This window comes from Metabacillus idriensis (genome assembly GCF_009674765.1).
GTDB classification, from domain to species: Bacteria; Bacillota; Bacilli; order Bacillales; family Bacillaceae; genus Bacillus_P; species Bacillus_P idriensis.
The window spans coordinates 806,346-1,267,718 of record NZ_WKKF01000001.1 but is presented as its reverse complement, the minus strand read 5'-3'; the positions used below and the strand labels follow the sequence as shown (position 1 = coordinate 1,267,718).

Below are 461,373 nucleotides of genomic sequence, written 5' to 3'. Positions count from 1 at the left end.
GCCTCCTAAAATAGATTGTTCTTTTGTGTATGACATTGAAGAAGGCTCATTGGAATTATAGTTCGATAGGCACAAATAGTTTGATACCCTCTTCTGATATGTTATAAACCCCTATGACTTCTGTCTTTATAATATTTTATGTCAGCATTTAAGATAAAAGCTAATTTATTTTTCAGCAAGAACCTGTATTTCTTTATATAACTTGGCTGCAGCATCTGGAATGCCCAGCTGTTTAGATGCTGATGACATTTTTTGAAGATTGTCCGCATCAAGCAATATAGCATCCATCTCTTTTATTAATACAGCACTTGAGAGGTCTTTTTCAAGGATTAATGCCGCTGCATCATGATCACTTAAAGCCCGTGCATTTTTTTCCTGGTGATTTGCCGTTACGTAAGGACTGGGAATCAGGATACTTGGAAGCCCAAGCGCCGTTATCTCGGCCATTGTAGTTGCTCCTGACCTGGCAACAATTAAATCAATCCCTTTTAAGACTTCAGGCATGTTATGAATGAAAGGCTTGATTACGACATTTTTTGGGAGATTCTTAACTTGATCCATAACGTGATCATAATGAACTTCACCAGTTACATAGATAACTTGATAATTCTTATTTTTCATTTCTTCAAGCATTCCGATGACAGCATCATTAATAGGCTTTGCCCCTCTGCTTCCTCCCATAATCAGCACTGTTTTTTTATCGGGCTTAAGAGCAGGGTCTCTATAGTGCTTTACGTTATCCGCTGCCACTTCAGACGCTCTCGGGTTTCCGGTCAGCACTGTTTTTTCAGCAGGAAAATAGCTTCTTGCCTCTTCAAAACAAATCGCTACCTTATCTACATACCGGGCTAAGAATTTGTTCGTTACTCCCGGCAGACTGTTTTGTTCATGGATGATTGCGGGAACCTTAAGCTTAGAAGCGGCATAAACAACAGGTCCGCACACATAGCCGCCTGTGCCGATTACGACATCAGGTTTAAATTCTTTAATGAATTTTCTGCTGTCGCTGACGCCTTTGAAAAAGCGCATGATCGTCTTTGCATTATCCAGAGAGATCTTTCTTTTAAAACCGGAAATTTCGATTGAACGAAAAGCTACACCTGCTTTTGGAACGATTTTAGACTCCAGGCCATTTTCAGTGCCGACATACAAAAATTCCGCATTTGGATCATTTCTTTTTATTTCATTTATTAAAGCAAGAGCAGGATAAATGTGCCCGCCTGTCCCGCCGCCGCTTACCAAAATTTTCATATGTATCCCCCATTAATTAGAAACATTTTCAAAAATATTCAACTTTAGCTTAAAAAAATGATAAACCCTGTTTTTCAACAGGGTCTATTTCAACTATAGAATGTAAGTTCAGTATCTTGCATATCTGCTAATATTCAGCAGAACACCAACCGCCATCAGCATGAGCGTCAATGAAGAACCGCCGTAGCTCAGAAATGGCAAGGTAATACCTGTTACCGGCATCAGCCCCGTTACTACTCCGACATTGATCATAACTTGAATCGCAACCATTGTGATGATGCCAATTGCCAGAAATGAACCGTACAGATCAGGGGCACCGAGAGCTATTCTTACACCGCGCCACAATAACAGACCAAACAGCAAAATGATCAGAGAGCCGCCGATGAAGCCCAGCTCCTCTGCCAGGATTGCAAAGATAAAATCTGTTTGCGGCTCTGGCAAGTAAAAGAACTTTTGCCTGCTCTGTCCAAGGCCAAGACCAAATAGTCCGCCGGGACCAATCGCATACAGGGATTGAATGATTTGAAATCCGCTTCCCAGGGGATCTTCCCATGGATTTAAAAACGATGTGATCCGCTTAATCCTATATGGAGCTGATAACACTAAACCTACGAATCCGGCAACTCCAAGCAAACCAAGCAAACCAAAATGGGTAATTCTCGCTCCGGCAACAAAGATCATCACAATACAAGTCCCGACCATAACAGTTCCAGTTCCAAGATCAGGCTGAAGCATAATTAATGCAAATGCAGTAAACACAAAGCCAAGTGAAGGAAAAAGACCTTTTTTAAATGATGTTATTTTTTTTTGATTTTCAGACAGAAATTTAGCCAAAAAAGCGATCATGGCAAGCTTCATGAACTCTGAAGGCTGAATGGAAAACGCTCCGACTCCAATCCAGCTGCGTGAACCATTTCTCTCCATTCCAATGCCCGGAACTAAAACGGCCAGAAGCAGCACAAAACAAATAATAATCAGCATTTTTGCCCAGGTTCTCCACGTCCAGTAATCAACATTCATTAAAAAAAACATGGCGATTACACCTACACCCGCAAAAAGCAGCTGCCTCTTTGCAAAGAAAAATGAATCCTCAAATTTATAAGTTGCCCAAACTGCGCTTGCACTGTATACCATGATCAGTCCAATCGTCAGCAGCAGCAAGGTAATGATGACTAGAATGAAATCTGGTGCAGATCTTTTTGCCGTCAACGCCGAACACCCCAATATTATGGAATTAGGGCTCAAGCTTTGTGGCGATGCGTGTACGAGCCCTTTACTTTAGCTTATGCACGGCGTTCTCAAACATGTCTCCTCTTTGTTCAAATGTTTTATATTGATCCCAGCTAGCGCACGCAGGGGATAAGAGAACAATGTCACCATCTTGAGATAAGTCAAACGCCGCCTTAGCCGCTTGTTCAACATTATCGACACGTTTGATCACTTCTATTCCAGCATCTCCTGCTATTCTCTCAAGTTTTGGAGCCGTCTGTCCGAATGTGATGATTGCCTTCACATTGCCGAGGAAAGGGATAAGCTCATCAAATTCGTTTCCGCGATCCAAGCCTCCTGCAAGCAGAAGTGTCGGCGCATCAAAGGCCTGCAGCGCTTTAGATGTTGCCAATATATTGGTAGCTTTAGAATCGTTGTAATATTTTACTCCATCAATCTTGCTGATAAACTGCAGACGATGTTTAACACCTTTAAAAGCAGTCAGAACTTTTTGAATGGCTCCTGTTGAAGTTCCATATAGTTTTACCACACAGATTGCAGCAAGGATATTCTCAAGATTATGCTTGCCGGGCAGGACAATATCTTTCAGTTCAATAATCTGCTCATCGTTATACCAAAGCGCTCCATTACTCATATAAGCGCCTTTTTCAAGCTTCTCGGAAACGGAAAAATAAACGATTTGACCTTTTGATTTTTCAGCTGCCCGGCGCACATCCATATCATCATAATTCACGACAGAATAATCATCAGTCTGCTGATTTTCATAGATTTTCGCTTTTGCAAGGGCATATTCTTCTCTAGTGCCATGATAATCAAGGTGGGCATCAAATAGATTCAGCAGCAGCGCTATTTTCGGTCTGAATTTGATTGTACCCATGAGCTGAAAAGAAGACAGCTCAGTCACAATGACATTTTCTTCAGTAGCATGTTCAGCGACCTCACAGGCCACGGTTCCGATGTTGCCGGCGATCAAAGACTTCTTTTGATCAGCTACAAGCATTTCGTGAATAAGCGTAGTCGTGGTTGTTTTTCCATTTGATCCCGTAATTCCGATCATATCAGCTTCTGAGATTAAATAAGCGAGTTCCACTTCTGTAACAATCGGAATCTTCCGCTCCAAAGCAACAGCCAGCAATGGATTGGAATAAGGAATGCCAGGGTTTTTCACAATGTATTCTGCATGATCAAGAAGCTCTATCGGATGACTTCCGCATAGGACCTTCAGGCCTGCAGCCTGAAGCTCCTGGGCAGACTCATTTTCCTCGAATGGCTTCATATCATTGACTGTTACTATCGCTCCGAGTTTATGTAAGAGCTTTGCAGCAGCTAAACCGCTTTTTGCAAGCCCTAATACAAGTACATGTTTATGAGTAAAATCTTGAATATTTTTCATCTTATAACCACACCTCAATATAAATTCCCAGAATGGCGAACACGAGACCCACAGACCAGAATGTTACGACAACTCTCCATTCTGACCAGCCGGTTAATTCATAGTGGTGATGAAGCGGGCTCATCTTAAACACCCGTTTTCCAGTCGTTTTAAAAGAAATAACCTGAATAATAACAGACAGCGTTTCGATGACGAAAACTCCACCGATTAAAACAAGAAGAATTTCAAGCTTTGTTAAAATAGCAACCGTAACAATAGCTCCTCCGAGTGCCAGTGATCCTGTGTCACCCATGAATACTTTTGCCGGATGTGCATTAAAGACAAGAAAACCAAGAACCGCTCCGACAACTGCCACTGAAAAAATAGCCACATCATATTGAGATTGATTCCAGGCAAGAACAGCAAATGCACCAAAAGCAACGGCCGCCGTACCTGAGAGCAAGCCGTCAAGTCCATCTGTTAAGTTAACAGCATTAGATCCGCCGACAAGCATGAAAATAATCAGAATCACATATGCAAAGCCTAAATCAAACGAAAATTCTGTGCCTGGAATGCGGATTTCAGAAGAAAACCCATATTGTTTAAAAACAATATAGAAAATGACAGCAATGATAATTTGGCCAATCAGTTTCTGCTTTGATGTAAGACCGAGGTTGCGCTTCATCACAACCTTAATAAAATCATCCAGAAAACCGAGGAGACCGTATCCGAACATAACGAATAACAGCAAATACATTTCTACACTTGGTTCTGCAAATTTATAGCTCATGACAAGCGTTGTCACAATGACAGACAGAATAATCATGATCCCGCCCATCGTTGGCGTGCCTGATTTTTTCTGATGGGATTTTGGCCCTTCATCCCGAATGCTTTGTCCGAACTTAAGCCTTCTTAAAAATGGAATAAAGATGGGAGATATCAGAACACTGATTAAAAAACCCATAATAATTGTAAATAAAATAATTTGTTCGAGCATGTTTAGATCCTCCCTGAATAACTGCGTGATGACCGCTTCTGATTACGGATTCATCATAAATACTAGCTTGTGAATTTTTTAAATACATGTGTTGCTGCCAATCATTATTTAATCTGTTCTTTAATAGCTTTCAAGGCGACTTCGCGATCATCAAAATCGAAAATTTGCGTTCCGATCTGCTGATAAGTTTCATGGCCTTTGCCGGCAATTAAAATGACGTCTCCGGGCTTCGCATTGGCAACGGCAAAATAGATGGCCTTCTCTCTATTTTCAATGGAATGATAATATTCTCCCCTGACCCCATCTTCCATTTCATTCAATATGGCGACAGGATCTTCACTTCTCGGATTATCGGATGTAAAGATTGGTTCATCTGCATACTTAACGGCAATCTGTGCCATGATTTTGCGTTTTGTCCGGTCACGGTCACCGCCGCAGCCGACAACGACAAATGTTTTTCCAAGAACAAATTGCTTGACAGTTGAAAGAACATTTTCGAGACTGTCTGGAGTATGGGCATAATCAACAATGACAGAAAAGTCCTGTCCGCCGTCGACAACTTCAAAGCGGCCGCGAACACCTTCAATCTCGCCAAGTGTTGCCGCAATAATGGATAAAGGCACATTAGAAGCCAGACTCGCAGCTGCAGCTGCAAGTGCATTATAGATGCTGAATTTGCCGATCAGCTTCATATTCACCTTCTCGCGGCCATGCGGAGTAACAAGATCAAATGATGTTCCGCTTGGAGACATCGCAATATTTTTTGCCATCACATCACACTCTGAATCAATGCCATACGTTAAAACATGTGCTGCCGTCATTTTCATGAACTCGGACGAAGCTGAGTCATCGCCGTTTAGGACAGCTGTTTTAGGCTTATTTTGATCGAACTTGTTGCCAAGCTGTGAAAATAGAAGGCCCTTAGCTGCACGATATGAATCCATTGTCTGATGGTAATCGAGATGATCCTGCGTCAAATTTGTAAAGACGGCAACATCATAGTCACACCCATGAACACGTCCCATATGCAAGGCATGAGAGGAAACTTCCATAATCGCGTGACTGACTCCTCTTTCAACCATCGTTCCGAAGGTTTTTTGCAGAGTCAGACTCTCAGGAGTCGTGTTTTTAACACTTAATTGTTCATCTCCGATTTTTATGTACATCGTGCCGATTAATCCAGTTGCAAGGCTGTTATTTTGAAGAATCTTCTCAATCAGATGCGTTGTTGACGTTTTGCCGTTTGTGCCTGTAACGCCAATTAAATGAAGATTATGTGTAGGCTGCCCGTAAAATGTGTCTGCAAGGAGCGCCATAGCTCTTTTAGTGTTATTCACTACAATAACAGGTACTGGAAGTGACAGGGGCTTCTCAGATAATACAGCAGCAGCCCCCCTGCGGACAGCCTGTTCAGCATAATCATGGCCATCTACTGTGTACCCGCTGATGCAAATAAATAAACTTCCTTCTTTCACTTCTCTTGAGTCCATTTCAATCGAGAGAATATCTGGATTTTCATTTCCGCTCAGTTTCATATTTTGCAGCTGCGAAAGCAGTGTCTGTAATTTCATCATTACCAAATCCTCTCAAAAACCAACAATAGTTTCTTTCTTATTTTTTATACAAAATCAACCATTCAGTAAAAAAACGCACAGTTCTTATTTTATCTCATCTTAGCTAAAAGAGCCATATCAGCTTTTAAAAATGTCTTATAAGGGAGAGTGTGCGGGAGCTGTTCTTATCCTGCCGTAAAATAAAAGCGAGGCAAACACGTTTTGTGATTGCCGGCTTTTTTGCTGTATAAGAGAGTTATTATTCGTCCTCAGTTTTTTTATCGCTTTTTCCTAAATACAGACGGAGTGTTGAACCTTCTTTCACTTTCACTCCAGCTGCTGGAGACTGCTGGACAACCGTGTCGCCGGAACCTGCAATATCAAGCTTCAGGTTTACCATTTGCTCTCTTAGTTCCGTTGTCGTCAGCCCTAAAACATTCGGGACATTTACAAGTTTTGTGTCTAGCCATGTATATTCTTTTTCGATTTGATCTTTTCTCGGCTTCACACCAAGCTCTCTTAAACTGTCTTCCATGATGTTTCCTACAATTGGCGCAGCTACCGTTCCCCCGAACTGAACAGTGCCTTTTGGGTTATCAACAGCCACATAGACGACGATTTCAGGGTCATCAGCCGGTGCAAAGCCAATGAATGATACGATATAGTTATTTTTCAAGTAAACCCCGTCTTTGACTTTTTGGGCGGTTCCCGTTTTGCCGCCGACACGGTATCCATCGACAAACGCATTTCTCCCTGTTCCTTGTGCCACTACACTTTCTAATGCATATCTAATCTGTTTTGACGTTTCTTCTGAAATCACCCTGCGTTTAGCCTCAGGAGCTGTCTGACTGACAACGTCTCCGGTAATTGGATCAATCCATTCCTTGGCAATAAAAGGCGTATAAAGCGTTCCTCCGTTAACCGCCGCTGAAACGGCTGCCACCTGCTGAATAGGTGTAACCGATACCCCTTGGCCAAATGCCGTTGTCGCCTGTTCAACAGGTCCGACATTTTTAACATTGAAGAGGATTCCTCTCGCTTCTCCCTGCAGATCAATTCCGGTTTTTTGCCCGAAACCAAAGTTTTGAATATATTTAAACAGCGTATTTGTGCCGAGTCTTTGTCCTAATTCTACAAAGCCCGGGTTGCATGAATTTTGAACGACTTCAAGAAATGTCTGACTGCCATGGCCGCCTCTTTTCCAGCACTTCAGTCTTGCTCCGCCTACTTCAACAGATCCGCCGTCATGAAAGTGTTCTTTTTGCAGATTTACTTTATTCTCTTCAAGGGCTGCAGCCAGTGTAATAATCTTAAAGGTTGATCCTGGTTCGTATGAGCTCCATACAGGAAGATTGCGGTTATATATCAGCGGATCTACATTTCTGAAATCCGCAGGATCAAAGTCCGGTCTGCTTGACATCCCGAGAATTTCCCCATTTTTCGGATTCATGGCAATGGCAATCATGCCGTCAGGATTGTATGCTGCCTGGGCGTTATCCAGTTCCCGCTCCATAATGGTCTGCACTTTGGAATCGATTGTTAATTTTAGATTTAATCCGTCTATTGGAGCTGTATATTCATCCGCTTCCTCGGGCATTCTTTTCCCTTTTGCATCCGAGTAGAATTTCACATACCCTTTCGTGCCTTTCAGCTGTTCATCGTAATAGGATTCAAGACCAAGCAATCCCTGATTATCAATGCCGGCAAAACCAAGCACATGTGAAAGGTAGCTTCCAAACGGATAATGCCGTTTGGAATCTTCCGCTATGTATACTCCCTTCAGTCCGAGGGCGCGGAGCTCTTTTGCTTTTTCATGCGATATCTTTCTCCCTTCAGGATTGATGCGCTGTATGGATTGCTTCTTTGTTATAAGCTCATAAGCTCGTTCTTTAGACATATTTAAAACAGAAGCAAGCTTTTCAGCCGTATCTGCCGGATTTTCCACCTGCCTCGGCACTACAAGGACCGACGGAGCACTCATATTCGTTGCAAGCTTGACGCCGTTGCGGTCAAGGATCTCGCCCCGTTCAGGTTCAAAAGGAATGTTTCTGCTCCAGGAATCCTTAGCAAGAGCAGTTAATTTATCCCCTATAAAAAACTGAACGTATCCAAGACGGATATCGATAATAATAAAAATCAAAAATCCAAATAACAGCACCATTGCCAGACGCTTTCTGACAGTCACATTTGAAACGCGCATAGATTTAAACTCCTCCTTATTCAGGCTCGTTCAAATATATGCTTGTACAGAACCATCTAGAACTTTTAGGAATAGAGAAGCTGATGACTTGCCAAGAACAATAGCGCAAGCGCCTTGGTCAGATCTGACAGGCGAATTCGTTCAGACCGAGGAGTAGGTGCTTGCGGTAGATAACTTTATTTCGTTATCCACAACCTGTTACCTTTTATAATTTCAATCTAAAAAGCTTGGTCAACAATGTTGACCAAGCTTGATATGCTACCTAATTTCTTCTTCCTCATCAGCCTGTTCATTTCCACCGCTGCTTGGCTGTTCAGGGCTTTCCAGCTTAACAATTAACTGATCGTTCTCATTTACCGTCTCATTTTTAGAGAGATTTTGAGATACAACATAGCCGTTTCCATTAATCTTAAGATTAAGATCAAGGAAATTAGCAAGCTTCATAACATCCCTGGATGACCATCCTTTTAAATCGGGCATTATCACTTTCCCATCTGTCTTTAAAAGCACACGTTCATTGACGATCATTTTTGTGCCTGCTTCGGGATATTGAGCGGCAATTTCATTGCCAGATCCAAGAATCAGAGGATGAATATTGTTTGATTTCAGCCATTTTTCAGCTGATGCTGGATTTTCACCGACAAAGGACGGAACTTCTGCCCCAATTTCAGTTTCCGTTTTCTTAGGCTGTTCTTCCGCTTCTTCAGAAGGCTGGATTTTCAAATACTGAAGGCTGTTTTTCATAACCGTATTAAAAACAGATGATACAGGCATGGATCCTGTTTCTGTGTCTTTCAGTTTAGGCTGCTGGACCGCAACATAAACAAGGAGCTCCGGATCTTCTTTTGGCGCCATTCCAAGGAATGAAAAAATGAAATTATCCCGGCCGCTTAAATATTTTCCGTCACTTCCTGGAATTTGAGCTGTTCCTGTCTTTCCAGCTACCTCATACCCTTCAATCTGGTAAGGTCTTCCGGTACCTTTTTCGGAACTGACAACTGTTTCCAGAATGTCTAGCACTTCTTTTGACGTTTTTTCAGAAATAGGAGTGCCTGCCACTTCAGGCTTATTTTGTTTGATCACTTTGTCATGATCAACGTCAACAATTTTATCAATGATATATGGCTTCATCATCTTTCCGCCGTTTGCGATTGCAGTTGCTGCCTGCACCTGCTGAATCGGCGTCACTGTTGAACCCTGGCCGAATGCGGTCGTTACTTTTTCAATATCATATTTATAGTTGAATTTCCCATTTGCCTCATTCGGCAGATCAATTCCGGTTTTTTCATTTAATCCGAACTTGTTCATATACTGCATAAATCGATCAGGTCCTAGCTTTTCCTTTGCAAGGATGGCCATCGCTACATTGGATGAACGCTGAACACCTTCCAGGAAGGAAATTGTTCCCCAGCCAGTCTTATTATGATCGCGGATTCTCCCGCCTTCCACTTTATAGGCTCCCGACTGATACAATTCATTGCGGTTAAATACGCCTTCTTCAATGGCAGCCGCAAGCGTGAAAATTTTCATCGTCGAGCCCGGCTCAAATGGATAGGCAACAGCATCATTGTAATAATTGTTGATATCGCGGACATTCGGATCAAAGCTCGGGCGCTGCCCCATTGCAAGAACCTTCCCTGTCTTTGGATCAGCCACAATTCCGATTATCTTCTCCGGTTCATATTCCTCTGCAGCTTCATTCATTGCATCTTCGAGGAAAGTTTGAACTTTTTGATCCAATGTAAGATGAACAGTATTTCCATTTTCCGGAGCTACAATTTTCTCATCTCCATTAGGCAGGGTAAAACCTTGTTTGTCTGCTTCGTAAACTTTATAGCCATCATTATCCTGAAGATATTTATCAAGACTTTTTTCGATCCCGAACATTCCAACAGTGTTCTTTGTTTTTTCATCTTTTTGTGCATATCCAATTATGTGTGATGCAAAAGTGCCGTTCGGGTAATAACGGTGGGTATCTCTTGTAAAAGCAATACCTGGAAGTTTCATTTTTTCAATTTTCACTTTTAATTCATGGCTGATATTTCTCCCTGCAGGACCAAACTCTACTTGAAACGCATCTTTAGTTAAAATCTTTTCAACTTCGCTTTCTTCCATTTCGAGTAATGGAGCAAGCTTTTCTGCTGTTTCTTCTGGTTCAACGACGTGCTTTGGATTCTTCGCGCTGGTTGTCATACTGTCATCCAGCACCGCAACGAGCGTATAAGTAGAAGTATCCTGAGCAATCACTTCACCTTTTCTGTCAAGAATGGCTCCTCTGCTTGCTTCGATGCTGCGCTTCCGTTCATACTGCTCTTGTGCACGTGCAGCTAAAATCTCTCCATTTACTTCTCCTGTTGTCTGCAAGTAAAGGAATCTGATGATTAAGACAAAAAAGAGCAATGCAAATATTAAAGTTAATATTGCTGCTCCTCTGTTCATATTAATATTTTTCGGCTGTGTCATGATTATTCGTTAACAACTTTCACATTTTTCACATTGTCTGGATTAAGGTTAAGCCCCTGCTTTTTTGCTTCAGCCATAATTCGCTCATATGTGCTTAATTCTTTGACTTGGACAGTTAAGTCAGAATTAATCTTTTGCTGATCCTGTATTTGCGCTTCAATCTTCTGAATCGCAATGTTTGACTGATAAACAGTTACGCTGTTTGAGACGATTTGTACGGCTGCAAATAAGAGGACAGATAAGAAAGCGACGATAAGCACTTTTTCCCCTACTGTTATGGTTGGTCTTCTTGTAATGACGACCGTTTGCTGCTGCTCGGGCATATGCTTGTGCTGCTCTTGCCTTTGCTGCTGTAATTTCACTGCTAAATTACTCATGAACCAAAACCCCCTCTGATTTTTTGGAATTCTTTATAGTTTTTCTAGGATTCTAAGTTTGGCTGATCTTGCCCGATTGTTTTCTTCGAGTTCTTCGTCTGATGGCACGATCGGTTTTCTTGTAATCAGTTTCACTTTCGGTTTAAATTCATCCGGTATAACCGGCAAGTTGGGAGGCAATTCCGGTAATGCAGCAGCTTGTTTAAATGCTGTTTTGCAGATTCTGTCCTCTAGTGAATGGAACGTTATGACACTTACTCTGCCGCCGGGTCTGATAAGATCGACAGCTTGTCCAATCGCTTCTTCAAATACTTTCAGTTCATCATTTACCGCAATTCGGATCGCCTGAAAAATACGTTTGGCAGGATGCCCGCCTTTTCTTCTTGCTGGAGCTGGAATCGCATCTTTAATTAATTCCACGAGCTCTCCAGTTGTTTGGATCGGCTGTTTTTCTCTTGCTGCTTCTATTTTTCTTGCTACCTGCTTTGAGAATTTTTCTTCTCCGTAACGGAAGAAGATTTTGACCAGTTCTTCATATGTCCAGTGATTCACTACATCAAATGCGGAAATGCTGGCATGCTGATCCATTCTCATATCAAGAGGTGCATCGTGATGATAGCTGAAGCCTCTCTCAGGTGTATCTAATTGCGGCGATGATACGCCAAGGTCAAATAAAATACCGTCTACCTCAGTAACACCTAACTCTTCCAGTTCTTCTTTTAAATATCTGAAATTGCTTTTTATAAATGTAACCTGTCCCGCGTAATCTGCCAGAATTTCTTTAGCATGCGAGAGGGCTGCATCATCCTGATCAAAAGCGAAGAGGTGGCCATCCTTAGACAGCTTGGACAGCAGATAAGAGCTGTGCCCCGCTCCCCCTAAGGTGCAGTCTACATATACACCGTCTTCTTTAATGTTTAATCCATCTACCGTTTCACGCAATAATACTGTTTTATGTTGAAACATTGCTGTTACCACCTTTATCAGAGTCGATTGTTTTGGATGTTTAAATATGATGTTGGAATGTCTTATTACTCATTGTTTGCACAAGAGACCATTATATATCAAAACCAATCATATTTTCAGCAATTTCGGCAAATGAATCTTCCTGTTCAGTCACATATGTATCCCAAATTGCCTTATCCCATAACTCGATCCGATTTGATACTCCGATAACAACACATTCTTTTTCAAGCTTTGCATATTGCAAAAGCGGTCCTGCTAAATTAATGCGGCCTTGCTTATCTAGCTCGCATTCTACAGCCCCTGAAAAGAAAAACCGAGTGAATGCACGTGCATCTTTTTTTGTTAACGGGAGAGCTTTAAGCTTATCTTCGATCAATTTCCATTCGCTCATTGGATAACCGAACAAACATTGATCCAGTCCTCTTGTGATGACGAAAGTTTCTCCGAGTTCTTCCCGGAACTTGGCAGGAACGATCATGCGGCCTTTTGCATCAATCGTATGGTGATATTCACCCATGAACATGTCCGTCGCCCCACTTTCTTTCTCTCAGTCACCACTTCCCCCCACTTCTCCCCACCTCCTATTCTACACGTTCTTTTCATAAAAAAAAACCCTGTATTCCACAGGATTTCAGAAAATCGTTATTTAAATTTTGACAATTTTATGATGATTGTTAAAAGAATAGCGAAGCTGCACGATTTCGTCTAAAAAATTTGGACCGTATTTATTCAAATAGTAGTATATATTCCACGTTCTCTCCTGAAAACCGTCATTCGGCTTGAGAGATTTCCCGATTCTTGTGAATTTTTCCATTTCCACCCGATGTTTTTGTTGAATCTTCTTGTCGATATGAGAATTGAGTAAATCGAGCTGAGCTTGAATAAAATACGCGTTTTTCATTAAAAATGGCTCCAAGCTTTTGTCAATTGTCAAAGCTGACTCACGAAGTTCACGGTGAATCTGTTCAAATTGCTTTTTCGTGTCTTCAATTTTAGGTGACATACGAGACGGTTCTCTTTTTGATACCCATTCTTCACGCGCTTTTTCAACACCTCGAGTAAAAACATCTTCAATCCCAATTTCCACATCCATCATGTCTGTTTCAATCGAGCGTTCCAAAATGGTGATGTTCAGTCTTGGAACGACAGGCGGCATTTTTAAATCCATAACTTGAAAGACTTTCTTCAATTCCGCCCAATAAGTAAGCTCCCCTGGCCCTGCAATAAACGCCAGGGTCGGCAGCATACATTCTTGCATTAACGGTCTTGTGACAACATTATTGCTCAGTCTTTCAGGACATTGTTCAGCAAGGTGCCGCAGTTCCTCTTCAGTAAACGTTAATTTATCTTCCACTGAATATGTTTTATCTTTTGAACGGTGGAGCAAAGAGCGTTCATGATTTTCATGATGATAAAACAGATTGGCACTGGTCTTTTCTGTTACAATGATTGGCTGATAGCCCGCTGAACTCATAAATTCCTGCTGAGCTTCAAGCGCTTCTGACATTTCTTCATTTTTTCTGATGAACTGCTGGAAAAATGGCGATTCCATCTTTCTTAGGTCAGGATCGGCTGAGTTCATAATAACAAGTCCGTATTCAGAAAACATTTCATATGTAAGCTTTTCAAAAAATTGAGTATACGTTTTTGAAGTACTTAATGTTTGTTTGAGACTTTCCATCAGCGTGTTTGAATAATCTGTTTCACCGAAGGTTTCAAAAACGGAGCAGATCCAATTCCAGCATTCCTTCTGATCCAGCTCTTTATGGAAAACAGGAATTTTTTCGGATTGCGTGTGTTTGATCGCTTTCTTTTTTATAACTTGATTTTGCGATACAAATAAATGATTGATTTCCGCAAAATCATGGTCCTCGCCTGCAACCCAGAAAATCGGGATGACAGGAACAGACAGCTTTGCTTCCTGCTGCTTTGAAAGAACGAGAATGGAAATAATCTTATGTATTGTATAAAGCGGCCCCGTAAGTAAACCCGCCTGCTGGCCGCCGACTACTACAAGACTGTCTGGCTGTTTAAGACGTTCAATGTTCTCGGTCACTGCATGATTTTCAGGAAAGTGCTTCCGGTGATAGGATAAAAGGTAATCCGATAATTCTTCCCGTGCAAACGTTCTATTTTTTAAATCGTTCATTCTCTTCTCATAGACATCATTATTTGTAATCTGATAATCAAAGTAATCCACCGTATTTAACCTTGCATGAACCAAATCTTCCACAAGGCGGTTCGTGTGGCGAAGGGAGAGTTCAGTAATCTCCATTTGTGTAACTTCCTTTCCGGGTTATGTAAGCTTCCGAGAAGAGTATAGCATTTATTGCTTCTAAAATAAAAAAAGTTTGCCTGAAATCTTACAGATATTCAAGGATTCCGGAAATGATTCCATATACAGTAAGAAACGTAGAAAGCGGCAGCAAAAGCAAAAAGGAGAAACGCCAGCATTTTTTAAATGCAACGGATAATGAAATGGACGATTGCGATCTGATTAGGATAAGCAGACCAGTAAACAAGATGAGGAGGCAGACGAAAAATAAGCCGCCGTAAAAAGCCTTTTGTGATAATGTCAGCAATTTGAAATAAATTGAGAATATAAATAAAACCACGCCAATGTCCGCAGCAAGCAGCAAGGCTCTTTTTTTGCTGTTTGTCATAACAATCAAAAGAAGAAACAGAAAGAAAAAACTAAGCAGCGGAAGTGTAACTGCAAATGCAAAAATACTGATAATAGAATCGATTATAATCATCCTTCCATTCCCCTAATGGCATTATATAAGAAATGCAGTACAGGAACTTCAAGCTTTTCAGCTTCTGCCTGATTGATTAAGCAGCCAATGATTCCATCAATCTCAGTCTTTCTGCCTTCTTCAATATCTTTCAGCATAGATGACCGATTTTGAGCCGTGATTCTGCATATGTCCATAACATGCTCCCATTCTTCTTGTCCTTTCTGTAAAGCCAAAACTTTCATTGATTCACGAAATACACTCTCTGTCATTTTATTAAACATGGGGTTTGAAGCGAGCTCACCATTCGGCACCCGCAATAAAGCAGTCAGAGGATTTATGCAGGCATTCACAAGCAGTTTCCGAGACATCATTTCCTTCCAGTCACTGATATATTCAAATGGAAAATGCTCCATTTGCATCTGCAGGATAGGCAGCTCTGTTAAACAATCATCAGGATAAAGTGAGCTGACCTTAATGCATCCCAAGCCTGTATGCTTAACACTGTTGTCACTCAGTTTTAATGCGCCATGCTCTACTGTGCCCACAAATATGTGGTGTCTTTTCAGTGTTTGAAGCAAAGGTATATGGGACATGCCATTCTGCAAAAAAAGCACCGTTTTGGACGGACTCTTTTTCAAGGCATCAAGTATAGAATCCAGCTGATATTGTTTGACCGTTATAATTAGAAGAGGTTCTTTATAGGAGGTGTTTTCTTCTGCTCCGAGGTTAATAGATATGTTCTCATGACGTTCCCCGCGCACGAGGGTTATACCTGCATTGTTGATAAGATCTGCTTGCTCTTTGCGCCTTGTATACAGTGTCACTTCATGGTATTTGCTTAAATACGCGGCACTGAGTAAGCCGACTGCTCCTGAACCGATAATTCCTATCTCCATAAGCGCATCCCACCGTTTTCCCTTAATTCTTTTATCATACCAAATATAAGAAGTATTTCCCATATATAACTAGCAGGAAATTAGAAAAGCGGAATCGCCCGTTTAGCGCAGGCATGACAGATAAGGATCCGCCAGTTAAGGCGCTTTTTGCCAATACTTGCGGATCCGTTCTGGCCGAGGAGCCTGAGCGATTCCGCTCGCCATCGAAGCGCAAAATTTTATAATTTCCTAAAAAATAAGAAAAGCCAGCTTTGAAAGCTGGCTTTTCATTCTGAATTAAACCGGATAAACCGGATGCTTCCGTTCGCTGAATGAAAGCTGTTTTGTTTCATATAAAGAGAAGCGGGAAATAAGTTCCTCTCTAAGGTCATCTGCGGAAACAATGTCATCAACAATCATTTCAGATGCAAGCTTATAAATATCGATATTCTCTTTATATTCCTGCTGTTTTTGAAGGACAAATTTCATTCTCTCCTTCGGATCTTCAATTTCATTGATTTTGTTTGAATAAATCGCATTAACTGCAGCTTCAGGACCCATAACAGCAATTTGAGCTGTAGGAAGAGCGATCACGCAATCCGTTTCAAAAGCCGGTCCTGCCATTGCATAAAGGCCTGCACCATATGCTTTTCTGACGATAACGGAGATCTTTGGAACCGTAGCAGAGCTCATGGCAGCAATCATCTTAGCGCCATGGCGGATAATTCCCGCTCTTTCTACCTTTGTGCCAATCATGAAGCCCGGCACATCCGCAAGGAATAGCAGCGGAATATGGAACGCATCCGCAAGCTGCATAAACTTCGCTGCTTTGTCTGCTGAATCTACGAATAAAACTCCGCCTTTTACTCGGGGCTGATTAGCAATGATCGCAACAACTTTTCCGTCCATCCGGGCAAATCCTGTAATGATTTCCGGTGCGAATAAGCGTTTTATTTCAAAAAAGCTTCCCTCGTCTATAAGAGAATCGATGCACTCATACATATCAAATGGCGCATTCTGATTTTCCGGAACAATTTCAGACAGCCTCCTGCCCTGCTTTGGAGCAACTGCCTCAACAGACATTGAAGCATGCTGATAATTTTGCGGAAAGTAAGTTAAGTATCTTCTAGCCTCTAATATGGCGTCTTCTTCCGTTTTTACAAGAACATCGCCGCACCCGCTTACAGAGCAGTGCATTCTCGCTCCGCCCATTTCTTCAAGGCTGACTTTTTCGCCGATGACTTTTTCTGCCATTCTCGGCGAACCCAAATACATGGAGGCATTTCCTTCGACCATGATAACAATGTCACAAAATGCCGGGATGTATGCTCCTCCAGCTGCTGAAGGCCCAAATAGAAGACAGATTTGGGGAATCATCCCTGACAATTTAACCTGGTTATAAAAGATCTTCCCTGCACCGCGCCGATTTGGGAACATATCAATCTGATCCGTAATTCTCGCTCCGGCTGAATCCACCAGATAGAGCAAGGGAACTTTTAATTTTTCAGCTGTTTCCTGAATTCGGATGATTTTTTCAACCGTTCTCGCTCCCCAAGAGCCGGCTTTGATGGTAGAATCATTTGCCATTACGCAAACGGTTTGGTTATTGATTTTCCCGATGGCCGTAACCACGCCGTCTGATGGCAGGTCGCCTGCCTGGTTATTCGCAAATTTCCCATCCTCTGTGTATTTTCCATTATCAAACAGACGGTTAAGTCTCTCTCTTACAAACAATTTTCCCTGCTGCTGCAGCTTATCATGATATTTAGGGTGTCCGCCGGCCTCAATTTCAGCTGTCTTTTCTTTAAGGATTTTGACCAATTCATCCGTTTTCAACATTGGAAGTACCTCCTTTTTACGCTTTTAAAATAATTAATACATCGCCCTCGTTAACAAAATCGCCCGTTTCGGCTTTTACTTCCTCCACAACACCATTTTCCGGGCTGTCTAAAGGTATTTCCATTTTCATCGATTCAAGCATGATCACATCTTGTCCTGCCGTTACTTCGTCCCCTGCTGCCACTAATACATTCAATACCGTTCCTGCCATACTTGCTTTAATTTCGATCATGTTATAAATCCTCCATTCTTGATGTGGTGAAACAATTTTTTTAAAGCTCTTGCTTATGCGAAAACAGCTGTCTGTAAAAAGGATGTGCTATATCTTCCGCGGTTAAATTGTTCATTCGATAAAATATGAATAAATAAAGGAAGGTTTGTTTTAATTCCTTCGATTTTCATTTCATTTAAGAATGTCCTTGCTTTTTCAATGGTTTCTTCCCGGCTATTGCCGTTTACAATAATTTTCGCCACCAGCGGGTCATAAAAAGGCGTAACCGTATTGCCTTCTGCATAGGCACGATCGACAATAACACCATTCATTTCACTAAATGTAAACGCTTTAATTAATCCGGGTGACGGAATGAACTTCACAGGATCTTCAGCGTAAAGTCTGAATTGAATTGAATGACCGTTTTTCGTAATTTCATCCTGTGTAAAAGGAAGCGCATTTCCTGCCGCCGTGCGAATTTGAAGCTCTACAAGATCAAGACCGGTCACACCTTCTGTCACCCTGTGCTCAACTTGCAGTCTAGTATTCATTTCAAGGAAATAAAAGTTTTCTTTATCATCTACAATAAACTCGATCGTTCCTGCGTTTATGTATCCTACATGCTTTGCTGCAGCTATAGCAGCTTCGCACATTTTGGCCCTTGTCTCATCAGACAGGTGCGGAGATGGAGATTCTTCGACCACTTTTTGGTTTCTGCGCTGAACAGAGCAATCACGCTCGAACATGTGCACGACATTTCCGTGATGATCTCCAAATAATTGAATTTCAATGTGCCTTGCATCTGCAATGAATTTTTCTATAAAAACTTCATCATTTCCGAAGTATGCTTTTGCTCTTGTTTTCGTTGAGTCAAAACATTTTATAAGGGCTGCTTCATCGTCACACCGCTGCATGCCGATCCCGCCGCCTCCGCCGCTTGCTTTAAGCATCACGGGATAGCCGATTTCCGCTGCGAAGGAACAGGCGTCCTCAACTGTTGAAATACCTGTAACACTTCCTGGCACGACAGGCACGAGAGCTTCTTTCATTGTTTTTCGCGCTGCAACTTTATCTCCCATTAGAGCCATTGTTTCTGAATGAGGCCCAATAAACTTGATGCCCTTTTCTTTTGCTGCCTGAGCAAACTCCGTATTTTCAGATAAAAATCCATACCCCGGATGAATTCCATCCACTTGTTCCCTGACGGCAATATTTAAAATTTCATCCTTTAATAAATAGGACTTCGCTACAGGAGCTTCACCTATTCTAAAGGCATAGTCTGCTTCTTTAACAAATGGCAGCTCAGCATCAGCATCAGAAAAAATGACGACTGTTTCAATCCCCATTTTTTTGCATGTTTGGATAATCCGAAGCGCAATTTCTCCCCGGTTTGCAATTAAAATCTTCTTCAATTTCTCCCCTCCCAAGGTGTAAAAGAATATCCCCACAGAGTACATTTCTTCATAAACTTTAAATTTCCTGCTTTAAAATGAAAACGCTCACGAAACTCTTTTCTAATCTTTTCTACGTGGTATAATAAATGTAAGTTTTAAAATGTTGTTAAGATTTTGTATTCTTATCTTAAACCTGTATGATAAACAACGATCAGAGGCTGCAAGGGGGAGAAACAATGTTTAAGGTAGAAAAATTGCTTATTAATTATAAAACGTTAGAGGAATTTAAAAAATTTAAAGAATACGGACTGCAGGAGCTGTCCATGCTGGATGATCTTCAAGATAACATCATTGAAAATGACAGCAATTCTCCATTCTACGGCATTTACTTTGGCGAAAAACTGGTTGCCCGCATGAGCCTTTACCGTGTCGATAAAAAGTTCGATGAATATTTCGATCCGAAACAGGATTATTTGGAGCTGTGGAAGCTTGAAGTGCTTCCTGATTATAAGCGCAAAGGCTATGGCACGGCACTTGTTGAATATGCAAAGTCTTACGGTGTTCCGATCAAAACCAATCCAAGAATAAAGTCGGGTGAATTCTGGTCAAGAATGGGATTTGAGTCCGTCACATATGACATGGATCGCGATAAAGGAGAAAATCCTCTTGTCTGGTATCCTGAAGGTGTTTCCGAACAAAAAGGAGAATCCGCTTAATATAACTGCCAATAAAATAAAAGAATGACCGCACCGGCGGTCATTCTTTTATTTTTCAGCTCTTTCGAGATTTCCATTGCGGTCCACCTGAAACTTCACCTTGCGGCTGCGTTCATCGTCTCTCAAAACAGCCATATTTCTTGCGCGTTCCATCATTTCAATTAGCATCATATAATCTTCCTCTACAATCTTAAGATTGCTGTGGATGGTCTCTTTTTCAGCCTGCAGTTTTTCAATTTGCTGCTCAAGATGGGTTACTTTTTTAATAAGTTTTTCATTTTCGCTTTTTAAGTCTGCCGCGCTTCCTGAATTTTCATAGGTTTTCAAAAACGATATCACTTCATGAAAGGTCAGCGGTTCTCCTGCTTCAGGCTGCTGCGATTCAGTTTCGTAAGAGGGCTTAGCCTGATCAGCAGATTCTTCAGGCTCTTGTTTGCGGATTTTCTTGCGCTGTGCTTTTGCCATTTCAATCGCTGATTTGTACTGCTTTCTCACATAAGAATTCCAGCGGAAACCGCATGCTGCTGCCGTTCTTGATAACTTTTGCCCAACTTCTTCAAATGCTGCAAGCTGTGTACCGCCTTCACGAATCTGCCTGAGAACTATTTCAGCGAGCATCAAATCCTCATCCTGAGTCCAAGCATCCTGACGTGTAGTCGTCATATCTATTCCCCCTAATACGCATTTTTTACATACATATGCGCCTGCTAGAATAGATAGACTACCGAACGTGACAGAAATCACAGGGATACAAGCTGTTTTTTCCCTGTCTACTTTTGAAAGAATTGCCTTACAGCATTCAAGTGATCTTCGCCTGCCCAAAGCTCTGCACACTGGGCGATTTCTTCTTGCATTCTTTTTTTCAGACCGGAGCTGACCCATTTATTGATCTGAACTTTTTTATACGCTCTTATCACATCAGGATAAGGAATAAGAGACTTTCTTATGTACTCATAAGCATCTTTTTCAAATGTATCAGAATGAAAAACAACTGAAGCAAATCCAAGTTCTTTTGCCTTTTGAGCATTCATTCTCTCTCCGCTCGTGAGCATGTATAAGGCTTTATCATGCTGCATTTTTTCAAACATCATCGTACTTCCGCCCCAGCCAGTAGTAATCGCTTGGTTTCCCTGAATAAATCCTAGTGAAGCTTCTTCATTTACTAGTCTGAAATCAGCAGAAGCAGCTATTTCCATCCCTCCCCCTACAGCCGTTCCATTTATCAGAGCGAATGTCGGCACAGGAAGAGTCATAATTCTGTATAATAGATTCCCCATTTTAGAGAGCATATACAGAGCTTCTTCCGCAGTCGCGATATTCCCGAAAACAGAAAGATCACCGCCTGAGCAAAACGCCTTGCTGCCGCTGCCGGTTATGATTGCCGCAATCAGTCGCTCATTGCCTTCTGCTTTATTCAAAATCGCTTCTAATTCATTCATCACATCATAGTCAATTGCATTTCTGCGTTCCGGCCGATTAATTTTAATCTCTAATAGTCCGTTTCTCTCGCTTGCTGATACTTTCCCCACTTTTATCCCCCTAATAGAAAAAGATGAATACCTTTTATTTTATAGAAAGGAACGGATAAGCACTAGAGCGTATTTTTATTAATCTTCATAATATAGGCTGTTTTCTCACGGATTGTTGTTTTTGATTATGAGCAACAAAAAAACGCAAGGATCAGAGATCCTTGCGTTTTTAATGAAGTTATTATTTGCTAACAACTTCTTTCCCTTTGTATGTTCCACATTCTTTACATACACGGTGAGCTAATTTAACTTCACCACAGTTTGGGCATGCTACCATACCAGGCACTTGCAATTTGAAGTGTGTACGACGTAGTCTTTTTCTTGTTTTAGAAGTTCTTCTAAAAGGTACAGCCATTATTCCCACCTCCTTACAGAGTTTCATTAAAACTTTGTGTTTAAAACAGCCTATATATAAGTGCTAAACAATAGCATTAGCTGTCTTGATCATCGAAGAATTTCGATAAGCCTGCAAGTCTCGGGTCAATCTTGTTTTTGTTATCTTCTTCAGAGATAACTTTCCAATCTTTTCCCTCTTGCGGGGCAGCCTGATCATTTCCTTCAACAGAATCGCTAAAAACCTGCATCGGTACTTCCAAAAGTATGTTTTCTTTAATAACAGGTATTAAGTCAACGATATCTTCTTGAACGTGATGGACATCTTCCTCCATCTCGAAGTCGGCATTCGGTTTTAATAAAAACGTTTCAGTTGTATGAATTTCGAACGGAAATGGAACATCCACTAGCGTTCTTGCACAAGGGAGAATCATCGTGCCAGTCAGCGTCAAATGAAAAGTTGCTTTAGAAGAGCCAAGATCTGCTCTGCCTTTTACTGAAACAGGTGAAATTTCACGTATTTCAGAAAGCGCGCCTTTCATATCTGTCAATTGGACGGTTTCATCAATTTGCAGTCCCTTGTTTTGCAGTTGGTTCAGTTGATTAATAGACCATTTCATATGGTATCACCTCAAGGCAACAAAGGTAATTATAGCTTTCGCAATAATATTTGTCAATATTTTTTCTTTACAGTGTTTAGTATACATGAATATTGTTTTAATGCAAAATGTTCACGCTGATTTTAAAGGTCTTTCAGCCTTTTTTTGCAGAAACTTGACTTCATGAGCCCCACGTTTCATGATTTAATTAGAAAAATAATGAAAAAAAATAAATCAGGGAGGAATGTTCTTGAAAGCAGTCGGTTTAGTAGTTGAATATAATCCATTTCATAATGGACATCTCTATCACCTTCAGGCTTCCAAAGAAAAATCGGAAGCAGATACAGTCATCGCCGTAATGAGCGGCCATTTTCTGCAGCGAGGCGAGCCTGCACTTGTCTCAAAATGGAGCCGGACGAAAATGGCCCTGCAGCAGGGAGCTGATCTGGTCGTTGAACTTCCATATGCATTTGCGACCCAAAAAGCAGAAATTTTTTCAGATGGCGCCATCTCCATATTGGAAGCGTTAAAATGCCATTCCGTTTGCTTTGGAAGTGAAAATGGAGAGATCACGCCTTTCCTTGAGACGGCTAAAACACTTGCAGAACGTGATTCAGACTATCAGGATGCTATTAAGTATTATATGAAACAAGGAATAAGTTATCCAAGTGCCCAGACAAAGGCCTATCAATCACTGGACACAGGCGGACATACACTTGATTTATCGATGCCGAATAATATTTTAGGTTATCAATATGTAAAAGCTATTCAGAAACAGGGATCGGCTATTTCCCCGCTTACGATTAAACGGACATCCGCAGGCTACCATGATGAAGAATTTAATGAAACCCCCATTGCAAGTGCGACAAGCATACGCAAGGCCATCTTTTCAGAAGAAAACAAAGATATTCAATCATTTGTACCTGAAACCACCTGGGACAATCTAAAGAAGTATAACGATGATTTTGACACCTTTCATCAATGGGAAGATTACTTCGGATTTCTTAAATATACGATCTGCACGATGACGCATGGTGAACTGAAGCAGATTTATGAAGTTGAGGAAGGCCTTGAAAACCGGGTGAAATCTCTCATTCATCAGGCTGCATCTTTTAAGGATTTTATGGAGCAGCTGAAAACAAAACGGTACACTTGGACAAGACTTCAGCGTCTTTGTCTTCATATTCTAACAAGAACGACCAAAGATCAAATGAAGCTTAATGAAACAGGATCCCCTTATTTGAGGCTGCTGGGCATGTCTTCGCAGGGGCGGGCTTATTTAAACAGCATAAAGAAAACGGTCGATAGACCGATTGTTTCAACTTTGTCTGCATTCTCCCACCCGCTGCTCGATCTGGATATTAAAGCAGCATCGGTCTATGCCATGGTTTTCCCTGAACCAATCCGTTCTCAATTTATGCACAGCGAATATTCAACAAGACCTATTCAATATAACGAAGCAGAAAACCTGTTTTTGTAGGCTGCTGCAAATAAAAAGGTGACTTCACGATGAAGTCACCTTTTTATTTTTCTTTTAATTTTTTCAGATAAGCTACCGCGTCATCGAATGTGTCAATCGGCACAATTTTCATCTCCGTGCCAATCTCTTTGGCAGTTTCAGCTGCTTCTTTATAATTGGAGGCAGCAATCCCATTTTGATTCGGGGCAAAAAAGATCTCTGCTCCCGATTTATCCGCTGCTACAATTTTCTGTGAGATCCCGCCAATTGGGCCAACTGTTCCTTTTTCATCGATCGTTCCTGTGCCTGCAATGTGATAGCCTTTTGTATAATCTTCCTTTGTCAGCTGATTATAAATTTCAAGTGTCATCATTAATCCTGCAGATGGTCCGCCAATATTGCTTGTATCAAGCGAAATGTCAGGCTCGGTCATAAGTTCTCTGTCAGTTACAAGAGAGATTCCGATACCGACTTTGTTTTTGTTATCCGGAAACTGAGCAGCTGTTATTTCGGTTTTGCCTTCTTTTCCATTGCGGTCATATGTAATATCTAACTTATCGCCTTTTTTCTTTTGGCTGACGTATGCAATAAATTCTTCTGCTGTTTTAAATTCTTTCCCGTCGACTCTAAAAATACGGTCTCCGGTTTTAAGCTTGCCTTCTGACGGCATACCTTCAACAACCTGCATGACATAGATGCCGTGGAACTTGTAGTCCACTTTTTTGCCTGCCTTTACATACGCTAAAGAAACAGCAGATTCCTGAGAAGATTCCATCATATGCATTTGTCTATTTAAATAATCATCATCCGATTCACCTTCTTGAACAACATCTTCAAGCGGCAAAAGCTCATGGTATGGAAGGACATTTGCGAGGACGTAGGAAAATATATTTGCCCTTCCAAAACCGACGGTTGTAAGTGAAAAACTGCCTTCTTCATCATATCCGCCATCCACTTCTATAATCGGCTCAAGCTCAGTTGCCATGCCCGGCTTTGTTACATAATAAGGGAGTTTAATAAAATTCAGGACCGCAGCGAGGATCACCCCTATTAAAATGGCTCTGACTACTTTGTTATTCTTCATCTTGCTGTGACCCCTTCCAACTCTCAATCAGCTCTTTTATTTCGTTTACATGCTTTTTAGCTTCGTTTTCACCAATTTCAATGATTTCTTTTATGTTTTTAAATGCTCTTGAACTATATTGCTCTACATGCGGACGTATCATAATATCGGAGGCAATTTTGCGGTGATGGACAAGCTCATCCTGCATAATATCAAGGCTCTGCAGAATGACATCAAAAATGGACGTGATTTCTTCTGTCTTTTTCACATGAGAAACATCTACTGCTATGACTAGATCTGCGCCCATCTCTTTTACTACCGAAACGGGAATCCGGTCAATCACCCCGCCGTCAATGAGAAGCTTTCCATCTATTTTTTCAGGAACAAATATACCCGGAATGGCAATGCTTGCCCGCACTGCATCTGCAACCGGCCCTTTTGTAAAGACTACTTTTTTTCCTTCGTATAGGTCTGTCGCCACAATAGACAGCGGAATATCCAAGTCTTCTATATGCTTGCCTCTTGTGAACACCTTTATAAAATCCTTTACGCGGTTTCCTGCAATAAAGCCCATTTTAGGCACTGTAAAATCCAGATAATATTTGCGTTTAAATAATGTAGCAAGCTTATATAAATGCTCAAATCCGAGCCCTGTTGCATAAAAACTGCCGACCAATGCACCCATGCTGCTTCCGGCAATCATGCTGATCTGAATACCCTCTTCACTTAATACCTTCAATACTCCGAGATGAGCAAAACCGCGTGCTCCGCCGGATCCCAAGGCGAGACCAATTTTAGGTTCTCTTTTCAAAGAGATGCCTCCTCTAATGTCAATTCATCCGTTAGTCAATTCTATGGTCTAAAATGGTCCCCTATTCTCGTATATTGAACTATCAAAGAGTGTACAACCCTGCAGGAAAGATTGACTATATTTTATCATTATCAGCTTTAAAAAGTATAGGAAGAAGCAAGAGGGGGACATATTTTGAACGCAGCTAAACTAAAAACACTTCTGCTGGGATTTTTATTGATTATCCTGGCATTTGCTATGATTATCAGCCCCAAAGTTTCCTTTACTGCTTCTAAAGCAGGGCTTGAGCTTTGGTGGGGAGTCGTTTTCCCGTCTTTGCTGCCCTTTTTCATCCTTTCCCATCTGCTGATCGGATTTGGAATTGTCAGGTTCATAGGTGTGCTTTTAGAACCGGTCATGAGACCCCTGTTTAAAGTTCCAGGCATTGGAGGCTTTGTCTGGGCAATGGGATGGGCATCGGGCTCCCCTGCAGGCGCAAAGCTGACGGCAGAGATGCGGAAAAAAAAGCAGCTGACGGCTCTTGAAGCTGAGAGGCTTGTATCCTTCACGAATTCTTCTAATCCGTTATTTATTTTTGGAGCGGTAGCCATTGGATTTTTCAACAATCAGGCTCTTGGCCTGCTTCTCGCTTCAGCCCATTATACCGGAAACCTGGCCGTTGGTTTGACCATGAGATTTCACGGACGCGAACAGGATAAACCTTTAAAAACAGACTACAGAAGACCGTCCATAAGAGAAGCTTTCAGACAGATGCATCAGACCCGGATTGATGATACAAGGCCTATCGGAAAAATGCTTGGCGACGCTGTTCTCTCATCAATTCAAACCCTGCTTATGGTGGGCGGATTCATCATTTTATTTTCTGTTTTAAATAAACTATTATCCCTATTATCGATTACAGATTTTATTGCTGTCGCATTCTCTCTATTGCTTGCACTTTTCAAATTGTCTGCTGAACTCAGCGTTCCGCTTGTATCAGGCATGTTTGAGATGACACTCGGCAGCAAGCTTGCAAGTGCAGCAGGTGCCGACCTGCTGCAAAAAGCGATTGTGACAAGCTTTATGCTTGGCTTCAGCGGTCTGTCTATTCAGGCTCAGGTTGCAAGCATTCTTGCAGAGACGGACATCCGTTTTCGTCCGTTTTTTATAGCCCGAATTCTGCAGGGAGTATACGCCGCCTTCTTCGCATGGATCTTCTGGAAGCCTGTTTATTTGGAGCTTTCCGGCTCAAATGTATCTGTTCTGCCGGTTTTTCTCACTGAGGATACACCAGTTCTTCTAGCGTCCATCTGGAGCCTGCTAACTGAAATTGGGCCGATAATCACGATCGTCTCTTTGCTTGTATACATTTTCATTTATGCAGGCAGGTTTTTTTCAAGGAATTAGATAAAGCATGCTGAGCAAATTACCCAGTTTTTAATTTTTACCGCCAAATAAAAAAGTGACCCATAGAACGCATTCACGTCCAGGAGGTCACTCTTTTTCATCGGTTAAATTTCTGTTTCAACGCATTTTCAACAGCTTTAGGAACAAGTTCCGAAATATCGCCGCGGTATTTGGCCACTTCTTTTACGATACTCGAGCTTAAAAATGAATATTGGTTGTTCGTCATCATGAATAACGTTTCTACGTTAGGATCAAGCACCCTGTTCATGGAGGTAATCTGCATTTCATATTCAAAATCTGAAACCGCACGCAGCCCTCTTAAAATCGTGCTTGCATTCTTGCTGTTTGCATACTCAATTAAAAGACCTTTAAAGGATTCTACCACAACATTCGGCATATCCTTTGTCACTTCCATTAAGAGCTCACAGCGCTCATCCACATTAAACAATGGGTTTTTTGATGAATTATTCAGCACACAAACATACACCTTATCAAATACTTTTGCCCCGCGTTTAATAATATCCAAATGTCCGTACGTCACAGGATCAAAGCTTCCCGGACAAACAGCAATGCTTGCCATTTTACTCCCCCGTCCCTTGTTCATTATATATATAGATGGACACAGCACTAATGCCGTATGATTCATAGCGGGTGAGCTTATAGGATCCAATCTCATCCGGCAATGTAATCCCGGCATCATGTTCAGCCACGATAATGCCTCCATCTTCCACTAAACGAAAAGAATCAATCAATTCGATAAGCGCTTTCAATTTTTGTTGCTTGTACGGAGGATCCAAAAAGATCAACTTGAAGGACAGCTCTCTTTTCGCAATGGCTTTTAACGCTCTCTCTGCATCATTGCGGTAGACCTCTGCCTGACTTTGAAAATGACAGGCTTCTAAATTTTTATGTATGGTTGCAACTGCTTTCGCTTCCCGGTCGACAAAGATGCATTTTTCAATTCCTCTGCTTAAAGCTTCGATTCCAAGACCGCCGCTTCCCCCAAACAAATCGACTGCAAGCCCTCCATCAAAATAAGGACCTATAATATTAAAGATTGATTCTTTCACTTTATCAGTTGTTGGGCGTGTCGACATCCCCGGCACCGCTTTTAATGGCCGCCCTTTACAGCTGCCTGATACTACTCTCATCTTTCTCACCACTGTTATTTTGTCTTTGCTGCTAGAAATTAGCCTGTTTTATCGTATCATAGAGCGTGGACAGAGACAATATTGAAAAGGGACCCTTACTCTCTCCATCGTCTGGAATCAGGATTTCGCTTGCATGGAGCAGCTGCTATTCTGCGGACATTTTTTCATAAGGTGTTCCTCAAAACAAATACTTAAGGGCTGAAACCATCTGTTCCAAGTTTTACTCTCCGCAAACAGTACTGCACGACCCGCAGCGAGCATCTAACTCTCTGGGAATCAAGTTTAACCATTCGGAAAGATGATCTAACTATCCGCAAAAAAATTCTTTTACGATCATCTGAATATAAGATTGAACCAATACACATTTCAAACCGGAAAATGGTCTTTTTTAGTTGTCTATTTATTCCTTCAAAAGCGGAACTGACACATACTTAAGAGTTAAAGTCCGCCAACTAAAAAAACCCCGCAGGAAACCTGCAGGGTCCTTCTAATCCAAAAAAAGCTGACTTTTTTTGGGCAGAAGGCAAAGGGAGAGGAGAAACCGGAGGAAGAACTTATGGGGAAACGTAAGTCTTCTCCGCGGTTGGCAACAACATCTTCGATTCGATGTTGTTACTATACATTATCCACCAATAGAGTTCACACTATACATTTCTATAAACTTTTTTCTTGATAAAAATAAGACATCATCTATCTAACTGAATTTAAACATGTTACATTATGATGAGAAAGAAAGAACAGGAGGAATTCAGTTTGATACAGCGCTTTATCGAGCTTGGAGCCGGCTATTCGGATCTGTATGAATTAATCGAAACCACACAGGCGAATGCTCATCGTGTTTCAAGATTTTTAATTCTTAATACAACGATTAATGAAAGAGAAATGTCATCTTTTGCAGTCACGATGAACCCGACTGACCCTGGTCAATTCCAAGCGATCTACCTGTGCCTTGAAGGCATTCCGGCAGGAGAAAGCAAACGCCGTGAATTATATGAAGATCTTGCAAAAAAACTTGAGAAATCGATTATAGAGCTTGAAGTCAAATCTTCTGCTCAATTTGCCGAAAAAGAATTGTATTTTCAATACCTTACAGGGATTCTGAGAATGAACCGGTATTTACCGCCTTGGCAATAAGAAATGCGGAATCACCCGTTTAGCTCCGACAGACAGAAAAGGATCCGGCAGTAAAGGCGCTTTTTGCCTTTACTGCCGGATCCGTTCTGGCCGAGGAGTTGGGTGATGGAGCTGGACAATAACGAAAAGCGGAGCCGACTGTTTAGCCCAGGCATGACAGATAAGAATCCGGCAGTGAAGGCGCTTTTTGCCTTTGCTGACGGATTTGTTCTGGCCGAGGGGTTAGGAGGTGGATCTGGAAAATAAGAAAACCGGAATCGCCCGGTTAGCACTGATTTTCAATTTTTTTAGCTAATTTATATTAATTAGCAGAATGATTTTTTCATTAGCCTAACATTTAAAGATTCAGCTGCTTTTCTTTGTATCTAGAATTATCTTCTGTTTTATAGCCTATACATCTCCCTTTTCAGACAATCTGCTGCTCAAACTTCAATCCATTTCTCATGCATAAAAACATTTTACTCCTGCAGTCAAACTATAAAAGCTGCCAGCCAAAATTCCTCCATCTGAATATAAGAAAAAGCGCAGCCCCAAACAGGATTGCGCTTTACTTCTAAAGACCAAGTTTATAGTCATATTCTTTTGCTTTATCGATTTTCGATTCGAATTCCAATTTAAGAAAGGGCTTATATGACGGTTCAGCGTGCTTTACAAATGAAAAGGATGACACCTTCTCTATTGTATGTTCAACATGTTCCATGTCACAATATAAGACAACATACTTTAATTTTTTGGATACGTAATGGATGTTCCCGAATTTACGGAGCATTTTAATTTGCTTTAAGGAATGCATCCAGATGATAATGCCTTGACGCTTATCAAACATCATAAATAATCTCCCTTTTTATATTCTCCACTTGAAGTGTACCAATTTTCTAATTTTTTTACAATACGCACCCTGAAAACCTTTCTGCAAAAGGAGCTGAATGCTTTGAACCTGAGCCAGACTGTCGAATTATTTTTAGATAGAATGAATGCAGATGAAACACTTTCATGCTGGATAAAAAAATCTGCCGGCATTCCGTTTCTCTATGTTCAGGCAATGGCAAAATCCGCAGGATCACTTGCCTACATTGAGCTCAAGATTGAGAAAGAGTCCCGTTATGCAATGAAGGGGAAACGGCTTACGTTTGAATGCATCTTTGTCAGAGAAGACACGAAATTATATGTATTTAGGCACCGGTTTTATGTGCCTCAGGAAAAAATGTTCTGCTGCGGTAATTTGTGCGAGGACTGTATCCGTCTTAAAAAAGGAACTTAAAAAACGAGGACTGGCCTCGTTTTTAAGATACTTTACAGCCGCATCCCCCGCCTGAGCCGCATCCTCCCCCACAGCTTGATCCGGTATCGAAAAACGGATTGCCTGTGGGCACTTTGATATTCTGTGAAACGGCTCTGCCAAGCATGGCGCTTATTTCATCCAGCAGCGATTGAAGCTCTTTCTCAGCCTTTTTAAAAGCGATTACTGCGACATGAAGGTCAAGCTCCCGCTTTGCTTCCCTCATGGCCTTGGTGATTTCCTTATAATCAGGATGATATTTGCCGAAACGCTGGACATCTTCGTATAAGTCCTTAATTTCTACAAATTTGGCGATCACCTTTTGTGCAGATTTATCTTTATTTAATGTATTTAAAGTGCGGCGATAGTCTTCCGCAATTTCTGACTCAACAACTAACGATCCAAGAAGCTCAGCTTCCTCGATTAAATTGACGCTTTCTATAGTAGCAAACATAGACGGCATCACCTCCAGCTATATTTTAACATGTTTCTGCCGGAATGGTAAATGCAAGCGTCTCACTGGACCGTAACATTCCACGTTTTTTTCAAATGATATTTCGAAGAATCATTGTGCAATAGTTCAAGGGAAATCGTGTGTGTTCCTGTTTTTAAACCTTTAATGATAAATGCTGCTGTATGTATTTCATCTGTTTTTTTTCCGTCAACATACAGATTCATGTATCCTTCACCATTTATTTTTTTCCCGCGTGCATCTGAAAAAGTAAAATTTGGGACAAAGCACTCGATGTAGACATTTTGCCCTTTTATATGATGATTGACATAAAGCTGTCTTCCTGTCTGAGCACCCGCTTCGATTGCATCCTCTTTTGCAATGCTGATTTCCATCGGAACGGCATCTCCCTCTGGACGGGGTTTTTCATTTGTGCAGGCTGTTAAAGATATGAGAAATAAAATCAGCACCATAAAGTGTTTCATCAATGACAACGCCTCCTTATGGAGGTAGTTTCACCAGTTTTATATCAAATATGTTTTCAGCCAAATAAAAAAAGAAAGTCATGGCGGCGACTTTCTTCCTTGTCAGTCCTGCTGTCTCATCGACTGAAACATTCCAAGCATCATGGATGCCATCTGCACGGAGTTTGAAAATTGGGCTACTTTATGCGGAATGGTTTTTTGATAATAATTCATCATCGCAAGCTTCATGGATTCTGTATCTTGAGGATTTCTGGCGAGCTTTCTGTACCAATGGGGCTGTTCACGCAAAAATTTTTTTAATTCATTGTCTGCTGCAATCATTTCCTGAATTTCTTTTCTCATGCTGTCGCTCCTGCTCAATCTTTCCTGAAGGAAAAGGGATTACTTGGTGTTTTCGACTGATTAGATGATGAGCCTTTTGTAAGCCCAAAGGTTGAAAATAGGTTTTGTATGGATGAAATGGTGTTGTTCATGTTGTACAAATGCTGATTCATTTGATTGGCATCCATGCTTTTTACAGCCGTCATCATCCTGGACATAAAATCAGACTTCTTTTCTGCTGCAGTTTCCGCCTCATCTGCATCATCTCTGTACTTTTTCCATGAAACATCATTTTCTCCAAGCAAATACCAGTCTTCAAATAATTCCTGCCATTTTTTCTCGCCTTTTCTGACTTCAGTAATCAATTTAGGGTGTTTTTTAACAAATTCTTTAAATTGTCCAATTGAAGGATGTTCTTTTTTTTCTGTCATTAGCTGATCACCTCTGCTTACCTTCGCCTACTATATTTTATTGGATCGTCTAAAAACGGTTCGCCCATTTTTTCCCTTTTACCATACTGCACAGGTTTTTAATAAAATCCTGATTGCACAATATTTGGGAGGACTGATAAGATGAAGTGGAGAATAGAAAGGATTGGGTGAGAGATGGAACAGGAAGAACTAATGCGCTTATTGGCGGAATTAAATGAAGAAGATGCTCCCGTTTTAAAGCTGTTTCTTGAAGGCCTAAAAAAGAAAGCAAGTAAAGAAAATGGATCATACATAGGTGCATTGCTGCATGCACAAGGTGAATATTCCGAAAATCAATTTATATTAACCATCCCCAACACGGCAATTATTCAAAACTCCCTGAATATCGTACATGGAGGAATTACCGCTACACTGCTTGATTCTGCAATGGGATCGCTTGTACATCACGTTTTGCCTGAGCACCTGGCTGCCGTTACTTCTGAAATGAAAATAAATTATGTTGCTCCCGGAATTGGCACGGAACTGAAATGTGTAGCCACTCTAATCCATAAAGGCAGCAAAACGGTCGTGACTGAGGGAAAAGTCTTCCGTGATGACGGCAAATTAATGGCACATTGTACAGCAAGCTTTTTTATTATCGATCGTCCTAAACGATAAGTAAGGAGAAAGAAATGTTCCCTTTTTTTAAAAAGACGTGTTATTTCTGCAAGAAAAAATCCAAAAACACAGAAACTTATATTGGTGATAAACAGACTAAAATTCAAGTTTGTCATCTCTGTAAAGGCTATGCTGAGAGACGTGCGTACAAGAAAAGCGCAAGCGCCCGTTTAGCTCCGACAGACAGATAAGGATACGCCAGTAAAGGCGCTTTTTGCCTTTACTGGCGTATCCGTTCTGGCCGAGGAGTTGGGCGCTGGAGCTAGACATCTAATCGCAAACTTTCTTCTCTAATAAAAACGCCTGATAAAAAGCATAGCAGCGTGCATTCATTAACAACAAAAGTAAATGTCAACCGACAAAAAGACACCCGCTTGGATGTCTTTTTGTTCTGATTATCATTCATTAAGCGGCCTGATAAAATTTTGTGTATAGTAGAGCTCATTTACACCAACACCGAGCCTTGTAAAATCTGGATTTAAAAGCGTATCACGGTGGCCTTTGCTGTTCAGCCAGCCTTCAACAGCCGCTATTCCATCGATATATTGGGCTGCAATGTTTTCGCCAGCCATCTGATAAGCTACATCCCCTTCTTTTAAACGGTCTGCAAGCGACCCTGCGGTTGGCGATTCATGTGAAAAATAGTTATTGGAAAGCATATCATTGCTGTGCGAAAAGGCAACCTCTGAGGTTAACTGATCCCACTCTACTGGAGGAACATCGTGCCGCCTGCGAATAATATTTGTAAGATCGAGAATTTGATTTTGTGCTCCCTTTTCTACAGCCTTCCATTCTTCTGCATTAAGCTGTTTAGGCTGAATCAGTTCTCCGCGGTAAACAACTTCATAAGGACGCTGCTTTACTAGCGTTTCTTCATCTACAGCTCTGATGCTTGAAAGCTCGCCATCAAATTTATCTAAATAAAGCTGAACATACACATTGCCCATTTTTACGATCGGCCTTGTGTTCATATCTTCTTCAGACATTTCAAATCGATAGGAATTGCCGTCAAAATCAATGGAGATACTTGAAGAAATCGAATTAGTCTTAAAAACCTCTCCAACAGGCTGCCCAAGTTTATAAGGCTTTACATTCACCTCAGGGCCGATGGCATATACCGTGACGACCTTCTCATCAAGCACCCCCACCTGAAGGTACTGCTGATCGTTCTGGTTATAAATCCACCATTCGTAGTCATAGGATGAAGGATCTTTCCTTGCAGGTTCCCCAAGTGTTTCAAGGATCTCACTCGAAGATTTTCCAACAAAAGAAAGAACGCCTGAATCCGGCATATTTAATTCTTCATTTGATTCATTTGCGATTTGTTCATTTTCATCTATTTGTTTGATCGGTTCATTATTTCCATATTGAATAAAAAGAATATAAGTAATAAAAATAATCAGCAATAAAAAAATGGTTTTTAATATACTGCTCAGCTTAAATCCCTCCAGGTCACTCATTTCTACCATTATATGAACCATTAGATTCATTATACTACTAAACAGTATTTCACAATATTGGCAGATAGTATATCCTTTTATAGGTCATTTAATCAAAAATAGCAGCATTTTTCAAATAAGATGTTCAATTTGAACTTTTATTAAGCAATATTTCCAGCAGGAGTCAAGTCCCTTTGCTGCACTCCACTTAAGATTTTTAACATTTAGTCTAAAAACAACAAAGTTTTCGAAAAGAGCCTAAAAAAAAGAACATGCCCGATAGATGGCATGCTCTTTGACAGCTTAGTGAAGCTGATGATCATCCTTTTCAGAAATTGTCGTTAATGCAGAGCCTGCCTGCTGATCTGTCAATTGATTCAAGGACAGATCCCCAAGTGAAACCATTCCAACGATATGTCCATCTTCTACAACAGGAAGCCTTCTGATCTGATGCTCTGCCATGAGCTGTGCTGCTTCATCTGCAGATGCATCCGGACTGATTGTGCACAAGTGATCGCTCATCACTTTTGTCACTTGATAAGATCCAGGATGTTTTTCTGCAATCCCTCTAACAACTAAGTCACGATCCGTTATCATCCCGAGCAACTGATCGTTCTCAATAATCGGAATGGATCCCACGTTCCATTCTTTCATTTTGACCGCTACTTCGTAAACATTATCAAGCGGCGTGCATGCCTGTATGTCATTAGACATAATATCTCGAACCTTCTGCATAAAAAAACCTCCTTGAAAGTAAATAAAAATTCATCATTCTGCTAAAATAGTTTGGCCTAAAAAAAGATAAAGATGTAAATTATCAGGTAAAGATTGAAAGTTCCATGCATTCGTACTATGATTGAAGTGGAGTTCATTAAAGCGCTTTACTAATGAAAATGCCGTTATAAGGTTTTAGGAGGGAATACATATGAAATTGGAAAACACTGGACTGGATGGTTTAACAGTAGAATTAGCAAGACTTGATGAAATTATGGATGAGCTTGGCATCGTCCGGGCTGGTCAATGGGATTATGAACGTGTTACATATGATCGTAAATTCGAAAACAAAGGTGAAACGTTTTATCTGCGCATCCCTGGATATGCAGTTGAAGGCGATATTGGCGCAAAGCATGCAGTTGTTAAATTAATGACACCTCTTCTCGGCAAGCACTATTATCCGCACGGAGTAGAATACGGCGAAGGCGAAACGTTTCCAAATGCCGTTTTAAGCACAAGCCAGAAGCTGCTTAAACAGCTAAAAGAAGAAGTCGGCCGCATTGTATAAAGATTTTCACGCAAAAGCATAAACTGCTTTTGCTTTTTTATTTGATCCTTTTATTAAATCCCTTCATACGCCTCATACTAAGAATGATATTTTCATAAAATTTTAAAAAACCTATCTGCACACCGTACTTTCGTACTATAATTTAAGGAGAACCATTGAAAGGAGCAAGGGATTGTCTACTATACTTAATAAGCGAAATTTCCTCATTATTCTATCTGTTATTGTGATTGGGCTGATTATCTATTTTCTTCTGCCCATATCGATTCCCTTGATTATGGCATTTATTACTGCGTTATTATTGGAACCTCTCGTAAAGCTTTTCCAAAACCGTATAAAGCTGAAACGGAAAATGGCTGTGCTGGTGACTTTTTTGATCTTTCTGTTCACCATTACCATCAGCGGTTACTTTATTACAACTAAAGTAGTAGGAGAAGCCATTAGGACAATTGAAAATGCACCAAGTTACATAAACGAAATTACGATTGCCTGGAACAATATTGAAAAACGGATTACAAACTCAGCAAAAGATCTTCCGCCGGAGTTTGTAAATGAAATCAGCAATCAGGTAGAAGAATTTCTCGAAAAAACAAAAGCCGATCTTGCAAGCTCTGTAAATATAGACAATGTCAAAAGCATATTTACAAACATTCCTAATTATATGGTAAACATGCTGGTTTACTTGATTGCCTTATTCCTGTTTATGCTCGAGCTGCCAAACCTGAAATTCCGAATGTATGGACATATGACGGAAAATACTGCTCAAAAAGTGAACTTTATGATTACTCGCATGTCTTATGTCATTTTCGGCTTTGCAAAAGCACAGTTCTTAGTAAGCATTATTATTTTCGTTGCATCCTTTATCGGGCTGCTGCTGATAGCCCCCGAAATTGCGCTTGTTATGTCCATTATCATCTGGATTATTGATGTGATTCCTATCATAGGATCTATCATTATAATGGGCCCCTGGACCCTTTATCATCTCATTTCAGGCGATCCAGTACTTGCGACTAAGCTTGGAATTCTGACAGCTGTTCTTCTGATTATCAGACGAACCATAGAACCTAAAGTAATGGGCAGCCATATTGGATTATCTCCTCTCGCGACGCTCATCTCGATGTATCTTGGGTTAAAGCTGTTTGGTGTCCTTGGTTTTTTCATTGGCCCAATGATTTTAATTGTGTATAATTCCGCAAGAGAAGCGGGCATAATCCGTTTTAATTTTAAATTTTAAGGCTGTTTTCGCATAAATTGTTGTATTTGATTTTAAATGTTGTCCGTTCCTTTCCGCTCCAGTCACTTGCTTTCCGCGGTCCGGGTGGGAGCCTCCTCGGCTTTGCCTGTGGGGTCTCCCATTTCCCTCTATTTTCCCGCAGGAGTCAAGTTTATCCGCCACAATCCACTTAAAGTTTTTAACATTTAGTTTAAAAGCAAAAATGGTTACGAAAAGAGCCCATTTTTCAACGAAATGAAAGGGCTGAACGCTTATCGTTCAGCCCTTTTTAAATGCGATCCATGAAAATCGATTTTTTCGAGTGAATCATTTGCTTCAGTAAATCAAGATCAGCTTTCGGTCCCTGGATCAGACCTGCTTCATAGAGAGAGGCAGCTTTCATATACCTGAAAAAAACAGCGGTTAAAACGGATACATCCATCTGCAGACCGCGTTTTGGAGGATGAGAACAGGCACTTCCTTGAGATGCCTTCTGAAAGTGAGTGATCTCTCCTTTTTTTATAAGATAAGTTCCGTTGTTCCAGTCTGCAAAGGAATCATGGATGTGCAGAAAAAGCGCCTTTTCGGCAGGGGCTACCATATATTGCTCTAAAAAAAATTTGACATCAATGATTCTCCCCATAATGGAAGGTTTAACCTTTGAAAGAATAAAAGGGTTTTTCAATAAAAACGAAAAATGATCTTGTTCATATGTACGCCAAATCAGTTCTTCAAATTTCAATCCTCTCTGGCAGAGAAAAGTCCAAAGTGATTTTTTTGCTGTGTCATTGAGGGCTATGCATTCATCGATATACAGCTTTTGGTTTTCGAGCCTGCAAATCAAGTATCCATCTGCACTCCCATCCTTAAGGAAGTGAACAAAAACAAAATGATTTTCATTTAATATCTCTTTTTTCCACCATTCTTCCGATCTGACTAACAAACCATTATTCTCTTTGCTGAAACAATCATAAACTACTTGCAGAAACGGCAAAGCAAGAATTCCGCTGAGCTCTTTGACATTACAGCTCCCGCTAAACGACCGAAGAGGAAGATCTTCTTTCCTTATCGTCCACTGCTTTTCATTTGAAATGAGTTCCCAGCCGAATTTTCTGTAATAAGGTATGGAGTAAGGATGCAGATATGAAATGGAATAGCCGCGGTGTTTCATCCATACTAAAGCTTCAAATAAAAGCTTGTCCATATCATGCTTGCGCCGCTTTTCCGGCAACACACAAATAGATGACAGTCCTCCCATCTTCACTTTTCCACCAGAAAAATAGATGTTTTGATCCAGGATGTGTACTTTAGCAATCAGCTTCTCACATTCAAAGTCACCAAGTATACACTCACTCTGGAAGCGGTTTGTTTTTGTAAATTCGTTCTTTAATGAGTATTGTGATAAAAGGGCAACCTCTTCATAATCACCCTTTTCTGCTCTACGAATCATATGGTATTCCTCTCATCTAGGCTTTCTTTTTGAGTTCCCAGGATAAAAAAACGTCCTCTTTTTTTGTGCAGATCATACCGAGTTTTTCAAATAGGCGAATGGATTTTTTATTATGATCGATGCATTCCATACTGATTTGAATGACCGATTTTTCACTTGTCAGCCATTCAATGACAGCTTCAATCGCTTCAAATGTTAAACTTTCTTCATCTTCGGCCTCGTGGATGTTGTAGCATAGTTCCACACAGCCATGCTCATCCGGCATGCCCTGCAGAAATAAGTCTCCTACAATTCTCTTTTCTTGATATAAAATAATGAGCCAAAGTCCCCAGCCGTATTCTTTTTCATTCCTCTCCAGTCTTTCTATATAGAGTGGGAGCATTCCTTTGACGGCTGTTGAAGGCCAAGTAACAGGTATTCCGATCGGGGAGCGGCTTTCCAGTTCTTTTCTGTGAAAGACTAAAGATTTTGCAATATCTAATGAACACGGGATAATCAGCAGCCGATCTGTTACAATTTCAATCATCTTACAGTCACTCCCTTTCGTAAACCGTCTGATACTTTCATTTTATGGCCATTCTGTGCGTCCTATACTTAAAGAAAAAAAGAAACAAAAAAGATGTTATAGAATGATCCATTCCATAACACCTTTCGTGTCTCACTAAAACCCTAAAATCGCTTTGAATACAGAGGTCGTTTCTCCGCCTTTATACTGAATATACAGCAGATAATAGACAGCCACACCGGTAATGGCGGTAAAAAACCAAATAATGCTTGTAACCGGACCTGATTTTCTGTGCTTTGACAGATTGTTTTTATAGCCTGAAATCAAGGTGATGATTCCAAATACTGCGCCTATTGTAGCTAGAGTAATATGAAAAATCAGGAAAACAGTATAATAGACTTTAATGTTGTCTGGTCCGCCGAATGCAGTGTTCCCTACAAAGACAGTTCTCGAGGCATACACTATAAAGAAGATAACCGCAAAAACAGCTGCGGTAAGCATCGCCTTCTGATGGGCTTCTATTTTGCGCTGCTTAATTAAATACCAGCCAACAGCAACAGAAACTGCACTTAAAACAATAAAGGCTGTACTAATAGTAGGTAAAATAGGTACATTCATTTTTGCAGCTCCTAAAAATAAAAATTATAGATTGATAAGCAGAAAATTAGAGCGGAAGTTACTTTATCGGCTGCGGAGTAAATCTTTTTCTTTCCTCAAGACCATCACGCTCTCTCTCCTGACGGGCCCATTTGAAGAAAATAATCCCAAGAAGAGTTCCATAAACAAATTCCTGAATAATTTTCATCATGATGCCTCCAAGCTGCTGATCTTCTACAAGAGGCAATGTATTGAACATTTCCGGGCCAGTCAAATTCAGACCTGACAGCATGCTTGCCGGGACGCAGAGTTCAAGGGCGCTGGCCCATGCGCTTGGATCTGAATACGTAGAATAAAGCGAAGTATCAGCAAATATGATGAGAGCACAAGCTGGCGTGAGCAGCATTCCATTGGCGAATATGTATCCGATCTTCTTAATTCCGCCAAGCTCCCTCCATTCAGGCAATTCATTCAGCAAAGGCCACCACATCAGCATCGCAGTAATGAAAATTAAAATCGTTACTGATGCATGCAGGACATGATCTGTTTTCACAGCATCAAATACAAGCGGAATATGATAGATTGAAAAAACCCCATTAAAGACTATCAAGGCTATCAGCGGTTTAGACAGAAATGAAACGATTTGCTTCACTCCCCGTCTGTAAATCATCGCTCTCCACATCCAGACCGGAATGCCATAGATCATCAGAGGCGGTATCAGCAAATATAAAAGGGCCATTTGTGTCATATGTGCACTGAACATTAAATGTCCCATTAGATCCAGCGGACTGCCTTTTACAGCATATAAAAGAATCATGCTTCCTGCAAAAAGTGCCTTCTGTTTGAACGGGACAGGCTGGCTATCGTGAAATCGATTACGAAGAGGTCCGATTAATAGAAAATAAATGCCAAGAATGACCGCAACAAACAGGAAAAAATAAGGGCTCCACATTGCTCTAAAACCAAACATTTCTAAATTTAACAATGAGTTCATCTCCTATTTCTGCTATAACTCCTGCAAACTATTATACACCTTCAATGAAGCGCTATCAATGAACGTTCTATGACATTAGAAAAGCCCTGGAAAATAAACTTGAAATTCGAGAACCGGGCAGAAAACTGCCGCTCAATTGATTTGCAGTCTGCTGCCTTTTTCTTTTCAGCAAATAAAAAAAACCGGCTGAGGATTCAGCCGGTTTTTTGGATTACCACCAAATGATTGTAACAAATGCCAGTACTGTCAAAAATGCTACACCAATTCCTGAGTAAAGGAAAAGCGCAGGCACTTCATGGCCTTTATGGCTCATATGCATAAAGTAGTAAAGCTGGAAAATAACCTGTATAACAGCAAGCAAAAGGATAAACGGAATTTTAAACCATTCTGCAATGCCATCATAGCCAATTGCTACAAATGCAATGACTGTAAGGAAAATCATTAATGCAAATGTAACAACCTGAAATTTCATATCTTCTTTATTTTTCTTGCGGCGATATGCAAGATCTACTTTTGGGTTTCCTGAGTTTTGATTAGCTGCCATCAGTTTATCCCACCATTCCCATTAAGTATACAACCGTGAAAATGAACACCCATACAACGTCAATGAAATGCCAGTATAAACTTGCAACGTAGTATTTTGGTGCGTTGTATAAGTTGAGTCCTCTTTTTGCATTGCGGACCATCAATGTCGTAATCCACAGAAGACCGAATGCCACGTGGGCACCGTGTGTTCCAACAAGCGTGTAAAAGGCAGAACCAAGTGCACTGCTTGTCATTGTGAAATGAAATTCATGCACATAGTGATTAAACTCGTAAATTTCAAGGGCAAGGAACCCTGCTCCTAAAAGAACCGTGATTCCCATCCAAAGCTGCATCTTTTTAAACTGAAAGTTCTTCATGTGATACATAGCATAAACACTTGTAAGCGAACTTGTCAAAAGAAGCATTGTTGCTGCAAATACAAGCGGAAGTTCAAACATTTCCTGAGTAGTTGCACCGCCGTTATTTGAATCTCTTAAAGCTAAAAACGTAGCAAACAGAGAAGCAAACAGGACCGTCTCTCCCCCAAGGAAAAGCCAGAAGCCTAAAAATTTATTTTTGCCTTCAAGGGTCGCCTTTTCAGGTGAGGCAGGGAACGTTTCAGCTGTTAATTTTTCCTCAACATGCATTATGCCTTAACCCCCTTATCGTTATCATCATTCATTAAATCTTCTTTGTGAATATGATAACCGTGATCATCAATGATTGAACGAAGGAACATACATCCAAGCGTAATTAAGAATCCGACAATAATAACCGGAACTCCCCATGCATAATCTGCATGATACAATAATCCGAATGCTGCAACAAACAATCCAAATGACATGATCAGCGGCAGGATGGAACCGTTAGGCATATGGATGTCTCCAAGCGGCTCTGCAGGAGTCATGCCTTTGTTTCCTTCCATTCTTTCAACCCACAAAGCGTCAAGACCGCGGACAAGCGGTGTTTGTTTAAAGTTATATTCTGGTGCAGGTGATGATACAGCCCATTCCAGGTTGCGTCCATCTCCCCAAGCATCTCCTGCTGCTTTTTCTCCTTTAATAGAAGAAATAACGATATTGTAAATCAATACGATTGTTCCTGCAGCCATCAAGAAGGCACCAGCCGTACTGATCAGGTTCCCCGTTTCAAGTCCCTGTCCAGGAAGGAAAGTGAAAATACGTCGCGGCATCCCCATCAATCCAAGGAAATGCTGGATAAAGAACGTTAAATGGAAGCCGGTAAAGAACAATACAAAAGTTACAACACCAAGTTTTTCGCCAAGCATTCTGCCGAACATTTTCGGCCACCAGTAGTGCAGGCCTGCGAATAATCCCATAACAACTCCGCCTACGATAACATAGTGGAAATGGGCAACTACGAAATAGGTATCATGATACTGATAATCTGTCGGTGCAGCTGCAAGCATGATTCCTGTTACTCCGCCCATAACGAACGTAGGAATGAAAGCAACTGACCAGATCATCGGCACAGTAAAGCGGATGCTTCCGCCCCACATTGTAAACATCCAGTTGAAAATTTTAATACCTGTCGGAACGGCAATCGCCATTGTGGCTACTGCGAAAATCGCATTAGCAATTGGTCCAAGACCCGTTGTGAACATGTGATGCGCCCACACCATGAACCCTAAAAATCCGATTAATACTGTGGCAAATACCATTGATGAATATCCGAATAAACGCTTTTTCGAGAAATGCGGCAATACATCCGAGAAAATCCCGAAAGCCGGAAGAATTAAGATGTAAACCTCAGGATGCCCGAAAATCCAGAATAAATGCTCCCAGATGATCGTATTTCCTCCAAGTGCCGGATCAAAGAATCCAGTGCCAAATACACGGTCAAACATCATAATTGCTAAACCAACTGTAAGCGGCGGAAAAGCAAATAGGATAAGTGCTGAAGCTACAAATGTTGTCCAAGTGAACAACGGCATGCGCATGTAAGTCATACCAGGTGCACGCATGTTAATGATCGTTGCAAGGAAGTTAATACCCGCAATCAGTGTACCAAATCCTGATATCTGAAGTCCCAGCAAATAGAAATCTACTCCATGGCCAGGCGAGTTCAGTGCAAGTGAAGCGTAATTCGTCCACCCTGCATCAGGCGCTCCATCTAAAAACCAGCTCAGGTTCAGGAAAAGTCCTCCAAAGAAGAACAGCCAGAAACCGAGTGAGTTTAAAAATGGAAATGCAACGTCACGAGCTCCGATCTGAATCGGTACGACCGCATTCATAAAACCGAATATGAGCGGCATGGCTGCAAGGAAAATCATGGTCGTGCCATGCATAGTTAAAATCTCGTTGTAAAGGCCGGCTGCGATAAAATCGTTATTTGGCACAGCGAGCTGAATTCTTATAAGCATCGCTTCTAATCCACCTACGAGGAAGAAGAAGCCGCCGGAAATCAGGTAAAGGATGGCGATTTTTTTATGGTCTACTGTTGTTAAATAGTCCCAAAGAACAGCGCCGAACCCTTTTTTCTGAGTTAACGTACTCACAGTGTTACCTCCCTTTTATTCTGCTGAGACATCTTACTTCGTTTCGACTTTTAAGCCGCTTAAGTATTCAGTAAGTGCATCAAGTTCCTCATCATTCAGCTCAGGATACGTTTTTGTCATCTTGTTTCCTGGTTTGTACTGTTCAGGATCTTTCAGCCAGTTTCTGATATTTTCTTTATCATGAGGCAGAATGCCCGCTACCCTGGTGCGCTCTCCGAAGTTAGCTAAGTTTGGAGCTGTTCTAGCCTGTTCAGGACGCTCATCCACAGGTGTCACAGCATGACAGCCGATGCAGCTTTTTTCCTGGAATAACTTTTCACCCTGTTTAGCTAAATCTGAAGATGCAACTGCTTTTGCACCTTTCATTTCTTCAAGCCATTGATCAAATTCTGCGCGGGATTTTGTTTTTACTTTAAAATCCATTAATGCATGTGAAGGGCCGCAGAGCTCTGCACACTTCCCGTAAAAATATTCACCGGCTTCTTCTGAACGCTTGCTGTCAAAATTAAGCCAGAACTGATTTATGTTTTCTGTGTTTGTATCCATTTTGCCTCCTGCTGAAGGAATCCAGAATGAATGCTTAACATCAGAAGCAATCAGATTAAAGTAAACCCTTTCATCTGTTGGAACAACTAAATCCTGGCTCGTGATAACCCCTTGATCAGGATATTCGAATTCCCACCAGTAAAGATTCGCTCTGACATTAATTACAACCGCATCTTCAGGTTTGCGGTCCTTTTTGTCCATTGGTTTCACATCTGCAAGTTCAAATGTAGCAGACACTACTGGAACCGCTAACACAAGTAGTAAAAGAATAGGAATAACAGTCCAAATGATTTCAAGTTTATGACTTCCCTCTACTTGCTCAGGAATTTTATTTTCCTCACCTTTGCGCTGTCTGAATTTCAGAACTACATAAATGAAGATCACAGTTACGACTGCGATTACAATGACCATGATGAGCGTACTCAGCACCATTAATGAGTACTGCATATCCGCAACTTCACCAGCTGGTTGAAGAGCGGAAAGATATGGTTCACCACAGCCGGCTAAGACAAGTGTCAACATTGCAAAGATGGCAACGAGACGTAATTTTGTCAGCCTCTTTTCCATAGCTAAATCAAACCCCTCTTTCAGTAAATTAATTCCCGCAATATCACAGGAATTGATAATTCCTTCTATGTAAATTCCTAAAAGAAAGAATTCCTAACCTAGTTGATCGTGAAAAGTACCATCGCCACAAAAAGGATCGTTAAGTAATTAAGTGAATAAATAAACATCCACTTTGCCCATTTCAGATCATCTCTCATTTTCATGCCTGACAAAGCAAGCACAAGCCAGCCTATATTTAAAGCGGTTGCCAGAATAATGAAAGAAACCCCAAGCTGAAATAAGTAAAACGGCAAAGGCAGAAGACAGATCACCCAAACCATCATTTGCCTTTTTGTAATGGCAAAACCATGAACCACCGGCAGCATCGGAATGCCTGCAGCCCGGTATTCTTCCACTCTTTTCATTGCAAGAGCAAGAAAATGCGGCGGCTGCCAAATGAACATGATCATAAACAATACCCAAGCTGTCACACTCAGGTCTGCATCGATTGCAGCCCAGCCGATTAGGGGTGGAACTGCACCCGATACACTGCCTACAACAGTGTTCAGTGTATAGTGGCGTTTTGTCCACATTGTATATAAAAAGACGTATGTAATTACGCCGATCAACCCGATTAACGTAGCCGTTACAGTTGTCATCAGCAAAAGAATAAAGCCGAACGTAAGCAATAAAATACCAATCCACAAAGCTTGAATTGGGTTCATTTTCCCAGTAACTGTCGGTCTCATTTTCGTTCTTTCCATGATATGATCTATATCACGGTCGTAAAAATTATTGATTGCACAAGAACCAGCAATAATTAAAGCGGAACCAAGTAAAACAAATAAAACACTATCTATATTCTGCAGGAAGCTTTGTCCTGTAAAATGCAATGCCAGCCACAGTCCCGTGAAAGTAGTAATCATGTTAGAATTGACAATGCCCATCTTTATAAGACTCAGGAAGTCTTTTAGAGCTGTCGTTTCGTGGATTTCTTCCGGCCGGGTTCCGCTTAGATGTGTTTCTGATAAGGTCCTTGAATCAGGCACGTTTTATAGACCTCCTTTTCAATTCTGCTTCTAATAAAACGAATCGGCTGTATGATGGTGACTTTCTATATCATACTAAATAAAACAATATTTACAAAATGCTTCCTTCTTGATATTAAACCATAATCAGCAAAAGTTTTGTGAACAATTTATGAAGAAGTTATGTCGAAATTGTGAAGCAGATGAGCAGCGCACGTTAATTAATTGAAAAGCTGTCCATTCACTGATACTCTAAAAAATGATGGCATAACTTTTTGACCACGATAACATTCTATCATAACTATTAGGAATTTTTTATAGATTATGGAATCTTTTGCGAAAAAACATGTGTAAAAGAATCACCCATATAATTCCTTTTTAATGTGCCTGTTTTCCTACTATAATAAACAGAAATGGTATCCGTCATATTTTTGTTGCCTGATCGGCAGAGGTCGCCGCTGTTATTTTACGCGCACAAGCCCGTTTTTTGTCGATTTAGATAAAACTCATCATTACGAATAAGAAGGTGAACATCTTGCAGCGAGCATTAAAAGGTATAGGCGTGCTCACATCTATCGTTATGCTTCTCGTACTCTTAGGAGGAGCTTTAGTTACAAAAACAGAATCTGGAGCAGGATGCGGCGATTCTTGGCCGCTTTGCCACGGTGAACTGATTCCGTCTGAGATTACCCCGGAGCTAGTTATTGAGCTCAGTCACCGGGTTGTCAGCGGACTTGCAGGTATTCTTGTCCTTCTTTTAGCTGTTTCATCATGGATTATGATTGGACATAAACGCGAGACAAAATTTCTTGCAGGTTTATCATTCTTTTTCCTGATTCTGCAGGCATTAATTGGAGCCGCAGCAGTTAAATGGGGACAGTCAGATGCAGTTCTTGCGCTCCATTTCGGCATATCGCTCATATCATTTGCTTCTGTTCTGCTTCTTACTTTGCTTATCTTTGAAGTAGATAAAAAGTTTGATACAGAATCTTTGATTATTGATAAAAGAATGAAGTTTCATATGATCGGCATTATCTCTTACTGCTATCTAGTTGTGTATACAGGTGCATTTGTAAGACATAAAGAAGCAAGTCTTGCATGTCCGAACTGGCCAATGTGCAGCAACAGGCCATATGGGCTTCCGGCTACTCTTCATGAGTGGATTCAGATGGGCCACAGATTTGCCGCCGCTTTAATCTTTATCTGGGTGGCAATAGCTGCCTACAAAGCATTTAAATACTATAAACATCAAAAAATCGTTTATTACGGCTGGATGATTGCTTTTGCCCTTATTTCCATGCAAGTAGTGTCCGGGGCGCTTGTCGTGCTGACGGGTTTAAATTTAGCAGTCGCACTCGCCCATGCATTAATTATCTCTTGTCTTTTCGGGGTTCTGAGCTACTTCATCCTGCTTATCAGCAGAAACAAAATAAACCGTCAGGCACAATTGAATAAAGAGAATAAAAAAGTAATCTAAATTGAGGGATTCTTCTTTCCCTTTTATAGTATGACGAAGCCAGCCATCCTCTTTCGGCTGGCTTTTTTTGATTCATTGTTTTCTCTAGAATCATTGAGAGTTTATGACTTCGATAAACGCACCCTCCGCTAGATTTGACTTCTAAAAGAGCTGATTTGATACCCCTTTCTTCACCTTTTCTTGATGAAATGTCCTCATAGCCCTGCTTTGTTTCCTCTTTTCTCACCTTTTCTCGATGAAGTGTCCTCATAACCCTGCTCTGATTTCTCCAACAAAAAAGCACACCAAGCGGTATGCAAATTTACTGTTATTTTAAATTTATTAAACTTTCATTGCTCGTCCCTCTTTTTTACATTCCCTTAAACATTTCAATCGCTTTTTTCCTTTGCTCGCCGTGTTCAACTGTAGGCGCAGGATAGTCCTCACCGATCCTGCAGTTCGCCCGTTTCTGCTGATCATCGTTCATTTTCCAAGGTTCGTGAATGAACTGGGCATCGACATCTTTTAGTTCGGGTACATATTTCCGGATGTATTCTCCATCAGGGTCGAATCTTTTCGACTGTGTGACCGGATTAAACACTCTGAAGTAAGGCACGGCATCTGTTCCTACTGAAGCTGCCCCCTGCCAGCCGCCAATGTTGGATCCCGGCTCATAATCTACCAGCTTTTTCGCAAAATATTCTTCTCCCAGGCGCCAGTCGAGCAGATAATCCTTCGTTAAAAAAGAGGCAGTAATCATCCTTAACCGGTTATGCATCCAGCCTTCAGCGTTCAGCTGCCTCATTCCCGCATCTACTATTGGATATCCGGTCTTACCGTCGCACCAGGCTTTTAACCGCTCGTTATTTCTGCTCCAATTTATTTTGTGATACCGTTCATCTGCCTCTTCAACGGCACTGTTTGGAAATTGGACATAGACCATATTATAAAAATCCCTCCAGGCAAGTTCTTTTACAAAGGTTTCTTTGCCGCTGTCCTGATCTCCCTCAATCTGTGAGATATAATGGTAAACCGTTCTTGGAGAAATGGCTCCAGTTTTTAAATACCTGGAAAGCTTGCTTGTCCCGTTTACAGCGGGAAGATCCCGTTTTTTATGATAATCCTCTAATTTATCTGAAGTGAAGCTTTTTAACGTTTTTAAAGCAGCTGCTTCTCCAATGTCCTCTCGCTTTTCAAAATCTCCTGCTGTTTCTTCAAGCTCGCGGCTTCCATCTGATGTTAATTTTTCAAACCTGCCGGCGCGTTCAGCAAGGGTCTTTAAATTTATTTGGAGAGGCCTGCTCTTATCAAGCTTTCTCCACGCATTGTAATAAGGAGTAAAGACTTTATAAAACTCTCCATTCTGCTTTTTCACTTCCAGTGCGCCGTGAAGAAAATGATCCTGGGACGTATAGGCTTTTCTATTTTTATCATGAATGAGCTTCATGACCTCTTCATCGCGTTTTTTTCCGTAGCCAGTCTCATCTTCATTGAAAAAGAACATCTCAATCTCGGGAATGTTATCTTTTAAAGTAGTAAAGACCTTATCTGTCTCTCCTGATAAAAGGTGAAACGCAATGTTCTTACTCTCACACTCTTTCATGAATAAATATAATGTCTGAAAGAAATACTGATGCCGTTTATCTAAGCTGTCACTCAAAAAGTGAGGATTCACCTGAAAAAACAAGAACAATCTTCCATCATTCTTTTCTGTCCACTTCATCGCATTTGAAAGAGCTGTATGATCCTGCAGCCTTAAATCCCTGCGAAACCAAACTGCCGCTGTTTTCATAGTTTATTCACCTCATTCTAGATTGTAGCGAGTTCAATTCAATTATGAAAGAATGGATGGGTTTTTGTATCTGATCCAAATGCAAGTTAATCCATAAAAGAAAAAGACAGCCCGGAGGCTGTCTTTTAATGACTGATTTCAATTAATAAATCACCAGTTTGAATGGCTTCACCATTTGATACATGAATATCCTTGATCGTTCCTGAGAACGGCGCCTGAACGGTTGTTTCCATTTTCATTGCTTCAGTCAGGAGCAAATGATCGCCCTTGCTGACTTTTTCGCCTTTTTCAACTAAAACCTTGATGACCGTACCAGGCATTGTCGCTCCGATATGATCTTTGTTGCCTTTATCTGCTTTCATTTTCGCTGTGATTGTCGCTTTAATGTTTTCATCACGGATAATGACCTCGCGCGGCTGGCCGTTTAATTCAAAATAAACGACGCGTGTTCCATCAGGCTGAGGCTCTCCAATTGAAACCAGTTTTACGATCAGCGTTTTCCCCTGTTCGATTTCAACTTCAATTTCTTCGCCAAGTCTCATTCCATATAAGAATGTCGGCGTATCAAGAACCGAAATATCCCCGAATTGTTCAAATGTCTTTGCATAGTCCATAAACACTTTTGGATAAAGAGCATGAGCGATCGCATCAAAGCTTGTCACTTGTCTATTTAAGCTGTGGAACAGCTCTTCTTTCAAAGCGCCAAAGTTGACCGGCTCAAGCAATTCACCAGGTCTGACCGAAATCGGTTCGCGGCCTTTCAAGATAATGCGCTGAAGTTCTTTCGGAAAACCGCCGTGAGGCTGTCCGAGATATCCTTCAAATAATTCAACAACGGAATCCGGGAAATCAAGCGTTTCTCCGCGCTCATAAATATCATCTTCGATTAAATTATTTTGAACCATGAAGAGGGCCATGTCGCCGACTACTTTTGAAGAAGGCGTTACCTTAACTAAATCTCCAAACATATCATTTACGCGGCGATACATCTCTTTTACTTCGTTCCAGCGGTCATCCAGTCCAACAGCTTTTGCCTGCTGCTGAAGATTGCTGTATTGTCCGCCGGGCATTTCATGCATGTACACTTCCGAATGAGGCGAATTCATACCGCTCTCAAAATCCTGATAATAGTGTCGCACGCCTTCCCAATATTGAGACAGTTCTTCTAATGCTTCAATATCAGCTTTTGGCCGGTGGTCCATTCCCTGCAGGGCATGATAGAGAGAATTTGCGCTCGGCTGTGAAGTTAAGCCGGACATAGAGCTTACAGCTACATCCACAACGTCGACTCCAGCTTCGATCGCTTTGGCGTATGTGAAAATACCATTTCCGCTCGTATCATGTGTGTGAAGATGAATTGGAATGGAAATCGTTTCTTTTAAAGCAGAAATCAGATCATAAGCAGCCTGCGGCTTAAGCAAGCCTGCCATATCTTTAATTCCCAAGATATGAGAACCTGATTCTTCCAGTTCTTTAGCCAGATTTTTATAATATTCCAGATCATATTTCCTGCGGGAAGGATCTAAAATATCTCCGGTATAGCAAATCGCAGCCTCGGCAATTTTATTTGATTTTCTGACAGCTTCAATTGCAGGGCGCATTCCTTCAACCCAGTTCAGGCTGTCGAAAATACGGAAAACATCTATTCCTGCATAAGAAGACTTTTCTACAAACTCTTCAATGACATTATCCGGATAATTTTTATAGCCCACTGCGTTTGATGCACGAAGAAGCATTTGCAGCAGAATATTTGGAACTTGCTTTCTGACTGTGAGCAGTCTGTCCCAAGGATCTTCTTTTAAGAAGCGGTATGCTACATCAAATGTTGCTCCGCCCCACATTTCAAGTGAAAATAAATTAGGAAGAAGCCTTGCTGTAGGTTCAGCGATATGTTTGATGTCATTCGTTCTTAAGCGTGTTGCCAGCAGGGATTGATGAGCGTCGCGGAATGTTGTATCTGTTAATAGCACCTCATTCTGTTCTTTCAGCCATCTCACAAGACCCTCCGGACCCTGCTCGTCAAGAATCTGCTTTGTTCCGCTTGGAATCGGTTCGGAAAGTTTTACTTTTGGAATGTAGAGCTTATCGAAAACCGGCTTCTTTTTCTTTTCAATGCCCGGGAAGCCATTAACTGTTACATTTCCAATGTAGGAAAGCATTTTTGTTCCGCGGTCTTTTTTCTTTGAAAATACGAAAAGCTCTGGTGATGAATCAATGAAAGATGTATCGTATTCACCTGACATGAATTTCTCATGTTTAATAACATTTTCTAAAAAAGGAATGTTGGTTTTAATCCCTCTGATCCTGAATTCCCTTAAGTTACGGACCATTTTTGCGGCAGCCTGCTCGAACGTCAGCGCCTGAGTTGAAAGCTTAACCAGCAATGAATCATAATGCGGCGTAATAACAGCTCCCTGGAATCCGTTTCCGGCATCAAGCCTTACTCCGAAGCCGCCTCCTGAGCGGTATGCCATGATCTTGCCAGTATCCGGCATGAAGTTATTCAATGGATCTTCTGTTGTAACCCTTGATTGAATGGCATAGCCCGTTACCCTGATTTGATCCTGTGCCGGTATGCCGATTTTTTTGCCATGAAGAGGATAGCCTTCTGCAACCATAATTTGAGTCTGAACAATATCAATTCCTGTAACCATTTCGGTAATCGTATGCTCTACTTGAACACGGGGGTTAACTTCAATGAAGTAAAACTCACCACCCGCAACTAAGAATTCAACTGTTCCTGCATTCACATATTCAACTTTGTTCATCAGCTTAACAGCAGCATCACAAATGTCCTGTCTTAATTTTTCATCTACAGAGACACTTGGAGCGACCTCAACCACTTTTTGATGACGTCTTTGCACGGAACAATCACGTTCAAACAAATGAATGATATTGCCGTGATCATCACCAATAATTTGCACTTCAATGTGCTTAGGATTTTCAATTAGTTTTTCAACGTATACTTCATCGTTGCCAAATGCAGCTTTTGCTTCTGATTTGGCACGTTCATAGGATTCTTTAACAGCTGCAGCGCTGCGCACAATCCTCATGCCGCGTCCGCCGCCTCCAAGTGAAGCCTTAATAATGAAAGGATATCCATTTTCGCGGCCAAAATCTACAACATCTTCTAAGCTTTGCACAGGTCCGTTGCTGCCCGGAATGACCGGAATATCTGCAAGCTCTGCCTGCTTTCTTGCTTTCACTTTGTCCCCAAACATGTCAAGATGCTTAGATTTAGGGCCAATGAAAATAATTCCCTCTTCTTCGCATCTTCTTGCAAAATGAATATTTTCCGATAAAAATCCATAGCCGGGATGAATGGCATCCACATGATTGGCTTTAGCAATTTCAATAATGCCATCGATATCTAGATAAGCATCTATCGGTTTTTTCCCTTCGCCTACTATGTATGCTTCATCTGCTTTGTAACGGTGAAACGAGCCTGAATCTTCTTTAGAATAGATGGCTACCGTCCGGATATTAAGCTCCGTACAGGCACGGAATACACGGATGGCAATTTCACCTCGGTTTGCTACAAGTATTTTCTGAATGTTTTTCTGCGACATAGGAATCCCCCTTAAGCTTCTTCACTTGCACTACTAAAAGTATAACACATTTATAATTAGTATAACACTTTTATTCTATTGAAATGGAACCGTATTACTGTGTGTTTCACTTACCGGCTTCTGTTCAGTCTTCTGATAAGTCGCCCGGTATTTTATAAACATTGATATATTAATGAGAAGCCCCATTGAAAGCATTAATAGCATCATTGAGGAGCCACCGTAGCTTATAAATGGAAGGGTAACCCCGGTAATTGGCAGCAGCCCTGTTAATCCGCCAACATTAATAGCTGTCTGGATCCCAATCATGCTTGAAATGCCAATAGCGAGCAGCGTGCCAAATGCATCTTCACAGTTTCTTGCAATGTGAAAACCTTTCAGTACGATAAATGCAAGAAGGATCAGGACAAACGCTACTCCGAAAATCCCCAGCTCTTCAGAGATGATTGCCAGAATAAAATCTGTGTGCGATTCAGGCAAATAGCCGTATTTTTGTACGCTTTCCCCGAGGCCAAGCCCCGTCAGGCCGCCTGAACCAATGGCGTAATAAGAATTGATTAAGTGAAACCCTGAGTCTTTCGCATCTCCGAATGGATCCATAAATCCGACAAAGCGGCTGACCCGCTCTGTAGTAAAAATCTTGTCCCATTTCAGCAAAACAAGCGGACTGATTGCAGCAAGACCTGCAAGACCCAAGATAATGAGTTTAAAGATATTTTTCATGCCCAGCCCTGAACATAAGACCATCGAAAGAGCGATCATCCCAATGATTGATGCCGAGCCTATATCCGGCTGGAGAATTATCAATACACAGATAAAACCTGTAAAAATAATCGGAGGCAGCACGCCTCTTCCAAAATGATCAATATATGATTGTTTTTTTTCGTACACAGCTGCAAGGTACAGGATAACACTCAGTTTCACAAATTCTGCAGGCTGTACTTTAAAACCGAACAGGGAAAACCAGCTTCTGGCACCGCCTGCAACGGAACCAAATACGAAAATAGCAAGGAGCATCAGGATGGAAAGCATGACTACGCCCCTGATAAAGAAAGGACTTAAATAAGCTCTGTAAGGAAAGAACATTGTAGCCAGAAGGACCACAAACCCTATTGCAATAAAGATTGCCTGCTTTTGAAAAAAGTAATCGCTTGTATAGCCCCATCTGGCGACGGCAGAAATCATACTTGAGCTGTACACCATAACCAGACCAAACCCGCATAAGAGAATAACAGCAAGTATGAGTGAATAATCATATGATTTGAGAATTTTTTTTATCATTTTATCGCTTCCTATCGTGACTTGTTGCTGCATTCTGGATGATTTTATTTTCCTAGTTAGAAATTCGAGATTAAAGCGCAAATTCCTTCCATTATGTTTTCATCTTCCGAACGCACGCCTTATGGTAACCCGGCAAACGTGCGTAAACAAGATATAAAGGTATGTAGGTCTTTTGTTCCGGTATATATACCTGTTAAGCTCAGACGTATATTACATAGATCCATTATCGTTTTTTGATGACTGGCGAGCTTTATAAAAAAACTCAAACTGTCTAATTAAACAGTTTGAGTTTTATTGTTATTTCTTTGTGAACGCCTCGTGCAATGCCGACATTTCTCTTTCGAGTGTGTCTAGGATGGCTTTGCCTTCCCGCTCATCAATCAGATTCAGCCTTACGGCAAAATCAATTTCTCTTGATAGTCCAAACATTTGTGTATCTAAAACCTCTTCATAAAGAGGACATTGAGGCATCGTCAAATTGTCCATTTGGACTTGAATCAGCTTCGTAATTTTATCAGCATCTGCCTTTAAGAGCGCAAGTGCTTTTTCTCGATGATCAATCGCAATCTCAGACGCCAATTGAACCCCTCCGTTCCCGAGCGATTACCCTAATCTATCTATTAATATTATAGGGAAAATAGTAAAAAATCAAGAAAAATCAAGGTGTTATTCATAAGTGAACTTGTTCCCGCACAAAGCTTCATCAGAAAATGCTTAATTCATACTTTTCAGATAAAAGATGCAGCAGTTTTATACCAGCAATGCTGTTCCCTTTTTTATCAAGAGAAGGCCCAAAAATTCCGATTCCAAAATGATAGGGCACGATCCCCATAATACCTCCGGACACTCCGCTTTTGGCAGGAATTCCCACTTTTATCGCAAACTCTCCAGAAGCATTGTACATGCCGCATGTCACCATAAACGTTTTGCAGATACGCGCAATATCTTTCGGGATGATTTGTTTTTCTGTTTGAGGATGTTTGCCGTCAAGGGCGAAGACTGCCCCGATTTTCGCCAGATCGAGGCTGTGCATTTGTACGGCACATTGCTTTGAATATAAATCAATTAAATCCTCTACATCACCATCAATGATGCCGTCTTTTTTCATAAAATAACAGAGAGACCTGTTCAGCCAGGCGTTTTCAAATTCAGAAGAAGCGATCTCATGGCAGACTTTAATATCCTGATTGAAGGTTAATTCTTTTGTAAAAGCTAAAAAGCGGGATAGTTTTTCTTCCTTGTCAGATCCTTTAATCATATTTGTAACAGCAAGTGCTCCTGCATTAATCATCGGATTCAGCGGCCGCTGATTTTCATGAGTTTCAAGCTTGACGATTGAATTAAACGGATCTCCCGTCGGTTCCATGCCCACTTTATCAAATACATAGGATTCCCCATGATCCATCAGTACAAGAGCAAGCGTCAGCACTTTTGATATGCTTTGCAAGGTAAAGCTTTTTTCAATATCTCCAGCTGACATACAAGTATTTTCAACATGATATATCGCAACGGATAAATCACCTTGATCTGCTTCTCCTAGTGCAGGAATATAGTCAGCAATCTTGCCATCCTTCGTTACTTCCCTTGCAATGCTGACAAGCTCCGCCAATTCTTCACTGGTTTGACATGGCATGGTCTGTTCACCTCTTCATTCAGTATGAGGTGTTAGTTTGCCCAAAAACTGTCATGCCGATGTCCCCCATGACAAATTCACAGAAAGCGCTTATACTTTTAAAGAAAGGACGTGTAGCAATGGATTCAATCATTTTAATTAAAGGAAATATTGCCTTTCCAATTACACTGGATCCCGGTGTATGGATATTTGATGACAGAAAAGTCGATCTGACTGTTTATTTTGATGAAAACAAAAAAGAACGGAACGAATTGGAAGAGTACACTAAGGCAGTCTCTAAACACTGGGATCAGGAAATCCGCGAAGGAGCAAAGCTCCCAGAAAACAAAAATAATAAGCGAACTGAAAAAGAAAGAATCTTGAATGGAACGTTTGGTATACCGTTTCTTCCATTCCTTAAAAATGCGGAGCCTGCTCAGGCAGCAGAATATGCTGTATTTAAAACTGGGCAAGGAGACGTAAGAATGTCACTTGAGGAAGCATCTGCCCTCATCCTTGGATTCAGTAAGAATGGCAAACCCCTTACTGACGAAGGTCCTGTTACTCTCTATTACGGAGATGGCAGCAACCGCGATAATCCTATTACGAACATAAAAGAAATTATTATTGAGTAAGAAAAGCCGCTTATGACAGCGGCTTTTCCCATCTTTCACAATAGCTGTGTTCGCATTGATTGCATCTTTCACAATAAATCTGCAGCCAGCTGAGCAAGGCCGGAGCGCTCCCCTTTTACTAATCTGACATGCCCCGCAATATACTGATCCTTAAACTTCTCTACAACATAGGTTAAGCCATTATTGTATTCATCAAGGTAAGGATGATCGATTTGCTCAGGATCTCCCATTAAGACAATTTTGCTTTTTTCCCCTACTCTGGTCAAAATCGTTTTTACTTCGTGTTTCGTTAAGTTCTGAGCTTCATCAATAATAATGAACTGCTCAGGAATACTTCTGCCGCGAATATACGTCAGGGCTTCTACTTCTATTGATCCCATCCCTGCTAAAATGGCATCCAGCTCGCCAGGTTTTTTCGCATTGAAAAGATATTCTAAATTATCATAGATTGGCTGCATCCACGGTCTTAGTTTTTCCTGTTTTTCACCAGGAAGATAGCCAATATCCTTCCCGACAGGAACGATTGGTCTTGCAACGAGCAATTTTTTGAACGTCCCTAAATCCTCTGTCTGCATCAGACCTGCAGCCAAAGCGAGCAGCGTTTTCCCAGTGCCTGCTTTTCCAATTAGTGTGACCAGAGGCATGTCATTTCTGAGAAGCAGCTCCATCGCCATCGTCTGCTGGACATTTCTTGGCCGTATTCCCCAAATGTGATCGTGATCAAATACGAGCCTCTTTACCTTTTTTCCTGTTTTATCAACACATCCGATTGCTGAAGCAGAGCCGCCAAGCGCATTTTTCATGATGACAAATTGATTAGGGTAAAATGGATGATTCGTCACTTCAGACAAAATCAATTCATTTTTCTCATAAAATCTGTTTAAATCATCACCGCTTATATACAAATCAAGAAAGCCTGTATAGATTCTGTCAATTTCAACAACCCTGTCGCTCAGAAAATCCTCAGCCAGCAGTCCGATCGCATCAGCTTTTACCCTGACCAGCGTGTCCTTGCTCACAAGGATGACTGGCCGCCCGTTCTCCGTTGTTTCCTCTTCAATTGAAAGATTTTTCGCCACTGCAAGAATGCGATTATCATTTGTTTTTTCTATAAAAATTTCCTGAAGTTCATGAAATGAGCGATGATTCAGCTCAATCCTCAAAAATCCGCCGCTTGGCAAAGGAATTTTTTCATGAAGCTTTCCAATCAGCCTTAGGCTATCAATCAGTTTGGAAACATGTCTTGCATTTCGTCCTATTTCATCCATATACCGCTTTTTTGAATCGACTTCTTCAAGAACGACTGCCGGAATCACTACTTCGTTTTCTTCAAAAGAAAAAATGGAATTCGGATCTTGCAGTAAGACATTCGTATCCAAAACATAGATTTTACTCAACCTTCCGCCTCCTACCCAGTTCAGGTTTTTATAGTGTACTGCACGTAAAAGTCAGACGAAGATAATCAAGCTGTAATTGAAGCGTTGCTAAAATATATGAATTGGTGCATAAAGATAGAAGATTTATTAGACAATAAAATTAAAAAGCATGGTCTAAAAAGGAGTGATTTCATGCGCAGCTTTGTTTTTTCAGCAATGATTATTCTGCTCGCTCTATCAGGATGCCAAGCAAATCAGGGCTCTCAGGGCGACACACCCGAAGATCACAATGGAAAACCCATTAATGTTCGAAACACAGTAAATGAAAATGTGGAAAAAAAATCAGGTGAACAGATTTCAAAGCGCCTGGTTAATCTTGCAGGACGTGTCCCTGGTGTAAATGATGTCAGCGCAGTTGTACTTGGCAAATATGCAGTTGTAGGCATTGATGTAAATTCAAAACTTGACCGCAACAAGGTTGAATCAATTAAATACGCGGTTGCAGAAAGCATTCAGCATGATCCTTACGGGGCAAATGCTGTCATTATCGCTGATGCGGATACCACAGTCCGTCTGCGGGAAATGGGCAAAGATCTTCAGCAGGGACAGCCTGTTGGAGGCATCCTTGACGAGCTTGCCGCAATCGTCGGCCGCGTTATGCCTGAAATTCCCAGTGATATGCTGAATAATCAAAGAAACAGACCAACAGAGCAAGATAATGATCAGCTGAACAAAAAAGAGCAACAAGAGCTTGACCGCGAGCAGGAAGATCAGTCAGAAAACCATTTAAATAAGAACTGATTACTTCCTTTTCAACTAAAATCCGGATTGAAAAAAAGCTTAGATTTCCTAATCTAAGCTTTTTTCATTGCTTCTAACACCTGACTGTCAAGCTTTGCTGCTGCTTTTTCATCATATGTTTTTTCATATGCAGGTTCGGCTGATATTTTTGACCCGTAAAACATGACATCACGGACTTCAGATATCTTAATCTCAATTAAAGCAAGTTTTAATGGGACACCCTCAAGCTTTTCAATTTTGACATGGGCATGGCCATTTATAGAATATGTAGACTCATTTGCCAGCAGCGTAATAACCGCAGCAGGATGTTTTTTTACGTTTTCAACAATTCTGGACCGATTATCGACAGCCAGATAAACCCGTTCTAAATCAGGGGCATACACCCATGATACGGCTGATACGTTTGGAGATCCTGTTTCATGATCAAGAGTTGCAAAAACAGCAAATCTTTCTTTTTGGAGATTGTCAAACAAAGGCTGAATCAATTTTGTTTCTACCTTATTAGCCATTTTCTTCCCTCCATTAAAGTTGTATAATGCTATCATACCTTTTTTTATTTTTGTTTCCAACTGTTATATCATTTAGAAAAGCGGAACCAACTGGTTAGCTCCTTAATAAATGGCACTTAACGCATAGATTGATGTTTCCATTATTAATTTTGTCTTTTTCTTTCCGCTCCAGGAACTTGCTTTCCGCGGGGAGGGTTGGAGCCTCCTCGGCATGCCTGTGGGGTCTCCAACTTCCCTCTAATTCCCGCAGGAGTCAAGTTCCTTCCGCTGCAATCCACTTAAGGCTTCTAACAATTAATTTATAAATAATAGAGCCTTATAAGATGATTTATCAGATTATAGCCATTTAACAACTAATTTAAAAATTTTATTCAACAATTTCAGAAAAAGAATGATGAGGTGTACCATGAGAGTAAAATGTGTTTTATGCGATAAAGTAGAAACCATTGATGATGAAACGCTTCAGGCGAAGAGGCTGCGAAACCGTCCGATTCATACGTATATGTGCAGTGAGTGCGACCTGAGGATAGAAAATCGGACAATTGAACGTGCTAATACTGGAAATTTCAGATTGTACAGAGATAAGAAAACAGAGGATAACTGGTAGTGGTTAAGAGGGGAGCTCTTATTGGCCTGATCAGCGGTATTGTTCTTGGTCTTTTTTTAAAATCAGCTGAAATAGTCAGTGGTGAAAAAGTCTATGTGCTTTTGCTTAACATTGATTTTATTTACAAAGAGCCTCTCCCTGAGCTTTTTGAATTTGTCCTCCATTTGGCTGTTGCTGTCATAATTGGAGTTCTGTATGTTTTCACTTTAACCTCTTTTAATATCACATCACAGCTGAATAGATGGCTGACAGCATTTGCGCTGACTCTGCCTGCTGTTTTATTATATTTCCCTTTAACGATCCTTTCTGTAAGAGAGACGCCGGCAATAGACGACTTTGAAGCACTTACATGGTGGACAGCGGGTCACATCCTTTTTGCGGCTGCAATGGCTGCGTCAGCTAAAAATATGCACAAAAAAACACCTCATTAAGAGGTGTTTTATTTGTAATTTTGATACTTTTCAGGTTCTGCCTCAATCTGATCAATCATACTGTCGATTAATTCTGCCGGAAACCTGGATGATTTAGGCTCGCCATTCAGTGTGTAGTTCACAAGATACATGATATCATCTTTGTGAACTTTTACATCGGCAAGATCATGGTTTTCTTTAAGCAATTCATCAAACAGCCTGAATGTATCCACTGCTGCAGTATCTTCAGGACGGGCATCCGCTACAACTTTAATGGAGAGCCAATTATAAAGCGAGTCCTGGAGAGATCTCATGTTGCAGCATTCCGCTCAGCTTTTTTGGACTGGTGCAGACGAATCTTATAGATAATTAAGATGAGTGCTGCAACAATCAGGCCTTCTGCCACAGGAAGAAATGCGCCTAAAAAGGTTAAAACTGTACACCCGAACATTAAGAACAAATAGATAACAATTGCCTTAAGCAGGGGAAGCTTTTTAGCAAACCCCAGCTTAAATACGACAATTGATAATCCGAGAATGACCAAGTATAAAATATTTGCCCCCATTTGAGTATCAGGTTCAGTTGCAGTATAAATGGCATACGCAACCGGCCACATACTTTCGTAAACGTTCATCCCGTGTTCCCCTCCATTGCATGTCTAGGGTTATCTCTTACAGCAAGCCAGCTAATTTTTTCTTTTTAGCTTGTTTTTCGCGCTCATTCTTATCAAGAATTTTCTTTCTTAAACGAATAGAAGTTGGTGTAAGCTCACAGTACTCATCATCGTTCAAGTATTCAAGAGATTCTTCAAGAGACATGATGCGAGGTTTTTTCATTGTGCTTGTTTGGTCTTTATTTGCAGAACGGATATTTGTTTGCTGCTTCATTCTGCAGATGTTGACAACAAGGTCATTTTCACGATTGTGTTCTCCGACGATCATGCCTTCATACACGTCTTTACCAGCATCAAGGAAAATGATTCCGCGGTCTTCAACACCTTGAATACCATAAGTTGTTGATTTTCCGTTTTCCATAGAGATTAACACGCCTTGACGACGTCCTCCAACTTGACCCGGCTGCATTGGCTGATAGCTGTCAAATGTATGGTTGATGATGCCGAATCCGCGAGTGATTGACATGAATTCTGTAGAGTACCCGATTAATCCTCGTGCAGGCACGTTGAAAATTAAACGGACTTGACCGTTTCCGTTATTGATCATATCAAGCATTTCACCTTTGCGGGCACCGATTGATTCCATTACAGAACCAGTATGCTCCTCAGGTACATCAATTTGAACGCGCTCAACAGGCTCACATCTTACCCCATCAATTTCTTTTACGATAACTTCTGGTTTAGATACTTGAAGCTCATAGCCTTCGCGGCGCATGTTCTCAATTAGTATTGAAAGATGAAGCTCTCCGCGGCCTGAAACAATCCATGCATCTGGAGATTCTGTGTTTTCTACACGCAAACTAACATCAGTCTGCAATTGAGACATTAAACGCTCTTCAATTTTACGTGAAGTCACATATTTTCCTTCGCGGCCTGCAAACGGACTGTTGTTTACAACAAATGTCATTTGAAGAGTAGGCTCATCAATGCGAAGGATCGGCAATGCTTCCTGATGCTCAACCGGGCAAACTGTTTCCCCTACGTTGATGTCTTCCATTCCAGAAACAGCCACTAGATCTCCTGCTTTTGCGCTTTCAATTTCTACGCGTTTTAAGCCCTGGAAACCGAATAATTTTGTTACACGGAAGTTTTTGAAAGAACCGTCAATTTTCATTAATGAAACCTGCTGTCCTACTTCCATTGTTCCGCGGAATACGCGTCCGATTCCGATACGTCCGACATAATCGTTGTAATCAAGAAGAGCTACCTGGAATTGAAGAGGCTCATCTGTGTTATCAACAGGAGCTGGAATGTGCTCAACAATTGAATCAAACAATGAAACCATGTTCTCTTCCTGATCAGCTGGGTCCGGGCTTGTGCTTGCTGTTCCGTTCATAGCTGAAGCAAAGATAACCGGGAACTCAAGCTGCTCTTCTGAAGCATCAAGTTCAATAAATAAATCAAGAACTTCGTCTACTACTTCCTCTGGACGGGCAAAATCGCGGTCGATTTTGTTTACAACAACGATTGGCGTTAAGTTTTGCTCAAGCGCTTTTTTAAGAACAAAGCGTGTTTGAGGCATACATCCTTCATAAGCGTCAACAACCAGCAATACGCCGTCAACCATTTTCATGATGCGCTCAACTTCGCCGCCGAAGTCGGCATGTCCTGGTGTATCCATGATGTTGATGCGTGTATCTTTATAATTAATTGCCGTATTTTTTGCTAAGATCGTAATTCCGCGCTCGCGCTCTAAATCATTGGAATCCATCGCTCTTTCAGCAACTTGTTCGTTCGCACGGAACGTACCTGCCTGATGAAGCATTTTGTCGACAAGAGTCGTTTTTCCGTGGTCTACGTGGGCAATAATAGCAATGTTTCGAATATCATTTCGAAGTTTCACATTTTCATCTCCTAAAAAATTAAAATAACCTTATGTATTATACCACAAACTTTTATAGAAAAAAGGAATCATTTTATGTAAACTGATAAATGGGGCAAAAATTGCTGTCCAAACGGTTATGGAAGGGGATGAAAAATCAGATGAAATCTGGAAAATGGATCTTCTTTCTTTTAGCATTCATTGCAGCCGGATCGATGGTTAGCGTCGGCATTGCAGTTGGTGAAAGAAGTATTTTAGGCATAGTGATCTCTATTCTTGCCCTTATTGCGGCAATGGGCTTTGGATTTGCAACAAAAAAGAAAATGCGGGATAAAGGAATTCTTTAACAAAAATCGGAGCCATGTCTCCGATTTTTTTATTTGTTTAGGAAATTATAAAAGGTAATTGGTTGTGGATAATGAAATAAAGTTATCCACGTCCAGCTCCAGCGCCTAGATCCTCGGTCAGAACGAATCCGCCAAAAAAGTCGGGACCCGGACTTTTCTGTCGGATTCTTATCTGCCTGTCGGATCTGACCAAGGCGCTTGCGCTTTTGTTCTTTTCCGCATAAAAACCCCTTTAAAAGGGGCTATACAGGTTTTACTGAGATTATATACTCTTTTCCTTGTGTATCTTTTTCAGATTTAAGCTGTTCAAATCCGCACCTTCCGAGAAATTGCAGCCAGTCAAGCCTGGATGCCGGACAGCCGGCAAAAATTGCTTTGTGGCCATTCTGTTTTAATTCATCCGATATCTGCCCGATTATTTCCTTGCCCAGGCCTTGTTTACGGTGCTGATGATGGATCAGGACCGTTCCAATCCACGGTTTCTCATTAGAGGGGGCCCATTCAAGATGAAACGAGATGCCTATCATTTCATATGACTTCATCCAGACAAGCCAATTGCCGTTATACATTTTATAAGATGTCATGTATTCTTCTGCCTGAGACGGCGTGCATTCCTCTTCTTGCCAAGTTTTGCTTGCTCCGATCAGTTCTGCAAAAAAGGGGTAGTCCGAATCTTCAAATGAACGGTATTTAAGCATCTACTTGTGCAGATAATCCTTAAGAATAGTGGAATGTATTCCTTTTTTCGCAACGAAAATACTGTTTTGTCCAAGCAGATTTATTTTTTCTCCATCTAAAGTTGTTGCTTTTGCCCCAACCTCTTCAAGCAAAATCAGACCGGCAGCAAAATCCCACGGAGCAAGCCTAAGCGTAATATACGCGTCAAGCCTCCCAGATGCAACGTAAGCAAATTCAAGTGTTGCTGACCCATATGACCGTGTTCCTCTCACCGCTTTTGCGACAGGAACTAATAAGTTATGATTAAATCGTTTATTTTCCATCACCCATGTTGCATTCAAAGCAATCACAGCCTGGTTTAACGGGACATCCTTAAGCTCAGGAAGTTTATAATCATTCATAAAGGCTCCTTTGCCCCTGACCGCATGATACAGTTCGTCATGAACAACATCATAGATCAGACCAACTTGTCCAACCCCATCTTCATAAATACCGATTGAGATGGCGAAATTCCTTTGCTGATGAACAAAATTCATTGTTCCGTCAATCGGGTCCACAATCCAGACGATTCCCTCTAAAGACTGAATGTCGTGCCCAAAGCCTTCTTCCCCAAGAATGCGATGCTCCGGATAGGTTTCATTAATTTTTGAAATCAAATATTGTTCGGTTTCTTTATCCATATTGGTGACAAGATCATCCGGATTCGATTTAGACTGGATTTGGAGCACATTTTGAAAGGACTGGCGGATTGTTTCTCCTGCTGTATATATCCATGATTTTGCATCACTTTCGATCTTAGACCAATTTGCCATGTATAAACCTTCTTTCTATGTAGGTAAGCTATTTATATAAAATAAGAATAACGCAAGGAAATTATGGAAAGCAAGCAATTGGCGCCTCCTCAAAAATGATTTACTCAGATAAAAACGAACCCTTTTGCGAGGTTCGCTTTGTTTGCTGCATTTAAGCCTGCAGTCTGAGCCATTCTTTTCTTAGTCTTTCAAGCTTCCGTTTGCATTCATTCTTCTTTGTTTCGTCATTTTCGCTCATGGCGTCATAAAGGGTGGCCAATTCATAATCTAATTCAAGTTTCAGCACCCCAATACGATTATCCGATTCCTTTTGTCCAGTAGTTTTCACAATTTGCTTCATCTTTCTACCGCCCCTTTCAAAAATTGTCTATAATTGTTAACCAGCGACTTTTCATTTAACATAATTTTCTGATATTTTTATATATGATATGAAACTTGAAAATAGGATGCAACTTGGAACTGAAAATTGTGTATTTACCTATTATTTATTTAATACCACATTCTCAAAGTGTCGAAACGTGCAAGTTTCTTTCGAATATGCTGGCTGGTGTGCTAAAATGTTCGCATGCACTGTGATATCAGGAGGTTTTAGAAATGGACTTTAAAGGTTTTACTAATGAAGATTTCGATGTTTTTAAAATAGACGGCTTGGATGAGAGAATGGAAGCTTTAATTCAAACAGTAAGACCAAAGCTTGAGCAGTTAGGTGAAAGATTTGCAGCTGACCTCTCAGGAATGACTGGGGAGGAAATGTATGCGCACGTGGCAAAGCATGCCCGCCGTTCTGTTAATCCGCCTAAAGATACCTGGGTTGCATTCGCAGGCAATAAACGCGGATATAAAATGCTGCCCCATTTTCAAATCGGCTTATGGGAAACTCATGCGTTTGCCTGGTTTGCGGTTATTTATGAATCGCCTGTAAAAGATCAGTACGGTGCTGAGCTTGCAAAAAACTGGAGCAAACTTCGTTCCCGAATCCCAGACCATTTCGTCTGGTCGGCTGACCATACAAAACCCGAAGTATCCGTTCAAAAAGACTTGAGTGAAGCTGACTTCAAGAAAATGTTTGAACGCCTTCAAACCGTAAAAAAAGCGGAACTATTATGCGGTATTAAAATTGAGCGCACGGATGCCGTTAAAATGAACGGAAAACAATTTACAGATAAAATAGAAGATACATTCAAAACGCTGCTTCCTCTTTATACTATTGCTCAAAAGGCTGCCGTGTTATAAAATTTCTCTTAAATACACAAAAGGACGGGATGAACCCGTCCTTTTACATTTTGATTTGATCCGAATCGCTGCTTTCTCTGCTTCTTTTAATAGCACGGTAGGAAGAATACCCGCTCATTTCTTCAAAATCATCGCAAAGATTTTTCTCTTCTGCTTTGCTCGGGACAATCTCCTTGAATCTCCGGTACGCTTTCATTAAGTCCTCCCGGCTGATCCCTTTCTCATATGCTTTTTCAATCGATTGGAAAAATGCAATCACATCAATGATTTCATTTGTGCTCCAATCAGGCTGAATCGGATATTGATAATCCACTGTTCCTCACCTGCCTTTTCCTGTTGAGTGGTAAGTTAACTCCACCTTTGTCTTATCTCAGAGGCCTCAGTTATCATCCTCGACATAAGCTGTTCGACGCTTGGCACATCGCGGATTAAGCCTGTTACTTGTCCGGCCCACGCAAAACCATTGTCTATCATACCATCATATATGTATCTTTTGTTAGCATGTCCGCTAATATAATCTTTTAGCTTTTCATAATCAGCTTGTTTTTGCTCCATCTCCAATATTTTGGCTGTCCAAGGTCCCGCAAGAGCTCTTGCCGGCGCTCCAATACTGCGTTTAATGACAACCGTGTCGCGTTCTGAACTGTTTACTAGAGCATGTTTGTATTCCGAATGAGCATGAACACACTCCTGTGTTGCTATAAACCTTGTTCCCATTTCAATTCCTTCTGCTCCAAGACTAAGAGCAGCCATTAGTCCCCTGCCATCACCAATTCCTCCGGATGCAATAACAGGAATCGACACAGAATCAACTACTTGCGGAATTAATACGAACGTCCCGGTGTCATCTCTCCCCAGGTGGCCTCCGCCTTCTTGTCCTACAACCATGACAGCGTCTGCTCCAAGCTCTTCCGCTTTCTCAGCTTGTCTTCTGGCTGCGACCAGAACAAGTTTTTTTACGTTTACCCCTTTTAATTGATCGAATATAGCCGAAGGATTGCCGCCTGTCATTGAAATAACCGGCACTTCTTCTTCAATTGCCACATCAAGCAAATCTGAATAGGGTCTGCCGTGCTGACCGACCGCAAAATTCACCCCAAACGGCTTATCTGTTTTTCTGCGGACTTTTGCAATCTCTTCCCGAAGCAGTTCAGGTTCCCCTAGAGACATGGCAGTTATTTGCCCCAGCCCTCCTGCGTTTGATACAGCAGCTGCTAATTCTGAATAAGCAAGATAGGCAAGCCCTCCCTGAATGATCGGATATTGAATGTTAAGAAGCTCTGTAATTCTTGTCTCCCATTGCATGAAAATTCCCCTTTCGTTAATACATGAAAAATCCCTCTTTTATTCAAATTCTCTTTTTTTGAGTCATCTCCTTTTTTAAATGAAATAAAAAAAGGCAGCTGAGGCTGCCACAAGTCATCAAGAATTGATTTTTGCTTCCTGATGAAAAAACAGTTTCGAAGGATTGATCTCAAGCATCGTCTGGATGTTCTCTTCAGGCATTCCCTGTTTCCGAAGCTCCGGGATAATATTTTCAAATAGGTGGGCAGGATGCCAGTTTTTCATTTTTTCCTGAATCACTTCAGGCAGAATTAACGGCCTTCCCATCCAATGATTAACCGTGTCATGCGAAAGCATGATTTGATCTGTATAGCCATACGATACTAGCTTCAAAAGCGTTTTTATTCGTTCGTCATCATTCGGAGCCCCAACCATGCCCTGAATGCCAAAGCGGTCAAATGCTATGAATGCCCCTTTTTCCAATACCTTTAGGTGATAATCTGTATCCGTATTGCCGCACATATGGCCAATCACAATTTTTTTAGGGTCACAGCCTAGCTCCATCAATAATTCGACTTGTTCTGGGCCCATTGTTCCTTCCTGTGTATGAGTCAGGATGACCGTGCCTTCCTCGCGCTGCACCCGTGCAGCAGCTTTAAAAAACATTCGTTCATACTCAGTAATGACTCCTTTGCTTGAAGCAAGCTTGATGATGCCTGGCTTTATTCCGGTATTCCTGATTCCTTCTGTTATTTCTTTTTTAAACATTTCATATATTTCTTCTTCAGCTGTACCGAGTCCCTGTCTGAATTTAAAATACGGCGTTGCTCCTTCTCCTTCGTAATAAAAACCTGTTGCGCACACAATCTGAATTCCTGTCCGTTCAGATATTTCCTTTAATAGCTCAGGGTTTCTGCCGCATTCGTTCGGTGTTGGATCGACTACTGTGTCAACCCCGAAACTCATGAGCTGAAGCGCAATGGTAATCCCTGTCTCAAGGGCATCCTGTTCATCAAATCCTCCCAGGGAGTCATCGCCGTGGAAGCCTGGATAGCCAAATACAAAGTGTTCATGTATTAACGTTTTCCCGAGCTGATCCGCTTCTATTGGTCCAGTTACTGTTTCAACCGTATGCTTCATCCTCTCACCCCACTACCTTTTGTTTTTCTTCTTCCTGAAGCTTTCTCCACAGCAGTTTGCCGCTTGATGTCATTGGCAGGCTTTCTCTGAATTCAATGTGCCGCGGATATTTATAAGCGGCCATTCGTTCTTTTGACCAGTTCACAATTTCTTCTGCATCAATTTTCCCTTCAAAATCTTTATTTAAAATAATGAACGCTTTAACGGTTTCACCGCGCCTTTCATCAGGAATCCCCACGACGCATGCCTGCTGCACGGCCGGATGCTGATACAGAACACCTTCAATTTCCGTCGGCCACACTTTAAATCCTGATGCGTTGATCATCCGTTTGACACGATCCACAATAAAGTAATAGCCCTCCTCATCACGTTTGCCGATATCTCCTGTTCTGAAAAACTTCTTGCCCTCAATATCAATAAAAGATTTTTCATTTTCCTCTTCACGATTAAAATAGCCCAGAAAAATCTGCGGACCGGTAACAACGATTTCTCCCTCCTGCCCTGTTCCAAGCTCTGTCAGATGAACAGGATCGATCACTCTTGCGTCCACATCGAAAGAAGGAATTCCCAGACACTGCAGCTTTGAACGATCCGGCGGATTGAAATGAGTTTGGGCAATCGTTTCAGACAGCCCATATCCTTCAATAAACTTGAGACCTGTCATTTTATACAGCTTTTCTCCTACAGCAGCAGGAAGAGCTGCTCCGCCTCCTGCTAAGTTCATTAAAGAGGACATATCTTCTTTTACAAGCGCAGGATTCGCTAAAAAGTCAATCAGCATCGTGCTGATGTTGATCCAGTGTGTCACATTTAAATCGCGAATGACTTTCCTTGCATATTCTCTGTCCCATCTCGTCATCATTACGACTGTTGCTCCTGAAAGAATCGGGATATGCATGCTGTGAACCATCCCTGTCACATGAAAAAGCGGCAAGGTTGCTAAGCAGATGGCATCAGAAGTGGCATTCAGCCAGTGGTACCCCCCAAACGTATTGGCCTGAACAGTCCGATGTGTATGCATGCACCCCTTTGGCAATCCGGTTGTGCCGGAAGTATAAGGCAAAACAGCCAAATCATCTGCATGAGCGGTCATTTCAGATGGGGAAAATAACCCCTGCACGGCATCTTTCCAAGGATGATGATTTAAAACCTCTTCAGCACCTCTTTTAACTTCCTCCGGAATATCATCTTCAAACGATTTCGGTGAAAGATAATCAGAGTAAGCAGCTATAATGACGTTTTTCAGTGTTGTCGAATCAACAACAGGCTGGATCCGTTCGTATAGCTCACTTCCGATAATGCCTGTCTTCATCTGACAGTCATGAATATAAAATCTTAGCTCCTCTGCCGTATTCATCGGATTAATCGGAACAACAACCGCGCCTGCTCTAAGAATGGCATAATAGCCGATGACAAACTGAGGGGAATTTTGAACGAACAAAAGAACTTTTTCACCGCGCGTGACGGATAATTTCTTTTCCAGAAACCCTGCGAGGGCATCGACTTCGCGCAGAAGCTGCTTGTATGTAATTTCAGCACCATAATAATAAATGGCGGTTTTATCCGGATATCTCCTCGCTGATATTTCCAGATTGTCATAAAGTGTTGTCTCGGGAACCGTTAACGTATGGGGAACTCTTACCGGCCAATGTTCAAAATGTGTTTGAATCATCCTTTCACACCTCTCCTCTTTTATGGTAACGCTTACAGTTTAATTTCTAACTTTTCTGATAAATACCTTTTTCTAAATGAAATATTTTTGGAAACCATGATCATGATGATAATGAAAGAGAGTTTCCCGGCGCCGCATCCGGGAAACTCCATTTTGTTATTTTTTGATATTGACAAGCTTTCCGTCTTCTACAGCGTAAATGGATGTTTCCCAGTCAAATCCATTGTTTTCGATCCCCGTTAAATGCCAGACCATCTGCTCGTCTTCAAGGTTCTTAATGCCTTCCTCCATGTTTTCCATGATTTTAGCCGGATCTGACACTGTGCCTGCAGCCTGCATGGCTTTTACAGCAACATGCAGGGCCTGATAGTTAAAAGCACTCTCAGCTGTAGGTACACCATCACTTACTTCTGCATATTTTTCAACAAATGCCGGGCCGCCAGGTGCATCACTTTGTTTAATAGGAAGTGTTCCAATTCCCCCTTCAAGCATTTCGTATCCTCCAAGCACTACTTCCATTTCTTCAAATTTTGCCTGATCCATTATCATGATTCCGCCTTTAAACCCAAGCTCGCGCGCTTGCTTAATCAAAAGAGCAGTCGGCTGAGAGGGACCTCCGACAAAAAGGACGTCCGGCTTTTCTTTTAAGGCATTTGTCATGATTGTAAAAAAGTCTGTTTCTTTGCTGAAATCGACAGATCCGTCAAAGACAATCTCTCCGCCTTTTTTCTCCCAAACCGGTTTAATTGTCGCCGTCCAGTCTTTGCCGTATTGGGTGGCCGTTGGAATTAAAGCGAGCTTTTTCCCAAACCGCTTCATTTGATACTCAGCATACGGTTCCGGATAAGCATCATAAGATGAAGGGATGCTTAAGGTCAGTTTATTTCCCTGCTCCTGAATTTTAGGCTCACTTGTGTAGGCTCCGATAATGAAATTTTCCTGCTGATTAAATACTTGAGTCGCGAAAACCCCTCCGCTGTGCGGAACGAAAACGATTGGAGTCTTGTTTTCCTGCACAAGCCTACGTGCGTTTGTTCCTGTTTCATTCGGGAGATATTTATCATCGAGGGAAACAATTTTTACTTTGTATTTTTTCCCGTCTACTTCAAATCCCTCTTTATTAATTTCATCTGCAGCCATCGTTAAACCTCTTAACGTATTTTCCCCGTAAAATGCCGCAGGGCCTGATAGAGGACCGCTAAAACCGATATTGACTGTTCCGTCTTTTGAACCTGATTCTCCCGCAGCAGTTGACGATTCATTTGAATTGCAGGCTGTGAGTCCGAATAAAGAAATAGACAATCCAAGAACAAGACCCATTTTTTTCAGCGATATCACATTGATTCCCCCTATTTTTTCATTTGTTTGCCTTCATGAAACTAAAAGCTATGATCATGCGCCTATGTAAGCACGCTTAATCTCCTCGTTATCAAACAGTTCATCTCTTGAACCTTCCATAACAAGCTGTCCGCTCTCCATGACATATCCTCTTGAAGAGATGGAGAGAGCTGCATGAGCATTTTGTTCCGCAAGCAAAATGGTGGTGCCTTTTTTATGGATTTCCTCTATGACCTTGAACATTTGGTCAACGATAAGCGGTGCAAGTCCAAGCGACGGTTCATCCAGAAGGAGAATTTTCGGGTGAGACATGAGTGCCCGTCCGATCGCAAGCATCTGCTGCTGTCCTCCGCTTAAAGAGCCTGCTGCATCTTTTCTTTTATCATACAAAATCGGGAAGAGAGCATAAATTTCATCCAGCCTCTGTTTGACCATCTCTCTTTCCTTGCGGTGACTGTAGCTTCCCATTTTTAAATTTTCATAAACGGACATTTCAGGAAACAGCTTTCTTCCCTCCGCACACTGCACAATTCCGGATCTGACCAGCTTATGAGGAGGTTTGTTCTGGATTTCTGCTTCATCAAATAAGATTTGTCCTCCTGAAACTTTATTCAGTCCTGAGATCGTATTGAATAAAGTGCTTTTTCCTGCTCCATTTGCGCCTAGGATCGTGACCAGCTCGCCTTGTCCAATTTCCATCGATACATTTTTAAGGGCCTGATAGCGGCCATAAAAAACATCAATATGTTGCAGCTTCAGCATAAGCATGTCCTCCTAAATAGGCTTCAATAACATTCGCATCCGACTGAATATCCCGCGGCAGACCTTCAGCTATTTTTTTCCCGTGATTCAAAACCATGACTTTATCAGCGAGACTCATGACCATCTTCATCTTATGTTCGATGAAACAGACGGTATACCCGTGGTTTTTCAGCTTAAGTATGAGCTCTGACAAACCATCCGTCTCATCAGGGTTCACACCAGCCGCAGGCTCATCCAGCAGCACGATCTTCGGTTCAGTGGCAAGCGCAAGCGCAATGGCAACCCTCTTTTGCGATTCCTGGGTAATGGAGGATGCTACTTCTCCTGCCAAATGCTCAATTCCGCAGAAAGATAGAGCCTCCATCGCTTTGTCATAACACGCTTTTTGTTCCGCTCTTTCCCGAATGCTGTTAAAAATACCGTCAAACAGATGGGCTTTCGTCCGGAGGCGGTAGCCGATCAGAACATTGTCAATAACGGTTGAATCTGAAAACAAATTCGTCGTTTGAAACGTTCTGCCGATTCCGAGCTTAGCCATTTTTGCCGGTTTTGCTTTAGTCACATCATTTCCTTCAAAGTGAATGCTTCCGGACGTAGGAGAATGAAAGCCGCTGATCAAGTTCAGAAACGTGGACTTCCCTGCTCCATTCGGCCCGATAATGGCGGTAATCTTGCCTTGTTCAATCCCAAGGTCAACGTGATTCACAGCCGTTAGACCGCCAAAGGATTTCGTCAATTGATTAATCTCGATCAGCATCAGCCTGCCTCCTTCACTTTCTCTTTTACCGGTGCTGTCCTGCGGCTGGTAAGATACGTTTTCACAGAATGATAACTGCCGACAAGCCCTTTCGGATAAAAAAGCATGATCAGCACAACAATCGGCCCGAAAATCAGCATTCTGTACTCTTCTAAAAATTGAAGAGATTGTGTGACAGATACGATTAAAAATGTGCCCAAAATCGGCCCTGTCATTGTTCCAATCCCTCCGACAAGCAAATACATCAGCATTTCAAACGTCACTGTGATGGCTGAAATGTCCGGGCCGAGAAATCGGATAAATCCTGCATAAAGCACGCCGGCGAGCCCGGCAAAAAAAGCAGATAAGACAAATGACAGCAGCTGATTTTTCATAATATTGATGCCGATTGTTTTTGAAAGATCTTCACTTCCGCGAATCGCCTGCAGCGTTCTTCCAAAAAGAGAATCTTTAATTCTTTTCACAACAAAGATCGTTCCAAGAAGGAAAAGGAGAATGAAGTAATATTGAGATTCGATGGTTTCAAACGTGATCGGCCCGATCGGTGACGGAACAGGAATGCCGATAAGACCTCTGACTCCCCCTGTGACCTCATCCCATTTATCAATGGTCAAATAAATAATAAAACCGACACACATCGTGTATATAGCAAAAAAGTGATGTCTCGTCCTCAGCGCGATCAAACCAATCAAGAAACTCAAAGCTACTGTAACAGTCAGGGCAGCAAGAAAAGCCAGCCAGAAATTCAGTTGATAGGTTGCCGTCAATATCCCGAGGGTATATGCCCCGCAGGCAAAAAAGCCGGCGTGTGCAAGTGAAAGCTGCCCTGTAAATCCAGAGATGATATTTAATCCGTAAACCGCTATCGACCAAATCATGACGAGAATGATAATTTGCTTGTGATAGTGATTTTGAGACATCAGCGGGAACAAGACAGTGATCAGCAGGATACCAAGCAGCACAAGTCTTTGAATCTTCATGTGCGCGCCCCCTTTGAAAATAATCCTGTTGGTTTAATGGTTAAAATAGCCACTAAGAGAAGAAAGGCTATCATATCTTTATAATCATTTGATAAATAGGTAGCACCAAGGCTTTCCGTTAAACCAAGGAGAAAGCCTCCGACAATCGCCCCTGGTATGCTCCCCATGCCTCCGATAATAATAATGACAAAAGCTTTCATAATTACGAGACTCCCCATCGTCGGAAAGACAAGGTTAATAGGAGAAGCAAGCGTTGCAGCTGCAGAAGCAAGACCTGCTGCAATGGCGAATGTAAGCATGGCAACCATGTTTGCATTTATTCCTACTAAAAACGCACCTTCCCTATTTTGCGACATGGCCACAATCGAGGCGCCTGTCATGGTTTTTGTCAGGAAAAAATGAAGAGCAAGCATTAATAGGATGGAAGATACAACAATCAAGATCCGCTGCTGGGTCAGGGTCAAGCCGAAAATTTCCACCACCCCTGAAAAAGGAGTTGGCATTTGTTTATAATCAGTGCCCCAAATTAAATGAGCCAATGCTTCGAAAAAGAGCATAAGCCCAATGGCGGCAACCATCACCCTCATCGGATTCACATTCCCCAGGAATTTGAACACAACCTGTTCGCATAAAACCCCTAAAACAGCCACAATGAAAATCGACAGGATCATGGCAATCCAATAATTGATGCCGTACTGTGTCATAAACAGCAGGCTTACATAGGCTCCGATTGTATAAAAGGATCCGTGAGCGAAATTAGGGATATGAAGAATGCCAAAAACGAGCGTCAAACCTAACGCAACTAAACTGTAAACGCTTCCAATTGTGATGCCGTTAAATAATTGCTGAAGTAATAGTTCCATAGCGGGCCCCCTTACTTTTTTTGTATCTGAAAATGAATAAATAATTGAATAGAACCGTTCGAATGTGTCCGTGAATAAGAAGTCTGTATGAATAAGAAGTGTATTTTTCAGCATATAGGCGGATTTAGTAGAAGGATCTGCAGAATGTAATGGAATAAAATGCGGCCCGCTTTATACCCGGCCGGGCCACATTTTATTTAGACAAAATGACTGAATATTGCTCATTGTTGACAAGCATAAGCGAACAAATCCTTCGTCAAACCTGGACATTTCTGCCGGAGCTTAACAGCCGATTCCGCTATAATTTAAGGTACTAAAATGAGTTTTCCTTTTGTTTGTCTTCCCTGCAGCATCTGATGGACTTCCTTTGCACTTTCCAAAGGATAGACCCCGCCGATTGTCAGCTTTAATTCACCATTTTCAAGGTAACCAAGCAGGTCTGACAAGCTCTGTAAATATAGCTCTTTCTTCCTCATGATCTGCGGAAGGAAAAATCCGATGACAGACAGATTTTGTGCCATGAGTGATGAGGGGTAAAGGCGTGATTGTTCACCGCTCGCCACTCCATAGATAACAAGACGGCCAAACGGCGCCATACAGGATAATGTCTTACGGAACACATCTCCGCCAGCCATTTCAAGCGCTACATCTACACCTTTGCCTCCAGTCAGCTGAAGAACTTCCTTCTCCCAGCCTTCTTGAGTATAATCCACCGCTTCGTCTGCACCCATTTCTATAGCGAGTCTTCTTTTTTCAGGGGTGCTGGCGGTTGCAATGACTCTAGATGCGCCAAACAGCTTTGCAAGCTGTACAGCAATAGTCCCTACACCGCCTGCAGCCGCATGAATCAGAACAGTTTCTCCCTGTTCAATCCGCCCCATTGTTTTTAAAATGTGATAAGCGCTGAGCCCTTGAAGAGGAAGAGAGACTGCTTGTTTAACATCGACTCCGGCAGGAACAGGTATTAATCCCCTTTCTTCCGCTACTGTATATTCCGCATATCCTGTTGCTCTGCTGGAACCGAGAAGCGTGACGACTTTATCGCCTTTTTTAAAGCGGGTGACATCACTGCCGATTTCCTCAACCGTTCCTGCCACCTCTGCGCCCGGAACAAACGGGAGAGGAGTATCAATGACATATTGACCTTCTCTTCTCGCTGTATCAGCATAGTTCACGCCGATTGCTTCTATTTTGATTAAAACTTCCTTTGCTGCAGGCTTTGGAATTTCCATTTCAACCACTTTCAATACCTCTGGACCGCCGTATTCTTCTAATTGAATCGCTCTCATCATCATCACTTCCCCTGAAAGACTGGCTTGCGTTTTTCTTTAAATGCATGTATGCCTTCTTGATGATCATGTGTTGAAATCATCAGTGTCTGGGCAATCCGTTCCTGCTCCAAAATTTCTTCAAGTGTGCTGACTGCAGAAGCATTGATGATTTTTTTCATCATGCCATACGCTTTTACAGGTCCCTGTGAAAGCTTATGGGCATAGGAAACAGCTTCATCCTTCAGCTGTTCTAATGGAACCACTTTACTTACAATTCCATACTCCTCTGCCTGTGCTGCGGTAATTGGCTCAGCATTGAAGAACAATTGCTTCGCTTTATAAGGACCGATGATGCGTGGAAGGAAATAGAGACCGCCCCCATCAGAGATCAGTCCAACCTGTGAAAAACTCATTACAAATTTGCTGTCTTCTGCTGCAAGTATTTGGTCGCATGCAAGGGCAAGATTAAACGCTGCTCCAGCAGCAAATCCGTGTACGGCTGCAATGATTGGCTTATCGAGGTCTTTGAATGCTTTTATGCATTCGTTCAAGCGTCCGATGTGTTCGTATACCTGCTGCCCGTCAGCTTCACCCATTGTTTTCACGTCACCGCCGGCACTGAATGATCTGCCTGAGCCGCTTAGAACGACAGCTCGAATACTTTCATCTGCTTTTGCCTGATTTAACTCACTTGTTAATGCTAAAATCATTTCGGCGCTGAATGCATTCAGCCTTTCAGGACGGTTCAATGTTAAAAACAGGACATTCCCGCTTTTTTCTACCAGTAAATCGCTCATTAACAATCTCCTCCTTGGTTTATGTAATCAGCCAGCCGCCGTCTGCAAGCAGATCGGAACCGGTCATATATGACGCTTCGTGTGAAGCGGCAAATGCAATAATGTTTGCAATTTCTTCAGGTTTTCCAACCCGCTTTAATGCGGTATTCCGCTTAATCGCTTCTTGGAATCTCTCGTTCTGTAGACCAGGTTCAGTAAGCGGGGTTTCAATAAATCCCGGTGAAACGGAATTGACTCTTATCCCATTTGGGGCAAACTCATAGGCTAAAGCTTTTGTAAAATTGATAACAGCTGCTTTAGCTGAGCTGTAATGAGGAATTTCCGCTCCTGCTTTATGCCCTGAAAGGGAAGCAACATTAACAATCGCTCTGTTTTCCCTCTGGACAGTGCTTCTCTCTGCCATATATCCGCCCAGTGCTTTTGAGGCAAGAAAGACACTTTTCAAATTGACATCCTGAACAAAATCCCATTGTTCAGCAGTTGTTTCCATGATTCTTGAATGCACGGATCCGCCTGCATTGTTTACAAGAATATGCAGGTCTCCAAACTTCTCTTTTACATAAGTCAGCAGAGCACTGATATCCTCTTCCTTTGTCACATCTGCAGAGAATGGATAAGCCGCTGTATCAGCAGTGTTCAGCTGATTAGCTGCTGCTGTCAGCTTTTCCTCATTTCTGCCGACAAGAATGACTTTTGCTCCTTCTGCAATCAATCGTTTGGCCGTCTCAAACCCAATGCCGCTTCCGGCCCCAGTAACAACGGCCACTTGATGCTGAAATCTCATTTGCACCCTTCCTTTCAGTTGGAACTTACCTTTATCCGATGGAAATCAACCAGTTCATCTCCTATCAATACTGGCACTGTGTGGAAACAATCCTGATTGCTGATAAAGGTGATTTCTTCTCTAAATCCATATTCTTCAAGCATCTTCCCAACTCGCGACTGGCCAAGAACTAAAGCTTGCTCATGACTGCTGCCTTCGTAAAATAATTTTGCCGTCAAGGCAGAATCACTGAGGTTCCAGCCTTCCTGAGCTGTCAGCTGATGAATTAAATATCCTGCACCATAGAAGTCTTCCAGACTGAACTGGCCAGATGAACCTGAACACACGATGATGATTGTCTCATCTTCATGTGCAGCTGTAAGAACATCAGCAACAGCTTTTGAGTTTAATAGAGAGCAGGCATAGACTTTTTTAGCCGGGCTGCTTTTATGAACCGCAATAGTTCCGTTAGTCGTGGATAAAATGACTTTTTTACCGGCTGCTGTGTCTTTTAGAACGGATGGGTTCGGATCGAGAAACCCCTCAATCGTTCTGCCTTCGTATTCGCCCACAAGAATGTACTCATCCGTTGATATCCCTGCTGCACGCTTCCTTGCCTGATCCCCATCCAGCACCGGGATAACGGAAACAGCCCCATGATGAAGAACGGTTGCAATGGTGGATGTTGCAAGCAGTACATCAAAAACAACCGCTATTTTGTTATCCATTTTGACTTCATCAATTTCTTCTTTTCTTGTCACGACATGTATTTTCCCCATAGTCAGTCCTTCTGTGCCAGGCGCAGAGCATGCTGGATCAGCGTTTCTGTAAACGGGCCAAACCGGGCAAAGCGCTGGTCATTTGTCTGTCCTTTTTTATAGCGGTAGTAAATCTGCTGGCAAATGACAGCCAGCTTAAATGTGGCAAACGTCGTGTAATAATGAATATTTGTGACATCTCTTCCGCTTTTTCTCGCATAGCTTTCAATAAACTCATCTCTTGAATAGAAGGTGCCATTTGTTGTGATCGACGGCTTGCCCATTCCCTTTTTCAGCGGTTCGGGATCCCCTTCCTCCATCCAGTAGCTCATGGCAGCACCAAGATCTGCAAGCGGATTGCCTATCGTGGTCATTTCCCAGTCAAATAAACCCGTCATCTTTTTCAAGTCCTTTGAAAACAATGAATTATTCAATTTAAAATCATAATGAATCACAGTCGGTTCCGGTGATGACGGCAGCTTTTCTTCAAGCCATTTTGTCAGCAGTTCCACTTCGGGAATATCATCGGTTTTTGCTCTGTGATAGCGGCCAATCCAGCCGTTCACCTGGCGCTCCATAAAACCATCAGGCTTGCTGAGCCTCTCTAGCGCTGTTCCCTTATATGGGACTTGATGAAGGTTAACAAGCGTATCCACCATCAGCTCGGAAAGGGAGCTTCCAAGTTCTTTTGATGCCTTTATTCCTTCGGGAAGCTCTGTATCCACGAGGATACCGTGCCGTCTTTCCATGACGAAAAACGGACTGCCTGCAATCGACTCGTCGCTGCTGAAAAAATAGGGCTTGGGTGCCAGCGGAAAAAGAGGATGCAAGTCTTTCAAAATGGTATACTCTCTTTCCATATCATGAGCTTTTGGTGCAACTGGACCAAGAGGCGGCCTCCTTAGCACCCCTTCCCAATCGCCTATTTTCAAAGCGTACGTTAAATTTGAAGCGCCGGTGCCAAATTGTTCAATTTGGAGAGAACCTCGGGGAATATCATGAATTTCCGTTCTTAAGCAGTTCTCAAGAACATTTGTATTCAGTTCTTCCCCTGTGCGGACTGGAATGATTTGCGACATCGAACCACCTCTTTTGTTTGAAGATTCAGATTATTATTTCTGCAGCAAATCTCTTCAGCTGCTCCTTAAGATGCTCCGGCATGGCTTCTGTGGCCTGAGTCTTAAAATTAAATGTGACAATGACTGCTTCACCTTCAGCGATCAGCCTTCCGGTCTCCTGCTCCGTTATTTCATGAAGAACGGTAAAGCTCTTTGAACCGATTTTCAAAACGGCGGTTTTAATGATCAGATGCTCGTTAAAATAAGCCTGGCCGCGAAAATCACATGTCGCTCTTGCGAGGATAAACGGCCAGTCCCCTGAAGACATAGAGTAGCCCAATGCTTCAAAAAACTGTACTCGTGCATCTTCCAGATAAATAAAGTAACTTGTATTGTTCACATGACCGAGCGCATCTGTTTCGCAAAACCTTACTCTCATCCGTGCTTCATGCACTTGAGACCACATCCCTTTATTTATGGCTGAAAGCAGGCTTTCTTTTTTCAATAAATGCCTGTACGCCCTCTTTGATATCTTCGGTCTGAAATACTTCTTCAAACAATTCCGCTTCAAGGTCGAGTCCTTCTTCAAGTGAGCTGCTGAGTCCCTGATCAACCGCTTTTTTGATCTTTGAAAGAGCGGGAAGTGAATGGCGCGTCATACGGCCTGCAAGCTCCAGCGCTTTTTGGAGGCCTTCCCCTTTAGGAACGACATATGACACAAGTCCAATGTTTTTAGCTTCTGCTGCATCGATTGGGTCACCTGTAAACATCAGCTCTTTCGCTTTTGCATCTCCTACTGTGCGAGGCAGTCTTTGTGTGCCTCCTCCTCCAGGAAACAATCCGAGCTTAATTTCCGGAAGTCCGACCTGAGCATGCTCTTCAGCAATCCTGAGATCGCATGTTAAAGCGAGTTCACAGCCTCCGCCAAAGGTCAGCCCGTTTAAAACGGCAATGGTCGGCTTTGGAAACTGATCAATCTCATTCAGGAATGCATGGCCTTCAAGGAAATTTGCTTTGATTCCTTTTCTGCCGATCAGATTAGGAAACTCTTTAATGTCAGCTCCGGCCATAAACGCCCTGTCTCCAGCACCAGTCAGGATCACCGCAACGGTTTCTTTGTCTTCTTTAAGAGCTGCAAAGGCTTCTTTCAGCTCCCTTGTCACCTGCTGGTTCATGACGTTAAGCGGAGGATTATTGATCGTTACGACGGCAATTGCTCCTATTTTTTCATATGAAACGGCGCGCTCTGTCATTTTTTCACCTCTTCTTTTTGATATGTGTACCAGCCCTTGCCTGTTTTTCGGCCAAGGTCCCCTTGTCTTACTTTCTGCTCAATGCAGGCGAACGGTTTGTCAGCTGGATCTCCTGACTCAGCGTAGCGCTGCTGCATGACGTAATATCCAACGTCAATTCCTGATAAGTCCATTAATTCAAACGGGCCGATTGGATGATTTAAGGCTTTGCGGCAAATAATGTCGATATCTTCATAGCTTGCATATCCTTCTTCATAAAGGAAAACAGCTTCTCTCTGAAGAGCTCCTAAAATACGATTTGCGATAAAACCTGAGATTTCTTTCTTCAAAAGCACAGCTGTGCGGTTGATCGTTTTACAAACATCCATTGTTAATTCTGCTGTTTCGTTTGAGGTCTTCTCACTCATGACGACTTCTACACAATCCATGACAAGAGGCGGGAAAAAGAAATGCATGTTCACAACTTTGTCTTCCCGGTTTGTTGCAGATGCGATCAGAGAATTCACAATTGTTGAGCTGTTGGAGGCCAAAATAGCATGCGGCTTTGCAAGCTGATCCAGTCTTGCAAAGAGCTCCCGCTTCACATCAAGCTTCTCTACTACAGCTTCAATAATGAAATCTGCATGACTTGCTGCGCGCTCAAGTGAAGATGTGAATTTCAGTCTTGCAAAAGCAGTCTGTTTCGCTTCTTCCGTCAGCTTAGATTTTTTCACCCATTTATCCATGATGGAATGCAAGGTTGACTCCGCTTTTTCTAAAGCGCTTTCATGAACATCCTGCAGGATCGTTTCATAGCCGCCAAGGGCACACAGCATCGCAATTTGATGTCCCATTTGTCCTGCTCCAATAACCGAGATTTGCTGAATGTCTTCTTTTTTCATCATGATCCTCCTCTAACGACTACTAACCAGTCGGTATGTTATAGGCGAAGAAATTTCCGGTCGCCCGAAAATTCCTCTACTTATTTAATCCTTCGAGCACGATTTTCAGAAAAATATCCGATACTTCACGATCAGATACGCGGCCATTTGGATCAAACCAGAAATAACTCCAGTTCGTCATGCCCAAAATGCCGAATGTGACAATATCCATCGGCAGATCTGAGCGGAATTCGCCGGCAGCTATTCCCGCTTCAAGCACCTGCTGAATCTTCACTCTGAAAAGATCTCTTTTTGCTACTACCTCTGCCATATCTTCTTCACTTAAATTTCTCATTTCCCTGAAAAAGACCTTTGCGCTCAATCCTTCTTTTTCTATATCATGAATGAGCATATAAACCATTTCATGCAATTTATCTTTGTACATTTTCGCATCATCCTGGATGATTTCTTCCTGTTTTCGCAGAAGATCGTCAATGTACTTTAAATGTATCGCCATTAACAGCTCTGTTTTGCTTTTGTAGTAATAATAAAACGTGCCTTTTGTGACACTCAAGGCGTCTACAATATCCTGAATGGATGTTTCTTTAAACCCTTTTTCTCCAAAAAGCTGAATGCTTTGCTGTATGATTTTTTCTTTCATTATGCCTAATCCTCTCTAGCCTAGATTAAAGAGATTATACCATAAGCCCTACCATGAGATTCATAGATTATTTGCTTTATATTCAGCTTTTTACAACTTCTTCTCTGAGTGCCCGCCGCAATATTTTTCCGACGCTTGTCTTCGGCAGCTGATCGCGGAACTCAATGATGGCAGGCACTTTATAGGATGCCAATTGGCTGCGGCAGAATGAAATAATTTCCTCTTCTGTTGCCTTTTTCCCTGGTTTTAATACAGCGAAGGCTTTAACCGTCTCTCCGCGGTAAGGGTCAGGCACCCCTATAACAACTGCTTCCTGTATCGCCTCATGCTCGTATAAAACTTCTTCGATATCCCGGGGATAAACATTGTATCCGCTGGCAATGATCATATCTTTTTTCCTGTCGACAATATATAAATATCCTTCCTCATCTACCTTCGCGATATCACCTGTATAGAGCCAGCCATCCCGAATGGTATTGGCTGTTTCCTCTGGCATATTCCAGTATCCTTTCATTACCTGAGGACCTTTTATGATCACTTCTCCGAGAGTACCTGCTGGAACCTCTTCTTTACCAGTTGCGACATCGACAATTTTATAAGCTGTTCCAGGCACCCCGATACCGACACTGCCCGGCTTCCGCTCTCCAAACGGTGGATTGCAGTGCGTCGTAGGGGCCGCTTCGGATAACCCATATCCTTCTAAAATTTTCGCACCTGTTTTCCGTTCAAATTCTTTAATCAGCTCTACCGGCATTGGCGCGCTGCCGCTGTTGCAGATGCGGACGCTGCTGATCCCGTATTCTTCTGCATTTGGATGGTTTGTGATCGCTATATACATGGTCGGAACTCCCGGAAAGATCGTCGGCTGCTCACGTTTAATCGTCTGCATCACTTCTTCAAGATCAAAACGCGGCAGCATGATCATGGAGTTGCCGCGAAGAACCGTTAAGTTCATGCAGGATGTCATCCCAAATACATGAAACAATGGAATGACAGTTAAGCAGCGCTCTGAGCCTGATTTCACTTCATTTTTAAAGAATTCATAAGACTGATAAATGTTTGCCATTAAGTTCCGGTGTGTGAGCATGGCTCCTTTGGATCGTCCGGTCGTCCCGCCTGTGTATTGCAGGACGGCAATATCATGCTCCGGTTCAATCTGAATTGGCAGCACTTCTCCTGAACCCATGCCCAAAAACTGCTGAAACGAATAATCATCGGGATCTGGTGTGAGTTCTTCCTGCAGACTCACTGTTATTACTTGCTTTAAGTTAGTATTTTCCCTAATAGCTTTTACTCTTGGATAAAGAGCATCAAAAACGACGATCGTTTCAGCCCCAGAGTCATTCAGAATATGGTCCAGCTCTCTTTCCACAAGCATTGGATTTACTTGTGTGATGATGGCGCCAGCTTTTAATGCACCGTAATAAGCAACAACATACTGCGGGCAATTTGGAAGCATAATCGCCACCCTGTCGCCTTTTTGAATGCCTTTTTTCTGAAGGGCAGATGCGAAGGCAGTTACCATTCCCGCAGCTTGCTGATAAGAAATGGATTTCCCGTAAAATGAAATGACTTCTTTTTCACCATACTTATGTACGGTTTCCTCAAACATTTGGGGAATCGACATGTAAGGTATGTCAAAATCATGATGCACATGCTCCGGATACGTTGCAAACCATTTATCCAATTGCAGGTTCCTCCTTTATGGTTAGGCTCTTTTTTGAGTCCTCGCTGTCTTTTCATACAGTTCTCGCGAAAAAGAGCCATTGATTAAAAGGTAATTGTTCCCCCATCTACAAGCAGCGTGGCTGCTGTCACATAAGAAGCATCATCACTTGCCAGAAACAGGACGGCCTTTGCGATTTCCTCAGGCTGTCCAATTCTTGCAAGAGCATTCGATTTCGTATAGATTTCCCATCTCCTATCATCATTTCGCCACTCATCGATGATAGAAGTATCGATCACTCCTGGAGCAATCGCATTTACACGGATATTTCCCTTGCCATAATCAAGAGCGGCGTTCTTTGTCAGAGCAATTACACCCGCTTTTGATGCATTATATGGAGCCATCCGCTTTTTCCCTTTCATTCCGAGGACGCTTGACGTATTGATAATTGAGCCTCCGCCGCTTCGCAGCATGTATGGGACCACATGTTTGATTCCCAAGAAAACACCTTTTAGATTGATGTCAACGACCCGGTCCCATTCCTCTGTTTCCATATCGCCGATTTTCACGCTCTGATTAGACACACCCGCATTGTTGAAAAGAATATCAAGTCCACCGTATTCCTTTACAGCTGTTTTCATCAATCCTTGAACATCAGCAGAGTCAGTCACATCCGTTTTAACAAAAAGGCATGGCCGGTTTTTCTCCCTGATTTCATGAGCCGTTTTTTCTCCTGCTTCGCAGTTGGAATCGCCGATTACTACCTTTGCTCCTTGTTCTGCAAACAGCATGGCTGTTGCTTTGCCAATGCCGCCTGCTCCCCCTGTAACAACTGCAACTTTTCCGGCAAGCCTCATCAATCAATCTCTCTTTCTATGATCGTCGCAATTCCCTGGCCGCCTCCAATACACGCCGTGATCAAGGCATAGCGTCCGCCTGAGCGCTTCAGCTCATAGATTGCCTTTGTCATCAAAATCGCACCTGTTGCTCCAAGCGGATGGCCGTGGGCAATTGCTCCCCCGTTTACGTTCAGCTTGCTGTGATCAAAATTCAGTTCCCGGTCGCAAGCTAAGACTTGTGCAGCAAATGCTTCATTCAGCTCAACGATGTCCATGTCGGCGAGTGATAACTTTGCTCTCTCAAGCACTTTTTTTACTGCTGGAACAGGACCGATTCCCATAATATTCGGATCGACACCTGCAACAGCATAATGCTTTACTGTGCATAGCGGCGTCAAACCAAGTTCCGAAGCTTTTTCACGTGACATGACAACAACTGCTGATGCAGCATCATTCAACCCAGAACTGCTCCCGGCTGTTACGGTTCCTCCTTCTTTAAAAGCAGGACCCAATGCTTTTAAACCTTCAATCGTTGTATTTGGACGGGGATGTTCATCCGCGCTGAACAGGATAGGTTCACCTTTTCTCTGACGGATCTCTACAGAAACAATCTGCTCGTCAAATCTGCCTTCTGATACAGCTGCTGCCATTCTCTGCTGGCTGCGGAGAGCATATTCATCTTGTTCTGCGCGGCTGATTTCATATTTGGAAACCAGATTTTCAGCAGTAATTCCCATTGGAGGATTGCCGATTTCTTTTGGTGAGAGCACGGCTGACTTAAATCTCGGTGGTGCAGGACTGAATGGTTTTTTCGGTTTCTCCATTAAATAAGGAGCAAGAGACATGCTTTCCGTGCCGCCTGCAATATAAATGTCTCCGTCACCCGCTTTAATCGCCTGCGCTGCAAGATTGACAGCATTGATGCCTGAGCCGCATTGACGGTCAACTGTCAGCCCTGGTATATCCAGTGATAGTCCGGTAGACAAGGCTGTTAACCTTGCAATATTCCCGCCGCCAGAGAGGACATTTCCAAAAATGACATCATCAATCATATCTGCAGATACATTTGCTCTGTTCATTGCCTCTTTAATAACAATGGCCCCAAATTCATTGGCTTCCATTGATGAAAGTGCACCGCCCTGTCTCCCGATTGGAGTTCTGACAGCTGCCACAATGACTGGATCACGATTCATTTAACATTCCCCTTCCTTACATGGCATGTGTTCCGCCGTCTACGACGAGAACATCACCTGTGATAAAATCAGAAGCTCTTGCCGCCAAAAACAGGGCAGCGCCTTTTAAATCCTGATCCGTTCCAAAGCGTTTAAGAGGAGTGATATTCAAGAAATGATCTTTCCCGTTTTCAATGATCACCTGTGACATTTTAGTAGGGAAAAAGCCTGGTGCAATAGCATTTACATTAATGTTGTGCTGGCCCCATTTCACGGCAAGATCTTTAGTAAAAGTGATGACAGCACCCTTACTTGTGTTATAGGCAATCGTATCCATATAACGCGGGTCTGTTCCGCCAAGCCCTGCCACAGATGCGATATTAATGATTTTGCCGCTATTTTGTTTAATCATATGTTTGCCTGCTTCCTGGGACATGAGAAATGTGCCGGTCACATTCACATTCATTACCTTATTCCAGGCTTCAAGCGGCATATCCTGAACAGGAGCGCCCCATGTTGCCCCGCTGTTGTTTACTAAAATATCAATTTTGCCAAACTCTTCGATTGCTGTTTTTACAGTATTTTTCACATCTTCACGATTTGTCACATCACAGGATAAAGCAATGGCTTTTACTCCATATTCGCTGCTTAATCGTGAAGCCACATCTTCACATGCCGCTGCTTTTCTAGAACAGAGGACAAGTGATGCGCCCGCCTGTGCAAATCCTTCTGCCATCTGCTCGCCAAGCCCTCGGCCTCCGCCTGTGATAATGGCCACTTTATCTGTCAGATCAAACATTTCTTTAATGTGCATGTTGCCCCTCCTCATACTGTCTGAAGATTTACGTCGTATTTTTTCAGCTCAAGCCTTGCAAGCTGGGCGCGATGCACTTCATCCGGACCGTCAGCAATTCTCAATGTTCTGGCACTGGCCCACTGAGCGGCAAGCGGTGTGTCTTCGCTGACTCCAGCTGCACCGAATGCCTGAATAGCCCGGTCGATTACTTTCAAAGCCATATTCGGAGCAATGACTTTAATCATCGCGATTTCCGTTTTAGCTGCTTTATTCCCGACAGTATCCATCATGTAAGCCGCTTTTAACGTCAGTAAGCGCGCCTGTTCAATTTCAATGCGGGAGTCTGCGATCCATTCTCTGATGACACCCTGGCTTGAAATCCGTTTGCCGAACGCCTCTCTTGTTTGTACACGCTTACATAACTCTTCAAGCGCACGTTCTGCAGCCCCGATTAATCTCATGCAGTGATGAATTCTTCCCGGTCCCAGGCGGCCCTGTGCAATTTCGAATCCTCTACCTTCCCCAAGCAGCATATTTGAAGCTGGCACCCTTACATCATTAAAAGTGATTTCTGCATGGCCGTGCGGAGCGTGATCATAGCCAAAAACAGGCAGCACTCTTTCAATCTTTACGCCTTCCGCATCAAGCGGAACTAAAATCATCGACTGCTGCTCATACTTTGATGCGTTAAAATCAGATTTGCCCATTACAATCGCAATCTTGCAGCGCGGGTCGCCCGCTCCTGAAGACCACCATTTCCTTCCGTTAATGACATACTCATCTCCATCACGAATGATGCTTGCCGCAATATTCGTCGCATCTGCTGAGGCAACATCAGGTTCAGTCATTGAAAAACATGAACGGATTTCTCCAGCAAGCAGAGGCTTCAGCCATTTGTCTTTTTGCTCATCTGTGCCGTAGCGGACGAGAACCTCCATGTTTCCCGTATCAGGGGCTGCACAGTTAAACACTTCAGGTGCAAGCAATGAGCGGCCCATAATCTCACAAAGCGGCGCATATTCCAGATTTGTCAGGCCTGCACCGTACTCGCTTTCAGGCAAAAATAAATTCCATAATCCTTTTTCTCTTGCTTTCATTTTCAGCTCTTCCATAATAGGTGGAATTTCAGACCATCTGGATTCCTGCGCATTTAATTGTTCTTCATACTTTTTTTCATTCGGATAAACGAATTCTTCCATAAAAGCTGTCACTTGTTTTTGTAAATCAATCACCTTATCAGAGTAAGTAAAGTTCAACAAAATCACCCTTTCTTTTAACTTACTAACCGGTTGGTATGTAAATCTACTTCTATCATAATATGTAACTGCCAAAAAAGACAACTATTATTCTAAAAATTCTGCCAAATTAAATCTTTTACCGTTTTTTCCTCCTTTGAAAAATACCTTTTCAATCTAAAAGGAAAGTGATATAATTCACTTGTTTTATGTGTAAATAACGAAAATGAAACCATGAAAATAGATACTATTTTTAATTAAAGAAGGTGGGAAAACAAATTGTCGCAATATGAAACACCCTTATTTACAGGATTAAAAGAGCACGCGAAAAAAGATCCTGTTCAATTCCATATCCCGGGGCACAAAAAAGGAGCTGGCATCGATCCTGAATTCCGTTCATTTATCGGAGATCCTGCTCTTTCAATAGATTTAATCAACATCGGGCCACTTGATGATCTCCACTCTCCAAAAGGAATGATCAAAAAAGCTCAGGACCTTGCAGCTGAAGCATTTGGAGCAGATTATACATTCTTCTCCGTGCAGGGAACAAGCGGTGCAATTATGACAATGGTGATGGCTGTATGCGGTCCTGGAGATAAAATCCTTGTTCCCCGCAATGTTCATAAATCGATTATGTCAGCTGTTGTTTTCTCGGGTGCTACACCAATCTTCATTCATCCTGAAATTGATAAAGACCTCGGCATTTCACACGGCATCACAACGGAGTCTGTTGAGCATGCTTTAGAGCAGCATCCAGATGCAAAAGGACTGCTAGTCATCAACCCTACTTATTTCGGGGTCTCCGCCGATTTAAAGAAAATCGTTGAAATTGCCCATTCATACAATGTGCCTGTTCTTGTTGATGAGGCTCACGGAGTGCATATTCACTTCCACGAAGACCTGCCGATGTCAGCGATGCAGGCAGGAGCAGATATGGCAGCAACAAGTGTTCATAAGCTTGGAGGCTCGATGACGCAAAGCTCTGTGCTGAATGTGCGGGAAGGATTGGTATCTGTTCAAAGAGTTCAAACCATCCTGAGCATGCTGACGACAACTTCTACCTCGTACCTGCTATTAGCTTCTCTCGATGTTGCCAGAAAACGCTTGGCTACAGAAGGACGCGAATTGGTCGAACGGGCGATCCGTCTTGCAGAAGATACACGAAAAAAAATTAATGAAATTGATAAAATCGAGTGCATCGGCGAGGAGATTGTCGGCACCAAAGCGGCATTTGATTATGATCCGACGAAGCTGATCATTTCGATTAAAGAACTCGGCTTAAATGGGTATGATGTAGAAAAATGGCTGCGTGAAAACTACAATATTGAAGTTGAAATGTCAGATTTATATAACATCCTCTGCATCATTACACCTGGGGATACTGAAAAAGAAACAGGCATTTTGGTTGAAGCACTGCAGGCGCTGTCTTCAGAATTCATGAATGCATCGGCAGACTTGGTGAAACCGACCGTCATGCTGCCTGATATTCCTGTTTTAGCGCTGACACCTCGCGATGCATTTTACGCAGAAACGGAAGTTGTGCCTTTCAGTGAATCAGCAGGACGCATCATTGCAGAGTTTATCATGGTTTATCCGCCGGGAATTCCAATTTTCATCCCAGGAGAAATCATCTCAGAAGAAAATCTTGCGTATGTGCGCAAAAACCTGGAAGTCGGACTTCCAGTACAAGGACCAGAAGATCCTGAGCTTAACTACTTGAGAGTAATTAAAGAACATAAAGCAATCAGATAATACGAAAAGGCGATTCACTTGTGAGTCGTCTTTTTGAGCATGGTTTGCCTGAGCCGAAACGTATTCGACTGCCAGCATAAAGAAAACAAAAGCATGCAGGAAATCCTGCATGCTCTCATCTATCCTCTATTTAAACCCCTTGAATAACTGTGATTTCTCTTTCGAGTACCTGGCAATCGCAGCTTGTGCACTTCCCATACAAAACACTGACCTTTTCGTCCTCAAAATGATCGATCGTACCATTGCATGTTTGACATACGATTGTTCCCATTTCCATACCCCTTTTTTGAATGGATTAGCGCTTTTCGAATTATTGAAAGCGCTTAATACTTTGTAACTCTATAATAATATAACACATTTAATCCGTCAAGCCTAAATTGTATAACACATTTAATCTTTTTCTCTTACTATATTTATCTTACTTTCTTATAAAAGCATATTAAAAAACTGGCTGAAATACGCCAGTTTTTCCTTATTCATATTGTGTTGTCAAATGGCCGGCCGGGATCACATCTTTGAAGAAATCAGAGAGTTCGGATGCCTGCTGGAGGGTATCCGTGCGAAATGTTTGCTTGAGGAGTTCGAGGTCTTCAATATCTAATGAGTCAAGGAGAGCTGCTTTACCTGTTTGGAGACATACGACGAGAGGTTTGCCAAAAAACATGCTTGAGTACACTATGGCCAAATCATACCTCAGATCACTTGAAGCAAATCCAACATACCTGACGTTTGCCTGCTCTGTGTCATCATAAAACTTTTCTAAAGCGTTCATGAAGGCCTCCCTTAATTTTATCTGATTATTCAGACTAATTATAACCTAATTTACCCTCCACTACAATTAGTTAAACCTTTATCTTGTCAGATTGTTTAAATATTTGTAAAATTTAAGATAATCATTCAGAAACTTAGGAGTTGACATGATGGCCTCTCACGCTTTTATAAAATTAGTCGGCGGATCCATTCAGCAGCACATAACGGTTGATGAAGTAGAAAATCTTTTTCACTACTATAAGGAGATAACGAATAAAACCGGCCAGCAATTAAACTTCGCATATGAAAGTTCCGCTTTCCCTTATGAATGCAGACAAACGGACGGCTATCTTTCTTTAACATCTGAAGAAAGGGGATATGCAAAAATGTATGTTGGAATCGGTGAAGCCGGAGATGAGCATCCTTCTTTTCTGCAAATCACCCTCCCCTCTGATTCAAAATACGGAGACAGGAATAAAGCAAATGAGTTTTCCAAGTTTCTCGCAAAAAAATTAAAGGGCGAATTAACCTTATTCAACGGCAGAAAAATGTACTTTTATAAAAGATAAAAGCGATCCTGAAGGACCGCTTTTTTTATGAGATTTTTTCGATTGAATCTGGATCGGCTATTTCATATCCCTTCCCTTTCAAGCCTTCCACGATTCCTCTAAGTGCCTCATTTGTCCATTCCCTGTCATGCATTAACAGGTTGGCGCCATCTGTGAGAAACGGCGAATTGACCATAATGTCTGTAAGAGCATCTTTCGATTGATAATCCTGCTCCCAATCATACCCGTATGTCCAGTTCATCAGAACCATTTTTTCTTCCCCTGCTATTTTCCGGCTTTCATCTGTGTTGCTCCCGAACGGAGCACGGAAAAAGTGAGGTCTTTCTCCTATGATTGATTCAACAAGATCATTCAGTTCAACAATTTCTTGTTCCTGCTCTTCTGCCGTCAGATCTTTTAAATTTGCATGTGTCATCGTATGGTTGCCGATCGGAAATCCAAGGTCATGAATATCTTTCAATGTCTTTTTTTCTTCGTCCGTATCTAAAAAGTGGCCATTGACGAAAAAGATGGCACCTGCTCCCAAGTCTTTTAGTGTGCGGGCCATTTCAAGACTGTGTTTATCCGGAGCATCATCAATTGTAACTAAAACAGCCTTTGAATTGACATCTGCGCTCAGAGGCTTAATGCTCCAATTCGCAGGATCTATTTTGTATTTGGGAAGAGCTTCCGGTTCAGCTGCTGCCTCCTCAGTTTTTTCATCTTCTTTCGCTTCAGGTTTTGCGGGCGGCTTTTCCATTTTCTGTTCTTCTTTGTGCTTGTCCGCTTCAGCAGGGGCCGATGCTTCATTTCCGGTCTCATTTGAGCTGCACGCCGAAAGCAACCAAACTGCTGCAAGGATGAAAAACAAATGCTTCATTATGATGTATCCCCCATTCTTTCTCCTTTATTAGTATAATATAAGGCTGATTGCTTCACTATATAAAAAGAGGAATTAATTAACAACGGTACCTACTTACTATGTATAAGGGAGCTAGTTCTTTTATGAAAAGAATGACACCTGTTTTTATCATTTCCGTTATCGTTTCTGTTCTTTTTATTATTTGGGGCGCATTGCCTAAAAGTTTAGTGGGAGATGCCAATTTATCAAACGCGACGACGCTTGTTCACGGATTTATCATTGAAAAGTTTGGCTGGTTTTACCTGCTCACAGCGTCTTTCTTTCTGATTTTTGCTGTGGGATTGATCTTCACGAAATATGGAAATATAAAGCTTGGAAAAGATGATGATGAACCAAGTTATTCATATCTGAGCTGGTTTGCGATGTTATTCAGTGCCGGGATGGGGATTGGGCTTGTTTTTTGGGGAGTTGCAGAGCCTATGAATCATTACAGCGCTCCTCCTTCTGGAGAAGGATTTACAGATGAATCAGCCAGAGCTGCTTTACGTTATTCCTTTTTTCATTGGGGCCTGCATCCATGGGCAATCTATTCCGTTATCGCCCTTGCTCTTGCCTATTTCACTTTCAGAAAAGAGCAGAATGGCGTCATAAGCAACATTCTTAGACCATTATTTGGTGATAAGGTCGATGGAAAGCTCGGAACCCTTGTAGATTTTCTGGCCGTTTTTGCTACCGTTTTCGGGGTTGCTACCTCTCTCGGTCTGGGAGCGATTCAAATAGGGGGAGGCGTTTCCTATTTATTTGATGGAATAAACAACTCCTTTACCACCCAGCTGATTATTATTTTAATTGTCACATTTTTCTTTATGCTCTCCGCTCAAACAGGTTTAGATAGAGGCATAAGAATTCTCAGTAACGCTAATATTATAATTGCGATATCACTGATGATTTTTCTCCTTTTTGCGGGACCAACCAATTTCATCATGGATTTGTTCACAACGACCATTGGAGGCTACCTTCAGAATCTGACGTATATGAGTTTTCGCCTTACACCATTTACTGAGGAAAGCACCTGGGTGCAGGACTGGACTATTTTTTACTGGGCATGGTGGATCTCCTGGGCGCCGTTTGTCGGCACCTTCATAGCAAGGATATCAAGAGGCCGGACGATCAGAGAATTTTTGATTGGAGTGCTTGCTGTGCCGACTATCTTTGGCGCACTTTGGTTTTCTGTCTTTGGCGGCTCTGCTTTATACCTTCAGCATTTCATGAAGAAACCGATTATGGATATAATCAATGATAAAGGTATGGAAGTAGCTCTGTTTGCCGTGCTCGAGCAATTTCCTCTGGGCACATTCATGTCCCTCCTCGCTATCCTGCTGATCAGCACCTTTTTTATCACGTCAGCTGATTCTGCAACATTTGTGCTCGGTATGCAGACGACGAATGGCGATTTAAATCCGTCCGGCAGGGTGAAGTTCATTTGGGGCATCATTCAGTCAGCAGCAGCAGCAATTCTCTTATGGGTTGGCGGTCTTGAAGCCCTGCAGAGAGCTTCCATTATTGCAGCTCTTCCATTTGCCGTCATCATGATTCTGATGGTCTTTTCACTATTAAAGTCCCTGCGTAAAGAAAGACTTGCAATGTATGAGCCTGTGCAAAAGAAATAATGCAAAAAAACACTTTCTTGATTGTCAAGAAAGTGTTTTTTATGAAGACAGTGCAGTTAAATAAAAGTTCTAATCAGCAAGAGGAATTCATCTTTGCAGAAGAACGCCGCCGCGGCAGTTGCAGCCGTCACAATCAAAGAGATTTTTTTTGATTGTGAAAGAGATGCCGCCAAAATATATGCTATGTACAAAAAAACCCCGAGCAAGATCATTTTAGCCTGCAGAGAATCTTTTTCAGAAACCCGCTCCACCAGTAAATAGCCGCCCCATATCATACATTGCAGAATTATAATCATTGGCCATTTCATCTTTACTCCCCTTCTTTAATTCAACCGTTATATCACCTGTATTTAAGTTATGCGACATACCTGCTGTATATTTTTCATTTATGTAACAAATAGGTAACATTCAGGGGAATATTCGGAAAACATGATAAAATAGCATTAATTTAGCACGGCGGCATTATAAAAATAGGTAGTAAGTATTGGTTTTTTATTCTAATTAGAGCGGTATGTTAAGACCATTTCAATTAAAAGAGGTGGGCAATATGGCAAAGTCGGTTATTGTCGCCTTCATCATGCCAGTATTTCTTCTATCATCTTGCAGTTTGAATTTCACTTCTGAAGCGATTAATAAACCCGAACCGGAAGAAAGAAAGCTTTTATTTTTTTCAGATGAACAAGATGAATATCGGGAATCCGTCTATTATGACGCACTCATTGACTTAAAACGGGATTTTCCAGAAGAAGTTGAAGGTTTGCAGTTTATCGAGTCAAGCGCGGAAGAAAAGTATTCGTTTGAAGTAGAAAAATATCCTTCTCTTGTTGTAGTGGACGATAATCAAGTGATCTTCCAAATTGAAGGGCACGTAGGGAATAAAGAAGAGATTATAACCCCTGTCATTAAAGCTTTATCAGGGAGCAGCGGACAGCGTTAATCACCTGAGGTGGTTCTATTTAAAATAGCCGCCTTTTTATTTTGTAAAAAAAACCCCCTTAATGCTGAACATTAAGGGGGTTTTTCCTATTATTTTACGATGTGGATCGGGCTTCCGATTGCCACTTCAGCAGCTTCCATTGTGATTTCTCCCAATGTTGGATGCGCGTGGATTGTCATTGCAATATCTTCAGCAGTCATACCTGCTTCAATTGCAAGGCTAAGCTCTGAAATCATATCAGAAGCTGCAGCACCAGCAATTTGTGCTCCAATAACAAGACCGTCTTCTTTACGTGTAACAAGTTTCAAGAAACCGTCTGTTTGGTTAAGAGATAGTGCACGTCCATTTGCAGCAAATGGGAATTTAGCAGCAACAACCTCAAGTCCTTCTTCTTTAGCTTGTGCTTCTGTGTAGCCTACTGAAGCGAGTTCAGGCTCAGAGAATACAACAGCAGGAATTCCTAAGTAATCAATTTCAGCGTTTTCGCCAGCGATTACCTCAGCAGCAATCTTGCCTTCATAAGAAGCTTTATGTGCAAGCGGAGGACCTTCAACGATATCGCCGATTGCAAAGATGTTTGAAACGCTAGTGCGGCACTGCTTATCAATTTTGATGACGCCGCGGTCTGACATTTCAACACCTACTTGCTCAAGGCCAAGCTCGTCTGTATTAGCACGGCGTCCAACTGTTACTAACAAGTAGTCAGCTTCAACTGTCTGCTCTTCGCCTTTTACTTCAAATGTTACTTTTACGCCGTTTTCTGTTTCTTCAACAGATTTAGCTTTTGCTTTTGTATGGATTTCAACGTTTCCTTTTTTCTTAAGGTTGCGTTTTACAAGTGAGCTCATTTGCTTTTCAAAGCCCATTAGGATCTCATCCATCGCTTCGATGAATACAACTTCAGAACCGAAGTTAGCATAAGCTGTTCCAAGCTCAGTTCCGATGTATCCTGCACCGATGACAACGATTTTCTTTGGAATTTCATTTAAGCTAAGTGCGCCAGTTGAATCAAGAACGCGTTTAGAATATTTGAATCCAGGAATTTCGATCGGACGTGAACCAGTAGCAATGATTGCATTTTTGAATTTATAAGTTTGAGATGAATTATCATCCATTACTTTAATAGATTCGCTGTCTACAAAATATGCTTCGCCGCGAACAATTTCAACTTTGTTGCCTTTAAGAAGTCCTTCAACTCCGCCGACAAGCTTTTTCACAACGCCAGCTTTGAATTCTTGAACTTTCGTAAAATCAACTGTTACGTTCTCAGCTTTGATTCCCATGTCTTCAGAATGCTTGGCATTCTCAAAACGGTGACCAGCAGCGATTAATGCTTTAGAAGGAATACATCCAACGTTTAAGCAAACGCCGCCAAGGTTTGCCTTTTCTACAATTGTTACTTTCTGTCCTAATTGTGCAGCGCGGATGGCAGCTACATAGCCGCCAGGTCCCGCACCAATGACAAGAGTATCTGTTTCAATAGGGAAATCTCCTACTACCATCGATTACGCCTCCATTAAAATAAGTTGTGGGTCGTTCAATAAACGCTTAATGTGATTTAGTGCATTTTGTGCTGTAGCGCCATCGATCATACGGTGATCAAAGCTTAATGATAAAGCAAGCACTGGAGCAGCAACAATTTCACCGTCAACTACGATTGCTTTTTCAGCAATGCGGCCGATTCCAAGAATAGCAACCTCTGGGTGATTGATTACCGGAGTGAACCATTGTCCGCCAGCTGATCCGATGTTTGTAATTGTGCAAGATGCGCCTTTCATTTCCGCAGCAGAAAGTTTACCGTCGCGTGCTTTAGTTGCTAAGCCGTTAATTTCATCAGAAATGTCAAAGATTGATTTGCGTTCTGCGTTTTTAACAACTGGAACCATAAGTCCTTTTTCTGTATCAGCAGCAATACCGATGTTGTAGTAATGCTTTTGAACAACTTCTTCTGTTTTGTCGTCGATAGAAGTGTTTAGAACCGGATATTTCTTAAGCGCTGATGTAAGAGCTTTCACTACGTACGGTAAATATGTTAACTTAATACCCTGCTCGGCTGCAACACCTTTGAACTGTTTTCTGTGAGAAACTAGTTTCGTCACATCCACTTCATCCATTAATGTTACGTGTGGAGCTGTATGTTTTGAGTTAACCATCGCTTTAGCGATCGCTTTTCTCATCGGGCTCATCTTTTCGCGTGTTTCTGGGAAGTCGCCTTCTGGAACAGCTTGTTTAGCCGGTGCTTTTTGCTCTGCTTTTTCTTCTTTAGCTTCTGCTTGAGGAGCTTCAGTTTGTGTTTCAGCAGGTTTAGAGCCGCCTTCTAAGAATGCATCAATGTCTTCTTTCGCAATGCGTCCGTTTTTCCCTGATCCTGATACTTGGCGGATTTCAACGCCTTTTTCACGGGCATATTTGCGTACAGAAGGCATTGCGATGATGCGGCGGTCTGGATCAACTTCAGCCTGATCCTGTGCACCTGCGCCTGTAGCTTCTGCTGTTTCTTGTTTAGGAGCTTCTTCTTTTTTCACATCTTGGCCAGCTTCAGCTGTAGATTGAACTTGTGCTTCTGTTTTCTCTTCTTTAGCAGGCTCATCCCCATGGTCATCACCTTTAAATTTAAGGTTTTCGTAACCAGGAGCATCAAATGTGATAAGAGTTTGTCCAACAGTTGCAACAGTTCCCTCTTCAACTTTAAGCTCAATAACTTTTCCTTTTACAGGAGAAGGAATTTCAACGACAGCTTTATCGTTCTGGATTTCAGCCAGTACATCATCTTCGTTTACTTCATCGCCTGGCTTGATAAACCACTTTACAATTTCACCTTCGTGGATACCCTCACCGATATCCGGCATTTTAAATTCAAAAGACACGGTATATTACCTCCTATTTTTCATATGGAAAAGAAACCAGTTTGCAGGTTTCAAAAAGAATAAACATTTGATGTTTGTTCAAGTGCTTTCACGCGGCCGCGCCGCGCTGATCATGGAACATAAACACGCCATTCTTCCGGGACCTTCTGATTTCTTTTCTCAGAATGTATAATTAGAAATTCATTACTTTTTTAGCTGTTTCCATAACATCTTTGAAGTTTGGCAGCCATACACCTTCAGCTTGAGAGAAAGCAAATACAGTGTCAGGAGCTGTCACGCGAAGTACAGGAGCTTCTAAGCTTAAGATTGCACGGTCATTGATTTCAGCAACAACGTTAGCTGCAATTCCCGCTTGCTTTTGAGCTTCTTGTACCACAATCGCGCGGCCTGTTTTTTCAACAGATGCAATGATTGTGTCGATATCTATCGGGCTGATTGTGCGAAGGTCGATTACTTCAGCAGAAATCCCTTCTTTTTCAAGCTCTTCTGCTGCCTTCAATGACTCATGCACCATTGCGCCGTAAGTAATAATTGAAAGGTCAGAACCTTCTCTTTTCACTTCAGCTTTTCCGATTTCAATTGTGTATTCTTCTTCAGGAACTTCCTGACGGAAAGAACGGTATAGTTTCATATGCTCAAGGAAAACGACAGGATCGTTATCGCGGATAGCAGAGATTAAAAGTCCTTTAGCGTCGTAAGGAGTTGAAGGAATAACAACTTTCACACCAGGCTGCTGAGCCATAAGACCTTCTAAGCTGTCAGCATGAAGTTCAGGTGTATGAACGCCTCCGCCGAATGGTGAACGGATTGTAACCGGAGACGACCAGCGTCCGCCAGAACGATAGCGCATACGAGCCATTTGGCCTGAAATAGAATCCATTACTTCGTAAACGAAACCGAAGAATTGAATTTCTGCAACAGGACGGAATCCTGTTAATCCAAGACCGATCGCAAGACCGCCGATTCCTGATTCAGCAAGAGGTGTATCAAATACACGGTCTTCGCCGAATTCTTTTTGTAATCCTTCAGTAGCACGGAATACGCCGCCGTTTACACCAACGTCTTCTCCGAACAATAAGACGTTAGAATCATTTTTAAGTTCTGTGCGCAGCGCATCAGTGATTGCTTGAATCATTGTCATTTGAGCCATGGCTTACTTCGACTCCTTTGCTTTGTAGATTTCATATTGCTCTTTCAGATTGAATGGCATTTCTTCGTACATGATATCCATTAAATCTGTTACTTTTTGCTTTGGATATTCATCCGCTTTTTTGATTGCTTCTTTAATATCTTCTTTAGCTTGTTCAATCGCTTTGTTCTCTTCTTCTTCGTTCCAGATTCCTTTGCTTTCAAGGAATTTGCGGAAACGTACAAGAGGATCTTTTTCTTCCCATTCGTTATCAAGCTCTTTCGTACGGTAGCGTGTTGGATCATCGCCAGCCATAGTATGAGGGCCATAACGGTAAGTAAGTGTTTCAATCAATGTAGGGCCTTCGCCGTTAACAGCGCGCTCACGTGCATCACGAACAGCAGCATACACAGCAAGTGCATCCATGCCGTCAACTTGAATTCCTACGATACCTGCAGCAGCAGCTTTTTGAGCGATTGTTTGAGCAGCAGATTGCTTTTCAACAGGTGTAGAGATCGCAAATCTGTTGTTTTGAACAACAAAGATAGCCGGTGCTTTATATGCGCCTGCAAAGTTGATTCCTTCGTAGAAGTCACCTTGAGAAGCTCCGCCGTCACCAGTATAAGTGATTGCAACTGTTTTAAGGTCTTTCTTTTTCATTCCAAGAGCTACACCTGCAGTCTGGATGATCTGAGCACCGATGATGATTTGCGGTGAAATTGCATTTACATCCTCAGGGAACTGGTTTCCGTGGAAATGTCCGCGCGAGAATAAAAATGCTTGGTATAATGGAAGTCCGTGCCAGATGATTTGCGGAACGTCACGGTATCCTGGAAGAACGAAATCTTCTTTTTCAAGTGCAAAATGAGAAGCGATCTGAGATGCTTCCTGTCCTGCTGTTGGAGCATAAAATCCTAAACGTCCTTGACGGTTTAGTGAAATAGAACGCTGATCCAAAATACGCGTATAAACCATACGGCGCATTAATTCTTTTAATTGATCATCTGACAAATCAGGCATCGCAGCTTCGTTTACAACTTCGCCCTGTTCATTCAGAATTTGGAACGTTTCAAACTGCTTTGCAATTCCTTCGAATTGCTTTTTGCTGTCAACAACAGCATTTTTAGTCTTAGCAGCCATATTTAGTCACCTATCCTTTCTCTTATAAAAAAATAGTTCTAGATAATTACTGACACATACAGCATTAGCCTACCCAAAATGAGTACGCCTGACACATTTTTTTAGGCTATCCTCTATATATCTTTATACCACCTGAGAGAATGCCGAAACGTTCTCTATGTATTGGACAGTACAAATATCTGTACTAATTTAAGTGATGAAAGAAATTAATACAATTCGTTTCAACATGTATTAGTGTACACCATGAAAAATATGTTCGTCAATTGATTTATATCGATATTCTGAAAAGATATCCAGCGTTTTCATTTTACTTTTATTCCCTTTTTAGCAATCTGTACTATAACTAATTGTTCATCTGTATTATAAAAAAACGGTACAGAGTTCTATAGTATGCAACCGGTCGAATATGCGGATGCGGGCTCTCTTTAACCATCAGTCTCACTGCAGAATACAAAAAACCTGCAGAGAAATTGTCCTCTGCAGGCCATACGGTATTTTACGAAGCTGTTTTTCAGGATTTTGAAGCATTTTTTTCCGGCTGCTCTACTTCTATCTCTGCTTCCTTGTAAAAGTCCATTTTTGCTTGATTGTACTGTTCTGTATACTCATTGAATTTTTTATTTTCAGCTAATACTTTTTCATAGGTGCTGTTAATTTCAGTAATTTTAGCTTCAAGCTCTTCTAGTTTTAAATCCTTTTTTTGAAACATTTGATACAGCTCTTTATCTAAGGCTATAGCTTCTTTATATGAAGCATAAAGGGCATCATAGGAATCGTAGCGATTCTGCATCAGCTCCTGAAGTCTTTCCGCCTTCTCTTTCGCTCCGTCTTCTCCCAGTTCCTTTGAAAGTTCTGCAATGTTTTTAAATTCTTCTTTGGAGTCAAGGATGCTTTTCTTTTCATCCTCTACCCGCTTTTCTCTTTCCTCTACCACAGAGGCTGCTTCCTTTGAAAGAGAAACAATCTTATCGTACTCTTTCATTCCTAAAGAAATGATTTCTTCATAAAGTTCATTTTCTTCTTTTTCAAGCTCAATTAAAGGTTTCTGCTGCTGTTCAAATGTATCTTCAAGAGAAACAACCTTCTCAAGAGCCGTATACATTTCTTCTTCTGGCGAAGAGCCGGAACAGCCAGATAATAATACCGTTCCAATCAAGATTGCCGCCGCCGCGGAAATTGCTTTAGACATTTTTTTCACCGTGGGTCCCCCTAACCATTCAACACTTTAACTATAAGACGTTCTCGGGTTATTTACAATATCTTCTTTTAATAGAAAGAGGAATTGCCCGTTTAGCTCAGACAGCCAGGTTAGAATTCACCCCAAAAGTCGGAGTTTTCCTTTTTTGACAGAATTCTCCGACCTGAAAAGATAGGAGGATCAGCTTTCGGCAGGTTCGGGCATGAAGAATGAAGATCCCGATTTTAATTCATGCACAGTTGAACGCTAATAAGCATATATGACAGCTTACATCCAATTCATGACCATACGGGGCAATTGTACGTTTTTCCCTATGTCAGCTTTTCCTTCTTCACGCTATTTGCCCAGCTCAATTTTTTTTATTTCATCTGGGCTTTTGTCTATACCCTTTCCATTCCGTGACATAGTTTATATTAGACGCTCAGGCTAATGCACAGAAGATGAGGGTCATACTAAAAGGAGGTTTTTTACATGTACGGATGTTGCTCTGGATATGGTTACGGATACGGCGGCGGCGGCGGACGCACTTTCGCATTAATTGTAGTATTGTTTATTCTATTAATTATTGTTGGTGCTGCTTTCGTTGGCCACTGCTAATGAATGATTGCGGCCGATGATGCCCACATTTTATGTGGGCAAGCCGCATGATTGATGCCGCCTATCCTGAATGGACAAGCAGTACTTTTCGTTTTACAGAAATTCCATTATACTTATAAAGATGATTTAGGATCAAAAGCGCAGTCGCCTTGTTCTGACCGAGGATCGAGGCGCCGGAGATGGACCAGAAACATATTTTCCATATCCACTGCCTTTTGACTTTTATAATTTCCCGGTAAGACAAGAAATGGAGTGTGAGTCCCCGTGATTACAATGGATGATATTATCAGGGAAGGCCATCCGGCACTTCGCAAGGCGGCAGAAGAAGTTGCCCTGCCTCCTTCTGATGAAGACAAAAAAACATTGCAGGATTTACTTGATTATGTTTCTAACAGTCAAAATCCTGAAATGATTGAAAAATACGGCTTAAGACCTGGAATAGGACTTGCTGCACCGCAAATAAACGTGTCAAAACGGATGATTGCCATTCGGCTGACGGATGAAAAAGGAATTTTGCACAGTTATGCATTATTTAATCCGAAAATTGTCAGCCATTCTATTGAAAAAAGCTACTTAACAAGCGGTGAAGGCTGCCTGTCTGTCGACCGCCCTGTACCGGGATATGTGCCCCGCTATGCAAGAATCCGCGTGAAAGCCGTATCGATTGAGGGCGAAAAAATCGATTTAAGACTCCGCGGTCTGCTGTCTATTGTGTTTCAGCATGAAATTGATCATTTAAATGGCATTATGTTTTATGACCATATAAATGTGAAAGATCCTATGCAGGAACCCGAAGGCGCCATTGCCATTGAACGCTGAAAAAACCTGTCTGCATTATAAGCAGACAGGTTTTTTAGTTAAAAGATATGTTTAGTGCGAAACAAAGCGAAAACACTGTCCTACAGCAGTCCCGCTTTTTTCAGCCCATTAAGGATGCCGTCCTGATTTACATCAGTCGTCACTTCATCTGCAAGCTCTTTCAGCTCAGGCACTGCATTTCCCATCGCTACTCCTGTGCCGACATATTTAATCATTTCAAGATCATTCAATCCATCACCGAAGGCATATACATCTTTCTTCTCGATTTCAAGGCGCTCCATCAGCTTTTTAATGCCTTCAGCCTTGGAGCCCCCGAACGGAAGAATATCAGTAGCAAGCTCGTGCCAGCGGATAATATGAAAATCTTCATATTTTTTATAATCTGCTTCTTCGCCTTCTTTACAGAAAAGAAGCGTTTGATAAATTTCGCGATTGCGGTAAAAATCCGCATCCTGCTCCGGATGCATAAACTTCAGACTGCCCATGCTTTCGTGTATATAAGGATGATCTGACTCTGTTGACATCATAGTATCATCACTCATAAAGACTAACGGATGATTTGAAGTGCGTGCAAATTCATATAATTCTTCCAGTCTTTCTGTATTAAGCGGATTTTTATAAATGACTTTTCCTTCAAATACAACAAACTGTCCATTAAAACTGACAAAGGAATCGATTCCAAGCTCTTGTCTAAGATCCTCAAACATGAAAGGAGCCCTCCCTGTTGCGATGGCAACATGGTGACCTGCTTTTTTCAAATCTTCGATAGCAGTCCGTGTCGAATCCGGTATTTCTTTATCATGATTTAACAAAGTGCCGTCTATATCAAAAAATATGACTTTTCCGTTCATAAAAAACGTCCCCTAACCTGTTTGAATTAATCAACCATAACTAGACTCATAATAAAGGAAAATTTTTCGCTTCTCAACAGAAAACGTTTAACCTCTTTACATTTAACCATGAAAAACAATTATTTTCCACAAATATCCATGTTAACTTTCCTTTTTATCACATATACTAAGTCTGGCAGATTCACGAGGGTTCGGCACACATCGAATTGGACAAGATAAGGAGTGAGATAGAAATGATGAAAAGATTGCGACGCAGAATAAGATCTCAATGGAATAGTATTCTTGGCAGAAAAACAATGGCTTAACAAAAACCCCTTCTATAAATAGAGGGTTTTTTTTCTAACAGAAACTGGCCCAGCGCTTATGAGGGTTGGCTTAGGGACGATTATCGCATATAATAGAACAAGTTAGTCTAACATACGGCAGTTAAGGAGAGATTTGGCAATGCTATATAAAGTTTATTATCAGGAGAAATTAAATCAGGTTCCTGTCCGCGAAAAAACAAAAACACTTTTTGTTGAAGCTAAAACAGAAGGTGACGCAAGAAATAAACTAAAAGACCGTTTTTATAATATTGAATTTATTCAATCTGTTGAAGGCGCTTTTCTTGAATACGAAAAACAAAACGAAAACTTTAAAGTATTGGAGATTTGATTTTTATGAAATTTGTTAAAAATGATCAAGTTGCGGTATTTGCACTTGGTGGACTCGGAGAAATCGGAAAGAACACGTACGGTGTCCAGTTCCAGGATGAAATCATTATGATTGATGCCGGCATTAAATTCCCTGAAGAGGAATTGCTTGGAATTGACTACGTCATTCCGGATTACACGTATTTAGTAAAAAATGAAGACAAGATTAAAGGTCTTTTCATTACACATGGCCATGAAGATCATATCGGCGGTATCCCTTATCTTCTCAAGCAAGTAAATGTGCCTATTTACGGAGGCAAGCTTGCACTCGGCTTAATCCGCAACAAGCTTGAAGAGCATGGTTTATTGCGTCAGGCTAAATTATATGAAATTAAAGAAGATGACATCATTAAATTCAGAAAAACGTCCGTTACCTTCTTCAGAACTACACACAGCATCCCGGATTCGTACGGCATCGTTGTAAAAACACCGCCTGGAAATATCGTACATACAGGAGATTTCAAATTCGACTTTACTCCAGTTGGAGAACCTGCGAACTTAACGAAAATGGCTGAAATCGGCAAAGAGGGCGTGTTGTGCTTGCTTTCAGACAGCACAAACAGTGAAATTCCTCACTTTACGATGTCAGAGCGCCGAGTAGGTGAAAGCATCCAGGAGATCTTCCGCAAAGTAGATGGCCGCGTGATCTTCGCCACTTTCGCATCAAATATTCACAGACTTCAGCAAGTGGTTGAAGCAGCTGTGCAGCATAACCGTAAAATTGCCGTTTTTGGCCGCAGCATGGAATCCGCGATTGCAATTGGGCAAGATCTCGGATACATTCAATGTCCAAAAGAAACATTTGTTGAACCGCATGAAATTAACCGCCTTCCTGCTAATAAAGTGACTATTTTATGTACAGGAAGCCAGGGTGAGCCTATGGCCGCTCTTTCCAGAATTGCAAATGGCACACACCGCCAGATCCAAATCATTCCTGGAGATACAGTGGTATTTTCTTCTTCTCCGATCCCTGGAAACACGATCAGTGTAAGCAGAACGATCAACCAGCTTTACCGTGCAGGTGCTGAAGTCATCCACGGCCCATTAAGCGATGTTCATACATCAGGTCACGGCGGTCAGGAAGAGCAAAAGCTGATGCTTCGTTTAATGAAGCCGGAATATTTCATGCCGATTCATGGTGAATACCGCATGCAGATTATGCATTCAAGACTTGCCAGGGACTGCGGTGTAGCTGAAGATAACTGTTTTATCATGGATAATGGCGAAGTTCTTGCCCTCAGCGACCGAGAAGTATCGGTTGCCGGAAAAATCCCTTCTGGCTCTGTCTATATTGACGGAAGCGGAATTGGCGATATCGGAAACATCGTATTGCGTGACCGCCGCATCCTTTCTGAAGAGGGATTAGTCATTGTCGTTGTAAGCATTAATATGAAAGAATTTAAAATTTCTGCAGGTCCTGACATCATCTCCCGCGGCTTCGTTTACATGAGAGAATCAGGAGATCTTATTAATGATGCACAGGTGCTGATTACGAAACATTTAAATAAAGTAATGGAACGCCGCACAAGCCAATGGTCTGAAATTAAAAATGAAATTACAGACACGCTTGCGCCTTTCCTTTACGAAAAAACGAAGCGCCGCCCGATGATTTTACCTATCATTATGGAGGTGTAAGCAGACAAGCTGCCGGTATTCCGGCAGCTTTTTTGGATAAAAAGTTCTGTCATAAAGTGCTCTCTATCATATTGAAGAAACAGAAATTATGCTGTATAATGAACTGTACTGACCGTTCAGTCAAATTTGAAGATGATAGAAAGGTAGTGCCTATCAATGAAAAAGCCATCCTCTCTTGAAAAATTCGTACAGCGTCTAAAAGATAAAGGGGTCAAAGCAGAGCTCATCAGTCCTGCCACAAAAAAAGTTGTGACTCTCCTGCAATTAGACGGCAAGCAAATAAAACAATATCCATTAGAGCAATAAGCTTTATTCGCATGAAGCTCCCTCATGGTCATACATAAATGCAAACAACCGGCCTCACTATGAGACCGGTTTTTCATATTCAGTATTCTAAATGGGCAAATGCAGCAACATCGAAGATTCCCTGACAAGTTATTTTTAATTCCGGAATAACTGGAAGCCCAAGAAAAGATAACGTTAAGAATGGATTAAAAGTCTCAGGCAAACCTGCCTTTTTTAATGCTTCATGTATGGAATGCAGGCCGAGCAGCACTTCATCATATGGCTGATCAGACATTAAACCAGAAATGGAAAGCGGAAGCTGTGCGAGAATGTTTCCATCCTGTACAACGGCTAATCCTCCTGCACTCGATTTCAGCACTTGGAGAGCAAGCAGCAAGTCTGCATCATTCGTACCTGCTGCAATAAGATTATGAGAATCATGCGCGATCGACGTTGCGATTGCCCCTCTTTTCAGCTGAAACCCTTTTACAATGCCTTTTCCGATCAATCCCGTATTCTTATGGCGTTCAGCCATGATCAGTTTTAAATGATCAAGCTCAGTGGAAGGATGGAAAATACTGTCGCTAACACTTGTTTTTTCGTATATTTTTCTTGTCACAAGCTGATTGGGAATGATTTCAATAATGGGCACCGGCTGATCTTTTGTAATAGGGAGTTCCAGGTCAGAAGGCTGTAATTCATGCAGATGAACTGTATTTAATAATTCAGCAGGTGTTTTCATTGATTGATGCTCATCCGCTTTTACCTTCCCATCATACGCAGCTAATTTCCCAGCTTTATATACTTGCTCAATCTTAAAATCGTTTAGGCTGTTTACTATCAGAAGATCCGCCTCATAACCAGGTGCCACAGCTCCTTTATCCTTCAGACCGTAGCATTCAGCTGCATTTAATGTGGCCATTTGTATGGCTGCAGCAGGATCAACTCCATGCTGCACAGCAAGCCTTATATTATAATCGATGCTGCCTTCTGCTGCTAAATCATCCAAATGCTTATCATCCGTGCAAAATAAAAATCGTCTGGAATTGCGTACATTTACAGCTCCTATGACATTGGGCAGGTCTTTTGCAACGGAACCCTGTCTGATTAACACATACATGCCGCGCTGCACTCTCTCTTTTGCCTCTTCCGCATTCGTCACTTCATGATCTGTCATAATTCCAGCAGCTCGATAGACATTGATCATATCTGCCGGAAGCCCTGCCATATGTCCGTCGATCACGCGCGAGTGGCGCGATGTCATCTCGAGCTTATTCAGCATGCTATCAGAAGCTGTTTGAACAGCGACATAATCCATGACTTCTGCCAGGCCAATGACTCGATCATGCTTAAAAAGCGGTTCTAAATCATCAGCTTCCAGCCTTGCCCCTGCATGTTCAAAGCTTGTAGCAGGCACACTGGACGGCAGCATAACAAAAACATCAAGCAAAATGCCGTCTGAGCTGTCCAGCATATATTGAATCCCATTAACCCCTGATACATTCGCGATCTCGTGCGGATCCGCAATGACCGTTGTTACGCCATGAGGCAAAACCACTTTGGCAAACTCATGCGGTGGAACCATCGATGATTCAATATGAACATGACCATCAATTAATCCTGGACAAAGATACTTACCGCTAACATCAATTTCCTCCATTCCTTCATAATCGCCTATGCCGATAATTCTTCCATTTGTGACGGCTACATCGCCCTTTAAAATGTCTAGATTAAACACATCGACAATCTGAGCATTTTTAAAAACGGTATCTGCTTTTTTTCTCTTTGTACTTCCTTCAATTGATTGTCTGATTTCTTCTTTTTTCATAAAAAAACCCCTCGCTATTTGGAGGAGTGAGATAAAATCAGGCAACGGAAAAAGCCCTTTTTATTCATTCCTCGTAGTCAAACTTTTTACGGCAGTTCGGTAGAAACTTTTGGACCATATTTCCAATATTATACGAGTGCATGAAATTAAGTATTTAGTAACATATAGTAAGGGGTAATAAGCTATCAGTCAACGGTTTTAGTTTCCGTTTTATAATTTTTTATTATGTGGTATGATAAACAAAAAGTTGAATAACATAAAAATGACCGCAAGTGCAGCAACACTTACGGCCATGCATACATTCGGTCCCGCGTCCGGGGTCGGCCATTTTAATCAATCAAACAAAACAGACCTCACCCGCAACTGACAAAGCTGGGAGGTCTATTTTTTCTGGTCAAACGACATAATGGCTATGATAAGCGTAGCAAATGAAATCGCAAAAGATAAGCTCTCATAGACTGTCACCCGGGCATCACCCCCTTTTCCTTGCTTCACAGAGAAAAGAGACAGGGGCTAGCCGACCACCCATATGTTCACGAATGTATACATCTTCCATTATACCACAATCTGCAAAGAACAAACGTTCCATTGCTTAACACAAAAAAAGACACCTAAAGTGTCTTCTTCTGATCAAGATTCTAAAACCCGTTTTTCAAATCTGTCGATATCTGTATCTGCACCAATTACAATTAAAATATCATCTTTTTGAATCACTTCATCTGCCTGAGGAGTTACAAATATTTCTTTGCCTCTTTTGATGGCAACGATGTTTATTCCGTATTTTGCGCGGATATCAAGGTCAATTAATGTATTACCAGACAGTTTATTATTGACGACAATCTCGACAATACTGTGCTCGTCGGAAAGTTCAAGGTAATCAAGGACATTATTTGAGATCAGATTATGTGCAATTCTTCTGCCCATGTCTCTCTCTGGATGAACGATCTGATCGGCTCCAATTTTCCGTAAAATCTTCTCATGATAATCATTTTGTGCTTTTACAGTGATGAATTTCACTCCGAGTTCTTTCAGCATCAGAGTTGTTAAAATACTTGACTGAATATTATCGCCGATTGCAACGATAACGTGATCGAAGTTGCGGATGCCAAGGCTTTTTAACACAGCTTCGTCAGTTGAATCGCCCACAACCGCATGGGAAGCAATATTGGCATATTCATTCACTTTATCTTCATCCATATCGATGGCCATTACTTCCATGCCCTCTTCACTCAGCTCACGGCATATACTGCCGCCAAAACGCCCAAGCCCAATAACTGCAAAATCCTTTTTCATATGTACGTTCCTCCAGCCATCATACTATAAACAATTTTTAACATAACTTTATTCCTTATTAAAAAAAATTACAAGCTTTACTTTTTGCCCTTTACATATTCTGCATCAAACAAAAACAGGCGCAAAAGCAAAACAAGCGATGGAATCAAAAGCAGCAGCCCGGCTATAAAAACGATAACAAGTGAAATTCCCATCGTTTCATTCGTATATCCGGAATAAATGGTCACAAACGGATCCAGAATGTACGGCAAATGAGACGCCCCATACCCGAAGAAGGCAAAGAAAAATTGCAGCATCACCATTATAAAGGCCGTTCCAAGATTCTTTCTTTTATAGATTAACCAGACGGATGTCATAAAAAACAAAAGAGACAATCCGAACATCCACCAAAGATCAAGCGCTTGGCTAAAATGACGGGGATTGTGCTGCTGAAGAGAAAGAAAAACAAGAAAGCTTGCAAGGATTGTAGGCGGAGCCCAAAACAGCGCAAACCTTCTAAGCAGCGACAAAGCTTTGCTGTCTGAAGCACGATCTGCGTAGTAGGTTAAAAAAGAAGCACTGATAAACAGTACGGATACAATGGCAAGAAACACTACACTCCATGAATAAAAACTTGTAAATAACTCGTTTGCGAGAAAGACGACAGTGCCATTTCGCTCTTCTAAAAATCCCCCTTCTGATATTGAAAGAGCTGTAGACAGGGAAGCGGGAATCAGAAGTCCTGTGGCTCCATATAAAAACGTATAAAAAAGACTGTCTTTAGCTCCGTAGTTCCCAAATGCGTAAAACGAGCCGCGGATCGCTATTAAAACCAGCGCTATGCTTCCCGGAACCAGCAGCGCTGTGCCATAATAATAAGCTGTTTGCGGAAAAAAACCTACGATTCCAACAAAAAAGAAAACAAAAAAGACATTTGTCACTTCCCACACTGGAGATAAATAGCGGCTGATTAAGTTATTCACGATATCATCCCGATTGGTCAGCTGCGCATAAAAAGCGAAGAAACCTGCTCCAAAGTCTATAGAAGCAACGATTAAATATCCGTACAGAAAGATCCACAGAACCGTCATGCCAATGATCGGAATATCCATTTAGACTTCTCCCTCCTATTTAAACCGGTACTCAAGCTCCGCTTCTGCCGGATTTTCTTTGAACATGCGCTTAAGCACGATGATGCACAGTGTTCCAAGCAGTGTGTACAGTCCGAAGAACAGCAGAAACATTAATCCTACATGGTCTGAAGTCGTCGCTCCTTCAGCTACCTTCATATATCCTCTGAGAATCCATGGCTGGCGGCCTACCTCAGCAAATATCCAGCCAGCCTCGATCGCAATCATGGAGAGCGGTCCGGCTGCTACAATCGGCCATAAAAGCCATGACTGAAAACCGCGAAGCCTCTTTATTTTTCCAAATAAAACAAACAGCATGGACAGGCCCAGACCAAACATCCCAATGGTTACCATGACATCAAACATATAGTGAATCCAAAGTGGGGGTCTTAAGTTTTCTTCAATTTCATTTAATCCTGTTACTTCTGCATTAAAATCATTGAACGATAAAAAGCTGAGCATTTTAGGAATTCTAATTTCATTGCGGATTTCTCCGTCTTCATTTAAGGTGCCATATAATATTAAATCAGCACCCGCTTCAGTTTCGAAATGCCATTCACCCGCAGCCAGCTTTTCAGGCTGATGCTCTGCCAAAAATTTTGCCGAAAGATCTCCAGCAAGCGCTGTCCCCAGTGAAAAGACAAGTGCCGAGACCATCGTCACCTGCAAGGCTTTACGGTGATAGTCTGTTCTTCTTCCTTTAAGAATCATAAAGGCAGTTATAGCAGCAAGCACAAACGCTGAAGTCATGTACGAAGACATCAGCACATGGAAGACTTTTGAAGGCGCCGCAGGATTAAACATGGCCGCTATCGGATCTATTCCGGTAATTGTTCTGCCATTCAGCGTAAATCCCTGAGGAGTATTCATGAACGCATTAACTGTAGTGATAAAGACGGCTGACATTGACGATCCTATCATAATCGGAATGGAAATCAGCCAGTGATAAATTGGTTTTTTAAACCTGTCCCATGTATAAAGATAGATCCCCAGAAAGATTGCCTCAAAGAAAAAAGCGAAGGTCTCCATAAAAAGCGGCAAGGCAATAACCTGTCCGGCAATTTCCATGAAACTCGGCCACAGTAAGGATAACTGCAATCCAATGCATGTTCCGGTAACCACCCCTACTGCCACTGTAACAACAAAACCCCTTGTCCAGCGCCTTGCAAGCAGAATATAGTGGGGATCTTTTTTTCTGATTCCTATCCATTCGGCGATCGATATTAAAACAGGCACTCCGACTCCAATCGTTGCAAAAATAATGTGAAAGGCAAGTGTCAATGTCGTAAGCATCCGGCTAAGTATGACGCTATCAAGTTCAGCCAAAGGGCCACATCTCCTTTATTGTGTTCTAATGCTCTTATATCACAGATTCTAAATTCCAAAACATGCAAACTTTGTGATGCGCTGAACATGTTTTGGAATGATGATAGGCAAAGAAAATTTCTCCTCTGCCTATCACGGTTTATATTCGGGAAGAGCGTTCATATATGCCCGGATTTTTTCGACATACTCATCCCCGAGTCTTCCTTCAGCACCTCTCAGTATTTCTGTTGAGTAGTGGCTTGGCGGGCGGAATTCTTCTTTTTTCTGAATGACAGTAAAGGTAAGGCACTGCTCATACACCTTTTCACCGATTTCCACACGGATAAAAGCAGGACGATACGTTTTAGAGTCAACACCTTCACGCATATAAAGATAGTCCACTGCTTCCTCAGGTACACGATATAAAATGCCTTCAGCACTTCCGCCGTCTTCAACTAAATCAGCCCGGCCCCCGTCTTCCATCGTTACAGTGAATTTAACAGAGTACTTTTCTGCTTTTCCGCCGCCGATAACATCTGCAAAATGATGCTCAACAGCCGCTTTTTGAAAACGTTCTGTATCCATGCATGAGCCATAAGCAAAATAATACGTTTCAGCTGGAGGATTCAGGATGAATTGATATTCTTTCCAATCTCCGCTCTTTATTTTCTTCATCCCATCAGCCTGCTCAGGCTTTATCACATAACAAAAGGCATCATGCGCCAATGTATCGGTATAGACCCGGACAGGAACAAATTCAAACAGGCTGTCATTTGCTTCCGGTCCCAGGTAACCTTCTAATTTATGAATCTCGGGAAGAAGATCCTCATCGATTTCATAGAGCTCACCGTAGACTGTATCCTGGTCTACAGTCATTGCTGGATAGCCATCATTCCAATCAAACAGCGAACCATTGGTCCAGGCCTGTTCGGCAATGCACGTTCCCTGCTTTATATAGTGATGATTTTTCTCCATATAACGAAGTGTTCCATAAACAAATAAATGACAGTTCATCTTACCAATCTCCTCTTAAACACGTTCTAATATAGAATTCCGATTGACAACAGGCAATACAACTTCAAAGGTGGTCCCATTATTTAAGCTGCTGTGTACATTGATATGGCCGTAATGGTCTTTAATGATTCTTAAGCATACAGTCAGGCCGAGACCAGTTCCTTTTTCTTTTGTAGAAAAGAAGGGTTCGCCAAGTTTTGAGATTTTTTCTTTTGGAATTCCCATCCCGTCATCTTCAATTGAAATGATCACAGCCTCGCCTTTGAGTCTGCAGCTCATATGGATATTCCCCCCATTTGGCAGTGCTTCAATCGCGTTTTTGATCAGATTGATAAATACCTGTTTAAGTTGATTTTCATCGCAATCAACAATAATTTCTTCGGCAGGAAAGCTTTTTTCAAGCTGAATATTATGTAAAATGGCATTAGATTCAATAAGGACAGCCACCTGCTCCAAAATGGAAACCATATTCTTTTCTCTGAAATGAATCGCCTGCGGTTTAGCCAATACAAGCATTTCGCTTAGGACCAGCTCAATTCTCTTGATTTCTCCAAAGATAATATCAAAATAAGAATCTTTGTCCGGAAATTCATTTTTAATAAGCTGCAGAAAACCGCTGATGGATGTAAGAGGATTCCTCACCTCATGGGCAATTCCGGCAGCAAGCTGTCCGGCAATGGACAGTTTTTGGGATTTCAGTGCAAGGTGCTCATTCATCTCTCTCCATTCCCTCTCTTCAAGCTTTCTGTCTGTAATGTCCTGAATTGTCCCAACTGTTCCAATCAAATAGCCTTCATTGTCATAGTACATTTTGAAATGAACATAAGCATAAAATTCCCCGCCGCTTTTCTTGCGATAGGATGTTTCAAGTCTTCCCTCTACCCGCTTCGAAGCCGTATAGTCAGCAAGCGTGCTTCTCACTCTCTTTTTTTCCTCAAAAGTGATGTAATGATAAAAGCTTGCATAGAGACTTTCAGAACGTTCATAACCTGTTAAATCCGTCCACGCAGGGTTTAAGTAAATAAAGTTCCCTTCACCATCCGTTTGAAACACCACTTCCTGGATGTTCTCAAGGACCATCTTTGTCTCATCAAGCAGGTTTTTATAGCGGCGCTGGCTTTCGCTCAGCTGCTGAATCAACAGCTTGGAATGATCAAAATAAGTTCCCAGTTTCCAGACAACAGCCAAGATGATGACGCAGAATAAACTGCTGTACAGCATAGGAACGGACTGACTCCCAAAGATAAAGTCAAAGATATTCCATAAAATCAGAATACATACAGCTAGAAAAGTTATTATCATTCTGCCCGCATATTTGTTCATCGCAGCACCTTTTCGGGTTCTATTTTTTTCAGTATACCATTTTCTGATTTATCAGCATATTCCGACGCTTGGTTTGCATCTATTAATCATGCAGACTATGTTCAGTCAGTACCGCTTTTTTCAGCATTTGCTGCATATAACCAATTCCTCTGCAATTCTGAAGCGGATAAATGAATTTTCCTTTAAGTGTATTTTCTGCAATAGGCTTGAATTTCTTCCCTCCAAGTACAACAAACTCTTCAAATTGATGAAGGTTCTTTTCATTTGCCTGCATCTGAAGTTTTTCAAGTTTTATTACTTCTTTTGTTTTCATACTGAAAGAGACATTATAATTTCCGGGTACTAAATCCTCAGGAAATAAAAATCCATGTTTCGCAGAAAGAATAACCCAGTCATCAAAAAACATTTCTGCATACTGGCGGCAAAGCAAATGAAAGGTCCCTGTATAGGCATTTTCAGCTTCAACTTGTCCAAGGTGGGGCTCCTTATCCCAAATTTTTTTATTTCCGCATGGTATTATACATAGCTGCTTCAATTTCGTTTCTCCTTTTTTGTATGATGCTGCTTCCTAAAAGCCTTTATAGGATTATAGACTAGTCTAATAGTTGAATATACTTCTTTTTTAGCAGAAGAAACTGTTTTCTGTCCACAGATTATCATAGATAAAGATTATTAATTAATTACCCCCCCCTTTAATCCATATCTATACATCCATTTATTAATTAATTTCTTTAGGGGCATTTATGAAGATTTCATTTCAGCATAATGAAAAAGAGTCAAGTTCTATTCCCTTTATCCTTTTTTAAGCCTAAGGATCAGGGTGTATCCCTGCTCCTCTAGGCTCTGATCAAAATCCACTTCTATTCTCCAGTCCCCTTACAGCCAAGGATAATCTGTTCCGAATGCGGCTGCCATTGATTCGGTTTCTTCTTTTCGCTTTTTCCGGATGGCTGCCCGCTTGAGTGCTGAGTCATTCAGCGTCTTTTCTGTATCTGACTCTGGAACAACTTTCGGGACGGGAGTTGGCTTATTATGTTCATCTACTGCAACCATTGTTAAGAAAGATAGAGCACATACATTTCGATTTCCGTTGAGAAGATCTTCTGCTATGACCTTTACAAAAACCTCCATTGATGTTCTCCCCGTGTATGTTACAAATGCTTCAAGACATACGGAGTTTCCTTCATAAATAGGATGCAGAAAATCAACAGAGTCCGTTGATGCCGTAACAACATGCGAGCGAGCGTGCCTGATGGCCGAAATGGCTGCTACGTCATCAATATAAGCCATCAGCTTACCGCCGAATAAAGTTCCGTAATTGTTTGTATCAGACGGCAGAACGATGCTGGTTTTTACAACAAATGAATGCCGGCAAAATTTCACTTCCATTATAGATGCACTTCCTTTTTTTCAATTCTCTCTTTCTTATTCCCTGAAGTTCAAAAAAAATACATCAAAAAAGGACTGGTACCCCCATAAATCGACACTGTTTGCAGAATGAATATAAAAGACTCGAAATCTATGAGGATTGGGTGAAAATAAATGTTTTCTACTTCTGAAATTGGCATTGACTTAGGTACAGCAAATATTCTTGTATACAGCAAGGAAAAAGGAATCGCGTTAAATGAACCGTCCGTTGTGGCGATTGATACAGTAACAAAAAATGTTTTGGCTGTAGGGACGGAAGCAAAAAGCATGATTGGCAAAACGCCGGGTAAAATTGTGGCGGTCCGTCCGCTTAAAGACGGTGTCATTGCTGATTATGATGTAACAACTGAAATGCTTAAGCAAATTATGAAAAAAGCTTCGAAAAAATTAGGATTCTCAATCAGAAAACCTACTGTTGTCGTATGTACTCCTTCAGGTGCAACAAGTGTTGAACGCCGTGCCATTCACGATGCAGTAAAAAATGCAGGTGCTAAAATTGTCCATTTAATTGAGGAGCCTGTTGCAGCTGCAATTGGCGCAGATCTTCCCGTAGATGAACCAATTGCAAATGTCATTGTTGATATCGGCGGCGGGACAACAGAGGTTGCCATTATCTCATTTGGCGGCGTGGTATCATGCCACTCCATCCGAATCGGCGGAGATCAGCTTGATGAGGATATCATTGGATATGTCCGTAAAAACTATAACCTGTTAATCGGTGAGCGCACGGCTGAGAACATTAAAATGGAAATCGGCTATGCTCTTGTCAAGCATGACGAGCTGTTAATGGAAGTCAGAGGGCGTGACCTTGTTACAGGCCTTCCAAAAACGATCACTCTGTCATCAACTGAAATGCAGAATTCAATGAGAGAATCATTGCTTCATATTCTAGAAGCGATCCGTGCTACCCTTGAAGACTGCCCGCCAGAGCTTAGCGGCGATATTGTAGACCGCGGGGTGATTCTGACAGGCGGAGGCGCTTTAATGAAAGGCATGCAGGAATGGCTCAGTGAAGAAATTGTTGTTCCTGTTCACCTTGCACCAAGCCCGCTTGAATCAGTGGCAATCGGAACTGGAAGATCTCTTCAGGTCATTCACAAGCTGCAAAAAGTATCAAAGTAAGCTGTAAAGAGCCGCAACTGAATGCGGTTCTTTTTTTTCTGCAAATAAAAGAACGTATGTTCTATAATCTATTCTCCATATTTCTTCAAAATAAACAATCATTTGAAAATTATTCTTTTTTTCTCCAGATTTTTGAAACTTTTCTCTTTTCACATGCGTCTTACCTATTGTATGATTCACATAAAATAATCTGCATTTTCACTGGGGGAGAACGAGATAAAACGCTTATTTTTGTTCGTGTCAATTATTTTAGTTGTAAGCGGATGCGGTTTAGTAGAAAAAGAGAGCCTTATCATGACGAAAAATGCGGTGAGTGCAAAAGCTGTTTCTTCAAAGGCGATGGAAATAAATCGGGAGTTTGCTCTGATTGACAGCAGAGATGGCAGTACAGCAGCAACATTCGTACCAGCTGACGATAAAGATAAAGAGCAGCATGAAGAGGATATGAAGGCTCTGGTCCGGCAAATGGCTGATAAATTTGATCAGCCAATGACTCCTTCAAAAGTCGAAGACGGCAAACTTTTACCGGGTCAAAGCCGTGTAGTGCTTGATGAAGAAGCTCTATTCAATCAATTGCTGAATCTATCTGCTTTCAGTCACGAAATTCTGCTGCCAATTACGGAAACAGCTCCAAATATTACACAGGAAGCCTTAAATGGCGCTGCGCAAACAGTGATCGGAAGCTACAAAACAACGTTTAATCCTTCTGTTGCAGGAAGAAGCACCAACATTGCCCTTTCATCGAATGCAATTGATGACATCGTTTTGGGGCCAGGAGACAGATTTTATTTTAATTTGGCTGTCGGGGAGAGAACCCCTGCACGCGGCTACCAAAAAGCGCTTGAGATTGTAAATAAAGAGTTTGTCGAAGGAATTGGCGGAGGAATCTGTCAGACATCAAGCACTTTGTACAACGCTGTTGCAAAAGCCGGCCTTGAAATAATCGAACTTCACCACCATTCCAAAGAAGTCGGTTATGTCCCTATCAATCAGGATGCGACTGTTTCATGGGGCGGCTACGATTTTAAATTCATGAATAATAAAGATTTTCCTGTTATTATCAAAACGATAGTCGATCAAAAAAGCGGCAGTCTTGAAGTTCAAATTTTAGCAGCTTCAATAAACTAAATAGATAATAGAAGGCTGAGTCATTGCGACTCAGCCTTTTTTATCATCTTATCAGCTTCCTCTTTTCTTGAAGAAGTCTGCTGTACTCTGCATCAAGCATTGCAAAAGAAGGGTCTTCTCTGCTTATTACACTGAGTTTGCTTAACACAGCTGTCAGCTGATGATCGATTTTAAGCAGCTCTTTTTCAGTATCTGTTTCATTCCATTCATTTCTGCCCTTTGATAAATAGTCATCGAGCTTCATTTCAACTCTTCTTACCATCGCGTCTTCAAATACGAGCAGCTTATCACACAATTTGTTCATAAAATACTGATCATGAGACACAATGATGATGGTCCCTTCAAACTCATCAAGCGTCTCCTCAAGCTGTTCCCGGCTCGGGAGATCCAGATGGTTTGTCGGCTCATCGAGTATGAGAACGTCGTATTCTTTCAGGATCATAGACACAAGCTTCACCCTTGTGCGTTCACCGAGGCTTAGTGAACCAATCGGCTGCTTAAGCTTCTCCTCAGTCAGTCCCATGTTTGCGAAAGTGGTCCGCGCTCTTAAAATCTGTTCCCTCTCATGAAGATCCAGAGCTTCAAGAACGGTTGCATCTTCCCTTAAATCATTTACGTCCTGGCTTAAATAGGCGATCTTCATCGTTTCGCTTTTCCATAGCTCGCCGCCGGTCACGTCCTCCAACCCTTGAATCATCCGAATGAGAGTCGATTTGCCGGCTCCATTTTTTCCGATAATGCCTATTCTTTCTCCATGTTTAATATAAAAATGACTTTTCTTAATCAGGGAAAGCTGCCCAAACGTTTTTTCAAGCGCTTTTGCTTCAAGTACGCGCTTGCCCCTTTTTCCGCTAGAATCGAACTGAAACATGACTTTAGCTTCTTCCTGGGGTTTTTCTTTTTTATCCTTTTCAAGTTCAGCCGCTAACCTCTTCATCTTAGAACGGATCTGAATGTCCATTTTTTTCGCCTTTACCCGGTTGTATTCTTTAAAGCCCATTTGTTTCCGTTCGGAAGGACTCCCCTGTTTGGTTGATTCCCGGTGCGCTTTTTCTGACCAATTCTTTAAATTCTCCATTTGCCCTTCAATTTTCGCTTTATAGCGCTGCTGCACTTCATACTGATGCTTTTGTTCTTCTGCCAGTCTTTTCTTCTCGTTCCTGTATGCCGTGTAATTCCCTTTGAACTCCTTTATCTTCTTATTTTCCAATTCGAAAATATGAGATACGGTCCTGTCAAGAAAGTAACGGTCATGGGAGATGATCAGCACGGCGCAAGTATTGGTCCTCAGCTGATCTGCAAGCCATTCTATTCCATGGTAGTCCAAATGATTGGTCGGTTCATCCAGAATCAGCAGATCGGGATTTGTGGTCCATACATGAGCGAGTGCAAGCTTCAGCTTCTCCCCGCCGCTTAAATGATGAAGCCGGTCTTCCTTCCAATTTTGCACTTTTTCAAGCCCTAATTTTTTTGTTGTTTCAAAAATTCTCTCAAAGCTTTGATCTTCTAAGACCCCTTTAAAATCATGTACGGTGTAATCAACTGATTGCAGCAGATATCCGATTTTCAGATCTTTTTTTCTCGTAATGCTGCCTTCATCAGGAAGAAGCTTCCCAAAAATCAGATTGGCTAACGTCGTCTTGCCTGCTCCGTTGTAGCCGACTAATCCGGCACAATCTTCTTGTTTCAATTCAAACTGTATGTTTTCAAGAATGACTTGATCTCCATATTGTTTTTTTACATCTTTCACATTAAGGATTGTATTTGCATGCCGCTGTTTTACTAATCTTTCTTTTTTAGCCATAAAAAAACCTCCCAAGTTCGCCTAGAGAGGATTTCAACCATATGAAATAAACGGAATACCCGCCAAAAAATGCAGAAAGATGCATAGATTTGGGTCTTCAGCTGGAAATGGTATGAAAAATGAGCGCACTCATCCTATTCTCTAGGTCTCGTTTTTTTGCTTATTCAAAAAACGTTTAGAAAATAAGATTAGTTCCACATGTCTCCAGTACCTTTTCCTTTCCGATATTAGAATGATATTAGTATATGATAATCAAACAAAATCTGTCAACAGTATTTGTAAGCAATTACATCATGGATTCGTATATTCCGGCCAGTTGAAGATTCTCTTCAAAGCAGGAAGCCCCATCCTCCAGACACCAGCATGCACTTAGCACAGCCTGACAAAACCCCCAGCCAATCATACGGCTTCTGTCCATACCTAATTCTTTTTCAAACTGCTCAATTCTCTTTTCAAGCACGTCCCGGGGATTTTTTTTATCAAATAAATAATTTTTACAGAAGCTTGTGACTTCAAATTCAGCTTCACCTATAACCCCCTTGGGATCTATGGCAATCCAGTCCCTGTCCTTTTTCAAAATATTATCCTGATGGAGATCGCCATGCAATAGAATGGGTTTAGAAATGGTGTTTATTAATTGAGCAAAAAGAGCCTCAGCCTTATGTATACATTTTTCATCTATGATATTTTTCTCCACCCTCCTTAAGCCAGACATCCAATCTGACAAGTGAGGAAAAGGATGACCGCCTGCATACGGCTGCCAAATTCTTTTCATAACAGAAGAAGCAGCTAAAATAGCTTTTTCATCACTTTCAACCTCTGAAAGCATGGTGCCCGGGTTTAATTTTTCCAAAATTAAGAGGCCGTCATTTATATGTTCATCAATCAGTTTAACCATGCCATTGCCCCTGCCCAGTATTTTTAATGCGATGCTCTCAGCAATCAAATCTTTATGGTTTGGGAGTCCGAATTTAACAACTGCCTCTTCCCCATTTGCTTTAATAGCCTGAGCTACATAATGATATGACAATTTATAAGGATCGCCTATTTTCAGGCCGTAAGTCTGCTCGCACCCCGCAATGATGAAAGGAAGTTTACGGATCCAGGCTTCCCCTTTATCTCCATGAACTCCTATAATCGTTTGTTTAAACTCTCTTGGAAGGTTCATTTTCCCGTTCCCTCACTAAAAGCCTGGTCTGCAAGGATGGCGAACGTAATTTCATCCGCCGGAGGATTATGAAGCCCTGCTCTTACATCTCTGTAATACCTTTGGAGAGGAAGGGAATTAAAGATACTTTGTCCGCCAACTACCCGCATGGCAAGGTCGACCACTTCGACTGCTGTATTTGTAGCAACTGTCTTGGCAGCTGCGAGCTCTGCTCCGAGTTTATTCCGTTCGTTTGGAGCAGTGTCCCATTTTTCCGCTGTTCCATATAAGAGATGTCTAGCAGTCAGAAGCGATAGGTCCATGTTTGCAATCTTTCTTCTCACTTCAGGCAAATCTTTAATGGGATGATTTAAACTGTTTGGCTGATGTTTTTTTGCAAATTCGACAGCAAAATTCCTCGCTGCTATGGCAATTCCCAAATAACATGCAGGTATATGAAGCAGCCACCCTTGCGGAGACGCTCCTTTAGAAGGTTTCATTTTCAAACCTGTCATCGCTTCTAGTTCAAGTTCCACATTCTCAAGAATTAAATCATCGCTTCTTGTTCCTCTCATTCCAAGCGTGTTCCATGTTTCTTCAATGGACAAACCGGGAGATTCCTTTGGAATAATAAATTCCCCTACTTCTCCAGTATCTTCGATCGTTGCAGTGATCAGGAAATAATCAAGTGCAGGAGCAAGAGATGTGAATATTTTCTTGCCGTTAATAATCCACTTATCACCGCTCCGCTTTGCTGTCGTTTCAGGTTTGCCGCCTCTTGCAGGACTTCCTCCATTCGGTTCAGAAGCGGCACTGTTCAGTAATTTGTCGAACTGTATGATTTCTCGGGAAATCCGGGCATACGTTTTTTCATCCCACTTTTCAGTTTCTCTAATGTTCATGAGGATTCCCAGATGCCAGCCGAGCGATAAAGCTGTTGCCCCGTCTCCCTGTGCCAGTTTTTCCTGTATCAACACAAATTCATAAAGAGACAGATTGTCACCGCCATATTTTCCTGGGATTGATAATTTCAAGAATCCCGCTTTTTTTAAATCATGAAAGTTTTGAAAAGGAAAAAGAGCCTCCCGATCATAATAATCTGCCCGCTCAGAAAACTGCTCTGCAAGCTCAGAAGCTTTTTCCAACAATGCTTTTTGCCGGTTTGTTTTGATGAATTGCTGATCAAGCACGATTCCACCTTCTTTCACCTTATATTCTATCTTTTCTCGCCAATTTGATAAAGTATTCCGATCTGACAGCTGTTTGTATATAGAATACTCAGTCTTTTTCATTTCCTAATCTTAGCAGTTCTGATAAAATAGAACTAATTCTGGTTAAAGGAGATAAACTAATGACTTCTTTTCAAAATAATCTCGAAAAATATGCAGAGCTTGCTGTTAAGGTTGGCGTAAATATTCAAAAAGGACAAACTCTTGTCATCAACGCTTCACTTGATGCAGCGGAATTTGTTCGCTTAGTTGTAAGAAAAGCCTATGAAACAGGTGCAAAACATGTGCAGGTAGACTGGAATGACGATGAAGTAACCCGCACTAGGTTTGAGCTTGCACCGCAGGAGGCTTTTGAAGAATTTCCTGAGTGGCGTGCAAAGGGTCTTGAAGCGCTTGCCGAAAATGGCGCTGCCTTCATGTCGATCGTTTCATCTTCCCCTGATTTATTAAAAGGCATCGACTCAAAGAGAATTGCTGCTAATTCAAAAGCTGCAGGCACTGCGTTATCTACATACAGAAATTATGTTCAGGCAGACAAAGTAAGCTGGTCTGTAATCGCGGTTCCATCTGAGAAATGGGCTGCAAAAGTATTCCCGGAAGCCGGCGAAAATACAGTTGAACAACTGTGGGATGCAATCTTCAAAGCAACCCGCACAGATCTTGAAGATCCTGTAGCTGCATGGAAAGAACATGATCAATCCCTGAACAGCAAGGTAGAATATTTGAACGGCAAAAAGTACAAAAAGCTTCATTACCGTGCACAAGGAACAGATTTAACAATTGAGCTTCCTGAAAAACATCTTTGGATTGGTGCAGGAAGCGTTAATGAACAAGGTAATGAATTTATGGCCAATATGCCGACCGAAGAAGTGTTCACAGTTCCTGAAAAAGAAGGCGTAAATGGAGTTGTAGCAAGCACAAAACCTCTCAGCTACGGCGGTAACCTCATTGATAAGTTCTCGATTACATTTAAAAACGGCCGGATCACAGACGTAAAGGCAGAAGAAGGCGAAGAAATTTTAAAAGAGCTTGTGGCAACAGATGAGGGTTCCCATTACCTAGGGGAAGTAGCTCTTGTTCCGCACGATTCACCTATTTCGATGTCTAATGTTTTATTCTATAATACGCTTTTTGATGAAAATGCATCCAATCACTTGGCAATCGGCAATGCTTATGCTTTCTGTATTGAAGGCGGAAAGAAAATGTCCCGCGAAGAATTGGAGAAAAACGGCGTCAATTCAAGCATCACACATGTTGACTTTATGATTGGTTCTGCTGAAATGGATATTGACGGGATCCTGGAAGACGGCACGAGCGAGCCGCTGTTCAGAAAGGGTACTTGGGCCATTTAGGCTAAATTTTAAAAAACCGCCTGGAGATTCACTCCAGGCGATTTCTATTTATAGTATTAAAATTTATATTTTATGCGCTTCTTTGTCCAGCTCCAGCGCTCAGGCTCCTCGGCCAGAACGGATCCGCAAGTATTGGCAAAAAGCGCCTTCACTAACGGATCCTTATCTGTCATGCCTGCGCTAAACGGGCACTTGCGCTTTTCTTATTTCTCAGATGGTTTCTTTTCAAACCACATCAGTCCTATTGTTCCTTCTCCTACATGAGCGGAAATCACAGGACTTAAATCTCCAACTTCAATTTCCAATGACGGGTCGATTTGCGAAAGTCTTTCCTTCCACTCACCCGCTTTTTCAAAGAGGTTGCTGTGAATGACAGCTACTCCATAAACACCCTTTTCTGTATAGGATGCTTTAAAAAGTTCGAAAATGCGGTTTTCAGCTTTTTTGGTCGTTCTTACTTTTTCAAGCTGAACCAATTCACCATTCTGAAACTCAATAATCGGGCGAATTTGCAGCAGATTGCCGATTACCATGCCCACGCCGGAGACACGTCCCCCTTTGTGAAGCTGCTCTAGGCTGCCAATCAAGTTAAGTCCTCTTACCCGCTCAGGGAGCTCCTGCAAATGTTCGGCTATTTCTTTGCCTGTATACCCTTCCCGGTCCATGCGGGCACCCTCAAGCATCATGTATTCCTGAGCTTTTGCGCCAATTTTAGAATCTATATGAACCATATTAAACCCGGCAATTTCTGCAGCGAGCATGGAAGCATTCAGGGTGCCGCTTACTTTTGAAGTCACATGAATGGCAATCCCCATTTCGTATTCCTGTTTCAGTTTCTCATATAATAGAACGAAATCACCGACAGCAGGCTGACTTGTTGTTGGTGAAACTTTCGATGCTTTTAACTTTTCATAAAACTCATCATTTGTCAGTTCAATGCCGTCTTTATAACAATTCCCATCAAATATGATCGAGAGCGGCACTACATTTATCCCGTATTTTTCAGCAGTATCTTCAGAAATGCAAGATACACTATCTGTTACCCATGCAATTTTTTTCAACGTATCGTAACCCCCAGGCGTTTTCACTAGGCTCTTTAGGAAGACATTGTTTTCTAATCTCAGTCTTTGCAAAAAACAGCCTTTCATTAACACATACTGCCAATTCCTACTAGATTGCTAGGAAAAGTGTCAACAGTTTTCATTCTATAGTGAACTAAAGGAATAAACAATAGAAAGATTTACATGTTCATTGAATTTTCTTATTTTATGAAGATGATTGACGGAAAAAGCAGAATTCATGTACGATGAGACATATCAACCTGAACGGGAGAGTAAAACGATGAAATCTGTTGAAGTCTACATATTATCTGGATTTTTAGGAGCGGGTAAAACAACGCTATTAAAAAATATTTTAAAACAAGAACAAGATAAAAACCGAAAAATTGCCGTCATTATGAATGAACTCGGGAAAGTATCCATCGATTCTGACGCTGTCTCGGACGATATTCCTTTAAAAGAGCTTTTGAATGGATGTGTTTGCTGCACAATGCAAGGGCAATTAGAAGCACAGCTCCAGGGTATGCTCTCACAATACGATCTAGATGCGATCTATATTGAAACAACAGGTGCGGCACATCCGATTGAAGTGCTGGACGCTTGTTTATCGCCTGTTTTTGCTGAAAAGTTAGCCATTGGGTCCATCGTAACGCTTGTTGATGGCGCCCGCTATCATGATCGCCGTGCCTTAAGCATTCAGCTTCAAAAGCTCCTGCAGGAACAAATTCATCATGCTGATATTGTTCTTTTGAATAAAGTGGACAATCTCTCAGAATCAAAACAGGCATCCCTCGTCTTTGACATTCAGAACATTGCCCCTGATTCCAAAGTGCTGCTGACTCAATACGCCAATATAAGATTAAGCGATTTTCAGCATTTAACCCGCAAGCAGCAGAAGGAGCATCAAAAAACACATGTACAGCTCGATCTTCATTTAAAGACATATGTTCATACCTTTGAAGAACAAATTGATTTTGACGCTTTTGAAGATTTTCTGAGAAACATGCCTGATACGATCTACCGCATAAAGGGTTACCTTTCCTTTACACATTCCCAGGATACGTACTTGTTTCAGTATTCTTACGGCATGCCGCTCTACTTAAAAGAGCCTGTTAAAATGAAAAAGACGCTTGTTTTTATCGGTGAAAATTTAGATCATGCCTGGCTGTATGATCAGCTGGAGGCATTGCAGAAATAGCTTTCTTAAAATGGCATGCAATATGCAATAGGTAAGAAAATGGGCAGTAAATTGCACAGCAATTTGCACCCGTTTTTTGTTGGTTTTTTTCAGGAAGAAAGAGGTGTGCTTGTTGAGTATTCAGTACACTTCAGTCGTCCATTTCGTTCATTCAACTGTAAAATCATTCGCATTCTTTGATGCCACAAAACCCGGGTGCTTACTCAGTTGTGGAATCATACGGTCTATGATTCTATAAAGCTCGGGAGTTTGACCAATTGAGGAATCATACGGCCCTTTGATTCCATTAAACCCGGGAGTTTGGCCAATTTAGGAATCATACGGCCACTTTGATTCCATAAAACCCGGGAGTTTGACTAATTGAGGAATCATACGACCACTTTGATTCCATTAAACCCGGGAGTTTGGTCAATTTAGGAATCATACGACCCTTTTAATTCCACAAATCCCGAAAGTTTGACTAATTGAGGAATCATACGACCCTTTGATTCCACAAAACCCGGAAGTTTGCTCAATTGAGGAATCATACAACCACTTTGATTCCACAAAACCCGGAAGTTTGCCAGTTGTGGAATCATACGGCCCCTTTGATTCCACAAAACCAGAGAGTTTGCCCAGATGGGGAATCATACACAAGTGAATTAGTATTTATGTACAAAAATGTACCTTTATCAATTGCTGTCAAAATGATAATAACGCCCAATTAGAAAATTGGGCGTTTTCCTAATGCTATTCACTTACTTAAGTTTAACGCAGGCAGGTTCTCTTAGCGATTCTTCTCATATATCTTCAAATTCGCATACACCATCGATAAAACCTGCGCTTCTATTTTATGTTTTTCGGCAAGCTTCAATAGATACCCCTGCAGATGATCTGCTTCGACTTCTGTCAGTTTTTCCATATCCCTCTGCATGGAGGACTTCATTCCATGTGTCATGTTATGTATTTTTCCGAGCTGAATATTTTCAATTCCATCAGCAATTGGCGCACCTTCCGCACGCATAATCGATCCGATTTCATAAAAGAGTTTCTGTGTAACACTTATTCCGAATTCATTTTCGCGGATGGGACCGATTGGTGAACGGAACAGTGTTGTGACACCAGACAAGCCGGAGATGAACATATATTTATGCCACATATCAGCGAGTATCCTGTCACTCTTTCGAATCTCAGCATTTGAGCCGGCAAATAATGCTTCCAGTTTTTCAACTGCTTCAGCCTGCTCACTGTTTAGTGCCCCGTAGACGAGCTCATGGATCGGACTGGTCTGCACGATTGCCCCATTCTGATCCACTGTCGATTCAATAAAACATAAACCGCCGATGACACGATCCTCAGAGAATCTCTCCTGCAGCATCTCTAAATGGGCGAATCCATTTAGAAGCGGCATAATGAGTGTTTGATTTCCTGCAAATGGAGCTAATTCTTCCATGACATTTTTCAGATGATAAGCTTTGACAGATAACAGGATGAGATCGAATGGTTCCCTTTTCTCTCCTGCAAGCACTATTTTTGCACGATGCTGATAATCTCCGTGTATGCTTTTTACTTGCAGACCTTGTTCATTCAGCAAATGTGCCCTTTTTTCTCTGACTAAAAACGTGACATCTTCCCCTTTTTCGGCAAGACGGGCACCAAAATATCCGCCCACCGCTCCTGCACCAACTACTAAAACTTTCACTTTTCCATCCCCTTCCCTTCATATATAAGTTTATAGAAGCTTTTAAGAAAAGACAAAAAATCCTGCTCGGAATAAGCAGGATTTCTTCTTAACCTTCTTTTTTCTTCGTCCCAAGATTTTGAGTAATGCGGTCTAAAATAATAGCCAGGATGACAATAGCAATTCCCGCTTCAAATCCCCGTCCAACTTCAATTCTTGTTACAGCCCTGTAAACATCCACTCCAAGCCCGGGAGCACCTACAAGTGATGCAATAACGACCATTGAGAGAGCAAGCATGATGCTTTGATTAATTCCCGCCATAATGGTTTTAGTGGCAAGCGGAAGTTCAACTTTAATAAGTTTCTGCATAGTGGTTGATCCAAATGCATTGGCTGCTTCAACCAGATCTTCAGGAACCTGGCGAATCCCCAAGTTTGTCAATCTGATGGTCGGCGGCATAGCGAAGATAACAGAAGCTATGATCCCTGGAACGACTCCAATACCAAAGAAAAGAATCGCCGGAATTAAGTAAACAAATGCAGGCATTGTCTGCATTAAATCCAGGATTGGCGTCATAATTTTTGAAAATGTTTCATTCTGAGAAGCAATAATCCCAATCGGCACTCCAATGATAATCGAAATAATAACGGAGGTTAAGACAAGTGACAGGGTATCAATTGTCTGTTCCCAATATCCAAGGTTAACAATAAACAGCAGTCCGACAAAAGCTAAAACCGGCAATGACCAGCTTCGGCTCACATACCATGCTATGCCTGTTACAATCAAAATCAGCAATAAAGCAGGTATAGCCATTAATCCGTATACAATAAGATCGGTAAATCCTTCAATCCCATCTGAAAGCCAGCCGAAAAAGCCTTCAAACGTTTCATTTAAATAGGTGACAAATCCATCAACCCATCTGCCGACTGGAATTTTAGGAATGTTATTCATGGACATTCACCTCTTTTTTCTCTGTTCCCGCAAGAGCCTGAATCACTTTCTCGCGTTTAATAATTCCCTTAATTCTCATGTTTTCATCCACTACAGGCAATGGATACTTGCTCGATGCCATTTTTTCATAAAGATCGTCGAGAACTGTGTCCACCGTCACGTAAGGAATATCTTTCTCAACGTATGTTTCTGTCGGCAAATCTTCGTTGATTGCTTTAACTGCGTCATCAGCAGATATTAGTCCCATCAGCGTTTGTTTTTTATCGACCGTATAGACACTTGAATATCCTGCATCTCTCATAAGCTTGAGCGCTACACGAGGGCCTCTGTCAAGCAGGATTGTTTCCGCACGGCTCATAATCGAACCTGCCGTAATGACTTTAGATAAATTGACGTCTTCAACAAATCGTTCTACATATTCGTCTGCAGGATTTGTCATGATTTCTTCCGGAGTTCCGATTTGAACAATCGATCCATCTTTCATAAGGGCGATGCGGTCTCCAATCCTAAGGGCCTCATCAAGGTCATGAGTAATAAAGATAATCGTTTTCTCCATTTTTTCCTGAAGCTCAAGCAACTCATCCTGCATGTCCTTGCGAATAAGAGGATCGAGGGCGCTGAACGCCTCATCCATTAAGAGGACATCAGGTGCATTGGCCAAAGCACGCGCAAGTCCGACACGCTGCTGCATGCCTCCGCTGAGTTCGCTCGGATAGCTGTCCATGTATCCTGTTAACCCTACAAGCTCCAATGATTCTTTGGCACGCTCGTGTCTTTCTTTCTTTTCCATTCCCTGTACTTCTAGTCCATATTCCACATTCTCAACGACAGTACGATGAGGAAACAGGGCAAAGCGCTGGAAAACCATGCTCATTTTTTTTCGGCGCATTTCCCTTAAGGATTCGCCTTTTAGCTTCATAATATCTTCATTATCAATGTAAATATGGCCTGATGTAGGATTAATCAGCTTGTTTAACAGTCTTACAAGTGTAGACTTCCCGCTTCCTGACAGTCCCATGATGACAAAAATTTCACCTGCATAAACTTCAAAGGTTGCCTGGTTAACTCCGACAGTCATCCCTGTTTCCTTTAAAATCTCTGCTTTTGATTTGCCTTTTTTCAGCAAATCTACACCCTTTTGCGGGTTTTTCCCGAATACTTTTGTAATCTCATTCACTTTTAGCTTCACTTTTTTCAAGTACAAAACACCTCTCACTCGCGACTTCTATTGTTTCAGTTTTCACATCATAAAAATGAAATATGTAATTTTTCCGCTCGAATAGGAAGAATATATGATGGACGGCTGCTAAAACGGAACCAGTTATCTTTACCCCCTCTAATAGAAATTGAAACAAATTAAATGTTTCCAATACATTTATATAGGGAATAACATACTTGTTACATAATACGGCTGGAGGTTTTACTAGTGAAAAAAAGCTTTTACGCAATAACAATGGCAATCTTATTTTGTTTTGTTTTATCTTCATGTACTCCTGGAAATACGGATAAAAAAATTAAAATCGGCATGGTAAACTGGATTGATAACATTTCGACTGCTTATTTATGGAAGCTGATTCTTGAGGAAAAAGGATATGACGTTGAAATCATTGAACTTGAAAAAATCGCGCTATGGACAGGTCTTTCCCGGGGAGATATCGATGTGACCGGACAAGTTTGGCTCCCGCTTACCGACAAACCGCTCTATGATAAGTTTAAAAAAGACGTTGAAATCGGAGAGCCATGGTTTGAAGGGACACGACTTGGACTTGCGGTGCCCCAGTATATGAAGGATGTTAACAGCATCGAAGACTTGAACTCTAAAAAAGCTGAATACAATGGTGAAATCATCGGGATCGATCCAGGTTCAAGCTTGATGCAGCTGACAACAAAAGCGAAGCAGAAGTACGGCCTTGACTATGAGCTTGTTGAATCTTCCGAGGCTGCCATGCTGACAGAATTTAAAAAAGCGTATAAAAAGAAAGAACCGATTGTTGTTACGCTTTGGAGTCCGCATTGGGTGTTCGCAGATTACGACATTAAGTACCTAGACGATCCTAAAAATGTGTACGGTGCTCCTGATAAAATTCATTCGATGTCAAGAATCGGATTTACGGAAGAACATCCGGAAATTGTGAAATGGATGTCAGAGTGGAAAATGAATGATAAACAATTAAATTCTCTTATTAAATACGTTCAGGAAGAATCACTGACACAAGAACCTGATGCCTATGAAAAAGGCGCAGAAAAGTGGATAAAGAAGAACAGAGATCTTGTCGACAGCTGGATAGAGGAAAAATAAAAAACCGCCGATTTGGCGGTTTTTTGTATTAAATGACGGAAAACAGCTTGCTCTCGGCAAAGCTATTCCGTTTTTTATGCATACATAGTCTGAATCTGCTTTTGAACATCCTCATTCTCAAGGTACTCATCATACGACATTTGTTTGTCAATCACGCCATTTGGTGTAACCTCAATAATGCGGTTTGCAATCGTTTGAACAAACTGATGGTCATGAGATGTGAAGATCATTGCACCCTTGAATGCAATTAATCCGTTATTTAGGGCTGTGATTGATTCTAAGTCTAAATGGTTCGTAGGCTCATCTAACAGAAGAATGTTTGAGCTGCTGAGCATCATTTTAGACAGCATACAGCGGACTTTTTCTCCACCGGATAAGACACTTGCTTTTTTAAGAACTTCTTCACCAGAGAAGAGCATTCTTCCAAGGAACCCGCGCAGGAAGCTTTCGCTTTGGTCGTTCGGCGAGTATTGGCGAAGCCAGTCAACAAGGTTTGATTCAACGCCTTCGAAAAATTCGCTGTTGTCTTTAGGGAAATAAGCTTGAGAAGTAGTAACTCCCCATTTGAATGTTCCGCTGTCTGCTTCCATTTCGCCCATTAGAATTTTAAATAGAGTCGTAATCGCGATTTCATCACGGCCGACAAGGGCAATTTTATCTTCTTTGTTCATAATAAAGCTAACATTATCAAGAACTTTTACACCGTCGATTGTTTTTGTGATGCCGTCAACGCGGAGAACATCGTTGCCGATTTCTCGCTCAGGTGTAAAGCCGACCCAAGGATAGCGGCGTGAAGATGGTCTGATATCATCAAGGGAAATTTTATCAAGCAATTTCTTTCTTGATGTAGCCTGCTTCGATTTCGAAGCATTAGCACTGAAACGCGCAATAAACGCTTGAAGTTCTTTAATTTTCTCTTCTTTTTTCTTGTTTGCATCAGATGCCATGCGGCTTGCAAGCTGGCTTGATTCATACCAGAAATCATAGTTTCCGACATAAACCTGAATTTTCCCGTAATCAAGGTCCGCAATATGCGTACATACTTTGTTAAGGAAGTGACGGTCATGGGATACAACAATAACGGTATTTTCAAAGTTGATCAGGAATTCTTCAAGCCACTGAATCGCTTTGATGTCCAAGTGGTTCGTAGGCTCATCAAGAAGAAGAACGTCCGGCTTGCCGAACAAAGCTTGAGCAAGCAATACTTTCACTTTGTCTCCGCCTGTTAAGTCTGCCATTTTCTTGTCATGAAGCTCATCTGTGATGCCAAGCCCTTTTAAAAGAATGGCAGCTTCACTCTCAGCTTCCCACCCGTTAAGTTCAGCAAATTCGCCTTCAAGCTCAGCTGCACGCATGCCGTCTTCATCTGAAAAGTCAGCTTTCATGTAGATGGCATCTTTCTCCTGCATCACTTCATAAAGGCGGGCATGGCCCATAATAACAACCTTCATCACTTCATAGTCTTCATATTCAAAGTGATTTTGTTTTAGAACTGCGAGACGTTCTCCAGGTCCTAAGCTGACGTTTCCTGTCTGTGCTTCAATCTCTCCTGAGAGAATCTTAATAAAAGTAGATTTCCCTGCACCGTTTGCTCCAATTAAACCATAGCAGTTGCCAGGGGTGAATTTTATGTTAACATCTTCAAAAAGTTTGCGGTCACCATATCGTAATCCAACATTGCTTACTGTAATCATTAAAGTTAGTCCTCCATCTATACATAATCTACAAAATTATAACACGAACTGGCGAAAAAAAATAATAAATGAAGGTTTGCCATGAAAATAATCGGGTCATTTATGCAAAGTCCATCTAATGTTCACATTCCAAACGTTTTGAACGGTGCATTTTTATGGTAGGATTATGTGTATTACATCCCGGAGGTTATCCCATATGAAATTGCTTACACTCCTAGAATACTCTCTCTATATTTTATTTACCGGACTGTTCCTTGCTTTTACAGGGTTTCAGACGAGCAATATCACTTTCTTCATCGGCCTTGTCGTCATCTATCTCATCGTCCACTATTTCAGCAAAAAAATCTTAACTAAATACGGAAAAATAGATGCGAAGGTATCTTTTGGAAAATCAATTCTTGGAATTATCGGAGCGGTTTTTGTCACGATGCTCGTTTTGACGCTGATATACACATAAGAAAAGCGCAAGCGCCCGTTTAGCGCAGGCATGACAGATAAGGATCCGCCAGTAAAGGCGCTTTTTGCCAATACTCGCGGATCCTTTCTAGCCTAGGAGCCTGAGCGATGGAGCTAGACATCTAGAAAAGCGGAACCGACTGGTCAGACCCGACAGACAGATAAGGATCCGGCTGAAAAGGCGCTTTTTGCCTTTACAGACGGAGCCGTTCTGGCCGAGGGGCTAGGAGGTGGAGCTAGACATCGAAGCGCAAAATTTTATACTTACTTCTCTCTTAAAAACAGACAACCTCATCGGATGTCTGTTTTTTCGATTCTGCGCGTTTCTCTGCCGAATCGATCTCTTATCTCCTCCATGCGTTTTCGATTGACGCCAAAATCGTAATAGCCGATCCGTGATGCTGACCTGAAATGAATCTTCTTTTCTCTGGGTTCGAGGAAAAACTCCACATCATCCTTAAATTTCAAGACTTTCGATCTAAACACAGCATGAAGACGATTCTCGCTTTGCTCAGCAATTTCCGCATGCTCCATTGAGTGAAGTGCATTTCTTAGATGATTCATTGCGGCGCTTGCATCACATATAAAAGAGATCGGTTCCATTTGGTGGTAGCTCGAAGTATTTACGGTTGATACACAATTTTTTTTCGACTTAGAGCATGCTTTTATATACATAGTATCCTTCATATTTCCATCCCGCCTTTTTCTTCTTTTTCCCAATCATGGAAAAAAGAAAACCAGAGATTATTCTCCCATATCAGTGGGAGGCGCTGAATTGCCTTTATTCATGTATTTTTTAATTCCAAGCCACAACGCAAAACAGATTAAAAATAAAACGAGCAGAACAGGAAGATTTCCAGCTGTAAAAACAATTAGAGCAGAACCGGCTGCAAGCAGAGAGTTCAAGCTTTCCATGAACTGTTTTTTCGTTTTATCCCATGTATTCAAATGTTTGTTTTCAAGTCCCGGCACAGTAACCCTATCCTCTGAGATATGCATCGTAATCGTTGCGAAAGAAGTTTGGTTTTTTAAGTAATTGATTCTGCCTGTAATCTGTTCCATTTCCTCTTGTACGGCACTTAAATCAGAGGATATTTTCAGCAGATCCTCTGTTTTTTGAGCATCTTTCATAAAGCTTAGAAGCCGTTCCTCTACGGCCTTTTTCGCTTTAAGTCTTGATTCAAGATCTACGTATTCCTCTGTTACATCCTGGCCTGTGACCGTCTGCTGATTCACTTTTACGCTTCCCTTTTCAACGGTTTTTAAGAAGCTCTGGAATTTATCCTGCGGCACCTTGACTGTCAGGGATCCTTCTTTCGGCATTTCATCCTCGTTTGTATATGTATTTGATTCAATGACATATCCGCCTAATGAAGCAATGGTACTTTGAAAAGAAAAAACAGCTTCATTAAAGTTTTTCACCCTAATAGACAGATCAGCCGTATAAATGACTTTGCGGTTTTCAGGTGCAGAAGGGACAGCTTTGTTTTCAGGTGAGGATATTTCTGCCTTGTCAGCCTGCCCGCCTTCTGAATGCATGGCCATATCAGAGTCACCCGTCTCTTTTGCAGATTCTCCGCCTGAGCTGTCCGCACTTTTTTCTGACCCGCTTTCTGAACTGCTGCACGCTGCACTAAATAATGCGAGAAATAGGATAACGATGATCGTTCCAGCCTTTTTCATTTTCAACACACTCCCCTTTTATATAAACGAATAGACGAGAGTGTTTTCCACTTGGTTACATCTTTAGCATTATTTTGTTTTTCTTATTTTTTCAAATGGAAAGAACACAAATTCTGCCTTTCCGGCAATGCGGTCCTTTGAAATGAATCCAAGACCATTTCTCGAATCCATGCTGTTTGTCCGGTTATCTCCCATGACAAAAACGTCATGCTTCGGAACAGTGACAGGTTCGAAATCATCCATCAGAAACATCCCAAGTTTTTCCGCCTTCTTTTCATTTGAAAGCAAATACGGCTCCTCAAGCTGCTTTCCATTTATTTTCAGCTTATGACCTTTAACCTCCACTGTATCGCCAGAAAGCCCAATGACTCTTTTCACATAATGAACATCCTTTTCATCACTATCTATGATGACGATATCTCCCCGCTTCACGTCGCCGATCATAAAACTTGATTTGCTCACAAACAGGCGATCACCGTCATGGAGAGTTGGATCCATCGATGATCCTTCAACTAAATAGGGTTCAAAGAGAAATAGACGGATGATCAAAGCCAGTCCCACTGCAAGCAAAACCGCCTTGCCCCATTCCAGTAATGTGTGTGACTTCCGTTTTTTTGACATATGAGATCCCTCGTTTGCCGGAAATTTTTCTCTTTAAATAGTTAACCGCAGACGATTCAAAACCCTTTTTCCACAAGCAAAAAAGAAAACAGTACACGCCTCATCCGTTTTTTCAATTTATTGCAGCTCAGCAGAAATTATGATCAATAAATACCGCCTGTCCGAATACACTTAATGGACAAGGAATCGAAAGGCAGATGAATCTGGATGGAAAGCTTATTCTTTATCGTTAAACCGATTGTGCTTGGCATAAGTCTGGCTGCACCAATAGGTCCGATTAAATTGGAGATGATCAAGAGAGGAATCATGGGAGGTTTTTGGCCTGCGATGCTAGTTGGAATCGGAGCCATCACAGTCGATATGATGTTAATGTTCGGCATCTTTCTCGGTCTTGTGACCTTTCTTGAAAGCACGCTGTTTTCTGCAATCTTAAGTGCTGTTGGAAGCTATTTTTTAGCGAAGCTCGGCATTGGCAGTATTCTCCGCTCGCTGTCTGCAGAAAAAATAATAGAGTCAGATGATGAAAAAAAGAGCGGTGCGGGATCATATTGGACTGGCTTTTTCATTGCTCTTGGCAACCCGTTTATTTTTATATTTTGGCTCGGGGTTTATGGATCTGCGCTGACAAGCCTTGGCCCGCATCATACCTTTCTCTATTTGCTGATCTACAGTTTGCTGATCATAGCGGGTGTTACTCTATGGAATTTAAATATTGCTCTGACGATTCATTTTATCCGGGATTATATTAAAGATAGAATGCTGAAAGCCATTACCTTCATTGCCGGTGTTATCTTACTTGGTTTCAGTATAAAATTATTCATTCAAATGGTTGGAATTATTACGTAAATGCTCGAGCAGGGCTTTTTTAACAGCCGGAATCAGTTTTATGACAGCTAGAATATTGGGTATGACAATCAAAATAGGAAGAAATCAAGCAGTGTCCAGACAAGCTTTACACTGCATGCAGCCCCGGCAAGAATCGCTGATAAATAAAAGAGTCGAACTGCAGGCATTTTTGTTTCTGGTCTAAGAAATTCCATTTGTTTTTCCCCGTAATAGATCATGATCATAATTGTCGATAGAACATATAAGGTAAGGAAAAAAGAAAGCATATGTGCCGCTGCCCTTTCAGGGATCAGTGTTGCAAAGGCATATGCAACCAGAGAGGATGCCTCCTGCTCGCTGTGCTCTTTCCAACCCCGGAGCAAAGCACGGCCAGTCCAGTAAGGGTACAAATGACAAGAGTATCCACGATGACCGCAAGCATTCCCCAATAGGCTTGTGTGAGCGGTTTTTTTACAGCTGTGGCAGAGTGAGCGATAGCTGATGTACCGAGTCCAGCTTCACTGGAATAAAGCCCTCTTGATAACCCCCATCTAAGAGTACCTGCAATGGCAGCACCAGGGAAAAGCCCCAGTGCCGCTGATGGAGTAAACGCATGGACAAAAATTTCTTTAAATATAGCTGGCAGCTCAGCTGTATGACTTATAATGACCCAGAAAGTTGCTGCTATGTAAAGTCCGACCATTAAAGGCACGAAAACACTCATGACCCGGCTGATACGTTTCATTCCTCCGAAGACAACGAGAGCCGTTACAACCATTAATGCCACCCCGGTTATTAATTTCGGCAGCCCTGCTGAATGCCCCAAAGAAAGGGAAACTGCATTAGACTGCACCATAATACTTACAAATAAATGATCATAGGATAGCCCCAAAGCCATTCACACACTCTTGTAAACAAAGGAACCACACTCTTCTCCTTAAACTTAACACTCTGAATAGTTTGTGCTTCTATAAGTCATTCCATGATAAAGCAATAAAAAAGAGGATCCATCTAAAAGTAACGGGTTCAGTTGTGAGGTGCAAAACACCAATTCGCAACCTAATTCGCATAACAAATAGCATATGTTTTAACAATACATTAACAACAGAAAAAGCAACTGAATTCGCTCAGTTGCTTTTAAAAATTTTACTGAATAATAGAATCGTATTATGAAACAACCTCAAATTTCAAGGTGTTTCGATTTACTACGATATATTCACCTGTTGAGTAATTCATTACTTGAGATACTTCCTTGGTATGTGTTATTTCAATATGATTGTTTTGTATATCCACCAATAATTTTATTTCCACATCACTTTCTCCATATTTTAAACCACTATAAGATAATTTCGTCATCGTCATCATCCCTTTCCTAATGATTAATATGTGTCTTTTGTTCACTATCGTATCTCTTTTAAACGCTGACTGCTATCCAACAGACTCTTGTTAATTGGTGTGCGAAATGTACTGCTGATTCTCCTGTTGAAAAAATAAAAACCTTTATATATCAACAAATAAATAGACCTCAATTTAAATGCTGATTGGATTCCGAATTATAATGTTTTTTAAGTATTTGCACCTCTGAACCGAACCCGTTATATCTAAAAGACGATCCTCTTTTTCTCTAATTATTCAAATGGTGCCGTTACCAGGTATCCAGCATAAAAAAGCACTTCTTTTGTATACACAGGCAATTTCGTTTCCCACGTTTGATACGCTGAAGTCGTAGTAGGTGAAGAATAAGCTTTCATCCCAAGTTCTTTTGCAAGAAGGAAGGAACGCTTCATATGATATGGATCGCTTACGATCGTGTAAGAATTCAATCCTGCTTTTTTCCCTGCTTCATATGCGTTCTTCAGATTATCTTCTGTCAGTCTTGAGCTTGTCTCAAGTAAAATATCTGATTCTTTCACACCGTGCTTGACCGCATAGTTTTTTCCGACAACCGCTTCAGGCAAATCCGTTTTGATCGCTTTGCCTCCTGTAAAGATAATCTTATCAACATCTTCCTTTTTATATAGCTTGATTGCATGGTTGATCCGTTCTTTAAAGACGGGTGAAGGATTCTCTCCCCATGCAGCAGCTCCGAGCACAATGGCTGCATCGGTCTTAACGGTTTCGTGCTTATTGCCGAAATGCCAGATGCTCAAGGAAGAATAAACCATCAGCAAAAGAACGGCTAGCACCCCCATTTTAAAAAGAAATGCGGCAATTTTCCCAAACTTCATTGTAATCATTCCAATCTCATCTGCACATAAAATACCTATACCCTTTTTACCATCATCACCAGCATGGGGCAAGAGTTTTTTTATGAGAAATGTGGAATCGGCTGTTCTGCCGGGTTTTCTCTGGTTTATGATCCTGCGTCTTATTACATCCAATCACAGCCTGAGAAGTCCTGTTTCATGCGAAAAGATTCCACAGTAAAATTCGGATATTAATGAGAGCACGATTAAAATAAGCTCATCTAAATAGATGAGCTTATCTTATCCTTATTCATATCGAAGAGCATCAATCGGATCGAGTCTTGCTGCTTTGTTTGCAGGCAGCATCCCAAAGATGACGCCGATGATCATGGAGAATCCGAGTCCGCCGAGTACAACCTGCCACGAAACAAGCGACGGCCAGCCTGCAAAAACGGAAACAAGCGACGCCCCTCCCGCCCCAAGCAGAATGCCGATGATCCCGCCAATGAGGGTTAGAGTAATGGACTCAATTAAAAATTGAGTGAGTATTTGTCTTTTCGTCGCTCCCAGCGCTTTTCTGATGCCGATTTCCCTGGTTCTTTCAGTGACAGAAACAAGCATGATATTCATGACCCCGATGCCGCCGACAAAGAGCGAAATCCCTGCAATGGACCCGATGATTAATGTCATAATTCTAGTTACCTGTCCGATTCCTTCAGCGATTTCTTCCATATTGAAGACTTGATACGCATCCTCTTTATTATGCTTCTGATTCAAGAGCGCGGTTGCTTTTTTTCCTGCTTCCTGAAGTTCCTCTGCACTTTCTGCCTGAAGAGTTACCTGATTAAAATCAGATTTGCCGAAGGAAGCACGATAGGTATTGGAAGGCAAGTAAATTTCCATGGAGCCAAAAGAAAAAAGACCAGTCGGCTTTTCAAGCACACCGACAATCTCAAACGGCTGCCCATTTACCCAGATTACTTCACCAATAGGATTTTTCTCTTTAAATAACTCCTTTTTCGTCTCCTGACTGATGACGCCAGCACGGCGGCCGCCGATAAAGTCGCCTTCAACAAGATTTCTTCCAGACTCAATTTTCAGTTCGTTTACTTCAATGTAAGCCTGATTAATGCCAAAAATGGAAGTATCCACTGTATCTTCCCTGTACCTGGCAGGCATGAATTCCGAGCTGGAGGCCACTACTTTAGAGACTTCAGGGATACCTGATAACTCATCAATATCCGACTGAGTAAAGGCTGATTCCATATAAGCATTGGGATTCGACTGCATTTCTTCTTCACTTGGCTGGTAAAACACTTCAATCGTGTTGCTTGAACCGGTAAATTGCGATTTCAGCATTTGCTCTCCGCCCTGTCCGATGGCCACAACAAGTATGACAGATGCAACACCAATAATGATCCCAAGCATTGTTAAAATAGACCTCAGCTTATGAGCGAGAACAGAAGCGAACGCCATCCGCAGGTTTTCCATTATGCTCATGCGTTTCTCCTTTCCGCCCCGGCAGATTGAACTTCCCCGTCTCTTACCATGATGATGCGCTTCGTGTAGTCCGCTACTTCCTGTTCATGTGTGACAATGATCACTGTTGTCCCCTCAAGATTAAGAGCTGCAAATTGCTCCATAATGGAGACGCTTGTCTTTGTATCCAGAGCACCTGTAGGCTCATCTGCAAGGATAAGACGAGGCCTGTTGACAATGGAACGGGCTATAGCTACACGCTGTTTTTGCCCGCCTGAAAGCTCATTCGGGAGATGGTTCATCCGGTCTGCAAGCCCGACTTTCTCAAGTGCCAGCATCGCCCGTTCTTCCCGCTCTTTTTTCTTTACTCCTGCATAGACCATTGGAAGCTCTACATTTTTCAAGGCCGTCAGTCTCGGCAGCAGCTGAAACTGCTGAAAGACAAAACCGATGGAGAGGTTTCTCACTTTAGCGAGATCTGTGTCCTGATAGGCGGCAACGTCTTCTCCGCCCAGAAAATAATGTCCGTTTGTCGGACGGTCCAAGCAGCCGATAATATTCATTAACGTCGATTTCCCTGAACCCGATGGGCCCATTATGGAAATGAATTCGCCTTCTTCAATGGTTAAATGGATGTCTTTTAAAACGTCGAATGATTCTTTTCCGACCTTGTAGCTTTTCGTAATGCCGGAAAGCTGGATCATTTCACCGTCACTTCCGTCCCGCTCTGAAGATCGTCTTTCGGCTTTGAAACAATCGCATCATCTGCTGTTAATCCATCTTTAACTTCCATATAATCGGAAGAAGCTGTTCCTATTTCAATCGTCTTTTTCTTCGTTTTCCCGTCCAGAACGGTATAGACAAAATAGTCCTCACCATCTTGTTTTACAGCATCAACAGGTACCGTCTGCACGCTGCGCTTTTCCGTTTCAATTTCCATAATCAGTTTAAAGCCGGGTTTTGCCATCATTTCGCTGCCTTCAATGGATACCTCTACCGGATATTGTACAGCCGCATTTTCAGTACCCATTGAACTTGGCGGAGCTTCAGGAAGCAGACCGATTTTGCTGACTTTTCCCTTCCATTTTGCGTCAGGGACAACATCTGAACTTAAGGTAACAGGCTGTCCGTCTGCCACTTTTAAAGAATCATATTCAGACAGTACGCCGCTGACAATAAATTGATCTGTTTTTGCAATATGTATAACTGCTTTTATGCCGCCCTGTTCTGCTGCTTGTTCAGGATTATCATCAATTGTCATGACAGTGCCTGACATGTCGCTTTTCACTTCGAGAGCACTAAGCTGTTTTTCTATCGTTTCTTTTTGCAGCAGAAGCTGGCGAAGTTCTATATCTGCCATTTTTTGTTCCATTTTCAGCTGATCACGCTCAGCATTGATCGTTTTTTCAGCTTCATCTTCTCCAACTTGTTTGCTTAAATCTTTTTCTTTTTCATTGAGATCGTCCAGCTGATTTTCAAGCTGATTAATTTTAAGATAACCAGATTCAATGGAAAGAGCATTTTGTTCTTTTTCTAGAGAAAACTGCTGATTTTCATAGCGGAGGAGGGGAGTTCCCTCTTTTACGGCATCTCCCTCTTTTACTAGAATTTCAGCAATGTCCCCTTTTTCCGGATCTTGATAAATATACTGTTCATTTTGGAACTTCAGTGTACCAGGGACCATCACATTTGAAGCAATTTCCTGCTGAGACAGCTTCACTGTACGGACGGTTTCTACCTCTTTGCTCATCGCACGATAGACGTTTACACCAACGAGCAAAGCGATGATTGAAACGACACCGATTGAAATCCAGGTTTTTTTCTTCATGCTGCAGGGAACATCCCTTCAAGCACGCCTCCTGCAGTTGCCAGCACTGCACCGATGACGAAGAAAACGATCGCAATTGTCCAGGCTGCCGCTTTTGATAAACCTGCAACGCGCTGAAGTCCGATTGCCGTTAGAACCGTTCCCCAAATCGTGAAAACTTCAAGCGTCATGAGCAGTCCGCCAAGGCCCCCTTCAGCACCAACAATGCTGTTCAAGCTAGTGTAAGGATTGATATAATTTTCTTCTTTTACTAAAAATGCAATAAGTCCGTTTAAAAGCGTTCCAATCGATGTGACAAATGCAATGTAAATCGTCATGGAAAGAATTTGTTTAAATTTAACGGCAGACCCAACCATTTTCGTAATCGCAAGTGTGATGGCAGCCATAATAATAAGAACGATAATACTGCCAATGCCTCCTACAACGATACTGACGACGCCCATGATTGTTCCAAACATAGCGGCTTCTTCTTCTGTAACTCCAAGCTCTGATGTTAGATCACCTGTAAGTTCAGGAGCATTTACAAATGATAAGAAAGTACCTACTAAAACCATCAATGTAACAAGGAGAAAACCAACAAGCACTTTAGGGTTTTGACGAATGCGCTCAAATTGCTCTCCCGGGTTCATGATCATTCCGAATAAAGACGGTTTAGGCGGCTCTGGTGTGTTTCCTTCAACTGCATGATTTGTTTGCTGTTCCATATCCAATTACCTCCAATTTTTATATGTTCTGTAAGTAATACGATTGTCATAAAAATAGGTTTCATCATTTCTATCATTCTTTGAAAATATTTTATAGGATCAATAAAAAGAGCCAACCGCGATCGATTGGCTCTCTCTTCTTACCCTGCGTCAAGCATTCTGAATTGAGCTTTCACAAGCTCAAAATAGATTCCCTGCTGCTTCATAAGCTCTTCGTGATTTCCCTGCTCCATAATATTCCCATGATCGAGTACAATAATATTGTCCGCCTCGCGAATCGTCGATAAGCGATGGGCAATCATAATAGCGGTTCTGCCTTTTAAAAGCGTTTTTAGGGCCTGCTGGATTTTCACTTCTGATTCTGTATCAATACTTGCTGTTGCTTCATCCAAAATTAATATTTTCGGATTAGCAAGTATGGCTCTTGCAAAAGAAAGAAGCTGCCTTTCCCCAACAGATAGCACGTTTCCGCGTTCTTCAACCTCTGTCTCATAGCCATTTACAAGATCTTTAATAAATTCATCTGCCCCGACTGCTTCAGCAGCAGCAATGACTTCTTCGTCTGCTGCTTCCGGTCTGCCGAAACGGATGTTTTCCTTGATCGTTCCCGAGAAGATAAAGGTATCCTGCAGAACGACGCTGATTTGCGACCGCAGGCTTCCGATTGATAAATCCCGAATGTTATAGCCGTCGATCTTTACTTCTCCGCCTGTTGCATCGTAAAAGCGGCTGATTAAGTTTGCAATCGTTGTTTTTCCGGAACCGGTGTGTCCTACAAGGGCGACAGTCTGACCGGATTCAATTTGAAGGGAAACTCCGTTTAATGCCTTGCGGTTCCCATCATATGAAAATTCAACTTTATCAAACTCGATATCCCCCTTCATATCTTGCAGAACGACCGGATCATCGGTTTCTGAAACAATTGGTTTTTCATCTAAAAATTCGAAAATCCGTTCAGATGAGGCCATCCCCATCAGCAGCTGATTATACACTTGGCCAAGTCTTGAAATCGGCTCCCAGAACATTCCCAGGTAAAAAGCAAAGGAAACAAACTCTCCAATGGTAATTGATTCATTTGCAATTAATGAAGCACCAAACCAAATAAGAATGGCAGTGCCTATTGCATTTGTCATTTCTACAAATGGACGGAAGACAGCATTCTTCTGCGTCGCATCCTGCCAGCTGCTGAAGTTTTCCGTGTTGATCCCGTCAAAGAACTGAATGTTCTCCTTTTCCTGCGTGTAAGCTTGAGTAACCCGGATGCCCTGTATGCTTTCATTCAAATGAGAATTCAGCATAGACTGCTTCAGGCGGACGGTTTGCCATGATCTCCGGATTTTTTTGCGCAGGCTTGTTGAGATAAAAAACATAATCGGCAGGATAATCATAATGGCAAGGGCAAGCGGCGGACTGATCGTAAACAAGATGATAATAACCCCGATAAGCAAAAGGAAATCCATTAATAGATTAATAACCCCGCTTGTAAAAAGCTCCTGCAGAGAGTTAATGTCATTCATAATGCGGACGAGAATCGATCCTGCTGACCGGGAATCAAAAAAACGGTGGGACAGAGATTGAACATGTGTAAACAAATGCTTGCGCAAATCATAGATGACATTTTGCCCAAGCATGTTCATCCATCTGCTCCTGAGCGTATTGGCCACATATGAAATGAGGTAAAGTCCAAAAATGGACCCTACCAGCACCCACAGCAAATCCAGGTCTTTCTGAACGATTGCTTTATCAAGCGTGTATACGCCGATTAAAATTGGCACAATTAAACGGACAATGGTCGTCATAATTACGGTAAGAAAAGAAAGAGGCAAAAGGTTTTTTGAATACGGCTTAATGTACCCCATTAACCTCCCCATCTGTTTCCAATTAAAAGGCTTTTCAATAATTTGATCCGTAGAATAGTAGAATCTCTGCTTAATTAAATCCTGCTTATCTTTCTTTGGCATCTTTTTCACCTACCCTGCGTTTGACTGTACAACAGCTTTTTGGTCTTTATATTGAATGTCATAAATTCGTTTGTATGGGCCGCCTGTATGGAGCAGCTGCTCATGTGTTCCTCTTTCGGCAACCTCGCCATCCTGAAGTACGATAATTTCATCGGCATGTTTTAATGAAGAAATCCGGTGAGCGATAATAATCGTCGTTCGATCCTTCATGACGGCTTTTAAGTCTTTTTGGATACGGAACTCTGTGTCCATATCAACCGCACTCGTTGAATCATCCAAAATCAGAATGCTCGGATCCACGCAAATGGCGCGTGCAATGGAAATCCTCTGCTTTTGTCCCCCTGATAGACCCATGCCCCGTTCTCCAAGCATTGTGTCGTACCCCTCAGGAAGCTCCATAATAAATTCATGTGCCTGAGCGCGTTTGGCCGCATCGATGATTTCATCCATCGTGGCATTAGGTTTTCCATAAGCAATATTTGATTTAATCGTCGTAGAAAAAAGGAAAGATTCCTGCAGCACCACTCCGATGCTTCCTCGCAGGGATTTTAAAGAATGATCTTTAATATCCTTTCCGTCCAGCAGAATCTGGCCTGAAGTCGGTTCATAAAAACGCGTCATTAATTGAGTGACGGTTGTTTTTCCTGAACCCGTAGCCCCAATCAGCCCGACCGTTTTTCCAGGAGGCGCATCAAATGAAACATTTGTTAAAGCCGGTACATCTTCTTCATTGTATTTAAGCGAAACATTTTTAAACGTAACGTGGCCTGATAATTTATCTGCTGACAACTCACGGTCTGCATCACTGATCTCTTCATCCGCATCTAGAATTTCAAGTAAACGTTCACCAGAAGCTTTTGCTTGAGAAAATAAATTGATGACGAATCCCAAGTTCATGATCGGCCACATGATATACCAGACAAGGCTGTAAAAAGCCACAAGTTCACCCGGCTTAAGACTGCCGTTAATCACCATGTATCCGCCGAAAGCAAGTAAAGCAACGACGCAAATATTTCCGATGAACTCCATAAGCGGAAAATATTTCGCCCAGACATTCGATGTGTCTAAATATTTCTGTTTGTAATCGTTGTTTGAGGAATTAAACTTTGATATTTCAAAATCTTCTCTGGATAAAGATTTTACAGTATGAATGCCGCTGATATTTTCCTGAACATTCGTATTCAGTTTCCCAAATGATTTGCGGATGCCTCTGAAAGCAGGGTGCACCCTTTTATCAAAACGGTAGACGGCGACAGCGAGGAACGGCAAAGCTGCAATCGTGACGAATGTCAGCGGTACCGAGTAATAAAACATGACGCAAAGACTGATGACAATCAGAATAATGAAGCGTATCAGCTCCGCAATTCCGAATGACAGGAAAAAACGGAATCCTTCCACATCCGCTGTGAGCCTTGACATCAAGTCTCCTGTTTTTGCATTGTCATAATAGCGAAATGGGAGGCGCTGAAGCTTTTCATAAAGTTCATTTCTCATTCTGTACACGGATTTAATTCCAAACATATCCCCTAAATACTGATGAAAATAAGTCGCTACTCCCTTTACCGTCATGATGCCGACAAACCCAAGCGCAATCCAGGGCACAAGTGAAAACTGTTCTTTCAGCACGACATCATCAATGGTAAACTGCAGCACCATCGGATACACAACGGTGATGACTGTCATAATCAGCAGAAAACCCATTGACCATAAGAAATCATTTTTGTAAGGCATATAAAAGGCCCTTAGTTTTTTGAATGTTTCCAATGAAATCCCTCCTTCGGCCTTTGCTTTTTTCTTTAGCTTTCAAAATATTTACAACGTATTACTTAATATATCGGGTTTCGAAATATATTTCTAGTCATTTTACGCAATTTTTATAAAATTAATGCTAATTAATGAATTCAGACTCCTTCCTTATTATAAGGCGTCTCAGTCGTAAGTCGGATAACTGAAAAAGCATGGAATCAAAGATCCATGCTTTTAAAAACACACTATCTATTTCTATGTTTCAGCCAATTATTCATGACTTCAGCTTTGGAAATTGCGTTTGTATCTTTTTCAATGCGAGTTTCCATTTTCGCGGCTGCTTCCATAGATGGCTAAGACGTTCATGCTGACACTTTTTCTATTAATTGTGATTTCGTTTTGCTTTATTTAAAATCTGTAAAACACACTCCGTTTTGGCATCTGCATATTCATTTCCTGTTTTCCAGTCATTCTTTGAAAGTTCCTGCTTTACTGCCTCATACATCAGACGATCTTCCGGATGTCTGCGGAGATGATCACGGAACAGGAGATGATCCTCCCACCATTGATGAGTTAGGGGCACAGTATGTATGTGGGCTGTCCGGTGCTCATGCGGAATGTTTACTTCTTCTTTTTCAATAACATTAGGATAAAGATGCAGATATTCTTCTTTTGCCCCGATAAAAAAACGCCTGAATGGCAATGCTTCATCGTACACCTTTTTATAAATATAAGGGGAATCTGCTAATGCATCGACTACAAAAGACAGCTTTTCAATAGACGGAACACCGATTAAAATATCAATAACCGGCTTTGCTGAAAGATCTTCAACCGAGGTGCTTCCTATATGTTCAATTTTAATTGAGGGATCATTAAAGGCATTTTTCAGTCTTTCCTCGTGCAGGCGGAATTGCGTTTTCCAATCCGGGTTATATTCAGATAGATGGATCTTCATCTTATTTACCTAGCAGCGGCTTTCCTTCAGCATCAACAAGCAAGGTAATTCCCACACCGCCGCCGGAGATCGTCTGCAGGTATTGAACCCCTGTTTCTGTATCCTTAATGACCCTTATTACATCGAGGGTCCCTTGTGACTGAGTCACTTCAAACCGTTTATTTGCTGCCATCCAGATTCCTCCTTTAGTAATAATTGCTAATTTTATATTTATAGTATCATAGTTAGGTTTGAATCTTGGTTTTTTACCCATATTTTAAGAAAGTAGATTTGCTTTTTTCTTTTCAATGATGTTTTCGCATAGATTGTTGTTTTTGATGATAAATGGTGTCCGTTACTATCCGCTCCACTATAGGTTTTAAACATGTAGTCTAAACTACCCGCACTATCCATATTACGGCTAATATTGATAAACGGGATGTTCGCTTTCCCGTTTTTTACTTCTATTTCATCATTCACAAAGGATATTTCTTTGGGCTGAGAACCGTTTGGTATCTTTATTTACATTCCTGCCTTTTTTCGATTTGTTTAAAGACAGAAAAATGGTAAGATGATAAATATTGGCATTAAAAAATATTATCTTAGGAGTGATTATGTACTATGTCAGTAGACGTATACCTTAATTTCAATGGCAATTGCCGGGAAGCAGTCGAGTTTTATGCAAAGGTTTTCCAGACAGAAGAACCTAAATTTATGACGTTCGGCGAAACACCGCAAAATCCCGAGTACCCTCTGCCGGAGGAAGCGAAAGATTTGATCATGCATACAAGACTTTCTATTGATGGAAGCAATGTCATGTTTTCTGACACTTTTCCGGGGATGCCTTTTGTGGAAGGGAATAATATCACTCTTGCTTTGGTAAATAAGGACATCGAAGAGCTGACATCTATTTTCAACCAGCTTAAAGATGGCGGCAAAGTTGTCATGGATCTTCAGGAAACATTCTGGAGCAAGCTTTATGGACAAGTAACAGATAAATTCGGCATTCATTGGCAGGTTAATTACGAATAATTCAGAAAAGCGCAAGCGCCCGTTTAGCTTAGGCATGGCAGATCCGTTCTGGCCGAGGAGTTGGGCGCTGGAGCTGGACGTAGATAACATTATATAATTATCCACAACCTTTTACATTTAATCATTTCCTAAATCGTAAAAAAAGAGGCCTCTCTGGCCTCTTTTTCAATTCTCAATAGATTTTATGACTCTTGCTGGATTTCCTCCAACTACAACATTGTCAGGGACGTCCTTCGTCACGACTGCGCCGGAGGCAATGACTGCATTGCTTCCGATTGTCACGCCCGGATTAATGACCGCTCTTCCGCCAATCCACACGTTATCGCCGATTGTGACAGGTTTTCCGAATTCCGCTCCGCTGTTTCTCTCTTCCGCATTTAATGGATGTGCGGCTGTATAAATGTGGACTCCTGGAGCAAGCATGCAATTGGCGCCGATTGTCACCTTGCAGACATCTAAAATAACGCAGTCAAAATTCGCGTAGAAGTTTTCGCCTACATGAATGTTTGAGCCGTAATCACAGCGGAATGTAGGTTCTATGTAAATATTCTCTCCAGTCGTTCCAAACAGTTCCTTAAGTATTTTTTTACGCGCATCATCATCCGTTTCAATTGTCTGGTGGAACAGCCTTGTTAATCTTCTGGCGCGGGCACGTTCACTTACTAAATCTTCGTCCCAAGCTAAATAGAGTTCTCCGGCCAGCATCTTTTCTTTTTCTGTTTTCATGATGAGCATCTCCTTGTAACCGTTATAATTCCTTCATTATACTCTCAGCCATTTCATTTCCACAAGAAAAAACAGCGCGATCCACCATGCGCTGTTTTCCCATTTAATTCGTTTCTGCGATCCCATTCAGCTCCCCAACAACCGTATCCACGATAAACACTGCGTCCTCTTCTTCCAGATTAAGAGGAGGAGAGATTGCAAGGACGTTGTTGTAGCCTGCTACAGTGGCGCCATTTTTCCCAATAATCAGCCCTTTTTCCTTGCAGGATGCAATTACTTTATTCACAAGACCTGCATCCAGCGGTTTTTTCGTACCTTTGCTTTCTACAAGCTCGATTCCGATCAGGAGACCTTTCCCTCTTACATTTCCAACATAACGATTATGCTGGAGACGTGATGTGAGTTCGGATTTCATTCGGCCTCCAACCTCGTTTGAACGTTCGAACAGCTTTTCATTTTCAAATATTTCGATATTTTTAAGTGCAAGTGCACAGGCTGCAGGGTTTCCTCCAAATGTGTTCACATGGCGGAAATAATCATATTCCTCAGTTCCTTTAAAGGCTTCATAGATTTCTTTTTTAACAGCTGTAGCGGATAGCGGCAAGTAGGCGCTTGTAATCCCCTTGGCCATCGTTATGATATCCGGCTTTACTCCGTAATTCATAAATCCGAATGCTTTTCCGGTTCTGCCGAAACCGCAGATGACCTCGTCAACAATGAGCAGAGCCCCATGCTTTTCACAGACTTCTTTTACGCCTTTCATATAATTCTCAGGCGGCATCAGAATGCCTCCGCCTGTTATGATCGGTTCCATGATCATCGCGGCAATTGTTTCGCTGAGCTCCCATGTCATTGTCTGGTCAATGGCCTGAACCGATTTCAGTTCAGCCGGGGCTGCATTTTCGTCTTCTGGATATCGGTAAGTGTCAGGCGGCGGCACATGTATAAATCCTGGTGCAAGCGGCTCGTATTTATATTTTCGCTGAGCCTGCCCGGTGGCAGCTAAAGATCCCATTGTATTGCCATGATAGGCCCTGTACCTTGAAATGATTTTATAGCGTTCATGGCTGCCTGTTTGCTGATGATATTGGCGGGCAATTTTGAATGCTGTTTCATTTGCTTCAGAACCGCTGTTTGAGAAAAAGATGACATATTCTCCGCCTAGCATGTCATTAAGCTTTTCTGAAAGCTGAATGGCAGGCAGATGACTTTGTGTTAACGGAAAATAAGCAAGCTTTTTCAGCTGCTCGTATGCAGCTTCCGCAAGCTCTGTTCTTCCGTAGCCTGCATTCACACACCATAAACCGGCCATGCCGTCCAAATACTTTTTCCCGTTTACATCACTGATCCATGCGCCCTTTGCTTCCTCTGCTATAATTGTCGCCTCTGGATTGAAAGGCTTCATAGAATGCCAGAGATGAGCCTCATCTTTTTGCAGAGCATCTCTTACATCTGTACTCTTTTGCATATTCATCCTCCTTGTCTATTAAAAATCAAATCTGGATGTAATCATTTTTTTGCGTGTATAGAAGTTTACGCCGTCTTTGCCATTAACATGTAAATCTCCGTAGAAAGAATCCTTCCATCCCGAAAATGGGAAGAAAGCCATCGTTGCCGGCACCCCTACATTAATTCCAAGCATTCCTGCATCCGCTTCTTCCCTGAATGTCCGAATGGCCTGAGCATCCTTTGTATAGATGGTTGCTCCGTTTCCATAACGGGATTTACGTATATAATCAAGACCTTCATCTAAATTTCCCGCTCGCAGCACACTGAGCACCGGTGCAAATATTTCATCCTTTGCAATGGTCATTTCAGGTGTAACCTTGTCAAAAATCGTTGCGCCCAAAAAATAGCCTTCTGTTTGATTTTCCATATCGCGCCTTCCATCTCTTAAAAGTGCTGCCCCTTCCTCAATGCCTTTTTCAATATAGCCAATGACCTTATTCAGGTGGGTATCACGAATCACCGGAGTCAGGAGCACTTCCGCGTCCAGACCATTTCCCATTACTAAATCATCCGCTTTTTGCTTTAAGGTTTGCATAAATTGATCCCCTTCTCCAACAACAACAACTGCGCTGCAAGCCATACAGCGCTGGCCGGCACTGCCAAAAGCAGAGCTGATAATATGCTGAGCCGCTTTATCAAAGTCTGCATCCGGCATCACCACGTGATGATTTTTTGCACCTGAGAGAGCCTGAACCCTTTTACCTTTCGCAGCAGCTTTTTCATACACATATTTTGCAACAGGCTGAGATCCTACGAATGAAATCGCTTTAATATCAGGATGCTCCAATAACCCGTTCACCACATCGTGACTTCCATGAACAATGTTCAAAACACCATCCGGAGCACCTGCTTCTGTGAACATCTCAGCTAGCTTATTGGCCAGCAGGGGTGTCCGCTCGGATGGTTTTAAAACGAATGTATTTCCGCATGCAACCGCAAGCGGGAACATCCACAATGGCACCATCATCGGAAAGTTAAAAGGAGTAATTCCGCCGACAACGCCAAGCGGATAGCGGAACATTTCAGAATCCATCTCTTCTGCAATTCCAGATAAGGATTCACCCATCATTAAGCTTGGTGCTCCCGCTGCAAATTCAACGCACTCTATTCCTCTTTGAACCTCGCCGTATGCCTCTTTATAAGCCTTGCCATTCTCAGAAACAATTAATTTGGCAAGCTCTGAATGATTTTCTGTCAGTAAATGATGATATTTAAATAGAATTCTTGCTCGTTTCGGAACTGGCATCAGCTTCCATGTTTTAAATGCCAGTGCTGCCGCCTTTGCCGCCTGATCTACATCTTCGGCTGTTGAAATCGGAACAGCTGCGATCCTCTTCCCCGTGGCCGGATTAATTACGCCCTGCACTTCATTCCCCGCTGCACTCACCCATTTTCCATTGATGAAATTTTTAATTGCTGCTGCTTCATTTACAACTGTCATTGTCATCCCTCCGTATATTCTGAAAATTCTACTAATTGTGTTCATTATCTCTCACAAAGGAGCGGCAATCATTAGACACTATGTAAAAGATACGGGGGGAATATTGCTACAATATGATTAGAAAAGCGGAATCGCCCGTTTAGCTCTGACAGACAGATAAGGCTCAGCCAGTGAAGGCGCTTTTTGCCTTTGCTGGATGAGCCGTTCTGGCCGAGGAGTTGGGCGATGGAGCTGGACATTGTAGAAAAGCGGAATCGCCCGTTTTAGCGCAGGCAGACATATAAGGATCCGACAGAAAAGGCGCTTTTTGTCTTTTATGGCGGAGCCGTTCTGGCCGAGGAGTTAGGAGGCGGAGCTGGACAATGTAAAAAAGCGGAGCCGACTGTTCAGACCGAGGAGTCAATACCGAATTGATGGGGTTTCCAATTTAATTGGAGGGGTTTTGGAATTAATTCATGTGGTTTCCGAATTAATTGGAGGAATTTGTTCTGGCCCGATATGAAGATAAGAATTCACCCGAAAAGCTTCGTCTCATGCAAAAACTTAATGAAAAAAGAGCACTCTTCAAAAGAGCACTCTTTCCTGCTACTCAATCTTATGCTGCAGCGGAATGGTTCCTTCTGTATTCATGATGAAATCGTGAGCCATCAGCATAAATTCAAGGGCGAGTCTTCTGTCTGAGTTCATGAAGTTTTCGCCAAGGAGCAGTTCAAGCTTTTCAATGCGATGGTAGAGTGTCTGTCTGACGATAAATAATTTTTTTGAAGTCTCTTGTTTAGAACCGTTGCATGCCAGATACGTTTTTAAAGTAATCAGCATGTCACCGTTATATTTTCGGTCATATTCTATGACGGGGGCCAAATATTCTTGAATGGTTTCTTCGAGATTGCCATGTTTTTTTAACAAAGACATCATCCGGTACATATGCAAATCCTGATAAAAGTAGCTTTTGCCTTCTTTAGAAAGGGAATCTTGCAGAGCCAGGGTTTCTTTAGCTGTTTGATAGCTTAAATGAATACTTCCGAGTTTGTCGGCAAACTTCCCGACTCCAATAGAAATAGATGAGGTTCTGATCCGTTCGGAACCGTTTCCTGAATGAATTCTTGAGAGAGCCCCATCCATTCTTTCTTTCCAATCCTGCTTGTTCCGTTTGTTCCCCACGATAAAAATAAGATGATGGCGGACTTCAACGGTAAACAAGTGAAATCCAAATTGCTCAAATACCGTTCTGAACAGAAGCTTGAAATAAGTGCTGTCGACGTTTGGAGGCTGCCCCCCTGAATCAGGCGAAAGCTTGCAGATGCAGACTGTCCCTCCATTTAAACGCAGCTTCGGATCAATGAAGGAGAGCTGTTCTTTGATGACTTCATCCGTGTATTCTCCTTCAAGCCAGTTTGTCAGCCACTCGCTTTCTTCTGCCATCTTTTTTTCTTTGACATATAAATCCCGCAGCAAATGCTGGGCAAATGCGTTGGCTGTTCTGTCTAAAATGAGAAGATCAAATTCATTCAGTTCGCGGCAGCTGGCAACAATCAGCAGCTCAGCGTAGGTTTCTCCAAGAATCTGCACAGGCTGACTTGCGATATTGGATTTATTGTTTTCATCTCTATTCCCAATTTTCAAAAGCATCGCTTCTTTTTCATCTGCCTTTGGCTCTGGGAAGAAATCGGCTTTATTTCCGCTTAATACAGCAATAACCTGAACTTCTAAATAGACCTGCAGAAATTTCAGGATTTGCTGGCAGTCTTCAATTTCAAGCAGCATTTTGTTCAGCTGCTGGGAGTATTTTTCTAAATCTGAGAGAAGTTGATATTGTTTATTGATGATGAGGGAATGCACATCTTGAGTAATTTCAACAAAGGGAACCTCTTGATGAAACAGAATGATAGGAAAATGGTGGTGATCTGCAAGTTTGGTAACTGCATCCGGAATATTATGAATATGTGTGCCCATTTCGATGCACAGTCCGGCAGCATGCCTCTCGATCAATTGCCTTAGAAAGGATACAAAGTGCTCGGGATCATCTTTAAAGCCAAGACCTGTTGTAAGAATAAGCTCATGGCCATTTAAGAGATTGCTGATTTGAACCGATTCTACAATATGAACCCATTTCAATTGGCGGTGCAATCCTTTAGCACCAGCGATTACGTCTGTTTGGGCAAAATGCTTTCGATTTAAAATCTCATCAATCGTTATGTATGATTTCATCCGCACACCCCTTTTTTGATGTCGCTACAGTCTATTAAAAAGAATGGCATGTTTGAACACTATACGTTTGTCAGTTTTTCTCACAAAAAAGATAGGACAAATTCTGCCCTATCTTTGTCGAACTATGTCATTTTCGGATTTGAGCCAGCAGCATGGCTGAAAAATACTTTCTGGCATCCGCCGTTTTTACGTGCATTTCAGCTGAGTCGTTTTGATTCTTGTGATTTCTGAAAGTAAGAAAAGCACCGCTTAAATTTTCTGTCACGCTTGTGATTTTGTAGCCCTGACTGAGATAATAATCAATCTTATCTCTTTCAGACAGATACTCCTGGTAATCAGACATAACGAGCCTCCTTCTTATAATTGCTCTGTTTGCGCCGGGGCAATGGCAACGTTCGGCACTGCTTCATCTTCGAGATCGATTGTCCAGTCATTTCCGACTGAGATACCCAGATACTTTTGATCATCGGGATCTATTAATTCAGCCTGGGCATAAATCTGAAACCACCAGTATTTCCCTAAAATGTAATAGACAATGCAGCCGACTGCAAAGCCGACAATAAATGAGTATGAAGGAATAGCCACTGCAGCTGCCCCGCCAATGATCCATGCGATAAAGCCTGCAGCATTTACACCTTTCATATATTTATATTGTCCATCTGATTCAAAGAGGTCTTTTACATTAACCCTGCGCTTTCGAATTAAATAATAATCAGCTACTAAAATCCCGCATATGGCAGATAGGATTCCTCCGACTATTAATAAAATTCCAATGATGACGCCAAATAAACTCCACGGCTGAACGACGATTCCAATAAAACCTGCAACTGCTACTCCCGCCCAGAAAGGAACCTTTGGCCCTCCCACATTAGAGAAAATGGTCGCTGCAGGAATCAGGTTTGCAGAGGTATTTGTGGACCACTGCGCAAGCACAATCATAACCAATAAGATACCAAGAATAATGCCAGATGCAGATTGCTGCAGGGCAACGACCGGATCATAGTTTGTTACAGCGATGTAAGAAACGGCGCCAATCACGACCATAAAGGTTTGCACGATTGGATAGGCAATTAAATTGCCCGCTATTTGGCCTTTGTTCCGTTTGAACCAGTTCTTTTCCAATTTAGGTGCTTTCACATAACGGGAAAGGGAGGGCATATCCGCAGCGAGGGTTCCCCAAAATCCCATGTTGGACATAATGACAACCATGAACGCTGTAAATGCCGCTCCTCCAGTTGCCGGATTTTCAACCCATGACCACACGTTTCTGCCTTCCTGCAGCGCCTGATCTGATAATGTAAAATACATCCAGCCTGAAATAATGATGATGACAGGTGCCGCTAAATCAGCAAATCGTTCAATCGCCTTCATTCCCAGTGCTGTATTGATGACTTGCAAGATGGCAAAAATAAAGAAGCAGACAATCCAATTATCAAACCCGAATAAAGTAGCAAGAATGGCATTCATGGCACTGGCGCCAAAGAATGTATTTACACCAAACCAGCAAGAAGCTACAAAACCGCGTACGACGGAAGGAATGTGCGTCCCGACTGTTCCAAAAGGCGCTCTCATATAAACAGGGAAGGATAAGCCATGTTCAACACCAATATCCCCTGTTAACGTCATTATCAGGCCTAGGACAATTGAGCCAATTATTGTTGCAGCAATCACCCATCCTAATGGGAGACTCTGAACACCTGATCCGCCGATGGCAAATGCAGCAAGCACAACGGCCATTCCAACCCAGATTAAAGCAAAGCCCAGCGAACCAATGTTTTTCTTATGATGAGGAATCGGCAGCAAATCAGGAGACTTCAAATAATTTTTAGCCACTTTCGCATATCCCCTTCCAAATGGTTATCTCTTTGGTTCTTTTCAGATCGAAATCGGTGCGCTTTTGCTCGCGTCAAGCAGCTCTCCGTATTTAGCTCTCTTCTGATATTTGCCTTTGCCTGCCTGGCCTGCAAATTGCTTATCCTTTACGACAAATTCTCCTCTTGATAAAACGGAAACAGGTTCTCCCGTTACTTGCAGACCTTCAAATGCGTTATAATCAACCGCCATGTGGTGAGTTTCAGCAGAAATCGTCCGTTCTGCAGATGGATCGAAAAGGACAAGATCCGCATCAGAGCCGACTGCTATTGTTCCTTTTTTAGGATAGAGACCGAATAGTTTTGCTGTCTTTGTGCTAGTCATATCAACAAATTGGTTTAAAGAGATTCTTCCTTTATTCACGCCTTCAGAAAAGAGAATGCTTAGACGATCTTCAATAATTGGGCCGCCATTTGGAATTTTAGTAAAATCACCTTTTCCCAAATCCTTCTGTCCTTTAAAATCAAACGAGCATTGATCAGATCCAAGGGTCTGCAGCACTCCTGTTTTCAGCGCATTCCACAGGACATCCTGATGCTTCTTTTCTCGGAGAGGCGGTGACCAGACATATTTTGCCCCTTCAAAATTCGGCTTTTCCAAGTACGTTTGATCAAGAACCAAGTACTGAGGACATGTTTCTCCCCATACATCAAAGCCCTTGCTTCGCGCTTCAGCAATTTTTTCAACAGCGTCTGCACATGAAACGTGCACAACATATAGCTGCGAGCCGGCAAGCCCCGTTAATTGAGCCGCTCTTCCAGTTGCTTCGCCTTCAACTTCAGGAGGGCGTGTTAACGCGTGATTTATGGGATCTGTCTTTCCTTCAGCAAGTGCTTTTTTTGTCAGATAATCAATGACATCTCCATTTTCAGCATGTACCATGACAAGACCGCCAAGTTCTTTAGCCGTTAAAAGCGTCCGGAATAATGTTTCATCGTCCGCCTGAAAAACATTTTTGTAGGCCATAAAGACTTTAAATGAAGAAATGCCTTCTTCATTAATGACAGCTGGAAGCTCTCCAAGTACATCATCATTTATTTCAGAAATCATTAAGTGGAAACTGTAATCGATCACGGCTTTATCTTTGGATTTTTCATGCCATGTCTGAATGGCATTCTTAAGTGGTTTCCCTTTTTCGGTTAGACAAAAATCAATAACCGTTGTTGTGCCTCCAAAGGCTGCAGCCATTGTTCCGCTCTCAAAGTCATCCTTAGTTACCGTTCCTCCAAATGGCATATCGAGATGTGTATGGGGGTCAATTCCGCCGGGAAAAACATAGCATCCTTTTGCATCTACGATTTCTGCACCTTCTTCAGGCAAATTGCAGCCAATCGCTGCAATTTGTTCCCCTTCTACTAAAATATCTGCTTTATACGTATCGGAAGCTGTTACAATTATGCCGTTTTTTATTAATTTTTTCATCACACCGCGCCCTCCCTTTACTTCACAAAGTCTGCACTTGAAGTTCCAAGTGCTCCAATCACTGACTGCCTTTCATTCCATGTCATCGGAGGCAGTTCATTAGCAAGCTCGACCATATCGATGGCTCCATCTACCGGACATACGATTGAACAAAGGTTGCAGCCGACACAATCTTCTTCACGCACTTTCAGATAAGACTGACCGCTTGCATCCTTCAGCATGTCAATACACTGATGGGAAGTATCTTCACAGGCGATATGGCATTTATTGCAGTTGATGCACACATCTGTATTAATTTTCGCTACAACTTTATAGTTTAAATCAAGCTCTCCCCAGTCTGAATATCTCGGAACAGATTTGCCGACCAGGTCCATGACGGAGTTTAAACCTTTGTCATCTAAATAATTGGACAGGCCTTCAATCATATCTTCAACAATTCGGAATCCGTGATGCATGGCGGCTGTACAAACCTGGACGCCCATTGCACCCATGAGCATGAATTCGACGGTATCTTTCCAGTTTGAGATGCCGCCGATGCCTGAAATCGGCACATTGATCCGCGGATTCCTTGCACATTCCGCTACCATGTTTAACGCAATCGGCTTAACAGCGGGACCGCAGTAGCCCCCGTGAGCGCCTTTTCCGGCTACATGGGGAATGGTATTCCATGTATCAATGTCAACGCCGGCGAGGCTGTTTATCGTATTGATCATGGAGATGGCATCCGCTCCGCCCGCAACGGCTGCCTCAGCTGTTACCGTAATATCGGTAATGTTTGGAGTGAGTTTGACAATAACAGGTGTTTTCGCCGCTTCTTTAGCCCAGTAAGTTTGCCTCTCAACCAGGTCCGGCACCTGACCGGAAGCCGCTCCCATGCCGCGCTCTGCCATGCCGTGGGGACAGCCGAAATTAAGCTCAAGTCCATCTACCCCAACATCCTCCACCCGCTTAACGATTTCATGCCATTTCTCCTGTTTCGGTTCTACCATCAGCGACGCAATAATCGCATGGTTCGGAAATCTTTTTTTCGTTTCGTAAATTTCCTTTAAATTCACCTCAAGCGGACGATCTGTAATCAATTCAATATTATTAAAACCGGCCACACGCTGCCCATTAAAACTGACGGCAGCAAATCGGGAAGAGACATTTAAAATCGGATCCCCGAGCGTCTTCCATACAGCCCCTCCCCAGCCTGCTTCAAACGCCCTCTGAACCTGATAGCCGGAGTTTGTCGGAGGGGCGGATGCAAGCCAAAAAGGATTCGGTGACTTTATCCCTGCAAAATCAATTCTTAAATCAGCCATGAATGTACCTCCTTATAAGAAATGCGGAACTGCCCGTTTAGCTCAGGCATGACAGATAAGGATCAGCCAGTGAAGGCGCTTTTTGCCTTTGCTGGATGAGCCGTTCTGGCCGAGGAGCTGGGCGGTGGAGCTGGACAACTGGAAATGCGGAACTGCCCGTTTAGCTCAGGCATGACAGATAAGGATCAGCCAGTGAAGGCGCTTTTTGCCTTTGCTGGATGAGCCGTTCTGGCCGAGGAGCTGGGCGGTGGAGCTGGACAACTGGAAATGCGGAACTGCCCGTTTAGCTCAGGCATGACAGATAAGGATCAGCCAGTGAAGGCGCTTTTTGCCTTTGCTGGATGCGCCGTTCTGGCCGAGGAGCTGGGCGGTGGAGCTGGACAACTGAAATGCGGAACTGCCCGTTTAGCTCAGGCATGACAGATAAGGATCCGGCAGGAAAGGCGCTTTTTGCCAATGCTTTCGGAGCCGTTCTGGCCGAGGAGCTGGGCGGTGGAGCTTAACCACTGGAAATGCGGAACCGCCTTCTTTAGCCCAGAAGCGGATCCGTGCAAATCGAGTGTAAGTCAGGCAAGCTTCAGTTCTTCAAAGGATATCTTTTTATGAATCTCATAAGCTGTCAGCTTTCCTTGCTGCGCAGCTGATACGACCATCGCATCTCCCTGGCCTTTGCCGAAAATCACATCTCCGCAGGCAAAGATTTTCTCATTTGAGGTTTGGTAAGATTCCTCTGAAATACGCACTACCCCATCAGAGTGTTCGACGCCGAATTGTTCTATTAAATTGAGGTATCTGGATTGACCGATTGCACGGATGACAGCATCTGTTTCGATGATAAACTCAGAGCCCGGCACGGGAACAGGTCGAGGGCGCTGTCCATCAATTCCTGCAGAAAGCTCCATTTTGAAGCATTCAATTCCTATTACTCTATTATCCTCATTTGTTACAATCCGTTTTGGGGCAGTTAGCCATTTGAATGCTACGCCGTCCTGCTTGGCGAATTCATATTCAAAATCGTAGGCAGTCATTTCCGCCTGAGTTCTGCGGTAAAGAATACTGACATCCTCTGCGCCAAGCCTGACAGAGCAAGTAGCAGCATCGATTGCCGTATTTCCCGCTCCTATAACAACGGCCTTCTTCCCTATGAGGTCCATCGTTTTTGCCGTTTTTGTCTCTTTTACAAAATCAATTGCATCGTATACTCCATCTGCATCTTCGCCTTCAATGCCAAGCTTTGGAACAGATGACATACCGACAGCAAGAACAACGGCATCATAATTCTCTATTAATTCAGAAGCCATGACATCTTTCCCTATCCGTGTATTCGTCCTGATTTCAACATCAAGGTTTTTCACTTGCTCAACTTCCCAAAAAGAAACGGATTGCGGCAGCCTGAATGAGACGATTCCATACGTATTTAAACCGCCGGCGTATCGTTCCGCTTCAAAAATCGTTACGGTATAACCCAGCAGAGCAAGCTCCCTTGCAGCTGATAATCCTGCAGGACCTCCGCCCACAATGGCAACGGTCTTCCCATTCTTTTCACCTGCCTTAAACAGGACTTGTTCATTATGAATCGCCCAGTCGGTGGCATAGCGCTGCAGGTTTCCGATCATGATCGGCTTTGTAGATGAATTAAGGACACATGCTCCTTCACATAGCTCCTCTGTCGGGCAAACACGGGAACAGCTTGCTCCCACAGGATTGGCTGTCATAATGGTTTTGGCGGATCCCTTCAGATTTCCAGAAGCAATCTTCTTAATAAAAGAGGGGATATCAATACCAGTCGGACAAGCCTGAATACAAGGTGCGTCGTAGCAGTATAAACATCTGTTCGCTTCCTCGAACGCTTCCCTGTTTGACAGGGCCTGCTCAACCTCCATAAAATTTCTCTCTAAATCTGTTAAAGAAATTTCCCTAGTCAAGATAAAAACCTCCTTTTCCAGCGATTAAGGCAGCAAAGCCGTCATTTCCTGATACGTTTCCGGACGTCTGTCACGATAAAACTGCCACGTATCCCGGACTTCGCGGATTAATTTTTTATCCATCTCACCGATAACGACCTCGTCCCTATCCCGACTTCCTTCGGCCACAAATCGGCCTCTTGGATCCGCAAGATAGGATTGTCCGTAAAATTCACCCATGTTCCAAGGCCCTTCGTAACCAACCCGGTTAATGGCTCCAATGTAATAGCCATTTGCAACGGCATGTGCCGGCTGTTCAAGCTTCCATAAATACTCTGAAAGACCTGCTACTGTAGCTGAAGGGTTGAAGACAATCTCAGCCCCATTTAAACCAAGGAGCCTTGCACCTTCAGGGAAATGGCGATCATAACAGATATAGACCCCAATTTTCGCAAAAGCTGTATCAAAAACGGGATAGCCTAGATTCCCAGGTTTAAAGTAAAACTTCTCCCAGAATCCGCCTCCCTCTTTGCCCACTCCTACATGCGGAATATGATGTTTTCGGTATTTCCCTAAGTATGATCCATCCGCATCAATGACTGCAGCTGTATTATAATAAGTAGCAATTCCTTCGCGTTCATAAATCGGCAGGACAATTACGATGCCCAGTTCACGGGCCAGCTCCTGAAACCGTTTAGTAGTCGGTCCATTTGGAATTTCTTCTGCTGCATCGTACCATTTCGTGTTCTGTTCCGTACAAAAGTACGGGCCATAAAAGATTTCCTGAAGACAAACAATCTGCGCACCACGGTCGCTTGCTTCCCTCACAAGCTTAATATGCTTTTCAATCGCTTTTTTTTTGTGAACTTCGACAGCCTCATTTCCATCCACATCATTGCTGGCCTGAATTAATCCAATCACTACTTTGTCTGACATGCGACAGCCTCCTTAGGACAATTGTTTCAAAAAAATAAATAAAATATTCTAAATATTAAAAATTCAAACTTTGTATCTATTTTACTTTCAATTCCTTCCGTTTACATTGTACAAATTGTTAAAAGGTTTCTTTCATTTCTCTTGCACTATGTAAAAAAGGAGGATGGTGATGTGAGATTTTATAACATTTTTAGTGTAAAATTTGTGTTATCTCCCGTTTTTCGTTAGGATAAGGAAGAGACAATTGAATTAAATTGAGAGATTGGAATGATACATATTGAATATTGCAGCCTACACGGTTGAAAAATTGCATGATCCATTCGGCATTCTATCAGGAGATCGTTATGAATTCTTTCTGGAGCTTGATGTGGATGAAGACGATGAATTATATACAGAGAAGGGCCTGCTGTTAAAGGTTATTTACTTAGTCGATGACAGCGGCGGAAGAATCTCCGTTTATCACCTCATGGAAAAGGAAACGAACACATTTCTTGATTTTGAGCTTGATGAAGAAGAAGAGGCCATGATCAAAGAATTTTGCCAGGGGCATTATTCAGAAGAAAATTAAGAAAGAGCAGGCGGTTAGCCTGCTCCTTTTTTAAGAGATAAGAAAGTATAAAATTTTGCGCTTCGATGGCGAGCTGAATCGCTCAGGCTCCTCGGCCAGAACGGATCCGAAAGTATTGGCAAAAAGCGCCTTTTCTGTCGGATCCTTATCTGTCATGCCTGAGTTTTCTTATCCTTCTATTTTTTTGCCTTCTTCCACGATATGAAACAGAAGATGCGCCAGATGATGGATCGGTCCGTGTGCTTCTTCCTCTTCGTTCGTTTCTTCATTAAATTCCAGATCATTTAAATATAGAGCCGTGAATTGATAGAAATCCTTCAGCTCAAATGAATAGCATGCGCTTGGATCTTCCTGCTCTTCTTCATAATGAAGAACGAGGTACCACTCTTTTCCGTCTTTATCTTCCCCGTCAAAGAAAACGAAAAAGCCGACGTTTGTATCAAGCTCGAACAAATGGCGCGTTCCGCCTTCTGTTACAAGGTGGAAATCTTCCTCGTTCAGTTTTTGAACTGTCATTGCATCTGTTTGATCTTCTTTATGAAATTCTACTGAAAATGAATTCATGCTATCTCTCCTATGTATTAGATTCTTCCCTATCGTATACCACTTTTCCCTAAAAAACAAAATGAAGGCTCCTTTTTCAAAAAAGGAGCCGTTTCATTACTTTTTAAAGATGCCAAAAGGTTTTCCGATCGGCAGGAAAACACGTCCAAAATGAGCATTCAGCACTGCTGCCGCTGAACCGTAAAATGATAAGAGAGCAATAAGCATTTCAGAAACTGCCGCAAGCATATGCGTTGCTTCGTGCATGATGCCGAAAGAGCTTAAAGAAAGACCGATAAATAAGAAATCAATAAGGACGAAAATAAAAAATAATACTTTATGCGTTTCCATGGCACCAACTGTCATGAATAAGCTGAAGATTAAATAGCCGACAAAAGCAAAGCCAAGCTGTTTTGGATCAACGCTTGCTGCAAGCTCTTCTCCGAATACACCTAATTGAATAAGCCAAGAACCTCCGACACCAAGCCAAAAAAGGCCAAATGCACCAAAAGCAGTCGTTCCGAACGTGTTGTTGTGCTTTGCATCATTGATGCAGGCAAACAGCTGAGCAAATCCCCCTAAAAAAATCGCCCATGGCAAAATAAAAGAAAGACCCTCTGTTAACCCAAGCTTTTGCGAAGAAGCAACGAGTGTAACCATTGCAAGTCCAAAAAGTCCAAGTGCTGAAGGATCTGCGGTTGTCATTTTTACTTGTTGTACATTCTGATTGTTCATGATGAACCTCCTATATTTTAAACACATACTTGAACAAGATACAGGATTGAAATAGCGGTGTCAATGAGTTTTTAAGGGATAAAAAATAGTAAACGATTACATTTTTTCCGGGGAAAATAAAAAAAGCTGCCATCAGGCAGCTTTTTAGTTCATTATAATTTTACAACGTTCTCTGCTTGAGGTCCGCGGTTGCCTTCAACGATGTTGAATTCAACTTCTTGGCCCTCTTCTAACGTTTTGTACCCTTCGCCAGTGATCGCGCTGAAGTGAACGAATACATCGTTTCCGCCTTCAACTTCGATAAATCCAAAGCCTTTTTCTGAATTAAACCATTTTACTTTTCCAGTTGCTTGCATGAGAAAACCTCCAAAAATTTTTTAATATGTCCTACTATTTACAACATGGTAAATAAAATATTCACATATTATAAAGAGTATCAATAGAGGAATAGATAGTCTTTATAACATGTGAATGCTAAACCCCATATGAATTCATCTTAAAAAGATTTGACTGATAGTCTGACAATATTTATTGGTCATTCATTTATTTAACTGTGAACACAAAGCAACGAAAGCCCTACCTCTCTCTCGTCCTTGCGGCTCCGATGACCGCGCCAGCTTGAATTGAGCTAACAAAAATCAAAGGATTTGAACTTGAAAAACTAGATTATCCAATAAGGATAATTGAATGTGAATCTCTATTATTTCTTGGTAGAAGGGTGTTTATATTATGAACTAACTTTTTTATTATACATTGATTGAAGAAGAAAATCAACTTTTGGGCATGTTTTAGCCGACTTTTTGTCGAAGGAAAATTGCTGCATTATTTACGAACGTTTTTGAAATCACTTTATTTCAGGAAAAATAATAACTAACTAGCTCTGTGCGAACTTATTAATAATTATCAAAAGGCTGTTTTCGCATAGATTGTTGTTTTTGATTATAAATGTTGTCCGTTCCTTTCCGCTACAGGAACTTGCTTTCCGCGGGGAGCGTGGAAGCCTCCTCGGCGAGCCTGCGGGTTCTTCCATTTCGCTCTTTTTTCCCGCAGGAGTCAAGTTCCTGCAGCGTAGATCCACTAATGGTTTTAAACATGTAGTCTCATCAAAGTTTATGAAAAGAGCCTATCAAAAAAAGCGCCCCATACTCAGGGGGGCGCTCTTCTCTTATTCTGCTGCGTTTTCTGTTTCAGCCAATACGCGGTTTACACGCTTTTCAAGCATTTTCATGCCGCTTCCGCCTGCCTGGAAATGACGAAGAGCTCCAGTTTTATCAAATACATAGTACGCAGGCACATATTGATTATCAAATGCATCTGTCAGCTTGTGTTCGCTGTCAACGAAAATCGGCTGTGTGATGTCATGCTCAGCTGCTGTTTTTTTAATGTCCTCTAAGTTCAGATCGTCTTCTGATCTAGGCATGTGAACAGCAACTACGTTCAATTTATCTTTGTACTGATCTCTGAATTCATTAACCTGAGGCATTGCTTCCTTGCAGAGATGGCAGCTTACAGACCAAAAATGAATGAGTGTTGGTTTTTCACCAATTAAATCTTCTTTTGTCTGCTGGCCGTTCAGCCATTCCACTGCACCGTTTAATTCCGGCATTTGTTCGCGTAATTTCATTGTGAACCCCTCCATTACTTGTTTAAAAAAGGCCTAACCGAGAGTTAGACCTTCCTTTTCTATTAAAACTTATAGAGTTGCTTGTCCTGGCTTCCAGTTAGCTGGGCAAAGTCCGCCAGTTTGCAATGCTTGAAGCACACGCAGTGTTTCATCTACATCGCGGCCGATGTTGTTGTGGTTTACAACAGCATACTGAAGCTCGCCGTCTGGATTGATGATGTATAGCCCGCGCAGAGCAACACCTTCTTCTTCGATTAACACGCCGTACTCGCGTGAAACAACGTGGTTTGTATCTGCTGCAAGCGGGAATTTCAACTCGCCAAGACCGTTTTCTTTGCGGTCTGTGTTGATCCAAGCCAAGTGAGTATGAATTGTATCTGTTGAAACGCCGATTACTTCAGCATCAAGGTCTTCGAACTCGTCAGCACGGTCAGACATTGATGTAATTTCAGTTGGACATACAAACGTGAAATCCATTGGATAAAAGAATAATACTGTCCATTTGTCGTTTTTCATGTTTTCTTCAAGACTTACTTTGCCGAATTCTTTGTTAGCCATTACAGCATCCATTTCAAAGCGCGGAGCTTGTTTTCCTACCATGCGTTCTGCCATTATGTATCCCTCCAAAATGTATTTTGATATCTGGTATCGATATCAGCTTAATTGAGAATAATCTTATGATTTTCTCAACTGGTGACTTATTCGTTTCACACTAAACATTATAGAGCAATCCGATTTTTTAGTCAATATTAAATAATAATTAATTTAATATAGACTGCTCAAGTGCAAATGAATACATCAATTGGTATTCCCTTTTCTGTGCCATATCAATCATCAAAATTCTGCAAAATGCGATTGATTTCAACAAATTAAGTTTAACATGCTGAGCAGCGGGTAACCAAATAATTAGTCTTGGTTTTAATTGAACAGGAAGGATGTTGTAGATGGAATTTTTTGATTTACTGAACAAAATTAATTGGGCAGGTCTTATGACTACTGCAGGAATTATCACCTTAAAGCTGATTGGGATCCTGATCGCTTTCGTCGTGGTAAAAGCGATTGGCACACGGGTTGTTGATAAGACGTTTACACGCGTGCAGCAGCGCCAGTCCATTTCAATCGGCCGGTCAAGAACCCTTCAAAGCTTAACATTAAATCTCTTTTCTTATATTTTAATTTTCATTTTTGTCGTAATGGTGTTCGAGGTATTTGAATACGATGCGACAGCACTCCTTGCAGGTGCCGGAGTTGTCGGACTTGCGATTGGTTTTGGAGCTCAGGGCCTTGTAAGCGATGTTGTAACAGGTTTCTTTTTACTTCTCGAAAAACAGATCGATGTGGAGGACTATGTTACGACAGCCGGTTATTCAGGAATAGTTGAACAGGTTGGGCTGAGGACAACTCAGATCAGAAGCTTTGACGGCACATTGAACTTTGTGCCGAACCGTGAAATCGTCAGTTTAAGCAACCATTCGCGCGGGAACATGAGAGCGCTTGTTGATATAGGAATTTCATATGATGATAATATTGATGAAGCCATCGCCGTTCTTCAGGAAGCGTGCGACCGCATTGCTGCTGAAGATCCGGCGATTGTTGACGGACCAAGCGTCATAGGCGTTCAGGGTTTAGGAGCTTCAGATGTTGTCATCCGCATCATTGCCAAAACTGAAAACATGATGCAGTGGGGAGTTGAGAGAAATCTCCGCAAGAAATTAAAAGAAACACTGGATGCCCATGGGATTGAGATTCCGTTTCCGCATCAGGTATTTGTTGAAAAAAAGGCTAATCAGGTTCAACATTAAAAAGCTGCCAGCCGGCAGCTTTTTTCTCGTGTGTTATTGCATTCTGTTCTCAACATGCTGGCAAATTTCATCTGCCGTATAACCGCTTGCACTGAAAACAGACCCATTTGTCACCGCATTGCTGATCCCCATGATATTGGAATCTTGACCGGTAATGATGCAGAAGTCACAGCCTTTTGCATCTTCTTCATTTCGCAATTGAACGACCTCATAGCCTTTTTCCTGAAGAGCTGCTGTTACATCTGATAATGATTGTTCAACACCTATTTTTGGCATTTCATCCACCTCCTATCACTAATGTGTCACATGGAGGGGACGTTTATTCTTGGATTCAATTTGCTTTATAGAGAAAATATTTGCACATCAGCTGAACAGCCATTTCAATAGCTTCTTCTTTTGGCTGCAGTTTAGAATGATGCAGTCCATATGGGGATTCCACTCCGAGCCAGAACATAAAGCCTGGGATTTCATCAAGCATATAGCCGAAATCCTCGCCTGTCATGGCTTCACGGCATAATACAACCTCTGTATCCGTGTTTACTTTTGTGAAGCCCATGAATTCTTCAGTAAGCTCGTGATGGTTATATACTTGGTGGTACATTGAGCCATAATCAATAAACGCCTTGCATGCATAGCCAATCTCAAGCCCATGAACAAGCGCTTCAATCCGTTCTTTCACTTTTTCCATGGATTCAACAGAAAGCGTTCGAATGGTTCCTTCAAGTCTTGCATTTTCTGCAATGATATTTTGAACAGTCCCGCCGGTAATTTTCCCGAAAGTAATGACTGCACTGTCCAATGGGTCGACATTCCTTGAAACGACAGACTGCAGCTGTGTGACAAGTGAAGCTGCCGCAACGATCATATCCTGTGTTGTATGCGGATATGCCGCATGTCCTCCCTTTCCTTTTAGGTCAATAAAAAGCTCTGACGTATTGGCAAAAAGCAAGCCTGGACGGGTGGCAATTGTACCTACCGGATATTCTGGCGCAATATGGAGTGCTGTAATTAAGTCTGGCTTCCACTCTTTCATGACTTCACTTTGCAGCATAGGTTCAGCTCCGCCTGGTCCCTCTTCAGCAGGCTGAAAAATGAAGAGCAGATCATCTCGAACTTGATTTTGAACAAAATAAGTGATAATGCCAAGTGCAATCGTCATATGAAAGTCATGACCGCAGGCATGCATGCGGTCTGCGTGCTCTGATTGGAAAGAATAATCCGTTTCTTCAAAAATCGGCAGCCCATCCATATCTGCACGGTAAGCAATTGTTTTTAATGGATCGATCCCTTTTACTTTAACAAATATTCCAGTTTTCCACGTTTTGATTTCAAGTCTTTCAGATGATAGTAAACTTAAATAATTCAGAAGGTATTCCTGCGTTTTAAACTCCTGAAAGCCAAGCTCTGGGATACGGTGGAGATCCCTTCGAATCGTAATTAATGATGGCAGCTGATTCATGACGCTTCCCCCTTATACCTATATACCTATAGAGAAGGCGCGGATGAAAGTCATCCACGCCTTAAAAACAGAAACTCGTATTATAGCTGTCTTAATTCTTGTTTGATTTCTGTTTTTGATTTTGTTTTTTCGTCGATGTCTTTAATTTTTCGTGCAGGTGTACCAGCTACCACTGTATAAGGAGCTACGTCATCAATAACAATCGCTCCTGCAGCAACAACCGCTCCTTTTCCGACAGTAACGCCTTCAAGGACAACTGCATTCGCTCCGATTACAACGTCATCTTCAATGACAACCGGTTTAGCTGATGGCGGTTCAATAACTCCCGCAAGAACAGAACCTGCTCCAATATGACAGTTTTTTCCGACTGTAGCGCGTCCGCCAAGGACAACGTTCATGTCGATCATTGTACCTTCACCGATCACAGAACCGATATTAATAGAAGCACCCATCATAATAACAGCATTATCGCCGATTTCCACTTGATCACGGATGATCGCGCCTGGCTCAATGCGGGCTTTGATGCCTTTCATGTCAAGCAATGGAATCGCTGAATTGCGTCGGTCATTTTCTACAACGAAATCTTCAATTTTAGCTTCATTTTTTGTTAAAGCCTCTTGAATTTCAGCCCATTCACCGAAAACTACCCCGCTGTTGCCATTTAAAAATGTTTTAGAAGAAGAACCAAAATCGATGCCTTCTACGTCACCTTTTACGTAAACTTTTACAGGTGTTGATTTCGTGCTATTTTGTATAAATGATATAATTTCATTTGCATCCATCATTTTCATATGTATTCCTCCTTCAGACTATGTACTTCATTACTGTATCAAAGGAAGTGTTTGTTGACAAGCCGATTGTCTGCACAAATTATGAACGCACGGCCGATTGGATGCAGCGGGCAAATTGGCGGCCGAATTCCAGACAGGCTTCCTCCTGATCACCATCCGGAAAACACTCAATCTTAAGGCTTTCCATAATAAGAGAGCCATTATTCTGCTGGATTTTTTCAGCGAGCAGGTCAACCGCACCGCAAAAAAGATCATAAGCTGTATCACCTGAACCAAATAAAGCGATGGTCTTATCTTCAAAATCATAATCGTCCATCTCATCATACAGATCCAGCATTTCATCAGGCATCTCTCCGTCTCCCCATGTATAAGCACCAATTAATAAGTGATCATACTCTGTGAAAACGGTTCCGTCAATATCCATTGCTTCAAACTTTTCAGCTTCTGAGCCCGCTTCATTTAGGCCTTTCTCAATTAAATCGGCAATGGCTTCCGTATTGCCTGACATGCTTGCATAAATAATTGCTGTTTTCCCCATTTATTCAATCTCCTTTCTTAATGAACCACTGTTGAATAACCGTACAAATCACCCTGTTTGCTTTCATGAAGGCCTGCTGCAAAAAATGACCGTCCGCTGCCTGCAACCCTGAACGCATGCCCTTTTATTGTTTCCGCTGGAAAAAGGGCCATGGTATCCTCATTTAATGCATATATCCTGGAAAATCCGTACTTATCCTGACTTGACGCGGCATACGTAATCGTTTCATCACAAAAAACATCCAGAAACGCTTCCTCGCTGTAGATATTTTGACAGCTGATCCAGTTAAGGTCATATTTATCATTCAGGTTAGCCATTTCAATACTCCCTGCATGTCCTTTTGCAGAGCCTCTGCAGACCAGCAGATTTCTATTTTTATCAACGGCTATTGAAGAAATCATGGAGTGTGCTTCCTTTTTAATTCTTGTAAAGGAGCCTATATGATAATCATATCTCCACAAGCCCCCATGCTCTGCATGAATCTGCGTACCGATAAAAAGCTGATTATCATGGAGATAGAGAGATCGGATAACAGGTTTTGAGGAAAAGTGCTTAAACGGCTTAAATCCGTTCCATGATCTCCCGCTGTCATTTGACTGATAAATCATATGTTTTCCGTGAATGATGACCGTTCCATCATCATTGCCCGCAATGGACCAGATGGCTGCTGTTGTCGGAAGGTACGCCTCAGTGCTTGAGAAATCCGATGTATTCATACGGAAAATAAAGCCTTCTTCGCCAACTCCGAATAAATAAGAACCAAGCACTTTTAAGCAGCGGATTTTCTTATCAATTCGGAGAAGCATTTCCCATTGATCGTGGCCGTCAAAAAAATAAAGCCCTTCATTTTTTATGGCAACAAAATATCCGCTTCCCGCAACTTTTTCGACTGCTGTTGCACCTCTATGAAACAATTGATGTCACCTTCCCGCTTTTGGAACACCATTCAGAAAAAGCTTCTGCAAACTGGATGCATTCTGAGATATCCTCTTCTGTTTCAGGTGAACCCTCTATTTTCAGCAAGTCTGCAAAAACATCCGCCCCTGTTTCTGTAAATCTTCCATGTAATAGATCGACCGCTTAAGTGTGATCACCTGATCCAAAGCAGCCGATATTTTTGCCTGTAAGGTCAGCATCAGCAAGTTCTTCATAAAAGTCCTCCGCTTCATAAGGAAGATCCCCATCCCCCCATGTATAGGATCCAGCGAGTATATAATCGTACTCCTTGATACTCTCACTATCACAAGCATCCATTTCTTCATATGTAACTTCCATCTCATCTTCTTGCAGTCTTTTTCCGATCAGTTTAGCGATATCTTCTGTATTTCCTGACATACTTGCATTTATAATAAGAGTTTTTTTCAACAAAGCCACCTCTTTAATTGATAATGATTTTCATTTTCATAAATTCACTATAATTGAAATTGATTCTCATTGTCAATGGTGTTTTAAAAAAAGCCTGTTTATGATTATAAATATTGTCCGTTCCTTTCCGCTGCAGGAACTTGCTTTCCGCGGGGAGCGTGGAAGCCTCCTCGGCGAGCCTGCGGGGTCTTCCATTTCGTTCTTTTTTCCCGCAGGAGTCAAGTTCCTTCCGCTGCAATCCACTAAGGTTTACAACTTTTAGTCTCAAAGCAACAAAGTATACGAAAAGACCTTTAAAAAAAGAAAAAGCAGCTCCATTTGAAAGCTGCTTGCTGCTTAATGAATCTCTTTTTTATTTTCTTTTAATACATCCAGAAATGCCTGCACCTGCTTTAATTTAAACGAAGATTCAAATCCAAGCAGCCAGGTATCCCTGACCATCGGCTCTCCATGTTCATTCAGCAGCGGTATTTTATAGATATCCCGTTCATCATCAAGAAGCGTAACGGATGGCAGTATGGCGTAGCCTATGCCATTGTAAGCCATTTGCTTGCACGTTTCGATCTGATCCACCACAATGGTGCGTTTCGGACTGCTTTGAAAATGTTTGTGCCACCAATCCTGAATTTCCTGATAGTAAGATGAATCGCTTTTAAATTGGATAAAAGGCCTTTCTGTTTCAATAAGGTCCTCAACTTTCTGAATTTCAGTGTCTACTAAATAAAGAGTATCTGTCAGCAAATGCTGTTTGACGCCTTTCCACTCCGGATTTCCCCTGATGATGCCGATGTGAACATGGTCCTCGTACATGCTTTTTAAAATTTCGCTGCTCCAGCCTGTAATAAGTGATATTTTCGCATGCGGGTATTTACTGACATATTGCTTTAATATGTTAGGCAGCCAATGCTGTCCTATAATTGAAGCAACAGCTATCTTGAGTGTTCCATGAACCTCTCCTTCAAGCTCTGATATTTCCTCTCTCAGTTTCTCTTCTTTTTTCGTTACCTCTTTTGCAAAAGCCACAATTTTTTCTCCGGATGGAGTAAGAGTAAGTCCTTTTTGAGAGCGGATGAAAATCTGAAAACCCCATGATTTTTCAATCGACTGCAGTCTTTGAGACAGCGCAGGCTGCGAGACAAACAGCCGTTCAGATGCTTTTCGCATATTCATTTCCTCTGACAGAACAACGAGCATTCTTAATTCCGTTAACTGCATCTGCATTCCCCTTGATAAGTTTTTCTTATATTATAAGCTAATTTTTTCAACATTTCATAATCATTAAAGGAAGAATATACTAATTTTAAAGAAACATTTTAATTCAGGATGTGATGACTACATGGAATGGCCGATTTTTTTCATTGGAATTGCAGCTACTTTTATCGGAACTCTTGCGGGCAGCGGAGGCATGATCAATATGCCGCTCATGCTGCTTTACGGCTTGCCTGTTCATACAATCATCTCCTCTAATAAATTTGCCAATACGTTGAGCTCTTTTTCAAGCTTTTATGTGCTGCTGAAGAAACGGGAGATACATTTTAGAGAGATCTTGTATACAGCCCCTTTTACGATATCAGGAGGAATTGCCGGAGCTTTTTTTACGAGCAGGATTAACGAGAATACAATGACGTATATTGCTCTTTTTCTGCTTATTTTCGCTTTAGGATTAAACTTTTTAAGAAAACCGAAAGAACAAAACTCCGGAGAGAACAAAATGAAAAAAAGACTCTATCCTCTTGTCTTTGGGATTGGCGCTTATGACGGCATGTTCGGCCCAGGTCAGGGAACTCTTTTGATGTACACATTCCTGCATCAGGGTTTTTCGTATATTAAATCTGTTGCATATACGAGATTTCAAACGTTTTTAAGCTGCTCTGGGGCATTTGCCACATATGCAATGGCTGGAATCATGAACTGGACGATCGCCCTGAGTCTTGCCGCCGGAAGCATTATTGGAGCTCAGCTAGGGGTAAGATTTGCAAGTAAGCTCAGTTTTGCCCACGCTTCGTGGCTGATCCGGCTGATTACCGTTCTGATCATCATACAGTTATTTTATAGTCTAATTTTTTAGGAGGAAAAGGCATGAGACTATCCATCGTAAAGCTGCATCATATCCAGCTGTGTGCACCATTTGAAGAAGAACAAAAAGCGCGTGATTTTTATTTAGAAACATTGGGATTTAAAGAAATAAAAAAACCCGATTCTCTTTTAAAGAATGGCGGGTTCTGGTGCAAAGCCGGAAACGCAGAGCTCCATATCGGTCTTGAAAAAATGGAACAGGCGAAAAGCAAACGTCATCCCGCCTTTCAGGTAGCGGATCTTGAAGCTGCCAGGGCCTTGCTTGAAAAATATAAGATCAAGATTCAAGAAGAAACAGAGATTCCTGGGGTTCAGAGATTTTCCTTTTTTGATCCGTTTGGGAATAGGATTGAATTGCTGGAGATTTAGGACTCTTTTTCAAGTTTAAAAAAGCGTAAGAGGGATTTCCTCCTACGCTTTTTTACTTTCTTTAGGCAAATTTAAGATCAGCAGAAAACTGATGACGGCGAAAGCAAAAACAACCATGTACACACTGTGAAGAGACTGTGTCAACCCGGCCTTTAACGCCTGGGCCGCCTCGTTTGAAAGCTTAGCTGCAGACTCGGAGCTTAATAGCTGATTTACAGAATCTAAATTGACTGATTCATTGATTCCCTGATCCTTAAAATAAGTTTGCAGCCTTGTATTTAAAATCCCTCCCAGAAGGGCAGCTCCAATCGTATTGCCAAGTGTTCTCATAAACATATTCGCAGCAGTAGCGGATCCGCGCTGCTCCCAGCTGACTGTGCTCTGGATTGAAACAATAAATGCTGTTGTCGTCATTCCCATGCCAATCCCGACTATAAACGACCCCAGAGCTGCCCACAGCGGACCATCATCTGGGCTTAAATTAAAAAAGACAATACTTCCTGCAATCAGGGCGATTCCCCCGATGACAGAGGTTGTCCGGAAACCTATTTTCAAAAGCAGATTGCCGGATACAGTTGCAGCAATCGGCCATCCTATCGACATAGCAGTCAGAGTAAAACCTGCGACAATTGGTGTTTGTCCCATTACTGCCTGAACGAACGCAGGTAAAAATGAAGAAATGCCAATCAGCATGACACCAGTAGTCAGTGATGTCATATTCGCAATAAAGATGCTCTTTTCTCTCCAAATTTCAAAAGGCATCATAGGCTCTTTTGCACGATATTCTTGTCGAATAAATAGGACAAAAGAAAGAAGAGCTGCAGCAGACAGAAAAAGAATGGGAGCTGACAGCCACTGCCACCTGATGCCGCCTTCAACAAGAACGATCATTGCTGTACTTATAGATGCAAATAACAGGAAAGCGCCTGTGTAGTCAATCGAATGCTTTTTCCGCTCCACATCTTCATGCAAATACAGCACTAATCCAGCGATTGCCAATAATCCAAGCGGAATGTTAATCCAAAACACAAAGCGCCAGCTGACGAATTGGACAAGCAATCCCCCTATTGCCGGACCCATGATGGCAGAGATTCCCCAGACACTCGATAAATACCCCTGTATCTTTGCTCGTTCTTCCTTCGAATAAATATCCCCAACAATCGTTGATGCTACCGGCATAACAGCACCTGCACCAAACCCTTGGACAAATCTCGCAGCAATCAGCCATTCCATAGAATTTACCAGCCCGCACAAAATCGAGCCGACTAAAAAAACGGAAATTCCAAAGATCAAAACTGACTTTCTCCCGAATAAATCCGAAAGCTTGCCGTAAATTAAAACCGTCACGGCATTCATCAGCAAATAGGAAGAAAAAATCCAGCTGTAAAGAGAAAAGCCCCCAAGCTCGCCTACAATTGCCGGCATCGCAGTGGATACAATCGTTGCCTCGATTGCTGCCATAAACATTGCAAGCATAACAGCCGCAAGAACGAAGGGGCGCTTCATATTGGATGATTGTTTCTTGATTTGTTCCTTTTCAAGCACTGCCTGTGTCATAAGAATCCCCTCCCGTTAAACAGCAAATAAGAAAAGCGCAAGCGCCCGTTTAGCGCAGGCATGAGAGATAAGGATCCGAAAGTATTGGCGCTTTTTGCCAATACTTTCGGATCCGTTCTGGCCGAGGAGCCTGAGCGATTCCGCTCGCCATCGAAGCGCAAAATTTTATACTTTCTTATTTTCAAACAAAAGAAGGAGGCAGGCATGCCCTCCTTCTCTCACCATTATCTGTTTTTCATGTTTATTTGGTTTTTCAGTTCTTTAAGAATTGCCCGTCTTGTCAAAATCCCTTCAAACACACCTTCCGCGTCTACCACGCAGACAAAAGAGTGGTCGATGACCAAATCTAATCCTTTGGAAAGAGGATCACTCAGCAAGAGACGGGGTATATCAGAATTCATCGCTTCTTCGACCTTCATTTCCTCAAGCTTTTCAAATTCGATTCTCTGAAGACCCAGAATCGCATCCATCATCATATTAGTGCCGAGCAGCCCGTGAAGCTTAAAAAAAGGATCAAGCACAGGAACTGCTGTATACCCCGTTTTGGTCAGAACTAGAAGCGCGTGCTCAAGATTATTCCCCACCTGCACATGCGCAACTTTATCTGCTGGAATCATATACTCTTCTATTGTTGATTCATTTAATAATTTGGTTGTATGTAGACTAATCAATTTGTTCTTCCTCTCTAAAAAAGTTCAGACCGAACAATAATACCCTTTCATGTCTTTTTTGAAACATCCCTTTATATTTTACCACAAAGAGCCTAAGAAATGCGGAACCGGCTGTTTAGTTATTGTACGCAGCAAGTAATTTCAATACTTTAGATACTTTCTGAATAAATCCTTTAATTTTCCGAATTTATTCCTGAGTCTTTCTAGGTGAATCCCAAGACTTTAGTATTAATTCCTTAACTTAAGGGTTTAATCCCCACACTTTTAGTGCAAAGAGTCTGACCGGCAAACAATCTGCGTAAAAAGAAAACGTATACACTTTAAACTATACCATAAAAAAAGATACTCTAACGCAGAGTATCAAACATATGTAACTCTATAGTTCAAATCTGATTCGGTCATACAGGCTTACCAGCTTTTGATACGTTGCGTTATCTGTTTGTTTAGTCCCGCTCTCGATGTCATAAATTTCGCTGCTGATCAGCTCGAGAGCATATTGCTGTTTAAGTAAAAGCTCCACTAAAAATTTTTGATCGTCTGATGAGAGTATTTCAACTGCAGAATTCATTTTTGTTGCCCCCTTATGATTTAGAGTAATCAATTTTTGAGTCTTGCGTCAACCGCAAATTCCGACACTTTCTTTACTTAGTGAATCGATTGGCATAGCTGAATGCTGTATATGAATCAGGCTTTATTTTTGCTTCAATTCCCATAGCCTGTATTCTGCCTGTCATCTCCTGAATCAGGTCTTTGGTTAGTCCTTTTCTCCCGATATCAAGGTGAATTTCAAACATCAAATCTGCTCCTTCATCTGAATAAGGAATCAGAATTTCTGCAAGTTCTGCAAGATAATTTGTTGTAAAAGCGTAAGCCAGTTCCTGACTTAATGTTGTTTCCATTGAAATTTTTTCATGCAGACTTTCAATTGCTCTTGGGATAACCATATTTTTCAAGCAGCCCCATGCCCCTTTTCCAATGCGGTGCACATGTACAGCCGTAATAAACTTCGTATCGTACTGGTGCACTTGAGAATCTGTTCCAATGGACAATATATATTCAGAACGCGGATCATTTGAAATGAACGTTTTAATTCTTTCGATCATAGCTTCAAATGACATACTTCCTTCAGACACATTATAAAAGATAAAGTGATCAGTCATATGACAGCTCCTTTTTAAGAAAAAAATACGGAATCAACATATTATATGCTTGGCTTCATCTAGTGTTGAGTAAAATTGGCGTAAATTTTATAGTATATTTTTTCCTCACACTGCCATTTTTAAACAAGAATCCGCAGGATAAGCTTTTCTCATGTCAGGGAGCTCTATTTAATCGACCTCTTTACTTCCTTTCCATTTAATTATAAGACGCCCGTTTCTTCATGAAAGTTTCCGATATTTTTAAAAATCTGCAAAAAAACTCTGAAGAGGATTTTTTATCTTTGTTAGAGGAGTATATATAGTTATTTCATGGAGTACGTTTTCAGGAAAGGAGATTTTTTTGCACCATTCATCGCATTGATGTCATTTTTTGTTGCATTCACCTTTTAATAAACTTCATTAGACGCTGAACTGATTTTTCTGTCCCATTCATTCGAACTCGCCTGAAAAAACAAAAAAACAGCCAATAAACTTGGCTGCTTAACCTTTTTTCGTTTGAATATTACGCATATGATAATTGCAGTTGGAACACGAATAAATGACATTTTGATTGGACTGGGCAGTCAGCACCTCATCGAGAGGCCGCTGCTCATGACAATTCGGACAAATGACGCTTGGTTTCGTATTCATCAGTTCCCTCCTATTATTGGAGCAAATCAAAAATTTCAATTGCGATCATATCGATATTGTCAAATTGATAAGTTTGAGGCTTTTCATCTTTTTGAAATACTTCTAATTCGAACGTATCGGTTTTATCAAAGTATTTAACACTGCAACGTTTTTCACCCTCTACTTCAAAGAAGCGCTGGTTGGGTTCATTTGAAGTCGCGTTTTCTTGCAGACTTTGAAGTCTAGTAATGATACCTAAAAGCTGTGACATTAGTATCACCTCCAACAGAGTGAGTCAACTTGAGGTCCGCCTTCGCCTCTAGTTTGTGCGTCCTTATTTATTCTATCCATCCATTTTAGCCTGAAAATAAGTCAGAATATTCGCATCTCCTTTACAATAAGAGTCTGCAAATTTAAAATGGTAGTGATGGGAGAAACCAATTTTTTTATCGATCACAAGGGGGTTAAGATAAATGTCGCTTGTAACCAAAATTGATGAACGTTTAGCAATCATTGATAGTCATGATTTAGGGATGACGGGTCGGACAAGTTCCTATGTATTACTTGAAGAGGATATCACACTCTTTGAGCCTTCATCAAGTCCTTCTGTCCCGTATATTAAAAATGGGTTAAAGGAACTTGGTATAAAACTAGAAGATATATCCAATATCGTTGTTACACACATCCACCTTGACCACGCTGGGGGCGCGGGTTTACTGCTTGAAAGCTGTCCAAATGCAAAAGTGATTGTACATCCGAAAGGCGCGAGACATTTAATTAATCCATCTCGTTTAATTGCAGGAGCAAAAGCTGTATACGGAGAAAAATTTGAAGAATTGTTTTCCCCGATTGTACCGATTTCAGAGGACCGGATTTTAATAATGAATGACGGTGAGTCACTCCGGATAAGCCAGGATTCTGTTCTAACTTTTTATGATACACCTGGACATGCCAACCATCACTTCAGTATCCTTGACCATAAAAGCAACAGTATGTTCACTGGTGATACAATCGGAATTTTTTATCAGGAGCTGCTTCCTGATGGGCTTGAATTTTATTTGCCGTCTACTTCGCCTAATCAATTTGATCCGGAAGCAATGGCGAAATCAGCTGCTTTTTATGAAAGCTTAAAATTAAATGCCCTTCATTTCAGTCATTACGGTGTCAGCCCAAATCCACAGCACGCCATAGACGCTATGAGACGATGGCTGCCGATCTTCCTAGAATGTGCACAAAAAGGCATGGAGCAGTCCAAACCATTCTCTTTAGAAAATGCGGCAGAGTATGTTAAAATAGAGCTTCAAAATCAAGTATTTTCTTATTTGGATCAGCAGGGGATTCCGAGGTCTCACCGGGTGTATGACATACTAGCTTTAGATTTATCTGTCTGCGCCATGGGCCTTGTTGATACGTTTTATAAGAAAATGAAATCCGATACATAAAGGAGTCTGTATGTCACATAGCAAACGCGTTGAAGTCTACACACAGCCTGACTGCCCGCCATGTCAGATTGTCAAACAATTTTTAGATCATCATAAGATTGATTATAAGGTATTTGACGTTTCTAAAGACGCCAATGCCAGAAGCAAAATGGTAAACGAGTTTAAGTCTTATTCAACCCCTACTGTTACAGTTGATGGAGAAATTGCAGCAGGGTTTGATCTGCAAAAGCTTGAAAAGCTGCTGGAACTTTCGTAAGACACTTAAAAGCCGGCCACCTGTAATGGCCGGCTTTCTATATGCCTGCTGAACGCATTAGTCTTTTAGCAATTTCATCAAAATCCTCTTTTGAGATCCCCGGGGCAAATTCTTCGGGAATTTCGTTTAATTCAAGCATCGGAGCTCCCGCAGGCATTCCGTCGAAAACTTTCAGAGGCTGGCCATCTATAGGATGCGTGCCTTTCCAAATCTTATCAATGTCTTTATAATCCGTATCGCTGAATGTATATAACCGCAGATGTACCCCTTGATCTTCAAACTTTTTCGCATGGGCAAATGCTTTATTATCAAGATTTGGAATCGGAAGCATTTTCCCGAGATCTACACCCGTTATGACTTCTAGAGCTTTTGCATACGCAATGACATGCACTCCTCCGCGTACGAGCAGGTAGCCAATCATCTCTCTTGCTACAGGATGCTCGGTCATTTCATAAACACGCATTTAATGTGTCCTTGCACCGCACTCCAAAAAGAAGTTATGCAGCAGATCGAGGACTAAGTTTCCGCTGTTAAACACGTTCTCTCCCGTCCACGGTTTTCCCATTGAATCAAATGGATAAGAGGTTTGGGCTGTTCCTATAAAATGCTGGGTATTTCGTTTATTTACAGCTTCCTGCATCGGTGCCAAGTCCGGAGGTGCAGGATAAGTAGACCCTGACAGCATTAAATAATCGTGTTTGAAACGAGCTCAACATGGCCAAATTCCTCGGCGGTAATACTTGAAACAAGATCATAAAAAGGCTTAAGTTTTTTCTTTTGCCTGAAATTAAACGACTGATACATATAATTATTCAGAGCCGACATCTCTCCGAATTTCCCGCCCAATAACTCCTGTACAGCCGCTGCCGCATTTAGATCCGCATACTTTGGCTTCGGCAGTTCAATCAGCAGCCGATTAAATCGCTTTATCATCCGAATATCCCCTCTCCCTGAAGTTATCCTTCCTATAGATGGCATGTAGGGGTAGATTTGTCTTATTCTTTTATTTCGGTCTGCAAGCACTCTCCGGTCATTTCATCTCCCCATTATACCGTATTCCAGCAGGATTATTTGACTGAACGGACCTGTTTGGTCAATTCAGGGAATTTTCTCTCTCAAATTGACGGATATAGACTCTAAAAAACACAGGAACAGCTGTCCCTGTGTTTTACTCACCGTAATAGGCAGAATCCATTTGCTGATCTGGCTGGTAATAAGCCGTTAAAAAGTTCTTGGCTTTAAAATAAGATGTCCATAAAAACGAAAGATCCTGTTTATTTTGAAAAGGTTCAGCTTCATTTAAATCTTCAAAAGTGTTTGTGAAAAGCATGCTTACGTTGATTGCTGAATCATCTTCTTTTTTTTCTTCAGCTGCTTCTGCTTTGGGCTCTTGATCAGAATATTGAATGGAAGAAATTTTGTAGCTTCCGTCTTCCTTGGTAAATTCAACGGTTTCAAAATGATCCTCATAACTCACAGGCCCCTCGTCTTCAGCGGGGAAAAACTGATAAAGCTTCAGCTTGCTGTTCTCACTGCTGAACTTCATGTTTTCATCGTAATTAAAAAATGGAATGCCGTATGGTGTGAAATCACTGCCATACACAATATATTTTTCATTACCTTTGTGTACATTTTCCTTCATATATCCATCAATAAATTCATCTGTAAAGTATGGATCCAATGCTTGCTCGATTTCTTCAAGGGAGCGCTCATTTTCCGTCAGATTGAGTTGTGTCTGAGCTGCCTCCCGTGCGAGCTCAGCTGCGTCTTCTTTGTTAAACGATGACTGAGCAAAGCCTGCATGTCCAAAACCAAAAAATAAAATAAGTGCGGTGAATGTGCTTGAAATGAATTTCATTTTTAATCCTCCCACCTTTTTTTTCGCATCTTATGTCTTAGTCTCTAAATTTTATCAGACTAATTGTCGTTTCTGCTCCATTTTCATCCACAAAATACCATCATATTCTGACAATTTCTCTTATATTATTTATTACCCTTATAAAAAAAGGATAATCCTGAAATTTCAATCAATAAAAAAAACAGCAGCAAATGCCGCTGTTTTTCACCATGATCTTGTAAAGGCCAGATAGAAAACAAAAAGTAATAAGAACCCTAAAAAAAAGATCCATGTTAGAAAAACCGGGTTTCGAAGGTATGGATGCTTTTGAATCTTTTCATTAATTTGTGTATCCATTTCACTTTTTCTTGCATCTACCAGTCTTCCCACGCTGATCGTATAGAGAAGTCCTCCCGCAACAATCATGAAAGCAAGAATAGCAAGTGCCATTGTGAATTTATCCATTGTGTCACTCCTTATTTAAGTAAGAACATGTACGAAGCGGATTTACGATGCCCTTGTGGTGAATCCGCTTTTTATTTCTCCAGCTCCGCTTTTCTTATTAGAATGACACAACCAAAAGAAATTATTACAAAAGGGCTTCATTTTCGTATAGGTATGAGTACGGCAAATCCAAGAAAAGATAGTGCTGCTGATCGATTGGGTAGGAGAAGGTCCGGATGGTTTCGCCTGTTTCGATGTCGCTGTATAAATCGCTGAAAAATCCTTTTTTCCGGATTTGCATTTTCATGATATTTTCAAGGAAATACGGTCTCCAGCTCCAGTTTTTCATGTGATAGTCAGGCTGAAATTCCCATGCTTCGTTCAGTTTGAGAATATTTCCTGATCGCTGAAATCCGTCGCCGTCACAAATGTAGATCCGAAAGCAGCAGTCTGACAGCTCCTGTGATAGCTTTGTGATCAGTTCATCAAACGGAATTCCCGGTTTATTCTCTTTTGTAATCAGCACATGCACTTTTTGATGAAACGCTTCTGAGATTTCATAAAATTGCTGAAGCTTCTTTTTTTCATATTGGATAAATCCATGAAATTCCCGTGTCATTTTTTCTTTTATCATAAAGGGTTCAATTAATTCTTCTTTAGGAGTCTGAAGATAATCCCCTTGGAAGTAGCGGCCGCCATTTTTCCAGGCATATTGAAATTGAAAATTGACTTCAATTTCTTCGTACAGAATGGTAGCCCCTATTTTCCTCGCCAGAAGAGAAATGGAGTATAATACGTCATGATACGTCTGCAGGGGTGAAGTTAATCTGAGGGGCTGAAGATCAATTTTCAGGATATTGGGCATCAGCATACCGATGCGGTCAAGATTGCTGCTTGCTTTTCCGACATTGTCCACAGCTATTTTAATGCCGTATGTACGATAATAAGTGAATACGTGTGTCAGCTGCCGAATGTCGCCTGTGAATGTGTGCTCTGTAATTTCTATGACAATCCTCTCAAGGTTTCCGCCTTTTTCTTTCCAAGCAAATAATTGCTCAAGCAGGCTTTCTCCGTGATCAAGCATTAGTAAATTTGCATCACGGTTAAGGAAAATAAGCGTGTCATTATTCGTTAAGAGAAAAGCATCAAGTGCCATATGTAAAATGTGATTATCTGCTTCTAACCGGTATTCATCGGGAATGGATTCATCCTTAAAAAAAGGCCCTAAACTTTTCGTTTCCTCTTCCAACTGAATTCTCCCGAGTATTTCATACCCGATCACTTTTTGTTCGTCTGCGCTGAAAATGGCTTGATAGAACGGTTTTACGTGCTCTAAGTTTGTCATAATATCTAAAGGATCCATATGCCATTCCCCACTTTCTCTCTCTGTTTTTGTATGATTATACCACATTTGGATAGATACGAACGCGAAAGTAAAAATGGATTCTCCTGTAAAAAAGAGAATCCATTGGCTTAAAATATTAGAACGGATGCTGATTCAGCCACTGGCCGCCATCCATTGTAATGCACTCGCCATTTATATAGCCGGCTGCATCTGATAAGAGAAATGATGCAAGGGAAGCGATTTCCTCTGGCGTGCCTAACCGGCCGAGCGGCACACTTTGAAGCGTTCTTTTTGCAGCTTCTTCTGACTGCCAGAGCTTGTCTGCTCCGCCTGTTCTTTCAATCGGCCCAGGCGCGATTGCGTTAACGCGGATTCCATATTTCTTGCCCCACTCCACCGCAAGCGTTCTTGTCATGGACAGGACACCTGCCTTTGCTGCAGCAGAATGGATAACTCCCGCGCCTGCGCCCCATGCATATGTAGCAACCATGTTAAGTATGGCACCCTTCTGCTGTTTCTCAATCCAATACTTGCCGGCAGCACTGCTGCAGTAAAACGTCCCATTCAGCACGATATTGATGACTGAGTTCCACCCATTGACTGAAAGCTGTTCAGCCGGGCAAATAAAATTCCCTGCTGCGTTATTGACAAGACCGTCAATACGTCCAAATGCTTCATCTGTTTTTCGGATCAATTCTTCTGACATTTCCGGTACACGGACGTCCATTTGAAAAGGAATGATCTTCCCTTCCAAACCTTGCATCTCTTCTTTGGCAGCCTCTAATTTCTCAATCGTTCTGCCAGTAATCACCACATTTGCACCCTGTCTGGCAAAATTTTCTGCCATCGCTTTACCCATCCCGCTTGAACCGCCAGTAACAATCAATACTTTATCCTTCATCAACAACACCCCCAAAATGAATGACCATTCATATTTTATCATATAATTCTTCTATTTTCTAACTATTTCAACTATTATTTAGTAATAGGACCCAAGTCCGATCTTCTATACGCTCAATTTCTTTGTATTCAATGGATTAAAATAGAAAGTTTGCGGAGGAGGACCACTGTGTCAAAAGATATTTCAAGAAGGGCCTTTCTGAAAAGATTCTTCGGTACAATGGCAGGAGCTTTGATTGCAAGCATCGGCGGCTACTTTTATGCAAGATATATTGAACCAAAACTCATTCAAACAAAAACAGTTGAAATTACAAGCAGCAAATTGCCGTCCGCTTTTGCTGGAACAAAAATTGTCCAATTCAGCGACACCCATCTTAGCGGGGACTATCCGATCAGTCAGCTCGTTAAGATTGTGAACAAAATAAATCAGCTGTCGCCAGATCTTATTTTTTTCACGGGGGACCTTGTCGATAAGCCGAATCAATTTGGCTATTTGCATCAAATTGCACCTGTTCTAATGAATTTGAAAGCAACGTTAGGGAAATTTGCCATCTACGGGAATCATGATCACGGGGGCTATGGAACGGCTGTTTATGAAACCATCATGAAGGATTCGGATTTCAAACTGCTTAAAAATAATGGAGAAAGAATCTCTTTGCTTGATGGGGCTTCCATGTTTGTTGCAGGACTGGATGATATGATGCTTGGAAGGCCTGACTTTGGTGAGACGCTGCGCGGTGCTGACAGCACTCTCTATACAATACTGCTTGCCCATGAACCTGACGCTGCCCTTGAGGCAAAAAAGTATGCTGTTGATCTTCAGTTATCAGGACATAGCCACGGCGGACAAGTCCAGCTTCCTTTATACGGCCCCCTCATTACACCTCCTTTTGCATCCATTTATACAGAAGGCCTATATGATCTGGATTCTATGAAGCTTTATGTGAACCGTGGACTTGGTACGACCAGGCTTCCTTATCGCTTTTTTTCAGTGCCGGAAATTACTGTGTTCACATTAATAAAAGGCTAAAAGGCGCTAGGTTATAACCCTGCGCCTTTAGCTTTAAGATATCTCTGCTCAATTTCATCCGGAGGCAATGGCTTCGAAAAGAAAAATCCCTGTCCTTTTTGACAGTTTAAAGCTTTTAGATAAGAATATTGCTCCTTCGTTTCGATTCCTTCTGCAACCACTTCAAGTGTAAGGCTGTCTGCAAGGTGAAGAATTGTTGTAATAATGGCTGCGTCCTTTTCATCTGTCATGACATCTTTAATAAACGATTTGTCGATTTTCAGGGAATCAATCGGAAATGTTTTAAGATAGCGCAGGGATGAGAAGCCCTTTCCAAAGTCATCAATGGAAATGGATACACCAAGACGTTTTAACCTCTGCATGGTTTCTAGAGCTTCTTCCGGATTTTGCAGGGCACCCTCTGTAATTTCAAATTCAATTTGATGGGGCTGAATGTGATACGTCTCAAACAAAGACTGAATCATATCTGACAGATAGTATTGCTGAAATTGCTTTGAAGACAGATTGATGGCGACTTTTACAGAACAGTGCCCCTTAAGATTCCATTCTGAAAGCTGTTTGCACACTTCTTCAATAATCCATTCACCTATCGGAATCATGAGACCTGATTCTTCCGCAACCGGAATAAATTCAGAAGGCGGAACAGAACCCAGCACCTTGCTGTTCCATCTCAGCAATACTTCAAAGTTTTTCGTTTCCATCGTTTTTAAAGTAACCTGAGGCTGATACAACAGTGAAAATTCGCTGTTTTCAAGTGCTTGCCTGAGACCCGTTTCAATCGCAAGCACTCCGCGGGAATTCTGGTTCATTCCGGCGTGATAGATCTGAAAGCGGCCTCTTCCTCTTTGCTTGACGTCATACAAAGCCATATCTGCATTTGTAATCAGCTGAGCTTCTTCTCTTCCGTTTTCAGGATATATGCTAATTCCGATGCTCGGGCTTATAAAATAAACAAGCCCGCCGAGATGAATTGGTTCGGCAAATAAGTCAAGAATCTGCTGTGAATACTGTTCCGCCAGGACCTTGCCCGCATTTTTGAATAAGAGGATAAATTCGTCTCCTCCTTGCCTGTACACTTTATATGATGGTATTGCAAGCGACTGCAGACGGATACTGACTTCTTTAAGGAGCAGATCGCCAATCGAGTGTCCCATTGTATCATTCAGCATTTTAAAGCGGTCGAGATCGATATACATAAGTGCCAGTTCCCGGGTGGTTTGGTCTTCAAGCAGCCTGTCCAGATCTTTTTTTAACGCTGTCCGGTTTAGCAGGCCTGTAAGCGAATCATGATATGCCATATGCTTAATCAGGGTATGATGACGTTTTTCCTCAGATATGTCCTTTGCGATTAAATAAATGCCCTGTATATGGTTATATAAGATAATCGGAATGGTCTTAACATGAAGATGTATTTCCTGATTTTTCATCTTGAGCTTTGATTCGTCCTCAACGGCTCTTCCATTGACTGCTTGCGAAAACAGAGAAGCAATCTTCTCCCTGTCCTGTTCAAACAAGTCAAAAACGGACTTTCCGATCAGCGAAATCGTGAACGTTTTTGTTAAATCGATTGCTGCTGGATTGGCAGAGACAATTGTCCCCTTTAAATCCAGTGAAAAAATACTGTCTATATTATGATCAAACAGTGATTTGTATCTCTGCTGACTTTCAATCAGCTTCTTCTTTTCTGACATCCTTTCAGAAATATCGCGGGTGACGGAAATAATGTAAATGACATCTCCCTTGTCATTCATAATCGGGGTAAGAACAGATTCACCGAAAATGACGGACCCATCGATGAGCTGCACTTGATCCTGATAGGAGAACGGCTGCTTTGTCTGGATGACGACTCTGTACATTTCGAGCAAATGATCGGCAACTTTCTTATCCATCACATCTGACAAAGACACACCTTCATAATCTTCCCCAAGCCCTGCATGCTTCACGCCTTCCTCATTTACAAAAACATAGCGCACTTGGTCCTGATCAACCTTCATTAAAAATACAAGGTCTTTTATATGTTCTAAAATGATCGTAAAAATAATCGATTCGATTTTTTCAATATGTATCTCTGACTGAAAGTCTTCTATGATTGCTTTCTTTAATTTGTGCATAAATCCTCGTCCTACTTTTATCTCATTTTTCCTAATAGTACCACAAGGAGTTCTTTAAAACCTCACTCTTTTTTTCAGACGAAAAAAGAGTGCTGGTGCACCCTTAATCATTATTCTTCGTCTTCTGATACCCTGTATGAAAGCTGTGCAAGGATTGCCTGGCTGTCGATTTCAGGTTCATCTGCCAATCTTGAGACATAATGATAGTTCCCTGAAGGATCTTGCTCCCGCGCTTTTACATTGTCTGTCAGCATGATGGACAAGAGGTTTGAAATTCTTGATTTTATGCTGCCGTCAAAAACAGGAAAGAGAATTTCGACACGCTTTTCCATATTTCTGGTCATCATGTCTGCAGATGAGAGGAACAATTTCTCTTCTCCATTCTGATGAAAATAATAGATTCTGCTGTGCTCAAGAAATCTCCCGACAATGCTCCGCACTTTAATATTTTCGCTGATGCCTTTAATACCTGGTCTTAAACAGCAGGTGCCTCTTACAATCAAGTTTATATTCACACCTGCATTTGATGCTTCATACAGCTTCATGATAATGACTTTGTCTGTAAGTGAATTCATCTTAGCTATGATTCTGCCATTTCCGTGGTGCTTGTGATAGTCAATTTCATGATCGACAAGCTCTAAAAAGTCGCTGCGGATGTCAAATGGGGCTACAGAAATATGGTGAAATTCCGGTTTTTCAGTATAACCGCTCAAATAATTAAAGAAGTTGGTGGCGTCAATTCCGTATTTATGATTAGAAGTAATTAAACTCATATCCGTGTAGATTTTTGCAGTCTGATCATTGTAATTGCCTGTTCCTAAGTGGACAAACCGCTCAATTCGGCTGTTTTTCCGCCTTACAACAAGTGTAATCTTGCTGTGTGTTTTTAAGTAGGTCATTCCGTAAATCACATGGCAGCCTGCTTTTTCAAGCTCTTTTGCCCATTGGACGTTATTCTCTTCATCAAAGCGCGCCTTCAGTTCAACAAGCACGGTCACCTGTTTTCCTTTTTCCGCTGCACGCTTCAGGGCCTCAATAACAGGCGAACCCCCGCTTACTCTATAGAGAGTCTGCTTGATAGCAAGCACATCCGGATCATCTGCAGCATCCAAAACAAAATCAATAACAGGCTCAAATGATTCATATGGATGGTGCAAAAATAAATCCTGAGCAGCAGCAACTTCAAAGATATCATCATTTGAGGATAAATCCTTCGGTGGCTGAGGGATGAATGTTTCGTATGTAAGATGATCAAATTTTGTACTGAGCTCTTTATAAAAACCAAATAAAAAAGTGAAGTCAAGCGGCCCATCAATCTCATAAACATCGTTTTTATGAATTTCTAATTCTTCCAGAAGATAGGACATCATTTGAGAATCATAGAAATCCTTTCTCACTTCAAGACGTACGGCAGCTCCCCATTTTCTTTTCTTCAGTTCTTTTTCAATTTCCTTAAGAAGGTCCCTGGCGCCTTCTTCATGGATCGTCATATCTGCATTGCGTGTGATTCTGAACGGGGTGACAGATAGCACGTCAAATCCGTGAAATAGTTTATAAATATAATAGGCAATAATATCTTCCAGAAGAACATATTCATGCCCGCCTTCAGGCTGAGAAATGGAAACGAAGCGTTCTAAAACAGCAGGCACTTGAACGATAGCGGTTTTCGTGCGGTATTCAATTGATTCGTTTTGATCTTCGAGTTTGATGACAAGGTTGAGGCTCTTGTTCAGCAGCATCGGAAATGGACGATATGCATCTACAGCCATTGGGGTAAGAACAGGAAAGATATGTTCGTCAAAATACTGCTCTATGATCTTTTTTTGCTGAGGAGATAAACTTTTGACGGTTGCAAACGCAACGCCTTCTTTTTTTAAAGCAGGCACGATCATCTCGTTGAATGTGCGGGTTTGCAGCTCTACAAGCGAATGATTCTGTTCGGCTATTTGCGACAGCTGCTGCTTTGGAGTAAGTCCCGCTTTGTTTTCAGGCTTGCTGAAGCCAGCTTTCACCTGATCTTTAAGCCCTGCGACCCGGACCATGAAAAATTCGTCGAGGTTAGAGCTGAATATCGCGAGGAACTTCAGCCGTTCAAGCAGCGGATTTCGTTCATCAATGGCTTCTTCTAATACTCGTTTATTAAAAGCAAGCCAGCTTAATTCGCGGTTGTTGTAATAAAGAGGGTTACCAAGCAATATCTGATCGATGTTTACTGTGCTCATGTAAAAAGTCACCCTTTTTAATTAGTCATTTGGATTCACCTGTTATGATAGCACTTGGAAACGATGGGGATGTAAATTTATTGTAATTATTGTATGTGGTTTTTGTAAATTTAATATCAAGAAAAGGAGTGACTTATTAGGTGAATCAGCCAGATTGAATATTACGTGACAATGCGGTGACTTCAATCTGGCCAGGGAGTGCTTCTCTCAGCTTTCCTGAAAATGAAACACAATGTTTTTCTTTAAGATCTTTTCTAAATTCTTTTTTTGCTTCTCTGCCTGATACTCCTCAGGACTGTAATTCCCTTCACAAACGACAGAGCATTTTACACGATCATGATCTACTTCAAGTTTCAGCGTATTAATGATATTTCTTCTCGTTGCATTTAAGCTGTATGCGAGCTTGATGATCGCGCCAAGGAGCATCATATTCCTCTGTTCCAGTTTAGAGAACCAGTGTTTATAAGGCTCACTATATTGCTTAAACGCTGACTTGCTTTTAAAAGAAGCAATCAGTGCGAGCTGCAGCCGTTCCTTGTGAAGAAGACCATCGATTGTCCGGTTGGCAATTAAATAAAAAGTATGCTGGCTGCTGGATTCAGAGTCAATATACTGGCCAAGATTATAGACAAATGATGCTCTTCTGATTAAGATAATATCGTCATCTGAGAAGGAGAGCAATCCCGTTTCAGCAAGGTCAATATACAGCTTTATCGCAATCTTGGTTACATACTGAACATGATGAAGATCGATATCATAATCACTGAGCAGCTCATGAAAGCTTTCTTCAATAACACTGGGAAATATGGCCGAACCAGATCCTTTCCTCAAGTCTTCATAAAAAACACCGTCTCTCAGTCCTTTTCTGCTTAAAATAAAATTGTCGGCACGGACAATTTCGTACAGTGCTGTAAAAACATGAGAAGCAGGGATGATTGTATCAGCACGGTCTTTTGACAATCCATCTGCTCTTTGCAGTTCATGCAGAGATAAAGTAGATAAAAAGTGCTGAACATCTGTCAGATTTTTATGAGTCATTTCATAAAGGTGAACCCCTGCAAGCGGATATTCCTGCATGGCCTGATGAATTTGCACGATGTTCCTGGCACTGCCCCCGATTGCAATAATCGGCAATTCTTTATTTGAGAGCCATGGAAGCGTATGAAATTCCCTCGAGAGGAATTGCTTTAAATCATCTACTTCTTTTTCAGTCGGAATGTCCTGCTTCACAAAATATTTTTTAAGGGAAAGAGCGCCAAAGGGAAAGCTGTGATAATGAATCAGTTTTCTATTTTCAAAGTATGTAATTTCTGTGCTGCCCCCGCCGATATCAATTGTAATTCCGCTGCTGATCTGAGTGGAATTGACAACAGCCAAAAAACCGTAATAGGCTTCCTCATATTCAGACAGAATACGGATTGAAAAATCTGTTTCTGCTTGAACCTTCGCCAAAATGGCTTCTCTATTTTCTGACTGTCTGATTGTTGCAGTGGCAACACATTTTACGTTTTTCAGATCATGATGTCTTGTCACTTCCTGAAAACTGTGAAGAGCTGAAACTAAAACCCCGATTCCTTCGTCATTTAAGAAGGAGTCATCATTTAAATAATTTCGGAGCCGTGCGGCAATTTTCACATTCTCAATTTCTTTTAAACGCTGACTTTTATCACGCTGGTAGATAACAAGTCTCATTGTATTTGAACCAATATCGATAATTGCATATTTTTCTTTAATCACACTCGTTCAACTCCTCTGAATATACAAAAAATTATATCACAGCATGCCAATTCTCATCTATTCCGGCGGTGCAACAAACACCCTGTTCAGACATAAGCTGTAGCACAGTCAGTCAAAATTATGTTAAAGCGGTGAGTTGTCTATGGTCCATCTAGTAAAACCAGGTGAAACTCTGAACACAATAGCGCTCAACTACCGGGTCAGCCCTGCTGTTCTAATCAGAGTCAATAATCTGGCTGATCCAAATGTGCTGCTCGTCGGACAGCCAATTATTATTCCGGGTCTGCCTGAGCCTGCTTCTATCCCGTATACAATTTCAGTCTCAGTCGGCAAGAGAACGCTGACTCTTTATAACAGCGGACAAGTAATGAAGGTTTACCCGATTGCTGTAGGAAAAATGTTAAGCGGCACACCCATCGGTGATTTTGTCATTGTCAACCGGGAACCGAACCCGGGCGGCCCTTTCGGAGTGCTTTGGCTGAGTCTGTCTAAAATTCACTATGGCATTCACGGCACAAATGATCCAAGCTCCATCGGAAAAGCAGTCTCAAGGGGATGCATCCGTATGCAAAACCGGGATGTGCTTGAACTGGGATCGATTGTTCCAAACGGTACTAGGGTTATCATAAGACCCAATTAAGAATCAGTCATTTTTTTACAAAAACTTCATATTAAAATAAACTTTTTTCTATTATAATAACTACTGTGACCGATATCCTGCAAAATAAGGAGCTGCGTAATGAAAATCTTTGAAAACAGAAATTTTGTGAAGCTCTTTTTTGCTGCTTTGGCATCCCAAATGGGCACGACAATCGGTAATATGGCTTTTGCCTTTTATTTGCTGGACCGATTCAGCCATCAGCCTTCTTTCGCAACAATGGCTGAGCTCATGTATTCCCTTCCGACCTTATTTGTTTTCTTCTTAGTAGGTGTCGTAGCTGACAGATTTGACCGGAAAAAAGTAGCTGAAAATTGTGATTGGATCAGAGCTTTTCTTACAGTCCTTCTTTTTGGCTCATTATTCTTAAATTCCATTCCGCTCGTGTTTTTCTTATTATTCCTGAGGAGTGCGGTTACAAAGTTTTTTTATCCTGCAGAAGCAAGCCTTGTACAGAGTATTTTGAACAAAGATCAATATGCCCAGGCAGCTGGCCTGAATCAAATGCTGTTCAGTATTTTCATGGTATTTGGTGTCGGACTCGGAGCTCTAGCCTATAAAACGATCGGACTGCAAGGAGCTGTAGCCGTTGATTTTTTCAGTTTTGTCATCTCTGCTGTCCTGATTCGCAGATGCAAAATCCCGATGGAAGCAAGACTGCCAAATGGAAAAATTAAATGGAAAGATTTCAGTATCGGAGCCTCTTACAGAGACTTCAAGGATGGAATCCTTTATATTGCCAGAAATAAATTATTAGCTTCTCTGATTTTCGGATTTTTTGTTTTTGGATTTGTAAACGGAGCATTTGCCATTTTGCCAATCTTTACGATGAAGTATGAGCTGTCCCCTGATAATTACGAAAAATACGCTTCATACTTTGCGATTTCACTTGGAATCGGACTTCTTGCCGGAAGCGGAATCGGCACGTTCATTTCCTCTAAAATCAAACCGCATCAGATGATGATTTATCCGATTTTCCTGAGCGGCATTTTGATATACATATTAGGTTTGACAGATCATACGGGTATCTTTTTAGCTGCTGTTTTTATGATTGGGACATGCATTGGCCCTATAAATATAGCCATTGGCGGCTGGATGCCGAAAATTGTGCATCCTAAGCTGATGGGGCGGGTCAGCGGCTGGATTGATCCTCTCATGATGTTTGCCCAATCGATCACCCTCGGGATGATAGCCATACTTTTCCCGAAAATCATCAGCAATGTTGAGTATCTCTATTACGGAATGGCGACCGTTATTCTTCTCGTCTTCCTTTTTTACGCACTTACCCTGCCGAAGCTGAGCAGGGAGCTTGAATATTCCCAGGCTAAGAGATCTCGTCTCGCTTCAAACAGGAAAGGACAGGTTCATATCTCTTAACTGCCATCAAAGACAGCACTAGCTGTCTTTTTTTGATTCCCCTCTTTTACCTTTTTCAGCTAAAACCTGTTAAATTTTCGGATAAATGGCCGATATAATTGAGGAAGTCTGACTTTAAAGGTTGTGGCACTGTTTGAACACATATAAAGATTTCTTAAAAAAACTCCTGATTAACTATTTTATTGGATCTTTTATCGCTGTCTTTGGAATCGGCTCTTTATTCATGTTTTCCACTTTAGTCATCTCTGCTTTTGAAATAGGCATTCTGCTGTTTATTTTATGTATATCCATTGTTTGCATGGGGCTTTGTGAATGGATTGCATTCAGAAAGCATATAGATCCCATCGAACGGGTATTTAAAAATGGAGATCTATCCATTGAAGCCATCGAGAATGCATTCAGACAAACACATCGCTTTCCATTACTTACGGTTTACCGGATTTTCGGCCCCCATCTTTTAGGTCTATCAATCCCCGCCGTCTTAATGGCAGCAGTGTTTATCCGGTATGATTTGCTCAGTCTGCCGCTTTACTATACTCTTCTAGCGTCAGTGGGTGCTGTTCTGATTGCCGGAATGCACAGCATCATTGAGTTTTTCTTATCATCAAAAGCGGTGAAGCAGGTGCTGATCAATCTTCGGAATAAAGCGCTTATGCTCCACGGTGCAGATTTAACATCAGAAGCGGAAATCCATATATCCATTCAGCAGAAGGTACTGTACAGTGCGATTTATATTGGGGTCTTTCCCCTTCTCTTATTTACATTGGCCACACAAATTCGTTTTCAGGAAAATGCCGTTCCGCTTTTATCTGAATATTGGAGCTGGGCCATTTTAATCTTAATGGTGTCTGTCTTGTTCGCAGTGTTCGGTGCATTTTTATTGTTTAAAAATATATCGGAACCAATTGAAAAGCTCCAAGATGGCATGTCAGAGGTTGAGCAAGGGATCCTTTCCTACAGAAATGAAGTGTATTCTGATGAATTTTCGAAATTGATCGCAGGCTTTAATAAAATGATCCGCGGACTTAGAGAAAGAGATCAAATTAACAGTCAGCTTCTTGAAAGCCTGTATACAACGCTAGCATTGGCACTCGATGCAAGAGATCCTTATACAGCCGGCCATTCAGTCCGCGTAGCGGAGTATTCCGTCTTAATCGGCAGAGAAGCAGGATTAAGCGAAGAGAGCCTGGACACCCTCCGCAAATCCGCCCTGCTTCACGATATAGGCAAAATTGGCATAAGGGACAGCATTCTTCTGAAAGAAGGACGCCTGACGCACGCGGAATTCGAAGAAATTAAGAAGCACCCGGTCATTGGAGCAGGCATCTTATCAAATGTGCAGCCGGGGGAAATGATGGAGCCGCTCATCCCCGGTGTGAAGTATCATCATGAACGCTATGACGGCATGGGGTATCCTGAAGGACTGAAGGGCTCTGACATTCCTTTATTCGGCAGAATTATGGCCGTTGCAGATGCCTATGATGCCATGACATCTGACCGGCCCTACAGACGCGGCATGGCGGCTGAAAAAGCGATGTCCATTATCAAGGCAGGAAAAGGCACCCAATGGGATCCGGTGTTTGCAGAACTATTTCTGAATGTCATGAACGACCAAAACGCTGGAGAATCAAAATCAGTATAAGCGGTCTGCCGAAGGAGCCCGCTTATACTGTAAGATCTTATCCTTTGCTATAGTATCAACTCATCCAGTTCATGCGCTTTTTTTCGAATAAGTTGCATTTTACACATGAAAACGTATAATTTAGAGTAAGCATAAATAACCAGCAAAGGAGAGAAAGAATGGACGATCATCGAAACCAGCCATTGAAGCCGACAACTGAAAATATTGCCAAAGCGATCTATATTGTGAACCGCCATGCAAAAACAGCCCCGGACCCTAAATTTTTATATACGCTTAAAAAACGTGCACTGCATAAACTGCTGACTGAGGGAAAGGCAAAAAAGGAAGGTCTCCACTTTTCCAATAATCCCAGAAACAGCAAACAGCAATCAGATGTACTTGTCTCTGCAGGAGAATATTATTTTCATATGCCTCCCACAAAAGAAGACTTCGAAAACCTCCCACATCTTGGTTCACTGAATCAAACGTACCGGAACCCAAAAATACATTTATCTTTAGCAAAAGCTAAAGCGCTGCTGCAGCAATATGTTGGCATAAGGGAATCGACGCCTGCTGGATCAGCTCCTAAAAAACCTTCTCCTACATACAAAAAACCTGTTTTTAAACGTTTGGGCGAAAGCTACTGACCGTTACTAAATAAGAGCATGATCCATTTTTGGAGCATGCTCTTTTCGCTGTTACTATCTATTCGCTGAAAAACTCCTCAACCAGCCGTTTGTAGACGAAGAAAAAACTCGGAACCTCTTTAGGTTCAAGGTTCTTAAAAAGATTTTCAGCAATTGAACGATGATACCATGCCTGTTTGTCTTTGCCGCGGTTAAACATTCTCCAGATATCATCTCCATGCTTCCTGTGTTCCTTCAAAAGGCTTTCAAGGTTATCCAGTTTATCTGCCGCTAAAACCGCCTTTTCCTCAACACCGGCATGCAGGGCTGATTGTATGGTGTGCTGCTTCCTTTCTTCCCATGTCAATGATTTATCCTCGGTATTAAAAGCAACAAGAGAGGCAACATCCGCACCAAATAACTCATTTATTTGCTGGAGTGATGTTTCCGTATCCTCCACGGTATCGTGCAAAAATCCAGCTGCAACAACCTCTTCTCTGAAGTCAGCTTTAAAGAGAATGAGCGCTGTGTTCTCAACATGTGTGAAGTATGGGCCTCCGTTAAGTCTCCGGACCTGTCCTTCATGAGCGGCTTCTGCAAATCGTTTTGCTCTATCTGTTAGATTCATTTTGATCACCTGCAATTTTTAAAGAATATATTGATCAATCATAGTAACCAGTTCAGCAATCTCAGGCTTGCTGACTTGTGCATCGGCTCCTACTTTTTGGCCCTTATGTTTCAAGTCGTTTGTGATTAAAGATGAAAAGATGATAACCGGCAGTACGGCGAGCTTATTATTTTCTTTCATTCGTTTCGTCAAATGATGGCCGTCCATTTGCGGCATTTCAATATCCGTAATCACAAGCTGAACTTCATCTTTCACTTCCCTGCCCTCTTCAGACAATGAATACAAATACTCATATGCATCTTTTCCATTTTCAAAAAACTCAAGATTTACAAAGCCTGCCTCTTGCAAGGTATCATGAAGAAGACCTCTCAGTAAAGGAGAATCCTCCGCAATCACAATTCTTTTTGCAGAACGTTCCCGTATCCCCATTTTTTTCACTTGATCAATATGAATGCCTGATTCGGGGTTCAATTCCACCATAATTTTCTCAAAATCAGGCAGCAGAATCATCTCGCCCATCCATTTCACAACACCTGTTATTTGGCTTTCCAGCCCCTGATAAAGCCTGGATGGCTTTTCGATTAAACTCCATGAAATCCGGTGAATTTGTGTCACACTGTGAACATGAAAGATAACTTTTTGCTGATTAAACTCCGTCACAATCAGCTTATCTGACTTCGGATTTTCACTTTGATCAAGCCCGAGCGCTTTTGCTGCATCGACGACTGGCAGTACTTCTCCCCTAAGCTCAGTGATCCCTTCCACATTTGGATGAGCATGGGGAACCTTTGTGATGCTTTGGAGCTGGATAATTTCTTTTACTTTTATCACATTAATGCCAAATTTCAGCCCCGCAACTGTAAATTCGACGATTTCAAGTTCATTTGTTCCGCTTTCTAATAAAATCTCGGTTTGCTGCATTGTATTCTTCCTCTCTCCGTAAAAAATATCCCATATAGGTTTATTATCGGACTGTCTTCTTTTTTATAAAGGAAACCAGATAAAAAGCTTGAGACGGCTCTCAAGCTTTTTATTAGAGGCTATGTTTGCATTGGATGATAAAGCAGCAATTTTTTGTGCTTATCTGCAGGAGCTGCAGAGTCAACACACCAGCCGGTCCTTGCCGTGGATATCACACCTTTCATAAGTATCTCACCCATATTTATGACGAAGGCAATGATAATCGAATCAGCTATCTATCTTCATGCGGGACAAATGAATGAACAATCAGCCCGATTAAAGCAAGAACCATTAGAGATCCGATGGCAATTCGGCTTGCGATATCGCCGTAATCTGCCAGCACAAGCGTAATTGTCCCGTACAGGAGCGGTCCTGCAATAGATGAGACTTTGCCGGAAAAAGCAAAAAGTCCAAAAAATTGACCTCTCTTCTCTTTTGGGGTCAATTCAACAATAAAAGTTCTGGATGTAACCCACATTGCACCAAGGGATACACCAAATAAACTTCCCGCTATCCAGAACATCAGCGGATTGACAGCGAATGCCGCGAAAGCAAGAGCGATCAGGAGAATAACTGCCACAATCGTAATACTTCTTTTCGTCCCAATTGACTTTGTAATATAACCAAAAACAAATGAACCTGCGATGCTTGCAACTGTAGAGACGAGATAGAGAAGGATAAACTCGCCTGATGAAAAACCGACAATAGCTTTTGAGTAAATGGCCATCATCGTAATGGCCGTGGCAATCGCATCGTTTAAAAAGAAGTAAGCAATCATGAACAAAAACGCGGCCCTATGTGTACGTATATCTTTAAATGTTTGATAAATTTCCTTATAGCCGCTTATGAAAGAAGACTTTTTCTGTTCCTGCAAAATCGGCTCTTCTTTTACAAAAAGAAATAATGGCAGTGAAAATATAAGAAACATCAGCGCTGTCGGAATGAAAGCGTGATGATAGCCAGAGTCTCCAATAAAAGGATACACCGTTAGTCCAACCAGTGTGCCTACATAACCAACCGCTACCCCAAAACCTGAAATTAAAGGAATTTCTTTCTGTGTTCCAAGATCCGATATCATTGAATCGTAGAAAATCAAACTTGAATGGTAAAAAAATTTCGCAATGATAAACAGCAAAATAACAAACACTAATGCCAGGGGAAGTCCAAATATGGTCTGGGAAAAACGTGTCATAGCGAAGACTCCCATTAATATGGTGCAGGCTACAGTTATAAGAGTAAATGGAAGAATATATCGTTTTTTTCTGCCCGATCTGTCAATCATCACGCCGAACAGCGGTGAAAAAAGAACAAGGAAAAAGCTTGCAGCAGCATTGGCATACGAAATAAAAGTGCTCGCTATTTGATCCAGGCGTTCGTTTTCACCGATCACTTCCTGCAAATAAAAAGGAAAAAAGATGGTTGTAACGTTGGAAGAAAAAATGGTGTTGGCAAAATCATAAAGCGCCCATGACAGGATCGGAAGGGAAAAATAAAGATGCCATGCTCTCTGCTGTTTTTTTAACGCATCCGGCTGTTGATCTAATTGCGCCATACAAGTTCCCCCATACTTTTATTTAGTTTTATTCCCATATAAATTCTTTACCTGAGCTGGAACTCCCTGCATATTTACAAATATTTAACATGCAGTGCAGGTACAGCCTAAAAATAACAAATAAAGATAATGCACAAAGTCCCGCGGCTTGATATAATGCTATATGTGAATCGGCTATCGCCGATTGTACGGGTTGGGTCGAGGGTTACTTTACAAGGAAGGTTTTAAAAATTGCATAAGTACTTTCAGCTTAAGCAACATGACACGACTGTCAAAAAAGAGCTGCTTGCAGGAATTGTTTCCTTCTTTACCATTGTGTACATTGTTGTCGTAAATGGAGCGATTCTCGCTGACGCCGGTATTCCGATTGAAGCAGGAATCATTGCAACCATCTTAACTTCATTTGCTGGATGCATTTTGATGGGCTTTATCGGCAATACTCCCATCATTCTTGTTCCGGGAATGGGTGTTAATGCATTATTTACGTACACAATCTGCGGATCGATGGGACTTTCATGGCAAGAAGGACTTGCAGTTGTCTTTGTATCCGGCATTCTTTTCGCCATCGTTGCGTTTACAAAGCTCTCAGGCATTATCAGCGCTTCTATTCCAAATTCGCTTAAAGAAGCCATTACTGTTGGAATCGGTATTTTCCTTACATTCATTGGTCTTCAAAAAGGCGGCATTGTAACAGGCAGCGACACGACATTTGTTAAATTGGGCGACTTTACAGATCCTCATGTGATTGTCACACTGATTACCCTGCTTATTACGATTACTTTGTTTGCGCGAAACATTCCAGGCAATTTCTTAATCAGCATTCTGCTTGGTACAGCCATTGCTGCAGGTTTCGGCTTGATTAACAGCACACAAGGTCCGGCATCTGCATTTTCAATGAGTTCATATTTTGAAGTCTTCGGTGCGATGTCTTTTGAAAAAATAGCGGATCTCGCCTTTTGGACAGCGACTTTTTCACTGACGATGGTCATCGTTTTTGAAAATATCGGACTTGTTCACGGGCATGTTAACATGATAAACAGACCTGACAGATACAAAGGCTCGCTTCGGGCAAATGCGATATCTGCCATTACAGCAGGGCTATTCGGCACAAGTCCCACTGTCAGCACAGTGGAAACAGCGGCTGGAATATCAGCAGGCGGCAGAACAGGCTTAACAGCAATAACAACCGGTTTGCTGTTTTTGAGTTCATTGTTCTTTTTGCCTTATATCAAAATGATTCCAGACAGTGCCATTGCTCCTATTCTCATTTTAATCGGCGGATTGATGATTCAGAATATCCAAAACATCGATTTGAAAGATTTTACGGAAAGCTTTCCGGCATTCCTGATTATCGCGCTCATTCCACTCACGTACAGCATTGTTGATGGAATGGCTTTTGGATTTATTGCTTACCCGATTTTAAAACTGGTCATGAAGCGGACAAGAGAAGTAGCGCTGCCTTTATACGTCATTGCGTTATTGTTTCTTGCAAATTTCATTACACATACAATATAGAAAAGCGGAGCCGACTGGTTAGACTCGGGCAGACAGATAAGAATCCGGCAGTGAAGGCGCTTTTTGCCTTTGCTGAAGGATTTGTTCTCCGAGGGGCTAGAAGGCGGAGCTGGACAATAGAAATGCGGAATCGTCCGCTGAATACAAGAAAACCGCTCAGGCAACTGAGCGGTTTTCTTCTGCTTATTTTTTCATTTTTATCAAGATCAATACAGCACTGAACAAAAAAATCGCACCGGCAGCAGCAAGTGCCTGGATCAGAAAATCTGTCATGCTTTCCCGGTGCTTTCATTTTTTTCAAGGAAGGCATTAATTTGAGCTTTATGATGGAGATCATGACCGATAAAATCCTCCATGTAGCTTGCAATCGTAAATGGATGATTTCCAATTTTAAAATGAAATTGATGTTCTTCCCCATCAAATTTAAGAAAACCCTCAACTGCTGCAGAGCGAACCTCCATAAATTCAGCAATAAGTTCATCCTTAGTTATCCCGCTATTTGCATATTCCGCTGCCCTGTCATTCACACTTTGAAAATCAGGAAAAGGATCCAGTACGGCATTTTCCTTAAGCTTTCCAAGTCTCTGATCTAACGTAAAACGGTCCCAGGCAATCAAATGAGAAACAATTTCTGCAGCAGACCATTTTCCTTTTTGGATAGGATGAAACCATTCTTCATTGCTCATTTGCTTTAATGACAGGATCCAGGAATCAAAGCTGTTATAATGAGTTTTCATTTCTTCCATTGTTTTCATAGAAATCCCCCCTATTACTCACTTCTCCGCGAACGTACGTTTCTCCTTCCTTACTGAAATAAATGGAGGCTGATTGTCACAGTTGTTCCTTTGCCAATCTCACTTTCATATTCAACCGTGCCCTTCATTTCACGTATAAGCCGGTTCGTAATCATAGAGCCAAGGCCAGTCCCCTTTGATTTTGTCGTATAAAACGGCAGGCCTAAATGCTGCAGCTCCTCTTCTGTCATGCCTTTTCCAGCATCTTTAATAACAATGATCACAGTACCGTTCACATAATTTGTTTTTTTAGTAATTTGAATATCACCCCCGTGCTCCATGGCTTCTATTCCATTTTTAATCACATTCATTAATGATTGCTTCAAAAGCGCAATATCGCCATATACCGAACTTTTTTCTTCGCTTTCATAAGTTAAAGTCACATTTGAATAAGATCCCAGAGGTTTTAATAGCTCTATGATGTCTTCTAAAACTCCATCAATTTCTATTTTGGTCAATTCATGATGATGGGGCTTAGCAAGCTGTAAATAGTCTGTGATGATTTTATTCGTGCGGTCTAATTCATCCAGAATTAAGGGAGAAAATTTTTTAAAATTATCATCCTTTGTATCCTGCTGGATATATTGAATAAAACCTCTGACCGTTGTAATTGGATTCCTGATTTCATGAGCAATAGCAGCTGCCATCTGACCTATTGTCGTCAGTTTATCCACATAAACCATTTCATCAAATTGTTTATTGGTTTTAATCAAGCTCTCAATAATAAAAATCATCGACATGTAGGAAAGATAAAACGCTAAAAAGTACACCAAATAAAATTGAAATTCCAGAAAATTAATATACGTATAGATAATTGTAATGTAGACGAGAAAATAGGTGCCTACTATAGCCGTCCCGCTTATGTACTTCATTTCTGATTGAATAAAATACTTTCTGAACAATAGCCCCATTACATAAGCTGCCAGAGTGATGACAATCCCGATCAGGTAGAAGTCTCCCCCAATTAAATATCTTGCAAGACATGTTACAATAAGGACAATTCCTCCTGAAATCCAGCCTGAATAAAGGGTGACAATCAGGACAAACACCATTCTTAAATCAAAATATGTTTCACCTAGCGTTTCAATGGGATAGGCCATACAAAGCAAAGCCCCGAATGCACTGATCAGCCCGTAAATGACCCTTTGTATTACAGAAGGCTTTTGCTTTGTATTAAAAGGGAAAAATAGATTTGCGTTAAAGGTCAGCGAAAATAAAATCGTAATGTTGACAAGTAAAGGTTTAATAATAGATAACACTTAGTTTCCCCCATAAAGGAAATAATTTTTTCAAACACTTTATTTTACAGGATACAATCAAGAATTGAAAGATTTATAAAAAACATTCATAATCTTTTCTTTCCCTGTCCTTTAATACTTGAATCACGAAGTAAAATCATTGCTAAATGGTCAAACTAGACTATATAATTTAAGTAAGCTGAAAAGTGCTGCATCAGCTTCGGTAAAGCGAGGGTACACGATGTCCATGAAATTAGTTATTCTCGGTCTTTTAATGGAACGGGATGCCCATCCTTATGAAATGAAACAAACGATGGAGCAAAGACATATGGATCATTTTATGAAACTGCAAAAAGGATCTCTCTATTACGCCGTAGAGCAGCTTCACAAAAAGGAGTATATAAAAGTAGTCGATGTGATCAAGGATACAAACAGACCAGATAAAACTATCTATCAAATAACCGACTCCGGGAAAAAACTGTTTCACAAAATGATTCTTGATGAATTGTCCACCGACTCCAATTTATATCATCCGCTGTTTACAGGCGTAGCGTTTGCCTTGCATGGAAATCAGCAGGAAATAGCAGACATCCTTGAAAAAAGAATGACGTTGACCGAAAAAAGAGTTAGAGAGCTTTCTGGCATTTTAGACTTTTATAAACAATTGCCAAGGGCAGTGATCCACTTAATTAAAGGGTCCATTCTTCACGGAGAAGCTGAGCTTGCCTGGCTGAAGAATTTAATTGCAGATGCCCGTGCAGAAAAACTACAAACACTCGGTGGTGCTGATGAAAATTAGATTATTCGAACCAAAAGACCTGAACACCATTGTCAATCTTTATATAGGGACTGTACATGAAGTCAACCGCAAAGATTATTCCGATATGCATTTGAATGCCCTCGCTCCGAAAAACATGGATTATTACTCAAATTGGAGCGATTTGCTGACGGCGAATACAACTCTTGTGGCCACCAAAAACCAAAAAATTATTGGGTTTGGAACCCTGACACATAATGGTGAAATTCACTTTCTGTATTCTCATATGGATTATCAGGGAAAAGGAGCGGCATCCGCTCTGCTTCAGGCGCTCGAAGAAACAGCAAAGGAAGCAGATCACAAGTGTCTGACCGTCAGTACAGGTATTACCGCTAAGCCCTTTTTCATTAAAAAAGGTTATACCCTTATTACAGAGCAATACGTTTCAATCGATCCGATGCTTTTTATCAACTCAATAATGAAAAAACAACTGTAAATTTCCTGTAAACGATTTCGTTTTGGCGATTTTATGACATCTTCTTATATTTGTTAGATTACGGCCGCAAACATGGTAAAATACATTCTGTGTTTTCAGCAGTTTTATCAATATAAAAGAAGGTGTTTTTTCGGTGGGAACCGTTTTATTGTTTCATCATAATCAAGAAATGACAATCTTAGAGGATGTAACAGAAGAAAAATATGCAGACTTAAAAAAGCAATCAGCATGCGGGACATGCAGCTATAAAATAAATGACCGTGAAATTAAGTTCTCAGAAATTCAATTTACCGTCTGGCAGGAACAGATGGATTGGGATTTTGGGTATTAACTAGAAAAGCGGAACCGACTGTTTAGACCCGACAGACAGATAAGAATTCGACAGTAAAGGCGCTTTTTGCCTTTACAGACGGAGTCGTTCTGGCCGAGGAGTTGGGCGATGGAGCTGGACACCGAGAAATGCGGAATCGCCCGCCCGTTTGGCGCAGGCAGGCTGAAATGCGGTAAGATAAAAAACACAGCAATATCCTGGAATTAGGGTACACATTCGTTCGCATGATTCCCCATCTCTGGCAGAACTCTGGATATGGGTACTCATTGCCTGCGTATGAGTACCCTTTTCTGATAAAATCCTGGATTTGAATGGTCATAGAGTGCGGTTGATTCCTCTTTTCTCACTCAATTCTAAGATTTTGTCCTCAAAGCGTCCGGTTGATTCCTCTTTTCTCACTCAATCCTGAAATTGTGTCCTCATAGCGTGCGGTTGATTCCTCTTTTCACACTCGATCCTGAATTTTTGTCCTCATAGAGTACGGTTGATTCCTCTTTTCACACTCAATCCTGAATTTTTGTCCTCATAGAGTCCGGTTGATTCCTCTTTTCTCACTCGATCCTGAATTTTTGTCCTAATAGAGTACGGTTGATTCCTCTTTTCACACTCAATCCTGAATTTTTGTCCTCATAGAGTCCGGTTGATTCCTCTTTACTGACTCAATCCTGAAATTTTGTCCTTATAGAGTGCGGTTGATTCATTTTTCTGGATAATCATTGATTTTGGTCCTCAACGCGTGCGTATATTTTCCCTTCAATTGTAGTGTTTTTTTTTGGTGCCAATTTTATGTTGTCTGCAGAATATTCAACTATCACTCCCTCTTCCATTCCTGCATATGGTGTATGTGTAGGCTAATGAGGAGAGGAATGTGAATATGTATTATCCATATGATCGTCAAATATTCATTGGAACGCCAGGCGGAGGATTTGGACCAGGAGGCGGATTCGGACCGGGAGGATTTGGTCCCGGAGGTTTCGGACCGGGTGGCGGAATGCCGCCAGGACCGCCGCCCGGATTTGGAGGAGGAGGACAGGGTCAGGCTCCAACCGGACCGCCGCCAAGTCAAATCCCCCAGCAGGGACCATCCCTTTTTGCTGTTGATCCAGGTGCCATCAGCGGCTGTTTGTTCCGGTATACGTACGTCTGGCTTAACAACGGCAGAAGCTTTTGGTTTTACCCAACCTTTGTCGGCAGAACATCTGTAGCAGGATACAGATGGAGACCGCGCCAATTCAGATGGGACTATTTCGGCATCGATACACAGCGAATTGCTTCATTTTCTTGCAGATAACCCGAAAAGCGGAATCCCCCGTTTAGCTCCGACAGACAGATAAGGATCATCCAGTGAAGGCGCTTTTTGCCAATGCTTGCTGATCCGTTCTGGCCGAGGAGTTGGGGGATGGGGCTGGACAATGCAGAAAAGCGGAATCGCCAGGTTAGCTCCGGCTCCTCCCGAGTAGGAAATATGTTTTTGCGAGTTGGGAGGCTGGTTATGAGAATTGGCTGCCTAGTTCTGCGAATTGAAACGACCTTTTTGCGAGTTGAGTTCCAATCTCAATAATTAGGGAACTTTTTCCGTTTACCAGGACCACGTTTAATGTAAAAAGCAAAAAAATCAGACCACCTCAGGTCTGATTTTTTAATCTCCAATGATTCCGGTATTCTTTCCTTCTTCGAGAGGATGTTCGATTCTCAGGAACGCTCTGTCTACTGCCATTTTTGCTGTGTTTGCATAGTGAATTTCGACGGTCCTTCTCTCGTCAAGATAGGCACCTTCGAAAGCGACTTCTTTTACTTTGGTGGCCCATCCGCCTGATGTTTCAATGACGACAACCGGCTTTTTGTTCATATAGGCGGCTGACAGTTCTCCAAGCGTACCGTTTCCGCCCCGAATCATAATGATGGCGTCTGATGAATGAATTAATATCAAGCTTCGGTAATCAAAAGACATGCCGGTTGTGATGGGAACATCCAGATAATCATTTGCAACATGGGTTTCATCTCCTGCAAGAATGCCAATGACGAGTCCGCCGGCCTGTTTTGCCCCTTTTGATGCAGCTTCCATCACTCCGCTGCCGCCGCCAGTGAGCAGCACGGCATTTCTTTGCGCAATTTCTGCTCCAACCTCTTCACTTATTAATTGAATGTCTTCGGGAATATCTCCAGATTGGCCGATTACAGCTATTCTCTTCACGTTTATCCCGCCTTTTGATTCTTTTCCTTTATTATACTATGTATGGCCTGAATTTTTCTCAAAAAAAAACCGCCTTAGAGGCAGCTTGGTTCTTTTAAACTTTCGTTCGTTTCATCAGAAATGAATTTCTTCTTGAGGCTTGATTCATTATGGCAATAATTTCATTTTTATAAAAGGCAAGATGTTCGTAGGATATGGCAAAGAACATCTCCTCCTTCAATTTTTTCACTATCTGAATTTCCTTATCTGTCAGCAGTGTTTCATCAATTTGCATAGGATCACTCCGGTTGCTTTCATTCTTATAGGATAGAATTCGAATGCTCACTGAGATTTAAGACGGAATTTTTAAAGTTTTGTCCCTTTGTGATACCTGAACCAGCCCATCTTGGCAAAGAAGTAAATCATGCCGGCGGCAATAAATACCATGATGGCAACGACAATAAAATAATTATATTTTCCGGTCAGCTCCGGCATATATTGAAAATTCATGCCATAGAGCCCTGCAATAAACGTAAGCGGGAGGAAAATGGACGAAATGACAGTCAGTGTCATCATAACCCTGTTCATTCTGTCAGAGCTGATAGAAAGATAACTGTCGCGTATATCCGCACTAAGTTCACGGTTTGCATCGATCATTTCAACTAATTTTAGAAGATGGTCATAAATGTCCTGAAAGTAAATTTCATCTTTAATGTAAGCTTTTAAACCATTTGAGCTGATCATCCGGTACAATAAATCCCGCATTGGAATAATCGTTCTTCTCAATTTGTAAAGATCTGTCCGGATGTCAAAAACACCTTCCATCAGTTCACTGATTGTTAAGTCTTTTGTGTTTTCCTCTATTTCGTTTAATTGGTCTTCAAGCTGGTATACGGGCGGGAAGTATTCATCTACAAGCTGGTCCATCAGCTGGTGCATTAACAGCGAAGGCCCGCCTTCCTGAAGAAGATTGTCTTTTTTAAGTTTGAACCATATATTATTCAAATCGCGAATTGATTTTTTATGAAAGGTTACTGCGTAATTTTTGGCTACAAAAAGATCCAGTTCTTCAGCTTCTAACGTTTTTTGATGAATGGAATGCATGACAACAAATAGGTATGTATCATATGTATCAATTTTTGGTCTTTGAACAAATTCGACACAGTCTTCAATGGCAAGCGGGTGAAATTTAAAAAATTTGCTTAAAAGCTTAATCTCTTCTGCTGTTGGATCCTGAAAGTCCACCCAATACCATTTGACATCAGGATTTTTCAATTCTTTTAATGGCAGGTCATAAGTAACTGCTCCAGATGATTGAACGGCAAGTGTACGTATCATTATGTCACATCTTTTCTGTTTGCTTTGAATTTATTCTTCTTCTATTCCCCCTATTCTATGTTCCTAAACAGAGAAAGAAAGGATGATATAGGCGGAAGAATTGTGTATGATGGAACAATAACTACATAAAAAGGATGAACAAAATGGAACATCTCATAAATAAAAACGTGAAAAACATTCAAATATCGGGAATACGGCAGTTTTTCAATATGGTTTCGCAGTTTGAAGACACAATCTCGCTGACAATCGGACAGCCTGACTTTTTTACTCCTGCTCATGTAAAAGAAGCTGCTGTTGCAGCAATAAATGAAAATTTCACCACCTATACTCATAATGCAGGATATATTGAACTCAGAAAAGCCGCCGCTGAATTCGTCAAAGTGAAATATGACTTAGTCTATGATCCTGAAAATGAAATTATCGTCACAACAGGTGCCAGCCAGGCTATTGATATTTCCTTTAGAGCCATCCTTGAAGAAGGCAGTGAAGTCATCCTTCCGGGCCCCGTTTATCCAGGCTATGAACCCATCATCTCCCTCTGCGGGGCAGTGCCTGTTCATATCGATACAGCAGAACATGATTTCCGGTTAACTGCTGAGTTGATCAAACAAAAAATAACGGAAAAAACACGCTGCATTGTCCTTCCCTATCCTTCTAATCCGACGGGAGTTACTTTGCACGAGGATGAGCTGAAGAAAATCGCAGATGTTATCAGGGGCAGAGATATCTTTGTTCTATCAGATGAAATCTACAGTGAGCTTGTGTTTAACGGAACACACAAATCGATTGCCAAATACTTGCCTCAGCAGACCATCGTCATTAATGGATTATCCAAATCCCACAGTATGACAGGGTTTAGAATCGGTCTTTTATTTGCTCCTGCTGTAATTGCGAAGCATCTTTTAAAAGTACATCAGTACAATGTATCCTGTGCTTCTTCTATCTCTCAAAAAGCGGCATTTCAAGCACTTACTGCAGGAATCAATGATGCTGTTCCAATGAATGAGGAGTACGAAAAACGGATGAATTATGTGTATGAAAGATTAGTAAGCATGGGTCTTCCAACCGTTAAACCCGATGGTTCCTTTTATATCTTTCCAAGCATCAGTCAATTTAACATATCTTCGTTCGATTTCGCTTATTCTTTGGCAAAAGATGGAGGAGTTGCGGTCGTTCCCGGTTCCGCATTTTCAAAGTTTGGGGAAGGATTTATCCGGATTTCCTACGCGTGCAGCTATGAGCAGCTTGAGCAGGCTCTGGATAGAATGGAGAAGTATTTGATATCGTTAAAATAGATGCCTGTCCCTAAATAAAACTGGCCTGTGAATGGTCTAAGTCCATCGCAGGCTAGTTTTTTTCAGTTTCAGCCGATGGCAGCTTTAAAGTGAAGACCGTGCCCTGTCCAAGCTCGCTCTCAATGGATATGCTGCCTTTATGGTTTTCAATAATTTTATATGTGATCATTAAACCCAGTCCTGTTCCCTTTTCCTTGGTTGTATAAAATGGCTCACCTATTTTTTTCAGGGCTTCCGGGGGAATGCCTTCACCCTCGTCTATTACATGAACAAGAATATAATCTCCTTCTTTAATGGAGGACAATGTCACTTTTCCTCCTTTAGGCATGGAATCAATTGCATTTTTTATTAAATTGATAAAGACCTGTTTTATTTGATTCTGATCACAATTGATCCACATCTGATCTTGCTGGTGCTGATGCACAATCATGACGTTATTCATGATGGCCTGTGTTTCAAGCAGGGTTGCAACATCCCCAATCAGCGTATATAAATTCGTTTCCTTTAAAATTCTTTCCTGGGGTTTTGCAAGCATAAGCAGTTCACTCAAGATGAGTTCGATCCGGTTTAATTCAGAGAAGACAATGTCAAAGTAGGTCTCTTCTCCTTTTCCTGCAGAACGCATTAGCTGAAGAAACCCTTTGATTGCTGTCAGAGGATTCCGGATTTCATGGGCTATTCCAGCTGCAAGCTGACCTGCCACGGACAATTTTTCAGAACGGAGCATCAGCTCTTCTGCTTTTTTCCGGTCTGAAATGTCTCTTAAAATAACCTGTACAGCAGGTTCACCGAAATAAGTAGTTGGGATGCAGACCATTTCTGTATAGATTGTACTGTTTTTATATGTATGCCATGATTGTTTAGTTACTTCAACATCCGTTCTTAAATGGACGATATTATGCAATTTTTCTTTGACCTGCTCATGATATTCAGGGTCCAGGGAGGAAAAGATGCTTTTTCCCAGCATATCTGGATAATCATCTGCTTCAAATAGCTTTACGCCTGATTCATTGATAAACACCCATTTTTCCCGATGAATGACGGCAATCGTATCAATGGAGTTTTGAATGAGAAGCTGATACCTCTCCCGGCTTTTTTGCAGGATTTTCTGAAATTTTTTTCTGGATGAAATATCAATAAGAACAACCAGCTCTGCCGGCTGCCCGTTAAATAGCGTGGGTGCTGCTTTGATTTCTACTTCGACCGGAGTACCATCAAGTCTTCTCCACGTTTGTTCAATAAGCCCTACATACGATCCCCTCTGCATTCTTTGAATGCGGTTCTTCACAATATCATGATAGTCGTGATCTATAATATCGAGCACATCTAATCCAAGCAAATCTTCCTTTGAGGTTCCCCCAAGCAAATCGATCAGAGCCTGATTCACATAGCATAACTGGCCTTTTTGCGAGATGAATAAAGGACAGGGCATCCTCTTAAGCAGTTCCTCTGCATATAGGTTTATTTCTTTTGCTTCATCGGTTAAAAGCGGATTATTCAATTGGACAGGTTTTGACCTGTTTTCCTGTTCACTGGATTTAAGCAATTTTATTTTAAGAACGATTTGATTTTCCTTTTTCGCAGAAGTCGTTTTAATAAAATCAACCGTTGCTTCAAGCCAAATAAACGTTCCATTTTTCATTAAAAAACGAAATGTGCATGGATGGAGGTGGTGTTCATTGTAAAAATAACTCTCAACTAAAAATAAATCATCTTTATGGACATAATCCTTCATGAAAGTTCCTATAAATTCTGCACTGGTGAAACCGAGATGCTCTTCACAGTTCAGTGACATAAACTGAAATCTTCCATTTTCATTCATAACTGCAAATAATTCAGCCTGCGGCAATACTTGATATTCGGTTTCTGTCTCTTGCTTCATGCATTGCCCCCCTTTTTATGTTCTTTTCACATTTTATTAAACGTGCCTGCTGCTGGGATTGACCGGCTAAAATGAGCGTAATGCGGCAATGACGAGGAATTAAATGCAGATCAGCCATTCAATGAGGATGGTCTTCGTCTACAGAACGTTCGATTTTACTTAACAAAATTCGATTTTCTTATCCAAAATTCCTCTCTAATTTCCTGAAAAAGTTAATTTTTTTCATTAAAGGATGAAAATAAAAGAAACCGGGAATGCCCCGGCCTCGTATTATTCTTTATATTCGCCAAAATTTTTGGCTGCTTTTTCTTTTTTTGCTTTCTCTTTATGGGCAAGGTTGGCTGCTGCACTGCCGAATTCCCCGCTGAATTCAGAGTCGATTTTACTTGAGTCGAACCCTTTTTTGTTTTTTTGATTTGCATCGTTTTTGTTCGTTTTTGACATTTCATTTCACTCCTCATCAAAGATTATCCTTAGTGTTTTCCACTCATGGTGCGGCTATTCTTCACTGCTCTGCTCATAAGATTGAAGCATATTAACAGCATGAGTGACAGCTCCCCCTGATCTGAGCAGGGCTGCAGTCATAACGGCTTCCGCCAGTTCTTCCTTTGAACAGCCTTCATTTTTAGCTTCAGCGGTATGCGCCGCAATGCAATATGGACATTCAGAAGTATGCGCAACAGCAACCGCGATTAATTGCTTCAGCTTAGCGGTAAGCTTTCCTTCCTCTGAAGCTTTTGAAAAAAATGCCCTTGCCGTCTGCTGTATTTCAGGAGAAAGATCCTGCAATGTATTGATGTTTGCTAAATCATCTCTGCTGTAAAATGATTCTGCGAGCTTGCCGTCGTAAGCACGATGCATCTGAGTACGGTGAGCATAAGCGCCGCCTGCTTCAATTGCTGCTGCAGTCATGACAGCTTCAAATAATTCCTCGAGTGATGCTCCTGCTTTTTTCGCTTTTTTTGTATGGAAATCAATGCAATAAGGACATTCAGTTGCATGAGACACAGCAACTGCAATGATTTCTTTTTCCTTTCTTGTTAAATGGCCCTCGCTCAAAACTGCTTTGCTGAAAGCAATATACGATTGATAAAGATCAGGCGCAAGCTCGGGAAACCTCTTCATGAGCTGGATATTTTCAATTGAGTAGAACCCCATATTATCCCTCTTTTCTGATGATGAGATTATTTTTTCCTACTATATAATTCGTTACTCATTTAATAAAAAAAAGCTTCCCTATAAAGGAAAGCTCAAGTCTTGATTATTCTTCCGTGTTTTCAGCGGTTCCTGCAGGTGGTTCCGGTTCAGCATTCGGATCTTTTGGTTCGAGGTTTGCGTATGCTTCAATTGCTCGTTTTGCGATGTATTTGTTTACTGGATGGCCCGCTCTTAAACCTGTATATGGAACAATAACACTAATAGCTACTTCTGGTTTTGAAGCGGGATAATATCCTACAAATGCAAGGTTATTAGTGTCCGTCCCATAATATGCACGTTTGCTTTCCTCAGCATAATAACTTGTCTGAGATGTTCCGGTTTTACCAGCAACATCGTATTTACCGAATATACCGGCTGCTGTCCCCCCTGTTTTCGTAACAGCTTCAAATCCCCGCTGAACTTGGCGGATGTCCTCTTCTGAATTGTTAATACGATTTAAAATACGGGTTTCGTGTTCCGTTACTATTGAACCTAGTCCTTCTTCTTCAACAGGAGAATGAATGCTATTAACAATTTTAGGTTCTACACGGTATCCTCCGTTTGCAATAGTTGACACATATTGAGCCATTTGGAGTGGAGTATACGTATCAAACTGACCGATGGCCATATCAAGCAGTTTCCCAGGATTATCTGCTGTAGTTTGCTGACCTATTGCTTCATTAGGTAAATCAATTCCAGTTTTTACACCAAGACCAAACTGACTGTAATAGTTTCTCATTTGCTGATAATCGCTAGATGATGCATCAAATGGTCCTTTAGGAACATAGGTTTCTCCTGCAATTTCCATTGCAACACGGAACATATAGACGTTAGAACTTCGTTTAAGTGCTGTTATATCATTAACAGGTCCCATGTTCCGAACGGATTTTTTAATTGGCGTACCTTTTAGAATAAGAGGTGTATCGTTATAAACGGTACCTCTTGAAATGCCATGCTGATACCCTGCTAAAACTGTAGCCCCTTTAATAGTAGATCCAATTTCATACTGTGTAGTAAAGTTCCCAATTATATAATCATTAATTTTTCCATCTTCAAAATCATACTTCTTTCCTGACATAGCAAGAACGTCACCCGTATTGGGATCCATCATCACGGCAAATGCTCTGTCTGCAAGATGATTTCCCGTTTTCCCGCGAGCCACTCTAAGCTCTTCTTCTACAATTGTATCCAGCTGCTTTTGAAGTTCAAGATCAAAGGACAGTTTCAGGTCATATCCGCGGCGGCCTTCATCAATCATCGTTTCTGAAATGACCTTGCCGCTGCTGTCGGTTACATATTGCACTTTCGCTTTTCGCGGATTCAGATAGTCTTCATATTGATATTCAAGATTGCTTCGGCCCACGCGTTCATTTCTTGCATAGCCGCGAGCTGTGTAATATGACTTTCTTGCTTCCAGAATTCCCTGCTTAGGAGTCGTAACACTTCCGAAAACGCCCGTTAAAAGGTCTCCATTCGGATATGAACGCTTCCAGTCGGTTATGACATCGATTCCCGGGAGAAGTTCAAGATTTTCTGCTACACGAGTCAGTTCTTCTTTTGTCAGCTCTTCGCCATCAGTCAGACCTGTAGCTGTGACAATCTGAGGCTCGTAGGCATAGCCAGCCGAGAAACGTGTATATAAGGCAACTACTTCAAGTTCGTTTTTATTGCCTTTTAGTTTATTCAGCTCAGTTTCAGGGACACGATCAATTTGAAGCTGATACGTTTCGCTCCCCTTCTTCTCTTTTTCCTTCTCTTTAAGAAGGTTTGCTGCTTCTTCAGGGTTTGCGGCAACCCAATAGTCTTTTAAATCTCTGTCTTTTAAAAATTCGGTTGGAATTTCAATGAGAGATGCAAGTGCTTTTGCTGTTTCAATTTTATCTGATGCTTTCGTTGTTTTTTCTACTGTATATGTGATGGCCTCAACACCAATGTTTTCAACAAGAACATTTCCGTTCCGGTCATACATCTTTCCGCGCGGTGCAGGAAAGCTTGCATAGTTTGACTCAGTGCGGCTGACTTCCTTTGAAAATTCCTCACCCTGAACAATTTGAACAACACCCAGCCGAATGATTAGCGCTACGAATAATAGAAACACAAAGAAAAAGAATACATTGATCCGGATTAAGCGTGTTTTCTTCAATTTTCGCAGATCAGCTTGACTATTACCTGGCTCAGTCAACGAATTATTCCCCTTTCAAAATCGATCCTTAAGTTATGAGATCATTTTAACGTTTTTCAAACTCTATTGTAACACTTGTGTAATACTTGTTACATAAAAAAGGGACTTAAATTTATGTCAAGAAACAATTCAATGAAAAAGTTAGTACCACTGGATATAAATAGGAAGATTTTTCGGCGGCAGAGAATGAGGAGCATTCTTTTCTTGATACTATAAAACTAGTGATAATAATGGTTTGATAACGCTTACTTAATGTAAGTTACATAGACTAAAAGAATGTGTTCTGTCAATGGAAAGCAATGGCTGATATATTACGAAAAACGTATGTTACGATGTTGTTGTAGCAAGAAACACACCAAAAAAACTCTTAGGAGGAATTTTTTCATGAAGAAATCTTTCGTACTTTCAGTAGCGGCAGCAGCCACTATTTTCACATTCAATGCTGGGGGCCCATCAGCAGATGCAGCAGCTCCACAGCAATCAAATATGCAAGTTAAAGCTTACCAAATTGCCGGTCAAAACTGCAATTTAAATCAAGGTCAACAGCAAGAGCTATTAAAGAACATCAACAATCCTGAGCTTCAAAAAATGGTTGAGCAGCAATTAAACCAATTTAAAGCACAGCAAGGCGAAGCTGCGGCACAAGCACCACAAAAAGAGCAAGCTGAAGCTCCAAAACAAGAAGCAGCACCGGCACCAGCTCAAAAAGCTCAGCCAGAAGCTTCTAAAGAAGCAGCTCCAAAGCAAGAGCAAACTCAGGCTTCTGTAAGTGAATTCGAGAAAAAAGTAGTTGAATTAACAAACGCAGAGCGTGAAAAACAAGGCTTAAAACCACTTCAATTAGATGAAGAATTAAGCAAAGTAGCTAAAGAAAAATCAAAAGACATGCAAAGCAAGAATTATTTTGACCACAACAGCCCAACTTACGGATCACCATTTGACATGATGAAGAAGTTTGGCGTTGAGTACACTACAGCTGGAGAAAACATTGCTAAAGGACAAGCTTCACCAGAAGAAGTTGTACAAGCATGGATGAACTCTGAAGGCCACCGTAAAAACATCATGAACGGAGACTTCACTCACATTGGTGTAGGCCATGTAGCTGAAGGCAACTACTGGACACAAATGTTCATTGGTAAATAATAGATTTTCATATTACGAGATAGCTAGAGAATTCTAGCTATCTTTTTTTGTGTTATTGCGCTTCGATGTCTAGCGTCTACGTCTAAATCTTCGGCGCTTCCGCTTTTCTTATGTTCATTTTTAGCCTGACCATATCCATGCACTGGATTCCATTCTCAAAAATAGGTTCCTCGTAATGATCAATGAAGTAATTTTCAATCACTTTTTCCATGCGAAATCCACATTTTTGATAGAGGGCAAGCTGATCTAAGCTGGAGTTGCCGGTTCCAATCACAAGAGTGCCGATATTTAGGCCTGCACATTCATGCTTTGCATGAGCAATCAGTTTTTTCGCTATCCCTTTTCCTCTAGAATGGTCATTAACCGCAAGATTCATTATTTCCATAGATGAATCCCCAATCTGCATCAGCACCAGCACTCCTGCTGTTTTTTTCTCATGCTCCGCAAGATAAATAGATCCTTTTTTGAGGTATTGGTTTATGTTTTGTTCAGAAGGGTCTGCCTCCAGCAAAAGATCCATCGGTGCTTCACTCTTGCAAGGCAGCTTTCTGATTACGATTTCCATAGCTTATATAGAGCCTGTGTCCCGCTGTCACCTTCGCCTTTTTTCTGAAGCTCAGTGTATAGGGAATGAGCGAGGGTTAAGCCAGGCGCATCCATTTTCATAGTTTCCGCCTCTTCAATGGCAATGCCCATGTCCTTTAGAAAATGTTTTACATAAAAGCCAGGTTCAAAGTCCCCTTTCAGCATTCTCGGAGCAAGGTTGCTCAGTGACCAGCTGCCTGCTGCACCTGCTGATATGCTTTTTAAGACATTTTCAGGATCGAGTCCGGCGTGCTCCGCATAAGCTATCGCTTCACTGACACCAATCATGCCTGCTGCAATCGCAATTTGATTGCACATTTTCGTATGCTGCCCGCTGCCTGCTTCACCCTGATAGACAATATTTTGTCCAATCACAGAAAAAATCGGCATGCAGGCTTCAAACGCTTGATGATCTCCGCCAGCCATAATGGATAATCTTGCTTCTCTTGCCCCTACATCCCCGCCTGAAACAGGTGCATCCAAGGCATGGATCTTGCGCTGCTTTGCAAGTTCATATATTTCTTTTGCAAGACTAGGCTTTGAGGTAGTCATATCAATGACATATGTACCTTCTTTTGCAGAGCGCATAATGCCTTTTTCGCTTAAATAAATTTCTTCAACATCAGATGGATAGCCAACCATTGTGAGGATATAGTCCGATTGTGAAGCAAGCTCTTCAATGGTTTCTTTCCACACTGCACCTGCTTCTATCAGTTCAGCTGCTTTTTCTTTCGTTCTTGTATAGACAAGCACCGGATATCCGTCGCTTAGCAGATGCCCTGCCATGCTTTTCCCCATTACGCCAGTCCCGATAAAACCGATTACACCTTTTTTCTCAGTCATTAGATCCTCTCCAATCAAAAAGCCATCTAAATGATGGAAGACTTTTCTTTTAGCTTATCATATTCTTTGGTGACAAAATGAAAAAAAATGATAAAGAACGTTTGAATAAAGAGATAAACCGGAAAGGAGTATTGCATTTTATATCCTTTGCTGAAATCAAAAATACCGACTAATACGGCAATCCATTCATAAAAAACAGAAAACACCGACCAGATAATGATATAGCCAATCGTAAAGATGCCCCTGATTCTCCACTGCTGGTAGAGATACAGAAAAAAATAGCCAAAAAAACCATACATGCTGTAATAAATAAAATCCCAGACCTCAAATTTTGGAGAATCATTTACATCATAAATATCATAAGGCGGAATCGCTAAAATATGGTCGGCCGTCAGTCCAATAAAGGCACTGAATGTGAAAATAAGAATCGTAACAGCAGCCGGAAACTTTTTTGGAAGCTTAACAGCTAAGAATAATCCTGCTGCTAATGTCATGATAATATAGAGTTCATTAATGAAATCCTTCATCTCATAGTGACCCCCTTTTTCAGGATCGGCCGGAATAAGCGAAGACCTATAATCCCTGAAAAATAGAGCAGAGCAGAGTGGAGAACAGGAATCAGCCATCTATTTTCTTTATAGTTCATTACGCGGAAATAAGAACAAAGTTCCTCCATCGATATGATCAAAGTTATAGAAAAGAGCAGCAGAACAAGTTTTGCGACTGTACTTTTCAACATAAAATTCATATGAACGACCATTAGAAACAGAAAGGGAATAATGATAATTCTCTGTAAAATAATGACCGTCATGGCAGTAGGTGTTTCGTAAGCCGATGCCCATCCCAAATTCACAGTGATGATGGAACAAAAGACGTTATTTGCAATCGACAAAATCATAAAAACGAAGACGGATTCTAAATGATTTATTTTTTTCGGAAAATACACATACAAATGAATTGCAAACCAGACCAAGATCGCAGCGAAGACTATCGCCATTATTTATGCCACCCTTAGCTTTAATTTCTCTGGTTTAGTGTACTTCCGGCATGCTATTTATATACAGATTTTACGTACCTAAACGGATTTCACCATACCTCCGTCAATTAAATGTGTCTGTCCTGTCATATAGCTGTTGGCATCTGAGAGCAGGAAAAGAACATACGCAGCAAATTCGGATGGTTTTCCGTAGCGTCCTGAGGGAATTTTCCGCTTCGCTTCCTCTTCCACCTCACTGACGCTGATGCCCTGTCTGTCTGCTGCTGCCTGATCTAAAGAAGCAACTCTGTCCGTTGCAATTCTGCCTGGTGCCGCTGTATTGATCAAAATTTTATAGGGAGCAAGCTCTGATGCAAGGGTTTTGGTAAGACCGACAATTCCAAGCCTGAAGGTATTCGATAAAATTAATCCGGGTATTGGTTCTTTTACGGAGGACGAGGCGATGTTGACAATTTTACCGCCCTTGCCCCTCATATATGGAATCACTGACCGAATAAGGCGAACATGGCTTAAAAGATTTAATTCAAACGATTTTTGCCAGTCCTCATCACTCATTTGTTCAAAAAGGCCTGAAGGCGGCCCGCCTGCATTGTTCACCAGCAAATCAATTGTTCCAAAACGCTTCACCGTTTCTTGGACGAGCTGGTTAATCTCATCTGCATTTGATAAATCGCATGCTTTATATTCAACGAGGCCTGAATATTTTTCAGAAAGTTCTTCTTTCACCTTATGCAGCTTATCAGGGTTTCTGCTTGTAATCATGACATGAGCGCCTTCTTTTGCAAGTTCTTCAGCAATAGCCCGTCCCAATCCTTGACTTGATGCTGCAACAAGTGCCACTTTTCCCTTTAATCCGAGTTCCATCACTAACACTCCCCTTATATTTACTTATTTTTATAGTAACAGCACTGAATGTATTTTGCTTTAATAAGGATTCAGAAAATAGAAAAAACAAGGGGTGCATCCCCTTGTTTTTAGGTGAAGTATTCAATCTTCGCATTTGGAAAGAAGTCATCAATATACGTCTCCAGTGTTTCTCTTAGATCCGCTTCCTCATCCTTTTGATAAATGTATTTGCCGATTCCGTATCTTCCCCATTTGTAGCGGCGGTCATCTTCATTCATTTCAAGCTTGGATTTCGGATAGTTTTTTTCAATAACACGCTTGGCAGGTTTAGTAAAACGGTGCTGTATCATTTCGAATGTAATGTCATCACGAGCTTCAGGAGGCAGAAGCTGATCAAGCTTTGAAAATAATTCGTAATATCCTTCACGCCATCCTTCATGAATATATATAGGCGCTACGATAAAACCGAGCGGGTATCCTGCCCCTGCTACTTTGACGGCCGCTTCTAAACGCTTATCAAGCGGTGAAGTGCCAGGTTCAAAATTTTTTATGACATAATCCGCATTGATGCTGAAACGAAAACGAGTTTTACCTTTATGATCGGCATCCAGCAAATGATCGACATGATGAAACTTTGTAACAAAACGCAAGCGACCCATATCCGTATTCCCGAAAAATTCAATCGCTCTTTTTAACGAATGAGTCAAATGATCGATTCCAACAATATCAGACGTACAGGAAGCTTCAAACCGGGTGATCTGAGGGGTCCGTTCTTCCATATATTCCTGCGCCTGCTGAAAAATTTCTTCTGTATTCACGTATGTGCGGATATAAGGTTTAGAGCCCATTGTCGTCTGCAGATAACAGTAATGACAGTGCCCCATACAGCCTGTTGCAAGAGGAATTGCATATTCAGCAGATGGTTTGGAAGAATCAAATTTAAGCGTTTTGCGCACCCCTACAACCAGAGTGGATTTTGCATTTCGATATTTCTGCAGGTCATTTTTTCCGGGAATATTCCGCACCTGGTTATGTGAAGTCGTTTCCCTAATTTCAAGACCCATCTTTTCGAATTTTTCTTTCAGCTCCACTCCAAGAGGATATTCAAGCGCCCTCGGCTCAATATAGACAAGCTGCGGCACAAATGGTTTTACCATGAAGTCACTTCCTTTTATTCAAAACAGTATATCCTTAAGGTTTGTTTCGGAAATGGTTCGTATTCTTTTTAAATATTTCCTATACAGAAAAGCGGAATCGCCCGTTTAGCTCCGACAGACAGATAAGGATCAGCCAGTTAAGGCGCTTTTTGCCTTTGCTGGCTGATCCGTTCTGGCCGAGGAGTTGGGCGATGGAGCTAGACACCACGAAATGCGGAACCGACTGTTCAGACCCGACAGACAGATAAGGATCCGACAGAAAAGGCGCTTTTTGCCTTTACTGGCGGAGCCGTTCTGGCCGAGGGGCTAGAAGGTGGAGCTGAACACCACGAAATGCGGAACCGACTGTTTAGCACTCAAAGACCATCTATGATTCCACATAACCATGATTCAGCTTGAAAAGTGTCCTCAAAGACCGTCTATGATTCCACATAACCATGATTCAGCGTGAAAAGTGTCCTCAAAGACCATCTATGATTCCACAAAAGCATGATCCAGTTTGAAAAGTGTCCTCTAAGGCTTTTTATGATTCCTCATAACCTTGATTCAGCGTAAAAAGTGTCCTCTAAGGCCGTTTATGATTCCAAAAAAACCGTGATTCAGCGTGAAAAGTGTCCTCAAAGACCTTCTATAATTCCACATAACCATGATTCAGCGTGAAAAGTGTCCTCAAAGGCCGTCTATGATTCCACAAAACCATGATCCAGCGTAAAAAGTGTCCTCTAAGGCCGTCTATGATTCCACAAAACCATGATCCAGCGTAAAAAGTGTCCTCAAAGGCCGTTTATGATTCCAAAAAAACCGTGATTCAGCGTGAAAAGTGTCCTCAAAGACATTCTATGATTCCACAAAACCATGATCCAGCGTGAAAAGTGTCCTCAAAGGCCGTCTATGATTCCACATAACCTTGATCCAGCGTGAAAAGTAAAGATCAGTCTGATATATTGTCCAGAAATATCCCGTAACACGATCATTAACAAAAACCTCCGCAGCCTGGGTGGCTGCGGAGGTTAACTACTCATACTGCTCATAATCAAATAACTTATTATACATTACTTCCGCCTCTGAGTAGGACGGAAATATTGCGTCTTCTTCATCTAATAAATGGTAGGAATCATGAATAAACAAAGCTTTTTGCCCAGGCTCTGTCGGATGATCGACCACTTCAGCTTCCTGAATATTGGCTACATTTGCAGCATGCGGATTGCGGTAGATGACATACACCTTGTCCCCTGCATTAACATCTTTCTTTTCCATCATACATCACCTATCTTTGCGTTTGATGATGTTAGTTTCACCTTTTTAATGAATGTGATGCAGGAAATGTGATGTGTGCGCTGGTTCCTTCTCCATGTTGACTAGTGATTGTTAAGTTTCCCTTATGCTGGCGGATGATTTTTTCCGTTATGACAAGGCCTAAGCCTGTCCCTTTTTCTTTTGTGGTAAAGAAAGGTTTTGTTACCTCGCTGATCATTTCTGCTGGAATGCCTGGCCCTTGGTCTGTGATGGTTATTTTAACATCATCATGATCCGCATAAGCATCTACAGCAATCTTTCCGCCTTCAGACATGGCATCAAACGCATTTTTCAGCAGATTGATCAACACCTGCTTCAGCTGATTTTCATCTCCTTCAACGGAAGGGAGTTCCCCATTGCACCTGAACTCAATACCAACATTTTTAAGGGCGCTTTCGGTTGCGAAAAAACGGATCATTGAATCGATCAGCTTTCTCATATTTATTTCTTTCTCATGAACGGCCTGCGGTTTTGAAAGAATCAGGAATTCGCTGACTATACTGTTCATGCGCTTCAGCTCTTCCAGCATGATTTTCGTATAATGCGGGTCTATGATTTCCTTTTTTTCATCCATCATTTGAAGAAAACCTTGTATGACGGTAAGGGGATTTCTGATTTCATGTGCAACTCCAGCAGCCATCTCGCCTGCTACTTTAAGCTTTTCCTGCTGAAACAGCGCAACCTCTTCCGCTTTTTTTTCGGTCACATCCCGAATCATTTCACAATAAGCGATTAATTGATTTTCATGGCTGTACAGCGGAGTTGTTGTTACTTCCACTTCTATTACAGAGCCTGATTTTGTCTTGTCACTTCGGGAAGAGACTCCTGATTGGCCGCCGGACGGATAGGGATATTTGCTCCCGACAGTTTCCGTTTCACTCCAGCCGTAAAGCTTCAAGAACGCCGGATTCACTCCTCTGACAGTGTAATCAGGCTCTATTATGGCAATGGCGTCATGGCTTTGAGAAAAAATCAGGTCGAATTTGGCTTCTGTTGTCCTTAGGTTTTGTGAGATTATCTCATTTTGCCGCTGAACCTTCCCCCATAGAAAATTGATAAACTTAATATAGTAGCAAAGGATAACGACAATAATAATGGCAAAGAAAACGTAATACATGACATCAATTCTCTCGAAGGAGGTCGAAATAATTTCGTAGCTGCCTAGAAAAAAGTAAAACTGGGTGCATATTGTTACGGCTCCTGTTATAACCACGTAGGTCATTTTCTGAAAAACAGCACTGAAAATAACTGGGAACAGCAAGAAGATGAAATTGACGATATAGGGATCCGTGTAATTTAAAACAAATAAATAACAGTAAATAAGAGCAAGAGAGCTCCAAACAAAAAAAGAATCCTTCTTTATGAATCTAAGGATGAGTGTATAGCACAATAGAATTACTGCAAAAACAAAGACGATTGGATAATATTTTAAACTTTTCTCAATAAATAAAATAAATAGAGCGTCCAGGATAAAGATAATCCACATAGACTGCAGCAGCAGCTTTTTCCGGACAACTTGATTTTCTTTCCGTTCCAAAAAATCTTCCCCATTCTTTCTGCATTCGAGACTATTTTATCACAGAAGGGTAAAACATGTGAAAATATTGTTAATTCCATATTTGCCAGCGGGGAAAAAGTCCTTGTTCCATAAAAAAAGACCTGCATATGCAGGTCTTTTCTCACTTAAAGATTGAATTTCGTTTTTACAAACTCAACTACTTCTTCTGTTGTGCTCATAGAAAGAATTTCTTCTTTGAAGCTTGCTGCTTCTTCTTTTGAAAGGTTTTTAATAAGTGAACGTGCTGGGAGGATTGATGTAGCACTCATTGAGAACTCATCAAGTCCTAAACCAAGAAGCACTGGAATCGCAAGCGGATCGCCAGCCATTTCTCCGCACATTCCTACCCATTTGCCTTCTTTGTGAGCTGCTTCAATAACAAGCGTCACAAGACGAAGAATAGCAGGATTATATGGCTGGTACAGGTATGATACGCGTTCGTTCATACGGTCAGCAGCCATTGTGTATTGAATGAGGTCATTTGTTCCGATGCTGAAGAAATCAACATCTTTAGCAAATTGATCTGCAAGAACGGCAGTTGAAGGAATTTCAACCATCATTCCAATTTCAATGTTCTCTGAAACTTGGGCGCCTTCACTTACAAGCTTCGCTTTTTCTTCTAAAAGAATCGCTTTAGCCTGTCTGAACTCGTCCACAACCGCAATCATCGGGAACATGATTTTCAAGTTGCCGAATGTGCTAGCACGAAGCAATGCACGCAATTGAGTGCGGAAGATTTCCTGCTCTTCTAAGCAAAGACGAATCGCACGGAAACCAAGGAATGGATTCATTTCTTTCGGAAGATTCAAGTAAGGAAGCTCTTTGTCTCCGCCAATGTCAAGAGTGCGGACAACAACAGGCTTGCCTTCCATGCGCTCAAGCACAGCTTTGTATGCTTCGAACTGCTCATCTTCTGTCGGAAGCTGATCACGGCCCATGTAAAGGAATTCTGTACGGTAAAGACCAACTGCTTCTCCGCCGTTCTCAAGAACGCCGCGAACATCGTCAGGCGTGCCGATATTGGCTGCAAGCTCAACATGCTGTCCGTCTTTCGTTACCGTTTCTTCATTTACAAGCTTCGCCCACTCCGCTTTTTGCACTTCGTATTGAGCTTTTTTCTTTTCAAAACCTGCAATAACATCCTCAGAAGGATTGACGATTACATCTCCATCTATTCCATCAACGATGACGATGTCGCCATTTTTGATGTCGGATGTAGCTGTTTTCGTTCCTACTACAGCAGGAATTTCCATTGAACGCGCCATGATTGCTGAATGTGATGTTCTGCCGCCGATATCAGTTGTAAAACCTAATACATACTGACGATTCAGCTGAGCCGTATCAGAAGGTGTTAAATCTTCTGCAACGATGATCACTTCTTCAGAAATCATGCTCGGGTTTGGAATTTCAACGCCAAGCAAATGTCCAATCACACGTTTTGTTACGTCACGGATATCAGCCGCACGTTCTTTCATATATTCGTTGTCCATAGACTCGAACATACTTACAAACATATCAGCTGTTTCTTTCATTGCAAATTCAGCGTTGACTGCTTCGCTGCTGATTTTATCTTTAACCGGATTAAGCAGTTCTGGATCGCTTAAAACTAAGATATGAGCTTCAAAAATTTCAGCTTTGTCTGCACCTAATTCTCTGAATGCATGCTCTTTAATTTTTTCAAGCTCTGATTTTGATTTTTGGATGGCTTCATCAAAACGAAGGACTTCTGCAGTTTTATCTGCCACTTCTTTTTTTGATACGGTGAGATCTGGTTCTTCTAAGCGGTAAGCCTTTGCAATCGCGATCCCAGCTGAAGCTCCAATCCCTCTTAATTCGAGCATTATTCGCCTAAGCCTTCTTTTTTCATTGTTTCTTCAAGAGCTGCGATTGCATCGTTTTCGTCTGAACCAGCTGCAGAAATCGTGATTTCTGAATCTTTAGCGATACCTAAAGACATAACGCCCATGATTGATTTTAAGTTAACTGTTTTGCCGTTATATGCTAAGTTCACATCTGCATCAAACTTGCTTGCTGTTTGAACAAGCACTGTAGCCGGACGTGCGTGGATTCCTGATTCTGCTGTTACTTTAAATGTTTTCTCTGCCATAATTAATCAATCTCCTTCATATTTAAATAAAGCTAGTACACAATACCTTATCATAACAGCCGCATCACATGATTGACAAGTGATGCGACTTCATTCCTTTTATTTTTCTATAGAAATGATATGCTCTTCTCCTGCTTTAACGCTGCCGGATGATTTAATCACGATCGATTCGCCTTCGTTTAAGTTAGTGAAGACAATCGGCGTCATGATCGATGGAGCATTTGCTTTTACGAAATCCAAGTCTACTTGAAGCAGTTTTTGTCCTTTAGTGACAATGTCACCCTCTTTAACAAACGCTTCGAAGCCTTCCCCTTTAAGGTTTACAGTATCAATTCCAACATGAATCAAGATCTCGTTTCCGCTTTCTGATTCAAGGCCGATTGCGTGCTTAGTAGGGAAAACATTTAAGATTTTACCGTCAACTGGTGAAACGATTGTACCGTCTGTAGGCGTGATTGCAATTCCATCACCCATCATTTTTCCTGAGAACACTTGATCAGGCACTTCTGTGATTGGGTGAATGTCACCTGTTAATGGAGAAACGAACGAAAATTCGCTAACTTCGTTTCTAATAGGTTCAGCGACAACGTCTTCGACTTGCTCCTGCACTTCTTTTTCAGCTGAAACAGGTTTCGCAGGGCGAGGCGTTTTGCCTGACATGACGTCTTGAATTTGTGATTTTAAGTTATCAGATTTAGGGCCGTAGATAGCCTGAATGTTGTTTCCAACTTCAAGAACACCTGCTGCTCCTAAACGTTTCAAACGGTTTTTATCAACTGCTTTTACATCATTAACCGTAACACGCAGGCGAGTAATACATGCGTCAAGGTGTTTGATATTTGAGCTTCCGCCAAGTGATTCAAGGATGTTATATGGAAGATCTCCTGCACTTTCAGAAACTTTATTATCATCTTCTTCCTGTGCATCTTCGCGTCCAGGTGTTTTAAGATTGAACTTGCGGATGGCAAAACGGAATCCGAAGTAATAAATCAATGAGAATACTAAACCTACCGGAATAACAAGCCACCAGTCTGTTCTGTTAGGAAGGATACCGAACAGGAAGTAGTCAATGACCCCGCCTGAGAACGTCATCCCAATTTTGACATTCAGCAATTGCATGGTCATAAATGAAAGACCTGCAAACACTGCATGGATGGCAAATAGAATTGGTGCTACGAATAAGAATGAGAATTCAAGCGGCTCTGTAATCCCTGTTAAGAAAGATGTTAAAGCAGCTGAACCCATGATGCCTGCAACAAATTTTTTGTTTTCAGGTCTGGCTTCATGATAAATCGCGAGAGCAGCAGCAGGAAGACCGAACATCATGAACGGGAATTTACCTGTCATAAATGTACCTGCAGTTAATTCTGCGCCGTCTTTAATTTGAGCCATGAAAATACGCTGATCTCCGCGGACGATTTCTCCTGCTTGAGTTGTGTAGTTTCCAAACTCATACCAGAAAGGTGAGTAGAAAATATGATGAAGACCAAAAGGAATTAATGAACGTTCAATTAAACCGAAAATGAACGCTGCCAATGTTTTATTGGATTCAAGCAGCCCTGTTGAGAATGCGTTTAATCCGCTTTGTACTGGCGGCCAGACAAACAGCATGATTAAACCTAAGACAACAGCAGAAACAGCTGTCATAATTGGAACGAAACGCTTTCCTGCAAAGAAACCTAAGTATTGCGGCAATTCAATTTTAAAGAATTTATTATACATGTATGCTCCGAGAACCCCAACGATAATACCGCCAAAGACTCCGGTCTGCAAGGTCGGCATGCCGAGGACTCTCGCATATTCAGGATGAAGCTGCTGGAAGAATTGTGCAAGCTCGACAGCATCGCTTGGAATTTTTCCCGTTTGAAGCAATACAGCACTCATTGTTGCATTCATAATTAAGTATCCGATGATCGCTGCAAGTCCTGCAACTCCATCCCCATTGGCTAGGCCAATTGCTACGCCGACTGCAAATAGAAGCGGCAGATTTGCAAAAACAATGTCCCCTGAAGATTCCATTACTTTTGCAATAAGCTGTACAATTTCATTTGTTAAGAATGGCACTTTTGATGTAAGCTCCGGATTTTGCATGGCATTACCGAATGCAAGCAGGATACCTGCAGCAGGCAAAATCGCTACTGGAAGCATAAGAGCTTTACCAATTTTTTGGAGTACTCCAAATAAATTTTTAAACATGTGTATGACCTCCTTGTAAAAATAGTTTGTGTAAGCAGCAAGCAAAAAAAACATGAAAGCAAATTACAAGCGTTTACATTTCTCACCTAAAAAGAACAACAAAAAAAGCATGGTGCAACAAGGACGACCGTGCACAAAGGGTATATTCCCCCTAATTGCCGGTTTCAACACGTACTTGTTCACTCATGCCTGATCGTATCAGTAACACGTAAGGTACTTTTCTCATTAAGTTTTGTTTGTTAAACGGTATAAATGCAATGTAAGATAAACAGCCTCAGCTTCATAGACTGGTTTTTTCAAAAATTGCTGCATCACTTTTATCATTTTCCAAGATGTATTGTAGCATAGCGGATATTCTTTTTTCAACAATAAAGTGAATTTTTCTGGTTCTTCAACTGTTTCACCGGAAAGAACCCTTTCAATCGTGTATCTTAAGTGGCGGACAAGCCGCAGATAATTGACGCTGTCATGATTTACTTTTATCTTCATCGAATCTTCAATGACACCTACCAGCTGATTAATCAGCTGTGAAAACTGATTGACATCAGCTATCGGCTTATTCGTGATCGCACTGTGAATATGAAGGGCAATAAACCCTATTTCACCTTCCGGCAAGTTCACCTTAAGCCTGTCATTAATCATATCAATAACTTCTTCCGCAATTAAAAATTCATTCGGATAAAGCGTTTTTGTTTCAATCAGAAACGGATTTTTAATGTCCATCCCTTTTTGAAGCCTTTTAATCGCAAATGTAATATGATCAATCAGCGCAATATGAATATGTTCATTTAATGGCAGTTTCACCCGCTCGGCAATAAAATGAATGACATCACTGACAACCTCGATCATGTCTTCATCGACAAAAGGAAGGAGCATTTTAAATTGTTCCTGCTCTTTTTGATTCGTGAGAACGAACATTTTCTCATACGAATCCTCCTGCATCATGTCTCCGCGTTTCTTTCCGAACCCTATGCCCTTTCCAATCAGAACAACCTCTTCATATGTATCATGATCGGCAATAAGCACATTATTATTTAAAACCTTTTTTATTGTAAAGGACTCCTTCACGAAATCCTCAGCTCCTTTTATCTCTCAATGCTTCATATCGTACATAATAGCATGTGATTACGTCAACTGCGAAATACTAAACTTTTGATCCTAAAAGAAGAAATAGATCCATCCGAGTCTTGCATTAGCCCTTCCCAATTTCCGCTCACTCTGCAAATAGATTCGGCTGTCTTTTTGCAATAGTTCCACATAATTGTTAACGCAGCCCTTCCCTTCTTACAAATAGACAATTCAGGAAGATTTATTTATCTTCTGGCACATATTCGGTTGTCTCAAACTTTTTTTTATCTCCTACAAAAAAGTAAGCTTCTCCGTCTTTGCCGGTTTTATCTCCGCTTGAGGCCCCGTGAATCATTTTTCCCGGTGAAAGCTCTTTTCGTTCCCCATTTTCATCCACATAAAAATAGTTTGTGGCAGCCCAGCCATCGTGGATATTTTTTTCGTTTACTGATGTCTCTCCGTCTTTATTCACTTTGTACTCTTTCTTTTCCTCTGCAGAAGGATCGTTATGAACCGTAACCCACCCTGTATAACCTTCCGGGATTAAGAATGTGCGCTGAGACTGATCCTGCTGTTTTGGGCACCCTGCAAGGAAAAAAGCGGCTGTTAAAACAATGACAAATCTTTTCATCTTACTGCCTCCCATACGAATGAATTATTCGTTAGCATCAACCAACGGTCTGATTCTATCCCTTCCTAATTCATGCTTGTAATTTATACCAGATGTTGACTGATTCTAATTGGGGAAAGTAAGTGTGAGGTGTTTAATATGAAGCTAAAAAAAATAAGTATCTGTCTCCTGATCCTTTTTCTTTATTTGCCTATTCATGAAGGTAGTGCACAAACAAAGGCCGTCAAAGTAATTGACGTTGAAACAGGCGACGTAGTGAAAGATCTTCCTTCTTCCGCTTATTTTACAAATGAACTGAAAATGGCGATTCAGTCAATGAAGGGAATTACCGTAAAAGTGAATCCCCTGCCTAAGAAAGGGTATTTGATTTTAATTCAGCCTGCAGAGTCACTTAAAGTAAAAAACAAATGGTATGACGGGATCGTCTCTGAAGGTATGATTGTCTACAGCAAAGAGGATTCTCCGAGACTTATTTTGTTTACAGATGAAAACAAGCCGCTATTTTTTGAAATATCATACGATCCTAAGAATCTGATTCAGACACTTGGTATTCGGTAGGGGCTTTTCCGGACTGACGGGCTTCGCTTCTCACGGGCGAGGCCTGATTAGATTTCTACAACCCAAAACTGCACCAGACGTATCAATTGCACCGTCTGGGATCTAACCCTATAATGAGACAAGTCAGGGGAAACCCCCGCAGATAGATTCATCAAGGAGGAGATCAGAAATGATAAAACTATTTGTAAGTGATCTTGATGGAACATTATTAAGCTTTGAAAAAAAAGTGACGGAGCAGGATATTTCCGCTCTTAAAGAATTAAAGAAAAATGGTGTGGATGTATGTTTAGCTTCCGGAAGAATGGATGTGGAAATTGGAGAAATTTTGACGATGGTTGGGGAAAAGTATCATCGAATCAGTCAAAATGGAGCTTTCATCAATACAGATCAAGATGAATCGCTGCATGCGCTCACCTTTGAAAATGTAATTGCTAAAGAAGTGTTTGAACAAGTCCGTTCTACAGATTTAATCACAATTATCGCAGACTACAGCAAAAATTATACAGAACGCCGTGATGAAGTCATCACGGGCATTGAATCGAGAATGTTCTCTCCAATTGAAGAGAACGTCAATCTCCTTCATGCTCTTGGACAAGATGTCAAAGCATCTAAAATTTCTATATTAGGTGAATATGAAGCCATTTCTGAGCTGCAGAAAACACTGCAGGAACGTCATCCTGATACAATTGAGACCTACATATCCGATAAGCAGTGCCTGGATGTCATGCCTAAAAACATAAGCAAGGGAAACGCACTTAAGATGCTGATTGAACACCTCGGAATAAAGCCCGAAGAAGTTGCCTGCATTGGCGACTCATTTAATGATATTCCCATGTTCAATATGACCCCTCACAGTTTTGCCATGGAAGATGCTCTCCCAGAAGTGAAAAAGGAAGCCGCATATACCGCCTCCTCTGTAGGGGAAGCCATTAAGCAAGTTTTAGAAATGAACAAAAAGCAGCTGCAGGTAAAAGTTTAATAAGAGACAGAACAAAAAGGGCGATCTTGTCGCCCTTTTTCTGTTTTATCCCTAAACAGCTTTGCTGCCTGATAAATACATATCTGAAAATTCCTCTGCAGGAATCGGTCTTCCGCCAAGGTATCCCTGAAATTCAAGACAACCTAATTTTGCAAGAAGATCTTTTTGTGTTTTCGTTTCAACCCCTTCAGCAATCACTTTCAGCTCGAGGTGATTCGCCATCGAAATGATCATAGAGACAATCGCTTCGTTTCTATTATGCTTTTCCATTTCTCTTATAAACGATTGGTCGATTTTCAGCCTGTCGATGCTGAGCTTCTGCAAATAACTCAGAGAGCTGTATCCCGTGCCAAAATCATCCATGCTGATCTCAATTCCCCTGCTCCGAAGCTTTGATAATTTCTTGTTCGCCTCAAGCTCATTATCCATCATAGCTGTTTCTGTGATTTCAAGCTCAAGACTTGATGCATGAATTTGATAAGAAGACAGAATCTCATCAATGGTTTGAATCAAGTCATCCTGGTAGAGATGGAGGTGTGAAATATTAATTGAAACCCGGCCGAAATTCAGGTTTTCACTTTCCCATGTCTGTACATGGCTTGCAACTTCACCAAGGACAAAACGTTCCAGCTCAAAAATCAAACCCGTCTCTTCTGCAATCGGAATAAAAGTTGCGGGTGAAATAAAACCAAGCTCGGCATGCTTCCATCTGACCAAAGCCTCTGCACCAATGACCGTAGCGAGGTTCTCTTTGAACTTCGGCTGAAAATAAACGCTAAGTTCTTTATATTGAAGAGCTTTGCGCAATTCATTTTCAATCCTTATTTTTTCAATTAATTTATCATTCATTTCGGGCTTATAGACGCCGAAACTGTTCGAACCGTTCATTTTCACATCGTACATTGCAATATCCGCGAATTTCATCAGCATTTCAGCGTCAGTGCTGTGTGCAGGATAATGGGCGATTCCAATGCTTGCGGTCACTAAACAGTCATTTTCTCTGATCTTCATCGGCAAGCGAAAATGATGAACAATATCATTTGCGGTTTCATTTGCTGCCTTATAATCATCAGAAAGCAAAATAATGCTGAACTCATCACCGCCAAGCCTTGAAAGAATGGACTGTTCGGGGAGAACGGATGTAAGTCTTTCTGCTATCTTTACCAGCACCAAGTCACCAAATGCATGCCCAAATAAATCATTCAAACGTTTGAAGCGGTCAAAATCCAGATTTAATATAGCAAAAGCCTGATTTTCTGATTTTAAATCTGAAAGCTTCTGAATAAAGAATCTGCGATTTGGAAGTCCTGTCAACTCATCATGAAAGGCCAGATAATTGATGCGGTTCTGAGCTTTTTTGCTCTCAGTGACGTCTTTTACAACGCCATATACTCCTACAACTTTATGATTAACAACTTGCCGCACGGCTGTGATTAAAACATCAAGTGTTTCTCCATTTTTACTCTGCAGGGAAACAGACAGCTCATTTTCACTGAAGTCCCCTTTTACAATTTCAGAAAAGTAAAATAAAGCTTTTTGATGGTCCGCTTCTTTTATTAAAGTCAGAAAACTTAGTCCGATCAAATTCTTTTCCGGCAGCTCGGTCATGGCTGCCGCTACTTTGTTGACTGAAGTAATGACCCCCTGCAGGTCAGTTGATATCACCCCATCAGGACTGTGATGAAACAATGAGCGAAACCTCTCTTCCTTTTCATTAATCCGCTCAGACTGTTCATTCATCATCGTATGGCTGTACAAGTCAGGAATAAATGTGAGAATAAGATTTAATAAAAAGACAACTAGAAAAGGAAGCAAATAGTGATACGGTCCGCCATCTGCAAGCTGATAGTCAATTAATGAAGTCATGATCACATATGGGATACCCGCAAGTGATACTCCCCCAATGATGCTTCCTGCCGTTCGATAGTATTTCGAACGGCGCTGATTTACCAAACTGTCCTCTAAAGCGATTAATAATAGTCTTAGTGCAGAAAAACTGAATGACGCAGACAAAAGCACAGCAAAGAAAATCAGCAGCGGCTTCACTTCAATTTGACCGTGAAATAATAGTGCATAGCCAATAAAATCAACCAAAACAATTCCAAGAGACATACCGCATCCCGTTATAATATAACCTTTTGAGCTCATTGACGGTATGCCTCCTGTTCTTATGGAGAAAAAAGCAACAGCACTGCAAACAGCATAGCTAACCAGAAAGTATAGGAAAGGCTGCTGAAGTGTTACTTCCAAATGAACGGAACAAATGGCAAGCAGGTGAGTCAGCCAAAACAAGAAACCAAGGGTTAAACTGAGGACTCCTATCATTTTGGGCTGTTTATCTTGAGTTTTAAGACTGTATATAGTTGTGAACACCGGCGTCAGGTAATAACTGATAACCGATTGAACGAGAACAAGGAACATTAAAAACAAATCTGCATTCAAGTTAAACAATAAAAACTCCCCCTTATCTCTTATATCGAACAAAATTCAAGTTATTGAAGGGGGAATTCATTATTTTTTCAAAAAAACTTTCTTCTGCAAAAAATAGCAATATATAGGTTTAAAAATTGTATGTTTGATGCAAACTATCCAACGAAAGGAAAATTCACTGAAAGGAGGAATGAACGATGAACAAGAACAATCAAAACAACAAGCAGCAAAACATGCAGCAGCAGCAGCAAAATCAACAACAGCAAAACCAGCAAGCTGATACTGAGTTCTCTCAAGAATTGAACCAGCAAAAAGCGAACAAAAAACAAAAATAAGGTTTACATACATGTAAGCTGCAGAAAGACGGATCTTTTGACCGTCTTTTTCTCTTTTATTTATTTGAAACGTTTTGTAAAAAATCAGCTTTATGACGGGAATTTCCCTGTCATTTTATGATATACTATTTCCATAAAGCTGCAGATGATGCCACATCTACAGCCAAAGCAGTCAAACAGCACTTGAACGGATCAGCTTAATACACAAGCGATTTACTGTGACCTCTTGAGATGCAGAGGTCTATTTTTTTTGCCCAAAACCGAGCACTGCCACAATTAACGTAGCAAATGAAACCATTACAACTAAACTTTCAAAGATTGTCAAATGTCATCCCCCCTTTCCTAGGGGTTCAAACTGATCCATTAAAGATTGACCTGCAAGTCCATTATATCATTAATCGAACAAAACAGGAACATACGTTTGTATTTTGAGCCAAATCTCCTAATTGATGCTGTAATTATTAAGTTCAGTAAAAAAAGAACACTCTGAGTGTTCTTTTTTAAGGTGTTTTAATTCGGTTTTGATCCACTGTATTACAGGCAATTTTCATTTTTGCCAAAGTGCCTTTGAGGGTTTCTTCATGATTGCATTGATCATTCAGATACATTTCTGATAAATCATAGACAGATCTTGATAGCAGTTCGACTACATTTTTTAAGGAATGAGCATCAGGGGAGTATTCATCATGCAGCACTTTCCGGACGATATCATCACTGAACTCTTTGATTTTCAAGACTTTTTCCTTCTCAGGCATTTTGAAATCCTCCTTTTTTTTTAAGCTGTTTTCACATAGATTGTTGTCTTTCATGATAAATGTTGACCGTTCCTTCCGCTGCAATCCACTTAAGGTTTTTAACATTTAGTCTGTCAGCAACAATATTTACGAAAAGAGCTTTTTTAAGAGAGATGAATAGATAAAATTTTGCGCAGCTCCAACGCTCAGGCTCCTCGGCCAGAACGGGAGCTTGCGCTTTTCTTATCATATATAATACATTCGCCAATTCAGGTCAGATCCCCTTTGTATGATTCTGTCGAGACATCGGAACTTTTAAATAGAAAAATGACTTCCAGCCGGAAGCCATTTTGAATGATTATTTTTAATCAAGATGGTTCAATATGAACATGCACATGAGAAATGCGATGGTCTTTCTCCATTCTTTTTTCCACTTCATCTGTAATTTCGTGGCTTTCGGTTACATTCAGTCCTGCATGAACTTCAATAACGACATCCACGATGACACTGCTTCCCAAGTAGCGTGCTTTAATATCCTTGATTCTGTCTACTCCCGGAGTTGATTCTACGGTTGCTTTAAAGTTCAGCAGCTTCTGATCATCAAAACCGTCTGTCAGGGAATGAGCCGTTTCTTTAAAAATATCCCATGCCGTTTTACAGATAATGAAACCGATTGTGATGGCTGTAATCGTGTCAAACCATGCAACGCCAAATTGAGACGCAACAATACCCACAAAAGCACCAACGCTTACAAGTGCATCTGAACGGTTGTCGTGGGCTGCTGCGATCAGAGCTTTTGAATTGATCTTTTTCGCCAATGATTTATTGTAGCGGTAAACTCCATACATGATGATGGCACTGATGATGGCTGCCCATGCGGTGATTAAATTGGGTGATTCTGTTTTGGGCTCTATGATGGATTTAAATCCTTCGAACAAAACCTGAATCCCGACAGACATGATAATAAATGAAGCAACCAGTGCCGCAATTGCCTCCGCTTTAAAATGTCCGTATGGATGATCATGGTCAGGCGGCTTTTGGGAAATTTTCAAGCCGACTAAAACGGCTGCCGATGCAATCACATCTGTCCCGTTATTCAGGCCGTCTGCAAGCAGGGCCTGAGAAGAGTACGCATAGCCGATGCCAAGCTTTGCTGCTGCTAGAAGGACGTAAGCTCCAATGCTCAGCCAGGCACCGCGTTCTCCTTTTTTTAAATCCTGATAAACATCCAATGATTTCACTTCCCCATTTAAAGGATTTATTTAAATAAGCAGAGAAGCTTTGTTGTCAGGCTACTGATTCCACTGCTTAGGAAGCATTTGAATGGACGCATTTAAAGTGTCCAGTTTGCTTTCAATCCGGTGCAGCAGATAGAGAGTAACCATAATCGGAAAACCGACATCGCTTATTAATTGAATCCACTGTTCCATAATAGGTTTCCTCCTTTTCCAGTTTTTATGTCGACTATTTGCTTACCCCTTTAGAGAGGAAGGGCCAGATCCCGAACAGAGATCTGACCCTCATTTCATTATCCGATTGTCAGGTCGGTTAAATTTCTCTCAACGACACGCGCCCCTTTTTTGCTGATTAAGTCTCCGCCTGGAGATGTGAAAGTATTTGAAACAAGGATTAGGTCCATCGCATTTGACACATCACTCTCAACAACTGGTTCTTTTGGAGAATCGATGTTGATTTTCACCTGCTTGCCTTCTTCGTTTAAAAATTGAAGTTCCAGCGTTTTCGCCATTTACATTCCCTCCCTTCTTCTATATTTCCAGGTGGATTAAGCTGTTACCTGATGAGAATCGTTTCGTTCGACATGAGATAAAATCTGAGTTTGCAAATCTGTGATTGCAGATGCTGCCTGAAGCAGCTGTTCAGCGGTTGCTGACGTTTTCACGTTGTTGTAATTCTTGTATTTGTAAACCTGCTCTCCCTTTTCATTCATGCCCATATCGAATACCAGGCGAAGCTGTGAATCAAGAATGATTGTTTCTGCCATGCTGATCACCTCCTTTCGAATACGTTATACAAGGAAACGGTCACCAAAGTAGCAGATTTCATGAACTTTTTTTGTGAATAGATAAACAGTATTAAATTTATAGTATGTTCTGCGGTTTTTTACAAAAAATAACATAAGATTGATTCGTTCAATGGAAATCACACAAATCCTGATAGGTAGGTATGAATGTGAAAACAAGTAAACTAGAAGTTCTGTTATGGAGCATTGCGTTCCCGGGGTTTGGACAGCTTCTGAACCGTCAGCTGATTAAAGGCATCCTGTTTATAACGCTTGAACTGCTGATTAATACATATAGTCACTTCAATCAGGTCATCATGCTCAGTTTTTTAGGAGAAATTGAGGAGGCCGTTCAAACGGTGGAATTCGGATGGCTGATGTTTTATCCGTGCGTATACATGTTTGCGATGTATGACGCTTATAAAAATGCGGATGGTCCCGAGCCTCCCCTGTCTTTTTTGCCTTTTGCCTTCGGCGCTTATTTTGTAACGGTCGGATTAATGTACTCCCCTAAATTAAAGCTGTTCGGCGTGCTGTTTGGACCGATTTGGCTCCCGATGCTTTCTCTCATTCCAGGATTGCTGACCGGATTTCTTATCCGTATTATTATTTTGAGAATTCATGCGTTTCGAAAAAGATAAACTTTTTTCTATACGTTTTAATGCCTGAAATTCGGGTAAATAAAGCTTAGAGGCAATGATTCGGACACATCTGAGATTTACACTTACTCTAGCTGGCGCGGGCTTGGAACCGCAAGGACGTATGAGAGGCAGGGCTTACGTTGTTTAAGTGTCCCAAGATGGGATGAATCAAGTGAACCTATTCCATTACATACACGACTTAAAATATATAATTAACCGTGCACATGTGTTCTGTTCAGGCTTCATCAACAGAATCATGTGCTTTTCTCATTTGGCAACATTAATAACATCAGTCCGCTGGAAGACTGATGTATTTTGGGAGTGATTGATTTGAAGCATATCCTATTACTCGGCGCCGGCCATGCACACGTTGCTTTTTTAAAAAAATTGGAAACAGAAGAACTGGACTGCAGCATTACTTGTCTCTCTCCATCTTCTTTTCAGTATTATTCCGGCATGTTTTCCGGTTTTACAGAAGGACTGTACGAAGAGGAGGAAATAAGAATAAATGTTGAAGCTCTATGCAGCCGGACAGGTGTATCGTTTTTAAAAGGTGAAGCAGTAAAAATCGATCCTTGCCTAAAGCAAGTGGAAACCAGGGCCGGGAAAATCATCCAATTTGATATCCTTTCTGTTGATATCGGTTCTCTGACAAAATTCAGCAGCTTATCTGCCCATGGGGTGATTAGTTTAAAACCAACTTATACGGTTCCTGAAAGTATTCAGGAGCTGAGAAGTGCTGAAAATCCCGTCATTATTGGAGGCGGAGCCGCTGGGGTGGAACTTGCCCTTTCAGCTGCTTCATTTCGCAGAAAATATGGACTTCCCTCCAATCTGATCCTTTTGAGCAAGACAAGTTTAATGGATTCATATGGCGATAAGCTTTCCAAAAAAATGTCTCGTATTCTGATTAAAAACGGCATAGGCGTCATTGAACATCAGGAGATTTCAAATATAGAAGAACATGCCATTTATACGGATGACCTGCATGTTAACTATGACATAGCCCTTGCAGTTACTGGGCCGAAAGCTCATCCTCTTTTAATAGAGAGCGGCATGGAATGTGATGAACATGGTTTTTTGCTTGTGAATGCCAAACTGCAGGTTCCCCGTTTTCCATTCATTTTCGGAGCAGGTGACTGTGTCACTTTGAAGCAGCATTCGGCTCTCCCCAAAAACGGTGTATATGCTATCCGTCAGGCACCTGTTTTATTTAAAAATATCAGGAGATTTCTGTCTGAAGACGAAATGACAGCCTTCAATCCGCAAAAGCGATTTATCAGCATTCTCTCAGCGGGTGATAAAAAGGGATTATTTTTATATGGAGGATTTTCGTTTTATGGTTCTCTCGCATGGAGAATCAAGCATTGGATAGACAGAAGATACATGCGGAAGATGGGGAGCTGAGAGAAAATACCCTGTTATTAGCAATTTCATTACTTGCAAACTTCAAATCAAATCAGGACTATAGAATATAAACCTTCAAAAAAAGCATGGACTTCTCCATGCTTTTTAAGGCTTCACTTTGATCCATTTTTCAGTCAGCTTTGGCAGAATGCCTGAAAATAGTTTTTCTCTCCAATACAGATCAGCCGTTTTTTGCACAGCTGCTGCATGATTCGGATACGGGTAGACCATTTGAGAGAGATCTCCGATTTTTTTCCCGTTTTGTTTTGCAAACACCACAGTCTGCATCCAATCTCCTGCTCCTTTGCCAATCGCGTGTGCCCCGAGGATTGTTCCGCCTGTGTTTGTTATAATTTTTACAAAACCATCTGTTGCGCCGTCGGCAATAAAACGATCGACTTCATTGAGCGGAGCTTTAAATACTTGAATCTCTTTATGCGCTTCTTTTGCCTCTTTCTCTGTCAATCCCAGATGGAAGATTTCGGGACTTGTGTATGTAACCCAAGGCATATGGCCATATTTCACTTTATTCGGCAACCCCAGAACAGCTTTCTGTACAACAGCTTTGCCTTCCATTCCGGCTGCATGCGTGAATAGATAGTTTCCATTCACATCACCGATGGCATAAATATGGGATAGGCTGCTCTGCATCGAGTCGTTCACTTTAATAAAACCTTTCTCGTCGCATGCGACTCCAATTTCATTTAAGTTCAGTTTATCAGAATTCGGCTTCCTGCCTGCAGCAAGCAAAATCTCATTTACTTCTAATGTCTTCAGCACACCGTCCTGACAGATCACAAGCTCTTTGCGGTCTTCAAATGCTGAAGCAGATTCAATGCTTGCCTCTGTTAAAATCGTCATCTCTTTCCCCAGCAAATCCGTTGCAAGCTCCCTGATTTCATCATCTTCTTTGGAAAGGAGCATGGATGATCTTTCAATGATGGTAACTTCAGAGCCAAGTCTTGAAAAAGCCTGTGCAAGCTCGACACCGATTGGTCCGCCTCCGATCACAGCTAATTTTTCAGGAAGACGATCCAGATGAAAGACGGTTTGATTCGTTAAAAACCTGGAATCTTTAAGTCCTTCAATATCCGGCACAGCAGGTCTTGATCCTGTCGCAATCACAATCTTTTTCCCCTTTATGACCTGTTCTCCGACTTTTATTTCATGTTTAGTCTGAAAAGCTGCCGTTCCATGGATGACATCGATTCCAAGCTTTGTAAAGCGTTCATCGTCATCATGCTCCTGAATAGCTGCTATCGCTTGGTGAACATGATTCATGATCTGCTTCATATTGATCCCGCCGCTCACGGATAATCCAAATGATGCAGCTGTCTGTTTTGCCTCATAAACGTGATTTGCGGCAGAAATCAGCGCCTTTGATGGCACACAGCCAACATGAAGGCAGTCACCGCCTAAGTTTTTATCTTTTTCTATTAAGGCAACGTGAGCACCAAGACTTGCAGCTCCTGCCGCCACGGTCAGGCCGCCTGCGCCTCCGCCAATGACAATCACATCATATTCTTCCATGTTTCTCTCCCCCTATTTCAGTATTTTTTTTGCTTCAAGCAGCCGCTGCAATGCGGTGAATAATTCAATCGCAAAGAATAAATAGGTGATGAAAATCAGCTGATCAGTAAACAAAATCATCAGGGAAAACAAAATAAATCCTTCCGTTCGCTCGGCAAGTCCTGCCTGATAGTAGAATGATTTGACGCCCTGCTTTTCACTGATTGCTCCAACCGTCAAAAAGATAGTCATGGAAATAATGATAGAAACAGAAAGCAATAGCAGCGGCAATTGTGCCTCAGGGTAAGCTAATGCTAGACCGACGATGACACTGATTTCAACGACTCTGTCAAACGTTATATCAAGAACCGTTCCAAAACCGGACGGCTTCGTCAGTCTTGCCATCGTTCCGTCAACTGCATCCAGGTAGCCTGAAAACCATAAAACAAATAAGGCCAAAATCGGCTGTTCTAGATAAATGAATACACCTGAAGCGGATCCGATCATAAAAGCAAGAACAGTTACCTGATTGGCAGATAAGCCAGTCTTTAACAGCTGAACAGCTGACTTTTCAATAATAGGCTGCACATACTTGCGTGCATGAGTATCTAGCATAATGTGTCCTCATTTCCTGTTGTGGATGATCATTTTTTTTAGTTGCTTTTTGAAAAAGAGCGGCACTATGAGCAATAGCAGAAAGATCATGCAGGCTGCCGCTATAATCGCGTTGTCGCCTGCAGCCAAGCTGGAACCAAGGAATGTAAAGGCGAATGTACCTGGAATAATCCCTATAAAAGTAGCAGACGCAAATGGAATCAGCTTTACCTTAGAAACACCCGCCGAATAGCTGATCAAATCAAAATGGAAAAGAGGTATAAGCCTTAAGATTAGAACATAGAAAAACCCATTCTGCTCAAGCTGGCGTTTCAGCACATCCGCTTTATCGTTTTCTTTGGTTTTGAATAGATCAACCTTTAATTTCCCTGCAGCCAAATAGGCAATAATCGCTCCAGCCGTTGCACCAATCATTGTGTACACCGTACCAAAATAAGGCCCGAATGCAAGACCTCCTGCTATTGAGAGAATTGATGCCGGGAAAAGCACAAGCGGCCTTATTGAATAGAGAGCTATATAGAGCAGCGGTGCCCAAAGACCAAAGGATAAAATCCATTCTTTGATAAGTACCGGTTCTATTTTCAAAAAACGCTGATTAATCCATAACATCATTAGAACCAGACAAATGACCAAGAGAAGTTTTATTATGGTTTGTTTCTTCATCCTGTCTCTTCCTTCAGCATGTCTAGATCAAAATAGCAAAGCATGTCAGGATCTATTATTTCAACAAATACGGAATCACCAATGTCCGCTTTCAGATCTGAATGCAGTGTCAGCAGTTCGCCGTTCCGGTCTAAGAAGAGCGTGTAAAACGTCATGCCATGCTTTTGAACAATGTGCTTAACTTCTGCTTGAAAAGAAATCGGCTTATACTCCGACTCATTTCGTACCATCCGCAAATTCTTTACATGGGCAAAGGAGGTATCGTCAATCATCAATCCTTCGCTGAAAAAGGCCGCTGCTTCCGGATTTTCCGGATGAAGATACAGCTGCTCTGGAGTGCCCATTTGCTGAATGCTTCCATTTGCTATGATGGCCGTCATGTCTCCCATATACATCGCTTCCTCCATATCATGGGTGACAAACAGAGCGGAGGTGTGCTGTTCCTTTAGCAAGTTTCTGACCCATGTTCTAAGGCGGCTTCGAAGGGCTGGATCAAGACTCGCAAAAGGTTCATCCAGCAAGAGGAGTTTAGGCCTTGTGATTAAAGCCCGCGCCAATGCAATCCGCTGCTGCTGTCCGCCTGACAGTTCGTTTGGATAAGCGGACTGAAATTGGATCATATCCACCCTGTTCAGCATCTCAGCCACTCTTTCTTTGCGCTTTTTTTCTTTCATGACTTTTAATCCATATTCCACGTTTTCAAATACCGTCATATGAGAAAACAAAAGAGGCTGCTGAAACATCATGACAACTGGTCTTTTTTGAGCACGCACTTCTGACATGTCTTTCCCATCAATCCAAATTCCGCCTGCATCAGCCGTCTCTAATCCGGCAATGCATCTTAAAAGGGTTGTTTTCCCTGTCCCTGATGGTCCGACAAGAGAGACAATTTCGCCTTGCCTGATGGATAAATTCACATCTTGGAATACGGAAGAATCTTTAAATCTTTTCGTTAAGCCTTTTATCTCAATCATGTCATTCATAAATCAATCACCTTTTCTGATAAGGAGTAACAAGCCGGATAAAACCTTCAAACAGCAGCCATATAAGGATGGGAATGAGCGCAAACAGAACAGAAAAGCTTGCAATCATAGCATCATCTGCGCTGCTGAAATAAGGAAAAAATAAACTTGCGAGTGTAACAACCAATCCTCCCCCAATGAGTGCCGTCAGCAAATATTGACTGAGAGAAATCGTACAGACCAGGAAAATCACGCTGCGAATGCTGGGCAGCAGCTGAGGCAGGAAGATTCGGTAAAAAATAGACAGACTGCCCGCTCCCAGAGTTTTTGCCTGCTCCTCCCACTTCACTCCTATTCTTTCAAAACCGGACCGCATCACTTTAATGGTATAAGGAAGAGTAGGCAGCATGTGAATCAAAACCACTCCTGCCATACCACCGGCAAGTCCTGCCCGAATAAAAACAATATGAAGCCCTAAAGCAATCGTTAATGCAGGGACAATAATCGGAGTCAGGAGAAGTGTTTCGATAGCTGCTTTTCCTCTGAAAGATTGATGTGCAAGCACTTTAGCTGCTGGAGTCCCTATAAAAAGGTTTAATCCTATGACCCATAGAGCGATTTCTGCTGATTGAATGACTGCTTCAAAAAGCTTTGGCTCCTGAAAGAGAGTCATGTAGCTGCGCACCGAAAAACCATCAGGCAGCACATGCCCCCACTTCCAGCTGAGAGCTGCACTTTTAAACATGACAAATACAGCTGGAAAGAGAAATAAACCGATTGTAATAAAAATAATAGCCTTTGATCCTTTCACTGCACCTGTATTCTCAATCGTGCTTTCTTTTGTTATTCTCTCCCGCTGTCTGTTAAGGATCATATAAACGGTAAATAAACAGATGAGAATAGCGGCGGCTGTGGTGATCATATCCGCAAAAGCAAGAGGCCTCCTGCTCCAGTCACCGGAATAAAACCATTCGAATGTCAGCACAGAAATCATCTTCGGATACGTAGCTCCAAGCAGCGCCGGAACTTCATAAGCGGCAAAAATAAATGAAAACAAAATCACAAAAATTTCAATTAAGGAAGGAAGGATGACAGGCCATTCAACCGTTTTGAATGCCTCCCATTTTGAACCTCCAAGCGTGTAGACAGCTTCTTTTTTAGCCATGTTTAACTGCTGATAAACCGGAAGAAGAATTAAGATAACAAAGGGAACCTCTTTCCATAGATAGGTCAGAATAATTCCAGCTCCGCCTTCGCTCTTCATAATCTCTGGAAAACCTTCAGGAGATTCTATGAACCCTGCTTGAAAAAAGAGGGTAGAAAACCATCCGCTTTGCGAAAATAAAAGATAAACCATGTATCCCCAAACGAAATGGGGAAAAAGCATTGGAATCCAGGCAGCCAGCCTGAGATGTTTTTTTTGTAAAAGAGGATAAGTGCTCCGAACGATAAGCAGCCCGATAATCATCGACAAGGTGACTGAAATCACTGTAATTTTCATGCTATATAGAAAAGATGCCTGAAAAGACGAATTCATCAGCAATTCTGTATAAGCGGCTGTATTTATAATCCCGAGAGGACTTGTAAAGCTCTCAATTGCTGCCATCCATAATCCTGACCCTGCCATAATGGCAGTAAACAGGACCGCAGGCAGCAATGGCCATAGCTTATTTTTTGCCTGCAACTTCATTCATCCAGTTCTCCTTTAGCCAGTTCACATATTGTGCATCAACCTCAGGAACTAGCGCCTCCTGCAGGATTTCCTGAGGCAGCACTGATTTTCCGCGTTCGATTTCCTTCAGCTGGTTTTTTTCTTTTTCGTCAAAGGTTGAAGGATCGACAGCAAGCCCTTCTCCCCAGTATGTCTGATCATGCTTTGCAAGCTGAGCTTCGGGAGACATAAAGAAATTAATCGCCGTCATTGCCCCTTCAGTATTTTGTGAATTAAAGGGGATTCCCAGGAAATGTGTATTTCCAAGAGAGCCAGATTCTAAGACGAATGAACGGGTTGTTTCAGGAAAAATTCCTTTTTCAATCATGCTCTCCGCCCTTGCCTCGTTATACCCCATCGTCATCCAGACATCTCCGCTGCTGTAGAGCCTATCGAGTTCTGTCAGCGAATTCGGATAGGTTTGCCCTTTTTTCCATAAGGATGGTTTGATGCCATTTAGGTAATTCCACATCTCCGTGCTCTTTGAAGCAGCAAACTCTTCATTGAATCCTTCCTCAAGCAGCGCATCTGCTCCGCCTGCTGATTCGTAAAACACATGCCTTAAAAATGCATTGCCTGTAAAATCATTTGCGTCCGGATACGTAAATTTACCCGGGTTCTTTTCGATCCAGCTTTTCAGATCATCTAACGTTTTTGGAGGATTTTTCACCTTTGTTTCATCATACAAAAAGACAAACTGCACCTTTCCCCACGGTGCTTCAAACCCTTCTGTCTTTTCCCCAAAATCATATTGAATATCGAGAGCATCCTGATTCACATGCTCTTTAAAGTTTGGCAGCTTATCTGTAAATGGTCCAAAAAGCAAGCCGCTGCTTTTCGCATTTTTAAAATTCTCACCGTTGATCCAGATAATATCCGTGCTTCCCTCCAACTGTCCTGCTTTCTTCTCATTTAATACCTTCTGCAGAAATTCGGGAGCATCCATTGGAACACGTTCAAGGTTAATGCCATATTGCTCTTTAAGCCTTGGGGCAGCCCAGTCGTCAATGTACTGATTGATTCCCTCATCTCCGCCCCACATAAACATTCGAACAGTACTGCCGTCTGCTTTTTTCTCGATTTGTTCCCACGATAAGTCAAGCGCGCCCAAATTCTCGTTTGGAACGCTTGATTGAGAGCAGCCCGCTGCAAGTATCAGCATAAAAAATAAAATAAATGGCTTCATGGTATCCTCCTGTATTAACTTTTTCATTTTGTAAAGAGTTAAAGGCTGTTTTCGATTATAAATTTTGTCCGTTGCTTTCCGCTGCATGAACTTGCTTTCCGCGGTCCGGCTGGGAGCCTCCTCGGCATGCCTGCGGGGTCTCCCATTTCCTTCTATTTACCCGCAGGAGTCAAGTTCCTGCAGCGTAGATCCACTTATGGTTTTCAATATTCAGCGTAAAATCAACAAAGTCTGCGAAAAGAGCCTAGTTAAATCATGCTATGCCTTCCACATTGTTTCAAGTAGCAATATGCTGTTAGAAGGTAAACGGAGGAAACAGCGTTATGGATGAATGGATTTATTGGATTTAGAAACTGAAATATTTTCCAGTACAAATAAAAAAATGTCTTCTATGCGTTTTTCTCATCTTGTTTGCTGTTATTCATTTTCACTCTGTCTAAAATACTGCTTTCTCCCAGATTGCCGCAATTGACTGAAATTTCACCTTAAACAGCATCAAAAAAACCGAATCAGAATGTGATTCGGTTTTTAGGTCATCTATTAAATGCGGAATGCGCCAACAAGCTTCGTGAGATCATCCGATAAATCTTTTAACATTTTTGAGGAGTCTGCAACATCCCTGATTCTTACGGAAGATTGATGAACGGAGGCAGAAACTTCTTCTATTCCTGCAGCTGATTCCTCTGAAACGGCAGCCACTTCTTCTACAGCCCTGTTCACTAGTGCCATACCGTCCGCTATCGTATTGACATGCTCGCCCACATTTGCAATTCTCTCATCAAGCTGTTGAATGGATTGACTGATTTGCTGAAAAGACTGACCTGTCAGGTGAATGGAATGTGTAGAATCTTTCACTCTTATTTGTCCGCTGCCAAGTGTTTTGGCAACGTGTTTTGAAAGGTTCTTAAACTCATCAACAATTTTAGTGATATCCGTGATTGATGACGTTACCCCAATTGCCAATTTCCTGACTTCATCCGCAACTACTGCAAATCCTCTTCCATGCTCTCCGACTCTGGCAGCTTCTATGGCTGCGTTTAAAGCAAGTAAATTGGTCTGATCGGCAATTTGTTCGATGACCGTTACAAGCGATGCAATCTCATTTGTTTTTTCTTCTAAAATCAAGACCTCCCGTACGGAAGAATCCATCACCTTCATGATTTCATCCATGTGGATAACAGAAGACTCCATTTGATGGGATCCTGAAGCAACAAGCTGCAATACTTGTTCTGATGATTGCCTCATAGAACTTCCTTCTTCATTTGCTTTTTCGATTTGTTTTGAGAAGTCCTCCATTTGCGCGGCAATATCTGAAGATGCATGAGATTGCGCGGATGAGCCGGCTGCAAGCTCCTGCATCGTTGCGGATACGTGCTGACTTCCTTCGTTCACTTCAGATGAGGTTTTGTTAAGCTGAGCACTCCTTGCTTGAAGTTCCTTAGAAGTCTCTTTTATATGCATGACCATAGCTTTCATTTTATTTTTCAAATTGTTTTGAGAATCAGTAAGCTGGCCGATTTCATCCCGGCCGCCATACTCCATATCCGCTGATGAGAGATTCCCGGACGCGACTTCTTTAGAAAAATCAATCACACGCTTTATATGCATCATGATTAATTTCTGAATAAGCAGTGTAATCGCCGCTGAAATCAAAATCGATCCAATCAGGGCGGCGATCAGCGTGAACGCGATTTGTGCCATATACTCCCGGGACTCATGAACAGAATCGTTCCGCTCTTTCATTTTCATGTCCCGGAGTTCATCAAGCGCGGCAATTGTTTCATCACTGAGAACCTTTGCCCGTTCTCTGACCCCGCTCAGTATCTGAGTATTTTTTTGTTCAACCGCCGGAATGACCGTAATGTAAAAGAGATCGTTCAGCATTTTATCATTTTGAACTAATTTTAGAAACAGTGCAGTTTCCTCTGCATCATTAAATTCCTTTTTGCTGTCTTCGCCAGCTTGAAGCAGGGTTTTCCGTATTTCAAGGTATGCCTCCTTATTTTCTTCGGTTGGATGAATGATATAATCTGCAATCGCGTTATCCATTGCAAGAAAAATGGAACCTATTTCTGTCATTTTTCCGGCGGTGCTGCTCAGCTGATCCATTTTAGATAGTTGATCATTGAGACCGCCCAACTGTGCAAACGTTACCATTGTTGAGATCGCAAAAAGTAAAATACAAATAAAAACAGAAAAGCTGAATTTCCAGCCGATTTTAATATTCCTCCACACACTCACAAATTTTTTCATTTCGATACCCCTTTTATCTTTTTCTAAGAGTATTATCGACAAAATCTAGTAAATGTTTACTATCATTCCACATCCTTTAAATATAGGTATATTTATTCATATTCTGTTAAAATTTTGATATGATAGATTTATTATTTTTCAAAAGAGGCGATATTTCAATGGAAGCTTGTTCATTTTGTTATCAATCATTCACCGTTTACGAAACTGGCTTCTTAACATTGAGGACTGCTGATGCTTCAGATGAGTTATTTCAAATGGGGTTTTATCTATCAGCAGACAGGTTCGTTCGTTTCCTTTATTCTTCAAAGAATCAACTAAAGGAAACATTGATGAAAGTGAACCTTTTATTTACTGCCAGACAAGTGGATGCTGCCCTTCATAAGGTAAAAGATCCTGCTCCCTACCAATTTCATCCCTTACAAGTCATCTATCAGCATGTCCTGAATGAGGAAACCGTAAATCTAATTCAGACGGGTGCATTTGTCAGTCATCTTCAGCCAATCTTACATGCTCAGTCTGGGGAGCTTTACGGGTATGAATCGCTGCTCAGATCTGCGGATCAGGAAATTTCTCCGTATCACCTTTTTCAGACTGCCCAGAAAACGAATATGCAGTCTGCCTTGGATAAAAAAGCGAGAGAAGCTGCCATTAAGGCCCGAGTCAACCAAATTCCGGCTGGAATTAAGAGTTTTATCAACTTTCTCCCATCTACCATTTATAATCCGGAATATTGCCTGAAACACACATTTGATATTGTGAAAAAATACGATGTCTCACCAGAAGATCTAGTATTTGAGGTTGTGGAAACAGAAAAAATTGAGGATATGAACCATTTGAAAAACATCCTTGATGCATACCGCAAGAATGGAATGAAAGTAGCTCTTGATGACCTTGGCGCGGGGTTTGCAACACTTGAAATTTTGCGTGAGCTTCATCCGGATTTTGTGAAAATCGACCGAAATTACATTTCGGATTGCCATGAAAACCTTGAGAAACATGATTTTCTAGCAAACGTCATAAACCTTGGCCGCAAATTGAATATTCAAGTTCTCGGCGAGGGTGTTGAAAAAGAAGAAGAATTTGAATTCCTAAAGGAGCTCGGCATCGATTTTGTTCAGGGATATTTGTTTGGAAAGCCTGCATTGAAACCGGCTGAACACCTGGTAAGAGCCATATAAAAAAAAGCGGGGGCATCTCCCGCTTTTATCTTTTAGATGCTCTGTATCCAGCTCCAACTGCTTCTTCCTCGGAACAGAACATTTCTTCTTCTTTTGTTACATCATAATATTGTCCTTCAGGCATATGATAAATCTTGTCTCCTGATGAAGAAACATTTCCTTTAATCGTGCAGGCTCCGGCTGGTTCTTCTTTTGGAGCTTCTTCTTTTGGAACTTCTGCTTTTTCTTCCCCGTCGTTAAAGCCTTCGTCCTCTGTTGCGTAATTTTCAATGCTCCAGATTCCTATCTCCTTTTTCTGGGCAGCTTTTTGAAGCTCATAAAACTCATCCACATGCTTCGTATTTGGCGCATAAACATATCCCACACGCGCAAGCCCTTTTTCGATCAGGAGTTTATTAAACATCTTGCCGTCTACATGAAGATAGACAAGCAGCCTTCCATATTTATCTCTTTCCCCTATGTCAAGTTCAAGCTTCACCTCTTTGCCCGAAAGCGTGTTTTTTGCAAAGCTGCTTGCTTCAGGTCCAAACGGCTGGACAGGTTTATTGGGATGAACCGTTTCAGGTGTGTCGATAAGCAGCAGGCGGAGCGTCTCTTCTTTTCCGTCCACAAGCACTTTGACTGTATCGCCATCGATGACCCTGACTACCTTGGCAGGAATGAAATTTTCATTTTCAGCAGCTGCTTCCTCAGTTTTGTTCTCTTCATGTGAGGCTGAATTCTCTTTTTCATTCCTAGCTTCATCCTCATTAGGACGATTTTCTTGTGAAGCTGAATTCTTCTTTTCGTTTTCAGCAGGAGTTTCATCCATTGTTGTTTCTGAACAGGCTGTTAACATAAAGGCTGCCAAAAACAGCAGGAACCAATTTTTCATTTTCTTTATCCCCTTTTATTCCTCAAAAATCAAACCGCACGATATTCTTGCATGTGCGGTTTGAATCGATGTTTATTTATTTTCTCTCTATTTAATGATTTGTAGCTCTTTAGGGAACTTTGTCAATGTTTCATGCCCGTTTTTCGTAATGTAGACGTCATCTTCTATGCGGACGCCGCCGATTTCAGGAACATAGATGCCTGGTTCAATTGTATAAACCATGCCTTCTTGAAGAAGGTCATTGTTCGTATGGCTCATGGACGGGAATTCATGCACGCTAATACCAAGGCCATGTCCTAACCGGTGAGGGAAGTAATCGCCGTAACCTGCATTTGTGATAACATCGCGGGCAATTTGATCCAATTCCCCGATTCTCTCGCCTGGTTTGCTTGCATCCAGTGCTTTTAATTGAGCTTCGAGCACGGTATCATAGATTTCTTTTTGCTTATCACTGATTGATTGATAAGCAAACGTACGTGTAATATCTGAGCAGTAGCCATCAAGCACTACACCAAGATCAAATAAAACAAAGTCTCCTGATTTTAAGGAAGTCAAGCCAGGATTGCCATGCGGCTGCCCTGATTTTTCACCGAACAGAACCATCGTAGAAAAGGACATTTCGCGAATTCCTTTACGTTTTAGTTCATATTCGATTTTTGCAAGAACGTCCATTTCGCTGACGCCTGATTGTAAAGCCTGAACGCCTGCCTCAACGCCGAAATCTGCAAGCGCTGCTGCCTGCTTTAAAATCTGAAGCTCTTTATCGTCTTTAATTAGACGCAATTGATTCATGATTTCCTCCGCTGAAACAAGTTCTGCCCCAGCCAGTATGGTTTGAAGCTGCTCCGCGCGGGCAAAGGATAGAAGTTCTTTTTCAACCGCTGCTTTTTGCACGTCCTGCTGCCCTCTTTTAGCAATGGCATCTTTTACTTTGTCCCATGGATTTTCGTGATCGGCATATCCGATAATTTCTCCGTCAAAACCTGCAGCTTTCGCTTGTGAAACTTCCATTCCCGGGCAGATAAAAAACGGCTCTTCTTCTTTAAAAACAAATAAACCCATCAGTCTTTCATGGGGATTTGTGTGAAAGTTCGTTAAGTAGAAAATGTTTTCTGTTGATGAAATAAACGCAGCATCTGTATCCTGCTGCTTCAGCCAGTCAGTAAGCTTAGTTAATCTTGCTTTTTGCATGCAATCTCTCTCCTTCTTTTGCATAAGTCCTCTCTATCATACGCCAAATTCATCAGAACTTAAAGAAGAGTGACGGACTTCTTCAGAAATGCGTCCGGCTTTTTTCTTTTGCAGAACCCGTCTCAGTCTGATTCGGTTATAGCGCTGAATCAAAATAAACGGACTATTAAACACGAAAGCATACAGGACATTAAATAAGCCGGCTGCAGGCGTATTCCAAATAAAAAAGAAAAGACAAGGCATTAGCTGCAGCCAGTGTGATAACTCTCCCCTTTTTGTTTCATGAAGAAACCTCTCCAACTCGGACCGGCGCTTTCCTGTCAGAGTTTTTTTTGAAAAACCGCCTTTAAACAGATGCCCCGCTTCAGGCAGACGGTCCTTCCATTTTCTAATTTGGACTTTTTCATAGAATATGCCTGACCGCTCCCAACTGAATGATGCAAATATCCCGTTAAACTTTCCTATGAACATCTCACTCATTCTTACAGAAAAAAACGAAACGGAAAGATGAATCAAGAGCCAGACAGCTATATTAAGAAATAGAGCAGCCCCATTAGTCAATTCAATCATTTTGCATCATCACGGACAATAATGTTCCGTCCTTTCCAGTCAGCAGATTTCCTGACGAACGTTTTCCAAAGGGATGCAAGAAAAACAACCATAAAAAAGAGAGCGTGCACCGGAAAAAAACAGACTGTCCAAAGGCTAAAACGGCCGATTTCTTTAACGGCGATCCAAATTTGAAGCACTGCGGCGATATACAGCAGTACATATAAAAACCACCATTTGCTGAAAAGCACACCGATTTCTGTAAAAAAACTCAAACATCCTGTCAGCCAGATGATAATTGGCAAAAGGACATACCATTTTGTCGCTTTGGCGCCGCTCGCAAAGGTCTTGCTGAAGCCGCGGATGAGCGACATGACTCCATCAGGATACATTCTCATGGAGATGGCCCCTTTCCCGCTTGCACAATATACAGGTGCGCCTTGTTCACGAACATGGTCAGCAAATGCCATATTCTCAACTACTTTGTTTTTAATGGCTTCATGCCCGCCCCAGGCAAAGTAGTCCTTTTTCGTACAAATTAAACACTGCCCAAACCCTCCGGCTGATCTGCCTTTTCCCTGCAGGATATGAAAAGCGCTTGTAGCCGCAAACGTTACAAGGTGGAAAAAAGCAGAAAACGATTCATATGGTTTACATGTGCTGTGAAAAGGATGAACAGACAAAATCCCTACTGCTCTCTGTTTTAAAAAGGCAGCAGCAGACTGAGCTGCTCCGTTCTGTTCAAAGAAAGTATCAGCATCGATGAACATGAGCCATTCTCCTTTTGCTTGCCCAGCTCCAGTAAAGCAGGCCCATGATTTTCCAAGCCAGTCAGGCGGCAATTCTTTTGCTGCTATCACTCTCGCACCATGAGATGCCGCGATTTCAGCTGTTTTATCTTCGGATCCGTCATCTACAACCATGATTTCACCGATCTCCTGCTTTTCTTTTTCCAATGATGTTAAGAGTCTGCTTATATTTTTTTCTTCGTTTCTTGCAGGAATAATTATAGACAGATTGCTGAGCGCATCACGCCGATCTGAATTTTGTCCGCTTTGAAGTGATGGGATTTTATATAAAAGCATGAGTCCTGTAAGAATTCCGATAGCCATTGTAATCATAGAGACGTCACTCTTTCTTATTAATTTAGCCGGCGCCACTAGCTTCCTTGTTATAGAAAAAAATCGAAAAGGGAAGAATGGATTGCTGAATAGACTTATTCTGCAGTTTAGACATGAAAGGACAATCTCATAAGGAGGCATTCTTTTGAAAAAAAAAGTGATTATCATTGGAGGCGGACTTGGAGGCCTCTCTGCAGCTATCAGGCTTTGTGCAGACGGATATGAGGTAACGGTTGTTGAAAAAGGAGAGCGCGTGGGCGGCAAATTAAACATGCGCGGCGGACTCGGCTATACGTTTGATACGGGACCTTCCATTCTGACGATGCCGTGGGTGCTTGAAAAACTGTTTAAAAGTGCAGGCCGCAGCCTTGCGGATTATCTTACCATCAAAAGAGTGGAGCCTGGCTGGAGAACATTCTATGAAGACGGGACAACCATTGATTTAACAAGCGATTTGCCTGCTATGCTTGAGGAATTAAAAAAAGTTTCAGAGGAAGATGCAAACGAATTCTTTGATTACCTGCAGTATTGCAGTAAAATGTATGAGTACAGCATGAAAAGCTTCTACAGCAAAAGCCTTTCAGGTCTTAACGATCTTAGGTCCCTGCACAGTGTGAAAGAACTGCTGCAGATGGAACCATTAAAATCAATGGACGGCGTCACCAGAAAGTACTTTAAAAATAAAAAAATCAGGCAGCTTTTCAACTTCCTGATTATGTATATTGGCTCCTCGCCCTACCATGCACCTGCTGTCCTTTCTCAGCTTACGCATGTACAGCTTGGACTTGGCGTTCATTATGCCGAGGGGGGCATGTATAAAATCGCACTTGCTATGAATAAGCTTCTTCATGAGCTTGGCGCTGAAATCATGCTTAATACAAAAGTGGAGCGCATCCTAACAACCGGGAAAAAAGCTTCCGGCGTAGAGCTTGAAAATGGAAGAATTCTTGAAGCAGATCTTGTTGTATCGAACCTTGAAGCCATTCCTGCGTATCGCACTCTGTTAAATGAAAACCCTCAATCGCAGCAGAAAGCAGCTGAGCTTCAAAAATATGAACCTACCGTCTCAGGCCTTGTTATGCTGCTCGGTGTAAACAGAACATATGACAATCTTGCCCATCACAATTTCTTTTTCTCAGAAAATCCGGAGAAGGAATTTCAGCAAATCTTTAATGAAGGCAAGCTTGCGGACGATCCGACCGTGTATGTCGGCATCTCTTCAAAATCAGACCCTGCTCAGGCTCCTGAAGGAAAAGAAAATCTTTTCGTGCTGACGCATGTCCCTCCGCTTAAAGAAGGAGAAAACTGGGAATTCAGAAAAGAAACGTACCGTGAACTCATCTTATCAAAGCTTGAGCGCATGGGAATTCCTGATTTAAGAAAGCATATTGAGTTTGAATATACCTTTACTCCAAACGATTTAGAGCGCCTGTACGGAGCTAATGGCGGATCGATCTACGGTGTTGCAACAGACCGCAAGAAAAATGGCGGATTCAAAATCCCGAGCAAAAGCACCATGCTTGAGAATCTTTATTTTGTAGGCGGATCCACTCATCCAGGCGGCGGTGTTCCGATGGTTACCCTATCAGGTCAGCTTACAGCTGATTTAATTGCTGAACATGAGAAGGATTTGAAAGTATTTAAAGAAGAGAAGGAAATTTCATAATGATAGAAAAGCGTAAGCGCTGAAGCTTATCATTAATGCGCAGAATTTCAGTAATCATATTACTTAAAGGCTCTATTCGTAAACTTTGTTGCTTTTAGTCTAGATGTTTAAAACCATAAGTGGATTGCAGCGGAAAGCAACGGACAACACTTATAATCGAAAACAATAATCTATGCGAAAACAGCCTACTTAAAAGAAGGATAAGATCGCCTCTTATCCTTCTTTTTTCAATCTATATAAAGGAGTATGTCTATGCTTATCTATCAATTGGTCCTGCTTCTTCTTTTAGCATGGACCGTCTTCAATTCTTTTTTTATGCCTAAGTTAAAAAACCGCAGCTCTAATGAAAAACCGCTTGTTTCGATTCTTATTCCCCTGCGCAATGAAGAACGCAATGCGCGAAGCCTGGCTCAATCTTTGATAGGGCTTACCTATCCGAATTTGGAATTCATCCTGCTTGATGATCAATCCGCTGATCAGACAAAAGAAATCCTCCTCTGCGAAACAAAACATGATCCCCGTTTCACCATCTGTTCCGGTACAGAGCTTCCGAAAGGCTGGTCAGGAAAAGTCCATGCATGTCATCAATTGAGCCACATGGCAAATGGAGATTATTATTTATTTTTAGATGCTGATGTAAGAGTTCATAAAAACACGATAGAAAGCACCCTTTCTCTTATGAAAGAGAAGAAAGCTGCCATGCTTTCAGGTTTTCCCCGCTTTCCAGTGGATCATGTGCTTGAGAAGCTGCTTGTTCCTATGCAGCATTTTCTGATTTATTTTCACCTTCCGCTCTTTTTTGCCAATTACACGTCCATGGTTTCAGCATCTGCTGCACACGGTGCGTTTATGATGTTTGAAAAAAAAGCCTACAAACAATTCGGCGGCCATGCAGCCATTAAAGATTCCATCGTAGATGATGTTGCGCTTGCAAGAACGGCCAAAAAGAATCATCATCGCGTCCTGCTCGCAAATGTCACAGACTTTGTAACGTGCTATATGTATGACAGCAACAAAGAAGTATGGGATGGCTTCAAGAAAAATATTTTCCCGGGATTTGGGCGTTCAATCCTCATCGTCATCATGTTTACCTTTTTTTATAGTGTGTTTTATATTTTCCCGCTTTTATTAGCCGCTTACGGCATTTTGTCCTTGATATCCGGAGAGTTTCTGCTTTTCTCCTTTATTCCGCTATTGCTGATTATCTTGCAAAAAGCATTTATCGATTTTCGCAGCGGGCAAAAAATCAGCCTTTCCTTTGCGGTTTCATTTTCAGCAGCTGCTTTTCTTATCCTGCTGTATTCCTCGATGATTGCTTCTTTCAAAAAAAGCGGTTACAGCTGGAAAGGCAGAATCTATCATTAATAGTTTTATAGTTTTTGCACATTCAACTCTCTGGAAAGGTTTACCTTCATTCTTACCGGGAATGTAACAAATAACTTTATCAGGAGGTGCAAGAAAAAATGTCAAACCATCAAGTAAAAGACGAATCCATTCAAACAGAAAAGATTGAGAAGAAACTAGATTCAATGAATAATGAGAAAATGGAAGCGATTCTTCGGGATTTCGAAGAGTTCAAATCGTATTTAGGGGAAAAAGTGGAAGCAGGAAAGCGTTTAGGTTTAAGCGATGAAATGCTTGCCAAAGGAGCTGAGAAAGTGGCAAACTATCTGGCTAATAACGTTGAACCGCGTAACAGCGAAGAAAATCTATTAAATGAACTCTGGAAAGTCGGCAATGATGAAGAAAGACATTTCCTTGCGCATATGCTCGTGAAATTAGCTAATGATGCCAATTAGGAAAAGATTATAGGTTCATAGAAAAAAATCCATCCTGTAACGGATGGATTTTTTCTTATTTGAGTGAAGATATATCTCTTTTCACATCTACAAGCAGGGCATTGCCTTCATCCGAAACAATCACTTTTGCATATTTAGCCGTTCGTTCAAGTTCCATACCTGTTCCCTCTTCAACAAAGAAAGATTCAATTCCGAAGATAAGCCCGTCATAGCCGTTATATTTACCTGTCAAATAGGCTTCGTCCGCTTGAGGCTTTTTAAATACGTCCCCAGCTCTCCCTTCAGCCGTTTCTCCGGTTGGCCTGTAAATGCCATTGCTGTTTTTTTTCAGCTTAACGGTGATGACAGTTCCGCTTTTAATGTCATCTGCCGGCTTAAATCGGCCAGCCTCATATTGCAGCTGTACATAATCTCCCTGCAGCATAGATCTTGGGTCGAGCGGCTGCAGTTCAAGCACCACTTCTTTTCCCTGCTCCAGTGCCTGTTCATTTGAAAAGCTCTGGTAGCCTGTAAAAGCAAGCTGCAGGATAAAAACACCTGCAATCATAGCCCAAGTTCTGTTTGTAAAAATAGTTATTCCAGCAGGCTTTTCTTTATCAAAAAATCTGACTGCTGCAAAGATCACCAGACCAAGCAGCAGGAAGGTCAGCGATTTATGTAGCAGCTTCCAGGCAAAATCGTAATAAAGTCCGATGAAAAATAGAATAAAAAACGTCCAGGTGATGTTTCTCTTAACAAGGACCTCTCTATTATGATAGAGGGCAAGCATGGCTGCATTCAGTCCGAAATACAGAATCTGATAGAGAAGCGTTTCCTTCCAGTCCGTTCCCCAAAAAGCGGCCGGATAAAGAAGCAAAAAGCCGTAAAAGACACAAAAGCTGCTGAGCTGTCTCACTCTGTCAACCGGAACTAGCAGCATCAAAAATTGCGCGATCGCTAAAACCGCTAAGACGAGGCGGAAATACTCCATCCATTGAAGGTGCACAGAAAACAGACTGATGAAGCATGCAAGCATAAAAGTATAGGCAAGAAACTGGAGAAACTTTTCCCGCTCAATCAGGATAATCACCAGGCTGACCGCAATAAAGAGAATTGCTGCGCCTGCATTAAGCATGAAAAGAACACCTAATGCTGTTAAAATCCCTGTAATGAATAACGTGTACCTTGCAGCCGCATATAGCTTTTTCCAAAAAACAGCTGTGCCGATGAGAAGAAGACTGAACACAGCCAGGCTATATTCCGATTGAAAGATCAGAAACAATAATCCGCCAAGGCTGAACGAAAGCAATAGAGATGAAGTAAAGGTTATGATCACAATTAAAATGTTTTTAAACACTTTATACGTAAGCGAGTCATCCGGTGCTCTTCTAGTTACACGTACGGCAAGGTAAATGCCCCCTCCCAAAAAGAGCAGTGTCCCGAAGATGGAAAATAAATAAAAGCTGTATGGTCCGATTTTGTCTGCCAGCCTTATACTGACTTCGGCATATTTGGAGAGAGCAAAAACCCCCAGCATAACAAACGTAATAATGGTCAGCGTATGCTGACTGTCTTTTTTCATGAATAGGATATAGCTGATTGTAATGACTGCCAAATAAACGATGTTCATCCAGGAGCTATACGGTTCAAACACATCGTAAAATGACATGATGATCAAAAAGAGATGAACGACAGTAAAAGATGCATATTGCAGCGGTTTTAGCTTTAAAAAATAGGCTAAGCCAAATACCATTGCATTCAGTAAGACCATTCCGACATAAATCAGCCATTCTTCAAAATCAGAGCGATTGATTGAGACACTTGCCGGAAACATGTAAAACCAGTACGTAAGCAGCAATAACCCATAGCTCAGGATGGCAAACGGCTGATAGCGCGTAATAAAGGCATGTGCAATGGAAGGCACCATCCAGATGAAAAATAAAAGATAGCTGTCTGCATGCGAGTTATAGATCTGGCCGATCAATGCAGCTGCAGCGCCAAACGAGACAGCGCCGCCGACAAGCAGCCACTTCGGCAGATCCTCCCGGTTGGACAAAATCTTTCCGCTCATAAAGCTTGCCGCGTAAAATAAAACCATCATCCCGATTGCAAGAGCTACCTTTTCCAATCGTTCAAAACCGCTCCAGTTGGATGCAAAAAAATAAAGAATGCCCGATAAAATAAAAATAATGGCACTGAGGTACCCCAGCGGAATGAGTTTGCTCAACACGATCACCTAACTTCCTCTAATAACTGTAAATCCAATATCATTTTAACATTTTTTTACTTATTCATATAGGCAATTTCTAATATCAGGTATAAAAAAGGAGATTCCCTCTTGAAAGCGAATACATTTAGAGAAATAACTATATTGGAGGGAAGCAGCTTGAAAGCAGTGATTTCTTTTTCGAACAGGATTATGCAGCGTTATTTGCCTGATCCATACTTGTTTGTCATCATCCTAACATTCGTCGTCTTTGCGCTGGGGCTCATATTCACCCCTTCCTCACCTCTTCAAATGGTGGAGTACTGGGGCGGCGGCTTCTGGGGACTTCTCAGCTTCGCCATGCAGATGGTGCTCGTTCTGGTGACAGGACATGTTCTTGCAAGCAGCCCGCTCTTCAAAAAGGGATTAAGCGCTCTTGCGGATGCTGCTAAAACACCTGGCCAGGCAATCATTTACGTTACCATTGTTTCGATGCTTGCAAGCTTTATTAACTGGGGCTTTGGGCTTGTCATCGGCGCATTGTATGCCAAGGAATTAGCCAAAAAAATCGAGAACCTTGATTACCGTCTTCTGATTGCCAGCGCCTACAGCGGATTTGTCATCTGGCATGGCGGAATCTCAGGCTCCGTACCGCTTACAATTGCGACAGAAGGTCATTTTGCACAGGATATGATTGGTCTTATTCCGACCAGCGAAACGATTTTCGCACCGTTCAACTTGATCATTGTCGGCGTGCTCTTCATCACCTTGCCGATCGTCAACCGCTTGATGATGCCAAGAAAAGAAGAGACCGTTACCGTTAATCCTGAACTGCTGAGAGATCCGCGGATGGAAGCAGCCACTCTTGAAAAAGAAGCACTTACTCCTGCCGACCGTCTTGAAAACAGCAGAATCATTTCTCTATTAATCGGCGTCATGGGACTTATCTTTCTTATATCCTATTTTATGAGCAATGGATTTAAGCTGAACTTAGATGTGGTGAATTTTTTATTTTTATTTTTGGGAATCCTCTTTCACGGAACACCAAGGAATTTTTTAAATGCTGTTACAGAAGCGATAAAAGGGGCATCAGGAATCATCATTCAATTCCCTTTTTATGCAGGAATCATGGGAATGATGGTCACATCAGGGCTAGCGGCTGTCATTTCAGAAGGTTTTGTATCCATTTCCAATCAGCAGACGTTTCCGGTGTTCACTTTTTGGAGTGCAGGAATCGTAAATATATTCGTTCCGTCGGGCGGCGGGCAATGGGCTGTTCAGGCGCCTGTCATGCTCGAGGCTGCTAAAGCACTTGACGTTCCTATGGCAAAAACAGCCATGGCAGTAGCATGGGGAGATGCCTGGACAAACATGATCCAGCCATTCTGGGCTTTGCCTGCTTTGGCCATAGCAGGTCTGAAAGCGAAAGATATTATGGGGTATTGTGTATTTATCCTGCTGATTAGCGGGGTCATCATTTCTCTTGGGTTCTTCTTCTTATAAAGCGGCAGAGGGCATCAGCATGAAGAGCTGATGCCCTCCTTCCGTGAGATATGCCTTCATTTTCATCCCAACTGCACTTTTTTCCAAAAAAGGAAATCTTGATTTTCAATGTGTTTTCTTTTTATGTATAATGAATGTGGGAATCTGTTCTTTACCTAGTTAAGGAGATGTTACTCTTGCTGAAGTTGATGAAACGAAATATAGTCCTCATCTTATGTATTATCGGTTTTGCATCACCTTTTATTTTTATTCAATTAACAGATTGGTTTTACTATAGCTCCCTGATCGGGTGGATCATAGGCTTCATTTGTATTGCTGCAGCTTATGTAATCGTGAGCAAAAGACCTGATGATGAATCAACGGGAGAAAGAACGACATAGAAAAATGAGGCTGGGACAAATGGTTTTCAGCCAAAGAAAAATCCGAACTATTATGTGAAATTCCAACTTGAATTTCGTTTTAGTTCGGATTTTTTTCTTTGGCTCTTTTCATAAATATTGTTGCTACAGGACTAAATGTTTGAAACCTTAAGTGGATTGCAGCGGATAAACTTGACTCCTGCGGGAAATAGAGCAAAGTGGGAGACCAACAGGCAACGCCGAGTAGGCTCCCATGCTCCCCGCGGAAAGCAAGTTCCTCTCGCTGCAAGGAACGGACATTATTTAGCATGAAAAACAACAATTTATGCGAAAATAGCTCTTTCTTTTAATGGTTCGGCTTTCATTCAGGAGATTATCGTTCGTCCAAGTCTCATTTTTTTATCTTAATAACCGCAGTCCATTTAAAATAACAAGAATTGTGCTTCCTTCGTGCCCGATGACTCCAAGCGGCAAATCAAGCACCTGCAGGAAATTCGAACAGATCAGCAGGGCAATGACTGACATTGAAAAAACAATATTCTGTTTGATGATTTTATCCATTTTCCGTGAAACCTCAATCGCTTTTTTCAGTTTCGTCAGATCATTTTTCATCAGGACAACATCGGCCGTTTCAAGAGCAACATCCGTCCCTTCGCCCATGGCAATACCTACACTTGCAGCAGCCAGGGCAGGAGCATCATTTATGCCGTCTCCGATCATGGCTGTATGTCCGTACTTCTTCCCAAGCTTCTTCACTTCTGCCACCTTATCATCAGGCAGGCATTCCGCAATAAATTGGTCTACTTTTGCTGCATTTGCAACAGATTGTGCTGTGGACTCATTATCTCCTGTCAGCATCACTGTATGAATTCCAGCATGTTTCAGCTCATCAATCGCTTGAACGGCATCGTCTCTCAGTACATCCTGAAGACAAAGAACAGCCGCGATTCCGCTATCATTTTTCACATAGACAATGGTTTTTCCCTCTTCTGCTTTCTCTAACCCAAAAGCCGTCATCATGTTCTCTTCGTTATTTTCCGCAACAGGCTTGCCGACACTCCACATTTCGCCCTTCCATTCGGCCGTTACGCCAAAACCGGATTGCTCTTGTACATCAAGCATTTCTGGATCAAGAGCAGGATATTTCTTTTCAATATAGCCTGTAATTGCCTTTGCAAGCGGATGATTGGATTGCTTTTCAATCGACAGCACCGCTTTGAAAACGTCCATTTCATCTGCATTTCCGCTGATTTTCACATCTGTCACCACAGGCTCCCCTTTTGTAAGTGTGCCTGTTTTGTCAAAAGCGATCACCTTCAGCTTGCTTAATCTCTCTAAGTGTACTCCGCCTTTGAATAACAGGCCGTTTCTTGCCCCATTAGAGATGGCTGACAGAGTTGCAGGCGTAATCGATGCGACCAATGCACATGGTGATGCCACAACCATCAGAACCATCGCCCGGTAGAAGCTCTCATTGAAGCTCCAGCCAAGCAGATAGTGCGGCAAAACCATCATCAGGGCAACTGCAATCAATACCCCTTTAACATAAGTGCCTTCAAATCGTTCGATAAACTGCTGGGAAGGCGACTTTTCAGACTGAGCAGATTGAACAAGCTTGATGATTTTCTGGAAAAGAGTTTCATCGCTGTTTTTTGTTACTTTAACTGTAATTGAGCCATTTATATTAACAGTACCTGCAAAAACCAGTTCATCCGTCTTTTTCTCCACAGGAATGGATTCACCTGTTATGGCCGCCTGGTCAATACTGGTCGTTCCTGACGCTACTACCCCGTCTGTCGGGATTCGCTCCCCTGGTCTTACAGCGATCAAATCTCCAATTTCAAGAGCAGACACATGAACTTTTGTTTCTTTGCCGTCCTTAAGCAAGGAAGCTTCCTCCGGCTGCAGCTCCATCAGCGCAGAAAGCTCACGCTTGCTTTTGTTCAATGTAAAGGTTTCAAGCGCCCCGCTTAATGCAAAAATAAAGATTAAAATTGCCCCTTCAATCCAGTATCCAATAATTCCTGAACCAACGGCTGCAAAAACCATCAGCAATTCAACATTCAGCTTTCTCTCTTCAAGTGTTTCTTCAATTCCCTCTTTTGCTTTCGCATATCCGCCGATTAAAAAGGCAGTTATAAATAAAGCGACAGCTGCAGGCGAGTCCCCCTGATTCGTTTGAATGGCCCACCCTATTAAAATCAGAATTCCAGAGAGGATGGCTGCAATTAGTTCCCCGTATTCTTTTAGTCTATCAAATTTTGTATTCTCATCATCTGCCTGATGAAAAGCATTTTCATTTACAAGCATTGTATACCTCCCTAATTGAGAAAAATAATCATCTTCAATAAGCTTATGAAAAAGATAAATGCTGCTGATGACCAGCAGCAAATCCCCATATATCCGCTATGTCGAATCAGTATATGTCTCATTATACCAAAATGTACGCAAAACTCAAATAAAAATTATTATTATTTCTATTTAATAATAATTATCAATAAGAATCACAAAAACTATTTACTATTTACGGCCAATTTTCGTCTGCCATCAAGTTTTAAGGTATAAAAGGTTTTAGAAGAAGTTCAACTATTAATTTTTCGGAGGATAAAGTTGTTATTAAGGGCTGATTTTCATTCATCTTCCATATTTACAGATTGAATGTAATTTTTACAAAATATCCTTGCTAAGGAAAAGGAATCCAACTAAAGGAGGAGAATTTTTTAAGAAAGGAGTTGGATGAAATATATGCTTCATGGTGAAAGAGTAACTTTAAAACAATTAAATACAGATGATATCCCTAAATTATTTCATTTCGTATACGGCGAGGCAGAGCCGGAATGGAAAAAATGGGATGCTCCTTATTTCCCATTAGGCATTATGACAAGAAAAGATTTCGAGAAACAAAAAAAGAAAGAAATCAAAGATCCTAATCCAAACAGACTTTATATATATGCTGATCAGCGGCTGATCGGGATGGTCACATACTACTGGGAGCATCAGCCATCGAAATGGCTTGAAGTTGGCATTGTCATCTATGAGCCTGCAAATTGGCACAGCGGAATAGGAACGGAAGCTTTGAACCTTTGGATTCAGCACTTATTTGAAAAATACAAGCTTTTTCGCATCGGTTTAACGACATGGTCCGGGAACTCCAGAATGATCAGAGTGGCTGAAAAAACAGGAATGAAAGAAGAAGGCAGAATCCGCAAGTGCAGACTTTATAAAGGTGTCTATTACGATTCTATCAAGATGGGCATGCTGAGAGAGGAATGGATATCAAGACATTAGAAAAGCGCAAGAACCCGTTTAGCGCAGGCATGTCAGATAAGGATTAGCCAATACTTGCAGATCCTTTCTGGCCAAGGAGCCTGTGCGATTCCGCTCGCCATCGAAGAGCAAACTTTTATCCTTTCTTATCTCTTAAAATAGGCGTATAAAAACATCCTTTTTCTCCCAAAATAGATGCAGAAGTCAGCTTGTCTATTTTGAGAGGAGGACATGTGATGGCACTTGTCGTCATTTGCAGAAACTGCAGCGGAGCAGGCAAAATCAGAACAAATCCTTTTATTCCGCTTTCGAAAAAATGTCTGCAGTGCAACGGAACTGGAAAATATCAGGAATTCACGTATAAAAATTAACCAAAAAGGAAGCATGATGACGTGCTTCCTTTTTCCATTTCATTTTAAATTCGCCAAAACATTCCATACAAAAAACAGAAGACCAATCACTGTTGCGAAGGATCCAATGATGGTAAGAAGCACAAGACTGTTATTTCCCGAAACGGTAAACGCAAGCCCAATCATCATTACGGGAAGTCCGATATTATGGAGCCAAAAGTGAGCCTTCGCCAAAAAATGATCGGTTAACTCAGGAAAAGCATAATATAAAATGCCGGCAATCGTAAGCGTCGTCCATCCCAATAAATTAATGTGAACGTGAACTGGCGTCAATGTATAGTCATTGGCAATCGACATAAACAATCCGAGCAGAAGACCAGCAGCCAAATACAGAACAGACAGCTTAATCATTTTTATCCCCATCTAAAAACCTCCTGCCTTTTTTAAATACAATTTAATTTACGCTTACCGGCCGCACTTTTAGAAATTGTCCGCTGAAAAAAGGGGCCTATTCCATAAGAAAAAGCACCCTGAACAAGGTGCTTTTCTTTCTTACATGAACATTCCCACTAAAACTGCTGTTATAAAACTTGCCAATGTTCCGCCGACTATCGCCTTTAATCCAAGCTTTGAAACGAGGGAACGTTTTGTTGGTTCAAGTGACCCTAAACCGACAATCAGCTGACCGATTGAAGACAGGTTCGCAAAATTGCAAAGAGCAATTGAGAGAATGGCAACTGTTTTAGGATCTAGCTCATCAATCATTTTACTTAAATCAAGATATGCAACAAATTCATTGATTGATAATTTCGTTCCAATAATGGAAGCTGCTCTGAAAGCATCCTCAAACGGAATGCCGATCATGATGGCAAATGGATAGAACACATAACCGAAGATCGTGGAGAGATCCGTTCCGATCAGTCCAAGTCCTCCATTGATCAGAGCCAGAATACTGATAAACGCAATCAGCAGTCCTCCTATGTTCAGTGCGAGAGTTACGCCGCTTACTGCACCCTCAGCAATTGCCTCAAAAACATTCGCATGCTTCGTTTTTTCCATCGCCACATTGTCATTTGTTTTGGAAACCTCAGTTTCCGGCTCTAAAAGTTTCGCAATGATTAAAGAAACAAAAGGTACACTGAAAACAGAGATAAGAAGATACTTCATATCAATTCCCATCAGTGAATACCCGACAAGGATTGCTCCGCTTGCTGAAGCCGTGCCGCCAACCATCACCGCAAATAATTCTGATCGTGTTAAATCCTTTAAATACGGCCGAACCAGCAGCGGTGCTTCAACTAGCCCCAAAAAGGAATTTCCGACAGCACTGAACGTTTCAACCTTCGTAGTTCCAAGCAGCTTTCCTATGGATAAACCAATAATTTTAACCACAAAGGGAATAATTCTCAAATAATAAAGAGCCGATATAAGTGCAGAAATAAAGATAACAACAGCAAGTACATTTATCGCAAACACAAACGTAATGTTTGAGCCTTCACCATAAAACCCGCCAAACACAAATTCAATTCCCTCGCTGCTGAAATCGATGATTTTTTGAACAGCAAAAGCTGATTTTTCTAATATCATTTCTCCCGCTTTTACTTTCATGACAAATAAAATCAAAGCAGCTTCAAGCAATAATCCAATGCCGATTGTTTTCCATGGAATGCTTTTACGGCTGCTGCTTAAAAGCCAGCCGAGAAATAAAATGCCTGCAAGTGATAAAATACCGTATAAAATATTCAAATGAATGCCCCCATCTATTAATGTCATCAGTCGTTTTCCAATCATGAATGGACGCAGTCAGATGTCTGACATCTAAAAAAAAAAAAAAAGAGACCGCTGTTCAAGACTTTATAAAGAAAGCTTGAACAGCGGTCTCTTCATCAGACTGCCTGTTCGTACTCTCCTTATAGTCCGGCACTTTAAGGCTGCCAGGTAGAAACTTATGGACCATATCTCCATGATTATATAAGGAAAACGTATGAAGTTATCTTCGTATTTTACAGCGGGACAAGGGCTATTTCAATCCTTTTTCTTATTATCGGACTAGCAAGTGTATTGCAAGCTTTCAGAATCATCGGTAAACACTGTCCCTGCGCTCTGTGAGCCACAGCGTAATCCCGATCTTCTGGCAGATTGTCACATAATGCATGAGCGTTAAAAGCACAATGCCTGTATTCATCCCAAGAATAATTCCTGCCATTTGCAGCGAGGGCTGTGAACCAAGCAAAAACATCATCCCAAATGAGACAATATGCGACCAGACAGTGTGATAAAAAGCATCCTTCACTAGCCCAAGTCCTATTAAATAAGCCTGCATGGGAATGACGAAAAAATGAAACAAAAAGTAAGGCCACAGCAGCTTCAGATAAAAGGCTGCCTGATCTGATGAGAAAAAAAGAGACGTCAGCGGTTCTGCAAAGAGATAAATAATAAATACGGCCGGTATTCCGTAAAGCATGGTAAAAGACATCGATTGCTGCAGGAGCACCCGCAATGTCTTCGTATCCTGCTTGGCGTACGAATCAGAAACGTTTGGAATCAGCATAATCATTAAAGAATGGGCAATAAATGCCGGAAAGAAGCCAATGGTCATCGCTACTCCAGTCAGCATGCCAAAATGTTCAGTTGCTGCAACCGTGCTGAATCCCGCCGTAATGAGTGCTGTCTGGATTAAAAAAGGCTGGACCGCATTTGTGATGGCATGAAATATCCTCAAGCCTGTAGTCGGGAGGGATACAGACAGCAGTTTTTGCCTTGCGTGTTTACCGGTTGTAAATGTGTTGTTTTCATATTTCAGAGCATGCATATGTATCATAAACATACTGATCAAATAAACAAAAACAATCAGTTCACTGCCAATAAAAGCACAGAGCGCAATCAGCAAAGCATTTTGATCGAACCTAAAAATGGTGAAAATAAGCAGAAGCACACTGAATTGCACCGCTTTTCGCAAAAAATTTGAAAAAGCAATCTTTCCCATCTGCTGCACACCCATAAAGTACCCTCTCGCAATCGAGGAGAACGACGCAATTGGAATGAGCCCAATAATCAGCCATTTAACGATTGGATGAAATCCGTCAAGCAAAGACGTAGCTGAAAAAAGGATGATGCTTGCCATCAGCACAGCAAGTGTAACAATCATTGTCATCTGCAGAGCGTGGCGCAGCATACTGTAATGCAGGACCCGCTTGTTTTCAGCGATGTATTTGGAAATGGAAATCGGCAGTTCAAGACTTGCAAGGACAGCAACTAAAAAGATGACAGGCAAAATGGACATATATCTGCCCATTCCTTCTTCTCCAAGTTCTCTCGCCAAGATCATGTTGACGAAAAATTCGATGCATTCACTGAAAAAAGCGGCAACAATCAATAAAAGGGTTCCTTTGAAAAAAGAATTCATGCTGACTCACTCCCTGGGAAGAACTTTCTAAAAGGATATGAGACAAGTCACCCAATTATTTTAAAATTTGATTTTATGATCGTTTTTCCCTACTCAATTACCCCTGTTTCCGTGATCATGACTTCAGGTTTGATTTCAACAGACAGTCTTGGATAAATCTCTTTCCATTCTTTTGTATGCAAGCCTCGAATATGGCTTTGCACCAAATCCTGCAGTCCCAGCGGGTCAATCTCAAGTTCTTTAAATTGTTCAATCATCTGTTTCGATTCTTTTATAATCTCTTTCTCAAAGGCTTTCTCCATTTCATGTTTGATTTTAGGTGTGATCATATCTCCTGTATACTGCTGAACAACGCCGCTGAGTTTGACTTTTATTGTTAATTTGGATGGATCCTTTTTATTCACTTCAATTTTGCGGTGAGAAGAAATTGCTTTAATGGCCACCTGTTCCTTTTTTGGCAGTTTTAGAGCATAAATGCCTTCCGTATATTTATCTGCAATCAGTTTAAAGAATATCAGTTTTTCATTTGAAATTTCACTGACCATTTTGTCACCTTTAAATAAGGCCAGGCCATCAATTTCAACGGAACCTCCTTCACCCTTTTTCAAAATCGGCAAGAAGGGATCACTGTCTTTTGAATATAGATCATATAGAAAAATGTGCAGATTTGTTTTAGGAACGTCCCTGCTTTCAACGTTATGGCGGATCAGGTTTGAAATATAGGCAGCTGCTCCTCTGTTTCCAAATTTAGCTTTCATTATGGAACTTGCATCCTCTCTGGCTACCGTCAAATAGACGCGGGAACCGACACTTGCATCCCTCTGCAGCGTATCCACAAGGTTTGTCAGGCCTTTTTCAGCAACTTCCTCTGAATAGATAACAACAGAAACTTTCCCAAGGACGAGCGGATCAGATGATTTACGCTGCAGATGCGTTAAAATATCTTTGCTGATTTCAGTAGATGAAGTAGATTCGATGATTTCACTTTCTACAGGGGCATCCTGCGTATAAACCGGAATGACAACCGTTCCTTTCATTTGATCTGAGCCCACCATGTCAAAGCCTACAACTGTAATAATATTAACATCGTCCAATATTTCTTTTTCAAGACATCCTGTCAAAAACAGCGGAATGAGAAGAACAAGTAATTTACGTTTCAACCTTTCTTCCTCCCTTCCATTTACGGTAGATCAGAGTGAGTAAATACAGAAGCGGAATGTAGGCCATAAATATATAGAAGCCCACCTCCCCTAAAAATGAGTTAATTGTATTGATCTGTTCACGGTCTTTAATAATATTAACAGCTCCATAACAGGCGGCAAGAACAATCAGAATCGTATATTTCTGCTTTATTTTCACAAGCTGCTTCATGCCTCTGCTTGCACACCATAGGGTTAAACAAACGTTCGGCAAAATAACAAGGTTCCAGTTTGCGATTCCGATGTATTCAAACCTTTCCACAAACGGCATTTCGACAATTTTCCAGATCGTAAGTGTTGCCCATACGTTTTTCTGAAGCTGCTCTTCACTGAAATAAATGATGCTGAACAGCATAATAATCACATAGATCAAAGTTGTAACTGCTGCACCAAAGTGCGCCCACTTCCTCGATTTTTCCGGATTTTTCAAAAAAGGATAATACATAAACAGCGCTTCAAAACCCAGCACTGTCAGCGACATATTCTTTGTGCTTTTTAAAAGGTCACTGATGGAATGATCAAAAAAGGGCATCAGGTTATTAAAGTTCGCAAATTTCAAAGTAAACAAAAATGAAAAAATCAGATATGCCGGGAGCACCACTCCAAAAAAGCAAATCCCTGCTACTACCCGAAAGCCGCCATTTAATATGTAATAAGTAAGAGCCAGAAAAATAAAACTGTAAATCCAGACATTGATATCCGGAAACATCCATACTTGAATAACTTCTATAAAGGTTCGGAGGACGTTAATGGCAAGAGCGGTAAAGTAAATAATGACAAGGGCATTTAGCCCATTGCCGATCCACTTGCCAAAAATCTTCTTATGAATATCAAGAATGTTTCCCTCTTGATCCTTTAAAATCTGATAAATCAAAAAGATCGATATATGAACAATGACTCCCGAAGCGAGCACAGCTATCCAGGCATCATGACCGGAGTCCAGTGAAATAAAACGCTGAAAGCCAAGCACTCCCACACCAAACTGAAGGGAGTGAATAAGAAAAAACACAAGAAAAGGCGAAACTTGATATCGTTCTGCGATTTTTTTCATCTGGACACCTCACAATCTGCTATTCATCTATGTCATGTCTCTGTCTTGCTCTCTTCTCTGAAAATTTATCAGGCTGTTTCGTCCGCAGAGCCAATGGCCTTTTGTTTAAAGTTGAGAAAGGGAAACGGATAATCGCATCTTTAAGATCCCGGCTCCGGGGCGGATAGATCGGCACTAAAAAGGGCCTCCCGAGAGATGTCAGCCTTAAGAGATGAGTTGCTAAAAAACAAAAACATAAAACAATGCCGAGAAGCCCATAAATTTGGGCAAAAATTAAAAATGGAAATCGAAGCAGGCGAATCGTATTACCCATCTTGTAAACGGGTGTTGTAAACGATGCAAGTGCCGCCAAAGCGACGATGATCAGAAGAACGTTACTGGTCAGACCCGCTTCAACCGATGCCGTCCCAATAACGATCCCGCCTACGATACCGATTGTCTGTCCGACCTTTGTCGGCAAACGCGCTCCCGCTTCCCGAAGGAGTTCAATCGTCAGCTCCAAAAACAGCGCCTCAAGTATCGGGGGAAGCGGAATCTCGCGCCGCGAGGTTACGAGCGTGCTCAGCAGATCCTTTGGAATTAGTTCATAATGAAAGGTTAGGGTCGCTACGTATACAGGCGTTACTAAGATGGAAAAGGCTACGGCAAATACGCGGATCAGCCTGAAAAATGATGACAGCACCCAATTTAGATAATAATCTTCAAAAGAAGAGAAAAATTCTACAAGAGTTGTCGGGCCGATTAAAACCTGCGGCGAGCCATCAACAACGACGGCGACTTTCCCCTCTGAAAGAACAGCTGCCACCCTGTCAGGCCGTTCTGAATCAAGCACTTGAGGAAACGGAGAGTTATGGTTATCAGATATGAACTGAGCCACATAGCCGCTGTCGCCTATTTGATCATATTTAATATCTCTTAACCTCTGGATCATGGTATTTACATTTTCTTCATCTGCTATACTGTCGATGTAGAGCACAGCCACTTTTGTTTTGGACAGATCACCTATTTGCATTTCTTTTATCCGCAGCTGCGGCACTTGTATTCTTTTGCGGATCAAATTGATATTAAATTCAATCGCTTCTACAAAAGCTTCCTTCGGTCCTACCACACTAAATTCAACTTCTGGGAGGGAGATGTCTCTTGCTTTATTTAAGGTAGCTCGTAACAACGTACATGGACTTCCATACTCAGAGAATGAAATAATGATATAGCCTTCAAGCAATTTCTCCGAAACAATATCCGTGTCAATCGTGACAATGATTTCTTCAATTGGGACAATTTCTTTCAGCTGTTGATGGGTATTCCATTTTTCCTTCAGCAAGGGAGTGAGAATACTTTCATGTAAAAGTGTCGGATCTACTACTGTCCGTATGTAAGACACCCAGAATGTGATCTCTTTTGCATGGTGCTCATATTGGACAAAATCAGACGAGGCCTTGAAGCAAGTAATCACTTCAGCCATAGACTGCTTCGGTTTTCCATTCTCCTTAAACATCTTGTTCACGATTTCCACCACGCTTCACGATCATACTTTCCCTTATATTTCCTCCCATTTTGTAATTTATTCAAAAAGAATAATTGGCTTGGGGGACAATGTTGTATTTGGTAAACGGCATAAAAAAACTCCCATCCATCTGGAAGGGAGTTTTGTTCATTATTTTGCAAATGTGTGTTTTCCGATTGTAAGCGTGACTTCTCTAGTACGAATCCAGTCGCTTTCAGCTGTTACAGGATTATAGAAATAGACAGAATCATTTCCCATACCCTCATAAGCCAAGGCTTCTTGGACCGCTTCTTTAGCTTTTTCATCAGCTGGTTCATGAATTGCACCATTTTCTACTGGAGAAAATGCGTAAATGCCTGATTGCTTTTGATAAATAACATCTTTAATGGTATCAGGGAATCGATCGTCTTTTACACGATTTAACACAACCGTTGCCACAGCCACTTTACCTGCATACGGCTCGCCTTTTGCCTCTGCGTGAACAATTCGTGCCAATAAATCCTTATCTTCATCTGAAATGGATTGAGGTACCTGCAGTTTTTCGCCTACATATAATAATTGACCGCTTTTATGATTAAGGGATTGAATCTCTTTAATAGATACTCCGTACTTTTTGCCGATCAGCCATAAAGTATCGCCTGTTTTAACCTCGTGCTTTGTTGCTGCCTCTGCTTTTTCAAACCCAAATAATGATAAGGTAAGTGCAGAAATGATTGTAAAAGTAAAAAATGCTTTCTTCATTTATAAACCTCCCAATTTTTCATTCGGATTCACTTGTAAGAAGTACAAGTAATAGCCTAACAGCTTTATGCACTGAATTCATTGCTAAAAAAATGGAAGGAACCCCAATTCAATATTCAAAAAAATGAGGCATATCAGGCTTTTTAATGAGATGAAGAATAGAAAACAGGCTATTCCCCCCTGGAAGAACAGCCTATTTGAAGCATCTCACCGCATATATATACCTTCTTTTCTGCTTTTACGATTTCCGGCACCGCCATTATGATGAATTTACCGCGGAATACTTGAATGGAGCGCTCCTAATCGGAGAATTCGATGATAGAAGATAAAAGCTTTGAGGATTTGGTCAAGAAGCATCAAAATATGATCTATTTTCATATTAAACATTTAAACATTATGCAGCATCATGAAGAATACCATCAAATCGGACTCATCGCCTTATGGCATGCGTCAAAAACCTATGACGGTTCAAAAGGCGCATTCAGCACCTATCTATATCATTGCATAAAAGGGAGGATGCTGAATGAAATGAATAAACAAAATAGAAGGCACGAAAATGAGGAGCTTCGCGATCATCATGACGATTTTGGCATAGAAGACCCTATACAGGAAATAATGAACGAGCAAATTGTCCGCTCCTACGGCGAGATCCTTACGCCAATGCAGAAAAAATGGCTGATTGGCTATTGCATTGACAAGAAAACGCCATCTGAAATTGCGGAGAGTGAAAATGTCAGTCCTGCTAGTGTGAAATCGTGGAGAAGAGAGGCAATCAAGAAAATTAGAGCGATAACAGAAAAATCATAAGAGTGCTGGGGATAAACATTCTCTCACTCCCTAAAATCAGAAAAACGGCTGTCAAATGTGACAGCCGTTCTTTTAGCTCCGGGGAACCTGCAAATATTTATAGATGACGCTTCCGCCCTGCTGTGCTATTCCGCGGAAATGCTTGAAATCCTCACGTTCGACAAGAGCCGTTCTAAAGGTAGGAAAAACATCTTTTGGAACATGATATTCATGGATTTCCCCATTTTTTAATGAATCCAGCATTTCGTTTGCCAATTGATTATCCATGGAACGAACTTCCCCCAAATCTTTTCATATATGCAAGTTTACTAAGGAGAATCCCGCTTGTCCATGACTTAATAAACAAATTTTAAAGCTTCCTCGATGTCTGTTTCGCCAGAGAGGATTTCAAATGTTTTGTTTTTCACTTCTTCACCAGAAAGAGAAGCTATCAGAACCGCTGCCACATCCTCACGGGAAATGCTGCGGTTTTCTTTGTTCTCGATTTTTTCGGAAGCTTCAATCTTTCCTGTGGCGCTGTCATCCGTCAGTGCGCCAGGTCTGACAATCGTATAAGAAAGATCTGATCCCCGCAGATATTCATCAGCAATTGCCTTGGCTTTGAAATACTGTTCCATTGAGTCAGGACCTGCTGAAGGGTTATCTGTTCCCATAGAACTCAGCATGACGAAATGCTGGATCCGATGTTCTTTAGCAGCGTCTATCAGATTTTTAGCCCCTTCCTGGTCAACAGAAATCGTTTTATCAGGTCCTGTTTTTGATCCAGATCCCGCAGCAAAAATGATGGCATCTGCTAAATGCACGGCATGGGAGACATCCCCTTCAAGATCGCCGACGACTGTTTGAGCACCCAGCTTTCCAAGCTCTTTTTCCTGCTTCGGATCCCGCACCATTGCGATTGCGCGATGCTCGCCTCCGCGTGCTATTTGTTCGATTATATGTCTGCCTGTTTTTCCGTTAGCTCCTGCAATTAATACATTCATTCTAAACAACACCTTTATAAGTAGTATGACTGTACTCTTCCCCCAGGAAACTCTCTTCAAACGTTTGGGTATGTTTTATCAGGATAATACGTGATGCGGCTCATGCCACTTCCGCAGTGCCTCAAAACAGGCTTCTGCATCCTTTAAGCCCTGCTCATAAAGCCGTTCAAGTTTAACTGGATTTCGTTCAATCCGGTCAACCTCAAGCTTTTTAGAAGGACGGATGACAAACACATTTCCGAGCTTTTCCTGCTCCTCAATATAATCAAGCGTCTGATTATACTGCTCATAGCGGTTCAGCATGGCATCTGCAAGCAATGGATACGCTCTGAATGAGCGTCTGACCATCCACTCCATGCTGCTCTTTTTCTTTCTATATCCTGCATTTCTGGTTAAGATCACCACATTGCGGGCATTCCCGTCTGATTGTGATTTTCTAATCGGGATCGAATCGACAATCCCCCCGTCAAGCAGTTTCCTTCCTTCATAGTCAATCATTGGTGCTATAAACGGAAGGGAGCTTGAGGCTCTTAAAATCGTTAAAATATCCTTGCCGATATCATTTTTATTATAGTAAACAGGCTCCCCTGTCTTGCAGTCTGTTGTTCCCACTAAAAATGTCTGGTCACTTTTTAAAAAGGAATCAAAGTTAAATGGAACTAGCTTGTTCGGAATTTCATCAAAAATGAAGTCCATCCCAAACAGCTGTTTATGACGGATATAATTGCTTAACGATAAATAGCTTTTATGATTGGCGTAATTGATGTTGACCGTTTTATTTCTTCCTTTTTGCCTAGAAATATATGAAGCACCCATGCAGGCACCTGCTGAAACCCCGATGACATAGGGGAAATAAAGCTCTTTTTCCATGAAATATTCTAAAACACCTGCGGTATAAACCCCGCGCATTCCTCCGCCTTCGAGGACAAGTCCTGATGAAACCAAGCTGATTCGCCTCTTTCAAAATCAATTTTATCTTACTATAACATGTTTGATTCACCTGCTTCATCTTATCTGTTTGCCCTTTTTTCAAAATTATTACACAATTTTAACTGAAAGCCTTTACTAAACTGAAAAAATAATGTTAAATAGTCCTAATGGGGGATCTGTATAGAGAAGGAGAGAGGAAATGAAAATCGCTAAAGTTGGCAATGTGATTGAATTCAGAGACGGTTTACGTGGCATCGTGGAGAAAGTTAATGAAAATTCAGTGATTGTAGACTTGACGTATATGGAAAATTTCCGAGATTTAGATCTTGAGAGACGGACGGTCGTCAATCATAAAAACTATAAAATTGTAAAAGAACAGCTTCATTGATTTTAAAAACAGCAGCCTGAAGGAGGATTCTCCATCAGGCTGTTTTATTTTGTTCTCTTAATGGATTTTACATTGTTTCAAGAAAAATGAACCATACTAGATAACGTAATCTACCTATAGACAGAAATGGAGCTTGCATCAAATCATGGTTTGACTTCTATATCAAGGAAAGAGGTGCCTCAAGTGGAGTATCGGCTGCTGACAGAAGAAGACACAGAACAGTACCGGGCACTGCGCCTGCAGGCCTTGAATGAGCTGCCTGCAAACTTTGCTTCAAGCTATGAAACGGAAAAGAAAAAATCAATTGAAGAATTAATTAAGGAAATCACTCCTTCTGCATCCGCTTTTGTAATGGGCGCATTTGCTGAAGCAGAACTCACAGGGATCGCAGCGTTCAAACAGGAAACTCTTGAAAAAATGAAGCACCGCGGTCAAATTCTAGGCATGTACATCTCTCCTGTCATGCGCGGCAAAGGATTAGGCAAAAAACTGCTTAGCTCTCTTATTGAACGAATTAAAGAAAGCAAGACCATAGAAAAAATCGATCTTGCGGTTGCTGTTGATAATCATAGCGCCAAAGCGCTGTATGAGTCATTGGGCTTTGTCCAATTCGGCGAATACACAGAAGCGCTGAAGCTCGCGGATGGTTATGTAGATGAGGCGTATATGTGTTTGGAGCTTTGACGGTGTATTGGCAGCTTTCTATAGGAAAGTTTAGTTTGGTTATGTATGGAACAGATCAATCTTTGGCGGGCTATTTTATCGCAGATGCTGGCATCTATTGATTGTATATAACGAGTTTATGAATTCAACTCGCGACAATCCCGTTTTCATTCGCAAGAAAAGCTATTCAACTCGCACAGCTCGAATTCAATTCCTTTATCAATCTGGTGCAACCTAAAAAAAATCCGCTGCAGACAGCGGATTTTTCTTTTTCTATGTAACTGATAATCTATTATTGATAAACTTTAATATTGACTGATTTTCTGCCCCAATTGATGGCGCTGCTTTGTCCTGCAATAAAGACATCAATTTTGTTGCCTGTAATGGCGCCGCCAATATCAGCTGCAATTGCTTTACCGTAGCCTTCAACTTCTACGATTGAGCCAATTGGAATCACATTCGGATCAACGGCAATCACTTTCGCTTCAGGGTATTTTTTCAAATCAACACCCATCTTCGTCACTCCGGAACAGCCATCGCATGAAGCCGTATAAGCTGTGCTTGTAACCGTTAACTCTTTTACAGTCCCTGAAACACTGCTTGATTTTTGATTTAACTTACTAAAGGTTTGCGGTCCAGCGATACCATCACTTTTCAGTCCTTTTTGCTGCTGAAAATTGGCTACTGCACTTTTCGTGCCGTTTCCGTACATTCCATCAACAATACCAGTATATACTCCCCACTCTTTCAGCAGACGCTGAAGCTTGATGACTGGTTTTCCCATATCGCCATAGCGCAACACTTTAATTTTTTGATTCGTTTGCGGTCCAGCTATCCCATCAACCTGGATACGGCTCTTTTCCTGAAAATCTTTCACCGCTTCTTTTGTAATTGGACCATAATAGCCTGTCTCTTCAAAATATGGATACACACTTTTTGATAAAAGATGCTCCTGCAGTTCTTTCACATCTGAATGGCTCATTCCCTGTGAAAGCGTTCTGTCTCCCAGTGCCGCTTCCCCGCTCAGTGGAAAAATCACACTTATACTGAGTACAGATGCGCCAATTAAGCCCATAAGCTTTTTCCTCATATTGTCCCTCCTCAAGTATTAGTAATACATCACACTATACGTGAAAAAGATGGGAGTGTTGGTGTAATGAGGAAAAAACGAAGCGGAAGAACTAGAAAACTGGCATTTATTAGTCTATATTTCGACAAAATACTCATAAGTGTCTAAGGTATCTTTCAGGCGAATTCAGAAATCCTTTCGTGATTTTCACATGTTCTAAATCATCATATTGCACGCTTTTTAACGGCAAGTCATCAAGGGTATAAATAACTGCTTCCGGAAAAGCCATTAAGATAGGAGAATGTGTCGCAATGATAAATTGCGATCCTTCTTTGATCATTTCAAGCAGCATGCTGATCAAACTCAGCTGTTTCATCGGAGACAGCGGACCCTCAGGCTCATCCAGCAAGTAGAAGCCATTTGGGCGAAATCTTGATTGAAAAAACGCCAAAAACCGCTCTCCATGTGACCGGTTATCGAGCCCTCTCCCGTACAATTCCTTTATTTCTCCAATTGTCTTATGATAAGGAGACGCCGCAAGCTGCCTCGCCAGAATCGATTTCCCCCGGTACTCCTCTTCAACTTCTTCTAATCTTTTTTCCGCCTCTGCCCTCATGCGCGAGACATTGCGGGCATATGTCAGAAAGTCATCCGCTTTCAGGTAAAAACCTTTTTTTGTTTTCGCACTCCATGAAAGCTTCAACTCAAGGGAAAATCTCCTGATCTCTTCATTTATATCATCATCTTCAACTGATGCAACCCTGATTAAACCGGATTGCTCTGCGATTGCTTCAAGCAGCGTTGACTTGCCTGTCCCATTTTCACCCGCAAGAATTGTTAGCGGTGCTTCAAACGACAGAGTGAACGACTCTTTAAAAAGGGGAAGTCCATATGGATACTCCTGCTTTTCGTGATCAGGAACAAAGCTGACTCTTTTTAAGTGCACCTGTGATCTCTCCTTTTTATTTTTATTATACGGCTTCACCTTGTTTAAAGGGAATGATAACGGTATTATTTTACATAAAAAGGAGAATGCCCATGTGCGGAAGATACACTTTATTCTCAGAGTATGCAGATCTTGTAGACCGATTTCATATCGGCGCAGCCATTGAAGAAGATGAATATGTATATAGCTACAACATTGCTCCTTCACACGAGGTCCTGTCCGTGATTAATGACGGGACTCAAAATCGAATGGGGTTCTTAAAGTGGGGACTCATCCCTCCTTTTGCAAAGGATGAAAAAATCGGATATAAAACCATCAATGCCAGAGCAGAAACATTAGCGGATAAACCAAGCTTCAGAAATGCTTTCAGAAAAAAAAGATGCCTTGTACTGGCAGATTCGTTCTATGAATGGAAACGCCAGGAAGGCGGGAAAACCCCGATGAGAATTAAAATGAAAACAGGTGAACCCTTCGGTATGGCTGGGTTATGGGAATCATGGAAATCGCCAAATGGCAAAACCATCTATTCCTGCACGGTTATCACAACCGAACCAAATGAACTGATGAGCTCCATTCACGACAGAATGCCGGTCATCCTGAAGCCTGAAGACGAAGAAAGATGGCTCGACCCCTCCATTCATGATCCAGACGATCTGCGTCCGATCTTGAAACCCTTCGACGAGACGCAAATGGAGGCATTTGAAGTATCGTCTGAAGTAAATTCTCCTAAAAATAATGGAGTACATTTGATTCGGGAGATTTGTTAATAATGGCGGTCTTCAAAATCGTACCCTGCTAAACCGTTTAACGGTATTGGAGGGTAAGGAAGCGTCCGAATCGTAATCGATTGAGGAAATTAAACTCCACTCAAGTAAAACAAAAGTCAGCCAAACATCAAAAAAACCAGCTCCTGAGGTAGGAACTGGTTTTATATGTTTAAAGAAAGAAGCCACAATTGCCGTAACTTACGTAAGAAAGTTTTAAACCACCACTTCTCAAAGTGGGTGTTTGCAGCAGCTTTCCTGTCTTCCTCTGCAAATGGAGGCATGACATTTCAGATGCGATATAAAACTCCCTATTACAGCTTAAAGGTTAAAACTTAATTATCATTACGTACAATGCAGCTTGTAGTAGTATATTACATCATTATGCTGCAGCGGTCAACCGGAAAGTTTCATTGCCCAAATAAAACTTAACAGCAGTTTTTGGCTTATTTACCAGGAGTCTTCTTGCATCCCGGGATTATAGATCCACCGCTCCAGATGCAGGTGATAATCACTGATAAAAGAAATGCCTTCATCTTCTAATAATTTTTTCTGCAGTCTGCCGGATTCTGTCTCCTTCATGCCGATTTCCCCTTTGGAATTGATAACACGATGCCATGGGAGCTGATGCTTTTCACTCATCGAATGAAGAATGCGGACAACCTGCCGCGCTCCTCTGGGCTGGCCCGCGCACCTGGCAACTTGTCCATATGTCATCACTTTTCCGGCAGGTATCGATTTTATAATAAATACCGCTCTTTGCGTAAAGGTCTCCATACATAATCCCCCTGTGTACTGATTTTCTTATATGATAAACTAAACACAAAATACATTTCACTAAAAACAGAGAGGGTGCTGATCATGGCGAAAAAAATCCAGATACCATCAAATCTCTTAACCCATCACTATATTCAGAACGAAAAGTCCGAAGTGAAGATTGTTACACCTGAATATGAACTGAATCCAGATGATTATTTTTCTGAAGAACTGTCAAAAGCATTTAAAACAGAAGCGATGGAGCTTTTTTATTCATATGTACGCAAAGCAAACCGCACTGACGGCGAGAATGAATTTGAATTTAGGTAAAAGCATGTTGTCCCGCCTCGTTTCGAGTTATAATAGAACCAAGGTCGAATCTCTATGAAATAGGATGGTGACTATATGAAAAACCGTGACAAGCGTCAAAAACGCAAGCGTGACATGCTGAAGGATTATATTAAAAGCAGGTTAAAGAATTTAAAGCCAAAAACGAGCAAGTCACCCGTATCAAATCACCAATCGGGGCGCAAATAATAAATAATCATTTTTTATTAGGTTATCCTGCTTACCTGTGCTAAAATGAAAGCAACCATTTAACAAAGCTTGTAACATGATACCTCCCCCCGCTCAGTGAATTTGAGCGGGGGTTTTTATTTTTTTGCGGACTGAGGCTCCGCTCTTAAATGTTGGCACCTCGATCCTCAAGTTCGGGCTTCAAAGCCGATTTTGCACCTCGAAATCGTACCTCGCTTACCACCCTCTTTGATCATTTAGCTATACTTTCACCTTTCATTATTTCCAAGTTTCTGCTGCAAGTAGCTGCACATTGAATGCCGTTAACACCATCTATTACTAAAAAACACACAAAAAAACAGCCTCTATAAAAGAGACTGTTTTATATGTCAGCTTAAAATTAAGCTTTTTGAACGTTAGTTGCTTGAGGTCCACGTTGACCTTGCTCTACGTCAAATGTAACTGCTTGGCCTTCGTCTAAAGATTTGAAACCTTCGCCTTGAATAGCTGAGAAATGAACGAATACGTCTTCTCCGCCTTCGCGCTCGATGAATCCGAATCCTTTTTCTGCGTTAAACCATTTTACTGTACCTTGTTCCATTGTTGTTGCCTCCTCGTATGCTTTAGCATACATTGTGTTACTATCCTTGCTCTCATTGATAACAAAAGGTGAAAAGTTTTAGCACTTGTTCTTTCCTTGCGTACCGAACAAAAATAATTCTTAATAAATATAACATGGATTATTTTAAAAAGCAAATTATGCTCGAAAATAATTTCGGTTTTTATCAGCGATTGTCGATTTTCTCCGGATACATATCATGATTCATCATGCGGTGCTCTGCCATTTGTTCGTATTTTGTGCCTGGTTTTCCGTAGTTTGTATACGGGTCGATTGATATTCCGCCGCGCGGAGTGAACTTGCCCCATACTTCGATATATCTTGGGTCCATTAGTTCAATCAGATCGTTCATGATGATGTTCATGCAGTCTTCATGGAAGTCTCCGTGATTGCGGAAGCTGAATAAATAAAGCTTCAATGATTTGCTTTCCACCATTTTTTTTTCAGGGATATAGCTGATATAAATAGTTGCAAAGTCAGGCTGTCCTGTTTTTGGACAGAGGCTTGTGAATTCCGGGCAATTAAACTTTACAAAGTAATCGCGATTTTCGTGTTTGTTATCAAATGATTCTAAAATGTCAGGGCTGTATTCGAATAAATAATTTGTTCCCTGATTGCCAAGCAATGTTACATCGGTTAATTCTGAATCTTGTCTTCCAGCCATAATCAGCCTTCCTTTCATAGTTAAACTCCTCTTTTGTTTCCCCATACAAGGGTGTGCAGCTGCGGCAGTACGCGCGCATTATTTAAGCCTTCTTCTGATACAGCCCGGTCAATCAGCCACTCGTACCTTGTAAGCAAATGAGAAATTAACTTTCCATCATCCGGTTCGTGAACCAGATCATTTCCTACCTGGAGGTAAAATGGGATTTCCGGGTATTTGAGGTGTACCATTTTTGCAAACTCCAGATCCTGCTCATCAAAGACAACTACTTTTAAACTTGCATGATACAGACGGTTTTTTTCCGTTAAATAGAAAATAATTTCATCTAATTTAGTGAAGTCTGTCTTCATGCCTGAGCTTGGCGGCTTTGGAGAAATCGTTAAATCATCAATTTGATCAAACCAGGGCTGCAGACGGCTGCCCTGTGTTTCAATCGCCACTTTTACGTTCTTTTCGTGAAGAAGATCAATCAGTTCATTCAGGTTCCCAAGTAAAGCAGGATTTCCTCCTGAAATGGTCACGTGTGAAAAATGGCTTCCGCCAAGTTCGAACAGCTCTGTCCAAATTTCTTCAGCTGTTAGTTGTCTAATGTCGTCTTTAGCTGATCCATCCCATGTGAAAGCAGAGTCACACCAGCTGCAGGAATAATCACATCCTGCTGTACGGACAAACATTGTTTTTTGGCCGATGACCATCCCTTCACCCTGAATTGTCGGGCCGAAGATTTCTAATACAGGAAACTTCTTCATCCGTTTTTCACCTGCTTGGGACGGTACATCACATAGCTTGTAGGTGTTTCGCGGACGAAAACACCGACACATTTGGGATTGTGTCCAAGTGTATCCAAATGCTGCTGAATGATTTCATAAATCGTACGTGCCACTACTTCAGTAGTAGGGAATTTATTTGGATCTTTATCATCAAATACTTCATTTTCATTGAGAATCGTATGGTCAAAGCGGTCGTGCACGAGCTGCTTGATATGGGCAAAATTAATGAGGAACCCGGACTGATCAAGCTCATCGCCAGCAACCGTTACATTTATAAAATACGTATGCCCGTGCAGACGGCGGCATTTGCCCGCTTCATCATTTGGCACATAGTGAGCCGCAGATATCTGCATATCCTTGTTCAGCTCATAAGAATACGGGTGGAGAGTTTGCGGGTACATTTGCTGAATCAATGCGATCCTCCTCCTTTTGCGGACAAATATTCATCAAGGCCTTTTTTCCTTAAGTGACATGCTGGACATTCTCCGCAGCCTTCTGCGATAATACCGTTGTAGCATGTGAGCGTTCTTTCTCTTACATAGTCCAGTGCACCAAGTTCATCTGCAAGCTTCCATGTTTCGGCTTTATCGATCCACATAAGCGGTGTATGAATGACAAATTGATCATCCATCGCTAAATTGATGGTGACGTTGCATGATTTCACAAACACATCGCGGCAATCCGGATATCCGCTGAAATCTGTTTCACAGACTCCTGTCACGATATGTTTTGCACCGATTTGTTTCGCAAGCACAGATGCAAACGTCAAGAACAGAAGATTTCTGCCTGGTACAAAGGTTGAAGGAAGTTCGCCTTCCTTATGTTCAATTTCAATATCATCTCTTGTAAGAGCATTAGGTGCAAGCTGATTTAAGAGTGACATATCCAAAAGATGGTGTCTTACTCCAAGATCATCTGCAATCGCTTCAGCCACTTCTATTTCAAGCTTGTGGCGCTGATTATAATTAAATGTAACCACTTCAACTTCTTTAAATTGCTTCATGGCCCAGAATAAGCAGGTTGTGCTGTCCTGGCCGCCGCTGAAGACAACGAGCGCTTTATCGTTTTTCATCTATATGTCCTCCTCATTCGAAGAGAGCATTCTTTCACAACCCCGATTTAAAAATCGGCATAAGAAAAGACACCCTGAACTTTTTCAGAAGTGTCTAGCATGTAAATCCCCAACTAAAAAACTATACCTCACTTGGATACAGTTCATACTTAGTTTTTTATAGAGGGTTGTGCTAGAACCTCTCCCGCACAAACTGCACGGAATTTATCAATATTTTTACCGTTCATACTATACCACGAACGGCCAGACACTTCAATCTATTTTATACAGGGGGACAGCTCATGCCTATTAAACCGATTCTCGTCAAAGTGAAATCGAATTTTTGGATCACACCGGCAATCTACGCAGTTCTTTTTTTCATTCTTGCAGTACTGAGTATGACAGGAGACAGATATCTTGCAGAAAACGGTTATTATAAGCATATTCCATCTGTCTTTTTAACAGATAAGGAACTTGCTCATACCATTCTCAGCGCTACTTCGACTTCGCTTTTAACGATGACGACGATTACGTTTTCATCAGTGCTTGTCGTACTGACAACCTTCCTGGCTAATTTTTCGCCGCGGACGATGCACAATTTCAACTCAGATTCCAAAATCCAGCGGGTGCTTGGAGTTTTTATCGGGGGCTACATTTATTCCCTCGTCCTGCTAAATCAAGTGAGGGAAAATGAGACAAGCAACGATTTTATCGTACCGACCCTGGCGATCATCGTCGCCTTTATATGTGTTGGCATGTTCGTTTTTCTCATCCACCATATGACCGAATGGATAAAAGTCGGCAACGTAATCTCCAATATCACAAAAGAAACCCTATCATCTATAGAAGACAAAAAAAGAACAGACAATCCAGAAGAAGATTTTTCATTAGATAAAGAAAAAACATTTGAAGTAAAAAGCAGGTATGAAGGCTACATTCAGGATATTGCCCTTTCAGAACTGATTGACTTTGCGGAAAAAGAGCAGCTTGTCATCTCGTTTACAAAAGATCAGGGGGATTATGTCGATGTGGATACACCTTTGCTGCTGGTCTCATCAGAAAGTGAGTCTTTAGATGAGGATGAAATTCTTAAATTTATCACCTTTAACACAGATCATGAGTCCAAGCATGATATTGAGTTCGGCATCCAAAAAATTGCCGAGATTGCGCTTAGAGGAATTGCTCCCGGGAAAAATGACCCTGAGACTGCGATTGCATGTATGGAACACCTGGCCCAGATTTTGACGAAGATCGGAAAAAATCATTCCCCTTCTCCTTATCATCGTGACAGCAAAAATCAAATCAGGATTGTTCTGCCTAAACCAACATTTACCGACTACTTATATGAAAGTTTTTATCAGATCCGTCACTACGGAAAAGAGGATGTCTCCGTAATGGCTTCTGTGCTGAAAGCATTAATATTGGTAGCAGAAACGAACCGGAATGAAATCAAACAAGAGGTTTGGGAGTTTTCAGCCTACATTTATGAAGGAATTAAACAGCAAGAATGGCTCAGCCTTGATAAAACCATGTTAAATAAACAGCTGAAAAAGCTTGCGAACGCATGCGGTAAAGAAGAAACAGAACGGATATTGTAAGAAAAGCGCAGCCGCCCGGTTAGCTCCGACAGACAGAAAAGAATTCGAAAGTATTGGCGAAATGTACCAATACTTTCGAATCCTTTCTGGCCGAGGAGCCCGAGCGATTCCGCTCGCCATCGAAGCGCTAAATTTTATACTTTCATTTTGTAAGCGAAAAGAAGGAATCCGCCACATTCGGATTCCTTTTTTTCGGCCTATTTTTTATTATTTTGAGTGCCTTCCTGCTCGAGCTCTTTAAAAGGCTTTACTTTGCCATGCTCATTTTGTGATTCTTTGCGGATGTCCCATTGTCTCTGCTTTTGGCCTTTTGATTGAGTCATATTAACGGTCTCCTTTAATTATGAGATTCAGGTTTATTTTATCCTCAGACGCAGATTTTTACGCAAAAAAAGATGCTGGAAAAAGCATCTCATTGTGTGGCAGCGATTCCCTTCTGAAGAAGCGGGGAACTATCCTCCTTTTTTTTTCGGGTCATTTCGAGATAGCGGATATGATGGTTTTCCATGTCCTTCACTTTAAATGTAAAGGATCCGAATTCAACCAGTTCCCCTTTTTTTATATCGTATTTCTCAGTCAGCAGCCATCCGCCGATTGTATCTACATCTGTGTCTTCCATTTCAAGTCCGAATAAATCGTTCAGTTCGCTTATTAATACCTTTCCATCGATCACATATTGATCATCCGTGATTTTTTGGACAAGCGGCACTTCATCAGCATCAAATTCATCCCTGATTTCGCCTACGATTTCCTCTAATATATCTTCAACTGTTACAAGTCCTGCGGTTCCTCCGTATTCATCAATCAGAATGGCCATATGAATGTGCTCTTTTTGCATTTTCAGCAGAAGTTCTTGAATCGGCACGGAATCGATAACTTGAATAACAGGCCTAATATACGTTTTCAATGAAAAATGATCCGTTTGTTTTGATTGAAATAAGTCCGTAAAAATTTCTTTTATATTCACCATTCCGATGATATGGTCTTTATCGCCGTCAACAACGGGATATCTTGTATATTTTTCACTTTTGATAATCTTCAAATGCGACTGCAGCGTCTCTTCAATTTCAAGCGAGACAATTTGCGTGCGGGGCACCATAATTTCTTTCGCTATGCGGTCATCAAATTTAAAGATTTTATTCACATATTTGTATTCAGATTGATTGATCTCTCCGCTCTCATAGCTTTCAGACAGGAGAATTCTCAGTTCTTCCTCACTGTGTGCAAGCTCATGCTCTGAGACCTGCTTCATTCCAAAAAAGCTCGTCAGGAGCCGTGCAGAGCCATTTAATATCCAAATGACTGGATACATGAGACGGTAAAAAGCCATTAACGGCTTTGAAAAGGTAAGCGTAATTCGCTCTGCTTTTTGAATCGCTACTGTTTTTGGCGCAAGCTCCCCCACCACTACGTGCAGAAATGTGATAATGGCAAAAGCAATGGCAACTGACAAAAATTGAACACCTGAACTCGGCATGTCAAACCTTTCAAAAACTGGATGCAGCAGTCTTCCAATTGCCGGTTCCCCAAGCCACCCGAGCCCGAGTGCTGTAATGGTGATCCCTAGCTGGCAAGCTGATAAATATTCATCCAGGTTATCCGTTACTTTTTTCGCTGATAATGCCTGTTTATTTCCTTCTTCAATCAGCTGATTAATGCGGGAACTTCGAATTTTTACAATTGCGAACTCCGATGCTACAAAAAAAGCAGTGGCAGCAATTAAAATCGCAATAATGAACAAATTCACTATGTCCAAATAAATTCCCTCTTCCGCCTGAGACAGAAAAGGAGTCACCTCCTGAAAAATTTCAATCTATTAGGCATACGATGGTGCAAAACCTCCTATGAAAAGTTAATACCCCATCTCATCACCTCTTTAGAAGATATAAAAAATTCAGATAATATTAAAAACATCATAATATGAACAACTTCAGCAGTCAAACAGGAAAAATGCCAGTTTTCTTCATAATTATGATGATAATCAAGCCTTTATGTTTAAATTGTTTGATTATTCTTACTTTTTCATTGTTTTATTATGATCATGATGAGGGGTTTTGCGGACCATCATTAATACCAGAAAAATGATGCTCATATAGCCAAAGATCGGATAGAGAAAGGCAATCAGAGAGCTGTAGCCAATTTGACTGACGAAAAAAGCTCCGCTCAGCAGGATGAGGATAATGATCATCCTCGGGATTGGAATCACCCGCACCAAATGGCGTTCAAGACCGAATAAATTACCGATGACTGACGTGAAAACTTCCCCGTAAATGACCATTATATATATGAAGAAGAAGGAAAAAACAGAGGCTTTCATCACTTCAGCCATTGGGATATCGTACGTCATCACATCAGGAAGCGTAGACAGAGCAAAATGGCTGCTGAGCAATATAAATGTGAGGGTTGCCCCGCCAACGATCCCCCCCCACTTCACAACACTCTCATCTTCAATCTCCTGAGCAAGGGGAACCAAAACGGCCTCAGCCATCGCAAGATTAAAAGCCGCATAGGAAATCGCTGAAATGATCCATTTAAACGATGGAGCATGGTGCAGCTGATAAGATGAAAACGTATGAGCATCAAATGATGATGCCGCCACAAGCACACTGAAGAGAATTAAAAGCGGCACGACAATAATATTGACGCTAAACAGCCCTTTGGAACCGAATGACATGGCGATCATTGTAAGCAGTATGGTCAGAAGAACGCCAAACTGCCTTGAATATTCGAGCTGCTCCTCAAAAATAGCCCCGGCACCAGACAGCATAACGGATGTTACTCCGAATAAGACAATCAGCATAAAAATATTAATAATAAATCCAAACGACTTTCCAAATAGAAACAGATTAAAATCCTGGTACGATTTTGCCCCGATCCGCTTTGAAATGATCATCACCTTTGCACCAAGATGCATAAAAAAATACCCGCATATTAAAATACCGAGTATGCCAAACAGGCCAAACTGCGTGAAAAATTCTACAATCTCCCGTCCAGTTGCAAAGCCAGCCCCGACAACCGTTCCGACATATACAGCTGCGATTTGAACAACCTGAAACCATCGATTCTTCATCTTCTACCCCCGTTACGATGAATGCGTTAGCTGAACTCTTACCATGTATATGAGACAAGATGTTAAGAAAGAAGTACAACCTGAATGCGGTTCAATCGGGTTTGCAGTAAAAAATTTGTCAGTAGTGTTGCATTCAATAGAATTTAAATATTAATAAGATTATGAGGGACCTATCTGGTGTTGGAGCCTTGATTAAGTACCGCATATACGGTTTTAAAGCACTTACCTTGTATTGGAGCATACAGTAAGTGCTGCATATACGGTTTTAAAGCACTTACCTCGTGTTGGAGCTTATAGTAAGTGCTGCATATACGGTTTTGAAGCACTTACTTCGTGTTGAAGCTTATAGTAAGTGCTGCATATACGGTTTTGAAGCACTTACTTCGTGACGAAGCCCACATTTAGTGCAGCAAACTTGGTTATGCAGCACACTTACCTCGTGACGAAACCCACATTTAGTGCTGCAAACTTGGTTATGTTGCACTTATCCAGTGTCGGAGCCCAGATAATGTGCTGCCTATGCGGTTCTGAAGCAAAATAGATCGTAGGTCACCTTTATTGTAGTATTTACCTTTAAGCACTGATCCTAGCGTTGAAGCAGATCAGATTATCACCTGGTGAAAAGGTACCAAAAAAAATTTTAAGCAAAATACTTGAAAGTCAAATAAGGTCAAACTATAATATGAATCAAGATCATCCTATGAGGTGATTTTTTACTAACTTAATTAGTCAAAGATAGTCAAGATCAAATTATTTATCAGGAGGTTTTCACTATGCTATGTCAACATTGTCAAGCTAAGAAAGCATCTGTTCATTTAACTCTTCAAATTAATCAGGAGCGTCACCAAGTAATGATTTGCTCTGATTGTTATGCACGATATAGAAGCTCTGTTCCAAGCGGAGGATTTGGTCCAGTACCTCCTTCACAACCGTTTCAGCAAGGAAATGCAGAAGGTCAAATCCAAAAACAAGGCGGCAATGGTCTTCTTGACCAGCTTGGCCGCAACTTAACGCAGGCGGCAAAAGCGGGAGTCATTGATCCTGTTATCGGCAGAGATGCAGAGGTCGAACGATTAATTGAAATTTTGAACAGAAGAAACAAAAATAACCCCGTTCTAATCGGTGAACCGGGTGTCGGTAAAACAGCTGTAGTTGAAGGCTTTGCACTTAAAATTGCAGAAGGCGATGTGCCTGCCAAGCTGAAAAACAAGGAAGTATACTTGCTTGATGTGGCTTCGCTTGTTGCAAACACAGGCATACGCGGTCAATTCGAAGAAAGAATGAAGCAATTGATTTCTGAGCTTCAGCAAAAGAAAAACATTATCCTATTTATCGATGAAATTCATCTTCTCGTTGGCGCAGGTTCAGCTGAAGGATCAATGGATGCCGGCAATATTTTAAAACCTGCCCTTGCACGCGGCGAGCTGCAGGTTGTCGGTGCGACGACGCTAAAAGAGTACCGACAAATCGAGAAAGATGCAGCGCTTGAACGCCGATTCCAGCCTGTCATGGTGTCTGAACCATCTCTTGATAAAGCCGTTGAAATCTTAAAAGGCATTCAGGATAAATATGAAAAATACCATGAGGTGACATATACCGAAGAAGCCATTAAAGCGACTGTCACATTGTCAAACCGCTACATTCAGGACCGTTTCTTGCCTGATAAAGCGATTGACCTGCTGGATGAAGCCGGTTCGAAAAAGAACCTTCAAGCAGGCGGCGGCGAAGATATCAGCGGACAGTTAGCCGAAATTGCCAGAAAGAAAGCTCAGGCTACAAAGGAAGAAAACTACGAGCTTGCTGCAAAATTGCGCGATGAAGAGGTCAAGCTTGAGAAAATGCAGACACCTGTTAATGCTGTAGTCGATCTTGCAGATATTCAGGCAATCATTGAAAAGAAAACAGGCATTCCAGTCGGCAAGCTGCAGGAAAACGAGCAGGCTCAAATGAAGAACCTTGAGACTAAGCTTTCAGGAAAAGTAATCGGCCAGGACGACGCTGTTAAAAAAGTAGCCAAAGCGATCCGCCGCAGCCGTGCGGGATTGAAATCAAAAGAACGGCCAATTGGATCCTTCCTGTTTGTCGGACCAACAGGTGTCGGTAAAACAGAGCTGACGAAAACACTTGCCTCTGAACTGTTTGGTTCACGCGACTCGCTTATCCGTCTTGATATGAGTGAGTACATGGAGAAGCATTCGATCTCTAAAATCATTGGGTCCCCTCCCGGCTACGTTGGCCATGAGGAAGCTGGACAATTATCCGAAAAAGTCCGCCGGAACCCTTATAGCATTATCCTGCTTGATGAAATTGAAAAAGCACATCCTGATGTGCAGCACATGTTCCTTCAAGTGATGGAAGATGGCAGATTGACAGACAGTCAGGGCCGAACTGTCAGCTTCAAAGATACTGTTATTATCATGACGAGCAACGCCGGCATCGGCCACAAAAAAGTCACAGTCGGATTCGGAAGCAATGAAGCCTTAAACGAAAGTTCTTTATTAGACTCTCTCGGCTCATTCTTTAAACCGGAGTTTCTGAACCGTTTTGACAGCATCATTGAATTCAAATCACTTGAAAAAACGCATCTTCTTGAAATCGTCGACATTATGCTTGATGATCTGAAAGCAACATTGGCTGAGCAGAAAATAACGCTCAGCATCACAGATGATGCAAAAGAAAAAATCGCCGAACTCGGCTATCACCCTGCATTCGGCGCACGTCCGCTCCGCAGAGTGATCCAAGAGCATGTAGAAGATTCCATTGCTGACGTCTTGCTTGACGGCAATGAGATGACAGAACTTGTAGTAAAGCTTTCAAATGATAAGATTTCTGTAGAAGCTAAATAAAATGGAAAAGAGTGCTGACCCCAAGGATCAGTACTCTTTTTTTGCACTAATTTTATATGGATATACAGGATGACTGTACTCAAACTCTGCCTTATCCTCGACTTCAAGAACAATCGGATGAATCTCCGAACCTCTTTGTGTCGGGTACCAATGCCTGCCTTCTTTCACCACCACGACAGAACCGTCACCATTTCCGTGAAAAGCGAACAAATCAGATTCACTCTCAAACTGATTACCCAAAAAAGCTAATTCCCTCCGCATATGTTCAACACTGCCACATGGCAGCCCGACTTCCACGATGTCATGCCATTCTAATAGAAGATCCGGGACCTCCTCCTTTCTTTCAAGCATTTCAAGCACATTGCCTTCCGGATCATGAAAATACGCCTGCTTTCCTTTCCAGTACAGGCTCACTGCCCCATCTTCGCCGGGCAGCAGTAGACTCTCCAATTCCTGAAACATGACATCAAAAAAAGATTCATTCGTTCTAAAGCATAAATGATAATAGGACCGATTCTCAGCTTTAATAAAGGTTAATCTGCTTAAACCTGCTTTTACAGTAAAACGATCCCTTTTATCATCTATCAATCTCAATTTCAGCATATCGGTGTAGAATGTTTTCATTTCTTCAAGATGTTTGCACTCTAACTGTATATGCACAAATTTCATTTTCATTTCCCCTCTCTCCTCTTTATCTTAAAGCACCTCATCAGATTTAGATTCAGTCTTTATACTGAATAACACTCCTTCTTACAGACGAAAAAACCGCCAGCATATGCTTAACGGATTATGTTTAGGGAAGGAAACCTAAAATCACATTATAGTTAGCAATAAAAAGGGCAATAAAAAAGGATGTATAATTAAAGGTTGAATATGGAAATCTATATATGTTTTCAAATTAATTCTAAGGAGGAAACATATTGACAGTAGCAAGCAATATAAAAACAACTTTAGCAGGATTAAAAAGTGCTCAGGCAAGTCTTGAGACTTTTGCTCTTGATACCGAGAACCAGCAAGCCAAACAACTGTATCAAAATGCTGCTCAACAAGCACAGTCTATAGTTGATTCTTTAAGCAATCGATTGCAAGAAATCGAACAAGAAGAGCCGCAATATAAACAATAAGCATTTTTATTTATGAAGAGGATGGTGAATGTCATCCTTTTCCCCTTCTTTTTTACATACAAGCAATGAGGTGATCTCATGAGAAAAATTCAATCAAAGGCTGTTCCGGTACTTATTTTATTTTTAGCCATATATTCATCAGGCTGTAATCAATCAAAAGAGGATGACGAAAAAAAGAAGGATGACACTCCTACTCAAATAGCGTATGAACAAAAAAATCAGTTTCCTTCTCAACAAGCTAAAGAGGATATTCTTTCAATGCCAGAAATTACAGATGTTAAAGCGGTGAATACTGACAAAGAAATGTTTATGGCAGTAAAACCAAAACATTTTGAACGATTTCAGTTAAAAAGTCTCAGAAAGAAAATAAAGAAGCAAGTGAAAAAACAAAACCCGAACATGGACATTCATGTAAGTACGGATCAAAAGATTTTTAACAAGCTTGATGAATTGGAAAGTAAATTAGATGAACCGAAAATGGACACTGAAAAAATAGGGAAAGAACTTAAAAAGATAAAAAAGAAGACTGAGGACGAAGCATAAACTCCAATCAACTTATCTTCTTTGGAAAGGTATTTTAATATGGCAAATAAAAATAAAGAAGTAACACCGGTTCAACAAGAATACCAAAAATTTCAAGCTGAACATGAAACAAAAAGACCTGTGATATCCAATTGCATCAAAGCCTTTTTTGTTGGCGGTTTTATTTGTCTCATAGGCCAGCTTATTTCAATGATGTATATTAACTATTTCGATTTTACAGAACAAAACGCCGGGAATCCTACTGTTGCTACTTTGATCTTTATTTCAATGCTGTTAACAGGGTTTGGCGTCTATGACCGCATGGCCCAGTTTGGAGGAGCTGGAACAGCGGTTCCTGTTACAGGATTCGGTAATTCGGTAATCTCTGCAGCTATTGAACATCGTACAGAAGGTTTCGTGTTAGGAGTTGGAGGCAACATGTTTAAGTTAGCAGGTTCCGTTATTTTATTTGGGGTATTTTCCGCATTTGTAATTGCAATAATTAAAACTCTTTTAATTCAATATGGAGGTTTATAAATGTTAAAAGGACATCGGACATGGATGTTTGAAAATAAACCTGTGATCATTTCAACTGGAACAATTGGAGGTCCTTTTGAAGCAAATGGTCAAATTGCTGAAGATTTTGATCTTCTTCATGAAGATTTATGGCTTGGTCAAGATACTTATGAACAAGCTCAAACCGTATTATTTGAAGAATCCTGTCAAAAAGCAATTGAAAAAGCAGGTCTTCAAAAAGAGGATATTCAATTTATCCTGGCTGGAGACCTTATTAATCAGATTACTTGTACTAGTTTTGCTTGCCGCACATTGGAAGCTCCTTATCTCGGTTTATTCGGTGCTTGTTCCACTTCGATGGAGGGACTTGCGATGGGAGCATTCATCGTGAATGGAAAAGGAGCAAAATACGTATTGACTGGAACAGCAAGCCATAATGCAGCTGTAGAAAAGCAATTTCGCTACCCGACAGAGTACGGCGGACAGAAACCCCCTACTGCACAATGGACGGTTACAGGTGCTGGAAGTGCAATTTTAAGTGACCAGGGTGAAGGTCCATATGTGACTTCTGCCACGATTGGAAAAGTGATCGACATGGGGTTGTCTGATCCATTTAATATGGGAGGAGCAATGGCACCGGCAGCTGTGGACACCATTGAAGCCCATTTAAGAGATCGAAAGATAGATCCTTCCTATTATGATCTTATTGTTACAGGTGACCTAGGTGAAATCGGTCATCATATTGCTCTGGATTTGCTGAATAAACATGGTTTCTCATTTACAAAAGAAAAATTTCAAGATTGCGGGATGATGATTTACCGTGATGGACAGCCTGTATTGGCCGGTGCGAGTGGATGCGGCTGTTCTGCTACGGTTGTTTACGGTCATTTATTAAATCGAATGAAAAAAGGTGAATTTAAAAAAATGCTGGTGGTGGCTACAGGAGCACTTCTTTCTCCCTTGACTTTCCAGCAAAATGAAACGATTCCTTGTATCGCTCATGCGGTTTCTATTGAATACGGAGGAGCTGAGTAGATGGCAATCCTTTTTTGGGCTTTTGTGATTGGCGGAGCTATTTGTGTCATTGGTCAAATTATGTTTGATGTTTTTAAATTGACACCTGCACATACGATGACAACTTTAGTTGTAGCAGGTGCAATTCTTGATGGAATCGGATTATATGAGCCTTTAATAGATTTTGCAGGAGCTGGAGCGACTGTTCCAATCACAAGCTTTGGAAATGCTCTTGTGGATGGAGCCATGGCAGAAGCAGAAAAACACGGCATCATAGGTGTAATTACAGGAATGTTTAAAGTAACGAGTGCAGGTATTTCTGCAGCCATAATATTTGGTTTTATAGGGGCTTTAATGTTTAAACCCAAAGGATAAGGAGGGACAAGAATGACAGTAGCATCGAAAGTTAAACAATGTATGGTAATCCTAAAAGGAGTACAGGCGTCCTTAAGTAACCTGGCACTAAAGTCATCTGACGATCACGCAAAACAAGTTTATCATGAGGGTATGTTAGAAGTAGAAAAGACAATATCAGATTTAAAAGAAAGAATTGGTCAACTTGAATTCGAAGAACCCCAATATAAAGGAAAATAGGTCGTATTTCAAAGGAGTCAATGTATGTTAGATTGGATAGACATTATTATACGTACTTTTACTTTTTTAATTGCTCTGTTTTTATTAACAAAATGGCTAGGTAAAAAACAATTAGCTGAATTGTCTTTTTTTGAATACGTAACTGGGATTACAATCGGAAGTATTGCAGCAGAAGTAACCATGGGGTTAGAACGGAATATCATGCACGGGCTTATCAGCATGACAATTTGGACAATATTTCCAATTATGATTGGTTTTTTTTCCTTAAAAAGCAAAAAAATAAGAGATTTTGTAGAAGGAAAAGCTACAGTAGTCATTAAAGATGGAAAAGTTATGGAAGAAAACTTAAAGAAGGAACGGTATACTACAGATGAATTACTTGAGCAACTAAGAAATAAAAGCATCTTTCAAGTGTCCGATGTTGAATTTGCTGTAATCGAACCAAATGGAGATCTTAGTGTTATGCTAAAAAGAGAAAAACAGCCTCTAACTGCAAATGACCTTCAAATCAAAGTAGCTTCAGTAAAAGAACCTCAAACTATAATTATGGATGGCAACATTTTAGATGAACCCCTCTCCACTCGTGGTTTTAACCGGGGATGGTTAAACGAAGAACTAGAAAAAATAGGCGTATCTGTTGATAATGTTTTTCTTGGTCAAATCGATTCAGACGGACAGTTAACCATCGATCTTTACGATGATCAAATCAATGTGCCTTCTCCACAAGAAAAACCACTGCTCTTAGCCTCCTTAAAAAAATGTCAGGCTGATTTGGAACTATTTTCACTTCAAACAGAATCAAAGGAAGCGAAACAAATGTATTTGAATAATAGTAAACGTGTAGATGATATTCTAAACAAGTTATTGCCAATACTCCAAAATAACTAAAAAACAATACATTTGCAGGTTGATATGATTACTGCCCTGTGAATAGAAAGAAAATGGCATCTGAAGCAATTAATGCCCACTTTCTCCCATTAAAAATAGAAGAAAAAAAGAAAAGTGTATTCACTATACAAAAAACATTAAAAAGCTACTGTATTTATATGAATGAACGTTGATGCAAGTAGGCATACATCGCTGAAGGTTCCAACTATGGCGGTAAAGGCAGATATTAATAGCAAACTATGTACTAAAACTTCAGCTTGTGTAGTTTGCTTTAGCTTTTTTAAGATTCGGATTCAAAAGGGAAATAACAATAAAAAGGCAGCCATAATTGGCTGCTTTCCTTTTGATCTTTTTCTTTCGGTGTGTAGGATTGCCGCAAGTAGAACAGGACCCTATGAATTGTAGGCGAAGGCCCTGCAGAGACCGCTGTTATCGGTCCATATAATACCGAACCGAAACCTGCAGACTGACAGAAAGTCTTTAAGAGTTTACCAGATAAAGGCACCTCACTGCTTCCCTGCAATGTAACAAGCTGGCTTGCATTTTGGATAAAAACTGGTTTCTTGTTCTTGTTGTGTACATTGTAGAATCAACTTCATTTAGTGTTTTTCTGACATTCAAATGAAGTTACAATCTGTACTATTAAAACAATAGTTATTAAAATCACACAAAAAAAGAGCAGTTTTCACTGCTCTCAGCATTTATTTATTATTAAAATATTATCCAATATATGCAGCATATTTCTATTTAAATTTCTTCTTATTCATAAACAGCTGAATTAACTCCTAGGCCTAATAAACATCTTTGGCCACTTCGTAATTTTTTATTTTCCAGTATATAATATTCATTATAAAATAATCCGAAAATAATTTTTCTGTTGGTAAACAGACTGCTAACAGAATAATCACACATGATTTACTTAAGCTGCTATTGACGGACTAGATAATTTGCACACCTAGTAAATTTATCCAGGATAACACTGGCTATTGTGCCAATAAAGGCACTTCCGATAATATCAGATGGATAATGATGTCCTACCCAAATTCGTGAGAAGCCCGTCAAAACAGATAATATCCCCATGATTGAACCAAGGATACGATCATAAAGAAAGATAGATGCAGATATAGCAAATACAAGCAGTGTATGTTTACTTGGAAAAGAAGAATCCACTTTTGAAGGAATGAGTATACCGACCCGACGTTTTACAAAAGGACGAGGTTTAAAATAAAACAATTTAACTAAAGTGTTAATAACCAAAGTTACCAACACAGATATTAATGCTTTACGAGTCACTTCTTTGTAAAAATCATTTTTAACCCCCATGAAAATCAAAACATAAATAAAAACATAACGAATATTTTTGGATATCCATATCATCAGCAAATCAATTGGAGAACAACGTCCAGAAAGCTGATTGATCGCCTTAAATACTTTGTAGTTCATAAAATAATCTCCTAACTTTTAATTACACATAAAATACCCTCCTAAGTGAAAAAATATGTAAACTCGGGAAAACGAATTCTCTTAATAAAGACATTTGACACAATCTTATGACTTAAAATCCTGAGCGATAAACTTGTGAGACGTTACCACCAGTTAACAATTCCTCATTTCAACGACTAGACATAAAATACAGCTCCCTGTATTGTTCCATTAAACTTTCCTTTAATGGAATAAACTTTTTTATAAAATATAACAAAATCACTATTAAACCTTGATATAGCAAGAAAAATAGCAGGTCTAATTCATGTGTGAATTAGCCTGCTATTTCTACTGCTATATGCTGTATTCTCTCCCAAAACGAAACCTCTTAGCATATGGTGACGATTTTTTTATTAAAGGTTTTTGTCATCCACATTCTCAAGCCACTCTCGAATGTCGCCTGTGACCGATTGTACACATCCATCTTCGAAAGGTGAGATCAGGTTTGCAGTCTTTACTAATTCAAGGAAAGACTGGCTTCCCCCCTGTTTGCATAGGTGTAGATAATCTGCCCATGCCTGCTCTTTATTTTCATGCATCTTTTTCCAGAACTGCAGGGCACAAATTTGAGCAAGTGTGTAGTCAATATAATAGAATGGAGAATTAAAGATATGTCCCTGACGCTGCCAGAATCCGCCTTCTTCCAGGAACTCATTATCCTCGTAATTGCGGTGCGGCAAGTATTTCCGTTCAATCTCTCTCCATGCCTGTTTGCGTTCCTTCGGTGTAGCCTCAGGATTTTCATAGATGAAATGCTGGAACTCATCGACCGTTACGCCATACGGCAAGAATAACAGCGCTCCGCTTAAATGGCTGAATTTATATTTCTCTGCATCTTCCTTAAAAAAGGTTTCCATCCACGGCCACGTGAAAAACTCCATGCTCATAGAATGAATTTCGCACGCTTCATGCGTCGGGAAGTGATACTCAGATAAATTAAAATGACGGCTCATATATACTTGGAATGCATGTCCTGCTTCATGCGTCAAAACATCAATATCCCCGCTTGTTCCGTTAAAGTTCGCGAAGATATATGGAGCTTTATAATTCTCAATATATGTGCAGTATCCTCCGCCTGCCTTTCCTTTTTGAGCAAGCAGATCCATAAGGTTCCGTTCAATCAGGAAATCAAAGAACTCATTTGTTTCAGGAGACAGATCTTCGTACATCTTTTTCCCGTTCGCGATAATCCACTCTGCATCTCCTTTAGGAGTAGCATTTCCAGTTGTAAATTGAAGTTTCTCATCTGGGAAAGCAAGAGTATCAAGCCCTAAGCGTTCCTGCTGGCGTTCTCTTAATCTAGTTGCCATCGGAACGATGTATTCCTGAATCTGATCACGGAAGTTCTTCGCCATCGCTGCATCAAAATCAATGCGCTGCATTCTTTCATAGCCAAGCTCTACAAAATTTGCAAAGCCTAATTTCTTTGCAATAAGTGTCCGGACTTTTACGAGCTTGTCAAAAATCTCATCGAGCTTTTCTCCATTTTCAGCGTAAAACCCGAAGTATGCGTCAGATGCACGTTTTCTTGTGTCGCGCTCTTTAGATTCCAGCAGCGGTTCAAGCTGGGCAAGTGTGTACTCTTTTCCATCAAACTCAATTTTTGCGGAGGCAACAAGCTTCGTATATTCTGACACAAGTTTGTTTTCTTTCTGCAAATCTTCAAGCACTTCAGGAGAGAACGTTTTCAGCTGTGCGTCAGCAAGCGCAAAAAGCTGTTTTCCGTATTTCTCTTCCAATTCATTGCGGAAGTTTGAGCTGACAAGCGCTTTGTAAAACTCCGTATCCATTGCTTTGATATGCGGTTCCAGCTCGTCAAGATAGTCCTGTTCTTCCTTGTAAAACTCATCATTTGTATCAATCGTATGGCGGATGTAACAGAGATTGAAGGCTGTTGAAAGATTGCCGCGGATGACATTCAGCTGATCAAGAGCCTCTTCCTGCTTTTCCAGGCTTTCTGCCTGCTTAAATAATTCAAGCGCCTCATGAAATGCTGCTTCAATCTCTCTCTTAACCGGTCTTTTGTATTCGTATTCCTGAAATTTCATATGTAATTCCCCACTCTCTTTAAAAAATGACTTGCCCTCCTCTTTATTCGAGAAAAAAGTCCTGATTCCTCTCTTTCTCTTTTCATTCTGCTCTTAAAGTTCATAAAAAGATGACGATATAAACAGTAACAAAACGTAACGAAAGAAAGATTTGGTGAGAGTATGGATAAAACGTCGCTTTTTGGATTAATTTTAGGCCTTGTTGCCGTTGGTGTCGGCATGTTTATGAAGGGTGTGAGCCCTGCTGTTTTATTAAATCCTGCTGCTTTGCTGATTATTATTGCGGGTACCATTGCAACAGTAGTTACCGCTTTTCCCACAAGTGAGATTAAAAGAGTGCCAAAGCTGTTCGGTGTGATTTTTAAAGAACAGCAATCGCACAGCATACAGGAACTGATTCCGATGTTTTCCGAATGGGCTCAGGTTGCTAGAAAAGAAGGACTGCTAGCTCTTGAAGCGAAGATTTCAGATGTTGAAGATCCTTTTTTAAAGAACGGGCTGAGCATGGCTGTTGACGGACAAAACGCTGAATTTATCCGCGATGTCATGACGGAAGAAATAGATGCCATGGAAGAACGCCATTTAGCCGGCGCCTCTATCTTTTCACAGGCGGGCACGTATGCTCCTACTCTTGGAGTACTTGGAGCAGTAGTAGGATTAATCGCCGCTCTTTCCCATATGGATAATACGGATGAGTTAGGAAAAGCAATTGGGGCTGCCTTTGTGGCAACGCTTATGGGGATTTTTACCGGTTATGTACTTTGGCACCCTTTTGCAAATAAACTCAAAAGAAAGTCGAAGCAGGAAGCAAAAGTAAAATACGTCATGATCGAAGGAGTGTTATCCGTACTAGAAGGGCAGGCTCCAAAAGCGATTGAACAAAAGCTTGCCACCTATCTTCCGTCACACGAAAGAAAACAGCTTTTCGCGGAAGGAGAGAGTCTGGATGGCTAGAAAGAAAAAAAAGAAACATGAGGAAGAGCACGTTGATGAATCCTGGCTTTTGCCTTACGCCGATTTATTGACGCTATTGCTTGCCCTCTTCATTGTCCTCTTTGCCATGAGCTCAGTGGACGCCCAGAAATTTCAAATGCTTGCCCGGGCTTTCAACAGCACATTTACAGGCGGAACCGGCGTTCTTGAATACCCAAGTCCGATCCCTGACGGCGAAATGGAGAAGCTTGATCAGGAAAAAGAAAAGAATCCGGACAAAGAAAAACAGGAAACTCTTGAGCAGGAGAAATTAAAAGAAATTCAACAAAAAGTGAATGCCTACATTGCAGCAAACAGTCTTGAAACGAAATTAAAGACCACGCTGACAGATGAAGGACTTTTGATCACCATTTTAAATGATATCTTTTTCGACTCAGGCAATTCTGACATCCGCAAAAAAGATGAACAGCTGGCGAAGGAAATTTCAAAACTTCTGGTCATGAATCCCCCGCGGAATATCATCGTCAGCGGCCACACAGACAACGTGCCGATCCAAAACGCGGAATATGAATCCAACTGGCACTTAAGTGTGATGCGTGCTGTCAACTTCATGAAGCTTTTGCTTGAAAATGAAAAGCTTGATCCAAGAGCTTTCTCTGCAAAGGGATTTGGAGAGTACAATCCAGTTGCAGAAAACAAGACGAAACAAGGCCAGCAAAAAAACCGCCGCGTTGAGATTTTGATTCTTCCAATTGAACAGAACCAGTGAAAAGTGTCCGTTTAAGGACGCTTTTTTTGTTTGCTTGATAAGGTACGTTTGTTTACCCTCCCAGATCGTTGCCCGGTTTTGAAGGGTACGATTCACTCGTTTCCTTACCCTCCCAGATCGTTTCTCGGTTTTGGAGGGTACGATTCCGGCCGTTCCTTACCCTCCCAGATCGTTTCTCGGTTTTTGAGGGTACGATTCACTCGTTTCCTTACCCTCCCAGATCGTTTTCCGGTTTTGAAGGGTACGATTCACTCGTTTCCTTACCCTCCCAGATCGTTTCTCGGTTTTGGAGGGTACGATTCACTCGTTTCCTTACCCTCCCAGATCGTTTCTCGGTTTTGGAGGGTACGATTCACTCGTTTCCTTACCCTCCCAGATCGTTTCTCGGTTTTGGAGGGTACGATTCACTCGTTTCCTTACCCTCCCAGATCGTTTCTCGGTTTTGGAGGGTACGATTTCACTTTTTCTAGAATTGAACCGATTTGTGGAATCAAACAGGCGCCTTGATTGGGCAAACGATCGTTGTGCGAATGGTATTGCGTAGACATGACAAAATGCATGAGGATTAACTGGCAATCGTCTGGCTACTCTCAGCCAAAAAAGAACAGGAAAAAAAGCAGCACGGAAAAACGGGTAGTTTTTCCGCACTGCTTTCATTTTAAGCTCATCTCAATCCTGAAGATCCCGAGCATGATAGCCAACCTTTTTGATTAAATCAATGACGGTCTGCTTTTCTTCTGATGTGAGCGCGCCGACAATTTCGTCTAAACGCTCTTGGTGCGATGGGAAAATGCTCTCGATCAGCTGCTTTCCTTTATCCGTTATTTGGGCAAAGGTAACGCGGCGGTCTTTTTCGCATGCTTTTCGAACCAAGAGTCCTTTTTGTTCAAGCTTGTCGACCACATATGTGATGCTCCCGCTTGCTAAAAGAATTTTCCCGCCGATTTGCTGCAGAGGCTGATCTCCTTTATGATAAAGAAGTTCAAGAACGGCAAATTCAGTCGGATTCAGCCCGAAGCTTGAAATGTGCTTATTTACTTGATCATTAATCGCGCGGTGCGCACGGGATAAAACGATAAATAATTTTAACGATTGTTCAATTTGCTGTTGATCTTTCATTTTCATCAATCCTTCGATAACTAAATATCTTGAATTCTAAATAATAATAATGATACAAAATGGATGCTGAAATGTCAATATGGCAATGAATCTTACGAGCAAATGACCTTCCAATTCGTATTTAGAGATGCTTGTACTTCTTTTTTCTCCAGTAAATAGTTCGCGATCAGCTCAGACATATCAACAGGAACTTCTTTGATGACTTCTTTTCCTTTAAACATGGTGTATTCTCCTCCGCCTGAGGCCCGGTAGTTATTCATCACAACGTCATAGTCCCCCTCAAGATCAAGAGGTTTTCCATTTTTCAGAAGAAGCACGGTCCGCTCGCCGATTGGTTTTGAGACATCAAGTATGTACTCAATTCCGTCCCACATGTCATAGTTATAATGCTGGGGCTTCGGGTCCTGAAACTTCGGATTCACAATGACTGCACCGTCCTCTCCGCACATAAAGTATGAAGCTGAACGTTCAAGTGCCGCTTTAATGTCGCTTCCTTTTAAACGAAGAACCTTTAATGTGTTTGGATAGATATAGTTTGATACAATATCCCGCATGGTCGGGTTTTTGGGAAAGCCTCTTGATGCATTATCAAAAAGAGCCGTGTTAGAGATATCCGTTCCTGCTGCATCCATTTGTACCTTATTGATAAATTCTATAAAAGCTGTTTTCTCCATCCGGGCAGCAAAGGGGTCTTCAATCTGCATATTCCCGGTGATTTTTCCAATTGGCTGATCCAGCCATTTTTGTGTTTCTTTTTCGAAGGGCTGAATCAACTCAACGATCCTCTGATCTGTTTCAATTAAGCTCAGGTCTACAAGCTCTGGCTTTTTCTCTTTAATATAAACTCCGTTGTCATCAACTTCGAAGGTTACGTCAATCTTTCCGGCAAATCGCCCATTAAACCCAGGCTGAATAACTGTTACTCCATTTAATTCGCCTGAAATGGACCGGTGCTGATGTCCGGTGAGCAGCACATCGATTCCATCAATCTCATGGCAAAATTGATAGGCCTGATTTTCGCCGGTCAGTGCTTCTGTCGGCTCTCCAGTTTGAAGATTGCGTTCAAAACCGCCATGGTATGAGACAATCAGCAGGTCAGGCGACTCATTCTTTCTTATGTATTCGGTCCAATACTTAGCTGATTCAAAGGCATCGTGAAAGGAGAGCTTTTCAATATGCTTCGGGTCCTCCCAGTTCGGGATATAATGGGTTGTTACCCCAAGCACCGCAACCTTTACACCGCTGTATCTTTTCATTATATATGGTTTGCCGAATAGAGGCTCGCCGTTTTCTATGATATTAGCTGACAGCCATGGGAATTCAGATTGCCCGGCAGCTTTTTTCAAAAAATCACTGCTGTAATTGAACTCATGGTTGCCGATTACTGCCGCATCATATCCGGTCGCATTCATTGCTGCAATGACAGGGTTCTGCTGATCTGGAGCTTTTTTTGCATAATAATACGTAAGCGGGGTTCCCTGGATGCAATCTCCATTATCAATGAGAAGGACGTTTTCACATTCAGTTCTCTCTTTGTTAATGATGGTTGAAATTTTTGCAAGACCGAGGCATTCTTCCTCGTTTGTACTGTAAACAAGCGGAAGAATATGACCATGTAAATCACTTGTCTGCAAGATCGTCAATCTCACTGTTTCTATGAGAAACCCCTCCCTTTTCTTTCCATCATACCTAACTTTCAAGTTCTCTACAATAGAAGAAAATAGGTTTTATGGCAAAGCGTTTTCTCTCCTTCTTTCCTAGTACATTCCAATTAAATGGTTTATAATTCGTATAGTATGCTCATAACCGGGCAATCTCTTATTTGGGGCGATAACTTTGCTGAAAGATCCTAATAGATTAAAAAAAGCATCGATCTATCTTATGATCGTGCTGATTCCATCCCTAATTATCAATACGGGCATTTATTATTACCAAAAAGATAAAATCATGGATTCATATCGCTCTGAAGCAGCTTTTATGATCAACGTTCATAAAAATCAGATTGATAGTTTGATTCAGGATACAAAAGCAAGACTGGAATCAATGGCGCTTGTTCTTGAAGAAGAAACGGACAGGGATAAAATTCAGCGTGTGCTGACACAGGCGCATGATCAGGAGCCCCGTTTTTCAGGTCTTTATTTTGTCAAAAAAAATGGCGACATTTCAGCAGGTTCAATGCAATTGATGAAAACCGTCAACCTTCAACACCGCGCTTTTTTTAAGAGTGCTCTGGCAACAAAACAATCGACAGTATCAGATGCCTATTTCGGAAATATATCAGGTGATTACATCGTGTCGATTTGCACACCGATTTTTGATGAGAATGGCGAAGTGGAGAACTTATTAGTTGCAGCGCTAAAAGTAGATTATCTGCAGAATATCATCAACGTCATCAGTCCGAGATTGAATATTAAAGTTGTTGATGACAGCAATCATGTTCTATTTTCGTCTAATAACGGGAAAGAAGCATCCAAAGTTGAGCCGGTGCGGGTTTACCTTGATCAGATCTCTTGGCGGCTTGAGGGAACGCCAGATTCAAAGATAAGCCTCGATCATGTAAAAGACATCATGATTTACATGCTGATCACGTTCGGAATTTTAAACATCATTTTTATTCTCATTCAAAATTTCCTTTTAAAAAGAAAAGCTCAAATTGAACAAAGTCAGATGGATGCTCAAAAAGTGGAACTTGTCGGAATGCTGGCAGCAAGCACTGCCCACGAAATAAGAAATCCGCTGACAGGTGTAAAAGGGTTTATTCAGCTTTTGCAGGAAAAATACCAGGACTCTGAAGATCAATTTTATTTCTCTGTCATCGATAAAGAGATTCAGCGCATCAATGAAATTGTCAGCGAGTTTTTAGTGCTCGGGAAACCGACTGCGCATCACCATGCAGACCATGATATAAATGCGATTGTGCTTGAATTATCCCCTCTTCTCGGGTCAGAAGCCAACCTTTATAACGCAGAAATGGATATCCGGTTATATAAAGAACCTCTTCTCATCAATTGCACCAAGGATCATATTAAACAGGTGCTGCTGAATTTAGCGAAAAATTCATTAGAAGCAATCGAAAAAAATGAAGGCAAATTAACCATTGAAGTGCAAAAACAGGGAGATTTCGCAGTGATTAAAGTAACCGACACCGGAAAAGGCATACCAGAGGATATCATTTCACAAATTTTTCACCCCTTCTTTACTATGAAAGATACCGGCACTGGCCTTGGACTAGTTGTGTGCAAGCGCATCATCTCCATGTACAAAGGGACAATTGCCATTGACAGTGAATTAAATAAAGGGACAGAAGTGACCATTACACTTCCATTATCCGAAAAAGAGTGAAAAGCAGATGCTTTTCACTCTTTTTTTCCATATGTAAAACCTCAACTTGTTATGATCTCTTCAATACGCTGCAGTGCACTATACCCTAATGCAACGTCCGATGCCTTCGCATTTTCGATGATCTGCTCAGGGTGAGATGCACCGACAAGCGTGCTTGCCACGTTATGCTGCCTAAGCGTCCACGCAAGGGCAAGCTGTGCAAGTGTGATGTCGTGTTCCTTTGCAAGCTGATCGAGAAGCTCCACTTTTCGGTTCACCATATCATTCAGGATTTTTTTCATCCATGAATTCACGTTTTCACCGGATGCACGGCTTCCTTTAGGGATTAAACCTTCTTTATACTTCCCAGTTAAAATCCCTTGGGCAAGCGGTGACCACACGACTTGTGATACTCCTGCATTTTCGCACATTGGAATGATTTCTTCCTCAATATCACGGTGAAACATATTGTACTGCGGCTGATTGACGACAATCCGGTCAAGCAGATAGCGGTCAGATACACTCATAGCTTCCTGTATTTGCGCAGCTGTCCATTCGCTGACTCCTGCATACAGAATCTTTCCCTGACGGATAAGATCATCAATGGCCCTCAATGTTTCATCAAGCGGTGTCTCCTGATCATATCTGTGACAGTAAAAAATATCGACATATTCGAGGTCCATCCGCTTTAAGCTTGCATGAACCTGTTCCATAATATGCTTTCTTGATAACCCCTTATCGTTCGGACCGTCACCCATTGGCCAGAATGCCTTTGTCGTCAGAACATATGAATCCCTCGGAAACGATTTAAGTGCCCGCGACATGACAATTTCTGCTTTTCCGCGCTCATACACATTGGCGCTGTCGAAAAAATTAATCCCTGCTTCATATGCCTTATGAATAATTTCTGCCGCTGACTTCTCATCAACTGTTTTTCCGAATGTCAGCCAGCTTCCAAGACTGATTTCACTTACCTTTAACCCCGACCTGCCTAGCCTTCGATAGTGCATACCTATTCCCCCTGCTGTACGTGATGAAATTCCTTTGTCTTTAACTTATCAGAAATTTCAAAAATCGTAAAGGATGAGAAGTGTTCACCTTTCGACAACAATCGACAAGTCGCAGCATTTCCTTCTTAATCTTTTTCATTATTAACAGGAATCAATCTTTTTGCTGAAAATAATGGCCACATATGGCGAAAAAACAAGAATGAATCCTTTTGCTATCTTTTTTTGTTTTTTTTCGGCTATAATATGGCTAATACATACAAGCAGGAAAAGGAGTTCAACCATGACTGAGGTATTAATCGGAAGTACGTTATCAGCTCTGGCAACAGGAATTGGAGCTCTTCCCATTTTGTTTCTTCAAAAAACCATCACGCACAGATGGAGAGATATCCTGCTCGCTTTTACAGCCGGGATCATGATGGCTGCATCTATGATGAGCCTGCTTCCTGAAGCACTGAACCAGGGAGGAGTTTTTCAGGTTTGTGCTGGTCTTTTTCTGGGAGTGCTCGTCTTGACAATACTTGAAAAGAAAATCCCCCACATTGACCTTGAGCATTCAAAATACGGGATTGAATTTGACCAGAAAGCCATGCTAATCATTGCTGCCATCACCTTGCATAATCTGCCTGAAGGGTTGTCAGTCGGGGTAAGCTACGCATCTGATCAAAGCGAAACCGGAAATTTAATTGCTTTTGCCATCGGGCTTCAAAATGCTCCAGAAGGTTTTTTGGTCGCCCTGTTTCTTATAAACCAGAATATCGGCAAATTCAAAGCCCTGCTTATAGCGACAATGACAGGGGCTGTCGAAATTGTCACTTCCCTGCTGGGTTACTACTTGACTTCAATTGTAGAAAACCTCGTCCCTTATGGTCTTTCTTTTGCAGCGGGAGCCATGCTGTTCATCATCTATAAAGAGCTCATTCCTGAAAGCCACGGGGACGGGAACGAGAGGAATGCGACCTATTCATTTATTCTGGGAATTCTCTTTATGATTGTGTTGATTGAAACTTTATAAAATGAAATGCCTGCAGGTAAGAAAAGCGCAAACGCCCGTTTAGCGCAGGCATGTCAGATAAGGATCCGTTCTGGCCGAGGAGCCTGAGCGATTCCGCTGGACTTGAAGCGCAAAATTTTATACTTTCTTATCTTTCAAAAAAAAACCTAATACTCCCCATGAGTATTAGGTTTTTATATCGTTAAGCCGTCCCTTGCTGTCCATTTCTTCATAGACTCAATAAATTGAAGGAAAGGTGGATTTGTTTTATTTTCTTCTTCAAAAAGAATTTGCTGATATTTATTTAGGAGCATGTCCAATTCCTGACTGCACTGAACGGCGCTTTCACACGTATACCCGCCTGCTCTTGCTGTATCGATCATTTCCTTGCGTTTAGAGTCAATACTCACCAATAATTGAGACTTGCTCATTTCAATTGTCATTTTCTTCCCTCCGCATCATCTCTTAAGTATCTATATTGGGAATAAATATACTTATAAAGTATTACAGATACTTCTAAACTTGTAAATAGATTAGCAATAATCGACAATATTTACGCTTGAAATTATGACAATTTTGTTAAAAATAGATAAGATACCTCGTTTTTACCCGATTTAAAAAGATATAAAACCACGAAAAACATATTTTTTCTTGTTTTTATAAGAAAAGCGCAAGCGCCCGTTTAGCTCAGGCATGACAGATAAGGATCCTCCAGTAAAGGCGCTTTTTGCCAATACTTGCGGATTCGTTCTGGCCGAGGAGCCTGAGCGATTCCGCTAGACATCGAAGCGCAAAGTTCTTATCTCTAAAAAAAATAAAAACAGACCAATATTTCCGGTCTGCTTTTCACAATCTATTATTTAAAAATAATCTTACTGCTTCGTCAGCACTTTTTCTCCTAAATTCACATCATCTACAGAAGTTACCCGGAAATCTTTATCTTCCAGCTTCTTAATGATTTTGTTCAGCTTTTTTTCTGAAACGTCATGAGAGAGATTGATGATGATTCTTCTTAAATATGTATCCCCGTTGTCGAGCGTAAGCAAGCCTTCGATGTTTACATCTTTAATAGTTGAAACTAGCTCCTTGATGGCTCCTTTATGCTCTTTCGTGCCGACTGTCAGAATATATCCGCCTGTCTTCATGCCAAACGAATCCTCAAGAACATCCATGACGTTGCCATGCGTAATAATGCCAGAAAATTCTTCTTTCTCATTCAGCACCGCTAAAAATGGAAGACGTCTGATTGTAAGGAATGTCTTAAAGAAAGAATCCTCTTCATAAATAAACGCATCCGGATCCTGAATCAGAGACTCGATCGAATCCTCGTCCTTGCCCTGCTTTTCTACATAATGATCAAGAAGATCAACCTTATAGATTAACCCGGCAAAAGCTGTGCCATTCTCTTTAAGCACCGGAATGCTCCGGTACCCTGACTCCTTCAGCAATTCATAAGCTTCCTTTACAGTGCTTTCTGCCTTACAGTACCTGACATCCTCTTTTTTCACGAAATTGTAGCGAATCTTCATCTTTGCAATCCTCCCTTTAATGCTTATTTATTGTTGAAAATTTACCATACAATCAGCAGAGAGTAAAGAAAATTAAAATTATTTTGGTATTTTAACGGCCTTGCTGATTTTTCAGTCTTGCAACAGCTGAATAAAAAACCCCCTTCACCATCCAGGTGAAGAGGATTTCAACTTAAGCCTGCTGTTCTTCTTTTTCGTAAATCGGCACCCAGCCTTCAGATGTAACGAAGATGCGTACGGCTACAACTTTCCGGTCCTCCTGAAGAGTGAAATAGTGACGGATGTTCGGCGGTACGGAGATCAGGTCGCCTGGGTTCAGTTCCACATCGAAGAAAGAACCGTCTTTACCCTGAATGATGAAAATGCCGTGGCCGCTGACGATGAAGCGCACTTCGTCATCTGTGTGATGATGCTCCTGCTGAAAGTTTTGCAACAGCTGATCAAGGTTTGGAGTGCTTTCAGACAGAGAGATGACATCCTGAGCCTTGTAGCCCCGGCGCTCTGAAATATCCGCAATTTCATCCTTGAATACTTGCAGAATTTCCTCTTTTTGTTCATCTGACAGACTGTAATTTTCTCTTAAAGCTTCCGGCAGCTTTTCGATATCCCAGTGTTCATAAATAACTTCCTGAGACACAAGAAAGGCTGCTACTTCCTTTTGATCAGAGATTCTTTCATTTGTTTCCTGTAATCGTATCGTTGCCATCGTGATTCCTCCTATAATTAAGCTCTTAATGAGAGCGATTTAGCTTGTTTTAAAGAGAGTACTTTTAAATGATAGGAAAATAAAAATTCGCATGCTTCAAGGATTTTTTTCGCTTCGAAAGCATCTTTGCCCCAGACGGTAATGCCGTGATTGCGGATCAAAACAGCACCAGAGTCTCCCTTAACATACTGGCCAAAGTCAGCAGCGAGTGCCGGAATATGAGCCGCGTTTTCAATAATCGGAATATGCCACTCTGCATCTTCTTCCCAGAGTCCAAATGCTTTGATGATTTCCTGCCCTTTAAACGCAACACCGCCCTCATCGCCGTAGAGCTCTGAGATGACATTGTTGTCAACGGTATGGACGTGGAGGCTGCAGCCTGCGTTAGTACGAGAATAAATTTCCACATGAAGAAGGGTTTCTGCAGAGGGCGTAAGCTTTGTTTCTTCAAGAGCTGCCCCGTCTCCATCGACCAGCAGGAAATCCTCGTCTGTTTCGATTCGTTTATCCTTCCCGCTTGATGTGACTAAAAACGAGAGAGGCTCTGTGTTCACTTTAATCGCCAGGTTGCCGCTTGTTCCGGGAAACCAGTCCCGCTCTGCAAGCTCGCGTTTTACAGCAGCCAGCTCGCTCCATCGCTGATTTAATATACTCACGATACCGCCTCCTGCTTTTCCTTAAGTCCATCTATGACATCAAAAAACGTAGCAAATTCCTGATGCGGAAGGTCCAGGGACTTGCATTTTTCAAGAAGAAAATCTCTTGCAAACACAAAGTCTGCAAGCTTTGAAGCCTCTAAGTCTGTAACAGAATCACCGATGACAATGACTTCCTGACCTGGATTTGCAAGCTTCCTGATCAAACTCGGCTTGCAGCAGCCGCAGTCATTGCTGCACTGCGCGTCGCATGTGTTTGGCCATAAGATTTCAATTGTCTCGCCGCTGAAATCACCTTCGTTGCAGTAAACACGGCTGCGGTCTACAAGGCCATTCAACAAGGGATGGACAAAGAAATCAATGCCTCCGCTTACGATATACAGAGGGATTTTTTCCTCCTCCGTAAATTGAACAAAGTCACGGAAACCATCCCGAAGCTGCGCAGTAAACAGCAAGTATTGAATCATATCGTATTTCAGCTCGGATGGAATCAGCTGAAACATTTTCCCTACTCCTTCGCGGACAGAAATCCGCTGACTCAGCACATCATCCTTCAAAACATCCCACTCAGGCGGAGCAAACTTTTTCATGATGGCAATAATGTTGTCATTATTTGTGATGGTTCCATCAAAATCACAGATGATGATCGGCTTGCTCATTTGCTCACCTCCACCTGCCCCCAAAGATCGAGTGCGATTCTCAAATCGGCATTTTCTTGTGCTTTTTCAGTCAGGGAGATGCCTTGTAAAGAAGCATCGATCGCTGCACGGAAGGCTTTTCCTCCTGCAGCAGCGCCATTTGGATGGCCATGGACGCCTCCTCCGGCATTAATCACGCTGTCTAACCCAAAGTCCTGAATTAAAACAGGGACGAGTCCCGGATGAATCCCTGCTGAAGGGACAGGGAATGTTTCCTTCAATTGGACGTTTTCTTTACAGGCAGCACCGATGGAAAGGGCTGCTTCCCGTTCAAGCGCAACACTTCCGTATGGAGATGGGAACAAAGAAAAATCTGCCCCGCTGTATCTCAGCAATTTTCCGAGTAAAAGAGAATGCGAGATTCCATAAAGGGATGATGATGCCAATGCACCGCTGACAGCAGGATGAGCCATCAATGGAATGCCGATGTCTTTGTCCTCAGCCAGGCTTTGAAGCACGTCAAGTCCGTAAGCAAACACATTAAACAGCAGCGCATCTGCTCCAAGCTCTGCCGCACGCTTTGCTTTTTCTTTCAAATCATATGTTTTGCCTGATAAATGAACCGCGTACATCGCCTTATGACCCGTCTGCTCATAAACCTCGTTCAGCACTTGTTTTCCGGCAGAGATCCGCTGTTCAAATGGTGTCAGCGGATTTTCAAACAGAATCTCATCATCTTTTACCAAATCGACCCCGCCAAGCACCTGATCTTTAAGCTGATTCTTTAAAAATGAGAGATCCCGTCCGATGACACCTTTAAAGATACTCATCAATAAAGGTCTGTCATACACGCCCAGTTTTTCACGGATGCCGCTGATCCCGAATTTAGGACCTTGAAACTCCGCAAGAAGATCATCAGAAAAATCCAGATCCAGCAGCTTCACTTCGCCGTCTAGAGAAAGCTTTCCGAACACGGTCGCAAGAATCGCCGGCAAATCATGGCTGAAATTTACCCCTGGATAAAAAATTTTGACAATGCCTTTTTTAACGCGTTTGTCTAAAAAAACGGAGACCTTATCATCTGCGTCGAACTCTTCAATAGTTACTACCTTCCCTTTGTGCTGCTGCAGTTGTTTCTGCGTCAGTTCCGGAAGATCCGTCCATGACCCAATTGTTAAGCCAAGGGCAATCCCCTCTGCTTTTTTTTCTAAATTTTTTTCATCATGGATAAGATAGGTTGCTGTAATTCCGCTCATGTTTGTACCGCCTTCCATAACAATATTAGAAAATGCGCACGCGCACGTTTAGCTCAGGCATGGCAGATAAGAATTCGGCAGAAAAGTCGAGTTTGACTTTTTTCCCGAATTTGTTCTGGCCGGGGAGCCTGAGCGACTCCGCTTGCCATCTATGCGCAAATCTTATAATTCCTTAAACATATAAAAAAGGCCCCTTTCCGCTAATCGAAAAGAGACCTTATCTGACATGGCTAAGATCCTTATCTATCAGCGAATGCTGCAAGATTTAGCACCGTGCTTAAACCTTGGTTTAAGTCGGTTGCCGGGCTTCATCGGGCTAGTCCCTCCACCTGCTCTTGATAAGAATGGCTTATTTATTTTATGTTCTGAATATCTGAATAACCTGAATTTAATTTGGATTATGACAGTTTTTCAAAAGACTGTCAACCGCCATTTTAAAATAATTTCAGAGATTTTATCCGCTTGGCGGCTTCTCTCAGTCTTTCTTCTGAGGTCAAAAGCCCTGCCCTTACATAGCCTTCTCCGAATTTCCCGAAACCGACACCCGGTGCAACACAGACGTGGGCGTGCTCAAGAAGATATTCGGCAAAGGATTCTGAAGTAAAGCCTTCCGGGACAGGAAGCCAGGCAAAAAACGACCCAGGAGGCGCTTCAACCTTCCAGCCGATATTGTTCAGAGCAGTGATGAATGCATGGCGTCTGCTCTCGTACCGCTCCACCAGCTCATCCACACAGGTCTGCGATTCAAGCAGGGCAGCTGCTGCCGCCTCTTGAACAGCACTGAACACACTGACAAACATGTGATCCTGCAAGAGGTTTATCGCTTCAATCACACTTTCATTGCCAATGGCAAAGCCAATCCGCCAGCCTGCCATATTATAAGTCTTCGAGAGCGTATAGATTTCAATGCCAGTTTCTTTTGCCCCTTCAATTTCCAAAAAGCTGACTGGTTTTTTACCGTCAAACCCAATGGCGCCATAAGCAAAATCATGGACAACGCAAATCTCATTTTCTTTTGCAAACGCAACGGTTTCTTCAAAGAATTCTTTTGTGGCAACAGCACCTGTAGGATTGTTAGGGTAATTCAAAAACATTAGCTTTGCTTCTTTCTTTGCTTCTTCAGTAATCTCCCCGTAATCCGGCAAAAACTGATTTTCTTTTACCAGCGGCATAAATTCCATTCTGGCGCGGGCGAGCTCTACCCCGGACCAATAGTCAGGATAGCCTGGATCCGGTACGAGAACTAAATCATCAGGATCGAGTATACATTGCGGAATTTCAACAAGACCTGCTTTTCCGCCGAACAAAATCGCGACTTCTTTGTCAGCATTCAGTGTCACGCCGTATTCCCGCTTGTAAAATTCCGCAATTGCCTCTTTAAGAAATTTCTGTCCGCGGAACGGAGAATATTTGTGGTAGTCCGGATTTTCTGCTGCCTCTTGAAGAGCCTTCACAATATGAGGCGGTGTGGGCTGATCCGGGTTTCCCTGTCCAAGATTAATCACGTCATGCCCCGCTTCGATACTTGCATTCACTCTTGCTACGAGACTTGCAAAAAACTGCTTTGGAAGCTTATTTAATAACTGTGATTGATTGAAGTTTTTCATGTTTTACACCTTCTCAAAAAATTCTTGAAATTCTAGTGAAAAATCATATATTGTTAGAGTCAGCTTGTAAAGAAAAATTTTTAAGGCGGAGATGACGAGTGATGAATCTAAAAGTGGCTTGCCTGCAAATAGACATTGTATTCGGTAACCCTGAAGCAAATATTGAAACGGTAAAAAAAGAAATAGAAAAAATAGCAGCAGCTGAAAAACCGGATGTGATCGTTCTCCCTGAACTGTGGACAACCGGCTATGATCTTACCCGGCTTGACGAGATTGCAGATTTAGACGGCACCAAAACAATCGCTCTTGTAAGCAGTCTGGCTAAAACACACGAAGTCAGTATTGTGGCTGGTTCTGTTGCGAAAAAAACGGAATCAGGCGTAACCAACACGATGTATATTTTTAATAGACAAGGTGAGCTAATCCATGAATACAGCAAGCTTCATCTTTTTAAACTGATGGATGAGCACCTGTATTTAAACGGCGGAACTGAAAAAGGCCTGTTTCAGCTTGACGGTTTGCAGAGTGCGGGTGTCATTTGCTATGACATCCGGTTCCCTGAATGGATCCGTGTTCATACAACACAAGGAGCAGAAATTCTTTATGTAGTGGCGGAATGGCCGCTTCCAAGACTTCATCACTGGAAATCGATGCTGATCAGCCGTGCGATTGAAAATCAGTGTTTTGTTGTAGCCTGCAACCGCTCAGGCAGTGATCCGAAAAATGAGTTCGCCGGCCACTCGATGATCATTGATCCGTGGGGAGAAATTTTAGCTGAGGCCGGGACAGAGCAAACCTCAATTACAGCAGTGCTCCAGATGGAGAAAGCGCATGAAATCAGGAAACAAATTCCTATTTTCAAAGACAGACTTCCTCATTTTTACTCTTAAAAAAAGTATTGACAGTTTTTCGTTATACCTGTTAACATTCAGAACAAGTGATAAATTCCAAATTATGCGAATACATTTTTTATCACGAAACTTTAATTTCATACTATCTCTTATCAAGAGTAGGCTGAGGGATTTGGCCCGATGACGCCCAGCAACCGACCGTAAAACCATTGTAAAATGGGGCGCAGTTTTTTATGCGCGGGGAGATTTCTCCCACAAGGCACGGTGCTAATTCCAACAGAAAGAATTTCTTTCTGGCAGATAAGAGGTGCGAAGCCTATGACTTCAAGCCTCTTTCACTGTGGAAGAGGCTTTTCTTATTGTCTGAAAAGCCTCTAACTATTAAATCTGGAGGGTTAAAAACCATGTCAAACTATCGATCACCTGCTTATGAACCGTTAACTGAAAGTGCCGCTGTGGCTCTAGCCATCAGACTTGGATTGTTTGAAGAAAAAAGTGTCCTGACGTGCAGGGAAATTGGCGACGGCAACTTGAACCTTGTTTTTCACATTGTGAATCAAAATCAGAAAGGCATCATCATCAAACAGGCGCTTCCTTATGCGAAAGTAATCGGCGAAAGCTGGCCGCTTACTCTTGACCGTGCCAGAATTGAAAGCAGCGCCCTGCTGAAGCAGGCAGAAGTGGCAAGCTTGTATGTGCCAAAGGTTTATTACACAGATGAGACTCTGGCGATCACGGCAATGGAAGATCTCTCTCATCTGCAGATTGCAAGAGCCGGTTTGATTGAAGGCAGGGACTTCCCGCTATTAGGAAGACACATCGGCGAGTTTTTAGGAAAAACATTATTCTACAATTCTGATTTCGCACTGAATCCGCAGGTGAAAAAACAGTTTGTCAAACAATTTTCAAACCCCGAACTTTGCAAAATAACTGAAGATTTTGTCTTTACAGATCCATTTTTCGACTATGAGTCAAACAGCTTTGAAGAAGAGCTGAGACAGGATGCTGAAAACATTTGGAACGATGGTCAGCTAAAATTAGAAGTGGCTAAATTAAAACATAAATTTCTGACAGAAGCTGAAACACTTGTTCACGGCGATCTTCACACAGGCAGTATTTTTGCAAGTGAAACAGAAACGAAGGTAATTGACCCTGAATTCGCCTACTATGGTCCGATCGGATTTGACCTTGGACACTTCTTCGCAAACCTTTTATTGAATGCCATCTCAAGAGACGAAGAGAAACAGCATGTTCTTCTGGATCATATCGAAACAGCATGGACTGTTTTTGAAAAAGAATTTTCTGAAGCATGGAAGAATGACAGTCTGGAAGCTTACGCAAAAGTGGATGGCTATCTTTCTTTTATTCTTGAAAAAGCGTTTGAAGATGCAATTGGTTTTGCAGGCATTGAAATCATCAGACGGACAATCGGCCTTGCCCACGTAGCGGATCTTGATTCGATTGAACCTTACGAGCGAAAAATTGAAGCAAAACAGCGTGCGCTTGATTTAGGAAGCAAGCTTGTTAAAAATCGTCAAGCTATTAAAACAACTGCAGAACTTGCAGATTATTTCAAACAAGTACCTGTCAGATAAGGAGAAATCATCATGTCATTTACAAATACCATCATTCCCCGTTCTGTCGAATGGAAAGAAACGTATATCCGCCTGCTGGATCAGCAAAAGCTCCCTGCTGTGACAGAATATATAAAACTTGAATCGGTCAGAGACGTTTGGGAAGCGATTAAAGCATTAAAAGTGCGCGGCGCTCCTGCCATCGGAATAACCGCCGCCTTTGGCCTTGCTCTAGCTGCCAAACAGTATGAAACCGAGAATTTAGACGAATTTCACAGCCAGCTTACCCGCGATCATGATTATCTTGCAAGCTCAAGACCGACTGCCGTTAATTTATTCTGGGCCCTCGGCAGGCTGGTAAAAAGCGTGCAAGGTGCCGTTTCTGTTAACGAAGCGAAAACCAACCTTCTTCATGAGGCCATACAAATCCAAGTAGAAGACGAAGCGACGTGCCGCAGAATCGGCGAGAACGCCCTCCCTCTTTTTAAAGACGGCGATTCTGTCATGACAATCTGCAATGCCGGTTCAATTGCTACTGCCCGTTACGGAACGGCTCTTGCACCCTTCTATCTTGCTAAAGAAAAAAACATCCATCTATCCGTTTACGCATGTGAAACACGCCCTGTTCTGCAAGGTGCACGCCTGACAACTTGGGAGCTCATGCAGGCAGATGTCGATGTGACGCTGATTACCGACAACATGGCTGCACATACGATTTTCTCAAAAGGCATTTCCGCCATCATCGTCGGGGCAGACCGCATTGCGGCTAATGGGGATACCGCCAATAAAATCGGGACGTATAATCTGGCTCTTTTAGCCGGCGCCTTTCAAATCCCGTTTTATGTTGCAGCCCCGCTTTCTACTTTTGATCCTGAAACGAAAAGCGGTGCAGACATCCCAATTGAGGAACGCGATTCCAAAGAAATTACCCATTTTGGCGGGCAGCAGATTGCCCCTGATCATGTAAAAGTGTTCAATCCTGCTTTTGACGTAACTCCCCATCACTTGATCAAGGGAATCATTACAGAAAAAGGCGTTTTATCCGGAGATTATCAATCAGAAATTCAAAGAGTATTTAAGGGGGAAGCGTAAATTGAAAGGGTTCTGGCACTTATTTATTTTACTGACATTGTTTGTGTTTCTATTAGCGGGGTGCACAAGTGAACAGGATGCTGTATCAGGCACTGAGCCGAAAGCTTCTGAAGAAAAAAAAGAAGAAACGGCTGGTGATGCTGTTTCAGGCAGCAACGAAATACCTGAAGCCGTACAAAAGCCGCTCAAAATAGCAGCGATTATGCAGATGTCTATTGGAACGTTTTCTTCTCAATACATCTCTGGTGTTCAAGAGCAAGTCGAAAAATTCGGCGGATCTGTACAAATATACAACGCAGATAACGACTTATCAAAAATGGCTACATATGTAGAAACAGCTATTACGCAAAACGTGGATGCCATCTTAATCGACCACGGCCGTGCAGACGCCCTTCAAGGCCCTGTTGAAAAAGCTGTTGCTAAAGGCATTCCTGTTGTAGCCTTTGACAGTGACATCAATGCAGATGGCGTAACTGTCATTGACCAGGACGATTACAGCCTTGCCTGGAAATCACTTAAAACATTAGCTGAAGACTTAAACGGCGAAGGTGAAATCGTTACGGTTTGGGTCGCAGGCTTTACGCCAATGGAAAGACGCCACACCATCTATGAAGCGTTCAAACAGCGCTATCCAAACATCAAAGAAGTGGCGAAATTCGGAACAGCAAGCGCCAATACAGCTTTAGACACCCAAACACAAATGGAAGCCATCTTGAAAAAGTATCCGAACAAAGGCGATATTGACGCGGTCTTTGCCGCATGGGATGAGTTTGCAAAAGGTGCCACTCGTGCCATCAAGCAGGCCGGGCGTGATGAAATTAAAGTGTACGGAATTGACTTAAGTGATGAAGACCTTGAACTGATGCAGCAGGAAAACAGCCCTTGGACTGCAACTGCAGCAACGGATCCTGCCGAAGTCGGACGCGTACAGGTCCGCTTTGCATATCAAAAGATTGCAGGAGAAGAAACACCTAACATTTATTCCCTTGAACCGCATCTTGTTGAAGGATCAGCGCTTCCTGAGCAATCTATTAAAATGGACTCTCTCTCAGAATATGTGCAAGGATGGGGCACATCCACTGTCGCCACATCACCTTGGATGAAAACACTTGAAACGAAGGGGGAATAAACATGGGCTCCCTCATCATGAATGACATCTATAAATCCTTTGGTGAAGCAGCCGTCTTAAAAGGCGTTTCTTTCACTGTCAAAAAAGGAGAAGTTCATGCGCTGCTTGGCATGAATGGCGCAGGCAAAAGCACGCTGATGAAGATCCTGTCGGGCGATTACAAACCAGATCAGGGGACCATTTCCATACACGGGAAAGAAACTGTCTTTCAGCATCCATCAGACGCTAAAAAAGCTGGAATCGGGTTTGTTGTCCAGGAAGTGGACACTGCCCTCTTCCCTACTCTCACAGTCTATGAAAACGTGGCAAACATCCCTGATCAAAAGTCAGCAGCCATATCTTACAGAAAGCTGAAAGCGGACGCAGAGGCCGTTTTGCAGCGGGTCGGCCTCAGGATCAATGTCAGCAAGCTGGTTCAGGATTGCACGCTTCAGGAAAAGCAGCTGATTTTACTTGCCAAAACCCTTTCTGCATCTGCAAACTACATCATTTTAGATGAGCCGACAGCTCCTCTAAGTAATACAGAAACCAGCATTCTTTTTACCATCATCAGGCAGCTGCGCGCAGAAGGTACAGCGATTATCTATATCTCTCATAAGCTCTCAGAAGTAAAAGAAATCTGTGACAGAGTGACCATTTTACGGGATGGAAGCGTTGTTCACAGCGGTGATGCCGCGGACATTGAAATTGCAGAGATCGTCAGGCATATGATTGGCTCCGCTTTTCAAATTGAGAAGAGAAAAACGGGCAAGACATTCGAAAAACCCTTATTTCTTGCAGAAGGTGTAGTGATTGAGAAGTTCGGCAGCAAACTAAGCTTCACTGTCCATGAAGGAGAGATTGTCGGAGTAGCAGGTCTAGCAGGCGCTGGAAAAACAGAGCTTGCTGAAGCTTTATATGGTTTAAGCTCCACGAAAGCTTTGATTGAACTTAGAGGGAAACGGGTTAAACTCACCTCCCCTGCAGCCGCCATTCAATCAGGCATTTGCCTGATTCCTGAAGAGAGAAGAAAACAGGGATTGTTTGTTCATGAACCTGTATCGGTGAATTTATCGATCCAGTCGCTCGGCTCCATCACAAAGAACCTGTGGATTTCAAAGCAGAAGGAACAAGCTTTAGCAAGCCGGCTGATCAGCCGGTTAAATATTTCAGCTGCCTCCCCTTCCATTTCCACAAGTCTGCTGAGCGGAGGTAATCAGCAAAAGGTTGTGATCGGAAAATGGCTTAATACCGATTCCTCACTCTTTCTTTTTGATGAACCGACAAAAGGGATTGATGTCGGCGCCAAAAAAGAAGTCTTCCAGCTGATTCAGCAGCTTGCGGCTGAAGGAAAAGGAATTGTCTATTTTTCAGGTGAATGGGAGGAACTGCTGGAAGTAGCCGACCGCATCATTGTTTTAAATAAAGGCAAAGTGGCCAAAGTCCTCACACACGAGGAAGCAACGATAGAAAAGCTCATTTATTATGCATCAGGAGGTGAAGATGATGGAGGAAGCCATCGTCATCAAGACAAAAAAACAAAGGAGCATTCTGCCCTTTCTGTATAAGCACGGCACTATGCTCGTCATTTTAGCTGTTACCATCTACTTCAGCATCGCAGTGGACGAATTTTTAACGTATTCAAATTTCAGTGACATCCTGCGGTCGATTTCAATTGTCACATTTGTTGCAATTGGCATTACCTTTTCGCTGATTGTTGATGGATTTGATTTATCTGTAGGGTCTACTGTCAGTCTTGCCACGATTGGAAGTGCGGCTGCACTGGTTTTATTCAGACAGGAATTGCTTGTCGCGCTGCTTGTCCCAATCGTAATCGGAATCGTAGTCGGATTAATCAATTCTTTTTTAGTTGTAAAAGTAAAGCTTCCTGATCTGCTCGCAACACTTGCAGTCATGTATATCGTAAACGGGATTCATTTGACGTACACAAAAGGCTACTCAATTTACAACAGCATGCCTCTTGAAGGCGGCGGAACCGCGACCGGGAAGTTTATTCCCTCGTTTCTTTTCATCGGACAGGGCAGCCTGTTTTCAATTCCCTTTTCAGCTCTGCTGATGATCATAACTGTCATTCTAGTTCACTTGTTTTTGCAGTATACAAAGCCCGGCCGGCTGTTTTATATGACCGGCGGAAACCGGGAAGCTGCAAGACTCTCAGGAATACCTGTTAATCGTTACCGGACATATGCCTATGTGCTGAGCGGGGTTTTTGCAGCGATCGCAGGAATTATCCTTGCATCAAGGATTGGAACAGGGCAGGTTTCAGCCGGTGCTCCCCTATTGATGGACGGTGTGGCTGCTGCGTTTATTGGCATTTCCGTCTTTGGAGCAGGCAAGCCAAATGTCATCGGCACGTTCTTCGGCGCCATCCTCATCGGCATATTACTAAACGGCTTAACCATGCTGAACGTTCCTTATTATGCTCAGGACATCATTAAAGGGGCCATTTTGGTTGGTGCGCTGGCATTGTCTCATTTACAGAAAAAGTAGAGCGTTCATCGCTCTACTTTATTTTTTTCTTAAGCTGTTTTCGCAAAGATTGTTGTTTTCATGATAAATGTTGTCCGTTTCTTTCCGCTCCAGGAACTTGCTTTCCGCGGTCCGGGTGGGAGCCCTCCTCAGCTTCGCTTCCGGGGTCTCCCATTTCCCTCTACGTTCCCGAAGGAGTCAAGTTTATCCGCTGCAATCCACTTAGGGTCTTTAATATCTAGTTTTAAAGCAACAAAGTTTACGAAAATAGCCTTTTCTTATAATGATAGATTGGTCTATTCTCATGCATTCCTTCTTTAAAAGCGGTATACCCCATCCGCTGCCAAAATAAATTGCCGCGATCATTATTTGTCAGCACCCCGAGCCTGACTTCGCTGAAGCCTTCCGCGGCAAGGAGTTCCTCTTCTGCTGTTTCATAGGCAAGCTTCGCAAGTCCCTTGCCCTGAAAATTTCGGTGAATGATAAACAAGCCAATCCACGGTTTCCCGTCATTCGGATTCAGCGGGCAATATTCAATGATGCCTATGATTTGATTCTCATGTTTAATCATAAACCGTTTTGCATCAACTGCTTTTCCTTCTTCGCGTTCTTTCTGTAACTCTTCTTCCGTTAGATGAGGTTTCCCGCATGAAATAAGATTAAAATCCGGATTGGAATTCATGATTTCAATTTCAGCAGGAAGGTGTTCTTGTTCTCTTGGCTCCAGTTTGATCATCCCATCCGCTCCTATTCAATTTTCGCCCATAATTCTTTAGGATTCAATTCGTAAATGGAGTTTTCCCGATACATGATGTGATTGACGATAAACTCTCTTCGAATCGTCGCAAAATCCTCATGAAATCTTTTAATGTATTCATTGATCTCTTTTTCCGGGTATTTCTTCCCTGCCTCAAATCCCTTTGCTAAATGATAAAGAACAATCAGCCTTCTTTTCCGCTGCGGCGGAATGGTTTTCAGCTTGCCGTCCTTCGTTAAGTAATTCCCAAGTATCTTTGTATGCTCTGCTGTTTTTTCCTGATTCACTTCAAGCTCCCCTTTGCCTGTTACAATTTCCATCATGCCAAGTGACAGCTGCTGCAGCAGTTTTTCATTCACCTGAAAATAGATGGTGTTTTTAACCCGTTTTTCAGAAATCAGGCTGATTTCTCTAAGCTTTGTTAAATGGTGTGTAATGGTCGGCGGTGTCAGTCCGAGAATACCTGAAAGCGTCTGACCGTTTTTGGGACCTTTGGATAAAAGGGCCAGAATACGGATCCTGGTCGCATCTCCCATAACTTTATGAAACGTGACGAGTTTGTTCAGCTGCATTGTTTCCCCTCCGATTAGACGATTATCTAATTAGATGATAATCGAATTGTTAAATAGTTGTCAATTGAATAATTGGAATTTTTTATATTTTTTCAGGCAAAACTCATGAGTTGAACAATTTACAACAAAAAATGCCCAATTCCAAATGGAATGGGCATGCAATCCTTACAGCTTCGTCCGTATATCCCAAAGCTCCGGAAAAAAACGATGGTCGAGCACCTTCTTTAAATACGTGACACCTGATGATCCGCCTGTTCCTTTTTTGAAGCCGATGATGCGTTCTACTGTTTTCATGTGCCTGAAGCGCCATTGCTGCAGCCAGTCTTCGATATCAATCAATTTTTCAGCAAGTTCGTATAAGTCCCAGTACGCCTCTGGGCTGCGGTACACTTCAAGCCACGCAGCCTCAACTGCCTGATCACCTTTGTATGTAACGGTTACGTCCCTGTTCAGTGTTTCATCAGGAATGGGAAGGCCCGCTGCTGCCAATGCTTGAATCGATACGTCATAGATACTTGGCTTATGGAGCGCTTCAGACAGCGTTTGGTGCAAATCAGGATCTTTTTTATAGATGTCCAATACATGTGTGGTTTTGTAGCCCAATGCAAATTCAATCATCCGGTATTGATGAGACTGGAAGCCTGATGCTTGTCCGAGCTTGTCGCGGAACTGGACATATTCTGATGGTGTTAAGGTTGATAGAACGTCCCAGGCTTCAATGATTTGAGATTGGATTTTTGATACGCGCGCAAGCATTTTAAAGGCCATCGATAATTCCCCTTTTTCAATGGCTTCAATGCTTGCGCTCAGTTCATGAAGGATCAGTTTCATCCACAGCTCGCTTACTTGATGAATGATGATAAACAGCATTTCATCATGATGGCCAGACAATCGCTTCTGGCTGCTGAGCAGCGGTTCTAATTGAAGATACTCCCCGTATGTCATTCGATTGATAAAATCTGTGTGTATCCCCTTTTCGTCTTTTGGATCTTTCATTTTATCTCCCCCTCACAGCAAAAGAGCTCAGACTGCTGCTGAACTCCTCTATTTCTTGCTCAATATCGTTTTTTTCTGCTCTTCCGTAATCACATTCATTTTTGAAAATAAATCAGCATAGAATGCGAGTTTATTTGGACGTTTCCACACTCTCATCACACACCTTTTTTGCCCCGGGGCAACTTTTTTAACTATACTAAATAATATGTCGCGCGGGTAAGTATGTGACAAGCAAATTAAGAATGATAGGAAATTTTTTCAAGGTCAAGCAGAACTGCTTTTAAATCCGTCTTTGTGCCTGCATATCCTGTCAGCATTCCTTTAGCTCCAATCACGCGGTGACAGGGGATGAAGATTGGCAGGGAATTTTTCTTGTTGGCCTGTCCTACTGCCCGGACCGCTTTTGGGTTGCCGATTTTAACAGCAACATCAAGGTAAGTCCGTGACTCACCAAAAGGAATCTCTGAAAGAGCGGACCACACTTGTTCTTGAAAAGCCGTCCCTTCCTGCTTGAATGGCAGCTGAAAAGAGGTTCTTCCTCCTTCGAAATATTCGGATAATTGTTTTTTTGCTTCCTTTAATAAATGATGCTCATCTGACTGCTGCATTGGGTGTTTGAGCAAATGTTCTTCAAATTGTTCTTCTATAAGGAACACCCTTGTAATAAAGTGATCATCTGCTGTTACGATTACTTTGCCAATTGGTGTGTGAACTGCTGTGTATGAGTGCATATGGATTCCTCTCACATGGTTTGTCTGATCGGCAGTGTGATGTGAAACGCTGTACCATTTCCGACTTTGCTTTCAACCTCCACTTTGCCGCAATGCTCTTCAATAATTTTATAACTGACCATTAAACCAAGGCCAGTTCCTCTGTCTTTTGTAGTATAGAACGGTTCTCCAAGACGCTTGATTTTATCTTCAGGAATTCCGGATCCTTCATCAATAATTGAGACTTGAAGTTCATTTTCATTTTTCATCATAATATCTACTTGAATCGTGCCTCCGCTTGGCATCACTTCAATCGCATTTTTCAAGATATTAATAAATACTTGTTTCAGCTGGTTTGGCTCACAATAAACAAGCGGGACTGACCCATTATGATTCAATTGGATCTGTACATTTACAAGGATTGCCTGGGCATTCAGAAGTTCAATCGTTTCCTTCATAATGGTGACCACTTCTTTTTCCTGATAAGAGATTGCCTGGGGCTTTGCAAGGATCAAAAACTCGGTAATGATGGATTCAATCCTGCTCAGCTCAGATGTTATGACATTAAAGTACATCGAAAAATCTTCTTTGACATTCGCTTCAAGAAGCTGAATAAATCCCTTTAAAGCCGTCATCGGATTGCGGATTTCATGAGCAATTCCGGCTGCGAGTTCTCCTACGACACTAAGTGTATCTGATTTGCGAAGCCGTTCTTCCAATTCTTTCTTTTCTGTAATGTCGCGGAAGATCGCAAGATTCATGTTTTCAATAATGTTCCGCTTTAATGAAAACTCAAGGATTTTTTCTTTATTATTTTGAAGCTTAAACGGGATTTCCTCTGTTGTTTCATCGATAAAATACATCGAATTCCCTTCTATTTTATCGTGGGAAATCAGCTCGTGCAGGTTATATTTATGAATCTCGCCTAGCGGAATTTCAAGGATATGGCTTGCTGTTGGATTCGCGTCGATAATCGTGTAGCTGTCATCAATCAGCACAATGCCGTCCATCGCACCGTTAAAAATCTTCCTGAACTTCTGTTCGCTTTCGCGGAGCTCTTTTTCCATGCGCTTACGATCGCTGACATTCCTTAGAATCGTTAAATGATGGCCATCTGTCACGTCCATTTTTGATGTGAATTCAAGCTGTTTGCATTGTCCGTTTGGCATGTAAAACAATAATTCCTCTCGAATAGCGCCTTTTCGCACATATTCTTTTTTAGCGGCTCTGAACTTCAGATCGCTTAAGTCCATAAAGTCGTATATACTGCTGCTGATTAAATTCTCTATCGATAATTCAAAGGTCCGGCAGGCAGACTGATTGGCACTGATGATTCTGCCGTCATTGTTCCAGATAATGATGGCATCGATTGCATTCTCAAAGATCTCCCTGAAGCGTTCCTCGCTCTTAAAGAGCTTCATTTCCATATTCCGTTTATCGGTAATATCCCTCATAATCGCCATATTAAATCCGCTCAGCACATTTGAGGTTGAGGTGAATTCAAACACTTTTTTTCTTCCTGACTGAAGGAGAACGGGCATTTCGCCTTTGGCACGGCCTCCCTCGTTCAGGATCGACCACAGCTTATCAAGCTTAAACTGATTTTCCCCTTCAATAAAATCATCCAGTTTAAATGTACTCAGTTTGCTTTTGTCAATTTCAAAGTTTTGACAGAACGAACCGTTTGCATCAATAAACTGGCCGCTGCCGTCAAAAATGACAATGCCGTCTACAGCCCGGTGAAAAAGATCTTTAAAGAGCTGTTCATTGATTGTCCGTTCCCGCTCAAGCATTTTATTAGAGGAAATATCGCGCATTAACGCTAAATGCTTCGTTCCAAGTGCATTTTTCTGAATGGAAATCTCAACGAATTTCACTTGTCCATTGTCAAGCTTGATAATCAGTTCATCGGAGGTCTGGTCTTGATCCCTCAGTTCTTCCACCTGCTTATGAAGCTGCTGATGAGGAACTAGAGATAAAAAATCGCACATTTTCCGCTTCTGCATTTCTTTTTTTGTCAGTTGAAAAAGGAGGCATGCTGATTTATTGCAATCTATAAAATGAAATGACTCATCAATAATAATGATGGCTTCCATTGCACTTTCAAAGACGATTTCATGTTGACGGCTGTTTTCCAGAAGGCGTTTGTTTTCCAATTCCAGCAACTTAATCTGTTCCTGCAGTGATGTGATTTCACATTTATTGATAACTTGGCTCATGCTATTTTTCGCTCCTTGCCGCCGGGCAAATTTTCATCCTTTTTAAATTCAACATGAAACTGAATTGTCCTTCATCATTTTCTGTTAAGTGACAATTTTACTCCATAGTACCTACACAAACAATTCAATTCAGACAAAAAATGCAAATATTTTAACATTTTACATATACCTTACATGTTCTTTACAATCCTTTTAAAATGGCTTATATTCCAACCTGGCTGTTTTAAACTCTTTGTAAGATGGGTAAAAGGGTAACAAAGACTGCTTGTGGGGAAACTAAACTCGGGAGCCTCTTATGACTTCTGTGAAAATGGGTGATTGTATGAAAAATCGTGAGAGCTATTTCGATAATGCGAAGTTTATTCTGATCATACTTGTTGTGTTTGGTCATGTAATTCGCTCATTTATTGATGATAATGAATTTATGCTGAATGTTTATAAGTTTTTGTATACCTTTCATATGCCGGCCTTTATTTTAATATCAGGGTTCTTTGCTAAAGGATACAACAAAAAGGGCTATGTGCAGAAAATCTTTAAAAAACTGATTATCCCTTATTTGATCTTTCAGGGAATTTACTCTGTGTATTACTTCTTAGTGGAATCCGGAAACACGCTTGCTGTTGATCCATTTGATCCGCACTGGTCGCTGTGGTTCCTTATGAGTTTATTCTTTTGGAATTTGTTCTTATTTGCTTACACTAAACTCGATAAGCGACTGGCGATGCTGATTGCAATCGGACTTGGAGTAGCGATCGGCTATGTTGATTCAGCCAGCAATTACTTGAGTGTATCGAGAACATTTGTGTTCTTCCCGCTCTTTTTAGCTGGATTCTATCTTGATAAATCACATTTTAAGAAATTAACAACGGCGAAGGTTCGTTTAGCATCCATTGCATTATTGCTTGTAACGTTTATTGCCTATTTCAATCTTGATTTTGATTATGAATGGCTGTTCGGATCAAAGCCCTATTCTGCAGTAAGCAATGCAGATGCGGCTGATGCATTTATCCGATTAGGATTCTACAGTCTGACATTTATTCTGACATTCAGTTTTCTGTCCCTGATACCGAAGAGAAACTTTTTCTTCACTCATTGGGGAACAAGAACATTCTATGTTTATCTGCTGCACGGTTTCATTGTCAAATCGTTCAGAAACAGCGATGCTCTTGAATGGCTTAAGGATTATCAGAGCGTCACACTGATTATTCTCCTGTCCATTCTGTTAACGTTTATCTTATCAACAAACTTTGTCAAAACTGTGACACAGCCGATTATTGAACTGAAGGCTACGAATTTAAAGAAATACTTTAAGAACAGAGAAGAAAAGGTTCAATATCGATAAAAAAGCGCAACATCTCTTATAACAAAGCTGTTTTCGAATAAATTGTTGTTTTTGATTATAAATATTGTCCGTTGCTTTCCGCTTCAGGAACTTGCTTTCCGCGGGGAGGGTGGGAGCCTCCTCGGCTATGCCTCCGGGGTCTCCCATCTCCCTCTATTTCCCGCAGGAGTCAAGTTCCTTCCGCTACAATCCACTTATGGTTTTAAACATATAGTCTAAAAGCAACAATGTTTACGAAAAGAGCTTTTAACAAAGATTCAAACCATCACCATCACCGGTGATGGTTTTTTCCATGTTTTATACTCTCCTTCTTTTATGGCTAAAATGTGATAGAATAGATTGATTCAAAAATTAAGGTAGAAGTGGTGTTTTAAATGAAAGTTGTACTGAGTACATTAAATGCAAAATATATCCATACCAGTCTTGCCCTCCGCTGTCTAAAAGCACATGCACAGCCGGAATTCGATGTGACGCTTGCTGAGTATACGATTAAAGATCCTGCTATGAATGTTGTAACAGATCTTTTCCGCATGCAGCCTGATGTTGTCGGTTTCAGCTGCTATATATGGAACATAGAAGAAACAATCAAGATTATTAAAATGATGAAAAAAATAAATCCATCGCTCATTATTCTTCTTGGCGGTCCTGAAGTAACATACGATACAAGAGAATGGATGGAACAGATTCCCGAGGTCGACCATATCGTGATCGGTGAAGGTGAAGAAACATTTAAACAGTTTCTAAAAGAGCTGCAGGCCGAACAAAACTTTAAAAACGTAAGCGGAATTGCCTATAGAGAAAATGGCAGCATTATGATTAATCCGCAGCGAAATAAAATCAATCTGGCTGAACTCGCCTCTCCCTTCCGTTTCGAAGAAGATATTCCCCACCTCTCAAAGCGCGTCACTTATATTGAAACGAGCAGAGGATGCCCTTTCAGCTGTCAGTTCTGTCTTTCATCGATCGAAGTGGGTGTACGTTATTTTGATCGCGAAAAAGTAAAAGACGACATTCGTTACTTGATGAAAAACGGAGCAAAAACGATTAAATTTGTTGACCGTACGTTTAATATCAGCAGAAGCTACGCAATGGAGATGTTCCAATTTTTAATTGATGAGCATCTGCCGGGAACGGTGTTTCAGTTTGAAATAACTGCTGACATCATGCGCCCTGAAGTCATTCAATTTTTAAACGATAACGCTCCTAAAGGATTGTTCCGTTTTGAAATCGGCGTACAGTCTACAAATGACGCAACGAATGATCTTGTGATGAGACGCCAGAACTTCAGCAAACTGACACGTACCGTCACGATGGTAAAAGAAGGCGGAAAAATTGATCAGCATCTGGATTTAATTGCAGGTCTTCCCGAAGAAGATTACACGTCATTCCGTAAAACCTTTAATGATGTGTTTGAAATGCGTCCTGAAGAAATGCAGCTTGGATTCCTGAAAATGCTGCGCGGAACAGGTTTGCGTCTCCGTGCTGCTGATCATGATTACGTCTATATGGATCACTCTCCATATGAGATTTTGAAAAACAATGTGCTCCCGTTTGAGGACATTGTGAAGATTAAACAGGTTGAGGATGTTTTGGAGAAGTATTGGAACGACCATCGCATGGATGCTACGATTGAATATTTAATTAAAGATGTCTTTGATACTCCATTTGACTTCTTTCAGGCATTCGGAACGTATTGGGACGAGCAGGGCTGGGTCCGCATCGGTCATCAGCTTGAAGACTTATTTAAACGGCTTTATACCTTCCTGTCCTCTCGTTATAAAGAGCAGGCAGCTATTGCTGAAGGCTTTATGAAGTTTGATTACCTGTCTTCTCAAAAACATAAACCGCGCAAACCGTGGTGGGATGATATGCTGTCAAAAACAGAAAGAAGCAAGCTCTATCAAACCATCCTCTCAAATCCGGGCCTGCTTGGCGAAGAATTTGAAAAGAAAGCATTTGCTGAAAAAGACTTATATAAGCATACTGTGCTTGATAAAGTGCCGTTCCAGCTTGATGCCTATTTGAGAACGGGCGAGCTGATCAAAGGAGAGAGCATTGTCCTTGTGCATTACGATCCAATCACGCTGAAGACGACTCCTTACGCAGTGACAGAACGAAAACTTGAAGATAAAGTTAGTTAACACGAAAAGCGGAACCAGATGCACAAGCATCAGCGGTTCCGCTTTTCTTTTCCCCTTAACTCTCTTGCTTGTCGCTTTTTTTGCATGACTTTGCTTTTTTCTCTGCAAATGCATCTATAAATTTGGCTGAGTTGTAATCGCCCATTTCGGTTCCAAACTCTTCTTCAAGGAGACTTGGCTCCATCGGCTTTTTATGCTGTTCGCTGTGTGCGCTTTTGTTTGTTTTCTTTGTCATGAAAATGAACCTCCGGAGCGCCCTTTGCTTCCATTTTTGCTGTTGCGGTTTGCGCCTTTAGCCGGATTTTCCTGACTATATACAGCCTCGCTTGAGAATTCCGTATCAGGCAGGCTTTCTTTCGGTGTGAAATTGTTTTTTAGCGCTTGATCTCTTGCAGCTTTTCTTTTCATGAAAATCCCCCTCAGGCAGATGTGTGAGAATTCCTCACTACATTTAGTGTGAACCTTACGTTTCATCTTATGAGAGGGAAAACGAGTCAATTATGGTCTTGTTTGTGCTGATAAGCGATGAGAACGATTTCTTCGCCTGTTTCAGCGCGAAGCTCATTTTCCATTTTCTTCACTTTTTCCAAGTACTCCTCCTGAAGCATAGCGACTGGAAATTCCTGATTCATGATGATCACTCCTTTTTTAGTAGCATAGCCATAGGCATTCTTTCATATCCGGGCTTTTAAAAGAACATACTAAAAATGGAGGTGAACAGGATGAGCAAAAAAGATGAGTATTCTTTAGACGATACCCTTCCCCATCAAGCCAGTGCCCCGTCATGGAAAGGCACAGGAATCAGCATGCAAAAGCCCTTCATCAACGAGCACGGTGTTGTCATTGGAGACAGTTTTTATAACTCCAGACAATCTCCCTTAAACCAATGGAGTGATGAGGTCGATCCTGCGATTATGGCAGGCGATCAATGGGTTCACCCAACAAACGACATCGGCTGGAATACTAGTGAGAACCGTGAGCTGATTGAAAGCAAAAAAAAGCCCGAGGGCTTTCCTTTTACGCATCCGGATAAAGATGCAGGATATGGACAGGATTGACTAGCCATCCTTTGGAAATAAGTCGAAGCGTATTTTTGCTTCGGCTTAATGTTAATTAATTTTATCAAGCTTACCCGCTAGTACATCTGATAATTCAGGTCCCATTTTAATCAGTTCCGTTTGTTTAAACCCCTTAAATCCGTCACCGCCCGAAGCAAGGTAGTTGCTTGTTGCGACGGTATAAGTGCGGTGATCCTGAATCAATTCTCCCCGTGTGTTCTTTATATCACTGATTCTTTCACCGTGTGGCGCATTTCGATTGATGGAATAGGTGATTCCCTCTATTTGTAGTAAATTTTCAGCTTTTAAAGCCCACTGCTGTTCAAGGATTGTTTTTACTTCTTTACCGGTCATTTTAACCTTTACTGCGTAATGGTGAAAAGGAAGCGCGGCTATAACCTGCTGCTTTGTTATCTTTCCTGCTTTTAAACTCTCTCGTATACCGCCATGGTGGACCATGGAGATCTTTGTGTTCATATCCTCATTCAGCGCGCCTGCTATGAAGGCTGCTAAAGGAGACTCACCCTGATCATTCTTCTTTCTGGAAAGGTTTTGAGGAAGACTTCCAACAGGAGTGCTGTATTCTTCTCCAATCCTATCCTCAAATTTCTTAATCAGTTGAAGGGCAGATTGGTCAGGCTTGACGGTATTATGGTCCGTTAAGACAATTTCAGCCTCTTTTTGAACGATCTCTTTCTTTTTGCGGTCAATCGTTAATGTCACGTCTGATAGAGCTTTACCGTACGAGTAGCTTTGAACGATCAGCTTGTTATCTACAACCGTATTGGCATGCTGATGACTGTGCGCTCCGAAGATCACATCGACTTCATCACTGATGTTTGGCGCCATCTCGGTTAAAGCTTCGCCTGCATTCTCCCCGTTTTCATCTGAATTTGCTCCCACATGCGCTAGAACGACGATGGATTTTACCCCTTTTTTATTTAATTGTTCAACTGTTTGATTGATAGCTTCTGTTTCATCAATGATTTCAATTTGATCTTGATTTTCCGGCAGCAGAAATTGATTCGTTTCTGTCGTGACGACACCGATAAATCCAATTCTGACACCATCTATTTCTTTTATTGAATAGGCGGGAAACATCGGTTTTCCTGTTTTTTTATTGATGACATTTGCTGAAATATAATCCGAATGAGTGCCTTTAAAGAAACCTGTTTTAGGATGGAATCCTCCGCTTACAAGCCTCATGAGTTCGTCTGCTCCCTGGTCAAATTCGTGGTTTCCGGGAGTGCCGACATCTACACGGAGCTGATTTAAGAATTCTGCGGTCGGTTCATCTTGAAAAAGAGAAGAAATGGGAGGACTTCCGCCTGTCATATCGCCTGCATGAACAAGCATCGTGTGTTCGTGTTCCTGTCTAAGTCTGTTTACATGAGCAGATAAATATTCTGCTCCGCCAACTTTTTTTCCAGAAAGCACAGAATGCGTATTCAGCTGCCCATGCAAATCATTCATGCCAAGCAAATGAATCTCCGAAAGCTGATTTTCACCTGTACCGGCGCGTCCCTGACTCCCGCCATACACTGATGCAAGAAAAAGGATAAACACGACTAAAAAGAACATGGATGCCATTTTTACAGTATGCTTCAAATCTGCTTCCCTCCTTTTGATGCTTCTAACGTAGCACGCCAGAATGAAGGGCATCTAAAGTTCAGGTAAAGGATTATTAATTTTTGTAAAGACAATGAAAAAAGGAATCGAATCCATTCCTTTTCGTGCGATTCTGCGTCATTTTCCTCTGTTCAACTGCTATGAAATCCTTTACAATAGGATACCTGAGCCTATAAAGGTATCCATTCAATCAATTCCAAAATCTAACATCCCACATATCAGGTAAAAGCAAGTATACTAGTAGTCAGTTCCAATGTTTTAGAAATGAGGGTTTACTATGCGTTCAGATAAACATCTGCAAAAGAAAAAAAGCGGCAAAAAGAGAGTCCTGATCTTTTTCTCTATCTTTACTCTTCTGTTTGCGGGACTTAGCTGGTTCGCCTACGATCAATTTCTCTCAGGCGTAAATAAAACCGCAGCAGAATCAAACATAAAAAAGAAGGAATATTCCTTCAATGGCCAAAAAGATGAAAATGGAAACACAAATGTTCTTGTGCTTGGCAGTGATTCAAGAGGAGAAAAACATCCGCGCACAGATACAATCATGATTGCTCAATACAATGAAAAAACAAATAAACCAAAGCTGCTTTCGATTATGCGGGATTCCTAAGTGGAAATTCCGGGTCACGGCCAGAATAAAATAAATGCCGCTTTTGCCATCGGCGGTCCGGACCTGCTGCGCAAAACCATAAAGCATAATTTTGATATCGATATTCAGCATTATGCAATCATTGACTTTAAAGGATTCGAAAGCATGATTGATACAGCCTTTCCAGAAGGCGTAGAAATAAATGTCGAGCAGCAAATGTCAGAAAAAATCGGTGTAACGATAGAACCTGGACTGCAAAAGCTTGACGGAGAGCACTTATTAGGATACGTGCGCTACCGCGGCGGAGCCGACAGTGACTTCGGCAGAGTAAGGCGACAGCAGGAAGTGATGAATCTGTTAATGAAAGATATGCTTACTGTAGAGGGCGTAACAAAACTCCCTAAACTGGCTGGAGTCATCACACCTTATATTAATACCAATGTGGATACGTCCACTGGGATTTTCATTGCAAAAGACATGATTACCAATAAATCCGATTTGGAAACAATGCGCATTCCCGTTGACGGCACCTTTGAAAATGCACGATATGACGGAGCAGGATCTGTGTTGGATCTAAATATTGAGGAAAATAGAGAAGCGATTCGAACGTTTATGAATTCATGAAAAAAAGCTATTGCCGCTGGCAATAGCTTTTTTTCAATATGAGAGGTTCACTATAGGCAAATCACTTACAATCGTAACTGTATTTTTCAGAACCGCCAATAACAGAATTTTTACAGTTTTTGGTGACAATAGCTGCTCTTTGAGTACCTAAAACACCTATTTTGCTCGCTTTAGGGTACCATACAGTCTATTTAATATTACATTCACTTCAGATAGCTTGAAAATACATTTTTGACCTTTGGAACGACGTAATGACTGCCTCCTCGGTCTTTTACGTCCTCAATCATCATCGTAATTAATAGTTCAGGGTTCTCAGTGTTCATTCCGACAAACCAGCCATTTTCTTTCCCGACCTCTTCCTTAGTCGTTTTCAGCTCCGCGGTTCCTGTTTTGCCGGCAAGCTTGATATTCGGCAATTTCGGCTTGTGAGCTGTTCCGTTTGGATCTTCTACAACTTTGACCAAATCAGAGAAAATAATCGAGTTCTGCTCAGGGCTGATAATGCCTTCCTTCCAAATTTCAGGTGCAGGCTGTTCTTTTTTCTCCAGATACGGCTTCAGCATGCTGCCCTCGTTTAAAAAGACGGTATAGGCCGCTGTAAGATGCATAGGGCTCATCAGCACTTCCCCTTGTCCGTAGCCTGAGTCTGCCAGCAGAACTTCATTAGATGCTAAATCAGAATTTGAAACGGATGAAGCTGCAATTGGAAATGCATAATCAATATCTTCACTGAATCCAAATTCCTCTAAGCCCTTTTTAAAGGCTTCAGGTCCGATAGCTAAAGCTGCTTGTGCAAAATAAATATTATCGGATGAGACAAGTGCACGTTCTAAGTTTACAGATGAATACTTTTCTGAAACTCTCGTAATTGTATATTTGCCCCACTCAGGTCCTTTTTGCCATGTCAGGCCATTAATTTTCTTAACAGCTTCAGGATCAATGCTTCCGGTCTTTAACCCAACAGCTGCCGTAATAGGCTTAAATGTTGAACCAGGTGAAAAGGTTTTGTTAAATTTCGCGCTGAGCGGTTTTTGCGGATGTTCAGCTAGTATCTTGTAAGCCTCGCTAGACATTCCAAAAACAAAGGCATTGGGATTATAGGATGGACTGCTGACCATCGCCAGGGTTTCTCCTGTTTTAGGGTGGATAGCAACAGCAGTACCTGAGTCCCCTTTCAGCTGATCATACAGATGCTTTTGCAGGGAGGCATCAATGGTGACTGTGATATCTTCCCCATTTTCAGCAGGCGTTTCTGCAATCGTCTCATTGGAAGCTTCAATAAAGATTCTGTAGCCTGTCTTTCCTCTCAGGCGTTCCTCGTACACATATTCAAGGCCTGTCTTTCCGATTTGCGAGGTGCTTGTATAGCCTTTATCCTTTAGCTTCTCAAGCTGCTCAGCTGTTATGCTGCCGACATATCCGGACAGATGGGCAGAACTTTCTCCCTGCGGATAATATCTGCTGTTAACATCTGCTTTTTGAAAGCCCGGCAGTGAGGTGATTTTTATAAGAAGCTCCTTATTGGCAGGATCCACTTTCACAATTGGCACAGAAACATCAGGCTTGACCCAGTTGGCTGAGAGCTTCGCGTCGATGTCTTGGACGGTGAGATTCAGCAATTTAGCTGCTTCCGCTTTTACCTTTTCAGGCTCATCGCCAAGCTGCCCGGGAACAACTTGAATTTCAGGAACTTTTGTCTGTATGGCGATTCCTTTTCCGTTTTTATCAAAAATACTTCCCCGAAGCGGCTTTAGTTCAGAAACGCGGACTGCATCCCCTTCCTTCAGCTGAGGAAAAATCATTGCTGGATTCCATGCTAAAAACCAATTTTCTTCTTTATCCGTTTCTTCCTGGACAAAAACAGCATCCTGTTCAAACCCCACCGGACCTGCAATTGTCTCCATTTTTAATGCATATGGCAGAGAAGCTTTTTTCTCATCTCCCCTGTCTGCATCCTCTTCCGGTTTGGCATATGTAACATTCAAATTGCTGACTTCAATGGATTCATAGATTTTTTTATACCGGTCTGTAAACTCTTTTTCGGTCATTTTGCTTTTTGCGTCTGCTGATAAGAAATCGTACATCTCGTTAAATTTTTGCTTGTTCCACAGGCTGACATATTCCTGAAATCTCTCTTCAGGTGACGGCCCTTTTGAACAGCCGCCTAAAACGATAAGCAGCAGTACAATTGCAGCGAGTATAGGACTTTTCTTCACAATATCTGATCTCTCCCGTTTGTTGATACATTAAGTATAGCATAGACAAGGGATTATTTTCCTGAATGGTGCACATCCTTGAAACCATAAGGATAGCGCAGGCAGACAGATAAGGATCTGCCAGTAAAGGCGCTTTTTGCCTTTACTGGCGGAACCGTTCTGGCCGAGGAGTTGGGCGATGGAGCTAGACATCAAAGCGCAAAACATAATACTTTCTTATCCCATAAAAAAGCAGGCGCAAACAAACGCCCGCTGCTGCTAATTATCCGATAATGACTCGTTCCTTTGGATAATGATAATTTGGTTTGACTTCTTTTGAACCGATAATGTAGATAAAGGTAACAATTCCGATCCGGCCGATAAACATGAGGACCATAATGATGCATTTTCCGATGATGCTCAAATCAGGTGTAATCCCCATCGAAAGCCCCGTTGTTCCGAATGCAGAGCAAACTTCAAACAGGATCTCGATGAAGGTAAACCTTTCAGTAATGGATAAAATAAAGACAGATGTGAAACAAAGAACGAAAGCCATCAAGGTAACCACCAGTGATTTTTTAACATCGTCTTCGTGCAGTTCTCTTTTAAAGATTTTGATTGTCTTGTTCCCTTTTGCAAAGTGATAAAGCGCCAGTAAATTAAGCGCGAATGTCGTAGTCCGGATTCCTCCGCCGACTGAGCTCGGGGAGGCACCGATAAACATCAGGGCACATAAAATCAGCAGTGTTGCTTCAGAAAACAGGCTGACATCCATGGTTGCGAGCCCGCCGCTTCTCGTTGCGGTTGACTGAAACAGCGAGTAGAAAAAGGTCTCATGCCATGATTTATCCAGGAAAAAAAATTGAAATTCGAGCAATGCGATCATAATCGTGCCGCCAATAACGAGCAGCGCATATGTAACCGTCGTAAGTTTCGTAAAGAGGGTAAAACGGTATTTCCCTTTTTTGCTGAACAGAAAGGTTTTCACTTCTATTAAAACCGGGAAGCCAATGGCACCTAGTGTTATTAATAGGATGATGACAAATTGAATGAAGTAATCATGTGAATAGGGAATCATCGAAGCACCCGTAATGTCAAACCCGCCGTTGGTGGTTGCACTGACAGAGTTAAAAAAGCCGTGCAGGAAAGCTTCCTGCCATGTCGGATAGTATTTCAGAAAATAAGTGCCGAGGACCATGCCTCCGCTGAACTCAATAATCAGGATCAAAAGCAAAATTTGCTTCATCAAATTCACAATGCCAGACAAAGCATATTGATTTTGATCAGCCATGATCAACCGTCTCTCTCTAAGGCCGATTCGTTTTCCCACAATCAGCCAGACAAAGGTACCGAGCGTCATGACTCCAATTCCGCCGAATTGAAGAACAAACATAAGGATAAAAATGCCTGGTACGGTTAAGGTATCCGATATATTAACAACACTTAAACCAGTCACGCTTACTGCGCTTACCGCTGTAAAAAGACCGTCCATAAACCCCCAGTCCACCCCTGGCTGATGGGCAACAGGCATGCTCAATAAAGCAACCGAAACACTGACTGCGATAATGTAATAGGCTGCTATCAGCTGAAACGGAGTTAATTTCTGCAAGAATAATTTAAATCGTTTCATTTTTTATGTTCATTCCTTAAATAATGGGGTTAACTGCATGGTCTCTATCATAATGAAAAGCAGAGCAGATGAAAAGGGGTATTTGGAAATTCCCAAAAGAAAGATTTCATACCAGGCCTATGTTCCATTTTCAACATGAAGCGAAAAAAACATACATCCGCTTTGAATCACTATTACTAGGCATAGTAATTCGAACACAAAAAAACAGATGAGATCTTAGTCCCATCTGCTTTTCCCTGTTTATTTCGCTTCTAAACGGCGAATTCTCTCATCTAAGTCAGGATGTGTTGAAAAGAGAGCAAGCCCGCGCTTCCCGCTGATCTTAAGCGTGGCAACAGACGATTGCTCGTTGTTGATCCGCTGTGTGTATCCTTTAAGGGTGCGCAGCGCATGAACCATTTTGTCTTTTCCCGCAAGATCCGCTCCGCCGTTGTCGGCATGGAATTCGCGGTGGCGGGAATAAGCAAAGACCACAAGGCTGCCAAGGATAGAAAACAGCAGCTGGAAAATCAAAATCGCAATAAAATGAACAATTGGCGCCATATCTTCTCTGACAAATCTGGATGCGATCCATGCTGCAATTCTGGCAAGGAAGACAACAAATGTATTGACAACACCTTGAAGCAATGTCATTGTCACCATGTCACCGTTTGAGATATGCGCTACCTCGTGGGCGAGCACACCTTCAACCGCTGCATCATCCATTTCCTCAAGCAGGCCAGTAGATACAGCCACAAGCGAATTGTTTTTAGATGGACCTGTTGCGAAAGCATTTACCTCGCGCGATTGATAGATCCCTACTTCCGGCATTTTCGTAATACCGGCAGCTCTCGATAATCTGTATACACGGTCTACAAGATTTCTTTCATAGTCAGATAATGATTGATCAGGTTTTAACACCTTCACGCCCATCATCATTTTTGCCATCCATTTAGACATCATGAGAGAAATAAATGACCCGGTAAAACCGACGACTGCACTAAACACAAGCAGGCTTATGAGATCGATTCCACCTGAAGCCGTCACATATGAGCCAACTCCTAACAGGGAAAGGACTGCCCCTATCGTAATGAGCACAAGAATATTTGTTAAAATAAAGAGGAAAATCCGTTTAGCCATCTTGCACCTCCACCATTTTGAGTTCAAGTGAACTTGTATTATAATCATATTATAATTAAAATACATGATATAAAGCAAATAAAAACATTTTGGTAAACTCAGGAAAAGCGGCCCTTTCAAAGGGCTATTACATCAGAAAAGAGGTGTGAGATGAAAACGATTCAGTTAAAGCGATCTGATATGGCAAGGCTGCTGCTTGCTTTAAAAGGAGAAAGCGGACAAACCCCGCTTGAATTGCTTAACCAATTAGGCTTCGGTCACGACGGCCCGGAAAACGCACTGCCTGATATTATTAAAAATCACAAACCACTCCCAAGGGGCCTGTCGACAAATGAAATCGTCGCTCTTGCACAGCTGTGCGAATTAACGTCGCTGAAGTCAACCTCCATTCAAAACTGGATAAAGCGTGACATAAAGGAACTGATCGGTCCGCCGGAACTCGGCAAGAAGTATTCAATTGAACAAGCTGCCATTCTGCTGATTGTCAGAGATTTAAAATCGGTTTTTGATTTTGATACAATCAGGCAATTATTAATGAGCTTGTTTAATACATTATCAGACCGCAGCGATGACTTAATCTCTCCCTTAACCTATTACGCTGCATATGGAGAAATTCTCGAAAGAATGGAATCCATTACGGTTTTCTCCTTATCAGAGCACGAAATGGAGGAAGAAATCTTAAACAAGATCGAGGCTTCCAGGGATCTTTTTCATGATATTTCAAATGAATTATGGATCCAGGTAAAGAACATTTTAACGGTTACCGTTCTTTCCGTAATTGCCTCTTATCTTCAAAGAAGAACCGAACGGTTTCTTCAGCAGCATCTCGAAAAAAAATAAGATTACCTCTCCATATATATTTGAAGGTCATCGTTCTGATTACCTGTTAAATGGTCCCGGATGAGGCTTGCAAGCACGTAGCTGCAGATGGTCCCGTTCCCGCCATAGCCAAGCAAAAACAGGCAGTGCGGCAATTCAGGGTATTCTTTTATCATTGGAAGCCCATCATGAATGCTTCCAAATACGGCTCCCCAGAAGTATTCCGCTTCAAGCTTCAGTTCAGGGAAAAGCTTTTTCACTTCAAGCAGGAGCTGATCTCTTTTGTGGACCAGCTTCGAATTTATTTTCTCAGCATCTATTGATGGTTCATCTAATCCTCCGGCGATAATACGATTATCTGCGGTCGTTCTCATGTATAAATAAGGCCTTGCTGTTTCCCATATAAGGGTTTGCCCGTACCAGATTTCGTTCTTGGTCAGTCTATTTGTAGCAATTGCATATGAACTGGACAAAACAGCATTGTGTTCGCGCCTGATTTCCTGATTTTTGTACCCGGCTGCCATGATGACCTTCTTCGCTTTAATGCATGCCCCGCCTGCTGTATACATCATCACATAACCATGCTCAAATTTCCTCCCGTTTACCTCGGTCTTTTCAAAAATACGCACACCATTTGCTTCAGCTGCACCAATAAGTGAAGTCACAAGCTTATAAGGATTCACTTCTGCGTCACCTCCCGAGAGGATTCCTGCCGTTTTTTTAAATCCATACATTCTTTCGATATCAGAAGCAGTCAGCCACTCTGCCTGAAAGGAATGCTTTTTCAGCATGTTATATTCCTTCCTTAAGGTTTCTTTATCTGCCTCATCAGTTGCATAATACAGACTCTCTCTTATTTTAAAATCAGGATTGATAGACAGGGACGGAACCAGCTTTTCTAATCCTCGTAATGCCTGTTCACAAAGCCGGTAATGCCTCACCGCTTTTTCCTCGCCAAAGGAGTTTGCGCAGGCTGTCAGCATTTTATCATTCGAATATTGCAGCAGTCCGGTATTTGCACTCGAACTTCCGCTGCCGGCCCGATCCTTTTCAACCAATACGACGTCCATTTCTGTTTCACTTAAAAAATAAGCACAGTGGGCACCAGACTCGCCGCCTCCGATGATTAGGACGTCACAGCTGATATCCTCCTCCAAGGCTGGAAAAGGCTTAGCAGCCAGTGTTTCAGGCCAGAAAAACGTGCCGCTTCGGATATCCATCTCTTCACCGCCTCCTTTAGTATGTGAAGGTAGTTTTTGTTATTCCATCACTTTCATTCAGCACCTATTCATGCTGATGTACGGTGACAATTGCCAGTATATTTTTTCTGCTGAAATCAACACTATAGGAACAGCCAATAAGGGCTGCATCACTTAATAAAAAGGAGTTGAAAACAATGGCACGCAGCAGCAACAAATTACTTGTTCCAGGAATTGAACAGGCACTGGATCAAATTAAATATGAAATTGCTCAGGAATTTGGAGTAACTCTTGGATCTGATACAGCAGCACGCTCTAACGGATCTGTTGGCGGAGAAATCACAAAACGCTTAGTCGCTCAAGCACAAGCAGGACTTGGCGGACAACCTTCTAAAACTGAATAACATGGCAAAAACCGCCGGGTGCATGCACCCGGCGGTTCTCCTATTACAAGCTATGTAAAAACTAAAAAGCGCCAATCCGCTCTAATCATTCTTTTTGGCACTTTATGAATTAATCACGATCAGATCTTGACCCCTCGTCGTCTTCATCGTCATCATCATCTCTGTCTCGATCATCTTGATACTTGCCCCAATTTTTTTCTCTTCTATCTTCATCTCTATCGTCGTCATCATCTTCATCGTCATCTCTGTCTTCACGCTGCCATTTGCCCTTTTCGTTTTCACGCCGCTTTTTCTCTGCTTCTTTTTTTGCTTTCTCAGCTTCTTTATCTGTATCTTTTATCGATACTTTATCTTGAGGCGGCTCAGGAATGACTTTTTTCTTCTCCGGAATCGTCTCTTTCAGCTCTTCCTCTTTTATTTCAGGCTTTTCTCTTTTTGCCGGTTTTTCAGGAGGCGCTTGTTTTTCTGTCTCTTCCGCAGGAGGCTTCAAGGCTGGAGGCGTTTCCTTGCTGGTTTCTTCTTCATCTGAATGAATAGGTGTCTCTTGCTTTCCTTCTTCTTTCTCGCCCTTATTTTCTTTTGAAGGAGGAGTTTCTGCAGGCTGTTTGGCAGGTTTGGGGTTTAATTGCATATACTTGCCGGTTGAAATGCCTTGATCTGACGCTTTTTTTCTAGTCTCAACATCCGCCTCAACTGCACTGACTTTCACATTTTCGCTTTCATATGAGTGTTTCAGTTCATCAACATCCGCAAGCATTTTCTTTTTGGCAGATTCATGTTTGTTATCTGTGGTCACCGTTGTAATAAATATTTCTTTACCGCCCTTTAAATAGCCTAAATCTTTGCTTTTGTCGACAATTTTGGTAAAAACGTCTGAGATTTTTCTGTTTTTCCAGTCTTTTATATCACCAAGCATTTTTTTCCCATCTTCATTCATCGGCTCGATCTGCACGACCTGAAGCTTTTCATTCAATCTTAGTTCAAAGCTTGGATTGATATCAATTGTCATGTAAGCATACACTTTGTCATCTTTAAAAACGGGCAGCACTGTAAAAAAAAGAAGAATAATAGCCATAACTGTCAATAACCCGTTTCTTATTCCGTGCAAATTAAAGATGCTTAATGACTTTGCCCTTTCGCTTGTATCTGAAAGTTGAAAAAAAGTAATTTCCTCACCCAGCTCGTATGAACGTTTTTGTTTGTTTGCTTTCAAAAATTGTCCATCGGGGGTAAGTAATGTAACGTAATCATCATTTCGATCAACGACGATCCCTTTTTTCATGATTGAAGCACCCCTCTTATATAGTCTTTCAGATAAATGTAATCCCCAGATAAAATAATTGTCATTGCAATAATATATTTTCTATTTCTCTCTATAGTTTTGCGACTGACAGATACAAGCGCCTCAAGCTGTTTGACCGGCAGCTGTTTTTTTGCGAACAAGATGCGCTTGAGTTCATCATGTTCAATAAGAATTTGCGCCACCTTAATTGCATTTTGTCTTGCATCCATATGCTTTGGAGATTGCTCCATCAGTTCTGAAAAAGACAAGCCAAATTCCTGCAGCACTGTCTGGAAGTAAATAATCTCTTCTCTGCGCTGTTCTTGCTCGATCAGTTTCTGATGCTCTTCAATTGACAGATCCGCCTCGATCTTGCTTTGCGAGACTTCGCCTTCTTCATGCTCCTGAAGGTCAATGTTCACGGTCTGCGCATTTCTTGCTTCTTTCCGGATATAATCGATCACTTTTCTCTTTATAATCAATTCGGCGAACGCAAGAAGCGAGCTCCCTTTTTCAGTTGAATACTTTTCAATGGCCTCATTAAAAGCAATGAGTCCGATACTGAATTCATCGTCTCTCTCATCAATGTACCTTTTGCAGACCGAAGAAACGGTTTTTGCCACGAAAGGTTTATATTGGTCAATTAGTGTGTTCTGCATTTGCTGGTCCCCATCTTGGATCTGCAAGACGGTCTCTTCTAAAGTTGGTTTCTTTTTGCCAAGTTTAAACAGTAGGCTAAGCACCGGTTCTCACCTCAGTTTCTCCCATATTACTTCGTATAATCATAGCTAATTTGCATGGAGAGCGCAAAGGAAGAAAATTGGAATTATGCTTGCCCGTCGGATTAAAGGTAATGGGAGACGGAAAAAGATTGGAAGCTGTCAGATGATTTTAAACCTGCGGATTTACTCCTCTCAATTATTTTTTTCTCACTAAAAAGCTACGAAATGAACTTGGAATTTGAGGGCGTGAAAATTCTTTTTTTACAAAAAGATTACAAAGTATGTGAAAAAATATAGGAAAATTGGCTGTAATTTGAAATTTCTATCTAATTAATGGGAAAAGTTTCTAAAAAAGGGAAAATCCCTTTTTACCCTTTTTTTTATTATTAGGAAGCAAAAAGGGGCTGTCTAGAAAGTCTGTCTTTGATAATAAAATGTTGTCCGTTCCTTTCCGCTGCAGTCACTTACTTTCCGCGGGGTGGATGGGAACCTCCTCGGCTTGCCTGCGGGGTCTCCCATTTCCCTCTATTTTCCCGCAGGAGTCAAGTGCCTTCCGCTACAATTCACTAAGGATTTTTAACATTATAGTCTAAAAACAACAAAGTTTACGAAAAGTGCATACAGAAAAAAAGCAGGAAGGAAAAACAAATGTTATTTCCTTCCTGCTTTTTTTTAGGACTCATCTTACAAAACCCTCCTTCTTATCTGTGCTCCGCTTTTTCAATCATGCGTTCTTCTTCTGATTCCGGCTTGCCGCTTTCGTCTTTTGAAAGGAACCAGCCTGCAATGGCGATGCCTAAAAGGACGATCCAGAAGATCAGCTTCCAAGTGGCAGACTCAATGAAATGCTTATCTATAAGATTGATCTCCGGATGTGCTAATGTGTATAACGCGAGCTTCACACCTACCCAGCCAACGATCACGAACGCTGCAGTTTCAAGACTCGGCCGCTTTTGCAGAAGGGCGACGAAATAGCTTGCTGCAAATCTCATGATGACCAGACCGATGACTCCGCCTGCTAGTATGACTAAAAACTGACCGCCATCAAGACCCCCGATTGTCGGAAGGGCCGTTTCAGGCAAGGTTACAGCAAGTGCAACCGCAGCTAATATCGAATCGACAGCAAAGGCAATATCTGCAAGCTCGACTTTAATAACGGTTCCCCAAAAACCTGATTCCTTCCGTTCCTTCTGATTATGGAGATCCTTTTTGAAGACGAACTTTTTAAGGATATGATTGATTGAGATAAACAGGAGGTAAATCGCTCCAATCGCCTGAACCTGCCAGACGTCCACTAAAAATGAAATTAAAAACAAGGAACCAAAGCGCAGGACAAAAGCTCCCGCCAATCCGTAGAACAGCGCTTTTTTTCGCTGATCATCAGGCAAATGCTTAACCATGACGGCCATGACCAAAGCGTTATCTGCTGCTAATATCCCTTCAAGGGCAATTAATACAAGAAGAACCCAGCCGTACTCGAGCAATAAAGCTACATCCATTCTTTCATTCCTCCTAATAGCGTATTTTATCTATATACCCACTATCATTTCACTTCTATCCTAAAAACACCTTTGCCTAATCATGGCAAAGGTGTTTTTTGTTAATTCTTATGAGTAAATGTTGACGGCTTGATTGCTTTCCTTGTCATAAACTTGTACAAAAGAAAAACAATGACAGCAACTATCCCTGCAGGAAGCAGATAGTCGTTGGCTATTCCGCCGACTTCCTCCCATTTATCGCCCAATTTAAATCCAAGAAATACATACAAAAATGTAATCGGCAGCATGGCAGCAAACGTATAGATGGAAAAAATCCAGACGTTCATTTTAGCCATTCCGCATGGTATGGAGATCAGCGTTCTGACGCCGGGAAGGAAACGGGCGGTAAATGCAACCATCGCTCCGTTTTTTTCGAAAAAAGCATCTGCTTTCGAAAGATTTTCTTCATTGATGAACATATATTTTCCATACTTAATAAGGAATGGTCTTCCCCCGTAGCGGCCAAGCGCATAAAGAGTCAGCGGTCCGATTGTTCCGCCGACTGTGCCGGCAAGAACCGTTCCCCATAAAGTCATATCTCCCTGATAAACCCAATACCCCGCAAGCGGAAGAACCACTTCAGCAGGCACAAACTCAAAGCATAGTGCAAGGAGCACGCCAAAGTACGAAAGGTCTTTAAAGTATTCAATAAAAGCCAGAATGTAATGTTCCATGTTCAGTACCAAACTCCTTTTCAGTTCTACAAGCTATCATACTACACATACGATTAAAAAGGGACAACTTTACAGATTTTTAATTTTCGGCTTTTTTTCTGCGGAAAAAGAGCCAACTCTTTAATCGAGGTGAAGAAATGGATTGGCTGCAGGCAATGATATTAGGATTTATACAAGGTCTGACTGAATTTCTGCCGATAAGTTCAACAGGACATCTCTACTTGGGAAGAATGTTGTTTGGTATGGAGGACGGGGGCATCTTCCTTGATACGATGCTGCACATCGGAACCTTTATCGCCCTTATCGTGTTTTACCGGGATATTTTGCTGAAGCTTTTGAAAAATCCTTTTACCAAGCTGACGTTTTTATTATTCCTGGGAACACTGCCGGCTGTTTTCGCAGGGGTATTTATCAGTGATTTTTTTGACGGCATTTCAAAGTCAGGCGTCACCATCGGGTGGGAGTTTTTAATTACAGGAGTGTTTTTATGGTTTGCTGATTCCATTAAGAAGGGGTCAAAAAAACTGGATGATCTGACAGCCGGCGACGCCTTGTTCATCGGGTGTTTTCAGGCGCTTGCTATCTTTCCGGCGATTTCAAGGTCAGGAATGACGATTGTTGCAGGATTGATGCGGAAATTGGATAAAGAAACCGCAGCTTACTTCTCATTTTTGCTTTCCATCCCTGCGATATTTGGAGCCATCGTGTTTCAATCAGCTGATCTTTTTTCAGGGCAGGCAGCTTCAATCGGCTTCATGCCATTGCTTTTGGCAACCTTGAGCGCTGCATTCACTGGTTACATCGCAGTAAAATGGATGATCGGCTATGTAAAAAAGCACTCTCTAAAAGGATTTGCCGTTTATGTATGGGCTTTGGGAATATTGGTCATTATAATTCAGTCGATTTAGACACAAGGAAAAAAGGGGCTGTCCAATCGCATAATGATTGTTCTAGGTTACAAATGATGTCCGTTCCTTGCAGCGAGAGGAACTTGCTTTCCGCGGGGAGCATGGGAGCCTCCTCGGCGTTGCCTGTGGGGTCTCCCAATTTGCTCTATTTCCCGCAGGAGTCAAGTTTATCCGCTGCAATCCACTAATAGTTTGTAACATGGGGTCTAATAACAACAAAGTTTTGAAAAGAGCCTATAGAAAAAAGCAGACAGGAAAAACATTTGTTTTACCTGCCTGCTTCAGTTTTTACACTTATTAGAAAATCCCTTATTTTCTGAACATCAGCTTCAAAAATGAGCGGATTTTAGGATATTTATTTTGATACGGATACCACTGAATCTCCGTTTTTTTCTTTCCTCGATCAAGCAAAACTGATTTTTCGTGACAGAACACACGAATGCCTTCTTTGCCGTGATACTTCCCTATTCCACTGTGCTTCACTCCGCCGAATGGAAGATGATGATTGGCAACTGACATCATCACATCATTAATGACCGCATTTCCAGTGACAAGCTTTGAAACGACCCGTTTCGCTTTCTTAATGTCCTTGCTCCAAACGCTTGCATTCAATCCGTAGATGGAGTCATTTGCAAGTTCTATTGCCTCTTTCTCAGATGTAAAAGGCATAACCGTTACGACAGGACCGAATGTTTCTTCCTGTACAAGCTTCATTTTTTGATGAACATCAACAACAATAGTTGGAGGAATAAAAAGTCCAGCAGACAAGTCCCAATCTCGCGGAAAAGTGCCGGTGACCAAATGCGCTCCCTCAGCAATCGCCTCTTCCAGCTGTTCTTTAATAACGTCAATCTGACCGGGATAGGTCATGGATCCAATATCATCATTTACGTCAGTTCCCTGTTTGAGCTTAACCGTTTCATTTTGCAGCTTTTCAAGAAATTCTGCATAAACACTCTGCTCTACGTAAATCCTCTCAGAGCTCATGCACACTTGACCGCTGTTTGTAAAAGATCCCCACGCTGCACCTTTTGCAGCACGGTCTAAGTTGGCATCTGCAAAAATAATGACTGGATCTTTCCCTCCGAGTTCAAGCGTCGATGGTATTAATTCTTTTGCAGCTTCCTCCTGTATTTTTTTCCCTGTCGCAACCGATCCGGTGAAAAAAATATAATCAGGTTTTCCGCCCGTCAGCGCAGCTCCCACGTCTTTTCCTCCATGAGCGACTTGTACGAGCCCTTTTGGAAAGTCAGCAAGCATGAATAAATGTTCAATACATTTCCCTACTAAAGGCGTTACTTCGGAAGGCTTGAGGATAACGGAATTTCCGGCAGCAAGAGCATTCAGCATCGGAACCATCGAGAGCTGCAGCGGATAGTTCCATGGTGAAATAACAAGCACTGTTCCTCTTGCCATATATTCTATGTAGCTTCTCTTTCCCCAGAAAGTGACAGGAGTATGCACACGGCGCGCAGCAAGACTTTTTTCCGCCGTTTTTTCTAAAAAAGAAATCGCATCCAAAACCGGCATCACATCAGCAGTGACAGCTTCTACTTTCACTTTTCCAGTATCGGCTGCTATCACATCAATGATTTCATCCATCCTGTCTAGCATTACGTCCTTTACCTTTCGAATGAAGGCAAGCCGTTCCTTCACACTTTTTTCTTTCCATGTGTCTGAGGCTGATTTTGATAGATCATACATTTGCTGAATGTGATAAATAGGTGTTTCATCTATATTTTCAGCACTGTTTAAAGTAGCTGGGTTCAGGACAGTCATAGACTGATTGCGGGACATTGCAGCCCCTCCTTTTCGGCATCGTTATTTAGGTATTCCACTAAAAAAGATCATAAACTTTTCAACTTTTTAAAAACGCATCTACTTGTACTATCGTCTTATACCCAAAAGAATTGACGGTGTTCAGCTAAAAACCATTTTTTTCTGCGCATTATCAGGGTATAAACGCAGAAGCTAAGAAAAAAAGGAAAGCGGGAGAAAAATCATGCACACAATGTGGAAAGGGTCGATCAGCTTCGGGCTTGTAAATATCCCAATCAAATTATATGCAGCTACTGAAGATAAAGATGTGAAGCTCAGAAATTTACACAGCAAATGCCATACCCCTATTCAATATGAAAAAAAATGTCCAAACTGCGATGAAACAGTCGGGAATGACGATATAGTCAAAGGCTATGAATATGTAAAAGGCAAGTTTGTCATTTTAGATGAAGATGAATTGAAACAGCTAAAACAAGAACATGAAGATAAAGCAGTCGAAATTATTGATTTTGTGAACCTGGAAGAAATTGATCCCATCTATTTCAACCGATCTTATTTTGTCGGTCCCGGTGAAAATGGCGGAAAAGCCTATTCTCTGCTTCGTGAAGCTCTTTTAAAATCAGGAAAAATCGGTGTTGCCGAAATGACCATCCGCTCTAAGCAGCAGCTGGCTGTTGTCCGCGTGTATCAGAATACCATTGTCATGGAAACCATTCATTACCCGGATGAAGTCAGGAATACAACAGACGTTCCAAGTGTGCCGGAAAAAACAGAGCTTGGGGAAAAAGAACTTGAAACAGCTATCATGCTGATTGATCAATTAACTACAACCTTCAATCCGGAAACCTACAAGGATGACTACAGGGAAGCCCTGCTTAATCTTATTCAGAAAAAAGCCGGCAAAAACGAAGGGAAAACACCTGCAGATGCACCGCGTGAAAATGTCGTTGACCTGATGAGCGCTCTTCAGGCAAGCATTGACCGCTCAAAAGAAAAGCCAGCTAAAAAAGAGACTGCTGCCAAAAAACAGGAGCCAGCCAAAGCGAAGAAAAAAACGAAAACTGCCCGTAAAAAAGCCTGATATCAGAAAACCTCGTCAGGTCATACGAGGTTTTCCTCTTTAAGTATCCAAACAGCCGCTTCAAACAGAGTGTCAAACCGGTAATCTGCACCATGATCCTCTGAACCGATTAAAATCGTTTTCGCGCAAGCGGCCTTGCCTGCAAGGATATCAACATCGCGGTCGCCGATCATGTAGCTGTGCTCCAGATTGATTCCATGCTTCAAAGCAAGAGTTGTGATCATGCCAGGTCCTGGCTTTCTGCAGCTGCATCCGGCATACGGGGCATGAGCGCAATAAGCAACCTCTTGAATACGGCCGCCCTCTTTTTCAATTTCCCCGATCATTTTTTGATGAATCCGCTGAAGCATCTCCTCTTTCATATAGCCAAGCCCTACCCCTCCCTGATTCGTCACGACAAATATGGTAAAGCCTTTATCATAGAGAAGCCTTACAGCTTTTGCTGCTCCTTCTAAAAGATAGAGCTGGGACGGATGATTCACGAATTTGACGCGGTCCGATAAAACTTCATTTATCACGCCGTCACGATCCAGAAAAATAGCTTTTTTCAAGTTAAAACGCTCCCTTTCATAAAAAGAATTCTAATGAGAAATTGTAAGTTAAAAAAATGCAAAAGGACGATTGCCATGTATGTAAAACCAATGCTTCCAACCCTTTCAGCCCAAATTCCTGAAGGAGGAAAGTGGAGCTATGAAGTCAAATATGATGGATTCAGGGCCATTTTGTCCATTTCAGAAGAAGAAACTACTCTTATCAGCCGAAACGGAAAAGATCTTGGCCCGCTTTTCCCTGAAATCATAGATGCTGTCCAATCTATCTTTGACAGGCTGCAGGAATTTATGCCGTGCACATTTGACGGTGAGCTCGTGTCATTAAAAAACCCTTATAAAGCATCCTTTGAAGTCATCCAGCAGCGCGGCAGGATGAGGGCTAAAGACAAGATCAGCCAAGCGGCAGAAACAAATCCGTGCCAGTATATGATATTTGATATTCTTGAATGCAAGCACGAAAAAACGGCTTTTTCAGATTATCTTTCACGAAAAGAGAGACTGAAAAGCATTGCAGCAGCATGCGGATTCCCGCTTGAACCTATAAAAAACAATCAGCTCATTCAATATGTCCCGTCCTTATCTAGGACCCTATGGAGCAACATTCGGGCATTTGATTCGGAAGGAATGATTGCAAAAGAACACAAAAGCAAGTGGGAGGCCGGAGTGCGCACGAAATCCTGGCTGAAAATAAAAAATTATAAATATGCTTTGTTTTTCATTATAGGATATGACAAGAAGAATGGGTATTTTAAAGCGGGTGTATACAAAGGAGAGAAGGTGATAGACGCTGGTGTTTTTTCTCACGGGCTCGAGGGATCTGACCGTGATTCTTTAATTAAGATTCTAAAGGAAAATAAAGATAGGGAGGATTCACAATGGATCACGATTTCCCCTGCGATCTGCGTGGAGCTGCAATTTCTGGAGCTCTATAAAAATCAGCTGCGCGAGCCATCTTTTTCAGCATTCCGGTTTGATCAGCATCCTGCAGAATGCACATGGGAGCAGCTGAAGCTGAATGCTGTTTCGTTTCACGAAGAAGTCCAGATCACACATCCTGATAAACCGCTGTGGGAAAAACCCCTGCGGACGAAAACAGATTATCTGGCTTATTTAACGGAGATTTCCGACTATATGCTTCCTTTCTTGAAAAATAAACTTCTGACGGTTATTCGATATCCGCACGGAACGTCTGATGAAGCCTTTTATCAAAAAAACTGTCCGGATTATGCGCCAAAGTTTGTGGCAACCTCGGAGCAGGACGGTATTGACTATATCTTGTGCAACGATATCTCCACCTTGATCTGGCTTGGAAATCAGCTCGCCCTGGAATTTCATATCCCTTTCCAGACCTATGATTCCTCCTGTCCGAATGAAATTGTCTTTGATCTAGACCCTCCATCGAGGAATGATTTTCACTTGGCGGTTTCAGCAGCGTGTGAGATGCGCAAGCTCTTTGACTCATTCGGCCTTGCTTCTTTCCCAAAGCTATCAGGCGGAAAAGGCATTCAGATTCATATTCCCATGACCAAAAATCGTTTTTCATATGACCAGACAAAAAAGTTTACATCTTTTATCGCGAATTACTTAGTCAATGCTTTCCCTGAGCTGTATACGACCGAGCGGCTCAAAAAAAACCGGGGAAACCGGCTGTATGTCGACTATATCCAGCATGCTGAAGGTAAAACGATTATTGCCCCCTATTCTGTAAGGGGGAATCCTGATGGTGCATTTGTGGCGGCCCCTCTATACTGGGATGAAGTGACGGAAGATCTGAGGGTTAATCAATTTACTATGGAGGTTGCATCAGAGAGAGTAAAAGATGGATGCCCATTTCAAGATTACTTTACTTCCCCGCAGGACGAAGTGATTGAGCAGGTACTTGATTTTATCTCTAAAAATAAATCACAGCAGCCTTTATAATTAAAAGGTAAATGGATAAAGTTAGTAAATTGCCCGTTTTGGAAAGGATTTATGCGATTTCGGCAAGTAAATTACAAAGGCTGTTTTCGCATAGATTGTTGTTTTTGATTATAAATGTTGTCCGTTCCTTTCCGCTGCAGGAACTTGCTTTCCGCGGGGAGCGTGGAAGCCTCCTCGGCGAGCCTGCGGGGTCTTCCATTTCGCTCTATTTTCCCGCAGGAGTCAAGTTCCTGCAGCGTAGATCCACTAATGGTTTAAAACATCTAGTCTAAAAGCAACAATATTTACGAAAAGAGCCATTCCAAAACAATAAGAGTGCTCCAATCCTCAGAGCACCCTCATTTTTACTTATCCGAATCTTTCTCTTTAACAAGCTTTGTAATCTGTTCCAGCAGATCGACCATTTCTTTTTGGCTGTATTTCGCTTCAGCTGAATCCTCTTGGTTTTCATGCTTAGCATCATGCACACGGGCATCAATTGGATAACCATCTGCAGCGGCTAGTTTTCTGTTCATCGTGCGGGTCTCTTTATCAAACAGACTGTAGATGATTGGAATGACAAACAGTGTGAGGAACGTGCTGGAAATAAGCCCGCCAATCACAGTAAGCCCCATCGGCCTGTTGATTTCCGTCCCCTCACCAATTCCAAGCGCGAGCGGGATCAGACCAAGAATGGTTGTTAATGCGGTCATTAAGATTGGGCGGATTCTTACCTTTACCGATTCAACGAGCGCCTCATATGTTCCATAACCTTCTGCTTTTTTCTGATTGATATAATCAACTATCACAATAGCATTATTCACGACAATACCGGCAAGGACGATGATTCCTATGATCACAGTCAGACTGATGGATGTTCCGGTTGCAAGCAGCGCTGCCGCAACACCGATGATCATAAGCGGTACGGTAAACATAATGACAAATGGATATTTAAACGATTCAAACTGGGCGGCCATCACAATATAAATGAACACGACAGCCAGAACGAATGCCAGAATCATATCGTCGATGCTTGATTCGAGCAGCTCTCTGTCTCCGCTGAAGGAAATATCCGTTTCCTCCGGCAGCTTTAAGTCTTCTATTTCCTGATCAATCTGATTTGACACATCTCCAAGGTTTGCTGAGTTTTTAAACTTCACTGTAAACTGAACGGCACTTTCTTTGTTGATGCGCTGTACAGAACTTGGACCTTCGCCTGTTTCAATTGATGCTACCTCTTTCAAGGGTATAAACGTGCCATCAGGCTTTTTCAGCTGAAGGTTAGATAAGGCGCTGATGTTTTCTGTTGCATTTTTGGAATAGCTGACTGAGACATTGTAGATTTCATTATTTTCTGCATTTTCAAGCTGAAAGGCATCCGTTCCGCGTGTTGCATCTGCTACGACCATGCCAATCTGAGCAGGAGCAAGTCCCTGATCAGCTGCTTTCTTCCTGTCTACGTTGATTTGAATTTCTTCTATTGTATCTGTTAGATCTGTTGTCACCTCAGTCACATCACCAAGCTCAGTGATTGATTTTTCAACCCGTCTGACTGATTTCTTCAGTCTTTCTGCATCTGTATCCCTGACATTAAACGTTACCGTGTTAGGTGAAGAACCTGAAGTGGACTGAACATTGAATGAAAGCTCAGCAGAACGGTTCACTCCATGTGCGGCACTCTCAATTTCCTTTTTAGCATCATCAATAAAATCAAACGTTGAAATCTCGCGTTTATCGCTTTCCGCCATTTTCACATAGACCTCGGCAATGTTGGTGCTTGCCGTCCCTCTGAAAGATTGCTCCTGAGTGGAACCGATCAAACTCACATACAGCTCGACATCCTCTTTATCCTCAAGCTTCTCTTCAATCGCCTCAATTGTTTTTTCTGTTGTTTCAAGAGCCGATCCATTTTCCAGCTCAACATCGATAGTAAAGAATCCTTCATCTGTATTCGGCAGAAAGAGTGCCCCTGCTTTTGTTAAGCCGAAAAGGCTGGCCCCGAATAGAACGAAAGTGAGGATGAGCACTAGCGCACGGTTGCGCAGGGTCCACCTGATTGCTGCATCAAGCCGCCTGATAAATGCGGTATCACGTCTTTTCTCTTCCAGGTTTTCAGATGGCCGCTTAAGCAGTCTGCTTGCAAGCATTGGGACAATCGTTAAAGCGACAAACAGGGAGGCAAATAAACTGAAGGCGATGGTTAAAGCAAACTCCGTAAAAAGTTCCCCGATAATTCCTGTAATAAAGACAACGGGCAAGAAGACGGCCACTGTCGTAAGAGTGGAGGCAATAATTGCCGGACCCATCTCTCTTGCTCCTTCATAAGCTGATTTCTTTGGATCCTTCCCCATCGATAAATGACGATAGATATTTTCAATCACAACAATCGCATTATCAACAAGCATGCCAATTCCAAGCGCAAGGCCTCCGAGCGTCATGATGTTCAGCGAAAACTTTGAAAAATACATCAGGACAAAGGTCACAATTACAGAATAGGGAATGGCGATCCCGATAATAAGCGGACTTTTTACGTTCCTTAAAAAAACAAAAAGAACGATCATCGCCAGAATGCCGCCGATCAGCAGCGTATTCAGCATGTTGCCGATCGCCTGATCAACATAATCTCCCTGATCAAACAGGACGTCTGCTGCAATCGATTCGTATTTTTCATTTTGAAGGAGCTCATCCAAGTTTTCCTGAAAAGCCTTCGATACAGCTGCCGTATTGGCATCTGACTGCTGAAGCACACTTAAAAGGATAGACGGCTGCTGATTGGCTCTTGTAATCGTGTCAGATTCTTGAGGTTTTAAGGCAACGGTTGAAAGATCCGAAAGCCGTACATCATCACCGCTGCCTGGATCTTTGGCAATAATAATTTCTTTTAAAGTCAGAACTGAGTCTATCGCGGAAATCACCCGCGTCGTCAGCTGTTTTCCCTCAGTTATAATCGGATCACCGGGCATCGTCACCACATTTGAACGGATGGCATCAACAACTTCGGACTGACTCAGCTGATAGGTTTTTAACTTATCTTCATTCAGCTCAACCTTTAATTCCTCAACGGTTAGCCCTGAGAGATTGACGTTGGCTACACCTTCAGTTTTCGTCAGCTCCTGCTCTAAGTCTTCAGCCAGCTGCTGCAGTTCTTTCCTGTCACCGTCAGAAGTAAGCGACAGCTGAATAATCGGGAATTGTGCAGGATCAAATTTTAAAAAACGTGGTTTATCCGCATCATCAGGCACAGGTACATCTGCAATTCTGCTCTGAATTTCATTTTGTATATCATCAATTTTCGTCGTCCATGAAAATTGCATCAGAATTAAGCTTGCACCCTCTTGAGAGGTTGACGTAATCGTGTCAATGCCTTCTAAAGTCGAAAGCGATTCTTCCAGGGGCTTAGAAATTTTATCAACAACTTCATCCGGGCTCGCTCCCTGATAGTTGGTAACAACAATTCCAACTGGCGGATTAATGTCAGGAATGAGTTTTAGCGGAATGTTAATAAAAGAAACAATGCCCAAGATCAGCACTAAAAACATGGTTACAATCGTAAAGACGGGTCTTCTAATGGAAAAAGAACTTATTTTCACGCTGCTTTTCATCTCCCGGATCTGTATCTGATAATCGTACTGATACTATATTAAACGCTGATCTTCATTACAAGTTTTAACATGTTTTGAGCTCGTATTCCGTCGTAATAGAAAAAGAAAACATATTTGGGCGGGCGGCAGTCAAAAATAAGCCTTATCCTTACATATTTGGAGCCGATCTATGCCTAATTTCATCTGGTTTTTCCTGCTGTTTCTCATAAGCCTGTTCCTTGCAGCTTCTGCTGCAAAAAAAGACCCGCAATTGCTGATTCCCTTATGGTTATTCAATGCAGGTCTTGCATACTTATTTGAAATTCTCATTTTTGTTTTCTTTCATTCATACACGTATAAGCCTGAAGTTATCGCAGACCCTTTCTATGACAGCACATTTGGATCGCTTTTCAGCCAGGTCATGATTGTACCGATGACAGCTGTCGTCATCGCCTTTTTCAGACTCGGTGTTCCAGTCATGCTGCTGATCAGTTTATGTATATCTGCAATAGAGGTCCTGTTCTTGCATTTAGAAATATACGAGCATCATTGGTGGAAAACTTACTTTACAACCGCTTTCCTTCCTGTTGCATTCTATATTTCTTCCGTCTGGTACAGCCTTTTGAAAAATGGGAATCTCACAGCAAAAATGATGTCCCTCTATTTTATTAATGTAACAATCACGCTTTCATTGACTTGGGCTGCAACTGTTCCTTTTTCTATGTATCATTTTCAGCCTGGCTGGTTTTCGGATGCAGCACGAGATCATATTGCGGGCAACTCCATCTTTTATTGCCTGGCAAGCTTGATTTACACACTTATGACGCTGTCCAAAAACAAATCAGCCAAGTCCCTTTTATTTATAAGCTTGCTTTGCTTTCAAGCCATACTATTTCAGCTCGGTACTGTCGTAAGCGCAAACGGATTTGCTGTATTCGCAGGTCTTCATTTGTTTTTTTCAGCAGTGAGCGGTCTTATTTGGATTTCTTTCTTTAAATAAACATTTCTTTCAATTAAGAAAGAAATCGTTTATATTACAAATAGTAATGATTACGTTTTAAAGGTGAAATAACATGAATTCAACATTATTAGACTTGTTAACGAAACAAATACTGGCTGCCCTCCCTAGTGAAAAACGGGAGCTTTATCAATTTATTGAACATGCGGAGGAAAAGCTTGCACAAAAGGCAAAATCAAAAGACCAGTTCATTCAGCTGCTCGTCAGGCATTCACCCTATAAGCAAGCCGCAGAACACTTTTGTATGACCTATGATCAGACGGCCAGACTCATGCAGGAAATTGAACATGAAGTGAATACAAAGCTTGACAGCCAAACCAGAAACATCAAATGGATGGATTATACAAAGAAAATGAATGTGGAAAATACGTACTATTTTCTGTTTAAACAATAAAAAATCCCGGCATGTGCGGGATTTTTTAACGAAACAATAAATGCTGGCTATGAACGCCTGCTTTTTTCAGCAAGGCCATGAGCTGCTGCTGCTCTTCAGTTGAAAGCCCCGAAAAGGCGCGCGCCATTCTAAGCGTGTGAATCGGGTAAATTTCATCCAGATAGGTTTGACCTTTTTCAGTCAGCTTCGCATAGACAGACCGTTTATCTTTTGGATCTTGTTCACGGTAGATAAATTCATTTTTTTCAAGCTTATCAATAACATAGGTCACATTGCCGCTGACAAGCAGCAGCCTTGAGCCGATTTGCTGAAGCTTTTGCGGGCCCTTCGTGTAAAGCAGTTCAAGCACTGAAAACTCCGTCGGATTAAAGCCATGTTCTTTGCTGTCGCGGATGGAGTGCTCTGACACACTTTTAAAAGATCTTGCAAACGTTTTAAATAAATTCAATGAAAGTTCAAGTTCTTCATCTGTATAAGACACCATTCTCATCGCCCTCTTACTTTAACATTCTTAAAATGTCTTAAAATTCACACAGTTCTATCATTTATTCTACTATCAATCCTGTGTTTTTTGAAGTAGTTTCTTTTTTTGAATCACTAGATTCATAGGGAGCTTCACTGCGGTATAAAGATTCCCTTTATAATGTAAATTGGACTAATTGAGGAATCATACTAGTCCATTGATTCCTCTTTTTCTGAATTTGACCTGTTTTTTGGTCTCATACAGGGCCTTTGATTCCTCTTTATCAGGATTTGACTTGTTTTTTGAACTCATACAGGGCCTTTGTTTCCTCTTTTTCAGGATTTGACCTGTTTTGTGGACTCGTATAGGTCCTTTGATTCCACTTTTCAGGGAGTTCATCTGGAATGAGGAATCCTTCATGTCCATTGTCCCCACTCCTAATTAATACTTTGCTGGTGACCATCTCCTAAAATCCTCAGATCTTCTCTCCTATTTATATTGGCAAAACGGCCGGGATTCTTGAAATTAGATTCGTCTAAATAGACGGGATTTAATTGATCCAGCAAGGTCATCATCTTTAATTGTTTTTGATCTAATAATCTCTCAATCTCAGATAAAGCTGAACAATGATATAAGGCGCATAGAGGATGACATTTTCCGTGTATGACAGGGATGACAGCCGCCTGTTTTTCATTTATGCCTGATAGGAGAACTGTCAGAATCTCCTTATCAATAAGCGGCATATCGCATGCCAGTACGAGATACCATTCTGCCTGAACCTCATTCATGGCTGTATATAGTCCTGCGAGAGGGCCCATACCCTTATATTTGGCGCTATCCCCGAAAAATTGAACGTTCTCATTATAATGATCTGTTCGGCCGATAACTGCCACGGTTTCTGTTACCGCTTTCAAATTTTTTAAAGCAAAATCCAAAAAAGTACTTTCTTCGAATGGCTCAAGCGCTTTATCTGAACCAAACCGCCGTGACTGCCCGCCGGCTAAAACGATACCTGCAAGTTTCATTCCCATTTAGCCCCTGCCTTCACATCTTTTTCTCATCTTAACACACAATGATTATTGGAAGCTATTATCTCTAATTTCATTTTATAAGGAGAATGGAAACAGATGAGGAAAATCATTGAAGAAGCACTGCAGGAATTAGCGAAGAATGAAGAAATCTCCATCCAGTATGCCTGTGAATCAGGAAGCACAGCATGGGGCTGTCACTCTGATGAAAGCGACTATGATGTCCGTTTTATCTAAATAAGAAAGAAAAATTGGTATTTGCAGATTGATGAAGGGAGAGATGTGATTGAGGGGTCTGCAGAAGGGCTGGATATCTTCGGCTGTGATCTGAAGAAAGCGCTGAAGCTTCTTAAAAAATCAAACTCTTCATTAAAGGAGTGCTTCATTCTCCTTTTATTTACGCAGAAGATAAGGTGTTGAATCATTTGTAGCCGTATCCTTCATATTCAGATAATGGCGGACTGTGGAAAAAGGAAAAAAGCTAAGCATTTGCTGAATATAGTAAGACCTATTTTGTATGCATAGTGGGTGCTGAACCATCAAACGTTTCCCTCGCAGTCAATTGCTCAATTGCTGCATGTTGCACCTGCAGCGCAGCAGCTAAAAGAGATATTTATTTCATTGCTCGCAAGAAAAAAAGCCGGAGACGAACTCGACTTTGAACCGAGGCTATTATTATTACATGAATTTATCGAAAACAGCATGCGCGAAATTGATTCTGTCATCCGAAAAGTTTCTCCAAGCCCCAATAAAGACAAGATCACATACAGGTTGAATGCTCTTTTTTTAAACACTCTGAACTCAGGTTCAAACAGATTTTTTATGTGAAAGCTTGATTAAAGGGATATTGTTATAAAAATAATGATATTCCTTTTTTAACTCTGACAGGGTCATGCTGCTTAAAACTTCTGGATTATAAATGCCAAGCGATAATAGCTTCTTGCAGTAAAAGGCTCTTTGATCTTCCAATGCTTTTTGGAATAATTTACTCATATTCTCATTTCCCCTTTCATTTTGTCCTCTCTTAACTCTACCCTCTAATTGTTGCCCTTCAGTTAAGTGAGTGTAAAAATTCACTGACATGTGTTAAAAAGCTGTAAATGGTCGACACTAGTTTCTAAATCGATTCAGGAGATGATGAAACAGTGAAGCATATTCGGCCGGCAGCTTTCCGCAAAAACCATCAAGATCAAGACATTTACTTCCTTAATACCCTTGAACCAAAGCATGAACAGCTCTTTTTCGCACGCCTTTCTATTCCAGATGAAAAGCTTCTATTTTTATGTGCATATGAAACGAATCTTAATCGTTTCGGTGATGTAACTTCATTATTCACAGAAGAATACATCCATGAGCTGACTCAATATTTAGCAGGCTATTCCTCCTCAATCCCCTCAGCAGCCAATCAGGATGATTTTTTCAAGAAACCATTTTGCACAAAGCGCAAAAATTCATGAGCATCTTTCCCGATAACGGTCTGAAGATCCTCAAGCATCTCATCCCTCCTTACATCTAATTCCACTATTTTTTTGGCAATTTCAGCTGCCTTCTTCATGTCCATGCTGTCTCCTCCTTCAAACTCTTATTGTTAGTTTAATAAGAACCAAAACTTTTATCAGCATTCTTGTCAATAAACCTTACATACTATTTTCTTTTTCTCACAAACCGTGTTAGATTTTCTCACAAAACTTCACTTTTTCAATTCAGAGTGAGGTATAATTGGAAAAAGAATCTAATGTGCGGGGTGGAAAGATGGAACAGCACGACCACTCATATAAAGACAAAAAAGTAATTTCAATTGGAATTGTCAGCGAACTCACCGGCTTATCACTAAGGCAGATCCGCTATTATGAAGAAAGACATTTAATTTCTCCCCAAAGAACAACACGGGGAACAAGAAAATATTCATTTTCTGATGTGGAGAGGCTCATGGACATCGCAAACAAACGGGAAGATGGGGTACAGACTAATGAAATCCTAAAAGAAATGCGAAAAAAAGAAATGCGCAGCAAACCGGATTACCGCAAAAAAATGCTCGAAGGCCAGCTTAACGCGCAATTTCATTTTCGGAATAAGAAATGAGCGGCAAAAAATTCATATCAATGATGCACAAAAAGCTCAGAGTCTTTATGCTCTGAGCTTTTTAGGTAAAGGTTAATAATAATCAAGCATAAAACATAGTGGCATCATACTCGAATGTATTCAACCCGAAATGTCTAAAATTGAAACCGATTAACGAGTTTGCTCAGTTTTCCGGACAAGTCTGATAAGGAATCTGCGTTGCTTGAGATTTCTTCCATGGACTGGCTGGACTGTTCTGCGGATGCAGCTGTTTGTTCTATTCCTGCAGCTGCTTCTTCCGATACGGATGCAATGCTTGATATGGATTCATTCATTACTTGACTGTTTTTCATGATCTGATTTAAATCCGTCTGAATGGTGACAATTCTAGTTGACATATCTTCAATAAAAGCTTTGATTTCAGAAAAGCTTTCCCCTGTTTGATGAATGGATTTTGCCCCTTTTACAATTTGCTTATATCCGAGTCCAAGGTTTTCAGCTACTTCTTCCGTTTCTTTTCTGACATTGCCCACAATTTTATTAATATTAACAATCGACCTTGATACTTGTTCAGCAAGCTTGCGGACTTCATCTGCCACAACTGCGAATCCTCTCCCATGTTCTCCGGCACGTGCAGCTTCGATTGCTGCATTCAGAGCCAGGAGATTGGTTTGGTCTGCGATGCTTTGAATGACGTCTACTAAAGTGGAAATCTGTCCTGATTGCTCATCAAGACGCTTCACTTTCAGCACGGTATTTTCCATTAGATCATTAATGCGGTTCATTTGACTGACAGACTCGCTCATTAATGAATAGCCTGTTTGTGATTGATTCAGCACTTCGGCAGAAGCCTTTGCGACAGCCTGGCCATTTTGGTTGGCGATGTATATCGAATTCATCAGCCCGCCCATTGTTTCAGCAAGATCGGACGCTGAGTTTGCCTGTGTTTCTGCACCTGAAGACAGCTCCTGCATGGTTGAGGCAATTTGCTCGCTGCCTGCCTTTAGCTCTTTTGATGAAGTTTGAAGCTGTTCACTCTGCTCTGCAACAGACAAAGAAGCTCCTGAAATATCTTTCACAATGCCATTCAGCTGCTGATTCATTTCATTTACAGAATGGATGAGGTCGCCAATTTCATCGCGTGAATCGGATACAAGAGGCGCATGATTCAGCTGACCATTCGAGATCGCCTTCATTCGGCTGACGATTGCTAAAATCGGTTTTGTGAGCGCATTAGAAATCCGGATGGCCAGGAAGACACCGATTGCGACAATCACAACTGAAAACACAATCCCAAGAATATTAATAAACCGGCCTTGATTAATGATTGCATCTCCATCCTCGATAATGGCCTTTTCTCGCTCACTGGCGAGAGAATCAAACCCATCTGTCAGTTCATCGGCAAGATTTTGCACATCCCCGCGGAGCGTCTGGTTCGCCGTTACTCTCATTCCGGAATCAAAACTTTTAATGACTTCTTCTTCCACGATTTCTTCCCATTCAGCACTTTTTTCCATTAACTCACGGCTTTTCAGGTTATCTCTTTGGGCAAGAAGTTTTTTCTGCAGGGCCTGACTTTCTTCAGTCAGCTCATAATATTGATCTTTATATTCATCTTTTCCATAAATAAAATACGCTCTAATAAGAGACACGCGCTGCGTAATATTATCTCTGAGCTTTCCTTCTGCGAGAAGCGACTGCATATCCTCCTGCACAATCTGCTTTGTTTGGCTGTTAACCATGCTGAAACCAATAATATTAAACGCCGCCATCAAAAGACTGAGCACAATAATAACCGAAAAACTGCCAAGCAGCTTCCCTTTTAACGTAAATGATGCAAAACTCTTTTTTTCTCTCGGGTTCCTTTTATTTAACCGTTTCATCTTTTAGGTGCCCCCTCTTTTCTGAACTATAGACAATATTCCTCACTTCAGTTCCATTTCTCCTATGAAATAAGGCTCATATCTTGTTCATCGGCTATTTTGACAGAATATTAAGAGAGAGAATAAGAAAAGCGAAATCAATTTCTTTAACCCGGCTGAACAGGCAATTGGAAAACACTCGAATTATTTCCGAAAGCACACGAATTATTTTGGAAACCCTGCGAATTATTACCGAAATCCCATGAATTAATTTGGAACCCCGCCAAAAGCTGCGATGCTATTTTTCTGCAAGGAACAAAAGCGGAAGCGCCTAACAACAAAAAAACAGCGCATATGCGCCGTCTCTCTAAAATATTTATACAATTTTCGGATGGTCTGGTTCAGAAACGATTTTCGGGTGATCCGGCTCTGATACAATCTTCGGATGATCCGGCTCAGAAAATAATCCAACTCCTGCTGCAAATGCTAATGAAAAAACGCCAGCGGTGATGCCCATAACTATTTTTTTCATGACAAGCTCTCCCTTGTTATTTAGTTTGCATATGCTCGTTTCAAAGCGCTGCATACGATTTGGTAATATTGAACGGCTGATTTGTATTTGTGGCGATCTTCGAAATAGGATGCCATAAGCTCTGAATACTCGATGATATACTGCTGTTTTTCGTGCTCTATAAAATATGGGATAACGACTTCCATCATAAAATATTCAAATTCAGAAGTGAGATTATCCTGCAGTAAATATTCATAGATTTTAAAATGATAGTGATATTCCTGATTAGGGTTATTTTCTAATATGGTTTTGCCCTCTACTATCCATTTCTCAGCCTCTTCTTTATTTTCTAATTGATAATAGGCATACAGAATCGAAAAAATCGTGCTTAATGATTCATTCTTATCTTTAAATTGCAGAGCTTCATTGTAGCGATCAATTGCCTGTTCATATTTTCTGGTGATTGAACTGAGATACCCCATATTGTGATAGATCATTCCAAGCAGACTTTTATCATTCAGCTGCTCAGCAATTTTCCTTGCCAGCAAGTAGCTTTCTTCTGAGCGGGTATGCTCCTCGCACCGCAAATAATTAATTCCAAGCAAGATCTGACACTCCGCACATCTCATTAGATCATATCTTGATTGATATATATTTAAAGCAAAGTGAGTGTACTGGATGACCAGTGCCGCTTTTCTTAATTGACTCAGAGTCAGGGCAATCGAATAATAGAGATCTGCTTCCTCCCACTTCTCAAACGGCAGGTGCTTCGTTAAAAAACGCTCCGCTCCTTTAAGGTGCATGAGGGCCGAAGAATATTTACTTTGAAGATAGTGATGAAGGCCGACAAATTTCTCGTAATAATAGGTCATCTTTTCTTCGAAGATATCTTTGTACAAATTGATTTTTTCAAGCAATGCATCCGCTTCTGCAAACTCTCTTTCAGTCAGCAAATACCTGAATTCAAACAGTACAAAGTAAATCATGGCTGTTGTGTCACTTGATGATTGGATTTCTTTCTGCAGGTCAATGTACCTTTTTTTCAGATGATCGTGCTTGCGGTGAACGATATCGTGATACCAGTCAAATAAGGATTTCATCAGAGGGATTTCTTCTTCTTCAATGAGGTTGATCTCAAGCCTGTTGCATAAGTAATCAAGGACCTCAATACTTGCGGTCGTCTGATTGTTTTCGATTTTCGATAAGTAAGAAGTGGAAATGATGCCTCGTGAAAGTTCCTCCTGCGTCTTATTCTGCTGTATGCGATAGAACCTTATTCGACTTCCGATTTCCATATTCAGCACCTCATCTATACTAATCTGTATGTTTAGTTCTCTCTTTATTATGCCGAATCCTTTTGCATTCGTATTGGGAAAATAGACTCAATTTTTCTGAATAATACATAAAATAAAGACCCATATTTCCCAATATGCAAAAATTCCAGGAAACATCCCTCCTATTTATCCCTATTATTCCTGAAAATAGCCCCACCTTTCCCAATACAAATGAACCTATTAAAATGGTAGCATAATTGATAGAATAGTCAAACTTTTTTAGACTCTATGATTATTCTATACTATTTAAGGGGGTTTATTCATGAAAAAGTGGAAGGCTCTGAGTATTTTGTTTGCTTTTATTCTATTTTTCTCCATGATTTTTTCTGCACAGGCTGCTGACGCTATTTCAGCTAAGAAAGATTATTTAATAGGGATTAAGGCATCTGTCAAAGATTCTAAAGGTAAGGCAAACATAATCTATGGTGCCGGCGGCAAGGTCAAGCATCAATATAAATATATGAATGTTGTCCTCGCTTCTCTGCCTGATCAGGCTGCTGCTGCTCTTCAAAAAAATCCGAATGTCACTTTTATTGAGGAAGATTTTGAAGCACAAGCGAATTCCCCAAATAAAAGCAGATGCTGTTCAATCTTCGGGAGTTAAAGGAAGCGGCGTAAAAGTTGCTGTTCTTGATACAGGAATTGATGCCTCTCATGAAGATTTGAATGTGGCAGGAGGCGCAAGCTTTATTTCCTCTGAACCGAATCCGTTTATAGATGATGACAGCCATGGAACTCACGTAGCCGGGACTGTCGCTGCATTGAATAATTCAACAGGTGTTTTGGGCGCTGCTCCGGATGTCTCACTTTATGCTGTAAAAGTTCTTGATTCTACAGGAAGCGGCACTTACAGCGGAATTGCTCAAGGCATTGAGTGGGCGGTTGACAATGGAATGGATGTCATTAATATGAGTCTTGGCGGCAGCGGGGATCAACTGCTCTGCAGCAGGCTGTCGATCAAGCTTATCATAAGGGCGTTGTTGTTGTTGCCGCTGCTGGAAATAGCGGCACAAAAGGCAAACGAAACACAATCGGCTATCCGGCCAAATACAGTTCCGTTATTGCAGTAGGTGCAGTCGACTCCGCGAACAGCCGGGCATCTTTTTCAAGTGTCGGCTCAGAGCTTGAGGTTATGGCTCCGGGTGTCAGCATTTTGAGCACGGTTCCAGGCAATAAATATGCCTCTTTTAACGGAACGTCGATGGCATCGCCGCATGTAGCAGGTGCAGCCGCATTAATTCTTTCTAAATACCCGAACATGTCAAATATCGAAGTGCGGAACCGCTTGAAAAATACAGCAGTTCGACTTGGTGATCCATTTTACTATGGTGCAGGACTTATCAATGTGCAGGCTGCGATCCAATAAAGAAAAAAGAGCTCAGTCCTTTTGGACATGAGCTCTTTTTCAGGTATTAGACAACTTTTAATTCAACCTCGATATTTCCTTTTGTTGCTTTTGAATAAGGACAAACACCATGAGCTTTCTGTACAAGCTCTTCCGCTCGTTCTTTTGATATGTCTGGAATGTGAACTTCTAAAATAACAGATAAGCCGAAACCAGAATCGTCCTTCCCGATCGATACATGTGATGTAACAGATGTTTGGCCGATTTTTTCGCGCTCGGTTCTTGCTACGAGATTTAAGGCACTGTCAAAGCAAGCGGAATATCCTGCTGCAAATAATTGTTCAGGATTCGTTCCCTCTCCGCCTCTTCCGCCAAGTGCTTTTGGCATATCAATGGCAAGGTCAAGCTCTTTGTCTTTCGTTTGGACTCTTCCTTCTCTTCCGCCTGTGGCAGTTGCAGTTGCTGTGTATAGTTTTTGCATGCTATTATCTCCATTTCGTTTTATAAGATTAAATTGTGCACAATTTGTTTTTGCAAAACTAATATAACAACGGTATACTGTGTTTGTCAATCAATAAATGTCGGGAGCAATGAACCAATGCCATCAGATAAACATCCACTCAGCCTGGAACATCAGCTTTGTTTTTCCATTTACGCGTGTTCCAGGGAGATGACAAAAATGTACAGACCCATTTTGCAGGAGCTTGAGCTGACATACCCTCAATATTTGGTCATGCTTGTTTTGTGGGAGCATGAAAAAATGAGCGTGAAGGATTTAGGCAAGGAGCTCTTATTAGATTCAGGCACACTCACCCCTCTTCTAAAAAGACTCGAAGAAGCCGGTTTAGTTGAGCGCATTCGTTCAAAAGCAGATGAGCGCAAAGTAGAAATCAGTTTAACGGCAAAGGGCCAAAACCTGAAAGAAGAAGCGTACCGTGTCCCTGAATACATGCTGAATTCAAGCGGTCTTTCGCGGGAAGATTTCGAGAGGCTGAATCACGAATTTCGAAGTCTGCTTAAAAAACTGACTTCTTTATAATTATTTTTCTTTAAAAAACAACAGGTGTTTAAAACAGGTAAAAAGTGACGATATATAAACTATTCACGGATATTTTGCATGAAATGCGAGGTGATTCTCTTGAATATGGTAGATGTTCTAATTGAGAAATATCGGCAGGAAATGTTTGAAAGCGCCAAAAGAGACGGACTTAGTTCCGTGACTACCCTAAAAGCAAGCCAGCAGCTTGACCGCATTTTGAATATCGGCATGCAGATAGAACCATCGAAATGGATGGAACGAAAGAATCAAGTATTGAACTAGCCAGTTTAAAAAAGCGGGAGCTCAGGCTATGAAACGAAGATCCGCTGTGAATATAAATGGGCAGAAATTTATTCTTTCACCTTAAAAGGCTGTCCGCGTAATTATTGTTTTTGATTATAAATGTAGTCCGTTCCTTTCCGCTACAGGAACTTGCTTTCTGCGGGGTCTCACATTTCGCTCTATTTCCCGCAGGAGTCAAGTTCCTTCAGCTCCAATCCACTCAAGATTTTTAACATGTAGTCTAAAACAACAAAGTTTACGAATAGAGCCTACAGAAAAAAGCAGACAGGAAATAACATTTGTTTTCCTGCCTGCTTCATTTTAGAGACTTATTGGACAATCCCTTTTTACCGATTCTTTTTTTCTTCAACCACCTGATCCACATAATCAACGATCAGTTCATCTTCATCTGTTTCCCTCACTCGAAAAGCAATGGCCTTGGTCTCCTTTTGATCATTCTGATCATAATAGGCGCGGAATACATAAAAGCTTTCTTCTTTGATTTCAAAATCTTCGAGTTCCAGATTGTCTATCTTCCACTTCTTTTTCAGCGAGATCAGCTCTAGCGGGGAATGATAGGCTCCTTCTAAATAGATGTCTCTCATATCTCTTTTATCTTCATCCAGAATGGCTTCAAGCATATCTTCAACCACAACAAGTCTCCGGTCACGGCCCTCGTCTTCATCCTTGCATGCAGACAGGAACAGGGCAAGAAGACAGAGGATTAGAACCTTATGTATGTTTCTCACTTATTTACCCCCGTACAAACTGAAACCGGCCCTGAACCGGCAGGCTGATCAGCTTGATAGTTTAGTTGAACCTGTCATTTCATCTGGAGGAACAAAGGTCACTTTTTGCCCCTGTTCATTCCATTCTATCTTCAGTTTTTCTCCCACATCAATTTCACATATATTTCGAATCTCACTCGGTATAGTTATCGTTCCCTTGCTGCTTAAAGTTGTTTCATTTTCAAAGGCGTTGTTATCATCCATGATTAAATCGATGGTTTTTCCATCTGTCTGAACGACGACCCGTTCACCTGTCTGTATGTTTAGTTTTTTTCGAATGTAGGAAGGAATCATCACTTGACCATTTGACCAGATTTTCACGAAAAATGGACCTGTTTTCATCGATATCACTCCATTCCTTCTAATGATACCTTCTATTATAACATGAATAACGGTAATTTCCTTGTTTCACGCACTGACCTGCTGCTATATTGCAGCCAGGTCAGCACTAAAAAACAATCAGAGATCCTGATTGCTTTCAAGCCTCCATTTTTTTAGCAGCGCTGGTGGATTTTCTAAGGACAAGCTCTGTCGGCAGAATGTAATCTTTCCCTTCAATCCCCTCATTTAAAGCCTGGTAGATAAGATGAGCTGCTAGAGACCCAATTTCATAATTCGATTGCTTGACCGTCGAGAGCGGCGGCGAGATATATTGGGAAATTTCAATATCATCAAAACCGATGATGGATAAGTCTTCTGGAATATGCAGACCGGATTCTTTAAATGCTTTTAATGCACCCACAGCCATTTCATCATTTGCACAAAAGACGGCGGATGGTGCATTTCCCTGCATCATGAGGATTTTGGCAGCAGAATAGCCGCCTTCCCTCGTATATTGTCCCTGAAGGATCCAGCTTGGATGCAGGGTGATGCATGAGTCTTTAAGGGCCTGTTTATACCCTTCAAACCGAAGCTGGTTATCACGATTATGGGAAGGTCCCCCAATATATGCGAGGTCCTTGTGGCCAAGGTCAATTAAATGCTGTGTTGCCTGATAACCTCCAGAAAAATTATCAACAAGCACATGGATGATCGAATCGCTGTCAAGCTTCCGGTCAAGGACGATGATTGGAAAATCCTCTCTGACCGATTGAAGAATCAGTTCATCCGGAAGGCTTTCAGCTAAAATAATGACGCCATCTACACGGCGTTCCTGCAAAAACTTTGAAGCTGTTGTCACATTGCCTCCGATAGAACTGCAGGCGATAAGGCCATATTGGTGTGTAAGCAGCGTATCCTGAACACCGCGCATCAATTCAGAATAAAAAGGTCCGGAAAGATCCTGAACGATAATCCCGATCGTTTCGGTTTTGCTTCGTTTTAGGTCTCTTGCAATCCCGTTTTTTTGGTAGTTTAACGTTTTTGCAGCTTCTAAAACACGTTTTGCGGTTTCTGCATTCACTCTTGAATTATGATTTAACGCATAGGATGCTGTTGATACAGCTACCCCTGCCAATTTTGCAACATCTTTGATTGTGGCCATACGATTCTCCACCTTACTTTCATTGCTTCTATCTGGTTGCCTGAGATGACTTTAACGGGGATTTTCCCGGGGATTTGGAGGGTTGAGGAAACGGTCTATCGCCATTCAAACCGGCACGTAATGGCCGGATTGAATGCGAAATAGAACCGATTTAACCATTTAACCTTAGAATACTGCTTAAGCCCACCACATATTCGTCGGCTGTTCTTTAATTAATACGCTTTTCAGGTTTGTGACCGCACGCTGGAAGCCTTCTTCAATCGACATGATCGGATCTTCATGCTCAATGCTCACAACATAGTCATAACCGTATGTTCTAAGTGCGCTGATCATATCAGACCATTCCTGCATGCTGTGTCCGCAGCCGACAGAACGGAAGTTCCATGCTCTTGACTGAATTTCGCCGTAAGGCTGCATGTCTGTCAAGCCATACATGTTGATGTTGTCCTGATCAAGGTATGTGTCTTTTGCGTGGAAATGATGAATCGCTCCTGCTTTGCCAAGAATTTTAATGGCGCCTACAGGGTCAATGCCCTGCCACCATAAGTGACTTGGGTCAAGGTTTGCACCGATCGCATCACATGTTTCTTCTCTTAGTTTCAGCAAAGTATAAGGAGTATGAACAAGGAAGCCACCGTGAAGCTCTAAACCGATTTTCACGTTTTGACTTTGTGCAAGCTCGCCGACTTCCTTCCAGTAAGGAATTAATTTTTGCTCCCACTGCCATTTTAAAACGTCATTGTATTCGTTCGGCCAAGGTGCTACCGGCCAGTTTGGATATTTTGCGTCTTCATGATCGCCTGCTGTTCCTGAGAAACAGTTGACAACAGGAACGTTCATTTCATTCGCAAGTTTAATCGTGTTAACCAATGTTTCATGAGATTCAGCAGCAAATGCAGCATCCGGTGAAATCGGATTGCCGTGACAGCTGAACGCGCTGATTGTCAGTCCGCGTGAAGTGACTTTTTCCAAATACTCATTTTGCTTTTCTTTATTGCCTAGAAGTTCTTCTAAAGAACAATGTGCATTTCCAGGATAGCAGCCTGTTCCAATCTCAACAGCTTCAACACCTGATGCTTTCACGTAATCTAACATTTCATCGAGGTTTTTATCTGAAAATAAAACAGTAAATACTCCAAGTTTCATCCGGTATCTTCCTTTCTATGCTTTTAATAGCTCGTCCATTTTTTTCGAATTGAGCGCAACTGCGTCCATCAAATCGCCTTCAAAGTGCTCCTGTTCAACGATAAACCATGGCAGCTCAAGCTCTTTTCCAAGAGTAAGCAATGATTTCATGTCAAGCTGTCCAGTGCCGATGACCGTGCTCTGCTTCTCGCCATTTGTTTCTTTCATATCTTTAATATGAAGGGTAACAACACGCTCGCGCTGCTCTTTGATAAGAGCCAAAGGATCAAGTCCTGCAAAGGAAACCCAATAGCAGTCAAGCTCGAATTTTACAAGCTTTGCGTCCGTCTCAGTCAGCAGAACATCAAAAGGTGTCTGCCCTCCAAATTGATGAAATTCGAAATCATGATTATGATATGCAAGCTGCAAGCCTTCCTGCTTAATGATTTCACCCGCTTTGTTCAACTCTTCTGCAATGCGCTTGTAATCATCAAGACCTGTTCTTTGCTCTTCCGTCAAATAAGGCATGATAATCAGGTCGTTTTCGATTTCTTGATTGTAAGAAATCACTTGTTTAAGCCCATCCCCCGTGATTTGGTCATAAGGCACATGACTCCCCGCTGCCTTCAGTCCATACTCTTTTAATGCTGTATTCAGACGATCGGCAGGCGTGTCATAATAGCCTGCAAACTGTACCCCTTCATACCCGAGATCCGCCACTTTTTTCAAAGTGCCGAGAAAATCCTTTTCGAGCAGCGTTCTGATTGTATAGAGCTGAAGTCCTTTTTTCGTCATGATTTCTCCCCCTTATGAAAGTTTAACGATTGTTTTGGTTTCGTTTGACTCTAAAGCGCCAAGAACGATTTTAAGAGATTTGTAGCCTTCTTCTCCGGAAACAGCAGGCTCCGTGTTGCCGATGATGCTGTCTACAAATTTATCGATGACTTTTGAAGATGTTTGTCCGCCTTCATCGTTTGATTGAATTTTGCCTAATTCATAGTTTACTACTTCACCCGTAGTATATTGAGCAATTAAAGAGAATTCTGGATGATCTTCTAAACGTAGAACGCCTTTTTCACCGTAGATTACTGTTGCATTATCTTCTTTGCTGTAAGACCAGCTCGCTGCAAGAGATCCCATAATGCCGCTTTCTGTTTTTAAAACACATACTGCATTATCATCAACATCTGCGCCTTCTTTAGCAACTGTATCAACGAATGCTGCCACTTCTGTTACTTCTTCGCCAAGGATGTAGCGCATTAAGTCCGCTTTATGAACACCAAGGTCTCCCATTGCACCGATAAAAGCGTCTTCTTTCTTGAAGAACCAGCTTTCGCGTCCGTCTGCACTCCAGCCTTCAGGACCGCCGTGGCCAAATGCCGTACGGAAAGAGAATACTTTGCCGATTTCTCCGTTTTTAATCAGTTCTCTAGCTTTTTCATGAGAAGGCACAAAACGCTGGTTGTGGCCAATCATAAGCTTGCGGCTGTTTTCTTTTGCAGCTGCGATCATTGCTTCTGCTTCTTCTTTTGAAGTAGCCATTGGCTTTTCACAAAGAACATGCTTGCCTGCATTAAGCGCATCAATTGAAATTGGCGCATGAAGGGCATTTGGAGTACAAACGCTTACAGCGTCGATCTCTTCAAGGGCAAGAAGCTCTCTGTAGTCTGTGAATGCTTTTGCATTGTATTGCTGTGCTGTAAGTTTTGCACGGTCTTCGTTAATATCGCAGACAGCAGCGATTTCAGCAAATTTGTTTCCAGCCCATTCAGGCAAATGTCTGTGCTTTGAAATGCTTCCGCATCCGATAACGCCGATTTTTAAAGTTTTCATGATTATTTCCTCCTGAGGGTTAGGTTATGAAATCGATTCCTAGATCTAAATTCTATTCTTTTCTTTCAAAATAAACAGGTTCGCCTGTTTCGGACGATTTATAAATCGCTTCCAAAATTTCAGTTACGATAAGGGCTTGTTCAGGTTTTACAATTGGATCTTTATCTTCAATAATGGATTCAATCCATAGTCTTGCTTCAATATCTGCTTCGCTTTCAAGCTTGCCGTCAACAACGGATGCACCTGATTCATCCAAGTCCACCATCGTCGTATAAAGCTTGCCGTGCCTCTCTCCATTGATGCGCAGGCCATTATCCATATCAGCTCCGCCTTCTGTTCCCATCAGGGTGCATTTGCTTTCCCCGACATTCACGGAATTCAGTGCCCAGCTTGACTCAAGGAAGATGGTTGCTCCGTTTTGCATCGTAATATAGGCGAATGCGGAATCTTCAACTTTGAATTGTTCAGGATCCCAAGGGCCCCAGAGGTTTGCAGCGTTTTCTTTTGTGCCAAGTTTATGAAAAGCTGTTCCGACAACCATTTTTGGCTCATAATTATTCATCATCCATAACGTCAGATCAAGTGCATGAGTGCCGATGTCGATTAATGGACCTCCGCCCTGCTTTTCTTTATCCAAAAACACGCCCCACGTCGGTACTGCACGTCTTCTGATGGCATGAGCTTTTGCAAAATAGATATCACCAAGCTCGCCTTCTTCACAAAGCGTTTTTAAATGCAGGCTGTCTGCCCGGTAGCGATTCTGGTAGGCAACCGATAATTTTTTGCCTGTACGCTTTGCCGTCTCAAGCATTTTTCGTGCTTCAGCAGCAGAAGTTGCCATTGGCTTTTCGCACATCACATGCTTCCCTGCCTCCAAAGCTGCAATTGAAATGTCTGAATGTGAATCATTCGGCGTACATACATGTACAACATCCACTCCAGGATTTGCAAGCAAATCTCTAAAGTCTGTGTAATGCTCGGCCATTTCTGATCCATATTGCATTTTCGCTTCAATCGCTCTTTCTTCAACGAGATCAAAGAAAGCCACCATCTGTACATTCTTCAGCCGTGCGAGAGCAGGCATATGCTTTCCGGTCGCAATTCCTCCGCACCCGATAATTCCAACTCGAACAATCGTACTCATTGTCCACCTCCGAGTTATTTCCGATTATAATTTGAAACGTTTCACATCAATTTAAAATATATGTAATAATTCCTTTATTTAATAAGCGGAATTCAATGTGAAACGTTTCGACAAATTCATTCTAACATGAAAGCGCTTTTAATAAAATAAAAATTTGAAAATATTCTTCTATAAATTTATTTTTCATGTATTCTGAAAAAACTACTGTTAATTTAAAACTTTTTTCGAAGATCTCAGTCTAATGAATAGATGCAGCAAAGGATTTAGCGAAAATGCGGTTTTATTAGCGAGAGTGGAAGTTTTATATAGCTATTTTCAGCCGATTTAACCATTCATTTAGCCAGCCTGATTTACTTTTTAATCGGGGAAACCCCAGAACGCAAACAAGATCTGCAGAACAATAAGGAGGAATCCATTTTGACAGACCCCACACTCGCGGAAAAAGCGATCAAAGGTGATGACGGAGCCTACCTGCTTTTAATGAAGCAGCATAAGGAACAGCTTTACCGGACGGCATTTATGTATTTAAGAAATGAAACGGATGCACTTGAAGCCGTACAGGAAGTCACCTTTCGTGCATATAAATCGCTTCATAAAGTGAAAGAGTCTTCTTTCTTCACCACCTATCTGATCCGAATTATGCTGAATTATTGTCATGATCAAATGAAGAGAAATAAAAGAATCCAGATTAATCAGGAACTGGCTGCCTCTCGTTCAGGCACTGATTCCTTTGTTCATCTGGAAATTGAAGAGGCCCTGCTGCAGTTGGATGAAAAATACCAAAATGTAATCATGATGAAATACATTCACGATCTTAAAATCAAGGACATTGCCCAGCAGCTGAACTGCCCTGAGAGCACAGTGAAAACCTGGATTACTAAAGCACTCGCTTTATTGCGGCAGCATCTTGACGAGGGAGGGAATTTTCATGTTTGAAAGAGAAGAAAGCGAGTTAACAAGATTAAAGAAAAAGACAGATCAGATCAAAGTCCCCCATGACAGTCTTGATGATGCCATCATGACAGGCTTTCAAAAAGCGAAACGGAAAAAAAAGCGGCCTTCGATTAAATGGGCATCGCTTGCTGCAGCCATTTTCATCTTTGTTTTTATCACGCTAATCAGAGTTTCTCCTGCTTTTGCTACCTATGTCAGTTCAATCCCCGGCATGGAAAAAATGGTTGAAATCATCCGCTTCAACAAAGGCCTGATGTCGGCTGTCGAGAATAACTTTGCACAGGAAATTGGGGTATCCGATGAACATAGCAGCATTAAAATTACGATTGATTCCGCGATTATAGATCAGAGGAAATTGAAGATTTTTTATACCGTTCATAATCAGTCTGAAAAGGCAAAAGTAAAAATTAAAAACATTGAATTACATTCAGGCGCTGCAGATTTAAATCAAAATGCTTCTTTCACTTCAGGTCATATAGATGAGGATTTAGAAAAAAATAAAAGTTCGGACTGGTCAATGGAATATGATTTTGCGGAGCCTATGAATAAAGAAGATTTCCAGCTCAAATTGGAGGTTCACACTAAGAGGCCCCTTTCTCGCACAGAGGCAGCTGTGTTTCAATTCTCCTTTCACCTGAATCAGGATCTGGTCGAAGAAAAAATGAAAGTGATCAATATTAATCAGACCGTTACGGTCCAAAAACAGAAAATCACATTTAAAAAAGCCGAGATCACTCCTCTTTCTGCAACACTCCAAGTTCAATACGATAAAAACAATACAATGGAACTCTTTGCATTTGAGGATCTCAGGCTTGTCGATGAAAAAGGAGAGCCATGGACGATTTATCATAATGGACTTGTTGGAAGAGAAATCAGTGCTTCAGAAGATATGATTTATCTAGAAAGCAATTATTTTGAACAGCCAAAGGAACTTTATCTTGAATTCAGTAAAATCCGTGCAGTTAAAAAATCGGATTTAGTTGTAATCGTTGACCCAGTAACTAATACGGTGCTGAAGAGACCACAAGATGAAATATTCAGTAAAATTGAAGTATTGAAGAATGAAATTTCATTTACCTATTATGAGGAGAAAGAAGCTTCAAGCATGTTTATGAATGAGATAACCGATGCTAATGGCGTCAATTTATCTGGTAGTTCTTCAGGCGAAGGTCCATCTCCTGATACAGGTGAAAAGCGATTCGCCATCCAGTTTGACCGCAGCAAAATAACGAAGGGCCCGCTTTCTATGAAGTTTGTCGACTATCCTGGTTTTATAGAAGAAAAGACAAGAATTCGAATCAAATGAGAAAATGCCCGCTGACACTCAGCGGGCATTTGTTATTAGTTCCTGCGCAATTTCGCAAGCAAACGCAAAATCTCAAGATAAAGCCAAACTAATGTGACCAGAAGAGCAAATCCTGCATACCATTCCATATGCTTCGGAAGACCTGCTTTCGATCCATTCTCAATAAAGTCGAAGTCCAAAACAAGATTCAGTGCTGCTACAATCACGATTGCAACAGAAATCAGAATGCCGACCGGAGAAGCATCGTGCAAAAATGGAACCGTAACTCCAAAAAATCCGAGCACGAATGACAGCAAATACATAATCATGATTCCGCCGGTAGCAGCAATAACCCCTAATCTGAAATTGCGTGTTACTTTGATTAATCTTGAACGGTAGGCCAGCAGCAAAGCAAGGAAAACACTTGCCGTAAGAAGCACAGCCTGCATCACGATTCCTTCATAGAGCGATGCATAATAAGCTGAAATTCCTCCAACAAACATCCCTTCAAGCACAGCGTATACAGGCGCCAAAACTGGAGCTGTCTTTGGAACAAAGCTGACAATCAGCGCAACGATGAATCCGCCAATCGCCCCGCCGATCATAATGGCCGTCACATCCTGGCCCTGTGCACTGTAATACCAGGCTGCACCTGCAGCAGTAATCAAAATAAACAGCAGCAGAAATGATTTATTAATTGCTCCCATAAGCGTCATCGGCTTGCTTGCGTATGATCCTTCCCGTTTTGTAAAAGCTTTTAAAGCTGGATTTGAAGTTCTCAAGCGTTATCTTCCTCTCTTTGGGTATGAATGTATTACGTTCAATCGGCCAAAAAGTTTCATGACCAAAATAGTTTGCTAGTTTCAGTATATCTTATTTCTTCGCAGGATATGAAAATCTTCTTCACTGACATTATAAAGAGAAATGAAGAATGAGTAGCAGAAGAATGAATCTTTTTTCATTTTTTTTAAATTCTCTTTAAATTCTCTTTAAATCTCTTTATCTATTCTTTATATATAATCTTTCTATGCAGGTGCTCATTTTGTCACTTTTCTTGATCATTTTGATCACCTCTTGTGCTCATTTTGTATGGACCTGATCATTTTGTTCTTTTTTTGAGGTGATCATTTTATATGACCTGCATTTTGTTCTTTATTTGAGGTGCTCATTTTGTATGGACCTGATTATTTTGTTCGTTTTTTGAGGTGCTCATTTTGTATAGACCTGATTATTTTGTTCGTTTTTTGAGGTGCTCATTTTGTATAGACCTGATTATTTTGTTCGTTTTTTGAGGTGCTCATTTCGCATGACTTGCATTTTGTTCATTTTTGGAGGTGCACCCATAACAAGATAAGCGCAAGCGCCTTGGTCAAATCCTATAGGCTGATAAGAATCCCACGGAAAAGTCCTGGTCCCACCTTTTTATGTTAAAACAGGTTTAGGAATCTGGATGGTGAAATATGATCGCTGCCCTGGAGCGGGAAACGGGAAGTATTCTCTGCTTTCATTTTTTGAAGAGGTTATCCGTGGCATTCTTACCCTCCAATACCGTTACTCGGTTTAGCAGGGTACGATTCGGGCGCTTCCTTACCCTCCAATACCGTTATTCGGTTTAACGGGGTACGATTCGGGTGCTTCCTTACCCTCCAATACCGTTATTCAGTTTAGCGGGGTACGATTCCGGCGCTTCCTTACCCTCCAATACCGTTATTCAGTTTAGCGGGGTACGATTCCGGCGTTTCCTTACCCTCCCATACCGTTATTCGGTTTAGCGGGGTACGATTCCGGCGCTTCCTTACCCTCAAATACCGTTATTCGGTTTAGCGGGGTACGATTCCGGCGCTTCCTTACCCTCCCATACCGTTATTCGGTTTAGCGGGGTACGATTCCGGCGTTTCCACCTGCCATTGAAGCATAACAGATATAAATTCTGATACTAGAACAAAAGAGCAAGCGCCAAGGCCCGCTCCGACAGGCAGATAAGTATCCGGCAGAAAAGTCCGGGTCTCGACTTTTTTTGGCAGATTCTTTCTGGCCGAGGAGTTGGGCGCTTGCGCTGGACAACGAAGCGCAAAACATATAAATTCTAATACTATAAAAAAAAGCCTGAAATTCAGGCGCTCATTTTTCTTTTACGATGTAGGCAACCGTTCCGCTGCTATCTGAATCTATTCTGAATGCGAGATCCATTTTCCTTGTCATCATCTGGGCGATTGTCAGTCCGATGCCGGCACCTTTATTCCCGCTGTCCTGCTGAAAGCCAGGTCCCCTGTCGCGGATTTGAATTTGCTGTCCGGCTGCCGTTTCGAAAACAGCAATGCCGACATACTTGCCCTGATCTGCATGGCGAATGATATTCTGCAGCAAATTATCAAGGATTCGCTCAAGCCATTCAGGATCTGCAATCCAGTGGATTTCATCGGACTCAAACTCGATTTCTGCCTCGAATTTATGTTCTTCAAAGACAGGATACCACTCCGCAGCCTTTTTTCTGACAAACCGGCTGAGATTGATTTCTTGCGGATGAAAATGATACTTTCCTGTTGAAAGAAGCGTATAAGAAAAGAGATTATCAATCAGCGAGCTGATAAAATCAATTTTTTCATCAATAGCTTGGGCAGCCTGCAGGCCGGCTGCTGTTTCAGTCTCTTTTTTAACATTAAAAAGATGCGCACGCATGGTAGTCAGCGGCGTTCTCAAATCATGAGAGAGGCTTGCCATTAAAACTTTGCGGATTTTCTCTTCCTTCATCTCGCGCTCTCTGCTTTCTTCCAGTTCTTTAATCATGTGATTAAAACTTTCTTCAAGCTCTCCGATTTCATCCTTATTTGATAAAGCTATAGGGAGCGGGAGCCCTGAGTCGTCTTTTTTCTGCATCGCCTCTTTTAAACGAAGAATCCGCTTATGAAGTTTTTTGAAAAACAGCCATGACAGGAAAAAGAACAGGATCATCATCGCAGCAAGCACAGCAAAATAAACGGCATCATATCCATCTCCCAGCCTTTGAACCTGCGGCTCGAGCATCAGCCGTTCCACTCGGATGACCATGAATCCATTATCTTGATCCTCTCCGATAAAAGCGACCACCGTAAAAGGATCCGCATCAAAGCTGTTTTTCATAAAGGAAATCGTATAATTTGGCGTCCATATTTGCGGAAGTTCATCCTTATAAGAAAAAAGATCTCTGGTTTTCCCTTCTTTATCGACCCAAAAAAGCTGAGAGCCCGGATATTTTTCATGCAAAGCTTCCAGTTTGTCCGCAATTTCTTGATCACCTGCTCCGTTAAGCTTTCTCGCTTCTATGTGCCACATCTCTGTAAGTTCATTGTAGCCGTCAAAAGGATGTTCCGTTTCTTTTCCCAGCTGCAGAAAAACCCCCGGTATATAAACAATCGTGGATGCCAGGGCAAAAGAAACGGGAATAAAAAGAACAGCTGCAAGAATGATAGAAAGGTATTTGAACTGCAGCGATTTGTTCCAGTTCATCCTCTCACCCTGTAGCCGACTCCCCTGACCGTTTCAATGATCTCAGGCTCAGAAGGATTCTTCTCGATTTTTTCGCGCAAATAGCGAATATGGACCATTAGTGTCTTGTCACCATCTAAAAATGGCTCTCCCCATACATGCTCAAACAGCTGTTCTTTCGTCAGGATTTGATTGAGATGCTGCAGGAAGCAGGTGAAAATATGATATTGCTTTCCTCTTAAGATTATTTCATCGCCCGTGTCGGCATTCACAATAGAGCGGTTCGCCTGATCAATTTCCAGGTGTTTGAGCATCATTTTTCCTGATGTATGCTTTTGATACCTTCTCAACTGCACCTCAACCCTTTTAACAAGCTCCTCAGGATGAAACGGCTTCGTCAGATAATCATCTGCGAACTCAAGCCCCTCAAGCTTATCATCGATGGATGTTCTGGCAGACAGCATCAGGATTGGGGTATCCGGGTTTTTCTTTTTAAATCTTCTTCCTAAAGAAAAACCATCAAGCCCAGGTAGCATGACATCAAGAATAAGCAAATCAGCCCTTTTATCCTCTTTCAATGACAGTCCTGAAGTCAGCCACTCAACGGAATACCCTTTTTGCAGCAGCTCATCTTTCACCCAGCTGCCGATTTCGAGATCATCTTCTATGTATAAAATATTCACTTGATTTCATCTCCTCATCTCCCATGTTACAAAATATGGATGGCAATGGAAAGAGAGAATGAGAATTTATTAGATTTGCAGAAAAAATAGCCGATTCATGGATATCTATAAATGCAGAAATTAGCGTAAAGACAGCCTGCTGAATCGAGAATAGCAAAAAACCGGTTTTAGATCGTGCTAACCGGTTTTCCTCTTATTTTTTCAAATTTAAAACCCGGCCAAGATTGGCCATCAAATTCTCTACAAAAATTGGTCCCTTTTGCAGTGCCTCTTCTAATGAGACAATTCCCGGGACGATGGAAAAAACAGAACCGATTCCCTCGTCATACACGCTTTCATACCCATCGCCGATTGACCCTGCAATCGCAATAACAGGGATTTTCAGTTTTTTTGCAGCTCTTGATACACCGACAGGCGTTTTGCCGTGAATGGTTTGTCCGTCGATTCTGCCTTCACCAGTTATGACAAGATCAGCTTCCGACATGTGTTTTTCAAGCTGCACGGTTTCTATGACAATGTCGGCTCCGCGCTTTAGATTCGCATTCAAAAAGGCAAGCAGCCCCGCTCCCAGTCCTCCTGCTGCACCAGATCCTTCTCTTTTTTCAACATCCATGCCCGTTTCTTTTAGAATGAGAGAAGCATAATGTGAGAGGTTCTGATCTAAAACAGAAACTGTTTCATCTGTTGCTCCTTTTTGGGGACCGAATATGGCAGAAGCACCGTTTGGCCCTGTCAAGGGATTATCGACATCACAGGCTACATCAATGGTTACGCCTGATAATTCTTTCATCATTCCTGAAACATCAATTCTTGCAAGCTTTGATATGGCGCCTCCGCCATACGGCAAGTCTGCCCCCTCGGCATCAAGGAATTTCACTCCGAGTGCCTGAGCCATGCCCATGCCGCCGTCATTCGTTGCACTTCCCCCAATGCCGATAATCAAATGCTCCGCCCCTTTTTGCACGGCATCTTTTATAAGCTCGCCAGTACCTGCAGTTGTCGTCATTAACGGATTTCTTCTTTCGGGCGGCACTAGATGAAGCCCTGAAGCAGCCGCCATTTCAATGACAGCTGTCTTAAGGTCTCCAAGCCAGCCGTATTCAGCTTCAACAGGAAGACCTAGAGGACCTGTCACGGTAAGGGAGGTAAAGGTTCCGCCTGTAGCATCCACCAATGCCTGTACAGTCCCTTCGCCGCCATCGGCCATTGGAATTTTCACCGTCTTAACTTCAGGCAAGGACCGTCTTAATCCGCGTTCTATCGCTTCACATACTTCAAGCGCCGTCATGCTTTCTTTAAATGAATCTGGTGCTATCACAATCTTCAACTCTTTCAGCTCCTATCCGAACAGTTTTAAAACGCCAAATATTAAGGTAGAGATAACCGCCAGTGTGAATCCGACCAGAGATTCATAGGGAATCAGCTTCATTCTTTCTTTCATTCCCATAAAAACACTTCCGCCTGTTGCGTGAAAGAAGCTTCCGTGGGGAAGATGGTCAAGCACAGTAGCACCCGCATGCACCATGGCTGCTCCTGCAAGACCGGAAATCCCGATTTCTATGATTGCCGGAGCAAATACACTGCTTGCTACTGCTGTGCCCGCTGTTGTCGAGGCAGTAGCCATTGACATTAAAATCCCTGATGCCGGAGCAAGAATAAATGCCGGAAGTCCGGAAGCGTTCAAACCTGCTACAATAACATCCTTAAGACCTGAATTCGCAATAATACCTGCAAGCGTCCCTGTTCCGATAAGCATGATCGCAACACCAGACATTTTCAAAAGCCCTGAAGTGGCAAAATCGGTTAAGCGGATAACGTTCTTTGTCGCGATTGCTCCAATGATGCCCCCAAGAGGCAAAGCGATAATCGGATCGACCGCAATATCAAAAATCGGTCTTAACGCAAGCAATAAGATGGCCGCAAGCGGTCCGCTGATGGCTGCTGCAAAAGCAGGCAGATGGCCCCCATCCTGAGACGTAATTTCTTCAGCTTTTACCTGTTCACCTTTTAAAACCATTCTTTTAGCTAATACATAAGTGACAATGACACCAAAAACCGCTGGAATGATGCCAGCTGCCATCACGGATGTAAGCGGCACGTCAAACGCATCTGCTGCCGCAATCGTATTTGGATTTGGCGACATGATATTTCCTGCCTTCCCTCCCCCGATCATTGCAAGCAAAATCGCCGGCTTAGAGAGCTTGGCCCTTTGTGCAATTGCAAGAGCGATCGGTGCAACGGTAATAACAGCTACATCTATAAAGACACCGACCATTGTTAAAAGCATCGTTGCTATTACGAGGGCAAGCAGTGAGCGCTTTTCACCTATTTTCTTGATGATTGTATCTGCAATCACTGACGCAGAACCTGACTCAATCAGCACGCCTGCAAGAACGCCTGCAGCTAAAATTCTTAGAACAGCCGGCGTGATATCCTTTGCACCGGTGATCATTAATTCTACGGTTTCCGTCAGATTGACTCCCCCAAGAAGGCCGCCTGCCAGGGCGCCTGCCATCATGCCGTATGCTGGAGGAACTTTCTTTAAGATGAGAACGATCGCAACAATCAGCGCACACACTGCCCCGAAAGCGCTTACTTGAATATCCATTGGTGTTTCCCCCTTTGTAAGTGTTTCAATTAATATAATTGTAATCGCTTACTAAAAAGGAATCATTGTCACAGATGACAAAAAAAGAAGGCATTAATTGGACTTATTTGTGCAAATGCACACCTTAAGCCACCATTATTGCCGCATAAAGGGTCATCAAATCCAGCGTCTTCCGAGGATTATAGGATGTTATTTCTTCTATTTTATCAAGCCGGTATCTGAGAGTGTTTCTATGGATAAATAGCTCCTCAGCTGTTTTATTCATGTCTCCGTCAAACTGAATGAATGCTCTTAAGGTATGCAGCAGCTCTCCATTTCGATCTGACCGCAGGAATTTGTTCATCGTATAGTTAAATAGCTCATGTTTCGTTTCGTCTTTCTTATTTCTGAGCAGAACGGAAAGCGCCCAATCTGTATAAGTGTAGAAATAACCATCAGCACAGTGTTTTCTTGCAGCATCCAGGGTTTCTTTTGCACTCTCATAAGAAAGTGATACACCACAAAATCCGTCGTACTGATAACCAAGAGCACCGTAAATACCAAGATCCATTCTTAACAGCATTTCATTCATTTTATCCTGATCAAAAGATGACCGAACAACTTTGCTTTCTACCATCCAGACAATTTCTGCAGCGGATGTTGTTACGATTAAATCATTTTTTCCGGCTTTAAGCTCCAGTTCTCTCATAAAGAGCTGCCTCTTCTTTAGGGGAATTTCTTCAGGAAGGCGAAAAAGAACAGCCTGTCTTTCGGTGGAAATGTTCAGTTTCAGGCGTTCTGCCCGTTCTTTAAATTCAGCTGTCTGCTGATTACCGCCTTTTAGGAGCTGAATGAGCGTTTCTTGCTTTAATGCTTCATTCCACCTCATTTGATCAGATAAATAAGCTTGTTCTATTGTAAGCTCTGCCGCCATTTTTACAAGCTCACCAAACGGAGCGACAACTGATGGATCACCTGTGATGCCGATCACGCCGATTAATTCCTGATGAAAAAAAATCGGCAAATTGACTCCCTGCTTCGTCCGCGGATAATTTCTGCTGTCCTGCTCTGTAAACACAACTTTTTCTCCTGTCTCCAGAACCTTCAGTGCTCCGTGATGTTCATCCCCAAGCCGTGCATGATCACCAGAGCCGATTAAGATTCCATCCTTGTCCATGACATTGACATTATAGGGAATAATGGACATTGTTCTTGCGACAATCTCTTTTGCGAGTTTTTCATTCATTTCAGATTCACCTGCTGATCGTTTTCTTAAATTCTATCATTCAATGAATAAATGGCAATTATTCAATTTTTCCAAAAAGATGAAACTTTCCGCCTATTAAGTCGTATAAGTAAGTGGGACCCAAAGAAAGGAGATTTTTCCAAAAAAGAAAGAGAGAGGGTGATAACTTGTTTGGTTACCCGATTGAAACCATTTATTTAATCGGACTGATTATTGCCGGAAGCTTGACCTTGCTGTTTGTCTTTTTTGGAGACGCCATAGAAGGCATCACCGAAAGTATTCCGTTTTTAAGTCCGACGCTTGTCCTCGCATTTATGACATTCTTTTTTGCCTGCGGATACATTCTTGAGATGACCGCCCTGTTTTCAATGTTTCTTTCTGTACTCATTTCCATCTTCAGTTCAGCAATTCTAGTTACTCTGCTTCACATCTTTGTATTCGTTCCGCTTTCTTCAGCAGAGGAATCCCTTTCTTATCATGAATCAGAGCTTAAAGGCCGTGTCGGCCATGTGATTACATCCATCCCGGTTGACGGATTCGGTGAAGTGCTGCTCGCAAGCAGTGTCGGCTCGATCTCAAAAACGGCCGCAAGCTTTGATAATACCCCAATCCCAAGCGGAACAAAGATTTTAGTCATTGAAAGCAAAAACAGCATCGCATTCGTCACATCGTACCAGCCATTTGAAGACACACTTAAGGGGGACACATTATGACCATGCCAATCATTATTGTTTTATGTATTGTCTTTTTCATTCTCATTGCTTTAATCGCCGTATTTGTCACGAAATACCGGACAGCAGGACCAGATGAGGCACTTATTGTAACGGGAAGCTATCTTGGCGCCAAAAACGTCCATACAGATGAAAACAGCAACAAGATCAAAATCGTCCGCGGAGGCGGAACGTTCGTGCTGCCTGTCTTTCAGCAAGCAGAACCACTTAGCCTGCTTTCAAGCAAACTTGATGTGTCCACGCCTGAAGTCTACACCGAGCAGGGAGTTCCCGTCATGGCAGATGGAACGGCAATCATTAAAATCGGCGGTTCCATCGGAGAGATTGCAACAGCTGCTGAACAATTTCTCGGGAAATCAAAAACTGACCGCGAGCAGGAAGCGCGTGAGGTTCTAGAAGGCCACCTCCGCTCGATTCTCGGCTCAATGACCGTTGAGGAAATCTACAAAAACCGTGAAAAGTTCTCTCAGGAAGTACAGCGCGTGGCCTCTCAGGATCTGGCGAAAATGGGGCTTGTCATTGTATCCTTCACTATTAAAGATGTCCGTGATAAAAATGGCTACCTTGATTCTTTAGGAAAACCGAGAATTGCCCAGGTCAAGCGCGATGCTGACATTGCAACAGCTGAAGCTGAAAAAGAAACCCGCATCAAACGGGCAGAAGCAGCAAAAGAGGCGAAGAAATCGGAGCTTGAGCGCGCAACGGAAATTGCCGAAGCAGAGAAGCTGAATCAGCTGAAAATGGCGGAATACCGGAGAGATCAGGATACGGCAAAAGCAAATGCCGATCAGGCCTATGACCTAGAAACGGCAAAAGCAAGACAGCATGTGACCGAACAGGAAATGCAGGTTAAAATCATCGAGCGACAAAAGCAAATTGAACTCGAAGAAAGAGAAATTCGGCGCCGCGAACTTCAGTATGATTCTGAAGTGAAGAAAAAAGCAGATGCAGACCGCTACTCCGTTGAACAGGCGGCAGCTGCCGAAAAAGCAAAACAGCTTGCAGATGCAGATGCGAATCAGTACCGAATTGAAGCATTGGCAAGAGCTGAAGCAGAGAGAATCCGCATGGACGGTTTAGCAAAAGCCGAAGCACAGCGCGCACAAGGGGAAACAGAAGCTGAAGTCATCCGCCTGAAAGGGATTGCTGAGGCTGTCGCCAAAGAAAAAATTGCCGAAGCATTCGAACAATACGGCCAGGCTGCGATATTGGATATGATTGTGAAAATGCTGCCTGAATACGCGAAGCAAGTTGCAGCTCCCCTTTCCAACATTGATAAAATCACAGTCGTCGACACCGGCGGCAGCGGGGAAAACAGCGGCGCAAATAAAGTCACGAGCTATGCGACTAATCTGATGAGCTCCCTTCAGGAGAGTCTGAAGGCATCCTCAGGCATTGACATAAAAGAGCTGATTGAAAATTACTCCGGCAAAGGCAATATTAAGCAAAGCATCGATCAGCTTTCATTGAATCAAAAGAGAGAGATAGATCCAAAAGAATAGACCTTCTAGACGCTTGGTAACCATCCAAGCGTTTTTCCATTGTAAGAAAATGATTTAAACAAGTGTGAATATCTATAAACATCATATCTGCATCGTTTTCAGGCAAAAAAAGATCGCATGCTGTTTTCAGCATGCGCAAGCAGGAAGAGGTGTCTTACAAATAAGAGGATTATGAGATAAGCATTTTCCTCATAAGACATCTTATTCACCCTTCTATTAGTTCGCATGTGTGTTTGTCCAAGACGCGTAAATTTGTCGAAAATCATAAACACCCTAATGCGTTATATGTAAAAAAAGGAGCCCCTGATTTATCATCAGAAGCTCCCGGCTATTATTAGTATCCGCCGTTGCCGCCGTAGAATGAAGCTCCTACGATGATTAAAAGAATAAATAATACGACTACCAGCGCGAAGCCATTGTTGTTGTTTCCACCAGACATTTCTCTTCCTCCATTTCACGTCTTAGTCACTTTCCTTATCAAAATATGTAAATTACTAGGAATTGACATAGGACAAGAGTGGAGTTTACTAAAAACCCTCAAATGCCCTAAGCACATTTGAGGGTTCATGCGATTAATCTTCGTCATCCCATTCTGTTTTCAGAACATTCCCGGTTTCTGCTGAAATTTCGACTTCTGCTTCTTTGCCGTTTTCACCCTGAATCTCATAACTGTATATTGCTTTTCCGTCTTCATTCTCAAGCTCAGCTTCTTCAACCTTTCCTTTTGCCTCTTTTAAAGCGATTTTCGTTGCTTCTTCAAGACTGATTTTCACCTTATTTGAATCGATGTTTGAATTATCGCTGTCATCATCCTTATTCTCGTTATGTTTCTTTTTCGTGATTTCGCCTGAGTCCGCATTTACGTGAAAATCAAAGTCTTTTCCGCCTGACTTCACTTCGATGTCATATACCCAGACACCTGATTCACGCTCAAGCTCCATTTCTGAAATGCTGCCTTTTTGTTCGTTCAGGACGATTTCTTTTGCCTGCTCATAGCTGATTTTCAGATTTTGCTCTTCTGCCTTTTTCTCTGCCTGGGCACGGTCATTCGGTCCGATAAATTGTGATCCTGCCCCAATTCCGCCAATGACAAGTGCTCCGGTCAATAATGCTGTTGTTAATTTCATGTTTTATTCCTCCTTGTTTTTCTCTTACACCCTTATCTTAGACCTCTAAAATGATAAAAAAGAGATAGAAACATTAGAAAACGATGAGAAAAACATAAAATGCTTATCATTTAGCCATATCTATCCACACACAATAAAAAAAACACCTTCTGACAAAATCAAAAGATGTTTTTCAGTCTTCTTCATTTTCAATGGCTACAGATAAAATTTTACCTGTAAATGCGTCAATTTGGATGGTTGCTTCCTGCTGTCCTGCTTCGATTTCGACTTCATAGAATACACTGCCATCCTCTTCTTCTAGATCAATATCTTCTATGTTCCCTTTCACTTCAGCCAACGCGATTTTTTTCGCTTGTTCTTCTGTCAATTTGACCGGCTGTTTGGTTTTTTCAATGCTGCTTTTATCCTCTGACTTAATTTCCCCGCTGTCAGCATTCATTTCTACTTTAATTTCTTCTGTTTTTGTCAGCAATATGATGCTGTAGGTTTTTCCCTGTAAAGTCATAGTCTGAACGTTCCCGCTGTAGGTTTCCTCTGCAAGCTTTTTCGCATCTGCTTCTGACAGTGCCGGTTCTTTCTCACTTTCAAGATCTGCTTTCTTTACCTGCTTCAGGTTCTGAATGCTGCCAGTTGCGGCATCTACTTCGAGCGTATATAGTCCCTTCTTTTCTTCAAGCTCCACCTGATAGACTTCTCTGTCATCTAATTTAGTTAACACCATTTCTTTAATTGTTCCCGTATAGTGCGCTTCTACTAAATTTCGGGCTTCTGCTTCGGTTACCTTCACATCACCCTTCATGACAGAAGCAATCCCGATGATTCCAATGACGCCAATAATCATAAGCACACTGAAGATGGTCCATTTTCTGTTCATGATTCCCTCCTAGTAAGCATTCCTTGAAATTATGTTACCTTATCAAGATTAAAACTTCATGAGAAGGATTGATTTTCAAAAAAAAGATGAACAGCAGTCCCCTTTCCCTCCGTGCTATCGATTGAAATCTCTCCTCCATGGGCATGAACAATTTTTCGGGCAATGGAAAGACCAAGTCCTGTCCCTCCTGTTTCTCTATTTCGCGCTTTATCCACTCTGAAAAAACGGTCGAATACATGCTGAAGATCCTCAGCCGGAATTCCGATGCCCTGATCGGCAATAGAAAGATGCACCCTCCCATTCTCCCGTTCAGCCGTACATGTGATGCTTTTTGAACTGTACTTCATCGCATTATCGAACAAAATGAACAGCAGCTGTTTCATTTTCAGCTCGTCTGCAAAGATGAACAGCTCCTTTTGATCAAAATGAAAGTTAATATGACGGTTGTAGACCTGCTCGAGTGTTCGTCCTGACTGGTGACAAATCGAAACAAGATCAATTTTTTCCACGTTCAACTGCATACGCGCATCATTTTCGGCGAGCTGAAGAAGCTGCCCAGTCATTTCTTTCATCCTCACTGCTTCAGAGTAAATGGCTTCTACAGATTCTTCCATGACTTCAGGTTTTGTTGTCCCCCATCGTTTCAGCAAGCTTGCATAGCTTTCAATAACCGTTAAAGGCGTTTTCAATTCATGTGACGCATCGGAAATGAACTGCTGCTGTTTTTCAAAATTTGTCTGAAGCAGTTCAATCATATTGTTGAACGTATTTGTCATCTGATGCAGCTCATCCTTAGAATGGCCGCTGACTTCAATTTTTTTAAAGGTTTCCTTTTTCTCAATTTCCTCCATCGTCCCAATTAAAGAGTTGATTGGCTTTAGAATCATCCTGCTCAGCATTCTTCCTGCAAAGAAGGAGGGCAGCAAAACTAGAAGCGAAGCGATGGCCAGGACGATTTTCAATACATTCATATTTTCATTCACATTCTCAAGGTTTTCGGTTACCTCAAGCTGAACGACTTCCCCATTGCTCCAAATCACAGGAACAGCAGCCTTGGCAAAAGAAAGTCCTTCAGCCTCGACGACTTCGCTGCTTTCAGAGGAGCGAAATTCCGGAGACAGAATGTTTCGATAATCTGCATTTTTTGAAACAGCTAAAATCTGTTTTGATTGTTCATTAATAATTCGGATCATCCCGTCTGCAGGCAAATAAGCTCTTAAAAGGTCTGATGAGTTTACCTGCTGGTTTTCATCCTGCCTTATGGCCCCTGCAACGGCTTCAGCCTGCAGCTTTACCCGGTCAAGCTCGCTGTTTTGAGTCATCGTTAAAAACAAAAAATAGATGGCAGCATTAATCGCAAGAACGATAATCAGCATCCAGACGGTTGAGAACAGCTGAATTTTATGATTGATTTTCATGATGCGGGCTCCTTGATAGAATATCCGACACCTCTGGCTGTGTGAATAAGGGCATAATCAAACTCACTGTCTACTTTTTTCCGCAAATAACGGATATACACATCAACGACATTTGTATCTCCGTAATAGTCATATCCCCACACTCCGTTTAGGATCTGCTCGCGGTTCAGCACCTGATTTTTATGATTAAGTAAAAAGACAAGCAAATCAAATTCCCGCGGCGTCAGCTCAATTTCTGCCGCTCCCCGCCTGACGTCTCTTGTTTTTTCATTCACTGTAAGATCTGCAGCCTGCAAGATTCCTTCTTCCTCAGAGGAATGGATTGGTTTGCTTGTCCGCAGACAAACCCTGATTCTCGCCAGCAATTCTTCTATTTGAAAGGGTTTTGTTATGTAATCATTCGCACCCTGATCAAGGCCGCTCACTTTATCAGGAATCGAATCGCGTGCTGTCAAAAGAATAACAGGAGTTTCCTGATCATTCGCACGAAGCCTTCTAAGCACCTCAATGCCTGTTAGACCAGGGAGCATCACATCAAGGAGGATTAAATTCCAGGAAGATGAACGAATTTGTTCAAGCGCATCCAGACCATCGTGAACGGAGTGGACCGAATACCCTTCAAACTCAAGCTCCAGTTTCAGCACTCTGGCAATCTTCACTTCATCTTCTACAATCAAGATTTTTGCTTTCTCCATAACTGCCTCCCTGACACTGTTTTTTTTTGCAGTATATCATGATTCTATCCTTCCTGTTGGCATTGCTTCATAAACTGGGGTACTATGAAAAGACAAGCCGACGGGAGGTGTATATTTATTGAAACCATTATTATTGTCATTGTAATTTGTATGCTGACAGCCGTTCTTTTTTTAAAAAAAGCAGCGTCCCAAAAAGGTGCAGCACGCTCTATGCTGACCGTTGCCCACAGAGGGGCCTCAGGCTATGCACCGGAAAATACAATTGCATCCTACGATAAAGCGATCGAAATGAAAGCTGATTTTATTGAAATTGACCTGCAAGTAAGTAAAGACGGCCGTTTAATGGTCATTCATGATGACTCTGTTGAAAGAACAACAAATGGAAAAGGCAACGTACGCGATCTCACATTTAATGAGCTGCGGAAACTCGATGCAGGGAGCTGGTTTCACGGGTCGTTTGCTGGACAAAAAATCCCCACCTTTGATGAGGTGCTCGACCGCTATAGTGAAAAATGCGGACTGCTCATTGAGCTGAAAAGCCCTGCCTTGTATCCAGGCATTGAGCAGAAAGTCTACGATGTTTTAGCAAGCAGAGGCCTGATTGAAAATCGGCAGACAAATGTCATTGTCCAATCATTCGATACCAATTCGATGAAACGATTTCATGAAATCGCACCAACGATTCCAATCGGAGTCCTTGTAAAATTCACGCCAAAAGGAATATCCAACACACAGCTCGAGGAATTCAAGACTTATGCAAACTATGTGAATCCAAACAGACGGCTCGTTACAAAAAAACTAATCGCGCGTATTCATGAACACGACATGAAAATCATTCCGTATACGATTCGCGACCGTAAAACAGCAAAAGCTTTTATGCTGCTGGATTTGGACGGAATTACAACGGATTTTCCTGATTATATTAAAGCTCAAAAAGCATGAGGCTGCCCTTCATGCTTTTCTTTATGAGAAAAAGATCGTTTTATTCGCTTCGATTTAACGTAAAGCCTATGCGATGCAGGATTTCTTCCAGATTCCCGCCTATCATGACATCCTTCAGATCTAAATTAAGCTGCACAGCTTTCATCGCTAAATCCGGCCGAATTCCTGTCAATGCAGGAGTTACTCCGATCAGCTTCAGCATCTGCACAAGATTTAACAAATGAAAACTAACGTCATCGTTCATTTGTAGTATGCCTGATAAATCGATTATCAAGTATTGCAGAGATAATTCGGAACTTGAGGAAAGAGCCGTATGAATGATTTTTTCAGCCCGGTATTCGCTGATATCACCAATGATCGGAAGGATTGCAACACCCTTGGTAATCGGGACAATCGGGGCTGAAAGATGAATAATTTCTTTGTTGGCATTATCAAGCTCCAAGACATACGACAGCAGGGAAGCCATCGTTTCAAATAGCTCGACATGCTTGTCTGTAAAAGCAAAAGGCTTCGCATCAAGACCGCAAATGGTTCCGTAATTCTCACCATTTTCATAGAAAATCGGAATTCCGATAAAGCAGCCGCCGCCTAAATTTTTCGTCACATCCAAATCTTTTGTCAGATCACTGCCGGCTAAATCAGAAATGATCAGTACCTCTCTTCCCTTATCAACGCTCAATTTGCAGAACGTTTCTTTAAAAGGAAGCTCTGAGCCTTCTTCCAAAAGCGTCAATTCCTGATTCAGAACTTTCACAATCTCATTTTTATGACGATCATTTTTCGCAATGAACAATGTATTAATTTCAATAAATTGGCTCATCATCTTAAGAATGCTTTCAGAAGCTTCATCAAAATTACGATATTTTTTTATAGGAGTACTCAAACCTAAAAGCATTTCTGACATCTATTTTTTCCAGCCTTTCTGATGTTCTTAGATTGTATCAACTCATTTAAACTTTATTCATTACCCAATCTGAAATAAAAATAAACAGGTAAACGGTCAGATATTCACATTTATTCGTCATTGGATTTAGAAACACTTTATTAGTCATTTCAATTATAAAGGAAAGGGCTGTATTCTGCGAAAAATTCCTTTCTGAATTTATTTTCTGAATCACCCAAAATGAAAAGGTTTTCAATTAATTTTCATAACATTTCCATTTTTCAATAACAAAAGGATCCCTCAATTCTTCATGTATAATGATGGATATCATCTACAGAAGGAGTCGTCCGGAAACATGCAAAACGTAATTCGCTGGGTCAGCATCCTTATTGGCTGTTTTGCCGTGTCCCTCGGCGTTCACTTGCTATCATCCTCAGAACTTGTGATTGGCGGAACGGCCGGTCTTGGCATCGTAGCACAGCATCTGACCAACTATTCATTTGGAACCCTGTTTTTTGTAATCAATCTGCCATTCTATGCACTCGCTGTCACTCAGCTTGGCATCGCCTTTGCCCTTCGGACGTTTATCAGCGTCAGCATCTTGTCCATCACCTCAGAATTTCTGCAGCAATCTTTCATTGTCCATTTTCCGCATCCGGTTATCGCAGCCATCCTTGGAGGAATCTCCATCGGCATCGGACTGATCTTCCTGTTCAGAAACGGATCATCCTTAGGCGGCATGAACATTCTCTGCATTTTCCTTGAGAAGAAATTCGGATTTAACCCAGGCAAAACGATGCTCATTACCGACCTCATGATCGTCGGTTCAGCGCTCCTTGTCTTCGGACCGCTGCAAATTGTCTACTCGGCTGTTGCGATCTTTGTTATGACCGCTATCCTAGGCAGATATCATAAAAAAGCTCCGCTTGAGCGGGAGAGTCAGGCAGCAGATTCTGAAGAGGATCGGGTATCGGCTACGGCTTAAAATGATATTAATAAGAAAGGAGCCATGGATTTTGTGATCCTGGCTCCTTTTTTGTTATTTTTCAGTAAATAACTTTTTACAAAAGTAAAACAGTCACCCGCTATATATAATTTGTTCGCCTCATGATGAATAAATACAATTTTTCTTATTCAATTCTGATTCGTATTACCTGTCCGGCTGACTCTTCATCCCTTAACGGATTCTTATACTCTTTAAAGGAGAATTCAAAACCTGAAAGATTGTCAGGCAAAGGCGGTGACACGATGAAATTGTACGAAAGATGCCCATCCGATCCCCCGCCTCCCTTAATTCGGCAATCATAAGCGCCTTTAATAAATAACTTCCAAAAGCTATGCCGGTGAATCCGATCTTCCAGGCAACCTTCGTTCATCTCCCAATCAATATTCAGACATACAACACTGACATTCTCATATTGTCGAATAAATGGGAGGGAATAAAAACCTTCCCCTATCTCAACTGATTTTAAAACCTGGATATACTTGCGAAAGCCTTCTGGTTCGACAACAGGACGAAATTGTTCATCATTCCATAATGCTCCGAACACGCTATTCAGCAAATCCTCGTATAAATCGTATTTTACTGCCCAGTCATCGATATATTCCAAAGGCGGAAAACCCGGTTGGTTATTTGATATGTCTTTCCGCAATTTCAATAATTCACAAAGTTGCTCATCAATTGGTAAAACTTTTTCATCATAATGATCTGTTGGACGTTCAAAAGGGATTCGTTTCATTGTATTCCTCCTGTGGTTCTTCTTGATCAAATTCATGCACAGCCGACAGCATACGAACATCTGGAACATTGCTTTTCAACTCATTTACCAAACAAGATAATTTCTAAAAAATAAAAACGCAAACAGCAAAAAGAAAAAAAGAACAACGATTGCTTCAACTGTATGTTTATTCCTTTCTTCTTTTCGCCTCTTTTTATCGCGATAACGCTGCTGCACTCTTCTTTTTTTCAGATCTGCTCTCATATTGACTCCTTTATATAGTAAATGGCTTTCAGCTATCCTTAGGAACATCCCACAAAATATAATGCCTGGAGAATTGTCTAGTCTCCACTACAACAGACCGCTCTTCCTTCTCAAAAATAAGTCCTGAGCCAGCTTGATCTCTATAAGTCCATCCTTTTTCCGTCATAAATTCCTTAATGAATCCCGAACTGTCTGTGCTTTTTGAAACATATCTATGCTCGGAAACCTTTGCGTAATCACTCATTGATAGCTCAAGCTCCAGAATTGAGAGTAAAATAGATGCAGAATCTTCCTCTTGAAACAATGCGCTGCCGAATCTTAAACCAATGAAACCAGCACATATAAAAAGTGTCAGCAGCATGACCATCAAAAATCTCTTCACATGCATCCTCCTTATGATTCCTGTCAATAAAATTCTGCAATTTACAGGAATCTCCTTCTTTACATATCTAGGATCTTGTAGAAATTTCATTGGCAGAATGGTGCTTCCGAAATGGAACCAATCACGCTTTATGAGGACAAAAATTCAGAACGGTGCACCCAAAATGGAATCAACCACGCTTAATGAGGACAAAAATTCAGAACGGTGCCTCCAAAATGGAATCAACCACGCTGTATGAGGACAAAAATTCAGAATGGTGCCTCCAAAATGCAACCAATCACGCTATATGAGGACAAAAATTACGAAGCGGCTACATTCAGAATAATCATTATTCAGCCAATTTTTTTTGCATACTGCCTTAATTACGGCTTTCAATTAAAAAAGGATGAAATCACAATGATTTCATCCTCTTTCATTCTATTACTTATAGATCAAATACTCTTTTCGAATCTTTTTAAATTCATCCTGTTCTTTCTGGTATTTATTCATGATGTCTGTAACAGAAGCTCCATCCAGAATCATCGGTTTGACCCATGTGTTTCCGATTAATTTATCGAAGAAGTTATTCGATAAGAATTGGAAGTCGTTCGGGTACATGTCATGTACCGTTTTGATAATTTGAAGACCTGTTGGGATGGCTTCAAATTCTTCGCGGTCTGTTACATAGACTTCTACCCCGTGGCTCAGCTTTCCAGCGTGCTTTGAGAAGGTCGGTGTAAAGGATGCTGCTCTGAATTTCACACCTGGCAAGCTCAGCGAATTCAGTTCTGCAGCCAGGTCCGTGCTGTTGATGAACGGCGCGCCGATCAGTTCAAATGGCTTCGTTGTACCGCGACCTTCTGACAGATTAGTTCCTTCAACCAGACCCGTTGCCGGATAAACAAAGGTTGTTGAAACAGTTGGCATGTTAGGTGACGGAAGGACAAATGGTAGACCTGTGTCATCATAATCCATCGAGCGCTTCCAGCCTTTCATTTTCACAACTGTCAGATCTGCTTCAATTTCAAATTCTTCGTTAAAGAAAGATGCAAGCTCTCCAACGGTCATGCCGTGCTTTGTCGGAATCGGATAGAGTCCCACGAACGATGCGGCTTCTGGTTCCAAAACGGGGCCATCAACTGAAAGTCCGCCTTGCGGATTCGGACGGTCAAGCACAACGATTGGAATGTTGTTTTCTTTAGCTGCTTCCATTGCATAAGCCATTGTGTAAATGTATGTGTAGTAGCGTGTCCCAACGTCTTGGATGTCAAAAACAAGCACTTCCACATTTTCAAGCATTTTTGGTGTTGGTTTTTTTGTTTGTCCATAAAGGCTGTAGACAGGCAATCCAGTTTTTTCATCGATGTAGGATTCGACGTAAGATCCAGCTTGAGCATCTCCGCGCACTCCATGCTCCGGACCGAATAAGGCTGTCAGTTCAATATCCGGATCATTGTGCAGCAAATCCACTATGCTGGTAAGCTTCGAGTCGATTCCAGTCGGATTGGTAATTAAGCCGACTTTTTTGCCTTTTAAAAGATCTTTTTGATCTTCTAATAGGACTTCAACACCAGGCAATACTTTATTCTTTTTCTTTTCCTTATGAGCAGCAACATCTTTTGCTGCAGGCAAAGCACTTAGGGCAAGCATCAGGATTGTGATCAGCACAAGAATTCGTTTCAATGAAACCTCTCCCCTTCAAATCGGATTATTTAAGCTGTTTTCCTGAACGAATATCAAGTCCATGGCCAAATGGATAAAGAATTTCATTCGGCTGTGTGACAGATGGAATATCAACAGGCAATTTACCTTGAGGCTTTGAATCGCCAAAGATTGTTTTGATGCCGGCCGGGATATTCGGCTGTCTGTACGCTCCGTTTGAATAGCCTTTAAATCCGTAGACCGCAAGCACAGCTCTTGCTTCTTCAAAATTCGCTGCGTCATATGGATTACGCAGGCTCATTAAAACAAAGTCTTTGTCTTTTGCCTGAGCGTCTTTCATAACCGCTCTTGGGAATGCTGTTGCCCACTTGCTTGAATCCTGAACGCTGTCATCGATCACACCGTCATTTACAGCTGGATCGTTTTTAACAACATAGGAACCTGTAATCACATAGTCCGCTTCATCAATCATTGCAGCTACTTCATCATTAAACACTTTGCTTGAGAACGCATAGCCAGTTACTTCAACATCTTTCTTTTTGCCTTTTAATTCTTTTATGCTTCTTGTCATTGCTTCCACTTGATCCGCAAAAGGAGCGAGAACTAAAACCTTTTCACCTTTTTTAGGCTTAAAAGGAAGTGTTTTGTCTTCATTTTTCAAAAGAGTGACAGCATCCTCAGCCATTTTCTTTTCTTTCATCAAATGATCTTTATTTCCAACAACGTTCAGAGCATTTTCAACTTTCTCATCAATCGGAGTATTGTCCGGAGTCAAGATTCCGCGTTTCACTTTAAGCTCAAGAATTCTTTCAACAGAAGCATTTACCTGCTCCATTGGAAGTTCTCCAGTTTCAACAGCTTCTTTTACTGCTTTAAAAACAGATGCTAAATTCTTTTCCATTTCAAGCGAGTTGACCTGCGCAGGCATTAATGCAATATCCACCCCTGATTTTAAAGCTAAAACAACGGCTTCTTCCTGGCCAAAGTTGTCAGAGATGGCTTTCATGTTCAGCGCATCTGTAACGATGACACCCTCAAAGCCCATTTCCTCACGCAGAAGTCCTGTGAGCACTTTTTTCGAAAGAGTTGCCGGAACAAGGATTTCCTGTCCATCTTTTTTGCTGATATACGTTGTATCATCAAAGGCTGGGAACTGTACATGTGCAGTCATGACCATATCTACGCCTTCATCAATGGCTTTTTGGAAAGGAGCAAGCTCGACTGCACGCAATCTTTCCTTATCATGTGTGACAATCGGAAGGCCGTAATGACTGTCTGTTGCTGTATCGCCATGTCCCGGGAAATGCTTAGTCGTTGCAGCCATGTTCTGGCTTTGAAGTCCTTTAATAGTCTGGATTCCAAGCTTTGAAACAAGCTCAGGATTTGAGCTGTATGAACGGACTCCGATAACTGGGTTTCCAGGGTTATTGTTTACATCCACAGATGGCCCAAAGTTTACATTTACGCCAAGTGACGATAATTCTTTTCCAATGATTTCGCCAGTTTGATAGGCGTATTTTTCACTTCTGGCTGCACCGAGCGCCATATTGCCGGGCAGGTTCGTTCCTGTCTGAAGGCGAGTGACAATTCCGCCTTCCTGATCAATCGTAATAAACAGCGGCAGTTCAGGGCTTGCTTTTTGCAGACCATCCGTTAAACGCGCTGTCTGTTCCGTTCCAACTACATTTTCGGCAAATAGAATGACTCCGCCCAGGTGATATTTCTGGATAATGCCGCCGACTTCATCATTCATAACCGTAAAGCCTGTTGCCTTGCTTTCCCCTTGTTTTTGCCAGTTGCGGAAGTCCGGCATCAGCATCTGTCCTATTTTCTCATCAACTGTCATATTCTGAACAATGGCCCTCACATCTGTTTCAGCAGACGCTTTAGCAGGTTTGATGCCTGCTAAAGCGGATACTGACAGGACTGCTGCAAGAGCGGCAGAAACCCATTTCTTTTTCCCCATGTTTATCCATCCCCTTATTAATTATTTGATTCTAAAGCTTCATAAACAGCCGTTACAACACTTCCATAGCTTCCTGTCGTGAAAAGATCCCCGAAAAATTGATTGGAGTTTACAGCAGGGTTCACAAGCGGCGAATGCTTTTTATTAGTCAGCAGGACGATTCCCAAATCATGTTCAGGATCTATAATCGTGACTGTTCCTGTCCAGCCCGTATGACCGTACGCACTGTCGCTTGCATATTTGCTGAACATCCAGTCCATGCTGTCGTTGCCATTTAATCTCCAGCCAAGACCATAAGTTCCATTCATATCTGAAGGTTCAACGAATTCTTCGATGACTTCTTGATCAAAAAGCTTCTCATTTCCATAACCGCCGCCGTTTAGCATGACCTGCAGAAGAACAGCGAGATCACTTGTTGTAGAGAATAGACCTGCATGACCGGAAACGCCCTCCATAGAATAGAATGCTTTTTCATCATGCACTTCCCCTTGAAGCGTGTATGTTCGGATGTTCGGGAAGTTAATCACTCCGTCACGCGTGTTTCCTAATAGCTCAGTAGCCGCAATATTCTTAGGCTTGAAGCCTTTTTGAAGCGGATTAAAGACCGTATTTTTCAGCTTCAAAGGCTTATACAATTCATTTTCCACATAGTCATCAAGCTTCTGGCCAGTTATTTTTTCCACGATGGTGCCAAGCAGCATATAATCAACATCACTGTAGACATTTTTAGTCCCAGGCTCATATGTAAGCGGGGTTTTATTGATGTATTCAATCGTTTTTTCGCGTTCCTGTGAATAAAGCTCTTTTGACACGGCAGGATTATGGTATTGCGGATCCGGTTTAAAACCGGCCGTATGATGCAGGACATCAATAATACGCATTGTATCTTTTCCTTTAATCACATCTGCTTCTGTGTCTTTAAAACCAGGTATGTAATCCTGCACTTTTGCATGAATATCAAGCTTTCCTTCGCTCGCAAGCTTCTGTAAGGCAAAATTTGCCGCATACATCTTTGTATTGGATGCGAGATCAAAAAGGGTTTCATTCTCCATTTTCAAAAACTTCTTAAGCGGGGTATGTCCATCAAACTTTTGCTTGTAGCCGTAGCTTTCATTCTTCACGATTTTCCCGTCTTTTATGACAATCAGGGCCGCTCCGGGAAACCCTGCCGCCACTTCTTTTTCAATCAGCTGATCGACTTTTTCAAGCTTTTCAGAGGAAAATCCGGCTTCCTCCGGCTTTTTTGCTTTTGTTAATACTGGATATTGAACATGTGCTTGAGGTGAGGCTTTTTCACTTGGTTCTGCAAAAGAAGCAGAAGGTGCAAGTAATGAGATCGCGAGAACAGAAGTTAGTGCACAGCTTGTCCATTTTTTCATCGTGTTTCCCCTTTGAATTCGTATTTTGATAGCTTATGAAACAACCAGTTTCACTTTTTGACCAGGCAGAGCCAGATCAAGCAGAGGCAAATCCTCTGCAGAAACGTGTCCAATGACATTCACTCGTTCGTCAGCTTCCAAGTTTCGCCGGCAAATCTGAATTTCCCCCTTATAACGTCCATAGCCATCGTTATCCATCGTAATCATTCCTATTTGACGTGCGATCGTGTTCTCAGGGTCTACCTCTGAAGCTGTGCGTGTACCTTGAAGACGGTAGACATCTCTTGAAACATCCGGCCGAAATTGGTATGTTCCGCTGGAAAAAGCACTAGAGATGACATTCATTATAAGAATATTCTGATTTTCATAGATAGAAAGATTCTCGAGGAATTCATTTTCTGTTCCTGGATCCCCAATGAATACTTCATCTACTAGCTGCAGCATTTCTACACCGGCAGCATAAGGATTTATGTCTCGGTGCTTTTCAAGTGTCGGCAGGCCGTCAAATAGCGGTCCTCGTTTTGTTTCCGCACCTGGAATAAATGCAGCAATCGGGATGCCGTATTTTTTAAACATTCGATTCTGCTGATGAAAAAATGCTTCGTCAAGCCCGGTTTCACGCCTTGGATAAAAATTATGCCAGGCAATGAGCCGTTCTGATTGAATTCCGCTGCCAAGGATTGTCTGCAGCTCCTTTTCTGTAAGAGTGCTTGCATTAAGAGAGAGAGAAAAAACGTTTGATAAAGATTTGATTGTTTCATAGTCAAATCCGTCATCAAGCCGGATTCCTTTAACTCCGAATGAGGTTAAATCTTCGAATCTGCTGATGCCAAGGTGGTCAAGTGTCTTTAAGGAGACATCTGCATGAATCTCAATATCATGGCTATGTGCCAGTTTTAGAAGCTCGGTCATCCTGCATACGAGGTTTCCTTTTTCTTCAGGGATGTGAAGCGAGGTAAACGCCCGCTTCACTCCTGATTTTGCTGCATGAACAAGTTGTTTTTCAGCGTTTGGATCCTGAAGATAAAATGAAATGCCGATCACTTGAATTCAACTGCCATTTCATCTTTAAATCCGAATAGGTACGTGAAAATAAATCCAAATACATAAGAGATTAATAGTCCGGCAAGGTATAAAAGAATCTGGTTTGTGTGAACTAAGAATGTAAGCGGAAGGCCTGATACGCCGACTGCAATGGTCGCAATATCAAAATGAGCCTGAAATGCTCCCCCTACGCCAGCTCCTAAACATGCTGTCAAGAATGGACGGCCAAGCGGAAGCGTAACACCAAAGATTAACGGTTCTCCGATTCCGAGCATTCCTGAAGGAAGTCCCCCGCCGATTGCACGTTTTAAGCTTTTCTTTTTCGTTTTAAAGTAGATGGCAAATGCTGCTCCGACTTGACCCGCTCCGCCCATAGCAAGGATTGGAAGCAATGGGTCATCTCCAATGGAGTTGATCAGCTCAAGGTGAACCGGTGTTAATCCCTGATGAAGTCCAGTTACAACTAACGGAAGGAACGTTGCGCCAAGCACAAAACCGGCTACCACTCCGCCAAGATCAAGTACGCTCAGCAAGCCTTTTGTGATCGTATCAGATACAAAACCGCCGACTGGCATGAACACAATATAAGTCACGATACCTGTAATTAATAGTGCGATTGTAGGTGTAACAATGATGTCCAGAGATTGCGGGACAAATTTTCTTACTTGTTTTTCAACTAAAGCGATAAAAATGGCTGCAAATAAAACTCCAATTAAACCGCCGCGCCCAGGAAGCAGGTTTTCGCCAAACAAAGCGATATCACCGACGGCAGGATTGATGACGAGAATACCGGCCAGTGCTCCAAGCGCTGGTGATCCTCCAAATTCTTTTGCCGCGTTTGTTCCGACTAAAATTCCAAGGTAAGCAAACAGACCAGATCCGATAACAGTTAAAATAATAGCTAATTGTGAATCTGCTGCAAGCCAGCCTGCCTGAACGATCGCTTTTGTAATTCCTGTGATTAAACCAGAAGCGACAAGTGCCGGAATCAGCGGGATGAAGATGCTTGCGATTCTGCGTAAAAATAGTTTAAAAGGTTTTGCATTCTTTTTATCAATTTCTGATTTGTTTTTGGAAGCTGCGTCCTTCAGGTCAAAATCATCAGCAGCTGCAAGCAGTTTTTCAAACTCTGCTGAAACTTTATTCACCGCGCCCGGTCCGAGGATAATCTGGATCGTTTCTTCTTCTACAACACCCAGAACCCCTTCTGTTTTCTTAATGGCATCCATGTTGACCTTTGAACGGTCCTGCGGTGCGACGCGAAGTCTCGTCATGCAATGTGTGGTCGTCGCAATGTTAGCCGCTCCGCCAAGATGCTCCAATAGTTGTTCGGCAATCAATAAGTTTCTGTTATTCCCCTTTGCCATCATAAAGCCCCCTTTGAACGTGTCTATTTATATTTTTCTGTCATTGATTTGATGGCCGCTCTTGTTTTGTCGATATATTGAACGGTCTCATCGTACTGCTCTGAAGCCATTCCGAGAAACAAAATGTCGATCATATAAAGCTGTGCCAGCCTAGAAGAAGTCGCTGCGCTTCTAAAAGGCGCTTCATTTGAAAACGATGTGTGAAGCAAAACGTCGCTCAGGGAGGAAACGGTCGTCTGACCAAAGTGTGTAAGACCGATGGTTTTAACGCCGCGCTCTTTAGCAAGCTTCAGCACGTTGATGATTTCCTGTGTCTCTCCTGAAAACGAGATGGCGAACAGAACATCATCCGGATCCGCATTGGCAATCAGGGTTGCAACCAGATGCATATCTGTAAAAGCTGTTGCTCCTTTATTAATGCGGATCAGTTTTTGCTGGGCATCCTGAGCCACAATGCTAGAAGCTCCTACCCCGCAAAAATGAACGTTTTTAGCTTTCAGCAGCAAGCTGATAGCGTTTTTCAAATTTTCATGATCGATAATGTCAGCTGTATCCCGGATAATCTGAATCGTGTTGCTCGTTGTTTTTTCAACGACTCTGTACAGGGATTCGGAAGGTTCAATATCACGGTAGCCCTGTTCAACAGATTTCATCAGGTCACCGGCAATTCTCATTTTCAGATCCTGGAACCCTTTTAAGCCAAGTGATTTGCAGAGCCTGACAACTGCTGCCCCGCTTGTCTTAGCTGACGTGCTTAATTCACTTACCGTGCTGTTTACTACCTCGTGAGGATGCTTGAGAATATATTCTGCAAGCTTTTGCTCGGACTGCGGGAGCTTGTTCAGCATGGTTTGTATGATGGATAATCCGCCTGTGGCCATAGGACTCGCTCCTTAAGATGTATGGAGTGAGATGGCTTTACGTACATCCCCATCCGCACGATTTAATAGGTTTAATGCTTCTTCCAATGAAGTGTTTGTTTTGATCATGACAATCGCAGGCTTCACTTTAAGCGCTGCTTTTTCCAGCGTTTCTTTTGCAAGCTCATATTCCGCATCTGTCACCGTTTGGATGATGCTGATCGCTCTCTCTTTCAGCTTGTGGTTGCTGACATTCACATCGACCATAAGATTTTCATAGACTTTTCCAATCTTGATCATTGTCGCTGTTGAAATCATATTGAGCACCATTTTATGAGCCGTTGCCGCTTTCATCCGGGTTGATCCGGTGACGACTTCAGGGCCCACAACAACTTCAATGCCGATATCAGCAGCTTCAGAAATCAACGCATCCTTGTTGCAAGAGAGTGCGACTGCCTTTGCACCTGTTTGTTTTGCATAACGAAGGGCCCCAATCACATAAGGTGTCCGGCCGCTTGCTGCAATACCGACAACCGTGTCATCTGCCGATAGATGAATAGCTTTTAGATCAGCCACACCAAACTCTTCTTTATCTTCTGCTCCCTCTACAGCACGGACAAATGCTTTCTCTCCGCCTGCAATCAGACCGATCACTGTATCAGGTGACGTGCTGAATGTCGGCGGGCACTCAACCGCATCAAGAACTCCAAGTCTTCCGCTTGTGCCAGCTCCAATGTAAATCAATCTTCCCCCCTTCTTTAACGATTCATATGCACATTCAACGGCTGCCTTTATTTCAGGCAGAACCTCCTGTACAGCAATCGCCACTTTCAAATCTTCATTGTTCATCATTGAAAGAATTTCGAGTGTATTTGCGCTGTCAATATTCATAGTTTGTTGATTTCTCAATTCTGTCGTTAATGAACGCAGCTGTTTTTCCATAAACGGATGATGCCTCCTATTAATTAAAATTCTCAATTTTCAGTATATTGCATCTTAAACATAATTTCAAATTAATATTTGTTTTTTTGAAATTACGTTTCAGATTATACGTAAATGATAGCGCTTTTATGACTAGACGGCAAGAGGAAATGTTTTGTATAACAGAGTGACTATGGAGTAAAATTAGGTATTAAAGCACGTTTTTTTAAAAAAAAAGGAAATTACATTGAGGACATCCGTACTGAAATAGATTGATTTGTTGACTCGTGTAGTCATATTGAATGATTTTTGCATTTTTGTGCACGTGGAATACTAATTGGAGCATCTTTATGGCTGTTTTCGCATAGATTGTTGTTTTTCATTATAAATGTTGTCCGTTCCTTGCAGCGAGAGGAACTTGCTTTCCGCGGGGAGCATGGGAGCCTCCTAGGCGTTGCCTGCGGGGTCTCCCAATTTGCTCTATTTCCCGCAGGAGTCAAGTTTATCCGCCACAATCCACTCAAGTTTTTTAATATCTAGTCTAATAGCAACAATATTTACGAAAAGAGCTTTATCAAAAAAACACGTTACATTATCCTTTGGTCAAATCAGGTGTGATACAGGGCACATTTCGTGAAAGTGGAAATCTGTTCTTTTAAAGCTCACTCTCTGAAAAAGTGTTTCATTATCCGGTGGAGCTCCGTGACTATCCGCAAGCCAAGTTTCACTAACCAGAACCGGTCTCTAACTATTTCAAAAGATCAGCATAAAAAACAACCCAGGATCCACATCCCGGGCTGTTCTTCTGCTTATAATATTTTCTTCTCTTTCGCTTCTTTGATCCAGTCAGGAAATTCGTTCAGCAAGCGATCATACAGCTGCTCATCTGTTATCTCATCAATGTCCTGAACATGGAAGAAGTTCGCGTTATCGATGAATCTGCCTTCCATCGTGTCAAGGTTTTCGAGCACTTTGAAATTTGAATCGCCGACACCTACAAACTGCCAGAAGATCGGCTTGTCCGAAGATGAGACGACCGGCTTTTTGATTGTGCTCTTGCAGCCGCCGTCATTTATAAACACAATAAAAGCGGGATCCTTGCTTGGATCTTCTTTTAAGTATTTGTTCATGACGTCGTACATGACAGGCGGTTCATCGTTGCGGCCGAATTTATGTATGGTTTCGTTTGCTAAGATTCTTGCGTTTACATAGTTTGCAAAATCTCTTTCTGTTACAGAAGGCAGTCTTGAAAACTCATTGTCATAAACCCACACATCAAGCATGCCGTCATCATCAAATTGGCTTGCGACTGCAAGGATCCGCTCCACCACTTTTTGAACGGTGCCATTTTTATAGAGATTTCTCATTGAACCCGATATATCAAGAACTAGTCCGACTCGTGCGACAACTCCAGTCAGCTTCTTTTTTTCAAGAACGATACCGGCGTTTTTTTTCATTAAGTTAATTGAACTCACAGTATATATCCCCTTTGCAATCTATTAAACTTCTAATCCGTAATTTCTGCAAAGTGCTGCAAGTCCGCCTGAAAAGCCGCTTCCGATTGCGTTAAATTTCCAGTCCTGGCCATGTTTGTACAATTCGCAGACCACTACAGCTGTTTCAACAGAAAAATCTTCCCCTAAATCATAACGGAGCACTTCTTCTGAATTATCAGCATTCACAACACGCACAAATGCATTTGATACTTGTCCAAAATTCTGATGGCGGCCATCCGCATCATGAATCGTTACCGTTATTCCAATTTTTTCAACATGAGGAGGCATCAGCGCGAAGTCAATGATCATTTGCTCATCATCGCCGTCCCCTTCTCCTGTACGGTTATCTCCAGTATGCTCAACAGCGCCATTCGGACTTTTTAAGTTATTGTAAAAAATAAATTCCAAGTCGTTTTGAACTTTACCGCTTCCATCTGCAAGAAAAGCAGATGCATCAAGGTCAAAGTCTTTGCCGCCTGAATACTTATTCGTATCCCAGCCAAGCCCAATGATGACTTTCGTTAAACCGGGGTTTGTTTTTGTCAGATCAATCCGCTGTCCTTTTGATAAAGAAATTGACATAATCATCACCTCGTAAAGTATTTTCCAAAAAGGAAGTCTGCTTCCATTGTACTACGAAATCCGCCCAAAAAAGTTTCAAAAAGAAAGATTGTCCGATTTTTTAGAACACATTGAAATCGATGGGAATGTTTGAGACCTGAGAAGCAGTGGAAAAGTTTAAGACAATCATTTAAGGAGGCCAACCATGCAACAGCATAAATTGTACATTAACGGTGAATATATAAACTCTACTTCAGAGGAAACAATCGATGTCGTGAATCCAGCTACGGAAAAAGTCATCTCCAGAATTTTCGCTGGTACAGAAGATGATGCAAACAAAGCCATCGAGGCTGCTTATGAAGCCCAGAAAAAATGGGAGAGAGTCCCCTCTGCTGATAGAGGTAAAATTGTCCGAGAGCTTGGAGATAAGCTGAAAGAAAGACGCGAAACGTTCATTGAATTGCTGAGCGAGGAACAGGGCAAGCCGTATGAACAGGCGAGCGGCGAAGTCGATACCGCAATCGACTACTTCTATTATATGTCCGAATGGGCGCGCCGGATTGAAGGAGAAATTATTCCGAGTGACCGTCCAAATGAAAACATTCTGATGTTCAGAAAACCAATCGGAGTTGTAGCAGGAATTGTCCCTTGGAACTTCCCGGTCTTTATTTTGGCAAGAAAAGTGGCAACAGCACTCATTACTGGTTGTTCGATCGTTTTAAAACCGAGTCAGCAAACACCAAATACGGCAGCTGAATTCACTAAGATTATCGCTGAAATGAAAGACATCCCTGCAGGCGTCTATAATTTCATTACCGGAAAAGGATCAACCATCGGCACAGTGATGGCCTCTCATCCTAAAGTCGGCATCATTACAATGACTGGCAGTGTGAAAGCCGGAACAAAAGTCATGGAAGCTGCAGCAAAAAACATTACGAAAGTCAATCTAGAGCTTGGCGGCAAGGCACCAGCTATTGTAACCAAAAACGCCAATATAGAGACGGCAGTGAAAAGCATCAAAACGTCCCGCATAACGAACTCAGGCCAGGCCTGCACAAATGCTGAGCGAGTATATGTTCATGAGGACATTGCAGAAGAATTCATTGAAAAAATGACGCAGGCGATGAAAGAAACGAAGCTTGGCATGCCTACTGATAAAAATGCTGAAATGGGTCCGCTTGTCAGTCAGGACCGTCTTGATATTGTTCATGAAATGGTGGAAAAGGCTGTTCAGAGCGGTGCGAAAGTTTTAACTGGAGGTAAAAGAGCAGACATGACCAGCGGGTTCTTCTACGAGCCGACTGTTATTACAAACGTGCAGCAGGATTCAGAAATCATTCAGGAAGAAATTTTCGGACCGGTTCTTCCAATCATGACATATAAAACGCTTGATGAAGCGATTGAACTTGCCAACGATTCAGATTATGGACTGTCTTCTTCTATTTATACAGAAAACGTGCATGAAGCAATGAGAGCAGCCAATGAACTGAAATTCGGCGAAACCTTTATCAACCGTGAAAATTTTGAGGCCATTCAAGGCTATCATGCTGGTCTTCGCAAGTCAGGACTTGGCGGAGCTGACGGAAAACATGGAATCGAAGATTTCACTGTGACACATGCAGTGTATATGCAGTATGATGATGAAAAACAATAATTGAACAAAAGCACAGGCGCCAAGGCCCGCTTCGACAGGCATTTAAGGATCCGGCAGAAAAGGCGCTTTTTGCCTTTACTGGCGAACGGAGATATCCTTATTGCATATCTACAATCAATAAATTTTATATTTTCCTTAACAATGAGGAAAGCGTTCAGACAAATATCTGAACGCTTTTTTTCATAAATCCCTCTCAAATAGAGCAAAACTAAAAAAAGGAGGGATCTGTAGTTATATTCAAAACCGCTTAGAATCCTTTTGCTTATTCTTTCTTGGAGCAGTCTTCTTTGCCTGAAACCTGCTTCTCCGAAACGGTTTTCGCAAGCGGCCATATTAGTATCGCTGCTTTTAACTGTGGTATCCATGATTGCCATTCCATACAAATTATGGACAATCAAAGGTAGATTAAAAAGACTTTTATGGGGAGATCTCAGCTTTATTTTCGGTCCTTTCTTTGCAGGTACCCTGTGGATTTTCCATTTTACATACGGAAAGTTTTGGAAATATATGCTGGTAAATATAGTTGTTGATTTTCTATTGGCTTATCCTCTCACCTTTTTGTTCGAAAAAGCAGGATTGTATCGCCTGAAACGAATGAGCAAGAATCGTTTATTTTCTCTGTCTTTAGTTTTTGCAGCGGTTATATACGGATACCAGATATTTTTGGAAAAGCAATTTTCAAGAAATATTGAGGAATCATGAACGGCACAGGTCTTTTTTCCACAATAACCCAATAGGGATAAATAGGAATGATTGAAAGGGTGATTGGATTGGAAAAAGGAGAAAGAACTCAATATGAGCTTGAGAAAAGAGTAGAAGAGCTGTCGAAAAAACTTGAGAAATTGGAAGCAAAAAGTACACAGCGCAGTATTTTCGGTCCAGACATCTGGGTTCTTATTCCGGTTGCTGCCATTGTGATGTGGGGTTTATCTAATATTTTCAGCTAAAAGACTGCCGGGAAAAAACTAATGGGTTTGATTGAGAGGTGTAAACCGATAAATAACACGGAAATAATAGATCAATCAGGATACTAATTCGCATATGAATTGGTATCCTTTTTTGTTGATTTATAAGGGTTCCAGTTCATAGTTAACATATTAAATCGCGCAGTAATTAGCACGGTTTTGCTGCTCAACAAAGTCCTGCTGATTGAGATGTAACGATTGCTTAGCTATTGTTTTCGGCCAAGAAACCGGTAGAAGTAAAAAGTATTAAATCAGTCAATCAATTCAAATAATTCTACCATTAAAATTGTATGATCATTTAGTATAAAACCATTCTCAATTTCTTCTTTCCAAGCTCGTTCATGCTGCTTTTTAAATAAGTCAATATCATAACCATTGCTAATTGCCTCACCTTCAATTAAACGCGGGTCTGGATTACCAAAAGTGGTTTCAAAAATCTCTTTCATATATATATTACATCTAGGTTTATCAAATTTATCCATTACCGTTACAAATTGCTCCTTCATCGCTAGCAATGTCTCAAGTTCTTCTTTTGTATATAACTCTTTGGGAGAACAAGTTGCCGTTTTTTGGCCCTTCATAATTTGATTAATTAATTTTTCTCCAATTCCGTTATCGTTTTCCCAGCCAAAAAATGATTTATTTTTATATATTTCCATTTTTTTATTTACTTCTCCTTAGTTCAATATGATTCATTTCATATATAATTTTCTCTCTAAAGTCTTTAGTCGATAAAACTGCAGCCTAAATCTTCAAGACTGAAAAATAAAAAAATTAATTTTGGTGCAATTCCTTTATGTGTAAGATTGTTTCATTAGCATACCGATTGAACTCCTCAACAGATGAGGTGTATACATTAATTAAATCAAACGCTTCTAATTGTTTACCGTATCTATTAATATTATATGTATTTCCATCCTTAATCCCTATCCAACAATTAATATAGTGATTTTCTCCAATAATAAAAAATCTACTCGTTATTTTCATTGGTGCATAAACTTCATTTACCTGTATAACATCCTTTCCCCAAAAGGCCTTTTCTTTCTGAGTGAATCCTTTCCATAAACCTAAATCTAATCCATAAAAATTCAGATAACCTCCTTCCAATGAGAATCCATTGCACTCTTTAAGCAGCTTTTTATAAAGGTGTGGAAACTCAATATTGTTATTCTTTTCTGTTTCTAATATAAAATCACCATTCGCAGGGGAGAAAAAGGACTGAGCAAGATTGTCCGGATAAACAATAGTTTTATCTTCTTTTAATTCTTGAGAGAGATAAACGAGAGTTAATCCACTCTGCTTAAACCTTTCAACTGGACCTTTATATTCTAAGGCTTTTTCTATTAATTTTTTCATTTCTATATATTCACCTCAACTTAACGTTCAATCGGCCCCGATTGATGAATATAAAATCTTTAATTCTTATCGATTTTCCAAATTAAATTTTCAGGTTTGTCCTTTTCAAGAAATGTCAAACGATAAACTTTATTATACTCCTTATCCGCAAACTCCACTTTATGATCCAGCTTCCATTCAAGACTCCCGTACTCACTGAAAAGATCCTGTTCATCCGTGTTTTCAACAAAGAAAAGTTTTTCCTTATTGATAACATTGCCGTTTCTTTTCTTAACTTCCATATAAACATCAATATTTCTTACCTCATGATGACAAATGATGTTACATACGTATTTCTTATTAGGGCTGCTCTTCTTTAGCAGCGGATAGATGTTTTCATAGCCTGTTGTTTTTATATTGTTATAGATTTCTTCTAAATCAGATAAATCCCAATTCAATTCCTGGGCTGCTTTTTTCATCCCCTCATGGACAATCTCAAGTGTGTGTTCTTTTTTTTCCCTATCAGAGGTCAAACCTAAGATTGCTTCAACATTTATTACAACAAAAACAGGATAATAATCAAATATGATATGTGCATACGTATCGATCTGCTCTTTTTGTTTTGGACTCTCTACACAATAAATCTGAATTCCTTTATTTTCTTTTGCGGTTAGTTTTGGCAATAGACGGCTATATAAAAACGTGATACATCTTGTTTCATGAAAAAAAGTCCAGTTTACATCCTTGTTCTTTGGAACATACAGCTGAATATCTTTGATGCGAGGCATAGCTCAATCTCCTTACGTATAAACTGAATTTCCTATTACTTCACTATAAAAGAGTACTTCTCCTTCTTGAAGAAATAACCCCCGATTATGGAATTACCTTTTTCATTCAGTTTTTTAAATCAGACGTTTGTATCTCAAGGAAATATAGCCTTCTTCCTTTTCTTTATATTGAAATTTAAACCCCTTAGCTTCATAAAATGGAATTCCTTTAAGGTTTCCTTTTTGCACCGAAATCCACTGTTCTTTAGCATGAAATTCTTTTTGCTGCTTAGTTATTGCATGAAGTAAAAGAGTGCCAATTCCTTCGTTGCGTCTTTTGGGATTTAGATATAATGCATAAATTTCTCCTGAAATATCGCTTATCATTCCTCCACCACCAGCACCAATTACTATGTCATTTTGTATAGCAACGAAGTACCCACCCCAAGATCTATCTGAAGTTGTAACTTCATCTAAGATTCTTTCGCAACTGTAATATTCTCTGATCACTTTTTCTAAATATTCTTCTGAGTATATATCCCTGTAAGTTGCCCAGTTAGCCTCTCTACAAACTTCTGAAATTCCTTGGACATCTATAGTGGTTGCTTTCCGAATTTGTACCATAGTTAATTTCTCCATTTCAACATTTCATTTTAGTCCAGTTGCAAAATTCTTCGAGCATTTACTATCCTTGCATATGGGAATTCTCCCTAAAATGCCCCATTTCCTTCTTCAACAATCCTTCCTTTCTCAATAACTGTCATTTCCACTTTAACATAATTATCCAATATCCCACTTCAAATATAAGACGAAAAAACACACCATTTTAGCTGCTAAATGGTGTGTAAATTACTTTGCGGTATACTTTTTTACACTTCTGAATCGAAACCGTTAAGAAAAAACCGGCCGTTTTATTTCTTGTTCCGAATCATGCGGATGATATTCAGAAGAACTGCTGCGGCGATCACTATGACTGTCACCACTGCAGTTCTCTTAATCGCGACTGGATCTTGATTAACATAAATCGCAATATATGCCCAAATGAATACGAGCGGATAATAGATGTCGTTATTTTTGAACGTAAACCATACTGCAAGGACTGCCCCAACCACCAGCACGATAATTGTCCAAGCCAGTTCATTCAGCCCCAGGAACGACTCAATGCCGTTTGTATAAAAGAAAATAAAGAAATTGACGATCGTTTCAACCGAAATCCATCCAAGATAGATTGAAAATGGTGTACGCATCAGCCATTTAGGATCCGGTGATGACTGAATTCTTATATATACTCTAATCAGTGAAATCAAAAGACCAAGCATCACAATCAGTGAAGCTCTAAACAATTCATAATGGAAAACAAAAATCCAAAGACTGTTAAACAGACAGCTGATGAAAAACCAATAGCCGATCTTTTCAATGATCTTCCGCTCCTCGTCTTTCACAAAAAACTGCCTCACCACCCAGATTCCGAGCAGCAAATAAATCAATCCCCAAATCGAGAAGGCATATCCGGCCGGAGTGAACAGCACTGGAATACTATCTGACACTTCACCGGTCGTCTGCCCGTTGATTGGCTGCGCATTTGCCAGATAATTAACCGCGATAACGAGAATGTACCCAATAACATTAATAAGGGCTAAAACTGAAAAACGCTTCATGATGATCTCCTCCCTTTCCCCTCTAGTTTATTTTGCTTGTCTTTTTTTAATACCCTTTTAAGAGATGCATAAAAAAATTTGAGCACATCAACAAGAAATGCGGAACCCGCCTGGTTAGCGCAGGCAGACAGATAAGCATCCGACAGATAAGGCGCTTTTTGCCAATACTTTCGGAGCCGTTTTGGCCGAGGAGTTAGGCGGTGGAGCTGGAAACCACAAAAAGCGGAACCGCCTGCCTGGAGAGGATTTTTGCGAGTAGAAACAAGGTTTCCGCGAATATGCAGCTAGCAATAGGTATTTTAAATGGAGGCAATTGTACCCGAAAACTATTTTACTTTCCAGAACCTGACAATTACTTGCTGAATTGATCCTTTTACTAGCCAGTATGGAATAAATACTTTCCATTTTTTATGGAATTTTATCCTTTTTCCAGTTCCCTCCTAAAAAAAGAAAAAGGCAGGAACTCGTGATCCCTGCGAAATCTCCTTCATTTTGTTTTATAAAAAAAGCGTGAAACCCCAATACCAACGGTCCCCAGTGCAATAAACAAAATAGCCCGCAGGACAATCGAAAGGGAAACAAGATCTAGGAGAACCAGTTTGGATAACGTGAGAAACAGCAGGCCGATTCCTAAAATCCGCACCTTTCGATGGTTTTTCAGGACGCCATAAACGACACAGACGACCGCATATAATGCCCAAATTCCTGTAACGGACATCATTCTGATTTCAAATGACATATTTGAAGCAGCTGCGAGAACGAGCATGGTCGCAAAAATAAACGTCGTAATCACGAGTCCGGCAAACAAGACGGTATTCAGAAACCGGACATCACTTTCCTTGAATTCATGTCTGTATTTTCGAAGCATAAGCTTCAATGCGATCAGTGATGCAACAATACTCATCCAAACAGCTGTTTCATAGGACCATACATGATAAATCACCTTAGTGCAGCTCGCTAAAAGACCAATAACATAGACAATCAAACCAATATATTTTTGAATGTTCCCTTTCACTGCGAATCCCACATATAACGCAACGAGTCCATGCAGCAGAAGCAAAAGACTAATTTGGGCTTCCCCTGTTACTTCTACTATATAGATGCCTGCAGCATAGGTAGCGATCGGAGCAAATATATCCAGCTTCTCTGTCTCCGTTTTTTTCAAGAAAAGCCAGACGGCAACCGCTGCATACACACCAAAAGAAGCGCCTAAAAACCCTAGATATACAGTCTCATCTGCAAGAGCCTGAAACCAAAAATGCGTGAGGACAAAGCTGATCAGCACCAATGTTTTTTGCTGAAGCTGATAAAGCGATTGGATAAAGTAAGTCATCACAAGCCCCGCATGCTGAAAAAGAATCGCAGTTAAGATCAGGGTACTGTGCTCTAAAGGAGCAAAAGCAGTAAACACAAACAGCGCTGCGTGAAGCAGGAAAAAGGAAGAAAAGTATAGAACAATGTATTTTTTCTTCATTGCATAAACCAAAAGCCCTGCATAAAACAAAAATTCATAAGCGACAAATAAAAGAGCATTGTTTGAATCACTTTCTACTAAAAATGGCACTAAAAATCCTGCAATCCCCGCTATAACAGCTACCGGCTGGGAACGGTGCCTGTGAGAAAGAAACATGCCGGCACTTACCCAAATCATATTCAAAACAAAGGCAAGCGCTGAGGGTATCAAGCCGTATAATACATTTGCCGAAAATGTAGATAAGATGAAAATGACAATCGCTCCGCCAAGCAGAACTTGCCCAAGCGCCGCCCTTCCCTTCTTAATCTGCCGTTCACCGCCTGCAATCAGAGCAGCAGAACTCAAAAGGCCAAGAATGCATTTCACTGTATCCGTAATAAAACCTTCATCTGATGCAGCCTTAAACGCCCATAATACCCCAAGCAGCAAGACCAGAATAAATACTCGCGGAAGCCAGACTTGTCCAATCACCCGCTCCCAGTCAACCGGTTCTGCCTTTGTTTTTGCGGCAGCCGGTATTTGTTCCGTCAATACCGGCTCAGGAGCTTGATAGACAGTTTTCGCAGCGACGGGTTTTCCTTTTATACTATTCAGCTCAGCTCGAAGTTCACTTACTTCTTGCTGCAAATGTCTCATTTGTGTTTCCATTTCTTCTATTTTTCTTTCTAAATTCATACGTCACCTCTGCTCTCTTTCTAAGCTTCATTATATGGCAAAAAATAGGGAATGAATAGTTCTTTGATTTCACCATTTTGTTATCATCTATTGTCACTTTTTATCATATACCTTAATCATTACGAATAAAGGAGACGGTAAAGTGAAAGGACAAGTTCGCCTGCTTCCTCATAAATACGGACCGATTGTGAAAAATGTAAAAGCAAATTCTGAAGGAATAGAAATGATACGTGCTCCAAAGCTCTGGGAACAAGGGGTAAAAGGAAAAGGAATCACGATTGCGGTGCTGGATACGGGCTGTGATGTGAATCATCCTGACCTGCGGGGGAATATTGCCGGCGGACGGAATTTTACCACTGACGATAACGGAAACCCTAACAGTCTGACAGATTACCACGGACACGGCACACATGTATCAGGCACCATTGCGGCGGCAAGGTATGTGGGAGTTGCACCTCAGGCAAAGATTCTTGTAGTAAAAGTACTCGCGGGTGAAACGGGAAGCGGAGAATATGCGTGGATTACAAACGGGATATTATATGCCATTGAACAAAAAGTGGATGTGATCTCCATGTCCCTTGGCGGACCTTCGGATCACTCTGAGATGCGAAAAGCTGTCAAAAAAGCGGTTGCCAATCAAATCGCAGTCGTTTGCGCTGCAGGAAATGAAGGGGATAACGACAGCAGAACCGCCGAGTTTTCCTATCCGGGATCCTATAACGAAGTCATTTCGGTCGGATCAATCGGCTTCGGTAAAACTTCTTCGCCATTCTCAAACTCGAATAACGAAGTTGATCTCGTAGCACCTGGAGAAAAAATTGTCTCAACCATCCCGGGAGGAGAATATGCGGCTTTCACCGGAACCTCGATGTCAACGCCACATGTTGCGGGTGCCATCGCATTAATAAAACAGCTTGAACAACAAGAATTTGACCGAAAATTTACAGAGGCGGAAGTATATGCGCAATTAATCAAGCGAACCATCCCTCAGGGAAATCCGAAAACGCAGGAAGGCAATGGACTGCTTTATTTAACTGCACCGGATTTGCTCAGAGAAAGTGTTGAAGAGAACAGGCTGATTGAAGAATAAAGTGAAAGCCATCACCTGAATTACGGTGATGGCTTTTTGTTTATCTCAGTTGAAAATCCCCAGAGCTGGTCCGTGCTTTTATCGTATATTTTCCTGAACCGATTTTCCCTTTTATTTCGTCTTCCGATTTTTCTTCATAGTTCAAGCCATCTAAATCTACTGACCCTTCACCCGAGCCGCCTTTGTAATCGACTTCAAGTGAATCTGGCTGTTCTTCAAATCCAATCGTGATTTCTCCGCTGGAAGTCTCTGCATCAATGTTTCCTGTCAGTTTCTTGTTCTCTATGATTATATCACCCGACGAAGAATCTGCATTTATAGAGCCCGTTGTATTTACAACGTTCATATCTCCTGAAGACGTATGCAGAACCGTCTCTTTTGCCTTCTGTTCGCGAATTATCAAATCACCGCTTTCTGAATTCAAATCAAAAGAAGATGCGGAATTGGAGATTGACTGAATATCTCCGCTGGAGGTTTTAAGAATCATATTCTCTTCAGATGTAGAACTGTCCAATGCAACATCACCTGATTGCGAAGTCAGAAGGATTTCCTTTGCCTTAATATCAGCAGATTCTATATCTCCAGAAGATGTTTTCGCATTGATCCTGTCAAAAACACGATCAGGCAAGTAAACATCAACATTCGTATCTACAATATTGATGCCGAAGCTAAATTGCATTCTGTCTTCACCGGATAAAACAATATCAAGTGTATCGCCTTTTTCATCAACATCTAATTTAATACGGTCGCTGTATTTTTTGTTTACTTTTCCATTTAACTCCACTTTAATCTCTTCATCTGATGTTTGGTGAAGTGTAAGATCTGCTGAAGATAAATCAATCTCAATGTTTTTGATGTCCTTATTTGCAATAATCTTTTCATCAAATACTTCTTTTGTATTAAACGAAAATCCTCCGGCCGCACCAGCTGTTGCCACTGTGCCTGCTATCCCTGCCGCAAGCAATATGAGCAAGCCGTAAACTAATTTTTTCATACTGCCCTGTCTCCTTTAATCATTCTTAAATTGAATTTAATGTACCGCAGAATCAAATGGTAAAAATATTTGCCGACGTAGATCATCCCGATGCTCATTAAGAGACCCAGACTGACAAGTGTTAACGAGAAGAAAAAACTGAATGCAAAGTTTTCAAAGCTGAATCCCATTAATGAGGAAGCCATGATGCCAAAAGGCGAAAGTGTAAGAACGATGGCTGCCGCACAAAGCGCCAAATAAGTTCCAAGCAGTGCTGCAACAGGACCTGCAATAAAAATAATGTTAAAGAAACTTAAACTGACTGCTGCAAAAATCGCCTTGAACATGTTTGTCGCTGTTTGGTCTGATTCAGCCTTGCTGATGAAATAGTCTGCCAGCAGCTCCCTTGCAATTACATTCGGATCGCCAAGCTCTTCTGCCAGTTCCTTTTCACTTCGTCCATCACTTGCGCCAATCTCAAAATGCTCCTGATAATCATACAGCATTTCACGTCTTTCCTTTTCCGGAACTCTGCTGAGCAGAGAATCCAGTGCTGCCAAAAACTCATTGTTTCTCATCCGCTGTGCCCTCCTCAATCAATTGATTAACCGAAAATGAAAACTGCTTCCACTCTTCAACCAGCATATTCATGTTTCTTCTCCCTTTTTCCGTCAGAGAATAATACTTCCGGGGCGGACCTTCTGTTGATTCCGCAAGATACGTTGTTAAGTATTCTTCTTTCGTCAACCTTCTCAGAAGGGGATAAAGTGTTCCCTCTGCCACCTCAATCTTGCTTGAAATACTTTGTGCCAGCTCATAACCGTACCGATCCTTCTTGGAAATAAGAATCAGCACACAAATCTCCAGCACCCCTTTTTTAAATTGCACATTCAAACTGTTCACCTCTTCTGTGCTTAGTACTGAATATAGTATAGTAGTTGGATATACTGTTTATGTCATTTACTTCCATAAACCTATCATAATCTACAGTAGTGATTAATGCAAGGTACTGAACGTAACTTTTTAAAAAATAAAGGACCTGACTTGGTCCTTTCTCTGGGGCATTTATTCTTTAGAAGATAATTCTCAGGTTATATAAATCGTGCCAACCTGCCTTACACCTCACACAAACTGATTATTCCTCCGAAACTTCTCCATCAGAACTCTCGCGTATGAATTTGCTTTTTCCATATTGCCTTGTTCCATGTAAAAATCAAATAACTTTAACCCGTAATGTTCGGTTGGAAGAACGTATCCCATTTCTTTGAAGTATGGATAAGCCTCTGCCTCTAAATACTCGTAATAGCCTTCAACATTCCCTTTTATGTTCAGGTGATGGAGGGTAAAAAAATGATAGAAGGTTGGATTTTTTCCGTTTTCCGATAGGTGAAGTCCTTTTTCAACTAAAGAAAGCAGTTCCTCTTTCGTGGTTTCCCCCTCTTTTGTCAGAGAATTTATGTAACCTTCAAAAGAGCCCAAGAAATTGGGGTCATGGTCTTCCCGGAAGCTGAGGGAGTTTTTATAATATTCCCCTGCAGATTTGAATTGCCCCTTTCGAAGCTGTGAATATGCGTAATTGTGATGGAGCAGGGCACGCTGGTGCTCCAGTCCGTATTCTTCTGCCATGTCGATTAATCGTTTATATTCCCTGTTATCAAAGCCTGTGTCATCCGATTGTTCGAGCTGAATAAGCATAAGCATCTCTGATTCAATCATTCTTGAAAAACTGCGTTTCTCCATAAAGTACTGCAAGGCCTTATTGGCATAAAAGTAGGCTAATACATTGGAATGGATTGAATGATAGGCTACAGCTAAATCGTAAAAATACTCAGGATTCAAATAATCAGCCAGTCTGATTTCCTTCAGAAAAGAGATTGCCTGGAAGTGATCATGCTTCACCCTCATGTAATAGATTCCTTTAATATGCAGGAGCATATTGTGTTCATATGGTGATAATCCCGTCCATGCATCCATTTCATCTATTAATTTTTTTGCCTGGAGATCGTCTGAGGCTGACAAGTAATACCTGGTAAGGATAAGAGTATAAGTACGGTGAAAATCCTGGATCTGCAATAACTGGATGCCATCCAGCTGTTTTTTAATTCCTGTAGATTTTGTCTGGACCTTTTTAATAATGGACTCGTGCCAATCCTTAAGGAGCTCTTCAATCTTATGATAGTTATCAATCTCATTTTTCATAGTAATCCCTAGTCTCTCAGATAACAATTGAATCGTTTCTTTTGAGACCTCAGTAAGTCCTCGTTCTATTTTACTAATATGAGTTGCTGAACAAATCGCTTCCCCTAAATCTTTTTGTTTGATTTGCTTAAACTCGCGGTAAAATTTGATGATTTTCCCCTCTAGCATCCAGATACCCCCAATTGCAATCGCTGCAGTTATCATCCTCCCTATTATAACCCCAATTAGAAAGGCTGTGATGGCTCCTTTTTCTTGATTTTTTTCAAAAAAGAGGCCTTTTGAAGCGGTATTAAAGATGCGTTTAGGTAAATAGACTTACATAAAAACCCCCATAGCCTCCTTTAACAAAGAATACTAGAATTTAAATAGTACTACTATTTAGAATCGTTTTTCTATTTTTTTATCAGAAAGAGGTTAAAGTTTATGAAAGTAAAATCCATCGGAAAAAAGGTTGCCGTGCTTGCCCTTTCAGCCGGACTGCTCGCATCTCCTTTTAACACATACTCTGCACCCGTTAAGGCAGAAGCATGGAAAGCGGAGGACATTCTGTCTACTTTAACAGCAGAGCAAAGATTGGCTTTAAAACAGCTGGAGCTAAACGATCAGACCGGTCTTCAGGGGTTTCAGCCGTCAGAACTATTAACGGATGAAGAAGTCTCCGTCATTGTCCAGTTCCATTCAAAGCCAAGCAAAGTGGCATTCTTAGATGCCGAAGTGAAAGGCAAAAAGCTGACGAAAGAAAACGCACAGGCACAGGTTGAAAAAGAACACAAAACATTTAAAGAGGACGTACAGAAGTATATCTCCTCTGTAAATGGAAAGAAAGCTTCGCCTAAAATTACCCGGTCTTATAAAACGGCGTTCAACGGAGTCGCCATGAAGCTTCCTGCAAGTCAAGTGGAGGACCTGACAAAATCAGCGGCAGTGAAAGCTGTTTTCAAAGATCAAACGTATACGGTTGATCCTATACAAAAAAATCTTCCTCAAGACGTGGAAAGAGAGATTACGACTTCAGTAGAAAGTCTTCCATTCTTAAAGGTTGATAAGCTTCATGACGAAGGCATCACAGGAGAAGGCATCAAAGTTGGAGTTCTTGATACAGGGATTGATTACAATCATCCTGATTTAAAAGATGCCTACAAAGGCGGGTACGATTTTGTAGATAATGATGCTGATCCAATGGAAGCAACGTATGAAGACTGGAAGAATTCCAAACAGCCTGAATTTCAAGGCGGCAGCTCATACTATACATCACATGGCACGCATGTTTCAGGAACGATCGCCGGACAGAATGCAAATGACAGTGAGGTATCTGTAAAAGGAGTAGCTCCTGATTCAGACCTCTATTCCTACCGGGTGCTGGGTCCATACGGAAGCGGAACAACTGAGACTGTTCTAGCGGGCATTGATCAAGCTGTACAGGATGGCATGGATGTAATCAATCTATCTTTGGGTGCACCTGTAAATGACCCTTACTTTCCGACAAGCACAGCCATTAACTATGCAGTTCTTAATGGTGTGACAGCGGTCGTATCTGCAGGCAACAACGGTCCAAATGATTTTACCCTTGGCTCACCAGGGACAGCTGCACTTGCTTTAACAGTTGGCGCGAGCGATGTCCCTGTTTCTCAAACCCTTTTCACAGGAAAAACGGCTGATGGATGGACTTCTGAAATTGTAAGCATGGCAAGAGGTTTTGCAGATCAGTTTGCGAGTTTAGAAGGCGAATCTCTTGAGTTAGCGGATGTGGGGCTTGGAGGTGCACAAGATTACAAGAATAAGAATGTTCAGGGGAAAATTGCATTTGTACAGCGCGGCGGAGCCACTTTGAATGACAAAGTGAAACTGGCGAAACTAAATGGCGCAAAAGCTGTCATTATGTACAACAATGCTGATGACCATGTTGGCTTTAACCTGGGAGAATCAACAGATTTCGTACCGGCTTTTTCCATGACAAAAGCAGATGGAGAAAAACTTAAAGCAGCAATCACAGCCGGAAACACGGCCTATACGTTCACTAATTTAAAAGAAACTTTTACAAAAGGCGATATGCTGGCAGACTTCAGCTCCAGAGGCCCAGTTACGAAAAACTATGAAATGAAACCTGAAATAGTGGCTCCTGGAGTGAGCGTGCTCTCAACCTACCCTGCTTATAAAGATAATCCGGGAGAGTACAAATACGCCTATGCAAGACTTTCGGGAACGTCCATGGCGTCACCGTTTACTGCAGGAGCTGCAGCGCTTCTTTTAGGGGAAAACCCGGATTTAGAGCCGGCTGAAATTAAGACCATCTTAATGAATTCTGCTGATCCGCTCTCTGAAAACTACAGCGTATTTGAAGTTGGCGCCGGAAGAATTGATCCATACCAGGCCCTGCACGGTCAGATTAAAATTCAGGTAAATGATGAAACACTTCTTCCTGAAGGAGAAGATTTAGTAACGATTAAGAATCAAACTGGCGGTCTGAGCTTTGATAATCAAGTCGTGATGGAAGGCGAATCGGTTCGTGTAAAGAAGAGCCTGGACATCACACTTAGCAGCGAAAAGAAAAAGACATTTGACGTTCAAATGACAGAAAACGTTCAGGCTAAAACGAATAGTCTTAAAGAAAACGGTGTAACCGTCCATGTAGACAAAGAGATCTCTGTTACTAAAAAGAAAAAAGTCAACATTACGCTGAAGATGCCTAAAACAGCGAAAGGAGGCATTTATGAAGGCTACCTTCTTCTTACAAATAAGAACGACAAAAATGAAGCGTATCGTGTACCGTTCAGTGTAAAAAAATCGGAAGAAGGGTTTAACAATCTTGATTTGCTGACTCCATCCATTACAACGCCGTTTTTCAATCACGCCTATGATGGCTACCGGATTTCAACCGCAATGGTCCAGTTCAGTACAAGCTCTCCTATCGATTCAATGGATGTTATTTTACAGGATGCAAAAACGGGAACTGATTTGGGATTGATTGGAACACTTGATATGACAGCAGCGCTCGATGATACATCTTACTTTTTAAATGCATTCAATGGCACGTATTATGCTTTTACCGGCGATAAGAAACAGCCGGTATCAGAAGAGTCTTCCATTGCTCAGCCTGGTCACTATAAAATGAAATTCGTCTATACCCTGCCATCAGGCAAATCGAAAACCATTGATCATGATCTGTTCATCGATATTGATGCGCCATCAGTCAAAAGCTCTCTAGACGGTGATTCACCTTTCATTGAATATCAACCAGGACAGGCAACGTATCCTTTTGAACTTGAGATTACAGATAAAAATGTGCAAAACATGCAAAATGCAGGCTTAGACATGGATCAATCGTCGAACTTTATGGTGTACACATACGGCTTCCCTTTTCCTCACGGTCCTGTTTATATGGATTCTAAAGGAAAGCTTGTGGACGAAGTTGCCATGGACGAAAATGCAAAATCCCTTTCATTTAATGTCATTGGCTATGACAAAGCCGGAAACCAGGCGAAATGGAAAGAGTATTTCTTCGTGAAGGAAGGTACTCCAAATACCTATGCCAAACACAAAACCGAGGTTGCCCGGTCAGGAGACATCTTAACAGCTTCCCTTGTCCTTGATAACCTTGAAGGTGTGAAAGAAGCCGTTTGGACATTTGGGAAGAAGAATACAATTAAGCATGTGAATCTTCTTGAGGCAAACTTAACAGATGAATTATCTGGAAAAGCAACATTAGATGTCAGCGGCGATCAAATTAAAGTAACCTTCAATGATGAAATGAAATTTGATCAAAAATCCATTGTAGATGTAAAAGTAAAAGTTCAGGATGAGATCTTTTATCCGATCGGCTACATTGATCCGACCGCAAAAATCATTGATGCTGATAATAAAACGGCAGAATTATTGCATGGCGGCAGCCGTTTCAATTTAAAACCTTCTTTTAATCGTGTTCAGGGATATCTTTCTCCAGAAGGATATTATGTTGACAACGGATCAGGCGGTTTTACCGGGAACAGAGACTGGTCAAAAGTCGGCGCTTCTGTCAAATTGACCAATTCATCAGGAGACGTTTTTGATGCATCAAACTTATTCGATGGCAACGCACGTTTCACAATGGAAAAACTTCCATTAAGCAAAGATCCATATACATTTGAAGTAAAGGTTCCTGGACACTTTATGACTGTAAGCAAAGAATCGATCGGTTTTGAATACAAAGGAGTTCTTTACGGAAAATCTACTTCTGTACACTCAGAACTGACTGCGGGCGATGTGAACCAGGATAACGTGATTGATGTACTTGATGCCATTGCCATTCAGGAAGCATGGAACACAAATAACCGCGCAGCAGATATTGATTTCAACGGAACAGTAGATTCAAAAGACATCAGCTATGTTAAAAAGAATTACTTTCTTCAAAACAGTGATGTCGAAAACGCTCCAGCACCAACGAAAACAAAAGATGGCAAAACACTTGAATCCATTCTGAAAGAACTTGGGGTAAATTAAGAATACATGAAAACGCTTAGGAACGTCCTAAGCGTTTTTTTGCATGCTTGACCTTTTCTTTTTTATCAATCCCGTCAAATAATAGACCTGCGTGATCAGAAAAGAAAGAAGCACTATAATCAAAGTGCCAAATGTAAAAATAGCGCCTTCAGCAGGATCTCCCCTGTCTATAAATCCAGAACCGAAAGCAAAAAAATAAGTTGCTTGCCATTAAAGTCAGAAGGAAAATACTTATATACCTTCCCATATACAGCTCCTCCAGTTTAGCATTCCAAAATTCCTGCAAACATAAAAAAACCCCCAGGCTTCCCTAGGGATTCTCATTGATCTATTTCGTTAACAGCTGCAAAATCATCTCTGCATCCTTTTCTTCCACGTTCATTTCATCAGCAAGCTTTGCAGGATTTTCGGCGAGCGCAGGACTTTTTTTGAGAGCAGCAAGCGCCTGATAGCAAAGGCTGATCGGCGTTTTTTCAATGCGGGTGCTGATAATCCTGCATACTCCGTTCTTTTTAGTCTTAATAGCCCCGAACTGCTCGAGCTGATCGAGCTTTTGCATAGCGGAGCGCCTTGAAACGCCAAGTTCATCTGAAAGTTCGCTGATTTGATAGTTTACATTACCATCCGCATCTCGTTTGACAAGCAAATAGCCTAATAGTTTTGAATAGATTCTTGATAGATTTACTAATGCTCTGTCATTTATGTTCATATACCTGCCACCTAATCCAATCTGTTACAAATAAGTATACATATTGTCTTAGTGCGAATGTTTCATATCATCGTTTTGTAATATAGTTTTCATTGTTTTGTTATAAATTTGTGAGTTTTTAGGAGAAATAAAAACGTTATTTGTAGCCAACGACCTAAAAAGCGCAGAAATTTCAGTAAAATCTGAAATTAATGATTGAAGAAATGTAAAGTTGAGTTATAATTTAATGAATAAAAGCATAAAAGCGTAAAAGCACAATCAATAATGGGGGGCATTACAATGAACTGGAAAACAAAGCTTGGCATGAGTGCTGCAATCTCAGCAATGTTAATCTCAGCGGGATGCGGAAGCAAAGATACGGCGGGCAGTGCAGGAAGTGAAAAGACTTATCAAGTCGGAGTTACTCAAATTGTAGAGCATCCTTCTCTAGATGCGGCATTGGAAGGATTTAAGAAAGCGCTTGATGAAAAAGGACTGAAGGTTGATTATGATGTCCAGATTGCAGGAGGCGATCAAAACAACAGCCAGACGATCGCAAGCAATTTTGTCGGAGATGACGTTGACCTTATTTTCGGGAACTCAACGCCAAGTGCTCTAAGTGCACTGAATGCAACAAAAGATATACCAATCGTCTTTACATCCGTAACGGATCCAATTGGAGCTGGACTGGTTAAAAGCTTTGAAGAGCCGGGAGCAAATATCACCGGTACAACCGATACTCATCCGGATGCCATTCCAAGCACGGTTAAATTTATTGATGAAAATGTCGAAGGCAATAAAATTGGGATGATTTACAATTCAGGAGAACAAAATTCTGCAGCTCAAATCGATCTTGTTAAAAAAGCGATTAAAGGTACTGATTTAGAAATCGTTGAGTCATCTGTCTCCACTTCTGCAGAAGTCAAACAAGCGGCTGAAGCACTTGTCGGAAAAGTGGATTCCTTCTATATCATTACTGACAATACGGTCGTTTCGGCATTAGAATCTGTTATCTCTGTAGCAGGCGATGAAGATATACCTCTGTTTGTCGGAGAGCTTGATTCAGTAGCACGCGGAGGATTTGCCGCTTATGGATTCGATTACAGCGACATCGGCTATGAAGCAGGATTAAAAGCAGCCGAAATTTTAACCGGCGATAAAGAAGCAAACGAAATACCGGTTGATTTCCCGCAAAAACTTAAACTTCAAATCAGCAAAAAAGCAGCTGAAGCAATGAATGTTGAAATTAAAGAAGATTGGGAAGATGCAGAGATTATCGACTAAGGAGGACCCATCATGTTTACTGCTCTTTTCTCGTCCGTTGAATCCGGACTGATCTATGCCATTATGGCACTCGGTGTTTATCTTTCATTTCGAATACTGGATTTTCCAGACTTAACGGTGGACGGAAGCTTTGTAACCGGAGCTGCCGTCTGTGCAGCGATGATCGTAAACGGCATAAATCCTTTCATTGCAACGCTCGCAGCCCTGCTTGCAGGATTTGCGGCAGGCTGTCTGACAGGGATCCTTCATACGAAAGGAAACATCAACCCGCTGCTCGCCGGTATTTTAATGATGATTGCCCTGTATTCTATCAACTTGCGGATCATGGGACAGTCAAATGTCCCCCTTCTTCAAGAAAGCACCGTCTTTACCGCTTTGCTTGAAGGCTGGAATACACTTGGGATTGACTCTTTTATGCAATCATTCTTTCTTTCTATCGGTCTTGAAAACTTCATTCCAAAAACGTGGTCGATATTGATCGCGATGCTGATCCTTATTGTCTTCATTAAGTTTGTCTTGGATTATTTCCTGAAAACAGAAGTCGGCATCGCCATCCGTGCAGTCGGCGATAACGAAAAGATGATCGCAAGCTTTTCAGCTAATACAGATATGATGAAAATTATCGGTCTAGGCTTATCAAATGCGCTTGTCGCTTTTTCAGGAGCATTCATTGCGCAGTATTCAGGATTTAGCGATGTCGGCATGGGAATCGGGATGATTATAATCGGTCTTGCTTCCGTAATTATCGGAGAAGCTCTTGTTGGGACAAAAACGATTATCCGGGCAACACTCGCGGTCATTATCGGAGCGATTATCTACAGGATGATTATTGCACTTGCTCTCAGAGCCGATTTTCTTGAAACAGGCGACATGAAAATGATTACCGCAGCCATAGTCATTGCAGCGCTAGTTGTTCCGCAGCTGCTCGCTAAGCGAAAGCGCAAAAAAAGCCTGCATCGAAAGAGAGGTGTCAAAATTGCTTGAATTGAAGCAGATACAAAAAGTATTTAATGAAGGCTCGCCTGATGAAAAAAAGGCTTTAAACGGCCTCTCTCTTTCTCTTCACAAAGGTGACTTTGTCACTGTCATCGGAAGCAATGGTGCAGGAAAATCGACTCTTTTGAACGTCATTTCAGGCAGAATGTTTCCTGATGAAGGAGATGTATCCATAAACGGAAAAAACGTCAGCTTCGTCCGCGAACATAAACGCGCGAAGTATATCGGCCGTGTGTTTCAGGATCCCATGGCCGGAACTTCCCCCGCTTTGACAATTGAAGAAAATCTGGCTATTGCTTACTCCCGCGTAAAAAAACGATCATTGCGCCCCGGTGTTACAGCTAAACGGAGAGAATATTTTAAAGAACAGCTTGCCTCCCTTAGTCTGCGCCTTGAAGACAGGCTATCCGCAAAAGTGGGGCTCCTGTCCGGCGGAGAAAGGCAGGCCCTTTCCCTGCTGATGGCGACGTTTACTGATCCTGATATCCTTCTGCTGGATGAACATACAGCTGCCCTTGATCCGGCACGTGCCGAATTGATCACACAGCTTACAAAAAAGCTGGTTACAAACGGCAGTCTGACTACCTTGATGATTACTCACAATATGCAGCAGGCAGTTGATCTTGGCAATCGCCTGATCATGATGGACGGCGGCCGCATCATCTTTGAAGCAGAAGGCGAACAGAAGAAAAAACTGACCGTAACAGCACTCTTAAATGAGTTTAAGAAAATTAAAGGAAATGGATCACTTTCTGATAAAGTGATGCTGAGCTAGAAAGCGGAACCTGCTCCTCAGCACCGAAAGACAAAGAACTATTCCCCCTAAAGATTTTTAGGGGGAATTTGTTATGGCTGAGGGATTAGGAGGTGGAGCTAGACACCACGAAAAGCGGGAACCTACCTCTCATCACCTTATCCTTTCCTATCATTCTAGAAAATTTCAGGATTAGCTTTCTTCCTTTAGTGGTAAATGCTTACTAAACACACTAAAGGAGATGGACGAAGATGGAACAAGAAAAACGCACCTATTTTGTTGATATTGCGAGCGGAGAAATCCTTGAAAACCCGGCAGAATCCAGTCCAAGCTTTAAAATTTTTGCCAATCAATCCGAGCTGAATGAATTGAAATCGTATTACAGCGATAACAGCGCTGCGGATTTTCAAACGTTTCAGCGCGCACAAGTTCCATTTCGCGAATATCACCATGACGCAGAAAATAAAGAGTATGATGATTCCATGAGAAAAATTTATGCCATGATCTACATGCTTGGAGACGCAGAGGCAAGACGCCATATTGAAGAGAACGGCATATTAAAAGACAATCATTCCAACAACCCGGATGAAGTGGAAAATTTCAAATAAGCAAAAGGTCCATTGCTCCCAGGCAATGGACCTTTTCTTTGTTCAGCTGATCGCTTCAAGCTGTTCATATAACCATACTATCTGCTTTTCTATTTCTTCCTTCAATCTGTTCAGCTCCATCAGCTGCTCAAGATCGGACAGCGAAAGCATCTGTTCTTCAAGACGGAACAATTCGGTTTCATACTGTTCAATCTGCATTTCAATTTCTGATGGTGCTGCCGCCTTCTTCACTGCGTTTGATTTTTTCGGTTCAGGTTTTGAGGCAATTTTCACTGGCACTTCCTTTTCATCCAATAGACCTCTCATCTTATCCCTGGCCCATGAGTAATTCCCGTCAAATGCATGCAGCTGTTTGTCATACAGCCAGAATGTTTTGGTGAAAAGTTTATTGAGAAAGTACCTGTCATGGGAAACAGCAAGGATGGTGCCTTCAAATTGTTCAATCGCTTCCTCGAGCACTTCCCTTGAATCAATATCCAAATGATTGGTCGGTTCATCCAGAATAAGAAAATTAAGATCCTTCTGCATCAGCTTAGCAAGCTGAATCCTCATTCTCTCTCCCCCGCTCGTGTTTTTCATTTTTTTAAACACCGCTGGCCCGTAAAATAAGAATTTCGCCAAAATATGACGGGCGTCATCTTCTGCCACAGATAAATCTTCTCTGAAATAATCAATGATTGTGACCTCTGAATCTGGAAGAGAAAGCTGCTGTGAGAGATAGCCGATTTTCACACTGCTGCCGATCCTTACTCCTGCATCATCAGGTTCATGCTCTCCCATAACAAGCTTCAGCAGCGTTGATTTGCCCGAACCGTTTTCCCCGACAATTGCCGCCCTGTCCATATAGGTCAGCTGCAGACTGACATTTCCAAACACCTGTCTATTTCCAAAGGTTTTTGTTACATTTTCAAAGGTCAGCACTTTTTTGCCGCTCCGGTCCGTTCCGTCAAAATGAAGATCCATTTTCCTGTGGTTTAAAATCGGCTTTTTTACTTTCTCCATTCTCTCAAGTGCACGCTCCATATTCCGCGCACGTTTATGAAGCCCCTCATTCGGAGGATTTGCCTGATTAGCCCATTCTCTAAGTCTTTTAATGGCTTCCCGCATTTTTTTTATCTTTTTTTGCTGATCCTGGTAAGCCTGAAATTCAGCCATCAGCCTCTTCTGTTTTTCCGCAATAAAACCTGAATAATTATGATGGTAGACTGTGACCTCCCCATCTTCTAAGTCGATGATTTTTACAGCCACTTCATCTAAAAAGGTGCGGTCATGGGAAATGACAACAACCGTCCCCTTATATTCTTTTAAAAAGCCTTCAAGCCATTCTACAGCCGCGATATCAAGGTGATTAGTCGGCTCATCCAGCAATAGGATCTGTGGTGCCTGAAGCAGCATCAAACCAAGGGAAACCTTTGTTTTCTCTCCGCCGCTGATGTGGTCAAAATCAGCGTTCAGAAGCGGCTGCAGCTGCAATCCATTTGCAACGGCGCTGATTTTAGCATCCATCTCATACCCGCCCAGATTTTCATACTTTTCCTGGCAAATGCCATATCGTGCAATGGCTTTTTCCAATTTGACAGGATCCTCTGTATCAGACATTTCCTTTTCCAGCTGTGCAAGCTCGTTCGATAGTTGATGCAGTTCGGCAAACGCCTGTCTCAGAACCTCGTCAACCGTTGTTCCTGCAGGAAACATCGGAATTTGGGCAAGATATCCGACCTTCATTCCTTTTCTGATTGAAATCGTTCCTGCGTCAGGCTGCTCAATTCCTGACAAACATTTAAACAAAGTTGTTTTTCCCGTCCCATTTCGCCCCACAAATCCGATTTTTTCATTTTCATTAATTTCGAAGGATAAATTTTCAAAAATAAGTTGGCTTCCATATGATTTAGCTAATTGGTGTACTGAACATATTGTCATTTGTAACATCTCCCTTATATTAGAAAAACGGAATCGCCTGTTTTGCGCAGTCATGACAGATAAGAATCTGGCAGAAAAGAGCTCTGTCTTTTTTTAAAACTAAAAAAAGACCAGAAAGAAGCAGTTCCCTGCTTATCCTGGTCAATCGAAAAGCGGCACCTCCTTGCTAAGATCCGAGGGGCAGATAAGGAACCGACAGAAAAGTCCGGCTTGACTTTTTTGCGGAGCCGCTCTGACCGAGGAGCTAGGCGATGCAGCTAGACAATGTTGACATAAAAAACGGAGAGCCAGTAAGCTCTCCGCATCACTTTAGATTAATGGATAAGAGAATCTTCTTAACGTTTGATTGTGCCTATGCAATTAGTAAAAAAGGGCATACGTATCCCGTTGATTACAGTTGCATGAAAAATTGCACGACATAAATAAAGGTATGACAACTCTTCACCGTGCGACACTTTCAAACTCATCATCTCTTATCCACCTCCGTTCCTTTAGTTATTTCTAGTATAACCGATGACTGTCAAAATTATCAATCAATTATTTAATATACATTTATTTGCATTTTATGGAAACCATAAAACGAGGAAAAGTAACGTTTACTTTAGTTTAATACAGGATAATGATTAAATAAAGGAGGGATTCATTTGAAGAATCAAAACTCAAAATTGCCTCAGTTTCCAGAGCCTTACTGGAGAGATACCGCCAAGCTGCCGTCTTATCAGAAGCTCTCCAAGCATTTAAATGTGGATGTAGCGATTGTCGGAGGCGGAATAACCGGGATTACTTCTGCCTATTTACTTGCAAAAGAGGGAAAGTCGGTGGCGTTGCTCGATTCGGATGTATTGATAAATGGGACAACCGGCCATACAACCGCAAAAATAACGGTCCAGCACGACATCATTTATGACGAACTTATTCAGCACTTTGGCGCTGACGGAGCAAAGCATTACTACGAAGCTAATAAAAGCGGTCTTGACTTCATTCGAAAAACGGTCGAGGAAAAGAAGATCGACTGCGGGTTTTCTGATGAAGACGCGATTCTTTATGCCGTTTCAGATGAGTCACTGAAAAAACTGCAAAAAGAAAAAGAAGCCTATGATACTCTGGGCATTCCTTATGAATACACAGATTCAATTCCGCTTGAGATTGACATCCAGGGCGCGCTGATCGTAAAACATCAAGCTCAGTTTCATCCTTTGAAATACTTACATACCCTGCTTCAGGAAATGTCCCAGTCTGGTGTTCAAATTTTTGAAAACACAGCGATTATTGATGTAAAAGGAACAGAAGAAGAACCGAAGCTGATCACAAATGAAGGGTTTGAAATCACCTGTCAGCACGTCATTGCGGCATCGCATTTTCCTTTTTTTGATGGGAATGGATTTTATTTTGCAAGAATGTATGCGGAGCGTTCGTACGTACTAAGTGCTAAAACGGAGAAGCCATATCCGGGAGGCATGTATTTAAGTGTGGATGAACCTAAACGGTCTCTCCGTTCAGCTGGGAGCGGTGAAGAAAAACTTGTCATCATCGGCGGAGAAGGTCATAAAGCCGGACAAGTAAAAGATACACATAAGCTTTATGAAAAGATTGAAACGTTTGGTGAAGAAGTTTTCGGCTTAAGTGACATCACACATAGATGGTCGGCACAGGATTTATACACTCTAGATAAGGTGCCGTACATTGGAAACCTTACTTCAAGCCACAAGAACATGTATACAGCAACAGGCTTTCATAAATGGGGCATGACAAATGGAACCTTTGCTGCTCTTATGCTGAGAGACCTGATTGTAAAAAAAGAATCCCGCTACCTTGATCTCTTTACACCTTCCCGCTTTCAATCCGATCCAAGTGTAAAAGAGTTCCTGAAACAAAATGCGGACGTAGCCAAGCATTTAATCTCAGGCAAGCTCAAGCGTCCGTCCAAAAAGCCTGAAGATCTAAAAACAAACGAAGGCTGTGCCGTCATGTTTAAGGGAAAAAAGGCTGGTGCCTATAAAGATGAGCATGGAGTCCTTCACCTCGTTGATACGACCTGCACTCATTTAGGCTGCGAAACGGAATGGAACAGCGGCGATAGAACGTGGGATTGTCCATGTCACGGTTCAAGGTTTTCTTACAGCGGAGAAGTGATTGAGGGTCCTGCAGATAAGCCTCTGAAAGTGCTTGATGCTGACTCTGAATAGAATTAAAAATAGGCTGTACAATAAATCTTTAAAATGAAGCAGGCAGGAAAAACTAACAGGTTCGGTTGTTGGGGGAGAAAACAGCAAATAGGATTTAAATAGGAGATACCATTCACATTAGAATTGGTATCTCCTTTTTATTGCTATATCTGTATTATCATCATTTTTAACGCAGCAATTAACAAGACCGCATTAATTTAATTGGTCTTATTAAAATTAGTGCTAAAACTTGTGCGAATTGGATAATTCATCTGAGGTAGTTAACTTAATATTAAAGCGAACTTATTTTTTAAAAAGTAAATGGAAATTTGGTGTTAATATATATAGATGAAGTATGTGAATATTTGTAATTTCACTACATAACACGAAGGAGAGTTTGAATGACAGTGGAAGCACATTCCAAAGAAATCCAAATTCATTTTAAATCTTACCTGCTTTTTGTTGGGTTTGGATTGGTTGCGGGCATTATAACTAGATTATCGGATTTTTTCCCAAATGATGACTTATGGAGTTTCAGTTCAATAGCCACTTTATTTGGCTTTTGGATGTTAACAGTGACATTAATTGTATATCATAGTTCTTCAAATAAAAATGCTGCTATTAACGTTCTATTGTACCTGTTCTGTATGATTTTTAGTTTTTACTTTTTGAATTATCTACTCGGCTTTCTTATTCCAAGGTTTTACATTGAGGGATTTCAATGGAATCTGTTTATCCTGTATAGTGTTTTTGCCTTAGTATGTAGTGCTATTAGTTATGTACTTTACTTTTGGAACAAAGAGAACAAACTGAGCAACTTTTTGTATGCATTGCCAGTAAGCGGATTAGTTGCGGAAACAATTGGTGTAAGTATCTATTTATATAACAACCATACCTTTTTGTTTCAATTCATTTTTGATTCTCTTAGTTTGATAATATTAGGATGTTGCTTCTATCAAAAAGCAAATAATAAGCTGATTTATATAGCAACCATCGTCGTTACCTCTTTAATAGGTTATTTTCTGGTTTACCGTCCTTTTCTCTAAACGACTTTACTGAAAATATATCATAAAAATAGCAACTGAATAATTCAGCTGCTATTTTTAATGTTCATTTAATGGCGAAATCGGTGTTAAAGATGTTGAGAAAACACCTGTGAATTGAGGTATTCTCCCCATCAACCGAACCTGTTAAGGAAAAACAAGTGTTTTTCCTGCCTGTGCTTTTTGCTGTGAAAATAATTAGCGGCGTCAGGTCAAGTAATGTTACCGCTTTTAATGATTCAAAGCATAAAAAATGGCCCTAAAAGAAGCGCTGAACTTATACCTTTTTAACAAATTCAGATTTTAGCTGCATCGCACCAAAACCGTCGATTTTGCAGTCGATATCATGATCTCCATCTACTAAACGGATACTTTTTACTTTTGTTCCTATTTTGATGACAGATGAGCTTCCTTTTACTTTAAGGTCCTTGATGACGGTAACAGAATCTCCATCATTTAAGACATTTCCGTTCGCATCTTTAACAACCTTTAGTTCTTCTTGGTTTTCAGCTTCCGCATCTGCCGTCCACTCATGTGCACATTCCGGGCAGACTAATAGATTGCCGTCTTCATACGTATAAGCGGATTGGCACTTTTGGCAATTTGGCAATTCGTGCATGTGATTCCCTCCAATTTTTATGCATAAAAAAAGACTCCCGGCATGGGAGTCCTTTCGTTCAATTACTTTTGAACGTTAGCAGCTTGTGGTCCACGAGCGCCTTCAACGATTTCGAAAGTAACTTCTTGGCCTTCTTCTAAGCTTTTGAAGCCTTCGCCTTGAATAGCAGAGAAATGTACGAATACGTCTTCTTGACCTTCTGCTTCGATGAAACCGAAACCTTTTTCTGCGTTAAACCATTTAACTTTACCTTGTAACATGTGTGTATCCTCCTCGTGCGTCATCCGCACAATTGTATTACTATCCCTGCTCTAGATAATATTCTTCAAGACGAATGCCTTTTTAATCATATTACGAACAAAAATAATTACTCTTATTATAGCAAATTAGGCCTCTGCCCGCAACCGTTTCTCATATATTTTTAGGATCATATCCATTCTTTTCAGTTAACTTCGAAATGTGTCGCTTTTCTTACAATTTGGCAAACTGCTGTCCATTCACTCTCAAAACATATTAAGATGGAAGTTCCTATTAAATTTAAGATTGCGGGTGTGGAACATTTTATATTACCGGACGCTTCGGAATCATGAGCAGAAGCCGTGGGTCACATTTATCCACGGAGCCGGCGGCAGTTCTGCGATATGGTACAAACAAATACGCGAATTTAAAAACCATTTTAATATCTTGCTGATTGATCTGCGTGGTCATGGCAAATCTGAAAAAGGATTGTGGAAAAAGGGCGATGATTTCACTGAGATTGCACAGGAAGTCATAGATGTCCACGATCATCTTAACATCAGCTCTTCACATTTTGTAGGCATTTCCCTTGGTACGATAGTGATACAGTCCGTTGCAAGGCAGCGACCTGGCCTCCTGTCTTCCATGCTGTTAGGCGGAGCCATAACAAAGCTGAATGCCTTCACTCGATTTTTGCTGATCCTCGGAAATATCGGGAAACGGATTTTGCCATACATGTGGCTCTATTCTTTCTTTGCATGGATTATCATGCCTTATTCAAATCATAAGGAAGCCCGCTCCATGTTTATTTCACAGGCGAAAAAAATGTGTCAAAAGGAGTTTATTCAATGGTTCTCCCTAACACGTTACGTGAATCCTTACTTAATGGAGCTTCAGAAGGATTTTCAAGGAATTCCTACTCTCTTTGTAATGGGTGATCAAGACCACTTATTTTTGTCTGCGGTTAAGGAAATTGAAGCTTCACATAAAGAAGTCAAAGCCATTTACATAAAAAATTCTGGCCACGTCTGCAATATCGATCAGCCTGAGCATTTTAATACAGCAGCGATTCAGTTTATAAAAGAAAAAAATTCATTAAAGCTTGTTATATAAAAAAACGCTTGGACTACAATTATAGTCCAAGCGTTTTTTTAAAATTTATTGTACCAGCAAGTACAGAGACTCTGCGAAATCAGCTGCCAATATGAAATTTGAAAGCTGCAATAATTTGCCTCGCGTTTTTCCCCTTACCTATTATCTTTAAGGAAAAAACGTTGTATCGCCAGTTTCAATTTCCCTTCAGCCTGTTCAATATAAGCTGCAGCTTGCTCTTGTGAAGATTGAGTAACAGTCATAAAGATCGCTTCTTTTAAATTGTAGTGAGTTTGATGCATGGCAGATTCAGCTGCTTCTGCTTCAATACCAGTCAAATCCATTAATATATTTTCAGCACGTTTTTTCAGCTTCAAATTAATGAGCTTCATATCAACCATTTCATTTTGATAAACTTTTCCGAGCCGGATCATGACTGCAGTAGATATCATATTTAGCGCCATTTTCTGGGCAGTGCCCGCCTTCAGTCTTGTGGAACCTCTAATGACTTCAGGACCCGTTTTTAATTCAATTGCCACATCACTTATTTCAGAAACGTCTGTATTCTTATTGTTGCTGATAGAAATAGTGCATGCCCCTGCCTCTTTTGCATAAGACAGTCCGCTTATAACGAACGGTGTAGAACCGCTGGCTGTCAATCCGATCACACAATCAAAAGCATTTAACTGATAGTATTGGAGTTCATTTCGAATAACGCCTACATCATCTTCAGTCTCTTCAAGAGGCTGCCACATCGCTTCATTTCCGCCTGATACAATGGCAGTCCATCTGCCGGCTTCTACTGAAAAGGTTGGACCAAGCTCTACAGCATCAAGCATGCCGACTCTGCCGCTGGTCCCCGCTCCAATAACATAGACTCTGCCGCCCTCATTCCATCGCTTCACGACTGCATCAACAGCTTTGGCAATTTGCGGCAGAGCTTCATTTACGGCCGCCGTAATCGCTTCATCTTCTTTGTGCATCATTTCCACAATCTGAAGGGAATCCATTTCATCAATAAGAGAAGTTCTCTCATTTCTCTCTTCGGTTGGTTTACGCACCATTAAAATCGCTCCATATCAATCGTGAATTTATAGCGATCTGCGCGGTAGACAGACCTGACGACCTCAAGAGGTTTATTTGTATCGAGCGTGGTTCTCCGTTCAATCAGCAGTACTGGCGCGCCTTCAGCTACTTCGAGCATCTCAGCCTCCGTTTTTCTGGCAAAGGAGGCTTCAAGCACTTGTCTGCCGTGCTGGATTTTTAATCCAAGCTTGTTTTCCACATAATCATAAATGGAGTTCACAGCTATTTCTTCTGTAAGGCCATGTGCAAGCTCTTTTGAAATATAAAGCATTTCATAAGCCATAGGCAGCTGATCAGCAAGTCTCACTCGTTTCAGCTCGAAAAGAGGAGCTCCTGCTTTAACCTCAAGCTTAGCTGCCAGATCAATACTTGCTTCCACCTCTTTAAAACTGATGACACGCGTACTCGGTACAAGGCCCCTTGATCGCATATCTTCAGAAAAACTTGTTAAACCCTGAAGTGGCTGCTCAATTTTTTGATGGGCAACGAAGGTACCTTTTCCACGCTGCCGGTATAAATAACCATCATTCACCAGATTCGAAAGAGCCTGTCTCACCGTCATCCTGCTTATTCCATACTTTTCAGCGTATTCTCTTTCAGAAGGAATCATCTCACCAGGCATTAATTGCTGTTGTTGAATGGCTTCTTTTATTCCTTCTTCAAGCTGATAATAAATTGGGAGCGGAGAATTCTTTTGAATCATTTGGCAAACATCTTCCTTTCATCTTGATGCAATTTTGATAATGCTTCCTGATCGGCAATGATGATTGTATCTGGGTGATTTATTAAAATCGTTGCCGGTATAGAGTTGGTTACATCTGAATGAAACAAATCATATAAAATAGATGATTTTTGTATGCCTGAAGCGAGAAGCAGTATTTTTTTACTTTTCATTATTGAAGCGATTCCCATCGTTACTGCATGTGTTGGTACATCTTCAATTGAATCAAAGTAACGTGCATTTGCCTCTCGGGTAGACTGTTCCAAAGCTACTAAATGAGTATTTGATTCAAAAGAACTTCCAGGTTCGTTAAATCCTATGTGCCCATTTTGGCCGATGCCAAGCAGCTGAAGATCAATTCCGCCTAATTCCTCAATTTTAAGGTCATAGGTCTCGCATTCCGCTTTCATATCTTGTGCTTCTCCGTTTGGAAGAAAGGTTTGAGAAGAAGGAATATTCACTTCATCAAAAAAGTGTTTTTTCATATATGCATGATAGCTGTTTTCATCTTGTTTTGATAAGCCGGCATATTCATCAAGATTGAACGTTTTAATATGCTGATAGGTTGTTTTGTTTCGCTGATGATCCAGAATCAGCTGCTGATAAGTGCCAAGGACCGTGCCGCCAGTTGCCAAACCAAGCACAGAATCGGTTTTTGACTTGATTTGATCCAAAATGACCTCTGCTGCAAGCATACTCATTTCATGATAATCTTTTGCTTCAATTAGTTTCATTGTTCAACACTTCCTGTAAAAGAGATTTTGCCCCTGCAAAACGTCATCAGCACTTCGCAATTTTCATCAAGTACGACGAAATCAGCATCTTTTCCGGTTGATAAACTTCCTTTGCGGTCATAAACGCCGATTTGTTTAGCTGGATTAACAGATGACATCTTCACAATCTCTTCAAGTGAGCAGCCTGTATAATCCATCATGTTTACTGCAGCATCTCTGAACGTTAAAATACTTCCTGCAAGAGTTCCATCAGCAAGCGTTGCCCTGTCCGCATCAACCGTTACTGCCTGCCCGCCAAGGTCGTATTTACCAGCCCCAAGACCTTTTGCTCTCATTGAATCTGTAATTAATATCGTTCCCTCACTGCCTTTTACTTTATAAGCAAACTTCACCATTTCAGGGGCAATGTGAATACCATCCACAATCATTTCTGTTTTCACTTCATCCATCATTAGAACAGTACCAGCTACGCCAGGTTCCCTATGGTGAATGCCTCTCATTCCATTGAAGAGATGTGTAGCGTGGTTCACGCCGCTTTCGACAGCCTTTTCAACTTCTGCATAGACAGCATCACTATGGCCAATTGAAGCCGTAATACCGGCAGAAGTTAAATGTTGGGCAAGGTCATATCCATTCTTGCGTTCTGGTGCAAGTGTGACTAGCTTAATATGATTATTTGCTTCTTCCAGCCATTTATCAAAAAGGTCGCATGATGGTTCAATGATATTGCCTGGCGCCTGCGCACCTGCACGTTTAGGGTTCAGAAAAGGACCTTCTAAATGAATACCGAGCACTTCTGCTCCTTCATTATTTTCCCGTTCGATATATTCAGCTGCATTTTTCAGGGCATCTGTAATTTGGCTTCGATCTGCAGTCATCGTTGTTGCGAGAAAACTCGTTGTCCCTTCTTTCGGCAGAGCTCTGCTCATGGTTAAAATCGCTTCTTTTGTCGCATCCATCACATCTGCACCATCTGCACCGTGGATATGGATATCAATAAACCCTGGCAAAATAGAAGCCTTGCCTTTAAGATTAATCACCTTATCATCAGCTGCAGGTTCCGGCATTTCAGCCAAGTCACCAGCTGCAAAAATTTTATTGTTTTCAATAAGAATAAAACCGTTTTGGAAAACGACTTCACCTGTATATAATTTTGCGTTAGTTAAATAGGTTTTCGGCATGGTTCCAGCTCCTTGCATCTATTCTCACTCTTACTATAACACCCATTCAGCTAGTTGTCTATACCAGTATAAGTCAAGATAAAACTCCCTCTTATGATGATATTCGTTCTGGCATCATAGAAGGGAATTTATGTTTATAGACTAAAACGTAAAGCTTATGGAATAAGGTCTAGATTTCAAATCATTTTCTGATTTTTTCTATTTCATCCGCTACGAATTGTACTTGTGTTCCTACAATTACCTGAATGCTGTTTTTACCGACAATATTTATTCCCGGCACACCTGTATCTTTAATCTTTTTCTGATCTACAGCATTCATATCTTTTACTTCAATTCTTAAACGAGTCACGCAGTTGTCAACAGACGTCACATTGGCGTCTCCGCCTAAGCCATCATAAATTTTAGCAGCCATTACTGCAAATTTTGATCCCTCAGCGTGAGATTGATTGCTGCTTGCTGTATCTTCTTCAAGCGTTTCATCCGAATCTGCTTCTCTTCCAGGAGTAGCAAGATTGAATTTTGTGATTAAGAATCGGAATAACACATAATAAATAACTGCTACCACTAGTCCTTGCAGAAGCAGCATATATGGCTGATTCGCTAACGGCAATCTTGAACTTAACACAAAGTCAACAAATCCTGCACTAAAACCAAATCCTGCTGTCCAGTGGAAAAATGCTGCTACAGCTAATGAAAGACCTGTTAAGGCTGCATGAACAACATAAAGTGCTGGAGCTAAAAACATGAATGAAAACTCAAGCGGTTCTGTAACACCAGTAAAGAATGAAGCAAAACCTGCCGCTAACATGAGCGATGCAGCCTGTTTTTTTCTTTTCGTTTTAGCAGTATGATACATTGCTAACGCTGCGGCCGGTAACCCAAACATCATAATAGGGAAGAATCCTGCTTGGTACATTCCTGTAACACCTTTTGTTCCTGTCCCTGCCCAGAAATTACCGATATCGTTAATTCCAGCGACATCAAACCAAAACACTGAGTTTAAAGCATGATGTAATCCAGTAGGAATTAAAATTCTATTGAAGAAACCATATAATCCAGCTCCAATAAACCCTAATTTACTGATCCATGTTCCAAAAGCAACTAATCCAGTAAAGATTACAGGCCATGCGAAGAACAATACTACTGAAACAAGCAGCATAGAAACGGCTGTCATGATAGGAACTAAACGTTTACCACTGAAAAATGATAAAGCAGCCGGCAATTGTACATGACTAAAACGGTTGTACATAATTGAGGCTACGATTCCTGAAAGAATCCCAACAAATTGATTTCCTATTTTAGCAAAAGCAGCATTGACATTTTCCGGGTCAACCCCTTGAAGCATAGCTACTGAGTTTGTTGAAAGCAGAGTTGTTATAACCAGGTAGGCTACCAAACCGCTCATAGCGGCGGAACCATCTTTTTCTTTAGACATTCCGAGCGCTACCCCAACTGCAAAAAGAATCGCCATATTGTCAATAATCGATGATCCGGCTTTAATTAAAAATGCTGCTATCGGATTGCCGGCTCCCCAGCCTGCAGGATCGATCCAATAACCAATTCCCATCAGAATCGCCGCAGCCGGTAATACTGCTACAGGCAGCATCAATGAACGGCCGATTTTCTGTAGATATTTCATCATTTTACATTCCTCCAAAATAAAATATAGGATAATTAAGAGTTAAAAATTGATGAAAAACGACTCCTTGTATTCGTTTTCAAATTTACTATAACATGTATTCAACTAGTTATCTATACCAGTTATTTTATTTTTTTTTTTTGCATGTACATCCTTTTCCAAATAAAAATGGTTGATCATGCAGCCCCATGCTTTAATTTATCAATAAAAAGCTTGGTCTTCTCAAGTAAAAATTTAACAATTTAATCCGTACAAGTGTGCCCTCTTGAATTGACCTTCCTAATTAATTCCGAGACTTTTGAAATTATTTCCTCACAGAACAGCATGAAGGAATTAGGAAAACAGCAAATCCTAATTTCATCTATAAAAACTAGGGGCTGTCCGATAAGTGGTATTTAGACGAAAACTTTAAACTAATAGGATATTTTTGGTAATATTTTTACTTTTAGGAAAGTGTTTAAAACTTTAGTGGATTGTAGCGGAAGGCACTTGACTCCTGCGGGAAAATAGAGGGAAATGGGAGACCCCGCAGGCAGGCCGAGGAAGGCTCCACCCTCCCTGCGGAAAGGAACGAACAACCTTCATAATTATAAACAACAAATTATGCGAAAAGAGCCAAAAAACAAAACCGAAGCATGCTATTAAACAGCATGCTTCGGTTTTTAATTTAAGTGCATTTACCTATAGAATGGACTTTCCAGACAGCCCCCATTCTCTTACTTATCTTTCTTCTTTTTCAGGTCAACGCCGATGGCAGCGCCATTTCTGCTGGAGTCGGCCACTCCTTTAAATGTTCCTTTTTCATGATCAATCAGAATGCTTTGCACGTTTCCGATGACCACAGGGCTTGGCCCAAACTTGTGGCCCATTTGTTTTAATCGAGTGATGACGTCTGAAGAAATGCCGCTTTCGAACCGATATGAGTTCACATTGTTCGTATAAATTCTTGGTTCCTCTACAGCTGCTTTTAATTCCATATCGTATTCGATTGTATGAAGAATCGTTTGAAGCACGGATGTGATAATTGTAGGTCCTCCAGGTGATCCAACGGTTAAAACAGGTTTATCATCTTCAAATACGATAGTAGGAGTCATGCTGCTGAGCGGACGTTTATTCGGCTGAACTTCATTGGCTCCGCCTGGAACAGCGTCAAAGTCAGTGAGTTCATTGTTCAGCATCAAACCGTATCCCGGAACCAAAATGCCTGTTCCAAAAACCTGCTCAATGGTTGTTGTGTAAGAAACAACATTTCCCCATTTATCGGTCACGCTGAAGTGAGTTGTTTCCCCGTACTGCCTGTCGTTTGGCTGAACCGTTTGTTCGTAGTCGGCTGCACCTTCTTCATACTTCCATGGATCTCCCGCTTGAGGATTTGGATTGACTGCATCAAGACTGATCAGTTCCTGTCTTTCAGAAATGTAATCCGGATGCAGGAGCCCATCTGCCGGTACATTTACAAATTCAGGATCACCTGCATAAACTGCGCGGTCAGCGTATGCAAGATGCATCGCCTCAGCGAGCAAATGATACTTCTCAGCTGAGCGTACATCATATTGAGATAGGTTGAAATCATCCAGGATCTTCAGCATCTGAAGCAAGAAAACTCCGCCTGAACTTGGCGGCGGCATGCTGGCAATTTCGTATCCCTGATACTCGCCCCAAATCGGTTCATCAATGGTGACATCATATTTCTTCAAATCATCCGGCGTCATAGAGCCTCCAAAATCCTGCACAGTGCCGGCTAGAGCTTGTCCGATCTCGCCTTTATAGAACGCATCCGTTCCTTTTGAACGAATCAGTTTAAATGTTTTCGCCAAATCTTTTTGAACAAGCTTGTCCCCTTCTTTTAAAGGAGTTCCATCTGGAAGAAAGACATCCTTCGCTGCTGTTGCTGATAACGTTTCGGCATTGTCTGAAATCGCTGCAGCTAAAACCGAATCGATTTTAAACCCCTTTTCAGCAAGCTTAATCGAAGGGCTGATCAGTTCCTTCATTGATCTTGTGCCCCACATGTCCAGAGCTGTTTCAAGCCCTTTTAATGTTCCTGGAACCCCAACCGCTGTCCCGCCTTTGTATCGTTCTGAAAAGGGAATCGGAACCCCGTTTTCATCAAGAAACATATCAGGCGCAGCTCCTGCTGGTGCCCGTTCGCGGCTGTTGATAATCGTTGTTTCTTCGGTTTTGCCGTCATACACCATCATGAACCCGCCGCCGCCGATTCCTGACATCATCGGCTCTGTCACATTCAGCGCATATTGAATCGCAACCGCTGCATCAATGGCATTCCCGCCTTTTTTAAGAACCTCTGCGCCAATTTTCGATGCCAGAGGATGGGCCGTTGCTACCATTCCGTCACGGCCTACATCAACTTGGCTGTACTCCTCTTTCTTCTCGGGCTTTTTAGCCTCTGTACTGACCGGAAATCCCCCGGCAAGCAAAATGGCAATCAGAAAAACACTCAAGCTTCTTTTCATAACCTTCCTCCTCATAAGTAGAATCTCCTCTCTACCATATGGAAAAGAAAATAGAGAATCAAGCGATACGTCTGAATTATCTGAATATTAGTCCGTTCATCCTATCCTTATTTTTCCTTTTTTACCTCTTTAGGGAATATAGTATGGTATGTCATGTAGATATCAATACCTTTAGCTGACAGGAAAAATATGCTAAAATTCAATTATGAGAGGAGACTTCAAAATGAAATTTCAAGTAAAGCGAAACCCAATTCTTGTTGCTATTGTGCTGTTTATGATTATTCTGCCGTTTTTTCTGCTCTTTCAGTCTGAACCCCTTCCATCACTGATTATTCCTTTCTTGCTGTCCGCTTTTCTAGCCCACGCATTACTTAAATCTTATTTTGTCATTGAGAATCAAAAATTGATAATCGTGTTCGGATTGATCAAAAAAGAAATACCCATAAGGGATATGAAGGAAATCCGCTATTCGAACAATCCGCTCTCAGCCCCCGCATGGACGCTGAAAAGACTTGAAATTGTTTTTGCCAGGCCGATTGGAACGAGACCAAATGCAGCCGCAAGATTTACCCTTGTCTCTCTGCCTAAGGACGAAACTGGCTTTTTCAGGGAAATTGCGAAGATAAATCCTCACCTTAAAACACCTTAAAAAGTGCCGCACGGCTTTCGTGCGGCACTTTCTTCCTAATAGAGCTCCAGCCGGTAAATGGCTTCGCCGTTTTCTTTTTTCCCTGTGTCTATAAATCCCGCTTTTTGATAAAGCCTTATTGCCTGAGTATTTTCAGGAGTGACTCCAAGTAATAGGAAAGGACTGACATCAAAGCGTGATTTCATAAAACTGAGAATGATCTGCAAAGCAGCAAAACCATATCCTTTTCCTTGGTGGTCCTTATCTATCATAAATCGGACAAGCCAGTACACTCCGTCTTCAGAATCTTTACCGACCATCGCAAACCCGATCATCTTATTTTCCGCATAAATCCCAAGCGGCAAAAAGGAAGTTTCAAATTTTGATTCTGCCAGAGAATACAGATTACCCGCAACAAACCTCTCTTGCTCTTTTTGAACCTTTAGCGATATACACGTCTCCCAATTATGCTTCGTTATAGGATGAAGCTGAATCTGCATGCTGTGCCACCTTCTGTTCCTTATCAAAGTATGAACCTGTTATTCTTAAAACGATGAGGCCGCCTGAAAAATAGACGGCAGATGCTATGAAAAATAGAAATGTTACGGTAAAGTACTGAGCTAAAAATCCGCCTCCCATGATCGCAGCTGCTGACATAAGCGATGTGAAAAAATGATAATTGCCAACTTGCATTCCTCTTTTTTCTTCTGTCGTCCACTGCGTCAGCAGCATCTTTTCTCCATGCTTTTGCATCGCGCCAAAGAGGCCCATGATCATTTGGCATGCATATACTTCTTCAATCGTCCCTATATGAGGGTAATACAAAAGAACCAAAGCCATACCGAACGAAGAAACCGAAAGCATTACTTTGTCGCTTACCTTCCCTGACATACGCCCTAAGAGCGGATGAACAAGCGCTGCTGACAAACCAAATAATCCATACGAGATTCCGAACTGCGAAAAAGAAGACCCTATATTTTTTATAAATAAGATATAGAATGGGAAAATGAAATTGCCCGCAAAAAACAGCGTGCTCTGAGCCGCAACAAACTTTCTGAACGAATCATTTTTCATCGCGGCCATACTCCTCGTAAAAGTAGTTCATAAAAAGTTCATCTTCATCAAACTCACGCTTCTGCCTGAAAAATTCATCTGTTCGTGGATACGCACGCTTCATTTGCTCCATAGTCGGATAAGGCTGATACGGCAAATAATATGTGCCGCCAAATGAAAGGGTGACATCAATCATTTTCCGGATGACGTTCCTGGTCTTTTTTATCTCTTCTTCAGACATCCCCTGATTGATTAACAAAACGAACGCAAACATATCATCACGGCGGTAGGACAAGACAGCGTCTTCATTATGATCAACGTATCGAATCGTGATATTAAATAAATTGAGCTCTTCCTCTGTCAATGTTTTCCTCAGACTGTCTACATAGTCAGGAAATGCATCAACCGGAACAAAGTACTCCTGCAGAATATCCGTATTTGTCTCATTCTCGTACTCCAAAAACCCGGACTCTGAGCGCATCACATTGTTTCTCGTAATATAGGAATCTTCTTTTTTCACAAAATAAGACTTTTGGGCTTTCCAAAACGTATTTTTCCCCCAATCGTAATTCCTTGATAATCCAAGCAGGAATTTCATGAGGGCGATATTCTTTTCTTCACTCAGTTCATCATATTCTGTACGGGCCCCCTGTTCACCTGCAAGCACATAGTCCGTCACATACATTTCTTTCAAAAAAGAATCAGGTGCAGTGGATAGTCTGGCAAGATGCATCCGGACATTTTCATTGCCGTGGACTTCATGCTTAAAGTATTTGGCATAATCTTTATAATCGAGAGCTTTTGTTTTCATGATATAGAGTTCATCATCTGTTAAGCTGATCTCTGCATCCAAAATGACTCCGAATAGACCATATCCGCCTATTACCAGCTGAAAAAGCTGTGGATTTTCCGTTCGGCTGATGCGCACAATCTCTCCATCAGCGTTCAGCAAGTGAAAGGATTGAATGCTGTCAATTAGAGAACCATGGCGGATATCCCGTCCATGCACGTTTACGCTCATCGAACCGCCAACCGTGAAAATATTTTGAGACTGCATGACTTTTACTGCAAGGCCATGCGGATTGACATAGCGCTGGATATCATCCCACGTCGCACCGCTTTGGACAGTGATCGTCTTTTTCTTTTTATCAAAATCCAGAATCTTATTATAGGAAGTCATATCAAGGACAATGGCATCTTTGTAATAAGTATGTCCTCCCTGGCTGTGCTGTTTTCCCGCAATCGAGATTTTCTTATTTGTCTTTTTTGCTTCAGCAATTGCTTTTTTGAAAGACTCAATCTCTTTTCCTTTTACGACCCTATCAATTTTTTCAGGCATCAATCTGCTGACATCGGTCATAAGGAACGGATCATGCTTTTCTTCTTCAGAAGCTGCTTTTAGTGAAAAGAAAAATACTGTAAGAAATCCTAGAGTGAGGAGCACTAAATATCTCTTTTTCATCGATCCACCGCCAAATAGAAAAATGTGTTATTTAGTTACATTTTACACTTTGAGGAGATTTTTGACAATCATCTTTTCCGATACCATCACCGCCTTCCCATGTTTTAATCTGCAAAAAAGAAGGAATACATACACTAACACCCACTAAAAGGAGATGTTTTACTTGGATAAGCAAAAATTAAACAAAGAAGTTTTAGATATATTGGAAAAGCATAAGGTCGGCACGCTTGCTACTGTAGTAGATAACAAGCCTCTCTCTCGCTATATGACATTTTTTAATGATGAATTAATGCTTTATACACCTACTAATAAAAACACACATAAAGCAAAAGAAATTGACGAAAATCCAAATGTACATATCCTGCTTGGCTATGAAGGTGAGGGGTATGGGGATTCTTATATTGAGTTTGAAGGCAAGGCAAGCATCAGCGAAGATCAAGAATTAAAGGATAAAATCTGGAACGATCATATGAAAAACTGGTTTGATGGCCCGAACGATCCAAATTATATCGTTCTTGCGATAAAGCCGAATAAAATCAGATTAATGAACAGCGAACACGAGTCACCGCAGACTTTAGAAGTATAAGAATTCATGAACCGGCATCAGGCTGCCGGTTCTTTTTGTGCCGATTTCTTGTTTTCATAAGACCCTCATGAGAAAATGAATTCAAGAACGAAAACTAGAAGGTGATCAGATGTATTACGTAGTAGTGGATATTGGCTGTTCTGACTGCGGAGAAGCTTCGAATGTTGTCGGCATATTTACGGAAGAAACAAAAGCGCGGACTGCGCTCGAGCAGTATAAAGCAGCAAATAAACTTGATCTGTATGGTGACGACCATCAATTTTTAATATACAAATTAACCGAGCTCAACTCCATTCACAATAACAGCTTTGACCATCTTATTTATGACAGTGAAGAAGAATGAAGAATAGGCACCCGCTTATAAGCGGGTGCCTATTCTTTTACCTTAATATCCCTTTGGACCTTGACTGTTTGAGCCAATCAGGAAATTCGTTTAATAAGCGATTATACAATTCCTTGTCCGTCGCCTCGTTTAAATCGTCAAGAGCGAAGAAATCGGCATTATCAACGACTCTTCCAGTTAAATCGTCAAGTTTTTGAAGCACACCAAAATTTGCGTTTCCAAGGCCTACAAATTGCCAGAAAATATTTTGATTGGAGCAATCTATTAATAGTTTTGAAATTTTCTTATCTTCATAGATTCCTCCGTCACTGAAAAACACGACATATGTGGGCAGGGAATCGCTCGGTTCTTCTTCTGTATATTTGCGGATCACGTCTTTCATGACTTCGGGTTCATTGTTGCCAATGCCAAGTCCCCCAAAGAACTTGGGTCTAGGATAGGTTCTCTCTACATATCCCTCAAATTCACTTTCCGTGACGCTTTTTGCTCTCATTGACTTGCTTCCGAAAAACCAAGTATCCATCACTCCGTCATCATCCATGCAGGCAGCGACAGCAAGCACCTTTTCAAAAGCACTTTGAACGGTTCCATTTGAATAGAGATTTGCCATAGACCCTGATGCATCAATGACAACAGCTACTCTTGCCTTCACATGCGGAATCTTTTTCTTTTCAAGTGAAATGACTACCTTCTTTTTCAACAAATCAATCTTAGTTAAGTTAATCGGTGCTTGCTTTACATGCTCCCCCTTAATTTCTTCCGCCACGTCCGATTCCTCTTCAACGGTTACCCCATGTGCTTCAGCAAGGGGTTTTAGCCCGCCGTTAAAACCTCTGCCTATCGCCCTTAGCTTATACCCCGTAGAATGGGGGTACAATTCGGCAAGAACAAGTGCTTTTTCATCACCAGCATCGGTAACCTCATATGTAATTTCAGATTCAGCTGTTATGATTGATACACTGCATCCCTTTACTTCTTTAAATGCGGCAGATTCTCCATCTAAGGTTGCAGCAAAAATGCACTTTTCTGCCAATGAATTCTCCAGTTGATCCAATTGAATTGTAAAGACAGCAGATTGATCAGAAGCCCGCTTAAATGTCACGATACTCTGAGGATCAGCAGGCTGATTATAAAAAATCATATAATCATCTGATGGAACATTCCCATTTGAACCAACCATAAAGCAGCTGATGTCCAGATCGCACGGCGCATATTCCCATGAAATATGAATATCGATTGAACCGCCGTTTCCTGCAAGTGTATTGCCCCCTTTTGACAGCTTAACTTCATTTTTTATCATCCGTTCCCCCCCTGAAAATAATAGTCCATCTTTATTGTATTACAATATATTAGACATTTCTGCAACTTCTTCCAATTTGTGCAAAACGGTTGATTCTCCTATTTAAATCTAGTAAAATTGTAAACTGTGTTTTACGTTCGGATTTTAAAAATGGAAGGAGCTCAGTATGTATAATTCTGTCCTAACACGCAGTGAACAGACATCCATTGACGCTGAAGAACTTCAGTTTCAGCTTTTTAGAATGCAGGATAATCTGAAGGAAATTGCCAAGCGATGGCAGGTTGTCGGTATTGATCAGACGAAAGAAGATAAATGGGTCGTGGTTTATGCACAAAATGACGGTGATTCATGCAAGGTGATGCTGAATGATTGTGAATCAGCTTATCGGGGCACATGGGATTTTTCCATCCACGCCACATACAACGATGATAAGGCGATTCACATCGGAGATATCAAAGGCCCTGCTAATAAGGGCTACGGATCCATTTGCATGAATTATTTGAAAGAGTTTGCGAAAGATCAAAACATTCCCTACATCACTGGCGACATTGCCAAAAGAGACTGGGATCACGTTGACCGTCTTGTCCATTTTTATGAAAAACATGACTTTAAAGTAAACATTGACTATGACAAGCAAGCAGGCGAAATCGAATGGAATGATATGTATTGAGAAGCAGACAAGGTCTGCTTCTTTTTTGTTGGGCTAAATATTGCGGAGGACGCTATGCCAGCCGAATTTTGATTTTTTACTTTCGCCGTTATTAATTTTTCATTCTTCTGAGGCGGTCATAGGTTGATCGCCTTTTCTAATGGATTATCTCCATTTGAATACTTTTCAAGAAATTAAACAGGAGTGAGATAATCTAAGCTGCCATAGTAACGGTGAAGATTTTAGAATTAAATTAATTAAATAAATTCATCTATTCGATAATACGCTTCGTACAAAAGATACAAAGGTGAACTTCGTTGATAACAATCTCGTTCTAAAATACTGTGAAAAGACTTAATGAACGCGTTCATATTAGGTGTTCTAAGTGGAATCCTTTCATGAGTGTTTACAGCACTTAATGTGAGCTTCAAGACCAGATAAGTGTTTCAAAACCGAATTTGCAGCACTTAATGCGGGCTTCAGCACCAGATAAGTGTTTTATGCTGCTTGTCATGAATCTATCCTGTCTCCCTCACACTCCTAATTTCAAAGTTTTCAAATTATAGGATTACTCTTCTAAAACTTAGGGTATGTACAACTAGGGCATTTTTTCCTGTTTACCATAATCGCGCTATTTCAAAAAAAGAAAGGAGCCATGAACCTTCAATGAGAAAAAAAGCATTACTCTTATTCTCTGCCCTTTTTCTTGTCAGCATGCTTACCGCCTGCGCAGAAAAAGAGAAATTATCAGATGGCACGGAACTGATTGACAAAGATGAATTTGTGTTTGCGGCTTCAGGTGAATTCAAGCCATTCAGCTATGTGAAAGATGATATGACGATGACCGGGTTTGATGTTGCAGTCGGCGAAGCGATTGCAAAGGAGCTTGGCCTTACGCCAGTTCAAAAGCGAATCAAATTTAAAGGCATTGTTGAAGGCGTGAAAACCGGCCGTGCAGATGCGGCAGTTGCCAGCCACACCATTAATGATCAGCGTGCAAAGCATGTTTCTTTTTCCACTCCCTACTACTACTCGGGTCCTCAGATATTCACACGTCCTGACAGTGATATCAAAACAACAGAAGATCTAGAAGGAAAAGAAGTTGCCGTAGCAAAAGGTTCTACATATGCTGCAACCGCAGAAAAATACACGAAAAACATAAAGATGTACGATAGCGATATTACTGCCCTTAAAGCGCTGAGTACAGGCCGGCACGACGCGGTCATAACTGATTTTGTAACAGGAAAAAGTGCAGCTAAAGGCGGATTTGACATCGTCGGTCAGCAGCTGATCGAACGAAGCGAGCAGGCTGTAGTCATTCCCCAGGATAATCCCGTTCTTTTAAAAAGAGTGAATGAAGCGCTGGAAAAACTCAGACAGGACGGTACCCTTAAGAAAATCAGCATTGATTACTTCGGAGAAGATATTACGACGAAACCTGAGTAACCCACCATTTGCACAGAAAGGATGTTGTTCATTTTGCCTAGTTTTTCACATTTTTTTGATTCGTTAGTTGCGAATAGAGGCGTCTTTTTTGATGCGATGCTTGTCACCCTGCAATTAACGGTTGTTTCCATTTTAATCGGTATTGTCATCGGCCTCTTTTTTGACCTTTTAAAAATTTCTAAATTAAAAGTGCTTGGCATTATCTCGGATACTTACATTTATTTAGTTCGGGGAACGCCTTTGATTGTACAGATCTTCATCCTGTACTTCGGATTCAGCGGACTCTTTTTAATTCCAGATTTCTGGGCTGCTTCACTGGCGCTCGCCTTTCATAACGGTGCCTATATTGCCGAGATTTTCCGAGGAACCATTCAGTCCATTGATAAAGGACAGATGGAAGCAGGTCGCTCTCTTGGCATGACAAGAGGCCTTACAATGAGAAGAATCATTATGCCCCAGGCTTTCAGGCGCGCTCTTCCGCCACTTGGAAACCAGATGATTATCGGGCTTAAGGATTCGTCACTTGCAGCCTTTATTTCCATAAATGAGCTCTTTAATGTGGCGACCACACTTGGCTCAAACAACTTTGACGAAATGACATTTTTATTAATAGTCGCCGTTTATTACTTAATTTTAGTGGCCATTTTAACTCTTATCGTAAATGGTCTTGAAAAGAAAATGTCGATCAGCGACCGCTAAGGAGGTAATGCTTTTTGGAAACGAAAGAAATGATCAAGGTTGAAAAGCTGAATAAATCATTCGGCGACCTGCATGTATTAAAAGATATTGATATGAAGGTGAACGAAAGTGATGTTGTCTGTTTAATCGGTTCAAGCGGATCCGGAAAAAGCACCCTGCTCAGATGCCTGAACTTCCTTGAGAAAAAAGACAATGGAAAAATCATCATTAACGGCGAAGAAATCACTCAAGCTACACATGACATCAATGAGGTACGCCAAAAAGTCGGAATGGTTTTTCAGCACTTTCAATTATTCCCTCACAAAACCGTGATTGAAAACATCATGGAAGCACCGCTTATGGTGAAAAAAATGAAAAAAGAACAGGCAGCCTCTGAAGCTCGTGCCCTGCTTGAAAAAGTAGGCCTTTCAGATAAAGCCGATGTGTATCCAAATAAACTTTCAGGAGGCCAGAAGCAGCGTGTGGCGATTGCCCGCGCCCTTGCGATGAAGCCTGAAATCATGCTATTTGATGAACCAACATCAGCACTTGATCCAGAGCTTGTAGGTGAAGTATTAGCTACAATGAAAGAGCTCGCTGTTGAAGGAATGACGATGGTTGTTGTCACGCATGAAATGCAATTTGCCCGCGAGGTGGCCGATTGGATTGTTTATATGAACGAAGGGCGAATTGTTGAGAGAGGCCATCCTGACGACTTCTTTACCAATCCGCAGGAAGAACGCACAAAAGAATTTTTAAGAACGACACAGTTAAATTAAAAGAAAAGCGGAAGCGCCCGTTTAGCGCAGGCATGACAGATAAGAATCCGCCAGAAAAGGCGCTTTTTGCCAATACTTTCGGATCCGTTCTGGCCGAGGAGCCTGAGCGGTTCCGCTTGCCATCGAAGCGCAAAATTTTATACTTTCTTATCTATGAACAAAAGCTCAGATCACTTTATTTCATATCCGCCAACCTTTTAACTTTTTTAATTCTTTAAAACACAGACAAGACGTGAGATTTTCGGATCTCACGTCTTTTTATGTGCTCTTTACAATAAATTTCATATTGCTTTTGACTGCAGAATTGAGTATGATGAAAACGGTTCAAAGAGGTCTGATGACTAACATCCAATTACTTACAATAGATACCAGCTTGAGAGGGGATTTTTGATGAAAGAAAGAGCATTATTTTTTATCACGGGATTATTGATTTTAACACTTGGTGTTTCTCTGATTATCAAATCAGGTTTAGGAGCATCTTCATGGGACGCGCTCGCTGTAGGCGAATCAAACATGTTTGGCCTGACAGTCGGAACTTGTATTTTCATTAATGGAATCGCTTTAATTTTCATCAATGCTTTTTTGATGAAGAAAAAGCCTGAAATTCTTGCAGCAGCAAGTATTCTCCTAATTGGAGCATTGATTGATTTTTGGCTTTTGGTTGTTTTAAAACACTATTCGCCAACTGTCCTGTTTTTCCAGGCTTCAGCTCTTATCGCCGGCATTCTCTCAATGGGCGTCGGAGTAGCTATTTACCTGCAGGCTAAATTCCCTGCAAGCCCGATGGACACATTGATGGTTGCGATTCATACTCGCTTTGGCTTGAACTTAAGAAATTCACGAATTATCAGTGAAGCATTCGCTCTTTTGCTTGCCTTTATTTTTCAAGGGGCAATCGGGATCGGAACATTTATCGTCACGCTTACATTAGGCTTTGTTGTTCAGTACTTTTTCCCTAAATTTGAAGGGTTATTAGCAAGAATGAGCAGCAGACTATCTTATAAATAAACCAAATTTCTTTAAAAAATAGGGTTGCTTTGTTCCTATTAATCTATTATAGTTAAATACGTCAGAGGTCAGACATCAGATGACGCTGACTCTCTTTTTGGAATTAGATGAAAGCGTATACAGATTCTTTTCAAAAATGCTTTTAAATACATCTCAGAGGTGAAGAAAATGAAATACCTAATAGCCCTTCTCGGTCTAGCGATCGTACTCGGATTAGCATGGGCTGCAAGCAGCGACCGCAAAAAAATTAAGTTCAAACCTGTTGCCCTAATGATTGTGATTCAAATTCTATTAACGTTCCTTTTATTGAACACGAAGTTTGGTTTAATCATGATCACAGCGATTGCTGATGGATTCGGCAAATTGCTTGGCTATGCAAATGAAGGAATCATGTTCGTTTTCGGCGGACTTGCAAATGATGGACAAGCTCCATTTTTCTTGAATGTATTGCTTCCAATCGTCTTTATCTCAGCACTTATCGGGATTTTCCAGTACATTAAGGTCCTTCCTTTTATCATGAAAGGCATTGGATTTGTATTAAGCAAAATCAATGGAATGGGCAAACTCGAATCATATAACGCAGTGGCATCTGCCATTGTTGGACAATCTGAAGTTTTCATCACTGTTAAAAAACAGCTTGGCCAATTATCATCACAGCGTCTTTACACGCTTTGTGCATCAGCTATGTCTACGGTATCAATGTCTATCGTTGGTGCTTACATGACAATGATCGAGCCAAGATACGTTGTAACAGCAATCGTCATCAACCTGTTCGGCGGATTCATTATCGCATCTATCATTAATCCTTACACTGTTACTGATGAAGAAGATATTCTTGTCATTCAAGAAGAAGAAAAGCAATCCTTCTTCGAAATGCTTGGCGAATATATCATGGATGGATTTAAAGTAGCTATTATCGTAGGCGCAATGCTTATCGGTTTCGTTGCTTTAATCGCAGCTGTAAACAGCATTTTTGATATGATTTTCGGCATTACATTCCAGGCAATTTTGGGCTACATTTTTGCACCATTTGCATTAATCATGGGTGTTCCTATGAGTGAAGCAGTTGCTGCGGGCGGAATTATGGCCACTAAATTAGTGACAAACGAATTCGTTGCGATGATGGATCTGGCAAAAGTATCTGAGAACTTCAGCGAGCGCACACTTGGAATCATCTCAGTATTCCTTGTATCCTTTGCTAACTTCTCTTCAATCGGAATCATTGCAGGTGCTGTTAAAGGACTTCATGAAAAACAAGGGAATGTTGTTGCCCGCTTTGGATTGAAATTGCTTTACGGTGCTACACTTGTAAGTATTTTATCTGCGATTATTGTAAGTATCGTACTATAAGAACAAAAGCAGCAGGGATGTTAGTATCCCTGCTGCTTTTTTTATCCTTATTTCAGCCTCTTTCCATCAAACATAAACCTGTAAACCGGCAGCTCTTGTCCAACTTCAGAAGGAATGTATCCAAATGTGATATAACTGTCAATCGATTCCGGTTCTAAAGAGAGTGACATCAAGTTGTTTTGCGGCTGTGCAGATAAGAAAACGTATGTGCCTTTCGGGAACACAACCTCTTTCTTTTTAAGCTCCGTCTGAACTTCTGCAAGCTGGATGCCTTCATACTTCTCCGTGTTCTCCTTGCTGGTTACTTCATAAGCTTCAACCGGCAGCTTCATTTGCTTTGGCAGCTGGAATCCTTTCAAGCCCTGATTCTTAAGCTTAGCAGCAATTTCTCCCTGTTCAGGCTTCAGCACATAGGCTGTCGGCCTTTCTCTCGTTAACGTCGGTTCTGCTTCTGTTGCACTGAAATAGTTCACTGGGATATCTTTTACAGTGCCCGTTGCGATATCAATCATTTCAAGTGTTTGATTTTCAAGTTCCACGGCTTCGCTGTTGACGATGATTGGATCTTTATCATTACTGCGCAGCCCTTTCTTGACAAGCTTTGCACGCTCTAGCGCGACGGTCAATTTTACTTTTTTCGCATTCTCTGCAGTCTGTCTTAAAATATGCTCGTGCGTCGCAATTTGAGCAGCGACTCTGCGGCCAAAATCTTCTCTTCCAATGGCGATGCCGCGGCTTTCAACTAAAAATGAAAACGAGGTCTGCAGGCCAAATGAGTTCCGGCCAATGCGCGGCTCAGTTCCCCCTTCAAGGATATCAATCTCTCCATTAGTTACACCAGTTGTATAATAGCGGTCACCTGTAAAGCCCTTGTCTTCTAACGTGTCTAAAGTAGGATCGACATACAGGCTGTCAGACATCGTCCGAATTTTTTCAGGAATGTTTAAGTTTCTTCCCGATAATAGCAAAATATCATGATATTTCAGCAGTCCATCCTCTCCGAAATCGTCAAAAGAACTTGTATAAGGTGTGTATTCATGAGCATCAATGACAACCTCTGGAGTATACTTGTTGTATTCATGATGAATCGCCTGCACCTCTGGAGATTCAAGCTTTACATGATCCCGGTTTCCATCAAGTCCGTTTTGCAGCTGGCGTTTAAAATTATACGAGCCGTCCGGATTCACGCGGGGAACGATGATGACATTAATTTTATCTAATACCTCATCTCCAAGGTCTCCTGTCAGCCGGTTCGCAATCGCTAAAATCGATTCTCCGCTTGCCGGCTCATTTCCATGAATCTGGCTTTGAATCCAAACAGTCGGTTTGCGGGATAAATAACTAGGATTGATTTTTTGATCTTTCGTAAAATAAAGGGCAGGCATTTCCAGGCCATTTTGAGAAGTGCCGATGTTTTTCACCGAAACATACGGGCTCTTCGCTTTCAGCTCTTCTATGTAAGCAAGCATTTCCTCCTGAGTTGTAAAAGCTTCTTCTCCTTTTACAAATGCAGGTGTTCCATCCGTTACTTCAACCTCTGGAAACAGCGGCCTTACCTGTTCAGGCTGGCTGTACGTCTTCCCATAATACGGTGTTTCAGCGCTCACTGCAGGCGCTAATAAAAAACTGGCTGTCAATAATACTGGAATCGAGCTTTTTTTTAGAACCTTTTTCATGGACTGCCTCCTCTTTCTTCTTGTGAATCTAATGATAGAGGAAAAGGGATTTATTTTCAAAAAATTAAGAATAGTTTCTTATCCCCATAAAATTCGACATTTTTGTTTATTTCGTCTAAATCAGGACAAATGATTCAATTATTATTTCGTGATTCGAAGGATTCATAGCAAGGATAACCCAGCAGCTTTCGAATTTATTTAGCTTTTCCTCCTTTTGAATCATTTTTTCATTTGTAAAAAAAGCTGTTTTCGCATAGAATGTTTTTTTGACTATCAATGTTAGCCGTTTATCGAATTTATAGGGCTCCATTCATATCGTAAAAAAAGAGACCAACATTATCATTGGTCTCCGTGCAGTTTTTTCTTTTTTCTCAGTTCCTTATATTTTTCAAACTCAAATCCCTGCAGAAATGCTTTTGCCGCGGAATATCCCGATTGATAAAGCAAGGCAATCTCTTCGTCCTTCAAATCAAAATCAGTTGCGGTAATACCCCCTGTAGGGATTTGAATCGTTCTTTCTTTTGTTTCTTTGGTTAGATGTCTAAGGTCATGTGCCTGCAGCATCGTTTTAAAAATATTTTTAAAGAGATGGACGGGTGTTGGAATGACTGCTCCCATCTGAATTTCCTCTTTCACAAACCTGAAGCCGAATGTTGGAAAGCGCGGTTCCTCTTTCGAATCAAAGATCCAGATCGGAAAATTGCTGAGCAGCCCTCCATCTAAAATATATGAGGTAAATCTTGTTTTTGACTTCCATTTGACCGGCCTGAAGAAAAATGGCAGGGAGGCGCTCATCATGACGGCAGTTGATATTTTTACATCCCCTGGTTTCATGCTGTATTTCGGCAAATCATCCGGCAAAATAAGAATTTCTCCGTTTGAAACATCTGATGCGATAATCTTCAGTTTCCCTTCAGGCAGATCGGCAAATGTCCTGATCCCTCTAGCGGCAAGCATAGAATCAACCCATTCTTCCAGATAATCATTTTTGTAAAATCCTAAATGGATCATGAGTTCAAAGAGCCCGCCGACAATCGGAATATAATTTAAAAAAGATTTGCCTCTAAATTTAGTAAAATCCATTTGAATAAGAAGATCGCGAATTTCATAACTTTTATACCCGCTTGCCAAAAGAGCAGCGATTACCGCCCCAGCTGATGTGCCGGCAAGTCTATCCCACTCTACCTGCTCTTCTTCCATTGCCTGAATGGCGCCGGTAAACGCAATTCCCCGAACGCCTCCGCCTTCAAAGACCCCGTCTGCCTTCATAAACTCCTCACCCCGCAGGATCAGATTTTCTCCCTTCCTACCTTCAAGATTTCAGCTCCGAATTCCTTTTTGCAATGTTCAAATGATTCCTTTCTCCCAGCATTTTCTTTTCATGGTTCAGCAGCCATTGTTTTCTCCACGTTTCCCAGGCGTATCCCGTCAGGCTGCTGTTTTTCCCTATGACCCGATGGCACGGAATCAAAATGCCCAGCTTGTTTTTGCCATTAGCCATGCCGACTGCTCTTGACGCTTGCGGGCTTCCTATTTTATCCGCAATTTTGGAATATGAAGCTGTTTGTCCGAACGGAATACAGTTGACTTCAGACCATACTTTTTGCTGAAAAACCGTTCCGTTACCATCAATTGGAACCGTAAAAAATGGTTTTTCTCCTTTAAAATAATCATCAAGTTCTTGAATACACCGCTCAATATAGGGATGACAGTCTGATTCTTTTTCTGCAGCATCAGTAAAAGAAACACCGGAAATTCCCTTCTCAGAACCAATCACTTCAATCCATCCGATCGGTGATTGATAATATCCTTTCATTTGCATGACACCTCCCATTTTCTTATTATAAACGTCTCCACTATTGTATTTTTGCGGTTTCATTTCTTCTATTTCGAGATCAAACACCCACGTGATAAAATGAAAGAAAGGAGCTGATCTTATGGAAATGAAATTTTGGAATGCCATCGTATCCTGCGATCAAACCTATGATGGCATTTTCTATTACGGTGTCCGGACAACTCGAATCTTTTGCATGCCTTCTTGTCCTTCAAGAACACCGAAACAGGAGAATGTCACGATTTATGCAGATATTGACACCCCTGTTCGTGATGGACTGCGTCCCTGTAAACGATGCCGTCCGGATGAGCTGCTGACTCCTTCAATCATACAAACAGCACAAGCCTATCTAGCTGATCATCTTACAGATGAAATGACTCTGGGTAAATTGGCAGAAAAGCTTTATATAAGTCCCTTTCATCTGCAGCGGATTTTTAAAGATGAAACGAATACTTCGCCTAGCCAGTATCTGCTGGAGAAAAGGGTTCAGCGGGCTGAGCAGCTGATTCTTGAAACAGAGCTTCCCATACATGAAATCGCCTCTGCTGCAGGGTTTAAAAATGCCTCTCACTTCTCAGCCGTATTTAAAAAGAAAACGAATCTCTCGCCAACCGAATACCGTACGACTCACTAAGAAAAGCGCAAGCGCCCGTTTAGCGCAGGCATGTCAGATAAGGATCCGACAGAAAAGGCGCTTTTTGCCAATACTTTTGGAGCCGCTCTGGCCGAGGAGCCTGAGCGATTCCGCTCGCCATCGAAGCGTAAAATTTTATCCTATCTTATCTCTAAAAAAAGAGAGAATCCGCACGGAATTCTCTCTTTTAACTTCTACTTATTCAGCAAGCCTTCATTTTGCAAATAATCTTCTGCCACTTCTGCAGCCGGTTTTCCTTCTACGTTTACTTGATAATTCATATCACGCATTTCATCATCTGTAATTTTGCCGGCTAGTTTGTTCAAAGCATCTTCAATTTCCGGATGCTCTTCAAGTGTTTCCTGCTTTAATAAAGGTGCTCCCTGATAAGGCGGAAACAGATTTTTATCATCTTCAAGAACCGTTAAGTTATACTGCTTCAGTTCACTGTCGGTTGAATAAGCATCAATAAGGTTGATTTCCCCTGATTGAATCGCTTCATAGCGCAGTTTTGGCTCCATTGTTTTTAAGTTTGGAAAGGTTGTTCCGTATAGCTTTTGAATCCCTTTATAACCGTCCATTCGATCTGAAAATTCGAGGGTGAACCCGGCTTTCATATTGCCTGCGACTTGTTTTAAATCAGACATTTTTTCAAGGCCATACTGATTGGCAGCTTCTTTTGGAACAGCGAGCGTGTAGGTGTTGTTGAACTGCATCGGTTCTAGATAAGCCATATCAAATTCTTTCTCCATGCCTACTTTCGCCTGCTCATACACTTCTTTCCTGTCTGTGCTGACTGCCTCCTCTTTTAAGAAGGTAGTGATGGCTGTTCCCGTAAACTCTGGGTAAATATCGATATCTCCTGATTCAAGGGCATTGAAAACAAACGACGTTTTTCCAAGACCCGGCTTCACTTCAACTTCTAAATCTGTGTCCTGCTCAATCAGCAGTTTGTACATATTGATTAAGATCTCAGGCTCAGAGCCAAGTTTCCCTGCAATCACAATGTCTTTTTTCCCTGTGCCGAATGCAAGCGGAACGGCAGCGATCAATATGGCAATCAATGCTGCAATCCCAATGGCTTTCATCGATCGTTTCGCAGATGCTTTTTCCACTAATCGAAGGAGGACGTCAAAGAAAATAGCCAGCAATGCGGCTGGAATGGCTCCAAGCAAAATCAGCATATTGTCATTTCGGTCAATTCCAAGGAGGATCAGCTTCCCGAGGCCCCCTGCTCCAATAAGAGCGGCAAGTGTTGTTGTTCCAACGATCAGCACCATAGCTGTACGGATACCGGCCATGATGACAGGGAGAGCAAGCGGAAGCTCCACTTTGAACAGGCGCTTTGAGCTGTTCATCCCCATCGCTCTTGCAGCTTCAATCAAGGAAGGATCCACTTCTTTAATCCCCGTGTATGTATTTCTTAAGATTGGCAGCAGCGCATAAATCACTAATGCAATAATAGCAGGCACAACCCCAATTCCAACAAGAGGAATCAGCAGTCCCAGCAGGGCAAGCGATGGGATTGTCTGCAGGACCGCAGAAACCCCGATCACCCCTTCAGCCGCCTGTGTTTTTCTCGTTAAATAAATGCCAAGCGGAATTGAGATCACCACTGCAAACAATAAAGCTATGAAAGAAATTTGAATATGCTCAAACAGAGCGGTCACAAGCTCACCCTGTCTTTCCTTAAAAACATCAATAAATGCATTCATCGATTAACCTCTTTCTTCCGTTCGTCCAGATAGAAACTGAACGGCAGACTCTCTTGTAATGGTGCCGATTACTTGCCCATTCCGTTCAACTGGAACCATGTCTTCATCTCCTAAACGGGCTAAGGCCTCTCTGATCGTTGCGGAATGAGAAAGCGGCACTTTAAGTGGATCTGTCTCCTGAGGAGGACGCACAATCCCTTCAATAGAACCATCCATCACATTAGCCGCGGCACGATTGCCGATAAATTGCTTGACGAACTCATTTGCAGGATTTGCAATAATCGCTTCAGGTGCATCAATCTGAATAGCCTCTCCATCCTTCATTACACAAATGCGGTCTCCTAAAGCCAAGGCCTCCTGCATATCATGTGTAACAAAGACAATCGTTTTATGTATTCGCTTCTGCAGATCCAGCATATCCTGCTGCAGTTTTTCACGGCTGATCGGATCGAGCGCGCTGAACGGTTCGTCCATTAGAATAATATCAGGATCTGCCGCAAGCGCCCTGATGACGCCGATTCTCTGCTGCTGACCTCCCGATAGCTCGCTCGGTTTCCGTGTTCTATATGTACTTGGTTCAAGACCTACCATTTCAAGCAGCTCATCTGTGCGTTTACTGATTTTATCCGCGTCCCATTTTCTGAGTTCAGGAACAATCGCGATATTCTCCTCAATCGTCATATGCGGAAACAGCGCAATCTGCTGCAAGACATAGCCAATGTTCCAGCGCAGCTCATGAATATCATAGTCATGAACATTTTTTCCGTCGATAAACACAGATCCGTCCGTTGCATCAATCAAACGGTTAATCATTTTCATCGTTGTTGTTTTTCCGCAGCCGGATGGCCCGATAAAAACAAAAAATTCCCCTTTTTCTATCGTTAAATCCAAGGAACGAACAGCATTTGTACCATCCTTATACACCTTAGATACGTTCTCAAAGCGGATCATCAGCTCACCTTTTTCTATTATGTAGTGGAAAAATAATCATACCTTTACCTCTATTACCCGAAATAATCAGGAGGTATTCATGTTTTTTCAAATAACAAAAACTTTTCCTTAAGCAAGAGTGGAATTATCTGTATAATACTAGAAAAGAGAGGGTGAAGCCAGTAATGAAGATCAAAACAGATTCTGTAACCGGATTTAAGGATGCTATCATTTCATACACGCTTCTCAGCAATAATTCTGAATCAAAAAGCCTCGCCATCATGTTTCCAGGTCTGGGATATACAGCTCAGGGACCTCTTTTTCATTATGCAACAGGAGTATACATAAATAAAAATGTGGATGTACTGCATATCAATTATCAATACAATTCAGCATTCTATGAATCTTTTTCAAATGAAGAACTCGATGAGGCGTTAAAAAGAGATGTAAGAAACGTCATCGACACTGTATTAAGCTCACATACTTACAGTAATTTTTATCTGATAGGAAAATCATTGGGGACCATAGCATTAGCTTCTGAACTTGGCAGAACAGCCTTTTTCGATGCAAAAGTGATTTGGTTAACGCCGCTTTTAAATCGGGAAGATGTTTTTGGATCGATGGTAAAAAGAAAAAAAAGAGGATTGTGCATCATTGGTGATAAGGATCCTTATTATAAAAAAGAAAGATTTCAGGAGCTGAAGAAAAATCCGGCTATCGACTCCCTCCTTATTCCTGAGGCAAATCATAGTTTAGAAGTGGAAGGGGATCCTGCGGGTTCCATTGATATATTAAAAGAAGTGATGACGAAGATTGAAGCATTTTAAAAGCGCGGCAGCGAGCCGCGCTTCTTTTTATTCAAACAGCTGATCAATGGCACTTTGAGGAAGAGCTTTTTCTCCCCCAATGATGTAATAAACCGCTGTAGAATCCATATACTTTTGAACGGTTGTCTTCGTAGCAGCGTTAGCCTGCTTTGGATCTGTCAATACGACAGGACTGAAGCTCATGGCTGCAAGTGCAGAACCTGCAAGTGCATCAGGATAGTTTGTTCCAGTGGCAAGATACGTGTAGAATGGGTCAATCTCATCTGCAAATTGGTCAATGATCCGGCTGTTTGTTTCATAGCGGTCTTTGCCGCTGATTCGTTTCATCCCTGGCAGTTTTTTTGCAGTCGCGTCAGAAATAGCACCTGTTCCGCCAATAACATACGTTTTATCTGCTTCCCAGCTTTTCATGTAACTAGTAACAGATGCTGGAATTGAGTCTTTATTTGCAAGTAAAATCGGCATTTCCATTTGAGCTGCGATTGGAGCAATAGATAGAGCATCTGCAAATGTTTTTCCTGTTGCAACTACAACAGTTCCATAAGTACCAATTTCCTCAGCGATTTTAACAGAAGTCTCAAAACGGTCTTTGCCGCTGATTCTAGTTACAAATATACCCATTTTTTCCAGCTGAGTTTTAACGTTCTCAGAGATTGCTCCCTTACCTCCCACTAAAAAAACATCCTGTACATTTAATCGGTCAAGCTCAGCTTTCACTGAAGCTGGAAGAGTATTAGGGTCTGTAAGCAACAGTGGAGCGCCGTATCGATAAGCAAGCGGCGTTGCGCTTAGAGCATCTGGAAAATTCGTTCCGGTTGCAAGAACAGCAAACTCTGATTCCCCGTCAGCCCAGCCGTCCTGAGAAAGCTTTACAGCTGTTTCATAACGGTCTTTGCCGGAGATTCTCTCGAACGTAGTCTCGAGCGGTCCTTCTTCATAACCGATAGAATGGAAAATTAAATAATCCTCATTTAAGTCTGTTGAAAAAGGATTTGTGACCTCAATATAATAAGTTCCAGGAGCAAGTGATGCATCCAGATACTGAAGACCTCCACCTTCATCATCTTCAAGCAATTCACTTTCAGCAACTTTTTTACCGCTAGCATCAAGTAATCGCACCTTCATCACTCGTGAAGTTTCTTCATTGATCTCATCTTCATTTACCATTAAAGATAGTAATGAATATTCTTCATTTTCGGCAACTGAAAACTTGAAGTAATCGACATCTTTTCCATTATTGGAGACTTGATTATGTATACTTCCAGATAAATAATAATCAACTTCGGAGTAGGTAGCTTTCCCCATAACATTGTTAGGTTCTTCTTCGTAATAAGTTGCTTCATCCTCATTAAAACTTGCTGCTTTCATTTCGTTTTGCCCTAAGCCCTTCTGGTTAAGAGCAGATGCCATTTTCTGTTCGGCTGCCTGAACCGGACTTGTTTCTGCAAATCCCTGCCCCAAAGGAAGTGCAAGAAATAATCCGCATGCTAAAATCAATTCTTTTTTCATGTTATCCCCCTGTTTTCTATATGAAATCTATTAGATTATACTCGCAATTTTCGACAGATGTAAGATATATTTACCAAAATTTAGGATGTCTAATAAACTATTTCTTTCGACTTATTTTGACAAGAAAAATATAAGAAAAGCGTAAGCGCCCGTTTAGCGCAGACAGACAGATAAGGATCCGACAGAAAAGGCGCTTTTTGCCAATACTTTCGGATCCGTTCTGGCCGAGGAGTTGGGCGATGGAGCTCGCCATCGAAGCGCAAAATTATATACTTTCTTATCTCCTAAGAAAAAAGCCCTGATCAGATCAGGACTTTTTCTTGTGCAAATTACTCAAATAATGAGGCAATTGCTGATTCGGGAAGAGCATTTTCTCCCCCGATGATGTAATACATTTTAGCTGAATCTGCATAAGCAGCAAGTGTATCGATCGTTGTCTGCTCAGCTGCTTTAGGATTTGTTAAAATCATAGGATTGCCATGAACCGCTGCGGCAGCAGAACCCGACAAGGCATCCGGGTAGTTTGCTCCAGTTGCGATAAACGGACTTTCCATATTCAAATCAGCTGCAAAGTACTTGATAATGCTGCTGTTTGTTTCATAACGAGTTGCCCCGCTGATGCGTTTATGATTTGGGAAACCTTTGGCGATCTTATCAGGCACAACCCCTGCGCCTCCAATTACAAAGGTTTGCTTCATTTTGCTTGATTTAACGTATTGATTCACAGAATCAGGGATTGCATTTTTCTTAGTTAAAAGAATTGGCATAGTTTTCGATGCAGCAATAGGCGCAATCGATAAGGCATCTGCAAAGCTTTCGCCTGTTGCAACTACAGCACGGTCCACTGCTCCAAGCTGTTTTGCGATATTGACAGATGTCGCGTAACGGTCTTTACCGCTGATTCTTGAGATTGTTGTAATGCCGGCTGCTTTTAACTCTTTTTCTACGTTAGCTGTAATAACAGATGCTCCGCCAACCAAAATGACTTTTTTTGTTCCCAATCTCTTAAGCTCACTTTTTACAACAGCAGGAAGTGTGTTGGTGTCTGTTAATAAAAGAGGAGCTTTGTTTTTATGTGCAAGCGGTGTTGCACTTAAAGCATCCGGATAATTTTTGCCTGTTGCAATGACAACCGTACCGGAACCAGTAAAGCTTTCTTTTGATACTTTTACGGCTGTTTCATAGCGGTCTGAACCAGAAATCCGCTCCATAGGAATATTCATTCGATCGAATGCTTTCACTGCTCCGAAGGCATCAAGACGGCCCCAGCCGGAAACTGTGTCATAGCCTGGAATGACTTCTTCTTCAGGGTATGGGTATTCTTCGTCATATGGATACTCTTCATAGTCATCCATAGGATTATCCTGTTCATCAAACGCGATGTCTGCGGCAGATTTTGTTAAGATTCCTTCTACTTCACCTGGCGTTAAATCATGATTATGTGAAAGAAGAAGACCTGCCACTGCTGCAACATGAGGTGTTGCCATTGATGTTCCAGTCATATTCGTTACATTGCCATCAGGCATTAAGCTTGGAATGTCTGTACCTGGTGCAACAAGATCAAGACCATTTCCATAGTTTGAATAATCCGATACAAGGTCGATGCGGTTTGTTCCGCCTACTGAAATGACATACTTAGAAGAAGCAGGATAAGAGAGCTCTTCCATTCCGTCATTTCCGCTTGCTGCTACAACTGTTACATCATGATCATATGCATATTTTAAGGCACTCTCGATGACGCGGCTGTATCCCCCGCCAAGACTTAAGTTAATGACCCGTGCACCTTGATCTACAGCATATCGAATTCCAAATGCGATTCCTTCAGTGTCTCCGCTTCCTGCTGCATCAAGGACTTTTACAGGAAGAATTTTGGCATGAGGATTAATGCCTGCCATTGAATAATGGTTATTTGCTTCTGCCGCAATGATGCCTGACACATGAGTTCCATGTCCATTGTCATCCATGGCATTTGTGTTTTTCTCAATAAAGTTGTAGCCTTTTTCAGTCAGTACCCTGCTGCTTAAATCTGCAAGAGTATGATCCACTCCTGTATCAGCTACAGCAATCACTGAATCACTCAGCTGTCTGCCTTTTAATACTTTTTGAAGCTGTTCAAATTGAATGTCAGCATCTGCAATGCCGCCATCTTTTCCTTCATTTTTCAATGACCATTGATATGGATATTGAGCGTCAGCAGTAAATGCTTTGTACTGCTGAACAGGTTCTGCATATTCAACCTCCGGCAGCTTTGCAAGCTGTCCTGCAGCTGTTTTTAACGTTTTTGCTGAGGCTTTGAAATCAGCTGAGCTTTCTTCTACTTCCATTACATACATATCAGGGAAGACCGATTTATTCGCTTTTAGCGGTGAAGCCGACTGAATGCCGAATGATTTTGTTTTTGATTGAATGCTGCTTATTTTCTTGCCTTCTTTTAGCTTTACAATTACACGGTTTTCATAGCTGCTTGCAGCAGGTACTGAATATCCGCCTTTTTGTAAAATAGATGAAACCGTTTTGTTCGTTACGGTTGAAATTCCGATGCTCTTCCCTGTTTTTTCAATTTGATCCTTCAGGAAAGACGGTACTGATTCAAGCGCTGTGCTATATAAACGATTGATCGCATCTTGATCCGCGCTTGTAATTTTATACGTACTGCTGCTGCCCTTTGCAGCAACATCTGCAAACAAATCTTTTAATTGGATTAAATCCTGATAAACGTTATCGCGGATCGTCTTGCTGAAAACCATTTTCGTGCTTAAAAATGGAGCAATCTTGTAATACATGGAAGACAGTTCTTTTCCATTTTCTGTTTTAGCAAGGACATCTTCACGAATGCTTCTCAAATCTTTTAAAATAGCTTTGCCGTTTTCTCTTTCTTTTGTGCTAAGCTCAGCCGGGCATTCTTCTGTGCTTGCATATTCAGAAGGAGGAAGTGTGACTCCATCATAGCTGATTGTATATGAAGCGGCAGGCATGGACGGCTCTTCCTCTTCTGCTTCAATCGTCATCTCTTCTTCTATGTATTCCTCTTCCATGGCATAATGCTCTACCTTAATATAAAAAGGTCCAGCCCATGCTACCGGAAAATCAATAACAGCCGGCTGATCGGCGTAAGAATACCCCATGTATCTGTCGAATGCACGATTATCAATTGCATTTTCGAGGCTGGAGTATACCGTTACATTGAGTTCAGCTTCAGATTGAAGCTTCATGCGCAAATGTGTGTAATCTTTTATTTCTGCTTGAGTTGGATCAACTGTGTACCAATGTACTTGTTCCGATTCCTCAAACAAACCTTCAACTGGTTCTGAAATGGTTAATTTGGCTTCTTCTTTCGGCACATCTGCTTCTGCGGCCAAAACATCCTTTAAAGGAAACTGACTGAAAAACAGGGCAAAAATCAGAATGACTGCCATGAAACTGCTAAACTTTCTTTTCGTCATTTGAAACCTCCGCTTAATAGATTCATAATATTTACAGTTTCTATTAAAACACAGAAACCCCATTTTTGGTAAAGATTTCTATATAATTAAGGTAGATTTAAACAAGGAGCTGCTATCCGCAGCTCCCCGTCAGTATGAACCTATTCTTTTACAGCACCATATCCGATTTCACATAGTGATAAAGGAGCTTTGCCGTATTTTCAAGGGAATCTTTATGAGTGCGCTCAAACGCATGTGAGGAGTCGATTCCCGGTCCGATCAATCCGTGCACAATATCATGGCCGGAACGGATTGCAGCTGAAGCATCTGAGCCATAATACGGATAAATATCTAATTGATAGCCGATGCTATGCTCCTTCGCCAGATTCGTTAAGTTTTTGCGGAGCTCATAATGATAGGGACCGCTTGCGTCTTTCACACAAATGGAAACGGTGTATTCATCCGTTGACTGCCCGTCTCCCATCGCTCCCATATCAACAGCTAAATATTCCACGGTTTCAGGGGTAATATTGGAGTTTCCGCCGTAGCCGATTTCCTCGTTATTTGAAATTAAAAAATGAGTTGTATACGGAAGCAGCAATTTCTCTTCCTTAATTTGTTTCATAAGCTGAAGCAAAAGAGCAACACTTGCTTTATCGTCTAAATGGCGGGATTTGATAAAGCCATTTCCCGTGATTTCTACTCGAGGGTCAAAAGAAACAAAATCTCCGACTTCAATGCCGAGCGCGCGTACATCCTCCGCGTTTTTCACGACTTCATCAAGGCGGATTTCCATGTTGGCCTGATTCCGTTCTGCTTTGCCAGCATCTTTGTAGACGTGAACAGAGGTCTGATGCATCAAAATCGTTCCTGTAAACATCTTGCCTGATGAGGATTCGATTTTGCAGTATTCCCCTTCAATCGAGTTGAAGTTAAAACCGCCGATTAAATCAATCGA

The 461,373-nt window shown here is 41.5% G+C and carries 457 protein-coding genes, 1 other RNA gene, 4 pseudogenes and 5 riboswitches (1 of these 467 cut by a window edge); of the genes and pseudogenes, 136 read left to right on the top strand and 326 right to left on the bottom strand.

Annotated features, from left to right (window positions below; translation table 11 throughout):
• Positions 1-165: 165 nt before the first annotated feature.
• The 16 genes from murG to GJU41_RS06170 all read right to left on the bottom strand — a co-directional run bounded on the left by murG (position 166) and on the right by GJU41_RS06170 (position 19,484).
• Positions 166-1,251 carry an undecaprenyldiphospho-muramoylpentapeptide beta-N-acetylglucosaminyltransferase gene (gene murG / locus GJU41_RS06245; protein ID WP_154318169.1) on the bottom strand — a complete coding sequence of 362 codons (1,086 nt, stop codon included), beginning with the start codon at positions 1,249-1,251 and terminating at the stop codon, positions 166-168.
• Positions 1,252-1,359: 108 nt separating this feature from the next.
• Complete coding sequence (spoVE, locus tag GJU41_RS06240) at positions 1,360-2,460, bottom strand: stage V sporulation protein E (protein ID WP_070879083.1); 1,101 nt, start codon at positions 2,458-2,460, stop codon at positions 1,360-1,362.
• A gap of 64 nt (positions 2,461-2,524) precedes the next feature.
• Positions 2,525-3,874 carry a UDP-N-acetylmuramoyl-L-alanine--D-glutamate ligase gene (gene murD, locus GJU41_RS06235; protein ID WP_154318168.1) on the bottom strand — a complete coding sequence of 450 codons (1,350 nt, stop codon included), beginning with the start codon at positions 3,872-3,874 and terminating at the stop codon, positions 2,525-2,527.
• 1 nt (position 3,875) lies between these two features.
• Complete coding sequence (gene mraY, locus GJU41_RS06230) at positions 3,876-4,850, bottom strand: phospho-N-acetylmuramoyl-pentapeptide-transferase (RefSeq protein WP_070879081.1); 975 nt, start codon at positions 4,848-4,850, stop codon at positions 3,876-3,878.
• Positions 4,851-4,954: 104 nt separating this feature from the next.
• Positions 4,955-6,421, bottom strand: a complete 1,467-nt coding sequence (locus tag GJU41_RS06225) for a UDP-N-acetylmuramoyl-L-alanyl-D-glutamate--2,6-diaminopimelate ligase (protein WP_070879160.1) — start codon at positions 6,419-6,421, stop codon at positions 4,955-4,957.
• Between the two features lie 241 nt (positions 6,422-6,662).
• Positions 6,663-8,603: a stage V sporulation protein D gene (locus tag GJU41_RS06220; RefSeq protein ID WP_154318167.1), complete on the bottom strand. Its 1,941-nt coding sequence runs from the start codon at positions 8,601-8,603 to the stop codon at positions 6,663-6,665.
• A gap of 258 nt (positions 8,604-8,861) precedes the next feature.
• Positions 8,862-11,066 carry a penicillin-binding protein gene (locus GJU41_RS06215; RefSeq protein WP_154318166.1) on the bottom strand — a complete coding sequence of 735 codons (2,205 nt, stop codon included), beginning with the start codon at positions 11,064-11,066 and terminating at the stop codon, positions 8,862-8,864.
• Between the two features lie 2 nt (positions 11,067-11,068).
• Entirely contained in the window at positions 11,069-11,443 is a 375-nt protein-coding gene (ftsL, locus tag GJU41_RS06210) for a cell division protein FtsL (RefSeq protein ID WP_154318165.1), read from the bottom strand.
• A 33-nt stretch (positions 11,444-11,476) separates the two neighbouring features.
• Entirely contained in the window at positions 11,477-12,409 is a 933-nt protein-coding gene (rsmH, locus tag GJU41_RS06205; RefSeq protein WP_070879077.1) for a 16S rRNA (cytosine(1402)-N(4))-methyltransferase RsmH, read from the bottom strand.
• A 91-nt stretch (positions 12,410-12,500) separates the two neighbouring features.
• A complete protein-coding gene (mraZ, locus tag GJU41_RS06200; RefSeq protein ID WP_070879076.1) occupies positions 12,501-12,932 on the bottom strand; it encodes a division/cell wall cluster transcriptional repressor MraZ in 432 nt (143 codons plus the stop codon).
• A gap of 123 nt (positions 12,933-13,055) precedes the next feature.
• Positions 13,056-14,684, bottom strand: coding sequence for a bacillithiol biosynthesis cysteine-adding enzyme BshC (gene bshC / locus GJU41_RS06195; RefSeq protein ID WP_154318164.1), 1,629 nt, complete (start codon positions 14,682-14,684; stop codon positions 13,056-13,058).
• Between the two features lie 88 nt (positions 14,685-14,772).
• Positions 14,773-15,165 (bottom strand): DUF3397 family protein, encoded by a 393-nt coding sequence (locus tag GJU41_RS06190; RefSeq protein ID WP_070879074.1) that lies wholly within the window; start codon positions 15,163-15,165, stop codon positions 14,773-14,775.
• Entirely contained in the window at positions 15,162-16,043 is an 882-nt protein-coding gene (locus GJU41_RS06185) for a 2-dehydropantoate 2-reductase (RefSeq protein ID WP_170292731.1), read from the bottom strand. Before GJU41_RS06185 ends, GJU41_RS06190 begins: the two co-directional genes overlap by 4 nt.
• Positions 16,044-16,319: 276 nt before the next feature.
• Positions 16,320-17,861: an acyl-CoA carboxylase subunit beta gene (locus GJU41_RS06180; protein WP_070879072.1), complete on the bottom strand. Its 1,542-nt coding sequence runs from the start codon at positions 17,859-17,861 to the stop codon at positions 16,320-16,322.
• Positions 17,862-17,877: 16 nt separating this feature from the next.
• A complete protein-coding gene (locus tag GJU41_RS06175) occupies positions 17,878-18,093 on the bottom strand; it encodes an acetyl-CoA carboxylase biotin carboxyl carrier protein subunit (protein ID WP_070879071.1) in 216 nt (71 codons plus the stop codon).
• A 53-nt stretch (positions 18,094-18,146) separates the two neighbouring features.
• On the bottom strand, positions 18,147-19,484 hold the full coding sequence (locus tag GJU41_RS06170; RefSeq protein ID WP_154318162.1) for an acetyl-CoA carboxylase biotin carboxylase subunit: 1,338 nt from the start codon (positions 19,482-19,484) through the stop codon (positions 18,147-18,149).
• 218 nt (positions 19,485-19,702) lie between these two features.
• Here GJU41_RS06170 and GJU41_RS06165 point away from each other — a divergent pair, with 218 nt between their 5' ends.
• On the top strand, positions 19,703-20,182 hold the full coding sequence (locus GJU41_RS06165; RefSeq protein WP_070879069.1) for an N-acetyltransferase: 480 nt from the start codon (positions 19,703-19,705) through the stop codon (positions 20,180-20,182).
• A gap of 48 nt (positions 20,183-20,230) precedes the next feature.
• Here the strand turns inward: GJU41_RS06165 and GJU41_RS06160 are convergent, their stop codons facing one another.
• The 4 genes from GJU41_RS06160 to GJU41_RS06145 all read right to left on the bottom strand — a co-directional run bounded on the left by GJU41_RS06160 (position 20,231) and on the right by GJU41_RS06145 (position 22,664).
• Positions 20,231-20,845, bottom strand: coding sequence for an RsfA family transcriptional regulator (locus tag GJU41_RS06160; protein ID WP_154318161.1), 615 nt, complete (start codon positions 20,843-20,845; stop codon positions 20,231-20,233).
• 107 nt (positions 20,846-20,952) lie between these two features.
• Complete coding sequence (locus GJU41_RS06155; RefSeq protein WP_170292730.1) at positions 20,953-21,711, bottom strand: enoyl-CoA hydratase/isomerase family protein; 759 nt, start codon at positions 21,709-21,711, stop codon at positions 20,953-20,955.
• Between the two features lie 181 nt (positions 21,712-21,892).
• Complete coding sequence (gene rpmF, locus GJU41_RS06150) at positions 21,893-22,066, bottom strand: 50S ribosomal protein L32 (protein ID WP_029285043.1); 174 nt, start codon at positions 22,064-22,066, stop codon at positions 21,893-21,895.
• A 76-nt stretch (positions 22,067-22,142) separates the two neighbouring features.
• Positions 22,143-22,664, bottom strand: coding sequence for a YceD family protein (locus tag GJU41_RS06145; protein ID WP_070879066.1), 522 nt, complete (start codon positions 22,662-22,664; stop codon positions 22,143-22,145).
• Between the two features lie 229 nt (positions 22,665-22,893).
• Here GJU41_RS06145 and GJU41_RS06140 point away from each other — a divergent pair, with 229 nt between their 5' ends.
• Positions 22,894-24,123 (top strand): nucleotidyltransferase, encoded by a 1,230-nt coding sequence (locus tag GJU41_RS06140; protein WP_070879065.1) that lies wholly within the window; start codon positions 22,894-22,896, stop codon positions 24,121-24,123.
• Positions 24,124-24,166: 43 nt separating this feature from the next.
• Here GJU41_RS06140 and GJU41_RS06135 read toward each other — a convergent pair whose 3' ends face one another.
• Both GJU41_RS06135 and GJU41_RS06130 read right to left on the bottom strand, forming a co-directional pair.
• The gene (locus tag GJU41_RS06135; protein ID WP_070879064.1) at positions 24,167-25,186 is read right to left on the bottom strand and encodes a SepM family pheromone-processing serine protease; all 1,020 of its coding nucleotides are present in this window, start codon (positions 25,184-25,186) and stop codon (positions 24,167-24,169) included.
• On the bottom strand, positions 25,176-25,976 hold the full coding sequence (locus tag GJU41_RS06130) for a patatin-like phospholipase family protein (protein ID WP_070879063.1): 801 nt from the start codon (positions 25,974-25,976) through the stop codon (positions 25,176-25,178). Before GJU41_RS06130 ends, GJU41_RS06135 begins: the two co-directional genes overlap by 11 nt.
• A 174-nt stretch (positions 25,977-26,150) precedes the next feature.
• Between GJU41_RS06130 and ylbJ the strand changes: the two genes are divergently transcribed.
• Positions 26,151-27,362, top strand: a complete 1,212-nt coding sequence (gene ylbJ / locus GJU41_RS06125; RefSeq protein WP_070879062.1) for a sporulation integral membrane protein YlbJ — start codon at positions 26,151-26,153, stop codon at positions 27,360-27,362.
• A gap of 97 nt (positions 27,363-27,459) precedes the next feature.
• Here the strand turns inward: ylbJ and coaD are convergent, their stop codons facing one another.
• Positions 27,460-27,942: a pantetheine-phosphate adenylyltransferase gene (gene coaD, locus GJU41_RS06120; RefSeq protein ID WP_070879061.1), complete on the bottom strand. Its 483-nt coding sequence runs from the start codon at positions 27,940-27,942 to the stop codon at positions 27,460-27,462.
• A 1-nt stretch (position 27,943) separates the two neighbouring features.
• On the bottom strand, positions 27,944-28,513 hold the full coding sequence (gene rsmD, locus GJU41_RS06115; RefSeq protein ID WP_070879060.1) for a 16S rRNA (guanine(966)-N(2))-methyltransferase RsmD: 570 nt from the start codon (positions 28,511-28,513) through the stop codon (positions 27,944-27,946).
• A gap of 753 nt (positions 28,514-29,266) precedes the next feature.
• On the opposite strand from rsmD, the gene GJU41_RS06110 reads away from it, so the two are divergent.
• Both GJU41_RS06110 and GJU41_RS06105 read left to right on the top strand, forming a co-directional pair.
• Positions 29,267-29,647: a DUF7147 family protein gene (locus GJU41_RS06110; RefSeq protein ID WP_070879059.1), complete on the top strand. Its 381-nt coding sequence runs from the start codon at positions 29,267-29,269 to the stop codon at positions 29,645-29,647.
• Positions 29,648-29,752: 105 nt separating this feature from the next.
• On the top strand, positions 29,753-29,893 hold the full coding sequence (locus GJU41_RS06105; RefSeq protein WP_154318160.1) for a hypothetical protein: 141 nt from the start codon (positions 29,753-29,755) through the stop codon (positions 29,891-29,893).
• Between the two features lie 307 nt (positions 29,894-30,200).
• Here the strand turns inward: GJU41_RS06105 and GJU41_RS06100 are convergent, their stop codons facing one another.
• Positions 30,201-30,473, bottom strand: coding sequence for a YlbG family protein (locus tag GJU41_RS06100; RefSeq protein WP_070879159.1), 273 nt, complete (start codon positions 30,471-30,473; stop codon positions 30,201-30,203).
• Between the two features lie 105 nt (positions 30,474-30,578).
• Here GJU41_RS06100 and GJU41_RS06095 point away from each other — a divergent pair, with 105 nt between their 5' ends.
• Entirely contained in the window at positions 30,579-30,908 is a 330-nt protein-coding gene (locus GJU41_RS06095) for a hypothetical protein (protein ID WP_083328360.1), read from the top strand.
• A gap of 22 nt (positions 30,909-30,930) precedes the next feature.
• Here GJU41_RS06095 and GJU41_RS06090 read toward each other — a convergent pair whose 3' ends face one another.
• From GJU41_RS06090 to ylbD, 4 genes are all read right to left on the bottom strand, one after another.
• A complete protein-coding gene (locus GJU41_RS06090; protein WP_070879057.1) occupies positions 30,931-31,380 on the bottom strand; it encodes a YlbF/YmcA family competence regulator in 450 nt (149 codons plus the stop codon).
• Positions 31,381-31,442: 62 nt separating this feature from the next.
• Positions 31,443-31,865, bottom strand: a complete 423-nt coding sequence (locus GJU41_RS06085) for a hypothetical protein (protein ID WP_083328359.1) — start codon at positions 31,863-31,865, stop codon at positions 31,443-31,445.
• Positions 31,866-31,964: 99 nt separating this feature from the next.
• Positions 31,965-32,204, bottom strand: coding sequence for a YlbE-like family protein (locus GJU41_RS06080; protein ID WP_070879055.1), 240 nt, complete (start codon positions 32,202-32,204; stop codon positions 31,965-31,967).
• Between the two features lie 14 nt (positions 32,205-32,218).
• Positions 32,219-32,614: a YlbD family protein gene (gene ylbD, locus GJU41_RS06075; RefSeq protein WP_070879054.1), complete on the bottom strand. Its 396-nt coding sequence runs from the start codon at positions 32,612-32,614 to the stop codon at positions 32,219-32,221.
• 174 nt (positions 32,615-32,788) lie between these two features.
• Here ylbD and GJU41_RS06070 point away from each other — a divergent pair, with 174 nt between their 5' ends.
• Positions 32,789-33,271 carry a PaaI family thioesterase gene (locus GJU41_RS06070; protein ID WP_154318159.1) on the top strand — a complete coding sequence of 161 codons (483 nt, stop codon included), beginning with the start codon at positions 32,789-32,791 and terminating at the stop codon, positions 33,269-33,271.
• A gap of 398 nt (positions 33,272-33,669) precedes the next feature.
• Here the strand turns inward: GJU41_RS06070 and GJU41_RS06065 are convergent, their stop codons facing one another.
• Positions 33,670-34,707, bottom strand: coding sequence for a CAP domain-containing protein (locus tag GJU41_RS06065; protein WP_154318340.1), 1,038 nt, complete (start codon positions 34,705-34,707; stop codon positions 33,670-33,672).
• Positions 34,708-35,013: 306 nt separating this feature from the next.
• Complete coding sequence (locus GJU41_RS06060; protein WP_070879052.1) at positions 35,014-35,445, bottom strand: CBS domain-containing protein; 432 nt, start codon at positions 35,443-35,445, stop codon at positions 35,014-35,016.
• Between the two features lie 190 nt (positions 35,446-35,635).
• Here GJU41_RS06060 and GJU41_RS06055 point away from each other — a divergent pair, with 190 nt between their 5' ends.
• Together GJU41_RS06055 and ytvI are read left to right on the top strand one after the other, a co-directional pair.
• Positions 35,636-35,992, top strand: a complete 357-nt coding sequence (locus GJU41_RS06055) for a YugN family protein (protein WP_070879051.1) — start codon at positions 35,636-35,638, stop codon at positions 35,990-35,992.
• 172 nt (positions 35,993-36,164) lie between these two features.
• Entirely contained in the window at positions 36,165-37,223 is a 1,059-nt protein-coding gene (gene ytvI, locus GJU41_RS06050; protein ID WP_070879050.1) for a sporulation integral membrane protein YtvI, read from the top strand.
• 268 nt (positions 37,224-37,491) lie between these two features.
• On the opposite strand, the gene GJU41_RS06045 is transcribed toward ytvI, so the two are convergent.
• The 9 genes from GJU41_RS06045 to cyoE form a co-directional block, all read right to left on the bottom strand.
• Entirely contained in the window at positions 37,492-38,652 is a 1,161-nt protein-coding gene (locus GJU41_RS06045) for a GNAT family N-acetyltransferase (protein ID WP_070879049.1), read from the bottom strand.
• 16 nt (positions 38,653-38,668) lie between these two features.
• Complete coding sequence (locus GJU41_RS06040) at positions 38,669-39,178, bottom strand: GNAT family N-acetyltransferase (RefSeq protein ID WP_070879048.1); 510 nt, start codon at positions 39,176-39,178, stop codon at positions 38,669-38,671.
• 135 nt (positions 39,179-39,313) lie between these two features.
• The gene (locus tag GJU41_RS06035; RefSeq protein WP_070879047.1) at positions 39,314-39,775 is read right to left on the bottom strand and encodes a DUF420 domain-containing protein; all 462 of its coding nucleotides are present in this window, start codon (positions 39,773-39,775) and stop codon (positions 39,314-39,316) included.
• 58 nt (positions 39,776-39,833) lie between these two features.
• Positions 39,834-40,748 carry a cytochrome c oxidase assembly factor CtaG gene (ctaG, locus tag GJU41_RS06030; protein WP_154318158.1) on the bottom strand — a complete coding sequence of 305 codons (915 nt, stop codon included), beginning with the start codon at positions 40,746-40,748 and terminating at the stop codon, positions 39,834-39,836.
• A gap of 211 nt (positions 40,749-40,959) precedes the next feature.
• Positions 40,960-41,292 carry a cytochrome c oxidase subunit IVB gene (gene ctaF, locus GJU41_RS06025; RefSeq protein WP_070879045.1) on the bottom strand — a complete coding sequence of 111 codons (333 nt, stop codon included), beginning with the start codon at positions 41,290-41,292 and terminating at the stop codon, positions 40,960-40,962.
• Between the two features lie 4 nt (positions 41,293-41,296).
• Positions 41,297-41,920, bottom strand: coding sequence for a cytochrome c oxidase subunit III (gene ctaE / locus GJU41_RS06020; protein WP_070879044.1), 624 nt, complete (start codon positions 41,918-41,920; stop codon positions 41,297-41,299).
• Entirely contained in the window at positions 41,920-43,791 is a 1,872-nt protein-coding gene (gene ctaD / locus GJU41_RS06015) for a cytochrome c oxidase subunit I (protein ID WP_070879043.1), read from the bottom strand. The genes ctaE and ctaD overlap by 1 nt, the downstream gene beginning before the upstream one ends.
• Before the next feature lie 33 nt (positions 43,792-43,824).
• Positions 43,825-44,904: a cytochrome c oxidase subunit II gene (gene coxB / locus GJU41_RS06010; RefSeq protein WP_154318157.1), complete on the bottom strand. Its 1,080-nt coding sequence runs from the start codon at positions 44,902-44,904 to the stop codon at positions 43,825-43,827.
• Between the two features lie 98 nt (positions 44,905-45,002).
• On the bottom strand, positions 45,003-45,875 hold the full coding sequence (gene cyoE, locus GJU41_RS06005; protein WP_396653201.1) for a heme o synthase: 873 nt from the start codon (positions 45,873-45,875) through the stop codon (positions 45,003-45,005).
• Between the two features lie 571 nt (positions 45,876-46,446).
• On the opposite strand from cyoE, the gene GJU41_RS06000 reads away from it, so the two are divergent.
• On the top strand, positions 46,447-47,388 hold the full coding sequence (locus GJU41_RS06000; protein ID WP_070879040.1) for a COX15/CtaA family protein: 942 nt from the start codon (positions 46,447-46,449) through the stop codon (positions 47,386-47,388).
• Between the two features lie 349 nt (positions 47,389-47,737).
• Here GJU41_RS06000 and GJU41_RS05995 read toward each other — a convergent pair whose 3' ends face one another.
• From GJU41_RS05995 to glsA, 5 genes are all read right to left on the bottom strand, one after another.
• The gene (locus GJU41_RS05995; RefSeq protein ID WP_154318156.1) at positions 47,738-49,159 is read right to left on the bottom strand and encodes a cryptochrome/photolyase family protein; all 1,422 of its coding nucleotides are present in this window, start codon (positions 49,157-49,159) and stop codon (positions 47,738-47,740) included.
• Positions 49,160-49,284: 125 nt separating this feature from the next.
• The gene (gene pyc / locus GJU41_RS05990) at positions 49,285-52,728 is read right to left on the bottom strand and encodes a pyruvate carboxylase (RefSeq protein ID WP_070879038.1); all 3,444 of its coding nucleotides are present in this window, start codon (positions 52,726-52,728) and stop codon (positions 49,285-49,287) included.
• 75 nt (positions 52,729-52,803) lie between these two features.
• Positions 52,804-54,006, bottom strand: a complete 1,203-nt coding sequence (locus tag GJU41_RS05985) for an FtsW/RodA/SpoVE family cell cycle protein (RefSeq protein WP_070879037.1) — start codon at positions 54,004-54,006, stop codon at positions 52,804-52,806.
• A gap of 297 nt (positions 54,007-54,303) precedes the next feature.
• Entirely contained in the window at positions 54,304-54,585 is a 282-nt protein-coding gene (locus GJU41_RS05980) for an Fpa/YlaN family protein (protein ID WP_070879036.1), read from the bottom strand.
• A 124-nt stretch (positions 54,586-54,709) separates the two neighbouring features.
• Positions 54,710-55,639, bottom strand: coding sequence for a glutaminase A (gene glsA / locus GJU41_RS05975; protein WP_154318155.1), 930 nt, complete (start codon positions 55,637-55,639; stop codon positions 54,710-54,712).
• Positions 55,640-55,758: 119 nt separating this feature from the next.
• Between glsA and GJU41_RS05970 the strand changes: the two genes are divergently transcribed.
• Complete coding sequence (locus tag GJU41_RS05970; RefSeq protein WP_070879034.1) at positions 55,759-56,253, top strand: hypothetical protein; 495 nt, start codon at positions 55,759-55,761, stop codon at positions 56,251-56,253.
• Positions 56,254-56,321: 68 nt separating this feature from the next.
• Here GJU41_RS05970 and GJU41_RS05965 read toward each other — a convergent pair whose 3' ends face one another.
• A complete protein-coding gene (locus tag GJU41_RS05965) occupies positions 56,322-57,650 on the bottom strand; it encodes a PhoH family protein (RefSeq protein ID WP_070879033.1) in 1,329 nt (442 codons plus the stop codon).
• A gap of 171 nt (positions 57,651-57,821) precedes the next feature.
• Between GJU41_RS05965 and GJU41_RS05960 the strand changes: the two genes are divergently transcribed.
• Positions 57,822-58,430, top strand: coding sequence for a YhcN/YlaJ family sporulation lipoprotein (locus GJU41_RS05960; protein WP_070879032.1), 609 nt, complete (start codon positions 57,822-57,824; stop codon positions 58,428-58,430).
• A gap of 53 nt (positions 58,431-58,483) precedes the next feature.
• On the opposite strand, the gene GJU41_RS05955 is transcribed toward GJU41_RS05960, so the two are convergent.
• Positions 58,484-58,939, bottom strand: coding sequence for a pyridoxamine 5'-phosphate oxidase family protein (locus GJU41_RS05955; RefSeq protein WP_070879031.1), 456 nt, complete (start codon positions 58,937-58,939; stop codon positions 58,484-58,486).
• 406 nt (positions 58,940-59,345) lie between these two features.
• Between GJU41_RS05955 and GJU41_RS05950 the strand changes: the two genes are divergently transcribed.
• Both GJU41_RS05950 and GJU41_RS05945 read left to right on the top strand, forming a co-directional pair.
• Positions 59,346-59,546: a YlaI family protein gene (locus GJU41_RS05950; RefSeq protein WP_070879030.1), complete on the top strand. Its 201-nt coding sequence runs from the start codon at positions 59,346-59,348 to the stop codon at positions 59,544-59,546.
• Positions 59,546-59,977, top strand: a complete 432-nt coding sequence (locus tag GJU41_RS05945) for a hypothetical protein (RefSeq protein ID WP_154318154.1) — start codon at positions 59,546-59,548, stop codon at positions 59,975-59,977. Before GJU41_RS05950 ends, GJU41_RS05945 begins: the two co-directional genes overlap by 1 nt.
• 8 nt (positions 59,978-59,985) lie before the next feature.
• Here GJU41_RS05945 and GJU41_RS05940 read toward each other — a convergent pair whose 3' ends face one another.
• Genes GJU41_RS05940 through typA form a run of 3 tightly spaced genes read right to left on the bottom strand, consistent with a single transcriptional unit; the run spans position 59,986 to position 62,472 of the window.
• The gene (locus tag GJU41_RS05940) at positions 59,986-60,270 is read right to left on the bottom strand and encodes a hypothetical protein (RefSeq protein WP_070879028.1); all 285 of its coding nucleotides are present in this window, start codon (positions 60,268-60,270) and stop codon (positions 59,986-59,988) included.
• A complete protein-coding gene (locus tag GJU41_RS05935; RefSeq protein WP_070879027.1) occupies positions 60,267-60,590 on the bottom strand; it encodes a YlaH-like family protein in 324 nt (107 codons plus the stop codon). The genes GJU41_RS05940 and GJU41_RS05935 overlap by 4 nt, the downstream gene beginning before the upstream one ends.
• A gap of 37 nt (positions 60,591-60,627) precedes the next feature.
• Positions 60,628-62,472: a translational GTPase TypA gene (gene typA, locus GJU41_RS05930; RefSeq protein WP_070879026.1), complete on the bottom strand. Its 1,845-nt coding sequence runs from the start codon at positions 62,470-62,472 to the stop codon at positions 60,628-60,630.
• A gap of 140 nt (positions 62,473-62,612) precedes the next feature.
• Between typA and GJU41_RS05925 the strand changes: the two genes are divergently transcribed.
• On the top strand, positions 62,613-62,798 hold the full coding sequence (locus tag GJU41_RS05925; protein ID WP_070879025.1) for a YlaF family protein: 186 nt from the start codon (positions 62,613-62,615) through the stop codon (positions 62,796-62,798).
• Positions 62,799-63,040: 242 nt separating this feature from the next.
• On the opposite strand, the gene GJU41_RS05920 is transcribed toward GJU41_RS05925, so the two are convergent.
• From GJU41_RS05920 to GJU41_RS05910, 3 genes are all read right to left on the bottom strand, one after another.
• Positions 63,041-63,496 (bottom strand): GNAT family N-acetyltransferase, encoded by a 456-nt coding sequence (locus GJU41_RS05920; protein WP_154318153.1) that lies wholly within the window; start codon positions 63,494-63,496, stop codon positions 63,041-63,043.
• Positions 63,497-64,288: an inositol monophosphatase family protein gene (locus tag GJU41_RS05915; RefSeq protein WP_154318152.1), complete on the bottom strand. Its 792-nt coding sequence runs from the start codon at positions 64,286-64,288 to the stop codon at positions 63,497-63,499.
• A 151-nt stretch (positions 64,289-64,439) separates the two neighbouring features.
• The gene (locus GJU41_RS05910; RefSeq protein WP_070879022.1) at positions 64,440-64,628 is read right to left on the bottom strand and encodes a hypothetical protein; all 189 of its coding nucleotides are present in this window, start codon (positions 64,626-64,628) and stop codon (positions 64,440-64,442) included.
• A gap of 254 nt (positions 64,629-64,882) precedes the next feature.
• Here GJU41_RS05910 and GJU41_RS05905 point away from each other — a divergent pair, with 254 nt between their 5' ends.
• On the top strand, positions 64,883-65,521 hold the full coding sequence (locus GJU41_RS05905) for a YktB family protein (RefSeq protein WP_154318151.1): 639 nt from the start codon (positions 64,883-64,885) through the stop codon (positions 65,519-65,521).
• 43 nt (positions 65,522-65,564) lie between these two features.
• Here the strand turns inward: GJU41_RS05905 and GJU41_RS05900 are convergent, their stop codons facing one another.
• The 23 genes from GJU41_RS05900 to GJU41_RS05790 all read right to left on the bottom strand — a co-directional run bounded on the left by GJU41_RS05900 (position 65,565) and on the right by GJU41_RS05790 (position 87,467).
• Entirely contained in the window at positions 65,565-65,834 is a 270-nt protein-coding gene (locus GJU41_RS05900; RefSeq protein WP_070879020.1) for a UPF0223 family protein, read from the bottom strand.
• 35 nt (positions 65,835-65,869) lie between these two features.
• A complete protein-coding gene (locus GJU41_RS05895; protein WP_154318150.1) occupies positions 65,870-66,826 on the bottom strand; it encodes an NAD(P)H-dependent flavin oxidoreductase in 957 nt (318 codons plus the stop codon).
• A gap of 117 nt (positions 66,827-66,943) precedes the next feature.
• Positions 66,944-67,945, bottom strand: coding sequence for a phosphotriesterase family protein (locus GJU41_RS05890; RefSeq protein ID WP_070879018.1), 1,002 nt, complete (start codon positions 67,943-67,945; stop codon positions 66,944-66,946).
• Between the two features lie 4 nt (positions 67,946-67,949).
• A complete protein-coding gene (locus tag GJU41_RS05885) occupies positions 67,950-69,617 on the bottom strand; it encodes a long-chain fatty acid--CoA ligase (RefSeq protein ID WP_154318149.1) in 1,668 nt (555 codons plus the stop codon).
• A 156-nt stretch (positions 69,618-69,773) separates the two neighbouring features.
• Positions 69,774-70,937 carry an ABC transporter substrate-binding protein gene (locus GJU41_RS05880; RefSeq protein ID WP_154318338.1) on the bottom strand — a complete coding sequence of 388 codons (1,164 nt, stop codon included), beginning with the start codon at positions 70,935-70,937 and terminating at the stop codon, positions 69,774-69,776.
• Positions 70,938-71,009: 72 nt separating this feature from the next.
• The gene (locus tag GJU41_RS05875; protein WP_154318148.1) at positions 71,010-71,717 is read right to left on the bottom strand and encodes an ABC transporter ATP-binding protein; all 708 of its coding nucleotides are present in this window, start codon (positions 71,715-71,717) and stop codon (positions 71,010-71,012) included.
• Positions 71,695-72,474, bottom strand: coding sequence for an ABC transporter ATP-binding protein (locus GJU41_RS05870; protein WP_154318147.1), 780 nt, complete (start codon positions 72,472-72,474; stop codon positions 71,695-71,697). The genes GJU41_RS05875 and GJU41_RS05870 overlap by 23 nt, the downstream gene beginning before the upstream one ends.
• Positions 72,474-73,454, bottom strand: a complete 981-nt coding sequence (locus GJU41_RS05865; protein WP_154318146.1) for a branched-chain amino acid ABC transporter permease — start codon at positions 73,452-73,454, stop codon at positions 72,474-72,476. The genes GJU41_RS05870 and GJU41_RS05865 overlap by 1 nt, the downstream gene beginning before the upstream one ends.
• Positions 73,451-74,317: a branched-chain amino acid ABC transporter permease gene (locus tag GJU41_RS05860; RefSeq protein WP_154318145.1), complete on the bottom strand. Its 867-nt coding sequence runs from the start codon at positions 74,315-74,317 to the stop codon at positions 73,451-73,453. The genes GJU41_RS05865 and GJU41_RS05860 overlap by 4 nt, the downstream gene beginning before the upstream one ends.
• A 305-nt stretch (positions 74,318-74,622) precedes the next feature.
• Positions 74,623-75,606, bottom strand: coding sequence for a quinone oxidoreductase family protein (locus GJU41_RS05855; protein ID WP_154318337.1), 984 nt, complete (start codon positions 75,604-75,606; stop codon positions 74,623-74,625).
• A 5-nt stretch (positions 75,607-75,611) separates the two neighbouring features.
• Complete coding sequence (locus tag GJU41_RS05850; RefSeq protein WP_139149169.1) at positions 75,612-76,391, bottom strand: enoyl-CoA hydratase/isomerase family protein; 780 nt, start codon at positions 76,389-76,391, stop codon at positions 75,612-75,614.
• A 13-nt stretch (positions 76,392-76,404) separates the two neighbouring features.
• Positions 76,405-77,169 carry an SDR family NAD(P)-dependent oxidoreductase gene (locus GJU41_RS05845; RefSeq protein WP_070879011.1) on the bottom strand — a complete coding sequence of 255 codons (765 nt, stop codon included), beginning with the start codon at positions 77,167-77,169 and terminating at the stop codon, positions 76,405-76,407.
• 14 nt (positions 77,170-77,183) lie between these two features.
• Positions 77,184-77,927 carry a 2-phosphosulfolactate phosphatase gene (locus GJU41_RS05840; protein ID WP_154318144.1) on the bottom strand — a complete coding sequence of 248 codons (744 nt, stop codon included), beginning with the start codon at positions 77,925-77,927 and terminating at the stop codon, positions 77,184-77,186.
• Between the two features lie 2 nt (positions 77,928-77,929).
• Complete coding sequence (locus tag GJU41_RS05835; RefSeq protein ID WP_070879009.1) at positions 77,930-78,985, bottom strand: phosphotransferase family protein; 1,056 nt, start codon at positions 78,983-78,985, stop codon at positions 77,930-77,932.
• Positions 78,986-79,010: 25 nt separating this feature from the next.
• Positions 79,011-79,430, bottom strand: a complete 420-nt coding sequence (locus tag GJU41_RS05830) for an acyl-CoA thioesterase (protein ID WP_154318336.1) — start codon at positions 79,428-79,430, stop codon at positions 79,011-79,013.
• Between the two features lie 4 nt (positions 79,431-79,434).
• Positions 79,435-80,217 (bottom strand): enoyl-CoA hydratase, encoded by a 783-nt coding sequence (locus GJU41_RS05825; RefSeq protein WP_070879008.1) that lies wholly within the window; start codon positions 80,215-80,217, stop codon positions 79,435-79,437.
• Entirely contained in the window at positions 80,214-81,098 is an 885-nt protein-coding gene (locus GJU41_RS05820; protein WP_070879007.1) for a 3-hydroxyacyl-CoA dehydrogenase family protein, read from the bottom strand. The genes GJU41_RS05825 and GJU41_RS05820 overlap by 4 nt, the downstream gene beginning before the upstream one ends.
• Positions 81,099-81,174: 76 nt before the next feature.
• Positions 81,175-81,738: a TetR/AcrR family transcriptional regulator gene (locus GJU41_RS05815; RefSeq protein ID WP_154318143.1), complete on the bottom strand. Its 564-nt coding sequence runs from the start codon at positions 81,736-81,738 to the stop codon at positions 81,175-81,177.
• Positions 81,739-81,820: 82 nt separating this feature from the next.
• Positions 81,821-83,365, bottom strand: a complete 1,545-nt coding sequence (locus tag GJU41_RS05810) for a long-chain-fatty-acid--CoA ligase (protein WP_154318335.1) — start codon at positions 83,363-83,365, stop codon at positions 81,821-81,823.
• Between the two features lie 143 nt (positions 83,366-83,508).
• The gene (locus GJU41_RS05805; protein WP_154318142.1) at positions 83,509-84,261 is read right to left on the bottom strand and encodes an SDR family NAD(P)-dependent oxidoreductase; all 753 of its coding nucleotides are present in this window, start codon (positions 84,259-84,261) and stop codon (positions 83,509-83,511) included.
• A complete protein-coding gene (locus GJU41_RS05800; protein ID WP_154318141.1) occupies positions 84,261-85,436 on the bottom strand; it encodes a thiolase family protein in 1,176 nt (391 codons plus the stop codon). The genes GJU41_RS05805 and GJU41_RS05800 overlap by 1 nt, the downstream gene beginning before the upstream one ends.
• Positions 85,437-85,452: 16 nt before the next feature.
• A complete protein-coding gene (locus GJU41_RS05795; protein ID WP_070879002.1) occupies positions 85,453-86,229 on the bottom strand; it encodes an SDR family oxidoreductase in 777 nt (258 codons plus the stop codon).
• 11 nt (positions 86,230-86,240) lie between these two features.
• Positions 86,241-87,467 (bottom strand): acyl-CoA dehydrogenase, encoded by a 1,227-nt coding sequence (locus GJU41_RS05790; protein ID WP_154318140.1) that lies wholly within the window; start codon positions 87,465-87,467, stop codon positions 86,241-86,243.
• Between the two features lie 258 nt (positions 87,468-87,725).
• On the opposite strand from GJU41_RS05790, the gene GJU41_RS05785 reads away from it, so the two are divergent.
• Positions 87,726-89,198, top strand: coding sequence for an aminotransferase class I/II-fold pyridoxal phosphate-dependent enzyme (locus tag GJU41_RS05785; protein ID WP_070879000.1), 1,473 nt, complete (start codon positions 87,726-87,728; stop codon positions 89,196-89,198).
• Positions 89,199-89,328: 130 nt separating this feature from the next.
• Here the strand turns inward: GJU41_RS05785 and GJU41_RS05780 are convergent, their stop codons facing one another.
• Together GJU41_RS05780 and GJU41_RS05775 are read right to left on the bottom strand one after the other, a co-directional pair.
• Positions 89,329-89,469, bottom strand: coding sequence for a GapA-binding peptide SR1P (locus GJU41_RS05780; RefSeq protein WP_083328358.1), 141 nt, complete (start codon positions 89,467-89,469; stop codon positions 89,329-89,331).
• A gap of 201 nt (positions 89,470-89,670) precedes the next feature.
• Positions 89,671-89,970 (bottom strand): DUF3055 domain-containing protein, encoded by a 300-nt coding sequence (locus GJU41_RS05775; RefSeq protein ID WP_070878999.1) that lies wholly within the window; start codon positions 89,968-89,970, stop codon positions 89,671-89,673.
• 148 nt (positions 89,971-90,118) lie between these two features.
• Here GJU41_RS05775 and GJU41_RS05770 point away from each other — a divergent pair, with 148 nt between their 5' ends.
• On the top strand, positions 90,119-90,517 hold the full coding sequence (locus tag GJU41_RS05770) for a DUF1885 family protein (RefSeq protein ID WP_070878998.1): 399 nt from the start codon (positions 90,119-90,121) through the stop codon (positions 90,515-90,517).
• Between the two features lie 25 nt (positions 90,518-90,542).
• Here GJU41_RS05770 and GJU41_RS05765 read toward each other — a convergent pair whose 3' ends face one another.
• Positions 90,543-91,376, bottom strand: coding sequence for a polysaccharide deacetylase family protein (locus GJU41_RS05765; protein ID WP_070878997.1), 834 nt, complete (start codon positions 91,374-91,376; stop codon positions 90,543-90,545).
• A 125-nt stretch (positions 91,377-91,501) separates the two neighbouring features.
• Here GJU41_RS05765 and GJU41_RS05760 point away from each other — a divergent pair, with 125 nt between their 5' ends.
• A complete protein-coding gene (locus GJU41_RS05760) occupies positions 91,502-93,028 on the top strand; it encodes a glycine betaine uptake BCCT transporter (protein WP_070878996.1) in 1,527 nt (508 codons plus the stop codon).
• A 56-nt stretch (positions 93,029-93,084) separates the two neighbouring features.
• On the opposite strand, the gene GJU41_RS05755 is transcribed toward GJU41_RS05760, so the two are convergent.
• Positions 93,085-93,336, bottom strand: a complete 252-nt coding sequence (locus GJU41_RS05755) for a hypothetical protein (RefSeq protein WP_070878995.1) — start codon at positions 93,334-93,336, stop codon at positions 93,085-93,087.
• Positions 93,337-93,575: 239 nt separating this feature from the next.
• On the opposite strand from GJU41_RS05755, the gene GJU41_RS05750 reads away from it, so the two are divergent.
• A complete protein-coding gene (locus GJU41_RS05750) occupies positions 93,576-93,965 on the top strand; it encodes a hypothetical protein (RefSeq protein ID WP_083328357.1) in 390 nt (129 codons plus the stop codon).
• 89 nt (positions 93,966-94,054) lie between these two features.
• Here the strand turns inward: GJU41_RS05750 and lpdA are convergent, their stop codons facing one another.
• From lpdA to GJU41_RS05725, 5 genes are all read right to left on the bottom strand, one after another.
• On the bottom strand, positions 94,055-95,467 hold the full coding sequence (gene lpdA, locus GJU41_RS05745; protein WP_070878994.1) for a dihydrolipoyl dehydrogenase: 1,413 nt from the start codon (positions 95,465-95,467) through the stop codon (positions 94,055-94,057).
• A gap of 3 nt (positions 95,468-95,470) precedes the next feature.
• Complete coding sequence (locus GJU41_RS05740; RefSeq protein ID WP_170292728.1) at positions 95,471-96,832, bottom strand: dihydrolipoamide acetyltransferase family protein; 1,362 nt, start codon at positions 96,830-96,832, stop codon at positions 95,471-95,473.
• A 172-nt stretch (positions 96,833-97,004) separates the two neighbouring features.
• Positions 97,005-97,982, bottom strand: coding sequence for an alpha-ketoacid dehydrogenase subunit beta (locus tag GJU41_RS05735; RefSeq protein WP_070878992.1), 978 nt, complete (start codon positions 97,980-97,982; stop codon positions 97,005-97,007).
• Positions 97,983-97,985: 3 nt separating this feature from the next.
• A complete protein-coding gene (gene pdhA / locus GJU41_RS05730) occupies positions 97,986-99,101 on the bottom strand; it encodes a pyruvate dehydrogenase (acetyl-transferring) E1 component subunit alpha (RefSeq protein ID WP_070878991.1) in 1,116 nt (371 codons plus the stop codon).
• Positions 99,102-99,612: 511 nt separating this feature from the next.
• Entirely contained in the window at positions 99,613-100,290 is a 678-nt protein-coding gene (locus GJU41_RS05725) for a YkyA family protein (RefSeq protein ID WP_070879152.1), read from the bottom strand.
• A 480-nt stretch (positions 100,291-100,770) separates the two neighbouring features.
• On the opposite strand from GJU41_RS05725, the gene GJU41_RS05720 reads away from it, so the two are divergent.
• On the top strand, positions 100,771-100,896 hold the full coding sequence (locus tag GJU41_RS05720; RefSeq protein ID WP_154318139.1) for a YjcZ family sporulation protein: 126 nt from the start codon (positions 100,771-100,773) through the stop codon (positions 100,894-100,896).
• 264 nt (positions 100,897-101,160) lie between these two features.
• Positions 101,161-101,715, top strand: coding sequence for a peptide deformylase (gene def, locus GJU41_RS05715; RefSeq protein ID WP_170292727.1), 555 nt, complete (start codon positions 101,161-101,163; stop codon positions 101,713-101,715).
• Positions 101,716-101,795: 80 nt separating this feature from the next.
• Here the strand turns inward: def and GJU41_RS05710 are convergent, their stop codons facing one another.
• Positions 101,796-102,566, bottom strand: coding sequence for a Cof-type HAD-IIB family hydrolase (locus tag GJU41_RS05710; protein ID WP_070878988.1), 771 nt, complete (start codon positions 102,564-102,566; stop codon positions 101,796-101,798).
• A 444-nt stretch (positions 102,567-103,010) separates the two neighbouring features.
• Between GJU41_RS05710 and GJU41_RS05705 the strand changes: the two genes are divergently transcribed.
• The 3 genes from GJU41_RS05705 to GJU41_RS05695 all read left to right on the top strand — a co-directional run bounded on the left by GJU41_RS05705 (position 103,011) and on the right by GJU41_RS05695 (position 105,199).
• Positions 103,011-103,220, top strand: coding sequence for a DNA-dependent RNA polymerase subunit epsilon (locus tag GJU41_RS05705; RefSeq protein ID WP_070878987.1), 210 nt, complete (start codon positions 103,011-103,013; stop codon positions 103,218-103,220).
• 5 nt (positions 103,221-103,225) lie between these two features.
• Positions 103,226-104,893 (top strand): ribonuclease J1, encoded by a 1,668-nt coding sequence (gene rnjA / locus GJU41_RS05700; protein ID WP_070878986.1) that lies wholly within the window; start codon positions 103,226-103,228, stop codon positions 104,891-104,893.
• A 156-nt stretch (positions 104,894-105,049) separates the two neighbouring features.
• Positions 105,050-105,199, top strand: coding sequence for a hypothetical protein (locus GJU41_RS05695; protein ID WP_154318138.1), 150 nt, complete (start codon positions 105,050-105,052; stop codon positions 105,197-105,199).
• Between the two features lie 79 nt (positions 105,200-105,278).
• On the opposite strand, the gene ade is transcribed toward GJU41_RS05695, so the two are convergent.
• From ade to GJU41_RS05655, 8 genes are all read right to left on the bottom strand, one after another.
• The gene (gene ade, locus GJU41_RS05690) at positions 105,279-107,006 is read right to left on the bottom strand and encodes an adenine deaminase (protein WP_154318137.1); all 1,728 of its coding nucleotides are present in this window, start codon (positions 107,004-107,006) and stop codon (positions 105,279-105,281) included.
• 54 nt (positions 107,007-107,060) lie between these two features.
• Positions 107,061-107,162, bottom strand: a riboswitch (purine riboswitch).
• Between the two features lie 474 nt (positions 107,163-107,636).
• Positions 107,637-108,299 (bottom strand): potassium channel family protein, encoded by a 663-nt coding sequence (locus tag GJU41_RS05685; RefSeq protein WP_070878984.1) that lies wholly within the window; start codon positions 108,297-108,299, stop codon positions 107,637-107,639.
• A 77-nt stretch (positions 108,300-108,376) separates the two neighbouring features.
• Positions 108,377-109,390: a cytochrome d ubiquinol oxidase subunit II gene (locus GJU41_RS05680; protein ID WP_154318136.1), complete on the bottom strand. Its 1,014-nt coding sequence runs from the start codon at positions 109,388-109,390 to the stop codon at positions 108,377-108,379.
• Between the two features lie 15 nt (positions 109,391-109,405).
• Positions 109,406-110,734, bottom strand: a complete 1,329-nt coding sequence (locus GJU41_RS05675) for a cytochrome ubiquinol oxidase subunit I (RefSeq protein WP_224771171.1) — start codon at positions 110,732-110,734, stop codon at positions 109,406-109,408.
• A 132-nt stretch (positions 110,735-110,866) separates the two neighbouring features.
• The gene (locus tag GJU41_RS05670) at positions 110,867-111,727 is read right to left on the bottom strand and encodes a gamma-glutamylcyclotransferase family protein (protein WP_154318135.1); all 861 of its coding nucleotides are present in this window, start codon (positions 111,725-111,727) and stop codon (positions 110,867-110,869) included.
• A 15-nt stretch (positions 111,728-111,742) separates the two neighbouring features.
• Positions 111,743-113,050 (bottom strand): ATP-binding protein, encoded by a 1,308-nt coding sequence (locus tag GJU41_RS05665; RefSeq protein ID WP_070878980.1) that lies wholly within the window; start codon positions 113,048-113,050, stop codon positions 111,743-111,745.
• Positions 113,051-113,132: 82 nt separating this feature from the next.
• Positions 113,133-113,585, bottom strand: a complete 453-nt coding sequence (locus GJU41_RS05660) for a DUF6884 domain-containing protein (protein WP_070878979.1) — start codon at positions 113,583-113,585, stop codon at positions 113,133-113,135.
• Positions 113,586-113,926: 341 nt separating this feature from the next.
• On the bottom strand, positions 113,927-114,439 hold the full coding sequence (locus GJU41_RS05655; protein WP_154318134.1) for an acyl-CoA thioesterase: 513 nt from the start codon (positions 114,437-114,439) through the stop codon (positions 113,927-113,929).
• Positions 114,440-114,592: 153 nt separating this feature from the next.
• Between GJU41_RS05655 and mreBH the strand changes: the two genes are divergently transcribed.
• A complete protein-coding gene (gene mreBH / locus GJU41_RS05650; RefSeq protein WP_070878977.1) occupies positions 114,593-115,600 on the top strand; it encodes a rod-share determining protein MreBH in 1,008 nt (335 codons plus the stop codon).
• Here mreBH and GJU41_RS05645 read toward each other — a convergent pair.
• Positions 115,592-115,753: a hypothetical protein gene (locus GJU41_RS05645; RefSeq protein ID WP_154318133.1), complete on the bottom strand. Its 162-nt coding sequence runs from the start codon at positions 115,751-115,753 to the stop codon at positions 115,592-115,594. The two genes, mreBH and GJU41_RS05645, sit on opposite strands and share 9 nt — an antisense overlap.
• A 141-nt stretch (positions 115,754-115,894) precedes the next feature.
• Between GJU41_RS05645 and GJU41_RS05640 the strand changes: the two genes are divergently transcribed.
• Positions 115,895-116,728, top strand: a complete 834-nt coding sequence (locus GJU41_RS05640) for a VanW family protein (protein WP_139149168.1) — start codon at positions 115,895-115,897, stop codon at positions 116,726-116,728.
• Positions 116,729-116,771: 43 nt separating this feature from the next.
• Here GJU41_RS05640 and abc-f (GJU41_RS05635) read toward each other — a convergent pair whose 3' ends face one another.
• From abc-f (GJU41_RS05635) to GJU41_RS05625, 3 genes are all read right to left on the bottom strand, one after another.
• Positions 116,772-118,532: a ribosomal protection-like ABC-F family protein gene (gene abc-f / locus GJU41_RS05635; RefSeq protein ID WP_154318132.1), complete on the bottom strand. Its 1,761-nt coding sequence runs from the start codon at positions 118,530-118,532 to the stop codon at positions 116,772-116,774.
• Between the two features lie 286 nt (positions 118,533-118,818).
• Positions 118,819-119,700 (bottom strand): aminoglycoside phosphotransferase family protein, encoded by an 882-nt coding sequence (locus GJU41_RS05630; protein ID WP_070878974.1) that lies wholly within the window; start codon positions 119,698-119,700, stop codon positions 118,819-118,821.
• Positions 119,697-120,971 (bottom strand): acyl-CoA dehydrogenase family protein, encoded by a 1,275-nt coding sequence (locus tag GJU41_RS05625; protein WP_154318131.1) that lies wholly within the window; start codon positions 120,969-120,971, stop codon positions 119,697-119,699. The genes GJU41_RS05630 and GJU41_RS05625 overlap by 4 nt, the downstream gene beginning before the upstream one ends.
• Positions 120,972-121,030: 59 nt before the next feature.
• On the opposite strand from GJU41_RS05625, the gene GJU41_RS05620 reads away from it, so the two are divergent.
• Positions 121,031-122,260 (top strand): aminopeptidase, encoded by a 1,230-nt coding sequence (locus GJU41_RS05620; protein WP_070878973.1) that lies wholly within the window; start codon positions 121,031-121,033, stop codon positions 122,258-122,260.
• A 203-nt stretch (positions 122,261-122,463) separates the two neighbouring features.
• Here GJU41_RS05620 and GJU41_RS05615 read toward each other — a convergent pair whose 3' ends face one another.
• Entirely contained in the window at positions 122,464-123,321 is an 858-nt protein-coding gene (locus tag GJU41_RS05615) for a DegV family protein (protein ID WP_070878972.1), read from the bottom strand.
• 280 nt (positions 123,322-123,601) lie between these two features.
• Between GJU41_RS05615 and GJU41_RS05610 the strand changes: the two genes are divergently transcribed.
• Positions 123,602-124,516 (top strand): CobW family GTP-binding protein, encoded by a 915-nt coding sequence (locus GJU41_RS05610; protein WP_070878971.1) that lies wholly within the window; start codon positions 123,602-123,604, stop codon positions 124,514-124,516.
• 766 nt (positions 124,517-125,282) lie between these two features.
• Here the strand turns inward: GJU41_RS05610 and GJU41_RS05605 are convergent.
• The 3 genes from GJU41_RS05605 to GJU41_RS05595 form a co-directional block, all read right to left on the bottom strand.
• Positions 125,283-126,197: a ketopantoate reductase family protein gene (locus GJU41_RS05605; RefSeq protein WP_070878970.1), complete on the bottom strand. Its 915-nt coding sequence runs from the start codon at positions 126,195-126,197 to the stop codon at positions 125,283-125,285.
• 88 nt (positions 126,198-126,285) lie between these two features.
• Positions 126,286-127,128, bottom strand: a complete 843-nt coding sequence (locus GJU41_RS05600) for an ABC transporter permease (RefSeq protein WP_070878969.1) — start codon at positions 127,126-127,128, stop codon at positions 126,286-126,288.
• Positions 127,121-128,326, bottom strand: a complete 1,206-nt coding sequence (locus tag GJU41_RS05595; RefSeq protein ID WP_154318130.1) for a quaternary amine ABC transporter ATP-binding protein — start codon at positions 128,324-128,326, stop codon at positions 127,121-127,123. Before GJU41_RS05595 ends, GJU41_RS05600 begins: the two co-directional genes overlap by 8 nt.
• Before the next feature lie 228 nt (positions 128,327-128,554).
• Here GJU41_RS05595 and GJU41_RS05590 point away from each other — a divergent pair, with 228 nt between their 5' ends.
• Positions 128,555-129,427: a glycine betaine ABC transporter substrate-binding protein gene (locus GJU41_RS05590; protein ID WP_070878966.1), complete on the top strand. Its 873-nt coding sequence runs from the start codon at positions 128,555-128,557 to the stop codon at positions 129,425-129,427.
• A gap of 74 nt (positions 129,428-129,501) precedes the next feature.
• On the opposite strand, the gene GJU41_RS05585 is transcribed toward GJU41_RS05590, so the two are convergent.
• On the bottom strand, positions 129,502-131,121 hold the full coding sequence (locus GJU41_RS05585) for an ABC-F family ATP-binding cassette domain-containing protein (protein WP_070878965.1): 1,620 nt from the start codon (positions 131,119-131,121) through the stop codon (positions 129,502-129,504).
• A gap of 196 nt (positions 131,122-131,317) precedes the next feature.
• Between GJU41_RS05585 and GJU41_RS05580 the strand changes: the two genes are divergently transcribed.
• Positions 131,318-131,578: a hypothetical protein gene (locus tag GJU41_RS05580; RefSeq protein ID WP_070878964.1), complete on the top strand. Its 261-nt coding sequence runs from the start codon at positions 131,318-131,320 to the stop codon at positions 131,576-131,578.
• Positions 131,579-131,868: 290 nt separating this feature from the next.
• On the opposite strand, the gene GJU41_RS05575 is transcribed toward GJU41_RS05580, so the two are convergent.
• From GJU41_RS05575 to lepB, 3 genes are all read right to left on the bottom strand, one after another.
• Positions 131,869-132,264: a DUF1499 domain-containing protein gene (locus GJU41_RS05575; protein ID WP_154318129.1), complete on the bottom strand. Its 396-nt coding sequence runs from the start codon at positions 132,262-132,264 to the stop codon at positions 131,869-131,871.
• A gap of 57 nt (positions 132,265-132,321) precedes the next feature.
• Positions 132,322-133,260, bottom strand: coding sequence for a DUF4349 domain-containing protein (locus tag GJU41_RS05570; protein WP_070878962.1), 939 nt, complete (start codon positions 133,258-133,260; stop codon positions 132,322-132,324).
• A gap of 69 nt (positions 133,261-133,329) precedes the next feature.
• Positions 133,330-133,881 carry a signal peptidase I gene (lepB, locus tag GJU41_RS05565; RefSeq protein WP_070878961.1) on the bottom strand — a complete coding sequence of 184 codons (552 nt, stop codon included), beginning with the start codon at positions 133,879-133,881 and terminating at the stop codon, positions 133,330-133,332.
• 207 nt (positions 133,882-134,088) lie between these two features.
• On the opposite strand from lepB, the gene GJU41_RS05560 reads away from it, so the two are divergent.
• A complete protein-coding gene (locus tag GJU41_RS05560; protein WP_070878960.1) occupies positions 134,089-134,727 on the top strand; it encodes a LysE family transporter in 639 nt (212 codons plus the stop codon).
• A 68-nt stretch (positions 134,728-134,795) separates the two neighbouring features.
• Here the strand turns inward: GJU41_RS05560 and GJU41_RS25350 are convergent.
• The 11 genes and pseudogenes from GJU41_RS25350 to GJU41_RS05500 form a co-directional block, all read right to left on the bottom strand.
• Positions 134,796-135,562 (bottom strand): annotated as a pseudogene (locus tag GJU41_RS25350) (alanine:cation symporter family protein).
• Between the two features lie 311 nt (positions 135,563-135,873).
• A complete protein-coding gene (locus tag GJU41_RS05545) occupies positions 135,874-136,062 on the bottom strand; it encodes a hypothetical protein (RefSeq protein WP_070879151.1) in 189 nt (62 codons plus the stop codon).
• 272 nt (positions 136,063-136,334) lie between these two features.
• Positions 136,335-136,943: a YdcF family protein gene (locus GJU41_RS05540; protein WP_139149166.1), complete on the bottom strand. Its 609-nt coding sequence runs from the start codon at positions 136,941-136,943 to the stop codon at positions 136,335-136,337.
• A gap of 255 nt (positions 136,944-137,198) precedes the next feature.
• A complete protein-coding gene (locus tag GJU41_RS05535; protein ID WP_154318128.1) occupies positions 137,199-138,392 on the bottom strand; it encodes an ABC transporter permease in 1,194 nt (397 codons plus the stop codon).
• Positions 138,389-139,075 (bottom strand): ABC transporter ATP-binding protein, encoded by a 687-nt coding sequence (locus tag GJU41_RS05530; RefSeq protein WP_070878956.1) that lies wholly within the window; start codon positions 139,073-139,075, stop codon positions 138,389-138,391. The genes GJU41_RS05535 and GJU41_RS05530 overlap by 4 nt, the downstream gene beginning before the upstream one ends.
• On the bottom strand, positions 139,072-140,199 hold the full coding sequence (locus GJU41_RS05525) for an efflux RND transporter periplasmic adaptor subunit (protein WP_070878955.1): 1,128 nt from the start codon (positions 140,197-140,199) through the stop codon (positions 139,072-139,074). The genes GJU41_RS05530 and GJU41_RS05525 overlap by 4 nt, the downstream gene beginning before the upstream one ends.
• Entirely contained in the window at positions 140,196-140,903 is a 708-nt protein-coding gene (yknW, locus tag GJU41_RS05520) for a YknW family membrane protein (RefSeq protein WP_070878954.1), read from the bottom strand. Before yknW ends, GJU41_RS05525 begins: the two co-directional genes overlap by 4 nt.
• 140 nt (positions 140,904-141,043) lie before the next feature.
• Positions 141,044-142,864 (bottom strand): ABC transporter ATP-binding protein, encoded by a 1,821-nt coding sequence (locus GJU41_RS05515; RefSeq protein WP_154318127.1) that lies wholly within the window; start codon positions 142,862-142,864, stop codon positions 141,044-141,046.
• 9 nt (positions 142,865-142,873) lie between these two features.
• The gene (locus GJU41_RS05510; RefSeq protein ID WP_070878952.1) at positions 142,874-144,628 is read right to left on the bottom strand and encodes an ABC transporter ATP-binding protein; all 1,755 of its coding nucleotides are present in this window, start codon (positions 144,626-144,628) and stop codon (positions 142,874-142,876) included.
• A 364-nt stretch (positions 144,629-144,992) separates the two neighbouring features.
• Entirely contained in the window at positions 144,993-145,565 is a 573-nt protein-coding gene (locus GJU41_RS05505; RefSeq protein WP_070878951.1) for a GrpB family protein, read from the bottom strand.
• 1 nt (position 145,566) lies between these two features.
• The gene (locus GJU41_RS05500) at positions 145,567-145,737 is read right to left on the bottom strand and encodes a DUF6440 family protein (RefSeq protein ID WP_133311377.1); all 171 of its coding nucleotides are present in this window, start codon (positions 145,735-145,737) and stop codon (positions 145,567-145,569) included.
• Positions 145,738-146,165: 428 nt separating this feature from the next.
• Between GJU41_RS05500 and GJU41_RS05495 the strand changes: the two genes are divergently transcribed.
• Positions 146,166-146,576: a VOC family protein gene (locus GJU41_RS05495; RefSeq protein WP_070878949.1), complete on the top strand. Its 411-nt coding sequence runs from the start codon at positions 146,166-146,168 to the stop codon at positions 146,574-146,576.
• 165 nt (positions 146,577-146,741) lie between these two features.
• Here GJU41_RS05495 and GJU41_RS05490 read toward each other — a convergent pair whose 3' ends face one another.
• From GJU41_RS05490 to GJU41_RS05445, 10 genes are all read right to left on the bottom strand, one after another.
• On the bottom strand, positions 146,742-147,302 hold the full coding sequence (locus tag GJU41_RS05490; protein WP_070878948.1) for a maltose acetyltransferase domain-containing protein: 561 nt from the start codon (positions 147,300-147,302) through the stop codon (positions 146,742-146,744).
• Between the two features lie 103 nt (positions 147,303-147,405).
• Positions 147,406-148,770, bottom strand: coding sequence for an aspartate aminotransferase family protein (locus GJU41_RS05485; protein WP_070878947.1), 1,365 nt, complete (start codon positions 148,768-148,770; stop codon positions 147,406-147,408).
• 18 nt (positions 148,771-148,788) lie between these two features.
• Positions 148,789-150,252: a CoA-acylating methylmalonate-semialdehyde dehydrogenase gene (locus GJU41_RS05480; protein WP_070878946.1), complete on the bottom strand. Its 1,464-nt coding sequence runs from the start codon at positions 150,250-150,252 to the stop codon at positions 148,789-148,791.
• A gap of 585 nt (positions 150,253-150,837) precedes the next feature.
• Positions 150,838-152,460, bottom strand: coding sequence for a PucR family transcriptional regulator (locus tag GJU41_RS05475; RefSeq protein WP_070878945.1), 1,623 nt, complete (start codon positions 152,458-152,460; stop codon positions 150,838-150,840).
• 127 nt (positions 152,461-152,587) lie between these two features.
• Positions 152,588-152,803 carry a hypothetical protein gene (locus GJU41_RS05470; RefSeq protein WP_070878944.1) on the bottom strand — a complete coding sequence of 72 codons (216 nt, stop codon included), beginning with the start codon at positions 152,801-152,803 and terminating at the stop codon, positions 152,588-152,590.
• A 14-nt stretch (positions 152,804-152,817) separates the two neighbouring features.
• On the bottom strand, positions 152,818-154,293 hold the full coding sequence (locus tag GJU41_RS05465) for an NCS1 family transporter (protein ID WP_070878943.1): 1,476 nt from the start codon (positions 154,291-154,293) through the stop codon (positions 152,818-152,820).
• A 42-nt stretch (positions 154,294-154,335) separates the two neighbouring features.
• Positions 154,336-155,754 (bottom strand): dihydropyrimidinase, encoded by a 1,419-nt coding sequence (hydA, locus tag GJU41_RS05460; protein WP_070878942.1) that lies wholly within the window; start codon positions 155,752-155,754, stop codon positions 154,336-154,338.
• Positions 155,755-155,771: 17 nt separating this feature from the next.
• Complete coding sequence (preA, locus tag GJU41_RS05455) at positions 155,772-157,058, bottom strand: NAD-dependent dihydropyrimidine dehydrogenase subunit PreA (RefSeq protein WP_070878941.1); 1,287 nt, start codon at positions 157,056-157,058, stop codon at positions 155,772-155,774.
• Between the two features lie 566 nt (positions 157,059-157,624).
• Entirely contained in the window at positions 157,625-158,941 is a 1,317-nt protein-coding gene (locus GJU41_RS05450) for an NAD(P)-dependent oxidoreductase (RefSeq protein WP_083328297.1), read from the bottom strand.
• Positions 158,942-159,007: 66 nt separating this feature from the next.
• Entirely contained in the window at positions 159,008-159,898 is an 891-nt protein-coding gene (locus GJU41_RS05445) for a nitrilase-related carbon-nitrogen hydrolase (protein ID WP_154318126.1), read from the bottom strand.
• Between the two features lie 277 nt (positions 159,899-160,175).
• Here GJU41_RS05445 and GJU41_RS05440 point away from each other — a divergent pair, with 277 nt between their 5' ends.
• Positions 160,176-160,466: a DUF6509 family protein gene (locus tag GJU41_RS05440; RefSeq protein ID WP_070878059.1), complete on the top strand. Its 291-nt coding sequence runs from the start codon at positions 160,176-160,178 to the stop codon at positions 160,464-160,466.
• A gap of 168 nt (positions 160,467-160,634) precedes the next feature.
• Here the strand turns inward: GJU41_RS05440 and GJU41_RS05435 are convergent, their stop codons facing one another.
• The 5 genes from GJU41_RS05435 to GJU41_RS05415 all read right to left on the bottom strand — a co-directional run bounded on the left by GJU41_RS05435 (position 160,635) and on the right by GJU41_RS05415 (position 163,980).
• Positions 160,635-161,030, bottom strand: a complete 396-nt coding sequence (locus GJU41_RS05435; protein WP_070878057.1) for a cytosolic protein — start codon at positions 161,028-161,030, stop codon at positions 160,635-160,637.
• Between the two features lie 96 nt (positions 161,031-161,126).
• Entirely contained in the window at positions 161,127-161,744 is a 618-nt protein-coding gene (locus tag GJU41_RS05430) for an acetate uptake transporter (RefSeq protein WP_070878055.1), read from the bottom strand.
• Positions 161,745-161,896: 152 nt separating this feature from the next.
• Positions 161,897-162,100 carry a cold-shock protein CspD gene (gene cspD, locus GJU41_RS05425; RefSeq protein WP_070878053.1) on the bottom strand — a complete coding sequence of 68 codons (204 nt, stop codon included), beginning with the start codon at positions 162,098-162,100 and terminating at the stop codon, positions 161,897-161,899.
• Between the two features lie 809 nt (positions 162,101-162,909).
• Complete coding sequence (locus GJU41_RS05420) at positions 162,910-163,368, bottom strand: TlpA disulfide reductase family protein (protein WP_154318125.1); 459 nt, start codon at positions 163,366-163,368, stop codon at positions 162,910-162,912.
• A 69-nt stretch (positions 163,369-163,437) separates the two neighbouring features.
• The gene (locus GJU41_RS05415; RefSeq protein ID WP_154318124.1) at positions 163,438-163,980 is read right to left on the bottom strand and encodes a peroxiredoxin; all 543 of its coding nucleotides are present in this window, start codon (positions 163,978-163,980) and stop codon (positions 163,438-163,440) included.
• 332 nt (positions 163,981-164,312) lie between these two features.
• Between GJU41_RS05415 and GJU41_RS05410 the strand changes: the two genes are divergently transcribed.
• Positions 164,313-165,170 (top strand): mechanosensitive ion channel family protein, encoded by an 858-nt coding sequence (locus GJU41_RS05410; protein ID WP_154318123.1) that lies wholly within the window; start codon positions 164,313-164,315, stop codon positions 165,168-165,170.
• 33 nt (positions 165,171-165,203) lie between these two features.
• Here GJU41_RS05410 and GJU41_RS05405 read toward each other — a convergent pair whose 3' ends face one another.
• The 7 genes from GJU41_RS05405 to ccpC form a co-directional block, all read right to left on the bottom strand.
• On the bottom strand, positions 165,204-165,446 hold the full coding sequence (locus GJU41_RS05405; RefSeq protein WP_070878045.1) for a YkuS family protein: 243 nt from the start codon (positions 165,444-165,446) through the stop codon (positions 165,204-165,206).
• A gap of 55 nt (positions 165,447-165,501) precedes the next feature.
• Positions 165,502-166,629: an N-acetyldiaminopimelate deacetylase gene (locus GJU41_RS05400; RefSeq protein WP_154318122.1), complete on the bottom strand. Its 1,128-nt coding sequence runs from the start codon at positions 166,627-166,629 to the stop codon at positions 165,502-165,504.
• 80 nt (positions 166,630-166,709) lie between these two features.
• Complete coding sequence (gene dapD, locus GJU41_RS05395) at positions 166,710-167,420, bottom strand: 2,3,4,5-tetrahydropyridine-2,6-dicarboxylate N-acetyltransferase (protein ID WP_070878041.1); 711 nt, start codon at positions 167,418-167,420, stop codon at positions 166,710-166,712.
• 79 nt (positions 167,421-167,499) lie between these two features.
• A complete protein-coding gene (locus GJU41_RS05390) occupies positions 167,500-167,958 on the bottom strand; it encodes a flavodoxin (RefSeq protein ID WP_070878039.1) in 459 nt (152 codons plus the stop codon).
• A gap of 17 nt (positions 167,959-167,975) precedes the next feature.
• On the bottom strand, positions 167,976-168,872 hold the full coding sequence (locus GJU41_RS05385; RefSeq protein ID WP_154318121.1) for an exo-alpha-sialidase: 897 nt from the start codon (positions 168,870-168,872) through the stop codon (positions 167,976-167,978).
• Positions 168,873-169,038: 166 nt separating this feature from the next.
• Positions 169,039-169,323, bottom strand: a complete 285-nt coding sequence (locus tag GJU41_RS25345) for a flavodoxin domain-containing protein (RefSeq protein ID WP_318185288.1) — start codon at positions 169,321-169,323, stop codon at positions 169,039-169,041.
• 336 nt (positions 169,324-169,659) lie between these two features.
• Positions 169,660-170,538 (bottom strand): transcriptional regulator CcpC, encoded by an 879-nt coding sequence (ccpC, locus tag GJU41_RS05375; protein ID WP_154318120.1) that lies wholly within the window; start codon positions 170,536-170,538, stop codon positions 169,660-169,662.
• Positions 170,539-170,659: 121 nt separating this feature from the next.
• On the opposite strand from ccpC, the gene GJU41_RS05370 reads away from it, so the two are divergent.
• Together GJU41_RS05370 and GJU41_RS05365 are read left to right on the top strand one after the other, a co-directional pair.
• On the top strand, positions 170,660-171,391 hold the full coding sequence (locus GJU41_RS05370; protein WP_154318119.1) for a sulfite exporter TauE/SafE family protein: 732 nt from the start codon (positions 170,660-170,662) through the stop codon (positions 171,389-171,391).
• Between the two features lie 11 nt (positions 171,392-171,402).
• Positions 171,403-171,768 carry a VOC family protein gene (locus GJU41_RS05365; RefSeq protein ID WP_070878030.1) on the top strand — a complete coding sequence of 122 codons (366 nt, stop codon included), beginning with the start codon at positions 171,403-171,405 and terminating at the stop codon, positions 171,766-171,768.
• Between the two features lie 42 nt (positions 171,769-171,810).
• On the opposite strand, the gene GJU41_RS05360 is transcribed toward GJU41_RS05365, so the two are convergent.
• The 6 genes from GJU41_RS05360 to GJU41_RS05340 all read right to left on the bottom strand — a co-directional run bounded on the left by GJU41_RS05360 (position 171,811) and on the right by GJU41_RS05340 (position 176,036).
• Positions 171,811-173,325, bottom strand: coding sequence for an MDR family MFS transporter (locus GJU41_RS05360; protein ID WP_154318118.1), 1,515 nt, complete (start codon positions 173,323-173,325; stop codon positions 171,811-171,813).
• A 224-nt stretch (positions 173,326-173,549) separates the two neighbouring features.
• A complete protein-coding gene (gene cbpB, locus GJU41_RS05355; protein ID WP_070878024.1) occupies positions 173,550-173,996 on the bottom strand; it encodes a cyclic-di-AMP-binding protein CbpB in 447 nt (148 codons plus the stop codon).
• A gap of 376 nt (positions 173,997-174,372) precedes the next feature.
• Positions 174,373-174,564, bottom strand: coding sequence for an antirepressor AbbA (gene abbA / locus GJU41_RS05350; protein ID WP_070878022.1), 192 nt, complete (start codon positions 174,562-174,564; stop codon positions 174,373-174,375).
• A 73-nt stretch (positions 174,565-174,637) separates the two neighbouring features.
• Positions 174,638-175,156, bottom strand: coding sequence for a ribonuclease H-like YkuK family protein (locus tag GJU41_RS05345; RefSeq protein ID WP_070878020.1), 519 nt, complete (start codon positions 175,154-175,156; stop codon positions 174,638-174,640).
• Between the two features lie 480 nt (positions 175,157-175,636).
• On the bottom strand, positions 175,637-175,786 hold the full coding sequence (locus tag GJU41_RS24620) for a hypothetical protein (protein ID WP_165970932.1): 150 nt from the start codon (positions 175,784-175,786) through the stop codon (positions 175,637-175,639).
• A 13-nt stretch (positions 175,787-175,799) separates the two neighbouring features.
• Positions 175,800-176,036 carry a YkuJ family protein gene (locus GJU41_RS05340; RefSeq protein WP_070878018.1) on the bottom strand — a complete coding sequence of 79 codons (237 nt, stop codon included), beginning with the start codon at positions 176,034-176,036 and terminating at the stop codon, positions 175,800-175,802.
• Positions 176,037-176,238: 202 nt separating this feature from the next.
• Here GJU41_RS05340 and GJU41_RS05335 point away from each other — a divergent pair, with 202 nt between their 5' ends.
• Entirely contained in the window at positions 176,239-177,207 is a 969-nt protein-coding gene (locus GJU41_RS05335) for an MBL fold metallo-hydrolase (RefSeq protein WP_154318117.1), read from the top strand.
• A gap of 10 nt (positions 177,208-177,217) precedes the next feature.
• Positions 177,218-177,463: a glutaredoxin domain-containing protein gene (locus tag GJU41_RS05330; RefSeq protein WP_154318116.1), complete on the top strand. Its 246-nt coding sequence runs from the start codon at positions 177,218-177,220 to the stop codon at positions 177,461-177,463.
• A 37-nt stretch (positions 177,464-177,500) separates the two neighbouring features.
• On the opposite strand, the pseudogene GJU41_RS05325 reads toward GJU41_RS05330, so the two are convergent.
• From GJU41_RS05325 to fadH, 5 genes and pseudogenes are all read right to left on the bottom strand, one after another.
• A pseudogene (locus tag GJU41_RS05325) lies at positions 177,501-178,396 on the bottom strand (manganese catalase family protein).
• 235 nt (positions 178,397-178,631) lie between these two features.
• Positions 178,632-179,321 carry a DUF3993 domain-containing protein gene (locus GJU41_RS05320; protein ID WP_154318115.1) on the bottom strand — a complete coding sequence of 230 codons (690 nt, stop codon included), beginning with the start codon at positions 179,319-179,321 and terminating at the stop codon, positions 178,632-178,634.
• A gap of 204 nt (positions 179,322-179,525) precedes the next feature.
• Positions 179,526-179,765 (bottom strand): hypothetical protein, encoded by a 240-nt coding sequence (locus GJU41_RS05315; protein WP_070878011.1) that lies wholly within the window; start codon positions 179,763-179,765, stop codon positions 179,526-179,528.
• 124 nt (positions 179,766-179,889) lie between these two features.
• Complete coding sequence (locus tag GJU41_RS05310; protein ID WP_154318114.1) at positions 179,890-181,107, bottom strand: EAL-associated domain-containing protein; 1,218 nt, start codon at positions 181,105-181,107, stop codon at positions 179,890-179,892.
• A 118-nt stretch (positions 181,108-181,225) separates the two neighbouring features.
• Positions 181,226-181,990: a 2,4-dienoyl-CoA reductase gene (fadH, locus tag GJU41_RS05305; RefSeq protein WP_154318113.1), complete on the bottom strand. Its 765-nt coding sequence runs from the start codon at positions 181,988-181,990 to the stop codon at positions 181,226-181,228.
• 219 nt (positions 181,991-182,209) lie between these two features.
• Here fadH and GJU41_RS05300 point away from each other — a divergent pair, with 219 nt between their 5' ends.
• The gene (locus GJU41_RS05300; protein ID WP_154318329.1) at positions 182,210-183,019 is read left to right on the top strand and encodes a metallophosphoesterase; all 810 of its coding nucleotides are present in this window, start codon (positions 182,210-182,212) and stop codon (positions 183,017-183,019) included.
• 11 nt (positions 183,020-183,030) lie between these two features.
• Here GJU41_RS05300 and GJU41_RS05295 read toward each other — a convergent pair whose 3' ends face one another.
• From GJU41_RS05295 to ppx, 3 genes are all read right to left on the bottom strand, one after another.
• Positions 183,031-185,130, bottom strand: a complete 2,100-nt coding sequence (locus tag GJU41_RS05295) for a sensor domain-containing protein (protein WP_154318112.1) — start codon at positions 185,128-185,130, stop codon at positions 183,031-183,033.
• 110 nt (positions 185,131-185,240) lie between these two features.
• Positions 185,241-187,352 (bottom strand): RNA degradosome polyphosphate kinase, encoded by a 2,112-nt coding sequence (locus tag GJU41_RS05290; protein ID WP_070877097.1) that lies wholly within the window; start codon positions 187,350-187,352, stop codon positions 185,241-185,243.
• 207 nt (positions 187,353-187,559) lie between these two features.
• Entirely contained in the window at positions 187,560-189,089 is a 1,530-nt protein-coding gene (gene ppx, locus GJU41_RS05285; protein ID WP_170292725.1) for an exopolyphosphatase, read from the bottom strand.
• Between the two features lie 142 nt (positions 189,090-189,231).
• On the opposite strand from ppx, the gene GJU41_RS05280 reads away from it, so the two are divergent.
• From GJU41_RS05280 to GJU41_RS05265, 4 genes are all read left to right on the top strand, one after another.
• Positions 189,232-189,729 (top strand): L,D-transpeptidase family protein, encoded by a 498-nt coding sequence (locus GJU41_RS05280; RefSeq protein ID WP_070877098.1) that lies wholly within the window; start codon positions 189,232-189,234, stop codon positions 189,727-189,729.
• A 99-nt stretch (positions 189,730-189,828) separates the two neighbouring features.
• Entirely contained in the window at positions 189,829-191,124 is a 1,296-nt protein-coding gene (locus GJU41_RS05275; protein WP_070877099.1) for an MFS transporter, read from the top strand.
• Positions 191,125-191,257: 133 nt separating this feature from the next.
• Complete coding sequence (locus tag GJU41_RS05270) at positions 191,258-192,766, top strand: HD domain-containing phosphohydrolase (RefSeq protein WP_070877100.1); 1,509 nt, start codon at positions 191,258-191,260, stop codon at positions 192,764-192,766.
• 158 nt (positions 192,767-192,924) lie between these two features.
• Complete coding sequence (locus GJU41_RS05265) at positions 192,925-193,392, top strand: YkyB family protein (protein ID WP_070877101.1); 468 nt, start codon at positions 192,925-192,927, stop codon at positions 193,390-193,392.
• A 58-nt stretch (positions 193,393-193,450) separates the two neighbouring features.
• On the opposite strand, the gene GJU41_RS05260 is transcribed toward GJU41_RS05265, so the two are convergent.
• The 3 genes from GJU41_RS05260 to GJU41_RS05250 form a co-directional block, all read right to left on the bottom strand.
• On the bottom strand, positions 193,451-193,999 hold the full coding sequence (locus GJU41_RS05260; RefSeq protein ID WP_070877102.1) for an HD domain-containing protein: 549 nt from the start codon (positions 193,997-193,999) through the stop codon (positions 193,451-193,453).
• 18 nt (positions 194,000-194,017) lie between these two features.
• Positions 194,018-194,920: a chemotaxis protein gene (locus tag GJU41_RS05255; protein ID WP_154318111.1), complete on the bottom strand. Its 903-nt coding sequence runs from the start codon at positions 194,918-194,920 to the stop codon at positions 194,018-194,020.
• 271 nt (positions 194,921-195,191) lie between these two features.
• Positions 195,192-196,511, bottom strand: coding sequence for an MFS transporter (locus GJU41_RS05250; protein ID WP_070877104.1), 1,320 nt, complete (start codon positions 196,509-196,511; stop codon positions 195,192-195,194).
• Between the two features lie 231 nt (positions 196,512-196,742).
• Between GJU41_RS05250 and GJU41_RS05245 the strand changes: the two genes are divergently transcribed.
• On the top strand, positions 196,743-198,026 hold the full coding sequence (locus GJU41_RS05245; protein ID WP_070877105.1) for an NCS2 family permease: 1,284 nt from the start codon (positions 196,743-196,745) through the stop codon (positions 198,024-198,026).
• Between the two features lie 269 nt (positions 198,027-198,295).
• On the opposite strand, the gene GJU41_RS05240 is transcribed toward GJU41_RS05245, so the two are convergent.
• Positions 198,296-198,781: a DinB family protein gene (locus GJU41_RS05240; RefSeq protein WP_070877106.1), complete on the bottom strand. Its 486-nt coding sequence runs from the start codon at positions 198,779-198,781 to the stop codon at positions 198,296-198,298.
• A gap of 50 nt (positions 198,782-198,831) precedes the next feature.
• Positions 198,832-200,079 carry an ATP-binding protein gene (locus GJU41_RS05235; RefSeq protein WP_170292724.1) on the bottom strand — a complete coding sequence of 416 codons (1,248 nt, stop codon included), beginning with the start codon at positions 200,077-200,079 and terminating at the stop codon, positions 198,832-198,834.
• Positions 200,080-200,299: 220 nt separating this feature from the next.
• Between GJU41_RS05235 and GJU41_RS05230 the strand changes: the two genes are divergently transcribed.
• The 4 genes from GJU41_RS05230 to GJU41_RS05215 all read left to right on the top strand — a co-directional run bounded on the left by GJU41_RS05230 (position 200,300) and on the right by GJU41_RS05215 (position 202,933).
• Positions 200,300-200,857, top strand: coding sequence for a PadR family transcriptional regulator (locus GJU41_RS05230; RefSeq protein ID WP_070877108.1), 558 nt, complete (start codon positions 200,300-200,302; stop codon positions 200,855-200,857).
• Positions 200,847-201,311 carry a GNAT family N-acetyltransferase gene (locus GJU41_RS05225; protein WP_070877109.1) on the top strand — a complete coding sequence of 155 codons (465 nt, stop codon included), beginning with the start codon at positions 200,847-200,849 and terminating at the stop codon, positions 201,309-201,311. The genes GJU41_RS05230 and GJU41_RS05225 overlap by 11 nt, the downstream gene beginning before the upstream one ends.
• Positions 201,312-201,444: 133 nt before the next feature.
• Positions 201,445-201,642: a hypothetical protein gene (locus tag GJU41_RS05220; RefSeq protein ID WP_070877110.1), complete on the top strand. Its 198-nt coding sequence runs from the start codon at positions 201,445-201,447 to the stop codon at positions 201,640-201,642.
• 874 nt (positions 201,643-202,516) lie between these two features.
• Complete coding sequence (locus GJU41_RS05215) at positions 202,517-202,933, top strand: transporter (protein ID WP_070877111.1); 417 nt, start codon at positions 202,517-202,519, stop codon at positions 202,931-202,933.
• A 348-nt stretch (positions 202,934-203,281) separates the two neighbouring features.
• Here the strand turns inward: GJU41_RS05215 and GJU41_RS05210 are convergent, their stop codons facing one another.
• The 3 genes from GJU41_RS05210 to corA all read right to left on the bottom strand — a co-directional run bounded on the left by GJU41_RS05210 (position 203,282) and on the right by corA (position 205,153).
• Positions 203,282-203,836 carry a TIGR00725 family protein gene (locus GJU41_RS05210; RefSeq protein WP_070877112.1) on the bottom strand — a complete coding sequence of 185 codons (555 nt, stop codon included), beginning with the start codon at positions 203,834-203,836 and terminating at the stop codon, positions 203,282-203,284.
• A gap of 94 nt (positions 203,837-203,930) precedes the next feature.
• Positions 203,931-204,110, bottom strand: coding sequence for a hypothetical protein (locus tag GJU41_RS05205; protein WP_070877113.1), 180 nt, complete (start codon positions 204,108-204,110; stop codon positions 203,931-203,933).
• Between the two features lie 71 nt (positions 204,111-204,181).
• Positions 204,182-205,153 carry a magnesium/cobalt transporter CorA gene (gene corA / locus GJU41_RS05200; RefSeq protein ID WP_070877114.1) on the bottom strand — a complete coding sequence of 324 codons (972 nt, stop codon included), beginning with the start codon at positions 205,151-205,153 and terminating at the stop codon, positions 204,182-204,184.
• Positions 205,154-205,296: 143 nt separating this feature from the next.
• Here corA and GJU41_RS05195 point away from each other — a divergent pair, with 143 nt between their 5' ends.
• Positions 205,297-206,448 carry an aminotransferase A gene (locus GJU41_RS05195; protein ID WP_070877115.1) on the top strand — a complete coding sequence of 384 codons (1,152 nt, stop codon included), beginning with the start codon at positions 205,297-205,299 and terminating at the stop codon, positions 206,446-206,448.
• 52 nt (positions 206,449-206,500) lie between these two features.
• Here the strand turns inward: GJU41_RS05195 and GJU41_RS05190 are convergent, their stop codons facing one another.
• The 4 genes from GJU41_RS05190 to GJU41_RS05180 form a co-directional block, all read right to left on the bottom strand.
• Positions 206,501-208,330 (bottom strand): PAS domain S-box protein, encoded by a 1,830-nt coding sequence (locus tag GJU41_RS05190; protein WP_070877116.1) that lies wholly within the window; start codon positions 208,328-208,330, stop codon positions 206,501-206,503.
• 270 nt (positions 208,331-208,600) lie between these two features.
• On the bottom strand, positions 208,601-208,774 hold the full coding sequence (locus GJU41_RS24615) for a hypothetical protein (RefSeq protein ID WP_165970935.1): 174 nt from the start codon (positions 208,772-208,774) through the stop codon (positions 208,601-208,603).
• A gap of 54 nt (positions 208,775-208,828) precedes the next feature.
• Complete coding sequence (locus GJU41_RS05185) at positions 208,829-209,488, bottom strand: carboxymuconolactone decarboxylase family protein (RefSeq protein ID WP_070877117.1); 660 nt, start codon at positions 209,486-209,488, stop codon at positions 208,829-208,831.
• Between the two features lie 103 nt (positions 209,489-209,591).
• Entirely contained in the window at positions 209,592-211,709 is a 2,118-nt protein-coding gene (locus GJU41_RS05180) for a peptidoglycan D,D-transpeptidase FtsI family protein (RefSeq protein ID WP_070877118.1), read from the bottom strand.
• A 384-nt stretch (positions 211,710-212,093) separates the two neighbouring features.
• Between GJU41_RS05180 and GJU41_RS05175 the strand changes: the two genes are divergently transcribed.
• The gene (locus GJU41_RS05175) at positions 212,094-212,852 is read left to right on the top strand and encodes a CAP domain-containing protein (RefSeq protein ID WP_070877119.1); all 759 of its coding nucleotides are present in this window, start codon (positions 212,094-212,096) and stop codon (positions 212,850-212,852) included.
• 82 nt (positions 212,853-212,934) lie between these two features.
• On the opposite strand, the gene GJU41_RS05170 is transcribed toward GJU41_RS05175, so the two are convergent.
• From GJU41_RS05170 to GJU41_RS05110, 13 genes are all read right to left on the bottom strand, one after another.
• On the bottom strand, positions 212,935-213,417 hold the full coding sequence (locus tag GJU41_RS05170; protein WP_070877120.1) for a GNAT family N-acetyltransferase: 483 nt from the start codon (positions 213,415-213,417) through the stop codon (positions 212,935-212,937).
• Positions 213,405-214,280, bottom strand: coding sequence for an NAD(P)-dependent oxidoreductase (locus GJU41_RS05165; protein ID WP_070877121.1), 876 nt, complete (start codon positions 214,278-214,280; stop codon positions 213,405-213,407). The genes GJU41_RS05170 and GJU41_RS05165 overlap by 13 nt, the downstream gene beginning before the upstream one ends.
• A 26-nt stretch (positions 214,281-214,306) precedes the next feature.
• Complete coding sequence (locus GJU41_RS05160; protein WP_070877122.1) at positions 214,307-214,807, bottom strand: hypothetical protein; 501 nt, start codon at positions 214,805-214,807, stop codon at positions 214,307-214,309.
• Positions 214,804-215,277 carry a hypothetical protein gene (locus GJU41_RS05155; protein ID WP_070877123.1) on the bottom strand — a complete coding sequence of 158 codons (474 nt, stop codon included), beginning with the start codon at positions 215,275-215,277 and terminating at the stop codon, positions 214,804-214,806. The genes GJU41_RS05160 and GJU41_RS05155 overlap by 4 nt, the downstream gene beginning before the upstream one ends.
• Positions 215,278-215,355: 78 nt before the next feature.
• Positions 215,356-216,141: an SDR family oxidoreductase gene (locus GJU41_RS05150; protein ID WP_070877124.1), complete on the bottom strand. Its 786-nt coding sequence runs from the start codon at positions 216,139-216,141 to the stop codon at positions 215,356-215,358.
• A gap of 110 nt (positions 216,142-216,251) precedes the next feature.
• The gene (gene splB, locus GJU41_RS05145; protein WP_070877125.1) at positions 216,252-217,280 is read right to left on the bottom strand and encodes a spore photoproduct lyase; all 1,029 of its coding nucleotides are present in this window, start codon (positions 217,278-217,280) and stop codon (positions 216,252-216,254) included.
• Between the two features lie 1,014 nt (positions 217,281-218,294).
• Positions 218,295-218,537, bottom strand: a complete 243-nt coding sequence (locus tag GJU41_RS05140; RefSeq protein ID WP_070876746.1) for a transcriptional regulator SplA domain-containing protein — start codon at positions 218,535-218,537, stop codon at positions 218,295-218,297.
• A gap of 37 nt (positions 218,538-218,574) precedes the next feature.
• Complete coding sequence (locus tag GJU41_RS05135) at positions 218,575-220,113, bottom strand: ATP-binding protein (protein ID WP_070876747.1); 1,539 nt, start codon at positions 220,111-220,113, stop codon at positions 218,575-218,577.
• A 146-nt stretch (positions 220,114-220,259) separates the two neighbouring features.
• Positions 220,260-221,975, bottom strand: coding sequence for a phosphoenolpyruvate--protein phosphotransferase (gene ptsP, locus GJU41_RS05130; RefSeq protein ID WP_070876748.1), 1,716 nt, complete (start codon positions 221,973-221,975; stop codon positions 220,260-220,262).
• On the bottom strand, positions 221,975-222,241 hold the full coding sequence (locus GJU41_RS05125) for a phosphocarrier protein HPr (protein WP_029281636.1): 267 nt from the start codon (positions 222,239-222,241) through the stop codon (positions 221,975-221,977). The genes ptsP and GJU41_RS05125 overlap by 1 nt, the downstream gene beginning before the upstream one ends.
• A 99-nt stretch (positions 222,242-222,340) precedes the next feature.
• Complete coding sequence (gene ptsG / locus GJU41_RS05120; protein WP_070876749.1) at positions 222,341-224,437, bottom strand: glucose-specific PTS transporter subunit IIBC; 2,097 nt, start codon at positions 224,435-224,437, stop codon at positions 222,341-222,343.
• A 225-nt stretch (positions 224,438-224,662) separates the two neighbouring features.
• The gene (gene glcT / locus GJU41_RS05115; RefSeq protein ID WP_070876750.1) at positions 224,663-225,505 is read right to left on the bottom strand and encodes a glucose PTS transporter transcription antiterminator GlcT; all 843 of its coding nucleotides are present in this window, start codon (positions 225,503-225,505) and stop codon (positions 224,663-224,665) included.
• Positions 225,506-225,746: 241 nt separating this feature from the next.
• Positions 225,747-226,136, bottom strand: coding sequence for a DUF6843 domain-containing protein (locus GJU41_RS05110; protein ID WP_070876751.1), 390 nt, complete (start codon positions 226,134-226,136; stop codon positions 225,747-225,749).
• Between the two features lie 138 nt (positions 226,137-226,274).
• Between GJU41_RS05110 and GJU41_RS05105 the strand changes: the two genes are divergently transcribed.
• Both GJU41_RS05105 and GJU41_RS05100 read left to right on the top strand, forming a co-directional pair.
• Complete coding sequence (locus GJU41_RS05105; protein ID WP_070876752.1) at positions 226,275-226,694, top strand: hypothetical protein; 420 nt, start codon at positions 226,275-226,277, stop codon at positions 226,692-226,694.
• A gap of 169 nt (positions 226,695-226,863) precedes the next feature.
• Positions 226,864-227,673, top strand: coding sequence for an HAD family hydrolase (locus GJU41_RS05100; protein ID WP_070876753.1), 810 nt, complete (start codon positions 226,864-226,866; stop codon positions 227,671-227,673).
• A 51-nt stretch (positions 227,674-227,724) separates the two neighbouring features.
• On the opposite strand, the gene GJU41_RS05095 is transcribed toward GJU41_RS05100, so the two are convergent.
• The gene (locus tag GJU41_RS05095) at positions 227,725-230,124 is read right to left on the bottom strand and encodes a bifunctional diguanylate cyclase/phosphodiesterase (RefSeq protein ID WP_070876754.1); all 2,400 of its coding nucleotides are present in this window, start codon (positions 230,122-230,124) and stop codon (positions 227,725-227,727) included.
• Positions 230,125-230,300: 176 nt separating this feature from the next.
• On the opposite strand from GJU41_RS05095, the gene GJU41_RS24610 reads away from it, so the two are divergent.
• Positions 230,301-230,438: a hypothetical protein gene (locus tag GJU41_RS24610; protein WP_170292723.1), complete on the top strand. Its 138-nt coding sequence runs from the start codon at positions 230,301-230,303 to the stop codon at positions 230,436-230,438.
• Between the two features lie 241 nt (positions 230,439-230,679).
• Here the strand turns inward: GJU41_RS24610 and GJU41_RS25465 are convergent, their stop codons facing one another.
• The 7 genes from GJU41_RS25465 to GJU41_RS05065 all read right to left on the bottom strand — a co-directional run bounded on the left by GJU41_RS25465 (position 230,680) and on the right by GJU41_RS05065 (position 233,174).
• A complete protein-coding gene (locus tag GJU41_RS25465; protein WP_223443286.1) occupies positions 230,680-230,763 on the bottom strand; it encodes a putative holin-like toxin in 84 nt (27 codons plus the stop codon).
• A gap of 175 nt (positions 230,764-230,938) precedes the next feature.
• Positions 230,939-231,193 carry a hypothetical protein gene (locus tag GJU41_RS05090; RefSeq protein WP_070876755.1) on the bottom strand — a complete coding sequence of 85 codons (255 nt, stop codon included), beginning with the start codon at positions 231,191-231,193 and terminating at the stop codon, positions 230,939-230,941.
• A gap of 31 nt (positions 231,194-231,224) precedes the next feature.
• Positions 231,225-231,440, bottom strand: coding sequence for a hypothetical protein (locus tag GJU41_RS05085; protein ID WP_154318110.1), 216 nt, complete (start codon positions 231,438-231,440; stop codon positions 231,225-231,227).
• A 100-nt stretch (positions 231,441-231,540) separates the two neighbouring features.
• Positions 231,541-232,404 (bottom strand): cation diffusion facilitator family transporter, encoded by an 864-nt coding sequence (locus GJU41_RS05080; RefSeq protein WP_154318109.1) that lies wholly within the window; start codon positions 232,402-232,404, stop codon positions 231,541-231,543.
• A 60-nt stretch (positions 232,405-232,464) separates the two neighbouring features.
• Positions 232,465-232,602: a YvrJ family protein gene (locus GJU41_RS05075; protein WP_070876757.1), complete on the bottom strand. Its 138-nt coding sequence runs from the start codon at positions 232,600-232,602 to the stop codon at positions 232,465-232,467.
• Positions 232,603-232,700: 98 nt separating this feature from the next.
• A complete protein-coding gene (locus tag GJU41_RS05070; RefSeq protein WP_070876758.1) occupies positions 232,701-232,919 on the bottom strand; it encodes a DUF2922 domain-containing protein in 219 nt (72 codons plus the stop codon).
• A gap of 36 nt (positions 232,920-232,955) precedes the next feature.
• On the bottom strand, positions 232,956-233,174 hold the full coding sequence (locus GJU41_RS05065) for a DUF1659 domain-containing protein (protein ID WP_070876759.1): 219 nt from the start codon (positions 233,172-233,174) through the stop codon (positions 232,956-232,958).
• 182 nt (positions 233,175-233,356) lie between these two features.
• Between GJU41_RS05065 and GJU41_RS05060 the strand changes: the two genes are divergently transcribed.
• Together GJU41_RS05060 and GJU41_RS05055 are read left to right on the top strand one after the other, a co-directional pair.
• Positions 233,357-233,833, top strand: coding sequence for a hypothetical protein (locus GJU41_RS05060; protein WP_154318108.1), 477 nt, complete (start codon positions 233,357-233,359; stop codon positions 233,831-233,833).
• A 330-nt stretch (positions 233,834-234,163) separates the two neighbouring features.
• Entirely contained in the window at positions 234,164-235,240 is a 1,077-nt protein-coding gene (locus GJU41_RS05055) for an FAD-dependent oxidoreductase (RefSeq protein ID WP_070876761.1), read from the top strand.
• Positions 235,241-235,345: 105 nt separating this feature from the next.
• On the opposite strand, the gene GJU41_RS05050 is transcribed toward GJU41_RS05055, so the two are convergent.
• The 7 genes from GJU41_RS05050 to GJU41_RS05020 form a co-directional block, all read right to left on the bottom strand.
• Complete coding sequence (locus GJU41_RS05050; protein WP_154318106.1) at positions 235,346-236,770, bottom strand: dihydrolipoyl dehydrogenase family protein; 1,425 nt, start codon at positions 236,768-236,770, stop codon at positions 235,346-235,348.
• Between the two features lie 12 nt (positions 236,771-236,782).
• Positions 236,783-237,364 (bottom strand): CDP-alcohol phosphatidyltransferase family protein, encoded by a 582-nt coding sequence (locus GJU41_RS05045; protein WP_154318105.1) that lies wholly within the window; start codon positions 237,362-237,364, stop codon positions 236,783-236,785.
• Between the two features lie 9 nt (positions 237,365-237,373).
• Entirely contained in the window at positions 237,374-238,027 is a 654-nt protein-coding gene (locus tag GJU41_RS05040) for a TVP38/TMEM64 family protein (RefSeq protein ID WP_070876764.1), read from the bottom strand.
• Positions 238,024-239,010: an ABC transporter ATP-binding protein gene (locus GJU41_RS05035; RefSeq protein WP_070876765.1), complete on the bottom strand. Its 987-nt coding sequence runs from the start codon at positions 239,008-239,010 to the stop codon at positions 238,024-238,026. Before GJU41_RS05035 ends, GJU41_RS05040 begins: the two co-directional genes overlap by 4 nt.
• A 7-nt stretch (positions 239,011-239,017) precedes the next feature.
• Complete coding sequence (locus GJU41_RS05030) at positions 239,018-240,679, bottom strand: ABC transporter permease (RefSeq protein WP_154318104.1); 1,662 nt, start codon at positions 240,677-240,679, stop codon at positions 239,018-239,020.
• Positions 240,657-241,886, bottom strand: coding sequence for an ABC transporter substrate-binding protein (locus GJU41_RS05025; protein ID WP_154318103.1), 1,230 nt, complete (start codon positions 241,884-241,886; stop codon positions 240,657-240,659). The genes GJU41_RS05030 and GJU41_RS05025 overlap by 23 nt, the downstream gene beginning before the upstream one ends.
• Before the next feature lie 540 nt (positions 241,887-242,426).
• Positions 242,427-244,139 (bottom strand): methyl-accepting chemotaxis protein, encoded by a 1,713-nt coding sequence (locus GJU41_RS05020; RefSeq protein WP_154318102.1) that lies wholly within the window; start codon positions 244,137-244,139, stop codon positions 242,427-242,429.
• 158 nt (positions 244,140-244,297) lie between these two features.
• Between GJU41_RS05020 and GJU41_RS05015 the strand changes: the two genes are divergently transcribed.
• Positions 244,298-245,317, top strand: coding sequence for an EAL domain-containing protein (locus tag GJU41_RS05015; RefSeq protein ID WP_154318101.1), 1,020 nt, complete (start codon positions 244,298-244,300; stop codon positions 245,315-245,317).
• 25 nt (positions 245,318-245,342) lie between these two features.
• Here the strand turns inward: GJU41_RS05015 and GJU41_RS05010 are convergent, their stop codons facing one another.
• The 4 genes from GJU41_RS05010 to GJU41_RS04995 all read right to left on the bottom strand — a co-directional run bounded on the left by GJU41_RS05010 (position 245,343) and on the right by GJU41_RS04995 (position 249,052).
• Entirely contained in the window at positions 245,343-246,191 is an 849-nt protein-coding gene (locus tag GJU41_RS05010; protein WP_154318100.1) for a thermonuclease family protein, read from the bottom strand.
• A gap of 87 nt (positions 246,192-246,278) precedes the next feature.
• Positions 246,279-247,382, bottom strand: coding sequence for a M24 family metallopeptidase (locus GJU41_RS05005; protein WP_070876769.1), 1,104 nt, complete (start codon positions 247,380-247,382; stop codon positions 246,279-246,281).
• Positions 247,383-247,418: 36 nt separating this feature from the next.
• On the bottom strand, positions 247,419-247,952 hold the full coding sequence (locus GJU41_RS05000; RefSeq protein WP_154318099.1) for a glycosyl-4,4'-diaponeurosporenoate acyltransferase CrtO family protein: 534 nt from the start codon (positions 247,950-247,952) through the stop codon (positions 247,419-247,421).
• Positions 247,949-249,052 (bottom strand): glycosyltransferase family 2 protein, encoded by a 1,104-nt coding sequence (locus GJU41_RS04995; RefSeq protein ID WP_170292722.1) that lies wholly within the window; start codon positions 249,050-249,052, stop codon positions 247,949-247,951. Before GJU41_RS04995 ends, GJU41_RS05000 begins: the two co-directional genes overlap by 4 nt.
• 145 nt (positions 249,053-249,197) lie before the next feature.
• Between GJU41_RS04995 and GJU41_RS04990 the strand changes: the two genes are divergently transcribed.
• From GJU41_RS04990 to GJU41_RS04980, 3 genes are all read left to right on the top strand, one after another.
• Complete coding sequence (locus GJU41_RS04990; protein ID WP_154318097.1) at positions 249,198-250,718, top strand: phytoene desaturase family protein; 1,521 nt, start codon at positions 249,198-249,200, stop codon at positions 250,716-250,718.
• A gap of 252 nt (positions 250,719-250,970) precedes the next feature.
• Positions 250,971-252,083, top strand: coding sequence for a glycosyltransferase family 2 protein (locus GJU41_RS04985; protein WP_070876773.1), 1,113 nt, complete (start codon positions 250,971-250,973; stop codon positions 252,081-252,083).
• A 98-nt stretch (positions 252,084-252,181) separates the two neighbouring features.
• On the top strand, positions 252,182-252,517 hold the full coding sequence (locus tag GJU41_RS04980) for a DUF3243 domain-containing protein (RefSeq protein ID WP_070876774.1): 336 nt from the start codon (positions 252,182-252,184) through the stop codon (positions 252,515-252,517).
• 55 nt (positions 252,518-252,572) lie between these two features.
• On the opposite strand, the gene GJU41_RS04975 is transcribed toward GJU41_RS04980, so the two are convergent.
• Positions 252,573-254,723: a GDYXXLXY domain-containing protein gene (locus GJU41_RS04975; RefSeq protein WP_154318096.1), complete on the bottom strand. Its 2,151-nt coding sequence runs from the start codon at positions 254,721-254,723 to the stop codon at positions 252,573-252,575.
• A gap of 159 nt (positions 254,724-254,882) precedes the next feature.
• Between GJU41_RS04975 and GJU41_RS04970 the strand changes: the two genes are divergently transcribed.
• Positions 254,883-256,205 (top strand): short-chain fatty acid transporter, encoded by a 1,323-nt coding sequence (locus GJU41_RS04970; RefSeq protein ID WP_070876779.1) that lies wholly within the window; start codon positions 254,883-254,885, stop codon positions 256,203-256,205.
• 176 nt (positions 256,206-256,381) lie between these two features.
• Positions 256,382-256,585: a hypothetical protein gene (locus tag GJU41_RS04965; RefSeq protein WP_083328206.1), complete on the top strand. Its 204-nt coding sequence runs from the start codon at positions 256,382-256,384 to the stop codon at positions 256,583-256,585.
• A 378-nt stretch (positions 256,586-256,963) separates the two neighbouring features.
• Here the strand turns inward: GJU41_RS04965 and GJU41_RS04960 are convergent, their stop codons facing one another.
• Entirely contained in the window at positions 256,964-258,874 is a 1,911-nt protein-coding gene (locus tag GJU41_RS04960) for a heavy metal translocating P-type ATPase (protein WP_070876270.1), read from the bottom strand.
• 426 nt (positions 258,875-259,300) lie between these two features.
• On the opposite strand from GJU41_RS04960, the gene GJU41_RS04955 reads away from it, so the two are divergent.
• Positions 259,301-259,852 carry a GNAT family N-acetyltransferase gene (locus tag GJU41_RS04955; RefSeq protein WP_070876195.1) on the top strand — a complete coding sequence of 184 codons (552 nt, stop codon included), beginning with the start codon at positions 259,301-259,303 and terminating at the stop codon, positions 259,850-259,852.
• 215 nt (positions 259,853-260,067) lie between these two features.
• Complete coding sequence (locus tag GJU41_RS25175; RefSeq protein ID WP_263596910.1) at positions 260,068-260,202, top strand: hypothetical protein; 135 nt, start codon at positions 260,068-260,070, stop codon at positions 260,200-260,202.
• Between the two features lie 39 nt (positions 260,203-260,241).
• Here GJU41_RS25175 and GJU41_RS04950 read toward each other — a convergent pair whose 3' ends face one another.
• The 7 genes from GJU41_RS04950 to GJU41_RS04920 form a co-directional block, all read right to left on the bottom strand.
• The gene (locus GJU41_RS04950; RefSeq protein WP_070876198.1) at positions 260,242-260,604 is read right to left on the bottom strand and encodes a cytochrome-c oxidase; all 363 of its coding nucleotides are present in this window, start codon (positions 260,602-260,604) and stop codon (positions 260,242-260,244) included.
• A 129-nt stretch (positions 260,605-260,733) separates the two neighbouring features.
• Positions 260,734-261,927, bottom strand: a complete 1,194-nt coding sequence (locus GJU41_RS04945) for a NupC/NupG family nucleoside CNT transporter (protein WP_070876200.1) — start codon at positions 261,925-261,927, stop codon at positions 260,734-260,736.
• Between the two features lie 147 nt (positions 261,928-262,074).
• Positions 262,075-262,176: riboswitch (purine riboswitch) on the bottom strand.
• An 82-nt stretch (positions 262,177-262,258) separates the two neighbouring features.
• The gene (locus tag GJU41_RS04940; RefSeq protein WP_070876202.1) at positions 262,259-263,587 is read right to left on the bottom strand and encodes a polysaccharide biosynthesis protein; all 1,329 of its coding nucleotides are present in this window, start codon (positions 263,585-263,587) and stop codon (positions 262,259-262,261) included.
• Positions 263,588-263,676: 89 nt separating this feature from the next.
• Positions 263,677-264,747, bottom strand: a complete 1,071-nt coding sequence (locus GJU41_RS04935) for a Ger(x)C family spore germination protein (RefSeq protein ID WP_070876204.1) — start codon at positions 264,745-264,747, stop codon at positions 263,677-263,679.
• Positions 264,737-265,837, bottom strand: coding sequence for a GerAB/ArcD/ProY family transporter (locus tag GJU41_RS04930; RefSeq protein ID WP_070876206.1), 1,101 nt, complete (start codon positions 265,835-265,837; stop codon positions 264,737-264,739). The genes GJU41_RS04935 and GJU41_RS04930 overlap by 11 nt, the downstream gene beginning before the upstream one ends.
• 19 nt (positions 265,838-265,856) lie before the next feature.
• Positions 265,857-267,332 (bottom strand): spore germination protein, encoded by a 1,476-nt coding sequence (locus GJU41_RS04925; protein WP_070876272.1) that lies wholly within the window; start codon positions 267,330-267,332, stop codon positions 265,857-265,859.
• Between the two features lie 159 nt (positions 267,333-267,491).
• Positions 267,492-268,082 carry a cell wall hydrolase gene (locus GJU41_RS04920; RefSeq protein WP_070876208.1) on the bottom strand — a complete coding sequence of 197 codons (591 nt, stop codon included), beginning with the start codon at positions 268,080-268,082 and terminating at the stop codon, positions 267,492-267,494.
• Positions 268,083-268,397: 315 nt separating this feature from the next.
• Here GJU41_RS04920 and GJU41_RS04915 point away from each other — a divergent pair, with 315 nt between their 5' ends.
• Positions 268,398-268,889: a sigma-70 family RNA polymerase sigma factor gene (locus GJU41_RS04915; protein WP_070876210.1), complete on the top strand. Its 492-nt coding sequence runs from the start codon at positions 268,398-268,400 to the stop codon at positions 268,887-268,889.
• 72 nt (positions 268,890-268,961) lie between these two features.
• On the opposite strand, the gene GJU41_RS04910 is transcribed toward GJU41_RS04915, so the two are convergent.
• The 3 genes from GJU41_RS04910 to GJU41_RS04900 form a co-directional block, all read right to left on the bottom strand.
• The gene (locus GJU41_RS04910) at positions 268,962-269,156 is read right to left on the bottom strand and encodes a hypothetical protein (protein ID WP_070876211.1); all 195 of its coding nucleotides are present in this window, start codon (positions 269,154-269,156) and stop codon (positions 268,962-268,964) included.
• Between the two features lie 68 nt (positions 269,157-269,224).
• The gene (locus tag GJU41_RS04905) at positions 269,225-269,872 is read right to left on the bottom strand and encodes an SDR family oxidoreductase (protein ID WP_070876213.1); all 648 of its coding nucleotides are present in this window, start codon (positions 269,870-269,872) and stop codon (positions 269,225-269,227) included.
• A 78-nt stretch (positions 269,873-269,950) separates the two neighbouring features.
• The gene (locus tag GJU41_RS04900) at positions 269,951-270,817 is read right to left on the bottom strand and encodes a patatin-like phospholipase family protein (RefSeq protein ID WP_224771364.1); all 867 of its coding nucleotides are present in this window, start codon (positions 270,815-270,817) and stop codon (positions 269,951-269,953) included.
• A gap of 184 nt (positions 270,818-271,001) precedes the next feature.
• Here GJU41_RS04900 and GJU41_RS04895 point away from each other — a divergent pair, with 184 nt between their 5' ends.
• Both GJU41_RS04895 and GJU41_RS04890 read left to right on the top strand, forming a co-directional pair.
• Positions 271,002-271,190 carry a YkvS family protein gene (locus GJU41_RS04895; protein WP_029281718.1) on the top strand — a complete coding sequence of 63 codons (189 nt, stop codon included), beginning with the start codon at positions 271,002-271,004 and terminating at the stop codon, positions 271,188-271,190.
• A 183-nt stretch (positions 271,191-271,373) separates the two neighbouring features.
• Entirely contained in the window at positions 271,374-271,874 is a 501-nt protein-coding gene (locus GJU41_RS04890; RefSeq protein WP_070876215.1) for a GNAT family N-acetyltransferase, read from the top strand.
• A 271-nt stretch (positions 271,875-272,145) separates the two neighbouring features.
• Here GJU41_RS04890 and GJU41_RS04885 read toward each other — a convergent pair whose 3' ends face one another.
• Together GJU41_RS04885 and GJU41_RS04880 are read right to left on the bottom strand one after the other, a co-directional pair.
• Positions 272,146-272,943: a peptidoglycan-binding protein gene (locus GJU41_RS04885; RefSeq protein ID WP_070876217.1), complete on the bottom strand. Its 798-nt coding sequence runs from the start codon at positions 272,941-272,943 to the stop codon at positions 272,146-272,148.
• A 133-nt stretch (positions 272,944-273,076) separates the two neighbouring features.
• A complete protein-coding gene (locus GJU41_RS04880) occupies positions 273,077-273,868 on the bottom strand; it encodes an AAA family ATPase (RefSeq protein ID WP_070876219.1) in 792 nt (263 codons plus the stop codon).
• A 92-nt stretch (positions 273,869-273,960) separates the two neighbouring features.
• On the opposite strand from GJU41_RS04880, the gene GJU41_RS04875 reads away from it, so the two are divergent.
• Positions 273,961-274,635: an SOS response-associated peptidase gene (locus tag GJU41_RS04875; RefSeq protein WP_154318095.1), complete on the top strand. Its 675-nt coding sequence runs from the start codon at positions 273,961-273,963 to the stop codon at positions 274,633-274,635.
• Positions 274,636-274,810: 175 nt separating this feature from the next.
• Here GJU41_RS04875 and ssrS read toward each other — a convergent pair.
• Together ssrS and GJU41_RS04865 are read right to left on the bottom strand one after the other, a co-directional pair.
• A non-coding RNA gene (gene ssrS, locus GJU41_RS04870) (6S RNA) lies at positions 274,811-274,998 on the bottom strand.
• A gap of 84 nt (positions 274,999-275,082) precedes the next feature.
• Positions 275,083-275,409, bottom strand: coding sequence for an MGMT family protein (locus GJU41_RS04865; protein ID WP_070876223.1), 327 nt, complete (start codon positions 275,407-275,409; stop codon positions 275,083-275,085).
• 84 nt (positions 275,410-275,493) lie between these two features.
• Between GJU41_RS04865 and GJU41_RS04860 the strand changes: the two genes are divergently transcribed.
• Both GJU41_RS04860 and GJU41_RS25170 read left to right on the top strand, forming a co-directional pair.
• Entirely contained in the window at positions 275,494-275,718 is a 225-nt protein-coding gene (locus tag GJU41_RS04860; RefSeq protein WP_070876228.1) for a hypothetical protein, read from the top strand.
• A 75-nt stretch (positions 275,719-275,793) separates the two neighbouring features.
• Positions 275,794-275,925 (top strand): hypothetical protein, encoded by a 132-nt coding sequence (locus GJU41_RS25170; protein WP_263596909.1) that lies wholly within the window; start codon positions 275,794-275,796, stop codon positions 275,923-275,925.
• 379 nt (positions 275,926-276,304) lie between these two features.
• On the opposite strand, the gene GJU41_RS04855 is transcribed toward GJU41_RS25170, so the two are convergent.
• The 5 genes from GJU41_RS04855 to queC form a co-directional block, all read right to left on the bottom strand.
• Positions 276,305-276,505 carry a cold-shock protein gene (locus GJU41_RS04855; protein WP_070876230.1) on the bottom strand — a complete coding sequence of 67 codons (201 nt, stop codon included), beginning with the start codon at positions 276,503-276,505 and terminating at the stop codon, positions 276,305-276,307.
• Positions 276,506-276,689: 184 nt separating this feature from the next.
• A complete protein-coding gene (gene queF / locus GJU41_RS04850; RefSeq protein ID WP_154318325.1) occupies positions 276,690-277,187 on the bottom strand; it encodes a preQ(1) synthase in 498 nt (165 codons plus the stop codon).
• Positions 277,188-277,207: 20 nt separating this feature from the next.
• Positions 277,208-277,936 (bottom strand): 7-carboxy-7-deazaguanine synthase QueE, encoded by a 729-nt coding sequence (gene queE, locus GJU41_RS04845; protein WP_070876232.1) that lies wholly within the window; start codon positions 277,934-277,936, stop codon positions 277,208-277,210.
• On the bottom strand, positions 277,933-278,370 hold the full coding sequence (queD, locus tag GJU41_RS04840) for a 6-carboxytetrahydropterin synthase QueD (protein WP_070876235.1): 438 nt from the start codon (positions 278,368-278,370) through the stop codon (positions 277,933-277,935). The genes queE and queD overlap by 4 nt, the downstream gene beginning before the upstream one ends.
• Entirely contained in the window at positions 278,367-279,029 is a 663-nt protein-coding gene (gene queC / locus GJU41_RS04835) for a 7-cyano-7-deazaguanine synthase QueC (RefSeq protein WP_070876237.1), read from the bottom strand. Before queC ends, queD begins: the two co-directional genes overlap by 4 nt.
• Positions 279,030-279,172: 143 nt before the next feature.
• A riboswitch (PreQ1 riboswitch) is annotated at positions 279,173-279,217 on the bottom strand.
• A 93-nt stretch (positions 279,218-279,310) separates the two neighbouring features.
• On the opposite strand from queC, the gene GJU41_RS04830 reads away from it, so the two are divergent.
• Positions 279,311-280,606 (top strand): DUF2254 domain-containing protein, encoded by a 1,296-nt coding sequence (locus GJU41_RS04830; protein ID WP_083328178.1) that lies wholly within the window; start codon positions 279,311-279,313, stop codon positions 280,604-280,606.
• A gap of 197 nt (positions 280,607-280,803) precedes the next feature.
• On the opposite strand, the gene GJU41_RS24895 is transcribed toward GJU41_RS04830, so the two are convergent.
• The 3 genes from GJU41_RS24895 to GJU41_RS04820 all read right to left on the bottom strand — a co-directional run bounded on the left by GJU41_RS24895 (position 280,804) and on the right by GJU41_RS04820 (position 283,676).
• Positions 280,804-280,929: a DUF6254 family protein gene (locus GJU41_RS24895; protein WP_224771363.1), complete on the bottom strand. Its 126-nt coding sequence runs from the start codon at positions 280,927-280,929 to the stop codon at positions 280,804-280,806.
• 89 nt (positions 280,930-281,018) lie between these two features.
• Positions 281,019-282,362, bottom strand: a complete 1,344-nt coding sequence (locus GJU41_RS04825; RefSeq protein ID WP_070876241.1) for a hemolysin family protein — start codon at positions 282,360-282,362, stop codon at positions 281,019-281,021.
• A gap of 258 nt (positions 282,363-282,620) precedes the next feature.
• Positions 282,621-283,676 (bottom strand): YkvI family membrane protein, encoded by a 1,056-nt coding sequence (locus GJU41_RS04820; protein WP_070876243.1) that lies wholly within the window; start codon positions 283,674-283,676, stop codon positions 282,621-282,623.
• Between the two features lie 773 nt (positions 283,677-284,449).
• On the opposite strand from GJU41_RS04820, the gene GJU41_RS04815 reads away from it, so the two are divergent.
• Positions 284,450-286,522: an ATP-dependent Clp protease ATP-binding subunit gene (locus GJU41_RS04815; protein ID WP_070876245.1), complete on the top strand. Its 2,073-nt coding sequence runs from the start codon at positions 284,450-284,452 to the stop codon at positions 286,520-286,522.
• 27 nt (positions 286,523-286,549) lie between these two features.
• Here GJU41_RS04815 and GJU41_RS04810 read toward each other — a convergent pair whose 3' ends face one another.
• Complete coding sequence (locus tag GJU41_RS04810) at positions 286,550-287,197, bottom strand: VOC family protein (RefSeq protein WP_070876247.1); 648 nt, start codon at positions 287,195-287,197, stop codon at positions 286,550-286,552.
• A 245-nt stretch (positions 287,198-287,442) separates the two neighbouring features.
• On the opposite strand from GJU41_RS04810, the gene GJU41_RS04805 reads away from it, so the two are divergent.
• From GJU41_RS04805 to GJU41_RS04775, 7 genes are all read left to right on the top strand, one after another.
• Positions 287,443-287,646: a DUF1657 domain-containing protein gene (locus GJU41_RS04805; RefSeq protein ID WP_070876249.1), complete on the top strand. Its 204-nt coding sequence runs from the start codon at positions 287,443-287,445 to the stop codon at positions 287,644-287,646.
• 78 nt (positions 287,647-287,724) lie between these two features.
• On the top strand, positions 287,725-288,189 hold the full coding sequence (locus GJU41_RS04800; protein ID WP_070876251.1) for a YhcN/YlaJ family sporulation lipoprotein: 465 nt from the start codon (positions 287,725-287,727) through the stop codon (positions 288,187-288,189).
• A 39-nt stretch (positions 288,190-288,228) separates the two neighbouring features.
• The gene (spoVAC, locus tag GJU41_RS04795; protein ID WP_070876252.1) at positions 288,229-288,705 is read left to right on the top strand and encodes a stage V sporulation protein AC; all 477 of its coding nucleotides are present in this window, start codon (positions 288,229-288,231) and stop codon (positions 288,703-288,705) included.
• Entirely contained in the window at positions 288,706-289,719 is a 1,014-nt protein-coding gene (gene spoVAD / locus GJU41_RS04790) for a stage V sporulation protein AD (protein ID WP_070876254.1), read from the top strand. It begins immediately after the preceding gene.
• Positions 289,720-290,073, top strand: coding sequence for a stage V sporulation protein AE (gene spoVAE, locus GJU41_RS04785; protein ID WP_070876256.1), 354 nt, complete (start codon positions 289,720-289,722; stop codon positions 290,071-290,073).
• 12 nt (positions 290,074-290,085) lie between these two features.
• Positions 290,086-290,292 carry a DUF1657 domain-containing protein gene (locus tag GJU41_RS04780; protein WP_070876258.1) on the top strand — a complete coding sequence of 69 codons (207 nt, stop codon included), beginning with the start codon at positions 290,086-290,088 and terminating at the stop codon, positions 290,290-290,292.
• 24 nt (positions 290,293-290,316) lie between these two features.
• On the top strand, positions 290,317-291,180 hold the full coding sequence (locus tag GJU41_RS04775; RefSeq protein ID WP_070876260.1) for a DUF421 domain-containing protein: 864 nt from the start codon (positions 290,317-290,319) through the stop codon (positions 291,178-291,180).
• Between the two features lie 927 nt (positions 291,181-292,107).
• On the opposite strand, the gene GJU41_RS04770 is transcribed toward GJU41_RS04775, so the two are convergent.
• Positions 292,108-292,623 (bottom strand): undecaprenyl-diphosphatase, encoded by a 516-nt coding sequence (locus GJU41_RS04770; RefSeq protein ID WP_070876263.1) that lies wholly within the window; start codon positions 292,621-292,623, stop codon positions 292,108-292,110.
• A gap of 392 nt (positions 292,624-293,015) precedes the next feature.
• Positions 293,016-294,710: a M3 family oligoendopeptidase gene (locus tag GJU41_RS04765; RefSeq protein WP_070876265.1), complete on the bottom strand. Its 1,695-nt coding sequence runs from the start codon at positions 294,708-294,710 to the stop codon at positions 293,016-293,018.
• Positions 294,711-294,872: 162 nt separating this feature from the next.
• Between GJU41_RS04765 and motA the strand changes: the two genes are divergently transcribed.
• Together motA and motB are read left to right on the top strand one after the other, a co-directional pair.
• Positions 294,873-295,664 (top strand): flagellar motor stator protein MotA, encoded by a 792-nt coding sequence (gene motA, locus GJU41_RS04760; RefSeq protein ID WP_070876267.1) that lies wholly within the window; start codon positions 294,873-294,875, stop codon positions 295,662-295,664.
• A complete protein-coding gene (motB, locus tag GJU41_RS04755) occupies positions 295,657-296,412 on the top strand; it encodes a flagellar motor protein MotB (RefSeq protein WP_070876268.1) in 756 nt (251 codons plus the stop codon). The genes motA and motB overlap by 8 nt, the downstream gene beginning before the upstream one ends.
• A gap of 669 nt (positions 296,413-297,081) precedes the next feature.
• On the opposite strand, the gene GJU41_RS04750 is transcribed toward motB, so the two are convergent.
• Positions 297,082-297,531, bottom strand: coding sequence for a MarR family winged helix-turn-helix transcriptional regulator (locus GJU41_RS04750; RefSeq protein ID WP_070875995.1), 450 nt, complete (start codon positions 297,529-297,531; stop codon positions 297,082-297,084).
• Between the two features lie 92 nt (positions 297,532-297,623).
• A complete protein-coding gene (locus tag GJU41_RS04745; protein ID WP_083328165.1) occupies positions 297,624-299,189 on the bottom strand; it encodes a bifunctional metallophosphatase/5'-nucleotidase in 1,566 nt (521 codons plus the stop codon).
• A gap of 178 nt (positions 299,190-299,367) precedes the next feature.
• Here GJU41_RS04745 and GJU41_RS04740 point away from each other — a divergent pair, with 178 nt between their 5' ends.
• A complete protein-coding gene (locus tag GJU41_RS04740) occupies positions 299,368-300,873 on the top strand; it encodes an ATP-binding protein (protein WP_154318093.1) in 1,506 nt (501 codons plus the stop codon).
• Between the two features lie 41 nt (positions 300,874-300,914).
• On the opposite strand, the gene GJU41_RS04735 is transcribed toward GJU41_RS04740, so the two are convergent.
• Positions 300,915-301,862 carry an aldo/keto reductase family protein gene (locus GJU41_RS04735; protein ID WP_070875997.1) on the bottom strand — a complete coding sequence of 316 codons (948 nt, stop codon included), beginning with the start codon at positions 301,860-301,862 and terminating at the stop codon, positions 300,915-300,917.
• Positions 301,863-302,142: 280 nt separating this feature from the next.
• Between GJU41_RS04735 and GJU41_RS04730 the strand changes: the two genes are divergently transcribed.
• The gene (locus GJU41_RS04730) at positions 302,143-302,874 is read left to right on the top strand and encodes a ZIP family metal transporter (protein ID WP_070875998.1); all 732 of its coding nucleotides are present in this window, start codon (positions 302,143-302,145) and stop codon (positions 302,872-302,874) included.
• A 173-nt stretch (positions 302,875-303,047) separates the two neighbouring features.
• On the opposite strand, the gene GJU41_RS04725 is transcribed toward GJU41_RS04730, so the two are convergent.
• The 7 genes from GJU41_RS04725 to GJU41_RS04695 all read right to left on the bottom strand — a co-directional run bounded on the left by GJU41_RS04725 (position 303,048) and on the right by GJU41_RS04695 (position 309,245).
• Positions 303,048-303,296 carry an aspartyl-phosphate phosphatase Spo0E family protein gene (locus tag GJU41_RS04725; RefSeq protein WP_070875999.1) on the bottom strand — a complete coding sequence of 83 codons (249 nt, stop codon included), beginning with the start codon at positions 303,294-303,296 and terminating at the stop codon, positions 303,048-303,050.
• A 429-nt stretch (positions 303,297-303,725) separates the two neighbouring features.
• Positions 303,726-304,382, bottom strand: a complete 657-nt coding sequence (gene cbpA / locus GJU41_RS04720; protein WP_070876000.1) for a cyclic di-AMP binding protein CbpA — start codon at positions 304,380-304,382, stop codon at positions 303,726-303,728.
• 172 nt (positions 304,383-304,554) lie between these two features.
• Complete coding sequence (locus GJU41_RS04715) at positions 304,555-305,088, bottom strand: 1,2-dihydroxy-3-keto-5-methylthiopentene dioxygenase (protein ID WP_070876001.1); 534 nt, start codon at positions 305,086-305,088, stop codon at positions 304,555-304,557.
• 17 nt (positions 305,089-305,105) lie between these two features.
• Positions 305,106-305,744 (bottom strand): methylthioribulose 1-phosphate dehydratase, encoded by a 639-nt coding sequence (locus GJU41_RS04710; protein ID WP_070876002.1) that lies wholly within the window; start codon positions 305,742-305,744, stop codon positions 305,106-305,108.
• Positions 305,741-306,403: a 2-hydroxy-3-keto-5-methylthiopentenyl-1-phosphate phosphatase gene (locus GJU41_RS04705; RefSeq protein WP_070876003.1), complete on the bottom strand. Its 663-nt coding sequence runs from the start codon at positions 306,401-306,403 to the stop codon at positions 305,741-305,743. Before GJU41_RS04705 ends, GJU41_RS04710 begins: the two co-directional genes overlap by 4 nt.
• Complete coding sequence (gene mtnW / locus GJU41_RS04700; protein ID WP_070876004.1) at positions 306,400-307,638, bottom strand: 2,3-diketo-5-methylthiopentyl-1-phosphate enolase; 1,239 nt, start codon at positions 307,636-307,638, stop codon at positions 306,400-306,402. Before mtnW ends, GJU41_RS04705 begins: the two co-directional genes overlap by 4 nt.
• Positions 307,639-307,874: 236 nt before the next feature.
• Positions 307,875-307,983: riboswitch (SAM riboswitch) on the bottom strand.
• 89 nt (positions 307,984-308,072) lie between these two features.
• Positions 308,073-309,245, bottom strand: coding sequence for a pyridoxal phosphate-dependent aminotransferase (locus GJU41_RS04695; RefSeq protein ID WP_070876005.1), 1,173 nt, complete (start codon positions 309,243-309,245; stop codon positions 308,073-308,075).
• Positions 309,246-309,346: 101 nt separating this feature from the next.
• Between GJU41_RS04695 and GJU41_RS04690 the strand changes: the two genes are divergently transcribed.
• The 6 genes from GJU41_RS04690 (at position 309,347) to GJU41_RS04665 (ending at position 316,381) form a co-directional block, all read left to right on the top strand.
• Positions 309,347-310,135, top strand: coding sequence for a carbon-nitrogen family hydrolase (locus GJU41_RS04690; protein WP_070876006.1), 789 nt, complete (start codon positions 309,347-309,349; stop codon positions 310,133-310,135).
• 107 nt (positions 310,136-310,242) lie between these two features.
• Positions 310,243-310,403: riboswitch (SAM riboswitch) on the top strand.
• Between the two features lie 97 nt (positions 310,404-310,500).
• On the top strand, positions 310,501-311,691 hold the full coding sequence (gene mtnK, locus GJU41_RS04685) for an S-methyl-5-thioribose kinase (RefSeq protein WP_070876007.1): 1,191 nt from the start codon (positions 310,501-310,503) through the stop codon (positions 311,689-311,691).
• A 12-nt stretch (positions 311,692-311,703) separates the two neighbouring features.
• Positions 311,704-312,762, top strand: coding sequence for an S-methyl-5-thioribose-1-phosphate isomerase (gene mtnA / locus GJU41_RS04680; RefSeq protein WP_070876008.1), 1,059 nt, complete (start codon positions 311,704-311,706; stop codon positions 312,760-312,762).
• Position 312,763: 1 nt separating this feature from the next.
• Positions 312,764-313,891 carry a sugar ABC transporter substrate-binding protein gene (locus tag GJU41_RS04675; RefSeq protein ID WP_070876009.1) on the top strand — a complete coding sequence of 376 codons (1,128 nt, stop codon included), beginning with the start codon at positions 312,764-312,766 and terminating at the stop codon, positions 313,889-313,891.
• A 2-nt stretch (positions 313,892-313,893) separates the two neighbouring features.
• Positions 313,894-315,438 carry a sugar ABC transporter ATP-binding protein gene (locus GJU41_RS04670; RefSeq protein ID WP_070876010.1) on the top strand — a complete coding sequence of 515 codons (1,545 nt, stop codon included), beginning with the start codon at positions 313,894-313,896 and terminating at the stop codon, positions 315,436-315,438.
• The gene (locus tag GJU41_RS04665) at positions 315,374-316,381 is read left to right on the top strand and encodes an ABC transporter permease (RefSeq protein ID WP_070876011.1); all 1,008 of its coding nucleotides are present in this window, start codon (positions 315,374-315,376) and stop codon (positions 316,379-316,381) included. The genes GJU41_RS04670 and GJU41_RS04665 overlap by 65 nt, the downstream gene beginning before the upstream one ends.
• Before the next feature lie 238 nt (positions 316,382-316,619).
• On the opposite strand, the gene GJU41_RS04660 is transcribed toward GJU41_RS04665, so the two are convergent.
• The 5 genes from GJU41_RS04660 to GJU41_RS04640 all read right to left on the bottom strand — a co-directional run bounded on the left by GJU41_RS04660 (position 316,620) and on the right by GJU41_RS04640 (position 321,614).
• Complete coding sequence (locus tag GJU41_RS04660) at positions 316,620-317,096, bottom strand: GNAT family N-acetyltransferase (RefSeq protein WP_070876012.1); 477 nt, start codon at positions 317,094-317,096, stop codon at positions 316,620-316,622.
• A gap of 11 nt (positions 317,097-317,107) precedes the next feature.
• Entirely contained in the window at positions 317,108-317,689 is a 582-nt protein-coding gene (locus GJU41_RS04655) for a DUF2087 domain-containing protein (protein ID WP_070876013.1), read from the bottom strand.
• Positions 317,690-317,854: 165 nt separating this feature from the next.
• On the bottom strand, positions 317,855-318,685 hold the full coding sequence (kynA, locus tag GJU41_RS04650) for a tryptophan 2,3-dioxygenase (protein ID WP_070876014.1): 831 nt from the start codon (positions 318,683-318,685) through the stop codon (positions 317,855-317,857).
• A gap of 236 nt (positions 318,686-318,921) precedes the next feature.
• Entirely contained in the window at positions 318,922-319,416 is a 495-nt protein-coding gene (locus tag GJU41_RS04645) for a methylated-DNA--[protein]-cysteine S-methyltransferase (RefSeq protein WP_154318092.1), read from the bottom strand.
• Positions 319,417-319,427: 11 nt separating this feature from the next.
• The gene (locus tag GJU41_RS04640) at positions 319,428-321,614 is read right to left on the bottom strand and encodes a PAS domain-containing sensor histidine kinase (protein WP_070876016.1); all 2,187 of its coding nucleotides are present in this window, start codon (positions 321,612-321,614) and stop codon (positions 319,428-319,430) included.
• Between the two features lie 295 nt (positions 321,615-321,909).
• Here GJU41_RS04640 and GJU41_RS04635 point away from each other — a divergent pair, with 295 nt between their 5' ends.
• Together GJU41_RS04635 and GJU41_RS04630 are read left to right on the top strand one after the other, a co-directional pair.
• Positions 321,910-322,956 carry an acyltransferase family protein gene (locus GJU41_RS04635; RefSeq protein WP_083328162.1) on the top strand — a complete coding sequence of 349 codons (1,047 nt, stop codon included), beginning with the start codon at positions 321,910-321,912 and terminating at the stop codon, positions 322,954-322,956.
• A gap of 374 nt (positions 322,957-323,330) precedes the next feature.
• A complete protein-coding gene (locus GJU41_RS04630; RefSeq protein ID WP_154318091.1) occupies positions 323,331-325,097 on the top strand; it encodes a B12-binding domain-containing radical SAM protein in 1,767 nt (588 codons plus the stop codon).
• 55 nt (positions 325,098-325,152) lie between these two features.
• Here GJU41_RS04630 and GJU41_RS04625 read toward each other — a convergent pair whose 3' ends face one another.
• The 3 genes from GJU41_RS04625 to GJU41_RS24600 all read right to left on the bottom strand — a co-directional run bounded on the left by GJU41_RS04625 (position 325,153) and on the right by GJU41_RS24600 (position 325,729).
• The gene (locus tag GJU41_RS04625; protein ID WP_070876018.1) at positions 325,153-325,332 is read right to left on the bottom strand and encodes a hypothetical protein; all 180 of its coding nucleotides are present in this window, start codon (positions 325,330-325,332) and stop codon (positions 325,153-325,155) included.
• On the bottom strand, positions 325,329-325,505 hold the full coding sequence (locus GJU41_RS24605) for a hypothetical protein (protein ID WP_165970940.1): 177 nt from the start codon (positions 325,503-325,505) through the stop codon (positions 325,329-325,331). The genes GJU41_RS04625 and GJU41_RS24605 overlap by 4 nt, the downstream gene beginning before the upstream one ends.
• Before the next feature lie 86 nt (positions 325,506-325,591).
• Positions 325,592-325,729: a hypothetical protein gene (locus GJU41_RS24600; RefSeq protein ID WP_170292721.1), complete on the bottom strand. Its 138-nt coding sequence runs from the start codon at positions 325,727-325,729 to the stop codon at positions 325,592-325,594.
• A gap of 90 nt (positions 325,730-325,819) precedes the next feature.
• On the opposite strand from GJU41_RS24600, the gene GJU41_RS04620 reads away from it, so the two are divergent.
• The gene (locus tag GJU41_RS04620) at positions 325,820-326,155 is read left to right on the top strand and encodes a DUF3905 domain-containing protein (protein ID WP_070876019.1); all 336 of its coding nucleotides are present in this window, start codon (positions 325,820-325,822) and stop codon (positions 326,153-326,155) included.
• A 51-nt stretch (positions 326,156-326,206) separates the two neighbouring features.
• On the opposite strand, the gene GJU41_RS04615 is transcribed toward GJU41_RS04620, so the two are convergent.
• Complete coding sequence (locus tag GJU41_RS04615) at positions 326,207-327,763, bottom strand: bifunctional metallophosphatase/5'-nucleotidase (protein WP_170292720.1); 1,557 nt, start codon at positions 327,761-327,763, stop codon at positions 326,207-326,209.
• A gap of 298 nt (positions 327,764-328,061) precedes the next feature.
• Here GJU41_RS04615 and GJU41_RS25165 point away from each other — a divergent pair, with 298 nt between their 5' ends.
• Positions 328,062-328,394: an LCP family glycopolymer transferase gene (locus GJU41_RS25165; RefSeq protein ID WP_282958522.1), complete on the top strand. Its 333-nt coding sequence runs from the start codon at positions 328,062-328,064 to the stop codon at positions 328,392-328,394.
• Positions 328,395-328,997 carry an LCP family protein gene (locus GJU41_RS25160; RefSeq protein ID WP_318185277.1) on the top strand — a complete coding sequence of 201 codons (603 nt, stop codon included), beginning with the start codon at positions 328,395-328,397 and terminating at the stop codon, positions 328,995-328,997. It begins immediately after the preceding gene.
• 203 nt (positions 328,998-329,200) lie between these two features.
• Here GJU41_RS25160 and GJU41_RS04605 read toward each other — a convergent pair whose 3' ends face one another.
• From GJU41_RS04605 to htpX, 3 genes are all read right to left on the bottom strand, one after another.
• Positions 329,201-331,216, bottom strand: coding sequence for a penicillin-binding transpeptidase domain-containing protein (locus GJU41_RS04605; protein ID WP_170292750.1), 2,016 nt, complete (start codon positions 331,214-331,216; stop codon positions 329,201-329,203).
• A gap of 259 nt (positions 331,217-331,475) precedes the next feature.
• Positions 331,476-332,822, bottom strand: coding sequence for a TrkH family potassium uptake protein (locus GJU41_RS04600; protein ID WP_154318089.1), 1,347 nt, complete (start codon positions 332,820-332,822; stop codon positions 331,476-331,478).
• Between the two features lie 240 nt (positions 332,823-333,062).
• Positions 333,063-333,941, bottom strand: coding sequence for a protease HtpX (gene htpX / locus GJU41_RS04595; RefSeq protein ID WP_070876024.1), 879 nt, complete (start codon positions 333,939-333,941; stop codon positions 333,063-333,065).
• A 150-nt stretch (positions 333,942-334,091) separates the two neighbouring features.
• Between htpX and GJU41_RS04590 the strand changes: the two genes are divergently transcribed.
• Entirely contained in the window at positions 334,092-334,781 is a 690-nt protein-coding gene (locus tag GJU41_RS04590) for a DUF1836 domain-containing protein (RefSeq protein WP_070876025.1), read from the top strand.
• Between the two features lie 2 nt (positions 334,782-334,783).
• Here GJU41_RS04590 and GJU41_RS04585 read toward each other — a convergent pair whose 3' ends face one another.
• The gene (locus tag GJU41_RS04585) at positions 334,784-335,980 is read right to left on the bottom strand and encodes an NAD(P)/FAD-dependent oxidoreductase (protein WP_070876026.1); all 1,197 of its coding nucleotides are present in this window, start codon (positions 335,978-335,980) and stop codon (positions 334,784-334,786) included.
• 176 nt (positions 335,981-336,156) lie between these two features.
• On the opposite strand from GJU41_RS04585, the gene GJU41_RS04580 reads away from it, so the two are divergent.
• The gene (locus tag GJU41_RS04580) at positions 336,157-336,363 is read left to right on the top strand and encodes an alpha/beta-type small acid-soluble spore protein (RefSeq protein ID WP_070876027.1); all 207 of its coding nucleotides are present in this window, start codon (positions 336,157-336,159) and stop codon (positions 336,361-336,363) included.
• Between the two features lie 109 nt (positions 336,364-336,472).
• Here the strand turns inward: GJU41_RS04580 and GJU41_RS04575 are convergent, their stop codons facing one another.
• The 4 genes from GJU41_RS04575 to GJU41_RS04560 all read right to left on the bottom strand — a co-directional run bounded on the left by GJU41_RS04575 (position 336,473) and on the right by GJU41_RS04560 (position 340,579).
• Complete coding sequence (locus GJU41_RS04575) at positions 336,473-337,645, bottom strand: anti-sigma-I factor RsgI family protein (protein ID WP_070876028.1); 1,173 nt, start codon at positions 337,643-337,645, stop codon at positions 336,473-336,475.
• Positions 337,642-338,388 (bottom strand): RNA polymerase sigma factor SigI, encoded by a 747-nt coding sequence (sigI, locus tag GJU41_RS04570; RefSeq protein WP_070876029.1) that lies wholly within the window; start codon positions 338,386-338,388, stop codon positions 337,642-337,644. The genes GJU41_RS04575 and sigI overlap by 4 nt, the downstream gene beginning before the upstream one ends.
• 680 nt (positions 338,389-339,068) lie before the next feature.
• On the bottom strand, positions 339,069-339,866 hold the full coding sequence (locus GJU41_RS04565) for a TerC family protein (RefSeq protein WP_070876030.1): 798 nt from the start codon (positions 339,864-339,866) through the stop codon (positions 339,069-339,071).
• Positions 339,867-339,967: 101 nt separating this feature from the next.
• Entirely contained in the window at positions 339,968-340,579 is a 612-nt protein-coding gene (locus GJU41_RS04560) for a DedA family protein (protein ID WP_070876031.1), read from the bottom strand.
• A 137-nt stretch (positions 340,580-340,716) separates the two neighbouring features.
• On the opposite strand from GJU41_RS04560, the gene GJU41_RS04555 reads away from it, so the two are divergent.
• Entirely contained in the window at positions 340,717-341,487 is a 771-nt protein-coding gene (locus tag GJU41_RS04555) for an undecaprenyl-diphosphate phosphatase (RefSeq protein ID WP_070876032.1), read from the top strand.
• Positions 341,488-341,796: 309 nt separating this feature from the next.
• On the opposite strand, the gene GJU41_RS04550 is transcribed toward GJU41_RS04555, so the two are convergent.
• Complete coding sequence (locus GJU41_RS04550; protein ID WP_070876033.1) at positions 341,797-343,284, bottom strand: aldehyde dehydrogenase family protein; 1,488 nt, start codon at positions 343,282-343,284, stop codon at positions 341,797-341,799.
• Positions 343,285-343,489: 205 nt separating this feature from the next.
• Here GJU41_RS04550 and ku point away from each other — a divergent pair, with 205 nt between their 5' ends.
• On the top strand, positions 343,490-344,347 hold the full coding sequence (gene ku / locus GJU41_RS04545) for a non-homologous end joining protein Ku (protein ID WP_070876034.1): 858 nt from the start codon (positions 343,490-343,492) through the stop codon (positions 344,345-344,347).
• 20 nt (positions 344,348-344,367) lie between these two features.
• On the opposite strand, the gene GJU41_RS04540 is transcribed toward ku, so the two are convergent.
• Positions 344,368-344,898, bottom strand: coding sequence for a D-glycero-alpha-D-manno-heptose-1,7-bisphosphate 7-phosphatase (locus GJU41_RS04540; RefSeq protein ID WP_070876035.1), 531 nt, complete (start codon positions 344,896-344,898; stop codon positions 344,368-344,370).
• A gap of 75 nt (positions 344,899-344,973) precedes the next feature.
• Here GJU41_RS04540 and GJU41_RS04535 point away from each other — a divergent pair, with 75 nt between their 5' ends.
• Complete coding sequence (locus tag GJU41_RS04535) at positions 344,974-346,818, top strand: DNA ligase D (protein WP_070876036.1); 1,845 nt, start codon at positions 344,974-344,976, stop codon at positions 346,816-346,818.
• Between the two features lie 344 nt (positions 346,819-347,162).
• On the opposite strand, the gene GJU41_RS04530 is transcribed toward GJU41_RS04535, so the two are convergent.
• Complete coding sequence (locus GJU41_RS04530; RefSeq protein ID WP_083328386.1) at positions 347,163-350,387, bottom strand: efflux RND transporter permease subunit; 3,225 nt, start codon at positions 350,385-350,387, stop codon at positions 347,163-347,165.
• 181 nt (positions 350,388-350,568) lie between these two features.
• Here GJU41_RS04530 and GJU41_RS04525 point away from each other — a divergent pair, with 181 nt between their 5' ends.
• A complete protein-coding gene (locus tag GJU41_RS04525; RefSeq protein ID WP_070879429.1) occupies positions 350,569-351,378 on the top strand; it encodes a hypothetical protein in 810 nt (269 codons plus the stop codon).
• Between the two features lie 73 nt (positions 351,379-351,451).
• Positions 351,452-351,790 (top strand): hypothetical protein, encoded by a 339-nt coding sequence (locus GJU41_RS04520; protein WP_070879428.1) that lies wholly within the window; start codon positions 351,452-351,454, stop codon positions 351,788-351,790.
• A gap of 25 nt (positions 351,791-351,815) precedes the next feature.
• On the opposite strand, the gene GJU41_RS04515 is transcribed toward GJU41_RS04520, so the two are convergent.
• From GJU41_RS04515 to mobA, 3 genes are all read right to left on the bottom strand, one after another.
• On the bottom strand, positions 351,816-352,274 hold the full coding sequence (locus GJU41_RS04515) for a MarR family winged helix-turn-helix transcriptional regulator (protein ID WP_396653165.1): 459 nt from the start codon (positions 352,272-352,274) through the stop codon (positions 351,816-351,818).
• A gap of 183 nt (positions 352,275-352,457) precedes the next feature.
• Positions 352,458-352,679: a hypothetical protein gene (locus GJU41_RS04510; RefSeq protein WP_070879426.1), complete on the bottom strand. Its 222-nt coding sequence runs from the start codon at positions 352,677-352,679 to the stop codon at positions 352,458-352,460.
• 11 nt (positions 352,680-352,690) lie between these two features.
• Entirely contained in the window at positions 352,691-353,278 is a 588-nt protein-coding gene (gene mobA / locus GJU41_RS04505) for a molybdenum cofactor guanylyltransferase (protein WP_070879425.1), read from the bottom strand.
• A gap of 102 nt (positions 353,279-353,380) precedes the next feature.
• Between mobA and GJU41_RS24890 the strand changes: the two are divergent.
• Both GJU41_RS24890 and GJU41_RS25460 read left to right on the top strand, forming a co-directional pair.
• A pseudogene (locus GJU41_RS24890) lies at positions 353,381-353,701 on the top strand (DNA polymerase beta superfamily protein).
• Positions 353,702-353,809: 108 nt separating this feature from the next.
• On the top strand, positions 353,810-354,109 hold the full coding sequence (locus GJU41_RS25460) for a hypothetical protein (RefSeq protein WP_070879424.1): 300 nt from the start codon (positions 353,810-353,812) through the stop codon (positions 354,107-354,109).
• On the opposite strand, the gene fbpA is transcribed toward GJU41_RS25460, so the two are convergent.
• Entirely contained in the window at positions 354,089-354,274 is a 186-nt protein-coding gene (fbpA, locus tag GJU41_RS04490) for a Fur-regulated basic protein FbpA (RefSeq protein WP_070879423.1), read from the bottom strand. The genes GJU41_RS25460 and fbpA overlap by 21 nt on opposite strands.
• A 412-nt stretch (positions 354,275-354,686) precedes the next feature.
• Positions 354,687-354,842 (bottom strand): hypothetical protein, encoded by a 156-nt coding sequence (locus GJU41_RS24595; protein WP_165970943.1) that lies wholly within the window; start codon positions 354,840-354,842, stop codon positions 354,687-354,689.
• Positions 354,843-355,033: 191 nt separating this feature from the next.
• Here GJU41_RS24595 and GJU41_RS04485 point away from each other — a divergent pair, with 191 nt between their 5' ends.
• The gene (locus GJU41_RS04485; protein ID WP_070879431.1) at positions 355,034-355,363 is read left to right on the top strand and encodes a MerR family transcriptional regulator; all 330 of its coding nucleotides are present in this window, start codon (positions 355,034-355,036) and stop codon (positions 355,361-355,363) included.
• Between the two features lie 134 nt (positions 355,364-355,497).
• On the opposite strand, the gene GJU41_RS04480 is transcribed toward GJU41_RS04485, so the two are convergent.
• The 3 genes from GJU41_RS04480 to GJU41_RS04470 all read right to left on the bottom strand — a co-directional run bounded on the left by GJU41_RS04480 (position 355,498) and on the right by GJU41_RS04470 (position 359,010).
• Complete coding sequence (locus GJU41_RS04480) at positions 355,498-357,225, bottom strand: methyl-accepting chemotaxis protein (protein ID WP_070879421.1); 1,728 nt, start codon at positions 357,223-357,225, stop codon at positions 355,498-355,500.
• Positions 357,226-357,580: 355 nt separating this feature from the next.
• On the bottom strand, positions 357,581-357,736 hold the full coding sequence (locus GJU41_RS04475) for a hypothetical protein (protein WP_154318085.1): 156 nt from the start codon (positions 357,734-357,736) through the stop codon (positions 357,581-357,583).
• Between the two features lie 20 nt (positions 357,737-357,756).
• Complete coding sequence (locus GJU41_RS04470) at positions 357,757-359,010, bottom strand: helix-turn-helix transcriptional regulator (protein ID WP_070879420.1); 1,254 nt, start codon at positions 359,008-359,010, stop codon at positions 357,757-357,759.
• 301 nt (positions 359,011-359,311) lie between these two features.
• Here GJU41_RS04470 and GJU41_RS04465 point away from each other — a divergent pair.
• Positions 359,312-360,415, top strand: a pseudogene (locus tag GJU41_RS04465) (S8 family peptidase).
• A 46-nt stretch (positions 360,416-360,461) separates the two neighbouring features.
• Here the strand turns inward: GJU41_RS04465 and GJU41_RS04460 are convergent.
• A complete protein-coding gene (locus GJU41_RS04460) occupies positions 360,462-360,875 on the bottom strand; it encodes an organic hydroperoxide resistance protein (protein WP_070879419.1) in 414 nt (137 codons plus the stop codon).
• Between the two features lie 117 nt (positions 360,876-360,992).
• Here GJU41_RS04460 and GJU41_RS04455 point away from each other — a divergent pair, with 117 nt between their 5' ends.
• Both GJU41_RS04455 and GJU41_RS04450 read left to right on the top strand, forming a co-directional pair.
• Positions 360,993-361,433, top strand: coding sequence for a MarR family winged helix-turn-helix transcriptional regulator (locus tag GJU41_RS04455; RefSeq protein WP_070879418.1), 441 nt, complete (start codon positions 360,993-360,995; stop codon positions 361,431-361,433).
• Between the two features lie 105 nt (positions 361,434-361,538).
• Positions 361,539-361,715 (top strand): aspartyl-phosphate phosphatase Spo0E family protein, encoded by a 177-nt coding sequence (locus tag GJU41_RS04450; RefSeq protein ID WP_224771257.1) that lies wholly within the window; start codon positions 361,539-361,541, stop codon positions 361,713-361,715.
• A 347-nt stretch (positions 361,716-362,062) separates the two neighbouring features.
• Here the strand turns inward: GJU41_RS04450 and GJU41_RS04445 are convergent, their stop codons facing one another.
• From GJU41_RS04445 to GJU41_RS04415, 7 genes are all read right to left on the bottom strand, one after another.
• Positions 362,063-362,464: a hypothetical protein gene (locus GJU41_RS04445; protein WP_083328381.1), complete on the bottom strand. Its 402-nt coding sequence runs from the start codon at positions 362,462-362,464 to the stop codon at positions 362,063-362,065.
• 48 nt (positions 362,465-362,512) lie between these two features.
• The gene (locus GJU41_RS04440) at positions 362,513-362,845 is read right to left on the bottom strand and encodes an AbrB/MazE/SpoVT family DNA-binding domain-containing protein (RefSeq protein WP_070879417.1); all 333 of its coding nucleotides are present in this window, start codon (positions 362,843-362,845) and stop codon (positions 362,513-362,515) included.
• Between the two features lie 136 nt (positions 362,846-362,981).
• The gene (locus GJU41_RS04435; RefSeq protein ID WP_070879416.1) at positions 362,982-363,986 is read right to left on the bottom strand and encodes a LacI family DNA-binding transcriptional regulator; all 1,005 of its coding nucleotides are present in this window, start codon (positions 363,984-363,986) and stop codon (positions 362,982-362,984) included.
• Between the two features lie 177 nt (positions 363,987-364,163).
• Complete coding sequence (locus tag GJU41_RS04430; protein WP_070879415.1) at positions 364,164-365,132, bottom strand: sugar phosphate isomerase/epimerase family protein; 969 nt, start codon at positions 365,130-365,132, stop codon at positions 364,164-364,166.
• Positions 365,133-365,147: 15 nt separating this feature from the next.
• A complete protein-coding gene (locus GJU41_RS04425) occupies positions 365,148-365,906 on the bottom strand; it encodes a sugar phosphate isomerase/epimerase family protein (RefSeq protein ID WP_070879414.1) in 759 nt (252 codons plus the stop codon).
• A gap of 12 nt (positions 365,907-365,918) precedes the next feature.
• Positions 365,919-366,944, bottom strand: a complete 1,026-nt coding sequence (locus GJU41_RS04420) for a Gfo/Idh/MocA family protein (RefSeq protein ID WP_070879413.1) — start codon at positions 366,942-366,944, stop codon at positions 365,919-365,921.
• 52 nt (positions 366,945-366,996) lie between these two features.
• A complete protein-coding gene (locus GJU41_RS04415; protein ID WP_070879412.1) occupies positions 366,997-368,088 on the bottom strand; it encodes a Gfo/Idh/MocA family protein in 1,092 nt (363 codons plus the stop codon).
• A gap of 417 nt (positions 368,089-368,505) precedes the next feature.
• On the opposite strand from GJU41_RS04415, the gene GJU41_RS04410 reads away from it, so the two are divergent.
• Together GJU41_RS04410 and GJU41_RS04405 are read left to right on the top strand one after the other, a co-directional pair.
• The gene (locus GJU41_RS04410) at positions 368,506-369,024 is read left to right on the top strand and encodes a sigma-70 family RNA polymerase sigma factor (RefSeq protein ID WP_224771362.1); all 519 of its coding nucleotides are present in this window, start codon (positions 368,506-368,508) and stop codon (positions 369,022-369,024) included.
• Entirely contained in the window at positions 369,017-370,348 is a 1,332-nt protein-coding gene (locus tag GJU41_RS04405) for a DUF4179 domain-containing protein (protein WP_070879410.1), read from the top strand. Before GJU41_RS04410 ends, GJU41_RS04405 begins: the two co-directional genes overlap by 8 nt.
• A 35-nt stretch (positions 370,349-370,383) precedes the next feature.
• On the opposite strand, the gene GJU41_RS04400 is transcribed toward GJU41_RS04405, so the two are convergent.
• The 6 genes from GJU41_RS04400 to GJU41_RS04375 form a co-directional block, all read right to left on the bottom strand.
• Positions 370,384-371,109 (bottom strand): Bax inhibitor-1/YccA family protein, encoded by a 726-nt coding sequence (locus GJU41_RS04400; RefSeq protein WP_070879409.1) that lies wholly within the window; start codon positions 371,107-371,109, stop codon positions 370,384-370,386.
• 1,339 nt (positions 371,110-372,448) lie between these two features.
• Positions 372,449-373,813 (bottom strand): HAMP domain-containing sensor histidine kinase, encoded by a 1,365-nt coding sequence (locus GJU41_RS04395; RefSeq protein WP_154318084.1) that lies wholly within the window; start codon positions 373,811-373,813, stop codon positions 372,449-372,451.
• Complete coding sequence (locus tag GJU41_RS04390) at positions 373,810-374,475, bottom strand: response regulator transcription factor (protein ID WP_070876998.1); 666 nt, start codon at positions 374,473-374,475, stop codon at positions 373,810-373,812. Before GJU41_RS04390 ends, GJU41_RS04395 begins: the two co-directional genes overlap by 4 nt.
• A gap of 193 nt (positions 374,476-374,668) precedes the next feature.
• The gene (locus GJU41_RS04385; RefSeq protein WP_154318083.1) at positions 374,669-375,802 is read right to left on the bottom strand and encodes a glycerate kinase; all 1,134 of its coding nucleotides are present in this window, start codon (positions 375,800-375,802) and stop codon (positions 374,669-374,671) included.
• A 12-nt stretch (positions 375,803-375,814) separates the two neighbouring features.
• Positions 375,815-377,083: a GntP family permease gene (locus tag GJU41_RS04380; protein ID WP_070876996.1), complete on the bottom strand. Its 1,269-nt coding sequence runs from the start codon at positions 377,081-377,083 to the stop codon at positions 375,815-375,817.
• A gap of 124 nt (positions 377,084-377,207) precedes the next feature.
• Positions 377,208-378,308 (bottom strand): CdaR family transcriptional regulator, encoded by a 1,101-nt coding sequence (locus tag GJU41_RS04375; protein ID WP_070876995.1) that lies wholly within the window; start codon positions 378,306-378,308, stop codon positions 377,208-377,210.
• Between the two features lie 167 nt (positions 378,309-378,475).
• Here GJU41_RS04375 and GJU41_RS04370 point away from each other — a divergent pair, with 167 nt between their 5' ends.
• Entirely contained in the window at positions 378,476-379,021 is a 546-nt protein-coding gene (locus GJU41_RS04370; RefSeq protein ID WP_070876994.1) for an NfeD family protein, read from the top strand.
• Positions 379,018-380,541, top strand: coding sequence for a flotillin lipid rafts scaffold protein FloT (gene floT / locus GJU41_RS04365; protein ID WP_070876993.1), 1,524 nt, complete (start codon positions 379,018-379,020; stop codon positions 380,539-380,541). Before GJU41_RS04370 ends, floT begins: the two co-directional genes overlap by 4 nt.
• A gap of 334 nt (positions 380,542-380,875) precedes the next feature.
• Here the strand turns inward: floT and GJU41_RS04360 are convergent, their stop codons facing one another.
• The 5 genes from GJU41_RS04360 to GJU41_RS04340 form a co-directional block, all read right to left on the bottom strand.
• A complete protein-coding gene (locus GJU41_RS04360; RefSeq protein WP_083328226.1) occupies positions 380,876-380,980 on the bottom strand; it encodes a YjcZ family sporulation protein in 105 nt (34 codons plus the stop codon).
• A gap of 133 nt (positions 380,981-381,113) precedes the next feature.
• Positions 381,114-381,668: a PepSY domain-containing protein gene (locus GJU41_RS04355; RefSeq protein WP_154318082.1), complete on the bottom strand. Its 555-nt coding sequence runs from the start codon at positions 381,666-381,668 to the stop codon at positions 381,114-381,116.
• 172 nt (positions 381,669-381,840) lie between these two features.
• Positions 381,841-382,542, bottom strand: a complete 702-nt coding sequence (locus GJU41_RS04350) for a PepSY domain-containing protein (protein WP_154318081.1) — start codon at positions 382,540-382,542, stop codon at positions 381,841-381,843.
• Positions 382,543-382,598: 56 nt separating this feature from the next.
• Positions 382,599-383,960 carry a sensor histidine kinase gene (locus GJU41_RS04345; protein WP_154318080.1) on the bottom strand — a complete coding sequence of 454 codons (1,362 nt, stop codon included), beginning with the start codon at positions 383,958-383,960 and terminating at the stop codon, positions 382,599-382,601.
• Entirely contained in the window at positions 383,957-384,655 is a 699-nt protein-coding gene (locus GJU41_RS04340; RefSeq protein WP_154318079.1) for a response regulator transcription factor, read from the bottom strand. Before GJU41_RS04340 ends, GJU41_RS04345 begins: the two co-directional genes overlap by 4 nt.
• Positions 384,656-384,739: 84 nt before the next feature.
• On the opposite strand from GJU41_RS04340, the gene GJU41_RS04335 reads away from it, so the two are divergent.
• Positions 384,740-385,597 carry a glycerophosphodiester phosphodiesterase gene (locus tag GJU41_RS04335; RefSeq protein ID WP_070876988.1) on the top strand — a complete coding sequence of 286 codons (858 nt, stop codon included), beginning with the start codon at positions 384,740-384,742 and terminating at the stop codon, positions 385,595-385,597.
• Positions 385,598-385,637: 40 nt separating this feature from the next.
• Here GJU41_RS04335 and GJU41_RS04330 read toward each other — a convergent pair whose 3' ends face one another.
• The gene (locus GJU41_RS04330) at positions 385,638-386,501 is read right to left on the bottom strand and encodes an STAS domain-containing protein (RefSeq protein WP_154318078.1); all 864 of its coding nucleotides are present in this window, start codon (positions 386,499-386,501) and stop codon (positions 385,638-385,640) included.
• A gap of 334 nt (positions 386,502-386,835) precedes the next feature.
• Between GJU41_RS04330 and GJU41_RS04325 the strand changes: the two genes are divergently transcribed.
• The gene (locus GJU41_RS04325; RefSeq protein ID WP_070876987.1) at positions 386,836-387,465 is read left to right on the top strand and encodes a YitT family protein; all 630 of its coding nucleotides are present in this window, start codon (positions 386,836-386,838) and stop codon (positions 387,463-387,465) included.
• A 145-nt stretch (positions 387,466-387,610) separates the two neighbouring features.
• Here GJU41_RS04325 and GJU41_RS04320 read toward each other — a convergent pair whose 3' ends face one another.
• From GJU41_RS04320 to GJU41_RS04270, 11 genes are all read right to left on the bottom strand, one after another.
• Positions 387,611-388,219 carry a hypothetical protein gene (locus GJU41_RS04320; protein WP_070876986.1) on the bottom strand — a complete coding sequence of 203 codons (609 nt, stop codon included), beginning with the start codon at positions 388,217-388,219 and terminating at the stop codon, positions 387,611-387,613.
• A gap of 271 nt (positions 388,220-388,490) precedes the next feature.
• A complete protein-coding gene (locus GJU41_RS04315; RefSeq protein WP_070876985.1) occupies positions 388,491-388,844 on the bottom strand; it encodes a hypothetical protein in 354 nt (117 codons plus the stop codon).
• 420 nt (positions 388,845-389,264) lie between these two features.
• Positions 389,265-390,473 carry an exo-beta-N-acetylmuramidase NamZ family protein gene (locus GJU41_RS04310; RefSeq protein ID WP_154318320.1) on the bottom strand — a complete coding sequence of 403 codons (1,209 nt, stop codon included), beginning with the start codon at positions 390,471-390,473 and terminating at the stop codon, positions 389,265-389,267.
• Positions 390,474-390,531: 58 nt separating this feature from the next.
• Positions 390,532-392,451 (bottom strand): glycoside hydrolase family 3 protein, encoded by a 1,920-nt coding sequence (locus tag GJU41_RS04305; protein ID WP_070876983.1) that lies wholly within the window; start codon positions 392,449-392,451, stop codon positions 390,532-390,534.
• A gap of 17 nt (positions 392,452-392,468) precedes the next feature.
• Positions 392,469-393,830 (bottom strand): penicillin binding protein PBP4B, encoded by a 1,362-nt coding sequence (pbp4b, locus tag GJU41_RS04300; protein ID WP_154318076.1) that lies wholly within the window; start codon positions 393,828-393,830, stop codon positions 392,469-392,471.
• A 33-nt stretch (positions 393,831-393,863) separates the two neighbouring features.
• Complete coding sequence (locus tag GJU41_RS25340) at positions 393,864-394,874, bottom strand: MupG family TIM beta-alpha barrel fold protein (RefSeq protein ID WP_170292718.1); 1,011 nt, start codon at positions 394,872-394,874, stop codon at positions 393,864-393,866.
• A complete protein-coding gene (locus tag GJU41_RS04290) occupies positions 394,871-396,241 on the bottom strand; it encodes a PTS transporter subunit EIIC (RefSeq protein WP_070876980.1) in 1,371 nt (456 codons plus the stop codon). Before GJU41_RS04290 ends, GJU41_RS25340 begins: the two co-directional genes overlap by 4 nt.
• A 23-nt stretch (positions 396,242-396,264) precedes the next feature.
• Positions 396,265-397,122, bottom strand: a complete 858-nt coding sequence (locus GJU41_RS04285; RefSeq protein ID WP_154318075.1) for a MurR/RpiR family transcriptional regulator — start codon at positions 397,120-397,122, stop codon at positions 396,265-396,267.
• A 12-nt stretch (positions 397,123-397,134) separates the two neighbouring features.
• Positions 397,135-398,043 (bottom strand): N-acetylmuramic acid 6-phosphate etherase, encoded by a 909-nt coding sequence (murQ, locus tag GJU41_RS04280; RefSeq protein WP_070876978.1) that lies wholly within the window; start codon positions 398,041-398,043, stop codon positions 397,135-397,137.
• A 788-nt stretch (positions 398,044-398,831) separates the two neighbouring features.
• Entirely contained in the window at positions 398,832-399,497 is a 666-nt protein-coding gene (locus GJU41_RS04275) for a VWA domain-containing protein (protein WP_170292717.1), read from the bottom strand.
• Positions 399,498-399,521: 24 nt separating this feature from the next.
• Positions 399,522-400,100: a TerD family protein gene (locus GJU41_RS04270; RefSeq protein WP_070876976.1), complete on the bottom strand. Its 579-nt coding sequence runs from the start codon at positions 400,098-400,100 to the stop codon at positions 399,522-399,524.
• 184 nt (positions 400,101-400,284) lie between these two features.
• Here GJU41_RS04270 and aldA point away from each other — a divergent pair, with 184 nt between their 5' ends.
• The 3 genes from aldA to GJU41_RS04255 all read left to right on the top strand — a co-directional run bounded on the left by aldA (position 400,285) and on the right by GJU41_RS04255 (position 402,680).
• Complete coding sequence (aldA, locus tag GJU41_RS04265; RefSeq protein WP_070876975.1) at positions 400,285-401,733, top strand: aldehyde dehydrogenase; 1,449 nt, start codon at positions 400,285-400,287, stop codon at positions 401,731-401,733.
• 363 nt (positions 401,734-402,096) lie between these two features.
• Complete coding sequence (locus tag GJU41_RS04260; RefSeq protein ID WP_154318074.1) at positions 402,097-402,435, top strand: hypothetical protein; 339 nt, start codon at positions 402,097-402,099, stop codon at positions 402,433-402,435.
• A 47-nt stretch (positions 402,436-402,482) separates the two neighbouring features.
• Positions 402,483-402,680: a hypothetical protein gene (locus tag GJU41_RS04255; RefSeq protein WP_070876974.1), complete on the top strand. Its 198-nt coding sequence runs from the start codon at positions 402,483-402,485 to the stop codon at positions 402,678-402,680.
• A gap of 269 nt (positions 402,681-402,949) precedes the next feature.
• Here the strand turns inward: GJU41_RS04255 and GJU41_RS04250 are convergent, their stop codons facing one another.
• The 6 genes from GJU41_RS04250 to GJU41_RS04225 form a co-directional block, all read right to left on the bottom strand.
• Positions 402,950-403,357, bottom strand: a complete 408-nt coding sequence (locus tag GJU41_RS04250; RefSeq protein ID WP_154318073.1) for an ASCH domain-containing protein — start codon at positions 403,355-403,357, stop codon at positions 402,950-402,952.
• A gap of 115 nt (positions 403,358-403,472) precedes the next feature.
• Entirely contained in the window at positions 403,473-404,054 is a 582-nt protein-coding gene (locus GJU41_RS04245; RefSeq protein ID WP_154318072.1) for an SMI1/KNR4 family protein, read from the bottom strand.
• Positions 404,055-404,113: 59 nt separating this feature from the next.
• Entirely contained in the window at positions 404,114-404,821 is a 708-nt protein-coding gene (locus tag GJU41_RS04240) for a hypothetical protein (protein WP_154318071.1), read from the bottom strand.
• A 114-nt stretch (positions 404,822-404,935) separates the two neighbouring features.
• Positions 404,936-405,424, bottom strand: coding sequence for a GNAT family N-acetyltransferase (locus GJU41_RS04235; protein ID WP_154318070.1), 489 nt, complete (start codon positions 405,422-405,424; stop codon positions 404,936-404,938).
• A gap of 287 nt (positions 405,425-405,711) precedes the next feature.
• Positions 405,712-406,458: a TspO/MBR family protein gene (locus GJU41_RS04230; RefSeq protein ID WP_154318069.1), complete on the bottom strand. Its 747-nt coding sequence runs from the start codon at positions 406,456-406,458 to the stop codon at positions 405,712-405,714.
• A gap of 487 nt (positions 406,459-406,945) precedes the next feature.
• Positions 406,946-408,607 (bottom strand): DUF2339 domain-containing protein, encoded by a 1,662-nt coding sequence (locus GJU41_RS04225; protein ID WP_154318068.1) that lies wholly within the window; start codon positions 408,605-408,607, stop codon positions 406,946-406,948.
• Between the two features lie 142 nt (positions 408,608-408,749).
• Between GJU41_RS04225 and GJU41_RS04220 the strand changes: the two genes are divergently transcribed.
• Positions 408,750-409,697 (top strand): S8 family peptidase, encoded by a 948-nt coding sequence (locus tag GJU41_RS04220; protein WP_170292716.1) that lies wholly within the window; start codon positions 408,750-408,752, stop codon positions 409,695-409,697.
• A 40-nt stretch (positions 409,698-409,737) separates the two neighbouring features.
• Here GJU41_RS04220 and GJU41_RS04215 read toward each other — a convergent pair whose 3' ends face one another.
• From GJU41_RS04215 to GJU41_RS04200, 4 genes are all read right to left on the bottom strand, one after another.
• The gene (locus tag GJU41_RS04215) at positions 409,738-410,691 is read right to left on the bottom strand and encodes a DUF4097 family beta strand repeat-containing protein (protein ID WP_154318067.1); all 954 of its coding nucleotides are present in this window, start codon (positions 410,689-410,691) and stop codon (positions 409,738-409,740) included.
• Positions 410,688-411,248 (bottom strand): HAAS signaling domain-containing protein, encoded by a 561-nt coding sequence (locus GJU41_RS04210; RefSeq protein ID WP_154318066.1) that lies wholly within the window; start codon positions 411,246-411,248, stop codon positions 410,688-410,690. The genes GJU41_RS04215 and GJU41_RS04210 overlap by 4 nt, the downstream gene beginning before the upstream one ends.
• Positions 411,235-411,564: a PadR family transcriptional regulator gene (locus GJU41_RS04205; protein ID WP_070876964.1), complete on the bottom strand. Its 330-nt coding sequence runs from the start codon at positions 411,562-411,564 to the stop codon at positions 411,235-411,237. The genes GJU41_RS04210 and GJU41_RS04205 overlap by 14 nt, the downstream gene beginning before the upstream one ends.
• A gap of 228 nt (positions 411,565-411,792) precedes the next feature.
• On the bottom strand, positions 411,793-413,037 hold the full coding sequence (locus GJU41_RS04200; RefSeq protein ID WP_170292715.1) for a helix-turn-helix domain-containing protein: 1,245 nt from the start codon (positions 413,035-413,037) through the stop codon (positions 411,793-411,795).
• 255 nt (positions 413,038-413,292) lie between these two features.
• Here GJU41_RS04200 and GJU41_RS04195 point away from each other — a divergent pair, with 255 nt between their 5' ends.
• Positions 413,293-417,345 carry a S8 family serine peptidase gene (locus GJU41_RS04195; RefSeq protein ID WP_154318064.1) on the top strand — a complete coding sequence of 1,351 codons (4,053 nt, stop codon included), beginning with the start codon at positions 413,293-413,295 and terminating at the stop codon, positions 417,343-417,345.
• 328 nt (positions 417,346-417,673) lie between these two features.
• Here GJU41_RS04195 and GJU41_RS04190 read toward each other — a convergent pair whose 3' ends face one another.
• Entirely contained in the window at positions 417,674-418,054 is a 381-nt protein-coding gene (locus tag GJU41_RS04190; RefSeq protein WP_070876960.1) for an HTH domain-containing protein, read from the bottom strand.
• 279 nt (positions 418,055-418,333) lie between these two features.
• Here GJU41_RS04190 and GJU41_RS04185 point away from each other — a divergent pair, with 279 nt between their 5' ends.
• The 4 genes from GJU41_RS04185 (at position 418,334) to GJU41_RS04170 (ending at position 421,675) form a co-directional block, all read left to right on the top strand.
• Positions 418,334-419,317: an ABC transporter substrate-binding protein gene (locus GJU41_RS04185; protein ID WP_154318063.1), complete on the top strand. Its 984-nt coding sequence runs from the start codon at positions 418,334-418,336 to the stop codon at positions 419,315-419,317.
• A gap of 12 nt (positions 419,318-419,329) precedes the next feature.
• On the top strand, positions 419,330-420,301 hold the full coding sequence (locus GJU41_RS04180; protein WP_070876958.1) for an ABC transporter permease: 972 nt from the start codon (positions 419,330-419,332) through the stop codon (positions 420,299-420,301).
• On the top strand, positions 420,294-421,088 hold the full coding sequence (locus GJU41_RS04175) for an ABC transporter ATP-binding protein (protein ID WP_154318062.1): 795 nt from the start codon (positions 420,294-420,296) through the stop codon (positions 421,086-421,088). The genes GJU41_RS04180 and GJU41_RS04175 overlap by 8 nt, the downstream gene beginning before the upstream one ends.
• A 230-nt stretch (positions 421,089-421,318) precedes the next feature.
• Positions 421,319-421,675 (top strand): hypothetical protein, encoded by a 357-nt coding sequence (locus tag GJU41_RS04170; protein ID WP_070876956.1) that lies wholly within the window; start codon positions 421,319-421,321, stop codon positions 421,673-421,675.
• Between the two features lie 42 nt (positions 421,676-421,717).
• Here GJU41_RS04170 and abc-f (GJU41_RS04165) read toward each other — a convergent pair whose 3' ends face one another.
• Complete coding sequence (abc-f, locus tag GJU41_RS04165; RefSeq protein WP_154318061.1) at positions 421,718-423,595, bottom strand: ribosomal protection-like ABC-F family protein; 1,878 nt, start codon at positions 423,593-423,595, stop codon at positions 421,718-421,720.
• Between the two features lie 335 nt (positions 423,596-423,930).
• The gene (locus tag GJU41_RS25155; RefSeq protein ID WP_396653163.1) at positions 423,931-424,065 is read right to left on the bottom strand and encodes an RAxF-45 family protein; all 135 of its coding nucleotides are present in this window, start codon (positions 424,063-424,065) and stop codon (positions 423,931-423,933) included.
• 174 nt (positions 424,066-424,239) lie between these two features.
• On the opposite strand from GJU41_RS25155, the gene GJU41_RS04160 reads away from it, so the two are divergent.
• Together GJU41_RS04160 and GJU41_RS04155 are read left to right on the top strand one after the other, a co-directional pair.
• Positions 424,240-425,781, top strand: a complete 1,542-nt coding sequence (locus tag GJU41_RS04160; RefSeq protein ID WP_224771361.1) for an FAD-dependent oxidoreductase — start codon at positions 424,240-424,242, stop codon at positions 425,779-425,781.
• Between the two features lie 380 nt (positions 425,782-426,161).
• Positions 426,162-426,806 carry a hypothetical protein gene (locus tag GJU41_RS04155; protein WP_154318060.1) on the top strand — a complete coding sequence of 215 codons (645 nt, stop codon included), beginning with the start codon at positions 426,162-426,164 and terminating at the stop codon, positions 426,804-426,806.
• A 274-nt stretch (positions 426,807-427,080) separates the two neighbouring features.
• Here GJU41_RS04155 and GJU41_RS04150 read toward each other — a convergent pair whose 3' ends face one another.
• Both GJU41_RS04150 and GJU41_RS04145 read right to left on the bottom strand, forming a co-directional pair.
• Entirely contained in the window at positions 427,081-427,422 is a 342-nt protein-coding gene (locus GJU41_RS04150) for a zinc ribbon domain-containing protein YjdM (RefSeq protein ID WP_154318059.1), read from the bottom strand.
• A 62-nt stretch (positions 427,423-427,484) separates the two neighbouring features.
• On the bottom strand, positions 427,485-427,682 hold the full coding sequence (locus GJU41_RS04145) for a cold-shock protein (protein WP_029281940.1): 198 nt from the start codon (positions 427,680-427,682) through the stop codon (positions 427,485-427,487).
• Positions 427,683-427,971: 289 nt separating this feature from the next.
• Here GJU41_RS04145 and GJU41_RS04140 point away from each other — a divergent pair, with 289 nt between their 5' ends.
• Positions 427,972-428,772 (top strand): alpha/beta fold hydrolase, encoded by an 801-nt coding sequence (locus GJU41_RS04140; RefSeq protein WP_318184344.1) that lies wholly within the window; start codon positions 427,972-427,974, stop codon positions 428,770-428,772.
• Between the two features lie 134 nt (positions 428,773-428,906).
• Here the strand turns inward: GJU41_RS04140 and murQ (GJU41_RS04135) are convergent, their stop codons facing one another.
• The 6 genes from murQ (GJU41_RS04135) to ggt form a co-directional block, all read right to left on the bottom strand.
• Positions 428,907-429,815, bottom strand: a complete 909-nt coding sequence (murQ, locus tag GJU41_RS04135) for an N-acetylmuramic acid 6-phosphate etherase (RefSeq protein WP_154318058.1) — start codon at positions 429,813-429,815, stop codon at positions 428,907-428,909.
• The gene (locus tag GJU41_RS04130) at positions 429,815-430,540 is read right to left on the bottom strand and encodes a GntR family transcriptional regulator (protein WP_070876951.1); all 726 of its coding nucleotides are present in this window, start codon (positions 430,538-430,540) and stop codon (positions 429,815-429,817) included. Before GJU41_RS04130 ends, murQ (GJU41_RS04135) begins: the two co-directional genes overlap by 1 nt.
• Positions 430,537-431,292, bottom strand: coding sequence for a glucosamine-6-phosphate deaminase (nagB, locus tag GJU41_RS04125; RefSeq protein WP_154318057.1), 756 nt, complete (start codon positions 431,290-431,292; stop codon positions 430,537-430,539). Before nagB ends, GJU41_RS04130 begins: the two co-directional genes overlap by 4 nt.
• Complete coding sequence (gene nagA / locus GJU41_RS04120; RefSeq protein WP_154318056.1) at positions 431,289-432,473, bottom strand: N-acetylglucosamine-6-phosphate deacetylase; 1,185 nt, start codon at positions 432,471-432,473, stop codon at positions 431,289-431,291. The genes nagB and nagA overlap by 4 nt, the downstream gene beginning before the upstream one ends.
• Before the next feature lie 181 nt (positions 432,474-432,654).
• Positions 432,655-434,115, bottom strand: a complete 1,461-nt coding sequence (gene nagE / locus GJU41_RS04115; protein ID WP_070876949.1) for an N-acetylglucosamine-specific PTS transporter subunit IIBC — start codon at positions 434,113-434,115, stop codon at positions 432,655-432,657.
• A 713-nt stretch (positions 434,116-434,828) separates the two neighbouring features.
• Positions 434,829-436,586, bottom strand: coding sequence for a gamma-glutamyltransferase (gene ggt, locus GJU41_RS04110; RefSeq protein WP_154318055.1), 1,758 nt, complete (start codon positions 436,584-436,586; stop codon positions 434,829-434,831).
• Positions 436,587-436,809: 223 nt separating this feature from the next.
• On the opposite strand from ggt, the gene GJU41_RS04105 reads away from it, so the two are divergent.
• On the top strand, positions 436,810-437,235 hold the full coding sequence (locus GJU41_RS04105; protein WP_070876947.1) for a PH domain-containing protein: 426 nt from the start codon (positions 436,810-436,812) through the stop codon (positions 437,233-437,235).
• A 35-nt stretch (positions 437,236-437,270) separates the two neighbouring features.
• On the opposite strand, the gene GJU41_RS04100 is transcribed toward GJU41_RS04105, so the two are convergent.
• Genes GJU41_RS04100 through GJU41_RS04090 form a run of 3 tightly spaced genes read right to left on the bottom strand, consistent with a single transcriptional unit; the run spans position 437,271 to position 439,729 of the window.
• Positions 437,271-437,714, bottom strand: coding sequence for a GNAT family N-acetyltransferase (locus tag GJU41_RS04100; RefSeq protein ID WP_070876946.1), 444 nt, complete (start codon positions 437,712-437,714; stop codon positions 437,271-437,273).
• Positions 437,680-438,288, bottom strand: a complete 609-nt coding sequence (locus GJU41_RS04095) for an MFS transporter (RefSeq protein WP_070876945.1) — start codon at positions 438,286-438,288, stop codon at positions 437,680-437,682. The genes GJU41_RS04100 and GJU41_RS04095 overlap by 35 nt, the downstream gene beginning before the upstream one ends.
• Positions 438,278-439,729, bottom strand: coding sequence for an FAD-binding oxidoreductase (locus GJU41_RS04090; RefSeq protein ID WP_154318054.1), 1,452 nt, complete (start codon positions 439,727-439,729; stop codon positions 438,278-438,280). The genes GJU41_RS04095 and GJU41_RS04090 overlap by 11 nt, the downstream gene beginning before the upstream one ends.
• Positions 439,730-439,892: 163 nt before the next feature.
• Between GJU41_RS04090 and GJU41_RS04085 the strand changes: the two genes are divergently transcribed.
• The gene (locus GJU41_RS04085; RefSeq protein WP_070876943.1) at positions 439,893-440,315 is read left to right on the top strand and encodes a pyridoxamine 5'-phosphate oxidase family protein; all 423 of its coding nucleotides are present in this window, start codon (positions 439,893-439,895) and stop codon (positions 440,313-440,315) included.
• Between the two features lie 109 nt (positions 440,316-440,424).
• On the top strand, positions 440,425-440,658 hold the full coding sequence (locus GJU41_RS04080; RefSeq protein WP_070876942.1) for a hypothetical protein: 234 nt from the start codon (positions 440,425-440,427) through the stop codon (positions 440,656-440,658).
• Between the two features lie 37 nt (positions 440,659-440,695).
• Here GJU41_RS04080 and GJU41_RS04075 read toward each other — a convergent pair whose 3' ends face one another.
• Positions 440,696-441,958 carry a VWA domain-containing protein gene (locus tag GJU41_RS04075; protein ID WP_154318053.1) on the bottom strand — a complete coding sequence of 421 codons (1,263 nt, stop codon included), beginning with the start codon at positions 441,956-441,958 and terminating at the stop codon, positions 440,696-440,698.
• 166 nt (positions 441,959-442,124) lie between these two features.
• On the opposite strand from GJU41_RS04075, the gene GJU41_RS04070 reads away from it, so the two are divergent.
• From GJU41_RS04070 to GJU41_RS04045, 6 genes are all read left to right on the top strand, one after another.
• The gene (locus GJU41_RS04070; protein WP_070876940.1) at positions 442,125-442,628 is read left to right on the top strand and encodes a GNAT family protein; all 504 of its coding nucleotides are present in this window, start codon (positions 442,125-442,127) and stop codon (positions 442,626-442,628) included.
• A gap of 645 nt (positions 442,629-443,273) precedes the next feature.
• Complete coding sequence (locus tag GJU41_RS04065) at positions 443,274-444,053, top strand: transporter substrate-binding domain-containing protein (RefSeq protein WP_070876939.1); 780 nt, start codon at positions 443,274-443,276, stop codon at positions 444,051-444,053.
• Positions 444,054-444,086: 33 nt separating this feature from the next.
• The gene (locus GJU41_RS04060) at positions 444,087-444,752 is read left to right on the top strand and encodes an amino acid ABC transporter permease (protein ID WP_154318052.1); all 666 of its coding nucleotides are present in this window, start codon (positions 444,087-444,089) and stop codon (positions 444,750-444,752) included.
• 29 nt (positions 444,753-444,781) lie between these two features.
• Positions 444,782-445,510 carry an amino acid ABC transporter ATP-binding protein gene (locus GJU41_RS04055; protein WP_070877003.1) on the top strand — a complete coding sequence of 243 codons (729 nt, stop codon included), beginning with the start codon at positions 444,782-444,784 and terminating at the stop codon, positions 445,508-445,510.
• Between the two features lie 390 nt (positions 445,511-445,900).
• Positions 445,901-446,518, top strand: coding sequence for a YczE/YyaS/YitT family protein (locus tag GJU41_RS04050; RefSeq protein ID WP_070876936.1), 618 nt, complete (start codon positions 445,901-445,903; stop codon positions 446,516-446,518).
• 168 nt (positions 446,519-446,686) lie between these two features.
• The gene (locus tag GJU41_RS04045; RefSeq protein WP_070876935.1) at positions 446,687-447,868 is read left to right on the top strand and encodes a NupC/NupG family nucleoside CNT transporter; all 1,182 of its coding nucleotides are present in this window, start codon (positions 446,687-446,689) and stop codon (positions 447,866-447,868) included.
• A 47-nt stretch (positions 447,869-447,915) separates the two neighbouring features.
• Here the strand turns inward: GJU41_RS04045 and GJU41_RS04040 are convergent, their stop codons facing one another.
• From GJU41_RS04040 to GJU41_RS04030, 3 genes are all read right to left on the bottom strand, one after another.
• On the bottom strand, positions 447,916-449,544 hold the full coding sequence (locus GJU41_RS04040; RefSeq protein WP_070876934.1) for a M14 family metallopeptidase: 1,629 nt from the start codon (positions 449,542-449,544) through the stop codon (positions 447,916-447,918).
• 339 nt (positions 449,545-449,883) lie between these two features.
• Entirely contained in the window at positions 449,884-450,813 is a 930-nt protein-coding gene (locus GJU41_RS04035) for a patatin-like phospholipase family protein (protein ID WP_070876933.1), read from the bottom strand.
• Positions 450,814-450,856: 43 nt separating this feature from the next.
• Entirely contained in the window at positions 450,857-451,366 is a 510-nt protein-coding gene (locus GJU41_RS04030) for a methylated-DNA--[protein]-cysteine S-methyltransferase (protein WP_224771360.1), read from the bottom strand.
• 115 nt (positions 451,367-451,481) lie between these two features.
• Here GJU41_RS04030 and GJU41_RS04025 point away from each other — a divergent pair, with 115 nt between their 5' ends.
• Positions 451,482-452,012 (top strand): bifunctional transcriptional activator/DNA repair enzyme AdaA, encoded by a 531-nt coding sequence (locus GJU41_RS04025; protein WP_070876931.1) that lies wholly within the window; start codon positions 451,482-451,484, stop codon positions 452,010-452,012.
• Positions 452,013-452,206: 194 nt separating this feature from the next.
• On the opposite strand, the gene opuFB is transcribed toward GJU41_RS04025, so the two are convergent.
• Positions 452,207-453,727, bottom strand: a complete 1,521-nt coding sequence (opuFB, locus tag GJU41_RS04020) for an osmoprotectant update ABC transporter permease/substrate-binding subunit OpuFB (RefSeq protein WP_070876930.1) — start codon at positions 453,725-453,727, stop codon at positions 452,207-452,209.
• A gap of 3 nt (positions 453,728-453,730) precedes the next feature.
• The gene (locus GJU41_RS04015) at positions 453,731-454,678 is read right to left on the bottom strand and encodes an ABC transporter ATP-binding protein (protein WP_070876929.1); all 948 of its coding nucleotides are present in this window, start codon (positions 454,676-454,678) and stop codon (positions 453,731-453,733) included.
• 164 nt (positions 454,679-454,842) lie between these two features.
• Between GJU41_RS04015 and GJU41_RS04010 the strand changes: the two genes are divergently transcribed.
• Complete coding sequence (locus GJU41_RS04010) at positions 454,843-455,484, top strand: alpha/beta family hydrolase (RefSeq protein WP_070876928.1); 642 nt, start codon at positions 454,843-454,845, stop codon at positions 455,482-455,484.
• Positions 455,485-455,511: 27 nt separating this feature from the next.
• On the opposite strand, the gene GJU41_RS04005 is transcribed toward GJU41_RS04010, so the two are convergent.
• The 3 genes from GJU41_RS04005 to GJU41_RS03995 all read right to left on the bottom strand — a co-directional run.
• Positions 455,512-456,993, bottom strand: a complete 1,482-nt coding sequence (locus GJU41_RS04005) for a cell wall-binding repeat-containing protein (protein WP_070876927.1) — start codon at positions 456,991-456,993, stop codon at positions 455,512-455,514.
• Between the two features lie 329 nt (positions 456,994-457,322).
• The gene (locus GJU41_RS04000) at positions 457,323-460,436 is read right to left on the bottom strand and encodes a cell wall-binding repeat-containing protein (RefSeq protein ID WP_070876926.1); all 3,114 of its coding nucleotides are present in this window, start codon (positions 460,434-460,436) and stop codon (positions 457,323-457,325) included.
• 148 nt (positions 460,437-460,584) lie between these two features.
• Positions 460,585-461,373, bottom strand: partial view of a M42 family metallopeptidase gene (locus tag GJU41_RS03995; RefSeq protein ID WP_070877002.1) — the 3' portion only. Its footprint extends 234 nt past the window's final position; only the last 789 of its 1,023 coding nucleotides appear in the window; its start codon lies off the right edge, out of view — the gene reads right to left on this strand; it ends in the stop codon at positions 460,585-460,587.

Coding starts and splice junctions, on each gene's coding strand:
- murG (WP_154318169.1), bottom strand. CDS start 1,251: ATGAAAATTTTGGTAAGCGGCGGCGGGACAGGCGGGCACATTTATCCT.
- murD (WP_154318168.1), bottom strand. CDS start 3,874: ATGAAAAATATTCAAGATTTTACTCATAAACATGTACTTGTATTAGGG.
- mraY (WP_070879081.1), bottom strand. CDS start 4,850: ATGCTCGAACAAATTATTTTATTTACAATTATTATGGGTTTTTTAATC.
- GJU41_RS06225 (WP_070879160.1), bottom strand. CDS start 6,421: ATGAAATTACAGACACTGCTTTCGCAGCTGCAAAATATGAAACTGAGC.
- GJU41_RS06220 (WP_154318167.1), bottom strand. CDS start 8,603: ATGCGCGTTTCAAATGTGACTGTCAGAAAGCGTCTGGCAATGGTGCTG.
- GJU41_RS06215 (WP_154318166.1), bottom strand. CDS start 11,066: ATGACACAGCCGAAAAATATTAATATGAACAGAGGAGCAGCAATATTA.
- ftsL (WP_154318165.1), bottom strand. CDS start 11,443: ATGAGTAATTTAGCAGTGAAATTACAGCAGCAAAGGCAAGAGCAGCAC.
- rsmH (WP_070879077.1), bottom strand. CDS start 12,409: ATGTTTCAACATAAAACAGTATTATTGCGTGAAACGGTAGATGGATTA.
- mraZ (WP_070879076.1), bottom strand. CDS start 12,932: ATGTTCATGGGTGAATATCACCATACGATTGATGCAAAAGGCCGCATG.
- bshC (WP_154318164.1), bottom strand. CDS start 14,684: ATGGAGATTACTGAACTCTCCCTTCGCCACACGAACCGCCTTGTGGAA.
- GJU41_RS06190 (WP_070879074.1), bottom strand. CDS start 15,165: ATGATTATAATCGATTCTATTATCAGTATTTTTGCATTTGCAGTTACA.
- GJU41_RS06185 (WP_170292731.1), bottom strand. CDS start 16,043: ATGGAGATAGGAATTATCGGTTCAGGAGCAGTCGGCTTACTCAGTGCC.
- GJU41_RS06180 (WP_070879072.1), bottom strand. CDS start 17,861: ATGTTGAAAACGGATGAATTGGTCAAAATCCTTAAAGAAAAGACAGCT.
- GJU41_RS06175 (WP_070879071.1), bottom strand. CDS start 18,093: ATGATCGAAATTAAAGCAAGTATGGCAGGAACGGTATTGAATGTATTA.
- GJU41_RS06165 (WP_070879069.1), top strand. CDS start 19,703: ATGTTTAAGGTAGAAAAATTGCTTATTAATTATAAAACGTTAGAGGAA.
- GJU41_RS06160 (WP_154318161.1), bottom strand. CDS start 20,845: ATGACGACTACACGTCAGGATGCTTGGACTCAGGATGAGGATTTGATG.
- rpmF (WP_029285043.1), bottom strand. CDS start 22,066: ATGGCTGTACCTTTTAGAAGAACTTCTAAAACAAGAAAAAGACTACGT.
- GJU41_RS06145 (WP_070879066.1), bottom strand. CDS start 22,664: ATGAAATGGTCTATTAATCAACTGAACCAACTGCAAAACAAGGGACTG.
- GJU41_RS06135 (WP_070879064.1), bottom strand. CDS start 25,186: ATGAAGAATAACAAAGTAGTCAGAGCCATTTTAATAGGGGTGATCCTC.
- coaD (WP_070879061.1), bottom strand. CDS start 27,942: ATGGCAAGCATTGCTGTTTGTCCGGGAAGCTTTGATCCTGTGACGTAC.
- rsmD (WP_070879060.1), bottom strand. CDS start 28,513: ATGAGAGTAGTATCAGGCAGCTGTAAAGGGCGGCCATTAAAAGCGGTG.
- GJU41_RS06105 (WP_154318160.1), top strand. CDS start 29,753: ATGGAGCTGGACAATAACGAAAAGCGGAGCCGACTGTTTAGCCCAGGC.
- GJU41_RS06100 (WP_070879159.1), bottom strand. CDS start 30,473: ATGTTTGATAAGCGTCAAGGCATTATCATCTGGATGCATTCCTTAAAG.
- GJU41_RS06090 (WP_070879057.1), bottom strand. CDS start 31,380: ATGTTTGCTACTATAGAAAGCGTCAATTTAATCGAGGAAGCTGAGCTT.
- GJU41_RS06080 (WP_070879055.1), bottom strand. CDS start 32,204: ATGAGAAAAGAAATTCAGGAAATGATTGCAGCAGACAATGAATTAAAA.
- ylbD (WP_070879054.1), bottom strand. CDS start 32,614: ATGACAGAAAAAAAAGAACATCCTTCAATTGGACAATTTAAAGAATTT.
- GJU41_RS06070 (WP_154318159.1), top strand. CDS start 32,789: ATGGAACAGGAAGAACTAATGCGCTTATTGGCGGAATTAAATGAAGAA.
- GJU41_RS06060 (WP_070879052.1), bottom strand. CDS start 35,445: ATGCAGAAGGTTCGAGATATTATGTCTAATGACATACAGGCATGCACG.
- GJU41_RS06055 (WP_070879051.1), top strand. CDS start 35,636: ATGAAATTGGAAAACACTGGACTGGATGGTTTAACAGTAGAATTAGCA.
- GJU41_RS06045 (WP_070879049.1), bottom strand. CDS start 38,652: ATGATTCGTAGAGCAGAAAAGGGTGATTATGAAGAGGTTGCCCTTTTA.
- GJU41_RS06040 (WP_070879048.1), bottom strand. CDS start 39,178: ATGATTGAAATTGTAACAGATCGGCTGCTGATTATCCCGTGTTCATTA.
- GJU41_RS06035 (WP_070879047.1), bottom strand. CDS start 39,775: ATGAATGTACCTATTTTACCTACTATTAGTACAGCCTTTATTGTTTTA.
- ctaG (WP_154318158.1), bottom strand. CDS start 40,748: ATGAACTCATTGTTAAATTTAGAAATGTTTGGTTTTAGAGCAATGTGG.
- ctaF (WP_070879045.1), bottom strand. CDS start 41,292: ATGGCAGCTAATCAAAACTCAGGAAACCCAAAAGTAGATCTTGCATAT.
- ctaE (WP_070879044.1), bottom strand. CDS start 41,920: ATGCATGTTGAGGAAAAATTAACAGCTGAAACGTTCCCTGCCTCACCT.
- coxB (WP_154318157.1), bottom strand. CDS start 44,904: ATGGAAAAGAGGCTGACAAAATTACGTCTCGTTGCCATCTTTGCAATG.
- GJU41_RS05995 (WP_154318156.1), bottom strand. CDS start 49,159: ATGAAAACAGCGGCAGTTTGGTTTCGCAGGGATTTAAGGCTGCAGGAT.
- pyc (WP_070879038.1), bottom strand. CDS start 52,728: ATGTCGCAGAAAAACATTCAGAAAATACTTGTAGCAAACCGAGGTGAA.
- GJU41_RS05985 (WP_070879037.1), bottom strand. CDS start 54,006: ATGATAAAAAAAATTCTCAAATCATATGATTATTCACTCATACTTGCT.
- glsA (WP_154318155.1), bottom strand. CDS start 55,639: ATGCCATGTCAAACCAGTGAAGAATTGGCGGAGCTTGTCAGCATTGCA.
- GJU41_RS05970 (WP_070879034.1), top strand. CDS start 55,759: ATGGATTCAATCATTTTAATTAAAGGAAATATTGCCTTTCCAATTACA.
- GJU41_RS05960 (WP_070879032.1), top strand. CDS start 57,822: ATGCGCAGCTTTGTTTTTTCAGCAATGATTATTCTGCTCGCTCTATCA.
- GJU41_RS05955 (WP_070879031.1), bottom strand. CDS start 58,939: ATGGCTAATAAGGTAGAAACAAAATTGATTCAGCCTTTGTTTGACAAT.
- GJU41_RS05950 (WP_070879030.1), top strand. CDS start 59,346: ATGAGAGTAAAATGTGTTTTATGCGATAAAGTAGAAACCATTGATGAT.
- GJU41_RS05940 (WP_070879028.1), bottom strand. CDS start 60,270: ATGAGATCTCTCCAGGACTCGCTTTATAATTGGCTCTCCATTAAAGTT.
- GJU41_RS05935 (WP_070879027.1), bottom strand. CDS start 60,590: ATGAACGTTTACGAAAGTATGTGGCCGGTTGCGTATGCCATTTATACT.
- GJU41_RS05925 (WP_070879025.1), top strand. CDS start 62,613: ATGAAATCTGGAAAATGGATCTTCTTTCTTTTAGCATTCATTGCAGCC.
- GJU41_RS05920 (WP_154318153.1), bottom strand. CDS start 63,496: ATGCTTAAATACCGTTCATTTGAAGATTCGGACTACCCCTTTTTTGCA.
- GJU41_RS05915 (WP_154318152.1), bottom strand. CDS start 64,288: ATGGCAAATTGGTCTAAGATCGAAAGTGATGCAAAATCATGGATATAT.
- GJU41_RS05910 (WP_070879022.1), bottom strand. CDS start 64,628: ATGAAGCAAATTGTGAAAACTACTGGACAAAAGGAATCGGATAATCGT.
- GJU41_RS05905 (WP_154318151.1), top strand. CDS start 64,883: ATGGACTTTAAAGGTTTTACTAATGAAGATTTCGATGTTTTTAAAATA.
- GJU41_RS05895 (WP_154318150.1), bottom strand. CDS start 66,826: ATGCAATGGGAGACAAGAATTACAGAGCTTCTTAACATTCAATATCCG.
- GJU41_RS05890 (WP_070879018.1), bottom strand. CDS start 67,945: ATGAAGCATACGGTTGAAACAGTAACTGGACCAATAGAAGCGGATCAG.
- GJU41_RS05885 (WP_154318149.1), bottom strand. CDS start 69,617: ATGATTCAAACACATTTTGAACATTGGCCGGTAAGAGTTCCCCATACG.
- GJU41_RS05880 (WP_154318338.1), bottom strand. CDS start 70,937: ATGGGTCTTGTTCTTGGATTGTCTATTTCTTTATTCGGACTCACAGCC.
- GJU41_RS05875 (WP_154318148.1), bottom strand. CDS start 71,717: ATGCTGAAGCTGCAACATATTGATGTTTTTTATGGCCGCTATCAGGCC.
- GJU41_RS05870 (WP_154318147.1), bottom strand. CDS start 72,474: ATGCTGATCGAGATTAATCAATTGACGAAATCCTTTGGCGGTCTAACG.
- GJU41_RS05865 (WP_154318146.1), bottom strand. CDS start 73,454: ATGAAGATTCAAAGACTTGTGCTGCTTGGTATCCTGCTGATCACTGTC.
- GJU41_RS05860 (WP_154318145.1), bottom strand. CDS start 74,317: ATGGAACTATTACTTCAGCAATTATTTAACGGCATCACAATTGGAAGC.
- GJU41_RS05855 (WP_154318337.1), bottom strand. CDS start 75,606: ATGAGAGCGATTCAATTAGAAGAATACGGCGGTCCAGAGGTATTGAAA.
- GJU41_RS05845 (WP_070879011.1), bottom strand. CDS start 77,169: ATGAGATTTCAGCATCAAGTGGCCGTTGTTACTGGGGCCGGAAGCGGC.
- GJU41_RS05840 (WP_154318144.1), bottom strand. CDS start 77,927: ATGGGGAAAATACATGTCGTGACAAGAAAAGAAGAAATTGATGAAGTC.
- GJU41_RS05835 (WP_070879009.1), bottom strand. CDS start 78,985: ATGTCGCAAATCATTCCAGTCCGCACAGGGGAAGAACTGAATACAAAT.
- GJU41_RS05830 (WP_154318336.1), bottom strand. CDS start 79,430: ATGTGGTCTCAAGTGCATGAAGCACGGATGAGAGTAAGGTTTTGCGAA.
- GJU41_RS05825 (WP_070879008.1), bottom strand. CDS start 80,217: ATGACAGAGCGCGCCGTTTCATATGAAAAAATAGGAGCAATTGCCGTC.
- GJU41_RS05820 (WP_070879007.1), bottom strand. CDS start 81,098: ATGAAAAAAGAAGACATTCAGCAAATCTCGGTTATTGGAGCAGGACAA.
- GJU41_RS05815 (WP_154318143.1), bottom strand. CDS start 81,738: ATGAAAGAAAAAATCATACAGCAAAGCATTCAGCTTTTTGGAGAAAAA.
- GJU41_RS05810 (WP_154318335.1), bottom strand. CDS start 83,365: ATGTCGATTCCCCAAATGTTTGAGGAAACCGTACATAAGTATGGTGAA.
- GJU41_RS05805 (WP_154318142.1), bottom strand. CDS start 84,261: ATGAGGCTTGCCGGAAAAGTTGCAGTTGTTACAGGGGGAGCAGGCGGC.
- GJU41_RS05800 (WP_154318141.1), bottom strand. CDS start 85,436: ATGAATCGTGATCCAGTCATTGTGGCAGCTGTCAGAACTCCAATCGGG.
- GJU41_RS05795 (WP_070879002.1), bottom strand. CDS start 86,229: ATGCACATTAAAGAAATGTTTGATCTGACAGATAAAGTGGCCATTATC.
- GJU41_RS05780 (WP_083328358.1), bottom strand. CDS start 89,469: ATGGGAACAATCGTATGTCAAACATGCAATGGTACGATCGATCATTTT.
- GJU41_RS05775 (WP_070878999.1), bottom strand. CDS start 89,970: ATGAACGCTTTAGAAAAGTTTTATGATGACACAGAGCAGGCAAACGTC.
- GJU41_RS05770 (WP_070878998.1), top strand. CDS start 90,119: ATGGCCTCTCACGCTTTTATAAAATTAGTCGGCGGATCCATTCAGCAG.
- GJU41_RS05765 (WP_070878997.1), bottom strand. CDS start 91,376: ATGAAGCATTTGTTTTTCATCCTTGCAGCAGTTTGGTTGCTTTCGGCG.
- GJU41_RS05760 (WP_070878996.1), top strand. CDS start 91,502: ATGAAAAGAATGACACCTGTTTTTATCATTTCCGTTATCGTTTCTGTT.
- GJU41_RS05755 (WP_070878995.1), bottom strand. CDS start 93,336: ATGAAATGGCCAATGATTATAATTCTGCAATGTATGATATGGGGCGGC.
- GJU41_RS05750 (WP_083328357.1), top strand. CDS start 93,576: ATGGCAAAGTCGGTTATTGTCGCCTTCATCATGCCAGTATTTCTTCTA.
- lpdA (WP_070878994.1), bottom strand. CDS start 95,467: ATGGTAGTAGGAGATTTCCCTATTGAAACAGATACTCTTGTCATTGGT.
- GJU41_RS05735 (WP_070878992.1), bottom strand. CDS start 97,982: ATGGCTCAAATGACAATGATTCAAGCAATCACTGATGCGCTGCGCACA.
- pdhA (WP_070878991.1), bottom strand. CDS start 99,101: ATGGCTGCTAAGACTAAAAATGCTGTTGTTGACAGCAAAAAGCAATTC.
- GJU41_RS05725 (WP_070879152.1), bottom strand. CDS start 100,290: ATGTCTAAAGCAATTTCCGCGGCGGCGGCAATCTTGATTGGAACGGTA.
- GJU41_RS05720 (WP_154318139.1), top strand. CDS start 100,771: ATGTACGGATGTTGCTCTGGATATGGTTACGGATACGGCGGCGGCGGC.
- GJU41_RS05710 (WP_070878988.1), bottom strand. CDS start 102,566: ATGAACGGAAAAGTCATATTTTTTGATATAGACGGCACTTTGTTAAAT.
- GJU41_RS05705 (WP_070878987.1), top strand. CDS start 103,011: ATGCTATATAAAGTTTATTATCAGGAGAAATTAAATCAGGTTCCTGTC.
- rnjA (WP_070878986.1), top strand. CDS start 103,226: ATGAAATTTGTTAAAAATGATCAAGTTGCGGTATTTGCACTTGGTGGA.
- GJU41_RS05695 (WP_154318138.1), top strand. CDS start 105,050: ATGAAAAAGCCATCCTCTCTTGAAAAATTCGTACAGCGTCTAAAAGAT.
- ade (WP_154318137.1), bottom strand. CDS start 107,006: ATGAAAAAAGAAGAAATCAGACAATCAATTGAAGGAAGTACAAAGAGA.
- GJU41_RS05685 (WP_070878984.1), bottom strand. CDS start 108,299: ATGAAAAAGGATTTTGCAGTTATTGGGCTTGGGCGTTTTGGCGGCAGT.
- GJU41_RS05680 (WP_154318136.1), bottom strand. CDS start 109,390: ATGGATATTCCGATCATTGGCATGACGGTTCTGTGGATCTTTCTGTAC.
- GJU41_RS05670 (WP_154318135.1), bottom strand. CDS start 111,727: ATGAACTGTCATTTATTTGTTTATGGAACACTTCGTTATATGGAGAAA.
- GJU41_RS05665 (WP_070878980.1), bottom strand. CDS start 113,050: ATGAACAAATATGCGGGCAGAATGATAATAACTTTTCTAGCTGTATGT.
- GJU41_RS05655 (WP_154318134.1), bottom strand. CDS start 114,439: ATGGAAGTGAAATTTTGCCGGCATTCATTTGTTGTAAAAACCAGCATC.
- mreBH (WP_070878977.1), top strand. CDS start 114,593: ATGTTTTCTACTTCTGAAATTGGCATTGACTTAGGTACAGCAAATATT.
- GJU41_RS05640 (WP_139149168.1), top strand. CDS start 115,895: ATGACGAAAAATGCGGTGAGTGCAAAAGCTGTTTCTTCAAAGGCGATG.
- abc-f (WP_154318132.1), bottom strand. CDS start 118,532: ATGGCTAAAAAAGAAAGATTAGTAAAACAGCGGCATGCAAATACAATC.
- GJU41_RS05630 (WP_070878974.1), bottom strand. CDS start 119,700: ATGAACCTTCCAAGAGAGTTTAAACAAACGATTATAGGAGTTCATGGA.
- GJU41_RS05625 (WP_154318131.1), bottom strand. CDS start 120,971: ATGAAAAAGACTGAGTATTCTATATACAAACAGCTGTCAGATCGGAAT.
- GJU41_RS05620 (WP_070878973.1), top strand. CDS start 121,031: ATGACTTCTTTTCAAAATAATCTCGAAAAATATGCAGAGCTTGCTGTT.
- GJU41_RS05610 (WP_070878971.1), top strand. CDS start 123,602: ATGAAATCTGTTGAAGTCTACATATTATCTGGATTTTTAGGAGCGGGT.
- GJU41_RS05600 (WP_070878969.1), bottom strand. CDS start 127,128: ATGAATAACATTCCTAAAATTCCAGTCGGCAGATGGGTTGATGGATTT.
- GJU41_RS05585 (WP_070878965.1), bottom strand. CDS start 131,121: ATGATTACAGTAAGCAATGTTGGATTACGATATGGTGACCGCAAACTT.
- GJU41_RS05580 (WP_070878964.1), top strand. CDS start 131,318: ATGAAATTGCTTACACTCCTAGAATACTCTCTCTATATTTTATTTACC.
- GJU41_RS05575 (WP_154318129.1), bottom strand. CDS start 132,264: ATGAAGGATACTATGTATATAAAAGCATGCTCTAAGTCGAAAAAAAAT.
- GJU41_RS05570 (WP_070878962.1), bottom strand. CDS start 133,260: ATGAAAAAGGCTGGAACGATCATCGTTATCCTATTTCTCGCATTATTT.
- lepB (WP_070878961.1), bottom strand. CDS start 133,881: ATGTCAAAAAAACGGAAGTCACACACATTACTGGAATGGGGCAAGGCG.
- GJU41_RS05560 (WP_070878960.1), top strand. CDS start 134,089: ATGGAAAGCTTATTCTTTATCGTTAAACCGATTGTGCTTGGCATAAGT.
- GJU41_RS05545 (WP_070879151.1), bottom strand. CDS start 136,062: ATGACGAAATTATCTTATAGTGGTTTAAAATATGGAGAAAGTGATGTG.
- GJU41_RS05540 (WP_139149166.1), bottom strand. CDS start 136,943: ATGATTACAATGAAGTTTGGGAAAATTGCCGCATTTCTTTTTAAAATG.
- GJU41_RS05535 (WP_154318128.1), bottom strand. CDS start 138,392: ATGAGCATAATGGAAAACCTGCGGATGGCGTTCGCTTCTGTTCTCGCT.
- GJU41_RS05530 (WP_070878956.1), bottom strand. CDS start 139,075: ATGATCCAGCTTTCCGGCATTACGAAAAGCTACAAGGTCGGAAAAGAA.
- GJU41_RS05525 (WP_070878955.1), bottom strand. CDS start 140,199: ATGAAGAAAAAAACCTGGATTTCAATCGGTGTCGTTTCAATCATCGCT.
- yknW (WP_070878954.1), bottom strand. CDS start 140,903: ATGGAACAGCAAACAAATCATGCAGTTGAAGGAAACACACCAGAGCCG.
- GJU41_RS05515 (WP_154318127.1), bottom strand. CDS start 142,864: ATGCCAAAGAAAGATAAGCAGGATTTAATTAAGCAGAGATTCTACTAT.
- GJU41_RS05505 (WP_070878951.1), bottom strand. CDS start 145,565: ATGAAGATCCATCTATCTGAATATAACCCGGATTGGAAAACGCAATTC.
- GJU41_RS05500 (WP_133311377.1), bottom strand. CDS start 145,737: ATGGCAGCAAATAAACGGTTTGAAGTGACTCAGTCACAAGGGACCCTC.
- GJU41_RS05495 (WP_070878949.1), top strand. CDS start 146,166: ATGTCAGTAGACGTATACCTTAATTTCAATGGCAATTGCCGGGAAGCA.
- GJU41_RS05490 (WP_070878948.1), bottom strand. CDS start 147,302: ATGAAAACAGAAAAAGAAAAGATGCTGGCCGGAGAACTCTATTTAGCT.
- GJU41_RS05485 (WP_070878947.1), bottom strand. CDS start 148,770: ATGCAAAAGAGTACAGATGTAAGAGATGCTCTGCAAAAAGATGAGGCT.
- GJU41_RS05480 (WP_070878946.1), bottom strand. CDS start 150,252: ATGACAGTTGTAAATGAAGCAGCAGCAATTAAAAATTTCATCAATGGA.
- GJU41_RS05475 (WP_070878945.1), bottom strand. CDS start 152,460: ATGAAATCATACATAACGATTGATGAGATTTTAAATCGAAAGCATTTT.
- GJU41_RS05470 (WP_070878944.1), bottom strand. CDS start 152,803: ATGTCTGATTACCAGGAGTATCTGTCTGAAAGAGATAAGATTGATTAT.
- hydA (WP_070878942.1), bottom strand. CDS start 155,754: ATGAAAAAATTAATAAAAAACGGCATAATTGTAACAGCTTCCGATACG.
- preA (WP_070878941.1), bottom strand. CDS start 157,058: ATGGCTGATTTAAGAATTGATTTTGCAGGGATAAAGTCACCGAATCCT.
- GJU41_RS05450 (WP_083328297.1), bottom strand. CDS start 158,941: ATGGAGGTTGAGCAGGCCCTGTCAAACAGGGAAGCGTTCGAGGAAGCG.
- GJU41_RS05445 (WP_154318126.1), bottom strand. CDS start 159,898: ATGTCAGACAAAGTAGTGATTGGATTAATTCAGGCCAGCAATGATGTG.
- GJU41_RS05435 (WP_070878057.1), bottom strand. CDS start 161,030: ATGAATTCATTTTCAGTAGAATTTCATAAAGAAGATCAAACAGATGCA.
- GJU41_RS05430 (WP_070878055.1), bottom strand. CDS start 161,744: ATGAACAATCAGAATGTACAACAAGTAAAAATGACAACCGCAGATCCT.
- cspD (WP_070878053.1), bottom strand. CDS start 162,100: ATGCAAGCAACTGGAAAAGTAAAATGGTTTAATTCAGAAAAAGGCTTT.
- GJU41_RS05420 (WP_154318125.1), bottom strand. CDS start 163,368: ATGAAATTACGCGAACAAATGCCGGAATTAAACGGTGCAGTGGAATGG.
- GJU41_RS05415 (WP_154318124.1), bottom strand. CDS start 163,980: ATGGCAGAACGCATGGTAGGAAAACAAGCTCCGCGCTTTGAAATGGAT.
- GJU41_RS05410 (WP_154318123.1), top strand. CDS start 164,313: ATGGAATTTTTTGATTTACTGAACAAAATTAATTGGGCAGGTCTTATG.
- GJU41_RS05405 (WP_070878045.1), bottom strand. CDS start 165,446: ATGCCAAAAATAGGTGTTGAACAATCATTATCAGATGTAACAGCAGCT.
- GJU41_RS05400 (WP_154318122.1), bottom strand. CDS start 166,629: ATGAATCAGCTGCCATCATTAATTACGATTCGAAGGGATCTCCACCGT.
- dapD (WP_070878041.1), bottom strand. CDS start 167,420: ATGAAAATGATGGATGCAAATGAAATTATATCATTTATACAAAATAGC.
- GJU41_RS05390 (WP_070878039.1), bottom strand. CDS start 167,958: ATGGGGAAAACAGCAATTATTTATGCAAGCATGTCAGGCAATACGGAA.
- ccpC (WP_154318120.1), bottom strand. CDS start 170,538: ATGCAGTTAACGGAATTAAGAATGCTCGTTGTTCTGTCAGAGGAAATG.
- GJU41_RS05370 (WP_154318119.1), top strand. CDS start 170,660: ATGGAATGGCCGATTTTTTTCATTGGAATTGCAGCTACTTTTATCGGA.
- GJU41_RS05365 (WP_070878030.1), top strand. CDS start 171,403: ATGAGACTATCCATCGTAAAGCTGCATCATATCCAGCTGTGTGCACCA.
- GJU41_RS05360 (WP_154318118.1), bottom strand. CDS start 173,325: ATGACACAGGCAGTGCTTGAAAAGGAACAAATCAAGAAACAATCATCC.
- abbA (WP_070878022.1), bottom strand. CDS start 174,564: ATGAATTCTGCAGTTGAAATACTCTCATCAGACGATCAAAAATTTTTA.
- GJU41_RS05345 (WP_070878020.1), bottom strand. CDS start 175,156: ATGACTGATCACTTTATCTTTTATAATGTGTCTGAAGGAAGTATGTCA.
- GJU41_RS24620 (WP_165970932.1), bottom strand. CDS start 175,786: ATGAATACGAAACCAAGCGTCATTTGTCCGAATTGTCATGAGCAGCGG.
- GJU41_RS05340 (WP_070878018.1), bottom strand. CDS start 176,036: ATGTCACAGCTTTTAGGTATCATTACTAGACTTCAAAGTCTGCAAGAA.
- GJU41_RS05335 (WP_154318117.1), top strand. CDS start 176,239: ATGTCGCTTGTAACCAAAATTGATGAACGTTTAGCAATCATTGATAGT.
- GJU41_RS05330 (WP_154318116.1), top strand. CDS start 177,218: ATGTCACATAGCAAACGCGTTGAAGTCTACACACAGCCTGACTGCCCG.
- GJU41_RS05320 (WP_154318115.1), bottom strand. CDS start 179,321: ATGAAATTCATTTCAAGCACATTCACCGCACTTATTTTATTTTTTGGT.
- GJU41_RS05315 (WP_070878011.1), bottom strand. CDS start 179,765: ATGGATAAATTCACAATGGCACTTGCTATTCTTGCTTTCATGATTGTT.
- GJU41_RS05310 (WP_154318114.1), bottom strand. CDS start 181,107: ATGGATCCTTTAGATATTATGACAAACTTAGAGCACGTAAAACCGTTC.
- fadH (WP_154318113.1), bottom strand. CDS start 181,990: ATGAAGGATAAAGTATTGATTGTTACTGGCGGTTCAAGCGGGATGGGT.
- GJU41_RS05300 (WP_154318329.1), top strand. CDS start 182,210: ATGGCAGGAGCTTTGATTGCAAGCATCGGCGGCTACTTTTATGCAAGA.
- GJU41_RS05295 (WP_154318112.1), bottom strand. CDS start 185,130: ATGCACAAATTAAAGAAAGCAATCATAGAAGACTTTCAGTCAGAGATA.
- GJU41_RS05290 (WP_070877097.1), bottom strand. CDS start 187,352: ATGAGCACAGTAAACATCGATCAGATATTGCTTGGTAACCCTCTTTAT.
- GJU41_RS05280 (WP_070877098.1), top strand. CDS start 189,232: ATGGTCCATCTAGTAAAACCAGGTGAAACTCTGAACACAATAGCGCTC.
- GJU41_RS05275 (WP_070877099.1), top strand. CDS start 189,829: ATGAAAATCTTTGAAAACAGAAATTTTGTGAAGCTCTTTTTTGCTGCT.
- GJU41_RS05265 (WP_070877101.1), top strand. CDS start 192,925: ATGGACGATCATCGAAACCAGCCATTGAAGCCGACAACTGAAAATATT.
- GJU41_RS05260 (WP_070877102.1), bottom strand. CDS start 193,999: ATGAATCTAACAGATAGAGCAAAACGATTTGCAGAAGCCGCTCATGAA.
- GJU41_RS05255 (WP_154318111.1), bottom strand. CDS start 194,920: ATGCAGCAAACCGAGATTTTATTAGAAAGCGGAACAAATGAACTTGAA.
- GJU41_RS05250 (WP_070877104.1), bottom strand. CDS start 196,511: ATGGCGCAATTAGATCAACAGCCGGATGCGTTAAAAAAACAGCAGAGA.
- GJU41_RS05240 (WP_070877106.1), bottom strand. CDS start 198,781: ATGAAAACAATGGAAGAAATGAAAACTCATTATAACAGCTTTGATTCC.
- GJU41_RS05230 (WP_070877108.1), top strand. CDS start 200,300: ATGTCCATGAAATTAGTTATTCTCGGTCTTTTAATGGAACGGGATGCC.
- GJU41_RS05225 (WP_070877109.1), top strand. CDS start 200,847: ATGAAAATTAGATTATTCGAACCAAAAGACCTGAACACCATTGTCAAT.
- GJU41_RS05215 (WP_070877111.1), top strand. CDS start 202,517: ATGTATTATCCATATGATCGTCAAATATTCATTGGAACGCCAGGCGGA.
- GJU41_RS05205 (WP_070877113.1), bottom strand. CDS start 204,110: ATGCAAATTGATGAAACACTGCTGACAGATAAGGAAATTCAGATAGTG.
- corA (WP_070877114.1), bottom strand. CDS start 205,153: ATGATACGTACACTTGCCGTTCAATCATCTGGAGCAGTTACTTATGAC.
- GJU41_RS05195 (WP_070877115.1), top strand. CDS start 205,297: ATGGAACATCTCATAAATAAAAACGTGAAAAACATTCAAATATCGGGA.
- GJU41_RS05190 (WP_070877116.1), bottom strand. CDS start 208,330: ATGAAGCAAGAGACAGAAACCGAATATCAAGTATTGCCGCAGGCTGAA.
- GJU41_RS24615 (WP_165970935.1), bottom strand. CDS start 208,774: ATGTCAAAAACGAACAAAAACGATGCAAATCAAAAAAACAAAAAAGGG.
- GJU41_RS05185 (WP_070877117.1), bottom strand. CDS start 209,488: ATGGGGTTCTACTCAATTGAAAATATCCAGCTCATGAAGAGGTTTCCC.
- GJU41_RS05175 (WP_070877119.1), top strand. CDS start 212,094: ATGAAGAAATCTTTCGTACTTTCAGTAGCGGCAGCAGCCACTATTTTC.
- GJU41_RS05170 (WP_070877120.1), bottom strand. CDS start 213,417: ATGGAAATCGTAATCAGAAAGCTGCCTTGCAAGAGTGAAGCACCGATG.
- GJU41_RS05165 (WP_070877121.1), bottom strand. CDS start 214,280: ATGACTGAGAAAAAAGGTGTAATCGGTTTTATCGGGACTGGCGTAATG.
- GJU41_RS05160 (WP_070877122.1), bottom strand. CDS start 214,807: ATGAAGGATTTCATTAATGAACTCTATATTATCATGACATTAGCAGCA.
- GJU41_RS05155 (WP_070877123.1), bottom strand. CDS start 215,277: ATGGCGATAGTCTTCGCTGCGATCTTGGTCTGGTTTGCAATTCATTTG.
- GJU41_RS05150 (WP_070877124.1), bottom strand. CDS start 216,141: ATGGAACTCGGATTAAAGGGAAAAGTGGCACTTGTTGCAGCATCAAGT.
- splB (WP_070877125.1), bottom strand. CDS start 217,280: ATGGTAAAACCATTTGTGCCGCAGCTTGTCTATATTGAGCCGAGGGCG.
- GJU41_RS05140 (WP_070876746.1), bottom strand. CDS start 218,537: ATGGAAAAGAAAGATGTTAATGCAGGGGACAAGGTGTATGTCATCTAC.
- ptsP (WP_070876748.1), bottom strand. CDS start 221,975: ATGCTCGAATTAAGAGGGATTGGAGCTTCAGCTGGGATCGCGATTGCA.
- GJU41_RS05125 (WP_029281636.1), bottom strand. CDS start 222,241: ATGGCAGAGAAAACATTTAAAGTAACAGCAGAATCAGGAATCCACGCA.
- ptsG (WP_070876749.1), bottom strand. CDS start 224,437: ATGTTTAAAAATTTATTTGGAGTACTCCAAAAAATTGGTAAAGCTCTT.
- GJU41_RS05110 (WP_070876751.1), bottom strand. CDS start 226,136: ATGAAAAGATTTGTCATTGTTTTAACAGCCGCTTTTTTCCTTGCAGGG.
- GJU41_RS05105 (WP_070876752.1), top strand. CDS start 226,275: ATGAAGCTAAAAAAAATAAGTATCTGTCTCCTGATCCTTTTTCTTTAT.
- GJU41_RS05100 (WP_070876753.1), top strand. CDS start 226,864: ATGATAAAACTATTTGTAAGTGATCTTGATGGAACATTATTAAGCTTT.
- GJU41_RS24610 (WP_170292723.1), top strand. CDS start 230,301: ATGAACAAGAACAATCAAAACAACAAGCAGCAAAACATGCAGCAGCAG.
- GJU41_RS05090 (WP_070876755.1), bottom strand. CDS start 231,193: ATGCCTGAGAAGGAAAAAGTCTTGAAAATCAAAGAGTTCAGTGATGAT.
- GJU41_RS05075 (WP_070876757.1), bottom strand. CDS start 232,602: ATGGAACAGTGGATTCAATTAATAAGCGATGTCGGTTTTCCGATTATG.
- GJU41_RS05070 (WP_070876758.1), bottom strand. CDS start 232,919: ATGGCGAAAACGCTGGAACTTCAATTTTTAAACGAAGAAGGCAAGCAG.
- GJU41_RS05065 (WP_070876759.1), bottom strand. CDS start 233,174: ATGGCAGAAACAATCATTCTTGATTCACAGCTTCGCCTGGTATTCGAT.
- GJU41_RS05060 (WP_154318108.1), top strand. CDS start 233,357: ATGAATGTGAAAACAAGTAAACTAGAAGTTCTGTTATGGAGCATTGCG.
- GJU41_RS05050 (WP_154318106.1), bottom strand. CDS start 236,770: ATGGAAGAATATGATGTGATTGTCATTGGCGGAGGCGCAGGCGGCCTG.
- GJU41_RS05045 (WP_154318105.1), bottom strand. CDS start 237,364: ATGCTAGATACTCATGCACGCAAGTATGTGCAGCCTATTATTGAAAAG.
- GJU41_RS05040 (WP_070876764.1), bottom strand. CDS start 238,027: ATGAAGAAACAAACCATAATAAAACTTCTCTTGGTCATTTGTCTGGTT.
- GJU41_RS05035 (WP_070876765.1), bottom strand. CDS start 239,010: ATGAATGACATGATTGAGATAAAAGGCTTAACGAAAAGATTTAAAGAT.
- GJU41_RS05030 (WP_154318104.1), bottom strand. CDS start 240,679: ATGAAGTTGCAGGCAAAAAATAAGCTATGGCCATTGCTGCCTGCGGTC.
- GJU41_RS05025 (WP_154318103.1), bottom strand. CDS start 241,886: ATGAAGCCATTTATTTTATTTTTTATGCTGATACTTGCAGCGGGCTGC.
- GJU41_RS05020 (WP_154318102.1), bottom strand. CDS start 244,139: ATGAAAAAATTTGTGAGTGTGTGGAGGAATATTAAAATCGGCTGGAAA.
- GJU41_RS05015 (WP_154318101.1), top strand. CDS start 244,298: ATGGAAGCTTGTTCATTTTGTTATCAATCATTCACCGTTTACGAAACT.
- GJU41_RS05010 (WP_154318100.1), bottom strand. CDS start 246,191: ATGAAAAATTGGTTCCTGCTGTTTTTGGCAGCCTTTATGTTAACAGCC.
- GJU41_RS05005 (WP_070876769.1), bottom strand. CDS start 247,382: ATGCAAAAAGCAAGATTAACTAAGCTTACTGACTGGCTGAAGCAGCAG.
- GJU41_RS05000 (WP_154318099.1), bottom strand. CDS start 247,952: ATGATTGAATTGACTAATGGGGCTGCTCTATTTCTTAATATAGCTGTC.
- GJU41_RS04995 (WP_170292722.1), bottom strand. CDS start 249,052: ATGATTACAATGGCTATCGGAATTCTTACAGGACTCATGCTTTTATAT.
- GJU41_RS04985 (WP_070876773.1), top strand. CDS start 250,971: ATGCTTATCTATCAATTGGTCCTGCTTCTTCTTTTAGCATGGACCGTC.
- GJU41_RS04980 (WP_070876774.1), top strand. CDS start 252,182: ATGTCAAACCATCAAGTAAAAGACGAATCCATTCAAACAGAAAAGATT.
- GJU41_RS04960 (WP_070876270.1), bottom strand. CDS start 258,874: ATGCTTGTAAATGAAAATGCTTTTCATCAGGCAGATGATGAGAATACA.
- GJU41_RS04955 (WP_070876195.1), top strand. CDS start 259,301: ATGAAATATATGCTTCATGGTGAAAGAGTAACTTTAAAACAATTAAAT.
- GJU41_RS25175 (WP_263596910.1), top strand. CDS start 260,068: ATGGCACTTGTCGTCATTTGCAGAAACTGCAGCGGAGCAGGCAAAATC.
- GJU41_RS04950 (WP_070876198.1), bottom strand. CDS start 260,604: ATGGGGATAAAAATGATTAAGCTGTCTGTTCTGTATTTGGCTGCTGGT.
- GJU41_RS04940 (WP_070876202.1), bottom strand. CDS start 263,587: ATGAATTCTTTTTTCAAAGGAACCCTTTTATTGATTGTTGCCGCTTTT.
- GJU41_RS04930 (WP_070876206.1), bottom strand. CDS start 265,837: ATGAAAAAAATCGCAGAACGATATCAAGTTTCGCCTTTTCTTGTGTTT.
- GJU41_RS04925 (WP_070876272.1), bottom strand. CDS start 267,332: ATGTTTAAGGAGAATGGAAAACCGAAGCAGTCTATGGCTGAAGTGATT.
- GJU41_RS04920 (WP_070876208.1), bottom strand. CDS start 268,082: ATGAAGAAAGCATTTTTTACTTTTACAATCATTTCTGCACTTACCTTA.
- GJU41_RS04915 (WP_070876210.1), top strand. CDS start 268,398: ATGATAGAAGATAAAAGCTTTGAGGATTTGGTCAAGAAGCATCAAAAT.
- GJU41_RS04910 (WP_070876211.1), bottom strand. CDS start 269,156: ATGGATAATCAATTGGCAAACGAAATGCTGGATTCATTAAAAAATGGG.
- GJU41_RS04905 (WP_070876213.1), bottom strand. CDS start 269,872: ATGAATGTATTAATTGCAGGAGCTAACGGAAAAACAGGCAGACATATA.
- GJU41_RS04895 (WP_029281718.1), top strand. CDS start 271,002: ATGAAAATCGCTAAAGTTGGCAATGTGATTGAATTCAGAGACGGTTTA.
- GJU41_RS04885 (WP_070876217.1), bottom strand. CDS start 272,943: ATGAGGAAAAAGCTTATGGGCTTAATTGGCGCATCTGTACTCAGTATA.
- GJU41_RS04875 (WP_154318095.1), top strand. CDS start 273,961: ATGTGCGGAAGATACACTTTATTCTCAGAGTATGCAGATCTTGTAGAC.
- GJU41_RS04865 (WP_070876223.1), bottom strand. CDS start 275,409: ATGGAGACCTTTACGCAAAGAGCGGTATTTATTATAAAATCGATACCT.
- GJU41_RS04860 (WP_070876228.1), top strand. CDS start 275,494: ATGGCGAAAAAAATCCAGATACCATCAAATCTCTTAACCCATCACTAT.
- GJU41_RS25170 (WP_263596909.1), top strand. CDS start 275,794: ATGAAAAACCGTGACAAGCGTCAAAAACGCAAGCGTGACATGCTGAAG.
- GJU41_RS04855 (WP_070876230.1), bottom strand. CDS start 276,505: ATGGAACAAGGTACAGTAAAATGGTTTAACGCAGAAAAAGGATTCGGA.
- queF (WP_154318325.1), bottom strand. CDS start 277,187: ATGGCTGGAAGACAAGATTCAGAATTAACCGATGTAACATTGCTTGGC.
- queE (WP_070876232.1), bottom strand. CDS start 277,936: ATGAAGAAGTTTCCTGTATTAGAAATCTTCGGCCCGACAATTCAGGGT.
- queC (WP_070876237.1), bottom strand. CDS start 279,029: ATGAAAAACGATAAAGCGCTCGTTGTCTTCAGCGGCGGCCAGGACAGC.
- GJU41_RS04830 (WP_083328178.1), top strand. CDS start 279,311: ATGCCTATTAAACCGATTCTCGTCAAAGTGAAATCGAATTTTTGGATC.
- GJU41_RS24895 (WP_224771363.1), bottom strand. CDS start 280,929: ATGACTCAATCAAAAGGCCAAAAGCAGAGACAATGGGACATCCGCAAA.
- GJU41_RS04820 (WP_070876243.1), bottom strand. CDS start 283,676: ATGAAGAATCGATGGTTTCAGGTTGTTCAAATCGCAGCTGTATATGTC.
- GJU41_RS04815 (WP_070876245.1), top strand. CDS start 284,450: ATGCTATGTCAACATTGTCAAGCTAAGAAAGCATCTGTTCATTTAACT.
- GJU41_RS04810 (WP_070876247.1), bottom strand. CDS start 287,197: ATGAAAATGAAATTTGTGCATATACAGTTAGAGTGCAAACATCTTGAA.
- GJU41_RS04800 (WP_070876251.1), top strand. CDS start 287,725: ATGAGAAAAATTCAATCAAAGGCTGTTCCGGTACTTATTTTATTTTTA.
- spoVAC (WP_070876252.1), top strand. CDS start 288,229: ATGGCAAATAAAAATAAAGAAGTAACACCGGTTCAACAAGAATACCAA.
- spoVAD (WP_070876254.1), top strand. CDS start 288,706: ATGTTAAAAGGACATCGGACATGGATGTTTGAAAATAAACCTGTGATC.
- spoVAE (WP_070876256.1), top strand. CDS start 289,720: ATGGCAATCCTTTTTTGGGCTTTTGTGATTGGCGGAGCTATTTGTGTC.
- GJU41_RS04780 (WP_070876258.1), top strand. CDS start 290,086: ATGACAGTAGCATCGAAAGTTAAACAATGTATGGTAATCCTAAAAGGA.
- GJU41_RS04775 (WP_070876260.1), top strand. CDS start 290,317: ATGTTAGATTGGATAGACATTATTATACGTACTTTTACTTTTTTAATT.
- GJU41_RS04770 (WP_070876263.1), bottom strand. CDS start 292,623: ATGAACTACAAAGTATTTAAGGCGATCAATCAGCTTTCTGGACGTTGT.
- GJU41_RS04765 (WP_070876265.1), bottom strand. CDS start 294,710: ATGAAATTTCAGGAATACGAATACAAAAGACCGGTTAAGAGAGAGATT.
- motA (WP_070876267.1), top strand. CDS start 294,873: ATGGATAAAACGTCGCTTTTTGGATTAATTTTAGGCCTTGTTGCCGTT.
- motB (WP_070876268.1), top strand. CDS start 295,657: ATGGCTAGAAAGAAAAAAAAGAAACATGAGGAAGAGCACGTTGATGAA.
- GJU41_RS04750 (WP_070875995.1), bottom strand. CDS start 297,531: ATGAAAGATCAACAGCAAATTGAACAATCGTTAAAATTATTTATCGTT.
- GJU41_RS04735 (WP_070875997.1), bottom strand. CDS start 301,862: ATGCACTATCGAAGGCTAGGCAGGTCGGGGTTAAAGGTAAGTGAAATC.
- GJU41_RS04730 (WP_070875998.1), top strand. CDS start 302,143: ATGACTGAGGTATTAATCGGAAGTACGTTATCAGCTCTGGCAACAGGA.
- GJU41_RS04725 (WP_070875999.1), bottom strand. CDS start 303,296: ATGACAATTGAAATGAGCAAGTCTCAATTATTGGTGAGTATTGACTCT.
- cbpA (WP_070876000.1), bottom strand. CDS start 304,382: ATGAAGATTCGCTACAATTTCGTGAAAAAAGAGGATGTCAGGTACTGT.
- GJU41_RS04715 (WP_070876001.1), bottom strand. CDS start 305,088: ATGGCAACGATACGATTACAGGAAACAAATGAAAGAATCTCTGATCAA.
- GJU41_RS04705 (WP_070876003.1), bottom strand. CDS start 306,403: ATGAGCAAGCCGATCATCATCTGTGATTTTGATGGAACCATCACAAAT.
- mtnW (WP_070876004.1), bottom strand. CDS start 307,638: ATGAGCGGAATTACAGCAACCTATCTTATCCATGATGAAAAAAATTTA.
- GJU41_RS04695 (WP_070876005.1), bottom strand. CDS start 309,245: ATGAAAAACTTCAATCAATCACAGTTATTAAATAAGCTTCCAAAGCAG.
- GJU41_RS04690 (WP_070876006.1), top strand. CDS start 309,347: ATGAATCTAAAAGTGGCTTGCCTGCAAATAGACATTGTATTCGGTAAC.
- mtnK (WP_070876007.1), top strand. CDS start 310,501: ATGTCAAACTATCGATCACCTGCTTATGAACCGTTAACTGAAAGTGCC.
- mtnA (WP_070876008.1), top strand. CDS start 311,704: ATGTCATTTACAAATACCATCATTCCCCGTTCTGTCGAATGGAAAGAA.
- GJU41_RS04670 (WP_070876010.1), top strand. CDS start 313,894: ATGGGCTCCCTCATCATGAATGACATCTATAAATCCTTTGGTGAAGCA.
- GJU41_RS04665 (WP_070876011.1), top strand. CDS start 315,374: ATGATGGAGGAAGCCATCGTCATCAAGACAAAAAAACAAAGGAGCATT.
- GJU41_RS04660 (WP_070876012.1), bottom strand. CDS start 317,096: ATGATCAAACTGGAGCCAAGAGAACAAGAACACCTTCCTGCTGAAATT.
- GJU41_RS04655 (WP_070876013.1), bottom strand. CDS start 317,689: ATGCAGCTGAACAAACTCGTCACGTTTCATAAAGTTATGGGAGATGCG.
- kynA (WP_070876014.1), bottom strand. CDS start 318,685: ATGAAAGATCCAAAAGACGAAAAGGGGATACACACAGATTTTATCAAT.
- GJU41_RS04645 (WP_154318092.1), bottom strand. CDS start 319,416: ATGCACTCATACACAGCAGTTCACACACCAATTGGCAAAGTAATCGTA.
- GJU41_RS04640 (WP_070876016.1), bottom strand. CDS start 321,614: ATGAGCCAAGTTATCAATAAATGTGAAATCACATCACTGCAGGAACAG.
- GJU41_RS04635 (WP_083328162.1), top strand. CDS start 321,910: ATGACTTCTGTGAAAATGGGTGATTGTATGAAAAATCGTGAGAGCTAT.
- GJU41_RS04630 (WP_154318091.1), top strand. CDS start 323,331: ATGAAAGTTGTACTGAGTACATTAAATGCAAAATATATCCATACCAGT.
- GJU41_RS04625 (WP_070876018.1), bottom strand. CDS start 325,332: ATGACAAAGAAAACAAACAAAAGCGCACACAGCGAACAGCATAAAAAG.
- GJU41_RS24605 (WP_165970940.1), bottom strand. CDS start 325,505: ATGAAAAGAAAAGCTGCAAGAGATCAAGCGCTAAAAAACAATTTCACA.
- GJU41_RS24600 (WP_170292721.1), bottom strand. CDS start 325,729: ATGAATCAGGAATTTCCAGTCGCTATGCTTCAGGAGGAGTACTTGGAA.
- GJU41_RS04620 (WP_070876019.1), top strand. CDS start 325,820: ATGAGCAAAAAAGATGAGTATTCTTTAGACGATACCCTTCCCCATCAA.
- GJU41_RS25165 (WP_282958522.1), top strand. CDS start 328,062: ATGCGTTCAGATAAACATCTGCAAAAGAAAAAAAGCGGCAAAAAGAGA.
- GJU41_RS04600 (WP_154318089.1), bottom strand. CDS start 332,822: ATGAAACGATTTAAATTATTCTTGCAGAAATTAACTCCGTTTCAGCTG.
- htpX (WP_070876024.1), bottom strand. CDS start 333,941: ATGGCTAAACGGATTTTCCTCTTTATTTTAACAAATATTCTTGTGCTC.
- GJU41_RS04590 (WP_070876025.1), top strand. CDS start 334,092: ATGAAAACGATTCAGTTAAAGCGATCTGATATGGCAAGGCTGCTGCTT.
- GJU41_RS04585 (WP_070876026.1), bottom strand. CDS start 335,980: ATGGATATCCGAAGCGGCACGTTTTTCTGGCCTGAAACACTGGCTGCT.
- GJU41_RS04580 (WP_070876027.1), top strand. CDS start 336,157: ATGGCACGCAGCAGCAACAAATTACTTGTTCCAGGAATTGAACAGGCA.
- GJU41_RS04575 (WP_070876028.1), bottom strand. CDS start 337,645: ATGAAAAAAGGGATCGTCGTTGATCGAAATGATGATTACGTTACATTA.
- GJU41_RS04565 (WP_070876030.1), bottom strand. CDS start 339,866: ATGGATGTAGCTTTATTGCTCGAGTACGGCTGGGTTCTTCTTGTATTA.
- GJU41_RS04560 (WP_070876031.1), bottom strand. CDS start 340,579: ATGGAACATTACATTCTGGCTTTTATTGAATACTTTAAAGACCTTTCG.
- GJU41_RS04555 (WP_070876032.1), top strand. CDS start 340,717: ATGGATTGGCTGCAGGCAATGATATTAGGATTTATACAAGGTCTGACT.
- GJU41_RS04550 (WP_070876033.1), bottom strand. CDS start 343,284: ATGTCCCGCAATCAGTCTATGACTGTCCTGAACCCAGCTACTTTAAAC.
- ku (WP_070876034.1), top strand. CDS start 343,490: ATGCACACAATGTGGAAAGGGTCGATCAGCTTCGGGCTTGTAAATATC.
- GJU41_RS04535 (WP_070876036.1), top strand. CDS start 344,974: ATGTATGTAAAACCAATGCTTCCAACCCTTTCAGCCCAAATTCCTGAA.
- GJU41_RS04525 (WP_070879429.1), top strand. CDS start 350,569: ATGCCTAATTTCATCTGGTTTTTCCTGCTGTTTCTCATAAGCCTGTTC.
- GJU41_RS04520 (WP_070879428.1), top strand. CDS start 351,452: ATGAATTCAACATTATTAGACTTGTTAACGAAACAAATACTGGCTGCC.
- GJU41_RS04515 (WP_396653165.1), bottom strand. CDS start 352,274: ATGGTGTCTTATACAGATGAAGAACTTGAACTTTCATTGAATTTATTT.
- GJU41_RS04510 (WP_070879426.1), bottom strand. CDS start 352,679: ATGGACATGAAGGATTCCTCATTCCAGATGAACTCCCTGAAAAGTGGA.
- mobA (WP_070879425.1), bottom strand. CDS start 353,278: ATGAAACTTGCAGGTATCGTTTTAGCCGGCGGGCAGTCACGGCGGTTT.
- fbpA (WP_070879423.1), bottom strand. CDS start 354,274: ATGAGTAAATTATTCCAAAAAGCATTGGAAGATCAAAGAGCCTTTTAC.
- GJU41_RS24595 (WP_165970943.1), bottom strand. CDS start 354,842: ATGGACATGAAGAAGGCAGCTGAAATTGCCAAAAAAATAGTGGAATTA.
- GJU41_RS04485 (WP_070879431.1), top strand. CDS start 355,034: ATGGAACAGCACGACCACTCATATAAAGACAAAAAAGTAATTTCAATT.
- GJU41_RS04480 (WP_070879421.1), bottom strand. CDS start 357,225: ATGAAACGGTTAAATAAAAGGAACCCGAGAGAAAAAAAGAGTTTTGCA.
- GJU41_RS04475 (WP_154318085.1), bottom strand. CDS start 357,736: ATGAAAAAAATAGTTATGGGCATCACCGCTGGCGTTTTTTCATTAGCA.
- GJU41_RS04470 (WP_070879420.1), bottom strand. CDS start 359,010: ATGGAAATCGGAAGTCGAATAAGGTTCTATCGCATACAGCAGAATAAG.
- GJU41_RS04460 (WP_070879419.1), bottom strand. CDS start 360,875: ATGCAAAAACTATACACAGCAACTGCAACTGCCACAGGCGGAAGAGAA.
- GJU41_RS04455 (WP_070879418.1), top strand. CDS start 360,993: ATGCCATCAGATAAACATCCACTCAGCCTGGAACATCAGCTTTGTTTT.
- GJU41_RS04450 (WP_224771257.1), top strand. CDS start 361,539: ATGGTAGATGTTCTAATTGAGAAATATCGGCAGGAAATGTTTGAAAGC.
- GJU41_RS04440 (WP_070879417.1), bottom strand. CDS start 362,845: ATGAAAACAGGTCCATTTTTCGTGAAAATCTGGTCAAATGGTCAAGTG.
- GJU41_RS04435 (WP_070879416.1), bottom strand. CDS start 363,986: ATGGCCACAATCAAAGATGTTGCAAAATTGGCAGGGGTAGCTGTATCA.
- GJU41_RS04430 (WP_070879415.1), bottom strand. CDS start 365,132: ATGAAACTTGGAGTATTTACTGTTTTATTTTCAGATAAAAACCTCGAT.
- GJU41_RS04425 (WP_070879414.1), bottom strand. CDS start 365,906: ATGACGAAAAAAGGACTTCAGCTCTATACAATCAGAACGCTGCTCGAA.
- GJU41_RS04420 (WP_070879413.1), bottom strand. CDS start 366,944: ATGAAAACTTTAAAAATCGGCGTTATCGGATGCGGAAGCATTTCAAAG.
- GJU41_RS04415 (WP_070879412.1), bottom strand. CDS start 368,088: ATGAGTACGATTGTTCGAGTTGGAATTATCGGGTGCGGAGGAATTGCG.
- GJU41_RS04405 (WP_070879410.1), top strand. CDS start 369,017: ATGTTTGAAAGAGAAGAAAGCGAGTTAACAAGATTAAAGAAAAAGACA.
- GJU41_RS04395 (WP_154318084.1), bottom strand. CDS start 373,813: ATGAACTGGAACAAATCGCTGCAGTTCAAATACCTTTCTATCATTCTT.
- GJU41_RS04380 (WP_070876996.1), bottom strand. CDS start 377,083: ATGGATATTCAAGTAAGCGCTTTCGGGGCAGTGTGTGCGCTGATTGTT.
- GJU41_RS04375 (WP_070876995.1), bottom strand. CDS start 378,308: ATGAATGAAAAACTCGCAAAAGAGATTGTCGCAAGAACAATGTCCATT.
- floT (WP_070876993.1), top strand. CDS start 379,018: ATGACCATGCCAATCATTATTGTTTTATGTATTGTCTTTTTCATTCTC.
- GJU41_RS04360 (WP_083328226.1), bottom strand. CDS start 380,980: ATGTCTGGTGGAAACAACAACAATGGCTTCGCGCTGGTAGTCGTATTA.
- GJU41_RS04355 (WP_154318082.1), bottom strand. CDS start 381,668: ATGAAATTAACAACAGCATTATTGACCGGAGCACTTGTCATTGGCGGA.
- GJU41_RS04350 (WP_154318081.1), bottom strand. CDS start 382,542: ATGAACAGAAAATGGACCATCTTCAGTGTGCTTATGATTATTGGCGTC.
- GJU41_RS04345 (WP_154318080.1), bottom strand. CDS start 383,960: ATGAAAATCAATCATAAAATTCAGCTGTTCTCAACCGTCTGGATGCTG.
- GJU41_RS04340 (WP_154318079.1), bottom strand. CDS start 384,655: ATGGAGAAAGCAAAAATCTTGATTGTAGAAGATGAAGTGAAGATTGCC.
- GJU41_RS04335 (WP_070876988.1), top strand. CDS start 384,740: ATGAAAAGACAAGCCGACGGGAGGTGTATATTTATTGAAACCATTATT.
- GJU41_RS04330 (WP_154318078.1), bottom strand. CDS start 386,501: ATGTCAGAAATGCTTTTAGGTTTGAGTACTCCTATAAAAAAATATCGT.
- GJU41_RS04325 (WP_070876987.1), top strand. CDS start 386,836: ATGCAAAACGTAATTCGCTGGGTCAGCATCCTTATTGGCTGTTTTGCC.
- GJU41_RS04320 (WP_070876986.1), bottom strand. CDS start 388,219: ATGAAACGAATCCCTTTTGAACGTCCAACAGATCATTATGATGAAAAA.
- GJU41_RS04310 (WP_154318320.1), bottom strand. CDS start 390,473: ATGCTTGCCCTAAGTGCTTTGCCTGCAGCAAAAGATGTTGCTGCTCAT.
- GJU41_RS04305 (WP_070876983.1), bottom strand. CDS start 392,451: ATGGGGAAAAAGAAATGGGTTTCTGCCGCTCTTGCAGCAGTCCTGTCA.
- pbp4b (WP_154318076.1), bottom strand. CDS start 393,830: ATGAAAAAATGGACAAGCTGTGCACTAACTTCTGTTCTCGCGATCTCA.
- GJU41_RS04290 (WP_070876980.1), bottom strand. CDS start 396,241: ATGGCAAAGGGGAATAACAGAAACTTATTGATTGCCGAACAACTATTG.
- GJU41_RS04285 (WP_154318075.1), bottom strand. CDS start 397,122: ATGGCCACAGGCGGATTATCCATCATACAAACCATGCTGAACAAGCTC.
- murQ (WP_070876978.1), bottom strand. CDS start 398,043: ATGGAAAAACAGCTGCGTTCATTAACGACAGAATTGAGAAATCAACAA.
- GJU41_RS04270 (WP_070876976.1), bottom strand. CDS start 400,100: ATGTCAATTTCTTTATCAAAAGGACAGCGGATTGATCTGACAAAAACA.
- aldA (WP_070876975.1), top strand. CDS start 400,285: ATGCAACAGCATAAATTGTACATTAACGGTGAATATATAAACTCTACT.
- GJU41_RS04260 (WP_154318074.1), top strand. CDS start 402,097: ATGATTGCCATTCCATACAAATTATGGACAATCAAAGGTAGATTAAAA.
- GJU41_RS04255 (WP_070876974.1), top strand. CDS start 402,483: ATGATTGAAAGGGTGATTGGATTGGAAAAAGGAGAAAGAACTCAATAT.
- GJU41_RS04250 (WP_154318073.1), bottom strand. CDS start 403,357: ATGGAAATATATAAAAATAAATCATTTTTTGGCTGGGAAAACGATAAC.
- GJU41_RS04245 (WP_154318072.1), bottom strand. CDS start 404,054: ATGAAAAAATTAATAGAAAAAGCCTTAGAATATAAAGGTCCAGTTGAA.
- GJU41_RS04240 (WP_154318071.1), bottom strand. CDS start 404,821: ATGCCTCGCATCAAAGATATTCAGCTGTATGTTCCAAAGAACAAGGAT.
- GJU41_RS04235 (WP_154318070.1), bottom strand. CDS start 405,424: ATGGTACAAATTCGGAAAGCAACCACTATAGATGTCCAAGGAATTTCA.
- GJU41_RS04230 (WP_154318069.1), bottom strand. CDS start 406,458: ATGAAGCGTTTTTCAGTTTTAGCCCTTATTAATGTTATTGGGTACATT.
- GJU41_RS04225 (WP_154318068.1), bottom strand. CDS start 408,607: ATGAATTTAGAAAGAAAAATAGAAGAAATGGAAACACAAATGAGACAT.
- GJU41_RS04215 (WP_154318067.1), bottom strand. CDS start 410,691: ATGAAAAAATTAGTTTACGGCTTGCTCATATTGCTTGCGGCAGGGATA.
- GJU41_RS04210 (WP_154318066.1), bottom strand. CDS start 411,248: ATGAGAAACAATGAGTTTTTGGCAGCACTGGATTCTCTGCTCAGCAGA.
- GJU41_RS04200 (WP_170292715.1), bottom strand. CDS start 413,037: ATGCTAGAGGGGAAAATCATCAAATTTTACCGCGAGTTTAAGCAAATC.
- GJU41_RS04195 (WP_154318064.1), top strand. CDS start 413,293: ATGAAAGTAAAATCCATCGGAAAAAAGGTTGCCGTGCTTGCCCTTTCA.
- GJU41_RS04190 (WP_070876960.1), bottom strand. CDS start 418,054: ATGAACATAAATGACAGAGCATTAGTAAATCTATCAAGAATCTATTCA.
- GJU41_RS04185 (WP_154318063.1), top strand. CDS start 418,334: ATGAACTGGAAAACAAAGCTTGGCATGAGTGCTGCAATCTCAGCAATG.
- GJU41_RS04180 (WP_070876958.1), top strand. CDS start 419,330: ATGTTTACTGCTCTTTTCTCGTCCGTTGAATCCGGACTGATCTATGCC.
- GJU41_RS04170 (WP_070876956.1), top strand. CDS start 421,319: ATGGAACAAGAAAAACGCACCTATTTTGTTGATATTGCGAGCGGAGAA.
- abc-f (WP_154318061.1), bottom strand. CDS start 423,595: ATGACAATATGTTCAGTACACCAATTAGCTAAATCATATGGAAGCCAA.
- GJU41_RS25155 (WP_396653163.1), bottom strand. CDS start 424,065: ATGATGAGTTTGAAAGTGTCGCACGGTGAAGAGTTGTCATACCTTTAT.
- GJU41_RS04155 (WP_154318060.1), top strand. CDS start 426,162: ATGACAGTGGAAGCACATTCCAAAGAAATCCAAATTCATTTTAAATCT.
- GJU41_RS04150 (WP_154318059.1), bottom strand. CDS start 427,422: ATGCACGAATTGCCAAATTGCCAAAAGTGCCAATCCGCTTATACGTAT.
- GJU41_RS04145 (WP_029281940.1), bottom strand. CDS start 427,682: ATGTTACAAGGTAAAGTTAAATGGTTTAACGCAGAAAAAGGTTTCGGT.
- murQ (WP_154318058.1), bottom strand. CDS start 429,815: ATGGTGCGTAAACCAACCGAAGAGAGAAATGAGAGAACTTCTCTTATT.
- GJU41_RS04130 (WP_070876951.1), bottom strand. CDS start 430,540: ATGATTCAAAAGAATTCTCCGCTCCCAATTTATTATCAGCTTGAAGAA.
- nagB (WP_154318057.1), bottom strand. CDS start 431,292: ATGAAACTAATTGAAGCAAAAGATTATCATGAAATGAGTATGCTTGCA.
- nagA (WP_154318056.1), bottom strand. CDS start 432,473: ATGCCGAAAACCTATTTAACTAACGCAAAATTATATACAGGTGAAGTC.
- nagE (WP_070876949.1), bottom strand. CDS start 434,115: ATGATGAAATATCTACAGAAAATCGGCCGTTCATTGATGCTGCCTGTA.
- ggt (WP_154318055.1), bottom strand. CDS start 436,586: ATGAAAAGAAGCTTGAGTGTTTTTCTGATTGCCATTTTGCTTGCCGGG.
- GJU41_RS04105 (WP_070876947.1), top strand. CDS start 436,810: ATGAAATTTCAAGTAAAGCGAAACCCAATTCTTGTTGCTATTGTGCTG.
- GJU41_RS04100 (WP_070876946.1), bottom strand. CDS start 437,714: ATGCAGATTCAGCTTCATCCTATAACGAAGCATAATTGGGAGACGTGT.
- GJU41_RS04095 (WP_070876945.1), bottom strand. CDS start 438,288: ATGAAAAATGATTCGTTCAGAAAGTTTGTTGCGGCTCAGAGCACGCTG.
- GJU41_RS04090 (WP_154318054.1), bottom strand. CDS start 439,729: ATGAAAAAGAGATATTTAGTGCTCCTCACTCTAGGATTTCTTACAGTA.
- GJU41_RS04080 (WP_070876942.1), top strand. CDS start 440,425: ATGTATTACGTAGTAGTGGATATTGGCTGTTCTGACTGCGGAGAAGCT.
- GJU41_RS04075 (WP_154318053.1), bottom strand. CDS start 441,958: ATGATAAAAAATGAAGTTAAGCTGTCAAAAGGGGGCAATACACTTGCA.
- GJU41_RS04070 (WP_070876940.1), top strand. CDS start 442,125: ATGTATAATTCTGTCCTAACACGCAGTGAACAGACATCCATTGACGCT.
- GJU41_RS04065 (WP_070876939.1), top strand. CDS start 443,274: ATGAGAAAAAAAGCATTACTCTTATTCTCTGCCCTTTTTCTTGTCAGC.
- GJU41_RS04055 (WP_070877003.1), top strand. CDS start 444,782: ATGATCAAGGTTGAAAAGCTGAATAAATCATTCGGCGACCTGCATGTA.
- GJU41_RS04050 (WP_070876936.1), top strand. CDS start 445,901: ATGAAAGAAAGAGCATTATTTTTTATCACGGGATTATTGATTTTAACA.
- GJU41_RS04045 (WP_070876935.1), top strand. CDS start 446,687: ATGAAATACCTAATAGCCCTTCTCGGTCTAGCGATCGTACTCGGATTA.
- GJU41_RS04040 (WP_070876934.1), bottom strand. CDS start 449,544: ATGAAAAAGGTTCTAAAAAAAAGCTCGATTCCAGTATTATTGACAGCC.
- GJU41_RS04035 (WP_070876933.1), bottom strand. CDS start 450,813: ATGAAGGCAGACGGGGTCTTTGAAGGCGGAGGCGTTCGGGGAATTGCG.
- GJU41_RS04030 (WP_224771360.1), bottom strand. CDS start 451,366: ATGCAAATGAAAGGATATTATCAATCACCGATCGGATGGATTGAAGTG.
- GJU41_RS04025 (WP_070876931.1), top strand. CDS start 451,482: ATGGAAATGAAATTTTGGAATGCCATCGTATCCTGCGATCAAACCTAT.
- opuFB (WP_070876930.1), bottom strand. CDS start 453,727: ATGAATGCATTTATTGATGTTTTTAAGGAAAGACAGGGTGAGCTTGTG.
- GJU41_RS04015 (WP_070876929.1), bottom strand. CDS start 454,678: ATGATCCGCTTTGAGAACGTATCTAAGGTGTATAAGGATGGTACAAAT.
- GJU41_RS04010 (WP_070876928.1), top strand. CDS start 454,843: ATGAAGATCAAAACAGATTCTGTAACCGGATTTAAGGATGCTATCATT.
- GJU41_RS04005 (WP_070876927.1), bottom strand. CDS start 456,993: ATGAAAAAAGAATTGATTTTAGCATGCGGATTATTTCTTGCACTTCCT.
- GJU41_RS04000 (WP_070876926.1), bottom strand. CDS start 460,436: ATGACGAAAAGAAAGTTTAGCAGTTTCATGGCAGTCATTCTGATTTTT.